The following is a 461373-nucleotide window of genomic DNA, read 5'->3' on the forward strand; positions in this document are numbered from 1 at the left end:
TGAACTAAAAGGTACTATCGCAAAATCAAAAGAGGTTAAAGTCATACCGATATATTTGAATATCCCGGGTCATGAAAGTTCACCCATGAGATCAAGCTGGCTTATAGAACAAGCCAAGAAAGATAAAAATGCCGACATAGTTGCACTTATGCATAAATTTTCAGATAAAAATGACAATACATACAAAAGTGTCGATAAAAATTTTGCAAAGAAAATGAGTACCAAAATGACAAAGCTCATCTCGACAGGCTATATAAAAGGAACACCGACGATATTTGACCAAGACGGCAATCCGACAAGGTAATGTTTACCATAATTTTATAGACAAAATGATATAATCCTCCATGTCAGAGGATTTGTATGTAAAATGAATAAGTCAGAACCCGTAAAGATAATAAGTCAAAATCAATTCGAAATCAATGTAGGATATTTGACAGACAATGACAATAAAAAAATTGATTATGCAATAGATATATATTTTTTTATTCCTAAAAATTTGGGTATCAACGAATATACATATTCGAACAGTGATTTTTACAATGATTATATAAGTTATATAAGACTTATCACCCCAAAAAAAGATATAAATAAGCTTATAGAAATTTTTGAGGATTTGATTGATTCATTTGATGAATCTATCAAATCCAAAAATAGTAAAAAAGAGTTAGACAGAGATGTCAGAATGTATGTTTGTTCATATACAACATATCTAAATGATATCTTGACCTCTTTAAAAAATGGTAAATCAAAACCCGAAGACATAAAAAACTTTTTAGAAAAAATCAAAAAATTTAGCTCCTTGAAGAAAAAGATACTTTCATACGCAAAAAAAACGGATAATGAAAAATTGATATTTTTATTTGAATCTACCGCAGAATATATCAGCCTTGTTACACAGCATTATCTTTTTGAGATAAATATTTATCTCAAATCTTTTGAAAATATGTATATAGATATTATTAACTATATCGTAATTGCCATTAACGAGGAAATTATGTTTTGTAAAGAAAATGAATTTCCTATCATATCAAGTGATGATTATGAGAATGAATCGGTTATTTACAGATATTCTGTCTTTAAAAAGTACTTTCAAAGTGTACTTTTTTTCATAGAAAAAGAAAAGAAGATGGAGCGGGGTTGAAAGAGTTGTACTATGCTGTCGCAGCAGGGATATCAATGGTGTTTACCACATTGATTGTTTTTTTTACTCAAAAAAAATATGGAAATTTAACTATGTCTTTATTTGCGGCTTTGGTGGTTAGCTATATGTTTAAAGATAGGATTAAAGAGGCATATAGACACTATTTTGATAAGAAGTTAAAATTAAAAGTGTATGATTTCAAAGAAAAGATTTATGATTCCTCAAAAAAGTTCTTATTTGGTTTTGTAAAAGAGAAGGTAAGATTCATAAAAAAAGATGCCCTGGATGATAAAGTTATAAATACAAGACTGAGAAATACAACAAGCAGACTTTCAACATGGTATCTTGGTGAAAATATAATCAAATATGAGAAAAATATCATAATTTACAATAAAAATTTAAAAAAATATTATGTTGATGATATTGAAGGGCTTAGAAATGTCATGAGATTTGATATATCTAGATTCCTAAAAAAGATGAAAGCGCAAAAAGTTCCACTTTACCGTATCGATAACAGTAATATATTTGGAGATAAAGTATATCATATAAATTTGGTAGTAAGATTAAAAACGAGATATAAAGATTCACTCTATAAGATAAGATTGGTTTTAACCAAAAAAGGTATCAAAAGGATCGAATTACCTGATTTTGATAAAATACTTATAAGAAAAAATAGTTGGAAAAAAGATAATAGTTGGTTTTCACTTAAAAAATCAGGGTTGCTGAAAAAAATATAAAGGGCATCTCTAAAATTTATCTTTCAGTATTGTTGCCTATTTCTTCAAAAAACCAACTAAATGCAAAAAGAAGTCCGGGAGTTTTTGCTTTTGACTCATCGAACATAAACTTCTTGGCATCCTTTATCGGTATAAACTCGAGCAGTATCAACTCATCATCTATGCCGCCTCCTGAGCTGACTTTCTGGCTTTCGTCTATAGTGGCATAGTAAAGATACTGCTTTGCACCGCTGACCCCGACATTTGTAAAAAATGAAGTGATTTTTTCTATATCTTTAGTATCTATATCATATCCACACTCTTCATATATCTCTTCTTTAGCTATCTCTTTTAAGGGGATATCCTTATCTATGATGCCGGCACAAAGCTCGTAAGTGAAGTTTGCATTTTTATCATTTAGATACACAGGAGCTCTAAACTGTTTGACAAGCAACAAAGCATCTTTTTCTTTATGATAAAGAAGTACGGCAACGCTGTCAAAACTTTTGACAGCTTCCCATGTTTTAAGCTTGCCGTTTACTTTGTATGTAAGTTTGAGAGGTTTTATAAAATCAAAAGTATCAAGTGGTTTTTCTTGAAAATCCGTAATAATAAAACTGCTACTCTTCACACTGTTCTTCATCTTTTTCACCTCTTTTTCTAGGAAATATCAGTATAGGTGAGCCCTCGAAGTTAAAATGTTCTCTTATGGTATTTACAAGGTATCTTTTGTAGCTAAAATGAAGTGACTTTGGTCTATTCATAACAAGTGCTATCTTAGGTGGTCTTATATCAAACTGGGTGGCAAAATATATCTTTACAACTTTTCCCATATCTGACGGTAGATGGTGTTTGGAGTTAGCGAACTTGATAAGCTCATTTAATTTTCCCGTAGGTATCCTTCTCGAGTAATTTTCATAAACTTGAAGTATCATATCGTTTATCTTGTGAACTCTCTTTTTCGAAAGAGCTGAAACGGTGATGATAGGAGAGTATCCAAGGAACTTAAATCTGTATCTTACATCTTCGACTACTTTTTTATACTCATCTCTTGCTTTATCCCATTTATTCAGTATGATGATTGAACCCAAAGAAAACTTATCAACCAAGCTTGCTATCCTCTCGTCAAGCTCTTTGAACTCTTCACTTGCATCCAAGACTATAAGGGCTATATCGGCATTTTCAAGCATTTTTTGTGTACGATTAAGTGCATATCTCTCTATACCTTCAATCTTTCCTCTTTTTCTGATACCTGCGGTATCAACAAAAGTGATAAGTTTATCTTTATAAGGTAAAACTTCATCCACAGGATCTATAGTCGTTCCGGCAATCGAACTTACAACCGCTCTATCTTCACCTATCAAAGAGTTCAAAAGTGAGCTTTTTCCCACATTGACTCTTCCGACTATGGCAACTTTTATCTCATTTGAATCATTTGAAAGTTTTTCTTCTATATTTTCTTCACTCTCTTGTAAAAAATCCTCCAATGATTCATCTTCATCTTCAACCAATTCCAACTCTTTGGCATTTGGCAATCTTTTATACAACCAGTTTAAAAGCGGAGTTATGCCTCTGTTGTGAGAAACTGAAATAGGAAATATATCTTTAGCCCCGAAACTTTGATACTCCCATACGATTTCATTCATCTTGTCATTGTCTATCTTGTTGATAACAAGTGCCGTTTCCTTGCCCAGTTTTAATATCTCATAAAATATCCTCTTATCTTCATCACTTGGCAGCATCTTTCCATCAACCATAAAAAGAACTATATCGGCCTCTTTTGCACTCTTTAGGGATTTTGCCTGAACCACTTCAAACATTTCATTACTATCATCAAGTCCACCGGTATCTACTAAGAGAGCTTTTTTATCATCTATATCAAATTCTACTTTTTTTATATCTCTTGTCGTACCGCTTATGTCTGAAGTGATAGCTATCCTTTGACCGACGAGTCTGTTGAACAGTGAACTTTTGCCGACATTTGGTTTGCCTATGAGTGCTATGGTTTTCATCAATTTTCTTCTTCTTTGTTTATTTTTTCTATATATATCGATTGGCTTGGGAAGGCGAAAGAACTTCCGTTTTCTTCAACGATTTTCATGATTTTCAAGTATATATCCTCTTTTGCTTCGAGATATTCACTCCATACGGCGCTATTTACAAATGTGTATATAAATACACCAAGTGCACTATCCCCAAACTCATCAAATTTGACAAGCAAAGTTTGATCTTTTGCGATTTTTGGATGGTTTTTTAGCATCTCTTCTATCTCTTTTGCTATATTTTGTACAACATTGCCAGGGGTATCATAAGTAAGCCCGATCCTAAGCTTGATACGCCTTTGTCCTCTTCTTGAAAAGTTTTCTATGGGGGAGTTCGCTATGGTTTGATTTGGCACTACTATAAGGCTTTTTTCAAATGTTCTTATCTTTGTAGTTCTAAGTCCTATATCTTCGACCGTGCCTTCAACTCCTCCTATTTTAACCCAATGTCCTATCTGTAGGGATTGATCGGCCAAAAGAGTCAATCCTCCAAAAAGATTGGCTGCGGTATCTTTTGCCGCCAAAGCAAAGGCCAAACCGCCGATACCAAGTGAAGCGATAAATGCACTGACATTGATCCCCCAGTCTTGCAGTATCGCCACAAGACCTACGGCGACTATGAAAATCTTTATGGTTTTTATGAAAAAGTTGCCTATCTCTTTATAAAGCTCTTTTCCAAACTTTTTGGAAAATTGATAAATATATGAGTCAAAAACGACAACAAGCTCATAAAGTATCCAAAAGATGATAAAAGTGATCATCGTCCTTATGAAATGATAAACAAGTGCATTGTCGATACCTAATATAACGGCAAAAAAGTAAAAACCCGCAACTACAAAAGAAAATCTCAAAGGTCCTTTTATGATAGAAAATACTTTGTCATCAAGTGTAGTTTTGGTTTTTTCAGTTATTTTTTTTAAAGTTTTCAAAAGAGTAAGTGTAAAAACTTTCCTCAAAAAAATAAAAAACAAAAATACAAAAATAGCCAAAGCAATCTTGTAAAGCGGTATTTCAAAAAATGTCAAATTGATAAAATCGATGATTTTTTCCAAGTCTGTTTCCTTGTAGCAAATATACCCATATTCTATCAAAAAAGTGATTAAAGTCTTATTTAAAGAATGTTATATTGTTTAGTATCTTTATAGCCCATAGTGTCATGAAGGTTCCTACGAGTATGGAGATGCTTATATGCTCGTGTAAAAATATAGCACTTAGTATGATAGCGGAAAACGGTACTAAAAATATAAAACTACTTACATTTCCGGCACCTAGTTTTGTTATGCCTATGAAGTAGATGGTATTTGAATAAACCGAGCTTATTACGGAAAGTACTAGTAAATTTATCCAAAAGTAAAAGTCAAAACTATGATAAGGTATGCTTTTAAAATCCACAAAAAAGATACCATCAAGCGTGATAGTGATGATATAAAGCCAAAAACTATATACCAAAGGAGACACTGTTTTCGCTTTTGAGCTGATGATGGTAAATATCGGCCAAAGTGCGGAAGCGAGTAAAAAGTAGAGATTTTGAACGACAAGTATCTCTTTTAAGTTAAAACTCCAGAAGTTAAGCATAGTCAAAACCCCAAAAGCCCCCAGAGCAAGAGCTGTATAATCTTTCTTTTTTAGCTTTTTTTCTTTTAAAAGAGCTAAAAAAAGATATGTCAGTATAGGGACCAAAGTCGTTACAAATGCCCCACCAAGCGAAGCCGTACCGTATTTTGTACCCATAAAGTAGTACTTCATGTAAGCTATGAAAACAAGCGATGCCGCAAGTGCTACTAAAAAGCTTTTTATATCTATCTTGAAAGATTCTTTGAAGTATATGATAATAGGCACCATGCCGACTGCCGTGATGAAAAATCTAAAAAATATCATATCGTATGCATTGATATAATGGCTTAAAACCTTAGCATTTACCCATGAAGCTCCCCAGCCAATCATAGCAAAAAAGAGTAGTATGTGCAGTATATTTTTGTCTTTTTCTTCCATTTGGATCATCCGATTTTTTATGGAAGTTTATCACTATTTTAACTACTTGTATAGTATAAAATTGCCTTTTTTTATAGTTTGACCGTATTGTTTTTTGAAGTTTCTTGTAAAATGCGACTGATCGGCAAAACCTGCCGTCAAGCTTGCCTCACTGATAGGTACTCCTTCTTGGATGAGGTTGTTTACAAAATTTATCTTTTCATTGAGTATAAAATGATGAGGGGTTAAGCCTATCTCTTTTTTAAATATCCTCAAAAAGTGATATTTGCTTATCTTTGAAACACTTGATAGCATATCAAGAGTGATATTTTTATCAATATTTGACTTTATGAACTCTATACTCTTTTTTACCACTTTTTTATCATCGGCTATATCAAGATGAAGTTTTGTGTGGGAAGTATAGTTGATGATGAGGTATGACAGAGCATCTATAAGAGCAGTTTGCACCTCTATATCGCTTTTATTGGAATATACCATGCAAAAAAAGCTGTGCAACTTTTTAAAAAGTCTCATATCCTCTATAATGTGCTTAGAAAAGAGAGGGATTTTTTTCTCTAAAAATATCTGCTCATAGATACTACTTAAAAGCTCGACTCTTGGATAAAAGTTCGTATGTGACCACTTAAAAGAGTCTCCATGGTGTATTTCATGTGGATTGTTCACCCTGCAAGAGTATTTGAGATAGTTTGTGCTGTTGTTGTGCTTTTTTAGTTTTAGCATTCCCTCATAAGTGATGCCTATGGTGTAAGTATCATGATAATGTTTATCAAAAGCGGCATTTAACTCTTTTGCATTTTCAAACAGAGTATTTTTTAAAAGTTTTTGCATGATTTATTATAGCGAAATTGTGATAAATGGATATAGTATAAAATTGCTACGCTATACCCAAGATACCGCCTGCTATGACTAAAACCAAACCAACTATGTAAACAGGCAGAAAAATCTCTCCAAAAAATACAACAAGATATATACTTGAGATGACAGGGGTCAAAAATATAAAAGGTGCTAAAAAAGAGGCTTTTGCATTTTTTAACGCTTTTATCCAAAAGAGGTATGATATGCCGTTTACCAAAAGTCCGTTGATGATGATAGGGTATATATCACTTTGAGTCGGCAGTTTGAAGTTTGAAAATATCATCATTGAAAAAAATGAAAAAATTGTAGCTATTAAAAAGTATATGGTGTTTAGACTCAAAGCATCTAAAGTTATCTTTTTACTTAAAACGGAAAAAAGAGCAAAAACCAGTCCGGCAAACAGTACTATCATATCTACCTTGATATTTGCAAGGTGAATATGGGTAAAATTTCCTTTTGAAAGTATGACAAAAACTCCTAAAAACCCTAAAGTTACGGCGATAGTTTTTCTTTTTGTTATCTTTTCTTTTAATATGATAGAAGATAATAATACTATAAAAACAGGCCAACTGTACTGAAGCACCAAAACTTCTAACCCTTTAGCGTTTTTATATCCAAAATACAAGAGGATATAGTATAGATAAGTTCCCAAAAAGCCTAAAAAAACAACCTTGAGAAATTCATATATTCTTAACCTGGAAAAAACTTTATACTCTTTTGTAAAAAATGAGAGAGTTAAAAAAAGCAAGAAAGATACAAAACTTGAGTAAAATAAAAACTGATGATTGTCAAGGTTAGTTTGACCCACTTTTGAGACAACCGGTATGAGTGCCCACAGCATAACACAGAGTAAAACATACACTATGGCTTTGACTTTTGGTTTTAGTAACAATTTTATCCTCTTTTTTTGATACAATTACACACAAATTTTCTATGAGAGTATATTCATGAAAAAATTTATATTTATTATACTAACTTTTATGACCTTTTTAAATGCTAAAACCATTATCGCTACCTATAAAGTGGATTTTGGAATATTTGGTAAAATTGGAACGGCAAAAGCGGTTTTGCATATAGGTAAAAAAGGAGACTATAAAGTTTCTATAGAAGCAAAAGCTACGGGATTTGCTAAAGTTTTAAGCGGCGGAAGGATTGAAAAGTACAAAAGTGAGGGTAGGGTAGTAAGCGGAATGCTAGTACCCCATGAATATCTTGGCATAACTAAGACTTCATCTAAAACAAGAGAAAAGCTCTATATATTTGAGCATCAAAACAAAAAGATAAAAATGCTCAAATTTACCATAAAAAACGGTAAAGTTGCAAAGTCACAGGAGTATTTGAAGTATTATGCGGACAATGACATACTATCACTTTTTTTCAATATAAGAAAATATCTAGATAATTTTAAATTTAAGGGTAAAAAAGTTTTGTATGCAGTAGGTGCGAACAAAAAGAACGGAAGAGTGGATTTGATAGCTCCGGTTGGAAAAGAGCTTGAGAGATTAAAGAGTGATTTAGGTAGAAAAAAAGGTCATTTTTTAAAGGTTTTTATCAACCAAAAGATCTTTGCAAGCAAAAGGGGAGAGCTTTTTTTGGATATAAATGATGACGGGATTTGCACCAAGGCAGTTTTAAAAGATGTGATACTTTTTGGAGACATTAGAGGAGAACTTGTAAAATTGAAAGTTGAGAATGATTGATGAGTGAAAGTGTAAAACAAGGAGCTATCTATATGCTCTTTGCCTCTTTTTGTTTTGCGGTGATGGGTGGATTTGCAAAAGAGTTAGCTCATGGTATGAGTGCAGTTGAGGTCGTGTTTTTTAGAAATGTATTTGGCGTGGTGTTTTTGCTTGGTACATTTTGGAAGTATCCCTTGTCTCAAAAAGGAGGAAAGTTTTGGCTTCTGTTTTTTAGAGGTTTTATGGGATTTTTGGCGCTTCTTGCCTTTTTTTACAATATCGCCCATATCTCACTTGCCGAAGCCATGACTTACTCGAGACTATCACCGGTATTTACAGCTTTGTTTGCTTTTATATTTTTAAAAGAGAAGTTGTATAAACTTGGCTGGATAGGTATAGCTGTAGGTTTTATAGGCATAGTATTTATAACAAGACCTGAAGGCATTTATGACTTTGACAAGTATGATTTGCTTGGAATTTTTAGTGGAGTGGGGGCAGCCTTGGCTTATACGGCTGTCAGAGAGCTTAGAGAGTATTATGATACAAGAAGTATAGTTTTATCATTTATGATTATAGGAACAGTAGGTCCTGTTGTGCTGATGATGATAGGTTCATTTTTTTCGCCAAAAGATTTGGACTATCTTTTTGCAAAGTTTATAGCACCAAAACAGAGTGATTGGATATGGATAGTTTTGCTTGGTTTTAGTGCTACTTTAGCTCAAGTTTACATGACAAAAGCTTACGCTTCCACAAAAGCAGGGATCGTCGGAGCTATAAGTTACTCCAATATTATATTTTCCATCATAATCGGTATGATTATAGGAGATCATTTTCCAGATTTTTATACATTGATAGGTATATTTTTAATCATTTGTGCCGGTGTTATGGTGACAATTACTCCAAAAAGTATCAAAACTCCCCGATAAGCGGGCATCTTGCAAAATGTCCCTTGCTTATCTCAAGAAGACTAGGATGAGCATCTTCACATATCTCTTTTTTATATGGACATCTTTTTGCAAAAAAGCAACCTCTTGGCAGGTCTATGGGGCTTTGTATCTCCCCAGTTTTTAAGACACTGTCCGTTGCCAAAGGAGTATAGATATCCGGAACGGTTGAAAAGAGCATTTTGGTATATGGGTGGGAAGGATTTTTAAAAAGCTCTTTTTTTGACGCATACTCCACTATCTCACCGAGATACATCACAGCTACATAGTCACTTATATGTTTTACAACACTTATATCATGAGTTATAAAAAGAGTAGTCAAGTTGTACTTATCTTTTAAATCCATCATTAGATTTAGGATTTGAGCTTGTATGGATACATCAAGAGCAGATATGGGCTCATCGGCTAAAACAAGTTCAGGATTTAGTATGATAGCTCTAGCTATGGCGATACGTTGTCTTTGTCCGCCTGAGAATTGGTGAGGGTATCTTGAGAGATAACTTCTATCAAGCCCTACATCATCGCAGATTTGTAAAATTTTTTCTTCTCTTTCTTGTTTGTTCAGACTTGTATGTATCTTTAAAGGCTGCTCTAGTATGGTTTTTATCTTTTTTCTTGGATTTAGTGAAGAGTATGGGTCTTGAAATATCATTTGGATATCTTTTTGGATATCTTTTCTTTTGTGTGGAGGAAGTTTGGCTATATCTTTATCTCTGAAGATTATCTCGCCTTTCGTTGCCTGATAAAGCCCAAGTATCACTTTACCGATAGTTGTTTTCCCACATCCGCTTTCTCCGACAAGTGAGAGGGTTTTGCCTTTGTATATGTCAAAATTGATCTTGTTTAAAGCGTGCAAATCTTTTTTTTCAAAAGTCCCTACTTTGACGGAAAATACCTTTTCTACATCTTTTACCTGAAGTAAAGTTTTTAAACCTTGTGACAAAATACTATCCTTTTTCCAAACTGTTTCTTATCCGGGTAAGTATCACACTCGCTATCAGCCAATTCACATCTGTTTTTAAAGTAACATCCCTTAGGAAGATTTAGTAGTGAGGGCATAACTCCCGGGATTTGATAAAGTCTCTCTTTTTCATCATTTAGTTTTGGAAGGCATGCTATCAATCCTTTGGTATAAGGGTGCTTGGGATCAAAAATGATCTCTTCTTTGCTTCCGTACTCTACGATCCTGCCTGCGTACATAACCGCTATATCGTCACAAAGTTGTGATACGACCGCTATATCATGGGTTATGAGTATCAGCGACGAGCCGAAATCTGTACTTAGCTTTTTCATAAGATAAAGTATCTGAGCCTGTATGGTTACGTCAAGTGCGGTTGTAGGCTCATCAGCTATGAGAAGTTTTGGATTGTTAAGCAGTGCCATGGCTATGACTACCCTTTGTTTCATACCGCCAGAGAGTTGATGGGGGTAACTTTTCATTCTTTTTTCAGCTGCGGGAAGTCCTACTCTTTTTAGTATATTCACACACTCTTCATATGCCTCTTTTTTGGAAACATTTTTTCTATGATAAAGTATGGCTTCCATCAGCTGTTCACCTATGCTTATGACGGGATTGAGTGAAGTTTGAGGGTCTTGAAATATCATGGCTATTTCATTGCCTCGTATCTTTTGAAGTTCACTCTCGGGTAGATTTACCAAATCTTTTCCTTCAAAGAGTATCTCACCCTCTACGATTTTACCGGGCTTGTCTATAAGGTTTATGATGGAAAATCCTGTGATCGATTTACCTGCACCAGACTCCCCTACGATACCCAAAATCCTCCCCTTTTCTATAGAGAAACTTATGCCGTCAACTGATTTGACAATCCCGCTTCTAGTAAAGAAATGTGTTTTTAAATTTTTAACTTCAAGTAGTGCCATTATCTTTTTAACCTCGGATTCATGATATCTCTCATCCTGTCACCGATGAGATTTATGGATATGATAAGTACCATTAAAAGGATACCGGGATATACTGAAGTCCACCAGTACCCGCTAAAAAGTACTTGATATCCGTTTGATATAAGTGAACCAAGAGATGGCTGCGTTATAGGCACTCCAAGTCCCAAAAAGCTTAAAGTCGCTTCCAGTATAATTGCATTGGCGATTCTTACTGTAGCTATGACTATGATGGGTGCTGTGGTGTTTGGCATAATTTCTCCGAAAATTATACCCATATTTCCCATGCCAAGAGCTTTGGCAGACTGGGCATAATCTTTCTCTTTTTCCGAAAGCACCACTCCTCTTGCCGTCCTTGCATAATATACCCAGTTTACTATAGTGATGGCTATGATGATCTTTCCTACACCTTCACCCCATAAAGCCATGATGATAAGTGCTATGAGAATAGCTGGAAATGATAACTGTATATCAGCTATCCTCATGATCAAAGTATCTATCCATCCACCGTAATATCCTGATATAAGCCCCAAAGAAAAACCTATGATGACTGAGAGTACCGTGCTTGCAACTCCTACATACAAAGATATTCTAAGACCGTATAACATAGCTGAATATATATCTCGTCCTTGTTCGTCAGTCCCCAGCCAAAACTGATGACCCGGTGCTTGAAAGCTGTTTTCTAAAAAAAGCTGTGAAAGATCATAAGGGTTTTGGTATGAAAAAAGCGAAGGAAATAGTGCCAGTATAACCAGCACAACAAGTATGATAAGTCCTATGGTAGCCAGCTTATCTTCAAAAAATTCTTGAACCAATTCATTTTTAAACAGACTCATTGCACCCTCACTCTTGGATCAACAAATGTATATAAAACATCAACTATGAAATTTATTGCAACGAATATAAATGAAATGACAAGCAGATAAGCTACGACTATGGGTCTATCAAGGTTTTGTATAGAGTCGATGATAAGTTTTCCCGTACCCGGCCACGCAAAAATGGTCTCAGTTACTATGGTAAAGGCTACGAGTTGACCAAATTGGATACCTATGACCGTTATCAAAGGAATAAGACTGTTTTTAAGAGCATGATAGTAAACCACGACTTTTTTTGGAACGCCTTTGGCAATAGCTAGCTTTATATAATCTTGCATCAAAACTTCCATCATTCCCGTTCTTGTTAGTCTAAGTATCAATGCAAGTTGAAAAAAGGCAAGAGTAAGTACCGGCATGATAAGATGCTTTATGCCATCCCATGTAAAAACACTCGAAAACCATACAACTTCACCTCTTCCTGAAGAAGGAAGAACTCCCATGATGACAGAGAAAACAAGGACAAGTACCATACCCGTCCAAAAAACAGGTACAGATATACCCGTCAGAGATAAAAACATGATAAGTTTACTATACCAAGACTCCGGTTTTATGGAGGCTATGACTCCAAGCGGGATGCCAAGCAATATGGAAACTATCATGGCGATGATAGATAGTTCCAAAGTTGCCGGCAATCTTTCAAAAACTACTTTAAGTGCCGGCTGACCGTAAACGAAAGAGTTTCCAAGATTGCCATGGGCTACATTTTTTAAAAAAGCTTCATACTGTTTTATGAAAGATTGATCAAGCCCCAAAGCGTGCTGCATGGCTATGACATCCTGTTGCGTTGCATCAGGAGGCAAAAGAAGCTGAACAGGGTCTCCTGCTTTGAACATGATAAAAAACACTATGAAACTTATCACCAACATAACTATTGCCGAATGAAAAAGTCTGTTTAGTATGTATTTGAACATTGCTTTCCTCTTGAAAGAGCTGCAAAAAAGCAGCTCTTTTATAAATTATTTGATATCGAATGCCCAGATCTTACTGTCTGTTCTTGGAGTAAACTTAACCTTTTTGCTACTGGCATAGATATCTACTTGAAAATGCAAAGGTATAAAACCCTGATCTTCTATAAGTGCTATTCTTTGAGCTTCTCTCATCTGTTTTACTCTATCTTTCGGGTTCATATTTGCATCGCTCTCTTCAATGAGTTTGTCAACTCTAGGATCGGAAAATTTACCATTGTTGTATCTTCCATAACCCTTTTTGTCATCTTTTGAGTGAACAACACCGTCAAGCATGGAGCTTCCGTCACCGTCACTGCTAGCCCAACCTATAAGGAAAAAGCTGGTATCTTGCTTTGCGGTTCTTGGGAAGAAAGATGACTTAGGAGTCGCGTTTACTTTGACTTTTATACCTATCTTTGCCAAAGAAGAAGCAACTGCCTGAGCGATTTGAGCATCATTTATATATCTGTTGTTAGGGGCGTCGAGTCTAACTTCAAATCCATTTGGATATCCTGCTTTTGCCAACAACTCTTTTGCTTTTTTTGGATCGTATTTTACCCTTTTTATTGTCGGGTCATAACCTACGACAACACTTGGGTGAAATTGACCGGCAGGTTTTGCAAATCCTTTCATGATATATTTGACGATAGCATCTTCGTTTATACCGTAATAAAGAGCTCTTCTGACGTTGGCATCCAAGAATGGGTTCTTGCCGGTAGGACTTTTTACATAAGGTGATTTTTCTCTGAACTGATCCATTTGAAGATAGATGAGTCTAAGACCGGGCTTGATAAAAAAGTTAAGTTTTGAATTGTTTTTTATCCTGTTTACATCGACAACGGGAACTCTGTTGATGATATCAACTTCTCCGCTGAGTATAGCGGCTGTTCTTGTTGCATTGTTTGATAAAACTCTAAAGATAACATCATCGAATTTGGGTTTTCCCATCCAGTAGTCTTTGTTGGCTTTGAGTTTGATCTGATCACCCTTTCTCCAAAATACGAACTTATATGGACCGGTACCTATAGGATGAAGTCCTATCCATTCGTCACTCTTGCCCTGCAATGTCTCTTTGTCAAGTATGTTGACATAAGTAAGTTTTCTTAGAAAAACAGGGAAAGCTTTTTTTGTTATGAATTTAACCGTGTAGTCATCAATCTTTTCAACTTTCTCAAGCATTGAGACTTTACCTTTGAAGCCTGATTTGTTCCAGTTTTTGATCCTGTCAAATGAAAAGATGACATCATCTGCGTTAAATGTACTTCCATTGTGAAACTTGACGCCTTTTCTAAGTTTCAGTATCCAAACTGTCGGTTCCGGATTACTCCAGGATACCGCAAGATCAGGATGAACTTTGATGTTCGCATCAAATCTTACCAACGGGTCAAAGATATTTGACAATATAGAGTTCGTTGCTGTTTCATTGAAAGCCTGAGGATCCATGGTGTATGCACCTGATGCTATACCAACCTTTAGTGTTTTGGCCATTCCAAGTGAGCCGATAAGTGCCAGTGAGGCAAGTGCGATAGAAATTTTTTTCATATTTTCTCCTTTTGCGCGTAAAATACATATACCCTTATTAAATATAAGAGAACCTTGAACTATCCATGTAAACTATCACTATATAGCTTACATGGATAGTCGTTAGAGTAGTTTTTCCATAAATTTTACAGTATGTTCTATCTTTTTTGGTATCGTCTCTTTTATGGTAAACTCCTTTTTTGTGTGAGAAAAGTTGCCTATGGCTCCCAGCCCGTCAAGACAGGGTACACCACAACTTGAGAGTATATTGGCATCGCTTCCTCCTCCCGTTGCAACTTCATTGCACTCCATGCCTATCTCATCAGCAACTTCTTTGTAAAGTTGATATAGTTTTTGAGATACTTCTGTTTTTTCAAGAGGAGGTCTTTGATGCTCTATGAGATATGATACCTTTGCACCTTCACTGTTTGGCTTAAAAAGAATCTTTTCTATATCTTTCATGATTTGTTGATACTGCTCTTTTTTGACATATCTTACATCAACCCCTATTTTACAAAAAGGAGCTACGGTATTTTTTACAATTCCTCCATTTATGACATTGCATCCGACTGTTATGCCATTTTCAAAATCGTTTAGTTTGTTCAGTTTTAGTATGATTTGTGCAGCTGCCGTAATGGCATTGATACCGTTTTGTGGCTCTACTCCCGCATGAGCTGCTTTGCCTTTTATATCTATATCTATGGATATGCCGCCTTTTCTAGCAGTTACTATGCTGTATCCATCTATCATCCTACCAGGTTCAAAAACAAATCCAGCCTTTGCTTTGCAAAATTCGTTTGTTATGATATCCCACGAATCATATGAGCCTATTTCTTCATCGGAGTTGAAAAGTATCTTTATAGGCAATTTTTTATCCGGATGGATTTTTTGTAAGATTATCAAAGAGTAAAGAGCTACCATAAGACCGCTTTTCATGTCATTTGTGCCGGGTCCGTAGTAGCGCCCATCTTTTTCACTAATGGTTAAAAATCCGCTCTTTGGTGAATGAACCGTATCGAAGTGACCTATAAAAGCGTAAAAATCCTCTTTTAGTTCCCTGTTGTATATTAAATGGGGTCTCTCTTTTTTTAGGCTATATACTTTTTCAAAAGCGATATCGTGCCTTGAAGCTATGTCTTGAAGTTTTGAAGCAACTTTTTCCAAACCTTCTATATTTTGTGAAAAACTATTGATATTTACAATATCTTCAAAATTTTTATAAATTTCTTCTTCTATATCTTTGATACTTTTTTTTATTTTGTCATTCACTTTATTCTCCATATTAGTGCAGTAGTATGACATATTTTTTGTTAATCGTTACTTAAAAAAGAACAATTTTAGAACGATATCAAGTCTATGTTTTTTATATTGTAAATTTAGCTGTTTTTGGATATAATCGCGAACTTTTTAAAAATTTAAACAAGGATTGAAAAATGCCAAAAGGTATATTTGTATTTAGTGTAGCACTGTTTGTTGTTTTAATAGTCTCTTCAAACTATCTAGTGCAGTTTCCTATCAACAAATGGCTTACTTATGGAGCCATAACTTATCCTATAACATTTTTGATGACCGATATACTTGGCGAAAGATATGAGAAAAAAGAGGTTATCAAGGTAGTTAAGTACGGTATACTGTTTGCTATATTGCCGACACTTATGATGGCAAACTGGAGGATAGCCCTTGCTTCCATAGCGACATTTAGCATAGTGCAACTTATGGATGTTCATATATTTCACACTCTTAAAGAAAAACTTGAAAAGTTATGGTGGCTTAGAAACAATGCCAGCACAATGACAAGTCAATTTTTCGATACAGTTTTGTTTTTTACTTTAGCTTTTAGTTTTGTGATGCCGTTTGACAAGATAGCCCATCTCATAGTGGGTGATTATAGTGTAAAACTTATCATAGCACTTCTTGATACACCTATATTTTATCTATTGGCGATTAAACTGTTTAGGAAAAAACCTGCAAGCGAAATCGTATGAATGTTTTAAAACTCGGTATCCCAAAAGGTAGTCTTCAAGATGCTACCATAAGTATCTTCAAACAAGCCGGATATGACATAACCGTGAGATCAAGAAATTACTATCCAAGTATAGATGATGATGAGATAGAATGTATGCTCATACGAGCTCAGGAGATGGCACGGTATGTTGAGGGCGGTCAGCTTGACTGCGGACTTACCGGGCTTGATTGGATAAAAGAAAACAGAGCCGATGTTATTGATGTAACGGAACTTGTATATGCCAAGACAAGTTTTAGACCTATAAAGTGGGTTTTGGCGGTAAAAGAGGGCTCAGATATAAAAAGCGTAAAAGATCTCGAGGGAAAAACCATAGCTACAGAAGTAGTGAACTTGACTAAAGATTATCTTGCATCCCATGGGGTAAATGCCAAGGTGGAGTTTAGCTGGGGAACGACTGAAGTAAAAGTTCCAGACCTTGCCGATGCCATAGTGGAGATAACTGAAACAGGATCAAGTATAAAAGCAAACAACCTTAAGATCATAGATACCGTACTTGAAACAACTACAAGATTTATAGCAAATAAAGATGCTTATAAAGATCCATTTAAACGAAAAAAGATGGAAAATATCATCCTTATGTTAAAATCAGTCATAGATGCCATACCAAAAACCTGTGTGATGATGAATGCTCCAAAAGATAAGCTTGATGAGATTTTGCAAGTTTTACCTTCATTCAATCCTACAGTTTCTCATCTTGCAAAAGGTGATTGGGTGGATGTGGTTGCCATAATGGATAAAAAAGTCTTAAGAGATGTCGTACCAAAACTAAAAGCTTTGGGAGCAAAAGCCATAGCCGAGCTTCCTATAAGTAAAATCATAGAGTGATGCACTTTTTTCAAGAGATTATAACTATAAAAGCACCAAAAAGAGGATTTTATCTTATAACTGATAAAATCCTATCCTCTATCGATATATCCGATATAAAAATCGGAATGTTAAATCTTTTTTTAAAACATACTTCCGCTTCACTTACTATCAATGAAAATGTATCTTATGATGTTAGGCTTGACTTGGAGGAGATAAGTTCTTCTTTGGCGCCTGATGGATATGACTACCGTCACTCACTTGAGGGCAGAGATGATATGCCCGCACACTTCAAATCCTCTATGTTTGGAGTAAGCTTGAATATTCCCATAAAAGAAGGCTCTTTGGAACTTGGAACATGGCAGGGCATATATCTAAATGAACACAGAGACCATCCAACTTCAAGAGAGATAGTTTTAACTCTTCTTGGAACACTTCACAAAAACTAAATAAACTTTTTGATATAATTTTTCAAAATATTAGCATGATAAGGATAATTTATGATACTTATAGCCGGACCTTGTGTCATAGAGAGCAGGGAAAATCTTTTTAAGATCGCTGAAGGGTTGAAAGAGTTTTATGAAGATGAGAGGATAGATTTTTACTTTAAAGCCTCTTTTGATAAGGCGAACAGGACGAGTTTGGATAGTTTTAGAGGGCCCGGGCTTCAGGATGGTTTGCAAATGTTAAAAGAGGTGCAAGATGAGTTTGGGTATAAACTTTTGACTGATGTTCATGAGAGTTGGCAGGTTGAAGAGGTGGCAAAGGTAGTGGATGTACTTCAGATACCTGCATTTTTATGTCGCCAGACTGATCTTTTGGTGAGTGCAGCTAAAACCGACAAGACTGTAAACATAAAAAAGGGTCAATTTATGAATCCTGAAGATATGGAGTATTCGGTAGGAAAAGTTTTAAAGACTAGAGGGGTTGAGAAAGTAAACTACGATACTTCAAAAAAGGCAAATGTATGGTTGACTGAAAGAGGAAGCAGTTTTGGATACGGTAACTTGGTGGTTGATATGAGAAGTTTGCAAATAATGAGAAAATTCGCTCCTGTTATCTTTGATGCCACTCATTCAGTTCAAATGCCTGGAGGTGCCGGAGGAAAAAGTAGTGGCAAAAGAGAGTTCGTGGCACCTTTAAGTAGAGCAGCAGCCGCAGTTGGAGTGGATGGATTTTTCTTTGAGACGCATTTTGATCCCTCTATCGCACTTAGTGACGGAGCAAATATGTTAAAACTCGAAGAGCTTAAAAAGTGCATCAAAGATATATTTGCCATCAAAGAAGCACTGAACAATTAAGGCAAAATTATGAAGATAAGAAATGTTTCACTAAGCGGAGAGAGTGTTGAAAACAAAAGAGAAGAGATTAAGAGATATTTTTTGCAGGTTTATGAAACTTATGAGAGACTTTTTGAGATACTTAAAAGTGATGAAGTTTTTTATAAAAAGGCAAATCCTCTAAGACACCCTTTGATATTTTATTTTGGTCATACCGCTACTTTTTTTATCAATAAACTAATACTTGCAAAAATCATAAAAAAAAGGATCAACCCGACTTTCGAGTCCATATTTGCCATAGGCGTGGATGAGATGAGTTGGGATGATTTGGATGATAAAAACTATGAGTGGCCTAAAGTAGATGAGGTAAGAGCATATCGTGATGAGGTCAAAAAAATCATTTTGCATCTTATAGATACTTTGCCTTTAAAGTTACCCATAGACTGGGGGTCTCCTTTTTGGGTGATTTTGATGGGGATTGAGCATGAAAATATACATATAGAAACTTCTTCGGTTTTGATGAGAGAACTTCCCATAGAGGATGTAAAACCTCATGGTGATTTTCCAATCTGTAAAGAGAGTGGTAAATCTCATAAAAATGAACTTCTTGAAGTGCCTGGTGCAAAAGTAGTAATGGGTAAAAGTTTTGATAGTGATGATTTTTACGGTTGGGATAACGAGTATGGTTTTAAGGAGGAGTTCGTAGAGGATTTTAAAGCTTCAAAGTATCTTGTAAGCAATGAAGAGTTTTTAGAATTTGTTGAAAACGGAGGATATGAGAAAGGGGAGTATTGGAGTGAAGAGGGTAAAAGATGGCTCTCTTTTAAAAAGGCTAAACATCCGACTTTTTGGGTAAAAGATGGAGAAATTTACAAGTATAGAGCGATAGCAAATATCATAGATATGCCTTGGAATTGGCCTGTGGATGTGAACTATCTTGAGGCTGAAGCGTTTTGTAGCTATCTAAGTAAAAAGTTAAATAAACCTATAAGACTGCCAAGTGAAGCTGAATACTACAGGCTTTATGAGTTTGCAAAAGTTCCGGGTATCTTAAAATGGGGTGAAAAAGCACCGGCAAATATAAACTTGGAGTATTTTACTTCTTCCATGCCTGTGGATAAGTTCAAATTTGGTGAATTTTATGATGTGATAGGCAATGTTTGGCAGTGGAGTTGCACCCCGATAGATGGATATGAGGGATTTAAAGTCCATCCTTTGTATGATGATTTTTCAACCCCGACATTTGACGGAAAGCACAATCTCATAAAAGGAGGTTCTTTTATAAGTTGTGGAAATGAAACACTAAAAAGTGCAAGATATGCTTTTAGAAGACACTTTTTTCAACATGCAGGATTTAGATATATAGAATCTGATAGAGTCGTAAAAACTGATGTTGAAAAGTATGAAGATGATATGGAGTTAACCAAATATATAGAACAGTGTTATGGCAAAGAGTATCTTGGGATAAAAAATTATCACAAAGAGCTTAGTGATTATATACTTGGATTTGTAAAAGATAGAAAAAAAGAGAGAGCTTTGGAGTTTGGCACCTTGGCAGGCAGAGTCGGGTTTGAGCTTGCAAAAGAGTATGAAATGGTTCATGCACTTGACTTTACGGCAAGACTCATACAGTTTGCGGTCAATCTCAAAAAAAGCGGTAAACTAAAGTATATGCTAAAAGATGAGGGTGATATAGTACTTTTTAAAGAGATATATTTAAGCGATTTTGACTTTGCGGGAGTTAAAGATAGAGTTGAGTTTTGGCAGGGTGACATGGCAAATCTAAAGCCAAACTTCAAGGGGTATGATTTGGTTGTGGTAAATGATGCTTTGACGAGAAGTTACAATCCTAAAAAGTTCCTACTGGAGATAGATAAAAGGATGAATGAAAAAGCTTTGCTTGTTATATCTTCAAGCTATGAGTGGGATGAGAAAATTACCCCAAAAGAGATGTGGATAGGCGGTATCAAAAAAAACGGTGAAAATCTTTACACCAAAGAGGCTTTAAAAGAGTTGCTTGATAGTAAGTTTGAGCTAATCGATGAAGGCAAAACGATACCTTGTGTAACAAGAGAAGATGGTAAAAACTTCAAATACAAAGATATAGAGGTAGTTATATGGCAAAAAAGGTAAATTTTGATAAAAAAGTAGATAGATACGGTAGCGATAGCATGAAGTTTGCCAATCTTGATAAGAGATATGGAAGCAGTGATGTGATACCTATGTGGGTGGCAGATATGGACTTCAAATCAGCCAAAGAGATAAGAAATGCTCTTGTAGATAGAGCAAAAGAGGGAGTTTTTGGATACCCATATAATGATAAAAGTATATATGATGCCATATGCTCTTGGCAAGAAAAAAGATATGGATGGAAGATAAAAAAAGGCTCAATCTCTCTATCAAGCGGGGTTGTAAGCTCCATATCTTTTATAGTTCAAGCTTTTACAAAACCAGGAGATAGTATCATCATCCAAACTCCGGTTTATCAACCTTTTGCAAGACTTATCAAGGAAAACGGCAGGAAAGTCAGCAGAAACTCTCTTGTTTTAAAGAAAGGAAAGTATGAGATAGATTTTAAAGATTTTGAAAAAAGAGCAAAAGAAGCCAAAGCTTTCATACTTTGCAACCCTCACAACCCGACCGGTAAAGTTTTTTCAAAAAAAGAGCTTTTGAAATTGGCTGAAATTTGCCTTGAAAATGACTTGCTTATCATCAGTGATGAGATACATAGCGATTTTTTGTATGAAGGTAAAAAACATATCCCCATAGCTTCACTCTCAAAACATATCTCAAGAAAAACCATCACTTTGAATGCTCCAAGCAAATCATTCAATATAGCAGGACTAATGACATCATATGTGATATGTGAGGATAAAAAACTTGAAGCCATATATAAAAATTATCTCAAAAAGTTTGAGCTTATGGATAACAATATATTCGGTACTTTAGCACTAAAAACCGCATATGAGAGTTGTGCATACTGGATGGATGAAATGGTGGAGTATCTTCAAAAAAACAGGGACTATGCGGTAAATTTCATAAAAGACGAGATGCCATTAGTGGATATCATAGTGCCGGAAGCCACATATCTTTTGTGGATAGATTTTAGAAAATTGGGTCTCAAGCCAAGTGAATTAGAGAAATTTTTAATCACAAAAGCAAAAATAGGTCTAAATAACGGAGTGATATACGGTAAAGAGGGATCAGGTTTTGCAAGACTCAATTTTGGAACACAAAGAAACACGCTAAAAAGAGCTTTAAAAAACTTAAAGCAAGCTATAAATGATTTTTAGTAGAATTATTGAATATGTATAATCTAAATGTCTCTTGACAATAAGTATCAAATTAAGTACAATATTTGATACTTATTGAAGAAAGATAAAGGATAAAATATGCAACCTGTTTTGGCAAGATATACCGCAAGTATAACCGAGCTTAAAAAATCACCTACAAAGATAATCGAACAAGCGGGAAATGAAGCTGTAGCTATACTAAATCACAATGTTACAAGCGCCTATCTCGTGCCAAATGATTTATATGAAAAATTGATAGATATCATTGATGAGTATCATTTGAGCAAAGAAGTTGATAAAAGATTGAATGATAACGACAAATCTATCAAAGTTGATATAGATGACTTACTCTCTTGAGTTCAAATCAAAAGCATTAAAAGAGTGGGAAAAGCTTGATTTTGCTATCAAAAAACAGTTTCATAAAAAATTAAAAGAGAGACTTAAAAATCCAAAAGTCCCCAAAGATTTGCTAAGTGGTTATAAAAGTGTATACAAAATCAAATTAAAAAGTTTCGGATATCGCTTGGCTTATGAGGTAAAAGATAAAGAGATAACTGTCTTGGTTTTGATTGTAGGAAAAAGAGAAAACAATGATATATATGACTTGCTAAAAGGCAGATACAACGAAATAAAATGATCTATTTTTTATCTTTTTTATCTCAAAGCAAGCTATAAATGATTTTATAGTATAATATTTCCCAAAAAATTAAGGATAATTGATGAACATTATAGAAGGAAAGTTAAAATTAGATAAAAGCAGTCATGTTGCTATCATAAACAGTAGGTTCAACCACATCATAACCGATAGACTCACAGAAGGCGCAAAAGATGCTTTTTTAAGACACGGAGGAGATGAGAAAAATTTGGATCTTATCTTGGTGCCCGGTGCTTTTGAGATACCTTTTGCACTCGATAAACTTCTATCTTCCGGAAAATATGACGGAATTTGTTGTCTTGGAGCTGTTATAAGAGGAAGTACTCCGCATTTTGATTATGTGGCGGCTGAAGCTACAAAAGGTGTGGCAAATACTACTTTAAAGTATAAATACCCTGTAACTTTCGGCATACTTACAACCGATACCATCGAACAGGCGATTGAGCGAGCCGGCAGTAAGTCAGGCAACAAAGGCTTTGAAGCCATGACAGGGCTCATAGAGCTTATAGATCTTTACAAAAACATATAAGGTAAACAATGGCAACAAGACATCAAGTCAGAGAAGCTGTAGTATCTATCCTTTATGCATATGACATAGGAAACAGTGAAGTTGAAAAATTTGAAGATGAGATACTCGAAGATAAAAAGATAAGAAACAAGCAAAAAGAGTTTGCTCTTTCTTTGTTAAACGGTGTTCTGGAAAACTTGGAAATTTTGGATAAAGAGATAGATAAACATTTAAAAGAGTGGAACATAAAAGAGATAGGACATATAGAAAGAGCAATACTCAGACTTTCAGCTTATGAGCTTTTAAAAAGCGATATAGACGAGGCGGTTGCCATCAATGAAGCGATAGAATTATCTAAAACACTTTGCAACGATAATGTCCCAAAATTTATCAACGGAGTTTTGGGTTCAATTCAAAAAGATAAAAGGAAGAGTTGACATGAAGTTGTGTGTAGCACTGGATATGCCTACAAATGAGGAAAACCTGGAATTGGTAAAAAAGCTGAAGGATTTTGATATATGGCTCAAGGTCGGCTTGAGATCATACATAAGAGACGGTAAAAATCTTATAAAAGAGTTAAAACAGATCAATCCAAACTATAAACTTTTTTTAGATCTTAAGCTATATGATATCCCAAACACCATGGCTGATGCCGCCAGTGAGATATCACTGCTTGGCATTGATATGTTCAATATCCATATATCAAGCGGTGAGATAGCCATGAAAGCTGTCATGCAAAGGATAGCAAATGTCAAAGACAGACCACTTGTCCTTGGAGTTTCAGTGCTTACAAGCTTTAACAACAAAGATTTTAAGACCATATATGGAGCTTCCATAGAAAAAAGAAGTCTCGAATTTGCAAAAGTAGCACACAAATGTAAGATAGATGGGGTTGTATGTTCAGCCTATGAGAGCAAAGATATAAAAAATGTAACAGATGAAAAGTTTATCACTCTGACTCCAGGTATAAGACCATTTGGAGAAGATAGCAATGATCAAAAAAGAGTGGCGAATTTGGAGATAGCAAAAGAACAGTCGGTGGATTTCATAGTAGTAGGAAGACCTATATATCTCGCACAAGATCCACGAGGTGTGGTTGAAGAGATACTAAAAAGAATATAAAAGGACAAAACATGGGAAAAAAGATACTTATCACTTTACTTATAGTGATGACTACCATCATAGTGGTTTTGGGCGTGTTAATTGCAACATTTGATTTGAACAAATACAAACCTCAGATAGAAAAAAAGGTATATGAAGCAACCGGTAAAGAGTTGAAGATAAACGGTGATATCGGACTTTCCCTTTCGCCTTTAGGTTTAAGCGTAAAAGATATAATCATTAAAAATCCAAAGGGTTTCAGTAAAGATGATATGCTTAAACTTAAAAGAGTAGCGGTATCTTTACAGGTAATGCCGCTTTTGAGTAAACAGGTAAAAGTAAACTATGTAAAACTTGAGGACATGAACGTACTTGTAGAGAAGTCAAAAAAAGGCTTGATGAATTTGGCTTCAGGAAAGAAAGAAGGCAAAAAAACAAAACCAAAAAGCAGTGCCAAAGAAGAGCAAGGCAAACTTCCCATGGTAAATGTCAATAAAATCATTCTCTCAAACATCAATATCATATATGATGACAAGCAGACTAAAACCAAAGCGAAGGTAACAGGCTTGAATATAACGGTAAATGATATAGCATTAAACGGAGATAAAGATATACTTAAAGCACTCTCCTTGAAAGGTTTGATGACTATCGCAAATATACATTATGACAAATATGATATAGATAATATTTCAGCAAATTTTAGTTTTAAAGATAAAATTGCTACTATATCCCCAATGAAACTTACCATGTTTAATTCCCAAGTAAATGGTAAACTTGTTTATAATATGAATGGCAAAAAACCAAAAATCTATCTTGAAGATCATATAGCGAAGCTTGATTTGAAAAATGTATCCAAAGTCTTTATAAAAAACAAAAAGATTTCACTTGACGGCTATGTTAAAACTGATGTAAAACTCTCGATGGCAGGACAAACTCCAAAAGATATAAAAAGATCACTTACCGGTACGATATATGTAGTCGGTGACAACTTTGGTATAAATGGTGTGGATCTTAATAAAGTGTTCAAAAGTCTTGACGATGCAAAAAGTATCAACAAGAAAGATATAGCTGGATTTTTGGTCGCCGGACCGCTTGGATTGGCTCTTAGCAAAGGTGTGAGCGGTGGCAATATGATGGCAGGTTTGGAAGGTGGAACTACAGCGGTTAAAAAACTTGTTGTAAATGCACCTGTAAAAAACGGCATAATAACCTTGAAAGATGTAGCTATGAAAGTCGGACAGACAAGAGTAGCTCTTAAAGGCAGAGTGGATATCGCAAGAGAAAGATTTATCAAAGTGCAAGCGGGTGTTGTAGGCTCAAATGGATGTGCCAAAATAGCAGAAGATATAAGCGGAACTTTCAGCAAGCCAAAATATAGCACAAAAGCTTTAACCTCAGGCGTTGTTGCCAATACGGTAACTTCACTGTTGGGCCAATTTACAAAAAGTGCCCCGGCTCCTAAAAAAAGCAGTTGCAAAGTTTTTTATAACGGGTCAGTTAAATAATCAAACAAGCCCTTTTGGGGCTTGTTTAAGTAAAATATTATATATATTTTAATATAATCACATCTCCAATTTGGTTTGGAACTTATTTTGGACAGGTGGGTGAGCTGGCTGAAACCACATCCCTGCTAAGGATGCGTACTGGTAACGGTACCGAGGGTTCGAATCCCTCCCTGTCCGCCATTACTTCCCCTATCGATACACTCTTTTGATATATCCCAATAGAATAAATAATCTTTTTATTAATTTTTATGTATAATAAGTAGATTTATACTTTTATATAACAAAATTCAATAATTAGAGAACGACAATGAAAAATATCATCCTGTGTGGCGGCAACGGAACGAGACTGTGGCCTATAAGCAAAGAGAATATGCCCAAACAGTTTTTGAAAATGTTTGACGGCAAATCACTTTTTCAAATGACATTGCTGAGAAATGATACATTTGTAGAAAAATTCGTGATAGTGGTAAATGAAAAACAGTTTTTTACGGCTCAACAACAAGCCGATGAGACAGAATTACTTGCTAAATGCAGCTTTGTCATAGAAAGTGAATCCAAAAATACAGCCTCAGCCATATGTCTTGCGACTTTAGGTTTGAAAAAAGATGATATTGTTTTCGTTACTCCAAGTGACCATTTGATAGAAAAAGATGATGAGTATGATAACATTATAAAATCGGCTTATGATGAAGCAACCAAAGGATATCATATAACATTTGGCATCACACCAAGCAGAGCTGAAACAGGATATGGCTATATAAAATGTAATTTTACAGATAAGAAAAAGGTTGTTGATGTAGATGGATTTTATGAAAAACCAGATAGTAAAACAGCGCAAAGGTATCTCAAAACAAACAAATCCGAAAACTCTTCTGAAAAGTATCTATGGAACAGCGGAATGTTCATGTTTAAGATATCCTCATTGCAGGAAGATTTCAAAATGTATGCATCTGATATATTCGATTCTTGCAGTAAGGTATATGAAGATGCGATAAGAACGGACAATATACTGAAACTGAAAGATATGCATATGCTCCCTTCCATAAGTATCGACTATGCGATAATGGAAAAGAGCAGCAGGATAAAAGTGATAAAGAGTGATATCAAATGGAATGATATAGGAAGTTTCGATGCACTTGATGAAGTATTCGAAAAAGATGAAAACAATAACACAAAATCAGACAATTTAACGGCATACAATGCAAAGGACAATTTTGTTTTTGGAAGATATAAACAAATAGCACTTTTTGATGTTAAGGATTTGATAGTTGTTGACACCCCAAGTGCTCTGCTTGTCGGAAAAAAAGAAAATTCTCAGGATGTCAAGAAAATCGTTGAGATTTTAAAAGACAGAGATCCCAAGATCATAAAATACGGAAGAACGGTCTATAAACCGTGGGGAAAATATATAGATCTGCTTGATGGTAAACATTTTAAAGTAAAATCCATAATAGTAAACCCGGGCAAAAGATTATCTTTGCAAAAACATTTCCATAGAAGTGAGCATTGGGTGGTAGTTAGAGGCTCTGCGCTGGTCAATATCGGGAAAAATGAGTTCTTGCTCGGATCAAATCAGTCGACATTCGTGCCCATCGGGGAAAAACACAGACTTAGCAATCCCGGAAAAATTCCGCTGGAGATAATCGAAATCCAGGTAGGTGAGTATCTTAAGGAGGATGATATAAAAAGATATGATGATGATTTTGGAAGGGCGTTATGAGATACTTGATCTTGTTTTTGAGTGTCATTCTTTTTGGATATGACTCTCCTTATTCATTGAAAAAATTTAGAAATACGCTTGATATATCAAAACTACAAGCTCCTTCAAGCTCATACAATCCGCTTTATAGTGTAAAATACGGTAATTTTGCATATTATTCAAACAAGTATTTTTATCTTCAAGACAGGCGATATATGACCTTTTTTATGTGTGGTAAAAAAAACAGAAGTGAGCTTAGATTTAAGCAAGATTGGAAAGTAGATACTAAAAATGCCATAACGTTGAAAACAAGTGTAAAACTGTTTCCTCTTAACGAAAAAAGAGAATTTACATTTTTGCAGATTCATGCAGACTCTACACTTAAAAACTCCATAAACAAGCCTTTGCTGAGAATCGTTTGGAAAAAAGAACTTCATGGTAAAAAGAACCATCTGTGGGCAGTTGTAAGAATGGATAATACAATCAAAGGCAAATACGCAAAGTTCGATCTAGGGGTGATGCCTCAGGATTTTTTTATGATAAAGATACGCATTTTGCACTCAAAGATATCTTTGTGGATTGATGAAAAAGAAGTTTTAAACGGTTTGGACGTAAGTTATTGGGATAGATATTATAACTACTTCAAAGCGGGTGTATATCTTCAGGATGAAGGTTGTGCAAAAGCACTCTTTGATGAGATAAAAATAGACTACAAAGGTGAAAAATGAATATAAGCGTAGTTGGTTTGGGATATGTAGGTACCGTATGCTCCGCATGTTTTGCAAAAGAGGGACATAACGTTACCGGTATCGATACAGACAAGGTAAAAGTTGATTTGATAAATGATAAAAAAGCCCCGATTGTTGAAAAAGATTTGGAAAGTTATATAAAAGAAGGAGTTGAGTCGGGAAAATTAAAAGCGACTACTGATATAAAAAAGGCTGTCTTAAGCAGTGATATAACTATTGTCGCGGTAGGGACACCTAGCAAGGATAACGGTGATATAGATCTAAGTTATATAAAAAATGTGGCACAAAGTATAGGAGAAATCTTAAAAGATAAAGAGGATTTTCATATCATATCCATGAGAAGCACGGTTTTGCCGGGAACTGCTAAAAATATCGTTATACCATTGATAGAAAAATATTCCAAAAAAAAGATAGGAGTGGACTTTGGATATGTTTCAAACCCGGAATTTTTGAGAGAAAGTACGGCTATATATGATTTTTACAATCCGCCAAAAACAGTCGTAGGCACAAGTGATGAAAAAAGTGCGAAAAAATTTAAGGAGCTATACTCATTCCTGGAGGCTCCATATTTTGAAACGGATATAGAAGTTGCCGAAATGATAAAATACGCAGACAATTCATGGCATGCCGTAAAGGTGACATTTGCAAATGAGATAGGAATGATATGTAAAAAAATCGGCATAGATTCGCATAAGGTGATGGATATATTCTGTGAAGATAGAAAACTTAACATATCATCGTATTATTTAAAACCCGGATTTGCATTCGGGGGTTCATGTCTTCCCAAAGATATCAAAGCTATAACATATAAAGCCAAATCACTGGATGAAAATATCCCTATGCTTGATTCTGTTATGAGAAGTAATGATTATCAGATCGGAAGAATTTATGATTTTTTTATAAAGCCCTTGAAAAAAAGAAAAGTTGCGATTTTGGGCATAAGTTTCAAAGCCGGTACGGATGATTTGAGAGAGTCTCCTGTGCTGGAGTTGGTTGAAAAGCTCATAGGAAAAGGATACGATGTTAGGATATATGATGAAAATATATTAAAATCATACAAAAACGGATCCAATAAATTCCTTCTTGACGGAGAGTTGTCACACATAAAAAAGAGATTGTTTAAGGATTGGCATGAAATTTTGAAGCACTCAGATATAGTTGTCATCGGTAATGCTTCCAAAGAGTTTAAAGATATAGATTTTGAAAAATACCCTGATAAGAGTTTTATCGATCTAGTCCGGATAAGGAGTGGATTAACCGGCAGTAAAAATTATATGGGGGTAGGATGGTGATAAACTTCTGGTATTTTGTCATTTACTCTTTATTTTTGCTTGTCGGAGTATTTGCATTGCCGGATATTTATTTTGATCCGTATCAGAAAAGTCTGATCTTTTTAGTCGGTGCAGTCGGTACATGGAGGTACGGATGGTTCGCTATAAATATTTTTAGAGCCTATTTGTATAAAAACTACAAGTTTAAAAAGATCAGAGAATTGGAAAGAAAAAATGCAGATTCTTTAGATCCTGAACATGTCTTTTTGCTTTTGACAACATTTAGAATAGGAACAGAAGTAACTATCAAAGTATATAAAGCGGCTATAAAAGAGGCTGTTTTTTCAGGCTATGATGTAACCATCATAGCTTCTATCGTAGAAAGATCAGAAGAGCATCTCATAAGAAAGATCTTTTTATCTTACAATCCTCCCCAAAACGTCAAACTGGTTATCTCCAGGATAAAAGGAACCGGAAAAAGAGATGGCTTGTCGGTCGGTTTTAGGGTAGTAGCAAACAGTATGGGGATAGATTTGTCAAAAAGTGTAGTCGCAGTCATAGATGGTGATTCAATCTTGCAGGAGGGATTGATAAAAAAATGCTCAAGACTTTTTGCGCTGGATGATATGCTTGGGGCCTTGACAACAGATGAAGATGCCATACTTGCCGGTGATGACTGTGCTCACAATATATACAGGCAATGGTATAAGCTTAGGTTTGCACAAAGAAATATAGCCATGATGTCCATGTCTTTATCAGACAGAGTACTGACTCTGACAGGAAGAATGTCTATGGTCAGAGCCAGTATAGTAGCTACCGAAGCTTTCATACAAACCGTGCAAAACGATCATATAGATCACCCAAGACTGGGGGTTTTTAGATTTTTAACGGGTGATGATAAGTCAAGTTGGTTCGATGTGGTAAAAGAGGGCTGGAAGATGCTTTATGTGCCTGATGTTACCGTTTACACCGTAGAGGAGATACCGGATAAAAATTTTTTGAAAGGCTCGATTGTATTGATGCAAAGATGGTTTGGCAATCAGTACCGAACAAATTTAAGAGCGCTGTCTTTGACTCCCGCAAGACTGAACTGGTATCCATGGTATGGGCTTATCGATCAGAGGGTTACCATGTGGGCGACTCCGTATGGTTTTTTTATAGCATTTTTCAGCGCCATGCACTGGGGTATAGCCATATGGTGGGCATATGTATGGTGGATCTTTTTCAGCAGGCTATTGATGACCTATGCATACAGGGTATCGAGAAAAGAGATACTGCCCTCATGGCCGTTTTTTCTATACTTCAATCAACTGATAGGATCGTTTGTAAAGATATATATCTGGGATCATTTGTATAAACAGTCATGGACAAGGCAAAAAACAAAATTGAAAACAGATGATATGTTTTTACAAAAATATAGAAAGATAAGTTCGGATTTGATGACCGGCTTAAAGATAGTCTTTTTTGTGATAATAGTAAATTTTTTGGTTCAAAATATAACTTTTGATGACTTGTGGGAATTTATATTTTAGAAATGTATGAAGGGATATCAAATGAGTAAAAAAGAGGAAGAGATAAAAAACGAGAAAGAGGATTTATCCCCGCAAATTGTTCATGAAGCCGAGATCACAAGACAGCAGGCAAGATATCACATTCCTGCCAAAATGGAAATAGACGGTAAAATTTATACTCTTCATGACTGGTCGCTGACCGGTTGTTCCGTCAAAGACCTTCCTGATGAGTATATGGGAAAATTCATAAAAGTAAAAATGATTTTTAAATTTGATCAGTTTGAAACTATAGTCGATGACTTGATGATAGAGTGTTTGCATAAAAACAAAAGCTCCATAGGGTGTAGATTTACAAGCTTGACTCCTCAGCAATTCGCAATCCTAAATCAGATAATAAATGCCTATATAAGTGGTGATATAGTAACACAAGATGATATCATAACAGCTGTTACAAAAGTACAAATGTATCCCAAGAAGCCAAAAATAGATAAAATTGAAGTAAAAAAAGCAAAAAGAATACTGTCTTTGATATTTATCACTATCCTGATTTTACTTTCATTTTTATTTTTTGTTATTTATAAAAAATTATTTGTAGTTGACAGTGTGAATGGGTATGTGGATTCGAATATTACGGTTGTTAGATCGCCGTATCCTTCTTATATTAAGTTTGAGGACAATATAACCGAAGGTGCGAGGATGAAAAAAGATAAACTCATAGCGGTAGCCCATCTTGTGAACGGTGGCATCAGTACTGTGTTGTCACCCTCTAACGGCACAGTGATAAAAGTAAATGCCAGAGATAATGATTTTAGAAATGTAGCTGAACCTATAGTTACGATTCTTGATGACAACTCGTCACTGTTTGTAAAAAGTACGTTTTTCTCAAAAGATTTGATAAAAATACAACCCGGTTATATAGTAAAGATCATTTTAAACGGTAAAGTATATCACGGAAAGATATACAAGATAATATATCCTCAAAAGATCGATACGATTAAAAGCAGACCATTGGAAAATACTTATACAACCCCCTACAATTACATCATAGTTTACATAAAACCGTTTGGATTGAGAGATAAAAATATGATAGGTGATAGTGTTTTTGTCAAGATAGATACTCTTGCTAACAGGCTTGGAGTGGTCAATGAAAAAAATTGCGATAGTTTTATTTTCAATATTTTTTAGCACCCTGTTTGCAAAAAACGAATGTTTTTTGATAAAAACACAAATAGGAGCATATACTCCCGTTTATGAGCCAAACACTTTTGTGCAAAACAAAAGATGTGCAATAGACGGTGAAAACTTGTATTTCAATCATAAAACCGCATATATAGGATGTTATAAAACAAAAAAAGAAGCTCTTAAAATATATGAATCTTTGAAAAAAAGCCATTTTAATTTTAAAAATGAAAAGATCATCAAAAAGAAACCTGATGCGAAGATGACTTATATAGTTTTTCCCTATTTTTCATCTACTCTGAAATCAAATCTAAGAAAGAAAGAAAAAGAGTATTTGAAAATCATCAAAAATGTCGATGTAAAAAGGATAACATACCAAATACCGGATAAATTCTATGGCAATGGCATAGAAATCGTTAAGTTTGATAAATTACCGTTTTTGCCTGTCTCTAGCATATATTCCTTTTACAGATATTATAGCAAACATAATTTCAAAAAATCCATACTTGTTTTGTATAACGGAGTTTACAGTATCGAATATCTCTATAAATTCCTGCATAACAAAAAAATAATAGATAAAATCGCTCCAAATAAATATATCATAAAGATACCCATATATATCTCTCCAAGCGCCAGTTTGGTCATCGATAAAAAAACCATACTTTTGGAGACAAAACCAAAACCGATATTTGTCATGTATCATGGAAAATTATATGTAAATCATTCCGGGATATTTGCATGGGATATAGATAAAAACAAAATCGCATCAAGAAAGAATTTTTTTCACGAAGAAGTCTTGATGATAGGAAAACAAAATCCAAGACCTTACATTTTGGCTATGGCCAATTCAGAAACAGTTTTTTTAAATTCGGAATTTGCGGGACTTGGTTTTCATGATAGTGTAGCGACTTTTGGGATATCGCTGGCAAGATTGCCTACTCAATACTTTAAAAGAAACAGTCTTGTTTACTGGCTTAGGAAGTATGAGCCAAAAGGTGTGTTCATAGGCAATACGATCCATGACAATATGATGGGATTTTATACGAACAATGCCCGCAACGTTCTGATTTTGGGAAACTATTTTTATGATAATATCATATATGACATAGACCCTCATGATTACTCTTCCGATTTGATAATTGCAAGGAATGTAGTAAAAAATGCGAAATTCGCTCATGGTATCGTCATGTCAAGGGGCGTAAAAAGCAGTTTTGTTTTTCAAAATATAGCATATAAAAACAAGGGTAACGGCATCATGCTTGACAGGTCCTCCGATAAAAATATCATAAGTGATAATTTGATAGTAAAAAATGACCTTTCAGGGATCTCTCTTCAAGAAAGTGATGACAATCTAGTCCATTCCAACAAAATACACTATAACAAACTTGATGGTATGATAATCAGAAACAGTGTAAGAACAGGTGTGTATAAAAACTTTATATCAGATAACGGCCGCAACGGAATAGAGCTTTTAACAAAAAATATCGACAGTGTATTTTATAGGGATTTTCATAGAGACCCTTATCATAAAGGCACTTCAGCAGTAATTTCCAAAAATAGAATCGTACATAACTTGAATTTTCAAATCAGTGTCAAAAACAATGCGGCAATATATTTTTATAAAAATTTCCTTTACAATACTGATATGCTCTTTGGTAACGATCTCTCCTTGTTCACTCCCAAGATATATGACAATCGTTTATCCTTTAAGCTTTATGGATTAGGTAGCAGTTATCACAGAAAAAGTACTGACTCGTACAGAGTTGATTATAGATATACCGATATCATGAAAGATTTGTTTAGCTACAATATACAAAGCGGAATCGCTTTAGCAAATATATATCAACTTTTAAATTTAAAAAAACTTTCAAATCTTGAATTACAAAGAGAGTCTTCCATATTTGTCGCAAAAGGTTTGAGTGTTTATGCATTTTACAACATAAATGTATTTGAACGAAACAGAGCAAAGATAGACAAATTTCTCTTTTATCTCATTGAAGCTGCTGTATTTGGTGATAAGGATGCGATTTTGTCGTTGAATTACATAAAGTATATCCTGCCTGTTAACAAAAAAGATATCAATCTTATATATAAAAAAGTACAAAAGTATATGCAAGAGGGAATGATTTTTCTAAAAAATGATACAAGCAAAGCCATATGCAAATTTCCAAAGATCAAAAAAAAATATATGCAATACATGCTCAATCTATTTAGATATAAGATGAAAAGTGTGAAGATAGATGATTTTTACGAATATATCAAATTTTTAAATCGAAATTATTCGACTATGTATATAAATTTGGATTTTTTTATGAAAAAATTTTATGAAGATACAAATTTGCCGAAAATCAAATATTTTAATTATATAAAATATAAAAACCAAAAAATGATGACCTCCAAACTATGCAAGAAATCCGTAGATAAAAAAATATATACCTCAGACCAGGTAAGAAAGATTTTGAAAGAGAGATTCGATAAAGATGACAAGATAAAGTTACAAATGAAAAAATATTTAAAACTGATCAACAGGTACAGGGAAAAACAAATAACGATGAAAGAGTTGCTCAAATGAAAACCTTACTACTGTTTTTTATCATGATACTCTATGCTTATCCGAACAGTTGTATCATAGCCTATAGTGCAAAAAATATACCCTCTTATCAGGAAAAAAAGTTTTATACAATATTTAAAGGCCTTGCTATAAAAGAGAAACAAAAAAAATATGAGGTTTTAAAGATAGGAGCCTTTGGATATTATAAAGAAGCCTTGAAAATGCTTGTTAAAGTCAAAAAAGAGTATAAAGATGCTTTTATAGTTAATTGCAAAAACCCTTTGCCAAGAGATAGAAAAGTATTGAAAAAGCAAAATAGTTTTGACACCGGAAAAAACAGTGAAGGATATGAAAAGTATTTGACGCCGTGTAAGAATTGTATAGGAAATTGTAAAAAATGTATTAAGAAGAAAAACAGATGGGAGATTGATCAGGCGAAACTATATAAGGAGATACATGTAAATATAAACAAGTTTAAAATCCTATCTCCGAAACAAAAAACCGAAACTATTGACAATAACAATACCAAAACTTGCTATAACTCACTATACAGGTTTTACTATAGTGGAGGAGTAAATCTATACAGCGGCCAAAAAGATACGAACGATCATAGACTAAGAGGTGAATATGCCGATTTTAGAGTCGGCGTGCAGTATGGATGCTATTTTGATAATTGGAAATTTTATACAGACAGTAGAGTTGTACTCTCTCAAGTTGACAGTGACAGTAAAAACAACACTTCTTTGGATTTCGATGTCAAAGAGTTGTATCTAAGAAGTTATAATATCCTCGATAACAGGGCAAATATACTTGTAGGCCGTAAAAAGATAAAAGATAACAGAAGCTGGTGGTATAACAATAATCTCGATGTTATAAAAATTTTCAACGAGCATGATCTTGTAACTTACAATATGTACTTAGGAACAAGAATAGATTCCATCATCGACAACGGCGATTTTTACAAGGATATAAACAATGATAAATTTTTTGTAGCTAATATAAACGATCAGATTTATATAGATAATTTTATAAGAGGATATTATGTATGGGAAAACAAAGCACAAAGAAATCTGCATTGGTTTGGAATGAGAGCAAACGGCGATAAAACCATAAAAGGTGACACATTTAGATACTGGATGGATCTTGGTAAAGTATCGGGTAAAAATGAGAAAGATATAAATGATTATGCATATGATACCGGAGTACTTTATATCCCCAAAGATAGCAAAAATTCTTATGGTATCGGATATGCAGTCGGCGGAAAAGATTATACTCAGCCACTTATCGCAAATAACAAATCAAAATATTTAAATGGTAAGATAGATATAAAGTATTATGGTTTTTATCTAGATCCGGTTTTGCACAATATAAAAGTCCTATCACTTTACTGGTTCAGGGATTTGAGCGAAAAAGAGGTATTGGGAGCATCTTTTCATGATTACTCCAAATATAGTGAGTCTTCCGATATAGATATGACAAGATATGTTTATCAGCCTTTAGGAAATGGTAAGGATATAGGCAGAGAAATCGATCTGTTTTATAAGTTTACAGAAGCATTGAGATATAACTATCGTATAGTTTTTTCATATTTTAAAGGTGGGGATGCTTATAGCGTAGTTACAAACAACAGGAACGGAATAAATGCGAAATTTGATTTTATCTATTATTGGTAGTTTGATTTTTTTTGGATGCTCAAGTCTTGATGTAGCCAAAAAGGCTTTGCAAAGTGGTGATATAAATACAAGCAAAAAGATATATAAAGAGTGGGCAAAGAGAGGTTTTGGCTTTGCGGATTTAAAACTGTCAAAACTATCAGATGACAAGAATGAAGTGATAAAAAATGCTTTATTGGCTTATAAAAAGGGCTACATTGAAGCTGCGAACATCATATTTTACAACTATTACAAAGCAGGAAAGATCGATAAGGCAAAGTTCTGGTTTAAAAAAGTATTGCTTGATAAAATGAACTCTTCAGAGTATAGAGCTTATCTGGCGTATTTGTACTATCATGCAAACAAGAAAGAAAAATTTTTAAACCCCTTCATAAAATATGCTGAAAATTCCGGCAATGTATATGCTCTTTATCGACTTGGGGATTACTTTAACATTTATTTGAAAAATTATAAAAAGAGTATTGGGTATTATAAAGAGTCTTATAAAAAAGACTACATTCCAGCCGGAATAAAACTGGCGGTTTTGTATATATACAATTTGAACAAACCTTTGCAAGGTATAGAACTCTTAAGGAGTATTGCTTCAAGAGACAATGGAGCGGCAGCTTATGAGATAGCTGCTTTTCTGGAAAAAGACATCGGAAACCAAATCAAAAAGATAAATGCCCAATGTACGACTTTTCAATTTTCAAAGCCTGTGGAGTTTTTTAGAAAAAAGATAAAAGCTTTGAAATTCAGGGATTTGTATATAAAAGAAAATATACTGCCCTGGCTTAGATATGCTTACTCTAGAGGATATGTAAAAGCAAAATTCAAAATGATAGAGCTAGATGTGAAGTACGGCAATTTTACTACCGGTAAAACATTTTGCAAAATGAATTTGAAACAGGCTATAAAATTTTTAGAGACATCCGAGTACATGCAGGCCAAACTGACGCTGGCAAAAATATTTGAACAATTTCCCTCTTTGCATCAAATCAATAGAGCAGAGATGATTTACAATCAATTTGCCTTGACAAACAAACCCCAAGCTTATTGGCATTTGTATCAATTGTACAAGAGATTTTATCCCAAAGCTAAAAGGAGATTTCGATATCTTGATTATCTGGTTAAAGCGGGGTTTGAACCTGCTATCATAGAAAATGCTTATATCAATTCTGACTTGCATACTTTGAAATTTTTTGCCTCTCAAAACAATATTTTGGCTCTAACTTATATTGCATCCATATATACCAAAGAACAAAAAGAGCTCTCTTGTAAAATTCTAAAGAAAATATGCAGTTTTAAATCCCCTGCCGATGCAAAACTTGATATCAAGATAGCAAATAATTGTATAAACGATACAAATAAAAAAGGTGCCGTATATTATTTTTACGCAAACAAAGGAGATAGTGTTGCCGAGTACCTTTTGGCAAAACTATATGATTCGCAAAGAGAGTGTGGAAAATTTAACTATTGGCTTGAAAAAGCCAAAAAAGACGGAAATCTTGAAGCTGATATTTTGTATTCAAAACTCATTCTGGAAGAAAAAGCCAAAGGTGATAAAAAAGAAGCTTTAAAGAAAATGGTATCGTATGCAAAACAAAACCCCAAAGCATATGTATATCTTGGAGATCTTTTTTTTCAAAACATACACGGCATTTTTGATCCTAAAAAGGCTGAGAAATTTTATAATTTGGCTATAAAGAACGGTATAGATGAGGGATACTTAAAACTGATATCGCTATATAAAAATATTGACGACGGAAAGATGTTATTTAAAAAGATAGATAAATTGTATAAAAAATATATGAAAAACAATAAAGATATCAATATAAAATTATCATATATGAATTTTTTATTTTCTTATGAAAAATATAAAATGGTAAGAAAGTATATCCTTGAAAATAATCTTCAAAGATTTTCTTCGGCAAAGTATATATTGTTTAAGATAGACCCCAAATCATACTTGAAGCTTAGTAGTGATGACATAGATATTAAAGATGACGGAAGACTTCTTTTGCTGTATGCAAAAAAACTTTTTGATAAAAATAAAAAAGAAGCATTGTACTATACCTTCATAGCTTCTATGAAACAAACCCCCGGAAGTATGGGTGAAATTGTGAAATTGTTAAGATATTTTACTAAAGAAAAAGCTGAAAAAATATACTATAAAGCAAAAAAAGATTATGAAGAAACAACAAAAGACAAATAACTCCGATACACCTTTAAACTTTTATGAAATATTGCAAAAAGTATTGTTTTGTGAAAATAAAGCAGAAAAGATTAATGATTTTAAAAAGTTTTATATCCTTTATAAAGATGGTCGAATTTCTTTTGAAAATGTAACCGAACCGATGAAGTTGGTATATCCGTCATATAAAGATATCTGCCATATCGTTCCTCCTCAAAAGGTTCCTAAAAGAGGAGCATATGATACCAAAGAAGGTTTGGCAAAGCTTATACATGCGGTTTGTCATATAGAGTACAGTGCCATAGACCTGGCGCTTGATGCGGCATACAGGTTTAGAGGAATGCCGGATAAGTTTTATGATGACTGGGTAGCAGTCGCAAATGATGAGATAAGGCACTTTTTAATGCTGGAATTGATACTTAATGAATTGGGATATGAGTATGGGGATTTTGATGTACACAATGCACTTTTTGAAGCTATGCAAAGAACGAACACACTGCTTGAAAGGATGGCTATAGTGCCTAGATACCTTGAAGCAAACGGTCTTGATGCAACCCCTGCGATATTGAAGAAATTGAAAAATTATCAAAACAATGAAATGGTGCAAAAAAGCATAAAAGCACTCGATATTATCCTGTCCGAAGAGATTGACCATGTCAAAAAAGGAGACTATTGGTTTGAATGGGCATGCAAAAAAGAGGAAGTAAGCAAAGATGTATATTTTAAAATAGTATCCAAATACTATCCCAACGCACTTGCAAAAGAGAGATATATAAATGTAAAAGCAAGACTTAAGGCTGGATTTTGCTGCAAAGAGCTTGAGACTATTTCGAAAAAGAAAATTTGCTAATCAAAAAAAATTTGATATAATGTTTTATAATGCTTTACAGGTAGAAAAATGAAGATCGCGATAGTGTTTTTGTTGATATTGTTAAACAGTATGGTTGCAAGTACAGATCATATTGTCCTTAAACTCAGATGGAAACACTCTTTTCAATTTGCCGGATATTACATGGCAAAAGAGAAAGGTTTTTACAAAAAAGCCGGACTTGATGTGGATATTCAAGAGCTAAATAGCAATGAAAATGTTGTAAATGAGGTTTTATATAAAAATGCAGATTTTGGAATAGGAGGTAGCTCGCTTATATATTCAAGACTTCTAGACAATCCCGTGAAACTCCTTATGCCTGTTTTTAAGAAATCCCCATTGGTTCTTCTTACAACAAATAAAGATATTTTATCTATAGAAGATATCAAAGATAAATCGATCATGGCAAGCCCAACTAGCCTGCAAAATATTTCACTGCTTTCTATGTTGCAAATTTCAGATATAAAACCTGATGATATAAATATAAAAGAAAATGTTTTTAATGTTGATGATATTTTAAAAAACAAGGCTGATCTTTATACTGTTTTTTTATCCAATCAACCTTATTATTTAAAAGAAAAAAATATCTCATATAATGTATTTGATCCCAGTAAGTACGGGTTGGATTTTTATGGGGATATACTGTTCACTTCAAAAAACAAGACAGTAAAATCACCAAACACGGTTCAAGCTTTTATCAATGCTACAAAAGATGGATGGAATTATGCATTTGCTCATATTCCTGAAACCATTCAAGTCATAAAAGATAAATACAATTCACAAAATTTCTCAACAAAGGCTCTGGGTTATCAAGCTACTGTTTTCAAAAATATCATAAGTGAAGATTTTACATTTGATGAGTCAAAGATCATGGAAGCGGCAAGATTGTATAAAGTAATATTTAAAAACAATAACAATATTGATTATGCAAATTTTGTATTTAATCCTTTCCTTGCAGATGAGAAAGAGAAAAACTTTATAAAAACCCATAATATCATATGTATAAGCACCGGTAACTGGGCTCCATTCAACCTAATAAAAAATGGTAAACTAGCAGGTATCGCCTTAGATTATTGGAATATCGTCAAACAAAGACTGGATATAAAAGGCGAATGCAAGTTAGCAAAAAACTTTACGCAAGTTTTGAATGCTATAAGAGATAAAAAAGCTGATATAACCGCTTCTACGGCAAAAACAAAAGAACGCGAAAAATATGCCGTATTTTCAAAACCATATGCAAAATTTCCAGTCGTTATAGTAACACGCAACAATGAAGGTTTTATACCTGATATAAAGTCAATTAGTGATAAGATGTTGTTTGCTCTGCCAAAAAATTATACTTTCAGTGAAGTTTTGCTTCGAGATTATCCAAACATAAAGTATGTGGAAGTTAAAAATATAGATCAGGCTCTTGATTATGTTTCTAGCGGGAAAGCAGACATAGCTATCGGTATACTTCCCGTTATCGCTTATAAGATAAATGATTTAAGGTTTACCAATTTGAAAATATCCGGTACATCCAAGTATATATTTCCTGTTAGTTTTATGATAAGAAAAGATTATAAGATACTTGTGCCCATGATAAACAGAGTAATAGACTCTATAAAAGATAGTGACAAAGAGAAGATTTATCAAAAGTGGGTAACAGTTCATATGCAAGAAGGCTACTCCAGGGAAAAAGTTTTAAAATACAGTATAGTGGCTATTATCGTTTTCATACTTTTGCTATTTTGGATGATAACATTGTTCGTACAAATTCAAAAAAGAAAAAAGGCTGAAAAGGCACTTGAAAAGTTGGCAACCATAGATAAGCTTACATGTATCTACAACAGATATATGATAGATAACAGCTTGACTGAACAAATCGAAATAGCAAAAAGATATGACAAACATTTGTCCGTTATATTTTTCGATATAGACCATTTCAAAGAAGTCAATGACATATACGGTCACAAAGCAGGTGACATGGTACTTAAAAAGTTATCAGATCTTGTAAAGAATAAAAAAAGAAAAAGTGATATATTTGGCAGATGGGGTGGAGAGGAGTTCATACTGGTTTTGCCTGAAACCGATATAAAACAAGCCGAGCTAATAGCCCAAACACTAAGAGAAGAGATAGAGAAATGTCATTTTGAAAAGGTTGGTCATATAACCTGTAGTTTCGGTGTAACGCAAATCAAAAAAGAAGACACTTTGGACACTCTTATGAAAAGAGTGGATGAAGCCCTCTACAAGGCTAAAAAAGAAGGAAGAAACCGGGTTATTGTAAAGAGTTGAACAATTTTATTTTTTGATTTATCTTCTTTATCTGCGAGGGTGTACTTTTACTTTTTAAAAAACCATACCATCCAAGAGCGGCTTTTTTATAGCCCAACGATGCTGACTCATTGATGACATAGATGATCTCTTTGCGCGAGAGATGATTTTTTATCAAAGAGGCCGCTACAAGCTTTGAGTCGATGCTATCTATGCCACGGATGGACTTTACGGCTTTTTCATAATTTTTTATTTTCACATATTTTGCAAAATCTTTATATGATAAAGGAATTTTATCGATTTTTATCTTATCAAAATGACCGGTTATCAGATAGTAATAATTTTGTAGAGTCTTATCATCCACGATATCTTGTATATCTTTGTATTCTTGACATTGATCTTTGATGAGCATGGCATTGTGCAGGGCACATTCTCCAAGATATATCTTGGCTATGGCATTCGTGTCAGCTCCGCTTTTGGCACTTTGCAAAGCTCTTTTGAGTGCTATGGAAGCAAGTCTTGTTTTTCCTTGCAGATAGTATGTTTTAAAACTGTCAAACGAATTTGAGGCATTCACTCTGTATTTGTACCTACTGTCCGTTTTAAATGAACAGCCGGTAAGCAATATAAAGGATATAAGAGTTAAAGTGTATCTGATTTTCATGGCAGTTTCACCTTTTTGTCATTGTTTTCGATGAGAGAATTGACTTTGTTTAAAAGATTGTTAGCTTTGTCAACACCTAAAAGTATCTGTTCTTTTAACAACACTATATCTTTGTCACTTTTTCCAATGGTTTTAACAAGGGAGTTCAAGTCTTTAAGTTTGGTTTTTATATCTATGAGTATGTCATTGATATGATTTGGTATATCTTCGCTCGGTTTTATGATATTTTGTTGTACCTCATTTAGTATGGAATTTATCTGTATAGTCATCTTTTTGATTTGAGATAAACTATCTTTTAAATGAGCTATGCTTTTTGTGATATTTTTTGAACTGTTCGTTTCGCCCATTACGGTATCTATGACAGATCTATCATTGGCAAATTTTGCTGAGAGTTTTTGAAAATTTTGCATGGTTTGAAAAAGAGGTCCATTGTTTGAAGCCAGTTTCGCTACGATGATATCTGTATTTTTTATAATATTCTCTACTTTTAACATGATGGGTTTAAGCCTTGCCACTAAAGAGTTTATGTCATCTTGTACTTCAAAATCAAGTATGGCGTTAGGTGTGATAACAGGATGGTTCGGATCTGAAACAACTGATATGACTGCCCCGCCAAGCAACGGTTTTTTGAGCTCAAGATACGCTCTTTTATTTATCCATTTGGCATTTTTTTCATCAACTCTGAAGTGAACGAATACTTTTCCATCATAAGTGAAGTCTATCTTGTCAATGTAACCTATCTTAAATCCTGAGTATTTTATGGGGGTACCTATGTCGAAACTATCCGCGCTGTTGGCGTAAAAAGCGTATTCATAATGCTTGTCAAACAATCCCTTGCTTTTCAATATAAAAAATATAGCTGTAAAAAGAGTGACAAGAGTTAAAAAAGTAAAAATTCCTACACCTATTCTCATTTTATTGTAAGACATTTGTTTTCCTTGTAATAGTTCTGCAACATAGTATCAAGTATATATGTTTCTTTTTCATCAAGTATATCGACCAATTCTTCGAGATATGATAAATCCTCCACTCTGTTTAACATGGAAAAAGGCTTTACGACGGCTATCTTCTCTTTTGGGCTAACATATGCTCTTATATACTGAATGATAAATTTGTCTTTTTTGCTTAGTTCAAATGGTCTTTTTTGCGCCAAATCTATACAGCCGCATTTTTCTAAAAGTTCATTCGTATATTCATATGCTTTGTTTACACTGTACCTATAGTGATACTTTAGGATCAAAGAGATATTTTCATTTATATTCAGATCGACAAATAAGGGAGTATCCTCACTGACCATAGCAAAATCATTTTCTACAATGTATGACTGAAGAGTACCAAAATCTTCAAAAATTTTTACAGGAATTCGACGATTAATGATAAAACCTCCACACTTAGGATAAGTACAAAAAGTGATGTGATAGTTTTTGACAAGCTGATCGGGATCTCAAAATATCTTTTTTTCATGACTATGCCGTCATAACTTGGAATCGTTACTATGATAAACCCGTAAATCATGCTTTTAATGACAAACAAAAATATATCTTTTAGTGTGATGGCACTTATGATCGTGGATGAAAAGATTTTGACATCCATTCCAATATCTAAAAATAAAAAAAGATATCCGCTGATGATCATTATAACAGAAGATAAAAAAATGAGAGACAAGAAACCCAAAAGATTTCCGATCGCTCTTGGCATAACAAGATAAGTAACTATATCTATATCAAACATTTTTAGAGTATTGAGTTCATTGTTGACTTTCATGATAGCGGTCTTTGCACCTATGCGAAGACCCGTTCTAAACGAAATGATCAAAGCCAATGTAAAAGGCAGCATTTCAACCAGTATGAATTTCACGATAAGCTCTCCTATGAACTCTTTCAAGTTGTACTGTAAGGCGATTGATACGACAAACCCCATGACAATCGCTCCAAAAATGATAGAAAGCAAGATAAAAAGTGGCAGGATTTCCAAAGCTACATAATACACCTGTTGTACTAAAATCTGCCTGCTAGCAGGGTTGTAGTTTTTAGGATTTAGCGCATACAAAAAACATATCACACTAAAATTATAGTATTGAAAAAAGTGGGATATGTATCTGAAAAAATTCACTTTTTTACCTTTGATTTATTATCTTGTAACACTATGATAACATATATGAGGTTAAAACATGGTTGTAATTTATAAATTAATCTAATGTTTACCTTATTTGGGTAGAATTTCGTAATTTTGCTATCAAAGGATTTTTATGGTCAAGTTTATCAAAAAGTTTTTTTTATCGATGGAGAGTGCCTTCGTACTCTTTTTGATATTTGCGGCAAGCAGCGGTATCGCTACATTTATAGAAAATGACTATGGCACTGAAACTGCATGGGGAGTCGTTTACGGTACTTTGTGGTTCGGGGCGATTCAATTACTGCTTGGTATAAATTTGGCTTACAATATAGTAAGATACAAACTGTACAGAAAGGACAAATGGCCGGTATTTACCTTTCATGTGGGATTTTTATTTATCCTTCTCGGATCGATCGTTACAAGATATATCGGATATGAAGGTATCATCCACATAAGAGAGGGGCAGACTGAGAACAGGATGATTTCAAGTGAACCATATATCCAGATAGATGCACAAAAAGGCAACAAAATATACCATCTCGAAAAGAAAAAATATCTTTCGAAGATAGGGGATAACAACTTCGATCTCAAGATGAACATCGATGGAAAGACCGCAGAGATCAAATATGTAGATTTTGTGCCAAATGCTACAACATCCATAGTCGATGATCCAAACGGAAAACCTATGATATCCTTTATGAGCACGGATCCGGACAATAGCAACTTTGTTTTAAAAGACGGGATGAGTGAAACCATAGGCGGAGTGAAGTTTTCACTCGATAAACCGCAAAAAAGTGCAAATTCTTTATGGGGGTCGCCCTCGGTCAGTATTTATACCAAAAACGGGAAATTCTATATAAAATCCAACAAAGCCATAACCGCAATGGATATGGCGACTCAGAGTAAAAAAACTTTAGAGCCTTCAAAAGAGTATGAGTTTTTGGGAAAAAGACTATATAGTGTGGGTGATTTGAACTTTGCTCCAAAGTCTATGAAACTAAAAGGAAAAGAGAAGTTGGTCTCGGGTGCAAAAACAAGAGCCGGAATGAAGTTCAATGCTTTAAATGCTTTGGTCGTCAAAGTAAACTATAACGGTGATACTAAAAAAGTCACATTTTTTGGACAGGGAAAAGGTGCCAAAGGATTTACAAAAACTGCTATGATAGGCGGTATTCCTTTTAGTTTTGAGTGGGGTTCAAAAGTGATGACTCTACCTTTTTCTTTGAAACTCAGGGATTTTCAACTTGATAGGTATCCGGGTTCTATGTCACCATCGTCTTATGCAAGTGAAGTTACTTTGATAGATAAAAAAAATGGAGTCAACATGCCTTTTAGGATATATATGAATCATGTACTTGATTATAAAAATTACAGATTTTTCCAATCCTCTTATGATAAAGATGAACTTGGAACCATACTTTCAGTCAACCATGACCCTGGAAAATATCCTACATATTTTGGTTACTTGCTTTTGGCTATAGGCTTTATATGGACTATACTCTCTCCAAAGAGCAGATTTAGAACACTTGGCAGAAAAATACAGCAAGATATTCAAAAAAACAAAAGTGCTATGGCTCTTTCTGCTTTGATGATATTTTTCGCATTGGCATTTGGTACCTCTTCATTAAAAGCGGCAGAGCCGACTCTCTCTCTTCAAGATAGTATAAAAAAAGCTAAAAAATATGAAAAAAAACATGCGGATAAATTCGGACTGCTACTTTTGCAGGATAGAGAAGGCAGGATAAAACCCATAGACTCCTTTGCTAATGATGTTTTAAATAAAGTATCAAGAAAAAGAAGTTTTTTCGGACTCGATGCGGATCAAATCGTACTAGGTATGCTTTCAGCTCCTGGAGTTTGGCAAAATATACCTATGGTAAAAGTAAGTCACGATAAACTCAAAAAGATACTTGGTATTCCAAAATCTGCCAAATATGCTTCTTTTAAACAGTTTTTTGACTATAAAGATAAAAATCCATATAAATTAGCCCAGTATGCCGAAGTTGCAAACAGAAAGCCTCCGATAGATAGAAACAAGTTCGATAAAGATGTTTTAAAAGTGGATGAGAGGCTAAATGTGCTTTACTATGTTTATACAGGCTCACTCTTTAAAATCTTTCCAAAAGCGGGCGATCCGAACAACAAATGGTATGACCCCAAAACCGCTATAACGACTTTCCCAAAAGAGCAGTCAAAAAAGATAAGATCCATGCTTGCAGATTATTTCACCGCTATACATAAAGGTAGAAAAACCGGAGATTGGCAAGATGCCGACAAAGCTCTCGACAAGATAGCGGCTTTTCAGGAAAAATACGGTGCAAAAGTTATACAGGACAACTCTCATATAAAAGCTGAGATTCTTTACAATCATTTAAATATATTCCCAAAATTGATATCTGTTTATCTACTTAGTGGATTTTTACTTCTTCTAGTTATAATGTATAAAATGTTAAGACCGAAAAGTTCTATAAAGTTAATCGTTAGATTTTTCTTTGTAGTCATACTTTTGGCATTTTTAGCCCAAACATTCAATATGGGGCTTAGATGGTATGTAAGTGGTCATGCTCCTTGGAGTAACGGATATGAGTCTATGATATATATCTCATGGGCATTGATGCTTGCCGGTCTTATCTTCTCGAGACAGTCTGTCATGTCACTTTCACTTACGGCTATACTTGCCGGTGTATTTCTGTTTGTAGCGCATTTAAGCTGGATGGATCCTGAGATAACCAACCTGGTTCCAGTTTTAAAATCATACTGGCTTATGGTGCATGTTTCAATCATTACGGCTAGTTACGGATTTTTAGGGCTAAATGCACTTTTGGGATTTTTTACCCTTATCATGTTCATCATGTTAAGTAGTGATCCCAAAAATCCAAGAAATGCACATATACAAAGAAGCATAACAGAAGCCACAAGAGTAAATGAAATGTCCATGATACTAGGACTTATGCTTTTAACCATGGGTAACTTTTTAGGTGGAGTTTGGGCAAACGAATCATGGGGAAAATACTGGAGCTGGGATCCAAAAGAGACATGGGCTCTTGTTAGTATACTTGTATATGCCGCGGTAGTTCATATGAGACTCATACCAAAATTAAACGGACAGTTTGCCTTTGCGGTTGCTTCAACTATAGCTTACGCCTCGGTTATCATGACATATCTTGGTGTAAATTACTACCTTTCAGGGATGCACTCATACGCTGCGGGCGAGCCTGTACCGATACCTCAGTGGATATATTGGGTCGTTGCGATAGTTATTTTGACTATAGCTATAGCATTTCCAAAAAGGAAATACTCCAAGAGATTATAAATTTCGGCGCCATATCTTCATGGCGCCATATCCTTAAATCCCAATTTTATATAGAATATAGTAAAATATCGATATTACTGACTATAAAGGTATCTTATGAAAAAATTTTTTATCACTGCTTTTGTTTCAAGTTTGGCTTTGTACGCTTGCAATTGCAAATTTGACAAAGAGAAGATAAGGTGCGACTACTATGTGTATAAACAACATGATATAACCTATCAGAAAAGTTGTTTGGCTTATGCAAAAAACAGTGCTGAAGCTAAAGTTTATGATAAAGCAGCAGAATACTTTTTGCTGGGAGGAGATATAAAGAATACAAAAATCAATGCAAAAAAAGCTATTGATTTGCACCAATATTATGCAGCAGAGTACTTGGGTTTGGCAAATTTACTTGAAAACAAACCAAAAGAGGCTCAAAAAGCATTTGCTCTCTTAAAACAAAAAGTTAAAAACAGAAACTATATCATAAAAGATATACAAAACATTGCTAAGATATATAAAAATTTTGATGAAATGGAAGCTTTAAAACTATTGAAGTAGAATTGCAGTGTTACATATTGATGATGTCACTGATTATCGTCATGATCGTTGACATCTTCTTTGTCCATTACGAAGCCTACAGCAAGTAAGGCGATGACAAAGAGGATAATTATACCTATATAGATATATGACATACTATTTCCAAAAATTTTGATTGAAAGTGGCGCGGCGGACGAGACTCGAACTCGCGACCCCCGGCGTGACAGGCCGGTATTCTAACCAGCTGAACTACCGCCGCTACCTTGTGGATATGGTGGTCGCTAGAAGACTCGAACTTCTGACATCCACCTTGTAAGGGTGGCGCTCTACCAACTGAGCTAAGCGACCAAAGAATTGTCCAGGACTTTTGACCATCAAAAGATGGCGACCCCAAGGGGATTTGAACCCCTGTTACCGCCGTGAAAGGGCGGGGTCCTGGGCCACTAGACGATGGGGTCTATTTAAATCAATTTCAAAAAAAATGGTGACCCCTGTTGGATTCGAACCAACGGCCACCTCCTTAAAAGGGAGATGCTCTACCAGCTGAGCTAAGGAGTCACCCGTACCATTTGAAATGGAGTTGAAATTATAGAGAAAAAAATATCATTTGTCAAGGGTTTTTTATCTGTTTACGAAAAAAATATTTTTTTCTAACTCGAGTAACAATTTTGCGGCATATAAAACCGCTTGTTTTTGTATATATATCCTATCTCCTTTTAAATGAACTTTTTTTATGATTTGACCGTTTTGTTTACTTTTTACACCGATGTAAACAGTGCCGACCGGTTTTTCCTTTGCTCCTCCGGTTGGTCCTGCTATCCCGCTTATGGCTATGGATATGTCAGAGTTACTGACATTTAATGCGCCCTCAAGCATTTCATCCACACACTCTTCGCTGACCGCTCCAAAGGTTTCAAGAGTTTGGCTACTTACTCCAAGCCATGCTTCTTTGATATCGTTCGCATAAGTTACAAGATTGCCGTTTATGATGTTGGATACCCCACTATATCTTATGAGTGTACTTGAAAGCAATCCTCCCGTACAACTCTCGGCAGTGGATATCTTGATATCGTTTTCAATCAATTTGTAAGTTATATGAGAAAAGACATCCTGCTTGGGGATTACTTTATCCGGGAGTAGTTGAATGGCGGAATCTATGAAATTGTTTATCTGTCCATATTTCAAACTCTCTAGTTTTACAAGATTCCAACCTTCTATGATCTTGATGATTTTTACTTTGATTTCAAAATTTTCAGCAATCGGCATGAGAAGTATTTCGCAGGATTCTTTATCCATATCAAAAATATTGATAAATTTTATATCTTTTCTCTCTTTTAAAAGAATTTTTGGAAGCTTTTCATCTTCTTTTATTCTAAGTACATTTATCCTGTTGTTTTCATCTTCCATCAAGTAACTCCCCTCGTCATAAACTACACTTTTAGATGGTAGAAGCATATCATTTTTAAGAACCAAAGAGTCACTGTGCAAAGTTGAAAGTATTTTACCGGTTATATTAAAGTTTTTTTCATCAGTGGCTATCACGACATCACTGCATTTTTGCAGGATATCTTCAATGAGTAAAAAAAGATCTTTGTCGCTTCCTTCTAGTCTGTAGACTATGTCAAGTTTTTTTAGACGATCTGTTATCTCTCTGTGTATATAGTCATTTAATGCGTCATTGTATTTTATCTCTTCCCCTATGGTGACTAAAGCTGTTTTCATACTTTTTCCTTTGAATAAAAGTACTTAATTATATCACACCATTTATGAGGTTTAACATATTTTAATACCTTTTTGGATAAAATAAGCTCCATTATTTTACAGGAGTTAAGTTTATGGATTACAAAGATAGTTTGCTTTTGCCAAAGACCACTTTTTCTATGAGGGGAAACCTGCCTCAAAACGAACCAAAAAGATACAAATCCTGGTTTGAAGAGAAAAATGTTTATGAAAAGATGAAAAGAAACAGAAAAGATGCAAAAAAGAGTTTTACTCTTCATGACGGTCCTCCTTATGCAAACGGCCATATCCATATAGGTCATGCCCTAAATAAAATCCTAAAAGATATCATTGTAAAAAAACACTACTTCTTCGGTGAAAATGTTAGATATGTCCCGGGATGGGATTGTCACGGGCTTCCTATAGAGCAGCAAGTTGAAAAAAAGATAGGAAAGGCAAAAAAAGATACTCTTCCAAAAAGTAAGATAAGAGAGTTGTGCCGTGAGCATGCTACTAAATTTTATAAAATCCAAAAAGAGGAGTTTAAAGCTCTTGGGGTTGTAGGTGATTGGGACAATCCATACTTAACTATGAAGTTTCATTTCGAAGCGGATATCTACAGAGCATTGTGCGATATAGCAAAAAAAGGGTTATTGGTTGAAAGAAGCAAGCCGATATTTTGGTCATGGGCTGCAAAGACGGCTCTGGCTGAAGCTGAAGTGGAGTATCAGGATAAAGAGGATTACTCTATATTTGTTGCTTTCAAACTCAGTGATAAGTCAAAAAAAGAGCTTGGCATAGAGGGTGATGCAAGTATCATAATATGGACGACTACTCCTTGGACACTTCCTGCAAATCAAGCTATAGCTTTAAATCCTGAAGAAGAGTACGCATTAACAAGTGACGGTTTTATAGTCGCAAAGAAACTTTTTGACTCACTTATAGAGCAAGAAGTTGTAAAAGGTAGTATTGTCAAAACTTTTACTTCAAAAGAGCTTGAAGGTAAAGTCGCTATCAATCCGCTAAACGGTAGAGACTCAAAAGTGATACTAGGTGAGCATGTCGAGATGAGTGGCGGTAGCGGATGCGTTCACACGGCTCCCGGTCATGGAGAAGATGACTACAGAGTTTCTTTAAGATATGGCATAGATGTTATCATGCCGGTTGATGAAGACGGGCTTTATGATGAAACGGTTGTAAGGAAAAAGTTACTTCCAAATCCTAAGGAGTTTGTCGGAATGCATGTTTTTAGCGCAAATGATAAGATCTTAGAACTTCTTGGAGATGCGCTTTTAAAATCCTCAAGATTTACCCACTCTTATCCATACTGTTGGAGAACCCATAAGCCTGTTATCTATAGAGCTACAAAGCAGTGGTTTATAGCGATGGACAAAGAGGGCGATTCTTTAAGAGAGCAAGCATCAAGTGAGATAAAAAAAGTGAAGTTTTATCCTCCGGCCGGAGAAAAAAGACTCTCTTCAATGATAGAAAACAGACCTGATTGGTGTATAAGCAGACAAAGAGACTGGGGTGTGCCGATAGCATTTTTTAGAGATAAAAGTACGGGTGAGCCGATATTTGATAGTGAGATTTTAGACCATGTTGCAGATATCTTTGAAACAAAAGGTGCTGATGCCTGGTGGGATATGAGCATAGAAGAGTTGCTACCCAAAAACAGCAAATATGATCCAAAAAATTTGACAAAAGTTCTTGATATACTTGATGTTTGGTTTGATAGCGGATCGACTTGGAAAGCCGTTCTTCTAAGCGATGAGTATGACGCGGGAGATTATCCGGCTGATATGTATCTTGAAGGAAGTGATCAGCACAGAGGTTGGTTTCAAAGCTCACTTCTTGTAAGTACAGCTATAAATGCACATGCTCCTTATAAAACTATCTTAACTCATGGATTTACCGTCGATGAGAAGGGCGAAAAGATGAGTAAATCCAAAGGAAATGTCGTAGCTCCAAGTGATGTAGCTAAAAAGTATGGAGTTGAAATCCTTAGACTTTGGGTTGGTATGAGTGATTATAGTGGAGACCTTAAGATAAGCGAAACGATACTAAAACAAGTTTCAGAGCAGTATAGAAAGATAAGAAATACCTTTAGATTTTTACTTGCCAATGTCGATGACTTGGAAGAGATCATAAGTACAGATAAATTCTCCCCTATAGACAGTTGGATAGTCAATAAAGCAAGTAGAGTTTTTGGCGAAGTTAAAGAGGCATTTGATGAGTATGATTTTTCAAAAGGTCTTTCACTTTTAAGCCACTTTATAACAAATCACTTAAGCGGTGTTTATCTTGATATTTCAAAAGACAGACTCTACTGTGATCCAAAAGATAGTGATACAAGAAGGGCCAGTCAAAGTGCTATGGCTTTGATAGCCAAAAGTATGCTTGGACTGATAGCTCCTGTTCTAACTTATAGCGCAGATGAGATACTTGAACACTCTCCAAAAGTCATCAAAGGAGATATGGAAGATGTTTTTGATCTTGTTTATGAAGAGTTGCCTGAAGTTGAACCAGTGTTTGATGAGGATTATATGCTTGAAGCAAGAGAGAAATTTTTCGAGATAGTTGATGAGCTTAAAAAAGATAAGAAGATAAAATCAACTCTTGAATTGGTACTCTATAGCGACTCAAAAGAGCTTGCAAAACTAAGCGGAGCTGACGGGGAAGATTGGTTTACGGTAAGCAATATAATTTGCAAGATAGATGATGAGCCTATAAAAAGTTTTAGTGTAGGCGAAGATGAATTTAAAATCTACTATGCAAAAAGATACAAATGTCCAAGATGTTGGAAACAAAGAGCCAAGGTTGAAGGCGAACTTTGTGCAAGATGCAGCGGAAAAAAAGAGCAAAGAAGTTGTGAGGCATGATGCTTTCAAAACCTGTTGAATTTAGCTTTATCATTGGAACTATAGTTGTTATATTCATATTTATAGGCATTGGTATTTACCTCGTAAAAAAAGGAGAAAATAAGTGATAACATTGAAAGAAGCACTCTCTTTGGATAAGGAAGAGTTAAAAGAGGTTAGAAAAGATTTAGCACAAAAAATAAAAGAGAAAAAAGAGCTTGGTGCCTATGTAGAGCAGTTGATAAATGAAGAGATTTCTACAAGTGGTGAAGGTGTGCCTATAGCTATAAAAGATAATATCCAAGTAAAAAACTGGAGTGTAACTTGCGCATCCAATATACTTCAAGGCTACATAGCTCCTTATGATGCGGGAGTCATAGAAAACTTAAAAAAAGCGGGACTTTCCCCATTTGGTAGATGCAACATGGATGAATTTGCCATGGGAAGCTCAACTGAGACTTCATTTTATGGAAAAACAAGAAATCCATATGATCCAAATCGGGTACCGGGAGGCAGTAGCGGCGGAAGTGCAGCGGCAGTAGGAGCCGGTATAGCCATAGCGGCTCTTGGTAGTGATACCGGTGGAAGTATAAGACAGCCTGCGGCATTTTGTGGATGTGTGGGAATGAAGCCGACTTATGGAAGAGTAAGCAGATATGGACTTAGTGCATTTTCAAGTTCGCTTGATCAGATAGGTCCTTTTACTCAAAATGTTGAAGATAGTGCAATTCTTTATGACATCATAAGTGGACATGACAGAAGAGACTCCACTAGTGCAAATGTAGAGTATAAACCTGTCGCATCAAATCTAAACAGTGATAGAAAATTTACCATAGCCGTTATAGAAAATTATCTTGAGGGTGCAATTGAAGATGTAAGAAAAAAGCTTGAAGAGGCTATAGAAGCACTAAAAAATGCCGGACACAAGATAGTATATAAAAACAGACTAAATACCAAGTATGATGTGGCGACTTACTATATCATAGCAACCGCGGAAGCCAGTGCAAACTTAAGTAGATATGATGGTGTAAGATACGGAAACAGAGCCGAAGCTCAAAGCTTAAAAGAGATGTATGCAAAAACAAGAGGCGAAGGGTTTGGCGATGAGGTAAAAAGAAGGATACTTCTTGGAACTTTCGTGCTTAGCAGCGGATACTATGATGCTTACTATATAAAGGCTCAAAAAGCAAGACATCTTATAAAAGAGGAGTTTGAAGAGATTTTTAAAGAGGCGGATTTAATCTTTGCCCCCGTAACTCCAACTACTGCTTTTGAGTTTGGAAGCATAAAAGATCCACTTGAAATGTATCTTGAAGATATATATACCATAGCGGTAAATCTTGCCGGACTTCCCGGGATTTCGATGCCGGTGGGATTTGATAGTAAAGGTTTGCCTGTTGGAGGGCAGTTTATAGCAAAAGCGTTTGATGAGCAGACTCTATTTGATGGAGCCTATGCTTTAGAGAGATTACTAAAATAAGGAAAATTGCATGAGGATAAGAAAAAAAGCTCTAACTTTTGAAGATATTTTGTTGGTACCCAAGTACTCTGAAATTTTACCCAAAGAGGTCGATGTAAAAACAATGCTAACAAAAAATATACCTCTAAATATCCCTCTTGTATCTGCGGCCATGGATACGGTTACCGAACATAGAGCGGCTATCGCTATGGCAAGATTAGGGGGTATCGGTATAATCCATAAAAATATGGATATAGCTTCTCAGGTTCACGAAGTAAAAAAAGTAAAGAAAAATGAAAGCGGAGTTATATCCGATCCCATAAAGATAGGACCTGATGCTAAGATAAAAGAAGCACTTGCCATCATGGCGGAGTATAAGATATCAGGAGTTCCGGTAGTAGATAAAGATGACAGGCTTTTAGGGATTTTAACTAATAGGGATTTGAGATTTGAGAAGGATTTTGACAAAAAAGTAAAAGAGGATATGACAAAAGCCCCTCTTATAACTGCCATGAAAGGAACTACGATAGATGAGGCTGAAGAGCTTTTTCATAAAAATAAAGTCGAAAAGATCCCTTTGGTGGATGAAGATGGAAGACTTGCTGGGCTTATAACCATAAAAGACATCAAAAAAAGAAAAGAGTACCCAAATGCAAACAAAGATGAAGACGGAAGACTAAGAGTCGGAGCTGCCATAGGGGTTGGACAGCTTGACAGGGCTAAGGCGCTTGTTGAAGCCGGAGTTGATGTACTTGTGCTTGACTCAGCTCATGGTCACTCAAAAGGTATCATAGATACCGTTAAAATGATAAAAAAAGAGCTTAGTATAGACATCATAGCCGGAAATGTAGCAACAAAAGAGGCAGTTGAAGCTTTGGTAGACGCTGGAGCGGATGCGGTAAAAGTGGGAATCGGACCAGGAAGTATATGTACTACAAGGATAGTCGCCGGAGTCGGAGTACCTCAGATAAGTGCGATAGATGAGTGCAGTGAAGCAGGAAGAAAGCTCGGGGTTCCTATCATAGCTGACGGTGGTATAAGATACTCCGGAGATATATCAAAAGCTTTGGCAGTCGGTGCAAGCTCGGTGATGATAGGAAGCTTGTTAGCCGGAACCGATGAGAGTCCGGGAGATCTTATCATGTACCAGGGAAGGCAGTATAAAAATTATCGTGGTATGGGCAGTATCGGTGCTATGCAAAAAGGAAGCAGTGATAGATACTTTCAAGAAGGCACCGCTCAGGAAAAACTTGTACCTGAAGGTATAGAGGGAAGAGTGCCATATCGAGGAAAAGTGGGTGATGTCATTCATCAACTTATAGGAGGCTTGAGATCTTCTATGGGATATGTCGGTGCAAAAGATATCATAGATTATCAGGAAAAAGCAGAGTTTGTAGAGATTACTTCAGCCGGACTAAAAGAGAGCCATGTGCACGATGTAATGGTGACAAGAGAAGCACCGAATTATCATATCAATTGAAAACCGGATAAATAAAAAGTGAAGATAACTACCGCTACAAAACATTTTACCAGTCCTTTATATCTTGAAAGCGGTAGGATTCTTGAACCATACGATATATCGTATGAAACATACGGAGAATTGAACGAAGATAAGAGTAATGTCATCGTTGTATGCCATGCCTTAACCGGCTCTCATCATGCTGCCGGGCTTTACGAGGGAGATAGAAAACCAGGTTGGTGGGATGATATGATAGGTGATGGCAAATGTATCGATACTACGAAATACTTTGTGATATGTACAAATGTCATAGGGAGTTGCTTTGGATCTACCGGTCCTATGTCTCCAAAATATCCTTCAAGTGAGCCATACAGACTGAGATTTCCTGTTATCACTATAAGCGATATGGTAAAAGCTCAGATAAGTCTTTTAAATTCGCTTGGCATTTATGAAGCCCATGCTGTCATAGGCGGCTCTATGGGAGGTATGCAAGCACTTTGTTACGCAGTCGAGTATCCTCACTTTACAAAAAGAAATATCATCATAGCATCCACTTATGCAACGCAACCTTGGGCTATAGCATTTAATAAAGTTGCTAGAGAAGCCATCATCAAAGATCCGAGATTTAACGGCGGTATGTATGATGTGGATGAGATAAGAGAAAACGGACTTGACGGTTTGGCGATAGGTAGGATGAGCGGGCATATCAGCTACTTAAGCGAAAACTCTATGCAAAAGAAGTTTGGAAGAAATTATGTAGAAACAGAGGGCTTGTATGAGCTTTTTGGAAGATTTCAAGTAGAGAGATATCTGGATTATAACGGATATAATTTTTCCAAATGGTTTGATCCTCTAAGTTACCTTTATATAACAAAAGCTATCAATATCTTTGATGCAAGCAGAAACTATGACTCTTTGGAAGACTCACTTTCGCACATAAAAAGTAAGATAACTCTACTATCCATAAAAAGTGATCAGCTCTTTTTTAAAGAAGAGATGGAACAAATCTTAAAAAGTATGAAAAATATAGGAAAAGAGGAGTTGGTAGAGTACCACTGCATAGATAGTGACTACGGGCATGATGCCTTTTTGGTTGAAGTAGATAAGTTTACACCATATATATCAGCATCACTAGAAAGCTAATGTATATTTTACAAAATAGTTTTACAAATATTTCATATAAAAAACATTTTCATGATACATACTCCATATCAGCCGTTTTAAGCGGTGAGTGTAATGTAGATATAGAAGGAATAAATTATAATTTTAAAAAGGGCGATATAAGGATAGTCAATCCATATGAATATCATCAAATATACAAGAGCAGTTGGGAACATATCAATATAGTTTTAAGCAAATTTGAAATGAAACATATACTGCGATATATAGTTGATTTTGAAAACTATGTAAAAGATGAAGAGCTTTTTTCAGATATCAGATTTGTTTACGAAACAAAAAAAGGTATGGAAAAAATCATAGAGTATATATCTAAAAATTATATAAAAATGAGCTACAAGGATAAAATAACATATGCAAAAAAATTTAAAAAAGCTTTGATGTATATTTATCAAAATGCCAATCATCAAGATATAAACTTAGATAATATAGTAGCTTTTACGGGATTGAGCAAGTATCATTTTCTAAGAGAATTTAAAAAAGAGTTCAATCTTACACCATATCAATATATACTAAATATAAAGATAAACAATGCAAGAAAATTGATAAGATCAAATCTTCCTCTTTCTCAAGTTGCTTTAAAGTGTGGTTTTACTGATCAAGCCCATTTTATCAATACTTATAAAAAATTTTTCGGTCATACGCCTTCAAAATTGATATAGCAATTTTTTACAATCTTTTTTTATAATAATATTCTATACTTACGATTATGGAATTAAACGACTATATCAATTATGTGATTATATCTTTTTTTACGATTACAAGTCCGGGAGCTGCCATACTTCTTGCAATAAATACGGCTATGCAAATGGATATAAAAGCACTATTTTTTCAGACTTTGGGAAATATCTTGGGGCTTTTTGTGCTATCAAGTGTAGCAATGTTTGGAGTAGGAATACTGATAAAAAGTTCACCTATCTTTTATATGATTTTAAAAATTATAGGAGCGATTTATCTGATATATTTAGGCATAAAGCAGATAAGAAACCGACATACTCATTTACATTTAAAAAAAATAACAAAACATACTAAAAGAACACTTTTTGAAGTTTTTAAAAAAGGATTTTTGGTTGCTGTAACAAACCCCAAGCCCATACTATTTTTCACTGCCGTTTTTCCTCTTTTTATAAATCAAAAAGCCAATATGCTCTTACAATTTTTTATCATGACTGGAACTTTCATGTCTATATCATTTTTATCATTAATGGGTTACGGATATATATCAAAAACCGCTAAAGCTTGGTTTTTTGAAGAAGAAAAACTTAAGATTTTTTATAAAATTTCAGGTATATTGTTTATAATCATGGGTATAGGTATGATATTTTTATAAAAGTACAATAATAATTATATTCGTATGTTTTAAGAGTATTAATTTAAGCGCATATTTGATAAAATAAAAAAACAGCTGATATTACACAAAATATATTTATAGCGACAATGTAGTATATATGCTAACTATCATGTAAATTAATAATATCAACAAAGTCTGGTTCAATATTAAAAGATAATTTTAGGAGATGTGATCCTGTGAAAAAAAGTGTGAATGATTTCTCTTTGTTCGAAGAGATTTGGCATGCTGTATCTCATGGATTTGGGCTGCTATTGAGTACTTTTGGATTTGGTGTGCTTGAATACCATCCCCGACTAAGGAGTATATATTTTAAATAAAAGAGAAGCTGTCATATGCAAGGCAAAAGTTTGCAGTACTACCTGTAGGTAATTCAAAAACTTTTAACGCAGTCAGATGATAGCTTATCTTTTACCAAAGGCAAACATATTGTATCATATTGCTTCGTTACATTTTCTCGAATTAGCTATGGCTAGTACTTCGAAAACGTGCCTCGCACTATAACACAATATGTTTGTTTAAAATATATACTCCTTAGTTGGGGATGGTATAACTATGGCTGCATACAGCGGTGATAGTTCAAAAGTCCTTACAAGCATAGTATTTGGAATTGGGCTTTTGGTAATGTATGGATTTTCTACTCTTTATCATGCTATTCCCCAACAAAAACCAAAGTCCATATTACAGATACTAGATCATGTTTCCATATATATTTTGATAGCTTCGACATATACTCCTGTAGTTATACTGGGAGTTAGAGGTGTTTTTGGGTGGATACTTTTCGGGGTTATCTGGTTTATGGCATTTTTGGGAATATTTTTAAAAGTTGTATATCCTCGTAGATTTGAACTGTTTTCTTTAGTTTTGTATGGTGTCATGGGGTGGCTTATAGTGGTTGCGATAAAACCGTTTGTTGAGCATGTGGGGTGGCTTCCTATGATATTTTTGTTTGTAGGCGGCGTCATTTATACAGCGGGTATATACTTTTATGCCAAGCAATCCATAAAATTAAATCATGCATTATGGCATCTGTTTGTGTTGGGAGGAACTATTTTTCATTATTTTACGATATTTTTATTGGTCAAAAACTAAAAAATTATGCGTATATATCTAACTTGTTCGTTCCTTTAGTCGTTTTGATATCGTTTGTTGTAGCTTTTACTTCAGCATTTTTTATATCGGTTTGAACTTTTTTATTTTGTGCTTCTATGCCTCCTTTTGCGGATGTATCACTTTTTTGTGTAGTGTTTTCGGGAGTTCCTACTTGGATCCTGTTTGGATAAGGCGATCTAAACAGATACTCATGTACTTGCATATAAACCTCCTTTTTGAATATTCTAAATTATTATATCATATTTTTGAATGGAATTTAAGTCCTTTTTCGATAAAATCTAGAGTATAAATTATAGAGCGTCCCCGTGAGTTCTAAAGGTATGATATGAAGATAAATGATTTTGAAAAAAAGATAGAAAAATCCAAAGAGATACTTGATAAGTTAATGGATCCGGAAATTACTCTTGAAGAGAGCATGAGACTATACAAAGAAGGCATAAAAGAGTTAAAAGAGGCTTCAAAAATGCTTCAAAATGCAAAACTGGAGTTTGAAGAATTGTCACAAAATGGTGAGGATATATCTTGAATATAGCCGCTCTTCAACTCTCTACTCTTCCTATGAGCAAAGCGAAGCTTGATTATTATCTGATGATTTGCAAAAAACGAGATATATCGCTTGTGCTTTTGGGAGAATACAATCTCAACAGTTTTTTCAAAGAACTTGAAAAGATGCCAAAAAGTATGATAAAAGAGCAGTCAAAGCACAAGATAAGGATACTAAAAGAGTTATCGAGTGAGTATGGTATCACCATAGTAGCCCCGATAGTCCAGTTCAAAAAAGATAAGATATACAAAACCGTTGCAAGATTTACTCCAAGGGCTACATACTTTAAAAAACAGCAGTATCTTATCAACTATAAGCATTGGAATGAAGAGAAATTTTTTGACAATGAGATGGAGTGTGACTATATGCCTATGGTATTTCATCATAACGGTTTGAAGGTTGCCGCGTTAAATGGTTTTGAGCTTCATTTCGATGAGATTTGGTTAAAAATTTTGAAAAAAAGAGTTGACTTGGTACTGCTTTCTACAGTCAGTACCTTCGGCTCAAAAAAACGATGGGCGGAGCTTGTGAAGATAAGAGCATTTTTAAATAGTGCTTATATCCTAAGAGCAAATCGCATAGGTGAATTTACAGATAGAGAAATATCCTGGAAATTTTACGGTGAAAGTTTTTTGGCGACGCCTAGCGGAGAGCTACAGTATATGTTAGGTCAAAAAGAGGAGATGCTTATAGCTAGTATCGATAAAAATATCCCAAGAATTGCGAAAAGAGACTGGGGATTTGTGCAACAAATGCAAAAAAGAGAAGAATTTTGTGGAGAGTATTATGATAAAATTCAATGAATATCCGTTTGAAAAACTAAATAAACTGTTACAAGACATAAAGCCAAATGATAATTTAACTCCACTTAGCCTGACTATAGGAGAGCCACAGTTTCAAACTCCAAAGTTTATACAAGATACCTTGAGTGATAATTCAAAATATCTCAACAAATATGCAAAAACTTCAGGGGAAGATTTTTTGAAAGAGAGCATGAGGGAATTTGTAAAACAAAGATTTGATATAGAGTTAAAAGATGATGAGTTGATACCTACTTTTGGTACAAGAGAAGTGTTGTTCAATTTTCCTCAATTTTTTTTATATGACAAACTCTCACCCGTTATGGCATATACCAATCCTTTCTACCAGATATATGAAGGTGCCGCAATCGCATCCAGGGCGAAAAGCCTTTATATAAACTTGACAAAAGAGAATGATTACAAGCCTCAAATAGATAGGAAAATGTTAAAAGAAGCTGATTTGGTGATACTAAACTTTCCCAACAATCCGACCTCGTCAACTATGAGTATAGATGAGTATAAGCCTTGGATTGAGCTTGCTTTGGAAGAGGATTTTGTTTTATTGAATGATGAGTGTTATAGTGAGATATACTTTGACAAGCCCCAGCCCTCACTTCTTGAAGCTTCAAAAAAGTTTGGAAATGATAGCTTTAAAAATATACTCGTAGTAAACTCCGTATCAAAAAGAAGTTCAGCACCGGGGCTTAGAAGCGGATTTATCGCTGGTGATGGAAAAATACTCAAAGATTATCTAAAATATAGAACATATACAGGTTGTGCTGTGCCTATCCCTTTGCAGTATGCTGCAGCGAGTGCTTGGAGTGATGAAGAGCACGTGAAAGTATTTAGAGAAAAATATAAGAAAAACTTTGACATTGCACAAGAGATACTTGGGACCAAAATCCCCGAAGCTACATTTTATATCTGGCTTGAAGTGGAAAATGACATAGTATTTACCAAAAACCTTTACAAAGAGAAAAACTTGAAAGTAATACCAGGAAGTTTTCTTTCAAGAGACGATCAAGGCAGAGAAAATGTAAGGATAGCACTGGTTGAAGATGAAGAGAAAACAAGAGAAGCTCTTGTGAGATTAAAGGAATATCTCGGATGATATCTGTTGTTATATCAAAAAGCGGTATAGATGAATAAAATAAATATAAAAGAATTTTTATGTGGAATATCTTAAGTTTTAACACTTTCATAACACAAAATATTTTGATTTTCATCTATTATATCGGAGCAGTCATATTTCCTGTGATGATATATCTTTTTAGAAATTATCTAATCACCAATATATCCTGGTTTAAAACATTGTATAAAAAAATAGAAAAATTTTATATATCGTTTCCAACGTCTAAAAAGAGAGTTTTCTGGATTGTTTTCTGGATTATATTTGTATGTGCAGAGTTATTTTGGAGAATGATGTTCGAGACAATGATAGGCTACTTTGATATGCATGATTATCTTCATATGATATCACAGCATATACAAAATTTTAATTTTTCAGGAGGAGCACTTGGAAGATAAAAATGCATTGAAATCACAAGTCTCTCCATCTTTTTTAGAACTGATTTGGTCTTTTTTCATCATCGGACTGACTGCCTATAGTATGGCTATGCTACAACAGTTAAAAATACTTATCATCGGTCGTAAATGGCTTTCTCAAAAAGAGATGGATGATGGTTTGGCTATGGTGCAGTTGTATCCCGGACCCATTATGTTCAACCTCGCAACTTATGCAGCTTATAAAATCAAGGGATTTTGGGGTGCTTTGATAGCAACATTTTTATTTGTATTGCCATCATATGTTTTGATGCTGTTGCTTTCATGGCTCTATTTCACTTATGGTGATATTGCATGGGTACACCCGATGTTTATCGTACTTGAAGCGATGGTTGTGGGTATTGTCATCAATGTTTCACTTGATTTTTCAAAACGCTATATAAGTGACGGTAAAACCGCATTTATTGCCGGTGTGGCATTTGTTTTAATGCTTTTTAAAGTCAATGCATTTTGGCTTATCCTTCTTGCTGTTTTTTTGGGAAGCATTCTTTTTTGGAAAGATAAGGCAGATGCAAATACAAAAAATGATATGCAAGCGCAAGATACGAACATACCTGGTTTATGGCAGTGGCGTTTGGCATATATAGTGCTTATAGGTTTGATTTTTATTGGATTCATTGCATTAGGTTTATTGTATAAAAGTGAACTTAGCACTTTATTTTTATCAATGTTCAAAGTAGGTGCGGTAGCGTTTGGCAACGGTATGACAATCATGCCGTTACTTCAACAAGAGGCTGTTTTGTCACATCACTGGTTAAATCTCAAACAGTTTGCGGACGGTATAGCTTTTGGGCAGATTACACCAGGCCCATTTTTAATCACAGCAACTTTCATAGGATACAAAGTAGGCGGGTTGATTGGAAGCTTATTGGCTACTGTGGGTATGTTTTTTCCTTCATTCTTTTATACATTGGTGATATCGGAAATTTATGCAAAGATTAAGAGTTATATGTTTATCCGTAAAGCACTTAAAGCCATATTGTCCGCTTTTACCGGTATGCTTTTCTTTGTTGTTTTAAGCATGGGGAAAATCAGTCTCGTGTCACCTGTGGCATATATTTGGGCGATAGGGGCACTCATAGCTGTCAAATATTATAAGATAAATATTCTGTGGGTATTTTTGTTTGGCATTACTGCTGAAGTTTTATTATATTTTTTTGGTTTAAGCTAATCGATCAAAGGGAGATATTAAGTGAAAGATATAGATAAAAAAAGTTTACAAAATGCTTATAGACTCTTTGAGAGTGGTGGTATAGAAAAGATTGAGGTAGGTACTCTAAAAGGGTTATGTGATATACACCGCTATCTTTTTGAAGGATTGTATGAATTTGCCGGAAAAATTAGAGAAGTAAATATATCAAAAGGTAACTTCAGATTTGCAAATAGCTTGTATCTAAAAGATATACTACCAAAGATCGAACAAATGCCTCAAAATAGTTTTGAAAAAATAGTAGAAAAATATGTCGAGATGAATGTTGCCCATCCTTTTTTAGAGGGAAATGGAAGAGCTATGAGGATTTGGCTTGATGTGATTTTGAAAAAAGAGTTACATAAAGTTGTTGACTGGAGAAAAGTTGATAAAAAGTTATATCTTCAAGCTATGGAGAGAAGCCCTGTCAATGATCTTGAGCTTAGATATTTATTGCAAGATAACTTAACAGATAAAATTAATGATAGAGATATAATTTTTAAAGGTATAGAACAATCATACCTATATGAGACATAAGGGAGTAGATTGAAAAGGATTCATTTTATAGGCATAGGAGGTATAGGGCTTTCGGCACTTGCCAAATTTTTGGTGGGTCAAGGGGTGAAGATAAGCGGTAGCGATATATCAAAAAGTGAGATAACGGATGATCTTGCTATCAACTATAATGCTCATATAACCATACCTCATCACCAAGATGCCGTTGAGGGAGCGGATATGGTGATACACTCAGCTATCATACGCCCGAACAATATAGAGTATAAAAGAGCAAAAGAGCTTGGCATCAAACTTCTTTCAAGAAAAGAGGCTTTGAAATTTATATTAAAAGAGAAAAAAGTTTATGCGGTTGCAGGAGCTCATGGAAAAAGTACCACTTCGGCGATACTATCCTCGATACTTCAAGATACGAATGCCCTCATAGGAGCTATCTCCAAAGAGTTCGGCTCGAATGTCAGAACAAAACCAAACAACCAAGTGGTTTTTGAGGCGGACGAGAGTGATGCAAGTTTTTTAAATTCTAACCCTTACCTGGCTATTGTGACAAATGTAGAGCCCGAGCATATGGAGTATTATGAGTATGATGAGAAAAGATTTTATCAAGCTTATCGAGACTTTTTGGAATTGGCTAAAGTTAGGGTTTTAAACGGTGAAGATGAATTTTTAAAAAGACAGGATGATTTAAAAAGCATCTATCTTTATCCAAGTAAGGATATAAGTGGTGTTGAGTATCTTTTGATAAATGGTGAACCTCATACCAGGTTTAAACTAAAAAAATATGGTATTTTTGATGTTTTCGGTATAGGTTACCATATAGCTATAGATGCATCCTTGGCTGTTATGGCGGCACTTGAGGCCGGGCTGGATATAAAAACCATAAAAGAAAATCTGCTCAAATACAAAGGTATTAAAAAGCGTTTTGACATTATACAAAAAAACGGTATGATAGTGATAGATGATTATGGGCATCATCCTACCGAGATAAGGGCGACATTAAACTCTATAAAAGAGTATGTAAAACTTCTTGGTTTAGAAAAAATATATGCCATATGGCAGCCTCACAAGTACAGTAGAACTATGGACAATCTACATGGTTTTGTAGAGTGTTTTGAAGGAGTGAATGAGCTTACTATCCTTCCTATCTGGGCTGCGGGTGAAGTTAAGGTTGATATTGATCTAAAAGGTGCTTTTAGCAGATATTCTCCGATTATGGCAAGCAGGGTAACGAAAAAAGATGGTGAAGTTCTTGTGATGAATGATAAAAATGAAGTTATGAGAAAGTATAAAAACGGTTTGGTGGTCGCTTTTGGAGCGGGCAATATAACTTATCAGATAAGGGGAGTTTTATGAGAATAGTTCTTTTTTTAGTTATCATTCTTCTTTTTTTGATAATATTTTCAAACAAATCAATCTCAAAAGCCAATAAAGTCATATTTAGTTTACTGATCGTTTTTGTATTTGCAGCCGGTTATCTTTATGAAAGTTACATAGAATCCGCCCAAAATGATACTACCTTGAAAGTAGAAGCTTTTAAGCAGGGTAAAACCCTAAAATGCAAAGACGGCATCACGGTCGATGATAAGCACTTCTCCTACTTCAGCGGCACCCAAACATTTGCCGCAAAACCAAACAGCAAGTATGTAGATGTCATAATCAGTATCGATGAATGCGATAAAGTGGAGAAATAGTGCAAAAGATAATTTCCAAGCTTGATCTAAGCGAATTTATAGATAGATTTCAGGGTTATCTCTCAAGAAAAAAGCCACTTTTCATAGAAGGTGATACAAAGATACACTACTCCTTTATCAAGGAGCTTTCACAATATGAATTGAAATCTCCCCCGACAGTCCCACCGTTTGACAAATACCTCATACATTTAAAAAAGATGGGAATATTGAAACTTTATGAAATATATGATTTTATAAAGGTACTTGATTATTTTGCATATCTTAAAAGAGTTAAATTTGAAGGGATATTGGCAGAGTGGATAAGCAAGATCACTATACCTGATGAGATAAATGAGATAAGAAGTTACTTTAATGAAGAAGGAGAGTTGAAAAGTGATATTGATGATGAGCTTTTATCTGTTGATAACTCTTTAAAAAGAGTGAAGGATGAGTTGAAAAACACTCTTAAGAGAGTATCTAACAGTAACAAAATCGCTCCATATCTTGCCGATACACAGATACATTATCTAAACGGGGAAGAGTGTCTGCTTGTTCGAGGCGGTTTCAATCATGTGTTAAAAGGCTCGGTCATAGGTAGAAGTTCGGGGGGATTTTTTTATGTCGTACCCGAATCGGTAAAAAAGATAAAAGATAAAGAGAGGGAACTGCTTGGTAGAAAAGAGCAGATAAAGTACAGATACGAGAAGAAGATATCTGCAGCTTTCAGTAAATTTTTAAAATTTTTAAAATATATCGACAAAGAGTTTGACAGATTTGATCATTATCAAGCAAGGGCGGCTTTTGCAAAAGAGAAAGAGCTTTATTTTATACTTCCAAACAGTAAGAAAGATATCATTATAAAAGATTTCAAGCACCCGGCACTTAAAGAGCCAAGAGCTATCTCGGTGGAGTTTACCAAAAAGATTCTTTTTATCACGGGAGTCAATGCCGGCGGTAAAACGATGCTTCTAAAGTCGATACTCAGTGCAGTTTTTCTTGCTAAATATTTGATACCGATGAAGATAGATGCTAAAAGTTCTAAAATCGGAAACTTCAAACACATCGTAGCCATACTTGATGATCCTCAAAATGTAAAAAATGATATATCCACATTTGCCGGAAGAATGGTGGAATTTAAAAAGCTTTTTACTACGCGTGACACCCTTGTAGGAGTTGATGAGATAGAACTTGGTACCGATAGCGATGAAGCAGCGGTGCTTTTTAAAGCCATACTCGATGAGCTTGTTAAAAAAGATATAAAGATGGTGATAACAACCCACCATAAAAGACTCTCATCCATGCTTGCCACTTACGATGAGGTTGAACTTTATGCCGCACTTTATGATGAAAAAAACAGAGTCCCTACTTACAGATTTTTAAAAGGCACGATCGGGAAAAGTTATGCTTTTGAGACGGCTTTAAGATATGGGATACCGGTCGGTATAGTACAAAGTGCAAAAAAGTTTTACGGCGAAGAGAAAGAGAGTCTGGATGATTTGATCCAAAAAAATATAGAGCTTGAGCTTGAAATGAAAAGAAAAATTGAGGAGTTAGATAAAAAACTTCTTGAAGCGAAAGAGGAAAAAGATAAAATCAAAAATATAAAAGAGAGATCCCAACAAGAGATAGATATTATCATAAACTCTTATGAGAGAAAATACAGAGATTTGATGAGTGAAGTAAAGAAAGCCGCAAAAGAGAAAGATAGTAAAGTTTTACACCGCTCACTAAACAAAATCCATAAAATAAAAAAAGAGATAAAACCAAAAGAGATAAAAGAGAAAGAAGATATACAAGCAGGTGACAGTGTAAAGTACGGTTCACAAAAAGGAGTGGTAAAATCCATCAAAAAGGATGAAGCATTTGTGGAGTGTGACGGTATGACTCTAAGGGTACCGTTGTCAAAACTAAAAAAAACCACCATAGTTAAAAATAAAAAAAAGATACAAACAAAAGTACAAGTTCAAAAACCTGCAACTTCATCCATAAAGATAGACTTACACGGCTTAAGAGCTGAAGAAGCTTTGGAAAAACTTGATAAATTTCTTTCAGATGCACTTATAACGGGATATGATGAAGTGCTTATAAGTCACGGCATAGGAAGCGGAAAGTTAGCCTATGCGGTAAAAGAGTTTTTAAAAATTCACCCAAAGATCAAAAGCTTTGATGATGCGCCAATCAGCTTAGGAGGATATGGGGCAACTGTGGTGAAATTATGATAAGGAAGGATATGGATATAAAAGAGTTATTTTTTAAGTTGCTTAGTTTCAAGTCCATCACTCCGGATGATGGTGGGGCTTTGGACTTTATAAGAGAGTATATGGAAGGCTTTGAAGCTGTAAGAATCGATGAAAACGGAGTTAAAAATCTTTTTTTATATAAAAAGTTTGGAGATGGGGAACATCTTTGTTTTGCGGGACATATTGATGTAGTGCCTCCGGGGGACGGATGGAGCAGTGATCCATTTGTACCGACTGAAAAAAACGGTTATATCTATGCAAGAGGCGCGCAGGATATGAAAAGCGGGGTTTGTGCATTTTTACAGGCTTGTAAAAATACCAAAGAGTTTAATGGAACTTTATCTATACTTTTAACCAGTGATGAAGAGGGTGATGCAAAGTATGGAACAGTCGAAGTTTTAAAAGAGTTGAACAAGAGGGAATTTTTACCTGATTTTGCCGTAGTGGCTGAACCTACATGTGAGAGAATCTTTGGAGATACCATAAAGATAGGAAGAAGAGGCTCTATAAACGGGAAGCTTGAACTTTACGGCAAACAAGGTCATGCGGCATATCCAAAAAAAGCAACTAACCCCATCAATCTCATAGCACCCATACTTCCAAAAATCGCAGGAGTAAACTTGGATGAGGGAGATGAAGACTTTGAACCGAGCCAATTTGTCATAACCGATATAAGATCAGGTATGCAAGTGACAAATGTGACTCCAAATGATTTGAAAATGATGTTCAACGTTAGAAATTCAACCATGACTTCAGCAAATTTGGTAGAACATTTTGTAAGAGAAAAATTCAAAGGACTTCCTTATGATCTTGAGATAAACCAAAGCTCAAAACCTTTTGTAACCGACAGAAACTCAAAAATCGTAAAAGCCATATCTAAATCCATCCGACAGATCCTTGGTATGACCCCATCTTTAAGTACGGCTGGAGGTACAAGCGATGCGAGATTTTTTGGTGAATTTGGGGTAGATACAGTGGAATTTGGTGTAAAAAATGATACAATTCACTCTGTAAATGAAAGAACGACTTTGGGTGAAGTTGAAAGGTTATATGAAGTATTTAAAAATTTGATAAAAAATTTAAACAAGGAGATATGATGGAGTATATTCACACAGATAAGGCACCGGCAGCGATAGGGCCGTATTCTCAGGCTATCAAAGTAGGAGATATGGTATTTACTTCAGGTCAGATAGCTTTGACGCCTAAAGGTGAATTTTTAGACGGCGATGTTGAAGTTCAGGCAAGACAAGTGCTTGAAAACCTTTCGGAAGTTTTAAAAGAAGCCGGCAGTTCCATGCAAAAAGTTATAAAAACTACCATATTTTTGGCAGACATGGATGATTTTTTAAAGGTAAATGAGATATATGCCAAGGCATTTGGTGGTCACAAGCCTGCACGAAGTACCGTTGCGGTTAAAACGCTCCCGAAAAATGCTCTTATAGAGATAGAGGCAGTTGCTTCGGTATGAAAAAGATAACTCTTCTTTTACTCTTTTTTACTCTTTTTTTGTATGCAAATGTAAAGGAGACTATAACATTCCCTTCGCTTGACGGTGTAAAGATAACGGCAAATCTGTACATGCAAAATCAGGACAAGAAGACTCCGTTTATCGTGCTTTTTCATCAAGCCGGATGGAGCAGGGGTGAGTATGATGAGATAGCATTGAAACTGAATGATCTTGGTTTTAACTGTATGGCAGTTGACCTAAGAAGTGGTGGCAGAGTAAACGGTGTGCAAAATTTGACAAGATTGGATGCTCTTAAAAACGGCAAATCAACAACATATGTAGATGCTATGAAAGATATAGAAGCATCTTTGAAGTTTGCAAGAAAACATTTTGCAAAAGGCAAGCTTATAGCGTGGGGAAGTTCATACTCTGCCGCGCTTGTTATCAAAATGGTTGCTGATGATAAGAAGCTCGCTGATGAAGTTATCTCTTTTTCCCCGGGTGAGTACTTCACTAAGTATAACAAAGCACCTGATTGGATCAAGGAATCAGCAAAAAAACTAAGAGTTCCCATATTTATAACAAGTGCAAAAAAAGAGCAGCCCTACTGGAAGCCCATATATGATGCCATACCGGCAAACAAAGAGTTTTATCTTCCTACATCCAAAGGTCATCATGGCTCTAGGTCTCTTTGGAACAGGTATCCGGACAGCGGGGGGTACTGGCAAGCTGTAAAAGGGTTCTTAAGGAGTCATCTGTGAGTTTGGATCTGTATGCTAAAATAGAGCCTTATATAGGTTTTTACGATAATTACGAGAGGCTTTACGGATACTATCTAAAGCTTTTAAGAGAGCATGATATATCAACCGTACTTGATGTGGGATGCGGTAACGGCAGGATGCTTGAAATATTGAGTGAAAACGGCTATGAAGCAAGAGGAATAGATCTAAGTTCTAAGATGATAGAGATCGCAACACAAAGAGGAGTTGATGCAAGGCATCAAAATATATCCGAAGTAAAAGAAAAGTATGATGCCGTCATAGCTGTTGCCGATGTGCTTAACTATATGGATATATCTTCACTAAAAAGGTTTCTTGGATACATAAAGAAAGTCTTGAAAAAAGGCGGGATTTTCATATGTGATATCAATACTCTGCATGGTTTTAGCGATGTGGCAGACGGAACGCTAGTAAAAGAGGACAATGAAATATTTTTGGCCATAGATGCGGTATTTGACGGAGAAATACTTGATACAAATATAACTTTTTTTGAAAAAGAGGGCGAATGGTATAAAAAATATAACGGTGCGATTTTGCAATATTTTCATAAAGAAGAGGATATTATAAATTCTACTCCTTTGCAATTTGTGGATAAGAAGGAGATAGACCTCTTTTCAGAAGATTCTGACAAAGTGATATACAAGTTTCAAAATGTCTAAATTTCTTATCAGTTGCATATTATTTTTTTCTTTTTTAAACTTATATGGTTATGATAAAGAAGATTTAATGGCTTTAAAAAACGGTGATGACTGCGTAGAGTGTGATTTGAGTAATGCGAATTTAAAGGGTATGTATCTTGAAGGTTTTGATCTAAGTGGTTCTAACTTGGAAGGAGCTAACTTAAGTGGAGCAGACTTGATGCTTAGCAACTTTTCAAATGCTGATTTGAAAGGAGCCAATTTAGCAAATGCCAATGCCAGGGGTGCAGATTTTGTCAATGCAAATTTGACAAATGTAAACGGTGAAGGTATGGTGCTAAAAAAAACTTTGCTAAGAGGCGCAAAAATCATAAATGCTGATTTCCAAAATGCAAGACTTTGGCACTTGGACTTAAGAAACACTACCATAAAAAATACAAATTTCAAAAATGCCGCCATAGGCTCGAGTGAACTTGACGGACTTGATTTGAGAAGTTCAAACTTAACTGATACCATTTTATGGAAAAGTTCTCTAAAAAAAGTTATTTTAAATAAAAAAGATTGTCAGTATGTCAAGAAACAAAAGGGAGTTGAGGTTAAAGGTATAATTTGTAAGTAAATTTTCTGTATAGTCAGTTTAATCAACTTTTAAAACTATTTACGAAATACTTTGCCCTTATAGTCTTATGGACTAAATACTTGTATAAGGAATAGCTGATATACGCTATTATAAAAAATGGTGGGAAGCAATACAAAGTTCAAGAGGGAGATTTTTTAATTCTTGACAAGCTTGACACTCAGTTAAAAACTTATTCTGAAAAATTGAGTGACAATTTGTATGTTATAGCATTTACAAAAATTGATACTTTATCCAATGAAGAAATAAATAAAAAAATTAAAATTTTTTTTAAAGAGTTTGATTTGAAGCAAAGTGATGTCAATAAATACTGCTATCGCAACTAAACTTGTATCTATAAAACCTCCTCAATATTAAATTATATTCTCTTTAAATTTATAGTTAATTTAGTCAATTTTGAAAACTGTTCAAAAGTCAAATCCTAATCTTTTAATACCTTTTGAAGTAGTCTTATAATTCTCTTTCGTCAACTATAAGTTGAATTTTTCCCGTTTTCATGTTTCTTTTTAGACTGTTTGGTTTTAAGATTTTTACTACAACTTCACTGATAAGACCCTCTTTGCTCATGATCCACAACTCTTTTGAAAGATTAAGTATAGCGTTTTTAACATCTTTGGATATATCTTTAAAATTTTCCTCTTTTGCTTCAATAAGTACACTCAATTCATCTTTATGGTCATTTAATTTGACAAGCATTTGAAAGTGTGAACTTAACTCTTCAAAGGGGTAAATAGCTGTTGATATAACTTCCGGTGTTATATTGCCACCGCCTATGATCACTATATCATCACTTCTTCCAAGTAGTTCAAAAATCCTTGTTTTTCTTCCACATTTGCACTTCATATCAACCCATCTTCCAACATCCCCAACTTCATATCTGATTGTCGGCATCAAGGTTCTTTGTAGATTTGTTACTACGATTTTTCCGATTTTTCCATCTTTTACCGGCTCATTTGTTTCCATATCCAATATTTCAACATAATGCAAATCTTCATGGACATGGTGATATACTCCACTTAAATACTCACATTGATACCCTATCGTTCCGGTATCATTTGTCGTATATCCGGTTGATGCAAACTTTTCAACACCGAGTACTTTTCTAAGATAATCTTTTGCTTCTTTAAAAAGATGTTCCCCTCCGGTTGCAACTTTATTTATCTTCAAATCAATACGGTTTTTTTCCACATATTCAGCAACAGAAAGAAGAACTGATGGAATTGTAATGATAGCATTTGCCTTAAATAGTACAAGAGTGTTGACTATCTCTTCCATAGGGTGGTTGCCTGCAATCGGGAGTATCGTACATCCTGTATGCTCAAGTGATTGGTTGAAAGAGACAAACGAAGCCCATAAATTTCCTGCAAAAAGAAGGTTTGCTACTATGTCATTTTCATCAAAAACAGATAGTGCCAAACCTTTTCCTATTCTAACTGTGTTGAAATGTTGCTCTATGGTTGTTCTATATACACTTTTTGGCTTACCTGTTGTACCACCGCTTGAAAATACATATCCACTTTCATTGATATTCCCGGTTAGCAACCCTTCTCCTGAGGGAGGAAGATATCTTTTATAATCATCTCCTGTTAAAAACGGTAATTTTCTAAAAGAGGTAAAATCTTCAAACTCTAAGCCATCATATCTTTTTGATAAAAGTGGTGATTTCTCTTTTGCGACTCTTACTATAGCTTTTAGTCTGTTTAGTGTCATATTATCTCTTGCATGATTTGGCAAATAATCAAATCCATCTGAATCTTTATCGTACTTTTGCCACAATGCACCGACTTGCCAATCAATCTCCAAATCATTTCTGCTGAGTGAAACCCATCTAACAAGTTCGCTTAAACCTCTTGTGCCGTCATGTGGAGTTCCATGTTTTCTAACAGCCATTCTACCTATCTCTACAAATCTATCTGCCCCATAAAAAGCCAGCTTATTAGCTAACTCTTTCGCCCTTTTATCATTTGCCAAAATAGCGACACTTTGTATATACTCTCCCATAGAAGAAACACTTTTAACCACATCATCCAAACTATCAACTGCTTTTAAAAAAAGAGTTCTATTATGACAAGATATTTGAAACTCAGTTGAGCTTTGATATACGATAGTGCTGAGATTTTTTTCGCTAAAATAGTAATCTCCATCACTTAAAGCTTTGTTTACTTTTGCCAATTCTCTAACTTTTGTTATCTCAACCGCCTCATCTTCGTAAACTTCTCCTTGAGGTATCTCCTTTGCCCACTCATCATAAGCTTTTCCGATTGCCACCAATAGCTCTTTCGCACTCTCTTTACCCTCTACATAAATCGTGTGCGGAGATGAACAGGCTGACTGCTCCCACATGATTGCATCTCTTGCTATAAGTTTTGCCGATTTTTCAACTCCTTTTTTATGAAGTTCGTTTTTATCTACCATGACAAAGCTATATTTTGGTCCATACTCTATAAGTTTGCAATGAATGCCAAGATTTCTTCTATATGCTCTTATGGTATCGGCTCCACCGTAAACTACGATGGCATCACACTCTCTTTTTAAGATATTTTCTATCTCTTCAGTTCCGCCTTTCCAATTTATCAATGCCATAACTTTATGTAAAACTCCGGTATAGTCAAAATCTTTTAAACTTTTTGCAAAAAGAACCGGAAAGATAGGATCAACAGTGGACATTTTCATGATATTGATGTTTTTTGTAACAATCCCCTGTATCAAACTATCAACACCGCCGACAAAAACATTTCCTGCAGATACATGAGTTACAACACCCATTGGTTCAGCTTTGATATATCCTCTAAAATGATGATTGTAAGTCCAATCGTCAAGATAATTGATTTGCTCCAAATCGCTAAGCAGTCTTGTTTGCATACCGTCTTTACTCAAAAGCGAAGACATAGTTTTTATGCCCTCTACTATCATCTCTTTGCTAAATCCTATACGAGAAGGTAAGAAATCCAATGCAATTTTTCTATACTCATAATCCTCCTCTAACCAAGCATCACTTACCTTTTGAAATATATCCAAAATCGTACTGATATCTATCTTTGCAATTTCACTTTTTAACTCTTTTGCAGTTTTAAGTATCTCTCTTGTTTCATCAACTGTCAATCTCTCTACATTTTTTAATTCACCAAAAATATAAAATTCCATAACTTCTACTCCTTAGTTTATTCTCAGGTCCAATAAATGTTTTATTTTACCTGTTATAGGGCTTCTTTGAATTGAGCCGATTTCTACAAAAATGACTTCACTTGTTTAAACTCTCTTGTGCTATAAAATCTTTAAGCATTTTTAACCCTTTATATATCTATGTTTTTTATCGATTTTGAGTTCTTTTATCGATTTTAGATCAACTTGTATCAAATCTTCCCCCGCTGCACCGGAAAGTTTTTCATATTTGGCTGTAAACTCATTTGAACTATGTTTTAAAAAGTTAATCAACTCTTTTAAGTAAATCTTTTCAAGACTTTTTTGGACATTTTGAACAAATATATCAAATTTGAAAAAAGATATATCATCCTGTTTTATTTCACTAACTTCAAAAAGACCTCCATAGCTCATATCTTTTAAAGAGGATAAAAAATCACCGATTTTACTTACATTTAGATTTGTTCCATAAAAGATGATATTGTCACTTACTCTGCCAAATACATACAAGATTTCATCAGGCAGTTTTTCATAGAGTTGTTTATCTATGATATTTTTTAGTTTCTCTTTTTTTAACATACCGCCTATATCTTTTGTGTTATATCTTATAAGCGGTATAAACTGCTCTTTTGTTACTATCATTTTACCATCTATAAACTCAAAAAGTGTTTTGCTGTTTTTTTCAAACATCATAGGAGCTTCATCTTGTAAAAATAGTTTTTTGCATAACTCTTTATCGTTATTTAAAAATTTTCTCAAAATTATAGTTTCTTTGGATTCAATCCCTAAATCTCCCGCATCAGCTGAGCCATATCCTGTCCTTAAAGCAAAAGGATAACTCTTATCATATCCAAACTTCATGGCGATTGACTCTCTAAAATTTTCACTAAAATACTCTCCGACAACAGGAAAAGCTATCTTTTTATCCAAAAGTGTTTTTTCATCTTTTAGTAGAGAGTATATTATGTTGATACTTGAGGGATTAACTACCCAAAGAATGGTGTCGTAAAAACTGCCAAACTCTTTGGCGATTTGGACTGCTTCATTCAAATCAAGTCCGGGTGTAGCGACAGTTATGCCATCCATAGATGAGGCAAGATTTCTAAGAGTAGAAGCTAACTGCATACCTCCTATCCATGTTCCAAAAGCTAATGATACAATGATAAGTGTTTTTTTCTTATCTATGGCATAATTGTCTATCAAAAGCTCTTTTACAGCCTTAAGATAAGCATCTTCATCTATAGCTTCTTTCAGCCAAAAAACAGAGCCGCTCTTTGAAAATCCGCTTGATGTGCCTATCAAAAATGCTTTGGATATATCATCTTTTGCCATATCTTTTAAGGGGTATTTTAGCAGATAATTCTGCTTGTCGCATATAGGGATATCCTGCCATCTTTTTACTTCATTGGCACCGTTATCTTGTAAAAAATCTCTATATGCTTTTACACTTGTTTTTGTTTTTTCAAAAAAATCAAACATTTTTTATCCTTCTTTGTCTTTTCTTTTGCTCTCTTTCAAAAGCTCTGTTGCGCTGATGGCACACCCTTCGTGTTTTTTAAGTCCTGCTCTTCCTTTTAACTCGATATATTGACCTCTTATACCACAAGGACAGTTTGAGCGTATGATTGCATAATCAGTAGCAAGTATGGATAAATTAGGCTGGGCATAATTGTACGGAGTGAGCAGTTGCAAAAGTCCTTTCTCTCCCTCTTTTAAAACTTCAAGAGTTCCGGGTTTTCTTGTATATGCTTTAGCATAAATAGGCACATGAAAGTGATTGTGTTCACATGTGATGTATGGAACTCCATGTTCGACAAATCCGTAAACATCTCTTATCTGAGTGCTATCAATACCTAAAAACTCTTTTGTAAGATTAGAAAATTCATCAAAAGGTATAGCTCTGTTTTGAGCACTTTTCCATCCGCCGGCTATGATAATAAGACTCTCTTTTGGAAAGTTAAATTTTATATTATTTTCTTTCATATAAAGGAGTGTGTCATATATAAAAGCGGGAAATCCTATAATTCTTAATGCAAGTTCATCTTTGCTAAATTCTTCAAACTTTTCTATACTCAATTTTTCACTAAAAAATGCTTTACCGTTTTCATCTGCGTCTATGGCAAAAAACTTTTTATTGGACGGAGCAAAAGTGGAGTACATTTGATGAGCATGTGCGGCACCTTTTCCTTCTGAGACTTTTGGAGAGTAAGCAAATATAAGATAATTTACACTTTTATCATTTATCAATCCATAACTTTTCACAATATTTTCTCTCATTTGTGCCTGTCTTGTTTTTGAAGCTTCATCCCACGATATATGGCTTTTTTGCCCGCTTGTTCCACTTGAAGTAAATGTTGCTACCACCTTTGACTTATCGATAGAAAGCAAATCATGCCACTTGAAAGCATCAACTATAATGTGTGGAATTTTATATAAATCATTATAACTTTTTATGGTTTTTATATCAAAGTTTTCATTATCACAAATATTTTTATATACTTGATTGTGTTTATAATGGTGGGAAAATGCCTCTTTCATAGCTTCAAAAAAGATATGGTTACTCTCTTTTGTATGATTTAGAGCATCTTCAATCTCAAATAATTTATCTATATATTTCACTTTTACTCCTTCGTGACATTGATGTTATGCAAAATTTGTTCACGGTGCTAATTTCCCCTGCGGGACACTCCAAATTAGCTAAAAACCACAAACGACAAGCGCCCTTCGGGTTAAGTGTGGTTTTCTTAACGCTAATTTTCCGTTTAAATTAGCAATGCTCACAAATTCTGCATAACATCAGTTATTTAATTTTTTTAATCTATAAACCCCAAAAGAGGCAAGCATGATAGTTCCTCCGCTTGCAATTAATACTACCATTACACTTGAATACTCGATTAACACACCCATTACACCATAACTTATCGGCTGCAGAGATAAAGAAATAGCAATGATAAATGCCATAATCTTACCTAAGTTTTCCTGTGGAAGTTTTATCTGATAGATGGAGGTTAATATAATGTTAAAAGCATTTAGAGTAATACCTATGATAAACATATACAAATTTTGCAAATATATATTTACCGCAAATGATAAAAGTATAAAAGAAAGTCCCATCAATACAAGACAAAAAGAGAGAAAAGTTGACGGTTTGATTGTCAATTTGCTTGAAGAGAAAAAGAGTGAACTAAAAAGCATACCGGCACCCATAGAACTCATAAGATAAGCGATATGTTGTGCGTCTCCTTTGGTAATGATAGGGGCTATGATCACAAGTGAAGAGAAAAAAAAGTTAACAACAGCCATCTTGGTTATCATTTTATAAACTATATCATACTTTTTAATCAAGCCAAAACTACCCTTTATATCCTGCCAGAGTGAAGTTTGTAAAATACTCATTTTTACACTGACATCCTGTAAGCCAAAAAGAAAAATAACCGAAATTAAAAAAAATAATCCGGCACCCAAAAAAGCATTTGTTACACCAATGGTTGCTATCAACGTTGAACCAAAAAGTGGACCGGCAATAGAGCTAATACTTGAACTTATCTGACCTATAGCATTTGCCTGCGTAACATCACTCTTATCTACAAATTGCGGTAAAATAGACATGGACGCGGGGTTAAAAAAAGCTGATGCAACGGATATGACAACGGTACCTGCTATCAAGAGGGAGATGGATAAAGCATTTGTATAAGATAAATATACAAACAGTGCCATGACGCCCATCCTTATAAAATCGGCTATATACATTATAGTAATTTTATCATGTCTATCTATCAAGCTTCCTGCAAAGGGAGAAATTAAAACCGAAGGAAGTGAAGCTGAAATCATTGTCAAGCCAACAATAAGAGCTGAATTACTCATTTTGTAAACTATCCAAATCAAAATCAGTGAATGCATTCTTGAAGCCAATTCTGATGCAACGGTAGCTATCAAAAATCTAAAAAACAGAGGATATCGCCTCAATAAACTTATCACAATAAAACTTTTTCTTTTTCTTTTAACACATACTCGAACAATTCTTTTGCCTTGTTGGAGTATATTTTTATCTTTTTATCATCAATAGTCCCGTTTAAATATTCAAATCTTATAGCATCTTTATTGTTTAAAAGAGAGGGGTGTATTCCGGCAAAGAAAAACTTTTCTTTTTCAATATTTTCAACCAAATCATTTATATATGAATCCTCAAGTGTAATATTTAAAAATATAACTTCTGCTTTTAAACTAAAAAGAAGATTGTAAAATGCTTCTTTGATGTGGGTAAAATTATCTTTTCCTATAGCTTCTACATTTATCACTCCTATCCCCCAAGTAGGAGAATAACTTGATGTAACGATACTATCATCATTGCTTTTATCAAGATTTGCTTTAGAATATTTTAAATTTATATTTTGATAAATGGTATCCAAAATATGTGAGTGTTTTTTGGGAAAGTATAAATTTCTTTCTCTTTGTCTTAATGCTTTAAAATAGAGCATACAACTCTCTCTTTGAGATAGTGTTTGATTGATTTGTTTAAAGCTCAATTTTTTAGGCACTAAACCAAATGAAAATCCACAAGGAGATGAGCCAAAACTTTCATTTACCTGTTGAGAAAAGGTATGAGAAGTAACAGGTTGAGATATAATACCTTCAAGATTTAACTCTTTTGCTATATTTTCCAAAAGATTTCTCATCTTTTTCATCAAGCCAAAACCTCTGCATTTTGGTGAAACTACTGCCTGACCACTCTCCACAACCATTCCAAGACCAGGTCTTTCAAGCGCATAATGCCCTACAACTTCATCTTGTTTTTCATCGTACGCCACGACACTTATCAATTCTCCGCTTTGGTTTAAATTGATAATCTTTTCCGGATAATACATATCTTCATTTGGATAAGTGTAACCGTAAGCTCTATAAATGATTCTTGATATTTTTATAGCATCGCTTTTTGCAAAAGCTCTGATAATAATATCTTTGGAATCAAATGCTATATCACTATTTGCTTCTTCTTTTTCATTTTTTATGATTTCAAATATATCTTGACTTTGAATTTCAAATGTAAGTCTAAACTCTTTTCCTCTGCTTCCATGGTTTATCCACTCTACATTGTCACTATATTTTTTTATCAAAAACAGTTCCAACTCTTGAACTGTATAATTTTCTATCTTATACTCTTTTGACAAAGAAGCATCAAAAGGCAATCCTTTATCAAAAAATGATAGAATAAAAAGAGAATTTGTTATCTCTACTACAACTTTTACAAAAGCTTTTTCACCCTCTTCAAAAGAATTTTTAAGGACATAAATAAAAGCTTCTTCACACACTAACTGCAACTTTGAAGATAATTTTTCATCAAGTTTTTTTAATTTGGCATTTTCTAAAATAAAAGATTGTAATATAGGAAGATAAGTAGTATCATTTGGAATGATTAGAGTAGTCATAACGACTCCTTAAATAATTATCACAATTATAGCATAATTTTTATATTTTATGTTATAATAGCTTAAAAAATATATTAATAATTAGAGATAAGCATAATTTAGAGTTGAAGGGATTAAGCATGTACAAAAATAGCAGTATTAAGATATATAATGATTTAGACTATATTGATGGTGTGGTGGAGTATCTTAAAGTCATATCAAAAAAACTCAATCTAAACAAAAAAGAGAGAAACAGGATTTGTTATGCTTTAGAAGAGAGTTTGACAAATAGTATATCATTTTGCTTTGATTCAGGCAGTGAAGAAATAATACAGATAGATATAAGTGCTATTCCTTCCGGTATAGAAGTTATCATAAAAGATCATGGAATCTCTAAAAATCCATTTGTACATGTACCCCATAATATCGATGAATTGGTAGAAAATTTGTCTTTTGATGATATTACAAGTAAAAACAGTGATGATATTACGGCAGTCAGTGATTTTGTCATACATAAGATAGTAGATAGTTATACTTATGAAAACCTTGGAAGCAAGGGGCGTATGATAAAAATGAGTATATATTCTCAAGATAGCAAAATAGATGAAGTAAAAAAGAAAAAAACAACTTCTACAGATAAAGATGAACACTTTGAGAGTATAAGATTATCCAAGCCAAATGATGCTATATCTATATCAAAACTTTTTCATGGCACTTATGGCTATACTTATCCAAATGATGTTGTATATTATCCAGATAGACTTGAGGATCTTTTAAAAAGTGTTTCCATGGTAAGTATTGTTGCGGTATCAAATAAAAATAATATTATCGGACACATATCCTTGCTAAGACCATACAAGGGTTTAAAGATTACAGAACTGGGTATGACTACAATCAACTCCTTTTTTAAAGAAGATGATATTATGCCAAAACTTATTGATACCATTATGCAAAGAGCAGAAAGTTCAATATATTACGGAGTATTTTCACACTCTCTTGCCAATTATAAAGCTACACAACAAATTTGGAAGAATCATGGCTTTTGTGATATAGCAATACTTGTAGGATATATTGATACCAATGTATCATTTAGAGATACAGATGGCAAGCCCTCCCAAAGAGAGTCCACTGTTATCAATTTTAAACTATTAAGAGAGATAAAAGAAGTAAAACTTTATCTACCTAAAAAACATAAAAAAATGATTAAAAAACTATATAAAAATTTGGGCATAAAAGTGAAACAAAACAAAGATGAAGTAAAAACTATATCTCAACAAAGTGAATTTGTTCATCATATTACACCATCTCTAAACAGTGCAGAGATAATTTTAAAAGTTGCGGGAAATGATATAATAGAGCAAATGTCTATAATAACTAAAAAACTATGTATCGCAAAAGTAGATATAATATACTTGTATATAGACTTAGAAGATAAAAATGTCATAGACAACATAGAAGAGTTTGAAAAAATGGGATACTTCTTTGTCGGTATTTTTCCATACTATCATCACAATCACACACTTGTTATGGAATATGTAAACAATATTAAATTTGATTATGATGCTATCACTGTTCTTACTCAAATGGCAGAAGAACTTAAAAGTTATATTCAAAAATCAGATCCAAATCAATCAGGAGAATAAAATGACTACAAATGAACAAGATTTTACTATTGTATCACCAAGCGGAAAACTTGACACGGTAAGTGCTCCGGAGTTTAGCAAAGAGTTGTTTGCCATACTGGATAAAAGTCCAAAAGGTTGCATCATAGATTTAAGCGCCGTATCTTTTCTTTCAAGCTCCGGTCTTCAAGCACTATTAGCCGGTGCTAAAAAAGCAAAAAATGCAGACATCAAATACGCGGTTTGCGGTATGAATGAAATGGTAAATGATGTATTTACACTATCAGGATTTGATAGATTTATCAAAACATTTGATACAAAAGATGATGCGATAAACTCTTTATGAAATGTTTGCAGATAAACCCAAATGACATAGCAAAAATATTTGACAAAATAGAGCAATATATAGCAAATTTAGATAGTACCTTAAGATACAAAATCATGTTGATCTGTGAAGAAGTTATCACAAATCAGATAAGACATACCAACTTTGAAAACAGAGATAAAGATATAGAGTTTTGCTTTGATTTAAATGATACAAATCATATCATTTTACTGTTTAAAGATAATGCAAAAAAATTTAATCCTCTTGACAAAAGTGATCCTGACTTAACAACAGATATAGAAGAAGTTCAACTTGGGGGACTTGGGATATTTATGATTAAAAAATATTCTAAAGAGTTGATTTATGATTATAAAGATGGGTACAATATATTGAGAGTTATATTGTGAAACAAAGTATTTCAACAAGGTTTGCTCTGTGGAGTGCGGCTATATCTATCTTGATATTGATCTGCATTATAGGGGTTAATTATATCTTTATAAAACACCAATTACTACTTAGTGCCAACGATAAAGCCAAGCTTGAAATCATCAAAAGCCAAAACAAAATCGATAAAATACTCTTTAGAGCCATTAAATCTTCAAGAAAAGCAAAAAATATGCTGGAAAGAGAAGGCTTAAAGCAAAGCAGTATAACTGCAATTTTAACCAAAATTTTAAAAAGCAACCCTGACTTATACGGCATGGCTTTGGCAATGGAGCCTGGAGTTGTGTATGATAGACAATTTTGCCCATATTTTTACAAAAAAGATTCCCATATCATATATACAAACTTAGCAACACAAAAATATAATTATCCTATTCAGCCATGGTATTTGAATGTAAAAAAAGATAAAATTGCCAAATGGAGTGAGCCATATTTTGATGAAGGTGGAGGAGAAACTCTGATGGCAACATACTCCAATCCTATATTTCAAGATGGAAAATTTGCGGGTGTTGTTACTATTGATTTGGCTTTGAAAAAATTAAAAGAAATCATAAATTCTATCCATATTTTACATACAGGATATGCTTTTTTGCTTTCGCAAACAAATATAATTTTGGTACATCCCGATAGTAAATTAATCATGAAAAAATATACAAATAAGATAAAATATAATCAAATCATTAAAGAAAAAAACCGCTGGACTTACTATGCAAAGATACAAAGTACAGGTTGGACACTTGGTATAGTTATACCTGCAAATGAATTATTTAACTCTTTATACAAAATTACAATGCTTTCTATATTTTTAGCTTTTTTTGGCATATTGATACTCGCTGTTGCTATATATACAGTCAGTAAAAGGATAACAAAACCATTAAAAGAGATTATAAAAATCACGGATGAAATCTCAAACGGTAATTTTGATAAACATATACAAAAACCAAAAACAAAAGATGAAGTATATCAACTCTTTGTAGCTGTAAGTAAAATGCAAGATAGAATAAAAGAGTATATATCAAACATAAAAACCGCAACCCAAAAAGAGGAAAAGATAAAAAGTGAACTCTCAATAGCCACAAAAATTCAAATGGATATGCTTCCAAAAGCACAAGAGTGCAAAGATGAGTATAGTATAGATTTGTATGCTTCTTTAAAACCCGCAAAAGCAGTCGGAGGCGATTTTTATGATTTTTTTCATTTGGGAGATAACAAGCTTTGCTTCGTTGTAGCTGATGTATCAGGCAAAGGTGTTCCTGCTGCTTTGTTTATGGCAGTTAGTATAAGCTATATAAGAGCATACAGTTCAAAAGATTTAACCCCTTCGCAAATAGTTGAAAAAGTAAACAATGCACTTTGTCTCAATAATGAAACCGGTATGTTTGTTACAATGTTTTTGGCGATCATAGACTTAAAAACTAGTGAAATCTCTTATGTCAATGCTGGACATACAAAACCCTATCTTTTTTCAAAAATAAAAAAACCTATACAAATCAAAAGCAAAAATGATCCTATAGTAGGAGCTATGGAAGATATAAAATATACAGATTTTACTTTAAAGCTACAAAAAGGAGAAAAGCTTTTCCTATATACCGATGGTGTAAATGAAGCTTTTTCTATAAATGATGAACAATTTGGAGAAAAACGCATAGAAGAAACCCTTAAGGAAGCTGCAGGGGTAGAGGCATCAACGGTACTAAAAACAGTAAGCCAAAAAATATCAAACTTTTGTCAAGGCGCCCAGCAGAGTGACGATATAACTATGTTTATGGTAGCATGTAAAAGCTAATGAGCCAAGTCAAGCTTTTTACTACCAATTTTGGATAGTTCTATCCACTTATATTATTTTAATCAACTTTTAAAACTATTTACGATATACTTCGCCCTCATAGTCTTATGGACTAAATACTTGTATAAGGAATAGCTGATGTACGCTATTATAAAAAATGGTGGGAAGCAATACAAAGTTCAAGAGGGAGATTTTTTAAATCTCGACAAGCTTGACGCTCAGCCAAAAGATACCATAGAGGTAGAAGAAGTACTTGCTGTCAATGACGGTGAGTTTAAGGTGGGTACTCCATTTGTTGATGGAGCAAAAGTAACACTCGAAGTTGTAACTAACGCAAAAGCCAAGAAAGTTGTTATCTTCAAAAAAAGAAGAAGAAAAGACAGCAAGCTAAAAAAAGGTTTTAGAAGAGAATATACTCGCGTAAAAGTTACAAAGATTTCAGCATAAGGAGAAGAAATGGCTCATAAAAAAGGTCAGGGTAGTACCCAAAATAATAGAGACAGTGCAGGAAGGCGTTTAGGTGTTAAAAAATATGGAAGTGAGTTCGTAAGAGCCGGCAATATCATCATAAGACAAAGAGGTACGGCAACTCATCCGGGTAATAATGTAGGAATGGGCAAAGATCACACTCTTTTTGCTTTGATCGACGGTTATGTGAAATTTGAAAGAAAAGACAAACACAGAAAAAAAGTTTCAGTTTACCCCGCAGCATAAATAAAACTCTTAGGAGGCTTTCAAAGTCTCCTAAACTTCTCTCGATTATGATATAATTCATAACAAAATTAGATAATCATTTAGATATCTCAAGGAAAATAAAATAATGTTTACCGATAATGTAAAGCTCATCCTCAAGTCCGGTAAAGGCGGAGCGGGAGCAGTCTCTTTTAGAAGAGAAAAATTTGTCATCAAAGGCGGACCTGACGGAGGAGACGGAGGCATGGGAGGAGATGTTATCATAAAAGTAGATAACAATACCCATACTCTTTCCCATCTTAGAGGAAAAAATGTACTAAAAGCCGAAAACGGACGACCGGGTGAGGGTAGAAAAAAATATGGCAAAAAAGGGGAATCCATTACTATAAAAGTCCCACCTGGCACCCAGATAATCGATAATGAAACAGGCGAGGTTCTGCTTGATATGGTCGAAGAAGGTAAAGAGGTCATATTTTTAAAAGGTGGCAAAGGAGGTCTTGGAAACTGGCACTTTAGAAGTTCAACCAACCAAAGACCAACTTACGCTCAACCTGGACTTCCCGGAAGCGAGAAAGATGTAAGACTTGAGCTTAAACTTATAGCTGATGTCGGACTTGTCGGATTTCCAAATGTAGGAAAATCAACTCTTATAAGCAGGCTTTCAAATGCAACTCCCGAGATTGCCAATTATGAATTTACCACACTTACTCCAAAACTCGGTGTTGTCAATGTGGATGAGTATAAATCATTCGTAATGGCTGATATTCCCGGTATCATAGAAGGGGCAAGTGACGGAAAAGGATTGGGGCTTGAATTTTTAAAACATATAGAAAGAACGAAGTTTTTGCTTTTTATGCTTGATGTTTCAAACTACAGAGAGTTGAAAGAGCAGTATGAAGCACTTAAAAATGAGCTTAAAACTTACTCCGAAAAATTGAGTGACAATTTGTATGCTATAGCATTTACAAAGATCGATACTTTATCCAATGAAGAAATAAATGAAAAAATCCAATCTTTTTTTAAAGAGTTTGATTTGGATAAAAGTAAAGTCAACAAGTACGGTTTTGATGATAATTATCTTTTTTACAATCAAAATGACTTTACTATAGATACTGCAAAGCCACTTTTTGCAATACCTATATCCTCAGTAGCCAATATCAATATAAACGCTTTGAAATTTGCCCTGTTTGATGGAGTGCATACCAAGATATCCAAGGAAGAAGATGAAAAGTCTTGAGCTGAAACGAATCGTTATCAAAGTCGGAAGCCATGTTTTGAGTGAACACAACAGAATTGCCAAAGAACGGATGATGAACCTGGTCGAGTTTATCTCTAGCTTGCATGATAGATATGAGGTGATAGTGGTAAGTTCAGGCGCGGTTGCCGCAGGATACTCCAAAATCAAGCTCGATAAGAGTATAGTTTCTAACAGGCAAGCCATAGCTGCGGTAGGGCAGCCTTTTTTGATGAGAGAGTATCAAAAGAAGTTTGAAAAATATGACAAATTGACAGCTCAGTTTTTGCTTACCGCCAGCGACTTTGACTCTAGAAAAAGAACCGAATTTGCCAAAAATGCCATAGAAGTATGCTTAAACAACAGAGTCATTCCTATCATAAACGAAAACGATACTACTGCGACTGACGAGCTTGTTTTTGGTGACAATGACAGACTCTCGGCTCATGTAGCTTACTATTTTGATGCGGATATGTTGGTAATTTTATCAGATATCGACGGATACTATGACAAGGACCCCAGAGCCAATGAAGATGCAAGACTTAAAAAAGTAGTACACTCTATAAGTAATGATGAAGCAAACATCAAAGTCAATCCAAATGATTTTTTTGCTACAGGTGGTATAGCAACCAAGCTCAAAGCTGCGGACTTTCTTTTGAAAAGAGATAAGGTAATGTTCATGGCAGGCGGCTTTGATCTAAGTGACGCAAAAAGTTTTCTGCTTGAGGGAATCCACAAAAGTGGGACACTTTTTTTGCCGGAAGACTTAAATATTTACACTCACGACTCATAAATAAAGGAGTTGATTTGGATAAAAAAAATATAATATTTATGGGTACACCCGATTATGCGGGGGTAATCCTGAAAGAACTGCTTGAAAGTGAGGATATAAACGTTTTAGCGGTTTTTACCCAGCCTGATAAACCGGTCGGCAGAAAGCAGATCCTTACTCCCCCATATGTAAAAAGATTTTTATCGGACAATGGATATGATACTCCCATATATCAGCCAAAAACGCTAAAAGATGAAAAAGTAAAAGAGCATATTGAAAAACTAAAGCCCGATTTCATCATCGTTGCAGCTTACGGACAGATACTTCCCAAAAATATACTAGATATTGCGCCATGTATCAATCTTCATGCTTCCTTACTTCCAAAATACAGAGGAGCAAGTCCTATACAATCAGCTTTGCTAAATGATGATAAACTAAGTGGAGTTACGGCAATGCTTATGGATGAAGGTCTTGATACCGGTGATATGCTTGGATTTGTATATGTTGATATAAAAAAAGATATGGTTGTCGGTGAACTTTTTGACAAATTGTCTTTAGCGGCTGCGAAATTGACTCTAAGCACCATAAGGAGCTATAAAAATATCAAGCCTGTTAAACAGTTTAAAGCTTTGGCATCATACAGTAAAAAGATAACAAGGCGTGACGGAGAAGTAGAGCTTGACAACGCTTACGATATATATCTAAAATATCGTGCTTTTACTCCATGGCCTGGGATTTATCTGAAAAATGGCTTGAAGATCAAGAAGATGAATCTGGTTGAAAGTAAAAATTCATATAATCCTGGAGAGATAATGGATATGGAAAACGATAGCTTGATCATAGGATGCAAAAAAGGAAAGATAAAACTTTTTAGAGTGCAACCTTCTTCAAAAAAAGAGATGAGTGCAAAAGAGTATATAATGGGTAAGAGATTGAAAGTCGGAGATAAATTGGTGAGTAGTGAGTAGTGAATGGAGATAGTTTATTTTGATAGGATTGAATCTACTCATAAGTATCTTTTAAATACCTTAAAAAATGGGGATATTGCTCCTCCTGTTATGGTAGTGACTGATGAGCAAAGTGGAGGAGTCGGCAGTAGAGGAAATGAGTGGATAAGCAAAAAAGGTAATCTTTTTTTATCGTTTTGTGTAGAAATGAAACACTTGCCAAAAGATTTGCCAATTCAATCAACTTCTATATATTTTGCTTATATATTAAAAGATCTTTTATCCTTAAAGGGCTCTAATATATGGCTGAAATGGCCAAATGATTTTTATCTTGACGAAAAAAAAATAGGTGGTGTCATTACTGCAAAAACCGGAGATAGTATCGTATGCTCCATTGGACTGAATTTGACATACGCACCCCGCGAATTTGGTACACTCGATATAGATGTAGATAGAAATCTGCTTATAGAGGAATTTGTAAAAAAAATTAAAAAAAATATTTCATGGAAGCAAGTTTTTAGCAAATATAAGATAGAATTTCAAAAAGCAAAAAAGTTCTGTTTTCATCTTGACGGAGATATCGTCCTTTTAAAGGATGCAACACTAAACCAAGATGGTTCAATATCGATAAATGACAAAAAAGTCTTTAGCACAAGATAAGGAGATGTAAGAGTGAAAGAGATAATTGCTATTGCCAATCAAAAAGGCGGTGTAGGCAAAACTACTACAGCAATCAACCTGGCGGCATCTTTAGCGGTTGCCGAAAAGAAAGTTTTACTCATAGATGCAGACCCTCAGTCAAATGCTACTACAGGACTAGGTTTTCACAGAAACGACTACGAATACAATATATACCATGTACTTATAGGCAGTAAAAAACTTTCACAAATCATTTTAAAAACATCGATTCCTACTCTATTCCTAGCCCCGTCCAACATAGGTTTGGTCGGAATAGAAAAGGAGTTTTATGATCAAGAGAGTGATGGTAGGGAGCTGGTGCTTAAAAATAAAATCCAAGAGATAAAAGATCAGTATGATTATATCATCATAGACTCACCTCCGGCTCTTGGAAGTATAACGATAAATGCACTCAGTGCCGCAAACTCTGTGATCATTCCCATACAATGTGAATTTTTTGCGCTTGAAGGCTTGGCACAGCTTTTAAATACTATAAAACTTATCAAAAAAACGATAAATCCCAAGCTGAAGATCAAAGGTTTTCTTCCAACGATGTACAGTACGCAAAACAATCTCTCCAAACAGGTATTTGCAGATCTTAAGCAACACTTTAAAAACAAATTGTTCAAAGATAAGAAAAATTCATCATATGTTGTGGTTCCGAGAAATATCAAACTTGCAGAGAGTCCAAGCTTTGGAAAGCCTATCATACTCTATGATATAAAATCAACAGGCTCACAAGCATATCAAAATCTGGCTACTTCCATAATGGCAGGATAAAATGGCTAAAACCAAGAAAGCATTAGGTAGAGGCATAGGAGCTATCTTAGAAGATGTCGAAGAGGCATACAGAAGCGATATAGAAGACAAATCAAATCTCATACGAGAGATAGAAGTCGATGAAATCATCCCAAATATTTATCAACCAAGAACCTATTTTAACGAAAGTGCTTTAAATGAACTTGCAGAGTCTATAAAAAAACACGGTCTCTTGCAACCTATCATCGTGGTTAAAAAAGATGATGGCTATATGCTGATCGCCGGAGAGAGAAGACTAAGAGCTTCAAAAAAAGCCAACCTGACCCACATAAAAGCCATAGTAGCCGATATAGAGTCTGAAAATCTTCGGGAATTGGCTCTTATAGAAAATATCCAAAGAGAGAATTTAAATCCGATAGAGTTAGCAAATGCCTATAAAGAACTAATAGAGCAGTATAAGATAACACATGATGAACTATCCAATATCATCCACAAAAGCAGAACCCAGATAACAAATACTCTAAGGCTCATCAATTTAAGTGAAAAAACAAAAGATTTACTTGTGCAGGGAAAGATTTCACAAGGTCACGCAAAAGTACTTGTAGGACTAGACCCTAAAACGGAAGAAAGCATAGTAAACAGTATAATCGGGCAAAAACTAAGTGTCAGAGAAACAGAAAATCTTGTAAAAAATATAAAAAACCAAGACAAAAGTTCTACAGCAGTCAAACCGTCAAAAAACAAAATCCAAAACCTTGACAAACTTGTTAAAGTATTTAAAACTATGGGCGTAAATACCAAGAAAAAAGAAAATAAAATAATCATAGAATTTAAATCGAATGATGAAGTTGAAAAATTTTTAAATAGAATCAAGAATTAATTGATGTTATACAAGATTTGTGAGCATTGCTAATTTAAACGGAAAATTAGCACCGTGAACAAATTTTGTGTAACATCAAATATTAATAATAATTTTTAGTTTATTTAATAAAAGTTTACAGAAACTTTTGGTAAAATACCTGAATTTTTTAAAAACCAAGGAGCGATCATGTTGGATTTAAATCCTAGTTTACTGCTGTTAGTTGCGGTTATATTTATCTTCTTGATCATAGTATTGAACAAGATGCTTTACAAACCGTTACTTGCATTTATGCGAGAGAGAGATGAATCCATCCAAAACGATCTTGCGCAAGCCAAGAAGAACAGTAGTAATGTTTCTCATCTTGAAGAAGAGGCTGCAAGCTTGATAAAACATGCAAAAAATGAGGCTCATAAGATAAGAGAGGAAGCTATCAATGAAGCCAGGACTGAATATAATGAAAAAGTAGAAGCTAAAAAAGCGGTTCTTGAAAAAGCTTATGAGGGATTTTTGGTAGAACTGAACCAGGAAAAAGAGGAACTAAGTTCCAAATTGAAAAATGAACTGCCGGTTTTTAAAGATAGTTTAAAAACGAAACTCAGTCAAATATAAGGAGATGAAATTGTTCTTTAGATTAGTTTTACTGCTTTCTCCATTGGCACTGTTTGCCGGTGAAGGAAGTACGGATATAATACCCAGAACTATCAACTTTTTGATTTTTGCTGCCATACTTTACAGATATGTGGCAGGACCTTTGAAGAACTTTTTCAAAGGAAGAAGAGAAGAGATAGTTGACACCCTAAAATCTATACAAGATAAAGTTGAAGAGTCAAAAAAGGCCAAAGCAGAGGCTTTGAAAAAACTTGAAGATTCCAAGCTACTTGCTAAAAGTATAGTTGAAGATGCAAAAAATGAAGCTGAGCTTATAACTCAAAAGATAAAGAACGAATTGGAAAATGAGTTGGAGCTTCTGGATAAATATCATGAAGAGAGATGTGAAATAGAAAGAAGAAAGATGGTGAAAACTGTCGTTGCCGGAACCGTAAACTCTCTTTTCGCAGAAAACTTACAAACTTTTGACAACAGTGAACTTGTCAATATCGTTATGAAAAAGGTTGCGTAAATGATACCTCCGATTGCCAAAAAATATGTAAAAGCTCTGTTCGAGTCAGCTGATGAACCAACTGTAAAAAAGTATTATGAGGATTTGCAGGTTTTAAACAGCGCGTACTCTATGGAAAAGATGAAAAACATACTTCTTTCCCCGACGATTTCAAAAAACGAAAAATTTGATTTTGTAGTATCGCTCATAGAAGAGTCCGATGAAAAATTTAAAAATTTTATCAAGATACTAGTAGTAAATGACAGGATGAATCTGATCCCTGCGATCTGCGATGAACTAAGGTATGAATTATCCATAAAAGAAAATAAATTTGTAGGACAAATCATAAGTAATTCACAGATCGATAAAAAAAGTATAAACAGCATCGAAGAAAAGTTAAGCAGCAAATTTGATTCGACTATTGTACTTGAAAGTATAAAAAGTGATTATCCCGGTATTAAGATAGAAATCGAAGATTTAGGTGTCGAAATAAGTTTTTCGATCGATAGATTAAAAGCTCAAATGACTGAGCATATACTAAAAGCAATATAAAAAACTAAAGGAGTGCTCAAGTGAGTTCAAAGATTAAAGCGGACGAAATTAGCTCTATCATAAAAGAGAGAATTGATAATTTCGAATTGAGTGTGGATATTGAAGAGACTGGAAAAGTTATCTCCGTAGCAGACGGAATTGCACAGGTTTACGGGCTCAAGAACGTAATGGCCGGTGAAATGGTCGAGTTTGAAAACGGTGAACAAGGTATCGCTCTTAACTTGGAAGAATCAAGCGTAGGTATAGTAATACTCGGTTCCGGTAAAGACATCAGAGAAGGTGTATCGGTTAAAAGAGAAGGAAGACTTTTAAAAGTTCCTGTAGGCGATGCGGTTGTCGGAAGAGTTGTAAATCCTTTGGGTGAACCGATCGATTCAAAAGGACCTATTGAAACCGAAGAGTATAGATTTGTTGAAGAAAAAGCTCCCGGCATTATGGCTAGAAAATCAGTCCACGAGCCTTTGCAAACCGGTTTGAAAGCGATAGATGCACTAGTTCCTATCGGAAGAGGTCAAAGAGAGCTTATCATCGGTGATAGACAAACAGGTAAAACGACAGTTGCCGTTGATACCATCATCAACCAAAAAGGTCAGGATGTTACTTGTATATATGTTGCTATCGGTCAAAAGCAGTCAACTGTCGCACAAGTTGTAAAAAAACTTGAAGAGTACGGGGCAATGGATTATACTATAGTTGTAAATGCAGGTGCGAGTGACTCTGCGGCACTTCAATACTTAGCTCCATATGCCGGTGTAACGATGGGTGAATATTTTAGAGACAACTCTAGACATGCTCTTATCATTTATGATGATTTGAGTAAACATGCGGTTGCTTACAGGGAAATGTCACTGATCTTAAGAAGACCTCCTGGAAGGGAAGCGTATCCGGGTGATGTGTTTTATCTTCACTCAAGACTTCTTGAAAGAGCGGCAAAATTGAGTGATGATCTAGGGGCCGGAAGTTTGACGGCTCTTCCTATCATTGAAACTCAAGCAGGTGACGTTTCAGCTTATATTCCGACAAATGTAATCTCTATAACCGACGGACAGATTTTCTTGGAAACCGATCTTTTTAACTCAGGTATAAGACCTGCTATAAATGTCGGACTTTCTGTTTCAAGAGTCGGTGGGGCTGCTCAGATAAAAGCTATCAAACAAGTTGCCGGTACATTGAGACTTGACCTTGCTCAGTATAGAGAGCTTCAAGCTTTTGCCCAGTTCGCAAGTGATTTGGATGAAACAAGCAGAAATCAACTTGAACGAGGTCAGAGGATGGTTGAAGTTCTTAAGCAGCCACCTTATTCTCCGCTTCCTGTTGAAAAACAAGTCGTTATCATATATGCCGGAGCCAACGGATATCTTGATGATATAGAAGCTGAAAATGTTACAAAGTTTGAAGCTGAATTGTATCCATTCATTGAGGCAAAATATCCTTCGATTTTTGAGGATATCAGAACAAAACAAAAAATCGATGACGAGATAAAAGCACAATTAAATAAGATACTGGATGAGTTTAAAGCAACTTTTGAAGTAAAGTAAGGTTATAAAATGGCAAATCTAAAAGATATAAAAAGAAAAATTGGTAGCGTTAAAAATACCCAAAAAACTACCAGGGCTATGAAGCTTGTTTCTACCGCAAAGTTAATGAAAGCTAAACTTGCGGCAGAACAGTCCCAAGCTTACGCTATCAAGATAAATGAAGTTTTGTCTGAAATTTCCCACAAAATCAACAAGTACCGAGTAGGTGGGATAAAGAGTAAATTTTTTGATATAAATGACAATCCGAAAGTAGTGGATATCATTTTTGTAACAGCCGACAAAGGACTTTGCGGAGGCTTTAATATCCAAACCATAAAAGCCGTCAACAAACTGCTTGAAGAGTATGGTGCAAAAAAGACAAAAGTAAGATTGAAAGCGATCGGTAAGAAAGGTATAGGATACTTTAACTTTAAAGGTGTTGAGCTATATGATCAAAAAGTCGGGGTCAGTTCCGCCCCTACACCTAAAATCGCAGCTGATATCATAAACGAGTCAATTGAAGACTTTTTGGAAAATAAAACAGACAGAGTCATAGTCATACATAACGGCTATAAAAATATGATATCTCAAGAGTTGAGGGTCAATACAATCGTACCGGTAAAGACTTTCGATCCTCCCAAGGATGTCTCGACTTCCATGATCGAGGTTGAGCCCGAAGACAACACTGAACTTTTGGAAAATTTGCTTAAAATGTACTTTGAGTACAATATGTATTATGCGCTGATTGATTCTTTGGCTGCCGAGCATAGTGCCAGGATGCAGGCTATGGATAATGCAACAAATAATGCTAACGAAAGGGTTCAGGAGTTGACTTTGGAGTACAACAAGGCAAGACAAAGTGCTATAACAACAGAGTTGATAGAGATCATTAGTGGCGTTGAAGCACAGAAATAAAAAGTTATATAAGTAATTAAGTAAGGAGATAAATTAATGGATGGAGTTATAAGCCAGATTTTGGGGCCTGTCATTGATGTTAATTTTGAAGGCAAATTGCCTGAGATCAATGACGCTCTGGAAGTGGTATATGAAGTTGAGGGAAAAACTCACAAACTTATCTTGGAAGTTGCCGCACATTTGGGTGACAACACGGTAAGAACCATTGCGATGGATATGAGTGAAGGTTTGGTAAGAGGTTTAAAAGTAAAGGCTCTTGGATCACCTATCAAAGTTCCTGTCGGAGAAGAAGTTCTAGGAAGAATTTTCAATGTTATCGGTGATGTTGTTGACAATGGTGAACCTGTAGTTGCTAAAAATCACTGGTCAATCCATAGAGATCCTCCGCCTTTTGAAGATCAAAGTACTAAAAGCGAGATTTTTGAAACAGGTATAAAAGTCGCGGATTTGCTGGCTCCTTATGCCAAAGGTGGAAAGATAGGTCTATTTGGTGGTGCCGGTGTCGGTAAAACTGTTATCATTATGGAGCTTATCCACAATGTTGCGTTCAAACATAGCGGTTACTCAGTGTTTGCCGGTGTCGGTGAAAGAACAAGAGAGGGAAATGACCTTTACAACGAGATGAAAGAATCGAACGTGCTTGACAAAGTCGCCTTGTGCTACGGTCAGATGAACGAGCCTCCGGGAGCAAGAAACAGAATCGCTTTGACAGGTCTTACAATGGCTGAATATTTCAGAGACGAAATGGGTCTTGATGTTTTGATGTTTATAGACAATATCTTTAGATTTGCTCAAAGCGGATCTGAAATGTCAGCACTTCTTGGAAGGATTCCAAGTGCGGTTGGTTATCAACCTACACTTGCGAGTGAAATGGGAAGACTTCAAGAGAGAATCACATCAACTAAAAAAGGTTCTATCACATCTGTTCAAGCTGTATATGTTCCGGCAGATGACTTGACTGACCCTGCTCCTGCAACTGTTTTTGCTCACTTGGATGCAACGACCGTTTTAAATAGAAGCATAGCTGAAAAAGGTATATATCCTGCGGTTGATCCGCTTGATAGTACTTCAAGACTTTTAGATCCCGGTATCGTAGGAGAAGAGCACTATAAAGTTGCAAGAGGGGTTCAAGCCGTTCTTCAAAAATATAAAGATCTTCAAGATATCATCGCGATACTTGGTATGGATGAACTAAGTGAAGAGGATAAACAAATCGTTGAAAGAGCAAGAAAAATTGAAAAATTCCTTTCTCAACCTTTCTTTGTTGCAGAAGTTTTCACTGGAAGTCCAGGTAAATACGTAACTCTTGAAGAAACAATTGCCGGTTTCAAAGGAATACTTGAAGGAAAATATGATCACTTGCCTGAAAATGCATTTTATATGGTTGGTAACATTGAAGAGGCTATAGAGAAAGCTGAAAAAATGAAAAACAGTTAGTCCTGGGCTAACTGTTTTTTTATAAGGAAAAGTTTATGGATACATTAAAACTTGAGATAGTTACCCCCAAAGGTCCTATATTTAAAGGAGATGTTAAAAGCATTACGCTTCCCGGCAGTGAAGGTGAATTTGGTGTATTGCCAGGCCATGCATCTGTACTTACTCTTTTAAAAACCGGTATCATTGATATAGAAAATACAGATGGAAAGCATGACCTGGTTGCGATAAACAGCGGATATGCCGAAGTTGATGAAAGCGGGGTCAACATACTAGCTGAAGGTGCGGTATATGTCGGTGGAGATGAGAGTGAGAGTGAAATAGCCGATTCTCTCAAGAAAATTGAAGATTTGCTGGAGAGCATCAAAAGTGATCCTTATGTTACAGAGAGTGTATTGTCTCGTGTCAAAAATATAAAAAAATCATAATTTATGAATTTAATAGATCTCTTTTTAAATTACTTATCAAGAAGTAGCGAGATAACCATAGCCGTTTTGCTGTGGTTATCTTTGTATTTTCTTATTACCATTTGGGTTATAATCTACAGATATCTTTATATTAACGCACTTATAAAAAAAGAAGAATCTTCTTTAGAGAGCATGCTTATGGGTGCTACTACGGTACGGGCTGATTCGATTTTGCGAAAATGCACTACCGGATACAAAGGCAATAGTAAAATCTTCGAAGTTTGTGTAAATGTTGCCCAAAAGAATTCAACAGCATATCTTTCAATACTTTCTGTGATATCTTCAACCTCACCTTTTATAGGACTTTTTGGTACTGTTGTTGGAATTCTTGAAACATTTTCAAAGCTTGGAGGTGCAACCAGTGCATCTTTGAATGTCATAGCTCCGGCGATCAGCGAAGCACTGGTTGCAACAGCAGGCGGTATTCTTGTGGCTATTCCGGCATATAGCGGTTATATTATACTGAAAAGAAAAGCATATGACTATCTAAGTGTAGTTGATAGAGAAAAGATACTGCTTATTAATAATTTAGAAAAAAACAATGCAGAGGATTGATGTATATTGATTGGGATGAAAAACCGGATTTGAATATCACCCCTTTGGTTGATATTATGCTTGTGCTTCTTGCAATTCTCATGGTAACTACTCCGGCAATTATTTATGAAGAAAACATCAAACTACCACAAGGTTCAAAAACAAAATCCCTTGGAAAGATACCAGATCTTGAAATCAGGATAACAAAAGACAAAAAAGTATATGTAGGAAAAAACCAGTACCAATACAGCGCTTTTGCGGACAGCTTCATACTTTTTTCAAAATCAATCCCCAAAAAAACGATCGTATACATAAGAGCGGATAAAGATCTGCAGTACGGCTCTATCATGTATATATTAAAAAGTGTCAAAGAGGCAGGATTTTCAAAAGTTTCCCTAGTTACCGAGGGGTAAATATGGAAAAAAATGATAGATACTTTTTTTTGGGTCTCTTTGTTTCCTTGCTTGTGTATGTGCTATTATTGTGGTTTATACTTTCATATATCGCTCAGTCTGAAATAAAATCAAAACAATATACTACTAAAAAAAACAGTTTCATTGAGATATCTATCAAAGAGAAGAAAAATATAAAAAGAAGAAGTAAAACCCCCAAAAGTAGACCTAAAAAGAAAATATCAAAGAAAAAAAAGGTTGCTAAGAAAAAGGCACCAAAAACCAAAGTAAAAAAATCTTCCAAAAAAACAGTGAAATCCAAATCGTTAAAATCTTTATTTAGCGGTATAGATACAAAAAAATATCTAAAAAAAGAGCAAAATTTAACAAAAAAAGCAAACCAAAACAGCAGAATTCCTAAATATGTAAAAAAGAGTATATCACAAGAGATACCAAATGAGCAAAAATCAGCGACAAGCATAGTAAAAAGTCTGACCCTCGAAGCTGCTTCCGAGCATAAAAGTCAAAAATCCGGTGAATACAATGAGTATATAGGAAAGATAAGCGATATGCTGGATGAGAAATGGCAAGAGACTCCGGGAACACTTCCCGGTAATGTTGCAAAGGTAACTGTGACCATAGATAAGTTTGGAAATTTCAGCTACAAAATAGATGAACTTTCATATAATAATGAGTTCAATGCCAAGTTGGAAAGTTTTCTAGAAAGCTTGAAAGATGAAAAGTTTCCACCATACAAACTTGGTGATTTTATAACTATAAAAGTAAACTTTAAAGACGAATAAGGAGAAGCGGGTGAGAAAAATATTGGTTGTTTTACTTATAAGTTGTTTAAGCTTGTTGGCATTTGATGCAACTATAGATATAGTTAAAAAAGGCAATAAACTTCCAAAGATCGTTGTTCAGGACGCTACCGGTGACTCATTTGCCGATAAATTTATAGAAAAAAAGATGCTTAAACTGTTAGTTGGGGATTTGAAAATTTCCACCAATTTCATAGTTGATGACAGATATATAAAAACTTCTTATGACGGCGACTATAAAGAGAATTTTCAAAGCAATGTAATGCCTGATCTTATCGCGCGATTCAAGTTGGAAAATCGTGACAATATGCTTATGGGTTATATGAAGCTCATAAACGCCAAAAACGGTTCGGTGATAGTACAAAATATTTATAAAATATCAAATAAAAAAAGATATCCGTTTTTAGCTCATAAAATGATCATAGATATCAATGACAAATTGGGTGCTCCCTCGATCGAATGGATGCAGAGATTTGTCGTTTTTGCCAAATATACAGGAAAGAAAAAAAGTGATATAGTAATTTCCGATTATACACTTAGTTATCAAAAGACCATAGTTACAGGTGGATTAAATATCTTTCCAAAATGGGCGAATAAAGAGCAAAATGCATTTTACTACTCTTCATACAATGGAAGAATTCCAGTTTTGTATAAAGTGGATTTGATTAAAGGAAAAAGATACAAGATAATTTCTTCCAAAGGAATGCTTGTATGTTCAGATGTGAGCAAAGACGGTGGCAAACTCATACTTACCATGGCGCCAAACGACCAGCCTGATATCTATCTGTATGATTTGAAAACCAAAAAATTAGAGAGACTTACAAAATTCAGGGGTATAGATGTAAGCGGTCATTTTATAGATAATGAAACAAGGATAGCATTTGTATCCGATAGACTTGGATATCCAAATATCTTTGCAAAAAGATTACAATTGAATGCTCCTGTTGAGCAGTTGGTTTATCAGGGCAAAAACAACAATTCATTTAGCTCGTATGAAAATTATCTCGTTTTTTCAAGGCGTGAAGGTGATAGTGAATTTGGTAAAAACAGTTTCAATCTTTATCTAATATCCACAAAAACCGAGTATATACGACAGTTGACTGCAACGGGTAAAAACTATTTTCCAAGATTTGCGAACAAAGGCGAAACCATAATGTTTATAAAAAATTACAAAAGACAATCCGCCCTTGGGATTATCAGGTTATACTCAAATAAAAGTTTTCTGTTTCCTTTAAAAGCAGGAAGAATACAATCTCTTGACTGGTAGTTGCTAATTTTAAGAAAAATATGCTAAAATAAGAGAAATTTTTTAAAAAAGGATAGAGTGTGAAAAAATTAGTTCTTATAAGTGTAGGTACTGCGTTGTTGCTTTTTACAGGTTGTAGTAAAAAAACTCCGGAAGTCGATATGACTAAAAAAAGTGAAATGAATGCAAATCAAAATGCAAAATCTGCTGATACAAAAGTTTCCAGCATGAGCAATTCAATGGATACAAGCAGTGAACAAACAGTCAATAATATGAACAATAACGGCAATGATGTCAATTATAAAATCGCTCAACTAGAGCAAAAAACAAAAATCATTCATTTTGATTTTGATAAATACAATATAAGAGAAGACCAAAAACCTTTAGTAGAGGAAGATGCAAATATAGTAAACTCAGATGATGCAAAAGATTTTTCCGTTAAACTTGAAGGAAATTGTGATGAGTGGGGAAGTGATGAGTACAACTATGCTTTGGGATTAAGAAGAGCAAAAAGCGTAAAATCTGCACTTGTAACTCTTGGAGTTGATGCAAACAGACTTATGATCATAAGTTACGGTAAGAGCAATCCAGTTTGTACTGAGCATAATAGAGCTTGCTGGGCTAAAAACAGAAGAGTAGAATTTAAATTTTTACCATAATATTTTATGTATAAATATATCATAATATTTCTACTTGGTATAGCAGTATATGCAGCTGAGCCATCGGCATTTGGTGCCGGTGACTTGGATGCACCAAATCCTTACGGTCTAACAAGTAGTGAAAAAGTAATCCTTAAAAACAAAAAAGAGGTCAAGACACTATCGACCAATGTCAGTTTTGTTAAAACGGAACTTAATGATATGCAAGAAAAGATCGATGGTATAAAAAGTGTCGTTGAGGCCCAAAATAACAGAATCTACAAAATAGAACAATCCATAAGTCAATTGAAACTGAATGACAAAAACAGCACAAAAGAACTCCAAGCGTTAAAAGATGATCTAAATGCCACCAAAGAGACACAGATAGAAAACAATAAAAAAGTGAAATTGGTGCTTTCCGAGCTGAGTTCACTGATAGACTCTATAAATTCTTCTTATGTTTCAAAAGATATACTTGATGAGAAATTAAAAAATATACAGGATAGTTTTGACACAAAGATAGCGATACTCGAAAAGAAATTAGCTACCAAAACAGTGCTTTCAAAAAAAGGAAGTGTTATATTTAAGGAAGCAAAAACAAATTTTGAGAGAAAAAATTATATCAAATCAGCGGAACTTTTCAAAGCATCCATCAAAAAAAGATATCTCCCCGCAACAAGCAATTTTTATCTTGGTGAAATCAACTATAAAACAAAACATTATGCCAAAGCCATAGAGTATTATAAAAAAAGTATATCACTTTATGATAAGGCAAGTTTTACACCGACTTTACTGTATCATACATACATTTCTTTCAAAAAATTAGGTGACAAAAGAAATGCAAAGAAATTTAAAGATATTCTTATAGCAAAATATCCAAAAAGTAAAGTAGCAAAATTAGTTAAAAGATCAAAGTAATCCTTCTCTTTTGCATTTTAAAACTTTTTTAGGTTTTTTATACTTAAAGATAGATACAAGAGTATGGATTAATCTACAATAAATCTATTTTTCGTTAAAATCGGTTTCTATATTTATATTAGGAGAAAATATGTCAACAAGTGACAATAAAGTAGTATCATTTGAGTATGAACTTAAAGATGCAAATACAGGTGAAGTCTTAGATAGCAATGTTGGAAAAGAACCTTTGGAGTTTGTTAGTGGCAAAGGACAAATCATTCCCGGTCTTGAGAAAAAATTGACCCAGATGAATGCAGGCGAAAAAGCTGAAGTTCAGGTTCCTGCAAATGAAGGATACGGTGAAGTTAACCCTGAAGCAGTTCAAACACTTCCAAAAGAACAATTTGCCGGTATCGATCTGCAAGAAGGAATGGTTCTTTACGGACAGGGAGAAAATGGAGAAACAGTCCAGGTAACTGTAAAAAGTTTTGATGACAACAATGTCGTCGTTGACTTCAATCATCCGTTAGCTGGAAAAGATTTGACTTTTAACGTTTCGGTTTTGGGCGTAAGAGACGCAACTGAGAGCGAAGCAGCAAGCGGTGTAGTAGGCGGTGGTGAAGAATCATGCGGCTGTGGAACCGGCTGTGGATGCAGTTAATTTTATAGCTAAAAACAGAGCCTCCAAGGAGGCTCTCAAATCCGCGAATCTACTAAAAAGCCTCGAGATAAATGCTCTAATAACCGGGGAAGAGGGCACCGGCAAGACCACCTTGGCTAGATATATCATAAATGCTCCCGTTGTCAGCGGTATACAAGATATAAATATCATAACAAGTCTCATATCCCAATACAAAAATGTCATAATTAAAGATTTCGATCAAATAAAACATATCGATATACTGTTGGATGCCTTGCAAAAAAATAAAACAAGGATAATTGCAACTTCACAAAAAACTGTTTTCAGTAAAATAAGTGATAAATTTTTTAGCCTGAGTATAAACCTACCGCCTTTGAGGGAAAGAAAAGAGGATATTTATCCTTTGGCTAGCAAATTTTTGAAAGACGCAAAAAAAGATTTCGGATTGAATGATATAAATGTTGATATAAAAAAAATCAAGCTTGATCTTGAAAGAAATTGTTATTCATTGAAACTCAGTATTTACAAAGCCATTATGGAAGAGTTGATGAGCGAAGAAGATATCATGCAGATTTTACAGGATCTTTTTTATAAAAGGCTTGGAAGCAAAAATGACTACAGGAACAATTTGTATATATATGAAATGCCGCTTATAATGGCAGGATTTGACAAATTCAAGTCACAATTGAAAATGTCCGATCAGTTTGGAATAAACAGAAATACACTAAGAAAAAAGATAAATGAGTACAACTTACAGGAGAAGTAATGAAAAACAGTAAAAAAACAGCTTTTATATTCCCGGGACAGGGAAGCCAGTCAGTTGGAATGGGAAAAAGCTTCTACGATGAGAGTGATGTTGCAAAAGAGATGATAGAAAATGCAAGTGAGAGGATAGGGGTTGATTTTAAAAAGCTGCTTTTTGAGGAAAATGATAAGCTTGAAAAGACTGAATTTACCCAGCCGGCGATCTTGCTTGTAAGCTCGATTGCACATAAACTTTTTGAAGATGAGATGATGATAAAGTCATCATTTGCTTTGGGCCATTCTCTAGGAGAATTTTCAGCGCTTGTAAGTGTTGGAGCGTTGGATTATCTCGATGGCGTGGAATTGGTTCATCAAAGAGGAAAGCTGATGGTTGAGAATTGTCAAAATTTTGAAGCGGGCATGATGGCTCTTATAGGATTGAGTGATGAAAAAACTGAAGAGATATGTGAAGCAGCAAGAGAAAACGGTAAACAGATATGGCCTGCAAATTACAACAGTGACGGGCAGATAGTCATAGCCGGTATAAAAAGTGACCTTGTGGATATGGAGAGTGTCTTTAAAAATGCTGGTGCAAAAAGAGCCTTGCTTTTAAATATGTCGGTAGCCAGTCACTGCCCACTCTTAAGCGAAGCTTCGGATGCACTAAAACCATATCTTGAAAAGTTTTTAAAAGATGAATTTATAACTCCGGTTGTATCAAATGTTACTTCAGAGATTTATGAGACAAAAGCCGATGCCGTATCTTTGCTTTCAAAGCAATTGGTAATGCCCGTACTTTATAAGCAGTCGATTAAAAATATAGAAAACAATGTTGATATGTTCATCGAATTTGGCGGTAGCGTACTAAAAGGTATAAATAGAAGAGTTACAAAAAAACCTACTTACAGCATAACAGATATGCAATCTCTTGCAAATATATATCAAGAGTTGTCAAATTGAGGTAGTGTCATGAAGATATCTTTAGCTCAAATCAAACCTAAACTCTCAAAAGACAATATCAAAAAACATATCTGCTATATTCAAAAAGCCATAGATGAAAACTCGGATGTGATAGTTTTCCCTGAGTTGTCACTCAACGGATACAGTATGATGGATTTGGTTTATGAGGATGCTTATGAGATAGAAGAGTTTGGTGAAATCAAAAATTTGAGCAAAGATATAGATATCATAGCAGGAGTCGCTTTAAGGCAAAAACATAAGATTTTTAATAGTGCTATATACTTCTCCCAAGGTGAAATCGTTCAAATATATCATAAAAATTCTTTACCGAATTATGGTATGTTTCAAGAGGCAAGATTTTTTTTCGCAGGTGATAGTCTCGAAGAGTTTGAAACAAGATTCGGAACTGCGGTAATGGTAATATGTGAAGATTTGTGGAATTCAAAGATCATAGATAAGATCGTATCCATAAAACCGGATCTCATATATGTCATATCCGCTTCTCCGGCAAGAGGATTTGAAGATGACGGACTTGAGATCGAACATAGATGGAGCAGCATACTTTCAACTACCGCAAGTCTAAGCGGAACTCATACGGTATTTGTCAATCGAGTAGGTTTTGAAGATGGACTTGGCTTTTGGGGAGGAAGTAGAGTTATAGATCCAAAAGGAAAAATCATAAAAAAAGCGAAACTTTTTGAAGAAGAGCAAATACATATACAAATTTCAAAGCAACTTTCTTATACTCAAAAGTATATGCTTAGGATGAATAATTAATACAACAAATATGGAGAAAATATGACTATAGGTATCATGGGTGCAATGCAAGAAGAGGTCGAACCTCTTCTTGAGTTTTTTAAAGAGTATGAAACTATCGAATATGCTGACAATAAATACTACAAAACCATATATAAAGGTAATGAAGTCATCATAGCTTATAGTAAAATAGGTAAAGTTTTTGCCGCTTTAACAGCTACAACTATGATAGAAAAGTTTGGCATAGAAAAACTTCTTTTTAGCGGGGTTGCCGGAGCTATTGATGAGGATTTGCATATAGGGGATTTGGTGATTGCTACTAAACTTTGTCAGCATGATCTTGATATCACTGCTTTTGGTCATCCTTGCGGGTATGTACCTGAAGGGTCTGTTTATGTTGAGAGTGATAAGGTACTAAATAAGATGGCAAAAGAGGTGGCACAAGAAAAAGGCATAAAGCTAAAAGAGGGTATCATAGCCACAGGAGATCAGTTCGTAGCTGATACCAAAAGAAAAGAGTGGATAAGAGAAACTTTCAAGGCAAGTGCTTTGGAGATGGAGGGAGCTAGTGTAGCGGTAGTTGCAAATGCTTTAAATATCCCTTTTTTAGTTCTTAGAGCTATAAGTGACGCGGCAGATATGGATGCCGGATTTGATTTTGATGAATTTTTAAAGAGTTCAGCCAAAAACAGTGCTGATTTTATCATTTCTATATTGGATAAAATTATTGAAAAAAGCTAATATAAGTAAAAAATTACTTAGAATTACCGGCAGAACAAATGCCAAATATGACCTTATCAAAGAAGGGGATAAAGTTCTTTTAGGGCTTAGTGGAGGAAAAGATTCTTTGACTTTGGCTCATATACTTTCTCATGTACAAAGAGTCGCTCCTTTTAAGTTTGAGTTTAAAGCTATATGTGTGACTTATGGCATGGGTGAGGATCTTTCAACTTTAGAGAGTCACTGCAAAGAGCATGGGATACCTTTTGAAGTTTATGAGACGGAAACTTTCGAACTTGCAAAAGAGAAGATAAGAAAAAATTCATCCTTTTGTAGTTTTTTCTCAAGAATGAGAAGAGGGGCGCTATATAGCGCCGCACAAAAAGGCGGATATAACAAGGTGGCTTTGGGACACCATTTTGATGATGCGGTAGAGAGTTTTTTCATGAATTTTATGTACAACGGAGCCTTAAGAAGCCTGCCTCCAAAGTATAAAGCATCAAACGGGCTTGAAGTGATAAGACCTCTCATACTCGTTAGAGAAAGACAACTCATAGATGCCGCAAAACTCAATGACTTTCCTTTGGTAGGTGATGAAGCATGCCCGGCTTTTAGATTTGATGTAAAGATGCCATATGCTAGATCCAATACAAAAAAGATGCTAAAGGAGATGGAAGAAAACAACCATGAACTTTTTATCTCTTTAAAAGCTGCATTTGAGCATATCCATAAAGACAGTTTTTTGCAGTTAGACAAATAAATTTTACAATTATTTCACAAAAATATTATAGGATTATTAAAAAATATAGGAGTTGATATGCTAAAGTACATTTTTGGTTTGTCTGTATTTGTATGGTTTATAAGCGGTTGCGCACCTCAATATACCGTAAAAAATATCTATATACCTCCTGTGGGGAATAAAGCAAAGCAGTGTTTGAACTCTTGTAGATATGAAAAAGCTGACTGTGATACAAAATGCCAAAACAATTACAACAAATGTTTAAACGAAGCTTTTTTAAGAGCCAAAGATATCAAAGCCATAGAAGACAGACAATATGCAAAAAGATATGACAGATACATTGTAAGATTGAACGATTATAACGCTAGGATGTTTGACTGGCAAAACGAATATGACCAAAACTATAAAGACTGGAGTTATTTTAGAGACAAATGCAAGGCAAATCATGACAGCTACGCATGTGACAGAGCAAACGATCTAAGATATATCATAAGAAAATCACTAAGAACAAAACCAAAAGAACCAAGAGCTCCTACAAAAAAGAGTTTTAGCCAAATTGTAAAAAATGAGCAAAAATTGTGCAAGAGTGACTGTGGGTGTCAAAAAGAGTATGATATATGCTTCTTAAACTGCGGAGGAGAGATACAGCTAAAAAAGATATGTATAGCAAATTGTAATGAGGAAGAGTCAAAAAAGTGATAAAAAATAAAAGTGACTTGTCTCTTTAGTACTTATTATACAAATAAAACTATTTCTTAAACAAAGAGATAAAGAAGAAAACAGTTGATACCAAAATAATTGTAGCAGTTGCTGAAATATCATAATAAAAGCTGATAAATATACCGCTTATCATAAAAATAGCAGATAAAACTCCGGATAGCATCATCATGCTTTTAAAATTTTTGGTAAATTTTTCAGCGATAAACGGTGGAATCGTAAACATAGCAATAATCAAAATAAGTCCTATGGCTCTAACACTCATGACAATTGTTAATGATACTAAAACCAAAAGCAAAGTATGTAACAATCCTACATTTAAACCTCTTACCTTTGCAAAATCCTTATCATAGCTTATGAGTAAAATTTGATGATACAAGATAGAGATAAAAATGATCAAAGCCACATCAACACCAATCATCATATAAATATCTTCATTAGAAATAGTCAAAATAGATCCGAACAGATAGCTTATAAGCCCTGCATTATATCCGGGAGTGAGTTCACTAAATAAGATACCTATACTCATCCCGACTGCCCATACTACTGCGATGATGATATCACTTCTATGGGGAATTTTAAGTGTTATGTATGATAAAATAAGTGCCAAAAATAGAGCAAAAAAAGATGTCATAAGTAAAATTGGCAGAGCAAAGTATAAAGCAAGCCCAATCCCCCCAAAACTTCCATGGGCTATGCTTCCTGCTATAAAACTTGATTTGTTTATTACGATTAAACTTCCTATAATGGCAACTGCAACAGAGATAAGAAAACTTGCATAAAAAGAGTTTGGTATGAGAGTTATGATATCAATCATGATTACCTCTATTACATTTATGAACTTCATTTATAAAGTCGATTTCACAAAAATGTCCATCTTTTCTATGAAAATGTAAATCCGGTGCATCATGTAAAACTAAATTTCTATTTACCCATGCTACTTTATTTACGCCTTCAAGTAAAAAGTTCAAATCGTGTGAAATCATTATCTTAGTGATATTTAGTGATTTTAAAATATCATAAATATCTCTTTGACCTTGCGCATCGATAGAACTTGTGGGCTCATCTAAAATCAAAACTTCAGGATTGCTAACCATCGCACGGGCTATTAAAACTCTTTGTCGCTGCCCTCCACTCAGTGCTGAAATTTTTTTATCTTTATATTCAAACATTTTTACAAGTTTTAATTTTTCATAAGCCTCTTTTTTATCCTCCTCATTATAAAAAAACTTGTATCTTTTAAGTCTTCCTTGAAGCACGATATCCAAAACAGTGATAGGAATATCAAGTGAAAAGTTTGTATATTGAGGAACATACCCTATCTTTTGGGTGTGTAGATTGATTTCACCTTTTGTTGGTTTTATAAAACCAAGAATCAATTTAACAAGTGTACTTTTTCCACCACCATTTGGTCCGATTATGGCTAGATAGTCATTTTTTCGAATAGTTAAATTTACATCTTTTAAAACAATTTCATCATTGTAAGCAAAACTTACATTTTTAATTTCTATTATATTCATTTAAAAGCTTAGCTACCTTTAGTATATTTTCAAATATATTGTATTCAAGCGGAGAAAAACTGACAACTTTTCCATTTATCTTTTCAGCTATAAATTTGGCTGACTTTTGAGAAAACTCAGGCGAAGTTAAAACAATTTTTATATTTTTCTTTTTTGCCGTTTTTATGAGTCTCATCATATATCTTAATCCCGGCTCTTTTCCCTCTTTTTCAAGTGCAATTTCATCTAAGTTATATCTTTTTGCAAAATAGTATAAACTTGGATGAAAGATTATAAAAGTTCTTTGCTTTATCGGCTTTAACAAACTTTTGATTTTATTATTTATTGTTTGACATTCTGATATAAATTTTTTATAATTTTTTTCATAAAAATTTTTGTTTTTGGCATCAATTTTTATCAAAGCGTCTCTCACAGTTTTAGCTTCTTGCATTAAAAAAACAGGATCAAGCCAAATATGAGGATTTTTATCTTTTTTGATACCTTTTTCAAAATCAACTATTTTAATCTTTGGATTGATTGCTATAAATTTATCTATCCATGCTTTTTCAAACGGTACACCGATTTTGAAGTACATGACTGAATGTTTTAAGCTTAAGAGTTGTTGTGGCGTAGGCGAATATGATTCGGGTTCATTTCCTGGCAATACCATCACATTTACATTAGCTTTATCTCCAGCAATTTTGTTAACCACAAATTTTTGTGGAATAATTGAAACTGTTACATCGTATGCAAATAGATGTATAGCAAATAATAGCAATATAAGTTTTTTCATCGAAAAAAGTCCTTAGCTTTGTTTTACTCAGATATTGAAATCTTTAGCGCATTTTATGATTATCACTCATTAATCGCAACTAAGTCGCATTTGATGAGCAAAATTTTTCATTGTCTAATTAGGACGATAATATCTATTTTTTCTTAAAGAAAACTTTTAAAATATGTTTTTGGTATATATCATTGTATACAACCCTCCTGCTTTTTGCAGAAGGGTTGAAAAATTATTTGACCTTTATAACTATCTCTTTGTTTTCTTCATCTACAAGTATGCTATCGCTGTCTTTTATCTTATCTTCAAGGATCATTTCAGCTATCTTGTCCTCAACAAGATCATATATAGCTCTTTTTAGAGGTCTTGCTCCATAAACCGGATCGAAACCTGCTTCGGCTATCAAAGCTTTGGCATTGTCGCTTAAAGATATCCCTATATCTCTCTCTTTTAGCCTTGCTCTTAAGTCATTTAGCATGATGTCAACTATCTCTTTTATCTGTTCAATTCCCAAAGGATTGAATATAACTATATCATCAAGCCTGTTTAAAAACTCAGGTTTAAAATGAAGTTTCAGCTCATCCATTACAGCCTTTTCTCTATCTTTTGGATCGACAAACTCCATTATCTTCGCACTTGCTATGTTTGAAGTGAGAATGATAATGGTATTTTTAAAGTCAACCGTTACACCTTTGTTGTCTGTTAGTCTTCCATCATCCAAAACTTGAAGCAAGATATTGAAAACATCAGGATGAGCTTTTTCTATCTCATCGAACAAAAGTACACTGTACGGATGTCTTCTAACCGCTTCGGTAAGCTGTCCACCCTCATCATATCCAACATATCCGGGAGGCGCACCTACTAGTCTTGATACAGCATGTTTTTCCATGTATTCACTCATATCAAATCTGATGAGTGATTTTTCACTATCAAATAAGAACTTGGCCAAAGTTTTAGCGGTTTGTGTTTTACCAACCCCGGTTGGTCCTAAAAACATGAAACTGCCTATAGGTTTATTGTCACTGCTAAGTCCGGCTTTATTTCTTTTTATAGCCCTGCTGACAGCTTTTAGGGCAGTGTCTTGTCCTTTTACCTCTTTTTTTAGCTCATCTTCTATGTGCAGAACTTTCTCTTTTTCGCTTTGTAGCATTTTAGTTACCGGGATGCCTGTCCATTTGCTAACTATCTTTGCAATCATCTCTTCATCGACACTGTTTTTCAAAAGTGTTCCGCTCTCTTGCATTTTATTCCACTGCTCGTTTAGCTCTTCCTCTTTTTTAAGGAGTTCCGGAATCTTTCCATACTCTATCTCGGCAGCTTTGTTGAAGTCACTGTTTCTTTTTGCAAGTTCGGCTTCTCTTTTTAACTCATCTATCTTTGTTTTTAGTTCAGCGATTTCATTAAAAACTTTTTTCTCATTTTCAAACTGATGCTCCAGGGCTCTTTTGTGCTCTTCTTTATCAGCCAACTCTTTTTCTATCTCTTTTAGCCTCTCATCATTTTTTTTGGACTTATCCATTTTGAGAGCCTCTTTTTCAACTAAAAGTGCATTTATCTCTCTTTTTACTTTGGATAACTCCATAGGCTCGCTCTCTATCTGCATTTTAAGTTCAGCCGCGGCTTCATCGATTAAGTCGATCGCTTTATCAGGTAAAAATCTATCTGTTATATACCTATCACTAAGTTTCGCTGCAGCTACCAAAGCACTATCAAGTATGGTGACATTGTGATGGGCTTCAAGCTTCTCTTTTATACCTCTTAGGATTTGCAAAGCTTCATTGATATTTGGCTCTTCAACTTTTACAGGTTGAAATCTTCTTTGAAGTGCCGCATCTTTTTCAAAATATTTTCTATACTCTTTTAGAGTGGTAGCACCTATAGTGTGAAGTTCACCTCTTGCAAGAGCAGGTTTTAGCATATTTGCCGCATCCATACTACCTTCACTGGCTCCTGCGCCAACGATAGTATGAATCTCATCTATGAAAAGTATGATATTGCCGTCTTGTTTTACTTCATCTATAACGGCTTTTAACCTATCTTCAAATTCGCCTCTATATTTTGCACCGGCGATCAATGCACTCATATCAAGTGCTATAACTCTTTTATTTTGCAAACTAAGAGGAACTACTTTTTCTACTATCCTTTGAGCCAATCCTTCGACTATGGCAGTTTTGCCGGTTCCAGGCTCTCCAAGAAGTATAGGATTGTTTTTGGTTTTTCTTATAAGGATTTGCATGATCCTTTGAATCTCTTCATCTCTTCCGATAACCGGATCTAGTTCATTTTCAAGTGCTTTTTTGGTTAAATCTATACCGTATTTGTCCAAGTTTTCAAGATTTTCATCAGCGCTTTGAGACTCTATCTTTTTTCCGCCTCTTATGGCTTCAAGACTTTTTTTAAGCTCCAAAAGATCAAGGAATTTTGAAAATATACTTTTAAAAGGCTCATCTTCGAGATTTGCCAATATCCAGGTATCCACTGCAAGAAAGCTATCACCTATACTGTTCATCAAGCCTTCTGCCTTTTGTAGACTCTCAGCCAAGTTTCTTGAAATTTTTATATTTTCTTTTGTAACAGTTGAAACTTTCGGGAGTCTGTCCGCTTGTGACTTGACTTCAAGCTCTATTGCGGCTTTGTCGATATTCATCTTGTTTAATGCCTGGTTTAGTATAGAGTTGCTGTTGGTTAAAAGTGCCCAAAGCACATGGATTTTCTCTACTTCACTGTTTTTATTGTGTAATGCAAGTGAAATACCGCTCTCAAGAGCTTGAGTCATTTGATGGGTTAATTTTTCAAATATCTGTTTCATTTTTTCTCCTTTTTAACCATAGTGATATGGTCATTTAAAACTTTTGATGAAATTATACAACATTTAGTCTATCTTTGTCAAGTTATATCAGTAAAATTGTTTAAATATACTAAAAAAAATTGTTTAGTTATAAAAGATTAAACTTTTTATTTTTAAGCTAATCTCATTTTTAACAATCTATTTAGAATGTTTTAAGTAAAATATCTTTTTAAAATATTTGACAAGGATTGATAAAAATAATGAAAAGAAATAGATTTGTAGCATTAGGATTTGTTAGTACTTTAGTCGGAGGGGCTTTGCTGTTTTCTTCCTCACTTTTTGCTCAGGGAAAGCATGATAATGAAACAAGGCTGAAAGCACTGTCCAAATTTACAAAAGTCCTGGGTACTGTTGAAAAGTATTATGTCGATGATTTGACAATGGATAAGATAGTCAACAAAGCTATAGCCGGACTTTTATCCAACCTGGATGCACACTCCTCATTTTTGGATAAAAAAGCTTTCAAAGAGATGCAAATCCAAACAAGTGGTGAATTTGGAGGACTTGGTATAACTGTGGGTATGAGAAACGGTGTGTTGACGGTTATTTCTCCCATAGATGATACACCTGCTTATAAAGCGGGTATAAAAGCCGGGGATATCATACTTAAGATCAATGATAAATCAACTCTCAATATGACCATAGATGATGCGGTTTCCCTCATGAGAGGCAAGCCAAAAACAAAGATAGTTTTAACGATTGTAAGAAAAGGCGAAACAAAGCCTTTAAAGATAACCATCATAAGAGATATCATAAAGATCCAGTCAGTTTATGCAAAAGAGATAGAAAACAGTGATGTGCTTTATGTAAGAGTTACAAGTTTCGATAAAAAAGTGGTAGCCGGTGTGAAAAAAGCTTTAAAAGATTATCCTCATAAAAAAGGGATAGTTTTAGATCTTAGAAACAACCCGGGAGGGCTTCTTTCTCAAGCTGTCGGTCTGGTCAATCTTTTTGTGGACAAAGGTGTGATAGTTTCACAAAAAGGAAGAGTGAAGAGTGAAAATACCGAATATAAGGCTACTGAAGAAGGAACAGTCAAAAATATACCTATAGTAGTTCTTGTAAACGGCGGAAGTGCAAGTGCAAGTGAGATCGTAAGCGGCTCTTTACAAGATCACAAAAGAGCCATAATAGTCGGCGAAAAAACTTTTGGCAAGGGAAGTGTTCAAGTAATCCTTCCTATAGATAAAACCGAAGCCATAAGGCTTACCATAGCAAGATACTATTTACCAAGCGGAAGAACCATACAATCTGTCGGTGTTTCTCCCGATGTGGTCGTATATCCCGGAAAAGTTCCTACACAACAAGATGATTTTATGCTAAAAGAGAGAGAGCTTAAAAAGCATTTAAAAAGTGAACTTGAAAAGACGGATGGAAAAAAAGTGGTAAAAAAAGAGGATAAGCTAAAAGGCAAAAAGATACTTAAAAAAGAGGATATCTTAAAGGACATTCAGCTTAAGACCGCTCTTGATATAGTAAAAGTTTTAGATATAGAAAAAAAGGCAAAATGATGGACAAATTGGATCTTTTGTATGAAGGCAAAGGAAAAAGACTGTATAAATGTGAAGATGAGGATCTTTTAATAAGTGAGTTCAAAGATGACTTGACCGCTTTCAATGCCGAGAAAAAAGGTAATGAGGCAGGTAAAGGTGCACTAAATTGCAAGATAAGTACCGAACTTTTCAGACTTTTGGAAAAAGAAGGTATCAAAACACATTTGGTAGAAACTATCAGTGACAATGAACAGCTTGTCAAAAAAGTTGAGATAATACCTCTTGAAGTCGTTGTAAGAAATATAGCGACAGGTTCTTTGACAAAAAGACTAGGTATAAAAGAGGGCACGGTGCTTCCGTTTGCTTTGGTGGAGTTTTACTACAAAGATGATGAACTTGGGGATCCGCTTTTAAATGATGAGCACTGTTTGCTTTTGGACTTGGCAAGTGAAAGTGAGCTTGAAGAGTTGAAGAGACTGGGGCGAGAGATAAATGTTATATTAAAAAGCTTCTTTTTGAAAAGGGATCTAAATCTAGTTGACTTTAAAGTGGAATTTGGAAAAGACAAAGCCGGCAATATCTTGCTTTCTGATGAGATAAGTCCTGATAGTTGCAGATTTTGGGATGTGAAAACCAATGAAAAACTTGATAAAGATGTTTTCAGACAAGATTTGGGTAATGTAAAAGTTGCCTATGAAGAAGTTTTAAATAGAATTTTGAAGGATATATGATGAAAGTTACGGTTAATGTCAAACTAAAAGAGGGAGTTTTGGATCCTCAGGGCAAGGCAGTTTTGCATGCACTTAACTCTTTGGGTTTTGACGAGGTAAAGGATGTTCGTATAGGAAAACAGATCATACTTGATGTTGATGGTGACGATGAAGAGGCTATGCGAAAAAGAGTCGAGATGATGAGTGAGGAACTACTTTCCAATACCGTTATAGAAGATTATGAAGTAAAAACCCAGGAGAAGGACTAAACATGAATGTGGCCGTTGTAGTCTTTCCCGGTACGAACTGTGAACTCGATACAAAATATGCCTATGAAAAACTTGATGCAAATGTTCATCTTGTATGGCACAAGGAAAAAGAATTACCTGAAGGTATGGATCTTGTCATTTTGCCGGGCGGTTTTAGTTATGGGGATTACTTAAGAAGCGGAGCGATTGCAAAATTTTCTCCTGTTATGAATGCAGTAATGGACTTTGCCAAAGAGGGTGGATATGTCCTTGGTATTTGCAACGGTTTTCAGATACTTTTGGAACTTGGATTGTTGTCTGGAGCAATGAAAAAAAACAGAAATGTTCATTTTATCTCAGAGTTTCATTACCTAAAAGTAGAAAACAATGACAATAAATTTTTACACAAATTAAACAAAGGTGATATACTAAATATCCCGATAGCTCATGGTGAGGGAAATTATTATATAGACGATATCGGTTTGCAAAAACTAAAGGATAATGATCAAATTCTTTTGACTTATTGCGATGAAAAAGGTACCCTTTGTAACCCTAACGGTTCGGTTGAGGGAATCGCCGGTATCTGCAATGAAAAAAAGAATGTATTTGGACTGATGCCTCATCCTGAACGTGCTATGGAAGATATTCTTGGAAGTGATGACGGGGTTAGAATGCTTGAAGGATTTATGAGTTAGGGATGAAGATACTAAGATATGCGATATTGATATGCTGTATCTTTGTCGCATCTAACTATGCAGAGGATTTAAATACAACCACACCTGCTATAAAAGAAAATATCATATTTTTATCTTATGAAAAAAAGCCACAGAGGGTCTATGTCAATCAAATCTTCAAGATAAAGATAAAAGCCGTTATCGCAACAAATGATTTTGATAACATTGTTACCTCTTTTCAAGACGGAACGTATACAAAAGTTTTAAATCCCAAAAATTCATGGAAATGGTTCAATGACAACATATACTTTATTGAGTATTATCTAAAAGTTACATCACCTACGGCAAAACTCCCCGGTATAAACATCTCTGTTTACAAAAGCAGCAAACTTTTGGTCTCAAAAACACTAAAACCTTTCACTCCTGAAGTCATAAAGCTTAAACAAAATGAAACATTTAGCGGAGTAATTGCAAAAAATCTAAGAGTGATAAAAAGTAAAACCACCAAATTTGATAAAAAAACCAACATACTGGTTATGGAGATAGAAGCTTTGCAGGGAAATCTCAGAGACTTCAATGTTCAAAGCACTATAAAAAACGGGATCGATTCTTTTAAAGAAAGTTTACCTTATTCGAAAATCTTTTATTTTGCGATATTGCCAAATACCCAAAAAGAGTTTCAATTTTCATATTTTAACACAGATAAAAACAAATTTGAGAGTTTTATCATCCCCCTTGAAGTAGTCAGCGAAGATACAAGTACGCAATTAGAGTTAAATCCCAAAGAGAGCAAAATATCGATGTACAAAAATATCATACTGACAGGTATTGCATTTTTGTCATTGATCATATTCTTTTTTAGAAGAAAAATGGTTTATATCATTATATTTTTAGGAATTGCCATCTATCTTTTTATCTTTTACAATCCTTTTGACAGTATAATTGTTCCCAAAAATACAAAGATAAGGATATTGCCTACATATAATTCAACTATATTTTACATAACCGACAGGAAAATTGTCGCTGAAAAATTGAATACTACAAAAGAGTATATAAAAATCCTACTTCCAAACGGAAAAATTGGATGGATAAAAAAAGGAGTAAACATTGAATAAACTGATACAAAGGTTGACTGCATTTTACTTTTCTGTTAATTTCTTTTTTACTATATCTTTTGTAGTGATTTTAATGTTTTTCTTTAGAAAACATCACAAAACTTTTAGACTGTATTGGGCTAAACTTCAACTTTTTATGCTAGGCATCAAAGTGCAGATCACAGGAGAGCCTGACATAGAAGCCAAAATGCTTGTTTTAAATCATCAAAGTGTCGCTGATATAGTTATAACCGAAGCTGTTTATCCGGCAGATTTATCCTGGGTAGCTAAAAAAGAGATAGGTGACATCCCTTTTTTTGGTCACATACTTGACTATCCGGAGATGATCTCCATAGAGAGGGAAAATCGAAAATCACTTGTAAAACTTTTCAAAGATGCAAAAGATAGACTTAAAAAAGGAAGAGTTATAGCGATTTTTCCTGAAGGCACAAGGGGAAAAGGAAAAAAACTTCTTCCATTTAAAGCGGGAGCAAAACTTTTGGCGGAAAAACTCGATCTTAAAGTCCAACCCGCAGTTTTGTTAAATACCATAAAAGTTTTTGATTCGAAAAATTTTCTTGCCAATTTCGGAACAAAAGTAAAACTCATATATCTTGATCCGGTTGATCCAAAAAGTGATCCCAAGTGGTTTGAAAAATTAAAAGATGATATGCAAGAAGTGTTGGATGAGAATGGGTGAATGGGTGGATGAGTAAAATATCATCTTTGATTGATTAAATGACCGAAGGGAGAATTTATGAAACGCTATCTTGGAAAAAAGAAAATTGCCAGGATTTACATAGACAATCAGGACAAATTTGAGGGTGAACCTTTGTGGGAAGTTTTGCTTAAAAAGGTTAAAGAGTATGGACTTGCCGGAGCTACGGTTTTTAAAGGAGTTGCAGGCATTGGAGCTCATAGTGAAGTTAGAAGTTTCAATGTATGGGTTTTAGCTCAAGAGTTACCTATCGTTATAGAGATCATAGATGATGAAGAGAAAATCATGGGTTTTATCGACAAGGTCGATCACATGATAGCAGAAGGATTGACAACCATAAGTGATACGGAAGTTATCAGATATAAACATAAAAAGTTTCAGTAGGGGTTGATGTGATACTCATATATATAGGTATAGGCGGGTTTTTCGGTGCAATTTCAAGATACCTTATCGCAGGTTTTATGCAAAAGTCTTTTGATACTCTTTTTCCCATAGGAACACTAAGTGTGAACGTACTTGGCAGTTTTATCATAGGTTTTATGGCTATGTACTTTTCTCAAGTGATTGCACCTGAGTATAAAGCATTGGTGATAACCGGATTTTTGGGTGCACTTACAACTTTTTCAACATTTTCGCTGGAAAATGTCAATATGCTTCAAGACGGTAACTACTTGAAAGTCAGTATAAACATAACTTTAAATGTAATACTGACTATAAGTGCTACCATATCAGCTATCGCACTGTTTAGAAAAATATATACTTGATATTGATACTATCAAGTATATTTACTAAAAATTGTTAGATATCTTTACAAAAAATAATTTTTTTGCTATAATTTCGCAAAAATTAAAACAACGAAAGGATAGCAAAATGTCAAAACATCAATTTGATACAGAGATAAACCAACTACTTGATTTGATGATACATTCTCTTTACTCCAACAAAGAGATATTTTTAAGGGAGCTCATCTCAAATGCTTCGGATGCCATTGATAAACTAAAGTTTTTAACCATAAGTGATGAAAAGTTTAAAGATCTCTCTTTAGAGCCTCGTATAGAGATAGAGGCTGACAAAGATAAGAAAAAACTTATAGTTAGAGACAACGGTATAGGCATGAATGATGAAGATATGATAGAGCATCTAGGAACTATTGCAAAAAGTGGAACAAAGTCATTTTTAGAACACCTAAGTGGTGATGCCAAGAAAGATTCATCTCTTATAGGTCAGTTCGGTGTAGGATTTTACAGTGCTTTTATGGTCGCTAAAAAGATAGAGGTCATCAGCAAAAAAGCCGGTGAAGACAAAGCTTATAAATGGATAAGTACCGGCAAAGGCGAGTATGAGATAAAAGAGGCTAAAAAAGAGAGATTTGGAACAGAGATCATACTCCATATGAAAAAAGATGACGAAGAGTATCTTGAAGATTGGACGATAGAGAGAATAGTCAAAAAATATTCCAACCATATACCGTTTCCTATCTTTCTTTTGAAAGAAGAAGAAAAAGATGGTAAAAAAGAGAAAAAGTTCGAGCAGATCAATAAAGCTTCAGCTCTTTGGAGACTTAATAAAAATGAAATAACCGATGAAGAATATATAGATTTTTATAAACAATTAACTGGTGACAGCAATGATCCACTTCATTGGGTACACACAAATGCGGAAGGAACTTTGGAATATTCAACTCTGTTTTATATCCCTTCAGTCGCACCTTTTGATCTTTTCAGAGTCGATTATCAGCCGGGAGTCAAGCTATATGTAAAAAGAGTATTTATCACTGATGATGACAAAGAGCTTATGCCTACATATTTGAGATTTGCAAGAGGTATCATAGACTCCGAGGATTTACCGTTAAATGTAAGTAGAGAGATACTACAACACAATACAATCTTAGCTAAGATCAAAAAAAGCTCTGTTAAAAAGATACTAAGTGAGCTTAAAAAGATAAAAGAGAAGGATTTTGATAAGTATTTGAAATTTTGGAAGCTGTTCGGAAAGGTTCTAAAAGAAGGGGTATATACTGACTTTGAAAATAAAGAGACAATCTTGGACCTATTGCTTTTTAAATCCACAAAAAGAGAAAATATAACTTTTAAAGATTATAAAGAAGCTATGAAAGAAGATCAAAAATCCATCTACTATATAACCGGAGAGGATGAAAAACTTCTTAAGAACTCTCCTTTGATAGAGAGTTTTAAAGATAAAGATATAGAAGTTCTCATCATGGATGACGAAGTGGATGCTCTTATAATGCCTATGGTAAACGAGTATGACAAAACACCTGTAAAGTCAGTATCGACCAGTGATATAGATGAAGAGCAAAAAGAAGAGAAAAAAGAAGAAGAGAAAAAACCAACTGAAGAAGTAGCCAAAACTTTGGCTAAAATGAAAGAAGCTTTAAAAGGTGAAGTCAAAGATGTGAAGATCAGCTCAAGGCTTAAAGAGTCTCCGGCTTGTTTGGTATTTGACAAAAACGATCCTGACTTTCAAATGCAAGAGATGTTAAAGCAAATGGGACAGGATAATCTTCCAAAAGTAAAACCTATACTTGAAATCAATCCAGAGCATGAGATAGTAAAAAAACTATCTCAAACCGACTCGCTTCCAACCATAAATGATATAGCACACATCCTTTATGATCAAGCAAGACTCATAGAGGGCATGAAGATAGAAGACAGTAGTGATTTTGTAAAAAGGATCAACAAACTTCTCGCAAAAAGCATATAACAAAATCTCCCTCTTTGACGAGGGAGATAAACTCCTTTTAAGTAAAATTTTAGTAAAATCCATTCCTTAAACTATACAAATACCAAAGGATCAAAGAGATGAAAAGAACTTTTCAACCACACAATACGCCAAGAAAAAGAACTCACGGTTTTAGAGTGAGAATGAAGACCAAAAACGGCAGAAAAGTGATAAATGCCAGAAGAGCAAAGGGCAGAAAAAGATTAAGCGTTTAGGTAGTTTCGAGGTTATCTCCGATAGTAGGAGATTTTCTTATCTTTATAAAAACTCAAAGAAGGATTTTTCTTTCGGATTTGTTCTTTTTTATAAAGATAGCATTGAGAAAGAAGTCGGCTTTACAGCTAGTAAAAAGATAGGAAACGCAGTCAAGAGAAATTTTGCCAAAAGAAGATTGAGATCTCTTTTTTTGGAAGTTTCGTCGACGATAAAGAACGGATCATATATCTTTGTAGCCAGACAAAATATCATCGATGTAAAATATAAGGACTTGAAAAAGGGGTTGTTAAAATCCCTTGGTAAAGTAGGTGCCATAAAAAAGGATGAGAGATGAAGCGTATCATGCTTTATCTACTGTCCTTTTACCAAAAATATATAAGTATCATTTTCGGATATGGAAGCTGTAGGTACTATCCTACGTGTTCAGAATATGCCAAATGGCAGATAGACAACAACAATATCTTTAAAGCGCTTTTGCTTTCAGGTTTTAGGATACTAAGATGCAATCAGCTTTTTAGAGGAGGCATAGAGTATCCTGTAGTGAAAAAAGAGTTTAAAAACTCACTGATGATGAAAAGCGACGCTAAAAAGATAAAAGTAAAGTATTGGTATGTTCGAAAAAAAAACAATATCTTTTATGTTATAAAAGAGTTCAAAGGTAACAGCAGTGTTAGATAAATTGAGTACTCAACAAAGAGTTATAATAGCCACGGTTTTAAGTTTTCTTTTTTTTGCGGGATATGATTATCTTTTTATACCTAAGCAGGTTCAAAAACCGATAGAAGCCAATGCAACAAAAAAGATAGAACAATCAAAAGTGCAAACCAAAGCACCGAGTGCCTTACAGGCTCCAAATGCTTCATCCACTCCTGCTAGTGCCCAAACAGCTCCCTCAAAATCACCCAAAAGCAGCAATGAAAAAACCATAGTTACCGTCAAAGGTAAAAGATTTGATATGAGTATAGACAGTTTTGGTAGGGTAAACAAGTTTTATCTTAACGGAAAGAGATATATACATGAAGGTAAGAGAGTACAACTCTTCAATGACAGCAAACTTCCTCTACCTCTTGAGATAAGATTTTCCAATGCCAAGCTAAACAGTGAAGCTTTTAAAGTCCCATATACTACTGATGTATCATCCTTGAAGCTTGGTGACAAACCGATAAGTTTGACTTTAACCCAAAAACTATCTTCTTTAACCGTAACTAAAAAGATAACCATATATCCTATAGGCAGATACAGTGTGTCCATATCTCTATCAAAACCGGCAGATTATTTTATAAGTCCCGGTTTCAGACCTGACGTAAAAGTTGACGGATACACCTTTCATGGGGTTTTGGTAAAAGAACTTGATGATACTTTGACTATGATAAAGGACAAAGATGCAAAAGGTGATGAACATTTTGCAAATGCTAAAATCGTAGCTGACAGTGATAGATACTATACAACTGCATTTTATAACTTAAAAGGCGGTCTTAACGTTTATATATCAAAAGACAAAGATGAAAATCCTTTGGCTTTTGTAAAAGGTAAGCAAAACTATACTGTAAACGGATATATAGGTGTAAAAGAGTTAAAGATACTAAATTCTATAGATAAAGAGTTGGGTGATATAGTAGAGTATGGTTGGTTTACTTTTATAGCCAAGCCTATATTTATACTTCTTAGCTTTTTGTATTCGCTTATAGGTAACTGGGGTTGGGCTATCGTCGCTACGACACTTATCATAAGAACCATACTTTTCCCATTGACTTACAAAGGTATGGTTTCGATGACCAAGATGAAAGAGCTCAGTCCAAAGATAAAAGAGCTTCAGAAAAAGTACAAGGGCGAACCACAAAAGCTTAATGCACACACAATGGAACTGTATAAAAAACATGGCGCCAATCCGATGGGTGGATGTTTGCCGATGATACTTCAAATCCCTATATTTTTCGCACTATACAGGGTTTTGCAAAATTCTGCAGAACTTCAAAGTGCCCCTTGGATACTGTGGATACATGACTTGTCGGTAAAAGATCCATACTTTATCCTTCCGGTACTGATGGGTATAACTATGTTCTTGCAACAGCATATCACTCCAAATACCATACAAGATCCGACTCAAGCAAAGATTATGAAGTATCTGCCTGTGATTTTTACATTTTTCTTTATGACTTTCCCGGCAGGCTTGACGCTTTACTGGTTTGTGAACAATCTCTTTTCTATAGCTCAGCAGTACTATATCAATAAAATATTTGAAAAGAAAAAAATGCAAAAACAAGAAGTTGCAAAGGTAGAAAAATGAGTACCAAAATAGAAGCAAAAACGATAGATGAGGCTTATCAAAAAGCCGTTAAGGAGTTCAACTGTTCCATAGTGGAACTTGATATAACCATATTGCAAAATCCAAGCGCCGGACTTTTGGGTCTTTTTAAAAAGAATGCCATCATTTCAGTTACCAAAAAAGGCGAAAAACCCCTTGAGGAAAAAGAAGAAACGGTAAAGACAAAAAACAGATCAAAAAAAGCCCCTGTTTGTACTGTAAATGATGAAATAATGCAAAAGATCGAAGAGGGTGTTGAAAAACTCTTAAATGCAAGCTGTTATGAAATCGAACTTAAAAAGATAGAAAAGTATAACGACAATACCGTTTGTATCTATGTTGACGGTGAGGATGCGGCACTGCTAATCGGTAAAGAGGGTTATAGATATAAAGCTTTTTCATATCTTTTGTATAATTGGGCCAATATAAAATATGATGTGAATGTAAGACTCGAAATAGCAGAATTTTTAAATAATCAAAAAGAGATGATAAAAAAATATCTTGAGCATGTCATAGAAAAGATAAAAAACAATGGAAGAGCTCAGACCAAAGTACTTGACGGAATACTTGTCAAAATAGCTTTAGAAGAGCTAAGAGAGCAATTTCCGGATAAATATGTAGGTATAAGAACCGCTAGAAACGGTGGTAAATATGTTTTGGTAAATGACTTTAACAGGGATAGAAACAAAGATTGATGGATACCATTGCGGCTATCGCAACAGCTCACGGCATAGGCTCTATCTCCATAGTAAGAGTCAGTGGAGATAAAGCTTATGATATCGCTTTGAAACTCTCAAAAAGAGATAAACTCACTCCAAGATATGCAACTCTCTCGTTTTTATACAAAAAAGACAAAACTCTTATAGATGAGGCAATCCTCATATATTTCAAAGCCCCATACAGTTTTACGGGTGAAGATATAGTGGAGTTTCAGTGCCATGGCGGTATAGTTGCGGCCAATGTCATACTAAAAGAGATCATGTCTCTTGGTGCAAGGCTTGCAAATCCGGGCGAATTTTCAAAAAGGGCTTTTTTAAACGGCAAGATCGATTTGACAAAGGCGGAAGCCATAGCAAAAATCATAGAGACAAAAAGTGAGGATGCTCTTTCCCTGCTTTCAAAGCAGTTGAAGGGGAATTTGAAAGATTATGTCGAAGAGTTAAGAGATAAACTTGTAGAGATACTTGCATTTGTTGAAGTAAATATCGACTATGCCGAAGAAGATTTGCCAAAAGATTTGGAAGAAAGTATCAAGGAGAGATTGAAATATATAGAAAAAACTATAGAAAAAACTCTTCAGGCAAGCCTTCAAAAAGAGGGACTTGTAAATGGATTTGATATAGCTATAGTCGGTAAGCCAAATGTCGGAAAAAGTTCACTTTTAAATAAACTCGTAAATCATCAAAGAGCCATCATCAGCGATATAGCAGGAACAACAAGAGATACTATAGAAGAAGAGTTAAAAATCGGAACCCATTTGGTAAAAGTTGTCGATACCGCAGGTATCAGAGACGCAAAAGACACTATAGAAAAGATAGGTGTTCAAAGAAGCCTTGATTCTATGAAAAATGCGGAGATCGTATTGGCTCTTTTTGATATATCAAAAGAGTTTGACAAAGAAGATGAAGCTGTTGCAGAGATGCTAAAAAAACAAAAAGATGATAAAAAAATATTTGTTTTTTTAAATAAATCTGACTTGAAACAAAAATTTGACATATCTAAACTACAAGAATTTTCCCCGATTAAAATAAGTGCCAAAAATGATGTGGATATAGTTGTAAACAGTTTGAAAGAGTACCTTGACAGTACCGCAAAAGATGATAGTTTACTCTTAACTTCCGCTAGACAGATCCAAGCCGGACAAAATGCTCTTGAAGCTATAAAAAGAGCGAAAGAGCCGCTTGAAAACGGTGAGCTTGAGCTGTTTGCCTACGAGATAAACGAAGCGATAGATCACATATCATCTATAACTACAAAATTTGAAAGAGATGAAATCCTCGATAAAATGTTTGGAAACTTTTGCCTTGGCAAATAATTCACTCTTTTAAGTGATGATAAGGCGGCAGGGTTTGCAATCTTGTATCGATGATAGCTTTGCCTATTGTGAAGTTATAAACGACTTGATTTTTGTTTTTATCAATTCCCAAAAGATTGTGTATGGCATCATCATAAAAGCACCCTATGCCTGTTGCACTGAAGCCTGATGCGGTTGCGTCAAGATATAACTGTTGACCTATGCGTCCGGCTTCAAAAAGCAACTCTTTGTATCTGATGTCTTTTTTTGCAACTTCGCTAAAATTTGCAAGCATAGACATGGCAAAAGCACTGTCACTAGCGATATCCTGCATACAGGAGAGGTTTTTTGCGATTACTCTGAAATCTCCTTTTTGTAAAAGATATAATTCATCTTGAATATGCTCATATAAAAAATCTACTTTAAAAGATATATTTTCACCGTTTCTTTTATAAAGATACAATCCAGCATCCAATCCTGATATATTGTGCACATAGAGTATGAAATTTATCCTGCTGTTTTGAGTTTCACACCCTTTTAAAATACGCATAAAATCATCAAGCTTCATTACGGATGCAGCCTTCTCAAACGCTTGGGCACTTCGCCTTTGCAGTATGATATCGGTTGCTTTTTTTAAGCAGTTTACTTTAGCATCATTCATGCTTGAAACGGTGATACAACTCTTTTTTGTCGCTTTATCCACCAAAGAGACTATCTCATACTCTTGATAACTATCACAAAGTCTGTTTGCTTTGTTGTCAAATGTTCGTATATCTTCATCAGACAATTTAAAAGTATCAAGTTTTGCATCTTCGAGTGTCACAAGCAGTGCTATATCGCCACTTTCAAGCTCTTTTGGTTCATGTCTGTTTTTTTGATCCAATCCGATGAGATGTTCGCATTTTTCTTCACTAAAATCAAAGGGTTTTACCTTCCAGCCGTGCAGTTTTGCGGATATCTCTATAGCCCTGTAAGCATGACCTAGATCCAAAGCGCAGTATCTGTAACATCTCTCGCCATATTTCCACATTTCTCTGTAGATGATAGAAGATATGACGATTATAAAAGAGTTCTTTGGTAATTCAAACTCGTAAGTGTAGAGATGCTCTAAGGCGTGATCATAGCTGTGATAGTGATATAAGGCTGTTTTTGTGGCAAGTTCTTTAAACTCAGGTAAGATTGCGTATGCTTCAGTGGGATGAAGGTTACCACTTGATGCATTTATGCGAAGTTCCCACTGATCGGCACCATATTTTTTAACAGCCGCAAGCCCCAAAGCATATCTGAAAAATGAGGATATATTTTTATAGGACAATGAAGATGTTTTGTTGTTTTTAAATATTTCATCATAAGTCAAATCGATGTCATCTTCGATCTTAAGTTGATATTTTTTTGCACCTACATAACTTCTGTAGGGATTTGGTTTGTGTGCCCAGTTAAGATAACCAAGCGAAACGGCATATCGGTTATAATAGTGTTTCGTTCTTTCATGATAAGTCAAAGCTATACCCATAGTAATCCCCTATATCTCTATAATGAACTGATTATAATGAAACTAGTAAAAAAAGTCAATGCGATTTTATAAACTCATTATCTCTTTTTTTGTATAATATAACCTACTATAAACTTAGGAAGTATAATGCAAAATATAGATGAAACACTTCAAAAATTAAAACTTACAAAAGATGAGTATGAAAATATACTAAATATCATGGGAAGAGAGCCAAATATACTCGAACTTCAGATATTTTCTTCCATGTGGAGTGAACACTGCTCCTATAAGTCAAGTAAAAAATATCTAAACGGTTTTCCTACTAGTGCACCTTGGGTCATACAAGGTCCCGGAGAAAATGCGGGAGTTATAGATATAGGAGACGGCATAGCGGCGGTATTTAAGATGGAAAGCCACAATCACCCTAGCTACATAGAGCCATATCAAGGAGCAGCTACCGGAGTCGGTGGGATTTTAAGAGATGTTTTTACTATGGGGGCTAGACCGGTAGCGAACTTAAACTCTTTAAGATTCGGTAGGATTAGAAATGATGATAAGATAGGAAAATATCAAAGATATCTTGTTAGAGGCGTAGTTGCAGGCATAGGAGATTATGGAAACTGCATGGGAGTTCCGACAATCGGTGGAGAGACTTTTTTTGATGATTGCTATAACGGCAATATCTTAGTCAACGCTTTTACTCTTGGCATTTGTAAAAGTGATGAGATATTTTACGGAAGAGCCGAGGGTATAGGTAATCCCGTCATATATGTAGGAAGTAAAACTGGAAGAGACGGCCTTGGCGGGGCTGTAATGGCAAGTGATAGTTTTACCGAGGAGAATAAATCACTAAGACCAACTGTACAAGTAGGAGATCCGTTTACCGAGAAACTTTTGCTTGAAGCTTGTTTGGAGTTGTTTCAACATGATTATATAGTCGGTATCCAAGATATGGGAGCGGCAGGGCTTACAAGTAGCTCTTTTGAGATGGCGGGGCGAAGTGGAAGCGGAATGGTGATGCATCTTGATCAAGTTCCAGCACGTGAAGATGGTATGGAGCCTTTTGAATTTATGCTAAGTGAATCTCAAGAGAGGATGTTGATATGCGCTAAAAAAGGGTATGAAGATAAAGTTCTTGAGATTTTTAAGAGATGGGATCTTGATGCAAAAGTGATAGGAGAAGTAACCGATACCGGCAATATGGAGCTTTTTTGGCATGGAAAAAAAGTAGCTGATATACCTATAGATCCAGTTGGCGAAAATGCTCCCATACTTGATAGGTCTACTAAAAAACCTGCTTATCTTGATGAAATCAAAGAGATAAAAGCAGATATAAATGCACTAAAAGCAAATGAAGTTTTTGATAAGCTTGTGGTATCTCCCGAAGTAGTTGATAAGTCATGGATATACAAGCAGTATGACTCAATGGTGCAAACCAACACCGTAAAAGCTCCCGGCTCACTCGATGCTTCTGTTATAAGAGTCAAAGAAAACGGTGCAGCACTTGCTATTAGTAGCGACTGCAATCCAAGATACTGCTATATCGATCCTTTTGGTGGAGCGGCTGCCGCGGTAGTTGAAAGTGGTAGAAATGTCGCTATTAGTGGAGCTACTCCAAAGGCTATAACCGACTGTCTAAACTATGGCAATCCTGAAAATCCTGAAATTATGTGGCAGTTTGCAAGAGGATGCGAGGGTATCAAAGAGGCTTGTAAAGAGTTAAATACTCCCGTAGTTAGTGGAAATGTCTCTTTGTATAACGAAACAAACGGTGAGGGGATTTTTCCGACACCTGCTATTGTAATGGTTGGAGTAAATGAAAAAGCGGAAAAAACTCTTCCAAGCTCTTTTCAAGAAGAGGGAAGTTCGATATATCTTATAGGTGAAACAAAAAGTGAATTTGGCGGAAGTTTACTTTTAAAAGAGATGTTCGGCGAAGTTAGCGGGACTTTGCCTAAGCTTGACTATCAAAAAGAGTTGAAACTTTGGGACTTGGTAAAAGAAGCAAACCAAAAAGGTGTATTAAATGCCGCAAAAGATGTAAATGTCGGCGGTATCGCTATAGCTTTATATAAAATGGCTGTAATTGGCGATAAAGGTATAGAAGTTACAACAGCTCTTGAAAATCAATTGGATATATTTAGTGAGTCATTTAGCAGGGCTATTTTGGAAGTAAATGATGAGAAAGCTTTTGAGGAGATGGCTATAAAAAGAGGCTTGGAGTATAAAAAGATAGGAGTTGTCGGCGGCGATAGATACAGAGTCGATGAGATAGATAGAGAGTTAAAGGTGCTTAAAAGTATATATTTTGACTCATTTACCGAACTTATTGAGAGTGACTTGTAGAAAATTAAAAATTAACAATTAAAAATGAAAAATTGTGTGATTAGGATTGTCTTTTTTTTATTGATAGGTATCTCTCTTTTTGCAAAGCAGTGTGCGGATCAGTATGATAGTGAAGCTTTTTTGGATGCTCCTGAGAGACTTGGTGAAATTATCGATAGCGGACTTAAAGGGTTGCCTCTTTTTGGGAAAGCTGATGCTTATAACAAGCTTGGGTTTAAAAAAATGGTGATCGATGATAGAGTATATTATATCAATCCAAAAATGATAACAAAAGAGAAAGATTATATATATCCTGTTAAGTCTGGACTTTGGAAATATCATATCGATAAAAATGGAAAAATTGATGAATTTGATATAGCAGATGCTTTTAGCTATAAAGATGGAGCCCAAAGTGTTGCCAATGAAGTAAACAGTGACTTTGAAGGGTTATGGAACAAGTGGGGAGGTGACGACTATGCTCTTTTGATGCAACCTGAAGATGCACAGCTAAGATACGGTAACTACTATCTATCTTTGAATGTCTATCTTTTTGGAGTTGAAGAAGATGCTACGAGTCTAAAAAATACAGTGGTGGATTATCACTTTTTAAATTATACAAATGAAGTAAATCAATATCTTAAATGTAAAGGAAAGCAGTGAGAGCGTTACTAAGTGTAAGTGATAAAGAGGGGATTGTAGAGTTTGCCAAATCTTTGGAAGAGTTATCATATGAAATCATTTCAACGGGCGGAACATACAGACTTTTAAAAGAAAATGGTATAAAAGTTACAGAGATAGATGAAGTTACAAAATTTCCCGAATGTTTCGAGGGCAGGGTAAAGACTCTAAACCCATATGTTCATGGTGGGATTTTATATAGACGAGATAAAGAGTCACACAAAGCTGAAGCAAAAAAACTGGGAGTGGAAGCTATCGACCTGGTTTGTGTCAATCTATACCCTTTTAAAGAGACTATAGAAAAAACGGATGATTTTGAAGAAATCATAGAAAATATAGACATAGGCGGACCTACTATGGTAAGAAGTGCCGCTAAAAACTTTAAAGATGTGCTTATAGTAACGGATAAAAATGACTATATAAAAGTTGTAGAGGCACTTAAAAACGGTAAAGATAGCGAAGAGTTTAGAAGAGATTTGATGATAAAAGCTTACTCTCATACGGCAAGTTATGATAGTATGATAGCAAACTATATGAATGATAGATTTAACGGTGGATTTGGAGAGAAACAGTTTATAGTCGGAAACAAAGTAGCAGATACAAGATATGGGGAAAATCCTCATCAAAAAGGAAGTCTTTATGAGTTTGAGGATTTTTACACTAAACATTTTAAAACCCTAAAAGGTGAAGCAAGTTTTAACAATTTAACAGACATTAACGGTGCGGTTAAAATCGCTGCTGCTTTTGGAGATGAGAATGCAGTTTGCATAGTAAAACATGGAAATCCTTGTGGATTTGCTATAAAAGACACCCTGCTTGAGAGTTATACCGAAGCACTCAAATGCGACCCAATCTCAGCTTACGGAGGAGTTGTAGCGGTAAACGGTGTAGTAGATAAAGAGTTGGCTTTGAAAATGAATGAGATATTTTTAGAAGTTATCATAGCCGGAAAGATTGAAAAAGAGGCACAAGAAGTCTTTGAAAAGAAAAAAAGGATAAAACTTTTCGAGTATGGAAATGATAGACTTTTAATTAGCCAAGATAAGCATGACTTCAAGCATATAAACGGCGGCTTTGTTTTTCAAGACAGTGATAAAGTAAAAAATGATGAGATAAAAAATGCTAAACTTGTTAGTAAAAAAGCAGCTTCCAAAGAGGAGTTAAAAGATCTTGAAATCGCTTATAAAGTAGCAGCTCTTACCAAGTCAAACTGCGTAGTATATGTAAAAAACGGAGCTATGGTTGCAGTCGGTATGGGTATGACAAGTAGAGTTGATGCCGCTCAGTGTGCTCTTAAAAAGGCTAAAGAACTCGGACTTGATGTAAAAGGAAGTGCATTAGCTAGTGAAGCGTTTTTTCCGTTTCGTGACTCCATAGATGCAGCGGCAAGTGCGGGAGTTAGTGCGGTGATAGAGCCGGGAGGCAGCATAAGAGATGATGAAGTCATCCAAGCAGCCGACGAGCATGGCATGAGTTTGTATTTTTCTCAAACAAGACACTTTTTACACTGATGCCATGGATACTGTCGGTTACCGGCAGTATCTAAATTTAAGGGCATCTCTAAAAACCCTATGCATCAATAGCATTATGAGGTTTTTCATATGCAAGGCAAACTTTTGCAGGACTATTCTAATAATCCAAGAAAGTTTAACGAAGTAGATGGGAAACCTCATAATGCCCGAAGGGAAGTCAAATAAAGGATAATCTTTCACAAGATAAATTTTCGAATTAGCTACGGCTAGTACTTCAAATTTCTCTTGCAAAATCTTATCCTTTCTTTGACTTCTATTGATGTATAGGGTTTTTAGAGATCTCCTATAGCTATATCACTGTAAAATACAAATCTGTTTTTTCCACTTTGTTTAGCTTTATACATTGCCATATCGGCATGTTTTTTCAAAAGTGTTTTTAAGTGTGCATCCTGGGGGAATGCGGCTATACCTATGCTTGCCGATAAGTGTTTTATGTCATTACTGTACGGTTTTGATAAGATCATTGTAATATTACCGGCTTTTTTTATCAATTGTTCTTTATTGTCCGTAGGAGTTATCAAGGTAAATTCGTCACCTCCAAGCCTTGCTATGATATCATTACTGTTTGCGACGATTTTAAGCCTGTTGGCAACTTCTATAAGAATTTCATCACCTATATCATGACCTAGAATGTCATTTACTTTTTTAAAGCCGTCCAGGTCGATAAACATCAATGCAAACCCTTTGTTGTTATAGATGGATTTTGATATGAAAGTATCCAACTCTTTTTCGAAATGACTTCTGTTGATAAGGTTTGTCAAAAAGTCATATTTGGCACCTTCTTGTGTTTCGTTGTAGTCTTGATAGAGTGAGTAGTACTGATTGTTTAGCTTGTCCAATACTTTCAAAAAATAAATAGGCAGGATCAAAAAAGCGAAAAACCAGCCGATAGCAATATCTAAGTGATATGCCCAAAAATCAGAAAAATAAATAACCAGTGTCCATGCAAGCAGTGTGTTGATTATGGCAAATACAGCGATTTTTTGATCGTATCTGCTACTGTAACCTACAACATACCATAAAAGAAGAGCTGGAAAATAAACTGAAAATGACCCTACACATACCAATGCTAGGGAAGTTAGAGAAACATCCATGAATAGTTCTATATATATACGACTTACTTTTAAAAAATCCGGGAAAAATTTTATGGTGATAAAATATATGGAATTTAATATAAGTGCAACTATGAAGATATCTTTCAAACTTATATATCTAAAAACAGAATTGTTAAATAAAGCAGGGGAAAGTAAAACTATACTTACTCCTGTGATCGCCATTATAAAATATCTGATATAAATCTGGGAAAGTTCTTCCTTTAGCCGATTTTCTTGTGTTGTTATCATTTCGTATTATATGATTTTTGGAATAAAATAAATATTAAGTTGTAAACCAATTATTTAAAAATTTACAGTTACGTCATAATTTTGATGGATTTCCTGAGAAAATTTCTCAAGCAAAAGCAGAGCATTCGATCCATCATCGGGATATGTTACTATGGCATCTTTTTTATCGTTTATACCGTAAAATTCTTTTATGCCCTGTGCTATATCATATGCTACATTCCAATCGGCTCCTGGAGAAAATATGACGATATTTTTTTTGCCCTTAAAAATGATATCGCTGTTTCTAAGTATCCTTGAAAGTGTTTTTACTATATCTTCAGTCAAGTTTTTATTCGATTTGATAAAAATAAGTGAAAAATCCCTGTGGTATTTGTCTTCATATCTTTCTATCAAAGCAATATGATGCTTAATGATAGGGAAAATCTCTTTAAAATCCATCTCTACACATGCCATCGCTACTTCCTATACAACAATATTTCCCAAATTCTTAAAAACAAAAGTATTCCAACCATCTTTGTAATTGTATAACAATTGTAACTTATGCGCCCTTAAAATATTATCAACTAGATAAAGTCCCAAGCCAAAACTATCTTTTTGATTGCCGTCACTTGTAAAAGGCTCCATATACTCTTTGAGATCTTTTTTCAATTTTTCACCCCGATTTCTAAAAACTATCGCTTTTTTATTTGCAATGATTTGTACTTTTTTATCGGGAGAGTATTTTATGGCATTGTCTATCATGTTTTTTATGGCGATGCTAAACAGTTTGAAATCAACCTTTACATTTATCTCATCAGGTTTTATCAGTTCGATCTTGTCCTTGTCGACCATGGCAAGATCTATAGCTTCATCTATGATGTCTATAAGCCTGAAGCTTTTTTGCTCTATGTTCATGAAGCCGCTTGAAATTTTCTCTATCGTGATAAACTCTTCTATAAGATTTTGCAACTTTTCAAAAACCGATATAAGCCTCTCTTTGTTTTTACCATCCGGCAACATTTCAGCTGTGATCCTGCCTTTTGTAATGGGTGTTTTAAGTTCATGCATTATATTTCTTAAAAAGAGTATTCTGGAACTGTTGAGTCTTTTTATCTGTTTTACCGCATTGTCAAAAGCGTTTGCGACATCAGCTATCTCATCTTCATTGTCCGATTTTACATCTATATCCAAATCACCCTTTGCAAATTTTTCGATCTCTATCTTTAGTTTTTTAAGCGGTAAAAGTTTTTTTATCGTCAGTATATAGGCTATGATGATAAGGATTAGTATGGAGATGAAAATAGAGCCAAAAATGATATTTCTGTTTGAGCCGTATTTTTTATCCCTCAGTAAAAGTGAGTATTTTTTGGTAGTTATGTACAGATATGCATTTTTTTTATCTTTTAGTATAAGAGCTGTTCCTATGGATGAAGTGTGTTGATAAACTATAGGAGTATGATTGATGATATAAAGGGCTTTTTTTATATCTTTTATAGGTTCCATATGAAATTCATCAAGCAATTTGAAAAAATCTTTCAAATCAGCCGAAAAGACCAGCTGATACTGGATGGATTTTGACATAAGAGCATATCTGTTTAAAAAGTTCTTTTTGCTTTGCTCCTTATCATATTGATAAAACAGAATGGAAGTAAAGATAACTCCTATGGAAGCCATGATGAAGATAAAGGTTATACTTGAAAAGATAGAGGATTTTTTCATGGGATGTATTTGTATCCTATGCCTCGTACCGATTTGATATGTTTGGGTTCTTTTGGCGATTCCCCAAGTTTTTGCCTGATACGTCCGACTATAACATCTATACTTTTGTTACTGCTCTCTTCACTTATAGCCTCGATATTGTATATAAGCTCTTCCCTGGAGACGACTCCTCCCTCTTTTTTCATTAGATAACTCAGTATACCATACTCGGCAGCAGTTAAATCTAGAACTTTCCCTAAGTGTTTGATTTCTTGTTTATCTTCATCTAGAACCAAATCTTTCTCTTCTTGTTCTTTTTCATCCTGTTTGAGTATGGGTTGTCTTCTAAGAATTGTTCTTATCCTTGCTTCCAATTCTCTTGGATTGTATGGTTTTGGCAGATAATCATCCGCACCGTTTTCAAGAGCGGTTACCTTGTCCATTATATCATGTCTTGCAGAAGAGATGATGATGGGAGTGGAGCTTTCTTTTCTTATCTCTTTGCATACATCAAGCCCGTCGATTCCCGGAAGTGTGAGATCAAGTATGATAAGATCGAACTTTTCATTTTCCAAAAGTGCAAGACCCATATAAGGGTCTTCCACATTTTTTATCTTTATATCAAACTGTTCAAGATACTCTGTAAGTATCTCAGCCAACTCCGCATCATCTTCTATCATTAAAACTTTTATCATTTTTAAGCCTATTTTAGTTTATAAACAAGAGGAAGTACAAAATTGCCTCTTTGAACATATATTATACCTTTTTTTGACTTATGTATAGCCTTTTCATACTCTTGTATATTTTTTATAAGAGTGCTGTTGACTTGAATGATGATATCTCCTCTTTGAAATCCCATATTATCTGCCTGAGAATTTCCCTCTACTCCTATGACGAGCACCCCTTTGATATCTTTTGGAATTTGATAAGTATATCTTATCTCTTTTGTGATATCAACAAGTTTCAACCCTTTTATAACTGCATTGTTGTTTGCGGCTACTTCGGTGGAACCCGGCATTTGAGCCAATTTGACTTTGAAAGTTTTTTCAACTCCGTTTTCTCTTTCGACTTTGACATTTGCTATCTCGTTTGGTTTCATAGAGCCGATTTTATTTTTTAAATCATTGGCATCTTTTATCGCTTGATTGTTTACTTTGATTATAAGATCGCCTCTTCTGATACCGGCTTTATATGCCGGAGCATCTTTTGAAGCAGCCAAAACAAAAGCACCTTCTTTGTGTTTGTATATGGTTTTTAATCCACTGTTTAAATCTGAGATGGATACCCCAAGATAACCCCTTATGATTTTACCGTTATTTATAAGCGCCAAAGCTATCTTTTTTACCATATTTGAAGGAATTGCAAAACCTATACCGTTGTTGCCCCCGCTTCTTGTTATAATCGCACTGTTTATACCGATGAGAACTCCTCTGCTGTCTACTAAGGCACCCCCTGAATTTCCGGGATTGATCGATGCGTCTGTTTGGATGAAGTTTTCATATTGATTTAGACCGACCTTGTCTTTGTTAAGAGCGGAAATGATACCTTGTGTTACAGATTTGCCAACTCCAAAAGGATCACCTATGGCAAAAACAATATCGCCCACTTTAAGGTTATCAGAGTTTCCAAACTTGATGGGAGTCAAACCTTTTGCATCTATTTTGATGACGGCTATGTCTGTTTTGGGATCCCTTCCTATGACTTTTGCGTCATACTCTTTCCCTTTTCCCTGGATACTTACTTTTATCTTGTCAGCATTTGCGACTACGTGATTGTTGGTAATGATATAGCCGTCACTGCTTACTATAACACCTGAACCCAATGCATAAGCTTTTCTTTCAAGTTTTTTTGGGACTCTACCGTTAAAGCCCTGACCGAAGAAATCCCTGAAAAACGGATTTCTATATAAATTGTACATTTGATTGTTTACAAACACCTTTTTTGTAGTAGATATATTTACTATACTCTTTTGTGGCTCTTTTAGCACATCATAATATGAGAGTATTTTATCTCCGTCACTGCCGGGTACTACTCTTTGCGTGATATCTTTGGCATTTTGAAATGTAACTTTTGCCGATAAGTTAAAACTAAAAACAGTCATGATCGCTATGATAGCGATAGTAATCTTTTTTTTCATGATCCTCTCCTCAAAAAAATTGTTATGAAAGTATAAAACATAAATGTAAATGAGAGGTAAATGGAAAAAAAGTATATAGTTGATTGACATAGACTAAACATTTATGATATAATTACGGTCAAAGAATATAATAAGGAGTTGAAAGTGAGCAATAGTCTATATGAAACATTAGGCGTAAGTGAGTCTGCTTCAGCAGATGAGATAAAAAAAGCCTATAGACGCCTCGCTAGAAAATATCATCCTGATATCAACAAAAGCCCGGATGCGGAAGAGAAATTTAAAGAGATAAATGCGGCATATGAGATATTGAGTGATCCGGAAAAAAGAAAACAGTATGATATGCATGGTGATAATATATTTGGTGGTCAAAATTTCCATGATTTTGCATCATCTCAAGGCAATGCGGCAGACCTCGATGAAATACTAAGGAATATATTTGGAGGCGGCGGCTTTGGAGGATTTAGCAGTGGTGGTTTTGAAAGTTTTGGCGGTGGATTTTCGCATCAAAGACAAAGAGAGCCTGACCTTGATGTAACGGCAAGGATCACTATACCTTTTGATGTAGCTGTTCTAGGCGGTACTCATGCTATAAATTACGACGGAGAGAGTCTTAGTGTGAAGATTCCCGCAGGTATAAAAAATGGAGAAAAGCTGCGTATCAAAGGCAAAGGCAAAAGCTATAACGGTAAACGGGGAAACCTCTATCTTTTAGTTGAGGTAGCCCCGAGTAATGAGTATGAAAGAAAAGGCAACGATCTTTATAAAAATTTTGATATACCGTTAAAAATCGCTATGTTTGGCGGTAAGGTAAAAGTACAATCCCACTACAAAGAGATAACGCTGAAAGTTGGCAAAAATACAAAGCAGGGACAAAAATTTAGAGTCAAAGGTTATGGTGTAATTGATAGAAAAACAAAAGTTAAAGGCGATTTGTACCTAAAAGCCAATATAATTTTACCAAAAGTTGAAGATTTGGATGAAGATTTGGTAAAATTAATGAAAGAGAAATTACCAGAGTAAGGAGCTAAGATATGCATGGATATGAAGAACCGGTTTATTTGATAAGTGTTGTTGCAAAAGTTTTATCGATACATCCCCAAACGTTAAGACAATACGAAAGAGAAGGGTTGATAGAGCCTTCAAGAACTGAAGGAAGAATGAGACTCTACTCCCAAAAGGATATAGATAAGATTAAAATGATACTGAGACTCACAAGAGACTTGGGAGTGAATTTGGCCGGAGTAGATATAGTTTTGCAATTTAAAGAACAAATTGACGAACTCGAGGAAGAGATAGACAGACTCAAACAAGAGATAGCTATTTTAAAAAAAGAAGGAACTATCGATAATGACAAAAATCTGGTTGAGAAAAAACATGTCTATGATATTATCCTGTTTGGTGAATGATAAGAAAAAGGAGTGATAAGATGAGAAAATGGAATTATGAACAAGATATAGATTATGACTCTATAGATAAGCAGAAGGTACAAGATAACGAAATGCTTTTTTATATGTTGTCTGTCGCCTCTTTTATAGAGATAACTTCAGAGACTTATGCAGACAATTTAAAAGAGTTTTATGATGACAATGGTGAGATCACAAGTTGGCTTAAAGATGACTGGGAAGAGGAAGAAATTCAACACGGAGAATCTTTAAAGCGATATGTTCTTACGGTTTGGCCTGATTTTGAGTGGGATAAAGCATACAAGAGATTTTTAGAGCTGTATCTGCCACTTTGCAATGAAGAAGCTTTGCAAAAATCAAAAGGTTTGGAGATGGTGGCAAGGATGATCATCGAAACCGGTACATCCACTTTTTACCGTGCCATTGAAAAATATGCTTCCAAACTAAACGAACCCGTTTTGCAAAAACTGGCACATTTTATCTATAAAGATGAGGTAAGTCATTACAGCTACTTTGACAAATATTACAATTTTTATAACCAAAAAGAGAAATTATCCAGAACACAGGTTCTTAAAGTTATATCCAAACGCTTAAAAGAGGTAAATTCCGAAGATGTTGAAATGGCTTTTAGAGCCGTATATGAAACTTTGAACAACGGTGAATTTAACAGTGAAGAGTATGATGAATTTCTTAAAAATATCAATAAAATGGCTTCGGAAAATTATCCGTACAATATGGCTATAAAGATGATGATACATCCTCTTAGGATAAACAAGGTACTTGAATCAACTATGGTTCCGGTCGTAAGAGGTGCTATGAAGGTTTTGGGTATCTAAACCTGTTTATTTTTCACGATTTTTAAACAATTTTTTGGTAATATATACTATATTCTTACATGGAGAGCTTGGAAATGTTAAGACTTCTTTTGACAATATTTTTTTGTTTGACCCTCTTTGCTGCCGACTTTGGAGCTATGAGTACCCAGGAACTGCTGGCTATCATGAACTACACCATAGAGAAAAAAGATCAAAACAAGATACTAAATGAGCTTAAAAGCAGGGTTTCCGAAATGTCTCCTAAAGAGAAGAGAATTTATATGAAAAATCTTGAAATATTAAAGAAGCAAAATGCCAAAAAGTAAGATCCTTCTCCTTGAAGATGATATCAATCTGAGTGAAACTATAGAGGAATTTTTAGAAGATGAAGGGTATGAGGTAGTTTGTGTTTATGACGGTGACAGTGCGGATGAGAAGATATACGAAGAAAAGTTCGATCTCTTGCTTCTAGATGTCAATGTTCCAGGACTTAACGGGTTTGAACTGCTTAAGAAGATAAGAGAAGAGGGTGATGAAACACCTGCAATTTATATAACTTCTTTAAACTCTACCGATGATCTAAGTGACGGGTATGAGAGCGGTTGTGATGATTATATAAGAAAACCTTTTGAGTTAAAAGAGTTGCTTCTTAGAGTTCAGAGCATTTTTAAAAGAAGCTTTTTTCATAAAGCTGAAAACAAGATCAGGTTAAAAGAGGATTTGTTTTATGATTTGGATAATAATGAACTTGTAAAAGAGGGCAAAAAAGTTGTTTTGAACAATAAAGAAGACAAGCTTTTAAGACTTTTTTTAAAATACCAGAACCAGATCATATCACATGAGAAAATATATGAAACTTTATGGGATTATGATGAAACCTACAGTGACAGTGCATTAAGAACATATATAAAGAATCTAAGAAAAGTTTTGGGAAAAGAGAGTATTGAGAGTATCAAAAAGCTCGGATACAAAATTGTTACAGAGTGAAAGGAAAAGTCTTTTCGCTTTTCTTTTGCTCTATGCTTTTTTTTCAGTCATTATTCTGGCATTTATCGCTTTTTTGTATTATAGTTTTCAAAAAGATTTGATGCTACAGAACAAAAGAGAATTTTTACAGAATTATTCAAAAGTTTTTATACCTAAATTAAAAAGATTGCATAGAAATTTTTCAAAAACACACATATATCCCACTGACAAAAGAGTAAGAACCGCTATATATGACAGTGACAGAGTCAAGATATTTTCTCTACTTAAAACCAAGCCTGATCTGGATAAGGTTTTATATGAAAAAAACGGTGAGATACATTTCATAAAAGAGCCTGAAGAGTACTATCTAGGAGCCAAATATATAGTTTTTGAGATAGATGATGATAAGGCATGGTTAAAAGAGTTTTATAAAAAGATAATTTTTTACGGTATCCCGTTGTTCGTACTTATCATCGTAGTGGGATACTTTTTGATGAGACTCTTTTTAAAACCTATGAGAGATTCGCTTTTGTTGCTTGACAGGTTTATAAAAGATACCACTCATGAGTTAAATACACCGGTAAGTGCGATATTGGCAAATATAGAGACAATCGATACAAAAACATGCAGTGAAAAAAATATCAAAAAAATCAACAGGATAAACATAGCGGCCAAAACCATTTCAAATATATATCAGGATTTGACTTATCTAGTGCTAAATCACAAATTACAAAAAGATGATAAAGATATAAACTTGAGTGATTTGCTAAAAGACAGATGCGAATACTTTAAAGAGATAGCAAAGTCAAAAAAGATAAATTTCATACTTGATATCAAAGATGATATAAAGCTTCATATAGATAAAAACAGAGCCATAAAACTCATAGACAACCTTATCTCAAATGCCATCAAATACAACAAAATCGGTGGAGAGATCAAAATAACACTTAGAGTTAATTATCTAAGTATAAAAGACAGCGGCATAGGTATAAAAAATGAAAAACTTGAGGAGATATTTGACAGATACAAAAGATTTAACGATGCAAGCGGCGGTTTTGGTATAGGTTTGAATATAGTCTGGATGATAGCAAAAGAGTACAACCTGGATATAAAAGTTGACTCAAAAGAGGGAGAGTATACGGAAGTTAGAGTGCAGTGGTGAATGAGTGGATGAGTTAGGAGATGTATTGATGAAAAAAGTAGTTATTTTATTATTTGGGGTTTTTCTTTTGTTTTTGGATGCAAAAGAGAATGTGTATCAAAGAAATTGTGTTAAGTGCCATAAAAACCAGGCTGTATCTTTGGATAAGCTTTTTTATAGGTATCTTTTGAAATACAGTAGTGAAAAAAGAGTCAAAGAAGCTCTTGTCGACTATCTTAAAAAACCATCATACTTTAAAACGGTAATGCCAAAAGGATATATTAACAGATACGGTATAAAACTTTCGACTAAGTTAAGCGATAAGGAGCTAAAAAAAGCTATAGATATATACTGGGATAAGTATAAGGTTTTTGGAAAATTAAGGGTGAAGTGAGTTTTTGACAATAGACTTTGTCATAATATTGACTTTTTAATATGATTGTCATATAATTTTTATTTGAATTAAAGGGGACAGGCTACTTTTGAGTAAATCATTAAAGCCAATGGTTTTAAGCAAGAATACTCTAATGCAATTTAATTAAAAAGTCAAGTATTTTTCATTGTTTAACTTCGTTAAACTAACCGAAAATCTACCTCGTTTCACTCGCCACGATTTTCTTCAAGGATACAATACTTTTTGGATTTCGTCACTAAAATCCTTGATTTTAGGACTCAAACACTAAAAAGCATAGAAAATCCTAAGAAGGCAACGCAGTTTGACTGTTTAGGATTTTCACAATAATTTCACTATTTTTGTTTATTATTTCATATCTTAATTTAAAGGAGATGAAATGAAAAAGTTAAGTTTAGTAGCTATTTTGACTGTTGGGGCTTTGTCTTTGATGGCGGCGCCGGATGGGAAGGCTTTGACTGCCAAGTGTGCGGGATGTCATGGGGCAAATTTTGAGAAAAAAGCTCTTGGTGTTTCAAAAGTTGTTAAAGGCATGAAAGCCGAAGAGATTGCAAAAGCTTTGAAGGGTTACAAAGCCGGAACTTTTGGAGGTCCTATGAAAGGTGTCATGAAAGGACAGGTTGCAAGCTATAGTGACGAGCAGATAGATACGATTGCAAAGTATGTAGCGGGATTAAAATAAATCTTAAAAAAGGTCGGATATCATCCGGCCTTATCTCTCAAAGGTAGCACTATAGTGAAAATTGCTCCCTCTTCGTCATTCTTGACATTTATATCGCCATGAAAATTATCCGCGATTATGGTTTTTGACATATACAAGCCTATGCCTGTTCCGGTACCTTTTTTAGTGGTAAAGTTTGCTTCAAAGATCCTGTCTATGATGTTTTCAGGGATTCCTCCGGCATTATCTTTTATCTCTATCTTTGCATAATTCGCACTTTTATGCAGTTTTATCTTGATGTATGGATTTTTTACTCTGTTTAGTTCAAGTGCATCTTTGGAATTGTGCAATATATTGAGTATAACCTGAGAGAGTTGGTTCGGATATCCGTCATATGTTATAGAGTCCATGATACCTACTTGCATATCTATACCGTTATGTTTAATGGAAGCTCCGATGATATTGACAGCGTTGAAGATGGAATTTTCTATATCAAAAGATACTTTTTTCTTGTCTTCTTTGTAGAAATTTCTAAAATCATCTATGGTTTGTGACATATACTCGATCTGTTCTAGTGAGTTTTGTATATATCTATCCAGTGTTTCTTTATCTAATTTCCCCTGAGAACTGTAAAGCCTTATATTTTGTAAAATGAGACTGAGTCTTGTAAGTGGATGTCTCCACTGATGGGCTATATTGGCAAGCATTTCTCCAAGTGCGGCTAGTTTTGACTGATTTTCAAGGAGTCTGTCTTTTTTGGCATTTTTCGCTATCTCTTCTTTTACTTTTGTTTCAAGATTGTTTGCCAAATCTTTAAGTTCATTTGATTTGCTTTCAAGTGATTCATACATCTTGTTTATGGGGCTTGAGAGTAAAAATGCAAAAGGTATGGCAACTATGATAGCGAGCAAAACAGTAAAAAATGTTCTTTTTGCTATATAATGCTCCGCATCTTTTATCTTCTCTATCTTTTCTTTATATATCAGTTTTAAATTCTGTGAATTTTTAAATTTCAACGGCTGTACAAAAATCTTCTCCTTTTCTAAGAAAAGCGGTTTTTTTGCACTCATAATCTTCCCGGCATTCTTTGGAAATATATCATAGATATTTTTTCCGTTTTTTATATATCTCGACCAATTGTACAATCCATTGGGAGAAATGATAAAATATCCTTTTTCATCTACCAAATACACATCGAAAGTAGGTGAAAGAGTAAGTATTTTTAAATAATCCCTCATGAAGATATTGAGTATCAAAAAGCCTTTGTACTTACCTTTTGTATAAATGGGATATGCTATACGGATTACCGGTTTAAAGGGAGTTTCGATTTTTCCGTGTTCGACATTTAAGTCTATGTTTGAAAACCATATCTTGCCTTTTGGAAGTGAAAGGCATTGTCTACAGTAATATCTTGGATATTTGTTTTGTAAAAAGTTTTTGGGAACTTCATAGGGGGTGGCACCTATCTTATCCCTGTCAAATCGCAAAATTTCATTACCATTGGTATCGATATATCTTAACTGCATATAGTATTTGTCACTATCGACTATCGTTAGAAAAAGGTTTTCTACCACTTTTTTATCTCTGTTTTTATCTACAAAATTTAAAAAGTTTCTGTTTTTTGCTATAGCTTTTAGTGTATTTGATACATTTTCATAAAAAAAGTTCAGATATTCCATCTTGTCTTTGGCATGGACTGTAGCCTGGTGTTCAAATTTTTTAATAGCAGTTAAATTGTTGAAATATATATGAAGCATAAATATAGCAGTAAGCAGCAAAGTGGCAAAAAGCAGATATGATAAAAAGAGAAATAGTTTAAATCTTTTCTTCTTTTTTTGTAAATCTTTTAATTCAACCATATCTGTTTATCTTATAGCCCAATCCTCTGATATTTTCTATGAAGTTATCTTTTAGTTTGGCCCTTAGTTTTTTTATCTGAGTTCTAAGTGTATTGCTGTTTATGGGTTTGTTTTCCCATACATAGTCTATGATGGTATCATAGTTTACGGTATGTGATATATTTTTAACCAGTAAAAATATGAGTTTCAACTCATTTTTGCTTAATTCTACAATATTGCCATCATTATCATAAAGTTCTTGCTTTTTGATATCAAACGTATATGTATCGTTTAATTTTATAAGATCGTCAACATCTTTTAAGATAAGTTTGTTGATACGAAGTTCCAATTCTTCAAAAAAGAACGGCTTTCTTATATAGTCACTGCACCCCAGAGAATAAGCCTCTTTTACATAGTCGATATCGGACATGGACGTTATAAAGATGATAGGAGTGTCTATTTTTAATTCCCTTAACTCTTTTAGAGTTTCAAATCCGTTGAGTCCGGGCATATTGATATCAAAGAGAAAGATATCATAGCTACCAAGAACACTATCTTCAAAAAGTCCCTCAGCATTTTGGTAGCCGGTTACACTATGATTTTTAGCTGTGAAATAATTTATAATCTCTTCTCTTATAAAGTCATCATCCTCAAGGATCAGTATCTTCAAGTTCCCTACCTCTTTACATCATGCCTTTTTCTTGGAGATACTCTTTAAGTCCCTTCGTTTTATATAAACCTTTGACGATATAGTTTACAAATATTACCATTTGAGAAGGATCTGCATAACCTGGAAGCTGGATGATCTTATTCCAGTTTTTATCAAACATTACTATTTGCGGAGTCGCCTTGACGGTAAAACCCATTTTTAAAGAGACGGTATTTGTTTTTTTAGGAGGCTTCGTATCCCCCATTTCATACTCGTGGTACTCATCCAGCGGAATAGAGTAAACATTGAAATTTTCTTTTAGAAGTTTGTGTAATTGTTTATTTTGTTCTATATCTTTTTTGAAAACTTTACAATACGGACAAGTTTTGGTCTCGAAAAGTAAAAGAACATTTTTTCCGTTTGCCACAAGTTTTGTCGTATGTTTAAGTATCGTATCTTTTGCATTTACATTTGCTACTAGAAATAGTATAAAAAATAGCAATTTTAAAAATTTTTTCATTTTTCCCCCATAGTTTTTGGTTATGATTTCTTATTTTTACCGACCATTATGCCATTTTTCTCATAAAACTCTTTTAAAGCTTTATAAACTTCCCCGTTTTTTCTATCTTTTCCAAGCCACAGCCCGCTTTTTATGAACTCGAGCGTAACTTCAAACTGTTTTGGAGGCATATATCCTGGAACTATAAGTATCCTTTTGCCCTGCTTGTCCATAAATATAAGTGTAGGGGTCGAATTGACACTATATATATCTATAAGTGTTTTCGTATCTACATCCATTGGTTTGCCTTCGTGTTCAATCTTGTGCATTCTGTTTTTCATGGCATCAAGAGAATAAACACTGAAGTCGTTTTTTAGTGTATCATGAAGCTTTTTATCATTATGGATATCAAGATTCATTTTAGCGCAATACGGACACTCGTCAGTTTCAAATATAACGATCATATATTTGCCGTTTGGCGTAAGTGAAAACGTATCTTTAAATATATCACTGTTATCGACTTTCGGTATATCGTTTGTTTTTGCAACTTTAACCGTATCCGTTTTGACGGTATTCGCCGCTTCGGATTTGGTAGTTGTAACTTTTGGAGTTTCTTGCTTTACTGTTTTGACGGATGTTTTCTCATCACATCCACTTAATAAAAAAAGGGCTGCAAAAAGCAGCCCCATCAAAACTTTACTCAAAGTTTTTTTCATTTTTTAAGTCCTTTTGCATATCCTTGCAAGATAGCATTGACTTTGTTGATATGGTCTTTGTCTGTCAATATACCGGGGTTGGTATTGACTTTCTTCCAAAGTTTGTCATTTGTCATATTTTGATGACATCCCATACATACGCCTGTTCTTTCCATTTTTTCTCTCATATCTTGATCAAGAGGTCTTGAAGCCGGCCAGTGTGATCCGACATTGGTAAGTTGCTTGCCGTCTCTTGTAACCACTTGAGACCATCCAAAGTTCATACCAGGTATCGCTTCCATTTGTACGGTTGTATGAGAAGAAGCAAATTTGCCTGTTGCAAGATCCTGGAGATCTATCTTGATATCTTTGTCTTGATCGGTCATAGGATCTTTTTTGCCGTATCCTAAAGCTTTTTGACTTGAGTGACAACTCTCACAAGTTCTTGCTTTGTTGTCAGTAGTGTGAGGTTGAACCGGAGACATATCTATAGCATCGACTATATGTCCGTTATCATGAACTCTTGCCTGTTTGTTAAGTATAAGAGTTTCACCTTTTGGACCTATAACGGTATATGTGACTTGACATCCAGGGATGATAGGTGTTACAAGTCCTTCTCCGTTGATTCCAAGGATCGGGTTTTCCCATTCGGTATAACTTCTGGTTTCGCTTGATTTACCCATCTGCTTCTTACCTTTGGTGCCTAGAACAGATTCGCTTGTTTCACCGTTTTTAAAGTGAGTTGAGCCACTTGCTATCCAGTCGATTTTACTCTTGCCTTTTCTATAGTCTGTTTTTACGTGGCATCCATAGCATTGTGGAGCCCAACTGGAGTGGCAAGCATAACATTCAAGTTTTTCCATGTGAGCTTTTACGCTATACATTGCAACTTCACCTGCTTTGGATAACTCTTTTTTGATTTGTTTTGTTTTAAGCTGAGGAACTATCAAATCTTTTCCGCTAGCTAAGTGAGCTATAACAGTATTTGATCCTTTTTTCTTGACAACATTGCCCAAAGGGTTTCCTCTGGTTGAAAGTAAATATCCGCCCTCAGGATCATAAACCATACCTTGTTGCATCCAAGCTGGAAGTGTTTTAGCCAAGCCTCTTGGGCCTTCAGGTGCACCGACAGCCAACTCATTTTCACCATAACCAACTTTCAATTCCCAGGGGAATTTGGTAGTGGTACCGTGACAGTCAGAACATTCGATCTCTACTTGACCCAAAGTAGTACCGGCTATATTTCCGTCACCATGCATATCTATAGATGTATGACAATCCTGGCAAGTCATACCTGCTTTAAAGTGAATGTCCGCTTTTAAGTGTAAATATCTCTTGCCGTGAGTTTTGCTTTGAGCTTTACCGCCCGGCATAAGAGGTGAGCCGTAAGGTTGTTCCATCATACCCATAAATGAAACACCTATCCTTTTACCTCTGTTGTGGCAAGAGTTACAAGTTTCAGGGTGAATACCACTGAATGTTACACCTGTTGTAGGAACATGAACTTTAGCATCTCTTGTACCTTGTATTTCATGGACAAGTAAATGACCATGCTCTTTTTTGTTTATGGTAGGATCATTTCCTTCATATATACCTTCATTACCATAAGGAACATGGCATGCACTACATCCCATACCTCTCCAGTCACCTCTTCCTTTTCTGCCTCTGACACCTATATGACATCTTTGACAGTCACTTCTTTGATAAGAGATAGAAGCATGATAACCGACTCTTTTCAAGAAGGCTTCTTTACTTTCTCCCGGTTTTTGCATCAAATCTGCTGATGATTGTGGCGGAAGTGGAAGTTGTTTTAACTCGGTAGGAAATTGGTCTTTGTATTTGTTAGCCATGGCAACCATATATTTTTTATATGTTTTTGTACCCCAAGCCGGAGTTTTGCCATCTGTATCTTTTACGTTGTAATCTCCAAATTTAACCTTTTGAGTATCCAAACTTCCCCAAGTATGAAGATTTCCTTGAATTTTACCGGCTTCTGTAGCCATTAAAGCTTTCTTCATATTGTTTACGGTATCAGAGTGACAAAGTCCGCAAGTTTTATCCATAATCCAGTAACTTCCCGGATCTCTTACAAATGCTTCCAATCCTCCCGGATGTCCAGGAGCACCTTTGTGCGCTTCAGCTTTGGTTGTGGCTTTTGGATTACCGCCGTGGCATATAATACAACCGTTTGGATCGCCCACACCCGCACCCATAGCTTTGATCTGCTGCATCATCTGCGAATCTTTGTGCCTTATATCTTCTATACCTTTATGGCACGACATACAGTCTGCAAATGCCCAGGTAGATATAAGAGCTAAGATGATCGCAACTTTGCTTAAGTTTGATCTTAGCATTTTCTCTCCTTTTTTAGGGCATCTCTAAAAACCCTATGCACCAATAGCATTATGAGGTTTTTCATATGCAAGGCAAACTTTTGCAGGACTATTCTAATAATCCAAGAAAGTTTAACGAAGTAGATGGGAAACCTCATAATGCCCGAAGGGAAGTCAAATAAAGGATAATCTTTCACAAGATAAATTTTCGAATTAGCTACGGCTAGTACTTCAAATTTCTCTTGCAAAATCTTATCCTTTCTTTGACTACTATTGGTGTATAGGGTTTTTAGAGATGCCCTTTATTTTTGCCAAAATACTTGACTATCGAAATAGTATCAAATAAAAGTGCCATAAAAGTGCCTTTTCTTATGATTTATACTATTTTTGCCAATTTATAATATTTTAAGAAAATGAAGAGTAATATTTTGCTAAATTATTAAATTTAATTATAGTAAATATTATAATAATTATAAGGAGTAATTATGAGAAAGGTTTTATTTCTTATCGTAAGTGCCGTTTTTTTATTTGGATCTGAGCTTGGAATGGATTGGAGGCACGACCTTGATGATGCAAAACAAGCGGCTCAAAAAGAGAAAAAACCGATCATACTTTTTTTACATTCTAGAAGTTGTTTTTACTGTCCAAAGGTTATAGAGCAGATTTTGCCGGATCCAAGACTGAAAAACTTTCTTGATAATAACTTTGTAAAACTTGAGCTTGATACTTCAACGGGTTCGGACTCCATTGAAGATGAAACAACCGACCAGGCACCCCCTAGATTTATAGTAAGTATAACTCCGGCATTTGTTTTTATGGGACCAAATGAGGAAAAACTAGCCAGAAACGGGAAAAAACATATGATTATATTTGGATTTTGGAATGTGGATCAAATGTTAAAATGGAGCAAGGATGCATTAGGAAGGTTTAAGAGACTATATGGTAAAAAATATGGCTTGAAGGATGCAAAATGAAAAAAATCATGATTATAATGCTTATGGTATTTGTGACTTTAGGTTTTGCGGCAAAAGAGAAAAAAGGGCAAAAGTATTATTTGAAAAGGTGTGGAACTTGCCATGGAACCGGCAGAATGTGGGGAAATATGGCAACTCAGGATGAGTGGAAGAGCTTTTTTACAACTGATATAAAAGATTTGAAAGATTTTCATAAAGATAAGCCTAATGTTTTAAAGTACATAAATTCCCAAGACTTTAAAAAGGAAAAAGGACGAATGTATCGTTTTTTACAAGAGTTTGCAAGTGATTCGGAATCCATCCCGAGTTGCAATAATTAGTGTAGTAGTAGTGTAATTAGTATTGTACTTAATGAATATTTGGAAAAATATTTTCTTTTTAAGCTTTTATTTAATGATTATAATGTTAAAATTCCAATAAGATTAACTTTTAGGATACAAAATGGATAATATAGTTCTTATAGAAGAAGGGGTCAAATTCTTAGTCCTGGGTATGACTACAGTATATGTTTTTCTTTATCTCATGGTCATAGTCCTCAAAGTAGAATCAAAAATAGTCCAAAAATATTTTCCCCCTGCCAAAAAAACACCTCCTCCAGCAAAGAAATCTTCGGTAAAAGTATCAAATGAAGATGAAGTAGTAGCGGCGATCACTGCGGCGATCACAGAGCATAGAAAAAAATAAGGAAAAAATATGGCAAAAAAACTTATAGATATAATGGATACGAGTTTTAGAGACGGATTTCAGTCCGTTTTTGGAGCCAGGGTTCTTTTAGAGGATTTCATTGATGTGGTGTCTGTTGCGAAAGAGGCAGGAATCAGCCATTTTGAATTTGGCGGGGGAGCTAGATTTCAAAGTCCGTTTTTTTACCTAAATGAAAATGCTTTTGATATGATGGACAGATTCAGAGAAGTGGTAGGGCCGGAAGCAAACCTGCAAACTTTGGCACGAGGTGTAAATACGGTCATGCTTGATACCGCAAGCAGTGAAATGATCGATCTTCATGCAAAACTTTTTAAAAAACACGGAACTACAACCATAAGAAACTTCGATGCCCTAAATGATGTTGAAAATCTTAAATACAGTGGAGAATGCATAAAAAGACATGGCTTGAAACATGAAGTTGTCGTGACTATGATGGAGTTGCCTCCGGGATGTACAGGTGCCCACGATGTGGCATTTTATGAAAAAGTTTTAAGAAATATCCTTGATAGTGGCATAGAGTATGATAGTGTATGCTTTAAAGATGCAAGCGGAACTTCCAATCCTCACAAAGTTTATGAAACTATAAAAATGGCAAAGAGACTGTTACCGGAAAATATACATGTAAGACTTCATACCCATGAAACCGCAGGAGTTAGTGTCTCATGCTATCTTGCGGCACTTGATGCCGGAGTTGACGGTATAGACCTTGCTGCTAACCCTGTAAGTGGCGGGACAAGTCAACCTGACATATTGACTTTACTTCATGCTACCAAGGGTACTGATTATGACCTTGGAGGGCTTGATAAAGAGAAGATTTTAAAATATGAGACATTTTTCAAAGAGAAGTTGAAGGATTACTTTATCCCGCCGGAAGCTACGGCCGTTTCTCCTATCATTCCGTTTTCTCCTATGCCTGGAGGCGCATTGACAGCCAATACTCAAATGATGAGAGATAACAATATACTGGATAAATTTCCAGAAGTCATAAATGCGATGAGAGAAGTTGTCGAAAAAGGCGGATACGGTACGAGCGTAACACCGGTTAGTCAATTTTATTTTCAACAGGCATTTAACAATGTAATGTTTGGTCCTTGGAAAAAGATTGCCGAAGGTTACGGCAGGATGGTTTTGGGATATTTTGGAAAAACACCGGTAGAGCCTGACGCTGAAATCATCAAGCTTGCAAGTGAGCAGCTAAAACTTGAGCCTACAACCAAAACTGCATTAGAGCTTGCCAACGAAGATCCAAACAAATCAAGAGAACATTTTGTTAAAATGCTTGAAGATGAAGGGATAAAAACAACTGAAGAAAATATCTTCATAGCCGCAGCCTGCAAGGAAAAAGGCATAGCGTTTTTAAAAGGTGAAGCAAAAGTAAACGTTAGAAAAATTTCACAAATGAAAGAAAAAGAGACAAAAAGTACAAAAAAAGGTGGAGAAGAGATGAGTGGAAGCTATACAGTCGTAGTAAATGGGAAAAAATATAATGTGGATGTAATCGAAGGCAAAGATAAAAATATCTCGGTAACTCCTGTTGAGTCAAAAAAGGAGATCAAAAAAGAGACTCCTATAGAGATAGATTCTGTCGAGGGGGATGAAGTATTTTCAACGCTTCCCGGGAGTGTATTTAAGATAATCGCAAATGTCGGCGATACGGTAAAAAAGGATGATGTTGTAATGATCTTGGAAGCTATGAAAATGGAGATTGAGGTTGTCGCACCAAAAAGCGGTACCATAAAGTCCATCAATGTAAGTCAGGGCGAAAATGTGGAAAACGGCCAATTGCTTTTTGTAATGTAAAAAGTTTTGAGGAAAAAAATAATGAAAAAAATCCTTTATATCGTCTTGATTGCAACCATGTTCCTTGGCGTGGTAAATCTATCTGCCGCTGAAAGCAGTACAAATATGCAAGAAAATGTAAAAAAAGAGCACTACTCAAAAGAGTACAAATCAGTCTCTATAGGACAGCTTTTTAAAAATTTTTATAAAACAACCGGAGTTTACGCTTTTTTAAATCCAAAAGAGGGTGCAACGAATGCGCTTGGTGAGCCTTTGAGTAAATTTGCCCAAAGTTGGGGTAGAGTCATAATGATACTCATAACATTTTTGCTTTTTTATCTGGCGATTGCCAAGGGGTTCGAGCCTCTTTTGTTGCTGCCTATAGCTTTTGGAGGATTGCTTGCCAATATACCTTTGGCAAATATCATAGGACATGAAGGTTTTATAGGTACTCTGTTTGATGCCGGTATAAAAAATGAACTTTTCCCTCTTATAATCTTTATGGGAGTGGGGGCTTTGACAGACTTTGGACCGTTGCTTGCCAATCCTAAAACTGCACTGCTTGGAGCTGCGGCACAGTTTGGTATATTTGGTTCACTTCTTGGAGCACTGCTTCTTAGTCAATATACTCCGTTTTTCGATTTTACACTAAAAGATGCTTCGGCTATATCCATCATAGGCGGGGCTGATGGTCCTACTTCGATATTTGTCGCATCCAAACTTTCTCCTGATCTGATGGGGGCAATAGCGGTTGCCGCATACTCGTATATGGCGCTTGTGCCTATAATACAACCTCCAATCATGAGGCTTTTCACAACAAAAGAAGAGAGAAAGATAAAAATGAAACAGCTAAGAGAAGTAAGCAAGCTTGAAAAGATACTATTTCCTTTGACTGTTTTGATACTCTCCATACTGATACTACCAGAATCAACGCCTCTTATAGGAGCGTTGACTTTTGGAAATTTTGCGAAAGTTTCAGGAGTGGTTGACAGACTTTCAAATACGATGCAAAACGCTTTGATAAATATAGTTACGATATTTTTAGGACTTGGAGTAGGCTCAAAACTTGCTGCGGAGAAGTTTTTGGTAGCGGATACTTTGGGAATTTTAGCTATCGGTTTGTTTGCTTTTGCCATAGGTACGATGGCCGGAGTTTTGATGGCAAAAACAATGAACAAATTTTCGAAAGATCCGATAAATCCACTTATAGGATCAGCCGGAGTCAGCGCCGTTCCTATGGCTGCAAGGGTATCAAACAAGGTGGGAATGGATGAGGACAAGACAAATATGCTTTTGATGCATGCCATGGGACCGAATGTGGCAGGTGTTATAGGCTCAGCGGTTGCAGCAGGTGTGCTGCTTTCAATATTTAAATAGGAGAGTTTTTAAATGTCAGTTATGAAAGAGTTGGAAAATACGGGTATAAAAGATATAAAAAAGGTTTATCATAATTTGGATTATGATGAGTTGTACAAACACGAGATACAAAATCATGAGGGACGCGTAACTGACAGCGGGTGTGTAAGTGTAGATACAGGTATATTTACCGGTAGAAGCCCAAAAGATAAGTATTTTGTAGATCAACCGCCTTCAAACAAATATATTGCATGGGGAGATATAAACCATCCCATATCAAAAGAGGTATTTGATAAACTGTTTGAAAAAGCGAAAGAGGAATTGAACGGGAAAGAGCTGTATGTTCAAGATGCATTTGCAGGTGCTAGTAAAAACAGTAAAAAAGCCATAAGGGTCATAGCTGAAATCGCATGGCAGGCGCACTTTGTAAAAAATATGTTCATAAGACCGAGTGATGAAGAGTTGGCAGATTTCAAGCCTGACTTTACACTTTTTGTAGCAAGTAAAGTAACAAATGACGAATGGAAAGAGCAGGGACTCAACTCCGAAGTATTTGTGGTTTTCAATGTGGAGGAAAATATAGCGGTCATCGGTGGTACCTGGTACGGTGGAGAGATCAAAAAAGGTGTATTTTCCATGATGAATTACTGGTTACCTCTTGAGGGTAAGCTTGGTATGCACTGCTCGGCAAATGTAGGCAAAGATGATGATGTGGCTTTATTTTTCGGGCTTAGCGGAACTGGTAAAACTACACTTTCAACCGATCCAAATCGAGCTTTGATAGGCGATGATGAACATGGTTGGGATGATGAGGGAGTGTTCAACTTCGAGGGAGGATGCTATGCAAAAGTTATCGACCTTGATCCTTCAAGCGAACCGGAAATCTACGCTGCCATAAAAAGAGATGCACTTTTGGAAAATGTTGTCATAAATGAAAAAGGACATGTGGATTATAAAGATAAAAGTAAAACTGAAAATACAAGAGTTTCATATCCTATTTATCATATAGAAAATCATTGCCAAACATTGCAGGCCGGTCATCCTAAAAATATCATATTTTTAACTGCGGATGCTTTTGGAGTGCTACCTCCGGTTAGTAAACTTACAAAAGAGCAGGCAATGTATTACTTTTTGAGCGGATATACCGCAAAAGTCGCAGGAACTGAAAGAGGTATAATCGAACCCGTAGCAACGTTTAGCTCTTGCTTTGGTGAGCCTTTTTTGCCTTTGCATCCTACGGTTTATGCAAAACTTCTTGGAGAAAAAATCGATCAGCACAATGTAAATGTCTATCTTGTCAATACAGGATGGAGCGGTGGAGCTTATGGAGTTGGTAAAAGAATGAGTATAAAAGCTACAAGAAGATGTATAAATGCCATACTTGACGGAAGTATCAATGATAGTGAATTTGAAACACTTCCTGTATTTAATCTCTCTATTCCAAAGACTTTAGAGGGAGTTGACAGCAATATTCTAAATCCAAGAAATACATGGATAGATAAAGAAAAGTACGATCAAACAAGAGACAAACTAGCCTCGATGTTTATAGAGAATTTTAAAAAATATATCACCGACGAGAGTGATTATTCAAAATTCGGCCCTTCACTATAATGAAAATTTGAGGAAAAGTATTGTCAAAAGTAGCTTCAGGTAAGATAAAAGAGCCTTCGTCAAAACTTTTGGATGAGTTCAATGCATCCATTTTTTTCGATAAAGAGTTGTATCAAGAAGATATAAAAGGTTCTATTGCTCATGTAAAAATGCTTGCAAAACAAGGCATCATAACCCAAAAAGGCAGGGATAAGATCATAAACGGACTTGAACAAATCCAAAAAGAGATAGAAGAGGGTGAGTACAAGTTCGATATAAAAGATGAAGATATCCATATGTCTATCGAAAACCGATTGACAAAACTCATAGGTGATGATGCAAAAAGAATGCATACAGCAAGAAGCAGAAATGATCAAGTCGCACTTGATTTTAGAATGTATGTTCTAAGAAACAATAAAGAGATCATAGAACTTTTGTTTGAACTCGAGGAAGTTTTACTTGATATCGAAGAAAAACACACCGATACTCTGCTTCCCGGTATGACACATTTGCAGCATGCTCAGCCTATTAACTTTGCATATCATCTTTTGGCATACAGTTCAATGTTTAAACGAGATATAGATAGATTTGAAAGCTCTTGCAAAAGAAATAATATTTCTCCTATAGGATGTGCCGCATTGGCAGGAACTCCATACCAGAGTGACAGAGAGTATGAAGCAGAGCTTTTGGGCTTTGATAAAGTCAGTGTAAATTGTCTCGATACGGTAAGTGATAGAGATTTTGCACTTGAAATTCTTTTTAACATATCTACTTTGATGATGCATATATCCAGACTCTCCGAAGAGATAATCCTTTGGAGTAGCAGTGAGTTTGGTTTTGTCGAGTTAAGTGATGCCTATAGCACAAGCAGTTCCATAATGCCTCAAAAGAAAAATCCTGATGTTCCGGAACTTTTAAGAGGAAAAACCGGTAGAGTATACGGCAATCTCATATCACTTTTAACTGTTATGAAAGGGTTGCCACTTGCTTATAACAAAGATATGCAAGAGGATAAAGAGGGAGTTTTCGATAGTGTAAAAACTGCTAAAATATCCATAAAAATCCTAACTGAAGCTCTAAGAACCATGAGTATAAAAAAAGATAATATGCAAAAAGCTACAAAAATAGGACACTTAAGTGCGACAGACTTGGCTGACTATCTGACCAAAAAATGCGGATATGCTTTTAGAGATGCATACAAGCTAACAGGCGAGATAGTGGGATATGCCGATGACCAAGGCAAGGATATCAGTGAATTAAGCTTAGAAGAGTTACAAAAATTCGAGCCAAGAATTGAAAATGACATTGTTGAGATATTGAAACTTGAAAACTCTATGAATGCAAGAGATTCACAAGGTGGAACTTCACAAAAGCAGACAAAAGAACAGATATCATTTTTTAAAAACTGGTTAAAAGATAAGCTACAAAGATGATGTAGGGGATAAAGACCAAAGAACTTATAAAAACCAAAGTGGTGGTCGTTTTTGGTTTGCAGTCAAATATACTGGCTAAACTGACATTTGTTATGGCAAGCGGTACTAAAAGTTCAAGTATAGTTGACTTCAGTGCGATTCCTTCTACTCTCAAAATATAAAGTACAACTATAGACAATGCCGGGATTAGGATAAATTTTATACTCATGGATATGGTAAGAAGTCTGAAATTTATCTCTTTGATTTTTGCTTTGTATAAAAACATACCAAAAATCAAAAGTTGCATTATGATGGCCGCATAAGCCCCCATCTGTAAGTTTTTAAAAAAAGTTTTATTGATACTTATGCCAAATACGTTAAATGCTATGGCTATCAAAGAAGCCCAGATGATTGGCATCTTAAATACATTTTTAAAAGATTTTAATATGCCAAAACTCCCCCTTGAGTAGATATAAGTTCCAACCGTATAAACAAAAAACATACTCATTGTGTTGATAAGTGAAGTGTATATAACAGAACCTTCTCCAAAAAGTGCTATACCCAAAGGTATGCCTATACTCCCGGTCACACCTGTAACACTTGCCATGGAAAGAATAGATCTCTCTTTTGGATCATTGAAAAACTTTTTTGCTATATATATGCTTAAAAACAGTCCCACCAAGGATATAAAAAGATAGATAAAAGGTATCTTTATGATGGAAATGTCTATCTTTTTTGTTAAAAGCCCCCAAAAAGCAAGCATTGGGAGCAAAAAATATATGTTTAATTTTACTATCGTTTTTTCATCTATCTCATCTTTGAATTTTGCCTTGGCGATATACCCAAGAGTGACAAAAAAGTATATAGATAATATAGATATAAAATTATCCAAGGTTATTTACTTGATGCTAAAGATACTTTTTGTTTTCATCAGGAGCAAGTTGTGGCCATAAAAGTTTTGTTCCTCCAAGCATATGAAAATGAAGATGCATGACTTCCTGTCCTCCGTCTTCACCGTTGTTTACTATCAGCCTGTATCCTCTTTGATCAAGCTCTAGTATCCTGGCAACTTCTTGTATAAAAGGTGTTATCTTCGCCATAAGTTCAGGGGTAGCGTTTTGGAATTTTTCTATATGGTTTTTGGGGATGACAAGTATATGGATGGGAGCTTTTGGGTTGACATCGTGAAAAGCTAAAAAATCATCATTTTCATGCACTTTGTTTGCGGGGATTTCATCTTTTACAATTTTGCAAAATATACACATAATTTCCTCCAATTTTTTGTTAGACTTATTTTTCAAGTCTGTTGATATTATATCAAAAAAAATGTATAATTTCTAAATGAATACAACTTTAATCAATTTTAAAAAACAATTTACCATAACTTTTGTACTTTTGATTTTTACCATACTTTTTTTTGAGTACACGAATGTTGATATATGGGTAGAAAATATCTTTTACAATTTTTCAACCCATACCTGGCTTATAGACAGAAACGAAAAAATACTCAAGTTCATTTTTTATGACGGTATCAAAAAACTACTCATAGCTATAGCGGTCTTTATGCTTTTTGCACTTATACTTTTTAGAAAAAGAAGAATCATCAAGGAGTATAAAAAAGGCTTGATAGTTGTTGTACTTTCGGCTATATTCGTACCTGTAGTAGCAGGCGGGCTCAAAGCTGTTACAAATACCCCTTGTCCAAAAAATACGGTGATTTACGGTGGAGTGTATCCCGAAGTAAAAGTGTTAGATAGCTATCCCAAGAATTTTCACCAAAAAGGAAAGATAAAGTGTTGGCCTGCAGGTCATGCAAGTGGAGGATTTGCGCTGTTGTCACTTTTTTTTCTGTTTAAAACTCCAAGAAATAAAAAAAGAGCGATTGCACTGGCTATGGTAGTCGGTTGGTCTATGGGACTGTATAAAATGATGATAGGAGATCACTATCTAAGCCATACCATCGTAACAATGCTTTTAGCCTGGCTTATCATACTTGTGATAGCAAGAGTGGTAAAACCTGAGGATTTTACTCAAGTTTAATATACTTTTTAGTAAAATATCCCCCTTAAATAAATACTTTAGTAAGGTAAAATATTTGAAAAACTATATTCAAAAAATAAAGTCTGCTTTGGACCTGGAAGAACTTGAAAAATTAAGAATAGAAGTTTTTGGCAAAAAAGGGGTCTTGGCTGCTTCTTTTGCAAAGCTAAAAACTTTGGCAAATGAGGAAAAAAAGGCTTATGCCAAAGAAATCAATGATTTAAAGATCGAGTTGAGTGATATATTTAGCAGTAAAAAAGAGGAGCTTGTCAAAAAACATACAGAGGCTCTCATGCAAAAGGAGGGAGTGGATGTCACTCTTTTTGATGCTGCACAGGAGAGTGGGGCTTTGCATCCTGTGCAAGCCACAATGGATAAGATTATAGACTACTTTTTAAATATGAATTACGAGATTCAAGAAGGTCCTTTGGTAGAGGATGATTTTCATAATTTTGAAGCACTGAATCTTCCTGAATTTCATCCCGCAAGAGATATGCAAGATACCTTTTTCTTTAAAGACGGCATGTTGCTTCGCACACATACTTCACCGGTTCAGATAAGAACAATGCTTTCAAAAAAGCCTCCTATAAGAATGATAAGTCCGGGAGCGGTTTTTAGAAAAGATTTGGATCTAACCCATACTCCGCAATTTCATCAAGTTGAAGGTCTAGTTGTGGAAGAGGGTGATAAAGTGTCATTTTCAAACCTTAAATTTATCCTAGAAGATTTTTTGACTTATATGTTCGGGGATGTAAAAGTAAGATTTAGACCGAGCTTCTTTCCTTTTACGGAGCCCAGTGCGGAAGTTGATATAAGTTGTATATTTTGTAAAGGTGAGGGCTGTAGAGTCTGTTCTCATACCGGATGGCTTGAAGTGCTTGGATGTGGCATGGTGGATCCAAATGTCTATAAAGCCGTAGGTTATGAAAATGTAAGCGGCTTTGCTTTTGGACTCGGAGTCGAAAGATTTGCAATGCTGCTGCATCAAATACCGGATCTTAGATCATTATACGAAGGAGACTTGAGACTTTTGGAGCAGTTTAAATGATAATTACTAAAAATTGGTTGAATGAGTGGATCGATCTATCCGATAAAACAAACGAAGAGATATGTGATACGTTAAACTCCATAGGTTTGGAGGTAGATAGTTTAAAAAAGATAGAAATTCCAAAAAAAGTTGTAGTCGGTTTTATTAAGGAGTGCAAAAAACATCCTGATGCCGATAAATTGTCCGTTTGCCAAGTAGATTTGGGTAAAGAGACAGTGCAGATAGTTTGCGGTGCCAAAAATGTAAAAGCCGGTCAATTTGTTCCGGTAGCAACTATAGGTGCAGTTTTAGGAGATGATTTCAAGATAAAAAAAGCGAAATTAAGAGGCGTAGAGTCAAACGGCATGATATGTTCTTCAACCGAGATCGGACTTCCCGAGATCAATGATGGTATCATGGAGCTTGATGATAGTATAGGTGAGTTTGAGATAGGAAAAGAGCTCTGTGAATATGAACTGTTAAATGATGATATCATAGAGATAGAGCTTACCGCAAACAGAGGTGACTGCTTGAGTGTTTTCGGTGTTGCAAGGGATCTTGGCGCAGCTTATGAAAGAGAAGTATGCTATGTAGAGGATATGGAAGATGAAGACGGCACTTTGGGGATTGGAAGAGTTCTCTCCTTAAGCTCGAAAGATGGAAACTATTCATCACTACTTTACAAAGTATTTCAAAAAGAGAGCATGAGCGAACCGCTGCTTTTGAAACTAAGAACTGCTATGGTCGATAAAAAAAGTGATAATGTATATGATCTTTATAAAAATTATATCAACCATTCAACCGGTGTTATCATAAAGCTATATTCTTTTGATTTGTGTGAAAAAGACGGCAAATGCAAACTTGAATTGAAAAAGGATAAAAACGGTATAGAGTTTATCCAAATTGGTGATAAAGTGTCATATGTCGGGTTTGATGAAAAAGCTGAGCTGAAGCCCGCTAAAGATAGTGAAATTATCATATTCGAAGCGAGCTATGCACATCCTGATACTATTTCAAAAGCCGGTAAGTATATCGATAACAAGCAAGATAAGATATACTACCAATCAAGTAGAGGCAGCGAACCGAATTTGGAATTTGGAGCCAAACTTTTCAAGATAATCTTCTCAAAGTTTTCAAAAGTCAAATGGTACAGTGGATTTGAGATCATTGACAATAGAGCTGAGCCTAAGATCATAAATATCTATATCAGCAAAATTAACGCCCTTATTGGGCAAAAAGTTGAAAAAGGAACTATAGTTTCCATACTCAAAAATCTTGGTTTCAAAGTTGAGATGAAAGATGAGTTTGATTTGATGAGCGTAGAGATACCTCTTTTTAGACATGATATATGCAATGAAGAGGATATAACCGAAGAGATAGTAAGGATTGTCGGTATCGACAATATATCTTCATCTCCACTTGAATTCATAGAAGCTAACAATCAAAACAAAGCTTTGCAAAATTATAAAAAAAGAGTTTACTTTAGACAAAAAGCATCATCTAGTGGATTTTTCGAGATAACAAACTATATATTTACTGACAGTAGTAAACTTGAAAAATTTGGTTTTGAAAAAACTACAAAACAAAAAGAACTTTTAAATCCAGTAACAAAAGAGTTAAATACCCTAAGACCTACTCTGTTCCTAGGTTTGCTTGAGAGTGTAGAAAGAAACTACAAATACGGTAAAAAAAGCATAAGACTTTTTGAAGTAGGCACTGTTTTTGATAAAGATAGAAATGAAAGCGTAAAAATATCATTTATGTTTAGTGGCGAAACCGGCAGAGCTGCCATTAGAAACAGCGGGAAACCAAATGTTATAGACTTTTTTACATTCGCTCAGAAAATTTCTTCAATCATTGGACAGTTCGATATAGAAAAGGACAGTGATATAAAAAGTTATCTCTCGCCGTTTGAATCAGGTAAAGTTGTAAAAGACGGTACGGTGATAGGATATATAGGAAGAGTTCATTTGGATATTGAAAACGAGTATGATTTGCCAAAAACATATATATGTGAGATTGATTTTGATATATTGAAGTTTGAAAAAAAGATCGTAAAACCATATTCAAAATATCCTTCCGTTGAGAGAGATTTCAGTTTTATGATACCAAAGCAAATGCCTTATATTGAGGTTAAAAAGATCATATCGTCCGATTTGCCAAAAGAAGTGATCAAGTTCTATCCTATAGACAAATACGAAAGTAGTGATTTGGGTGACAATATAAGTTTAACTATAAGGTTTATACTTCAATCGTTTGATAAAACGCTCAATGATGATGATATAAATGCCATTACAACTCCTATCTTAAATAAATTAGAAAGTAGCGGAATCAAACTTAGATGAGTTTTTTAAAGGTTAGCAAAAGCGAAGGGTTTGATCTTGAGATCGATGAAATTGCAAGTGATAAGTCAATTTCACACAGAAGTGCCATATTTTCACTTTTAAGTGATAAAGCTTCAATGATTAAAAATTATCTAAAAGCGGAAGATACACTAAACAGTTTAAAAATAGTAAAAAATCTTGGAGCAGAAGTTGAAGAAACAGATAATGTCATCACTATTGTTCCGCCCAAAAATCAAATTGAGCCGTCTGAAATACTAGATTGCGGAAATTCCGGGACCGCAATGAGACTTTTTTGTGGTTTTCTTGCGGGAAGAACCGGTTTTTATGTACTTCACGGAGATAAATATCTTGCCCAAAGACCAATGAAAAGGGTAGTGTCGCCTTTAAGGAGCATAGGAGCGCATATTGACGGTAGAGATAATGGAAACTTTTCACCTCTTTGTATAAGAGGAGTAGAAAACCTTGAAGGTTTCGAGTATGAAAGTCCTATCGCTTCAGCTCAGGTAAAAAGTGCCATGATACTGGCTGCATTGAATGCAAAAACTTCTTCAATTTACACCGAACCATATATCAGCAGAGATCATACTGAAAGAATGTTAAAAGGAATGGGAGCGGATATAAAATCACACTTGCAAAAAGATTTGAAAAATAAAATCGAGATAAAGCCTTTAAAAAAACCTCTAAATCCTATCGAGATCGAAATACCCGCAGATCCTTCAAGCGCATTTTTCTTTGCCGTGGCTGCAGCAATATCAAAAAACTCGAAGATAGTCTTGAAAAATGTACTTTTAAATCCTACTAGAATCGAAGCGTATGAAATCCTAAAAAAAATGGGTGCAGATATAAAATATATAGTAAAAGATGAAAAATATGAAAAAGTCGGAGATATGGTGGTAAAAAGCTCCTCTTTGGAAGGGGTGGAGGTAAGTGAAAACATAGCATGGCTTATAGATGAACTTCCCGCACTTTCCATAGCAATGGCAATGGCAAAAGGAAAGAGTGTCGTTAAAAACGCAAAAGAGTTAAGAGTAAAAGAGAGTGACAGGATAAAAAGCGTAGTTGAAGGATTGAGATCGTGCGGGATAGAAACAAAAGAGTTTGAAGACGGATATGAGATCATAGGCGGTGATATAAAAGATAGCACGATCGACAGCTTCGGGGATCACAGAATCGCTATGAGCTTTGCCGTAGCCGGACTTGTTAACGGTATGAAAGTTGAAGATATAGAGTGCATAAATACCTCTTTTCCGAATTTTATGCAAATTTTACAAAAAATTACAAAGGTTGAGATTGGAAATTAGACTGGCAAAAAGTTACGGATTTTGTTTTGGGGTAAAAAGAGCTATAAAGATTGCCGAAGAATCCCCTAATAGTACCACTATCGGACCGCTTATCCATAACAATGAAGAGATAAACAGACTTAAAAACAGTTTCAATGTCGATACTATAAAAGATTATACCGAAGCGAAAGATATCAAAAAAGCTATCATAAGAACTCACGGTATTACAAAAGAAGGCTTTAAAAATTTAAAAGAAAAAAATGTCAATATCGTTGATGCGACTTGTCCTTTTGTCTCAAAACCGCAAAATATCTGTGAAGAGATGAGTAAAAAAGGGTATCAAATCGTAATGTTCGGAGATATAAACCATCCTGAGGTAAAAGGGGTCATAAGCTATGCCGAAGGTGATGTCGTTGTTGTTTTAAGCGAAAATGAGCTTGAAAATATAAAGTTAAATTCCAAAGTAGCTGTCATATCTCAAACTACAAGAAAATTTGAGGATTATACAAGGATAGTAAACTATATCATACCAAGAACAAAAGAGACAAGAGTGTTCAACACCATATGCAATGCGACATTTGAAAACCAGGAAGCCGTAAGAGAGCTTTCAAGAGAGTGTGACATAGTTATCATAGTAGGAGGAAAGAATTCCTCAAATACAAAACAGCTTTACACTATCGCAAAATCGAACTGCAGTGACAGTTACCTGATAGAAAATGAAAATGAACTTGAAAATAAATGGTTCAAGGATAAAAAAATATGCGGTATCAGTGCAGGTGCTTCTACTCCTGATTGGATTATACAAAATGTGGTTGAGAAAATTAAAGAAATAAATGGTATAATGTAGAAGAGTGTATGATAAATTTTAAATTTTAAGCTGCTTGCAGCTTAAAATTTAGGGTTTTATACTCTAAAATTTTTCGAAAAATTTTACAAAGGAAGTGTGATGGCAGAGGTGAACGATAAAGTTCTATCAGACCAAGAGGTAAGTGAAAATGTAGAGCATGTAGAAGATTTTGCTACAATGCTAGAGGAGTCTTTCAAAAAAGAGACAAGCGGAGAAAATGTAGTTGACGGTGTTATTGTTGAGATAAACGACAATATAGCTCTTGTTGATGTTGGCAAAAAAAGCGAGGGTGTCTTAAATCTTATGGAGATCACCGATAGTGAAGGAAATATCAAATACAATGTCGGCGATAGCATAAAAGTTGTCATAACCGGATATAGAAATGAAAGACCAAGCGTTTCTCACAAAAAAGCTCTTAAAAAAGCAAAAGTAAAAGAATTTATAAAAAATTATTCTGAAGAGAGCGATGAGACAGTAGAAGGTAAAGTTGTCGGTAAAAACAGAGGCGGTTTTATAGTGGAAAATGAAGATGGATGTGAATTTTTCCTACCAAGATCACAGGCGGCATACAGAGATGTAAATGCTCTTGTAGGAAAAAATATAAAAGCCAAAGTTTTAAAAGTTGACAAAGATAGTGAATCGATTATAATATCCAGAAAAAAATTTCTAGATGATGACAGAAAAAAGAAAAAAGAGTTGATTGACAAGCTGCTTGAAAGCGGTGAAATCGTAGAAGGTGTCATCAAAAAAATAACAACTTATGGAATGTTCGTTGATATTGGTGGAGTTGACGGCCTTGTTCACTACAGCGAGATAAGCTATAAAGGTCCTGTAAATCCGGCAAGTTTATATAAAGAGGGCGAAAGCGTAGCGGTTAAAGCCATAAAATACGATAAGGAAAAAAGACATCTTTCACTTTCCATTAAAGCAACACAAAGTGATCCATGGGAAGGTATCAAAGATCAACTTGAAGTCGGCGATGTTATAAAAGTTACTGTAAGCAATATAGAGCCTTACGGTGTGTTTGTCGATATAGGTAACGATATAGAGGGATTTTTACATATAAGTGAAATATCATGGGATAAAAATATCAAAAATCCAAAAGAGTATGTAAGCATCGACGAAGAGCTTGATGTGGAAGTTATTGAGATAGATGCCGACAGCAGAAGACTCAGAGTCAGCCTTAAAAATTTAAAGCCAAAACCGTTTGAAGAATTTTTACAAAAATACAAAACCGGTGATGTCGTAAAAGGTGTTATAACCACATTGACAAATTTTGGTGCATTTATAAAGATTGACGGCGTTGAGGGCTTACTACACAATGAAGATACTTCTTGGAATAGAAGTGACAAATGCAAAGATCTCTATGAAGTAGGACAGGAACTTGAAGTAAAGATCACAAAAATCGACAGAGATAATGAAAAAATCTCTCTTAGCGTTAAAGAGTTGTTAGAAAATCCTGTTCAAGTTTATGCAAAAACTCATAAAGTCGGGGATATAGTTGAAGGCACCATAAGAGACATAAAAGATTTTGGTGTTTTTGTTCAATTGGATGAAAATGTAGATGCTCTTATAAGAAAAGAGGATCTTGGTGATCTTAAAATGGACGAATTGAACGTAGGTGACACGATAGAATCAGTTATTGACTATATAGACGGCTCAAGAAATAGAATAAGATTATCTGTTAGAAAACTTTCAAGAATGAAAGAAAAAGCTATGTTGAATGAAATCAACAAAGAAGATAAAATGACACTTGGTGACATCATAAAAGATCAATTACAATAAAAAATGCAAAAAAAAGTACTGTTTTTAGTCTTTGGGGTTTTGCTTGTTTTTGTACTGTTTTTACTGATATTTTTACTAAATAGTTCAAATATCAAAAATAGTGATTATGACAATTATCCAAAAAACCCCAAAGATGAAAACAGTTCTCGTTATACCGGTAAAAACAGCTGGGCAGATAAACTCTCATCATATCAAAAGAAAGATTATCTATTTCCCGTAACTGAACTGTTTTTGACTATGAAGTTTGCAAAAAAGAAAAAAGTGGTTTTGACAAAAAGAGAAAATTACTATAGTTTGGTTATTCCTGATTTGAACAACTACTCTTTGTTTTGTATATTACAGATATTGGATAGAAAAAAAGTTCCTTATATCATAGAGGACGGATATGAAAATTCAAAGATTTTTATAAAAACTGACAAGATAAACAGACTTGAAGGTATATCCAATGAACTGAAAAAATATGATATATCTTCAAAAATAAAGAAGAGATAAAATCTTAATAACACTATAGTTATAAGCGATTTACAAAATATCGCTTCATGACTCACGAATTAAAGGAGATTTGTAAATGAAAATTAAAAAAGTTTTGGTTTGTGATGCAATACACTCCAAAGGTATAGAACTGTTAAAAAATGAAGAGGATATAGAAGTATTTGACGCGGCATCTTATCCAAAAGATGAACTTTTGGAGATTTTGGGTGATTATGATATCGCGATTACTAGAAGTTCTACTCCGGTCAATCAGGCATTTTTGGATCATGCTAAAAACTTGAAAGCAATAGTTAGAGCAGGTGTCGGGGTTGACAATGTGGATATGGAAGGATGCAGTAAAAAAGGTATCATAGTTATGAATGTCCCTACCGCAAACACTATAGCTGCAGTAGAGATGACTATGGCTCATCTTTTGGCAAGTGCCAGATCTTTTCCAAATGCTAACAATGACTTAAAACTCGATAGAGTTTGGAAAAGAGAAAAATGGTATGGTGTGGAGCTGTTTGAAAAGAAACTTGGTATCATCGGATTTGGCAACATCGGAAGTAGAGTGGGAGTTAGAGCTAAGGCATTCGGTATGGATGTGATAACTTACGATCCTTATATAGATCCTAAAAAAGCCATAGATCTAGGTGTTAAATATACGGAAAATTTCGATGATATTTTATCTTGTGATTTTATAACCATCCATACACCTAAAAACAAAGAAACTATAGATATGATCTCATATGATGAGATAAAGAAGATGAAAGATGGAGTAAGACTGGTAAATTGTGCTAGAGGCGGACTTTACAATGAAGATGCGCTTTATGACAATATAAAAAGCGGCAAAATCGCATATGCGGGCATAGATGTATTTGCAAAAGAGCCTGCGATAAATAATAAACTTTTAGACCTTGATAATATCTCTGTTACTCCCCATCTGGGTGCAAACACATATGAATCCCAGGAAAAAATAGCTACTCAAGCTGCTGAACAAGCTATATGTGCAGCCAGAGGAAGTAGTTATCCAAATGCATTAAATCTTCCTATAGATGAAACCAAAATGCCTTCTTTTGTAAAACCTTACCTGGAGTTGATGCAAAAAATGGGTTCACTTGCCGCACAGGTCAATAAAGCGACCATTAGAACTATAAAAGTTGTAGCTGAAGGAGAAATATCTGAATATCTTGATTCTTTGCTTACATTTGCGCTAGTAGGTAGTCTTAGAGAATCAATGGGTGAACAGGTAAACTATGTAAATGCCAAATTTCTTGCCGAAGAGAAAGATATAAAAACTTTAACCGAAGTTTCCAACGGTAACAGTGCATTTAAAAATAGAATCGATATCTATCTTAGCACAAACAAAGGTACGATCGAGATAAGCGGTACGGCTTTTGGTGATGATATACAAAGAATCGTCAAGTTCGACGGATTTGCATTGGATGTTGAACCTAAAGGAAAAATGATCATATTTAAAAATACCGATGTTCCGGGTGTTATCGGAGAAGTAGGTACGATTTTGGCACAAAACGGTATCAATATCGCTGATTTTAGACTCGGCAGAAACAACAAATCTCAAGCACTGGCTGTAATTCTTGTTGATAACAGTGTTAACAAAGATATACTAAATCAACTATCAAAGCTTGAAGCTTGCATTAGTGTTTCTTATGTTATTCTATAATTATAAATTTATGTTATAAAACTATTTATCTGATATTAAGTACCAACTTAATATAATTCATATTTTTATGATAATGATAAGGAGGACTAATGAAAATCATTTTTAGTTTGCTTTTATTGGTTTCATCTATTTTTGCAATGCAAAGAGAGTTGACTTTAAATGAAGCGATCAACTTGTTGAAAAAAAACAGCTCAAATATAAAAATTGCAAAATTCAATGAAAAGATAGCAAATTTTAAAACCCAAATCGCAAAAAGTTACAACTATGGAAATCTTGATTATACTTTAAATGCCCTAAGAAGCAATGATGCCGGAAATGTTTTTGGTTTCAAGTTGCAAAGCAGAGAAGCTACATTTGGGGATTTTGGTTTTAAGGATTTTCTAACTCCTTTAGGAGGAGCTATATATGGAGCATCACAAGGTAATCCGCCTTCTGATATGAGTAGTTTACTACAAGTTCAGCCAAATGACTTAAACTACCCCGGATACAGGAGCCATTTTCAAAATAAATTAACTTACAAAGTTCCTCTTTTTACCGGATACAAACTTACGCAGTACAAAGTCATTATGCAAGATATGGAAAAACTCTCCAAACTTGATACGAAAAAAATCATAAATGAAGAGATATATCAAACAAAAAAAACTTTTTACAATATCTCTTTGGTAGAAAACTACATAAAACATTTAAAGCAGTTAAAAAGCAATATCGACAAGCTTGAAGATATCATAAGAGCTTTTAAAAGTGAAGGTTATGCAAAAGATACGGATATACTCGAAGTTGAAGCAAAAAAAGCAAGTGTGCTTAGCTACTTGAACCAGGCAAGATTGAATAGAGACTTAGCTTATCAGTATCTTGAATTTTTAATAGGAGAAAAAGTCGAGTCTATCTCTCATGTTAGTGATCTCGCTCCTTTGCCAAAAGAGAGTATAGATCAAATGGTAGAAAAAACCATAGATCTTAAAATGGCAAGGTTGGGTCTAAAGATAACAAAAGAAAATATAAAACTGAAAAAGAGTGCATACTACCCGGTGATAGGTGCATTTGGAGAGTACTCCACGGCTGATGACAAGCCTTTCAATGATTTTTTCAAACATGACAGTGTTACGTTTGGTGCACAGTTGAAATGGAATCTTTTTGACGGAGGTAAAAAATCGGCTGAATTTCAAGAAGCACAAGTAAAACATATGCAAATGGCCGAAAAACTTTCCCTTGCAAAAAGAGGCCTAGCTCTTAAAATAAGACAAATCATAACAGAAGTCAAAAGTAAAGATTATGATGTCAAAGCAAAAGAAAAAGAGTTTGAATTTACAAAAAAGGTTTTTGAACAATACGAAGGCAAATACAAAGAAGGCTTGGAGAAGATAAGCGATGTTCTCATAAAGCACTCCCAGGAGATAAAAGCGCTTCTTGAACTTTTAAAAGTTAAAACCGATAGAAATCAAAAAGTTTTCGAATTAGAAAGTTTACTGGAGGAGAGATAGTATGAAAAAGATATTAATAGCACTTTTAATGACAGTTACGTTTGTAAACGCAACCGATATAAAGCTTTCAGGTACGGTCGTAAGTGATGATACAAAGATGATAGCAAGCAGATTTATGGGGTTTGTAAAAAACGTATATGTCGATGAGGGTGATTATGTAAAAAAAGGAAAACTTCTTTATGAGATAGATTCAAAAGAGATAGATTTGGCAAAATCTCAAGTTGAACTTGCCATATCTCAGGCACAACTTGCGGTACAAATGAATCAAAACATGCACAATAATGCGCATCTAAATTATGAAAGATATAAAAGACTTTACAAAAAAGGTTTTGTTTCCAAGTACGATATGGAAAATATGCAACTTATGGAAAAAAATACAAAAGATATGGTCGCAATCTCCAAAAAACAGTTAGCTCAGGCAAAAGCCAAATTAAAAGAGGTTTTGCATCAGTATGACTATCTAAAGCTAAAAGCTCCAAATGATGGAGTGATCATACAAAAAAATATAAAAGTCGGTCAGATAGCAATCCCTGGTATGCCGGCACTTATACTTACTTCACTAAATGATTTGAAGATCATGGTACAAATCGGTGAGAGTAATTTAAAAAGTATAAAGCTTGGAGAAAAAGTAAAAGTGCAAATCCCATCCATTGGATATAAAACTGTTGGAACCATAGCTTCAATCATTCCTGCGGCAAATCCGATGACACATAAATTTAAAGTTAAAATTGCATTCAAAAAAGATAAATCAAGTGAAATTATTCCGGGAATGTATGCAGAAGTCAATATACAATAGGGGGATATATGGAAAATAAAAATGATATAAATTATAAACCCAAAGATTATGCAGGTAAACTTGCGCTATCTTTTTTGCATAATCCGCTAACTGCGATGTTGGCGGTCTTTATCTTGGCAATTGGTTATCTTTCACTTGAAATTATGCCAAGAGAGGAGGATCCTCAGATAGCCATAAGCGGAGGAGCCATTATAGTGCCGATGCCGGGAGCTACTCCAAAAGAGATAGAAAATGTTATTATCAAGCCGCTTGAAGAGAGGATAAGAGAAATTTCAGGGGTTGAGCATATTTATGGTATGGCTATGCATAATGTAGGAATCGTAAATGTACAGTACTATATAGGTCAAAACAGACAAATTTCAAATCTGAAACTTTATGATAAAGTTATGCAGCACATGGATGAGCTTCCTAAAAATGCAATGAATCCGATAGTTAAACCTTTTGATATAGATATAGATATACCTATACTATCTTATGCGTTTTATAAGAAAAATAAAAATCTAAGCGATGCCAAGCTTTTTAAAATAGTAAAAGATATACAGTATCAAATAAACGGCATAAAAAATGTCTCAAAAACAGAAGTTAAAGGCGCACACAAAAGACAATTTAATATCTTAGTCGATTTGAACAAACTAAAAGGTTATCATCTCTCTTTGGGGCAGATCATGAAAGCAGTCAGCTCCATCGCCAAAGAGGTACCGGAAGTAAAAAATAGAACAAAAGATAAAAAGATAGTCATCTTTGGTGTCCCAAATAGCATCGAAAGTATAGAAGATGTAAAAAATATAATGGTTGCAAACTATATGAACTCTCCTATCTATGTCAAAGATATAGCAAGGGTAAAAGATGGTATAGATATACAAAATTTCAAACAAGCAGATATATGGACAAAAGATCTTAAAAATGATACTCCGCAATATACTTTGACTATAGCAAAACTAAAAAGTACAAATGCGGTTTTTGTAGCCAACGATGTCATAGCGAAAATCAATGAGTTAAAACCGATGCTTCAAAAAGAAGGCATTGGTTATGTACTTACAAGAAACTATGGTAAAAGAGCGAATGATGCGGTAAATGAACTAGTAGATCATCTTTTGATAACTATCGGTATCATTGCCGTTATGCTTGTATTCTTCCTTGGTTGGAGAGAGTCCATCATCGTTACTTTTACAGTTCCGGCCATTTTAGCTATAACTTTATTTGTTGCTTATATAACAGGTCAAACTATAAACAGAATCACGCTTTTTGCATTTTTACTCTCTTTGGGACTTTTGGTAGATGCCGCTATCATAGTTATAGAAAATATACACAGGCATTTGCATGATCACTCTTCGGTGGATAAAAGTATGGATGAAATCGTTGTAGAAGCAACAGATGAGATAGGCTCTCCTACAAATATAGCAACACTTGCAATTATACTTACAATGGTGCCTATGGCATTTGTAGGGGGAATGATGGGAGAGTTTATGAAACCGATACCTCAAAATGTTCCGGTTGCTTTGATAGCATCTTTGGTTATAGCATATATATTTACACCATATTTATCTAAAAAATTACTAAAAAAACCAAAACTTCATCACCATCATCACCATTTTCAAAAAGAGGATGAAAATGATGCAAATGGAGGTGAGAAATGAAATTTTATGAAAAATTCGTATATACTATCATAAATAGTACATTTTTAAAATCACTTGTTATCATCATCACACTTCTTGCACTTGTAGGTTCAGTTATGATGCTACCGACCAAAGTGGTCTTAGCAAAGATGCTTCCTGGTAAAAGCGCAAATACATACAGTGTTTATATTGATTTGCCTACCGGTAGTTCCATAGAAGAGACTAGGAGAGTAGGAGAGTGCGTCTTAAATACCTTAAAAAAAGAGAAAGAGGTAACAGATATAGAGAGTTATTACGGCGAAGGAGCCCCGCTTGATTACGCAGGACTTGTAAAAGGAAGCGGGTTTAAAAACAGTGAAAATGTTGCCGAATTCGTTATAAATCTAACTGATAAACATGAAAGAGAAGAGACAAGTTATGAGATGGTTCATAGACTTAGACCTGTGATAAAAAATAGTTGCGAAAAGTTAAAAAAAGGGACTGTTATAAAGATGATAGAGCAACCCGCAGGTCCTCCTACGCTTGCTTCAATAGTCACTGAAATTTACGGCCAAAATCTAAACTCAGTCAGAAAGCTTGCAAAAAGAGTTGAAGGCATACTTAAAAAAACTGATGGTCTAGTTGATGTGGATATCATGGATGATGACATATACCCAAAATACAATGTAAAACCAAATGTTGACAAGATTCAAAAAAGTGGACTTTCAGTAGAGCAAGTCCAAAAGATACTCTATCTTGCTTTTGAGGGTATGGCAGTTGGAGTTAAAAACTCTGAAGATTATCCTTCTCAGATAAGTATATTTTTAAGACTTAGCGACAAAACCAGAAGATTTGATGCGGCAAATCTACATGATGTAAAAGCGAAACTATCATCTTTTGAGCTTATGAATCAAAAAGGGATGATGGTACCGCTTGGAGAAGTGGTTGATATAACAAAAACCACTAATGAACCTATGATAACGCATAAGGATTTGAAAAGATACATCAATGTTACCGCTGAAACAGATGAAGTATCCCAGGTATATCCGCTTTTGGATGCAAGAGATAAAATGATAAAAGAGTTATCGAAGTACTACACTATCAAAAAAGATAGTGTAAAAAACTTTACACATATGTTCGACCTTCATTTAACAGATAAAAAAACAGGTGAAAAACTTGATATAGTATGGGATGGAGAGATGAAAGTAACTCTTGATACTTTTAGAGACTTGGGTCTTGCATTTATAGCTGCACTTGTGCTAATATATGTTTTAATGGTCATATACTATAAGAGTTACTCTATAAGCTCCATCATAATGGCTGGCAGTTTTTTGTCTATCATAGGCGTTATAGTGGGTCATTGGGTAGCTGATCTGGTTACAAAAGATACTTTCTTTTTAACGGCGACCAGTCTTATAGGATTTATAGCACTTATGGGTATAAGTTCAAGAAACTCACTTTTGCTTGTAGATTTTGCAAAAGCACTCATAAGTGAAAAAGGGATGGAGAAAAAAAGAGCCATAGCAGTTGCAACGGCAACAAGAGCAAAGCCTATCATGCTAACTGCGATCGCTATCATACTCGGCTCTGCACTTCTTGCAAGTGATCCGATTTTCGGTGGTTTAGGAGTGGCTCTTATAGGCGGTACAGTTGCGGCAGTTGCAGTATCACTAATATTTATCCCGGTTTTAATGGATAATACAAAAGCAATATAAAGGAAAAAAAATGGCAACATATTCAATGGGAGATTTGAAAAAAGGTTTAAAGATAGAGTTAAACGGCATACCTTATAAAATAGTCGAGTATCAACATGTAAAACCCGGCAAAGGTGCCGCGTTTGTTAGAGTAAAGATAAAATCATATTTAAACGGTAAAGTCATAGATAAAACTTTTCATGCGGGAGATAAGTGCCAGTCACCTGATTTGGAAGATAAAGTTATGCAGTATCTTTATAATGACGGCAAAATGCTACACTTTATGGATACGACAACTTATGAGCAAATAGCTCTTAGTGAAGATCAAGTAGGAGATGCCGCTCAGTGGCTCATTGACGGTATGAATGCGGATATACTTTTTCACAACGGAGAGGCTATAGGTGTGGAAGCTCCAAGTGTAGTAGAGCTTAAAATCGTAGAAACCCCACCAAACTTCAAAGGTGACTCGCAAGGCGGTAAAAAACCGGCAACTTTAGAGAGTGGGGCGGTTGTACAGGTACCTTTTCATGTGCTTGAAGGTGATACCATAAGAGTCGATACTGCAAAAGGCGAGTATTTGGAGAAAGTTAAATAACTTTTTAAGGAGGCAGAAATGGCAAAAGTTTTAGTTCCATTGGCAAACGGTTTTGAGGAGATAGAGGCTATGAGTATCATAGATGTTTTAAGTAGAGCCGGCATCGAAGTTGTAGTTGCAGGGCTTGAAAAAAGAGAAGTCGAGGGCTCAAATACCGGACTTAAAGTGATAGCTCATACCGTTTTGGATGAAGTCGATGTCGACTCGCTAGATATGATCGTGCTTCCCGGTGGACTTCCTGGAGCTGAATATCTGGCAAAAAGTGAAAAAGTTAAATCCATCATAAAAGAGTTGAACCAAAAAGATAAACCGGTTGGTGCTATTTGTGCAGCTCCTTGGGCACTAAAAGAAGCCGGGGTACTTGACGGGAAAAAACATACTAACTATCCCGGTTTTGAAAGCCATACCGGCAAAGAGGGGTATATTGCAGATCAAAAAGTAGTTATCGATGGGAATGTCATAACTTCAAGAGGTCCCGGCACTGCTATATGTTTCGGACTTGAAATTGTAAAAATGCTTGTCGGAGATGAAAAATACAGTGAATTAAAAGCCGGACTTTTAGCTGATTTTTGTTAAATTTACCTCAAAATTATATAATTTTCCCTATAATTATAAAGTTATAATTATAGGGAGGCTTCCGTGAGTAATATAAAATTTACCCATTTACATCTACATACCGAATATTCGCTTCTTGATGGGGCAAATAAGATAAAACTACTTGCAAAAACCTTGAAAGATCAGGGTGTACAAAGTGTTGCAATCACCGATCACGGCAATATGTTCGGTGCGATTGATTTTTATAAAACCATGAAAAGTGAGGGGATAAAGCCGATAATCGGTATGGAGGCTTATATCCATAATCAAGATGACATTTCAGACAAAACCACCAGACAGCGATTTCACCTGTGCTTGTATGCAAAAAACATGACAGGTTATAAAAATCTTATGTATCTTAGTTCTCAAAGTTATATACATGGATTTTACTATTATCCAAGGATAAACAAAAAGCTTTTAAAAGAGCATAGCGAGGGAATCATATGTTCATCCGCCTGCCTCCAGGGGGAAGTTAACTGGCACTTAAATACAAACAGTGAAAGAAACAGGAAATTTGGAGCCAAAGGGTATGAAAGAGCAAAAGAGATAGCACTTGAATACAAAGATATATTTGGGGATGATTTTTATCTTGAACTTATGAGACACGGTATAAATGATCAACTTTTTATAGATGAACAGGCTATAAAATTGTCACTTGAAACAGGTATAAAGATCATAGCTACAAACGATACCCACTATTTAAAACAAGAAGAAGCCGACGCACATGAAGCATTTATGTGTATTGCAATGAACAAGGAGTTTGATGATCCAAACAGGCTTAGGCACTCTGTACACGAATTTTATCTAAAAACGCCTCAGGAGATGGCAAAGTTATATGTCGATATCCCCGAGGCTATCGAAAATACTCAAGAAATAGTTGAAAAATGTAATCTTGAACTCGATCTTGGTCACCCTACACCTCCAAAATTCAAATTTACCAAAGAGTATGCAAAAAAAGAGGGACTTGATTATGAAAGTGATGATGAATATTTTGAGCATAAGTGCAAAGAAGGTTTGAAAGAGAGGCTTAAAATCGTTCCTGAAGATGAGCATCAGAGATACCGGGATAGGTTGCAAAGAGAGATAGATATCATCAACAAGATGAAATTTCCGGGGTATATGCTTATCGTTTGGGATTTTACAAGAGAGGCTAAAAAAAGAGGTATTCCCGTGGGTCCAGGTCGTGGATCGGCTGCCGGAAGTCTGGTGGCATATGCGTTGAAGATAACAGATATCGATCCTATGAAATATGACCTTCTTTTTGAGAGATTTTTAAATCCCGAAAGAGTCAGTATGCCTGATATCGATATGGATTTTTGTCAGGCAAGAAGAGGCGAAATTATAAATTATGTCGTTGAAAAATACGGAAGATACAATGTAGCTCAAGTTATAACTTTCGGTAAACTTTTGGCAAAAGGAGTCATAAGAGATACGGCAAGGGTTCTTGGTATGCCATACAGTGAAGCGGACAGGATGGCGAAACTGATACCTGATGAACTTGGCATCACTCTTGAAAAAGCTTACGAAAAAGAGCCAAAACTTAGAGAACTTATAAAAAATGACTCATCGGCAGCTAGGGTTTGGAAATTTGCACTCTCTTTGGAGGGCCTAAATAGAAATGCAGGAATGCACGCGGCAGGAGTAGTGCTAAGTAACGAAGAGTTATGGCACAAAACCCCATTATACAAGCCTTCAGGAGAAGAACATCTCGTAACCCAGTACTCTTTGAAGTATCTTGAGGATGTTGATCTTATCAAGTTTGACTTTTTGGGACTTAAAACATTGACCGTTATAGACAATGCTCTAAAACTTATAAAAAAAAGATATGACAAAGAGATAGATTTTACAACCATTGATGTAAATGATCCTAAGATTTATGAACTCATTCAAAGTGGAAATACTTTGGGGCTCTTTCAGATAGAATCAAGCGGTATGCAGCAGCTTAATGAAAGACTAAAACCTACTACTTTTGAAGATATTATAGCGGTTTTGGCTCTATACAGGCCCGGTCCTATGGAAAGTGGTATGTTGGATGATTTTATCGAAAGAAAGCATGGAAGAGCACCTATAACATATATGTTTCCTGAGCTTGAGCCGATACTAAAGCCGACTTACGGGGTTATTGTATATCAAGAACAGGTTATGCAGATAGTTCAAACCATAGGTGGCTTTACTCTAGGCGGTGCTGATGTGGTAAGACGGGCTATGGGTAAAAAAATCAAATCTGAAATGGACAGACTAAAAGGTGAGTTTGCCGAAGGTGCTGCAAAGAAAGGGTTCGACAGGAAAAAAGCCGAAGAATTATTTGATTTGATAGTCAAATTTGCAGGGTATGGTTTTAACAAGTCTCACTCTGCGGCATATGCCATGATAACTTTTCAAACAAGCTTCTTAAAAGCTTACTATCCACAAGAGTTCATGGCAGCACTTTTGACAAGTGAGCAGGACAATACCGATAAAATAGTCAAATATATCGATGAAGTGAAAAGGCTGGGTATCGAGCTTTTGCCACCGGATATAAAAAGAAGTTATATAGAATTTTCCGCCATAGAAAATGACGGGAAAAAAGCTATACTTTTTGGTTTGGGTGCCATAAAAGGGGTAGGTGAGAAAGCTATAGAGAGCATTATAGAAGCCAGAAACGAAAAGCAGTTTGAAGATTTGAACGATTTTATCTCAAGGATTGATACATCCAAAGTGAACAAAAGAGTTTTGGAGTCTTTGATTAAGTCCGGCAGTTTTGACGGATTTAAGTATTCAAGACGAGCACTTTTGGATCATATAGAGCATATCGTAAATGCCGGAGCAGAGTGCAACAGAGCAAAAAAGATGGCTGAAAACTCACTCTTTGGAGATAGTGCGGAGATGGTGGAAGCCAGGGTTGAGATAGTCGATATGCCAGAGTTCGAGTTAAAAGATATCCTTGACCTTGAAAAAGAGACCATGGGGTTTTACGTCTCAGGCCATCCGCTTGATAGCTACAGGGAAGAGATAGAAAAAATTCCTCATACCCTCTCAAGTGAAGTAGACTCCATAGCTGACGGCAGTAAAGCTCTTTTTATAGGCAAGGTAGAGGATATAACAACCAAGATAAGTAAAAAAGGTAATAAATTCGGCATCATAAATATCATGGATTTTCACGGCAACATAGAGCTTACCGTATTTGAAAAGATGCTTTATCAACTTGAAAAGATGGATTTGGAAAAACCGTTGGCATTTAAAGTACAGGTAAACAGAGATGATCAATTTACAAGGATAAAAACACTCAAGATCATGGGGATCGACGAATCAAAAAAAGAAAAGATAGATACCAAGATAGTAGAAGCCCCAAAAGAGCCTATCTTCATTAAGATCAAACTTTCACACGAACTTGACATTCTTGAAAAACTGTACTCGCTGGTAAGAAGATACCAAGGCGGCAGGGAGTTGAAGTTGGTCATAAGTTCCAAAAGAGAAGATGTGGTAATAGATGTAAGCGAAAGAGTCAATGAAGATATCATAGATGAGCTTTCAAAATTAGAATCATTTGAAGCGGTTGCTTAAAGATATATCTTAAACCCTTTATCCTCTTTAAGTAGCTCTATAGTTGCATTGTGGGCGTTTAGTATCTCCAATGATAGTGCAAGTCCTAGTCCGTGACCTTTGGTTTTTGTTGTTTTAAAAGGCTCATACAATATGCTTGTATCTTCTATCTTGGGTGCTGAGTCAAGGATAGAAAATGAACCTTTTTCAAAAATTATCTTTATCCAGCCGTTTTCACTCTCATCCTCTTCTATGGCATCTATGGCGTTAAATATAAAGTTTTGAAGCACTATACTGAAAAGATCGAAATCAACTTCTATGACAGACTCATCCATATCGAATTTTATATCTATATCTTTACTGTATGCATAGTACTCAAGGGCGGTTTTTATCTCTTCTTCAAACTCTTTGATTTTGACGCAGCTTTTATGTATGGATACACCTTTTGTAAAAAGAAGTGTGGCTTTTATGATCCTTTCAACCCTCCATATGGCTTTTTTTATCTCCTCTACCAAAGGTCTGTTTTTGGGTGCTACTCTTTTTAAAAGAGTTGAAGCCGTTAAGGAGACCGATCCTATGGGGTTTCTTATCTCATGGGAGAGGTGAGCTGCTATCTGCCCCATGGATGCCAGTCTTTCACTTCTTTTTTCCTGTGTTATATCCGTAGCACTTACTATCTTCTTGCCAAAAGCGTGACTCGTTTTTACAAGGTAGTAATTGCTGTCATGCTCTATTTCGTCACTCTCTTGGTTTTTGTCTATCTTTTTTATCAAGTTCGAAATCTTTTTTGCCTCGGAGTTTTCTAAAAAAATCTCTTCATTTTCATCTATAACCCATATGGCATTTGGTAAAACTTCCACGACCTGCTTGATGAAATTCTGCAAATTGTCATAAGACTTTTTTAATTCTTTATACTCGTTTTCGACCGCATATGTCTGCTCAATGAGTCCTTTTAGAGTATCTTTTAGTATATCTTTTTCTTTTGAATCCAGTTTTTCCAACATCTCTTTATCTATCATATCATTTTCCTAAAATCCTCTATATTAAAAAGTAGTATATCTTTCTCTTTTTTCAAAGATTCGCTAAAACCGTTTTTTGAAAAAAGAGCGAAATTGATGATATCAAAATCAAGATTTTTTGCTTTGTTTTGCAATTTTCTTAAAGTGTTTTTACAAATCTTTTGATTGGTCCATTTGCATTCGCCTATGATATAGCGATTATTTTTGTTTTTTGCCAGCATATCATATTCTGTATTTATATCCCAATATCCCCCGCTTTCAACTATATCCAGATCCCAACAAGGCTCTTGTATAAGCTCGTTTGACAACTCTTCAAAAGTCAAGCTTACATATTTTTCAAAACCGTTTTTGATAGCATTTATACAATTTTGTTGTACGCCTTCGTCCAAATCATCGCTAAATGGTGATATGAATGTATACCAGAATCTATCAAAATTTTTTACAAATCTCAGCTTATCTTCCGGAGAGTAACCTCTGTATTCTTTTTTTATATATCTGTTTTTCCCTCTTTGGGGTATTTGTTCTCTTGTCAACTCTTTTTCAATGATTTTTTCACTGTAAAGTTCTTTGTGAAGGATTCTTCCTTTGATTTGTGATATTTCTTTTGAATTTCTATAGAGCGCATACTGTTTTCTATCTCCCCAAGCCAATTTTTTTAATATCAACTCCTTATCTTTATCCAAAGAGAATCTTTTTTTCAATTCTTTATAGTTTTGCAATACAAATACTTGAATATTTTTAAATATGTCATTGTCCAAAACGGTATCGTTAAGTCCAAGTCCGTCAAAAACAGCAAAATTTTCTATAAGCTCTCTTGTGTCAAGATAAGTAAAATTACTACAAAACTCTTTAAAGTCATTTTTTATATTACCCATGGATATATTTTACTAAAGTTTTGATAAAATATGTATTTATGGATAAGTCCAAAGGATACATATGCAACATTTACCACAAAAGTACATCGAATTTTATGAAGTGATTTCAAAAATCATACCAAAAAAGAGGATTTATACCGACCCTTTAAATACCATATGCTACGGTCATGACGCTTCTTTTTACAAACTTATACCAAAAATCGTTATCATTTGTAACAGTGGTGATGAGATAAGAGAGATACTTTTTTTATCTGACAAGCTTTCCCTGCCCGTAGTTTTTAGAGCGGCAGGCACTTCACTTTCGGGACAGGCTATAACCGATAGCATCCTGGTTGTCACTTCAAGAGATAAAAGGGGAGTAAAAGTTTCACAAAATGGTGATACCATAACCCTTGAGCCTTCCGTGATAGGCTCATACGCAAATCTTCATCTTAAAAAATTTCATAAAAAAATTGGACCTGATCCAGCCTCCATAGATGCATGTATGATAGGTGGAATCGCTGCAAACAATGCCAGTGGGATGTGCTGCGGGATAGATCAAAACAGTTACAAAACGGTAAAAAGTATGAAAATCATCCTGCAAGACGGTTTTATGCTCGATACCGCTTTGGAAAAATCAAGAGATGAATTTAAAAAAACCCATAAAGATATCTGCAAAAAACTTTTGTCCTTAAGAGAAAAAATCATCAAAGACGAAGAGTTGAAAAACCTCATTATAAAAAAATACAGTATTAAAAATACCTGCGGTTACTCCATAAACTCTTTGGTTGATTATGAAGATCCGGTTGATATACTTTTGCATTTGATGATTGGAAGTGAAGGAACTTTGGGGTATATAGACGAGATCACATATCATACTGTTGATGACCCTCCCATAAAGGCCAGCGCTTTGATGCTTTTTTGTGATATAAAAAGTGCCGCTTGGGCAGTCCAAAGGCTTAAAACTTTGCCAAGGAGTATGGTGCCGGCAGCTGAACTTATGGACAGAGCGGCTTTAAAAAGTGTCGAAGATAAAAAAGGGATGGATTTTTTAAAAGGACTTGATGAAAATGTGGCAGCATTGCTTGTAGATAGCGTGGCATCTTCAAAAGAAAAACTCCAAATACAAATCAAAGAGATAACCAAACTTCTTGATGACTTGAAAACAGTAACTCCTATAGAGTTCAGCGATGATGAAAAAGTTTACAAAAGATACTGGGCTGTAAGAAAGGGACTTTTTCCGGCAGTTGGTTCCATGAGAAAAACAGGGACTACCTGTATCATAGAGGATATCGCATTTCCTATGGATAAACTTGACAGTGCCGTTTTGAAACTCCAGGAACTTTTTAAAAAGTACGGATATGATGAAGCTATCATATTCGGTCATTCACTTGACAGTAATCTTCATTTTGTCTTCAATCAGGATTTCTCAAAACGCAAAGAGGTTGAAAGATACAGGGATTTTATGAAAGATGTCACCGATATGGTGGCGATTGACTATAAAGGAAGTTTGAAAGCCGAACATGGAACAGGCAGAAACATGGCTCCTTTTGTAGAGATGGAGTGGGGTAAAAAAGCTTATGAAATCATGAAGGATATAAAAGCCATATTCGATCCAAAAAATCTCTTAAATCCCGGTGTTCTTATCAATGACGACAGTGAGGTATGTATAAAAAATTTAAAACCGTTATATCCAAGTGACGAGCTTATAGATAAATGTATAGAGTGCGGTTTTTGTGAGCCAAATTGTCCCTCAAATGTTTTAACTCTTACTCCAAGACAAAGAATCGTTGCAAACAGAGAGATAAGTAGACTTTTAACGGAAGAAAAAGATGAAAAAGCTGCAAAATTGTTGAAAGATTTGTACAAGTATGAAGGGGTAGATACATGTGCAGCCTGTTCTCTTTGTTCTTTGTCTTGTCCAGTCGGCATAGATACGGCACTTTTGACAAAAAAATTAAGAGCCAAAGAGATTGGTCAAACCAGTAAAAAAATAGCTAAAAAAATTGCAGAGCATTATGATAAAACCTTGAGTGCCGTAAGATTTGCACTTGCCGCAAATTCTCTTGCCAAAAGTATTTTTGGCGAAAAATTCATGCAAAAGAGTATGGATTTTATAAGAGAGATCACAAACGGTAAAACTCCAAAATGGACACCATATCTTCCTATAAAGTCCAACTTTGAAAAAGAGAGGATTTTGATAAAAAAATCCGTTCAAAAAGTTGTTTATTTTCCCTCATGTTTGTGCAGGACTTTCGGTAAAAAAAGTGATCAACAACTTGAACTCTATGAAGTGATCAATAATCTCATAAACAGAGCCGGATATGAGATAGTAATACCAAAACAAGTAGAAAAACTGTGTTGTGGAACACCTATGAGTTCAAAAGGGTACAAAGATGAAGCAAATAAACAGTTAAGAGAACTTGAAGATGCCCTTTTTGAAGCAAGTAACTTTGGAGAGCATCCTGTACTTTGCGAAACTTCCCCTTGTGTAAAAGCGATGGTTTTAGGATTTGAAAAAGATATAAAAGTATATGAGCCTATAGAATTCACTTTGAAATTTTTAGCAGATAAGTTGAAATTTAAAAAAGTGAACAGACCTATAGCTATCCATTCCACCTGCTCAACAACAAAAATGGGATTAAAAGATGAGTTTGTAAAACTTGCAAAGATGTGTAGTGATGAAGTCATAGTACCGCCAAATGTTACATGCTGTGGTTTTGCCGGAGACAGGGGATTTACTTTTCCCGAACTCAATGCGTCTGCTCTAAGATGGCTTAAAAGTGATCTTGATGATAGAGCTGACAAAGGATACTCCACAAGTATAACTTGCGAGATGGGACTTAGCAAACATGGAGGAATCGATTATGAATCGATATTTTATCTCATAGATGAATGTACAAGATGAAGGATGAGAAAAATATGATGATAGAAGAAATGATAAAAAATTTTGAAAAAAATTCAATGGAGCTTATATTTGTGAAAAACAGAACTGAAGCTTTTGAATTGGCTAAGAAATATATCAAACCCGATATAACCATAGGGCTAGGCGGTTCAACGACTGTAAAAGATATAGGTCTGCTGGATTTTGTACTAAAAAGAGATGATGTGAGGGTCTATAATCAATATGAATCCGGTATCACTATGGAAGAAAATGAAAAAAGAAGACGAGAGGGGCTTTTGTCGGATTTGTATATCACCGGAACGAATGCTTTGAGTATAAACGGAGAATTGATAAATGCCGACGGCAGTGGCAATAGAGTTGCTGCCCAGATATTTGGACCCAAAAAAGTACTTATATTTGCCGGAAAAAACAAGATAGTGAAAAATGTAGAAGAAGGTTTTAAACGCATCAAAGAAGTCGCTATTCCAAAAAATATAGAAAGGATAAACGCAATGGCTATAGCAAACGGCAAAGAGCCGAGTTACAATGAGAACAATATAGCCAATAAGTTTTCATATATAAATGGTGACAAAAAAGGAAGAACGACTATCATACTCATAGATGAAACACTCGGGTTTTAATATAAAATGATATAATACAAAAATATAAAGCTACAAAGGTTATAATCGATGATAAAAGATATGAGCGAGAAAAAAAGAGTTATATTGTATATAGTTTTGGCATTTGTTTTTTCATTTGCCATGAGGCTCATATGGGTGTATCAATTTGCCGATATGTCAACGTTTAAATTTAACGGTCAATTCATGATCAATACGAATGACGGGTATTTTTGGGCAGAGGGTGCAAGAGACATACTAGCAGGATTTCATCAGTCTCACGATTATTCGCCGGTTCACAGTGCAGCTTCATTGCTGAGCGCAATTTTTGTAAAGATACTTCCATTTTCTTTCGAGAGTGTTATATTTTATATGAGTGCAGTTTTAGGTTCATTGGTTGTCATACCTATCATATTGATAGCAAACAGTATAAAAAAAGATGAAATGGGACTTATCGCGGCACTTCTTGCAAGTATTGCATGGAGTTATTATAACAGGACTATGATAGGATACTATGATACTGATATGCTAAATATCGTATTGCCAACTTTTTTGCTTTGGAGTATCATACTTGCTTTTAAAACAGGAAAAGAGAGATATCTTCTTTTTGCGGCACTGGATATATTGGTTTATAGATGGTGGTATCCGCAGAGCTATGCACTCGATTTTTCGTTTTTTGGGTTAATTTTATTTTACATACTGATATTTGACAGGAAAAACATATACCTTTACAAACTTTTAACTATAATGCTTTTTGCCATGATGATGACAAGCATTTATATAAGATTGCCCCTTGTTGTCATTTTATACCTTTTGTTTAAGGATAAAAAGTATGATAAGTATATATATTATATCTTTTTTGCCGGTATATTGGGAGTTTTTGCCAGCGGAGGTTTTTCTCCTATTTGGAGTCAGTTGAAGGGTTATGTCTTTAAAACAAGCATAAGTCAGGAAAATAAAGGTTTGGGACTTCATTTTTTTACGGTAATGCAAACCATAAGAGAAGCCGGACATATACCCTTTGAACTTTTTGCAAAAAGGATCAGCGGAAGTATCGTAGTGTTTTTTATATCACTTTTTGGGTACTTGTGGCTCTCTTACAGGCATAGGGTTTTTCTTTTCGCTCTTCCTATGCTCGGTCTAGGGTTTATGGCATATGTCGGTGGGCTTAGATTTACCATATATGCAGTTCCCGTTATGGCGCTAGGAGCCGCATATGTTATAGTCAAATTAAGTGATTTTATAAAAGACAAAAGACTAAAGCATACATTTTTGCTTCTTTCTACGATTGCCGTTTTGTATCCAAATGTCAGACATATTATCAACTATAAAGTACCGACTGTTTTTAACTCATCTGAAGTTGCCGTACTGGAAAAACTTCATAAAATTGCAAAAAGAGAGGATTATGTCATATCCTGGTGGGATTACGGTTATCCTATAAGATACTATGCCGATGTAAAGACTTTGGCTGACGGTGGAAAACATAGTGGAGACGTAAACTTTCCTCTTAGTTTCATACTCACTCATCCTCAAGACGTTGCGGCAAAAATGGCGAGATTGGATGTGGAGTATGTAGAAAAAAGATTTAAGATAGAAGACGAAGATAAAAACAAAACAAAAGAAGAGAAGAGAAAACTCTTTTCAAATATAGAAATGATGACAAAAGATTATGGTTTCAAAGATACGAATGATTTTTTAGAATCTTTGAAAACCGATATCAAACTGCCTAAAAAAACAAGAGATATCTACATATATCTTCCTTTTAGAATGTTAAGCATATATCCGACTATTGAGCTTTTTTCCAATCTTGACTTAATGAGTGGAAAGAAAAAAAGAGGACACTTTTTGTTCCAAAGTTCAAGATATTATAGAAATAAGGATTTGATCGATTTGGGTTCTGGAGTAAAGCTTTTGACAAAAGAAGGAAAGATTATCATTGGAGACAAGATAGTAAAATTGCATAGATTTGTTCAGACGATATATAATAAAAACGGCATCTTAAATGTAAAAGTAGACAAAATAGATCCAAATTCAAATATCAATGTGATTTATATGACAAACTATAGAAGGTTTCTTGTTTTGGATGATACGGTTTACAACTCTCTTTATGTGCAACTTTTCATACTTCAAAATTATGACAAAAAATATTTTAAACCGGTTATAATGTCGCCACTGGTGAAGGTGTATAAGCTAAAGATATGAAAGTATGGTATAAAAAAGAGGAAGCGTAACAAATGAAAAAAGTATGCCATATCCTACAATGGCACTTGTAAGAGAGGGTTTCAAGCCGGCAAGAGTGGCCATGATACCGGCTGTTATCATAGGTCCCATACCGGCTTCGAGTATGCTTGTCTTTGCTATCATATTCATATCCGTAAATATCAGACATATAAAAAGTGCCATCAACGGTGAAATGATATTTTTTATGAAAATTGCCAAAAACAGAGCTTTTCTTTCATCATTTGGTACCCTAAATCGAAGTTGATAACCGACACTCATCAAAGCAAAAGGAACAAGTGTGAGGCTTAGGGGTGAAAATATACTCTCAAACAGTTCGTTTGTCCAAAAATCTTTTAGCAAAAAAGCCAATACAAGAGATAAAAACGGAGGAAACAATACAATCTTTTTTATAATTTCCTTGATATTTATATTTTTACTTGATCCATATATGCTAACAACTATAGAGCCATAGGTAGAGAGGATGAGAAATGATCCGAGTTGATCATACAAAAGTGCATAAGGTACATAATCACTTCCATAAAAAAGATCTATCATGGGTACACCCAAAAAAGATGTATTGCCAAGTACTGAAACCAAAAGCAGGCTTCCTGTCTCTTTCTTTGAAAGATTGTATTTTTTGGAAAAAAACAGAACGATAAAAGGAAGTATGAAAGCCAAAATCCAGGGTAGGGCTATCGGGGTAAGAGTATTGCTTGATATATGAAGAGTCGGTATCTTGTAAAGTATAAGAGAGGGAAGAGAGATATAAATGATAGCGAGATTTAAAAATTTTGCTATATTTATATCTCTAAAAACCCTTAACGCTATCCCTAGTAAAAAGAAAAGGGCGATTATAACGATATTTTGCATTAATCAAATATCTAAGAACTCTTCACTTATACTCTCATCTTTTCTAGGCTGAGGCAGTATGAGATTTAGTATGATACCGATGATCGCACCTAGCCCAATGCCGCTAAACCCGACTCCGCCGAAGTTGAAACTCATACCTCCTATCGCAAAAACAAGGATAAGAGAGAGTATGATCATATTTCTTGGACAACTAAGGTCCGTTTTGGCATTTGCCAAGGTTGCCATTCCAACTGATGCAATGATGCCAAAAAGAAGTAGAAGTATACCGCCCATCACGGGTACCGGAATAGTTTGTAAAAATCCTCCAAGTTTTCCGAAAAATGCTAAAATGATAGCAAATATAGCCGCCCAAGTCATGATGGCTGGATTGTAAGCTTTTGTTACGGTTACGGCTCCTGTTACTTCAGAGTAAGTCGTATTTGGCGGACCTCCAAGAAGTGAAGCGGCACTTGTGGCAAGTCCGTCTCCAAGAAGTGTATTTTCAAGTCCGGGATTTTTAAGATAGTCCTCTTTGGTGACATTTGAAATGGCGAGTATATCACCAACATGTTCAACTGCCGGAGCGATGGCAATAGGAAGGATATATAGTACTGCCTCCCAGTTGAGTTCAGGAAAAACGAAATTTGGCACAGCAAACAAAGGTGCTTTTGCAAAAGGAGCAAAGTCAACTATACCAAAAAGCAAAGCAGTAATATATCCAACTATAACGCCTATAAGTATGGGCAACAGTCTTATCATACCTTTTCCAAGAAGTGTGGCAAGTATCGTAGCTATAAGTGAGACCATAGAGATGATGATAGCCGTATCGAAAGGAACAAGTTGTATTTTGCCGTCTCCTGTCTGTCCGCTTGCCATATGAACCGCAACCGGGGCCAAGATAAGACCTATGGTTATGATAACGGGACCTACTACAATAGGAGGCAAAAGCTTATGTAAAAAACCGCTTCCTTTTATCCTTATAGCAAAACTAAGAGCCACATATACTAAACCGGCAGCAGCTAAACCACTTAGAGTTCCCGGTATGCCCCACTTTTGAACCCCGTAAATAATGGGAGCTATAAAAGCAAAAGAGGAGGCTAGAAAAATAGGAGGAACATTTTTTCTATTTACTATCTGGAAGATAAGTGTTCCAAGACCAGCAGTAAAAAGTGCAACATTGCTATCAAGTCCTGTTAAGATAGGAACAAGTACCAATGCGCCAAATGCAACAAATAAAAATTGCAAACCTACAACGGAATCCTTAAGTCTAAAGTTGTAATCAGTCGGCTTCAAAGAAACTCCTTTTAAAAAAATTATATTATTGTACAATACCATTTATTAGATTTTTATCAATATGTAATAGAATTTTAGGAATAATATAAAAAAAATTTTGGAGAGTTAAGATATGAAAGCCGTTATATTGAACCACCCTTTGATCGAACATAAAATGTCACTTTTAAGAGACGAAAAGAGAAGTATGCCGGAATTTAAAATGCTTCTTGATGAGATAGGATTTTTGATGGTTTATGAAGTAACAAAAGAGTTGAAGCTTAAAGATGTTGAGATAACGACACCGGTAGCCAAAACAAAAGCAAAAAAACTAGAGGAACATCCTATACTCGTTACGATACTAAGAGCCGGTTTAGGGCTTTTGGATCCGTTTATGAAACTTATGCCAAACTCCAAAGTGGGATTTTTAGGCATGGACAGAGATGAAGTTACATTAAAACCTAGAAGTTACTATGACAAGATACCAAAGATGGCTCTTAAAAGTGGAGTTTTGCTCATAGATCCAATGCTTGCAACAGGAGGTTCCGCACTAAATGCCATAGACTTTTTAATTAGCAAGGGAGTGACCAAGATAACTTTCATATGTCTTGTAGCGGCACCTGAGGGTATAAAAGCGATCAATGACAAATACCCGGATATTAAGATCATAGCGGCGGCACTCGATGAAAAACTAAACGACAAAGGTTATATCGTCCCGGGACTCGGAGATGCTGGTGACAGGATATTTGGTACAGAGGACAATGAAAATCTTTAGGAGATAAGATGACATTTGAAGGAGTAGACAAAGAATATGTACTGCATACCTACGGAAGAAATTATATCAATTTCAAATCAGGAAAAAATGCTACATTATTTGATAAAAGCGGAGAAGAGTATATAGACTTTACCAGCGGTATAGGAGTAGTGAGTGCGGGACACGGCAATGAGATACTTGCAAATGCTTTGTGTGAACAGATCAAAAATATCATTCATATATCAAACCTTTATCTTATAGAACCTCAGGCTGAACTTGCCAAGAGACTTGTAAAGCTAAGCGGATATGATATGAGAGTTTTCTTTGCAAACAGTGGAGCGGAGGCGAACGAAGGTGCCATAAAAATCGCACGAAAATACGGTGAAGTCGACGGAGAGCCAAAAAGATACAAGATCATAACTTTAAAGAACTCTTTTCACGGAAGAACCATAACTTCTCTTAAAGCAACTGGTCAGGAAAAGATGCACAACTTTTTTGGTCCGTTTCCTGACGGTTTTGTGTATGCAAACGATATGGATGAAGTTATATCTCTTTGTGATGATAAGACCATAGGTGTAATGATAGAACTTATCCAGGGAGAAGGTGGGGTTGAGCCTCAAGATAAGGAAAAAGTTAAAAGATTGGAGAGTGAACTGAAAAAAAGAGACATCCTTTTTATAGTTGATGAGGTTCAAACAGGAATTTATAGAACGGGTGAACTATTTGCCTCAAATCTTTATGAAATAAGCCCAGATATCATCACAGTAGCTAAAGGTCTTGGTGGAGGTGTACCCATAGGGGCGGTCATGACCAAACTCAAAGATATATTTTCCCCAGGAGATCACGGAAGTACATTTGGTGGTAATTATCTCTCAAGTAGAGCAGGGCTTAAAGTGCTTGAAATACTTGAAAATGAAAAAGTAAGCGGCAGACTTGATGAAACCATGATATATTTTAGTGAAAAACTGGAAAGTTTCGCTTCAAAGTATAAAGAATTGGTTGACAAATCCGTGGGACTTGGTCTTATGAGAGGGCTTAGGATAAAAAGCAGTGACAAGTTAAACGAGATAGTCAAATCTGCCGCAGAGCAGAAGGTATTGGTTTTAAAAGCGGGAAGAAACACTTTGAGGTTTTTACCGCCGCTTACTATCACAAAAGCTGAGATCGATACCGGTTTTGAAAGGTTGGACAGTGCTTTTAAGAGTATTGTTTAGTATAGTTATAATTTTTGTAACTTTTGCCAACTCTGAAGACATTCTTTCACCCGTACAAAAAAAGATGCTAAAAAATGAAAAACAACAAAATAAAAAAAGCAGTGATATTTTGGAGTTTGATTGGATAAATCCTGTAAATCTCTCTTATACTCATACAAAAACTGATCAAACTTCACCATCTCAAACAAGTGATATTTGGAGCATATCTTTAAATCAGCCTATATTTAGAAGTGGAGGTATATATTATGCCATAGAGTATGCGAAGGCAAATAGGGAGTTTTTAAGGCTGTCTACTTCTTTGAAAGAAAAAGCACTTATAAAATCCGCCTTTGTTACACTGTTGAACCTTAAAAATATCGATCTGAATATTCAAAAACAAAATCTTTTGATAAAAAATGCAAAGATAGACATACTGAGAAAAAAAGAGCAGTATTTAAACGGCGTGCTTGACAGCAGCTTTTTGGACAATGCGATTTTAAGTAAAAACAGGCTCGAGATAGGACTTTTGGATATGAAAAGTACCAAAGCCGATCTTTTGAAAACTTTCCATACTTTAAGCTCGCTTGATTATAAAAGTGTACATCTTCCTCATTTGAAACTTGTAAATCTGGATGAATATATAAAAAACAATCTTTTTCTAAAAAATTCAAAAGCAAATATAAAACAGCTTGATTACTTGAAGAAAATGACTGTTTCAAACTATTTTCCAACCATATCACTCTTTGCAAATTATAACAAGAGCAGAGTGAATTATATGAGAGTTCAAAATGACAGTTACAAATCTTACGGTTTGTCAGTCTCGATGCCACTGTTTGATATAAACAGAGGAAAAAATATAGAGCTTCAAAAATTGAAGGTTTTAAAGTCGAAACTTGAACTGATCGATAAAAAAAACAGTGAAAAAGAACTCTATAGAGCCATAGTCAAGAAGATATCGTTTTATAAAAAAAAGATAGAGTTGGCAAAAGAGGAAGAGAAACTCTATGCTTCACTTCTTAAAACCACAAAAGATTTGTATAGCGGCGGAGAAAAAACCATATATGATGTAAAGACTATGCAAAATTCACTTCAAAGTACTAAGCTTGATAAAAAGATATATCAAAATGACTTGGATATAGAACTTTTCAAACTATACGAACATGAAGGAAATATGTGAAGTTTTCCTCTTTTATGCAAGAGTGGCTTTATGGTGATGATGGATATTACTCAAATTTTAAATCTATAGGAAAAGAGGGGGATTTTTATACTGCCGTAAGCGCTTCATCCTTTTTTGGTGGAAGCATAGCGAGCAGAATCGTAAAAATCATAGAGGAGGGTTTTCTACCTAAAGACTCTACCGTACTTGAGATAGGAGCCCACCAGGGATACCTTTTGGCTGATATAGTGCAGTTTATCTATACTTTAAAACCGGAATTTCTTGGAACTTTAAAGTTCGCTATCCTTGAAAAGCAGGAAAATATACTGAAAATCCAAAAAGAGTATATGAAGAACTCTTTTGGAGATGCTGTTACATTCGAATATTTTAAAAGTTTTGATGATATTGATGAAAAAAATGCTTTTATTATTTCAAACGAAATCTTCGATGCATTTCCCTGCGAAGTAGTAAAAGATGACAAAATGCTTTATATCGAGAATTTTGAAGCCAAATTTTCCGATATATCTTCATATGCAAAAAAAACGGCAAAAAGATATGATATCCAAAAAGGTGAGATTGCGGTAGGCTATGAAGAGTTTGCGTCAAAATTGGCTAAAAGTATCAAAAGATTTGAATTTGTAACATTTGATTATGGTGAAAAAGACATAAGAAATGATTTTTCTATCAGGATTTATGACAAACACAAAGTATATCCATTTTTTTCTCTTACAAAATTTGCTAAAGATGAAAAACTTGAAAATGAGGACATTACTTTAAAATCTCTCTTTAAAAAGAGCGACATAACATATGATGTTAATTTTACTCACTTGATAGATACTTTTAGTGAAAATGGTATAGAAAATATCTCCTATAAAACTCAAAATAGAACTTTGGTAAATTTTGGTCTTATAGAACTTTTGGAAATTTTGAAACAAAACAGTGATGAAAAAACATATCTAAATGAGCTCAATAAAGCAAAAGTGCTGATAGACCCTGCTTTCATGGGTGAGAGATTCAAGTGTTTGATATTTAGAAAGTTTTAGAGGTTGTTCTAATGCCAAAGTTGATTTGTGTTATTTGACTTTATATAGGCTACTGCTACGGCATACTCTTTTTCATGAGTAATTGAGAGTGACGATTCTGTGATACTATACTTCTTTACGATATCTTTTGGAAGAGTGAAATAGGGTGCATTTTTTGAAGTTTTACGGATACGAATATCATGGAAAGAGAGTTCGCTTCCTATGCCACATCCCAAAGCTTTGGATATAGCCTCTTTTGCAGCATAAAAACCAGATAGAGTTTCAATTTTTCCTTTTGATAACTCTATCTCATCTTCATTTAGGTATCTAAGAAGTGCTTTTTTACCGAATTTTTTATAAAAATTTTCAAATCTCTCTATCTTGACTAAGTCAATCCCCAACATTTACTGTACGACAAACTCTGTAAAAAAGATATTTTTAACTTGTCCGTCAGCTAGCACAGCATTGATCCTATCAACCAATTCATCTTTTAATTTTTCTTTTCCTCTGTTGGTGCTGACTTCCTGAAAAGTTTTGGATGAGAGTGTTCTTATGACTATATCTCTAATAAGAGGCTTTTTTTTGTCAAGTTCAGCAGTAAGTTCAGGGCCGCTTAGTTCAAGATCCATCTTTACCTTTAAAAATTTCGTACCGCCTTCACTAAGAAGGTTAACTATAAATTGATCCAACGGATATATAGGTCCAATCTCAATAAGATCAGAATTTCTTGATACTTTAGCTCTTTTCATTTGTTTTGATTGGGGTTGTTGTTGAGTTTGTTGCATATTCGGCTGGTTTGCCGAATTGTCACTCAGTAAAAAATACGCAGCCAATCCTCCACCCACTAAGATGAGAACTAAAAGCACTATTATGATGATAAGTACAAGACTTGATCCAGATTTCTTCTCTTTTTTTTCTTCGTTTTTTTCTTCATCAGCCATTATCATTCCTTTTGGTTTGGTTCATTTTATACTATATCGTATATTTTGGAAATTATTTAAGGATCAATCCATAGAACAACGGCCAATACCTAGATCTTGTATGATTTTTTCAAAAAAGTCACCTGATTCTCTGTCATAATCATCATGAAACTCTACGATATAGATACCTTCATTTTCATTTTCATTGCTATGTTCTATGACAATATCCGGAGAAACTTCAAACTCTTTTATGGCTTTTATAACAGCTTCATTTATTTGTGAACTTTGGTCTTTATCGAAAAATTTGATTTCGAGCATTGCATATCTCTCTTCCATTTCATGATAAGCTTCTATGCATGGTTTGGTCTTGCTCATTTTAGGCCTTTTTGTGTTTGTTTTGATACAAAAAATTATATCTAATTAAAATAAATTAATCATAAAACATAAGAGTATTTTACATCCAATCTATGAGTTTTGAAACTTCTTTTACTTCATAGCATTTTAAACCCTTGATATCTTGAAGAGGTTTTGAAGGAACTATCGCTTTTGTAAATTTTTGCATCTGAGCTTCTTTGAGCCTCAAATCCAGGTTAAATATATCCCTAACATTACCTATAAGTGTGATCTCCCCTAAAAAAATGGTATCTTTACTAAGAGGTCTATTTCTAAAACTACTTATGATAGCGGCTATGACAGCTATATCACATGCTGTTTCATTTATCTTTATACCACCTGCGATATTGATAAATACATCATAATTGTTTAAAGGTAGTTCCAGTTTTTTTTCAAGCAGGGCCAAAAGCATATTGAGTCTATTTAGTTCAAACCCTGTTGCACTTCTTTTTGGATTTGGAAAATTGCTTTCGCTGACAAGAGCTTGAACTTCAAGGATGATAGCTCTGGTGCCTTCCATGGCTACCGTGATAGCAGATCCCGGTTGAGATGAAGCTCGATCGAAAAATTTTTTTGATATATTGTCTGCACTTGTCAGCCCTTTTTGACTCATCTCAAATATGCCCACTTCGCTGGTCGAGCCAAATCTGTTTTTGATACTTCTTAAAACTCTAAGCTCCTTTGAGGTATCTCCTTCAAAGTATAAAACGGTATCTACCATGTGTTCTAGTATACGAGGACCCGCGATAGAGCCTTCTTTAGTGATATGACCTATGATAAAAACGGCAGTGGAATTTTCCTTTCCCCATCTCATCAAATCAAAAGTTATCTCTCTAACTTGTGAAACACTTCCGGGGGCTGCGGTTAGTTTGTTGGAGTATAGTGTCTGGATGGAGTCTATGATAAGTATATCATAACTGTTTTTTTCTAGTTCTACAAATACATTTTCAAGCTCAATTTCAGTTAAAAGGTAGATATTGTCATGATTTACTTCAAGTCTGTTCGCTCTTAGTTTTATCTGTGACTTTGACTCTTCACCGCTTACATATAAAACCTTTTGTCCACTTTTTGCCAAATTTCCGGCAATCTTTAAAAGAAGTGTCGATTTACCAACCCCAGGACTTCCACCGATAAGAACCAAACTTCCAGGAACTATTCCTCCACCAAGTACAAGGTCTAGTTCTTTTGAATTTGATGAGTATCTTTGGATATTTTCCTCTTTTATCTGTGTTATAGGCTGTGCTGAAAGTATATCTCTTGGGTGGCCTGAAGTTTGTTTTAGAACCTCAACTTGTGTTTTGCTTAGCTCTATGATTTGCTCCCAAGCTCCGCAGTTCGGGCATTTTCCCATCCATTTGGATGTTTGGTAGCCACATGCTTGACATTCATATAGTCGTTTTGATTTAGCCATTTTGCTCTTTTATAAAAAATGAGTCTAAAAGTCCGTCAACAAACTCTTCAGGTTCAAACTCTACCAAGTCATCCTCTTTTTCTCCGACTCCGATATAAAGTATGGGAAGCTTGAGTTCGCTTGCTATACTGAAAAGCGCTCCACCTTTTGCTGTACCGTCGAGTTTTGTTATGATGATGGCATCTATGCCTACGATTTCTTTGAAAGCTTTTGCCTGGTTGATTGCCGAGTTGCCTTGAGTCCCGTCAAGTATGAGTATCTTCCTGTGAGGTGCTCCCTCTTTTGCCTTGTTGCAAATCCTTACTATCTTTTTTATCTCATTCGATAGATTGGTTTGGTTATGAAGTCTGCCTGCAGTATCTATAAGAACGTTGTCATAACCTTTGGCGACAGCAGACTTGATGGTATCATAAGCTACTGCTGAAGGGTCATGCCCCTGTTTTGTGGCAACTATGGGGATATCAAGTTTGTCTGCCCATCTTTTTAACTGCTCGACTGCAGCTGCTCTAAAAGTATCGGCAGCTCCAAGTATCACTTTTTTACCGGATTTTTTATATAAATTGGCAAGTTTGGCTATAGTTGTTGTTTTTCCTGCACCGTTTACTCCAAGTATAAGTTCTACAAAAGGTTTTTCATTTTGCATATCTTTTGGTTTTGATTCCAAAAAATATGACAAAAGAACTCTTTTGAGATCATCTCTTCTTACCCAATCCCCGGCAGGTAGATAGAGTATAATTTCTTCTACAGTTTCATAGGTTACATCTGCTTCAAGCAGTATGTCTTCTATCTCATCTTTGGAGAGTTTTTCTTTTTTTTGAGGTGCTATATGCTTTATGGCGTCAGTTGTTTTTTTAAGGGATTTTTTTATAAATCCTATCATTTGGCGATCGCTTTTTTTATATCTGAGTCTATCATCTCTTCAGGGATGATGCCTATATAGTGTGTTATGACATGTCCATTTTTATCATAAAGTATCATAAAAGGTATGCTTTGTATGCCGCCAAGCAGATTTGAGAGTTTAAAATTGTTTGCACCGTTTGTGACTATATAGTTGATATGGTTATAATCGATGAAACTTTGTATCTCGCTGTCTGGTTTGTCATCTTCCAAAAGAACGGAGATGATTTGCAATTTGTCATGATATTTTTTTTGAAGATTTACCAAATGTGGTATCTCGGCTTTGCAGGGAGGACACCATGTAGCAAAAAAGTTTAACAGGATGATCTTGTCATCGTTTTCTTTGAGTTTTAAAGCTTTATCACTTTTTATGAAAGTGATATCTTTTGCATTGACGCCATGAAGCTTTACTTCGGTTTTTACAGGTTTCTTTTGGATGGGTTTAACGGTTTGTGTACTGTTCTTTTCATTTTTTTGGCTCTCTTTTTTTGTGTTTGAACATCCGGTTATACCGATCATAAGCAAAACCGGCAATATCATATATAACAATTTCATATACACTAACGCCTTTTTGTAAAATAATTTTTGGTATTATATCAAGTTATTATAAAATTATCCCAAAGGTCTGAAATTATGTCAGTTAGTAAAGCGGTATTTAGACAAGAGTGCAAAGAGAAGCTTTTAAAAAGTTCAAAAATTTCAAAATATTATAAAGATAAAATGGTTGAAAAACATTTGGAAAAGATCATCGATGCTTGTAAACCAAAAAATATCTTGACGTATATACCTTTTGGATTTGAGCCGGATATAGTAACTTTTATAAACAAACAAAGAAAAAAATGTAACATATTTGTTCCATTTATGGAAGGTGTCAGTTTTAAAATTGTAAAATATAGATTGCCATTATGTGAAAAAAGATTTTCTATAAAAGAACCGGGCAACTCTTTTTTTAAGTTCGTAAGAGTTGATATAGCTATAGTCCCTGTCTTAGGAGTTGGCAAGGATTATAAAAGAGTAGGTTTTGGCAAAGGTATGTATGACAGGTATTTTGCAAGTCTTGATTACAAACCGATAATTATATTTGTGCAGATTGAAAAATGTTTTAATAAAAATGCTACTACTGATAAATATGACATACAATCTGATTATTATATAACTCCTAAAAAAATTTATATAACAAGGGGAAAGAGATATGATAGTAGAGATATCATTAGCTGCGGCAAGTCTCATCGTAGGAGGAGTTTTAGGAGCATTAGTCCAAAAAAAGTTAGAGTCTTCAAAATTTGAAGTTTATGAAGCAGGAGCAAGAGCGAAAGCAAAAGCGATAGAACATGAAGCTGAACTGGTTTTAAGAAATGCAAACCTTAAAGCAAAAGACCTTGAACTTGAAGCAAAAAACAAGTTTGAAGAGGAAGCCAGAGAGTTAAGAAAAGAGTATGAGCAAAAACTAGCTCAGCTTGAAAAGAAAGATAACGCTTTAAACGATCTTTTCAAAGATGAGCTTAAAAATATAACAAAAGAAAAAGATGAGATAAAAGCTATAAAAAAAGATGTGGAAGAAAAATCCAAAGAAGTTGAAGAGCTTAAAAACGAGTACAGACAAAAACTAAACGAAGCACTGAAAGTACTTGAAAGATCAGCCGGGCTTACCGAAAGCGAAGCGAAAGAGATAGTTCTAAAAAAAGTTGAAGAAAACTCCAGAGCCGATATAGCCCACATAGTTAGAAAATATGAAGAAAAAGCGAAACAGGAAGCCAAGAAAAAAGCCAATTTCATTATAGCTCAGGCTACTACAAGATATGCAGGAGATTATGCCGCCGAGAGACTTATAAATGTCGTCAGCCTTCCAAATGATGATCTAAAGGGAAGGATCATAGGAAAAGAGGGAAGAAACATAAAAACCCTTGAAATGCTTTTAGGAGTTGATGTTATCATAGACGATACCCCGGGTGCTATTATACTTAGCAGTTTTAACCTCTATAGAAGAGCGATAGCAACGAAAGTGATAGAGCTATTGGTTGAAGACGGCAGGATCCAACCGGCTAGGATAGAAGATATATATGAGAAAGTAAAAGCCGAATTCGATCAAAGTCTCATGGATGAAGGACAAGAGATAGTAGTGGATATGGGGCTAACTAAAATACATCCAGAAATCGTAAAACTCATAGGAAGACTCAAATTTCGTGCAAGTTACGGTCAAAATGCACTTGGACACTCTTTGGAAGTTGCCCATCTTGCCGGTATCATTGCGGCTGAACTTGGAGGGGATGAGCAACTTGCCAAAAGAGCGGGACTTTTGCATGATATAGGAAAAGCGTTGACTCATGATTTTGCCGGAAGTCATGTGGATCTTGGTGCTGATCTTTGTAAAAGATACAAAGAACATCCTGTAGTCATAAATGCTATCTATGCACACCACGGACACGAAGAGCCAACAAGTATAGAATCAGCCGCAGTTTGTGCTGCCGATACTCTAAGTGCCGCAAGACCTGGTGCTAGAAGAGAAGTACTTGAAGCATTCTTAAAAAGAGTCCAGGAGATCGAAGAGATAGCAACTTCAAAAGAGGGTATAAAACAAGCTTATGCCATAAACGCAGGAAGAGAAGTAAGAGTCATAGCAAATGCTAAACTTGTTAACGATGATGAAGCTGTGCTTATATCTAAAGAGATAGCCAAGGAGATAGAAGAAAAAGTCCAATATCCCGGCGAAATCAAAGTAAATGTCATAAGAGAGTTAAGAGCCGTGGGATATGCAAGATAATATAACATGGAGGGGCTTTCACTAGATATTTTTCAAAATTTGGCAAAAAGAGCATGGAAAATTTCATGGGTTTTTGTTTTATATTCAGTAGTATCATTTTTGATACTACTGAATATAATAATAGTCAAAAAACTTTATATTTTAGATAATATTGATAAGCTTTCACAAAATTACACAAATTTTATTACCGCATTATTTGATTCTTCATTTTTATCATTTATCTTTTTTGTTGTTATGTATGTACTTCGAGGTGATTCGGATTTGACTATAAAAAAATTACGAGAAAATTTTTACAAAAGTGCCTTTAAGAGAGTAAAAGAGGTATTTGCCTTCAGGTTCGATACACAAAACCTGAATTTTGAAAATGATATAAAAAAGCTTATACAGTACAATGGAAAGTTTAAAAAAAATGATGTCATACATACGGTAAGCTTGGACAATTTAAAGTCTGTTTATGTGGATGGGATAGATTCTTTGTATGTGTATTATCAGATAAATAAAACGCAATACATACTATACAGCATATGGCATTCTGGGGATTTCATAGCGATAGCAGTCGCACTTAAAAAAGAGTTCGGCGTTTCCAAAGACGAGTTTGATAAAACCTTGGAAGAAGCACTCAATCTTGAAGGTGCGAAATACACTAAAAATACAAGAGATGATTTTCTTTGGTTCGATGTAAAGTATGACATCAGTGAAGATTTTTTATTTAACAATATAGAAAAAGAGAGAATTTCAAGAAAAGTCGCCCATATAGTTACCATAAGCATACCTCACTTGATGGAGAAAATGGGATGGATGAAGTTCTAATCCTTTTTAGCGGAGGTCTTGAGAGTACTTCGTTGATAGAGTACTTCAAAATGTCAAAATATGACATAGAGCTTCTTTATATACAAAGCGGATATACATGGGAAAATACCGAGCTTTCATATGCAAAAAAAATCGCAAACTTTTATGACTTGCCATTGAATGTCATAAAGTGTACATTTGGTGTAAAGCAGCTTGGTTTTGTCGAATGCAAAGAAGACAATATCATCCCTACAAGAAACCTGACCCTAACAACTATGGCTGCAAATCATGCACTTTCAAAGGATATCTTCAACATAGCTATGGGGCTTTTTGGTGACAAAGATTATCCTGATACTTCAAGAGAGTACCTGGATAAGATAGAGCATCTCATATCTATCAGTTCATCCAAAAGTTTTAAGATACTCACCCCTTTTTATGAAAAAACTAAAGGTGTGATCTATGACACATATAAAGATAAAATCCCCATAAACTTTGTCTTTTCCTGTGCAAATCCTGTAAATGGCAAAAGATGCGGTAAGTGCTATAAGTGTAAATCTTTCAATGAGGCAATACAAAACCATGACAAAGTACTGACCGAATAAAGCTTTCTAACGGTTCTAAAATTTAAAAGGATTTGCAAGGATGCAAATCCAAATTTTAGCCCGGGAGTTATTGCAGGATGCAATTTTGAGAATGAGTGTAAAAGTTTTATTTGGTCAGTGCCTATAACAAATAAAATCTACATAAAAATAATATTATGATATAATAGCGTCCTTATTAGGAGTAATTTTGTTGAAAAATATTTTTATATACATATTTATAGCTTTTGTTTTTTTCGGATGTGGCGATGAAAATACTAAAAAACCGTTACGTATAGTTTCAAATGCATGGATAGGATATGCCCCTTTGTTTTATGCACAAGAGAAGGGATATCTAAAAAAATTAAACATAAAAGTCATACCGGTTGTATCTCTTGCGGAAGCCATGGATACATTTATGGTCGGAAAAGCCGATATGCTAACTTCCACTCAGCATGAGTACCGTAAGATAAAAAAACAGTTTAAAACGCTTGAGCCGGTCATCTTGCTAGATAGATCATACGGTGGGGATATGATACTTTCCAATAAAACCACGAAAGAGTTAAAACAAAGTAGTACGATAGATGCATATCTGGAAGTTGACAGTATCAATATGGATATATTGGACGATTTTTTAAAAAAGACAGGCATATCCAAAAAAAATATCATTTTCCACAACAATGACCAGTCATCTTTGCAATCTTTAGGTTGCAGATCAAAACCAACCATTATAGTTACTTATGTGCCTTATGACATGACATTTAAAAAAGAGGGGTATTTTGAAGTTGCATCGACAAGAAATCTTGACACCATAGTCGTTATAGATGCACTGTGTGCCACAAAAGATATAGTTCAAAGATATAAAAGTAGACTTTATGAGCTAAAAAAAGTCATAGACAGATCCATTGTAGAATTGACAAATGATAAAAAAAATTCATACAAGATTGTATCACCCTATCTTGACAATATATCCTACAAGGATTATGTAAATTCGTTTAAAACTATAAAGTGGATAAACAATCCTGATAAAAATATCATGAATGTCATAAAACAGCTTGGATACGAAGAGGATGGTTTGATTAAGGGCGCCTCTAAAACCCCTATGCACCAATAGAAGTCAAAGAAAGGATAAGATTTTGCAAGAGAAATTTGAAGTACTAGCCATAGCTAATTCGAAAATTTATCTTGTGAAAGATTGTCCTTTATTTGACTTCCCTTCGGGCATTATGAGGTTTCCCATCTACTTCGTTAAACTTTTTTGGATTATTAGAATAGTCCTGCAAAAGTTTGCCTTGTATATGAAAAACCTCATAATGCTATTGGTGCATAGGGGTTTTAGAGGAGCCCTTAAGTGAAGCGCAAGATATCCATAAGATTTTTTATCTTTCTTTTTTTATTGGTGATGGGGTTGGCGGAGATAGTTTCTCTTTATAAATTTTATCAGAAAGAGAAAAGTGTCATTGGTCATTTGGCATCTTTATCAGTAAAAGACAGCATTTTGAACATATATCATATCACTAAAAAAACTTTAGAGAGTGATAACGATATAAATGCCGCAAAAGTAAAGCTTGACAATATAAAGATAAGCAATGATTTTATAAAAAATATCATCATAACGGATGAAAACGGTAAAGTATTGTATTCATCTCTTAGATCAAATATAACCATACCAAAAAATATATGTAACAATATAAGAAAATACAACAAAAGCAATATTTTTTCATTTGATGCCTGCAAAAAAGATATGGAGTTGTATAGAGGCATAAAAAAGTATCTGTATCATCTTTATATCATAACGGACAATAAATATATCAGCAAACTTGTAGCAGATGCCCTGCAAGAGTCATTGGAGTATTTTTTAGTTGTAGGCATCGTCATGCTTGGACTGCTTTGGATATTTTTTGAGAGAGATATCATAACTCCTTTGGAAAAACTAAGGCAGTTTGCATACTATCATGCACAAAAGCCAAAAGAGTTTTTTATAAAAGAGCTTGAAAGCATCAGGTATTCTTTAGGTTTGACTTTCAACAGACTTGAAAAAGAGCAGCAGGAGCTATATAATCTCTCCACAAAAGATTCATTAAGCGGTTTATATAACAGACTGAGCCTTTTTGAGAAAATAGATTGGCTCATTTCCAAATCAAAAAGAGATGGAGACAGGTTTGCGATATTGTTTATAGATTTGGATGATTTTAAAAATATCAACGACTTTTTGGGACATGATGTAGGAGACGAAGTTTTAAAGATAGTTGCAAACTCCATTCAAAATTCTGTTAGAGATATAGATTTTGTCGCAAGGATCGGTGGAGACGAATTTGTTGTTGTTTTGCCAAAATATGAAAACAATATGCAAATCGTAGAAGTTGCAGATAGGATTATCAAAAATGTATCAAGCCCTATAAGTATAAATGATAAGAGTTTCAGTGTCGGTGCCAGTATAGGTATAGTCACCTATCCAAAAGACGGGGAAGATAAAACCGAGCTTATAAAACATGCGGATATAGCCATGTACAAGGCAAAAGAGTCCGGGAAAAATCAATTTTATTTTTTCACAAGAAAATTAAATGAAACTCTACATGAAAAGATAAATATCCAGCAAAAGATAAAAAAAGCTTTAAAGAAAGATTATTTTGAACTTTATTATCAGCCAAAAATCGACATACAAAGCCAAAAAGTCATAGGTTGTGAAGCACTTATAAGATGGAACGATCCTCTGCTTGGTTTTGTAACACCTGATAAATTCATCCCGATTGCCGAAGAAAACGGATATATAGTCGAAATAGGCGAATGGGTTTTAAGAGAATCTGCAAAACAGGTTAAAAAGTGGGAAAATTCTCCTTTAAGGGATATTAAGCTCTCTTTTAATGTATCCGCAAAACAGTTTCAAGATATACATTTTTATGAAAAGGTTTATAAATACACAAAAGATATGTGTACTAAAAAACTAGATATCGAGATAACGGAGTCTGCATTTTTGGATAATACGCAAAAAAATATAGAAATCATAGAAAAGATCAAAGACCTTGGTATTACTTTTTCACTCGATGACTTTGGAACCGGGTATTCGTCACTCTCTTATCTAAGAGATATACCTATAGACACCATAAAGATAGATAAAAGTTTTTTGGATATTTTCGATAGTGAAAGCGGTAAATCATTTATAAAGATGATCATAAATATAGGTAAAATACTCTCTATGAAAGTTGTTGCAGAGGGTGTCGAGAAAAAAGAACAGGTTGATTTTTTAAAGGCAAACAAGTGTGATATATATCAGGGGTATTACTTTTCAAAACCTCTCAAGCTAAAAGAGTTCGAAGAGCTTGCTATGAAACATTTATGATGCGTTTTTAAAAACCGTTATCAAAGAAGCTTTATCTTGCCTGCTGATTTTACCGCCTTTTAAAATTTTGCAGTACAAACCTCTGTGATTTTTTATGATTTTAGGTAAGTGTTTGTGAAATATACCAAGATGCGAACAAAGAGTACATTTTTCAGTGATTTGAAGTTGGGTTTGACCTACTTGGAGGATATCTCCTATATTAAAAAGATGTGGATCGAAGTCGAAAAGTATATTTTCCCCGTAACTTCCATAGACGAGTTCTATGCCGTTTTCTTTAGCTATATCGTAGGATTTAAGACCGATGATCATAACACTTTTATCTATATCATCTCCGGCAAATTTATCATTTAAAATGCCATGATCTTTTATGAGTTGCAACTCTTTCACTTTTGGTCTTGGAAGTCCGCTAACTCCCTTTGGAGCACTGAAAATATCTATAACTTTTCCTAAACTGTCCATATATCCCCATTTGATTTTTTAAGACATTATACTGATTTATTATAATAAAATCAAATATTTTATATAGTTTATATATAATTTTTTCTAATATATTACTTTTTTACACATTTTGATTTACGGATGGGGGATTTTTATCTTGGAGTTTAAAAGAAAACCTGTCACAATGATAAGTAACAGTATGATAAAACTGTTTTGTATAATCAAAAAGTACCACAAAAGATAATATATCCACAAAAGTATGGCACCAAGCGGGGTGGGGACTCCTGTAAAAAATTTGCTTACCTCTCCCGCATCGTTGTGCAGATTAAATACTATAAGCCTTCTTATGCCGCTTATAAAGTAGTATATCAGGACGATTCCAGCAATTATCTCATAAAAAAATCCACTTTTATCAAATATAGCAAAAAAGATGAACATAACGGGTACCAAAACAAAACTGAGTGAATCGGCAAAAGAGTCAAGTTGCACTCCAAATTCTGTTGAAAGGTTATATTTTCTAGCGATTTTGCCGTCAAATATATCAAAAGCACCACCGAACCATGCAAAAAGTGCTGCCCAAAAAAAGTATCCGTGAGTGATAAAGTATATGGCTATAAGACCAAAAGATATATTGGCAAATGTAAAAAGATTTGCCAAGTTGAAGTGGGAGTGTTTATCATATAAAAAATTCATCTGTTTACCTTTTTTAAGTAATTTTCTAACATATCTTGTTCAAATTCGTCATTATTTTTGTATTCGTATCCAAAGCACTCTTTCCACAAAGAGTGAGGTTCCATGCATAGATAAAAAAAGACTTTGCCATGCCAGCTTTTAAATGCCTCGTAAGAGGTTTTAAACATTTCTATCTTCGTTTCAAACGGATAAGAGAGTTTACCCTCCGCATCGGTAAGCGGTATTTGGTGGATTTTGGTTTTAAACTCTCTTGAACGTATCTGTTTTAACACCGGTTTTATAAAAGTTAGAGTTCCAAAAGAGACTAGAGTAACCTCGTCGCTTGAAAAATCATTTTGCAATCTTTTATAAATTTTTGTGTAATCTTCAAGATAATTTTCATACTCTACTATCGGATGAAAATGAAAACCGACCTTTATGCCCTTGTCGGCTACTTTTCTGGCTGATTCTATCCTCTTATCAAGCTTTGCCGTTAAATGCTCTTCGTTTTCTATGATAACAGGAGTATTCAGTGACCAAGTAACTATGACGTTTTTAGGGATATCGTTTTCCAGGAGGTATTTGATATTGTCCGATTTGGTTTTAAGTTCTAGTATGACATTTGGATGTTTTGCGGTAAAATCAAAAATAGCATCAAGCACTCCCTCTTTGTTTCCCCACATCAAAGAGTCCGAGCTTTGGCCGGTGCCTATATGGTATCTTTTGTTTGGGTCTAGTTTGATATCTTTTAATTTTTCTGCAAAATTTTTATCGAAAATGACTTGGTTTTGGTTGTAAAATGATTGGATAGAGCAATACGAACAGTCAAATCCGCAACTCTCTACCGCATCAAGAGTGAAAAGATTGCAACATCTTGTTTTTTCACTTGCAACCGGGCACTGCCCCAAACCCAAAGACTCTTTTTCAAGAGTTTTTGTTTTAACTCCTTTTGGATGATACTCTTTTTTTGTGGAAAAGCTTGAGTAATTGTTTGGTTTGGTTTTTAAATCGTTGTAATTTTTATATAGAGTGTTCAATAGTTTTTTCTTGGTTTGTTTTACATCTTTTATTTCGCCCGTAGGTAAGTTTGTAAACCTAACAATGCTTCCCTCATCCCAAATCTTTATGTCATTTGCTATAAGTATGAGGTTTTTTATCTCGGAAACCGTTAAAAAGAAATCTATGCTGAATTTCGTTATAAAATTCTGCTCTTTTTGAGATAATTTGTAAAAATTGGTATGTTTGATGGCATCGTTGAATTTGTTCAATATATCTGTCTTGTTTTGCATAGGCGTATTGTACTTAAACCCTCTTTTTATCTATCTTAAACAGTTGGGGCTCAATGGTGATATCTGTGGGTATGAAACTATGTTTGTTTTGTACTATATCTTGAATTAAGTTTGCTATATCTTTGGGGTCTATGTAGCTTTGTTCATCTTTACTGGGGCAAAAGTCAAGTTCATCGAAAAAAGGGGTATTTGTTATATCGGGATTTATATTGACAACTTTTATACCGCTCTTTCTTGCTTCGTTAAACAGTGACAAGCCAAAATGTCTAAGTCCTGCTTTTGTTGCACCGTAAACTGCACCTCTGGGAGCCGGCTTGATACCTGAGATGGAGTTGATATTGAAAATAAACCCGTTGTTTTTCTTGATGCTTCTTAAAAATGTTTTGCATAAAAGTAAAGGAGCACTCAAGTTTACCTCTATCATCTTTTCTATATCTTTTATACTTAACTCTTCATGAGGAGCAAACTTCCCGAAGCCGGCACAGTTGATAAGTGTATCTATATCTTTTTTTTTATAACTCTCTAAAAATCTATGCAATTCCTTTTTATTGGAGAGATCACAAACAACAGGTATGAAGTTTTCATCTTCTATATCACATTTTTCAAAGTCTCTGGCGATTCCTGTGACTTGATAACCGATAGAGAGCATAGAACTTGCTATCTCTTTTCCTATGCCGCTGCTTGCACCGCTTATGAGAGCACTTTTCATATATCCTCCATTTTTACAGATATCTTTTAGTTGTTAAAATACAATTATACTATAGCTTAAACAAAAAGTACACATTATACCAATACAATTCTACAAATATATTTGGAGGAAAATCATGAATATCATAAAAAAACCCGACTGGCATATCAGTGAAAACGAAGTAACGGATGAAACACTTTTTGAAAGAAGAAGGGATTTTTTGAAGCTTGGTGTTGCGACTATGGTTTCTGCGTCAGCTGTGATGGAAAAACTCTCAGCCGTGCAAATGACAGATAAAACTCCTCTTCGTTTCAAAAAAACTTCTTTTGGTAAAAACTTAAAGCAAAATACTCTTTATCAAGCAAGCCACTATAACAATTTTTACGAATTTTCTTTAAACAAAAAGGACCCGGTAAGGATGGCTCATACCCTAAAACCAAGTCCATGGGAGATAGAGATAAAAGGTGAAGTTGATAACCCGTTCAAGATAAGTATGGATGAGATACTAAACTCATATCCGCTTGAAGAGAGGATATACAGGTTTAGATGTGTGGAAGCATGGGCTATGGTAGTTCCCTGGATAGGTTTTCCTCTTTCATATATCATAAAAAAGGCAAATCCAAATTCCAAGGCAAAATATGTAAAGTTCACCACATTGTTAGATCCCAAGCAGTTTCCAGATCAATCAAAAAAAGGCAGGTTTGCCAATATACCCTATCCTTATGTCGAAGGGCTTAGGATGGATGAAGCGATGAATGATTTAAGCATACTTGCTGTTGGAATGTATGGAAAAACACTTCCAAATCAAAACGGTGCGCCTTTGAGGCTTATAGTTCCATGGAAGTATGGATTTAAAAGCATAAAATCCATAGTAAGCATAGAGTTTGTACAAAAACAACCTATCAACACATGGAATGCCATCAGCCCCAAAGAGTACGGTTTTTATGCAAATGTCAACCCGAAAGTGGATCATCCAAGATGGTCTCAAGCCAGAGAGAGAAAATTGGGCAGCTTTTTCAAACAAGATACCCTGATGTTCAACGGTTATGAAAAAGAGGTGGCTGATATGTATAAGGATATGGATCTGAGGGTGTTCATATGATAAGAAAAATATCATTGTTTTTACTTTTTTTATCCCCTTTTTTCTATATGGTTTACGGTTTGCAAAGTGCTATAGATCCTATAAAATACATATATACTTGTACAGGCATAACCGCTATAGTACTTTTGATACTGACTTTGTGTATAACTCCACTGAGAAAGATAAAAAATTTTATGAGATATAGACGTTTTACGGGACTTTTTGCACTTTTTTACGCATTTTTACATTTTTTAAACTTTTTCATACTCGATGCCCAGTTCGATATAGGTTTTGTATTAAAAGAGATAATGGATAAGCCTTTTGTGTATCTTGGAATGATATCTCTTGTTGTGCTTCTTTTTATGGGTATCACTTCAACGAAGAGACTTTTTAGGAAGTTCAACAAATGGCACAAAGCGGTGTATATAGTTTTGATACTTGTAACCATTCATGCGTCAATGGCTCAAAAAGTTTTAAGCAGATTCGAATATACCTATATCTTGATGGCTGTTATATTGCTTGGGTACAGGTTGGTTATGACTATAAAAAAGAGAAAGTCGGTTTTTGGCAGGAAAGTATGGTTTAAAAGATTAAATTTGACTCATTGATACACTTTTTTACTAATTCATATATGAAATCATTTGTTATGTAAAAAGTGTCAAGATGGTCCGATATGATCTTGTATATCTTTATATTTTCTTTTTTCGTCAAATTTTTAGAAGCTTTGTAAAAACCGTAGCCCTCCATATCGATAAGTATATCTCTTTTCAAATCTTTTTTGTTTTGTACTACATCATCAAAGGTATATAAAACTTCTCCCTCTGTGTTAAGAACCGTTTTTTTACCGGTTGCCGCTTCGACTATGGATCTTATGTGGCAAAGTGATCCTATCTTTTTAGTGATATCGTTTGAGGCGCAGATACCTATGTTGGTGATGCTTTCTATCTTTTTATCTTTTGCGATATAGGTTGTTGCTATGGCGGAGTTTATCTTCCCCATACCGCTTATGATAAGTGATATGGTATCGTTTTCGTATATCAAAAAAGGTTTCTTTTCTGTTTGTTTGAGATCAAATTTTTCTATCAAAGCTTTAGCTTCGCTAAAAATCGCACATACTATTATTTTCATAGTGTTATCTTATCTTGTTTTTGATAAAATTGTACAAAAGTTGGGATTATTATATGAGTAAATTTCAAAAGATGTATATAGTTCTTGCTCTTAGTTTTTTTATCATTTTTCTTTTTCTTCAGTATCAACCCCCTCAAAAAAGACCAAAACCTGTAAAAGAGACTATAAAAAAAGAGATAGAGCAAAATATAGAAAAATTTAAAACAAAAAACAGTATCTACAGATATAGAAAATACACACATGTAAAAAACTTCTATAAAAATATAGCAAAAATCGCCATAGACGTAGGACTGAGATATGATGTGCCTCCTCCCGCACTTTTAGCAATTGCCGGAGTAGAATCCGGTTATGCAAGAGGATATGTCTCTAAAATCACAGGCAACATTCTAAGCCTGGGTGCTAGCAAAAACGAGCCGGAACTTCCTTCTTTGTATCTTCCTCATTTGAAAAAAAAGCCTTATAAAGTCATATATGGAAGCAGTATAAAAAAGTATAAAAAAAGTGATCTTATCTGGAAACGAAGAGAAAAGAGTTTGAAAAAAGATTACAGACCCAAAAGTATTGCCGGAAGAGATGTGAAGCTGGACTATTTTGATAATCACCCTAAAGAAAAAATAAAAGCTTACAAAAAATGCCTGAGTGATTTTGCTAAAAACTGGATAAGCAGACAAAAAAAATTCAAACCTTTTAAGGATGCTAGAGCACTGCTTGACAACGCCGTTAAAACTTCATCAAAAGATATACTTTTTGATAAAGAGTTAAATATCAAATTCATAAAAACTATAAGCGGCAAGAAAAACTCTTTCAATACCAGAAAAAGCTGGGCACCAAAAGTGATAAAGGTACTAAATAGAGTGGGGCTTGTAGAGTTATGCTATGATATGTATAAAAAACATAAAACTTTTAAAGAAGCTTGGAGAGTTCATTGATATATAGTTTTACAAAGATTTTTAATGAATTGTTAAAATACAAAAAAGAGTTTGTCATAGCAAATATCATAGCCGTTATAGCTGTTTTAGTTAGTACTCCCGCACCTCTTTTGATGCCTTTACTGGTTGATGAAGTTCTTTTGAAAAAGCCCGGATTTTTAACAGAACATATAGATAAACTTTTTGGACATCAGCAGGCTTATGTTTATATCATCATCGTTTTAATGATGACTATATCTTTAAGGGCGATGTTTTTTGGTCTAACTGTTTGGCATGATTATATATTTTCCAAAATTTCAAAAAATATAACATACAAGATAAGACGCGATATGCTCTCTCATCTCTCAAAGCTCTCATTGAACGAGTATGAAAGTTTTGGAAGCGGTAAAATATCATCTTTGTTTTTAGTTGATGTTGCAACTGTTGAAACCTTTTTGGGGATGAGTATAAGTAAGCTTATAGTTTCCGTGCTTACTGTTTTGGGTGTAGCAGTAGTGCTTTTGCTGATCAATTGGAAGTTGGCACTTTTCATACTGCTTGTCAATCCTTTCGTAGTCGTACTTAGTAAAAAATTTGCAAGAAAAGTAAGTATCTATAAAAAAGAGGAAAATAGGACTTTTGAAGCTTTTAGTGAAGCTTTGAGCGAAACACTTGATCTTTTTTGGCAGATAAGAGCTTCAAATCAAGAGAAAAACTTTATAAAAAAACTTTTTTTAAAAAGTGAAGATATTAAAAAAGCAGGTATAAACTTTGCATACAAAAGTGATGCAGCTATAAGGTTTTCATTTTTACTTTTTTTGGGTGGATTTGAAGTGTTTAGGGCTGCTTCGATATTTACCGTAGCTTATGGAAGTTTAAGTATAGGCTTGATGCTTGCGATATTCGGTTATCTTTGGGTGATGATGGGTCCCATCCAAGAGATACTGAACATCCAGTACTCTTATCACAATGCAAAAAGAGCACTTAACAGGATCAATAAAATATTTGAAATGGAAAAAGAGCCTGCATACCCACATCTTAAAAATCCGTTCAAAGAGCATAAAACAAACTCCATAACTTTAAAAGATGTATATTTTTCTTATGATCAAACCAATATGATACTAAAAGATATAAATATGCATATCAAAAAATGCACTCATGTCGCCATAGTCGGAGCAAGCGGTAGCGGAAAAACAACACTGGCTCAAATCATGGTGGGGTTTTATCCGCTTCATAAAGGTGAGCTTTTTTATGATGAGACTAATATAAAAGAGATAGGCTTGGATGTTGTAAGAGAAAATGTCTTTTTGGTTTTACAAAATCCCATGCTTTTTAATGATACAGTTAGGTTCAACCTGACTCTTGGCAAAGAGATAAATGATGAAAAAATATGGCAAGCTCTAAAAATAGCTCAATTAAAAGATATAGTGGAAAATTTTGATAAAAAATTGGACACTTATGTGGGTAAAAACGGTGTAAAACTCTCCGGCGGGCAAAGACAAAGGATAAGTATAGCAAGGATGATCATACAAGATCCAAATGTCGTAATCCTCGATGAGTCCACAAGTGCTTTGGATATCCATACCGAAGAGTCTCTTTTTGAAGCTTTGCAAGATATATTAAAAGAAAAAACGGTTATAATAATAGCTCACAGACTAAGCACTATAAAACAGGCGGATTATATATATATGCTTGAAGACGGTAAAGTGATAGAAGAGGGAACTAAAGAAGAACTCATAGAAAAAGAGGGGAAGTTCGCTAAACATATAGGAGGATAAAGATGAAAAAAATTATATATGTGTTGCTATTGATGATCGCGGTAGGTTTGTATGCCGGGCAAAAGCAAGAGAGTATAGTGGTAGCTGCTGCAGATGTCATGAATGATATCATGAGCATACCTGAAAAATCCATACCACCAAAGCTACTTGAGAGTGCAAAAGCCATAGCTATCATACCTCATGTCATAAAAGCGGGCTTGGTTGTAGGCGGAAGATTTGGCAGAGGAGTACTTCTTGTAAAAAGAAACGGAAGATGGAGTGCACCATGTTTTATAAATCTTGCAGGAGGAAGTCTCGGATGGCAGATAGGAGTCCAATCAAGTGATATAATACTTGTCTTTAAAAATGCAGGTGCTGTTGACGGTATAGTAAGTGGAAAATTCACTCTTGGGGCTGATGCGGCAGTTGCGGCAGGACCTGTGGGTAGAAATGCTTTGGCTGCGACCGATGCCTCGCTAAATGCCGAGATATACTCCTACTCAAGATCCAAAGGACTTTTTGCCGGCGTTGCACTCGATGGAACAGCCTTGAGTGTAAATGATGACTATAATGAGATATATTATAAAAAAGAGGTATATCCTACGGACATATTTAAAGGCTATCATATAAGAGTACCAAAAAGCGGACAAGTTTTGATCGATACAGTATCAAGATATACAAGATAAAAGAGAAGCTTTGAACGATCTTTTCAATTCACTCTCTACCTATGGCTATGTCATACTTTTTTTGTACTCTTTTGGAGGAGGTTTTTTTGCTCTTGTGGCTGCGGGGATACTCTCATATGCCGGTAAAATGGATATAACGGTTTCCATAACGGTAGCTTTCATAGCAAATTTCATAGGTGATACGGTACTGTTTTACATAGCAAGATACAATAAATCCATCATCATGCCCTACATTAAAAAACATAGAAGAAAATTAGCACTTAGCTCAGTGATGATGAAAAAGTACGGTGATAAGATCATATTTTTTCAAAAGTTCATATATGGAGTAAAAACACTTGTACCTATAGCCATAGGATTTACAAGGTATGATTTTAAAAAATTTACCATTTACAATCTCATATCAGCTCTCGTATGGGCTTTGGTTTTTGGACTTGGCAGTTTTTATGCCGGAAAATACCTCATGAAAATTGTACTCTATTTGAAAAACCATATATGGATAACACCTGTCATACTTGTAGTATTGTTTTATTTAATGTGGGTATATATGGAAAAAGCAACTAAAAAATCCTAACTCAATACCTCTACACCATTTTTTACTATATCTATACCATATTTTTCTCTTAGCTTTCCTATGTTTTTGTAAAGTTTCTCCTCTTTTTTATCTTTTTGAAAATGAAGTAAGCAAAATATATGGTTTTTATGACTGTAAAAATGAGAAAGAGATAGTGAGAGCCTTATAATACTACTGTTTTTATATATATCTATCTCATTAAAAAGTTTTATAAACTCCTCTTTTAAGAATGATTCGGTAAAGATTCTATTGAATGTTTTGTGTTTTTTTGATTTTTCACCAAATTCATACTTGATGCTTATATATATGGTAGATGGTCTTTTACCGGTTTTTTGAAGTATGAAACTAAGATGCCTTACAAGGATATATATCCTTCTTTTTATCTCATTTCTATCAAGTATAGGATCAAAAGTCCTTGAAATACCTATGGTTTTTCTCTCTCTTTGTCTGTTTACATCTTCAAAAAAAGTTCCACTTACTTTATCATACAACTCTTTTCCGGCTCTGCCCCATGAGTAAAGAAGGGTTTTTGAATTGTAAATATCAAAAAGAGTCTGTTTTTTATAACTGTATAGTTTTTTTCTCCATGCTCTTCCGATTCCTGGAAACTCTTCTATCGGAATGTCTTTTATAAACTCTTCTATTTCTTCTTTTTTGACAAGTTTTACTCCGTTTGGTTTAGCTTTTGAAGTGGCAAGTTTTGCTATCCATTTGGTGTCTGCTATGCCTATGGATATGGGAAGTGAAAATTTATCTTTTATATTTTTCTGTAAAGTTTTAGCAAAATCAAAAATCTCATCTTTTTCAATCCATCCAAAGCTATCCGCAAAAAATTCATCTATGCTGTACTGTTCAACAAGTGGAAGCTCTTTTTGTAAAAAATTCCTAAGCTTGAAAGAGAGTGTGTGATATAGTATCATATCAGGCGGCAGTACTATGAGGTTAGGACAAAGCAAAAGTGCTTCTTTGATACTCATACCGGTTTTGATGCCATGCTTTCTCGCTTCGTAGCTTGCTGTGGTGATGATGCCTCTTATCCTCTCACCATCTTTGAAAAACTCTTTTGAGTAGCCTCTTTTTTTTGAAAAAAACAAAGATGGCACAAAAGCTCCGCTATTGGCGATCATAGCTTTTTTATTTTGTAAGTTTTTACCAAATATAAACTGATCGCTTCTGCCGCCGACGGCAACTTCTCTACCTATCAATGAACTATCTTTTATCCTCTCAGCAGATACAAAAAAACAATCAAGATCAAGGTGAAGTATCATATTTTTTAAAAAGCTATCTCCCCGATTTTTGCAAATCTATCTACAATGCCATCTATAAAATTATCCAGTATTTCAAATATCCACATAGAAACTCCTTGTATTAAATTTTTATAAAAACAGTAAAATTATACATTTTTTGAAAAATATGATATAATAATATTTCAATATGAAATATATAGGATGCAGTATGAAAAATATCAATGAAATATTTGAAACTATGAAAGATATACTCTCTTCTGAAATGGGTGAAAAAAAGGTGTATGACAAAGATTTGGCAAAAGCTTTGGACTTGCATCAGATGACACTTGCTACCATGAAAAAAAGAGGTAAACTGCCTTATGACAGAGTACTTGATTTTTGTGCGAAAAGAAAGATATCGATAAATTGGCTTTTATACGATCAAGTGGTTGAGAGTATCAGAGATGAAACCGAAAAGTTCGCACGTATCAGATATTTTAACGATATCTATGCAAGTGCGGGAGGAGGGGCTTTAAACTATGACGAGGATAGCGAATATATAAATGTGGATAAAAAGATACTTGAACATCTTGGCAGAGTGGATACAAAAGAGATAGATGCCATAAATGTCATAGGTGAGTCGATGGAGCCGACTTTGAAAGAGGGGAGTGTGGTTTTTGTCGATAAAAGCGACACAAATATAAAAAAAGGAGGCATTTTTATACTCTCTACCGATGACGGTCTTTTTATCAAAAGAGTTTTATATAGAGTTGACGGAAGTTGTGATATCATTTCCGACAATCCCGTATATCCCCCTCAGAGGATGCCTGCAGGAAGCTTTGAGATTATCGGAAAAGTAATAGGAACGGTTAGTAAATTAAGCGGCTGAACTATCTGTCGGTAATTTCTATAGACTTTATCTTGTCACCCTGCTTTAGAGAGTTCAAAACTTCAAAGCTCTCTTTATCATCTTTTTCTATACCGCCAAAAACAGTATGCATTCCGTCTAAGTGAGGCTGAGGCTCAAAGCATATAAAAAACTGACTTCCGCCTGTGTCTCTTCCGGCGTGTGCCATAGATAGTGTACCTTTTTCGTGTTTGTGGACATTGTTATCGCATTCACACGCTATACTCCAGCCGGGACCTCCCGTACCGGTGCCGTGAGGGCATCCTCCTTGGGCAACAAAACCGGGAATGACTCTGTGAAAATTTAAATCATCGTAAAATCCATCGTTTGCCAAAGTGGCAAAATTTGCTACTGTATTTGGAGCTTCTTCCGGGTAGAGTCTTAGTTTTATATCGCCTTTGTCTGTGTGTATGATAGCATATTTGAATTTTTCCAACTCTTCTTTTGAGTAATCATAAGTTTTTAAAGACACAATCATCCTTTGTTTTGATTTTTAAAAAATGGTCGGAACGACTGGACTTGAACCAGCGACCTCACCCACCCCAAGGGTGCGCGCTACCAGGCTGCGCTACGCTCCGACATTAAATGTAGTTAATACTTGATCTTTGCAAGGTATAGGCCGTTTGGCGGTGCCAAAGAGGTTGAAAATATACCTTTTTTTTCAAGTTGTAATTTTAACTCATTTTTACTTAATTTTCCATCAGATATCTGAAGTAAAAAGCTTACCATCATTCTTATCTGTGATCTTAAAAAACCGTTTCCTTCAAAATAAAATATATAAAAATCCTTATATCTGTAAAAATCCGTTTTATATATCTCTCTTGTGTAATTTTTTGTATCACTTCCCGTTTTTTTAAAATATTCAAAATCATGCTCACCCTCAAACAGCTTGATGGCATCTTCGATGCTTTTATATTCTATACTTTTAACAAAAGTTATATGTGGGTTCAAAAAAACATTTGGCTCTTTGGTTGAGACGATATATCTGTAAACTCTTTTTTTAGCATCGAATCTTGCATGAAAATCCTTATCTGTAAATTCAGCCTTTTTTATGCGGATAGAAGGATAAAGTATCTTATTTAACGAGTATGCAAGCTTGTTTAAATCCTTCCAAAATCCAGGTAAGTCTATGTGTATAACTTGTCCCGTGGCGTGTACTCCTGCGTCCGTTCTTCCACTTGCAGTGGCTTTGGAAGTGATATTTAGCATATAAAAAGCATCTTGAAGTTTTTGTGAAATCGTATTTTTAGTCTCTTTTTGTATCTGATACCCTTGAAATTTGCTTCCGTCATACTCAAGAGTTATCTTGGCTCGCAATCTCTGAAGTGTGTGCGCTGAAGAGTGGGTGGTATTCATCAGTACCTTTTTAAGACTTTTCTTTTAAAAAGCAGTATCGAACAAAGTAGTGTTATGAATGGAACGAGCATAAGGCTTAAAAGTGGGTTTATGGATATAAGATAGTACATCATGACATAATAGCTAAAGATAGCTGTAAAGATGTAAATGTAAGCATTGCTTCTTTCATATCTTGGGTTGAATATACCTATGCTAACAGAAAGTAAAAAAGCAAACAGAGGAAATACCGAAATTAGTATAAAAGTTGCAAAATCTTTAGCTCTGCCTTTATCTTCAAGTCCTTTTAGCCAGTATGACAAAACCCCTTTGCTTCCGGAAATTTCCAGGTTTTTACTATTGTATATATTCATGGTTTTATAATCTGTTTGTTTGATATCGTCTTTTTCTATGACAAAAGCTTTTCCGTTTTGCAAGTGTAGGTTCAAAACACCTTTTGAGTTTTTTATGGAAGCATCTTTTGCTATGATAAAATCCTCTTTGTTTTTCTCTTTTGAGTACATTATGATATCTTGAAAACTGTTTTGTTTTTTGGATTTGTTGATAAAAACAAGCCAATTGGAAAATTTCTGTCCAAACTCCATAGCGGTTATATTGAGTTTCGCTTCAGCTTTTTTGACATCTACGAAATTTTTATAAAGCTGTTTTGATATAGGTACTAAAAACAAAGCATTCACCAGTAAAAAAAGTGATACCACAAAAGAGAGTATGAAAAAAAGCCTGACTATCTTTTTGGGTGATACGCCAAAAGAGAATATCACACTTATCTCATTGTCTTTTGACATTTTAGCAAGAGTCAAGGCAATAGCTATAAAAAATACCAAAGGAAACGTATATATGATGATTCTTGGCAGTATAAAAAGATAAAGCTCACTCAATTCCAAAAATGTTACTTTTATGATAGCTGTTATCTGAGCAATTTTTATAAAATATATGATAGATACCATAAAAAAAAGTGTAAAAAATATAGGATTGAATGATTCAGCAAAATTTTTAAGGATATATCTGTTTATCTTGTTCATTTATAAAGCCAATCCAAAAGTTTCATAAAGTATCCGTCAAAGAGATAAGTGATGAAAAGAGCAAGTGCCAAAAACGGTATAAAAGGAAGCTGAATATCTTTTTTGCCTACTATCACAAAAACAGGTAACGCTATAACGGCGGAGAAAAATATGGCAAAAAGTCCAAGTTTTACACCAAGTATCGCTCCTATGGTAGCAGCTATCATGATATCCGCTTCACCAAGAGCCTCTTTTTTTATGACATATGATACATAAAATCTCAAAAGTGTAAAGCCTCCGGCAAACAAAAGAGCGTTGGTAAAAGAGGCAAGAATATCTCCGTTAAAAATGGCCAAACTTAGTGCTAAAAGGTTTAAGCTATCAGGAACAGCTTTATATCTGAAGTCTATCATGGATAGTGCTAAAAGAAGATCAAACACACTTGCTATTATCAAGCCCTCTGTCAAATCAGCGGTTTTTAGATATGAAAGAGCAAATATAGCGGCACTTGAAAGTTCTATCAAGGGATACTGTAGAGAAATCTTCTCTTTGCAGTAGTAACACTTTCCACCTAAGAATATATATGAAAGCAGAGGTACATTGTGCCACCATTTAAGAGGCTTGTTGCAACTTGTGCAGTGAGAAGCGGGATATGCTATATTTTCATCTCTAGGCAGTCTAAATATCACTACATTCAAAAATGACCCTATAGCAAGTCCCAGCACACCAAACAGTATAAGATACAATTCATTCACTTAAACAATCTCCCTATTTATTTGTGAGCCGATTTTTTGAAATCCTGATTTATTTACCATGTTTAGATTCCACCAAAGTTTCTTTTTATTGTCTTAAACCTACTCATTATATCATCGAATTCATCTGCTCCAAAATCAGGCCACAAAGTATCGCTGAAGAAAAATTCACTATAGGCATTTTGCCACAAAAGAAAGTTTGAGAGTCTTTTTTGACCGCCGGTTCGTATGAGTATGTCAACTTCGGGTATATCTTTGGTATCAAGATGATTTTGTATATCTTCTACGGTTATATCGTTTTTTTTATATTTACACACCTTGTTGACCGCTCTTGCTATTTCATCTTTTGAGCCATAATTTATAGCCAGAGTCTGAGTCATACCGCTACACTCTTTTGTAGCATCTTTTGTTTTTTCTATACGCTCTTGCAGTTTTGGTGAAAATTTGCTTATATCCCCGATGATATTGAATCTCACATTATGTTTTATATAGGTGTCAAGCTCTTTTTTTAGATAATCATCCAACAGTTTCATAAGGAAGTCAACCTCAATCTTAGGTCTTTTCCAGTTCTCGGTACTAAAAGCATACAAAGTCAGATAGGGAAGATTTTTATTTGCTGCATGTATAGTGATATTTCTAACGGTATCGGCACCTTTTTCATGGCCAAAAATTCTTTTTTTATCTTTCAAATTCGCCCATCTGCCATTACCATCCATAATGATAGCGACATGTTTTATATCGTTCAATTCTAACCTTTTATATCAAGTATGCTCTTGGAGATTTCACACAAGGGTTCCGCTTTTTTACCTTTTTCAAAAATAATTCCCCCATGATTATCTGTATCAATGATATGATACTTTGATACTATCGAAACCGGAGAGTTCTTTTTTATCTCTCCGAAAAAACTACCATAATTTTTAAATGCAAAATAATATTGTACAATTTTTTCATTTAAATTCTTATTTATGATTTTAAACTGCAACAGCATTTTTTCATTATTTAAAAAAAGAGGGTAGGAGAGTATATCATTTTCAAGGCAAAATAGAAATTTGTTCAGTATATTTTTATCTGTGATTTTTTGTGATTTTAAAGTATGTATGTAGCTTGATTTAAACTCATGAGAATTTAAATCATCAATAATTTTTTTAAACGGTATCTCAAAAGAAAAGAAACTGTTTTGTTGGAAAAATTTGGGCTGTTTTTGCAGGTTTGAAAGCGTGATGATGCCGTCGTTGTCCATAGATATGATACACCAGTAGTTTTTTGATACTTCAAGGTCTTTGTGTGAGATACAAATGATCTTTTTTGAGTTTACAAAAAGCTCATATCTTTTATAGTCGATTTTTTTATGGACTTTCATGGAGACCAAGGGTGAATTTTTAAGCGTCAACTCTTTATCTCTTTTTACTTGAAAAAGCAAATTGAAAAAAACTTTTAAAAACTCTTCAACACTCAAGCTATTTGCCTTATAATTTTTTGGCTAATTCAAGTATTTTAAACGATACGGCAAGTTTTGTATCTTTATCGATTTTACTTTCAACTCCTGCTTTATCCATAAATTCTATCTCATTCGTTTCGGAGCCAAAACTGTTTTCTTTTGAGATGATATTTAGGCATACTGCATCTATATCTTTTTCTTCTATCATTCTTTTTGCATTTTGTTTGGCAGTTTTCAGATCAGTTTCCACTTTAAAACCTACGCTTTTTATACCGCTTTTATCCAAAGATTTTAAGATATCTATATTTTTTTTGAGTTTCAATTCAAAACCATCTTGCATCTGCTCTTTTTTTATCTTTCCGTTTTGTTGTGAAGCTGGGACAAAATCACTCACGGCTGCTGCCATAAAGAGATAGGGGGTTTTTTTTATGAGCTTCGGAGCTTCTTTTTCGTTGATATTGGGTTTGCTCATCATACCTTTCTTGGCGACCTCTAGAGTTTTTTGAGTCATGTTTAACATCTCTTGAGAACTTTCAACATCAAGTGTATAAATTTCTTGTGGCAAATTTTCGTTTTTGCGTGTAGATACGAGGCATACATCACTTCCTTTTAGATATAGCGCCGTTGCAAGGGACGAAGCCATTTTACCGCTGGAAAAATTTGATATATATCTTACATCATCGATTTTTTCTATCGTTCCCCCTCCTGTTATCACAACTCTTCTATCACACCAAAAGTCATCTTTTATGAGTTCTTTTGCGCACTTGTAAAATATCTCCATAGGCTCAGCCATCGCTCCTATGCCTTCATCATTGCAGGCAAGAAGTTTGTTTTGAGGCTCTATGATGATATGACCGAAAACTTTCAATTTTTTAAGATTGCCCTGGGTATTGGGATTTAGGTACATATTTGTATTGGCTGCAGGTGCTATGAGTAGGGGTTTGTTAAAAGCCAGTATTGATTCAAGCAGAAGATTGTCTGCGATACCTGCTCCTATTTTATTGATAGTGTTTGCGCTTGCGGGAGCAATGACAAATATATCTGCCCATTTTGATATGCCTATATGATTATCATCGTTTGCCCAGCTTTCACTCTCTTTAGTCAGCACTCTGTTTTGGCTGATAGCTTCAAATGTCAAAGGAGTGATGAACCCTTTTGCGCTCTCACTCATAACTACTCTTACTTTTGCCCCGCTTTTTATAAAAAGCCTTATAAGCTCAAGTGATTTGTATATGGCTATGGAGCCTGTTACACCGACTACAATTTTTTTATCTTTTAGTAAATTTTTATACATGTCTATTTCCCGAAAAATTTGTAAAAAAAGTTTTCTATGGTTTTAAGCGCTGTTCTGCTTATAGCCAAAGAGCCTTTTTTGATATCTTTTGTTACCGTAGTGCCTGCGGCAACCATAACATCATCTTCTATGGTTACGGGTGCTACTATCTGTGTATCGCTTCCTATAAAGACATTTTTTCCTATTTTTGTTTTGTACTTGGCTTTACCGTCATAGTTACATGTGATGGTACCTGCACCTATGTTTGTGCCTTCGTCTATATCGCTGTCTCCAAGATAACTTAAATGCCCTGCCTTGACACCTTTTAGGGTCGATTTTTTAACTTCGGTGAAATTTCCTATATGAGAATCCTCTATGTGTGACTTGGGTCTTATGTGAGCTAATGGTCCTATAGAAGAGTTTATGATAGTACTTTCTTCTATGATGGAATTTGACTTGATATGTGAATTTGTTATCTTGCTTCCTTTTAGTATGGATACTCCGTTTTCGACTGTACATTCTCCATCAAACTCAACTCCCTCTTCGATGTATATAGTATCAGGTAGTCTAAGTGTTATCCCGTTTGTCATAAGGTTATCTTTTATCCTTTTTTGCATAATTTCTTCAGCATGAGATAAGTCTTTTTTTGAGTTTACACCTTTGAAATTCTCTTCTTCAACATAGATGGGTTTTACAACTTTCTTATCTTTTTTTGCCAACTCTATGATATCGGTTAGATAGTACTCTTTTGATCTATTTTCATTTTTTAGCAATGGAATATAACTTTCAAGTACATCTTTTTTCACAAGATATACTCCTGCATTTACCGTTTTGATAGCCAATTCCTCCTGTGAAGCATCTTTTTGTTCTATGATTTTTTTAACTTCACTGTTTTTTATATCTACTCTTCCATATCCGCTTGGATCTTCGAGTCTTATAACGCTCATAACTATATCTGCTTCTATCTTTCCAAATTTTTCAAGTTCATTGCTGCTGATAAGAGGCATATCGCCGTTTAGTATCAAAACTTTATCGTATTTGAAGTCAATATTTCTCAAAGCTCCACCGGTTCCCGGGTAATTTTCGACATCTTGGATGATAAACTCTATATCATCAAAATATTTTCTTATCTCTTCTTTGACCAAATCCGAGCGATTGTAAAGTACTACTTTTATATCATCGCTTAATTTCTTAGCTTCTTTTATAGAGTAGTAAATCATCGGATAGCCGCTTATAGTATGTAGAACTTTAGGCAGGGCTGATTTCATCCTCGTGCCAAATCCTGCCGCTAAAATAACAATCGATATTTTTTGCATATATTTTATCCTTGCCCAAATATTAAAATGAATTTTATCGAAAAAATGATTAAACTCTCATCTAATTGGATAAATTGACGATATTATAAAAGATTTAATCAACTTTTAACGCAAAAGTCATTAAAATAAATATCAAATACTCTCATGTAAGGTGTAGATATATGGATTTGGGAACCGTTATAGGTTTAGTGTTAACTTTAGCACTGCTATTTGGTGCGATGGCGATGGGTGTCGGGTTAGGGCCATATATTGATATCCCTTCCATACTTATAGTTTTCGGTGGAACTACAGGTGTTTTGATGGTCGGCTTCAAAATGGAGCAGATCAAAGCTGCCGCAAAAGTCTTCAAAATAGCTATAAAACCTCCACAGATTGATTTGCAAGCAACTATCTCTAAAATGGTCGAATACTCCACAAAGGCAAGAAAAGACGGTATTTTGGCGCTTGAAGCAGATGCAAACAACGAAGAGAATGAATTTTTGAAAAAAGGTCTTTCTATGGCGGTTGACGGGAGTGAACCAGATACCATAAGAGAACTTTTGGAGATCGATATGGACCAGGCCAGTAACAGACACAAGTCAAATGCCTCACTTTTTGATCAGATTGCCGGTTTTGCCGGTGCTATGGGTATGATAGGAACTCTTATAGGCCTTGTTGCGATGCTCTTAAACATGAGTGACCCCTCAGCTATCGGTCCGGCTATGGCTGTTGCTTTGCTTACGACGATGTATGGAGCGATGCTTGGTAACATTGTAGGTGCTCCTATAGCGAACATACTTCTTATAAGAGACAATGATGAGATACTGCTTAAAACTCTTATCATCGAGGGAATCATGTCTATACAAGCAGGTGACAATCCAAGAAACCTTGAAGCAAAACTTTTGGCTTTTCTACCTCCAAAAGAGAGAGTCAGTCAGTTTGACAAATGATAAGGTAAATTAAATGGCAAAAAAGTGTCCTGAACCTGATTGTCCGAAATGTCTGCCGGGATGGCTGGCGGCATTTGGTGACTTGATGTCACTGCTTTTGACTTTCTTCGTTCTACTCCTTTCGATGTCGAGCATGGATGCCAAAAAGATTCAAGAAGCCATAGGATCGTTAGCGGGCGCACTTAGTGTGCTTGAAGGCGGAACGAAGATGGAGATAAGCAGAGAAAAAGTGGAGCTTCCTTCGGTACAGCAGATAAAAATCAGTAAAGAAAAAATGCAACAGAAAAATGTAGTCGAACAGTTTCAAAAAACACTTACTGAAGTAAATGAGATGTTAAAAACCACAGGAAGTCCGGATATAGTCCTGGAAGAAGCTGAAAAAGGTTTTCTTTTGAGACTACCTGCGACCTTGTTGTTCGCACCGGGAGATGCCAGGATCATCAATGATGACGCCGTCTTGTTTTTAAAACGAATATCTCTCATAGTTCAAAAATTACCAAAAAATATAACAGTAGATGCCATCGGATATACCGATACCACTCCACCGCCGGTCAACAGTCCGTATAAAGACAACTGGGAACTTTCAGCCGCAAGAGGAGTTTCGGTGGTAAAAGAGCTTATCAAAGACGGAGTCGATCCAAAAAGATTGAAAGCTTCCGGAAGAGCTTCGAACAACCCCGTTGCATCAAATGCCACACCAGAAGGAAGAGCAAAAAACAGAAGAGTTGAACTCTACTTTTTCTCAGCCGGCACAAATGGTGAAAACAAAGCTCAAAAAAGTATACTTGATATGAGCAAAAGCAGCAAATGAGATATATAATAGCGTTATTTTTTTCCATTACTCTTTTTGGTGCGGACAAAGTTACCATTCCAACGGTAAACCTCTCGCTTTCTGCACCAAACACCCCTGAACAACTTGTTACGAGCCTTAATGTTTTGGTTGTTCTTACCATATTGGTTTTGGCTCCTAGTATCGTGATGGTCATGACAAGTTTCATAAGGCTTGTAGTGGTATTTTCTTTTTTAAGACAAGCTTTGGGAACGCAGCAAATGCCTCCTTCACAATTGATGGTCGCACTTGCAATGATACTTACTTTTTTTATTATGCAGCCAGTCGGTGAAAAAGCTTATGACAATGCCGTAAAACCCTATATTCAAAAAAAGATAGGGTATCAAGAAGCTTTTACTAAAGCCGTCAAACCTTTTAAATCATTTATGATACGAAATACAAGAGAGAAGGATTTGGCGCTATTTTTTAGGATAAGACATTTGAAAAATCCAAAAAATATAGATGATGTTCCCTTGATGGTCGCTATTCCCGCTTTTATGATAAGTGAGCTTAAAACCGCTTTTGAGATAGGATTTCTTATCTATATGCCGTTTTTGGTTATAGATATGGTCGTAAGTTCAGTTTTAATGAGTATGGGTATGATGATGCTGCCCCCTGTTATGATATCCCTGCCTTTTAAATTGCTTATTTTTGTTTTGGTCGACGGCTGGAATCTTCTAGTAGGAAATCTTGTAGAAAGTTTTAAGTGAATGGCTGGATAAGTAAAGTGTTAAGGGTTGTGAGTGAATTGTGAGTATTTTGGTAGATGTGGCAGTTGTACTCTTTGGGAGTATAGCTATAAAGAGCAGTTGGATATAAAAACAAAAAAGATAAAAGATGAGTTTAGTGAGTTTTATGATAAAGATATAGAAATTTTCAGCTCAAGTGAAGAAAGCTTTAGAAATAGGGCAGAGTTTCGTATATGGCATAAGGGTGATGAGATAAGTTATGCTATGAACGGATTTGACAAAAAAGATATAGTGCTTATAGACAAGTGTCAAATCGTTCAAAAAGAGATAGCAAGCCTGATGCCAAATATCATATCATATATCCAAAATAATTCTATTTTAAGAGAAAAGCTATTTGGCATAGAATTCATAAACGGCGATAGCATGGCAGTGACTCTTATTTATCATAAAAAGATAGATAAGACATGGCTAAATGAAGCCAAAGAATTGGAAAAAACTTTGGATATCCATATCATAGGCAGAAGCCGTGGTACAAAGTTAATCGCAAGTCAGGATTTTATATATCAAAGATTGAATATTTCCGGTAGAGAGTATATATATAAAATTCAAGAAAACTCCTTTTTACAGCCAAATACAAGAGTGAATGAAAAAATGATATCGTGGGCCAAAAAAAATTCTTCCGATTTTACAGGGGATTTTTTAGAGCTTTACTGCGGACATGGAAACTTCACCTTGCCTTTGAGTGAAAATTTTAACAAAGTCCTTGCAACGGAGGTATCTAAAAATTCCATAAGAGCTGCCCTTGAAAATGTCAAGCTAAATGATATAAATAATATAACCTTCGTAAGGCTGTCTAGTGAAGAGTTGAGTAAAGCTTTGAAGAAAGAGAGAGAATTTAGAAGATTAAAAGAGGTAGATCTTGATATGTATGACTTTAAAACGGTTTTTGTGGATCCCCCAAGAGCCGGAGTTGATGGAAAAACTTTGGATATACTGCAAGGGTTTGATCATATCATTTATATCTCCTGTAACCCTCTTACTTTAAAAAGGGATCTTGGTATTTTAAGTGAAACCCATAAAGTTGAAAAATTTGCCATATTTGATCAATTTGCATATACAAACCACTTGGAGTGTGGCATAATACTTTCAAAAATGGTATAATTATACTAAAGGAGCGGTTGTGGATCGTGAATATGTTTTGAAATTGCTATCACAATACAAACAAAAAAATCTTAATAAATATAGGATAGAAAATATTGGCATATTTGGATCGGTAGCTCGTGGAGAAGCAACAGAGTCGAGCGATCTTGATATTTTTATAAAAACTAATACCCCTGATATGTTCATGTTGGTACATTTAAAAGAAGATCTTCAAAATCTCTTTCATAAAAATGTAGATATAGTTAGACTTAGAGAAAGAATGAACCCTTATTTGAAAAAACGCATAGAAAAAGAAGCAATTTATGTATGATAAGTCACTTATTGGTGAACTGCTTGAACAGATTTTAAATGCCATAAATATTGTTTTAATAAAGATTTGAAGTAGTGGACAGTAGTGATTTTTTTCTCGATTCTCCTATGGGAATGGAAAATAGATTCTATTTGCAAAATTTAATGGTGATGCATATGAGCAACAAGAAATGCGCATTTTAAACGATGTAAAAAATTTGCCTTTGATATGGCAATAGAACAATTCAACGTCCTTGATGCCAAGGATATGTGCGTGGAGTATATTTCTAAAAAACTGCCTGAACAGGCTTGTGTGAATAAATACACCATTAAAGATGTAGAACAATTTTTAGGCGCAGATCATGCCGAAAATGTTATGCAGCTTTTATAGAGTACAGATCGAAGATTTGCTGAAGGTTGTCAATACAAAATATTATCCAGATGTTGTAAAAATTATGAAAAAGATCGATAAGTTAGAAAAATTTTCTAATGATAAAACATTACAAACCTAATCCAATCAGCAATATATAGAAAAACTGATTGAAAAACATGATAAAAAGAAAATATTAATGAAACTTATATATAATGAATTAATGTAAAAACATATAATATAAGGAGAGAGCTTGAACAAAACACAAAGCAGTGTCATACTTCTCATAATTTGGGTAGCAACATGGTTTTTAGGTCGGAACAGTACACTAACGGGTGTACACGGTTTTTATGTATATTTTGCACTTGTTATAGTTGTATCTGTATTACTTATAGTTCTTAGAAATAAATTACATAACAACTTCTCTCTTGTGGGTATCTTTGGTTTGGGTGTGGTCGTTATGCTTAACATTCTAGCATCTCCACATAGACTCGAGAGAGTGAAAGCCTGGATAGATGCAGTGCTATGAGTCAAAAGAAAAAAATCTATGTCATCGGCGATGTTCACGGTGAATTTGACACTCTTGTCAAACTTACTCAAAAACTCCCAAAAGATGCAGAACTCATTTTTGTAGGCGATTTGATAGACCGTGGAGCTAAATCAAAAGAAGTGATAGAGTTTGTACGCAAAAACAATCATCGGTGTGTTCTTGGTAATCATGAAGATCTGATGATCAACTATGGAACAAGTTTTACAAAAACATATCCACACTCTACAAATGCCAGCTTTATGCACTCTTGGTATAACAATGGCGGTGATGCTACGCTATTTTCATATGGACTTTTGCGTTATGATAAAACAGAGGGGATGCAGTGTGTTGAAAACTCTGAAGGGATGACCCAATTTCAATCCGATATTGAGTGGCTAAAAACTTTACCTCTATACATAGAAATTGATGAAAAGATAAATGGCAAGCCCGTAGTCATAACCCATGCAAGTTGTGGGGATGTCTGGCACCATCATAACAATCCAAACGCAGTAGAGACCTTTAGAGATCATGCCCTATGGCATCGCCAGCCACCCAAAAAAGAGACACCCATTTACAACATTCACGGTCACACCCCGGTAGAGTTTGGAGTAGAGATAGAAGATAACTACACCAATGTTGATACAGGATGCTATATCAAAAAACACGGCTATAATGAACTGAGTGCTTTTTGCGTTGAAAGTGGTGAAGTTGTTTCTGTTAGCAGGGTAGTGAATTGAAAAAATATATATTTTACTTTTTCTTTTTCCTTTTTACCGGATTAGCTATTTATACTTTTTACACATATAAAAATGAAGAGTCATCTGCAGTTGAGTTACCTTTATATCCTATTTTCCCAGAGGATAACGATACCATAGAGAGTAATGAATCAGACAGTAATAAGTTAGCAATGTTAGCAGAAGAAGATTCATATGACAAAAATATCATTCTGCAGACAAATTACAGTATAGATGAATACTATGATCCTGAGTGTCCCTACCATGCGGCAGCCTCTTATATCAGTGTAGATATCAGTTACCCTCAAGTTCAATTGCTTAGCAGTGAAAAAATTGCCAAAAAGATAAACAGCAAACTCAAAGAGATGAGTCAACAAGAGAAGATACAAAGTTCAACAACCTATAAAATAACATCAAAAGTCATATATTTTCAAAACAATCTCTTAAGTGTAGTATATAAAGGCAGTGCAATGCACTGTGAAGACAGGCATCCTTACACATGGTACTCTACAGCCAACTTCAATTTAAAAAATGGGCATCAATACACAATCAATGATATCCTCAACACGACTGCAATCTCTATGCTGCGTTTAAAGATCCAGGAACATTTTCTCAAACGCTATCCTCATAAATTTAAAGATATGGACTTCAACGAAACAGACCTGTTGGATAATTTCACACTCAATGATAAAAATATTACAGTTTACTTTGATATGGATCAGATAGGGGCAGCGTATCTAGATAGTATGTCAGCAACTATTCCTTATTCACAATTGTATGACAATGGATCTGAGAATAAGAATATATTTACCTCACAGTTTTGAAAGTAACAAATTTGTTAAATTAAGTTTGTTTTTAACTGGGGGGGGTAAAATGTGAGAATATTTTATAAGCCGTTTTATAAGAAATAACTTAAACGGCATAAAAAAATAAAGAAAAAACACGAGAGGTGTGTTTGATCTTTGAAGCACTTCAATTTTGAAGTGTTTTGAAGATGAAACCATATGGTTCCATCAATCGACATTACAAAGGTATCGGCATGTGTTAGAGCCGATATTGGATGGATGTTGTGCTCTTTAACAATTCATTGTCAATGGCATTAGAAACAATCAAGATATGTTTTATCGATTTGGTTGTGCTACAAATACCCTATTTGGATTGTAAGGTGTATTGTGTGTATAGATGGCATAGATTATAGCAAGCAGTTTTCTTGCTGTAATGATAATGCACTCTTTTTTAGCTCGACCCTTGCTTCGATAGTTCATATAAACCTGCCTGAGCTCTTTATTGTGTCTCACAGCAGCAATGGCTGCCAGATAGATAGCCTTTTTAGCAAGTCTGGCACCCCGCTTTGCAAGGCGACCGTTTTTTTGACTGTCACCTGACTGCTCAAGTGTCGGATAGAGTCCAAGATAGCCCGTAAGTGCTTTGGCATTATGAAAGCGGTCAAGATTTCCGCACTCCGCCAGCAGTGCAAGAATGGTTTTATCAGAAACCCCTGGAATAGTGCGCAAATTATCAATAAGATCTGACATCTCCTGTTGCTCTTCTTGTGTTGCTTCTTTGGCTTCAAAGAGAGTAAGCATTGCTTCTTCAACGGAGTGCATCTGCTCTTTGAGCAGGCGCATAAGAGAGATGTTTGAACGAATAGTCGCTTCATATCCTTCTTTGCCTGCGCCAGAGTAGATGCTCTCTTTTGCAAGTGCTAAGAGTTTTTTGGCTTTTGCTTCATTGAAGTTGTTCCCTTTGATACCTCGAAAGGTTTTTAGGATTCTCTCTACACTGGCATATTCATAATGCTTTGCAGTCGGATACTTCTCAAGCAGTGCTAAACCTGTGATGTTAAAAGGATCAGAGATCACTTGTTCAAGCTCTGGAAAAACAACAGTCAGTACCGTTTGCGTCTGTCTCTTGATTGCTTTGAGCTGATCATCAAGAGTTGCTCTGTGTCTATAGAGTGTTCGCAGAGATTGTAATTGATCATCATTTACATACCCTTCACTAAAGCGTCCGCTCTTTATAAGCGCTGCTATCATCTGTGCATCGATATTGTCGTTTTTTACTCGCTTCATGGTATCCATCTCTCTAAACTTCGCTGTTTGGTATGGATTTAATAATACCACACGATAGTGTAAAGATTGCAAAAAGCGGTAGAGATTGTCAAACAGAAGCCCTATTGCCTCCATACCGATAAGCACTTCACTCACATCACAAGCAAGTGAAGAGAGCTGTGCTCTTAGTTTTTCAAATCCACCTTTTGTGGATGGAAACTCAAAAGGTCTGATCTCCAATGAGTTGTCATCACGCATAACACATGCAACATGACTTCTTTTCGCTATATCGATACCAACATAAAACATACTAAAAACTCCTTGATTGTGTTTAGTTGTGTCTCACAGCCTCCTAACTCTATGGATTGGTAAACCTCAAACAAGGAGGTTCCCAAATAGCGTTTCATAGGTGAGTTTGTTGTAGCACTAAACGCAATAGGCTTTCTTGGGTCATCTTCTGACAAGGAGGAAGCGATCGTCTTATCCAGTGCCATTGACTGTGAATTACATAAAGCAGTTACATCAACCGTCTTTATACTAACACAACTTTTTTACATTTCCTATCCTTCATGGGTGATAAGAAGTGTAAATGTATTATAGGAGTAGATATGAGTACAACAATTTTTCCAAAAATAACTTGGATAGATGACGATGATATAATTGAAATTCTTACGGATATGGAAGAACTTCGCTTACAATGTGAATCTGAAAATCAAAAAGCTGTTGCAAAAAGAAATGAAGAAAAGGGTTCTTGCTCAGCATATGATCTAAAAGATTTAATGCAAGAAGAAGAAAATATTATTATAGAACAAATAAATAACTTTGCTAAACAAAACTCTAGATATATGGCAAATGGAAATCAACTAGATTCTGAAATACTTAATAAATATGGAAAAAGAAAAATTACTATAGAAATTAAGGGAGGTATAGATTGTGCAATTAAGGCTAAAATTATTTATGATTTAAATAAACTTGATTCTGAACCAGCCATTTTGAATATTATGTCACATCGAGAAAATATCATAAGAGAAAACAAAATATTATTTACTCTTTCAGGAATGTACATAGAGGATAAAGATCCTATTTCATTAGGATGTTTTATAACTTCTAGGGGTGAAAAAATTAAAGTTTCTTTTTTACAAACATTAAAAATGGTAATTAGAGGCGGATTCGAATAATAAGTGCAATCTAGAAAAGAAAAGCCAGTTGAGCTAAACTTAACGGCTTTTCACAAGAAGCCATAGCACAAAACCTAGGACGCAGTCCCTCAACAATCAGCCGAGAATTAAAACGAAACAAAGGCAAAAAAGGCTACCGCCATCAACAAGCCAATCGTTTTGCAGTAGAACGACGATGTACAGCAAAAAAGCACATAAAACTCACCCCTGAAGTACAAGGCTGGATACGAACCTTAATAGAGCAAGACTTAAGCCCCGAGCAAATCGTCAACTACCTCGAACAAGAACGCGGAACAAAGCTTCATCATGAGACGATTTACCAATTCATCTATCGTGATAAAGCTAACGGAGGCCGGCGATTATTTGTAATAACTTAGGTGTATTAATTATATGATAGTAGGAATGGCGTTATCAAACGCAGTGCTAAAATGTACCACAAACGTGAAGTAAAAATGTAACAATTTAAAAAAAGAGATTGTTAATGCAAGCAAGTAAGGAAAGTAATACAACGATAGGAAGACAGTGACCCAGTTCTTTTTGAATATGATTGATATATCTGGCTCTTTCTTTTTTAGCTTCTTTAGTTGTGTACTCTTTGTCTGTAAAATATTTTTGGGCTAAATCATCAAAGGTAAGTTTAGATTTTCTTTTAGCAATATGAGGTAGTTCTTCTCCAAGTTTAATACGGGTAGTGATTTCACTTAATTTGGCTTTACAGTATGCTTCTGTAATGCCATCAGATTTTTTTCCAATAGTTTTTAACCTTTGCTTGTTGTTTGCATCTGTATATCTGATTAAAAAGACTTTATCTATAACTTTATTGTTTTTCGATATAATCTCTTTATAAAAAACTCCTGCTGTGTTGGTGGGTATGCGTTTAAGTAGTGTTTTCATGGCTGGCTCCTTGATCGATTTGAGTCCCAAAAAAGTCCAAATGAAATGAGTAAATTGGACTTTTTCTGATAAGGTATGATAACATAGAAAAGCCTTGAAACTCCCTTGTATTGGGAAATTTGTGAGGTTTGATGAGAAATGATAAATTATGAAAAGGTGAGAATATGGAGTGTGAATTTCCTACAGTCAATGAGAAAAATGACGAGATAAGAAAGATATTTGAAGAGGTTGAAACCATAGCTGTTATAGGGTTATCGCCTAAACCTGAAAAAGATAGTCACAAGGTTGCAAAGTATCTACAATCTGTCGGTTATAAAATCATACCTGTTTACCCCAAAGAGGATGAGATACTCGGAGAAAAGGTTTATAGGTCTTTAAGTGAGATACCGCAAAGAGTAGATATGGTTGACATGTTTAGAAAGCCGGCTATCGCAGATAGTATCGTAGATGAAATTGCAAAAAGAGGTGATGTAAAAGTGCTTTGGCTTCAAAAAGGTATAGTAAACAATAATGCTGCCAAAAGAGCTAAAGATATGGGTTTAAAGGTCGTACAAAACAAATGCTCCATGGTTGAACATAGAGTAAATTTAAACAATCAATAAGGTAAGATAAGTGATACCGTTAAGTGAAATCATAGAAGCAAAAAAGAAGATAAACGGAGTTGTTAACAAAACACCATTTGCCAATGCACCACTGCTTAGTCAAAGGGTCGGATGTGATGTTTTTTTAAAAAAGGAGAATCTTCAGATAACCGGAGCATACAAGATAAGAGGTGCTTACAATAAAATATCATCTTTAAGTGATGAAGAGAAAAAAAGAGGTGTTATAGCTGCAAGTGCGGGAAACCATGCTCAAGGAGTCGCATACAGTGCAAAGGCTTTTGGAGTACCGGCTATCATCATCATGCCTGAAGCAACACCGCTGTTGAAAGTCGTAGGAACAAAAGCTCTGGGTGCGGAAGTTATATTGAAGGGTGAAAACTACGATGAAGCGTATGAGTATGCGTTAAATTATGCAAAAGAGAACAATCTTACTTTCATACACCCATTTAAAGATGATAAGATCATAGCAGGGCAGGGTACAATTGCTCTTGAGATGCATGATGAGATTGATGATTTGGATATGATACTTGTTCCTATAGGAGGCGGTGGGCTTATAAGCGGTATAGGATCAGCCATAAAACAGCTTGATCCTCATATAGAAGTGATAGGAGTAACCGCAAAAGGAGCTCCTGCTATGTATGAATCTTTTAGAGAAAAAAAGGCTCTTAGTACCAAAGATGTAAGAACCATAGCCGATGGGATTGCAGTAAGAGATGCAAGTGAGAAAAATTTGGGTATCATACTTGAGTGTGTTGATGATATAGTGCAAGTCAGTGATGATGAGATAGCAAATGCGGTTTTATTTTTGCTTGAAAAACAAAAGATAGTGGTTGAAGGTGCTGGAGCAGTCGGAGTGGCAGCTTTGATACATAAAAAGGTAGAAGCCAAAGATAAAAAAGTAGGTGTAGTCATCAGCGGCGGTAACATAGATGTCGGAATGCTCTCAGTCATTATAGAAAAAGGTCAGATAAAAGCTCACAGAAAGATGAAGTTACTTATCACACTTATAGATAAGCCGGGATCTTTGAGAAAATTAACCGATATATTTGAAGAACTTAGTGCCAATATCATACAGATCGATTATGATAGAACATCCACTACACTTTCTTACGGGGATGCAAATGTCACTATAGCTTTGGAGACTAAAGGTGAAGAGCATCAAAACAGTATAAGAGAAGCTTTAAAAGAGCACGGCTATAGATTTCATGAAGAGTTTTAGGGTAAAGTCATTACCCTAAAAACTTCATAATTTCATCTTTTAATTTATCTTTTTCTATAACGGTATTGTGAAGTATCGGAGCTTTGAAAAGTTCCGATATGCATTTTGGGATATCGGTGTGCATGATTTTTGAAACTCCCTCAAGCGCTTCAAGATCTGAAAACTTGGTTTTAAAATCACAGCTTATGGCATTTAGTACCGCCGGAGCGAACTTGGTCCACTCTGCAGTTGAGCAGATAACGGTTTTTCTTCTTGAGCACTTTATATCATCATAAGCTTTTATACATGTCGCAGTATGTGGATCCATGAGATAATTTTTTACAGAATATTCAGATATATAGTGTTTGGTTTCATCATCATTGCAGTAATATCCTCTAAAATCTTTCTTGATACTCTCATGCTCTTCTTTTGTAAGTTCGTAAAATCCTTTTTGCTTTAATGAATCCATCAACTCTTTACATCTAACAGCTCCGAACTTGTCATAAAGAAGTCTTTCCACATTGGATGAAATGAGTATATCCATAGCAGGAGAAATGGTTTTTTTAAGCTCCCTTCCTCTTATATCATAAACTCCCTTATTTATGAGGTCGCTTAGTATATTGTTTATATTGGCTGATATGAGTATCTTTCTTATGTTTACGCCCATTTTTTTTGCATAGTAAGCCCCCAAAGCATCGCCGAAGTTACCGCTTGGAACTGCTATATATATCTCTCCTCCAAGAGGTATCTCATCTTTTTCAACGAGTTTGACATAAGAGTAGATATGGTAAATGATTTGAAATATTATCCTTCCAAAATTTACAGAGTTTGCCGCACTTAGTTTGATATCTTTTTTTTGCAATTCCTCTTTAAAGTCATCTGAAGACAATAGTGATTTTAGAGCACTTTGAGCATCATCGAAGTTGCCGTTTATGCCTATGACTTTTAGATTATCACCTTTTTGTGTGACCATTTGCAGTTTTTGCACATCACTTGTGCCACCTTCGGGATAGATGCAGACTACTTTTATATTTTCTTTGTCGGCAAAACTGTTTAGTGTGGCAGGTCCGGTATCACCACTGGTAGCGGCAAGTATGAGATACTCTTCATTTTCCTCTTTTGCAAGATGAGAAAGTATATATCCAAAAGGTTGAAGTGCCATATCTTTAAAAGCTCTTGTCGGACCATGATATAGTTCGCTTACAAAGAGTATATCTTCTACTTTTTCAACGGGAACTACATTATCCTTATCATCCCACTTGTCATACAAATTCAAGGCACTATCTAAAACTTTTTCATCTATATCGACTTGAAAAAGATTTATAATCTTTTTACTGAACTCTTTATATGACAATCCTATGCAACTTTTTAGAAAGTCATTGTCGATATGTGGAAGAGTTTCAGGCACATAAAGCCCTCCAAAACTCGCACCGGGATTTTGTATGGCTTGCGAGAAAGTAACGCTATTTGGTTTTTTGCCGTCATTTCCTCTTGTTTCTATAAAATTCATCTTACTCCTTTATAACTGTTCCTATGCCTTCGCTTGTAAATACTTCAAGTAAAATGGAATGCTCGATGCGACCATCTATGATGTGAGCTTTTTTGCAGCCGGCTTCAACCGCCTCAAGAGAAGCATTTACTTTTGGAAGCATTCCTCCGCTTATCGTACCTTTTTCTATAAGTGTAGTTATCTCATCTTTGTTCAGGGTCGATAAGAGGTTTCTATCTTTATCGAGCACTCCAAGAGTATCTGTTAAAAATATAATTTTTTCAGCTTTTAAGCTAGCAGCCAACTTGCTTGCAACCAAGTCGGCATTGACATTTAATCCTACACCGTCATAGCTTGCCGCTATCGGAGCTACAACCGGAACAAAACCGTCATCCATGAGTTTTTGTGTTACGGTAGTATCAACTTTTGTTATGTCTCCAACGAGACCGTATTTGCCGTTTTCCAAAGGTTTCGCATGGAAAAAATCGGCATCTTTTCCTGTAATTCCTATAGCTTTTGCTCCATGGTGGTTGAGCATGGTTGTTATCTCTTTGTTGATATTGCCGCTAAGTACCATCTCAACTACTTCCATGCTCTCTTTATCCGTTACTCTAAGACCGTCTACAAATTCACTATCTATTTTTAGCTTGTCAAGCAAGGATGTTATCTTTTTGCCGCCACCGTGAACTATGATGACCTTGATACCTACTAAATGTAATAGAGTAATATCTTGAGCGAATTTATCTTTTAAGATTTCATTTACCTGTGCAGAGCCTCCATACTTTATGACAAAGGTTTTACCTGCATGCTCTCTTATATAAGGAAGAGCATCTAAGAGTATCTGAGCCTTTTCTATCTTGGTTTTCAATGTATCACCTTTTTAAAAAGTTGCTTATTTTATCAAATATTGCCATAATTATCTATAAAATCATTTACCTTGTCGATTATCTTTTGATCGATCTTTACTTCAAGCTCCATGATCGAAAGCGGTATGTCGAAGCTTTTTGTCTTTACCTCATCCTTTGTGGTTACAAGTAAAGATGTAGCTTTGTATTTTAAAAGGATCTTTTCAAGTTCTTTTTTTGTATAGAAGTGATGATCCTCAAAATACTCTTTTGCTATCAAAGTTCCGTCTTTTGGGAGATATTTATCTAATCTTTCAGGCTTTGCAATGGCAGTGACCAGTACCATTTTATCCGTAGGATTTTTGATGATGACTTCTCTTTTAAAATCTTTTTCTTCAATTGCGACTATATCGGCTTTTTTGTATAAACTTTTTGGTTCTCTGTATCCTCCGCTTGGGATGCAAAAGTCATTGAAAGGCTCATATGAGGGTTTTAAAAGTATATCAAGCTTTTTTATATCATGTCTATGAAATGCATCATCGAGAAATATGCTTTCAACCCCCTTTTTTTTAGCATACTTAATGGCTTCTGCTCTATCTTTTGAAACCAATACCAAAATACCTTGGAGATTGCTAGCATAAAGCAAAGCCTCATCGCCACATTCACTGACCGGCGTATCTGATGTGACTTCGAGTAAATTTTTGCTTTTTCTTTTGTATCCTCTTAAAACTACTGCACTGTTTTTTCTGTTTTTTAAAAGTGAAAGAGTGAAAGGGGTTTTTCCATTCCCTCCTATAGTCAAGTTTCCTATGCTTACAACCGGCAAGCCGAAATCTTTTGGTTTTGAAAAAGCTCTTTTTGATAAAACAATGATGCAGTATATGCCACTGATTGGTAAAAGCAAATAAGAGAGAATTTTTTGGGAAGTTTTTTTTGGGTAGAAAAGATACTCTTCTACCCAAAAAAAAAGCTTTCGCATACGCTTTTAAACTCTTGTTTTAGCTATGTTTTTAACCGATTCGCAGATGTACATTACTTCATCATTGCTTAATCCCGGATATATTGGAAGTGAGAGTATCTGCTGATAATTTGTAAGAGCGGTCGGAAAATCATTTACTCTTAAGCTGTATTTGCTTTTGTAGTAACTCAAAAGATGGATAGGTATATAATTCAGACCTGTTCTTATACCTTTGAGTGCCAACTCTCTTGCAAACGAATCTCTGTTTTTATCGACTTTTATGATATATCTTGTATATATGTGATCCCTTTTTTTTACAGGTAGTGAAATGTGAGGAGTATCACTTAGTTCTTTGTCATAGATGGCAGCTATCTCTTTTCTTCTTTTGATAAAAGAGCCATTCTTTTTTAGTTGAGCTACACAAAAAGCCGCATCAAGCTGAGACAAGTCATACTTGACGCCGATATCCACAACATCGTATACATAGTCAAGGTCTCCGTATTTTTCCCATCCTTCACTGACTATCGCATGATTTCTCAAAAGTCTTGCTCTCTTATCGAGTTCTTCATCATTTGTTGTTATCAATCCTGCATTTATGACATTGTTGACACTGTGTGGACTGAAGCTAAAAGTCGTAAGAGTTGTTTTAGGCAGTGATCCTATCATTTGACCGTTGTAAGTAGCCCCCATTGCATTGGAAGCATCTTCTATAACCATAACTCCGTGCTTTAAAGCAACTTCATATATCTCATCCATAGGTGCCGGTTGACCTGCGATATGTGTAACGAAAACAGCTTTTAGTTTTTTATGTTTTGATTTGGTTAAAACCGCATCAAGCTTTATAGGGTCTATATTGAAGTCATCTTTATCTATATCGACAAATATAGGCTCTGCGTCAAAATGTCTGATAACTTCCGCAACCGCCGGAAAAGCATTGACAGAGCATACTATCTTGTCTCCTCTTTTAAGCTCTATACTCATCATCGAAAGATGCATGGCAGCGGTTCCACTTGAAGTGGATACGGTAAACGAACTATCTACATAATTGGTAAAATCATCTTCTAACGTTTTTGTTTTATTGATTTCAACCTGATTTAGTACATCTTTTATCTGTTTTAACTCACTATCGTCGATAGAGGGTTTAAAAAATGGAATATTTTGCATATTTAATCCTTTATTTTATTTACTGATGTTATGCAATATTTGTGAGCATTGCTAATTTAAACGGAAAATTAGCGTTAAAAAAATCACACTCAACCCTGAAAGGGCGCTTGCGTTTGTGATTTTTAGCTAATTTGTAGTGCCCTGAAAGGGAAATTAGCACCGTGAACAAATTTTGCGTAACATCAGATTATAGTTTTACATCTCTTGGATATAAAAAGTCATGCCCTATACTTCTTGCACTGACTTTCGCTATCACAGGAGGTTTTCTCTTAAATTGATTTTGATAAATCTTCTTTATCACCAAATCACATAAATCTTCATCAAATCCAAGCTCAAGTAGTTCGTTTTTGCTAAGCCTTTCATCTACATACTTTCTTAAAACTTTGTCTATCTGAGCATAACTGTAGCCCAAATCATCCTCATCTTTTTGATTTGCCCACAGATCAGCTGAGGGCGGCTTTTTGATGATACTGTTTGGCACACCAAGATACCTTGCAAATTCAAATATATCACTTTTGTAAATATCACCTATAGGATTGATGGCACTTGCCAAATCCCCAAAGAGTGTACCGTATCCAAGCAAAAGTTCACTTTTGTTACTTGTTCCGATAACAAGAGCATTTTCTCTGGCACTTATATCATAAAGTATGCACATTCTAAGTCTTGCACTTAGGTTGCCGACTCTTAGGTTGCTCATATCCTTATCTATATAAGCTTTAAGCATAGGTTCTATGGATTTGATCTCATATCTTATATCAAACTTTTCACAAAGCTCTTTGGCATCATCGATGCTCTCTTTGGAAGAAAACTGTGAGGGCATCATCACGCAAAGAAGATTTTTGTCAAAAGCTTTTTTTGCCAAAACCGCTACTACCGCCGAGTCGATTCCTCCGCTTAAGCCCACAACGGCATTTTTTAAAGAAGTTTTTAAAACTTCATCTTTTAAAAAATTTATCAAAAAACTTTCCAACAACTCAAATCTTTTTTGCATCCGTAGCCTTGTTTTGATATCATCTCATTTTACTAAAATTTTACTTAATGAGAACTTTTAGATATAATACTTCTTCTTAAGAATTATATATGTTAAAAGTAAATGGAGTTTAAACATGAGAGTTTTATCGAAAGCTTTTGGAGTATATCAAACCAACTGTTACATTGTAAAGGATAAAGAGAAGGATATCATCATAGACCCTGGCATGGGAGCGACAAAATGGGTTAAGGAAAATGTAACCAATCCGGTAGCCATACTTAACACTCATGGTCATTTCGATCATATATGGAGTGATTGTGAACTTAAAAATGAACTAGACATCCCTGTATATATACCAAAAAATGATGCTTTCATGCTTGAAAAAGATATTTTTAATCAGTCTCAGCCTGTTTGTATGCCTAATATTTTGGTAGATGGTGATGAGGATTTGGATATAGGGGGGATAAAAGTAAAGTATATATTTTTTCCCGGGCATACTCCCGGATGCTCGGTTATAGAGATAGGAGAGTATTGGTTTAGCGGAGATTTTATATTTGAAGGCTCTATCGGTAGAGTGGATTTCCCATACTCAAGCCCGGAGCAGATGAAAAAAAGTCTTGAAAAATTTTTACAGATAAGTTATGATAAAAAAGTATACACGGGGCATGGAAATCCTACAACTATAAAAAGTGAACAAAAAAATGTACCATATTGGCTCAACTATCTTTAGAGATACTCTTTAGCCGTTTTTATTTTTCCTGTTTTTATTTTTCCTTACTTTCTTGAGCTTTAATTTTAATACATGTTCAGGAAGGATGACAGCATCGAATTTTCCTTCAAAAACTTTTATGTCGTTGATGCTTCCGAAAACATCTACTTCTCTTTTTCTGGCATCTTCAAATTTTGCATGTGCTTCAAAAGTGACTACATCCCCAACTTTTACCGGTGCCAAAAACTTACTTACCGCACCTATGAGTACAACATAAGGATCGTTCACTGCCGCCATCGCGGCAAAATCAGCCGCACTGAAAGTAAATCCTCCGTGTACTAGACCCATCTCATCTACTGCCATTTCTTTTGTACATCTTAGTTTGACTTCAGCATAATTCTCTTTTAGTTTAACAATGTCTCCGCTTAAATACTTTTTGATCTTTGTATGTGTTTTTAAGTTTATGGCTTCATCATCGTCATCTGATATGTAATCTTCTAATTGATTGGATTCTTCATTTTTATCCACTTTTATCTCCTATACTATATGTAGATGCATATCTCTACATCGGACAAGATGACAATATTTTTATAGATCGATTTTATAGATACCCTTTTATATAAGGTAAATAATTGTTATTTAAGAATTATTTTTGTAAAATTATCAAAAGAGATATTTTTTCTTTTAATAATAAAAGGAGTTTAAGATGGCAAGAGTTGGAAATTCTATCATCAAGGGTATAGAAGTAAAGGAGATCATTGATTTGTTAAATAAAGCTTATGCAGATGAGTGGCTGGCGTATTATCAGTATTTTATAGAGGCAAAAGTTATAAAAGGTATCATGAAAGATGCCGCTATAGCAGAACTTGATCAGCATGCAACAGATGAGTTAAGACATGCCAATATGGTAGCGGACAGGATAGCTCAACTTGGCGGTACTCCACTTTTAAATCCAAAAGAGTGGTTTATACATACAAATTGTGGTTATGAAGAGCCAAGCAGCTTCGATGTGGTAGCTATACTAAAAGATTCCATCAAAGGAGAGCAGTGCGCTATAAAAACTTACTCAAAACTTGCTGAAACCGTAAAAGGAAAAGATATAGTGACTTATGATATGGTCAGCGAGATACTTGCAGATGAAGTTGAGCATGAAGAAGATCTTCAAGCACTTCATGATGATATTTTTGAATTTATCGACGAGATAAAGGCATCTATAAGATAGCTTTTACATAAACTCTTTTTGGAGCGGGATAGCCTTCGATTGTTAAGTCGGAATCTTTTTCATCAAGAAAATTCTCCAAACTTTGAGAGTCTATCCAGTCGGTTTTTCTCTGTTCCAGGGTATCGGTTTTTTTGATATGTAAGATTTGTATATCACTAAATCCTGCTCTAAAGAGCCAGTTTTTAAGTGCAGGTATGGTTGGTATGAAGTAGATATTTGGGATTTTGGAGTATCTATCTTTTGGAGTGAGTGCGATTTCGCTCTCTCCGTCTATCATGAATGTATCGAGTATCAATTCACCGTTTTTGTTTAAGCCTTTTTTTAACGACTTCAATGTCGATACAGGGTCACTTCTGTGATAAAGCACTCCAAGACAAAAGATAACATCAAACTTCATATCGTAGATGCCCAAATGTTCAACACCAAGAAGTTCGTAAATTATGTCACTTTTTACATATCTGTTTATAAAGTCAAACTGTGTTTTAAAAAGAGCAGATGGATCAAATCCTACAATCTTTTTTGGATGGTGTTTTAACATCCTAAACATATAGTAACCATTGTTACAGCCGATATCTGCAACTGTTTTGTCCTTCAGGTTGAAATGAGGCTCTAAAAGATTGTATTTGATCTGGCTTTGCCATTCGGAGTCTATAAAAGTATCAAATACCTTGAAAGGTCCTTTTCTCCAAGGTTTTAATTTTTTGGCATATCTGTCTATCTTCTCTTTTTGATCTTGTGTTACAAAGTTTGAATCGATACTTACTATATCATTAAGTATAACTTTACATTGATCGATATCTGGTAAGGTTGAAAGTTCTTCTCTTAAAGGGGCTATATTTTTAAACTTAAGAGATTTTTTTCTCTCTTGCCTTATTATTTGTAGTGGCGTCATTTTTTATTGTCAAACTCTATCAAGTTTTTATCGCATTTTTTATGATATATTCCCATGGCATCATAATATTCATGGCAATCGTTATAGTATCTGTTGGATATCCCTCTGTCATTGACATACAGACACCCGCTTAGTAAAAAAAGTATGGCAACCATTAACAAATATTTCATAAAAATAATGATAACATATCAAAAATTAAAATTAGGTTGCTTTCATGGATGTTTTAGATATTTTTAAAAAGATTTGTACTATACCGCACTGTTCACATAGAAGTGAAAAATTAAGAGACTATATAGAAGAGTTTTGTCTTAAAGAAGGCTGTTTTGTGGAGATCGATACCGCAGGTAACATACTTGCAAGAAAAGGATATCCAAGTATCTGCCTGCAAGCACATTATGATATGGTATGTGTCGGAAAAGCTCCAGATATTGATATCTACGAAGAAGACGGGTTTTTAAAAGCCAAAGACTCTTCGCTTGGTGCGGACAATGGTGTGGGAGTAGCTTTGATGCTGCAAGCCGCTCAAAAATTTGACGATATCGAACTTTTGTTTACAAGTGACGAAGAAGTGGGCATGGTGGGAGCTAGAAACTTGCAGCTTAATGTAAAAGCCATGAAGATATTGAACCTTGATACCGAAGAAGCGGGAAAAGTTTTTATAGGTTGTGCCGGCGGAGTGGATGTGGATGCGAAAAAAATATATGTAAAAGAACCATTTGAGCATCACGGTATCTACAAGATATCTGTTGCCGGTTTGCCGGGAGGTCACTCAGGAGTTGACATAGATAAACATATACCAAATGCCATAAAGGAGTTGGGTTTTTATCTTAAAAAGTTTTATCCCAAGATTATAGCTATAAATGGTGGGGAAGCAAGAAATTCCATACCAAAAAGTGCTGAAGTTTTTATAGCACTTCAAAAAGGGAGCATACCTCCGGATGAAAACAATATAATCATTGAAAAAACTGATCTTGAATGTGAGGGATGTTTTAGCGATTCAAAAGAGATCATAGACATGATATGTGGTTTTGCAAACGGTGTAAGAGGGTATGACAAAGAGTTGCAAATACCTACTAAAAGTATCAATTTATCAAAAATTCAAACTATAAATGATACTATTGTTTTAAATATATTTCCAAGAGCGAATGACAATGTTTTGCTTGAAAGATTAAAAAGTGAAATATCATCATATTTTGCCAACTTAGGTTATGAAACAAAATTTTCAAACCAATACGGCGGCTGGAAACCGCAAATCAATGATTTTAGCAAAGATGTTTATGAGGCATGCAAAGAAGAGTTTGAAAATGTTTCATATGCCGCTATACACGCGGGTCTTGAATGCGGAGTTTTGTTGGAAAAATTTACCGATGATAAAATGATAGCCTCGATAGGACCCACCATATACAATCCACACTCGATTTACGAAAAGTGTGAAATTGACTCGGTTTTTAAAATTGAAAAGATAGTAGAAAAACTAATAGAAAGAAAAGAAGGATAGGATATGTCACTACTGGAGTCAAACAATATACCATTAGGAAGCGAACTTCCTGATTTTGCTTTGAAAGATCCTTACGGCAAAGAGTATAGTATAAGAAAGCAGACCGGTAAAAACGGTTTGTTGGTATTTATCACCTGCAATCACTGTCCCTATGCCCAAGCTGTATGGGAAAGAGTCAAAGAGATCATTCATTTTGCCAAAAAACTTGAAGTAAACGCCATAGCGGTAAATCCAAACATACATCCTAATTATCCTGAAGATTCACCTTCAAAGATGAAAGAGAAGATCGAGGATGAGGGGTTGGATTTTCCTTATCTTGTGGATGAGACGCAGGAATTTTCAAAACTTCTTGATGCTGCCTGTACTCCTGATATCTATCTTTTTGACAAAGACGGCAAGCTTTATTATCACGGGCGTATCGATGATAGTTGGCAAGATGAGGAGAAAGTGGAAAAAGAGGATTTGAAAGATGCACTCATGTCACTTTTTACAGGCAAAGAACCTCCCTCACCTCAGTATCCTTCGATGGGATGCTCGATAAAATGGCTTGATACTGTAGTAGGGTAAATTATACTCTCCTACTGTGAGAGCCGTCGCAAAAAGGTGATTCTGAGCTTTTTTTACATGAACAAAGATGGAAAGTGCCGTCTTTGTGTACTTTGAATTTTTCCGGTTTAAAACCGCTTCCCTTGTGTGTGCCGTCACACAAAACTTTATCGGCGCTCTTGCCGCAAGTGCAAAAGTAGTACTCCTCATCTGCTCTTAGATCCATTTTTACCGGTCCATTCATATCATATCCTTTTTATAGATTTAAATGATTGTATCATAGAGCAATATTGTATGTTGTTAAAAAAATAATATAATTTTTAAAAACAAACTTTTATGTTTTGGATTTTACCTTGGCTTGAAACTTTTTTTACTTTTGCATACTTGAGTTAAAAAACATTCGGTATCACATTTTGGATTTTTAGCGGTGCAGATATATCTGCCGAACAAAACCATCGCCTGGTGAAATATGTGCAAGTCATCTTTTAGTACCCTTACTAAGTCTTCCTCGGTTTTTTTGACGGTTTTTGCATAACTAAGGCCAAGTCTGTGAGAAACTCTAAATACATGCGTATCAACTGCCATCAAATTTGCATTGGTAAATTCTATCAGCACGACATGAGCAGTCTTTTGACCGACTCCGGCAAGTTTGACAAGCTCTTTTTCATCTAGAGGGATTTCGCCTTCAAATTCATCTTCGACCTGTTTAGCCATTTTTATAAGATTTTTGGCTTTATTGTTAAAAAATGAGCAACTTTTTATCAACTCTTTTACATCATCCAGATCCGCTTTTGAGAGCTCTTTTGTGGAAGGATATTTTTTAAAAAGTTCAGGGGTTATGATGTTGACTCTTTTATCCGTACATTGGGCCGAAAGCATAACAGATACTAGCAACTCATAAAGAGAAGTGTACTTAAGCTCGGTCTTTGCATCTTTATAGTGCTTGATAAATTGTTCTTTTATAAATACGATTTCTTCTTTTGTGGCTTTTTTCAAAAATACTCCTTAAACATTTAAACCGATATATAATTATACTCAAAAAAATATAAAAAATGCGATAAATAACATTCAGGTAAAATCCGCTTGACAATTAAGGAAAATCTGACTATAATTTCACCTCAATTACATTGATGGGGTATCGCCAAGCGGTAAGGCAACTGGTTTTGGTCCAGTCACTCGGGGGTTCGAATCCCTCTACCCCATCCATGTTGCTACACATATCGCGGGATAGAGCAGTTTGGTAGCTCGTCGGGCTCATAACCCGAAGGTCGGAGGTTCAAATCCTCCTCCCGCAACCAAATATCATCCCATATACTTGATACACAAACACTAAACATTCAAAATATATAATTTTATTATAAATATAATTTTTGGATTATAAGGTTTTGTGATGAAATTATTATTAATCTTCTGTATATTTTTTATTGTTTATTTCTTTGTGATAAATTTAGCAAAATATATACCTATGGCACGTCATCTCTTTTTTGAAGAGTATCAATATCCCCAAAATGTAAAGAGTAGCGATTGAATAGTACTGTAGCGTTTACGACAGGTATTTTTTTAGGCTTGGCGGAGTGGACGGCAACTAAGATATTTACTGACTTTACAGAGCCTTGGGATGCTCCAATAGGCACGTTTGTAATGATATTTTTCCTTCCCATGATATCTTTCATCATAGCATATAGATATGGTTTTGTAAAAATGTTGCTGCTGCTTGTGGGCATGCTTGTAGGAGATACTATATATATGTATATCATACATGATATGAGATATATAACTATCGGGATTATTATCTCTGCATCTTTTATGTTTTATTCTCTTTTGAGTGGGGTAGCAGGATGGCTTTTCGGCATGTTTTGGAAAAAATATTCTTATAAAATACTCAATGACAAGCCCAATAAACCCTTACATGACAAGGGTAGTAAAGTAAAACCGTTTTATTATAAGGCTACTGCCAAGTGGTTTGGTTATTATAGTTTGATCGGTGCATCTGTTTTTGGAGTGATAGGGCTGCTTCTTGTATTATACCCTTCTCCTCCCCTTAGTCCCATAAAAGGAGATATCATGTATTTTACCGTGAAAACAATTGCGGTTTTATTTTTAGTCGGTTTTATATGGGAAGGCTACAGAGGAGTTCAAATGATAAAAGATGATGAAAACTGGAATATATTAGTAGATGATAAATACATATACTATAAAACACCACAAAGTTCAAGAGAAACAAGCTTTGAATGCTCCTTGGAAAATGTTCGACAAATACAAATCATATATCCTAAAGATTTAAACTCTGAAAAAGAAGTGCATTACACTATAATAACCAAAGATGAAAAAACATACGCTTTTGGATACGGCGAAAACTTTTTTCCGCCAGATAAGTTTGTCAATGCGTTAAGGAAAAGAGATGTGAAAGTAGACATAATATACATATGAGGTATTCTTAATATCTCATGTTTTTATTCAATGGTTGAGCTTGATATTAACGATAGAATATGGAATAATTTCAATACATCTCATGTTTTGGTTCAAGATTAACTTTGTAAATGCTTTCATTTGCTAATACTATTTCAATACATCTCATGTTTTGGTTCAAGACTAGCTATTATAACAATGTCTATAGATCATTATAAATTTCAATACATCTCATGTTTTGGTTCAAGACAAATATGCAATTATGCGAATTGTCCGGGAAATCCTTATTTCAATACATCTCATGTTTTGGTTCAAGTCTTTTTGGTGCTTTAAGTCTTACTCGGAATTGAATTTCAATACATCTCATGTTTTGGTTCAAGTTTTTTGCTCCTTTCCACCTCTATTATTCCTATCTCTTATTTCAATACATCTCATGTTTTGGTTCAAGTTACAACAGGCTTATTCTTTACTTGCTACAAAGTTTATTTCAATACATCTCATGTTTTGGTTCAAGAAGAAAAGTTAAAAATAAAAATATTACTTTTACATAAATTTCAATACATCTCATGTTTTGGTTCAAGTTTGTAGATTTTTTCTTTTTTACTAAACCAATACATTAATATTTCAATACATCTCATGTTTTGGTTCAAGATAAGAATAGTCTTGTTTTAGATACTTTTAAAACTATATTTCAATACATCTCATGTTTTGGTTCAAGAAACGGTAGGATTTTATTTAACCCCTCTTTAACAAGATTTCAATACATCTCATGTTTTGGTTCAAGATTGTTTAAAGCCTACAGCAGATACAACAATCGAAAATTTCAATACATCTCATGTTTTGGTTCAAGACTTTTGCAGGACTGTTTACCGGCTTGATTTTCTTATTTCAATACATCTCATGTTTTGGTTCAAGTGATACTTTTACTTACAACGGACATACATATACCTAATTTCAATACATCTCATGTTTTGGTTCAAGTCAACTTTGGAGCTTGATTAACAGCATACAACTTGTATTTCAATACATCTCATGTTTTGGTTCAAGCATACGAGGTTTCATCCAGTGCAGCAAATAGTGGATAATTTCAATACATCTCATGTTTTGGTTCAAGAACACACCCCCCCTACAAACTCTTCTTCAGGAAATAAATTTCAATACATCTCATGTTTTGGTTCAAGCACACGAACAGAGCTTAAAAAAGAGTTCACAACTCTATTTCAATACATCTCATGTTTTGGTTCAAGAATATCACAAGTGATGAGGATGTAGATGCAGAACTATTTCAATACATCTCATGTTTTGGTTCAAGTTATTTGTTATTATTGTGAACAATGGCGAGATGGCTATTTCAATACATCTCATGTTTTGGTTCAAGTTGACCCCTCTGCTTATGCCCTCATCTCTACAAAACTTATTTCAATACATCTCATGTTTTGGTTCAAGAATTTTAACAGAATGTACCATGCTCTTTTGAAAGAGGCTATTTCAATACATCTCATGTTTTGGTTCAAGAAATCTTATCAATCTCAAATGGGATAGTATAGACTTATTTCAATACATCTCATGTTTTGGTTCAAGCCTATTCACTTGCGGGGCAAAGAGGCGGGTTGTCAGAATTTCAATACATCTCATGTTTTGGTTCAAGCGAATACCGAGATGGAGTGTCTCACTCGAGACGCATTTCAATACATCTCATGTTTTGGTTCAAGTGTCTGTAAAGTTTTACATCTTCTTCATAAAAGTCTATTTCAATACATCTCATGTTTTGGTTCAAGCCTATCAGACCTGCGTATATGGCTATAACACACACATTTCAATACATCTCATGTTTTGGTTCAAGCCGACGACTATCGTTGCAGGTAAATTGCCATATTTGAATTTCAATACATCTCATGTTTTGGTTCAAGTTGCTTGCACTCTCTCTTGTTGTATTGACTTTTTTCAAATTTCAATACATCTCATGTTTTGGTTCAAGATAGGAGTGCTAATGTTAAACCTAATCAATATTATGGATTTCAATACATCTCATGTTTTGGTTCAAGAGACATAGACAAGTATCTAAAGAAGTAGATAGCAATATTTCAATACATCTCATGTTTTGGTTCAAGGAATTAACGGGGATAAACATTTAGCCTCTGTGACCCATATTTCAATACATCTCATGTTTTGGTTCAAGAGTTCTTCCTGTAAGACACTCCAAAGACGAAGATTTATTTCAATACATCTCATGTTTTGGTTCAAGTTTATTTCTTTTTCCATAATTTTTACCTTTTTTACTATTTCAATACATCTCATGTTTTGGTTCAAGTCAGTTGACTCGTCTGTTTGGAAGCTGCCAAGGTTTATTTCAATACATCTCATGTTTTGGTTCAAGCCTCTCTTTTTGCTTTTTTCGTTACAATCTGTTGAATTTCAATACATCTCATGTTTTGGTTCAAGAGAGCAGACAACGGAAGCTACAAACCTTTACAGAGATTTCAATACATCTCATGTTTTGGTTCAAGCTGCCCTACAACTACTAACCCATATACCCCACCGGATTTCAATACATCTCATGTTTTGGTTCAAGTTAGACATCTTATAGGTACTTATTCAATAAATGTTCTATTTCAATACATCTCATGTTTTGGTTCAAGTCAATTTTAGATTGTGGAAATGGAAACTTCCTTTATTTCAATACATCTCATGTTTTGGTTCAAGACCAGGAACGATCTTAACTATCTCTCTATCGACCATTTCAATACATCTCATGTTTTGGTTCAAGCGCCTGGAAGTGGGAAAACGAACAGTACAAAGCTTTATTTCAATACATCTCATGTTTTGGTTCAAGTTATCAGTTTTTTCAAAAGGATCTTTGTCTAAAACTATTTCAATACATCTCATGTTTTGGTTCAAGAGTCCCCGCAAAGTTTGATGTATTTGCCTTTGGAGAGCAGAATTTCAATACATCTCATGTTTTGGTTCAAGTTTTATGATGAATAATAAAGAATTAGCAAAATTTCTATTTCAATACATCTCATGTTTTGGTTCAAGGGTTCTACTTATTATCAAGTTGGTTCTAAATTTTAATTTCAATACATCTCATGTTTTGGTTCAAGGTCATCGAGCATGTTCAAGACAAAGAGATAACCTTTATTTCAATACATCTCATGTTTTGGTTCAAGTGTCTTACATACTGCCCTATAAGATTGTTTACATTATTTCAATACATCTCATGTTTTGGTTCAAGAAACAACTCTAATAGGACGAGATGCTAATGATGCTGGATTTCAATACATCTCATGTTTTGGTTCAAGGTTTAGGGGTAAAAGCCCAACCATCACCCATAACGCATTTCAATACATCTCATGTTTTGGTTCAAGTACTTATCTTTTTCTATTCCCATGTAGATATTTTGCATTTCAATACATCTCATGTTTTGGTTCAAGATCTTTAAACTACAGCTTAACTCCCGCAACGATAGATTTCAATACATCTCATGTTTTGGTTCAAGGCATAAGTTTTTTGTGCTTTTATCTGACACTTTAAAATTTCAATACATCTCATGTTTTGGTTCAAGGTAAATTGATATTTTCAATATCATTTTCAATTTCATATTTCAATACATCTCATGTTTTGGTTCAAGATAAACTCAAAGATTTTAAAGGTGTTGATACTTTATTTCAATACATCTCATGTTTTGGTTCAAGACTTATGCACCATTAATCTTTGTTTTCTATCTCATATTTCAATACATCTCATGTTTTGGTTCAAGTAAGTTTTCATATAAACAACTCTTTCACCATATTTATTTCAATACATCTCATGTTTTGGTTCAAGTTATTTGGTGCTTTAAGTCTTACTCGGAATTGATTAATTTCAATACATCTCATGTTTTGGTTCAAGAAAAACCAACTAATGAAATCCTACTATGCTGATTTATTTCAATACATCTCATGTTTTGGTTCAAGAGGATCAAGACCCAATTTTTTTATAATTGGTTTTAATATTTCAATACATCTCATGTTTTGGTTCAAGTGTTACTGAAGAGAAACAAAGCTTTCAATTTGTAAAATTTCAATACATCTCATGTTTTGGTTCAAGAAAACAGTAGCAGACCATTCAGGAGTAACACCACATTTCAATACATCTCATGTTTTGGTTCAAGTTGCATTTCATTATTACTGGGGTTGTTTTTCAGGACTATTTCAATACATCTCATGTTTTGGTTCAAGAAAGCTAAACGACCAATAAAAGATAATAAAAAATAAATTTCAATACATCTCATGTTTTGGTTCAAGTAAAAAACATATTTTTATATTAGGTGGTTTAAATTCATTTCAATACATCTCATGTTTTGGTTCAAGTATATTATGACAACTTTTTTCATAGGTAAAGTCGAATTTCAATACATCTCATGTTTTGGTTCAAGAACATTATTATCTGATTGATAATAACCAAAAGCTTTATTTCAATACATCTCATGTTTTGGTTCAAGAAAAAAAAGACAAATAAATTTAAAGGGGGTTTATAAATTTCAATACATCTCATGTTTTGGTTCAAGAGGATAAAAATTTGCCTAAATTTATAGAGGCTTGTATATTTCAATACATCTCATGTTTTGGTTCAAGCTGACCTCCTAAACTTTTGTTTTACTTTGCCCCAATTTCAATACATCTCATGTTTTGGTTCAAGAAAAAAGAGTTTAGAGCTAACGATAAAAGCCTTTTGAATTTCAATACATCTCATGTTTTGGTTCAAGGTTGAAGTGAGGGAAATAGGTGTTAAATATCTTTTGAATTTCAATACATCTCATGTTTTGGTTCAAGCAAGCAACAGCATTTCCAAGCTCTGCCAAAGTAGGATTTCAATACATCTCATGTTTTGGTTCAAGGTACAAGTGCATCATCGAGCTTTACTTTTTATTCGCTATTTCAATACATCTCATGTTTTGGTTCAAGTTAAATCTCTATAAATAGGGTAATATGCTATCGGTTTTATTTCAATACATCTCATGTTTTGGTTCAAGAGATACTTTTTCGATAGGTAATTCAAGAACATTTATATTTCAATACATCTCATGTTTTGGTTCAAGTTTGAATTTGAACAAATTACCAATCAAAAATATATTTATTTCAATACATCTCATGTTTTGGTTCAAGAATGAACTTATTACAACAGATGAGGATAGATTTTTTGTATTTCAATACATCTCATGTTTTGGTTCAAGACAGATGAAAAGGGTTATCCTTTACAAGCTTCATTATTTCAATACATCTCATGTTTTGGTTCAAGGTAATGGCGAGGGTGTTATAGATATGGATTATAAGCCATTTCAATACATCTCATGTTTTGGTTCAAGGTGAATGAAGCATTAAGGGCTAAAATAGCAAGCATCAGATTTCAATACATCTCATGTTTTGGTTCAAGGGGGGATTTCCCCCTTTATTTACAAAGGGTTAATTAATTTCAATACATCTCATGTTTTGGTTCAAGTACCAAATCGCCCTTGAGCTTATCAATCCCGTTATTATTTCAATACATCTCATGTTTTGGTTCAAGAAATTTAGTTGAGGGGGACAAGCCTGATACTTATGTATTTCAATACATCTCATGTTTTGGTTCAAGTTGCCCTTCTGGTCAGCATTTAGACCCTTCAACTAAATTTCAATACATCTCATGTTTTGGTTCAAGTAAGATACAAAATTCAGATATAATCGACGGATATTAATTTCAATACATCTCATGTTTTGGTTCAAGTTTTGTATTTATACCCTTTTGCCAATAAGCTATCAAATTTCAATACATCTCATGTTTTGGTTCAAGTATCGTGTGAAGGCATACTATATTCTTGTGAAGTATATTTCAATACATCTCATGTTTTGGTTCAAGAAACAAGTTTGCAGAGGAAGCAACTACAAGAGAGGTATTTCAATACATCTCATGTTTTGGTTCAAGCCATAATCATTTGAAGCACAAGCAGCAATATAGTCAATTTCAATACATCTCATGTTTTGGTTCAAGTAAGTCCTAAAATACCTGATGCAGTTAATGTAGAATTTCAATACATCTCATGTTTTGGTTCAAGTTCTCTGTTTATCTTTTTGTGGAGGTTGCTAAAAAAATTTCAATACATCTCATGTTTTGGTTCAAGTTGCCTGAAATGAAAGTCATATGGCACGAAATTCCATTTCAATACATCTCATGTTTTGGTTCAAGTTAAAGGAGCTACAAGTGAAAAAGGTTTTAATGAATTTCAATACATCTCATGTTTTGGTTCAAGAAAGGTCACTTGGACCTTTGTGTGATTATAGCATAAACATTTAGGGAATTTGTTTGTTTTTTCCATTCTTTTCTTTGATTTTGACAATAAATTGTTAAATAACTTTGTAGTGCTGTTATTATAGCGTTTTTACAACTATTTTTTACGTTTTAGATTGGAAAAATTATAAAAATATTGATTCTTTATTGTCGCTGTTTCCTATGGTATCTTCCTCGAAAACTGCTTGACTTTGTAACTTTATGATGGTGACAAAGTCCAATTTCTTATCTATAATTTTTTGGATTTCATTTTTAAATTTTATTAGTTTAGCCGGAGTGGTTTCGCCTTTGAAAACTGATTTTTGATGGTGTGAAAAGTATTTTTTACAGATTTTAAAAACTTTTGAAACTCTATTTTTTCCAGCATCGCTTTCTTTGTCAGCTATATCATACATCACGATAGCATAGTTGTAGTTAAAGTTTCTTTTCAATGCTTATCCTTTAGAGAAAACGGTTTAAACTCTTTATCTTCCAAGATAAATTTTATAAGTTTGTAGCCGTCATATTTTATAGCACTTCTATAAGTTGTTTTTCTCTTTAGTTTTGGATGATAAAACTTTTCGTTTATCCTGCTTTCAAAGGCTTCTATGAAAATTTTCTTACCTTCTTCGTTTAAAAGAGCATAGTTTAGTTTTTTATCAAAATGTTTTGTAACTTGCAGTTTTCTTCTGCCAACTAGTTCAAATATACTTTTATAAACAATTATCGGTTTAAAAGTTTCACTTATATCAAGGCTCAAGCTAAATCTTCCTTCTCTTGGAGAGTGTAAAAAACTTATGCTTTGATTTAGGTGAGTATAGTAGATAGCAGATATGGTTTTTGTATAAAGAAGTGTATTACCAAAAGAGATAAGTGCATTCATAGGGTTATCCGGCGGTCTTTTTACTCTTTTATTTATCAAAAAATCTTCCGGTAAAAAATACTTGAAACTATCATAAAATCTACTCCAAATTTGTCCTTCTATAAAGAGAACTTGATGTATATTGTCTGCGATATTTAGTAAGTTTGCCACATCTTTTTTTAGCCAGTCGAGCAATGGCTTCAGTTCCTTTTTATCATGGCGATAGTAATGATATAGAGTTTCGTGGGTATTGTCCGCTATGCCCTGGACTATCGCTTTAGCTATGATAAGTCTTTTTTCTATATAAACCAAGCTTTGCTTAACTGTTAAATCTCCACTTATGTACTTCCCTTTTGGATAAAAACTGCCACTATAGTTGCCGTGATAGTTAAATATATGTAACACAATGCCAGCTTTTGATATAAAATCAAGAAATTTTGTATTAAAACTTACTTCATTTAGACAGTAAAGCTCTCGAACTTCTTCAATAGGCAGATAAAAGTTACCTTTTTCATTTTTAAAAGCGATGGAGTTATCTTTTCTTTTTAATTCACCCATTGAGAAGATATATCTTGTTTTCATATCTACTCACTTATGAGATTTGTTACTAATTTTATAATCAAATCTTTCTCTTTAGGATTTGAGTGGGCGATAAGCAGTGCCAAAGAGATCAAGGCATTAGGGTTGATTTTGAGCTCACCATTTGAATCATATAAATAGTTATTTTTAGATAAAAATAATACAAATAAAAATGCACCTATTCTTTTGTTGCCATCTACAAATGGATGGTCTTTTACAATGTAGTAAAACAAATTTGCAGCTTTTTCTTCAACAGTAGGCAACAGATCCGCCTTGCTAAATGTTTGGTAGATATTTCCTATAATTCCTTCAAATGAGTTTTCCCGCTCAATTCCAAAAAGATTGGTTGCTTCTTTTTTAGCTATCAAATTTTGTTTTAATCTTTCAATCTCTTCTTTTGCTTCATCATAATCTAGTATAAATTTTGCCTCTTTACCTTTTGGAATTTCAATCCTACTTTCATCGAATTGATTGAGCAAAATCCAACTCTTAGCATATTTTGTAATGATATCTAAAAAACCTTTTGCTTCAATCTCTTTTAAATTGCTTGATTTTATAACTTTATTTAGTAGCTCTATCTCTTGCTTAAACTCATCAAAATTTTCTTGCAATTTTTTTTGATTGAGTGTGTAGCCTTTTAAAATATAATCTTTTAAAATTTTTGTAGCCCATTGTCTAAAATTTGTGGCTCTTTTGCTATTTACCCTATATCCAACTGATATTATTGCATCTAAATTGTAATATTCTATATTTCTTGTTACTTTTCTATTGCCTTCAATGCGAACTGTTCGGAAACTCCGAACAGTTGATTCTTTATTAAGCTCTCCACCTTGAAAAATATTTTTTAAATGCTCACTTATTGTAGATTTTACAGTTCCAAACAGCTCGCACATCTGCTTTTGGGTAATCCAAATAGTTTCATCTTCTAACTTTGTAGCAACCTCAATCTCACCATCTATAAATTTAATAACTTCATTCATTTTTACACCTCAAATAAAACAATACTCATAATAAGCACACTTTTTACATTTAGCTTTAAAAATTGGCTTTGGCGGCTTTTCTTGCAAAATAATTTTTTCAATCTCATCTATAATCTTTTTTATTTTTATCTCATTTTTTTCATCTAAAACCACTTCAAATCTCTTTTTGCCCTGCCTGTTTTTTTCAAAAATCTCAAGCCTTCCTTTTTTGATAATCCCTTTTGGTTTTAGAGTGTAGAGATAAAAAAGCAGTTGAGCTTTACTTGCTTCTATATCACTATCACTCTTTTTAACCTCTATCACATAATCTTTTGTAATCTTATCTACTTTAATACTCTCAAAACTAACCTCATCAATTCTATCTCCATTAATTTCATGCAAAACTTTTCCTATTCTCACGTCCTCGCTGTTATCTTCGAGGTTTATGCGGTTAGCATGTAGCCACATTTGAGTCTTGCAGTGAAAATAGTAGTTTATAATGGTGCCGGTTAGTTTCATAGTTATATAAACATTCCTACATTTTTACCTTTTAAAACTCTTGTATCTAAACCATTATTATATGTGTATATATGCGACTCATCAAACTTGTCATCTTTTGCAATATGTTCCTCTTTTAAATACCAATATCCATATTTTTCTTCACAATAGTTTTTAAGATATTCAATTCCACTACCATTATATTTTGCTAAAGAGAATGTGTAATTAGACATCTTTGAAGATAATTTTTTAATTTTAATTTTCTTATTTGTAAAATCCATTTCATTATTTTTTATAACACTTTCATAAGCATCCCAATAGAGTTTAGCCATTTGATTTATAGGAACAAAAACAGAAATAGACTCTATATCTATTATTTTTATATGTGCTTCTGAAAATCTAAGATTTTTAATATTATCTATATAGCTATTTAAATTTTCTATAAAGTTTAAACTATTGCTTTTTTTGAGTTTTTCTATTACTTGATTATAATATTTATCAAAATCCTTTGTAGTAAACACATTCTCATAATCAACTCCAAGTCTTTTATCACCTTTATAAACATATTGTGCTTTTGGATTATCCATCTCAAACAAAAATAGTTTATTGTTATTTTTAGAAGAGTTACGATTAATCCTTCCTGCAAGTTGTTCATCGCTATCTGCTAAAGATTTTTCTTTAAGTCCTATATCCATATCAATATCAACACCAGCCTCAACCACTTGAGTTGTTACAAGCAAAATATTTTTGTCATTATTATTTTTTATAAAATTAATTATCTCTTTTCTTCTTGGCTCTAATATTGTTCCACTTAAAATAAATATTGCATCAAAAATATCTTTTTTGCTAATTGCTTCTTGATAAAACTCATCAGCTCCTTTTTTAGTAATAAATTCAATAATTGTTTTAACTTTATTACTATTGGATACTTTTTGATATTCTTTACTCTCTTTTAAAACTTTTTTATAAATATCTTTTGGTTCTTTTATTTTTACAGTTTTAGTATCTATTTCAACTCTATCTTTAAAGTTTGGATTTTGAAAATACTCTAGTTTATTTGATACTAAAAAAGTGAAATTGCTATCAATAATAGCTCCAATTTTTGGTAAAGTCGCACTCATAACAATAAACTTAATATTAAACTTTTTTGCAAATGTATCTAAAAGATAAACCATTTGAGACCATAAATCAGGATTATATGTTTGTATCTCATCTATAATAACAATAGAGTTGGCTAAACGATGAAAAATATAGTTATCATCTTTGCTAACCCCTGTTAAAATATCAAAAAACTTTACATGACTAAGCAAAGTAATAGGATAGTTCATAAATTGGTTATCTAAAAAATTTGTTTTTTCATCTCCATAAACTCCATCTTTTTCACTTTCACTTTTGCTATTGTATTTTGCTTTTGAGTGAAGTTGCACTATTTGGCTATTGTTTAGATTTAAAACTGTTTTGATAGCCCCATAAGTTTGAGTAATTAGTGTTGTAAAGGGAAAAACATAAAATATTTTATTAATCGTTTTATCTTTTTGTAAAATTTCAATAGCACTCATAATTGATAAGTTTGTTTTACCTGCACCTGTAGGTGCTTCTATATAAAAGAGGTTTTTATCGATATTTTTTCTTAAATTATTTCTTACTTCTACAAAGAGTTTGCCCCGTAAAAGATTTAAATTATCATTAGATTTTTTTTGAAGTTGGTTAAATTCTTTAAAGTCTTCAACCGTTTTATTTTTTAAAGATTGATTAAATATTTTTTGTTTGCCATTTTTATCAAATTTATCTATATAAAATTCATCATAAATCTTTTTTCTAAATTTATCATCTATTAAACCTAAATCATTATAAACTAATTCTTCTTGATTTCCATAATTCATAAATTGAGCAGTGGCATAATAGTCTGAAAGAATTAATAAAGAAAATAGAGATTTTGAAATTAAAAATAAAGTATCTTTATTTTTATCAATATAATCCCAAATAGATAAAAAAGATCTATTTTCATTTTTATGAATTTTTGTAAAACATTTTTCAATATTAAATAACTTTAAAAATTGTTCTAAATCATCTTTAAAATCAATATCGTCATATGCATAAATAATTCCATGATGTTTTGATATTAAATATCCAAAAATATAAACAACAGTTTCTAGAATTTCTATTTCATCTTCATCCCAATTTTTACCATATAACTCTTGTAGCGAGTGATTGATAAATAAATATGCACCTAATGGAGAGTGATTATTTCCTTCTGAAAGTTCTATCTTTTCAAACTCACTATTATCCATTTTCTCTTTATCTGCTTGAAAGTTAGGATTCATTTTTCCCATATCATGCCAATAAATAGCTTTTATAAAAAGTTTTTTAACAAAATTTGCAAATTCTGTTTCTTTTGATACATCATCAAGTAATGTTACACTTTCATCAAAAAATTTATCCAAATGATCTTCTAATCTATTTTTTTCAACTAAATGTAAAAAATATTTATAAACTAAATCTATATGTTCTTTTAAGCTTTCATATTTATGTTCTATACATTCTTTTTTACTATCAACTTTTTTATACCTAATGCACCTTTTATGAGCTCTATATTCTTTATGTGAATCTAATTCAATTTTTATATCCAGTTTATTAAATTTTAAAAGAGACATATCACACCTTCATCACATTCATAAAGATTTTCTAAATTTGTATTATTTTTAAATATATGATTTGTATATAAAAAATCATGATAAATATACTGTTTCAAATTTTCATCAAACTCTATAGGTAATCTTTCGAATAGATAGAAATAGTTTGTAGTTCTTTCTTTATAACCTGTTCCTTTAATAATAAAATTTTCATCTTTTTTTATAATACTTACTACTTGAAATTTTTCTTTTTCTTTTATCTCTTCAAATTTTTCATGAATATGAAAATCATCCCACCATAAAGAGAACTCATTTTTCCCCATATAAGGTGGATATATAGCCTTATTATTTTGTAAATTTTTTATTAATTGTACATGAGTAATATCATCAAGTTCAAGATAAATCCTATAAGCAGGATTTATTAGAGTTTGTTCTGTTATATTTGATATAGATCCATTTGTAGTGTTGTTAAATATAATAAATTTTTTTTTAAATATTCCACTATTACTATCACTTGGTGATATTGCAATTTTTATGTCCTTTAATTTATTGTAAAATTCAGGCATATTAGAGTTATCTTCCATTTGAGCATAACCATCATAACCCAAAATAGCACCCAAAATTCCAAATATATAAGGTTTATGTATCATATTATATGAAACAAAAATCTTATCGTTTATATCAGGTTTTTTAAACATTCCAAATTCTGATTTTATAGTAAAACTAATTAGTTTCTTCATCTTTTTTCACTTCTAAAAGGTCAAGCATTTTTATTTTATTAGATAATTTACTACTTTCATTTTTTATATTTAAAAGGCCATCTATATAATATATTTCAATATTTTCTATTTCATTTTCATATTTAGCTAAATAATCTATAAATTTAGTGATATCAAATGATATATTTCCATCATTATTTTTCTCAAATTTTATAAATTGTGCAAAACTTGGAAGTGTAAGAATTGAATATTCTTTTAAAGTTATATAAATAGATAACTCATTTTCAATTCCAGATTTGGCATGAGAATCATAATAAGTTGCACAATTATTAAAAGCATTTTTTAAGATATTTATATCACTATTAGATAACACTTTTATATCTTTTACTATTTTTCTCCAACTTGATAAATTTTTAGGATTTATTGAAAAATTATGAATATAGTGAGCTTCTGTTGCTTTACTAACACTGCCAATTGCTGTAAATGGTGCTAAAATTTCATCCGTATAAACTCTGCCCTTTTTGTAAAGATCTGTTGCATGATTTATTTGAACTGGACCATGAATAGAAATATTATTATCTTTTTTACCCTCTGGCGAAAATACTGCACCAAATAATCTTACATCTATAAAATCTAAAAGTTTTGGAAAAATAGTGTCTTTCATATTATCTTTAGAAATTTTCTCATCACTTAATGTTTCAAATGCTTCTTTAAGTTTCAAAGTATTTAACTTATCATCTAAAACTTTAGTAAAAAGTATTTTTTCATTTTCATAGTTCTTATTTACATAGTTTCGAACTAACCATTTAAAAGATTTATCCGTAGCATAAAAACTACCATCACTTTTTAATCTCCTTGGTAATCCATTAAAATCTGCATTATAATTTGCATTAATCGCCTTTACTACAACACATCCATATACTCTATTTTTAAATTCATTATTTCTCATTTTAATTCTCCTAATTTAATTTATCTTTGTTTTCATAAAAGTAATTATTTACAAAATAACCTGCAATTAAATACTCTTTGACACTATCCATATTTAAATCCTCTTTATAAGTTTGTATTATGCTTATTGCATTTTCAACTTTACCATTATATTTATTATATTGGAGTTCATGAGCATATTTATTAAATATCTCTGAAACATACTCTTTTAGTAATTTACTATCTTGCCAATCTAAAAACCCCGCAAAATCAGCATGAGTTAAATTTTCTTTTTTTGCTTTACTTAAAGATAATAAATACCTTGCAAACTGTCCTATTAAAAAAGCAAATAGCTTGTCATTTTCTTCATTTAACTCTATATGATCCACCCCATTAACAAATCTTGTTTTTGTCTCATTTCTATCTTTATACTCTTCAAAATATCCAAGAGTATTTTTAAGTTTTTCTTTTAGTTTTATTAATTCATCACTTTGCACATTTTTCTCCTTTATTTTATAATTTTCAATACTAAAAAGAAAATTTAATTTTTCCTTTATTTCATTTTCATAAATTGAGTATCCATCCTTATTTTTTTCATCGTGTTTAATGTTATCGATTATTATATCAATTAACATTTCTCTAAAATCTATTAAATCTAATGCACTTTTATGAGATTTATATATAAAGTCATAAAAGTTTTGCCTATATTTAATAAGATAATTTTTAAGTAAATTGTTTGAGTTTGTAGAGTTGATTTTCCAATAAGTTATTTTAAAGTCTTTGTGGTTTGAAAAATAATTATTTTGCAATTTTCCTTCAAAAAATAACCCATTTACAATTTTCTCAAATTGAAATACACTTAAATTTTCATTATAAAAATTATCTAATATAAAACTATTAGATATTTGAATAAAATTATATATTTTTAAATTTGTCATATATTGAAAATTTTCTACATAATCTAAATCTCTAATTTGCAATTTCCAACCATTATCATTTTTAGAATAATAATTTAAAAGATAGAAATTTTTCAAATCTTTTGGATTAGTATAATAAATAGATTTAATAATTTCTCGATAACTTTTCTTTTTTTCATTATCTTTTAAAATCTCTTTTTGTTGCCCAAAAAGATTTTTTTTATCAATAAAAAGAGGAAACGGTTTTGTGAGTTGATTATCATCTGTCATAACTTTAAATTTATGAAGTTTTAAAGTACAAGTTTTGCATATAGCATTTGTAATCTTCAAAGGCATTGTTAGTTTCATTCCAAATTCATCACCTAAAGTAGATAATATATATGGAAGCGATAATTGATTTGATTTTTTATTGCAAATATGGCATTTACCATCATGTAAACCTGCCTTTTTTGTATCTAAAAAAGCTCTTTCCTCTACAAACTTCTCATAAAATGATTTTACTTTTTCTAAACCGACATCTATATATATTCTTACTTCAATAGAAACTTCTTTTTTGTCTTTTTTTTGATTATTATATTTATTTTTTAATGTTTGAATTATTATTCTATTTTCAAGTAATTTTTCTTCAAGATTTTCTTCAAGATATTTTTGAATACTGGATAATTCATTCTTCTCGTTATCATCTCTCAAATATTTAATAGCACTTTCAAATTGTACTTTTATTCTATTTGCATTATTAGGTTTTATGTTATATAAATTTGTTTTTATAATTTCTTTGTTGTTATCAATGTTATAAAAAACTTTAACAGTTAATATATATGGGGAACTTCCACCTAAACCTTTATTTTTATCAAGATATTTATTATGCATCCCTTTTTGATAATATGTCATATATTTTAAAATATTTTTGAATTCATCATCTAAGTTTTCAATATCTAACAAACTATTACAAATCATATTGTTTTTGATTTTGATATAATAATGAAGATAAGAATTACTTAATTCATCTTTAATAAAATAATCTTCAATATTTGGATTTGCATCCATAAACTCAACTATCTCTTTTATCATATCTCAATTCCTTTAGCAATCATAAACCCGCCACCAAAGCTATTTTTCTCTCCAAGTCCGCTTCCAAGTGCCATAAAAGCTAACTTTTGGCTGATTTTATCTTCATTGGGGATGATTTTGAACTTGTTTCCAAAGAGGGGTATCGGTTTATTGTTTTTATGAAATGTGATAGTTTGGGGTTTTTTATTTTTAAGTTCGAGGAGTTGGATGAAGTTTTGAGTCGGTTTTATCTCCTTTTGATAAAAATCTTTATACTTTTTTTCAAGATTTTCATGCAAAAGTCTTTGGAGTTTTAGTATATCGCCGTCTTTGTCTATACTCCAGTACAGTTTGGCATTTTCTACTGAAACTATGGTTGGAGTGAGGGTATATAGTTCGGTGATAAAAAACTGCTTTACATTTTTTTGTGTTATTTGTAGTATCTGAAAGTAGGGGTTGTTGATATTTTCTCTTAGAGTTTTTTGGAGGATTTGAGCCATTTTTTCATCGGGTGTTCGTAGAGTAAAATCGTATGTTTTATCTTTTTTATAAACTTTATCTTCTTCTACTTCAAAGAAACTACCAAATGTATAGTGTTTAAAACCTCTTTTTTGATGTATCTGCTTTGTGTAGGCATCTTGCATCAAACAAAAGCTTATAAACCTGCCTATCTTTTCAAAGCTCATCTTAAACTCTATATCTTTTTTCAAATATGCCTTGCATTTTAGTTCAAAATATTTCAAATCTTTTCTCCTGTTTTAAAGATTATATCATTTTTATGTTAAAATTATACCGGAACAAATGGAAGACTTAACTTCCAGTTAAAAATTTTTTAGGATTTTTTATGAGAAAAAAGCATGATTATGACAAGATACTTTTTAGACTACTTGGTATAATTAAAAAATTAAATAGCGGTGAAGAAGTAACAAAAAAAGAGTTAAGTATAGAGTATAATGTAAGTGAAAAAACGATACAAAAAGACTTAAACCAAAGACTTGGTAAGATTTTTCCGATAGTTAGAAGAAGGGGAAGATACAGTTTTGAAGTTGGTTATAGGCTTGATAAGCAAATGGATACTGAAGGCATTTTGGTAATTGAAATCTTAAAAGGTATCTCAAAATCATTCGGTACTATTTTTGAAGAAAAAAGCAAAAAAATATTTAACAAGATTGTAAATGTAGATGAAAATTTTATACTTTCTAAAATGGTTGTGGAAGATTTAAGCTTATATGCAAATCACTTAAAAATTCTCCAAAATGCTATAGAAAATAGTGTGGAGATCGAGCTGTACTATAAAGAAAAAAGAGTTTTGCAACCGTATAGAATCACAGTATTTGAAGGTTTTTGGTATCTTTATGCCAAAGATTTAAAAGATGGTAGATTTAAAACTTTTTATATAAAAGATATAAAAAATTTAGTATTGAGCGATAGAGTATATGAAGTAGATGAAGAAAAAATGTCTAAACTTGAAAATGCTATCAACATATGGTTCGAACCTGACAATGATCTATTTGAAGTTATTTTGCATGCAAATGCCAATATAGCCAAATACTTTATGAGAAAAAGTTTTTTTAAAACTCAAAAAATTTTAGAAAAAAGAGATGATGGAAGTTTGGTTTTTAGTATTCAAACAACTTCAAAAACCGCAATACTTTTTGAAGTTAAAAAGTGGATTCCTGATCTTATTATCATTTCCCCGAATTATTTAGTTAAAGATTTTATTTTACTTTTAAATGAATCTATCAAAGTTTACGACAAAAATCTATAGTTAAGTAAAAATTATAAAATATTCTCACGATTTCTGTCATAATGTATTTTAGAAATGTTTAAAAAAACTTTCGGTAGTATTTATGGTTAGCAATATGTTGGTTTTAAAACTTTTAACGCTATGCAAGCTAGTTTGTATATCTTTTGCCGGAAGGGTGGAATGGAGATCGATATAAAAGATTTTATAAAACAAGAGATGAAAAAAGAGTATTTTCAATTTTGGATTGTTAAGAAAAATTGGAAATTTATGTATGAAGGACTGAGCTCGCTTTTGAAAAAGAAAGCAAACACTAAAAAATTGAAAAATTTTGGAAAAAAGTGCTATGAGCTCTCCATACCGTTTGGTGAGATATCCATCTTTTTGGATATTTTCTCACAAAAGTTAAGCGGTGAGAGAAAAAAGATATTAGATACCAATAAAAACATTTTTGCAAAAGGGTATATAGAAGCAAGACTTCCTGTCGAGATAGTAAGTTTTACCAATCAGGTCCACAACAATGGCATATTTGTATCAAAAGACAAGATAGTCGTTTCAAAGTATCTTACTTTTTGGCTTATAGAATTTATCGAGCATATATTGTATGATGCACCCGCTCCTGAAACCATAGAAGCAAAAAGTGATTTTGGAAAATGGTTAAAAGAGTACAAGGGGGTATACTTTAGTGACCAAAAGATAAAAAAACATTTTGAGACTTTAAGCAGTTCTTTTCATTATGTTGCGGCTGATGCCTTGTACTTTTACAGGCATAATGAGTACTTTTATTTTGTATCGCTTTATCTTGATATGCTTTCGTTTGTTTTACAGCTTCAAGGACTTCTTAGCTCACTCTTTTTGGAAGAGAAACTGCTATCTTTGTATATCGATCCGATTACTGAAATACCCAACAGATTCCAACTTCAAAAAGATTTTAAGATATTCAAAAATCCAACCATTTTACTCGTAAATATAAGAAATTTTTCAAAAATCAATACAATATACAGTAATAAATTCGGTGATAGTGTATTGAAAATAGTTGCAAAATTTATCGAAACACTCGATATTATAAAAGTTTATAGGATTTTTGCCGACGAGTTTGCGATATTGGTTGAAAATGAAGAGTTGGCGAAGAGCACCTTTGAGAATTTAAACGGGAAGATCGAGTTAAAAGAGATAGGCTATACCATACAATTCTATGGAGCATACAGGGAGCTTTCTGAAAATGCGCTTGAAGAGTGTGAGTATGCACTCGTAAAAGCAAAAGAGAAAAAACTCATAAATGCCGCCGAAGCAAAAGAGTTGTTGGAGAATTATAAAAAAGAGATGTCTTTGACAAACAGGCTTAAAGCTGCCTTGGCGATGGATGACGTGATAGTGTATTTTCAGCCGATTTATAATTTTAATGACGATAAAATTACAAAATACGAGTGCCTTATGAGAGTGAGGGAAAACGGAAAGATACTAAATCCAGGAGAATTTTTGGATACCCTTAAGAAAATTCCGGTATACGAAGAGTTTACAAAAACCATCCTTTCAAAAAGCTTTCAATTTTTCAAAGATTATGATTATGAATTTTCTGTGAATTTCTCAGTTTTGGATATAGAAAACAGGTATACTGTGGCATATCTTAAAGCACTGATAAACAGATACCCACAGACCGCAAAAAGACTCGTTATAGAAATTACCGAAGAAGAGGCTATAAAAGATTATGAAAAAATAAATGAATTTATAAAAGATGTAAAATACTTTGGAGTCAAGATATCCCTGGATGATTTTGGTACCGGTTTCTCAAATCTTGCACAGATATCAAAACTGGACTTTGATTATCTAAAGCTTGACGGCTCTTTGGTTTCAAAGGTTTTAAAAGATGAGAAAATAAAGGATATATTTAAAACGATACAAAACCTTGCAAAAAATATCAATGTAAAGACTATCGCAGAGTTTGTTTCCGATAAAGATATATTTGATTATTTAAAAGATAATGAAGTGGATTTTGCACAGGGATATTTTATAGGAAAGCCTGAGGGAAGATTGCTAAAAGAGGACTTTAAAGAGCCTGAGCCCTTGCAAGTCCTGTAGTTAAAAAACTATTTTTTAGGTCTAAAAGGTTTTATTACCTCTTCATTGCACTCTATGTATGGTCCTTCAAGTAGGTCTATGCAGTATGGGATAGCCGGAAATACCGCATCGAGACACTCTCTTATGGATTTTGGTTTGCCGGGGAGATTTACTATGAGAGTTTTACCTCTTATGCCGGCTGTTTGTCTTGATAGTATGGCTGTGGGGACATACTTTAGACTTACCTGCCTCATAAGCTCTCCAAATCCGGGCATCATTTTATCGCATACCGACTCAGTTGCCTCCGGAGTTACATCTCTTTTTGCCGGTCCCGTTCCTCCGGTTGTTACTATAAGACAACATCCTTCATTGTCCGCCATATCTATAAGGGCGTTTTCTATGCTTTCCTGGTCATCAGGAATCACTTCATATATCTCTCTCCAAGAGCTTTTAAGGTAATCATTTAGCGTATCTATGATAGCTTGACCTGATAAATCCTCATAAACTCCGGCACTTGCTCTGTCTGACGCTGTAAGTATGCCTATCTTTATATCCATATTCATATCAAACTCCTTTTAGTATATGTCCACAGTTGTTTAGCCAGTAAACCGTGGCATAAGGGATAAAGAACTCCTTTGCCTGCTTTGTATCTATGATCCTATCCTGTTCACCAAGATAGACTTCCATCTTTATCCCTCTTTGTACAATTATATCCAATTTTTCTTTACTCCACTCATAGCGAAGAAGTTTATCTAAATCTTCCAAACCATCTCTTTTTTTATATCTCGATATATCAAAATCATATGGGTATAAAACATTTTTGTAAAAAGTATCCAGATACCTATCTTTATCTTTTTTGAAGGCTCTTAGTTGAAGTTTTTTAAAACTTTCACTTTTATCTTGAAAAAAAGCAGGTGAAAAAAGTTGAAGAGTATCTATCCTTGTTTGGGTTTTTAGTGCATATTCAAATGCTTTGATAGCCCCGTAGCTAAAACCGGCTACCGTAAAATCACTCTTTAAAAGGAAGTTATCAAATATTTTTTGCTCGTTTTGAAAACAAAATCCGCTAAAATATACCATTGACTATCTCTTTTAACTCCTCTTTTGTAACAAGTTCATTTTGTAGCATTCTCTCTTTAACCTTTGTCAGAGCATTTTCATATCTTTCAAGGAATTTTTTGACTTCCTCTTTTGCTTCTTCTAGTATGTTTGCACTGTCAAGCTTGTTTGGATATATACTCTCACCCATACCGTACTTTTCTACCATCAAATTTGCCAAATCTTTTGCTTTTTGCAAGTCGTTGACACTGTTTGAAAATTTATCCTGATAAAAAAGCTCGGTTGCGACCATACCGGAGAGATAAACTTTTATCTTCGAAAGCATTGCGCTTTTTGACTCTATCTCTTTATCTATATCCTTTGTACCGTCACTTATGATGGAAACCTTGTCAAAACTTACATCAAACCAGTATGCGCTAAGAGCTTTGGCTGATTGGTAAAGTGCTTGTATATCTTTTTCTTCGTTGGAAAAAGATAGTATCTTCTTTTTACCAAGTAAAACTTTGTCCCTAACCGCATAAAAATCACTCTCTTCTATAACTCTTGAGCCTCTTTTTAGTGCATTTATGGCTGCTTCATTTACCAAAGTTGAGAGTGCCGCACCGCTGAACCCGACTGTTATATCAGCTATATTTTTTGCATCGACTTTATGTTTTTTATCTTTTAGATATATCTTTATGATGGCTTCTCTTTCACTTTTATCCGGAAGTGAAACAAAAACTCTTCTATCAAATCTGCCTGATCTTAAAAGTGCTTCATCCAAAACTTCTATCTTGTTCGTTGCGGCTATGACTATGACTCCCGAACTCTCTTCAAACCCGTCCATTTCCGATAACAGTTGATTTAGAGTCGATTCTCTTTCGTCGTTTCTTAGTCCTCCTCTTGCCTTTCCTACGGCATCTATCTCATCTATAAAGATGATAGAGGGTGCATACTTTTTTGCATAGGCAAAAAGCTCTCTTACTCTTTTGGCTCCGATTCCTACATAAATCTGCACAAAAGATGATCCGCTTTGATAAAAAAACGGTACATTGGCTTCGCCCGCAACTGCCTTTGCTATCATGGTTTTTCCGACACCCGGAGGTCCGACCAAAAGTACACCTTTGGGAAGTTTTATGCCGAAGTTTTTGTATTTTGAGGGATTTCTTAAAAAATCAACTATCTCGGCCAACTCCTCTTTTACCTCTTTTATGCCTGCGACATCTTTAAATGTTATATTTGAAACTACAGGTTTTACAGGTGTACTCATGAAACTTTCTATATCGAAAGCTTGCTGTTTGTTTCTTTTTTCTTCCATTTTACTTCTTGCTTGCATATCTTTTTTACGCAAATAGAGTATAAAAGCGAATATCATCAAGAAAAGTATGATGCCGCTAGTTAAATCACTTAAAAAAGTACTGTTTTGAGCTATATCTACAGGAGCTGATTTAAGTAACTCTTTTATATCTATACCGTCTTTGACTATTTTGTATTTTTGGCCGTTATATGTTTTTATGATGATTTGATCACCATCTATGGTGGCATTTTTTATATCGTTTGCATCTAGAAGAGTTTTGTAAGTTTCATAGTTTATCGAGTCGGCACTGTTTTTTATATAGGCAAATGTAAAAAGTGCCAACAGTATCACAAGTGCCGTGAGGGTATAGATAAATTTTTTATTTTTAAAACTCGGCATAATTCATATCCTTTTTAACTTTATAATTGTTTAGTTTTATCCATTCGTTGTTGAGCTCTTTTTTGGAATTTATCAAGACCCTGTTGTAGTATTGATCAAGTCCTTTAAAATATCCGTCTTTGAACTCTTCAACAAGTACCAAAAGGGGCTCTTTTACATTTTTTCTAAATTCATAATTTTTTCTTTCTATCAACTCTTCGACTTTTTTATGTCGTTTTTTTGCAATATCTCCGCCAATAGTATTTTCCATTTTAGCTGAAGGTGTATCTTCTCTCTTGCTGTATGTAAAACAGTGTATATGAGTAAGCGGTAGTTTTTCAAGCTTTTCATATCCGTCTTCAAATCTCTCTTCGCTTTCACCAGGATGTCCCACTATAAAATCAGTCCCAAGAGCGAAACCTTTGAGTGATAGTTCTTCGAAGAGCTTTATATCGTTTTTGAAACTGTTTCTTCTGTGCATTATCTTCAACATTTCTTCATTTGTATGCTGAAGAGCTATATGAAGATGCCTCTCAAGCCAACTCTCATCAAGTATCTCTTTAAAATCATCATCTATCTGTACAGGCTCGATACTCCCAAGCCTTATCCTTTTTACCCCTCTTATGAGAGAGATTTTTTTAAGAAGTTTACCAAGGGATGTGCCTTTGTCTTTTCCGTAGCTTCCTATATTTGTTCCTGTAAGGATAAATTCATTGTAGTCATTTTGAGTAAGTATTTTTATCTGCTCTAAAATTTTTTCTTCATCCTGGCTTCTTGCATCTCCTCTTACATAGGGAATGATGCAGTAACTACACCTAAAGTTGCAACCCTCCTGGATTTTTATAAAAGCTCTGTTTTTCCCTTCAAAATTATAAACTATACTCTTTTCAACTGAGCTCAAATCCCCGATTTTTATAAATCTTTCACTTTTTTTTAGGATTTGGTTGATATTTTCTTTTTCAGAGTGGCCAAAAACCCCAAAAACTTTATCTTCCTTGAAAAGCTTCTCCCCTTTGCTTATGGCGCCACATCCTGCATATATCACTCTTTTGCCAAGTTTTGATACTTTGGATATATAGCCTCTTGCTCTACTGTCAGCCGAATTTGTAACGGTACAGGAGTTTATGATGATGATATCTGCTTCATTTTCATCTTTGGCTATATCGAAGTCTTTTAGATTTTCTATCATGACTTGGGTATCGTATATATTTGTCCTGCACCCAAAAGTTTTAAAATAAACCTTTTTCACTTCACCCTTCACCCTTTCACCCCTCACTCATAAGCGATGATATAACTATATTTTTATCCACATCATCGATCATTTTATATGAACCTATATGATTTGGTAAGATAAATTTTATCTTGTGGTCGGCACTTTTTTTATCATGAAAAAAACTCTCGTAAAAACTTTCATAGTTTTTTATCTCATAATTTACAGGAAGTGAGTAACTTTGCAGAAGACTTTTTATCCTGTTAGCTTCATCTTTGTCAATCAGCCCCAGCTTTAAAGCCAGTTTATTGGCTAAAACCATACCTATACTTACGGCTTCTCCGTGAAGATATTTTTTGTAGTTTGTCTCATTTTCTATAACATGACCGAAAGTGTGGCCATAGTTCAAAACCGCTCTTATGCCTGCTTCTTTTTCATCTTTACTGACAACATCGGCTTTTATCCTTATACATTTTTCTATGGCAATTTCAAGATTTTCTTCTTCAAAAAGAGAGTATTTTTCAAGCCAGTTAAAAAAATCTTTATCAAAAGTAACAGCCATTTTGACTATCTCAGCTACTCCTGCACCAAACTCTCTTTTTGGTAAAGTTTTTAAAAAAGCCGTTTCGCAGTAAACGGCTTTTGGCTGATAAAAAGCCCCGGTTAAATTTTTGCCAAATCTGTTATTGACTCCGGTTTTGCCACCTACACTTGCATCAACTTGAGAGAGTAGGGTAGTCGGTATCTGAATAAAGTCAATGCCTCTTAAAAAGATGGCTGCACTAAATCCTGTCATATCTCCTATGACTCCTCCGCCAAAAGCTATAAGTAGAGATTTTCTATCTAGCCGATGCTCGTTTAGTCTGTCAAGTATATATGATACCGTATCTAAGTTTTTATACTCTTCTCCGTCAGGTACCGTAATGATATATAACTCTTTGGCTTCAAGATGCTCTAAAAGTTTTTTTAAATGTAAACCTGAAACTCTCGGGTTGGTTATAACGGCAACTTTTTTTTCATATATAAGTTTGTCAAGCTCGTTTATGAAAATACTATAACTCTTTTTTTGTTCATTTATATCGATATTTATATGCATGTCTTTCCTCTTTATTCTGGTACGGGGATAAAAACTTGATACACCCCGTTTAACTTGTAGTATAATTTTTGAAAACTTTTGGAAAACCATGAGAAAATACCTGCATTTTTAACGTTCTCGTCAAAGGGCAAAAACTGCACGATATCATCTTTGGTTTCCAATTCCATGATAGGATTGTGTTTTGGTTTTACAACTTTTATCTTCCTTTTGAACATGCTACCCAAATTTTTAAAGTGATCTATCAACTCATCATTTATACCCATCTCTTCAGGATCGTAATCGTACAACTCTATATCGAGATCGAGTTGAGCCGATATATCAAAGATAGGAGCGGTTAATTTTTCTATTTTTGTACTGTCTTCAGGGATGATTACACTCTGTTTTATTTTGCTAAAGTCATACGTACCTGTTTTAAAGACAGGTATTTTGGCATCATATAGTATCTGTTTGTATTTGCCAAATATATCGTTATCAACGATGATAAGTCCTATATTGGCAATCTCGAGATCTTGAAAAAGTGCATTTTTGAAATTATCCGTCTCATAATCTATAAAGACTCTAGTAGAACCTTTATCGTAACTTTTTATTTTATCAAAGCATTTTGAATAAGTCGGGTTTATTATCTTGATGATCAGTTTATTGTTGTTTAGCATGGAGTGGAGCAAAAAAGCGTTGTTGATCATTTTTTCTATATCATCAGGGTCGTTTCTTTGCATATCAATAAGAACATATATATTTTTACCATATGGTGAGGGAAAAGAGCCAAACTCCTGTTTGATACTTATGCTTACGCTTCTTAGGATATTTGGATCTCCTATAACAAGAAGTATATCGTTTGGATATATCATGGTCGAATGTTTTGGCAGTATCAGATCATTGGCTCTGTAGATAGCGGAAATCTGCCAGTTTTTTTGTCTTATGCTTGAAATATGTCTGTACACATAAGGACTTCCAAAAGGTACGTCTATCTCCATTATTTCGCCTATGCCAAGACCTACATTTTGTGCTATTACAGAAACATTCGGCAAAAAGTCAAAAAGCCTTGATGAAAGTACTTCGTTTGCATTTAGCAAAGAGAGGTTTGTATCTTCAAAGCTCAGATGCCACACATCTAGCAAAACTATATGTATCTCTTTACTTAATGCCCTTATGTTTTTGTATGTCTCCAATGCGTCAAATCTCTTTTTTACGACTATGAATACTTCGACGATACTATCTTTGAAAACTGATCTAAGCTTTGAGAAACTTGTCGGATCAAACTTGAAATACTTTACATGTTCGGCTTTTTTATCGGTAATCGTTTTATCATTGTAGTAAACTACACTGTAATTGTTATCGGATGTAGTATCGCTGCAAACTCTTTCTAAAAAATGTTTTGCTACAATACCGTCTGCGATTATTAATATATCTTTCATAATTATATTATATCAAATTTAAATTGCAAGGAAGATTAATGAAGTTCAATATAGACGCCATAGACGGCGATGCAAGGGCATGTACCATACAAACATCCCACAGCATTATACAAACTCCGGTTTTTATGCCTGTTGGTACGGTAGGCAGTGTAAAAGCCCTCGACGCATACGATATGACAACTCTTCTTGATAGCAAGATCATACTTGCAAACACATACCATATGTATCTAAGACCGGGCGATGAGGTTGTAAACTCTTTTGGAGGATTACATGGGTTTACTACGTATGACAGAAGTTTTTTAACAGATAGCGGCGGTTTTCAAGCATTTTCACTAAGCTCCATCTCAAAAGCAGATCCAAACGGTATAAAGTTTAAAAGTCATATAGATGGCTCTATGCACTACTTTACGCCTGAAAAAGTTTTGGATATTGAGTATAACTTAAACTCAGATATCATGATGATACTTGATGATCTTGTAGCACTTCCCGCAACCAAAGAGAGAGTTAAGCTTTCGATTGAGAGAACTTATGAATGGGCAAAAAGATCTATAGAGTATCATAATAAAATGAAACAACTTGAAAGAAACTCCCAACAAAATATCTTTGCTATCATACAAGGCGGAACAGACAAAGAGTTTAGAAAGATTTCCGCTGAAGGGTTGGTAGGGTTGGAGGATTTTGACGGATATGCCATAGGGGGCTTGAGTGTCGGAGAAAGCAATGAAGAGATGTATGATATAGTTTCATACACCACTCCTTTTATGCCAAAAGATAAACCAAGATACTTGATGGGCGTGGGAACTCCTGAGGATTTGGTAGAAAATATCGAAAGAGGGGTCGATATGTTCGATTGTGTCATGCCTACAAGAAATGCACGAAACGGAACGCTTTTTACAAGTTACGGCAAGATCAATATAAAATCTTCAAGATACAAGCTACTTGATGAACCCATAGACAAAGAGTGTGATTGCTATACCTGTAAAAGGTACTCTCTAGGCTATATACATCATCTTTTCAAAGCAAAGGAGATCACATACTACAGACTTGCATCTTTACATAATCTGCACTACTATCTTCATTTGGTAAAAGAGGCAAGAAATGCTATAATGGAAAATAAATTTTTAAAATTTAAGAAAAATTTTTACGATAAAAGAGTAAAATAATTTCCCGATTTTTTATTAAATACAAAGGATATAAAATGTTAAAAACCATAAAATCAAAACTCATAGCGACCACTTTGTCGTTTTTTATCATCGGTTCTATTATATTGCTTCTTTTTATATCATATAATTCGAATAAAATCATAAAAAGCGCCACAACTGACAATATAGAAACTTTAAGCAGTACTATATTTGTAGCTATCAGAACAGCTATGAATCTTGGAGATCCAAAAATCGTTGAAGATACCCTAAAAACCGTTAAAAAGATAAAGGGTATAGAAGATATCCAGATAGACAAGTCACAAGAGGTTATTAAAGCATTTGGACTTAAAGATCATTTTACTACAAATGAAATGGTCAGAAAAGTTTTTCAAACCAAAAAACAAGTTATCATGGAGCAAAATGAAAATGGAAAACATATACTAGAACTTCACAAGCCACTGATAGCTACAACAGAGTGTCTTGGCTGTCATGCCACATCAAGCAGGGGAGATGTTTTGGGGGTCATGAATCTTCAACTCTCTTTGGAAAAAGCCGACAAGGAGATAAGTGACTTTAACTACCTTATCGTGGCAAGTTTGATTATCGCTTCTATCATAGCTACTATAGGGTTTTTGCTGTTTTTTGGCAAAGAGATACTAAAACCTCTTCATTTTTTAACTATAAGAGTAAAAGATATAGCAACCGGGGACGGCGATTTGACAAAAAGACTCAACTTTGTAAAAGAGGATGAATTGGCAGCTGCAGGCAAATGGGTCGATACTTTCATAGAAAAGGTTCAGCATTCTGTTATCGAAGCCAAAAATGCTAGCACCCAAAATCTTCATCTTTCAAATGAGCTTGAAAAAAGTTCAAACTATTTAAGCAAAGAGATACTTGAAAACATTAAAGAGATAGAAAGCGTCAACGACATGGGTAGCAATATGAAATCTATCCTGGCAGATACGGTGGAAAGCGCCAAAAAGAGTAAAGAAGACATAGAAGAGGCTGATAGAAAGCTTCAAACCGTGAAAGAAAGCATAAATCAGATGAGCCAAAAGATGCAAGAAGAGTCTCATGCGGGGATCGAGTTAGCCAACAGGATAAATGACTTGAACAAGACTGCCGAGGATACGAAGCTGGTTTTGACGAAGATTTCCGATATATCAGACCAGACAAATCTTCTAGCTTTAAATGCCGCCATAGAGGCTGCCAGAGCAGGGGAACACGGTAGGGGTTTTGCGGTAGTTGCGGATGAAGTTAGAAAACTTGCCGAACAAACCCAAAAATCACTTCTTGAGATAGATGCGACAACAAACCTCATGGTCCAGGAAATTGCAAATGCAAGCGATGCCATTAGTAAAAATGCCCAAAGCATCGAACAATTATCAAATGACGCACTTGATATTAACAAAGATATAGATGAAACATCTTCCACAGTGAGAGTTGCGCAAAAAGTATCCGATGACTCACTAAGAGAATCTATAGAGCTTGCAAATGACGTGGAAGAGATACTAACAAAGATAGAAGAAGTTTACGGCTCTTCAAAAGAAAATATAAAAGTCATCAATGAAATGAAGAGCATATCCAAAAAGATAAAAGAGAGCGCAAAAGAGTTAAATGCAAAGCTAAACAGCTTTAGAACTTAAAAAGTTTCAACCCCGAAAAGTATTTTGCTTTTTGGGGCTACTTTTGCAGTCTTATCTCGACTGATTTTTGATGTGCAGTAAGACCTTCTGTTTTAGCTAAAAGTGCACATGCCTCACCTATCTCCTTTATACCCCTGTCGGATATACTTATAATGGAAGACTTTTTTATAAAATTATCTACACTAAGAGGTGAATAAAACCTGGCAGTTCCTCCTGTTGGAAGAGTATGATTTGGACCTGCTATATAATCACCTATAGGCTCAGGTGTATTTTTTCCTAAAAATATGGCTCCTGCATGTTTTATAAAAGGCAAAATTTCAAAAGGCTTTTCTGTCAATATCTCCAAATGCTCAGGCGCTATTTGGTTCATCAAATCGACTGCATCATCCATGGTATCGACTATTATGATAGCACCTCTTGTTTCTATGGATTTTTGTGCTATTTTAACTCTGCTTAATGTTTTTAAATCTTTGTAAATCTGCTCTTTTGTCTTAAAAGCTATCTCTTTATCCGTTGTTATCATGATCGAACTTGCCATCTCATCATGCTCCGCCTGAGATAAAAGATCCATCGAAAGATATCTTGTATCAGCACTGCTGTCAGCTATAACGCCTATTTCACTAGGCCCTGCTATCATATCTATGTTTACCTCTCCAAAGACCATCTTTTTTGCAGTTGCAACAAATATATTGCCTGGACCCGTTATGACATCGACCTTCGGTATGGTTTTCGTTCCGTATGCCAAAGCTGCGATCGCACCGGCACCTCCGACTTTGAAAGCTTTTTTTATACCACATATATGCATAGCAGCCAAAAGTAATTCATTTATCTCATTGTTTGGAGTAGGCGTACAAACCACTATCTCTTTTACTCCTGCAACAATGGCCGGGATCGCATTCATAAGAAGAGAACTCGGATATGCCGCTTTTCCACCCGGGATATAAAGACCGGCTTTATCTACACTGGTTACTTTTTGCCCCAAAATATCACCATTTTCATCATAATCGAACCAGGAGCGCGGCATCTGTTTTTCATGGAAGCTTTTTATCCTGTCATATGCTAAGTGCAAGGCAATTTTAAGGTCATTATCTATATTGTCATAAGCGTTTTGCATATCTTTGGTGTTTATAGATAAATCATCATCACTTTTTGGCTTCCATTTGTCAAACTTTTCTATATCCTGCATGATTGCAGTGTTGCCCTTTTCTTTGATATTGTTTATGATATCACCGACAATGTTGGATACGCTTTGTATATCCATTTTTCCGCGATTTAACAATTCATTAAAATTCTTTTCAAAATCATTGTCATTTATACTGAAAATTTTCACCACATTTCCTTTTATATCTTTGTATCATTGAAATATTGCCTTTTGTACCACCTTGGTGTATATACATAACTTCACTCGAAATATCATTTTTTTGTAAAAATTCCATCATACACCAAAAACCCAAAGGATCATACAAAAGGTCAAATTCAATTTTCAATTTTTTTTGTAATTCTATCCAAAATCCATACATTTTACAATCAAGTTTTCCAAAACGGTGTTTTTTCGTATCTAAAATTACCGGATGGTCTGCCTCGTTATCGTTAAGCTTAAAAAATTGTTTTTTCAGATACTCTTTTCCGCCTACGCATGCGTTTGTATAAACTTTTGAATTATCGCTTAACTCTTTTATACACTGCTGCAAAAAAAGTGCAGTTGTTCCGGTACCTGAGGGTAAAAAGATAGTTAAATCGGTCAAGTTTTTATCATTTTTAAATTCAATTATCTCTTTTGCAAGATGAGCGATGCCGTATTTTGATGTTTCACATCTTCCGCCCTCTGGTATAAAAAGAGTGTCACCTTTTATGATAGTTTTGGATAGAGTATTTTTCCCGATCAATTCTTCATACGGACAATCTTTGAAAAGTTTTAGTTTCATACCGTTTTGCAGCGCATATTTTAGGTTTCCGACTGGGTCTTTAAACAAAAAATCGGGTAAATGATCGGTATAGTACTCAAAGTCCCAGTTTTTTAACTTACAAAGTACCGAAAGTGAGTACATGGCATTTGACTGGTTTGAGCCGTAAGAGATTATTTTTTTTATATGAGGAAAGTCATTTACTAAAAAATAGTGAAATTTTCTGGCTTTGTTGCCGGAAAATTCACTATCTAAAAGATCATCCCTTTTGATAAAAATCTTTTTATCATTTACAAAAACTTCCTCAACAGGAGAATTTTCAATATCTATCAATACAGTTTAAATCTCCAAAAGCGATTTTTAGTCTGTCTCTCATGGATTCTTCGCCTGCTCTTAGCCATTTTCTAGGATCATAATATTTTTTATTTGGCTTATCATCCCCTTCCGGGTTACCTATCTGGGCTTGCAGATAGTCATGATATTTTTCTATGTATCCTTTAGTCCCGCTCCAAAAAGCCCATTGGGTATCGGTGTCTATATTCATCTTTACCACACCATAACTTACCGCTTCTTCTATCTCTTGATGGGTTGAGCCGCTACCGCCGTGAAAAACGAAACTTACCGGTTTTTCGGATGTGGAGAATTTATTTTCTATATATTTTTGGGAATTATCGAGTATCTTTGGAGTAAGTACGACATTACCCGGTTTGTAAACTCCGTGAACATTACCGAAAGATGCGGCTATAGTGAATTTATCGCTTATCTTGCTAAGTCTTTCATAGGCAAGCGCCACATCTTCGGGTTGAGTGTAAAGTCTTGAATTGTCTATATCGCTATGATCTATGCCATCCTCTTCACCGCCTGTAACTCCAAGTTCAATTTCTAAAGTCATATCTATCTTACTCATTCTCTTTAGATATTCTTCACAGGTTGATATGTTATCTTCGAGTGATTCAATTGACAAATCAATCATATGGGAGCTAAAAAGAGGTTTTCCGAGTCTTTTAAAGTGCTGTTCTCCCGCATCCAAAAGTGCATCGATCCAAGGCAGGAGCTTTCTGTTTGCATGGTCAGTGTGCAAGATAACAGGTATCCCGTAAGCTTCTGCCATCGTGTGAACATGCATAGCTCCGCTTATAGCGCCCAAAACTGCTCCTTTTGTGCTGTCGATCCCTTTTCCGGCAAAAAATGCCGCCCCGCCATTCGAGAATTGTATGATTATAGGCGAGTTTACGTCTTTTGCCGATTCAAGAGCTGCATTTATGGAGTCTGTTCCTACGACATTCACTGCGGGCAAGGCAAATTTTTGTTCCTTGGCAATGGAAAAAAGTTTTTGCATATCACTTCCGGCTATCACTCCCGGTTTTAAAAAATCAGAAACCTTTTTTGTACTCATTTTAGCTTCCTTGTATTGTTATAATTTTTCTATCTTTGCACTTTTTCTAAGTTTTTTTGCAATTGTTTGGACATTTTTTTGGAATTTTTGGATTTTGAGTTGTGCTTTTATCCTGTCTTTTACATTTGCAAAGGCTACATTTCCGCCATCTTTTTTATCTTCTACATATATAACATGATAACCAAACTGTGTTTTAACGGGAGTTTTTGTGATTTGACCTTTTTTAAGAGCAAATGCAGCTTTTGAAAACTCAGGAACCATTCTTTTTGCACTGAACCATCCAAGTTCGCCACCGTTTACTTTGCTCGGACCGGTTGATTTGGTTTTGGCAAGTTCTATAAATTTGTTTTCAAGCTTTTTACCGCTTAAACCTTTTAATTGGTTTATGATATCTTGTGCTTCTTTTTCTGTTTTTACAAGTATGTGTCTTGCTTTAACTTGAGCCGGTTGTTTGAATTTGTCTTTGTTTTGATCATAAAAAGCTTTTGCCTGGGCATCTGTTACTTTAGCTTTTTTATACTGCTCTTTCATCCATACTTCAAGAGCTAAATCTCTTTTTACTTTTTCAAGGGCTTTTTTGAAAGCTTCAGTTTTCTCCACGCCTTCTTTTATCGCCTTTGATGTCAAAAGCTTGCCGTCTATCGCCTGGTCAAGTATCTTTTGCTGAGTTTGTGGGGGAAGCTGATCGAAATTGATACGAGGATTTCTTATAACCATCGCTATATCACCGGCAGTTACATCCATACCGTTTACTTTCGCATACACTTTTTGTGCCGCAAAACTTGAAGTTGTCATCATAACTGATGCCGCTACTACGCTTAAAATAATCTTTTTCATCTATATCCTTTTTAAAAATTTTGTAATATTATACTACTTAAAAGTAACTGTAAAGTAAATCAACTCATATTGTGATATACATTTTGTATGTCATCGTCTTCTTCCAAAACATCTATGAGTTTTTCAACTTTTGCCGCTGTTTCGTCATCTACATCCACTTCATTGTTGGCTACAAGCTCTATGGAACTTTCCTGTATATCAGCTCCGGTTTCTTCTATAGCCTTTAAAAGCTCGTTAAAATCCCCCGGTTCACACTCAAAAAGCAAAAAGTCATCGAACTCTTTTATATCACTTGCGCCGTTATCCATGGCTACTTCCATGATTTCATCATCTTTATCACTTTTTGTAACCGTTATGATACCTTTTTTGTCAAACATCCATGCAACACACCCGCTCTCACCCATGCTTCCGCCATTTTTTGAAAAAGCATGTCTTACCGTTGCTACAGTTCTGTTTTTGTTATCCGTCATACACTCCACCATGATGGCAACTCCTCCCGGGCCGTAACCTTCGTAAGTTATCTCATCATAGTGAACTCCCTGCAGATTGCCCGTAGCTTTGTCTATGGCTCTTTGGATATTGCTTTGTGGCATAGAAACCGCTTTTGCTCTTTCAACCGCAAGTCTTAGTGCAGCGTTACTGTCAAGGTCGCCTCCGCCTGCTCTTGCCGCGGTCGTTATATCTTTGATGGCTTTTGTGAAAGCTTTTCCTTTTATGGCATCTTGTTTTGCTTTTATATGTTTTACTTTAGACCATTTATTGTGTCCAGCCATTATCATCCTTATTTGCAAAATTTGGATAATTATAGTTAAATATCCTTTAAAATATGATATAATCATAGATAAAACTGAAAATATTAAGAGGATAAAATGCAATTAAAAAGGGTTAAACAGGCTATAGAAGATATAAAATCAGGGAAAATGGTCATCATGATAGATGATGAGGATAGGGAAAATGAAGGTGATTTGGTGTATGCAGCTACATTTTCTACGCCACAAAAAGTTAATTTTATGGCAAGTCATGCAAAGGGTCTTATCTGTGTTTCGGTAACTGATGATATATCAAGAAGACTACATCTTTCACCTATGGTTACCAACAACGACTCACAACATGAAACAGCTTTTACCGTTACGGTTGACGCAAAAGAGTGTACCACCGGCATCTCGGCATACGAGAGAGATATGACTATAAAAGTATTGGCTGATTATAAGTCTCAGCCAAGTGATCTTGTAAGACCGGGCCATATATTTCCACTAATCGCCAAAAAAGGAGGCGTGCTTGTAAGAACCGGACACACCGAAGGATCGGTTGATATTTGTAAAATGGCCGGCGTTGCCCCGGTGGCGGTAATATGCGAAATCATGAAAGATGACGGAACAATGGCAAGAAGAGATGATCTTGAAAAATTCGCTAAAAAACATAAGTTAAATATAGTCTATATCTCCGATTTGGTTGAGTACAGACTTCAAAACGAATCACTTGTAAGAGAAGTGGCACAAGCTAGAGTAAAGTTCATGGATAGCGAAGCAAAACGTATAGACTATGTTGATCATAAAAGCTCTCACCATGTGGTATATCAATTTGGTATACTCAGTGAAAATACAAATGTAAGATTTCATAATGTAGGGCTGGATATAGATCTTTTATCAAATACCCACAAATACAACAATCTCATAAAATCCATAAAATATCTGCAAAAAAACGGCGGACTTTTGATATTTTTAGAAAAAGAGGAGCAAAGAAATCCTTATATGAAAGAGTATGGTATAGGAGCGGGTATCTTAAAAGACATGGGAGTTAAAAATATCAATCTACTTGTCGGCAAAAAAGGTGTGGAGTTTGTAGGTCTTAGCGGTTTTGGTTTGAATATAGAAAAAGAGATAGAGATAAGTTAAGGGCTCTTTGGAAATGTAAGAAAAAAAGTTGTGCCTTTTGAAACTTTCGAATCTACCTTGATATCGATGTTATACTGCTTGCATACTGATCTTACTATGTCCAAACCTATGCCAAATCCTCCATTGTCATCACTTTTTCTTTCATAGCGGTTGAAGATGATATCTTTATCTTCATCGGCTATGCCTATGCCCTGGTCAGTTATACTAAAAACCCTGTTTTGAAGCTTTATTTTTATCTTTGTATTTGGATATGAGTATTTTATGGCATTGGATATAAGATTGTTTATAGCTTTTTGGATACGAGACCTATCCATATAAACCATAGTGGATTCGAGGCTGAACTCTATGTTGTTTCCTTTGCTAGCGGCAATCTCATCAAAAAACTTGATACACTCTTTTGTCAAAACCGCCAAATCGAAATTTTCATTGAAAATTTTATCTTCATTGTTGAACGCTATGAAAGAGAGTGAATTATATATCTGGGATATGAGTTTTGCACTGATGGATATATGATGGAGTGCTTTTGGGTTTAGGTGGTTTTTGCCTCTAAGAGATGATACACTCATCATCAAAGCTGAAACCGGTGTATTTATATCGTGAGCACTGTCTTTTATGAAGCAATTCAGCCTTTCCACTCTTTTTTTTACAGGAGCTATGAGCAGTTTACTTAAAAAATATCCGACTATACCGATAAAAAGAAGTGACACCAAAACTACACTTCCTATAAGAAGTAAAAGCTTAGTTTTTTGTTTTGCTATTTGACTTCCTTCTATAACTATGTAAGATACATCAAACAACGGCTCGTTTAGTCTTGCTATGTGGTATTCATGTTCATAATTTTTGTATGCTTTTTTCGAAAGTAGAACTTTTTTAGACTCGAGGTTTGAATATATAGGCTTTCCACTACTGTCAAAAAGTCCAACGTTCATTTTGTAAGAAGAGGGATTGAATTTGAACTTTTTATGCTCCATGGATGCTTTCATAAGTTCTTTTTCTATCTGCATGGCTTGGTTTCTCATTTCAATGGAGCAAACATCGGTGATGATCACAGCCTCTTTCTTGTAATACAAAAATGCGATGATGGATATCAGCGCCAAGGCGGAAGATATGTAAATAGCCAAAAAACTTACAAGAGCTCTTTTTTCGTCTTTATTCAAAGTAGTACCCGCTTCCTCTTATAGTTTGTATCCTTTTTTTACCTATGATGTTTCTTAAATTCTTTATGTAAACACGTATGGTAGCATCTGTAGGCATAGACTCATACTCCCACAGGTTTTGCATCAACTCTTCAGATGAGATGACCCTTCCTTTGTGGGAACTTAGATACAAAAGTATTTCACACTCTTTGTTTGCTATTTGATGAGTTTTATCTTTTACTCTTATACGGTTTTTGTTCGGTATAAGTGTAGTATCGTTATCTAGATTTACTTTCTTTTCACTCTCTATGGAAAATCTTTTTTGGATATTTTCTATCCTCAAGTCCAGCTCCTCCAAATCGAACGGCTTTTTTATATAATCGTCACATCCGCTTTTAAACCCGTCTATCATGTGAGAAGTATCCTGATAAGCGGTTATCATGATAACAGGGGTAGTATTTTGAAATTCTCTTATCTCTTTTAGAACCGATACCCCGCTTCTTTTGGGTACATTTATGTCAAATATCATAAGGTCGAACTTGTTTTCACTGGCAGCATCTAAAGCTTCTTCTCCATTGTCTACACATACAACGTCGTATCCGCATTCATCTTTTAAATGACAAGTCAAAATATCCGAAAGTATCGTATCATCTTCCAAAAGTAAAATTTTCATCCTAATATCTCCATAACCAAAATTATACTATAATTTTTGTTTAAGATATGTTTAGTGTATATTTAGTAACAAAAAAGGGGTAAGATGAAGATACGTGTATATTTTGAAGATACCGATGCAGGCGGCATAGTTTATCACAGCAAATATATAAACTTTTGTGAAAGGGCAAGAAGTGAGATACTTTTTGAAAAAGGATTATCGCCTAAAACAGAAGATGCGGTTTTTATCGTAAGGGAGTTGAAAGCTTCTTATCTAAAAAGTGCGACACTTGGTGAAATTTTGGAAGTAAAGACAAAGATAAATTCCATAAGCAGAGTCAGCATGATGCTAACTCAGGATATCTTCAATGAAAAAAATGAAAAGATATTTACAATGGATATAAAACTGGTATATTTGAAAGATTCAAAACCATCTAAGATAGATGAAAAGTTTTTAAATCTGTTTAAAGCCTCATTTTAGAATAAAACTACGATCGTTTGATCCACTCTGTACCAATAAAAAATACAAATAAAGCTTGACTAGTATATTAGAATATGCTAATATACTAATAATACTTTAAAATCTATTGAGGAAAAATATGACTTACTGCAACAGAATAACCGTAGATAAAGATTTGATCGAAAATGCAAAAACACTTTTAAATACAAACGAGGAATCGATCATCAAAAAAGCGGAGCTTTTTGCTCTTTTGGGAAATGAAGTTCGTTTAAAAATAGTGAAACTGTTTTTGACATATGAGAGAATGTGTGTATGTGATCTCGTTGATGTTTTAAATATGAAACAATCACCGATTTCCCAGCACCTTCGAAAACTAAAAGATGGAAAAGTTCTTATAAATAAAAGAGAGGGCATGACTGTATTTTACTCGATATCACCGGATATGAAAGAACAACTTGAAAACATTATACAGTAACCATATTGCGAGCCACATACAGTTTTAAATATTTTTACAAAAAAGGATATATCATGAAGACATATGAATTTGAAATAAAAGGTATGACTTGCGAGCATTGTGCTCTTAGCATAAAAAAAGGACTTGAGCTAAGCGGTGTTGTTGATAAGTCTGTAAGCTACCCCAAAGGAAAAGCGAGTGTGACCTTTGATGAAAGGTTGGTGCAGGTAAACGACATAGAAGATGCTATAAACAGTATCGGGCATTATAAAGTGACGGCATACAGTGAGATAAAAGAGAAAAATCATCCTGAACATCTTATCATAGTCGGTGGCGGCTCCGCAGCATTTTCAGCGACTATCGAAGCGCATAGCAGGGGTATAAAAGTCACCATGATCAATGACGGGCTTCCTATAGGGGGAACTTGTGTCAATGTGGGGTGTGTACCTTCAAAAAACCTTATAAGAGCAGCTGAAACTCTCTATAAAGCAAACAACAATCCGTTTCACGGCATCAAAAGTGAAGCAAAAGTGGAAGATTTTAAAAGTCTCATAGATGCCAAACGTGAACTTGTGCTTGATCTTCGCAATCAAAAATATATCAGTATCATAAAAGATATGGATAATTTTGAACTTATCGAGGGAAGAGCAAGTTTGCTTTCAGAAACATCAGTAAAGGTAAATGACAGGATTATAGAGGGTTCACATATTTTGATCTGTACCGGCGCATCTGCTTTGATCCCTGATATAAAAGGCTTGTGCGAAGTTGATTATTTGACAAATGAGGAAGCTTTTGAACTTGATACGCTTCCAAAGTCCATCATTGTGTTGGGCGGAGGCTACATAGCGTTGGAGATCGCACAAATGTTTTCCAGAATGGGATCGAAAGTGACGATATTGCAACGATCCAAACAAGTTTTATCAACCCAGGAATCAGATGTGGCGAATGAAATCACCAAATATCTCAAAGATGAGGGGATTGAAATCATTCTCAGCTGTCAAATTCAAGAAATCAGTGAAAAAAACGGTATCGTGAACGTTAATGCTTTGATAGATGGAAAGAAAAAATCCATAACTTCGGAAAAACTCATAGTTGCAACCGGCAGAAAACCAAATACATATGGTATGAACCTTGAAAAATCAGGGGTAAAACTAACTTCCAAAGGTGCGATTATAACAAATGATTATCTGCAAACTTCACTTCCTACAGTCTATGCCGCAGGTGATGTTCTTGGGAAAAATATGTTTGTTTACACTGCTGCATACGAAGGAAAACTAGCAGTTAGCAATATGTTTGCTTCGATAAAAAAAGAGGCTGATTTTTCAGTGTTGCCATGGGTGATTTTTACAGATCCTCAAGTAGCCGGCGTAGGACTGGATAAAAAACAGGCAAAAGATAAGGGGCTAGATGTAGATACAGCGGTATTACCGCTAAGTTATGTCCCTAGATCCATAGCGGCCAATGATACACGTGGTTTTATAAAACTTATAAGAGACAAAGATACCGATACATTGGTGGGAGCCAGGATAGTAGCACCTGAAGGGTCGGAACTTCTTATGGAAGTATCCCTTGCTGTTAAGTTTGGTATAAAAGTCAGAGATATAAAAGAGATGTTACATCCTTATTTGACACTTTCTGAAGGTATCAAATTGGCAGCTATCACATTCAGTAAAGATGTCAAGGAGTTGAGTTGCTGTGCCACATAATTAGAATGTGGTAACCTCTTTGAAGGCGGATTTGGTTGGTTTTAGGACCTTTATGTCGTAATTTACCTGGTTACTTAGGATATTTTCGTTAAAAGTCCTTGTTGCATCACTGTCAAAATAGAGAGTATATATATAGTCAATTCCTATGGAAGTCGAGTAATTTATCCAATCATAGAGTATATTGTTATCAAGTATTTTATTGGTTGCAACAAGCTTGTCGTCGCTTTCACCTATGGAATTGGCGATATACATATTTTTTCGATCTTCATACTGGGTTAGGTCAAGAAGAAGAGGGTTGTAGTTTATTTGCGTGGAAAATAGTGCATAAGGTATTATTTTATAAAATCTGAATTGTGAAGCCAAAAGAGAAGTTTTAACTAAAGGGGTATTTAAAAATATCGAACTGTTTTGCAGTTTTTTGTTGTATTTTAAAAAAGATTTGAATTTACTCAGTTTTTGCGGGATAATCTTTTTGTAAATGACTCTTCTGTCACCGTCACTTTGTATGTAGCTGCTCAACTTAAAACCCATATTGCTTTCATCGGCAAATATAGCTATCTTGTCATTGGTAAAAACCAAAAGTTTCTCTATCTGTTTTTTATAGTTGATCCCACCAAAGATAAAATTGGTTTTTTGGGTCGGTATCTCATTTTTGTTAATAGTGGGTACATAGTATATAAGATTCGTGTCTATACTAAGTAGCCTTTTTACACCCGTATCCGTATAAGGTGCTATAACGAAGTCAAACCCTTCATCTTCAATCTTTTTGACCGTATCTTGTATATTTTGGAGTGTTTCATCTTTTGAATCAAACAATTCAAAATCAAAATCAACCCCTTTTTGCAAGAGATAAGCCAAAACGGTATTTGTAGTGCTTATGCTGTATCTTCCTATGATGTTTTTGGGTACCATTAAAGCGATTTTTACGATATTTGTTTTTTTTGTATTGAAAATATTGAGCTTTATTTTTAGAGTTTCATACTCTTTTGACAAGTTTGCATCATTGACACTCTTTTTGTAGTTTGATAAAAATGAAAAAACTTCTCCATTTTGCAGATAGTCATTCAAACAACCACTATCACACTCTTTAATACTTAAGTCTATAATGTTTGAAGCAGGAAGAGGAAGCCCTGAGAGATACAGACTTTTTGCCATGGAAAACAGAGTGATAAATACAAGTATTAAAAATATCCTCAAAAAAAACTCCAGTTAATTAGACTTGTTGATATAATAAAGGCGTATTATATCATTTAAAAACTTAGTTTTTTAAAAGAGCTTTGACTTTTTTCATATCCAAATATACAAACTTCTTTGCACTTGGGTTTCTAAGCAGAAAACTTGGATGAAATGTAGGTATGAGTTTGGCATTTGCAAAAGTTAAAATTTCTCCCCTTATCTTGGAAATCGGTGTCGTATCATTTGTAAGGTTGTTATAAGCGGTCGCTCCAAGAGTGATGATGATCTTTGGATTTATGATACTTATCTGTTTTATAAGATAAGGCATGCACGATTCGACTTCCTCTGGAGTAGGGACCCTGTTGCCCGGGGGTCTGCATTTTACTATATTTGCTATATATACATCTTCTCTTTTTAGCTCAAGAACATTTTCTATGATCTTCGTCAAGAGCTCCCCGGCTCTTCCTACAAAAGGTTTGCCTGTCTCATCCTCATTTGCACCCGGTCCTTCACCTATAAACATTATATCGGCATTTGGATCCCCTTCACCGAAAACAACATTTTTTCTTGTTTTTGAAAGTTGGCACAAATGGCAGTTTTGGACAATGTTTTTGAGTTGCTTTAAATCATTCGGTAAGTTTTTGGCTGTAAGATTATCTTGGTTTATATTTTGTATGTCATTTGTATATTTTAGACCAAGTGACTTGTAAGTATATAAAGATTTAAGGATTTTTAGTTTTTTTACTCTGTGCATGATGTGTGATCCCCCGATTGGACGGGGGAAGGGGTGTTACTCTGTAACTTCTACTGTTTTTGGATCACTTTCCCAAATACCGTGTTTTGTACAGTAGCTTTGTGCTACAAGAGTCATTTTTTTACCTTGAGGCTTTATTCTAAAAGTTACTTCTGCATGACCTTTTTCGCCTTGACCGCCTAGCATACCGGCTATAAAGTCAGCTCTTGCAAGAAGTGTCTCTTTGTTGTAAAGTGCAAGATTGGCTATGTAGTGATCATAATCATCCGGATGAGTATATTCGTTTCCTACTTTAACTGTCACTTCAAACACTTCATCCGCTTTTGCGGTATCCGCGCAGTGGATAAACGGAGAGTGTCTGTCTATATAATCTTTCTTGGCTTCTCTCTCTACTGTATCTATGTCAACATATCTGTTTATTTTTGGCATATCAAACTCCTTTTTTAAAATGTATTATTATTATATCTCAGTTTGCCTAAGACAAAAGATATAAATAGGATATAAATTATCCTATTTATATTGGTTTAAACAAAAGTCACTTCACTTACGTTGTGTTCAAGACCGAGCTCTTTTGGAGAGAGTCCAAGAGCAAGACCTATCATTTGAGGAAGATGAAGTACAGGCATATCTATATCTCTTCCTATCTCTTTGGAAATATTGTGCTGCTGAACGTCAAGTCTTAGGTGGCAAAGAGGGCAGGGTGTTACAACGACATCGGCGTTATTGTCCATCGCATCGGTCATAGCGTCACCAGAGAGCCTGTTTGCTGTTTTTGGCGCTTGAAGTTCTACATGAAAGCCGCAGCATTTGTTTTTATGCTCATAGTCTATGGCGTTACCGCCAAGCGCATCTATAAGTCTTTCTAGGGAGTCAGGCACATAAGGGTTTTCATTACCGTTGTTTTTACTTTGAAGCTCAGACGGTCTTATATTGTGACATCCGTAAAAAGGAGCGATGTTTAAATTTTTCAAAGGTTTTTTTACTCTTTTTGCTATTTCTTCAACGCCTATATCGTCTATAATGGCATATAAAAAGTGCTTGACCTCGACATTTCCTTTGTATTCAAGTCCTACTTCTTTCAATTTTGAGTTTACTTTATCTTTCAATTCGCTGTTTTCATCAAGCCTCTGCTTTGTTAGAGAAGTATTTAGTTGACAAGTGTTGCAGATAGTCACAAAAGTAAGTCCAAGTTTTTCTGCATAACAGATATTTCTTGCATTTAAAGTCAAAGACAAAAAGTCATCAAAATCCTGCAGGTGACTAGCTCCGCAACAACTTGCTTCTTCTAAAACAACCAACTCTATATCCAAAGCTTTGGCTACTGCCATAGTTGATTTCATAAGTTCCGGAGTACTCTCTTTTGCCGTACATCCTGTGTATAGTGCATATCTTAATTTACTCATTTTGTACTCCTTAAAAATCTACTGTGGATGCGATATCAACGAGTTTTTTGATTTCATCCATATTTTTTGATTTTGGCATATTCCAAGGCATTACTATCTTACCCTTTTTCCACATTTCAAAAGCTTCGGGTAAATGTTTCAGAACTCCTATGTTGCCTTCAGAGTATCTTACAAGCTCACCTTCATCGAGTATACCATGCTTTCTAATGGATGATTTAAATCCGACTGCATGTCTTGTAGCAACATTGCTGATAGCCTTACCGTCTTCAAAGATTTGCAGGTGAAGTTTGGTTATCTTGCTTATTGGTGATAAATCTTTTGGACAAGCTTCCGCACACTCAAAACACTTCACACAGTCCCAAACTCCAGCGCCCTCTTCATTGACTATATCAAGTCTTTCGCCTCTTGCATTATCCCTTACATCAGCATTGAACCTGTAAGCTTTCAAAAGTGCGGCAGGTCCAAGATAGTCATCATTGGCTTCGACTGAAGGACAGGCATAAAAACAGTTACCGCACTGTATGCAGTAGTCAGCTTCGTCTAACTCTTCAGCTTGCTCTGGACTTACCAAATCTTCTTTTTGAGGATGATCGACTATATCGGCAATCAAATATGGTTTAACGGCGCTATATTTTTGCCAAAAGTTTTTCTTATCTATAACCATATCTTTTATAGCTCTTTTTTCATCTTGAGGATCGAAAGTAAGTTCATCACCAAACATTTCTACCAAATGAAAAACGTTTTCTTTACAGGAAAGCACCGGTTTACCGTTCACTTTTATAGCACAACTTCCGCAAATTCCATGCCTACAACTTCTTCTGTAGCTGAAACTTCCATCAAATTCCCATTTGATTCGGTTTAAAATATCAAGGACAACTTCATCCTGTGATACTTCCATTTCATATTTGATGTAGTAGGGTAGATGATCTTTTTCACTGTTGAACCTGAAGACATTAAATGTTATTTTTTTTGTTTCATATTTTTTCATCGTACTTCTCCTTCCCTACTTAGTAAGTTCGTTCTTGAGGTTCAAAAATACCAAGATTGACATCTTTGTATTCCATGTGTATCTCACCGTTTTCATCCATATGCGCATAAGTGTGTTTCAAAAAGTTTTCATCATCTCTTTTTGGATAATCATCCCTAAAATGAGCACCACGACTCTCTTTTCTAGCGATCGCACCTTCTACTATAAACATAGAGTAGTCTAACATGTGACCAAGCTCTATGGCTTCTTGTAAGTCGGTATTGTAAACTTTGGATTTATCCTCTATACGTATATGTTTGAATCTTTCTCTTAACTCTTTTAGTTTTTTCTTTTGCTTTTGCAAAGACTCTTCAGTTCTAAAAACACCTGCGTTTTCAGTCATACTCTCTTGAAGTTCGGCTCTTAAAAGTGGAACTTTTTCATCACCGCTTGATGTCATTATCCTGTTTATCTCTTCAAGCATTCTATCGGCATCTTTTTGGTCAGGCTCTTTATGAATAAGAAAATCTTTTTTTCTCAGGTCGGCTATGATGGTTTGTCCTACATGTCTTCCAAAGAACATAGCCTCAAGCAAAGAGTTTGCTCCAAGTCTGTTAGCTCCATGAACACTGACACAAGCACATTCGCCTGCCGCATAAAGTCCGTGTATTCTATGATCTTGATTTAGCTTGGCTCTTCCGTCGTTATCGACTGGAATACCACCCATGGAGTAGTGAGCGGTTGCGGCTATCATGATAGGTTCATGTATCATATCAAGTCCTAAAAATGTGATAGCCAAATCTCTAAGCTCAGGAAGTCTTGACATGATCTTCTCTTTTCCAAGATGGGTAAGATCAAGATAAACGGCATCTTTGTTCGGTCCTACTCCTCTTCCTTCAAGTATCTCTTTTGTGATGGATCTGCTTACCAAATCTCTTGGAGCCAACTCCATCTTTTCAGGAGCATATTTTTCCATAAACCTTTCACCTTCACTGTTGAAAAGTCTCCCGCCTTCTCCTCTGGCGGCTTCACTGATAAGTATACCTGTTCCTGCAAGTCCTGTCGGATGAAACTGTACAAATTCCATATCTTTTAGCGGAAGTCCGTGTCTTGCATATATGGAAAGTCCGTCACCTGTGTTGGCATGAGCATTCGAGTTTATCTTGTAAGCTCTTGCGTATCCTCCGGTTGCAAGCATTACCGCTCTTGCATTGAAAATAGCAGGTTCTAGTGTTCTTATATTGTATGCTACTACTCCGTAGACATTTTTATCTTCCTGGATGATATCAGCTACATACCACTCATCCCAGTACTCTACACCATCTCTGTCTGCTTGTTCAAACATGGTTTGTAAAAGTGTCAGTCCGGTTCTGTCTTTTGCGAAACATGCTCTTGGAAACGACTGTCCCCCAAAAGGTCTTTGTGCGATAGTACCGTCTTCGTTTCTGCTAAAAGCTGCCCCCATACTCTCAGCCCACCTTACGGTTTCAGGCGCACCTTCGCACATAAGCTTAACTGCATCTTGATCAGCAAGATAGTCGCTTCCTTTGATAGTATCGAACATGTGTGATTCTATGCTGTCCTCAGGTTTGAGTGCGGCATTGATACCGCCCTGTGCGGCACCTGAATGGCTTCTTAAAGGATGAAGTTTACTTATAACCGCAACATGTTTTCCATGCCCCTCAAGCTCTCTCGCTGCAGCAAGACCGGCCAGCCCAGCTCCAACGATTATCGCATCATAATGATATATTGGTATGCTCATATAGCGATCCCTTATTTTAAAATTTTGAATACATTATACACATACAAAGTTTAAAGTATACAAAAAGTAACATTTTTTTTATAATAAAAAGTTATAATGTTACAATTTTTCACTTTTTGGATAAACTTTATATATATTTTTTAGTATAATATCAAAATATCTATAATATGAAGGTAAAAATTGAGTAAAGAGGATTATTTTATATCTTTGTTTGAGAGCAAATATATAGGAGATGACGGAGCTGTTATAAAAGATATGGTATTTTCAAAAGATCTTTTTTGTGAAGATATACATTTTAAACGCGAATGGATGAGCTTAAAAGAGATTGCTGCCAAAAGTGTGCTCGTAAATATATCTGATGCGATAGTCATGAATGCAATACCAAAGCAGTTGCTTTTGGGTATCAAGATCCCAAAAGAGTTCAATTATAAAGACATAAAAGAGCTTCAAAGCGGTTTTAGTGAGGTTTGCAAAGAGTATGATATAGATATCATAGGCGGGGACACGGTCGCCGGGGATAAACTTGATATATCAGTAACGCTTATAAGCAAATGCAAAGTTCCGGTACATAGAAAAGGTATCAAAAAAGGCTTTTTGTTTGCATATACGGGAACTCTTGGAAGCTCTAAAAAAGATCTTAAAAAATTACAAAGAAAACAAAAAAATCATAAAAATTCAAAATTCATAAAACCACAACTAAAAGCTAAGTTTTTTTATGAGGCAAGCAGGTATATAAGCAGTGCACTTGATATATCGGACGGATTGTACAAAGATCTTTCAAGGCTGGCAAAGATAAATAAAACAGGAGTTGAATTTTTTAAAAAGTTACCAAAATGTGTAGCTTGTAGCGGGGAGGAGTATGAGATACTTTTTGCTTTTGATAAAAGGTATAAAAAAAGGATACTATCACTCGCAAAAAAGTATAGAGTGCCTTTGAACATATTTGCAAAAGCAAAAAGAGGGAAATTTAAAAACAGTTGCAAGGAAAATCACTTTTAGACGGAGGATTAACCTCCGCCTACTTTTGGAAAGATTGAAAAGATACTTCCGTCTTGGAGTATATGATCTTTTTCGACATGTCTTCCATTTATCATCAAAACCCCGATAGGAAGATCTTCTTCGTTGATACCTATATCCTTGACGACTTCTCCTGCACTTATGCCTTGAGGGTAGATTTTTTTCTCCACTTTAAATCTACCCTCTCTATATTGCGCAAAGAGTTTTACCGTAATCTCTATGCTATTTTTCATCCAGATATGACCAAACGCTATCAAGCTCTTCGCCTGTAAAATCCCATACGACATTGTGAGGCGGAAGAGGCTCGTACTTCATAAACTCCGGAAGTCTGTCATCGCTGTTATCGAGTCCGGCTCTTTTGTTAAAATCTCTCTCTTTTTTGATGATGTTTTCTCCTAGATTCGTTACGTCATCAGCTGTTAAATTGATACCGAATCTTGCATTTATCATATCGATAAGCGCAGGAAGACATTTCGGATCATCAAGGGCTGGAAATGCGACAAATATACACATACCGGTACTGTCAACCGCCGCTGAAGCGATTTGTAGGTTTCTTGCAAGTTCAAGCTGACCATCTTTTTTGAGAGGATCTATATATCCTCCACTGTTTAGTATGTTTGTTGCAACCGCATATCCTGCAGTATGATCCGCTCCCATAGGAGTAGTAGCATAAGTAACACCCTGACCTTTGACAGCTCTAGGCTCATAAGCTGGGATTGCCTGATTTTTGACAACCGGAACTCTAACAAGTCCATACAGTCTTCCAAGATTTCCTGTTCCGCCTCCTATGATCCTTCCTAGAGGTGTTCCTTTGGCAACTTCATATTTTAACAATTCATAAGCTCTTTCACCATCGCCAAACTCTATGATGTCTGTATCTGCCGCAAGTCCCAAGGTTACGCCTGTTTCTATGGCATCTACTCCAAGGTCATCCATAAGAGCATCTATCTTTGCAATCATATCCAAGTCTTTTATGCCTAGATTTGCACCAAATGCCCATATCATTTCATACTCGAAACCGCTTGTAAGGTAGTTTCCGTCTTTATCATTGTATGTTTGAGAACACTGTATGACGCATCCCGCGTGACATCCGTGAGTAGTGCTACCGCCTCTTTCTTTGATATTTTCAGCCATTGTTTCACCGCAAATATCTTCCGCATTTTCAGAGTTACCGCTTCTAAAATTGTGACTTGGAAGTCCGCCGGCTTCATTGATGATGTTTACAAGTACATTTGTTCCAAATGCAGGAAGTCCCTCACCGCTTATAGGGTTTTCCTGTAAAGATTTGGTAAACACTTTGCTTGCCTCTTTGAATTTTTCCGGCTCGGCGTACTCTACTTCTTTATAATTTTCGGCATCTATGGTTATACATTTTATCTTTTTTGAACCCATGACGGCACCAAGTCCGCCTCTTCCAAGACTTCTTAGTTTTCCTTTTGGATCTTTTACAGATATATTCGATATAAGCATTCTCATTTCACCGGGAGTTCCTATGGTAAGAACAGCTACTTTTTTATTGTATCTCTCCAGCATTTCATCCAAAACTTCATAATTTTGCTTTCCTACAAGTTCCGGAACAGGCTCTATGGTAACTTTGTCCTTTGTAACATGTATGTGATAAAAAGTACTGTCATCTTCAGGTAATCCCTCTATGATAAGAGCTTTTACTCCAAGCTTTGCCATGATACCGGCACTAGTACCTCCAACATTACTCTCTTTGATGCCACCGGTTAGTGGACTTTTTGCACCCAAAGATGTTCTTCCGCTGTTTGCCGCAGTGGTTCCGGAAAGCAATCCTGGAGCAAATACAAGTTTATTGTTCGGTCCCAATGGATGACACTCAGGATCGACTTCTTCTGCTACTATGGTGGAAGTCAATCCTCTTCCTCCAAGACCCATCCATTCAGCCGGTACATCTTCTATCTTAAAGCTAAGATCATTCATGTTGACACGATAAATTTTGTCTGCCATAACTACTCCTTATAATAATTTGGACTATTTTAGCACTTTTTTATATCAAAAAGCAAGCAAAACTACAAATAAAGAATTATGTTTTTTTAGCATATTTCTTTTTTACAATTTTGTAACAAAAATGGAATTTATACTTATAGATAAATAACAATTTAATAACTATTAAGTTAAAACAAGATAATATAAGTAATATGTCTAATATCGTATCTAAGATAAAGTTTTAAGAAAGGTTATAAATACATTGGTGTCGTTTAAGCGAATTTTCTTTTTTTATATCTTTTTTATATCTCTAAGTTCGCCCCTGTTGGCTATCAATGAGATAGACAATCTACTTGCAAGTATAGAAGAAAAAAGTGATCTCTCTTTGAAAACCAGGCAGGAAAATGCCGGAGTTTCTTATATATATACCAGACATGACCTCGATATCATGCAAGCCAAATACCTAAGCGATGTACTAAAATCAACCGAAATAGGATATGAAGAGAGCAGATACGGCATCATAGATCCGTTCAAGTTTTTCAACTCCACTCCTTTTAGCAGCAGTATGATAAAAGTATTTATAGACAATCAGGAGATAAGTACAGCATTGTACGGCAGTGGTTTTCCTATCATCGGAGATATGGAGCTTGGGTTTGTGGATCATATAGAGATATATGCACAAAACCCTACATTCGCATACAGTACCGAACCTGCTATGGTAACTATAAGGATATACTCCAAAAAGGCTGAAAGAGATACGGGTGGAAAAGTTGCTGCCAGTTTTGGAAGCTACGGCTCAAATCTTCAAAGCTATCAATATGCCGATACGCTTGATAATTTCTCATATCTGTTTTATATATCAAGAGATGAAAATAGAAAAAAAATATATACGATAGAAAATGTAGATACAAAAAGAGATATAAAAAATTATAACATTTTTACTTCCGTCTACAACGATAAAAACAGATTTATGCTGAAAGCGGCACACTCTGACAAAGGCGGTCTTTTTGGGATAAGCCTGGATGCAAAACCAAATGATTCAGATATAAAAACAGATAATATCCACTTAGGATATGAAAAAGATATCGATAAATTCAACCTTTCATTTATGTTCGATAAGATAAAAAATGAAACAACCTACAGAGAAAATATACTAAACTATTATCATTCCATACCTATAAACTCATTTTATGTCAAATCAACCAGTGAAGTATATACTGCAAAAGTAAACTATACTTACGATTTTAAAAACAATAAAACCATATTGGGTGACAAGTTCAGATATAAGCATTTTATTTATAACAATATCAAGATGAATGGAGCTGAACTTCCAAGATTTGGACATACAAAACAGCTTGTCAATACCGTATTTGCCGAAAATAATTATAACTATGCCGATAATGCGGTATTAACTGCGGGAGTATCATACAGCAATATAAACAACAATGGAAACGTATCCTCCGAGCACACTCTTTTGTATAGACTGGGGCATACATATCTTAAAGACAATTGGGTAATAAAAACATACCTTTCTCATATAGAGATACCGGTTGACCCATATCTTATCAATTCCATATATACTGTTCCAAACAAAATGCTAAAGACACAAAAATTAAATACTTATATCCTGGATCTTAAATATACCAAAAACCTCCACTCTTTTGAGAGTATACTTGAATATTTGAGAGCAAATGACTTTGTCATAGCAAACAGTAGCGGTCTTTTGGACAATGCCGACCATAAAGTGAGTGCAAGTTATGCGCATTTTAGATGGATATATAAATACGCACCACTAAACAAGCTTACTACATCGTTTATATATAAACATATTTATGATCTGCCCAATGTAAATGATATGAAAACATACAATGTGACCATAAGAAATATACAACAGCTTGATAAATTCGATACATTTGAAGAGTTGGTTTTTAACAGGGACAATATAAGAAAAAAGAGTTATTATGATCTTAGTTTAGGTATAAAATATCATATAAATCGTAACTTTTCAATCGCACTAAAAGGTGTAAATCTACTGGACAAAGCCCATGAGACTTCTTATGGCAGGTTAAATACGACAACATTGACTCCATTGGAGCCTGTTTTTATCTCTCCTGTTGACAGAAAAGTCACGCTTACTCTGGAGTGGTATTTTTGATAAAATATTTTTTTCTTGCAATGGCTTTAGCGAGTCTGATTTTTGCCGACAATACATACGAAACGACTCTTTATGAAAAAATATTCCCTTTGATGATCCAAAAAAAAAGCATCAAAGTCTATACTGCAGATAAAAACAAACATATATTTGTAAACAGTAAGAGTATAGTCTTGACAAACGATTGTGATAGCGCCGATATTGTATATGGCAAGATAAACGGTGGCAAATGTTTAAGAAAACCGCATTTTGCCATAACTTACAAGGATTTTGTCAAAGATAAAAACGCCATAGGGGCTTTTTACTGGAGAAAAGGTCGTCCACAGCTTAGGTTTAGCATAAAAGCTTTCAAAAGATTTCATTTGGTTTTACCGAAGATTTTAGAAAAGTATGCACAATGAAATCGCCTCATATCAGATTTTCATATATTTTTATCATTTTGGCTTTTGTCATCATATCTTTTACGGCCACTGTTTACCTGAAATACAATTATGTGGAAAACAAAGTTATCCAGGCAAATCTGCAGTCCAATATCGAGTATGTGGATGATATAACAGACAACATAAGTAGACTTTTAACTACCAGCATAAAAACCGACTTTTACGAATACTTTAAAATGTATCCCGATAAGATAAAACAGTATGAAACATATCTACAGCTTTTTATAACCAAGAGATACAAATATGTATATCTACTTGAAAAAAACCCGAAAAAACTAGGCAATTACAGATTTATACTTGACGGAACTTTGGACAAAAAAGAAAAAAGTGAATTTTCAGAGCCATACGAACCTCTTGAGATAAAACAGTGGCAAGAAGTATATAAGACCAAAAAGCCTGTATATTTTACACACAAAAAACTGAAAAATTTATGGATGACATATCTAAAGCCTATAGTAAGAGATGGAAAGATAGATGCCATACTTGTAGTTGACTTTTCTATGAAATACCACAATATAATTGTCTCTGTCATGAAAGAACTTGATGGTACCTATGAAATGAGTATAACTGTTTTTGTAGTTATATTTTTTATAATTTTACTCTTTTCTGTCCTTGATTTAAAACGGGAGAAACAAAAAGATGAGGCATTGAAAAAAGTTGAAAAGATAAATGAAGAACTCGAAGAAAAGATAGCAAAAGCTGTTGAAGAAAACAGAAAACTAGATCAAGCCATGTTTCAACAATCCAGACTTGCACAAATGGGAGAAATGCTCAGCATGATAGCCCATCAGTGGAGACAACCTTTATCTGCTATCAGCTCTACCGCGACGGCTTTAAAATTGAAAGCGACACTTAATAAAGCAGACAAACAAATCATCATGGAAAAAGCGGATGATATAGTTAAATATTCCAAACATTTAAGTTTGACCATAGATGACTTTAGGAATTTTTTCAAATCCAACAAAGATAAAAAAGAGACGGATTTAAACGATATTGTATCTTCGGTGCTGAGTATAACAAAACACTCTTTTGAAAATAAAAATATAGAATTAGATGCAGAGCTTGAATGTAAAAAAATATTTTATTCGTATCCAAATGAGCTTAAGCAAGTGCTTTTAAATCTTGTCAAAAATGCTGAAGATGCTCTTTTGGAAAAAAAGATAAAAAAACCAAAAATTTATATAAAAACTTATGAAACTGGCGGCAAACCGGTGCTGGAAGTATCGGATAACGGTGGGGGTATCGAAAAGAAGATAATGGATAGGATATTTGATCCATATTTTTCGACCAAAACCAAAAAAGACGGAACAGGTCTTGGTCTTTATATGAGTAAAATCATAGTCGAAGAACACTGCGGCGGTAAGATAGAAGTTAAAAATATACAAAACGGTGCTCTTTTTAGAGTAATATTGGAGGATGATGATGCAAAAATGTGACTTGGAGTATGTGGTTCAGTTTTTTTCTAAAACAAAAATTTTATATATAGAGGACAATCCTGAAGCCAGAATCGCAACTCTTGGAATACTCGAAGAGTTTTTTGGTGAAATTTATACGGCAGTTGACGGCAAAGACGGATTTGAGAAGTTCAAAGAAAATTATGAGAAAATCGATCTTGTCATTACGGATATAAATATGCCTGTAATGAACGGTATAGAAATGATAGAAAAGATAAAGGCAAGCGGTTTGAAAGATATACCCATACTTGTTCTTTCGGCTCACAACGAAACAGAGTATTTTATGGACAGTATAAAAGTCGGTATAAACGGATATCTTTTAAAACCCATAGATATAGAGCAGTTCGTGGTATCTTTGTGTCAAATTGCAAAAGCGATAAAATTAAAACAGGAGCTTGAAAAACAGAGTTCTCTTTTAAAGCAGTATCAGCACATAGTCGATCAATCCTCTATCATTTCAAAAACGGATAAAAGAGGCATCATTACATATGCAAACGAAAAGTTTTGTAAAATTTCAAAATACACCCAAGAGGAACTCATCGGCAAAAATCATAATATCGTCAGACACCCCGATGTCCCAAAAGAGGTATTTAGAGAGTTTTGGCATACGATAAAAGATGAGAAAAAGATATGGCAGGGAGTCATCAAAAACAGAGCAAAAGACGGAAGTGCATACTATGTAAGTTCAACAGTGGGTCCTATTTTGGACAAAGACGGAAATATCCAGGAGTATATAGCTTTAAGAAATGTTATAACAGACATAATGGATCCAAAAAGAAGACTTCAGGATTTTATAGAACATACTGAAGAAGCAGTCGTGTCGTATATAAAGATAGATGATTTTGAAGATCTGCAGTTTTTTTACGGTGTAAAGTTATCCATGCGTATAGAAGATACACTTAGATACTTGATCATTTCAAACATGCCAAAAGAGGCTGATTTGAATGTTTTTGCATTGGGTAGTGGTGAATTTGTTATCGTTAAGGATTTGGATAGTTGTGGAAAAAGTGTAAACGATATAAGGGATTTTTTTGCAAATCTACATAAAAAACTAAACTCTCAAAAAGTCTTTGTCGATGATATAGGGTATGATATCTCATTGCTTATGAGTCTTGCATATGGAAAAAATGCCATGGATGATGCAAAGTACGGTATATATGAATGTATAAAAAACAATAAACTCTTTATAACGGCAAATGGATTTTCTCAGATCGCACATAAGAAAGCCGAGCAAAATATAAAAATCATAAAGATCATCAAAAGTGCGCTTGTCGAAGGGAGAGTTATGTCATTTTTCCAACCAATCGTCAACAATAAAACCGGTGAAATTGAAAAGTATGAATCACTTGTAAGGATACTAGATGAAAACGATCAATTCGTTTCACCCGAATATTTTTTGGATATCGCCAAAAAAGGTATGTTCTACAGCAGTTTGACAAGCAAGATACTAGCTAACTCTTTTGCTGCTTTGGATATGACGGACAAAGACATAACCATCAATATATCTGCTTACGATATAGAGAAGGAAAAAACCAAGAAAGAGATATATGATTATCTTGAGAAATACAACAAAGACGGTCATAGACTTGTTTTTGAACTTCTTGAAAGCGAAGAAGTGGTCAATTTTGGAGTCATCAAGGATTTTATAAAACATGTCAAATCTTACGGGGTGAAGATAGCCATAGATGATTTTGGAAGCGGATACTCAAATCTAAAAAGATTGATGAAGTATGATGCGGACATCATAAAAATCGACGGTAGCTTGATAAAAAATATCGAATTTGACAAAAAGTCACTTTCCATTATCAAAAGTTTCCTCTCTTTTGCAAAAGAGCAAGGTATCCAAACCGTCGGTGAATTTGTAGAGAATGAAAATATATACCTTATCTTAAAAGAGTTGGGAGTGGATTACTCTCAAGGGTATTACTTCGGAAAACCTCAAAGACTGATATGAAAATGTTCATACAAGCAAAAAGAAAAAATTTATATACTATTTTACCGGTATTGATTTTGATCATTTTGTTTGTAATATCCAGTTTTATCATCATAGATGCAAAATATAATTCACAAAATGAGTTGTCAAGTTTAAAAACAGACATACTGCTTATAGATAAAATTTCCCGCTTTATTCATGATGTACAGATAGAAAGAGGATTATCCATCGGATATATAGGGACTTTCGGCAAAAAATTTTCTAAAGATTTGAAAGTAAAAAGAAAAGAAACAGATAAAAAACTTTATGAATTAAAAATTTTTGCACAATCTCACAATATAAATCCACATGTAAAAGCTGCCTTGGATAAAGCCCTGAAGTATTTTGATTATATTGTGGCTCTAAGAGACGGGGTAGACAAGATGGTTGCAGGTATAGATAATATACTAAAAGTATACTCTACAAATAATGAATATTTTTTAAATGTAATGATCAAAGTATCTGAGATATCCAATGAACCAAAAATCACTCAAAATATCATCGCATACAGCAATTATCTCTTTTATATAGAAAATACAGGCATGGAAAGAGCATTGGGAGTGGGCATCATATCTTTAAAAGATTTCACCCAAGAGAAGATAAACGGTTTCAATACCGTTATAGTAAAGGAAAAGGTTTTTAGAGATCTTTTTTTGAAATATGCAAATAAGGATATAAAAAATAAATACAAAACTATCATAGAAAAACAAAATTTCAATGATATAGTTCACTACAGATATGTCATCCTCTCTGCACAAAAAGTAAAAATAAAAGAGTTGGACATAAAGTATTGGTTTGAGATAATTTCTCATAAAATAAACGTTTTAAATAAATTGAGCAGTTTTATTTCAAACTATATACTGCAGCAGATAGATACTATCTATCGAAACAACAAAACCGGTTTACTTTGGGCTGTAATTTTTAATTTTATGGCTTTGATGGTCTTTATATTTGCTATATATGTTATATACAGTTTGATAAAAACAGAAGATGAGCTAAAAAAACTCATTGACGAGTATGTAATCACTTCTGTCGGTGATTTAAACGGTAGGATTTTGGATGTAAGTAAAGCCTTTTGCACCGTAAGCGGATATGAAAAAGAGGAGCTTATAGGAAAACCTCATAACATAACAAGACATCCTGATATGCCGAAAGAATTTTTCAAAGATTTGTGGGAAACTATAAAGAGTGATAAAACTTGGCATGGAGAGATAAAAAACAGAAAGAAAAATGGGGATTATTATTGGGTTGATGTTGTCATCTCTCCTGTATTTGACAAAAGAGGTAAAAAGGTAGGCTATTCGTCAGTAAGAATGGATATAACTGATACAAAAAAGCTTGAAGAATTAAACAAGACTCTTGAAAACAGAATCAAAAAAGAAGTGGAAAAAAACAGAAAAAAAGATCATCAACTCTTACAACAATCAAGACTGGCTCAAATGGGAGAAATGATAAATATGATAGCTCACCAGTGGAGACAGCCGCTTGCCGCTATAAGTTCAGCCAGTTCATCGTTGCTTGTAAAAGCCAAATTAAACAAACTGGATAATGAAACAGTTGAAGAGGTTTCAAAAAACATCAATGAGTATTCAAAACATTTAAGTCAAACCATAGATGATTTTAGAACGTTTTTTAAAACTGACAAGAAGAGAGATTTTACCCAGTATGATAAATTGATAGAAAATGTTTTGAGTATCGTAAAATCATCCCTGGATGATAAAAAGATAGAGGCCATCGTACAACTGGAGTATACCAAGCCATTTAAAACTTATGCAAATGAATTGAAGCAGGTCATACTCAATCTTATCAAAAATGCCGAGGATGCCTTGATAGGTAAAAAAATAGCCAAAGCATATATAAAGATAAGAAGTTACGAAAAAGATAATGAAATATTTCTAGAGATCAGTGATAACGCAGGTGGTATCCCGAGTAATATCATAGATAAGATCTTCGATCCGTATTTTTCAACAAAAACCAAAAAAGACGGAACGGGTTTGGGATTATATATGAGTAAAACGATCATAGAAAAGCATTGTGGAGGTATATTGGAAGTGGAAAATGATATAAATGGAGCTGTTTTTAGGATAGTTCTTAAAAAGGATGTCAATGCAAAGCAATAGAATACTGGTAGTCGAAGACTCGAAAATGATAAACAATGTCTTGAAAAACAAACTTGAAGAGTTTGGCTATATGGTGGATCAAAGCTTCAGTATATCAAAAGCAAAAGATCTTATAGAAAAAAACGAGTATATGCTTATCGTTCTTGACTTGCATTTGCCTGACGGTGAAGGGTATGAACTCATTGATGATATACATGATATAACAAACACAAAAGTAATCGTCCTGACTTCTTTAAATGAAGAGCAGCTAAGAGAAGAGCTTTTTAGGTATGGAATACTTGACTATATCATAAAAGATAAAAATTTTATATACTCTATCTATGAAATCCACAAAACCCTGCAAAGAATGCAAATGCTCTCAAACAGAAAGATTTTGGTTATTGATGACTCATCTTTTATCATCAAGCAGGTAAAAACCGTACTTTTGCCAAGAAATTATATCGTATATGCCGCCAAGTCAGGAAAAGAAGGGTTAAAGCTTCTTGAAAAAGAAGAGATAGACTTGGTGGTACTGGATATGGAGCTGCCTGATATGAACGGTATGGATATGCTTGAGAAAATCAGAAAAGATATGGCATATGTCAATGTACCCGTTATCGTACTATCCGGGGCATTGACCCATGATAGCATAAGAAAGATTCTGAAAGGCGGGGGAAATGATTTTGTTAAAAAGCCTTTTGTGGTAGAAGAATTTATCTTAAAAATCGACCTTCTGATAGAAAATGCCCAAAAAGAAAAGAGTATACAGGAAAAAGCAAAAATGCTAAATCAGGCAAACACTATCCTGGAAGAAAAAGTGGAAAAAACCGTTGAAGAGTTAAGAGAAAAAGATATCATCATGTTTCAACAATCAAGACTTGCACAAATGGGTGAAATGCTAAGCATGATAGCGCACCAGTGGAGACAACCACTAAACGCTATCTCTTCAACGGCAACTACATTGAAGTTAAAAGCTCTTATGGGAAAAGCAAATGAAGAGATGATCATAGATAATGTCGACAAGATATCCTTTTATATAAAACATTTAAGCAGCACGATCGATGACTTTAGGGATTTTTTCAAACCGAAAAAAGATAAACAGGAAACAAATCTTGACATACTGGTTGAAAGTGCTCTTTTGATAGTAAAACCTTCACTTGATGATAAAAGGATAAAAGTTATCAAAGAACTAAACTCACACTCTACATTTATCTCCTATGCCAATGAGCTAAAGCAAGTTATACTAAATCTTATCAAAAATGCCGAAGATGCACTTGTGGAAAAGAAGGTACAAGATCCTTATATCAAGATAGAAACTCTTGAAAAGGATAATGAGTTGATGCTGTATATCAGTGACAATGCCAAAGGAATCCCAAGTGATATCATAGACAGGATATTTGATCCATATTTTTCAACAAAAACCAAAAAAGACGGAACCGGACTCGGTCTTTATATGAGCAAGATCATAGTTGATGATCATTGTGAAGGTAAACTTGAAGCTAAAAATAGTGACAGCGGAGCGGTTTTCAGTATAAAGCTAAGGAAGGACAGTGAATAGACTCTACTACACAAACCACTCTGCCATAAACGTCCACTTTAGCAAAACAAGCAGGGATTTTGTCGTTGAGGAAGTTCCTTTGTATGAGTTTAGCGGTAGTGGAGAGCATCTGGTACTTAAAATCAGAAAAAAAGATATGACTACTTGGCAACTTGTACAAAAGATAAGTGAAGCAACAGGCTCTAAAACGAGAGATATTGGTTATGCGGGACTGAAAGACAAAGACGGTGTCACGACTCAATATATAAGCATATATAAAAAGTATGAAGATAGGATAAATTTCATAGAAGATAAACAGGTGAAAATACTTCAAACATTTTATCATAACAATAAGATACGAATAGGTCATCTAAAAGGCAATAACTTTTATATAAGATTTAAAAAAGTATCCAAAGTAGATGCTATAAAGATTGAAAATGTTATAAAAATTATCCAAGATGAGGGTATGCCAAACTATTTTGGCTATCAAAGATTTGGTTTAGAGGGTGATAACTACCTAATAGGCAAAGATATACTTTTTGGTAAAAAGCAACTTAAGAACAGAAAAAAAAGAGACTTTTTCATAAGTGCATACCAAAGCCATATATTTAACCTTTGGCTTAGCAAAAGAGTAGAGCTCAGCAAAATGTTTGAGAGTTTTAATTTAAAGGAGTTGAAAAATCTCTTTATCTATAATGAAACATTGCTTAAAGATATAAAAAACCAGCCAACTTTTTTTAAAATACTGCCAGGAGACATACTTCATCACTATCCATACGGTAAAGCTTTCGAATGCTTGGATACAAAAGAAGAATCAAAAAGATTTGAACAAAAGGATATAACGGTTACCGGTATACTACCCGGTAAAAAAACAAAACTTGCAAGTGAAGAAGCCGGTATCATTGAAAAAGATTTTACAGGTGAATGTGAAGAAGTCATACATAAAATGCAGGGTTCAAGAAGATTTGCCTGGATATTTCCTGAAATTTTTGAGCAAAGATATAAAAAAGAGGAAGCATGGTTTGAACTTGGCTTTTTTTTACCAAAAGGCTCGTATGCCACGGTCTTGGTTGAAGAGATTTTGCATAAAAGATAAATTACGATATAATAACCGGTTAAATTATATTTTGAGGTTTTTATGATAAGAACATTGGTATGTGCTGTTTTTTCATTGTTAAATGTTAAAAACCCGGTGCATTGTAACTGCATATTCAAAAGAAAATGCTCACTTATCTTAAGACTTACAAAAAATCTTGGAAAACCTCACTGCAACTGTGCAAACTACAGCTACAGACTTACCGGCATCGCTCCTCCAGTTTTTTAATACATTCAAACAATCGATAAATTTTTACCTAACATTACAAATATAAATATAAATATAAAAGGATAAAGCTATGCCAAAAAACTGGGTAGTCGGCTTTCCAAGAATCGGAGAGCAAAGAGAGCTTAAAAAAGCTTTGGAAAATTACTGGGCAGGAAAAATAGAGGCGTCTGAACTTTTAAAAGTTGCGGATGAATTAAAACTAAGACATTGGAATTATCAAAATACTGCAGCCATATCACATATAAGTTGCAATGACTTTTCACTATATGACAATATGCTTGATATGAGTATAACTCTTGGTGCGATTCCAAAAAGATTTAGAGATATACAAAAGCCACTTGAAAGATACTTTTCTATGGCAAGAGGTGATGAAAAAAGAGTGGCAATGAGCATGACAAAGTGGCTCAATACCAACTATCACTATATAGTTCCTGAGCTATCAAAAGATGATGAGTATAAGCTTGATATAACAAAGATAAAAGAGGAGTATCTTCAAGCTAAAAAAGCAGATATCAAACCAAAGATAAATCTCATAGGTATAGTTACCTTTATAGCTTTTTCCAAGGCTGTGGATTTTGAAGATAAGTTTGAAGCTTTTGATAAATTGCTTGTAGTTTATGAAGAGTTGGTCAAAGAGATAGCAACTTTTGATGATGAAGTTATCGTGCAGTTTGATGAGCCTCTTTTTTCTAAAGATATAACTTCAAAAGAGTTATCGCTTTTAAAAATCGCTTATGAAAAGTTATCCAACATAAGTGATAAGGTTAAAATCGCCGTTACTACATATTTCGAGCACTCAATCGAAGCTACAAAAGTGCTTTGCCATACAGATGTATGGGCTTTGGGACTTGACTTTGTTTATGGAGAGAAAAACTTTGAAGTACTAGAAGATATAAAAAACAGTGGCAAAGTTTTAATCGCAGGTGTGATAGATGGTAGAAATGTATGGGTTAGCGATGTAGATAAAAAGCTTGATTTGCTAAAAAGTATAGCAAATGTTATCCCAAAAGATAAACTCATAGTCTCTACAAGTTGTTCACTTTTACATGTTCCTTTTACGCTAAAATATGAAGTAAAACTAAGTAAAGAGATAAAAGAGTGGCTTAGTTTCGCTTTGGAAAAACTTGATGAATTGAAAGTGGTTACAAAACTCTTTTTTGACGGTGAAAAATCACTTGGCAGTAGCGATGAAGAGTTACTCGCTAAAAATAGACGGGCGGTTCACTTCAGAGCTACTTCGAACAAGATCCACAATGACAAAGTTAAAAAAAGGGTTGAAAATATCACATCATTCAAGAGAGAATTACCTTTTAAATATAGGATAAAACTGCAAAAGGAAGCGTTGAATCTACCTGTGCTACCGACAACCACTATAGGCTCATTTCCTCAAACTCCTGAACTTAGAAAAGTAAGAAGAGATTACAAAAAAGGCAGTATCGATAAGAAAGAGTATGAAAAGTTCATCAAAAATTACATAGATGAATGTGTCGCTTTTCAAGAGAGTATCGATCTTGATGTTTTGGTTCATGGGGAGCCGGAGAGAAACGATATGGTCGAATACTTTGGTGAGTTGCTTGAAGGGTTTGCATTTTCTCAAAACGGCTGGGTACAAAGCTATGGTAGCAGATGCGTCAAGCCACCTTTACTTTATGGAAATGTCTTAAGAGAAAAACCTATGACAGTAGAATGGATAACATATGCTCAAGGTAAAACCAAAAAAGTCATGAAAGGTATGCTAACAGGACCTGTTACCATACTAAACTGGTCTTTTGTTAGAGATGATCAGCCAAGAAGTCAAACAGCCAAAGAGATAGCTCTATCCATAGCTGATGAGATAGATGATCTTCAAAATGCAGGTATCAAAATCATTCAGGTTGATGAGGCAGCTTTTAAAGAGGGGTATCCTCTAAGAAAGGAGGATATCAAAGAGTATGAAAAATGGGCGGTTGAGAGCTTTAAGATAGCTACTTCGGTTGCAAAGCCAAAAACTCAGATACATACTCATATGTGCTACAGTGACTTTAACGACATCATCCAAACCATAGAGGATATGGATGCAGATGTGATAACTATAGAAACTTCAAGAAGCGGCAACAGGCTTTTGAAAGTCTTTAAAAGGGTAGGGTATCAAAAAGAGATAGGTCCCGGAGTTTATGATATTCATTCACCAAGAATTCCCTCAGTTGATGAGATAAAGAAACAAATTTCAAAACTTTTGGAAGTTTTACCAAAAGAGCAGTTGTGGATAAATCCTGATTGTGGACTCAAAACAAGAAAATGGGACGAAGTTAAACCAAGTCTAAAACATATGGTCGAAGCCGTTAAAAGCTTTAGGTAAATACAAAAGGAGGAAAAATCCTCCTTTTTGTATTATTTGTAATTTTTTATCGCTTTGTTCAGTAAAGCCTCTGCTTCACTTGCATCTTGAAAATCTTTGAGTTTTACCCATTTGTTTGGTTCAAGCATCTTGTATGTTTCAAAGAAGTTTTTGATCTTATTTAGAGTTGCCTGTGGTAAATCTTTCCAACTTTTTATATCATCATATCTTGGATCGATTTTGGAAGTAGGGACTGCCAAAAGTTTTTCATCCATTCCCGCTTCATCCTCCATGATCAAAACTCCGATGAGTCTGCACTTTATAACAGAACCCGCTTGAACTGGGTATTCATTTAAAACAAGTATATCTATAGGATCTCCGTCATCAGCCAAAGTATTTGGCACAAAACCGTAATTTGCCGGATAGAACATAGCGGAGTATAAAACTCTATCGACCAAAATAGCGCCACTGTCCTTGTCGAGTTCATACTTTATATTCGAGCCGTATGGTATCTCTATAAGGGCATTTACTTTTTGTGGGTTTTCTCCCGAACCTATCTTTGATATATCCATGGTTATTCCTTTATCTTTAATTTTTTATTTTTAACTTCATTTTTGAAAAACGTACACCATTTCTCAACTTTTTCCTTGTCATAATCAGCTATATAAATCTCAACATATCTTTTATCTCCGTCAAATTTCGGAAGTGATGAAAATTCCAAATCTTTTGGTAAAGAATGCATAGTATCTATAAGTTCGTTTTCACTTGATATAACCGTAAAATTACAAGAGTATTTCTTTGTGTTTTTTGGATAAAACTTATCGAGTGCTTCTATAACCATATGTCTAGCCATCTCAGGAAACCCGGGAACGAAGAAAAATCTCTCATCTACCCCAAAGCCTGGTACTTGATTGACTACATTTTTTAAAAGGATTGCGTTTTTTGGCAAATTTGCCATATTGATTCTGTGTGGATATGCATCTTTGCCAAACTGATTTTCTATGAGTTTAAGTGCATCTTTGTTCTGTTCTATGATACCTGCTGTAAAAACCCTTGCCGCCACTTCTCTTGTATAATCATCTGGAGTGGCACCGATACCTCCGAAACTGAACATTACCGAGTTTTTATCTTTTTTTACGAGATTAAAGACATCTTCCATGAAAGAAGGGTCATCTTTTATGACAAAATTTGCCTTTTGTTCCCATCCTCTTTTTAAAAGTTCATTGTTTATAAACTCAAAATGCTTATCTTTTCTTCTGCCGTTAAAAAGTTCTGTACCTATGATAACAGAGTAAAAAGAGGGGTTTTTAACTGCCATTAAATCTTACTTTTTATAAAGTTTTCCATATCGCTTACTATCTCTTCGATAGTTCGTTCACCGTTTATCTTTTTGAGCAAGCCTTTTTTTGTATAGAACTCCTGTATATCTTTCAAAGGCTCAGTGTAAACTTTCATCCTGTTATAAAAAACCTCTTCATTATCGTCTGCGCCTCTGGCTCTTCCTAAAACTCTATCTTTTGCCACTTCTTCGCTGACTTCAACTTCTATAACCGATACAAGTTCTATGTCTTTTTGTTCACATAAAATTTTATCGAGTGCTTCCATCTGTTCTATGCTTCTTGGAAAACCGTCTATCAAAATGATATCTTTGGGTGAATTTTTTATAGCGTTTACGATAGTGTTGATAACTATATCAAGTGGTACAAGATTGCCTTTTGAAGTATAACTCTCTATAGTTTTTCCAAGCTCGCTCCCACTGGCTATCTCTGCTCTTAAAAGATCCCCGGTAGAGTAGTGGGCTATTGTGTCGCTGTTGTTTTTCGCTATGATTTCAGCATCAGTGGTCTTCCCGCTTCCGGGAGCTCCTATTATTAAAAAAAGTTTTTTCATTTTATATCCTTTGTGATGTTTCTTATCCTAAGTCCTAACTCTTTTAACTGTTCACTATCAACTTCACTTGGAGCGGAAGTTAAAAGACATTGGGCTTTTTGAGTTTTAGGGAAAGCTATAACATCTCTTATACTTTCAGCCCCACTTAAAAGCATGATAAGTCTGTCAAATCCTATGGCAAAACCACCATGAGGAGGTGCACCGAACTTCAATGCTTCAAGTAAAAATCCAAACTTTTCATTTGCTTCTTCATCGCTTATGCCAAGAAGTTTGAATATCTCATTTTGGATATCCTCTTTATGTATCCTGATGCTTCCGCCACCAAGTTCAACTCCGTTTAAAACAATATCATAAGCGATAGAGCTTATATCTTCAATATTTTCTTTGTTCAAATCTTTTGGCATAGTAAAAGGATGATGAAGAGCTTTTACTTTTCCGTCTTCTATCTCAAACATAGGAAAATCAACAACCCATACGAAGTTGAACTCATCTTGCGGGATGATGCCCATAAGTTCAGCCAAATATATCCTAAACCTTCCCATGTAATCAAGAACGACTTTTTTATCACCCGCTCCAAAAAATACAACATCCCCGACTTTTATATCGCAAACTTTTATGATCTCATTCAAGTCTTCTTCGCTAAAAAATTTGGTCAAAGGACCTTTTAATCCCTCTTCTTTCATTTGAAAGTAACCAAGACCTTTAGCACCGAATTTTCTTACATAATCTTCAAAACCTTTCATCTGTCTTTTTGAAAAGATATTGTCACCGTTTGGAACTTTGAGAGCTTTTATGCGGTTATGGGCTTTATCTTTTGCAATGGAAGCAAATATCTCATTTGTGCTTCTTGCAAATATATCTATAACATCTACCATGGATAAGTCATACCTAAGATCTGGTTTATCGCTACCGTACTTTTCCATAGCTTCGTTGTAAGTGATCCTTTTAAAGCTTTTTTCTATCTCATTACCACAAGCTTTAAATATGTTATATAGTAAATGCTCAGCTACTTTTATAACATCTTCCTGGTCGCAAAAGCTCATCTCAACATCTATCTGGGTAAATTCAGGTTGTCTATCCGCTCTTAAATCTTCGTCTCTAAAACATTTGGCAATTTGAAAATATCTGTCAAATCCACCAACCATCAAAAGCTGTTTAAAAAGTTGAGGAGATTGGGGAAGTGCATAAAATTCACCATTATGAACACGACTAGGAACTAGATAATCTCTTGCACCTTCAGGAGTTGACTTGGTAAGAACCGGAGTTTCAACTTCTAAAAATCCAAGTTCATCCAAAGCATTTCTTGCCGCAATGGAAGCTTTGCTTCTTAGTTTGAAGATATCAAGTGCTTTTTTGGTTCTTAGTTCAAGATATCTATACTTTAGTTTTATCTCTTCGTTTACTCTCTCATCACCCAAATCAAACGGCATAGGCAAGGCTCTGTTTTCTATAGTTAATTTATCTACTACAACTTCTATGGTTCCTGTTTTTAGATTTGGATTTTCAAGTCCTTCACCTCTTGGTCTTACTTTTCCGCTCGCAACCAAAACAAACTCATCTCTTACACTATCTGCCAATTTCCAGGCTTCTTCGTTGTCATTTGGGTCACAAACTAGCTGGATTAGTCCTGTTTTATCTCTCAAATCGATAAAAACAACTCCTCCGTGGTCTCTTCTGGAGTTTACCCATCCGCAAAGTTTTACCTCTTTGCCTATATCATTTTCACTGACTTCCGTATTGTAATGTGTTCTCAAACTTGTTTCCTTGATGTTTTTTAAAGAGGTGATTATATCTAAAATAAGTTAAATATTTTATTACATTGCCTGAAGCGATGTAACAAGTTCTTCATATGTTGTGTTGTTTTGTTTTAAAAAGTCATTTAAGATTTTCTCTGAAGCTTTCATGCCTCCAGATTTTTCCGCATCGACTAATTGTCTGTATACCGGTATGATGGCTTCAAGCCCTTTTTTTGAGGGTTTTCTTCTAACAGAAAAGTATCCTACTATATTATCATGTTCATCAACTGAAGCGGTAATGTTCGCAAAAACCCAGTAATAACCACCGTCTTTTCTAAGGTTTTTAACAAAGCCGAAAAATTCCTGCCTATTTTGTATAAGATCCCAGCAAAGTTTGAATGCGATACGTGGCATATCAGGGTGCCTTATGAGGTTGTGGTTCGCACCTATGAGTTCATCTTGAGTGTATCCGCACATATCTATAAAGATTTGGTTACAGTAAGTTATAAAGCCTTTTGTGTCAGTTTTTGATACTATAAAGTCATTGTCATCCATGACTTTTTCATCATTTTTCAAAACTTTCGGTGCGTCAAGTTTGCTAAGTCTTTTAACACTCATAAACACTCCTTTAAAAAAGTTTTGGTATTATACAATTAACTTTTTTAAAAGGAAATCAAACGGTGCAGATCATAAACATAGATGAAAAGATCGAAAAGATAGAAAAGATAGGGCTTGTTGTAAGACCTGATACCCATAATTTGCACCGATACTATGATCAAATCCAAAAAAAACTTGATCAACATAATGTAGAGTTGATACTTGACGAGGAGAGTGCAGCACTGCTTGGCAAGAACGGAGAAAATTTTGATAAAATGTGCCAAAAGAGCGATATCATCATATCCCTTGGAGGAGACGGTACGCTTATATCGCTTTGTAGAAGAAGTTTCAAATACAATAAGCCAATCCTTGGTATCAACATAGGAAAACTCGGTTTTTTGGTTGATATAGATGTAAAAGAGTTGGAGAGTTTTTTAGACAAACTTTTTGAAAACGAATATAGAATAGACAGAAGAATGGTACTTGAGGTAGTTTTCAACAAACAAGATGAACAAAAAAGTGCTTTCGCTTTCAATGATGTGGTTTTTTCAAGACCAATGGTCGCAGGCATGGTCGATCTTCAAGCTTATGTGGATGATGTACACTTCAACAATTATTATGGTGACGGACTTATAGTCTCAACTCCAACCGGTTCGACCGCTTACAATCTCTCAAGTGGTGGACCGGTAGTGTTTCCTCTTACTGAGGCACTTATACTGACACCGCTTTGTTCTCACTCTCTAACACAAAGACCGCTTATACTGCCTGCAAATTTTAAAGTGATGATAAAAAGTAGCGACAATGTACTCATAGCTATTGATGGACAGGATATTTATCATTTGAAAGACTATGAAAGCGTTGAATTTAAAATGGCAAAGAAAAGAGTAAGACTCATACATAGAGTCGAGAGAAATTACTTTAAGGTTTTAAGAGAAAAACTTAAATGGGGTGATGCTTGATAGAGAGGTTTTATTTAAAAGAGTGTCTTGTTTTCAAAGAGGTCGAACTGGAGCTTAAGAAGGGGCTTATACTCTTTAGTGGAGCAAGCGGGGTAGGCAAATCGATACTTTTAAACGCACTTCTTGGAGTTTTCGGATATAAGGATTTGCAAGCAAAATTAGCGGAAGTATCGCTTGATAATGAGCTGGATATGGAAGATATTGGCATAGAAAATGAAGAGATAAATGTCTTTAAATTTGCTAAAACAAAAAGTGCAAGATACTTCATAAACGGTTCACAAGTACCTAAGAAAACTCTTAACAAAATATCTAAAAATATCATAGACTATCTTTCGCCGAAGGAGTACAAAGAGTTTGAAAACCATAGACTCTTAAGTGTACTCGATGCCATCATTTCGCAAGATGATAAAAAGTATGAAGAGTTTTTAAAAAACTACAAAAGAGTTTATAATGATTACAAAAAAGTTGCCAATGATCTCCAGGAGATAGTTGAAAAAGAGAAAAAGATAGAAGAATTAAAAGAGTTTGCCGCTTATGAGATAGCAAAGATAGAGGAGATTTCGCCAAAGATAGGCGAATATGAAGAGTTGATGGATATAAAAAAATCACTCTCAAAAAAAGAGAAGATATCCGAAGCAGTCCAAAATGCTAAAGCAATATTCGATTATGAGCATTTTGTAAATGAAGCACTTGAATTGCTTGAAGTAGAGAGTGCATTTTTTGATGAGAGTTTAAATGAACTTAGAGCCCACCTTGAAAATGCAGAAGATAAGATAAGCGAGCTTGAAGATATAGATATAGAAGAAGTACTTGACAGGATAGAGAAACTCTCACACTTAAAACAAAGATACGGCTCGGTTGAAGAATCTTTGGAATATCTTGAAAAAAAGAGAGAAGAGTTAGAGTACTACAACAACATCTCTTATGAAAAAAGCGAACTTCAAAAAGAAGAGAAAACTCTTCTAAGAAAATGCGATGAAATGTGTGAAACAATCACCAAAAAAAGAGAGTCGGCGCTAAAAGAGTTAAATACTCTTATAAACGAATACCTTCAAATGCTTTATCTGCCCGCTATAAAACTGTCCTTAAAGCAAACCGACATGAGTGAGTATGCAAAAGATGAAGTGGATATAAATCTATGGGGTATAGGGTTGGATAAGATAAGTTCAGGTGAGTTTAATCGTGTCAGGCTGGCTTTTTTAAGCGCTTTTAACGATATAAAAAACAGCCGACAAAACGGTATCTTGATACTCGATGAAGTGGATGCGAACTTAAGCGGAAAAGAGTCCATGAGTATAGCTACCGTACTTAAAAAGTTATCAAACAATTACCAAATCTTTGCCATATCCCACCAGCCTCAACTCACATCAAATGCCGATATGCACTTTTTGGTTTACAAAGAAAACGGTCAATCAAAAGTGAAAGAATTAAAAGACAAAAACAGCAAAATCGATGAATTGGCAAGAATGATAAGCGGAGAAAAGATACACCAAAAAGCTTTTGATTTTGCAAAAAGTTTATATGAGGAGAAAAAGAAGTGATCATAGATACTCACTGTCACCTTGATGATAAAAGATATGATGATGACTTGGATGAAGTTATCAAAAGAGCAAGAGCTCATGAAGTCAAAGGTTTTGTTATACCGGGAGCCGATATAAAAGATTTGCCAAAAGCCAAAGAGATATCTTACAGATATGACGATGTTTACTACGCGGCAGGAGTGCATCCTTACAACCTTGAAGGGTTTGATGAAGAGATACTAAGAGATTATCTCAAGGACGAAAGATGCGTTGCGGTTGGAGAGTGCGGACTTGATTATTATCGCTTGGAAAAAGAGGATAAAGAGAGTATCAAAAACAGACAAAAAGAGATATTTAAAAAGCAGATAGAATTATCGTTCGAGTTCGATAAACCTTTGATAGTGCATATCAGAGAAGCCAGCAAAGACAGTCTTGATATCTTAAAAAGTTACGGTGAGTTCAAACAGCTTGGAGTACTTCACTGTTTCAATGCAAGTGAAATACTTTTAGAGTTGAGCAACAGTGGATTTTATTTTGGTATCGGAGGGGTCTTGACTTTTAAAAATGCCAAAAAGCTGGTAGAAATATTACCTAAAATCCCACTTGACAGGATAGTTTTGGAAACAGATGCCCCTTATCTTACCCCTCATCCTCACAGAGGAGAGAGAAATGAGCCATACTATACTACATTTGTAGCAAAAAAAATGGCAGAACTTTTGAGATTAAGCTATGAAGAGGTGTGTGATATCACAACCGCTAACGCAAAAAGAGTTTTTAAAGAGTTTTTATAGTAGAATAAGAGATTGAAATTTGAGGATTTTAGTAAATGATTAGAGTTTTTTTGGGTTTGATACTTATTTGGCAGTTTTCATGGGGACTTTTAACGATTGAAGATGACTATACAAAAGAGATACGTGTACTTAAAAGTCTGGATATCGATGTAACTTTTTTGAAAGATCCTGTATTTGTATCTATGAAAAACAACCTGGGAATATATAAAACAAAACACTTTTTAAGAGTACTTGAAGACGGCAGAACTTTCATACCTGTAATACGACAAATGATAACCAAATCAGGAATACCAAAAGCATTTTTGTATCTTGCCATGGCAGAGTCGAACTTTTCAGCTAAAGCAAGATCTAGATCCCGAGCAGTGGGGCTTTGGCAATTTATGCCAAGAACCGCAAAGCTGCTTGGCTTGAAAGTGGACAGGTATGTCGATGAGAGAAGAGATCCTATAAAATCCACAAAAGTCGCTATAAAATATTTGAAATTCCTTCACAAAAGGTTTGGGAAATGGTATCTTGCCGCTATAGCATACAATTGCGGAGAGGGAAAACTAAGCAGGGTTATAAAAAAACTAGGAAGCGATAAATTGAGTCTTCTTTTGGATGGCAGGAAAAAATATCTTCCAAAAGAGAGCAGAATGTATATAAGAAAGATTGTGATGATGGCAAATCTTTCAAACGATGAAGACTTTATAGCTGAAAACAAAGCAGATCATTTGATGAACAGAGGCAGTACTTTTACTTTGGCTACCGTTGAAGTAAAAGGCGGGGTTTCTCTAAGAAGTATCGGTGAAAGTATACATCTCTCGGCAAAAACGATCAAAGAATTCAATCCACAGTTAAGATATTATTTCACTCCACCATACAACAAAAAATACACCATATATATCCCATACAACAAATATTCTCTTTTTCAAAAAAATTACAAACCTTCAAAAAGCAATAGAAAATTTTATGTATATATCATAAAAAAAGGAGATTCTCTATACAAGATAGGCAAAAGGTTCGGTATATCATATAAGATCATAAAAGATTTCAACCATTTAAAGAGTAATTTTCTAAGGCTTGGAAAAAAACTCATTATACCTTCGACCGGTCCGAGATTTGTAAAATACACCATCAAAAGAGGTGATACACTTTCTCTTATATCAAAAAGATTTAAAGTGAAAATCAAAAAGATAATGCAGGCAAACAATATGAAAAATTCTTTATTGAAGCCCGGAGTAAAAATTGTTATCCCAAATTAGAAATATCTTTTCAGTGTCATTGGCTTTGATTTTTCTTGCCGGATGCTCGTCAAGAAGTTACTATGGAGGTTACTATCCGCCTGTAAGAAGTCACAAGATAAACAATTCTCCAAGTATTCAAAAAGCTACAATGAGACCGTATATGGTAAACGGTAGAACGTATTATCCGACAGTTGTCCGCACCGGCAATATATACAGAGGAATTGCTAGTTGGTATGGACCAAATTTCCACGGCAAAAAAACTTCAAACGGAGAGTGGTATGATATGTATGCCATGACGGCTGCTCATAAAACACTCCCTATGAATACCATAGTAAAGGTAACAAATCTTTTGAATGGAAAAAGTGCGATAGTAAGGATCAATGACAGAGGACCGTTTGTAAAAAACAGGATCATCGATCTTTCGTACGCTGCAGCCAAAAAATTAGGCGTAGTCGCAAGCGGTACGGCTCCGGTCAGACTTGAGGTTTTAGGCTTTAACGGAAAGATCACCACCGCATCCAACAAAACCAAATCATCTGTTACGCTAAGTAATTTTTCAGTACAGATAGGCTCTTTTAGAAGATATGAGGGGGCTAAGATATATAAAAACAGATATAACAATTATCAAAACAGATACAAAACTTCCATTGTCAAAGGGTATTATAAAGGAAATCCTATATACAGGGTTTGGCTAAGCGGTTTTAAAAGTGAGAATGAAGCAAGAGACTTTATAGGACAGGGAGAATTCCCGGGTGCTTTCATAGTGAGAAAATAAGAGGGATAAAAGATGACCACCATCGATAGAAAAACAAACGAAACAGATATAAAAGTAACTTTGGATATAAGAGGTTCCGGTAAAAGTGATATTAATACCGGTATAGGATTTTTCGATCATATGCTCGAATCTTTTTCAAAACACTCTCTTGTCGATTTGAGTGTAGTATGTAAGGGTGATTTGGAAGTTGACTTTCATCATAGCGTGGAAGATGTAGGCATTGTTATAGGCAAAGCTTTAAAAGATGAAATATACCCTTTAAAAAATATGGAAAGATTTGCAGATGCGACTATAGTGATGGATGAAGCGAGTATCAAATGTGCAATCGATCTTTCAAACAGACCTTATCTTGTATACGAAGTACCTGTTTTTGGTAAAATCGGGGAGTTCGATGCGGAACTTGCCGAAGAATTTTTTAGAGCCCTCGTTTTCAATGCATCTATCAATGCACATATCATAAAAGAAAGAGGTGTCAACAAACATCATATGGTAGAAGCTGCTTTCAAATCTTTTGCTATAGCCCTAAGAAGAGCTTTGGCATATAACGACAGGATATCAACTCCTAGTACGAAAGGAGTTTTATGAGTCTTAAACTTGTCGTTTTTGATGTTGACGGTTGTATGACAAACGGCGCAATCAGTTATGACAGTAACGGTAATGAGATAAAGACTTTCAATGTCAAAGATGGTCTTGGTATCGTAACTTTACATAAAATGGGTATAAAAACCGCTATCATAACAGGTAGAGATTCGACCATCGTAACAAACAGGGTCAAAGAACTTGGTATTACATATTTGTATCAGGGAGTGAAAAAGAAGATAGAAAAATTAGATGAAATTCTTGAAAAAGAGGGTCTAAAATACAGCGAGACAGCCTACATAGGAGATGATATAAACGATGTCCCCATTTTGAGAGTTGCAGGGTACTCTTTCGCTCCCAAAGATGCTTTACCTTATGCCAAAGATGCCGCAAAGATAGTTTTAAGCAAATGCGGCGGTGACGGTGCGGTAAGGGAAATGATAGAGATACTTTTAAAAGAGTGTGACTTACAAGAGAGGTTTAAAGAACATTGGGTGTAAGATTTTTTTTAATTTTTATTATATTTTTTTTATCGGCATCGATCTTTTTGTTTTACCAAAAGTCCAAGACATTGAGCATATATGCAAATATGACCGACACTCCCATGATGGAGCTTGAAGATAGTAAAATGTACGATATAACTTATCAAGGTATAAGCGCATATCTTCAATCAAAAATCGCAAAAAGATATAAAGACAGATATGAACTATATAAGATATACTCGAACAAAAAAGATAACAAAACCGATGAGAAGCTGTGGGCAGATAGAGGAGTATTAAAAGATGATATCTTGTCGCTTTTTGGAAATGTTCTATATAAAGACAGTGAGGATCAAACCCTTTCAGCAAATAGAGTCATTTACAATATAAAAAAAGATATACTCTCATCAAATACGCTTTTTAAAGCGACATATAAAAAAAGTGAGGTTGTCGGTAGCTCATTTGTTTATTTTAAAAGAGAAAAAAGATTGACTGCTGATAACATAAAAGCAAATATAGTAACGGAGGAATTTAAAAAATAATGAAAAAAATAATCTTGGCAAGCCTTTTGATTGGCGGTATCTTGTGGGCAAAAAGTGAAAATGTGGAAATCACGTCAAAACATTTTGAAGCGGACGAAGCAAAGCTTATATCCAAATTTACCGGTGATGTTAAAGTTGTAAAGGGGTATGATACCATCACTTCAAACACTTTGATCATAAATTTTGACAAAAACAAAAATCCTGTAAAATATACTGCAACCGGTAAAGCCAAATTTAAACTGATACTTAACAAAAAACATTATGCGGGAAAAGCGGATAAGATCATTTATAATCCTTTGAAGAAATATTATCGTTTTATAGGAAATGCCTTTTTGCAGGATATCGATACTCATAAAAAGATTTATGGTGATGATATAACTATCGACCAGCTCAACGGAAAATATGATGTAAAAAGCAGTGGAAACAAGCCTGTCAAGTTCATATTTAAAGTGGAAGATAAAAAATAGTGACCAGGATAGTAAACGCCAAATTTTTAACTTCTTCAACTTCAAGAAGTAATTTGCTTGAAGAGGGCATAAGTGAAGTTGCATTTTTAGGAAGAAGCAACGTCGGTAAAAGCTCATTTATAAACAGTCTCACCAATAAAAAAGCTTTGGCAAAAAAGTCTTCAACTCCCGGAAAAACAAGGCTTATAAACTTTTTTGAAGTTGTATACAAAAAAGACGAAGAAACATTTATGGCTAGATTTGTCGATCTTCCGGGATTTGGATATGCAAAAGTTTCAAAATCCATACAAGAAGAGTGGAGCAAGAATCTAAACGACTTCATAAAAAGTAGGCTCTCTATAAGGACTTTTGTGCATCTTCTTGATGCCAGGCATCCTACTCAAAAAATCGATGAGGGTGTAAGAGAGTATTTAAAATCCATAAAAAGGGATGATCAAAAAATCATAGAAATTTTTACAAAGGCTGATAAGCTCAACCAAAAAGAGTTGTCGAAATTAAAAAAAGATTTTCCAAATGCATTGTTGGTTTCAAATCTAAACAAAAAAGGTATAGAAAAAGCCAACGATGTTATATTTGATACACTTTTTTCATAAAGGCGGCATATGGATATAACTTATGAAAAACCGACCCTGCTTGATATAGATATGATGCAAGAGTTAGTTCATCCCGAAGTTGAAAGCGGTGTGATTTTATATAGAAGCGATGATGAAATAGCACAAAATATAAGATCATATGTTGTAGCTAGAGATAAAGACAAAATAGTCGGCTTTTGCGCACTTCATATATTCTCAAAACAATTAGCCGAAATACGAAGCATCATCATAGATAAAGAGTATCGGGGTTTTGGAATTGGTAAAAAACTGGTAAATTTTCTAATTGACGAAGGTAAAGCACTAGGTGTAAAGAGTATATTTGCGCTCACTTATGAAAGAGAGTTTTTTTCAAGGATCGGTTTTAATGAAATCGATAAAGACAAGTTGCCCGAGCAGAAAATCTGGGCTGATTGTATAAAATGTAAACACTTCCCGGTATGCAACGAAATAGCCTTTATAAAACAAATTTAAAATATCTGCTGATCTTTTTACTGCTTGTCGTATATGAATCGCTGACTTCCATATATCTATATCTATCTCCACTTTATGGGGTAGCATTTTACTATATTGTAAGATACATACATGATAAAAGTCACATATTTAGAGTGAGTCTGGCTTTTTTTTATATATTCATTTATGAGATAGATAAAGGTTTCATACCACTTTCATTTTTACTTTTTTTCGGTATATACTATCTTTTTTTTATAGACAAGATAGAAAGATTTTTCAGTAACAAAAACTATAGGATATTTTTTCATATATTAAACGCCTATATAGGATACTATTTAGTCAATTTGATACTAAGTTATCTATTCAATTATGATTTGCCCGGTATCGATTATAAATATCTGCTTTATATAGTTACTGATTTTCTAATAACGGTGGCAATCATATGACAAGGATCAAGATAGCCATAGCTGTTTTTATAACCATACTTTTCATACTTGTCGTGAAGATATACTATATATCGGTAAAATCAAATGCTCTGTATTCGCAAATTGCAAAGAACAATATCATAAAAAGAGAAGACATCCCGCCGCTTAGAGGAGTCATAAGAGATAATCGTGGTATAGCATTAGCAGTGAATAAGCTCGGATTTGCCATAGAGATAAAGCCACACTTGAGCAAAAAGGCAAAGATCAAAATACTCGATAAGAAGATAAACAAACTGATAAAATTCTTTCCGGATTTGAAAGCGACAACTTTAAAAAAAGAGTACCTTAAAAAAGATTCTCCTTATGTGCACAAATATATCAAAGTCATAAGATTTTTACCTTATGATGAGATCATTCCATATTTTTCTCAGATATCACTTGATGATGATATCAAGATAGTACCCGCATCAAAAAGGTATTATCCGTATGGTGCCATACTTTCTCATGTACTCGGCTATGTCGCAAAAGCCAATATAAAAGATGTAAGAGCGGATTTTGTAGCGAATTTGACAGGTTTTACAGGTAAAAGCGGAGTGGAAAAATACTACAACAGTTATCTTGAAGGAAAAGCGGGTGTTAAAGTCAGTGAAGTATCAGCCTACAACAAGGAAGTAAAGGTACTAAAAAAAATAGATCCGAAAAAAGAGAATATCACATTAAGTGTCGATGTAAAACTTGAAGAATACATAGCAAATCTCTTTAAAGGAAAAAGCGGTGCGGTCATAGTCATGAATGTGCAAGACGGCTCTATACTATCTGCAGGTTCATATCCGGGATTTGATCCCAATAAATTTGTAAACGGCATAAGCTTTAAAGAGTGGAAACAAATCTCAACCGATTTCAATCACCCTTTTACGAACAAATTGACAAACGGACTTTATCCTCCCGGCTCTATCGTCAAACCCGGTGTCGGTCTGGCATTTTTAGATAGCAGGTACATAAATCGAAATACTATATTTTATGACCCAGGATTCATTGAACTAGGCAATAGAAAATTTAGATGTTGGAAAAAAGAGGGTCATCACAAGGTAAACATCATAAAAGCCATAAGGGAAAGTTGTGATGTATATTACTATAAAGGCAGTCTTAAAGTTGGGATCGATAACATATCAAAAGTTTTGGCAAAATTCGGCTTCGGGCAAAAAACAGAGGTTGATTTGGCAAATGAATCCAAAGGTATACTTCCTTCAAGAAAATGGAAATTAAGAAGATACGGTAAGCCTTGGTTTCAGGGGGAAACCATCATTACATCCATAGGGCAGGGTTATTTTTTGGTTACTCCAATGCAAGTTGCAAAATATACTGCCATGATAGCCACAGGACATAAAGTGACTCCGCATTTTATAAAAAATATAGGTGACAAACCCGTAACATTTAAAAACAAGCCCATATTCTCAAAAAAAGAGACTAGATACATAAAAACCATAAGAAAAGCAATGTATGAAGTTTGTAACTCACCACATGGAACGGCAACCAATTACCTGCATACCAAGATAACACTTGCAGGAAAAACTGGAACGGCTCAGGTTGTAGGAATCCCACAGGAGGAGAAAAAAAGAATGAAAGAGAATGAACTTACATACTTCAAAAGATCTCATGCGTGGCTTACCACTTACGGACCCTACAGACACCCGAAATATGCCGTAACCGTTCTTGTGGAACACGGTGGGCATGGTGGGCATGCCGCTGGAGATATAGTCTCCAAAATTTTTGACAAACTGTATGAATTGGGATATATCAAAACAAAAAATTAAAGATGCCCTTAACCTATACTGTTTTGAATGACCAGTGCCATCATAACGAGTAAAACTATGCCGGCTGATTTGGAGTACAGTCTGTTTGCGGTTATGAAAACAAGCATCACAGACACTACTAAAACCGAGATGATATCAAAAATATTTTTAGAGATATTTACACTCAATGGATTTATAAGAGCGGATGCTCCCAAAACCATACTGAAATTTGCCACATTAGAGCCTATGATATTTCCGATGGCCATATCGGCATTGCCTTTGCGTGCTGCTTTTATACTGACTACAAGTTCAGGAAGGCTTGTGCCAAATGCTATAAGAAGTAAAGATATGATCCATTCACTAACTCCTAGATTTCTTGCGATATTTGATGCACTTTCTATGGTGTAGTCAGCCCCTGCGACAACAAGTATAAAGCCGATACCAAGCAGTATGATACTCTTTATCCAGTTGAATTTCTCTTTTTTCAAACTCTCATCCACTTCACCGGATAACTCTTTTGCATCTTGCGATAAAAAGATAACATAAGCTATCATAACAAATATAAACAAAACCCCGTCGATCCTGCTTATCTTTCCGTCTATTATCATAACGATGAAGATAAGTACGGGAAAAAGTCCCCAAGCACTGTCTTTTTTAAAAAGGTCTCTTTTTGGATTGATCTTTTTTGCTATTAAAAAAACAAGTCCCAAAACCAGTGAGATATTGAAGATAACGCTTCCTATGACATTTGCGACTGCCATATCGCTTTTATGATAGTAGCTTGCGGTCATGGATGCCGCCATCTCAGGAAGACTTGTTCCTACGGCTATCAGTGAAGCTCCGATAACAAAAGATGATATACCAAAATGAAGTGCTATGCGTTCAGATTCGTTTATGATGAAGTCCGCTCCGTAGATAAGAGCTGAGAGTGAAACCATAAAGATAAGATACTCCATCATTCACTCCTTACTATCAAGCTTTTAGGCAGAGAGAATTTTTCTATGATTTCTCTCTCTTTTTTTCTCATTTCGCCATTGTCTTTTTCATGGTCATATCCAAGTACATGTAACAGCCCATGTAAAAAAAGCAAAGTAAACTCTTCATCTTTTGAATGTCCAAACTCAGCTGATTTCTCCACAACTTTGTCTGCATTGATAACGATACTGCCTATGGGAATATTTGGAATTTTTTCAAAAGGAAAGCTGATGACATCAGTTGGTTTGTCGATTCCTCTGTACTCTTTGTTTAAAGACTTTATCTCATTGGAATCAACAAGAATAAGCTCTATATCATCATTTGACACATCATTCAAAATCTCTTCGCATAAACTTATATCTATATCCAAGGTTGTTTCGTTTGTAAAATCTATCAATTTGATTCCTGGTATATTTTTTTATATTTTATCAAATTGTTGATTAAATTAGCGGTAATTCTTTATGACCGGGATGGCATTTATGAGTTTTTTGGTGTAATCATGCTCAGGATTGGTAAAAATGTCCTCGACACTTTTGGATTCGACCACTTTACCAAAATACATAACGACAACTCTATCGGATATATGCTCAACCACACTCAAATCATGCGATATAAATATATAAGTCAATTTAAATTCATCCTGAAGGTCTAGTAAAAGATTTAAAACTTGTGCCTGTATGGATACATCAAGTGCGCTTACAGGTTCGTCGCAAACTATGACTTCAGGATTTAAAGACAGTGCTCTTGCAATTCCTATCCTCTGTCTTTGTCCGCCTGAGAATTGATGGGGATATCTATCATACCACTCAGGATACATGCCGACTTTATCCATCAGATATAAAACCCTCTCTTTTATATCCTTTTTACTCATATCAGTGTTTAATTCAAGCGGTTCACCTATGATCCTACCGACTTTCCATCTCGGATTTAGTGATGAGTATGGATCTTGAAAAATAATTTGCACTTTTTTTCTATACTCATGGAGTTCTTCGTGTGAAAGTTTTGATATATCTTTGCCTTCAAACAGTATCTCTCCGCCTGTTGCCTCTTCGATTTTCAGTATCAGTTTAGCGGTAGTGGATTTACCACATCCGCTTTCTCCAACCAAGCTTAAAACTTCACCTTTTTTAACATCAAAACTTACATCATCTACGGCTTTTATGATCTTTGGCTTTTTAAATAAGCCCATATTTATCTCATAATACTTTTTTAAATTCTTTATCTCAAACACTTTTTTACTCATCTTATCTCCTTTGGAAAGGAAAGATAATCAACATTATCATCAATGGTGTCAAGCTTTTTCTTCCTCGGTGTTACACCCGGTATGGGGATAGAGTGTAAAAGTGCTTTGGTATAGGGGTGTCTAGGGTCTTTAAAAAGTTCTTTTGCGCTGGCTTTTTCCACTATATGGCCTTTATACATAACCACTACTTCATCAGCTATTTGAGATACAACACCCAAGTCATGAGTTATAAAAAGGATGGAAGTATTTTTCTCTTTTTGAAGTTTATTCATAAGGTCTAAAACCTGAGCCTGGATAGTGACATCAAGTGCGGTTGTCGGCTCATCTGCTATCAACAGTTTGGGCTCACAGGCCATCGCGATAGCTATCATAACCCGTTGTCTTTGACCGCCGCTTAGCTTGAAAGGATACTCTCTATACTTTTCTCTTGGATTTGGTATACCAACCAACTCCAAAGACTCTATGACTTTTTCATATCTTTGATGCTTGTTTAACTGTTTTTGATGCAGTTTTAAAGCTTCATCTATCTGATATCCCACTGTATATGAAGGATTGAGAGAAGTCATTGGCTCTTGAAATATCATCGATATCTCTTTGCCTCTTACTTTTCTCATTTTTTTATCGCTTAATTTTAAAAGATCTTTTCCTTCAAAAAGTATCTCACCTCCTACTATTTTTCCCGGAGCGTCTATGAGTCTCATTATAGAAAGTGAAGTTATACTTTTACCGCTACCGCTTTCACCGACTATACAAACTGTTTTTCTTTTTGGTATATCAAAGTTTATACCGTCTACGGCTTTGTTCACTCCCTCATCAGAGTAAAAGTATGTTTTTAAATTTCTTATTTTAGCCAACACTACTTATCCTTTAACTTCGGATCCAAAACATCCATCAACCCGTCACCCATAAGGTTAAATCCCAAAACGGTGAAAAATATAGCAAGGCCCGGATAAAATATCATCCATGGGGCAGTAGTTATAAATTGAAGCGAATCACTGAGCATAGCTCCCCACTCTGGAGTGGGAGGCTGAGCGCCAAGCCCCAAAAAACTAAGTCCTGCGGCTTCAAGTACAGCTGAGGCAAAACCCATAGTAGCTTGAACTATTATAGGAGATGCGCAGTTTGGAAGTATGACTTTGAACATCAGTCTCATATGAGATGAGCCGTTTACTTTACTGGCGATGACATACTCTTTGTTTTTTTCTGCCAAAACCGAAGATCTCACCACTCTGGCATATGTTGGTATGCCTACTATTCCTATGGCTATCATCGCATTAAAGAGACTAGGCCCCAGTATGGATACAATGACGATAGCCAGCAAAATTGCTGGGATCGAGAGCATGATATCAACTATCCTCATGATGAACATATCAGTTTTGCCACCAAAATATGCAGCAAAAATACCCATAAAAAGACCAAATGACAAAGAGACACCGACTGATATGGCTCCTACCATCAAAGAGATCCTTGATCCATAGATGATCCTTGAAAAAAGATCTCTTCCGAAATCATCAGTACCTAGTATATGTGAGGCAACTCCCTTCGTGTCCCACATGGGAGGTATAAGTCTGTCGGCTAGATTTTGAATGGTTGGAGGATACTGAGCGATATATGGAGCAAAAATAGCCATGCCGATCAAAACTAAAACGATAAAAAAACCTGCTACGGCTGATTTGTTTCTTTTGTATTGTTTTATAAAATCATATATTTGCACATACATTAGCTTAGCCTAATCTTGGGATTTATAAATGCATATAAAATATCCACTATAAAATTTACGATTATAAAGATGGTTGCAATGATAAGAGTAGTTGACTGGATAACAGGGAAATCTCTTTGATAAACCGCATTTACAAGCCATTTTCCGATACCCGGCCATGAAAATGTCGTTTCGGTAAGTATGGCGCCGGCAAACAAACTGCCAAGCATAAGGCCTATGATAGTTATAACCGGCATCATAGCATTTCTTAATGCATGTATGAAAATGACTTGAAATCTACTACATCCCTTGGCTCTTGCTGTTTTTATATACTCTTCTTTCATAACTTCTATCATACTACTTCTTGTCATTCTTGCGATGATGGCCATCGGTATAGTTCCAAGGGCGATAGCCGGAAGTATCAAATGTCTCAAAGCGTCCCAAAAAGCTTCATAATCTTTTAGTATAAGTGAGTCGATCAGGTAAAATCCGGTTATATGATCTATGTCATATTCGTATCCAAGCCTTCCTGAAACAGGTAGCCATCCAAGTTTGACGGAAAAAAAGTATATCATAACAAGGCCAAGCCAAAAAACAGGCATGGATACACCTGCTAAAGCACCGAACATACTTGCATAGTCAAAAACCGAGTAGCGCTTGACAGCCGATATGATGCCTGCTAACATACCAAAAAGAACCGCAAAAAACATCGCAACTACGGATAACTCTACAGTTGCCGGAAATCTATCCATAAATTCATCCATAACCGGTTCATTACTTTTTGCGGATTTTCCAAAATTACCGTGAATTACATTGTTCATATAGATAAAGTATTGCGTATAAAGTGGTTTATCAAGACCTAGTTGTGCACGCATTTGCTCTATGGCAGTCTTGTTCGCTTTGTCCCCAAGGAGTGCGACAGCAGGGTCGCCTGGTGCCAAGTGAACCATGGAAAACACAAGAAGAGTAACTCCAAAAAGCGTAGGAATCGTCCAAAAAATTCTTTTTAATGTGTAAGAAAACAAAAAAACTCCCTAAATAAAAATCGGATATAAACTTAGCATATTGTTTCTTTTGAATAGTTTATATCAAAATAAGGCACTGACCGAATAAAACTTTCTAACGGTTTTAAAATTTAAAAGGATTTGCAAGGATGCAAATCCAAATTTTAGCCTCGGAGAAATTGCAGGATGCAATTTTGAGAATGAGTGTAAAAGTTTTATTTGGTCAGTGCCCAAAATATATAAACTATTCAAAAGAATCGGAGAGATATACTCTCCGATATGTTATCATCTATTTATCCAGCCATACTTTTGTAAAAACTCTTTTCCCCATAGGGCTTAGTTTGAAATTCATAACTTTTTTTCTGACAGCTTCAACAACTATAGAATTTGCAACTGTTACCCACGGAACTTGCTCGCCAAAAATCTCCTGAGCTTTTTTATAGAGCTTTGTTCTCTCTTTTACATCTGAGATCACTTTAGCTTTTGCGACCAAATCTGAAAACTCTTTATTTTTCCATGCAGCCCTGTTGGTTGCAGGAATATTTGCGGCATGTGCGGTAAGAAGTACATCTAGGAAATTATCTGGGTCACCGTTGTCACCAGTCCATCCTAACAAACAGGCATCATCTTCAAGTTTTTTACCTTTGCTTAGATATGTTCCCCAGTCATAAGAGACAATTTTTGTTTTAACTCCTACTTTTGCAAGATCTGCCTGCATAGCTTCGGCCACTTTTCTGGCATTTGGCATATATGGTCTTGATACCGGCATCGCCCACAGGTTGAAGCTCAAATTTTCATATCCTGCTTCTTTTAAAAGTTTTTTTGCCATTTTTGGGTTGTATTTGAATTTTTTGATATTTGGATTATAACTCCACATTGTAGGAGGTATAGGAGCATAAGCCGGTCTTCCGAAGCCTGCATAAATTGCTTTTACCAATGCCTCTTTGTTGATAGCATAGTTTATCGCTCTTCTTACTCTTACATCCCTAAAAGCTTTCACCTTATACTCGTTTAAAGCCAGATATCCTACATTTAAACCCTCTTGTTTTATAAGTTTAATATTTGGATCTTTTGCAAGTTGTGGTATCTCTTCAGGATTTGGAAAATCCATAACATGAATTGAACCCACTTTCAACTCCGCAGCTCTTACTGAAGAGTTTGTGATGACTTTTAGTATAAGTTTGTTTATATAAGGTCTTCCATCCCAGTAATTTTTGTTTGCAGTAAATATCATCTTATCGTCTTTTACCCATTTTTTAAAAACGAAAGGACCTGTTCCTACCGGGTATCTTGCAAGTCTGTCAGCCTTGTTGTTTTTTAACAAATCCATAGCGTAATCTTTACAAAGTATAGAAGCAAAGTCCATTGCCATATTTGCCAAAAATGGAGCTTCTGGTCTATTGAGTGTAATTTTAACAGTATATTTGTCGATTTTTTGAATATCTTTGACGATATCACTCATGTTCATAGCCGCCCAATACTGATATGAGCCGCCTATTTTATTGTATGGATTGTTTTTGTCATATTGTCTTCCAAGTGAAAAAACTACATCATCCGCAGTGAATTCCACTCTCTTTTTGAAATATTTAGTCGGGTGAAAAAATACACCTTTTCTAAGATGAAAAACATATTCCAAACCATCTTTTGATATATCCCAAGATGTTGCCAATGCAGGTTCAATTTTGGTAGTACCTAGCTTAAATTGGACAAGCGTATCGTAAACCTGAGTAGAAGCGTAAAAACTTTCACCATCCGTTACATGAGCCGGATCTATGGAAACAGAATCCCCGCTTCTTCCAAAAACCAATGTTCCGCCATATTTTGGCGCAGCATACATGAGAGTTGTTAAAAACAACAATGATATTACAAGTAATTTTCTCATAAAGTCCTCCATAAAAATTTGTTATATCAAGTATATCCTAATAAATATTAAATACAACTTTTTTAGAACATTTTGGTATAATAAACAAAATTAATATTACGGATGGACATGATTATAAGGAAAGTTGATACAATTACTTTAAAAACTCCTCTTAACCAGCCGTTTACCACATCATTAAGAAGTGTAACTCATTTAAACTCTATCATAGTGACGATGGTTGTAAACGACAATATCATAGGTTTTGGTGAAACGGCAGCTGCTTATGAAGTAACAGGTGAAGATGAAGAATCCATTATAGAAAGTATTCACACGATATCTTCAAAAATCAAAAATGTAAACTTTGACTCCCTGGATAGTATACTAAGTGTGATTCATAACTCCACAGAAGGAAACCATAGTGCCAAAGCGGCACTGGAAATAGCTTTGTATGATATATTTTCAAAAATGAACAATCAACCTTTATATAAGTTTTTAGGAGGTACTAAAAAACATATCAAAACAGGTATGACCATCAGTTTGAGCGATATAGAGACAATGCTCTTGCAAAGCGAAGCTGCCATTTTAGATGGCTTTAAGTCACTGAAGATAAAACTTGGTAACAATGTAAAAGAAGATATAAGTAAAGTAGTTGCTATATCTAAGATGATAGATGAGAGTGTATCTTTAAAACTTGATGCCAACCAGGGATGGAGTGTGAGAGATAGTATCAAATTTTTAAAAGAGATTGAGAATCATCAGATAAATATCGACTTCATAGAACAACCTATCAAAAAAGATGATATCAGTGGACTAAAAGAGATAAAAGACAGTAGCAAGATACCGATATTGGCCGATGAAAGCGCATTTTCCATAAATGATGTAAAAAATATAATCAGTAAAAATGCAGCTGATTATATAAATATCAAACTAGATAAGTGCGGTGGTATATCAAAAGCATTACAAATCGCTGATGAATGTGGTAAAAACGGTATAAAGTGCATGATGGGATGTATGCTAGAGGGTCCCATAAGTATAGCCGCGGCAGCACATGTAGTATCTGCAAGAAATGATATCATAAAGTTTGTGGATTTGGATGGTGTAGCACTTTTGAAAGAGAATTACACAAAAGGCAAAGTGATATTTGATAAGAGTGATATAATACTTTCAAACTCTAATGGGCTGGGTGTTTCACTATGACTTGGAGTTGTTCTTTAGTTCGTTAACATAAGTGTTTTCATACATATAGTAGTGCTTATTGGCTATCAAATCGCTGTCATATTTATCATGTGTGACCATGAGAGTTATCAGCTTTTTATCAATTGTTATCTCTTTTACAAGCTTTAACATATCTGTTTTTATCTCTTTATCAAGTCCTCCAAAAGGTTCATCAAGCAATAAAACAGGACGATTCATCACTAAAACTCTAGCAAGTGCCACTCTTTGCTGCTCTCCACCTGAAAGTGAAGCTACGCTTCTTTTTTGATAATTTTCAAGTCCTATTTCTTTTAGGATTTGAGAAATTTCAGAAGATTTGTCTTTTGTGATTTTAAAGCTTTTATCTATACCGACAGCTATATTTTGCTCTACATTTAGATACTCAAAAAGATTGTAGTTTTGAAAAAGGATGGAAAGGGGTCTGTTTTGAGGCTCCAAATTTAAAAAGTTTTCTTTATTATACAAAGCTTCTCCGCCAATTGGCTCCAAAAAACCTGCAAGGATATCAAGAAGCGTTGATTTGCCGCTTCCGCTTTTGCCCATGATGGATACTACTTCACTTTTTTTTGCAGTCAAATCATAGCGGTATATCTTTTTATTTTTATCGTAATAAAATTGTAAATCATTTATCTCTAACACTGCCTGCCTTTAAAGTAGTTAAAAATATACCCAAAACCAGCACCAAAAGCAAAAGTGCGATGCCTGCTGCGTCTTCAGTCCTGTATGAGCCCATCTTTTGATAGAGATACCATGGCAAAGTCGCTATATCCTTATCTCCAAAAAGTGCAATGATGCTCAAATCTCCAAGAGAAAACGAAAAAGAGAGTGCTATGGTGTAAACGAGTTGTTTTTTTAGGTTTGGAAAATATATATAAAATAATTTTGAAAAAAAGTTTATGCCTATGGATATGATAATCTTGTCATATTTGCTTTTTATCTGATATATTTGTGGATAGAGTGTATTGAATGCAAAGGGTAGGGCAAGAAGTGTGTTTGCAAATATCAAAGATACTACAGCTGTAAAATGCAAAGGCAAAGAAAAGCTTTGTGAAATGATAAAAAACCCGACTCCAAGCACAATGGACGGGACTATAAGATAGATAGATGAAGAGAGAGTTATCATTTTTTCAAAAAAAATGTAAAGATATGATTTTTTAGTGCTATATTTCATCAAAAGGTCAGCTTTTGCAAAAGAGAGTATAAGTGAGACAAACAGTGCGAACATAGAAGAAACGGTGGCTACATATATAGAAAAACCAAAAGCCCTTATAAATTCTTTCTCTTTCAAAAGTCTGGTAAAATCCGCATGCAATCCGTCAAAAACTATGGCAAGAAGAGGCAGAGTGAAAACAATGAGAAAAGTTAAAATTACAATTTTATGATAAAGTAGCTCATTTTTTGTTTCAAGCCATTTTGTATCTTTGGTGAAAATTATCGATATATTTGAGGGTGTGTAACTTTTTGACATGAAAAAAAGAAGTATCGTCGAGATAAAGATTTGTAAAAAAGAGAGTTTTATACTCAAAGGTATATCAAAATCAAATTTCAAAGCTTCATATATGGCAACTTCCAAAGTATTGTAAGCCGGCGAGCCTCCTAAGACCAAGACTATGATAAAAGAGCTAAAACACAAAAGAAATATACTCAAAGCCAGACCTGATATGTATGGCTTTATGCTTGGTAGTTCAACATAGTAAAATCTTTGCCATATATTTAGTCCGATATTTTTGGAAAGTTTGTATCTTTGTTTGGGTATAGAGCCAAAAGCATCAAGAAAAACCCTTGAAGCAAATGATGCGTTAAAGTAAACATGGGCAAACAAAATACCTCCCAGGCCATATATATAACCACCGAAATTTTTACCAAAAAGTAATGAAGTTATCTCATTTATCCAGCCATGCTTTCCAAATACCGTTATGATACCCAGTATCACCACGATACTTGGCAAAACCAGTGCTGAAGAGAAGAGTGATATGACAGTATCCCTAAAAGGTAAATTTCTTAGATGAGTCAAGCTCCAAGAGAGCATAATGCCAAAAAGCATGGATAATATCGTAGAAAGTGTCGCTTGAAAAAATGTAAACTTCAAAAGATGTATAACATAAGGAGAGTAGTTTGTCAGTATATCTTTTGGATTTTGAAAAAAAAGAAGCTTATATAGTAAAAAAGATATAAAAAAAAGAAGTAGAAAAGATAGAACCACCCCTGGAATAAAGCTACTTTTTGATACCATCAAGCCATTCTTGAATATACTCTTTTTTGTGTTTTGTTATATCATTCGCATCAAGCAAAAGACTCTTTTTTGGTCTGTCCATAAAAGGTTTTGGCAATGGTTTTGAAGTTTTTGTTACTGGATACATCCAGTTTGTAGTAGGGATTATATCGGCAAATTTTGTGCTTATCATATACTTCATAAAATCATTTGCCAATTTTTTATGCTTTGAGCTTTTTAGGATAGCCGCAACTTCTATCTGCATATAGTGACCCTCTTTAAAATGAGCATATTTGTAGTTGTATTTTTTCTCGGCTATTATATGATAAGCCGGGGATGTAGTATAGGAAAGTACCATATCGGCTTCACCTTTTAAAAAAAGATCATATGCTTCAGACCATCCTTTTGTGATAGTAAGTATCTTTGGTGAAAGTTTGTGCCAATACTCTTTTGCTCTGTCTTTATATATACTTTTGACCCACAAAAGAAGCCCAAGTCCCGGTGTTGAAGATCTTGGATCTTCTATAACTATCTGTTTGTTGTTATCCAATTTTAACAAATCCTCAAAAGAGTGAGGAGGATTTTTCATCTTTTTGCTATCATAAACAAAGGCAAAATACCCCCAATCAAAAGGCAGAAAAATTTTATCTTTCCATTTTATGGGAAGTCGTAAGCTACTTGTGTCAACATTATAAGGCGAAAAAAGACCGGTATTTTTTGCCATTTGCATACTGCTTGTATCAAGCCCCAAAAGTATATCCGCTTTTGTGCCTTTACCCTCAAGCTGTATTTTTCTCAAAGCCCCGATGGAGCTGTCAACCGGCGTAAAAACAAGCTTGCAATCATACATCTTTTCAAAAACTTTTTTGATTTTGGGAGCCGGTCCCCAAGAAGCCGCAAAAGCATCATAAGTATAAATGTTAAGAGTAGGTTTTTGTGTTGCACATAATGTTAAAGCTAAGAATATAGCTGTTAATACTGTTTTTTTCATACCATTCTCCATTTCTCTGATTTGTTGTCTGTTAAATATATAATTTCATAATCTTATGTTTTAACTCTTCAAAATTCATTGTATAGTCAAAGTTTTGCCCTAATGCAATATTTATAATATCTATAAAATTATTTTTATTATAATATTGTGTGTTACTATAATAATCAATTTCTATACTATCTAATTTTGAAATTAAACATATTATTTGGTATGATTTATCTAATACAGATGTTTTATTATTCGGATGTGCTCTATAATAATGTTGATTGGGAGTAATTGCTATAATGTTTTCAGGCATATCTGCTAACTCTGGATAGTCTGAAGCTAAAAATATATGGTGTGCTTGAGTTGCTGGATAATTTTTAAACCTATGAATTTCACTAATATTATGAATGTTTTTGACAAATCTTTTTGCTTTTGAAATATAATATTCATAAGATTTTTGATTATCTATTCCCTGTTCAAAAAATATTTTATTAAATTCTACTCTTGTTAACGATTTATCTTTTTTAATATCTCTCCAATTAGGTCTATTATAGAGTAAATCATTATAATTAATATCTCCTATTTTACCTTTTATAGTGCCTTTCTTTTTATATTTAAAACTTAATATATTTAACATTGGATTTAATATTCTAATAGGTTCAAGCTCTTTATTGATAGGAGTATTTTTAACTATAAAATCAACATAATTTTTTCTTAAAGTTTCAAGTGAAGATTGAGTTTGAACTTTAAAAAAATCATCAAATAAATTCCAAATACCACTATCTTTTAAAACCTTTTCAAGATATATAGTTAACACGTAGTAAGCATTTCTATCTCTTAGTGAGATATATTCTATTATATTTTTCTCTACTACTAAATAGTTATTTTCCCGCCCTTTTTTATTTTCTTTTATTATCCCAACATAAGCTAACATTTTTAGTGGTTGAGAAAAAAATTTATCATATTCTTTTGAAGCTTTTTTAATTTCAGGCTTATTAAATATTTCGGTTACCAATTCATTTGAGTAATCACAATATCTTATATCATTAACTGTAAAAGTATTTGTTGTATCATCAAGGCAGTAAAGGATAGATTCGCAAACAGCACTTAAAACATCTGGCTGAACTTTTTGGTCAAAAAACCGAGCATTATGGTTTTTTCGTATATCTAAATTTTTGCTTTCAAAAAATTTATTTATTTTTTCTAACATATTTTAAACCTATAAAGTTAATCCATAATCAAAATCATTAAGATATTGAGGTGGAATAGTGTTTCTTATATTTTGAATATTTTGAGTATTTCCATATTGAAAATTATGATTTGTAACTATATGTTGAACAAATTCATTACAATTCGTTCTATGCACTATGTTTCCTGTTCCCACAGTAAAACTGAAACTTCCTGGAATCGGAGGATTTTGTACATAAAAAAGTATTCTTCCTTCGCTCCCCCACGCTCCTTGTTGCTCATTATGTTCCCAAACTATTGATGATGTTTCATCTGATTTTGCCAAATAACCTAATGCCTTATAATACTCACTTTCATTACTAAATACTACTTGATTTTTTGTTCCAAAACTACTTTTATACATTTTTTACTTCCTTTTTTATGATATATTTTTTAATAGTCCAAAAAATTTTACTGAATTATTATCTATATTTAAAGATCTTGTTCCTCTATTTCTTGCTATTTTATAATATTCAGTAAACTCTTTGCTACTAAAATATTCTAAATGCTCTTTTTTTATTTTAATATTATTTTTTGGTTTTAAAAGTGCTACAGAACCATCTGTAATACAGTGTTTTGGTAAAAATGTAGCTCTTGGGTTATATGTAAGATTTGGCACCAATATAATATTATTTTGATTTAAAAATTTTGAAACAGCAAAAGTATCAATCTCATCAATAAAGCAATCATAGTTTTCTAAATTTTTGATGCTATTATTATCTATATTTCTTGATTTTAAAACTCTATACTTTCCACTATTTTTTGTATGTTTTTTAGTAATTTGTCTATCTCTAAAAGCTTCAAATATATCTAATTCCATTTTTTCAACAACCATATCAAAAAAGCTATTTCTATAAATCAACCAATAAGGAAAACTCTTGTCAAATATATAATCTTTATTTTGATAAAAAATACTATTTGTAATATAACTTTCTATTTTAATTAATTTTGATTTTTCTTTTTTCACTGTACTAAGCATAAAGCTAATTGTTTCTATTTTAACACCTTTAAAAGCCTTTTCCCCATAATCTGTAATTGAAAGTAGATTTTGTTTTTCTAAAACATCTCTCGTATCATTAAACTCTGGAGAATTTATAAGGCTTTTAGGAACTATAAAAGAGGTATATTGCGAAATTTTTAAAGCTTTTTCTATAAAAAATGAGAATATATTGTTTGTATTTTTATTATAGATACTTTGTTTATATTTTTCTAATAACTCTTTATTTTTTGTTATTTTTCCAAAAGGAGGATTGCCTACAACTAAATCATAATTATAACTATTTTTCCAAAGCAAAAAATCTGCTTGAATAAAATTAATAGAAAAATTTGATGGCATTTTTATTTTATCTAATAAGACTTTTAATATTTGCAATGAGTTAGAGTCTATATCAATAACATCTAATATTACATTTTGGATATTTTTATATTTTTCAAATAAAAGTGGTAAGAAATTTCCAATACCTACTGATGGTTCTAAAATTTTTATAGTTTTTTTATTTTTAAATTCTGGTAGTTTATTTATTATATTAAATACTATATCTTCTCTTGTAAAATAGGCTTTATTTTCTACTCTATTTAAATTTGCGAGTTCTACAATACTATATAAATCATTTGCATTGTATTTACTTTTATTTTCTTTTATAAAATTACTTAGATTTTCAACATTTGTAAGATTATACTTAATAATAATTTTATTTATCTCATTTACTGATAATAATTTTTGAGTTAATGCTTTTTTTATATTTTTTGCAATTTTCTCAAATATCTTTGTTGGAACTGCTTCTCCAATGCAGTGTCTAATATTTAACTCTTCTTGTTTTAAAAACTTTCTTTTCTCTTCAATTGTTAAATTATTTAACTCTTCAAAACTTTTATTAGTCCATCTAAATTCATCTGGAATACTCATCATCTTCATTAGTTCTCTTATACTAAAGACTCTATTATCTGATGGATGAATAGTATTTTGTGATGCTAAAATGTCATTTCTTGTATGGATACAAGGTGCTACTTCATTCCAATACCATCTTTTATATTTATCTCCATTTTTATTTTTATTGTAAACTATTTTACCATTTTTTATTTGATGCGGTATCTTCAATGGGTCTTTATTGTCAAATGCAGATTCTCCCTCATTAATATCTTCTATCCAAGCCAACATCTTTTTGTCAAAGCTTCTATATGAATGGTATATATCATTTGGATTAATTTCCCCCATTGTTTTTAGAGATGGCAGATTCCCTATTAACTCTTTTAAAGTTTTTGCCTTTTGTTTTTTTGGAAAAAGTTTAAAAGGGCTAATTTGAACTAAATCTTTCCTAACGCCAATTACTAATGTCCTAGTTCTACTTGATTGTGAGCCATAATCTTTAAAGTTTATAACTTTTGATAAAATATTATAATTACCACCTAAATTTAATTCGATAGCTTCACTTATAGGTTTTTCAATATTGTCAATATCTGTGCAAATAGTGTTTAAAAAAGCTCTAACATTTTCAAAAATAAAAATTTTTGGTTTAATTTTATTTACTATTTTTATTGATTCTACTACTAATGAGTTTCTTTTTATCTCATCATTGGATTTTTTATGATTTGCTACACTCATACCTTGGCAAGGTGGAGTTGCTATTAAAACATCTAAATCTTGTATGTTATTATTTTCTAACTCTTGATAGATTTTATATTGTATCTCTTTTTGTGAAATATCCCCTTGAATATATCCACTTTCATATATACACTTATTGTTATATCTTTGAATGCTAAGTCTTTTTTCTAAAAACTCATTTGTAACAATGCAATTAAATCCCTGCTGTTTAAACCCATAACAACCAACCCCGGCACTGCTAAAAAGTGAAATATAAGTCAAACTTCCTTTTTTAATATCTTTTCCTTTTTCAATAAAATCAAATAAATTTAATGTTTTCATAATGCTTACCTCTTTTATAATATATATTTAATAATATATAAAAGAAGTATAACCATAAATATTAAAACATACAAAAAATATGTCAATATGAAATATTTCTTGTACAAGTATCATAATTATAACTAAAAAATAATTACAATTAATTAATTTTTTTAGATAATTATTTTATATATCAAATCATAGTAATTTTCAATATCTCTTTTTTTAAATATTTCATCCTCTGTTTCACTCCATGTTTCAAACTCTTTTTGAGTAAAATCACCTCTTTTTAAAACTCTTTGATTCCTCGTTTGTTTATCCAAGTTCAAAAATATTGTAAAATCCAAATAATCTTTGAGCAATTCATCACAACTGTTTACTCCTTCAATAATAAGAACTGCAGGAAGCTCTATGAGAGTTTTTGTTTTAAAACTGTCACTATCCCAGTCATAAAGGTAAAAAATGGCTTTATCGCCGTTTTTTAAGGGGATAAGTACTTCATTTACTACTCTATTTAAGTCATAATCTTCAGGAGTAGAGTAGAAAGTGCGATATTTCTTTGGACGGATAAAACCATCCAAAGGTAAAATATAAGTTTCAAGCTGCTTGGTATCTAGATATTCTTTTATTTTTTTTGCCAAGGTGCTTTTACCGACACCGCATTTTCCGTCTATGACAACGGTGAACACTTTACCGCCGCCAAGATATCTATGTATCTCAAGAAGCGGCAGAGTGTTTTTAAGAGTGAAATCCATAAAATCCAGGGAATATGACTACAGATACAAGAACTAGTATCTGCAAAGTGATAAAGGGTATGACACCTTGATAGATATCAGTTGTCTTGACACTTGGAGGAGCTACGCCTTTTAAGTAAAAAAGAGAAAATCCAAACGGAGGAGTTAAGAATGATGTTTGCAGGTTAAGTGCGATAAGTATGGCAAACCAAAGAGGGTCTAGTCCGATAGTGTGCGCTATAGGCAAAAGTATGGGAACAACTATATATGAAATCTCTATAAAATCTATAAAAAATCCCAAAAACATGATAGCTAGCATAGAGAGTATCAAAAATCCCCATTTAGCCCCCGGCAAATGTGTCATAAATTGAGCTGTGATGTCATCTGCCCCACTATAAACAAATACCATGGAAAAAGCCGTAGCACCTATCAAAATAGCAAAAACCATAGCAGTTATCTTTATGGTACCAAGGCTCGCTTCTTTTAGCATTTTAAGATTTAATTTTCTATAACCCGCAGCAAGTATCAACGCACCTATAGAGCCAACTGCCGCTGACTCTGTCGGAGTTGCAATGCCGGCAAAAATGGATCCTAAAACCAAAACTATAAGTACAAGAGGAGGAATGATGGATATAAGAGCTTTTTTGATATTTTGAGCTTTTGTGTAGTGATCATCCATCTCAATAGCAGGAGCAACATCTTTATCTATAAAAGATACGGCAAGTATATATATAACATAAGCAGCAACCAGCACAAGTCCCGGGAAAAAAGCGAACTTAAAGAGATCGCCTACGGGAAGTTGAAAAACATCTCCTAAAACTATGAGCACTATGGAAGGAGGTATGATCTGTCCGAGAGTTCCTGCCGCACAAATCGTACCGGTGCTTAGTCTTTTTGAGTAACCGTGTTTTAGCATTATGGGCAAGGATATAACTCCCATAGCAACGACGCTTGCACCCACAACACCGGTTGAAGCAGCCAATAACGCTCCTATGAGTACTGTACTTACGGCAAGTCCGCCTCTGACTTTTCCAAAAAGCATCCCCATAGACTCAAGCAATCTTGTAGCAAGGTCCGATTTTTGTAAAACTATGCCCATAAATATAAAAAGCGGGACAGCCATAAGGATTTTATTTGTCATAATGGAGTAAATCCTAAAAGGCATCATGGCAAACATTTGCAAAAATTCGTCAGTAAAGTCGGCAAATTCCCAGCCTGAAAAAAAATGTACAAAACTCCAATTATCGGGAACTATATTTAAAAAAGCGGCCATTGCTCCAAAAAACATTGAAACCGCGCCGAATGTAAAGGCAACAGGATATCCTACCACCAGCAGCAGCAACGCTGCTGCAAACATATAGATTCCTATCACGACAATGCTCCTTGTGGATCTTCTTTGGGGAGTTCCTCGATACCTCTATATATATTGATATTTTTTATGATATAGTGGATTGCTTCTATAAGCAGCACTATCATCGCTATGGGGATTGCCGCTTTGATCATCCAAAGATGTTTTAAACCTCCAGGGTCACTTGAAGTCTCGTTGGTTGTATAACTGTCCATAACGAATGGATACGAACCATAAATGATAAGTAAAGTAAAAGGTATCAAGAAGATAATGGTTCCGATTATATTTATCATAGCCCTTGTTTTAACACTTAGTCTATCATAAACAAAATCGACTCTTACATGTGCATCCTCTTTTAAAGAGTATGAGACCCCAAAAAGTATAACGATGGAAAAAAGATGCCACTCCATCTCCTGCATTGCTATCGAGCTGTCATGAAAAACATATCTCATGATAACATCATAAAAGACGTTGATTATCATAAACAAAAGTATGACAACAAGGATATTTCCCAACCAGTCTATAAGCTTGTTCAGTTTTTTTTCTATAGTAAGTAGTATCATGGCTGTTGGTTTTTAAGACAAAAGTGCCAAAAAAATGGCACTTTTTTAATGTCTTATTTTACTCCTTCAACTTCTTTGGAAGCTTTTAAGTAGTAGTATTCACTCATCATTGTCCAGACTCTTGCTTTTTTCTGATAAGCTTTATAATCAGTCCATATCTCTTTGAAGAGTGCATTTTTCGAAGCATATTCACTCATGATTTCATCTGTGGCTTTTTTCATGGCTTTTAAAACAGGTACAGGAAAAGTTTTAACCTTAATTCCAGGATACTCTTTTTTCATTTTTTGCCAAGCGGTTACACTATCAGCAAAGTTTTCTATATACATATCGGCTGAAACAGCTTTCATAGCAGTTACAAGCATAGTTTGGTATTTTTTAGGAAGCTTGTTAAAAGCTTTTTTATTGATCAAAAATTGCATTTCACTTGCAGGCTCGTGCCATCCGGTATAGTAGTATGGCGCAACTTTGTAAAAGCCCATTTTTATATCCATTCCCGGTCCTACCCATTCTAGCGCATCTATAGTTCCACGATCAAGCGAAGTATAAAGTTCACCGCCAGGGATATTTGTAACACTGACTCCAAGTTTTGCCATGACTTTACCGGCAAATCCCGGGATTCTCATCTTAAGACCTTTTAAGTCATTAACGCTTTTGATCTCTTTTCTAAACCATCCGCCCATTTGAACTCCGGTATTGCCTCCTGGAAAACTGTATACTCCAAATTTGTCGTAAACTTTTTTCATATATTTCATACCGTTTCCATAGTAGAACCAAGCGTATTGTTCAGCAGTGGTCATGCCCCATGGAACCGTTGTAAACCATACTGTATTTGGATCTTTGCCTATCCAGTAGTATGAACCGCTGTGACCCATTTGGTAAGAGCCGCTTTTTACCATATCAAGTACACCTAGAGCGGCTTTTGTTTTTTCTGCACCTTCGACTTTTATGATAAATTTACCGTCACTCATCTCTTTCATAAGCTTTGCAAGCTTAATAGGAGGTGAAGATAAAGGAGTAAGATTTGAAGGCCAGCTAAGTGCCATTCTCCATCTTATCTTTTTTGCCATAGCCGGCATTGTAAGAAGTGCCAATGCACCGACAAACATTAATGATTTAAAAATCTTTTTCATTGTTTTTCCTTATTATTAAAATTATTTGATATCTTCTACTTCTTCAGAGGCTTTTAGATAATAAAATTCACTCATCATTGTCCATACTCTTGCTTTTTTCTGATATGATATATAATCATTCATAATCTTTTTAAAAGTTGGATCTTTTTCAGCATACTCATTTAATATCTCATTAGTAGCTTTTTTCATAGCTCTTAGAACAGCGATAGGAAATGTTTTAACTTTGATATTTGGCATCTCTTTTATCATTTTTTGCCATGCATTTACACTGTCAGCAAAATTTTCCATAAACATATCCGCCGCAACTGCTTTCATTCCGGTTACCAGCATAACTTTATATTTCTTTGGAAGCTTTTCAAAAGCTTTTTTGTTTACATAAAACAATGCCTCAGCTCCAGGCTCGTGCCATCCGGTATAGTAGTATGGCGCAACTTTGTAAAAGCCCATTTTTATATCCATTCCCGGTCCTACCCATTCTAGCGCATCTATAGTTCCTCGATCAAGCGAAGTATAAAGTTCACCGCCAGGGATATTTACAACATTGACTCCTAATTTTGCCATAACCTTGCCGGCAAATCCAGGGATTCTCATTTTAAGACCTTTTAAGTCATTAACACTTTTGATCTCTTTTCTAAACCATCCACCCATTTGAACTCCGGTATTGCCTCCGGGGAAAGCTAGCATATTATATTTATTGTAAACTTCTTCCATATACTTCATACCGTTTCCGTAGTAGAACCAGGCATATTGTTCATCTTTTGTCATTCCCCAAGGAACAGTTGTGAACCATACTAACGAGGGATCTTTGCCAATATAGAAATATGAAGTGGTGTGACCCATCTGGTATGAGCCTCCTTTGACCATATCAAAAACACCAAGAGCTGATTTTGTTTTTTCCGCACCTTCGACTTTTATTATGAATTTTCCATCACTCATCTCTTTCATATACTTTGCAAGCTTAATTGAAGGATTGGATATGGGAGTTAGAGAAGTTGGCCAACTCATAGCTAAACGCCACCTTATTTTTTTAGCTTGTAATGTTGACGTACTAAAAAGCACAAACAATGATGCAATACCAATTATTTTCAAATATTTTTTCATATTTAAATACCTTTCATGTAAATTTAATGTAAAATTTATGGATTTTATCCAAATTAATTTTAAATCCTAATAAAAAGCCGCTATGATAGCATAGCAGATAAACAGCATCAAATGAGACAAGCCTTCAAAATAGTTCGTTTCACCATCATCAGTCGTTTTCCACGCAAGTATGATGGTAAATATCAAAGCTCCTACTTCCAAAGGATTGAAATTTAAAGTAAGATTTATATCAACCATATAGCCCAAAAACATCAGAATGGGAACAGTTAACAGTATCGATACTGTTGAAGCACCCATGGCTATGTTGATAACCCTTTGTATCTGATCATTTTTAGCGGCTTTGACAGCGGTAAATATTTCAGGTGTAACACTTATGACCGCTATAAGAAGACCGGCAATTCCGGTTGATATGCCAAATTCGTGAAAAAGAGGCAAACTTTTCTTTGCAAAAACTTCTGCCATTACCCCTATGATAAAAATAAGTACAAACATCGAGACGAAATTCCAAATAAGTGACAAATGATCAAATACATAGTAAACATGCTCTTCCTCGTCATCTTCTTCGTCATCATGTCTGTGTTCTTTTATCATTTTTTTATATCTGAAGATTCTGCTTCTTGCAGTTGATTTGAAAAAGTGTGTATGGGTTTTTGTTTGAAATATAAGTATAACTATATAAAAAAGAAAAAGCACAAGCGATATGGAAAGACTTGCATTTCTTATGACATCTTCGCCATGCTTTGTGTAGTCTAAAATACCCGGAACCAACAATGCCAAAGATGAGACATAAAGTATAGTTGTATATGAACTTGAAGTATCTTCGTTATGCTGTTGTTCCTTAAAAGCTAAACCTCCTACAAATACAGCCAATCCCAAAAGTACATTCATATCGACTAAAACAGCCGATATAATACCTCCTTTTACTGTTTCTATGGCATTTGCATTGCTTCCGCTTTGCAAAAGGATACTAAAAAGAAGTATGATTTCAACTGTAACTGCAGAGAATGTCAAAAGATAACTTCCATAAGGCTCACTGATCCTGTGCGCTAGTATCTCAGCGATTTCAGATACGGTTATGGATAACAATCCGATGGAAAGTGCGGAAAAAATTGCCGCCCATCCCGGAAAGTCCAAATGTTCAATATATAAAGCAAGCAAGGCAAACAATATGCCGCCGACCAAATCCCAATACTCTCTTATGTAGCTGTTACTACTCGAGTCGGGTTCATCACTCAAAATAGACTCCTTTCACTTTTAGTTTGTTTTATATCTTTTAAAAATGCAAATATATCTTTTTTTTCTTTATTCAAAATAAGAAAAAAATTATAATCCTGCCTGTTGGAATTTATTATATCATAAAAATCATCATATCTGCAGGTATCGGTACCATTGAAATCACCGACAAAACCCTTTGGTATAAAGAGAGATATTTTTGCATATTTCGCATATTTTTTCAAATAATCCAACTCTTTTTCTATATGAGTCTCATTTATCTCTTCGATCAAAACTCTGCTGGTTTGTCCAAAATCTTTGATATGAAAAGCATTATCAACAAAAATGGGATTGAAATGCCTATCAAGAGATAAATTTTCCAAAGAAAAATCCAAAGAGAGTTTTTCCAAGAAGGTTATAGAACTGTTGAGTTGAGGGATAAAGATGTATGGAATTTTTAAATCATGATAATATTTATCTTTATATATCAAGTCCGTTAAAAAAAGGGAGTTTTTTATGATTTTGAAAAAGTTTTTCTTTGTCTCATCGATAGACAAATAAGCAGGGTATATATCGTTTACCGTCTTTTTATCTTTACAAACAAAGATCGTATTGTCACTTGCATTGACAATGCTTGAAAAATTCTCGAACAAATCATCATTTAAAAATAGTATTTCTTTAGACATTGAGATGCTTTTTAGTATCTCATAAATTATATCATCACACAGAAAAAACCTTGATTCGAGTTGAATGGTTTTGTATCTGAGGTATCTGATAATTGCTTTTTCAATGCTATCAACAGTTATCCAGGCTATCTCCTCATCTATGATACTGAGTCTTTCTTCGCTGATGATGGCGTATGCACCGTTATCTATGGCATTTTTTACATCTTTATCATTTTTGCATATATAGGCATCTGCTCTTTTTATCTTTTTTGGATCCGTTCTTATCTGATCTATATATGTAATTGACGGGAAATTTAAAATTTCTCCGTCAATTATCCTGGCTAAACTTTCTATTCTCATCCAACCGCTGAGCCGTTGGTGACTTTACTTTGAGGTCTCATTAAAGAGAGAGTGTTTTTATCTTTTGCAGCTAAAAGCATTCCCTCACTCTTTTGACCGAATATTTTTGCAGGTTTTAAGTTTGAGACAACACAGATCTGCGTATTTACCAAGTCGTCCGGTTTATAGTAAGCTTTTATGCCGGCAACTATCTGTCTTGGCTTTTCCTCACCCAAATCCACCTGAAGTTTGAGCAATTTGTCACTTCCTTCAATTTCCTCAGCTTCCAAAATAGTTCCTATTTTGAGTTTTGTTTGAAAAAATTGATCTATGGTGATGATGCCGTCACTCACTTTTTTATCCGCTTTTTTATCTTTTTCTTCTTTTGTTTTGGAAGTTGTAGGCTCCGGTGAATCCATAAGCATTTTTTCTATCTTTGGAAACAAAGGAGGGATTTTCTCAAGAGTCGTAACTTCTAAAAGTTCACTTTTATCTATATATTTTATATAAGCTTCTTTGTCTATCGCTAAACCAAAAACTTCTCCTATCTTTAAAGTGCTCTTTGGCATAACAGGATGAAGAAGAATACTGACCTTTACCAAAAGATTGGCCACAAGTGCTACAAGAGCCATGGCTTCATCTTTTTTGCCTTCTTTCATTTTATTCCATGGTTCATATGTAGCGATTGACTGATTTGCGATAGTAAGTATCTTCCAAAGATTCTCAAGATATCTGTTCAACTGCATGTCAAATATATAACTTTGCAAATTCGCTATAATCTCATTCGCCTCGTCTAACTCTTTTTTATGAAATTTCTCGATATCTTTCGAATCGATTTTCATATCGAAGTATTTACCGCTCATTCCAAGAACTCTGTTTACAAGATTTCCAAGATCATTGCTGAGATCTGAATTTATCCTGTCCATCAAAGCTTTTTGAGAAAAGTCACCATCCTGGCCGAACGGAACTTCCCTGAGCATAAAATATCTAAAATTCTCTAACCCGTAAGCATTTGCAACATCTCTCGGGTTGACTACATTTCCTTTTGATTTACTCATCTTTTCACCGTTTCTGGTCCACCACCCGTGAGCTGCTACATGTTTTGGCAAAGGAAGATCAAGACTCATCAAAAAAGCCGGCCAGTAGATAGCGTGAAATCTTAGTATATCTTTTCCCACTACATGTACGGTTGCAGGCCAAAATTTCATCAATTTTTCATCGCTTCCGTATCCAAGGGCAGTAATATAGTTTAAAAGTGCGTCAAGCCAAACATACATCACATGTTTGGGATCATTTATACTTTTTGGTAGTTTTACACCCCAGTCAAAACTTGTCCTGGTGACCGAAAGATCTTTAAGTCCCTGTTCCACAAAACTTATAACTTCATTTTTTTTACCCTTGGGTAAAACACAGTTTTCCTTGTCATTATACCACTCGAGTAGTCTTTTTTCATACTTTGAAAGCTTGAAAAAGTAACTCTCCTCTTTTACTATATTTGTAGGTTTTCCACAATCGGGACAGTATTCATTGTCTATGAGTTGATTTTTAGTAAAAAAAGATTCGCAGCTGACACAGTAGTGACCCTCATACATATCTTTGTATATATCACCTTTTTCGTACATTACTTCAAAAGCTTTTTGAACGCCTCTCATATGCTCTTCATCGGTTGTTCTGATGAATTTATCATAACTTATATCAAACTCATCCCACAAATTCTTAAAATATCCGCTTATCTCGTCGGCATATTGCTGGGCACTTTTACCTCTTTTTTTTGCAGCTTCTTCTATCTTTTGGCCATGTTCGTCCGTTCCGGTTAAAAAGAATGTCTCAAGCCCTATAAGCCTTGAGTATCTTGCCAATGTATCACATATGATAGTTGTATAGGCATGCCCTATATGAGGTATATCGTTGACATAATATATCGGTGTAGTTATATAAGCTCTTTCGCACTTGTTATTCATTTTGTTCCTTCATTAACTGATATTACACAAAATTTATTCACGGTGCTAATTTACCCTGCGGGATACTCCAAATTGGCTAAAAACTGCAAACGCAGGAGCGCCCTTCGGGTTGAGTGCAGTTTTTTTAACGCCAATTTTCCGTTTAAATTAGCAATGCTCACAAATCTTGTGTAATATCAGCGATTAAAATTCAAATCCGCCGGTTTGACCTTTACTCATGCTGTCGTATACGGCTTTTACATATCTGTTTCTTGTATCACAACCTATGATCTTGTCACATTTCAGGCAGCTGCTTTTGTCATTTTTGGTTTGACACTCAAGCAGCTCCCGTGTCATTTTTTTAAGATTTATTTCATACTCATCCAACTCTTTTTTATCAGTACTTGACACTATGAATTAGCCTTTTTGTAAGTATCTTTTACTATCTCTATCTCTTCAATTGATCCAAAAAAACAAGGAGTTGTATCATGTATATGCTTCGGTGTTAAATCCAAGAGTCTTTTTTCTCCGTCTATCGCCTCACCACCGGCTTTTTCGTAGATGTATGCAAACGGAAAAACTTCAAAGAGCATTCTAAGTTTGCCTTTTGGTTTGTCATCAGTTCCGGGATATGAGAAAATTCCACCGCCTTTTAAAAGTATATGATGAAGATCAGGCACCATTCCTCCACTGTATCTAAGCCTGTACCCTCTTTTAAAAAAACCGTCTATCATCTCTTTGTGATAGGGCGCCCAGTACTGCTGTGTACCTCCGGGAGCATTTAGCTTACCTTTTTTATTTAAATGCAGCTCTTTTAAAAATTGGAATTTATTATTTTGCTTGAGTTTATAAATCTCTACATTTTCTCTTGCCACGACCAGCTCAACTCTTGGACCGTATATGACATATATGGCGGCTTTGAGATTTTTCCCTGTAAGTTCTCCTTCGTATATCCCGAAAATCGAGCCGACACTCAAGTTCACATCAGCCAAACTAGAGCCGTCAAGCGGGTCATAAGCTATGGTGTATCTGCCTTTTGGATTTACTGTTAGGATTTTCTCTTTCTCTTCGCTTACTATGTCTTTTAAAGTAAAAACTTTACTCAGTTCCTCTTCGACTATCAAGTCACTCTTGATATCAAGCTTAAGCTGGATATCGCCTGTGGCATTCATGCTGTTACTGTAAAGTACATCTTCGCTAATAAAAGCATCCTTAATCCTTAGTGCGATTTTTTCAACTGCTTCGATAACTTCAATCATTTTTAACTCCATTTTCAAATACCCACTCTATCAATCCGTCTATATCATTCAAATCCAGAATATCAAGATCTTTGGGTATGTCATATTTTGACAAATCCACCGATTTGTCACACGCTATCGCTTTTATGTATGGAAAGTAACTCTCATCTATCTCATTTCTAAATATACCTATACGAGGTAAGTCTAGGTATTTCAAGCCTTCAACTATCAATACATCATAATCTCCAAAAAGCTTAGCTACGTCATTTACCTCTTTTTTCTCCTGCAAGAAAAGTGTTGTTCTTGTAGGTGAAACGACTGCGACATTAGCACCTGTTTTTGAAAACTTCCAGCTGTCTTTTCCCTCGACATCCAATGACGCTTTATCACCCGGGTCGTTTTTTATGATGGCTACTTTGTATTTTTTTGTTAAATTTTGGGCTATTTTTACTATAGCGGTCGTCTTTCCACTGTTTGAAGGACCTGTGAAAGCTACGGAAATTTTTTGCACAATTTTTCCTTGATCATATATTTTCGGTTATTCTACTATAATTGTTTTTATTGTTTAATAAAATTATGATATACTTCGCAAAATAAAATAGGAAGTTGCTCCAATGAGAAAAATAGTTTCTGCGTGTTTACTCTCTTTTTTAATGATAGGTTGCTCAAAAAATATAACCATAGACAAACTCGATCCGCAAAGAGTCGGGGAATTAACTATCGTAAATACACGCAAGGGAGAGCTTGCCAATCAAAACAGCAAAATCATTATTCTAGCTACTTATCTAAATCCTATAAAAACCTCAGAGATCGATAAGTCAAAAGAAAATTTTCTTATCAGTATCTATCTCAGTAAAAAAGATGAAAACGGTAAAGGTGACAACAATCCTTTTTATCAGATACATTTAAATGGCGATATTTTAATGGATGATATAAGGGTACTTGATAAAAATGCAAAGATACTCAAGGTCATACCTACAAAAAACAGATGGAGCGAATACTATCTTGTTCAATTTCCAAAACAAAAAACCAAAACTCTAAAAATTACATTTGAAAATGCCGAACATATCAAGACTACTTTAACTTTTTCAAAAGAGTTTTAAGGGTAATTTTTTTTCCAAGAATTCCTTTGTAAATGACATAATTTGCCAATACTTTTTTTGCATATCTCCTGCTTTCATCATAAGGTACGAGTTCCATACTCATAAAAGGTTCATATTTGCCTTCTTTAAAAAAACCAGCTTTTAGCATTCTTCTTGTAAAACCGATACCGCCATTGTAGGCATAAGCGATGAAAAGGGGATGTTTTAGTTTCTTTTGCAGATAATTCAAGTGATCATAGGCGAAAGAGTAGGCTGTTTTGGGTTTGAACATATCATCAAGATCAAAATCTTTTACCTTTTTGAGCTTTGCCGTAGCTCGAGCCAAAAATGGCATAAACTGCATCATACCAAGTGCATATGAAGATGAGATGGAAGCAGGTATGAAACGGCTCTCCTGTCTGGCTATGGCAAGCATGAGAGCTTGTTTATCTTTATCGTAATATTGTATATATTTTTTATAAGGAAGTATAAAATAGTTATAACTCTTGTAATTTACTCTCTCAAGTAAAAAAGCTTTAACAGGTAAGTTTTGACAACTTTGAAAATGTTTTGAAAATTTTGTCAAGTTTGTATCTTTTCTATTTATCCTGCTCAATGTCCACAGCCATTTAAACGGTTTTGTTATGTCAATGGAAGGTTTTATATCTTTGCATTTTTTAAGAACTTTTATGTTTGAAGGTTTGGATCCTAGTATTTCATTGGCATACAAAGAGTAGATATTTGTATCAAAACTCTTTGTCAGTTTATAAAGTGCATCCAAATCTTTCCATACCAAATACCTCCAAAAAAGTGCTTTGTCTTTATCGAATCTAAAGTAAAACTTTTTTTCAGCCAGGTCAAGGTACCTTTTTGCTATCTTTTTATCACCATGTTTTACGGCGTTCAAAAAAAGAAAGAAGTTGGTTTGCGCATTCAAGTTTGAGCTGTTTATATCGAGTATGGATTTTTGCAATGTATCAAGTTTAAAGTCTGTAACTATAAGTTTTACGCTCTGATTGAATTTTTTATCTTTTATAAATTTTTTAAGATATTTTTTATCTATGGGATGGTTAAAGTTTTTCTCTCTGTAGAGGGTTCCTACTTTATTAAAGGTATCAAAAAATGTATCCTTGTTGCTTTCCAGCAGTCTTTCAAACGGTTTTTTTTTGAGTAGGATCATAAAAATCTCATGCAATTTCGGATAAGCTGAAGCAATCTTTTTATCTATGAGTCGCAAATCATTTCGAGTGAGCTTGGTAGCATCATAAGGGCTTAAGCCTATCTTTATGCAGTCCGCATCACTTTTTACAAACTCTTTTGGTTTCATTTTGTAACATTTTAAAATCTTTTTATAACTTTTGCCATTTATCTTTTTTGCAAATTTTATAAATAGTTTTTTATTGACTCTTTTTGTATCGCCTAAAAGTTTAAGTGCTGTTTTGGAAGAAACATTTTGATCGAGATAGCGCCATATATAATAATCTTTATATATGCTTCTTGGCTTTGAATCTAAAAAATCAAGCGTGATCTCTTTGGCAAAAACCACGTTTGAAAAAAACAGTAAGATAAAGAAGAAACGCATTACATGGATCTGAGCATATTTGAAAGTAGTAACTCTATAAATTGAAGTGCCAGTATCACTATAATGGGAGCAAGATCGATACCTCCTATCACAGTAGGTATGTACCTTCTTATATAGGCATATACCGGTTCTGTCAGCCTGTATAAAGTTTGAACTATAGGGTTGTAAGGATCGGGTCTGACCCAGCTTATAAGGGCAGCTATGATAACCACCCAGATGTAAAGATTTATAACCATTTGCAACATTTGAACGATAGTAACTATTAAAACCAACTTCATCTCCTAGTTTGTTAAATATTTGTAATTTTATCCAATAGTAGCTTAGAGATGCTATTAATTTTGCAACTGATTTGTAATTAAGCAAATATTTTATACAATAAGTATTAATAACTGATGTTACGCACCATATATAGTTTTAGATGTTTTTTGCAACATTTCATTACGAGGCAGAAAGTTGAAGAGCCACTTCCTGTAACTTGAAACTTTCTAACGCCGTAAGGGAGTGTTACAAAAAGCACCCAAAGGGCAAGACAATAAGGCATTATCTGCTGTGTTAGATTTTCTCACCTTAACTATGGTTAGGCTTTCAAAAATCTGCCTTGCATATAACGCCTTCTTGTCTTGTCTAAAATTATATATGGTGCGTAACATCAGTTAATAAAATATTTGTGGGAGAAGCATGATAAACTTGAAGAATATATCATTTTTTAAAAATTTTGGTGATGATGATATCCGAGTCATAGAAGATCATTCAACTCTAGTCGACTATAATACAGGTGATATTATATATTATGAGCAGGATGAGCCAAGATATCTATATCTTTTGATTGATGGGAAAGTCAATGTGTACAAAACGAATTCCAAAGGAAAACAACTTCACATCCATGCTGTAAACTCTGTTGATTTTTTGGGTGAACTTGCTGTTTTTTATGATATTCCTTATCCAATTACCGCCGAATGTGCATCAAAATGTCAAGTTTTAAAGATAGATTATCATAACTTGGATAAAAATTTTTGCAAAGATCTGTTTTTTTGCAAAGAACTGGTCAACTCTTTATATGGGAGAATTATAGCTTTGATGCAGGTTGTGGATAGCAGTTTTCTTACGACAAAAGAGAGAGTTGCCGGATTTATTCTTCACCATTTGGATGACTTTCAAGGAGCGACATATACAGACATTTCGAAAAGACTCAATATGACACCCGAAACACTATCCAGGATACTAAACGATTTTAAAAGAAAAAAGCTCATAGATATAGATGACAAGCACAATATAACCGTTATCGATAAAAGTGCACTTGTCAAGATAAGCGAATGAGAGGACAAAGATGTATCTAAAAGAAATAGCGCTCTTCAACAGCTTAAGCGAAGAAAATATAAAAAAGATAGAAAATATTTCTACTGTCATAAAACTAAATCCTGGGGATATACTTTTTTATGAAGGAGATCACCCAAAATATCTCCATATAATTTTAGACGGCATCATAAAACTATATAAAACAGATGCAAAGGGCCATCAGATATTTTTATACCAGTTCACTCCCGTATCTCTCATAGGCGAATTGGCAAATTTTGAAAGCTTCCCTTTTCCTGCAACTTCCGAAGCGGTGATAAAGTCCGAAATTTTAAAGGTTGATTATGAAAAACTGAGTGAAAACATACTAAAAGATTCGACCTTTTCGATGGAGATCATAAAGTCCATATCGAAAAAGGCTAAAATTTTACAAAATGTAATACATCAAGAGATGATTTTAACAACCGAAGCGAAGATAGCAAAACTTTTGGTTGAGCATGGTGAACTGTTTTCACAGCTTAAAAACGGTCAAATTGCTGCTCTTATAAACACAACCCCCGAGACACTCTCAAGAACCATTACAAAATTTAAAAAATCAAATTTTATATCGCTTGACAAAGAGCATCCGTTGCAAATTTTGGATATCAATGCACTAAAATCACTGTACCAATAGAGCATTGACGATATAAATCAAAACTGAATGTACCTAGAAGTATTGCAAGAACAATCCGCCTATCAAAGAGATAATGATTGTAAATATTATAGTATAGATATCATGTTCTTTTGATGTAAGTTTTTTTTTCTTTTCAATAAAATCCACTATTTTCATAGCCGGATATATAGCAAAAAAAAGCAGAACAACAGAAAAAACCAGTATAAAAACTATATCTTTCATATATCTATCCCTTTATTATTATGGCGTGATATTAATCAATATTGTTTGCAATTGTATCTGAAAAATCATGAGAACAACATCAACAATCTTAATTCATCTTAAATAATCAATTTTACTTATAATATTTATCAGTTATTATTATATTATAAGTAAAATTTATATTTTATTGATTTAAATCAATGAATATTACATCTTTTTTGATTAAAATACAATCAATAGTTACAAATATTAATTTAAAAATAAGGATCGAATATGACAGGACCAATTTACGTAAGACCTATTATAGAGGTACAGGATTTCCTGCCGGTATTTGTATCTGCTTCTTTAATATTAGTATTTGGGCTGTTTTATGCAAGTATAATAGTACTTGTCAAGATGGGGATTCTAAAAAAATGGTATAACCTGGCGGCATACTTTTTTTGGAGTTTGCAGGTATATAGTACATATTTTTTGACAGAGAAGATACATTCTCAGCCTTTTACTGTAAAGGCGATGATTGTTGCAATGGTGGCTTATCTTATAGTGCCTCATATATATTACTACTTGATAACCAAATCTGAAGAAAGATATGAAAACACATAAAAGGAGGACGAATGTCTAAGAAAGTTTCCGTTTGGACGGATAATCGTTTTTGGCAGAGATCTGCTATTTGGGTAACAGGTTTTTCAGCGGTTCTGCTTATATGGCTTACATTTGACACAATGGGGCAGATAAGCATGGGTACACAAAAAGATATAAATGCACATATCACAAAAAGGGTACCTTCATCAACTGTTATAAATTATAAGGTTGAGTACAAAATGAACCAAAGAAGAGGTCATGAGGTACCGGTTATCGGTGGAGATGATGGAAAGGGAAACTCTTTGTTTAAAGTAAAAGAGAAGTTTTTCGGTAGAGATGATTATACGCAAAAAGAAGCAGATGCGCTTTTGCACCTAGGAAAATTGACTTCTCAGGCTAAAAACTGTATGGATTGCCATACGTTGCTTGGAAACGGTGCATACTATGCTCCTGATCTTACTAAAGCCTGGTTGGATCCAATGTGGCAAAAAGACGGTCCTATGCAGGCAATGACCGGCAAAAACACTAAAGAAGAAGCTATGGCTGAATTTTTGCAAGATCCGGGTAAATATCCAACTCATGCCAGAATGATGCCAAATCTTGGTATTACACCAAAAGAAGCCAAAGGCTTGGTTGCATTTTTAAAACATATGGCAACCATAGATACAAATGGCTTCCCGAGAGGATTTGGAAAAATTAAGGAAGGAGCAGTGTATGCGAAGACAAAGTAATTTTAAATATGAAGGGCAAAAGTTAGCCAGCTGGTATTTTACAGTTGCCATGATACTCTTTGGTGCACAGTTGGTTTTGGGTTTGGTATCGGCCATTCAGTTTATATATCCTAGTTTCTTGTATGATGTATTGGATTTTTCCATCACAAGAATGATTCACATAAACGCTTTGGTTGTTTGGATGGTATATGCCATGATAGGTGCCGTTTATTATCTGTTGCCTGATGAAACAGGCATAGAGGTTGTAGGTATCGGTATAGCCAAGTTACTTTTTTGGATCTTGACTCTTGCAGTTACGGTTGTGGTACTGGTTTATATATTTATCCAGGTTGGACCTGGTAAAGAGAGTACTATATGGCTTATAACCGAAGGTAGAGAGTATATCGAAGCTCCAAGATGGGCTGATATAGGTATAGTGGTAGTGGTTCTGGGCTTCTTGGGCAATACTTTCTTAACAACAATGAAAGGTAGAAGAACAGGTATCATGACAGTTATATTATCTGACATGATAGCACTTGCCGGCTTATATTTAGCAGGTATGTTTTATACAGACAATATATCTATGGATCAATACTGGTGGTGGTGGGTTATACACCTCTGGGTTGAAGCTACGTGGGAAGTTATGGTTGGCGCTTTGGCTGCTTACGGTCTTATAAAAGTTGTAGGCGCAAACAGAAAAGTGGTCGAAATGTGGCTATGGATAGAAGTTGCCATGCTTTTTGGCTCTGGAATACTAGGTCTTGGGCACCACTACTTCTGGATAGGAACACCTGAGTACTGGTGGGAGATAGGTGCACTGTTTAGTTCACTTGAACCATTGCCTCTTGTTGGTATGTTTATCCATGTTTTATATGATTGGGGCAAGGAAAAAGGTTTAAAAGCCGGGACAGGCGAAGACACCAGCTCGAACAACACCCCTGCACTCATGTGGCTTGTATCAAATGGTTTTGGTAACTTTTTAGGTGCGGGTATCTGGGGATTTTTCCATACACTACCACAAGTCAATATCTATACTCACGGTACTCAGTTTACTGCTGCTCACGGGCACTTGGCATTTTTTGGAGCATATGCTACTATCCTTATAGCGATGTTCTATATTGCCGTACAGGGCAAATACGGCATCAAAAAACTAAGAGCTACTTTTTCTTCCAAAATGGCAATCTTCCTTATAACTTTCGGAGTTTTAGGAATGACGGTAGCACTTACTATAGCGGGTTATGAGCAAGTACTTATAGCAAGGGCACAGCTTGGCGGAACTTGGCAGGCTTATTTTGATGCACAAAACCAACTTTGGATGTCTCAGGCGATGGATTGGAGACTTATCATGGGTATAGTCACCACGGTTGGATTTTTCTACTTGGCAAAAGATTTGCTGACAATCAGTAAAAATCCTGAAAATGTTTACGAATAAAGGAGTCCGATATGTTTGAACAATTTACAGATGTAGTTCCAAGTTTCTTTGGTTTTTTAAACCAAGGTCCTTTAACTTTGACTATATTTTTACATACAGTTATAATTCTTCCAATGTTTTTTATCTATTTTCAAGAGAAAAAAAGACTTGAAAGAGAAAACAAAGATTAATTGACACAAGTCAAGGAAAAATAACTTATCATTTTGATAAGATTTAGCCATTAGTTTAAAAGCTAAGGTAAAAAGTAGGGTAGGGGTATATTTTCAAAGGAGGAAAGATGAAAATAAGTCATTTACTAGGTTTAGCTGCAAGCACTATGCTCGTAGCTACTATGGCTCAGGCAGGTACTTCAAAGATGAACTTTGCAAAAGTTTATGAAAAAGAGTGCCAAGGATGTCACGGTCCGATTCACCAAGGTGGTGTAGGATCGGATTTAAGACCAAAAGCATTGAAAAAGAAAAATGCTGACTTTTTAGCTGAAACAATTTTAAATGGTAGAGCTGGAACTGCTATGCCTTCATGGAAACATATGTTTTCAAAAGATGATGCTGCAGGTATGGTTAATTGGTTGGAAAACTGGAAAAATACGGTTACTCTGAAATTGTCTTTAAGAGATGTTAAAAAAACTTGGAAAAAATTGGCCGATAGAGTCAAGCTTTACAAAAAATATCCGACTCCGGTTGATGTAAAAAGTGTAAAAGATATCTCTTTTGCTACTGAAAGAGATGCATCTTTGGTTGACTTTATAGACAATACTACGGGAAAAGTTTTAAGCAGACATAAAGCAGGATTTGCGGTACATGTTACAGTAACAAACAAAAGAATTCCAAGATATGCTTACTCTATAAGTAGATCAGGAAGACTTACCATGTTTGATCTTAATGCTCCGGGACAACCGGCAATCGCCAGTGTTCAAGTTGGACAAGAAAGCAGAGGTCTTGCAGTAAGTCCTGACGGTAAGTATGTGATGGCGGGAGACTATAACCCAGGCGGCGCCGTACTTTGTGATGCTTTAACACTTGAGCCGTTAAAAGTATATCCTACTTCAAGCGTTATAGATACCGAAGGTAATATCGGACCAAGCAGGGTTGCTTATATAGCTGATACTCCTTATGCTCCATATTTTACATTTGCACTAAAAGATGCCGGTCATGTTTATATAGTTGACTACTCTAAGCCAAATTTCCCAATCGTCGGAGATATTCCAAATATCGGAAAAGTTTTACACGATGCTTTTGAAAATGAAGGCATTGATGAAGGTAGATTTGTTTATGTTGCTTCTCAAGGAAGTGATCTTATGGGCGTAGTTGATCTTAAAACCAAAAAACTTGCGGCAAAGGTATATACCGGTCCAGGTACAAAGCCGCATCCAGGACAAGGAAGCTCTTGGTACAATGATAAATACGGTCAACTCGAAGCTACAAATAGTATGAATGTCGGTGATGTCGTTATATGGAATAAAGATAATGAAGTTGTTGCAAATGTACTGACTGCCGGTGGCGGACTTTTTGTAGGAACAAGTAAAGATACTCCTTACATTTGGTCTGATTGTGTACTTGGCGGACCTCATAACTTCAATAAAGTTTATCTTATCAATAAGCAAACTTTAAAAGTAGATAGAATCATAGAAGTCGGCAAGAAAAAAGGTCATCTTATCGATGCTCATTCAGGTAAAGTCATCCAAACTTGGGATGCTACACAGTATCAAACAGTTAAGCATGCACAAGTTAAATCTAAAATTTCAGATGAAACATTGGTACCTTATACAGCCAAACATGGTGCTAAAGTTGCTAAACCGGTTCAACCAAGACTACTTCATGCTGAACCTGCAAATCATGGTAAATGGGTCTTTATCAGTGAGTGGACAACCGGAAGGATCGGTATCTATACAAATAAAGGAAAATTTGTAAAATATATTTACAATTTAACCACACCTACCTTTACTTACTCTGTTGAACACAGAGAAGAAATTCCGGGTGCATAATACGCTATCCGCTCTTATTTAAAGGGCGGATAATCTTCTTTTAAAGGTTTCAAATTGAGATCTATTGTGATAATTATTGTCTTATATTCTTTTTTAAATGCCGTATATCTTTCAAATAAGTCTTGCAAAGAGTGCCATAAAGATATATATAACGAGTATCAACGCTCGTATCACTCCAAGGGTTATTTTAATGATATACTACACAGAAGAATTGCCGACAAAATAAGTATAAAGAAATATGATTGTGCCACTTGTCACATGCCGGCCTCAGATAACCTCAATGCCCTCATAAAAGGTGAAACAAGACCAAATGAAAGCAATACCAGGGAAAAAGATGCAATATCGTGCTTTTACTGCCATGAAATTGCGTATGTCAAACAATCTCACAAATTCAACAAAAACATAATAACTAAACAAATCGACGGCTATAAACCAAGCCTTTACGGTTCATTGAAGAATCCTGATGAAAATGATAAACACTCATCCCTAAACAATCCACTGTATGATAAAAACGTATGTAAGGGATGTCACTCCCATAAAAGAAATAAAAATGACCTCCTAATATATAAAGCCATGAATTCAAATCAAAACTCAAAAGAGTGCATAAAATGCCATATGCCTTATGCCAGTGGCGGCAATGAAAATATGAATAAAAAAGCCAGACTAAAACACAGAAGTCACAATTTCTTTGGTGTGCACAGTGATGATATGCGTAAAAAAAGCGTAGATTTAAAACTTAACATTAAGAAAAAACATCATATAATTGTAACTTTAAAAAATAAAATGAGTCACCCCCTTATCATTCAATCCGCAAGAGAAATGTTTTTAAGGGTTTTGGTAAAGAGGAGAGGGAAAGTCATATGGAGCAACAAGTCGGATAAATACTCCTATTTTAGATATGACTATCTAAAAGGAAAAAAGAAAATCATCATACCTTATAACGCTACAGGCTATAAATGGTTCAATAACCTTGCGGCCAAAAGTAAAAAAGTGTATGACTACAAGATAAAAGATTTAAAAAAAGGTGATATAATAACAGCTTCATTTTATATAATAATTGCAAAAAAAGAGTGTATCGATCATGTAGGTTTAGCCGAAAGCTCTCTTGATAAACCGTTGCTGGCAAAAAATGTCACAAAAAGAATAAAATAGGGAGGGAAAGTGAAAATATTTGCTTTTTTGATTTTTGCAACTATGTCATTATCAGCAAACGAAAGTTTAGCCATGCAAGTTTTTCATACATACTGCTGGGGATGCCATCATCAAACAGCGGAGGCTTTTGGTCCGCCTTTTAAAGAGATAGCAAACAAAAGAACAAAAGATGAGATAATAGCTCAGATAACCACACCGAAACAAATGTATAAAAAATTGGGATACAAAAGAAACTCTATGCCCTCTTTTAGTGACTTGAATGTAAGTCAGATAAATGCAATAGTTTCATATATATTAAGTTTTAAGGATAAAAAATGAAAAAAAATCATACTGTTTACTCTGCTCATTGTCATCTCTTTGACTGCAAGAGATAAGATATTTGTTGTTGAGAGAGAAAACTCGGCTCTAGCAGTCATAGATCACAATCTGTTGACTAATGAGATAAAAAATATGCATAACTTCAATCATGCAGTTGTAAAGTTCAAGGGAAAGGACGGTTATATCATCACAAGAGACGGTTATGTTATAAAGTTTGACCCTATAAAAGAGGTAAAAGAAAAAGAGTATAAAACAAGCAAAAGTGCCATAGGGTTTATCATAGGTAAAAACTTTTTGGCAGTTGCCAACTATGACAACAAAACAGTTGAAATCCTCGATAGAGACTTAAATCCACTTCAAAGTATAAAAACAGGCAGTAGAAATGTAGGCATCAAACTCTATAAAAATTATCTTATATTTGAATGTATGGACAGTGATGAGATATGGGTCATGAAAGATACAAATCCTGAAAAACCTCATTTTAAACTATATAAAAAGTTTAAAAATGTAGGGCAAGTTCCTTTCGATGCCTTGATAGATAAAAATCTTTATGTAAGCGGTTTTTTCAACTCCCCCTTTCTTGGCGTACTAAATCTTGACAGTATGAAGTATAAAAGAGTTCCTTTAAATCTCGGTAAAAAAGATAGAGTTCTAAAAGTTCCCCATTTTGGTTTTTGGAGTGTTTCAAAAGGCTATTTTTTCATTCCCGCGGTCGGAGCTAAAAAAGTTTTTGTCTTCACGCATGATTTTAAACTTGTAAAAGCTATAAATGTCATAGGAAATCCTGTCTTTACTTCACTTAGTCCAAACAAAAAGTACCTTGCCGTGACTTTTAGCGGGAAAGATTTTCCAAGAGTCCAAATCATAGATACAAAAACACTTAAAGTTATAAAAAGTTTTAATTTTGGCGGAATGGTACTGCATGTCAGATGGGCAAGTGACGGAAGACACTTGTATATTTCCGTAAACGGTAAAAATGAAGTTCTTGCATACAATGTAGATGGTTGGTGGAAACACTTTATGTGGCCTGTTCCAAAGCCTTCAGGTATATTTATCTATAAAATGAGCAAATAATGCTTCGCATATCAAATCTTATAAGCTCGGTTTTAGATGATTGTCCTCAAAGAGAGTTAAACGGTGATATAATTATATGGAACTTTACAAACAGATGCAATCTTGCATGTAAGCACTGTTACTCTTATGCTGATCCTAACTCTACAGATGTTTTAAGTACAGAGTTTATACTAAATGCTATAAACGACTTAAAAAATGCGAATGTTAAATTTGTTATATTTAGTGGTGGTGAACCACTTATAAGAAAAGATGTATTTAAGATCGCAGACAAAATGAGAGAAGAAGGGATAGTAACATACCTCTCTACAAACGGACTTTATATCAATGAAAAAAATGTAGATAAAATCATAGAAAAATTTAACTATATCGGTATCAGTATAGATGGTATAGAAGATATCCATGATGAATTTAGAGGGCTTAAGGGAGCATTTACAAAGAGTATAGATGCTATAAAACTGATACAAAAGCATGGTGGAAATGCGGGCATTAGATTTACCATGACAAAAGAGACTGAAGATAGTTTTTATGATATATTCAAACTCGCAGAAGATATAGGGGTTGATAAGCTTTATCTTTCGCACTTGGTTTACAGCGGAAGAGGACTTGATAATCTAAAAATCGATATAACAAAAGAGAAAAGAAAAGAGTTTGTCAACTTTATCATAAACAAGGCATTTGAGTACTATAAAACCGGTAGAGATATAGATGTAGTTACAGGCAATATGGAGATGGATGCCATTATGCTGTATGAAAAATTTGCAAAGTTATATCCTCACAAAAAAGATGAGCTTTTAAAAAGACTTAAAAAATGGGGTGGGAATAGTGCCGGAGTTAGACTTGGTAACATTGACTGGGAAGGCAGAGTAAAACCCGATCCATTTTTTCCATTTTTTATAGGTGATATGAAAGAGAAAAGTTTTGATAAGATATGGCTTGATAAAGATAATGAAATTTTACAAAAATTAAGAAAAAAACCAAGAGAGATAAGTGGCGTATGCAAAGATTGTAAAGTTATAGATATTTGCAACGGTGGAAGTAGAAGTAGAGCTTATGCTATAAGTGATGGGGAACTATGGAGTGAAGATCCTTCTTGCTATCTTGATGAGAAACAAAGGGGAGTACATGGGTAAAGTTTATCTAACTGGAGCGGGTCCCGGGGATCTTGAACTTTTAACTCTTAAAGCTCTTAGAGTTGTTAAAGAAGCGGATGTTATCATATATGACAGACTTGCCAATCCTGATATACTCTCACATGCCAAAGACGGGTGTGAATTTATATATGTAGGAAAAGAGGATGGAAGACACACTCTGCCTCAAGATGAGATAAACGAAGTGATATATCAAAATGCTCTAAAGCATGATGTGGTTGTCAGGCTAAAAGGCGGAGATCCTTTTGTTTTTGGAAGAGGCGGAGAAGAGGGTAGTTATCTAAGCGAAAAAGGCATAGAGTTTGAAATAATTCCTGGAATCACATCTGCCGTTAGCGTTCCCTGCTATGCAGGTATACCGGTTACTCATAGAGGTATATCGGCTTCATTTAAGGTTGTAACAGGACATGAAGCACCAAGCAAAAAAGGCTCTCAAGTAAATTGGCAAATGCTAAAAGGTGATGAAACTATCATATTTCTTATGGGGTATCATAACCTTGCAAAAATATGTAAAAATCTTATAGAGATTGGAAAACCAAAAGATTATCCTATTGCTGTCATCAGTAAAGGTACTCTAAAAGAGCAAAAAGTAGTCATTTCAACTTTACAAAATGCTCTTAAAGATGCAAAAGGGCTTCAAACACCGGTAATGATAGTGGTGGGAAAAGTTGTAAGTTTGAGAGAAAAATTAAACTGGTTTTTATAATCCAAAAAACTTGTGAACAAAGTCGATAGCTTTTTTATCATTTAGGTATATCTTTTTTATCATTTTATTATCATCATCTAAGATGATGAGATTCGCTCCTTCGAGTTTCAAGTGAGTTTTACCCCATTTTTTCTCTATCTCATCGACTCTTTTAAAAACTACGCTGTTGCTAGGCTCCTCACTCTCACCTGTTTTGGTATTGACTATCTTAAGACCTTTTAAAGTTTTTTCAAGTTTATAGGGAAAGTATGGTTTTATAGCATTCATAACTTCTTTGTTTTTAGCTTCAGGGAGAGCATTTTTAAATGCTACAAAACTTAAAAAAGACATCACAACTACTAATGCTACAAAAATTTTTTTACTCACCTGTTTTATCCTTTTGAAAGAACTCTTTTGCCTTTTTATCTAAAAGCACCATCCTCTCTTTTCCTTTTGGTAATTTACTTCTTAACTCTTTCATCTCTTTTAAAAATTTACTTATCCCGTCAGGTAAGCAGTTTTCTAAAAATCTTCTAAGATACTTTGCTGCCGCAGGTGATGCTCCTGAAGTTGAAACAGATATAGTCAAATCACCATCTTTTATATATGATGGAAATATAAAATCGCAATACTCTATAACATCTACGGTATTGCAAAGTATCTTTTTCTCTTTTGCTTCAAGATATATCTCTTTTTGCTTTTGAATATCATCTATAGCTACTATAACTATATCAAACCTATCTATATCACCATCTTCATACTTTTTTTCTATCAATTCTAAGTCATATCTTTTTGCAAGTAAAATCATATCTTCACTTATTTTATCAGCCAATATAGTTATATCTTTGGTAAAATCAAGTAAATGCTTCAGTTTATCCTGGGCAATTTTACCTGCACCGATGATAAGGATATTTTTACTATCAAGTTTCATATATGCCGGAAAGTAACTCATTATTTATCTTTTTTTGATTTTATCAAATAATACCATAAATAAAATTTATTTTAATTGATGAATATCAATGTATAGATAATATTATTGAGATATAATAAAATATGTAAAGTATTATATAAGGAATACTTATGAAAAATATAATTTTACCAGCTATTTTGGCTCTCATGGTAATATCCATTGTATTTTCACTTCCTTTTGTATTGCCAAAAAGAGTATATAAAACATATAGTGATGAAGAGCTTAGAAATGTTGCTCTTTCAAGAAATATGCTTCCAATTCCAAAAACCTATGATAAACTTTTGAAAGTAGTTAACAATCCAAAAAACCGACTCTCAAAAGATAAAATAGTACTTGGAAAAGAGTTGTTTTTCGATCCTATTTTATCAAAAGATATGAGTATTGCTTGTGCAAGTTGCCATATACTAAGTGATGGCGGTGATGATAATAGACCGACTGCTATAGGATACAAAGGCAGAAAAAATCCTTTTCATTTAAATTCCCCAACGGTTTTAAATGCTGCTTTGGCAAAGTTTCAGTTTTGGGATGGAAGGGCAAAAAATGTTGAAGAACAAGCCGGTGGTCCCATACAGTCACATTTTGAAATGAATCTTACTCCAAAAGTAGCAGTAGATAGGATAAAGAAAAATTTACACTACAAAAAAATGTTTGTTAAAGTTTTCAATAATGGTGTAACTTTTGAAAATATCAAAAAAAGCATAGGGGCTTATGAGAGAACACTTTTAACAAGAAGCGGATATGATAGATTTTTGGAGGGTGATGATAATGCTATGAGCAAAGAGGCGAAAAAAGGTTTCGCTCTTTTTATAGACTTAGGTTGCAAAGGTTGTCATACCGGCATGAGCGTAGGAGGTCAAAGTTTGCAAAGATTTCCACTTAGAAGATGTAAAAGCATATATGATCTTAAATGTACGCTTGGTGATCAGAGATTTCCTTTTAAAAATGTAGGTGGTTTTTTAGGGAAAGACGCAGAACAGAGATTTAGAGTGCCGATTTTAAGAAATGTGGCAAAAACTTCACCATATTTTCATAATGGAAGTATAAAAAAGCTTGAAGACGCGGTTAAAATCATGGCTGAACATCAAGTGGGTGTTGAACTTGATAAAAAACAGATAAGTCAAATCGTAGCTTTTTTAAAGAGTCTAAATGGTACAATAGTAAATTATAAAACTAAAGACATCCCTAAAGGAAAACAGCATTGAAAGACAAGATACTTTATGTGATACAAAAAAACTTCCCGCTTGTTCCAAGACCTTTTAAAGAGATAGGTCAAAAACTTGGCATAAGTGAAGATGAAGTTTTACAAATTATTAAAAATGAAAAAGAAAGTGGCATCATTCGTCAAACTTCAGCCATATTTGATACTAAACAACTTGGGTATAAGTCCTCTCTTGTTGCATTTAAAATTGATGAAAAAGATATAGATACAGCAGTTGCTATATTAAATTCACATCCTGGTATCTCTCATAATTATGAAAGAAATCATGATTTTAATATCTGGTTTACTTTGGCAGTTCCACCTGATAGTATGCTTGGGCTTGAAAAAACAGTTGAAGTTTTAGCTCATATGACAAATGCAAAAGATTATATCATTTTGCCTACGCTTAAACTTTTTAAGATAGCAGTCAAACTTGACACAACAGGGAAAGAGGCAAAAAAAGAAAAAGTAGCAAAGAAAGTTTTTAAAGATATAGAACTAACTGATTTACATAAAAAAGTTATAGCTTTAACCCAGGAGGATATAGAGATAAAACCGGAGCCTTTTTTGGATATGATAGAGAAATTAAGTATAGATTATGATACTTTTTTTAATATTTTAAATGAATTAAAAGATGCAGGGTATATGAGGAGATTTGCAACCATTTTAAACCATAGAAAAGCAGGATTCAATGCAAATGCTATGGTTGTTTGGGATATAGATGAGGATATTGCAAAAGAGACGGGAGAAAAGATAGCATCTTTTAGTGCTGTTAGTCATTGCTATCTTAGACCAAAGTATCCAAACTGGCCATACAATCTTTTTTCAATGGTTCATGGGAAAACAAAAGAGGAGACTGATAGCATAGTTCAAGAGATAGAAAATGAAGTTAGTTACAATTCAAACAGATACTTATACTCTTCAAGAGAATTTAAAAAAGTCAGGGTAAAATACTTTACGAATGATATACACAAATGGGAAAAAGGAAGTGATAAATGAAACAATTTTTTGAGTTGGAAGCTGGATATCTTGTAATCGCACTGTTTTTTATAGTGGTTACTTATATAGTTACCACAAGAAGTTTTATGCCTAAAGGTGCTTTGAAAAAAGGTATGCTTATGGTATTGCCTCTTCTCATCGCTTTTATAAGTTTTCACTATTATATTACCACCAAAAGAATGGCGGAAGTTAAAAAAGCTTTTTTTGAGGGAAAGACAATACTCTGCGAAAACAGGGAAACTTTTAAAGGTCCCGGCAGTATGATTATAAAAAAACAAGCGGGATGGAGTTTGAATGACGGAGTATTTTCAAAACCGGATTATCACAAAAAATTTCACAGTGCAAGATGCGTGGTGGACTTGACTCCGGAAAAATAAAGGCAAGCAGTGGTTAATGGAACTATAATTGAAAAATTAAAACAGATTTCACTTTTTAGCTCATTGAATCACGATGAATTTGAACTATTGGCCTCCATATCAAAATATGAAATTTACCCTAAAAACAGTACTGTTTTTTATGAAAAAGAGAAATTGGACTTTATATATTTCCTTGTAAAAGGGGAAGTTAAACTCTACAAAGTTGACAGATTTGACAGTGAGATATTTTTAAACAGACTCGGAGAGAATTCTTTTATATATACCGTATCGAACCTATGCGTCGATAATGATCCTCTAGGAGTATTTTACAGTGTAGAAGCCATAGATAAATGTCAAATACTCTTGATTGACGTCAAGAAATTCAAATCTCTTTTTTTGACAAAGCCGGAGATCATGAGAGGCATACTTCAAGAATCTTACCAGTCGATACTGCAGCTACAGTATATACTCAACAGAGATATCGTATATGACGGAATGGCAAAAGTAGCATATAAAATCTGTAACGAATTGGAACTTTTTAACAATATGAAAAAACATGAAATTGCATACTGTCTTCATTTACAGCCCGAGACGCTTTCTAGAATATTGAAAAAAATGGTAAGAACCGGTCTTATAGAACTTGAAAATGGAAAAGTACATATCAAAGATATAGAAGAATTGAAAAAAATATATGAGTGAGGTAAGAAAATGTTAACCAAGATAAGTAGCAAGATACATTTTATCGGTGGTATGCTCTCTTTGATAGTCATAACAAATATCGTTTTAACCATATATTTAAATCAAAAACAAGAAGGAGATTCATATATCATCAACATTGCCGGTCGCCAGAGAATGCTTTCCCAAAAAATTACAAAAGAGATTTTCTATATAAAAAGTTCTGAAAATTTTGAATTTCAAAATTTAAATGAGGATATTGAAGCTTTCGAAAAAAATCTTTATATACTGATAAAAGGAAATAAAAAATTAGGAGTTTACAAACCACCAAATAAGGATATCAAAGACAAACTCGACATGGTTCTCTCTCTTTGGAAACCTTTTAAAGATAAGATTATCCAACTTGAATCAGACATAAAAGGAGTAAAAAAAGATAAAGAGATCATGATGAATAAATTCGACGATATCCTGAAGATTTCGGACATAGTCGTCAAAAAAATGGTAAAAGCAGGATTACCGGGCTCGTATATCGATCTCTCGGGAAGACAAAGAATGCTTTCACAAAGAATGGGACTCTATCTTGTTAGATATATCGATACTTTTTCCCAAAGTTACTATTATACTTATTATGAAGCCATGAAGATGTATGACAGAACGATACAGTCGTTTATCAAAGACAGTGTCATAAAAGAAAGAAACAGTGTATATCAAGCTGTGTCGACAAATTTTGAATATTGGAAAAAATTTAAAATATACATCAATAATCTCATCGAAAAAGAGAGCAAAATAGATAAAAATATGACCTATATCCACAATAACAATACTAAGCTTTTAAAGACTATGGATGAGGCTGTATGGCTGTATACTGACTACAGCAGAGAAAAGACGAATTTTATCAAAAATTTTCTTTATATCTCAGGCATCCTTGCTCTGTTGATTATATTCTTTACATATTTTACCGCCAGAGCACTTGAAAGACATATGGAAAACTTTGTAAAACGTGCCAAAGAGCTTTCTACAATCGACCCTGTAACACAAAATACACCTCTTATGATAGATACCTGCGGAGAAGATGAACTAAAAGAGGCATCTACTCATATCAATAAATTTGCAGACAGGGTAAAAAATGCTTTTGAGCACTCCAGTGAAGCTCTAAAGAGAGCAGAATTCGCAGCAAAAGAGTTGCAAAACATTGCCGATAACATAGAAGTTGCACTGGATGAACTTGGTGTGAAAGATAGAAAAAACATAGGCAAAAATATAGATGATACTGAAGATATAGCGATTGAATCGGCTGAAAATCTTATCCAGGTATCTAAAATGATTCAAAAACTAAAAAATAATCTTTCACAGATAATAGACTCTTACCAAGAAAAATAGACTCGTATCTTCCATTCTTGACTTAAGTCATAGAATTTATACTCCTTTAAGTGATAGAATAAGCTATTCAAATTTCAAAAAGGAGAGAATATGGCACTTTCAAGAAGAGATTTTCTTAAAAGTTCAGCCGCAGCCAGTGCTGCAGCAGCGATTGGTATGAATATACCAAGTGAAGTCAAAGCTGCCGCAAACCAAGCTGAAACCGGCTGGAGATGGGATAAGGCAGCCTGCCGTTTTTGCGGTACAGGATGCGGTATCATGCTTGCAACCAAAGGAGAAGGCCTTAACAGAAGGATCGTTGCGGTCAAAGGTGACCCGGCAGCGCCTGTCAACAGAGGTCTAAACTGTATCAAGGGTTATTTCAATGCCAAGATAATGTATGGTGCGGATAGACTGACTCAACCACTTCTTAGAGTTAACGACAAAGGCGAGTTCGACAAAAACGGTAAATTTCAACCGGTAAGCTGGAAAAGAGCCTTCGATGAAATGGAAAAACATATAAAATATGCTCTCAAAGCCAAAGGACCTGAAGGGGTAGCGGTATTTGGAAGCGGTCAATATACAATCACCGAAGGTTATGCCGCACAGAAAATGATGAAGGGCGGCTTTAGAAGTAATGCGATAGATCCAAATGCAAGACACTGTATGGCAAGTGCGGTTGTCGGTTTTTATCAAACATTCGGAATTGATGAACCAAGCGGATGTTATGATGATATAGAGTTGACCGATACTATCATCGTATGGGGTTCAAATATGGCAGAAATGCATCCGATCCTTTGGTCAAGATGTACAGACAGAAAACTAAGTGATCCAAACAGGGTAAAGGTTGTAAGTATCCAAACTTATACACATAGAACTTGTGACTTGGCTGATGATACTATCATTTTCAGACCTCAAACAGACTTACTTCTTTGGAATTATGTTGCCAGAGAAATCGTTTATAATCATCCTGAAGCTATTGATTGGGATTTTATAAAAAAACATATCGTATTTACCGCAGGCCCGGTTAACTTGGGTTATGGCATGAGAAGAAAAGGTGAAAAGTCACTAACTCCAGTAAGACCTGACGGAAGTGCCGGTAAATATAGTGCGAAAGAGATGGAGATCATCAAGAAAGAGATGGCAAAAAAAGTAAGCCCTCTTGAAGCGCCTGCACTAAAACCTTACGGTTACAGCGAAGGTGAGATTATGAAAAATAGACCTGGCACCCTAGCACACTGGATGATAAGTTTTGAAGAGTATAAAAAATCACTCGAACCTTATACTCTTGATTATGTAGCAAAAGTAGCAAAAGGTGATCCTGATGAATCACTTGATAGTTTCAAAGCCAAATTAAAAAGAATGGCAAGCTACTATATAGAAAAAGACAGAAAAGTTGTATCTTTTTGGACAATGGGTATGAATCAGCACACAAGAGGTAGTTGGGATAATACTCTAAGTTACAATGTTCACTTCTTGGTCAACAAACAGGCAAAACCCGGTAACGGAGCATACTCACTAACTGGTCAACCAAGTGCCTGCGGTACCGCAAGAGAGGTTGGAACATTTTGCCACAGACTTCCAGCCGATATGATGGTTAAAAATCCAAAACATAGAAAGATAGTTGAAAAAAGCTGGAAAGTGCCTGAAGGAACATTGAACCCTGTCGGTAATCAACACATAGTAAAAATTCATAGAGACATAGAAGATGGTGTAGTTAAATTTGCATGGGTTAATGTATGTAATGCATACCAGGATACCGCAAATGCCAGACATTGGCTTAAAGCATCAAGAGAAATGAAAGACTTTTTCTTGGTAACTAGCGACGGATATCCGGGTATTTCAGCCATGGTTTCAGACCTCGTTCTTCCAAGCGCAATGATATATGAAAAATGGGGAGCCTATGGTAATGCCGAGAGAAGAAGCCAATGGTGGAGACAGCAGGTTCTTCCTGTAGGTCATGCTATGAGTGATACTTGGCAGTGGGTTGAACTTTCAAAAAGATTTACAGTTGATGATCTTTGGGGACCATATACTCTAAGAAACGGTAAAAAACTTGCTGATGTAAGAGGTAAAGCAAGAGCGATGGGCTATAGAGGCGATACCACAATGTATGAAATCCTTTTTGCAAATGATAGAGCAAAATCCTACAAAATAGATCTTACTAAATTCCCTCAAAAAGGATATGACAACTCAGAATGTTTAGGTGATGAAAGAAATGTAGTCGGAAGTGACGGTAAAGTCTTCAAAGGTTACGGCTTTATGCTTCACCAATACCTCTGGGAAGAGTATGCAGACTTTGGAAGAGGTCACGGACATGACTTGGCTGACTTTGTAACATATCAAAGAGTTAGAGGTTTAAGATGGCCGGTTGTAAATGGGAAAGAGACACTTTGGAGGTTTAACGGTAAGTATGACCCATATGTTAAACATTTTGCAGGCGAGAATGCAGACTTTGCATTCTACGGACCGTTGGCTAAAAAACTATTTAGCGGAACACTTACTAAGCCAAATAAAGCTGCCGGCAAATCAAGCCTTAAAAATAAAGCTAAGATTTTTGCAAGACCGTACATGGATCCACCCGAGATGCCAGACAGTGAGTATAATGTATGGCTATGTACCGGTAGGGTACTTGAGCATTGGCACAGCGGTACAATGACTATGAGGGTTCCTGAACTATTTAGAGCGGTTCCTGAAGCGCTTTGCTATATGCATCCAAAAACTGCTGAAGAGAGAGGCTTAAAAAGAGGAGATCTTGCCTGGATTGAAAGCAGAAGAGGAAAAGTTAAAGCAAGAATTGAAACAAGAGGAAGAAACAGACCTCCAAGAGGACTTGTTTTTGTTCCATGGTTTGATGAGAAAATTCTTATCAACAAGGTAACTCTCGATGCAACTTGTCCTATGTCAAAACAGACAGACTATAAAAAATGTGCAGTAAAAATCTATAAGGTATAAATAAAGAAGTAAGAAATGCAACACAAACAAAAAAAGATAAACTCATACAAAAAGCCCCTCAGCGAAAGCAGAAGAGGATTTCTTGCAACCACTAGAAATCTTGGACTTGCTGTGCTTGGAGGCCTTGCTTGGAGTGCCTATGTGGATGAAGCAAAAGCCAACAAACTTTTGCTTCGACCGCCCGGAGCTCTGAAGGAGAGTGATTTTTTAAAAACATGCATCAAATGCGGACTTTGCGTAGAGGCCTGCAGGAACAGGGATGGCAACATCATATACGATGAAAAAGGTAAAAGAATCGGCACCAAAGAGCCGACTTTAAAACTTGCCAAACCAGGAGACAATAAGCCTTTAGGCACTCCATACTTTACGGCAAGGGAAGTGCCTTGTTTCATGTGTGATGATATACCTTGTGCCGCCTCTTGTCCAAGCGGTGCTCTTGATATAAAAAAATTGACAAATAAAAAGAGTAAAAAACCCGATATCACCAAAGCCAAAATGGGCTTGGCAGTTGTGCATAAAGAGAGCTGTATAGCGTATTGGGGTTTGCAATGTGACGCATGCTACAGAGCATGCCCTTTGCTTGGAAAAGCACTTACCATAGATATGCAGATGAATAAAAGAACAGGTAAGCATGCATTTTTGCTTCCGGTAGTCCATAGTGACTTTTGTACGGGATGTGGTTTATGCGAACATGCTTGCGTTGTTGAAAAAGCTGCTATATTCGTACTACCCTTAGAGTATGCAGAAGGAAAAGTAGGTACTCATTATGTAAAAGGATGGGATAGCAGTGATCAGCAAAGAGTGAAAAATGCGAAAGAGATCCATACCATAGATGAAAGAAGTAAAAGAAAAGCGATAGATAAACTAAATGACTTGGGAGGATTGTTAGAATGAGACACTATATATATCTAACAGCCAGAAGAGTTGTGCAGGTTACGATCATTTTGCTTTTTATCGCCGGAAACTACTATGGGTGGAAGGTTCTCGCCGGTAACTTGAGTACTTCTTTGTTGTTTGGAGTCATACCTTTGAGTGATCCCTATGCAGTGCTTCAAATGTTCATAGCAGGTGCCGTCATATCGACCAATCTTTTGATAGGCGCAGCAGTTATAACGCTTTTTTATGCACTTATAGGCGGAAGAGCATTTTGCTCTTGGGTATGTCCGGTTAATATAATCACTGATGCAGCAAACTGGACCAGGAGAAAATTTGGCTTCGATATGATAGCGAAGAAAACTCCCGTCAGCAGATCTGCAAGATACTGGATCATTGGGATAAGTCTTGTATTGTCATACTTTTTGGCTTTAGCGGCTTTTGAGTTCATATCGCCCATCTCTATGGTTCACAGAGGACTTGTGTTTGGCATGGGATTTGGATGGGCAACTATCGTGATCGTCTATCTTTTCGATCTGTTCGTTCTAAAAAACGGATGGTGTGGACACCTTTGTCCGCTTGGAGGATTTTATGCGATCATCGGCAAGTATAGGTTTTTCAAAGTCAAACACGATAGTGAAGCTTGTACTGCTTGCATGAAATGTAAGGTTATATGCCCTGAGAATCAGGTTTTGCATATGATTGCCAAAGAGTCTGTACCGGTTACTTCCGGTGAATGCACGAACTGTGGAAGATGCATAGATGTTTGTGATGATAATGCCCTCGGGTTTTTTTTAAAAGTAAATAATAAAAAGGAGAATGATAATGAAAAAAATGACTAAGATAGCTCTAAGTGTAGCTACTCTTTCGCTCTTTGTTGTCGGTTGTGCAACAGGTGGAGGAGACATAACAGCTGAATCATTAAGCTTGAGAAAAGCTCCGGTTCATACCGAAGCGGCTGTAACTCCGCAAAAGGTTACATATACAGCTGCACAGCCGGGTAAGGCAAAATTGTATCAGAGATCTTTTCAAGATGCTCCACCTTTGATACCGCATAGTGTAAAGGGATTTGTACCTATAACAAAAGGTAATAATGCTTGTCTTGGCTGTCATATGCCTGAAGTTGCAAAAAGTATGCATGCAACTCCTATACCACCTTCTCACTTTACAAGTTTTAGACCTGTTGAAGTGTTAGCCAAAAATGGCAAATTGATCAAGAAAGGTAAAGTTGTTGCAAAGCCAAATGGTGGTGCAAATGAAGTTTTCGAGACACCATTGCATGGAAAGTTATATGCAGGAAGATACAACTGTACTCAGTGCCATGTTCCTCAAGCCAATGTAAAACCTTTGGTTGGCAATACTTTTCAACCAGGCTATAAATCTCCTAACGGTGCAAAAAGATCAAATCTTATACATGATTTGAATGCGGGAGTAAATACAGACTGATGAATAAAAGAAGAGAGCTTTTTAGCTCTCTTGCTTTTGGCAAAAAAGGGCAGGGGAGTATTGAAGCAAGACCACCTTATTTTATAGATGAGGAAATTTTTTCGGAATGTATAAAATGTGACGGAAAATGCGAAAAAATTTGCGAAGAAAATATCATCGTTATCAAAGAGGATGGGTCACCTGTGTTGGATTTTACAAAAGGTGGATGTACATATTGTGATAAATGTGCGATAGAGTGTGAGTACGGTGTACTGAATATTGAAAATAAAAAATTGATTAATGCCAAATTTGAGATTGATATGTTAAAATGTCTGAGTTGGCAAAAAACAATGTGTTTTAGCTGTAAAGAGGTTTGCCTTGATAATTCGATAGAATTTTTGGGACTCTTTAGAGCTGAAATTGATTATGAAAAATGCACAAATTGCGGGTTTTGTGTGAAAGTTTGCCCGACAGAGGCGATAAAGGTTAAACAATGGCAGTAAAATTTACGGCTACGATAAAAGAAAACGGTCTTGGCGGATGGTATATAGAACTGCTTGATACCTTCGATGGCAGAAAAGCCACATGTAAAAATATGCAACTTTTTGAAGATGCGATTGAGCAGATGGGTGATGACTACGGCGGTGACATAGAAGTTGAATGGCTAAAAGATGACAATGTCACGCCGGAGCATTTTGAAGAGGTAAAAATGGAAATGGCAAAATATCAAAAAAAATATAATGAGGAAGCTATAAATGGGTAAAATCTTTACTCTTTTAATATTGTCCTGTATTGCTATTGCAGCGCATGATCTGTTACCGTATAGCAGTATCGATACAAACGGTGAAGTCATCGACATGTCTGTAAAAAACCAAAAGATATATGCAACAACCGATAGTGGCAAAGTTGATATATTTGATCTTGAGACAAAAAAGATGATAAAAGAGATAAAGTTCAAAAAGATAAAAGATCTATTTGGTGACTTGAACGATGTAAGGGTTTTTTCTGTTGATGTTTCTGCAGATAAGATACTTTTGGCTTCTCAAGGCGAAAAAGGGTTTAGTAGAGTTTATCTGTATTACAATGACAAACTTCATAAAATTTTTGATGAAGAAGATCAAATGGCTATAATGAAAGTAAAATATGTAACTCCAGATAAAATCCTACTGGCATTACTCAGTTCAGAACTGATACTCTACGATATTGTAAACAAAAAAGTACTGTATGACAAACAAGTATCACAATCAAAATTTTCTGATTTTAGGTTCAATGAAGACAAATCCAAAATAGCGTTTTCAGATGAAAGTGGAAGTGTTAAGATAATCGATGTAAATGATGCTAAAATACTTAAAGAATACAGTGGACAAAACCTGGATAATGTATATCAGCTTGATTACAAGAATCATATCATAGCGGTTGCAAGTAAAGATAAAAAATGCGGTATATACAAAGATGATGGCAGCATGGCATATCACAAAGAGAGCAATTTTATCGTTTATTCTACCGGTCTTAGTCCAAGCGGTAAACTTTGTGGATATGCAAGCGATGATAAAAACAATATAACTGTATTTGACGTGTATACAAAAGAAAATCTATATAAACTGAGAAAAAATGACAATCCCATTTCAAATATTATTTTTCTTGATGAAAAAAATATTATCACAAGTGATAAAAATAAAATCAAATTTTGGAGACTGAAATGAATATATCCAGTATAGTTGTACAGACCAGACCCGAATATCTTGAAAGTGTTGTTCAGGACTTAAAAAACTGCGAAGTTTGTGATTATCATTTTCACGATGAAAAAGGCAGGATCATTGTGACTATTGAGGGAGAAGATGTATCCGAAGAGCTTCAAAAGTTAAAAGTTATAGAGCAAATAAAATATGTCATAGCTGCGGATATGCAGATGAGTTATTCTGAAGATGAACTTGACAAGCATATGAAAGTTTTGGAAAATGCCGATGCCGTGCCAAAAGTTTTAGATCAGGATACAACAAAAATAGACCCGTCAACTGTAGTATATAACGGTGATTTGAAGAAAAAAGACATATATGAGTTTGCAAAAAAACAGAAGGTTTGATCAATGGGTAGAGTAAGAGATTATGACAGCAGTATGTTCTTGTTTGAAACTGAAGTTCCCGAGGGTGAGCTTATCATATCTAGAACCGATCTAAAAGGTATCATAACATATGCAAATCACATATTTTGTGCCATTAGCGGATATGATGATGATGATGAACTGATCGGCAAACCTCACAGTATAGTAAGACACCCCGATATGCCCAAAGAAATCTTCAGGCAGCTTTGGGAATCTCTTGAAAAAACAGGCAAATGGGAAGGATATGTAAAAAATCTAAGAAAAGACAATGGTTACTACTGGGTATATGCGATCATAAACGGTGTATACAAAGATGGGAAACTTGTAGAGTACAAATCTTTAAGAAAGCCTATAACTCTTGAAGAAAAGATAAAAGCCCAGATAAGATATGATAAAATGAAAGAAGAGTTTAATGAGCCAAGAAGGCATATAGAGTATAAGGTTTTTTAGAGATGCCCTATAGATAAAATCTGTAAAATATAGTATAATACGCCTTATTTTATTTTGAAGGCTATAGTTGATATTTAAACCTACCGTAACCAATGTCATTTCAAGAATTTTTGGCAAATTTGCTTCACACTGTTTTATAGCCCCTTTGCAATATATCATAAATTTTATATATGTAAAAACCATGAAGGTGGATTTGAGTGAATTCGACTCACTGGGAAGCTATAAAAGCTTAAACGAACTTTTTACAAGAAGATTGAAAAATCCAAGAGAAATATCCACAGATGAAAAGATAATCATATCTCCTTGTGACGGCCTTATAACCGAACTTGGAGATATGTTCATCAGTAGAACAATGCAGATAAAAGGCTTTTACTACAAAGCAGATGAGTTATTGAGTGTATATGCTGATGAAAATAAAATAAAAAAGATATACAATGGCGAATTTATCAATCTTTATCTATCACCAAAGGATTATCACAGATATCACGTTCCTGTTGATTTGCAAATTTTGAAAGTTATCCATGTTCCAGGGCTTTTATATCCGGTCAATTTAAAATATCTCAATAAAGTCTTTGATCTTTTTGTCAAAAATGAGAGAGTGATCTTAGAGTGCAAAACAAAAGAAGATAAGGTATTGTACATGGTTTTTGTAGGAGCACTGAATGTAGGAAAGATGAAGTTTAATTTTGATGATAGAATTCAAACAAATATACAAAAAGACAGTATAACCACTTACCAGTATGCCGATATTCACTTGAAAAAAGGTGATGAACTAGGTCGATTTGAAATGGGCTCGACTATAGTAATGTTTTTTGAAAAAGATTCCGTCAAGCTTACTTGTGAGAGAATGCAAAAGATAAGATTTGGTGAAAATATAGCAAAATTACTGTAATTTTCTTATTTCTATCTTCTTTTTGGAATACCATATGATCAAAAATGCGGAAAACCATATAGTAGCTGCCATTGATATCCAATAATACAGAATAGGCAAATTTAAATATTTTAATAAAGAAAATATCAATACAGGTATAAAAATCTGCCTTATCAACCCTAGCGTAACCAAAAAAGAGGGTTGTTTTATGCCTTGAAGCAAAGATATATGTATAAAAACAAGCATATATGCATATAAAGCTGTCGCAGTGACAAACAGATACTCTTTCCCTATCTCAATGATTTCACTGTTATTAGAAAAGAAATGTAACAACTCATTTGCAAAGAAAAATATAAACATCATGGAAAGTATCCACAAGATAAAACCTATCTTTTTTGCATACTTGACAGTATCGATGATCCTTTGGATCTTATTTGCTCCGTTATTGTGTGAAACTATGGTTAAAACTGCAACATTTATGCCTATACTTGGTAACAAAACGATTTGTTCTATTCTAACTGCCACTCCATAACCGGCAACCGCATTATCTCCAAAACCTGCTATAAAATAAGTTATGATATACATCCCAAGTGCCATCAGCATCATATTTACCGTTGGAGGAAATCCCTGTTTCAATAAAGAAAAGATCACTTTTATATCGAGTTTAAATCTTGGTAAATCTTTAAAAAGATAACTTTTTTTAAGGATCCAAAAAAGATAACAAAACCCAAAAAATTCTACTATCGTAGTAGCCAAAGCTATGCCTGCTATCCCCATTGGCTCCAAACCCAATCCCCCGCCGATAAACCAATAATCAAGAAAGATATTCATAATAAAACCGGCTGTTAAAAAATTTCTAAAAGCCTTAGTATTGCCTATGGCATTTAACGTGGCATTACAAAAGAATGCGCCCACATAAAATACAGAGGCTACGATGATAATGTCTATATAAGAAAGAGATTCTTTTAAGTATTCTCCTTTTGCTCCCAAAAGCTTCAGCAAAAAAGGAGCGATCAAAAATCCCAAAACACTAAGGATAAATGATAATACTGCAGCAAAGAAAAAACTATTAAGCATTATATGTTTGGCTTTTACTCTATCTTTTTCACCAAGAGCGTTTCCCACAAGTGCGGTTACCCCCTGACTCATTCCTCCAGCTATTGCGATAATCATAAAAAATATGGAAAAATTGAACGAAAGTGCCGCCAAAGCAACTGAAGAGATTTGTCCGGCAAAGTATGTATCGGTTACATTGAACATTGTATGGAAAAAGTAACCGATACTTGCCGGCAAAGCTATATTTTTGATATGTTTTTTTATACTGCCTCTAGAAAGATCATCTTCTTTATGCATCAATTATACATTAAATCTAAAGTGCATGACATCACCGTCTTGCACTAGATAATCTTTTCCTTCAAGCCGCATTTTACCGGCTTCTTTGGCTCCTGCTTCACCACCATAGGCTACAAAGTCTTCATAGCTGATAACTTCGGCTCTGATGAAGCCTTTTTCAAAGTCATTGTGTATGACTGAAGCTGCTTTTGGAGCTTTCCATCCCTTTTTAATTGTCCATGCTCTAACTTCCACAACTCCTGCGGTAAAATAGCTAATTAGTCCCAGTTTTTCAAAAGAGAGTCTTATGATTTTATTTAGACCTGATTCTTCAATACCTAGATCATTTAAAAATTCAGCTGCTTCATCATCTTCAAGTCCGACAAGTTCTTCTTCTATCTTTGCACATAGTTTGATGACATCTGCTCCAACTTCCCTGGCATGCACTTTGACGGCTTTTACATACTCATTATCTTCAAGCAGCGCATCTTCATCTACGTTTGCACCATAGATGATATCTTTGTTGGATAAAAATCTAAGTTCTTTGTCAAGTTCTTTAAAGTTTTCGTCATCTTTTTTTGCAAAACTACTAACCGGTTTTATCTCGTTTAAGTGATTTAAGAGCTCTTTTGCAAGTTCGAGCGGTTTAAGGGCTTTTTTATCAGCTTTTGCCGTTCTATTTAATTTTTCTATCTTTTTTTCAAGTTGCTCGATGTCCGCAAAAATAAGTTCACTCTCTATGATCTCTATATCCCTTAAAGGATTTATACTGTTTTCCACATGGGTTATATTTTCATCATCGAAACATCTAACCATATGAAGTATGACTTCCACTTCTCTAATGTTACTTAAAAATTTATTGCCAAGACCTTCACCTTTGCTAGCACCTTTTACAAGTCCCGCGATATCTACGAAGTCTATAGTAGAGTACTGTATCTTGTTTGGATTTACTATCTTTGCAAGTTCATTTAGTCTGTTATCGGGAACAGGAACTACCGCTTTATTTGGCTCGATAGTACAAAAAGGATAGTTTGCACTTTCGGCATTTTGAGCTTTGGTCAAAGCATTGAAAGTTGTTGATTTGCCGACATTTGGAAGACCTACTATACCTACACTTACGCCCATTATTTAACCTCTTTATGTACATTTTTTATCTTATAAGCAAAATCTTTAAGCCAATAAAGACACATTCTTACACCCGCGCCACTTGCTCCGGCTTGATTATATCCCCACTCTTTTTCTATAAAAGCAGGTCCGGCAATATCAAGATGAAGCCACTTATCTTTATACTCATCTTTGATAAAATTATCCAAAAATAACCCTGCTGTAATAGCTCCGCCGTATCTTGAGCTTGCTATATTTGATATATCTGCAATTGAACTTTTTAAAAGCTTTTTTAGATATCTGTTAAACGGTAACATTCCTGTTAATTCACCACTTTTTTTAGCTGAAGTGGCGATGGAGTGTTTAAGCTCACTACTGTGTCCCATGATGCCTGTTGTGTACTCTCCAAGTGCTACCACACAAGCTCCGGTTAAAGTAGCCAAATCGACCAAATAATCAGGCTTTAAATCTTGAGCATAATCAAGACAATCAGCAAGCACGAGTCTTCCCTCTGCATCTGTATTTCTAACTTCTATGGTTTTTCCGTTTCTTGATGTTAGTACATCATCAGGCTTATAGGCATTGCCACCTATCATATTTTCTGCCGCTCCTATAACAGCATGTACTTCAAACGGAAGATTTAACTCGCTTGCAGCCTTTATGATATGCAAAGCCGCACTTGCTCCACTCTTATCGGACTTCATAGTTACCATATAATCACTTGGCTTTAAACTTAATCCGCCGCTATCGTAAGTTAAACCTTTACCGACAAAAACGAACCTTTTAGTCGCATCTTTTGGCTTATAGCTTAATTTTATGAGTCTCGGCTCGTTTACACTTGCTTTTGCAACTGCTAAAAATGCGCCCATTTTCTCTTTTTTCATAAATTCCACATCGCCAATAAAACACTCTACATTTTCCAAATCCTTTGACATATCAAGAGCGTAAAGTGCCAATTTTTCCGGTGTCATATCATAAGGAGTGGTATTGACAATGTCTTTGGCTTTATTTGTCGCACTTGCTATGACAATGCCTTCGTCTACAGCTTTTTTAGTTGATTCGTAAGTGTATCTGTTTCCGTTGTAATCTTCTGTCGATATCTTTATCGATTCAAGTTTTTTTTCATCTTTTTCACTTTTATACTTATCAAAAGTGTAACTTCCAAGCATTATGCCTTCACTTAAAGCTCTTGCATTTATAGGAGGGCAGCTTTTGGTATAAAGGCCTATTTTAGCACTTTTGAAGTTTGTTTTTTTGATAGCTTTCAAGGCATTTGATACACTAAGTCTTATATCATCTGGTTCAAACGAACCGCATCCGCTGTAAACTCTTTTTTGGAATGGAAGAAGCAATGTTTCATCTTCTTTACCTTTAAAACCCAGAACTTCTAACTCATCTTTATCTTTTATCCATTTGTGATTCAACTCTTTGTTTATAACTAAAATTATCTCACAATCACTCTCTATATTTTCTATGGTTTCATCAATTACTTCGATTTTCACTGTTTCCCCTTTATCTATTTTTGTGTGGTTTTATGAAAGTAGTACCAAATACCGCCAGCAATGACTATCGCCAACGGTAAACTTACGTACCAGTAAGTTTTTGCCAAATGTAAAATCTGTATGATCTGCTCACCAAAGATGTATGCCAAACATATGGTTATGCTTGCCCATATCATAGCTGCAAAGAAGTTGATGATCGCAAACTTTTTGGCACTGTATCTTGTAGTGCCTATAAACATCGGCAGTACAGTTCTCAAGCCATAAAGATATCTTTGTATAAACACTACTATCCAACCATACCTGTTTAAAAGTATGTTTGCCAAAGCAAATTTTCTTCTTTGGGTTTTAAATAGTTTATGTATATACTTTTTGTTGTACCTTCCTATATAAAAATATATCTGATCGCCCGTAAAACCCCCGAGACCTGCAACTACTATAGAAGTTGTCAAGTCCATATCGCCTGTATGAGATAAAACTCCAGCCATAACAAGACCTGTTTCACCTTCAGCTATACTCCAGAAAAACAGTATGATATACCCATACTCTATAAGCCAATTTATAAATATTTGTTCCAAAAAAATCCTTGATTAATGTGTATTAGTTAAAATGTAATATCTCTTTAGCCTGCATCATATCTTTATCTCCTCTTCCAGAAACATTTACGATCACCAAAGAGTTTTCAAGTCTCTCTTCCGGCATTTTTTTAAGATATGCTACGGCATGAGAGCTTTCAAAGGCCGGTATGATTCCCTCTTTTTGTGACAACCATACAAAAGCATCAAGTGCTTCTTTATCCGTTATATTGTCATACTCAACTTCACCCAGTTCTTTTAAGTATGCATGTTCCGGTCCGATACCGGGATAATCAAGCCCCGCTGAAATGGAGTAAGCTTCTTCTATTTGACCGTCATCATCCTGTAAAAGATAGCTAAGTTGTCCATGCAAAACTCCTGGACTTCCTTTTTCAAGTGAGGCTCCGTGTTTGTGGGTATCTACGCCCAGTCCTCCGGCTTCTATGCCTATACATTTAACTCCGTCTTCCATAAGAAAGTGGTTAAATATCCCCATGGCATTGCTTCCACCGCCTATACAAGCTATTACAAAATCAGGTAGTTTATGCTCTATTCTTAAAATCTGTGCTTTTGCCTCATATCCGATAATGGACTGAAAATCTCTAACCATAACAGGGTAGGGGTGAGGACCTGCAACGGTTCCTATGATATAAAACGTATCTCTTGCATTTGTTACCCAGTATCTTATGGCATCATTCATAGCATCTTTCAAAGTCCTGCTTCCACTTTTTACAGAGTGCACTTTGGCTCCCAAAAGCTTCATCCTAAAGACATTCAACTCTTGTCTATGCACATCTTTTTCACCCATAAATATTTCACATTCAAGTCCCAAAAGCGCAGCTATGGTAGCGGTTGCCACACCATGTTGACCGGCACCCGTTTCAGCAATGACTCTTTTTTTACCCATCTTTTTAGCGATTAAGCCTTGGGCTATGACACTGTTTACCTTGTGAGCTCCCGTATGGTTTAAATCTTCTCTTTTTAGATATACTTTAGCTCCTATATCATTACTGATATTTTCAGCAAATGTCAAAGGAGAAGGGCGACCTACGTAATCTTTTAGATATGCATTGACTTGGCTCCAAAACTCTCTGTCAAATCTTAACTCTTTATATATGTCATCAAGTTCCAGTAAAATAGGCATCAGAGTTTCAGGGACAAATCTCCCTCCAAACTTTCCAAAATGACCATTTGCATCCGGGTCAAAATTTGACGGCTTTGGTATATACATCAGTTTACCTCCAGCACTGAGTAAACTTCACACTCTTTATCCAGGTTTTGGGTACCGTTTAAAAAAGTCAAATCTATGATAAAACAGGCATCACTGCATTTGGCACCTGCTTTGTTTATAAGATCGATTGAAGCTTTGGCTGTACCTCCGGTAGCTATCAAATCATCGATCAAAAGAACATTTGGATGAGCCTTATCTCCATCAAATGCGTCTATATGGATCTCAACTTCATCAAAGCCATACTCAAGAGCATATTTTTCAGATATAGTTGTATATGGGAGTTTCCCTTTTTTTCTTATAGGAGTAAAACTGGTTTTTAACCTGTTTGCCAAAGCCGAACCAAATATAAAACCTCTACTTTCGATACCGGCAACAAAGTCTATATCTCTATCTTTATAGTAATTATACAAATGCTCGATCAAAAAGTTAAAAGCATCCTTGTCTTTCAAAAGAGTCGTGATATCTTTAAATACAATACCCGGTTTTGGAAAATCTTTTACATCTCGTATCCTGCTTAAAAGATACTTTTTTTCCTGGTCAGTCAAAAGGCTCATTTATTATCCTTGAACATAAAAAATTTCATAGCTGCAAACAGTGCTATAACAACACCGAAAGCTACATAAGATATAGTTGCCGCATCCATTATCATCCCCTATAGTAAAGCTTCTATCTTACCTTGAAGCTCTTTTATCTTTTCTCTTAATTTATCATTTTCTATCCTGGTTTGGGCGTTTCTTTGTCTTAGTGATTTTATATCGTTTTTTACTTTTGTCAATTCGTCACTTAATATGTCTATGTTGCCCAAAGCTCTTTGAAGTTGTACTTGATACTTCCTGACTACTATCTCTGCGTCACCAAGGGTATCTTTGGTGATTTTGGTCATCTTTTGCTCTCTTTTGTAAAGTGATCTATAGTAAAACATCATCACCATAAGATACAAAGCGATACAGACAAGAACGGTATAAACAAACCAGGTAGCTATCATCAATCAAGCTCTATCTTTTTAACTCTGTTTGCATGACGGCCACCTTCAAACTCTGTTTCGCACCAAGCTTCTATGATGGATGCCGCTACTCCAAGACCTATGACTCTCTCTCCGAAACAAAGCACATTTGCATCATTGTGTGCTCTTGCCATTTTGGCGGTATAAGCATCATGACAAAGTGCCGCTCGTATGCCTTTGTGTTTATTGGCTGCCAAACTCATACCTATTCCTGTCCCACATATAAGGATGCCGTAACTTCCTTCGTCTTTTAGAACTTCGAGGCTTAATTTGTGTGCGAAATCAGGATAGTCAACTCTTTCATTTGAGTTAGTTCCCAAATCAATGATAGCATGTCCAAGATTTTCAACTATCTCTTTTACACTATCTTTTATGTTAAAACCCGCATGGTCACAAGCTATATAAAATTTCAATTTCATTCCTTTTTATTTTAGAGATGCTCTTTAATTATATCAAATTTTACTTTAACAATATATCTATGATATAAATAGCCGGATAGAAAAAATAATCCGCCATAGGAGTAGCTATCAAAATGATAAGTATGATCATTCCGTATCTCTCCATCTTGTTTAAAAAATCAGCTAAATAATCAGCCTTTATGATCCTTGAAAAATACTCCAGCGCATGGGCTCCATCAAGCGGCGGTATGGGATATAAGTTAAAAACCCCCAGTACTACATTGTAAACTACCATCATATATAAAAGATACCCGATGAACGAGCCTGCTACATTAAAATATGGAAATATAAAAGAGGCTATAACCGCAAGAAAAAAGTTATAAGTAATTCCAGCCAAGCTTACGGCAATCGCTCCGGTATATCCACCGTTTCTTAAAACCGTTCTTATGTCTATAGGTACCGGTTTTGCCCATCCGAACATGAAGGGAGCGCCACTGAAGTAAAGTATGGCAGGAAGCAGTATGGTTCCTACCGGATCTATGTGTACTATGGGATTGATACTTAGTCTTCCCGCATTTTTTGCGGTATTGTCACCATATTTGTAAGCTACCAACCCATGCATTATCTCATGCCCTATAATAGCTATCATAAGTGCCAATATGGCAGCTATGATCTCCATATAACTCATATTTGCCATTATTTTAAACTCACACTTTTATCTATATATTTTTTATTTAAAGAAAGTTCGTCGACCGTTCTTCCTATACGATTCCATCTAATCTTATAGTTTTTATCCCATGAAAAGTAAACAAACCATGGTTTACCAACGATATCCCTGTAAGGAACACTTCCCCAAAATCTACTGTCGTTACTGTGGTCTCTGTTGTCGCCCATCATGAAGTATCTACCTTTTGGAACTTTGAAGTAAAAAGCATTTATCATAAGATCTTGATATTTTGGCAATTCGTTTAGCATCATCGGCTGCATTGCAAGTTGTCCCGCACTCATATATAAAAGCATTTCTCTAAAAAGGTTGACACTTTCATCGTACTGGATACCCGGGAATTTCAGCATATATGGATTTATGACCCAGAGCTTGCCTACTATTTTATATATCCTGGTTGGCGGATAATGTTTTTTTATCCACTCGTCACCCTCTTTAAAATGGATAAAAAGTTTCTTTTCCTGAAAGATTATCTCATCACCGCCTGTAGCGACACATCTTTTTACATAATGCACCTTGATATTTTTAGGGTATCTAAAAACCACTATATCACCTCTTTTTGGTTTATCCCCTTCGATGATATGCCCGTCACCTCTAAAATCAGGCAGCACCGGCCATTCAAGCCACGGTATGTGAGGAACAGGCACCCCATAAGCGAATTTCTTTACAAAAAGGTGATCCCCTATAAGAAGAGTTCTTTTCATGGAGCCGCTTGGTATGACAAAAGCCTGGGCTATAAAAAATATAACCAAAAGTACGATGATGATCGTACCTGTCCAACTGTTTGAAAAGTCATATAATTTTTTCATTCTCTCTTTCAAATCAATCCTTAGTATAATATTATAAAAATTATTATTTTGAAGTTGTTAATTTTGTAGCTTTGATGGTATTTGACAAAAGCATAGCGATGGTCATAGGTCCTACACCACCTGGAACCGGCGTGATGTATGAGCATTTTTTTGATACTTCATCATACTTTACATCACCCACAAGTTTACCGCTTTCAAGCCTGTTTATACCGATATCTACAACTATCGCATCATCCTTGACCATATCCTCGGTTATAAGTCCTGCTTTCCCGACTGCAACTATGATAATGTCAGCTTTTTTTGTATGCTCTTTTAAATCTTTTGTATAAACATGACATATATCAACTGTCGCAAATTCATTTAGAAGCAAAGCAGCCATAGGTTTGCCGACTATATTACTAGCACCCACTATACACACATCTTTTCCTTTGACATCTATGCCGTATTCCTCAAATATTTTCATGACGCCTAAAGGTGTACAAGGCACAAATGAGTCTAGATCCAAGAAAAGTCTTCCCATGTTGTATGGATGAAACCCGTCAACATCTTTTTTGGGATCTATGGATTCAAGTATCTTTGTCTGATTTATATGTTCAGGTAACGGGAGTTGGACTAAGATACCGTTTATATTTTGGTTTTCATTCATCAGTTTTATGGTATTGATGATGGTTTCTTCTTTTATATTGTCAGGCATTTCGTGAACTACGGAGTAGATGCCTACTTCTTTGCAAGCTTCAGCCTTTTTTCTTACATAAACCTGACTCGCAGGATCATCTCCTATCATGATCACAGCCAATCCCGGAGTTATAGAAGCTTTTTTTAACAACTCCACATCCTCTTTTATTTTTGCCTGAATTTTACCGGCCAATTCTTTACCGTTTAATACGATCATATCAAACCTTAATATTTTTTTTGTATAATACCAAATATGTTATTATATAGGAATAAATTGAAACTGTATCTTCTTTGTTTTATACTATTTTTTGTTTCAAGCACTTATGGCAGTGATTCGTTCATAACCAATATGGAATATGCCAAAATGCTCTATAAAAACCCTAGAGGCATAGGGTGCAACAAGTGTCACGGTATAAACGGAGAGGGTAAAATCCTGGCAAAATACAAGGAAAAAGGCAAAACAGTATACTTGAAATCTCCAAATATAAACACTGTTTCAAAAGAGGATTTTTTCAAAAGCTTTAAGAAAAGACACAAGATAATGCCAAAATACTTTCTAACTTATCAAGAGATAAACAGTTTGTATTTTTATTTGCAAAATACCAAAAAAAAGAAAACCAAAAAAAAGAGAGGGAAAAAATGAATATAAAAAATTCTGTTGCAGCATTTGAAGAAGCCAAGAAAGTCATACCAGGAGGTGTTGATTCGCCTGTTCGTGCATTTAAAAGTGTAGGAGGCACTCCTTTGTTCATAGAAAAAGGAGAAGGCATATATCTTGAGGATATAGATGGAAACAGATATATCGACTTTGTACAAAGCTGGGGACCTCTTATCTTTGGTCATTGTGACAAAGATATACAAAAGAGTGTCATAAATGCCGCTAAAAAAGGACTTAGTTTTGGAGCTCCGACAACTATAGAGACTGAGCTTGCCGGTGAAATAGTACAAATGTTCGATACGATTGATAAGATAAGATTTGTCAGTAGCGGAACTGAAGCTGTTATGAGTGCCATCAGACTTGCAAGAGGTTATACCGGCAAAGACGATATAGTGAAGTTTGAGGGATGCTACCACGGCCACAGTGACTCTTTGCTTGTTCAAGCAGGAAGCGGAGCGGCGACATTTGGCACTCCTAGTTCTCCGGGAGTTCCGGCTGATTTTACAAAACACACTCTTTTGGCAAAATACAATGATATAAACAGTGTAAAAAAATGTTTTAGAAACTCTGATAATATCGCTTGTGTCATCATAGAGCCGATTGCCGGTAACATGGGCTTGGTACCGGCAGACGAAGAGTTTTTGCATGATTTAAGAGAATTATGTGATGAAAATGACGCTTTGCTTATATTTGATGAAGTTATGAGCGGATTTAGAGCGGATTTGAAAGGCGCTCAGGGACTGGTTGAAACAAAACCTGATATCACGACTTTCGGTAAAGTCATTGGCGGAGGAATGCCGGTGGGTGCATTTGGTGCAAGAAGTGACATAATGGACAAATTAAGTCCCGAAGGTCCTGTGTATCAAGCAGGAACTTTAAGTGGCAATCCGGTTGCCATGAGTGCAGGCTTGACATCTTTAAAAAAATTAAAAAGCAATCCTGATATTTATAAGGATATGGGCGCAAAAGCATTGAGACTTATGAATGGTTTTAAAGAATCCGCGAAACAAAACGGCATATGTTTGCAAACAAGAGTAAGAGGTAGCATGTTTGGTTTCTTTTTCAATGAAAATCCTGTTAAAGATTTTGATGACGCCCTTAAGAGTGATACGAAAATGTTTGCCGCTTTTCATTCAAAAATGCTTGAAAAAGGTGTTTATTTTGCATGCAGTCAGTTTGAGACAGGTTTCATCAGTGCCATTATGGATGAAGATATTATAGATGAAGTGATTCAAAAAGCAAAAGCGGTATTCGAAGAGCTTGGGAAAGAAACAGACAATGGATGAGAAAAAACCAAAATACGGTAAAATCATAGAGGGGGCAGAACAGCTCTCACTTGGTATATCTATGGTGGTAGCCGTTCTTATAGGAGTGGGTCTTGGGATATTTTTAAAAAATATATTTCATATATGGTGGCTTCTTTGGATAGGGGTTTTTATAGGCGTATCAGCAGCGATTTTGAATGTTTACAAAGCTTATAAAAAACAGGTAAAAGAGTATGAAGAATTTAAAGATGACACAAGGTATAAAAACTACAAATATGACGAGGATGAGGATGAAGAGTATTAGATCCGGGATTTATATCTACATCATTCTCGATATGATCGTATTTGCTATCTCTATATTTTTGGGCTGGAAGTGGGTGGTAAATTCGCAGATAGCCTTTTTCAGTGCTTTTAGTATAGTATTGCTCTCTTTTTTGTCATATCTTTCAAACATAAACAAACAGATAAAAACTCTCGGAGACATCATAGAAGAAGATAAAGATATCATCGACGAGATGGATGATCCTTATGACTTGTATGATAAACATGATAAAGAGATAAAAGATAAAAAAAGTAAAGTAAAGCTTTCGATGAAAAATTTAAGAAAAAGCAAAAGCGCCTCATTTTCCTTTTTTAGACTTCTTGGATATATTATACTCATTGCCGGTTTTTTTCTTCTTGTTAAAACAGAGAGTTTTTCTATCATCCCATATATCATCGGTATCTCGATCATCCCTTTGGGAGGGTTTTTAAATATCATCTACCAAAGGAAGTTCAACTGAGATAGATTTATCTTTTATGTTGACGGCAGCACTTGATTTTGGGGCACTTTCTCTTATAAGATAATCATCTTCTTTATCTCTTTCTTCACCTGAAACTTCCAATATAAATATAGAAAATTTTTTATTTTTGTAGTTGATATGCTCACCTGTTTTTAAATGAAGTTTTGTAGTTATGACTTTGGAATTTGAAAAAGAAGCATATATCTTTGAAAGTAACTTTAAAAAATTGTCAACTTTTACATAAATATCCGGAAAAGTAGGATCCAGTAACTTTTTGTGCATAGCTTTTGATGTAGTTGAGAGTGAACTTATGCACAAATCAATAATAGAGTATATATTGACTTTCGTATTATCCTGAGAATCAAGATCAAATGACTTATTTGGTTTTTTGTAGAGTTTTATACCTATATGATTGTCATCATTGTAACCGACGGTTATAGCAAAAAAGCTGTACTTCCCAAAATCGATATCCAAGATTGTCGTTTTAAATCCATAGTCATAACTTGCATATGCAAGTGCGAGTTCATAAATCTTTTTTGAAGAAACAAGGCCAAGCAAAAATTGAGCTTCGGCATTTACATTGATGACTTTTCCTTCCTTGTCAAAAAGTATAAAAGGGTTGTAATCATACTCTAGCCACTCTTCACAAATATCCATTTAAAACCTCCCTTTGGCAGATTAGTCGATTTTTCGTGAGTCGTGAGACGATGTTTCGACTTCCCTTCATCACTAACCATTCACTCTTCACCACTCAATTTCTTTTCTACAAGTTCATTAACTATCTTAGGATTCGCTTTGCTACCGCTCTCTTTTAACACTTGACCGACAAAAAAACCAAAAAGTTTTGTATTGCCGTTTTTGTATTTGGCGCTATTTTCCGGATTATTTGCGATCACTTTATCAACTATAGGCTCTATTACAGATATATCACTTATCTGCATTAATCCTTTTTCTTCTACTATTTTTACAGGATTCTCTCCTGTTTTTGATAAATCCTTGAAAACCTCTTTTGCAATCTTACTGGAGATCGTTTCATCATCCAACATTTTGGCCAAATCCGCTATCTCTTTCGCACTGTATTTTAGTGTATCGACCGTTTTATCTTTAAGTTCTCTTGCAACTTCGGTTGTGATTATGTTTGCGATTGTCACGGGACTGCTTAAGTAGGTTAAAGTTTGCTCGAACAAGTTTGAAAGCATTTTATCTCTTGCCAAAGTATTGGCTACTTCACTGTTTAGTCTTAGTTTATGAGTATATTTTTCATAAAGAGATTTTTGCTCATCATTCATGGGTGTGACTTGACCTTCATTTGATGACTTTTTACTTTGAACTTTTTTAGAAGGATTTGGAGTTTTTGTTTTTTTTGCCCATGAGTCTTTCAAGCTTACGATTTTATTAAATACAGGTTTTTTATCACTATAATCTACAGGCTCTTTATAAAAGTATCCCTGCCTTTCAAATTGAAATCTCTTATATCGTTTATCTTCTATTACAGCTGGTTCGACCAAAGCATTTTTGATAACCTTTAGAGAGTTAGGATTTAGATCATCTATACCTGATGGATTTTCTACTTTAAAAAGTCTATCATATAGTCTAACTTCTACCTTTTTAGCTTTAGCGGCATCTACCCACTGTATGGCACTTTTTACTTTTATGCCACTTTTATCTGCTCCACTTTTTGAATCTGGATAATATTTGACTTTTATCTCTATAATATTACCGTCTTCATCTTTTATAGCTTCCACAAAAGAGATGATGTAAGCATGTTTTAGTCTAACGGGCTGAGTCGGGGTAAGACGAAAGTAACCTTTTGGAGGATTTTCCATAAAATCTTCACGCTCTATATAAATCTCTTTTGAAAAAGGAAGTTTTCTTGTGCCCTCTTTGGGTACATCTTTGGGGTAATACGAAGCATCTATCTCTTCACTTCCATCGTAATTTACTATAGTAACTTTAAGAGGATCAAGTACGCACATAACACGAGGTACTTTTTTATTTAAATCATCTCTTATACAAAACTCTAGTTGTGCCACATCAACTACGGAGTTTGCTTTGGCAATCCCGATTTGATCACAAAAAGTAAGTATGGACTCTGGAGTATATCCTCTTCTTTTATAGCCTGCAATTGTTGGAAGTCTAGGATCATCCCAACCATTTACATAACCGCCCTCAACTAATTCCAAAAGCTTTCTTTTGCTCATAACTGTATAACTTAGATTGAGTCTAGCGAACTCGTACTGATAAGGTCTAGGTGGAGTAAGCTCTAAAGTATCAAGTATCCAGTCATAAAGTTCACGGTTGTTTTCAAACTCCAAAGTACAAAATGAGTGAGTAACTCCCTCTATATAATCACTCAAACAGTGTGCAAAGTCATACATCGGATAGATACACCATTTATCACCTGTTCTAAAGTGATGAGTGTGTCTTATGCGATACAGCAACGGATCTCTCATCTTCATATTTGCCGCACTCATATCTATCTTGGCTCTTAAGACATGCTCTCCGTCTTTAAACTCACCGTTTTTCATTCTTTCAAAAAGATCCAGGTTTTCTTCTATGGTACGATTGGCATATTTGCTTCTTTTACCGGCTTGTGTAACGGTTCCTCTAAATTCTCGCATCTCTTCTTCATTTAAACTATCAACATAAGCTTTGCCCATCTTGATAAGTTCTCTTGCGTACTCATATAGTTTTGGAAAATAATCAGAAGTATATCTAACATCACCGCTCCACTTAAAACCAAGCCAGTTAACGGCATCTTTTAAAGCTTCAACATACTTTGTATCCTCTTTGGCAGGATCGGTATCATCCATCCTTAGATTGCACTCTCCTTTAAAGTCCCTTGCAATCCCAAAGTTTATCGCTATGGACTTTGCGTGACCGATGTGAGGAAAACCGTTTGGCTCCGGGGGAAACCTGGTGATAACTTTTTTATATTTACCGGATTTCAAGTCATTTTCGACAATAGTTCGCAAAAAATCTTTACTCTTTGTCAATTTATCATACCTTTGTTTTAAATAGTTAAATAATATTATAGCAAATCTTTGATAAAATTTTGCCCATGTATATGCATCAACTAAGTATCAATGCAACCTTGGACAATTATGTTTTGGCTAAAGAGTTAATGGAACTTGCAAATCTTTCTCCAAACGCTTTTAGGTATTGGAAAGATTGCATAGCTGCCAAATACGACAAAAGCAGAATCGTATATATCCATAGAAAATATATCCATAGAAAATACAAAGATCTTGTCCAAAAATGTACAAATCTCGACGGATATATCCAATCAGCTCCATTTTGCAGGTATACAAATCTTCCATCTTCTCATTTGACCAAGAGTAACAAATCCACACTATACGAACTCCTTGGTATAAAAACCATCGAGGGTGTGAAGTTTGTCAACCTCAAATCTTTCCTTGAAAAATTCAACCTAGATAATTCATCTATCATATATATAGAAAAATGCAGATATTTTGCACCGCTTGAAAAAAAGATAAAATTGACAAAAACCTTATGCTTGGGGTATTATTGATATTAGAACAGTTTTTATATATCTATTTTGCTTGTCGTAAAATTCCACTCTAAAAACATCACTGTTTTTATAAATCGAATATCTTCTTTTTATATCTTGTAGTTTTATCCAGATATTCGCTTCGTTTTTATATCTTCTTGAAGTATAACCTATGACATTGACCCTTATATTCTTTGGGGCTATGATCTTAAAATTTTTCATGACTTTAGCCTCATATTTATCACTTACATCTATCATCTTATGATCGGTCTTTATGATAAGTTTCGGGTGCTCTTTAGATAGCTTGAAATATTCACTTTTTATTTTTGTGATTTTTTTATTGCCAATCATTACATTGTAAACATCCTTATATCGAAGCATCGCTCCCAAAGGATGAGAAAAAGTGAAATCGTTATACTTTTGCTTCAAGGGCACGTAACCGATATATCTTTTTACTCTGTTTAGGTTTAGTTTCATTCTGCCGTTTAGTGTCAAATATCCAAAATCATTAAGGATATGTCTTATGGATTTTTCATTGAGTTCAAAATCTCTCTTGTATTTTATACCCATCACCTTCATAAATTCTTCTATAGTCAAAAGCTGATAGTAAACTTTTTTTGTCAAATCAGTGATATTCTTGCTTGTTTCTATGGCAAGGGCTGGTTTGTTGTGTGTTATGGCAAAATATGTCAAAGAGAGCCTCATTTGCTCATCATGAAATTTTGTCTTGGTATTTTTCACTCCGAATATATGCTTTTTTTTGAAAATTGAATTATTTATCTTATCGGCTACAATATGACAAATCTTTCCCAGATTGTAATATTTTGGCGTTTTCAAACTCATTTGATCTATGATGAGAGCCTGTCCCCAGGCTTTTGGATTAAATATGACATTTTCCCATTTAGGCCTATAGAAACCGTGCCCGTCATGAAGATTCAAGACAAGGTCTATATTTTTGGAAAGTATGATTTTTTTTATATCTTTTACTATCTTATAATCAGGATCTTTTTTGGATATATGGGCAAATTTTCTATTCATATCTCCGTAATGACCTCTTTGATTTCTTATATCGCTGTCAAAATTGAGATTTGGCACCACTATAAGGTTACCTTTTAATATTTTGTAATGCTGAATAAGTACAGAGGGGGCAAAGTAACCTCCCGGTTCATTACCGTGAATACCGCCGATAACTAAAAGGGTATCCCCTTTTTGTCTGCCTTTTAATTCATATTTTTTAAAATGAAGTATCGAAGAATGTAGCAGTGATACCAATATAAAAAAAGAAAAAACAGCTTTTTTTGACATAAGGTTATTTCTCTATAAAGATTTTGATCTTACCGTCTTTTACGTTTATATAAAGTTCCTTATTGCCATTAAAGCTATAATTTTTTGTTTTATATATTTCATAAAAAAAGAGTTTATATATAGGTTCATTTTTTAAATTGGGATAAGGAAGAATGCTTATATATTTAAATATGATACTCTTTTTGTCACCTCTGGAAAAAATCCTTCTTTTTTCGTTTGAAAAAGCTGTTAAATTTTGCCCGTTATATCTTTTAAAATCATTTGAATAAAATGAAAGATACTTATCTATGTCATTCTTTTGCCATGCGCTTTTCCATCGGTATAAAAAAGTGAGGATTGAGCTGATGGTATCTTTTGAAACAGGTTTTAAGTTGTTTTCATGGATTATGACAAAACTGTTTTTTGGATCTATGGTACTGTTTAAATCAAGCAATTGATTGTTTTTAAGCACCATGCAGCCTTTAGTAACAGGTGGTCTTTTTTCATGATCCAAAGGATATCCGTGTATCCATATGCCATGACCGTCTCTTCCGTTTAACTCATCGAATGTATTTGGATAAGATATGGCAAAAGCTATCGGGCCGTAAAAAGTATCTTTTGGCACAAATCTCTGTACTATTTTATATGCACCAAGCGGGGTTATCAAATCTCCCTCTTTTTTCTTTTCACCGTTTTTACCCGTTATTATATCCTTATCAAACAGTTTTTGCAGGTTTCCTTTACCATTGGTATGAAAAAGGTTTAATTTTTTACTTTTTTTATCCGCTACGATGATATATTTTTCTTTTTCAAAATATCCGTATGTTGTATTGTAATCCTTAAGATAACTATCCCAGTATGATTTCGCTTGAAGCTCTTCGTCAAAAAGTTTTTTAACCTCTTCTATACCGCTATGTCTGTAGATATCAATATAATTTGTTGCATAAACTGCACTTATACAAAACAAAGTTAAAAATAAAATTTTTCTAAACATTATCATCCTTATATAAAAGTTAGAATTTTATCTAAAATTTTCTTGATAAAAAATTATCGATATATTTTAATTCTCTTTTTTTTATCTCTTTTGAAATATCAGCTCCCTCAAATCCATCCTTTACGACATCCATGGCATTTACATTTGTCTTCAATCTTTCATAGTAAATACCGAGCTTTTTCGCCCTTTTTCTAATAGATGGTATATAGTTTGCAAGATACATCTTGATGGGAATCTTAAGTGCTATTTCAAGAAGTTTTTTATCGCTTGGGTTATTACAGAGACTAGGTTGAAGTTTATAAAACTTTTCATACTCTTTTGGAGCATTGAGCTTTTCCAGTAAAACGGATATATCGATATCTAAAGTTTGGCAAATGATATACAAAAAATAGTATTTGTAAAACTCTTTTTCAAATATATTTTGATAATCGATAAATATCCTGCTTATTTTAATAAAATCATTACACTTCAATTCGATATCAAAAAGTTTTTTCATAACTCCAAGCTTTAGAAGATAATAAAATCCAAACTGAAGATAACTTCCTTTAAAAAGTTTTTCAAACTCCCAAAATATCCTCTCTTTACTCAAATCATCCAGTTCAATTTCCTGCATGACCAAGATGGATGCCTTATCACATTTAAATCCAAATCTTGCACTAAACTGTACGGCTCTTAAGACCCTTAGGCTATCCTCTTTAAAGCTTTTAGCATCTATGATTTTTATGATCTTATTTTCTATATCCTCTTTGCCGCCCCAAAAATCTAGCAATCTCTCTTCAAATATATGATACATCAAAGCATTCATAGTGAAGTCTCTTCGTTTTGAAGCCTCTTTTTCATCTTTGGTTATCTCAACTTCAAATGCATTATGCCCTATGCCTGTTTTTCTTTCGATTCTAGGAAGGGATATATCTATATCATTATATTTGTAAACAAAAAAACTTTTCCCCACTCCTTTGGCGCCAATACTGTGCATGATTTTGGAAAATTTTTTAGGAGCTATATCGTAAACTTCGATATCAAGATCATGTACTCTTTTTCCTAGAATTGTATCCCTTAGTGCACCGCCGACGATATAGGCTCTTTTTGTATGTTTTGAAAGTATCTCTTTTGTATAAATGAAGTCTTTGTATGTGGATTGGTCTATATTATTTTTTATCATTCAGTCTTTCATCGATCATTGCTAAAAGATACTCTAAAAAGTTTAGGGTCAAGTCCAGTTTTGCCTCTATATTTTGAGTATTTGGAGATTTGAAGCCTTCGAAGAGCACAAGTATCCTTTCTCTTAGATTTTTTAAAAACTGCTCCTCCTTGATGGTATCCATACTGTTTTTATCCGATATATTGGCATATTCATCTTTTTTTTCTTCAATGATGTCATCATCCTGGGACGGCAAATCTTTGTCAATTTCAGCCAGAGTCGACAAAACTATATCTTTTAATTCCATAATTTTAACATCCACCTTTCAAATTCTCTAAATTCCGGCTCACTGTCCATCTGAACAAAAAACTTTTTCATCTCTTTGTTGACTCCGTCAAAATTTTTTCTGATACCCGAGAGTCTTTTTATAGCGATCTTGGCTTCTTTGTTGTGAGGGTTCTCTTTTAAAATTTCTTTATATATATCCAAAGCCTCATCTTTAAGTCCCTGGAGTTCATATATGGAAGCCAAAGTCAATGTTTTCATCACAAAACCCTAAATATTCTCTGCTATAGCAGTTCCCATTTCATCTGTAGAGCATACCTTTTTTGCACCGTATTTTGCCATGTCAGAAGTTCTGTATCCAAGATGCAGGGTTTTTGCTATGGCGTTTACTATCATATCAGCTGCTTCTACTTCATCCAAAGAGTATCTAAGAAGCATTGCCGCACTTGCTATGGTCGCTATGGGATTTGCTATGCCTTGACCCGCGATATCTGGAGCTGATCCGTGAATAGGCTCATAAACCCCTATCTTTCCACCTATGGAAGCTGAAGGCAAAAGACCTATGGAGCCACTTATCATGCTGGCTTCATCACTTAAAATATCCCCAAAAATATTGCCTGTTAGTATGACATCGAACTGTTTTGGATCTCTTACAAGTTGCATCGAAGCATTATCGACATACATATGAGACAATTCCACTTCAGGATAATCTTTTGCAACTTCCTCAGCTGTTTCTCTCCAAAGTTGACTAACTTCAAGAACATTTGCCTTATCGACCGAACAAACTCTTTTTTTTCTCTTCATTGCTATATCAAAAGCTATCTTGGCTATCCTTTTTATCTCATCTTTTGTATAAACCATGGTATTGTAAGCTCTATCTTCAAGTTTTTCTCGTGGCTTGCCAAAATATATACCACCTGTCAACTCTCTAACCACCATCAGGTCAACGCCTTCCACAACTTCTCTTTTTAAAGTACTTGCTTCAGTCAATTCATCATATATCTTTACGGGTCTTAGATTGGCAAACACACCAAGTTCACTTCTAAATCTCAAAAGTCCGGTTTCGGGTTTTTTCTCTCTTGGCAAATCATCCCATTTGTAACCTCCGATAGAGCCGAATAAAACCGCATCACTTTTTAAAGCACCTTTAACTGTTTCTTCGGGAAGTGGATCACCGGTAGCATCATAAGCACATCCTCCCATAAGATACTCTTTGTAGTTGAATGTTATATCACATTTTGCTCCAACGGCATTTAAAACTTTTATAGCTTCATCAACTATCTCCGGACCTATACCGTCACCTTTTATAACCGCTATATCATAACTTTTCACTACTTAGCCCCTACCATTTTTTCTTTTGCATAATTCATCAAACCGCCACTTGAGAGTAACTCTTGCATAAAAGGCGGTATCGGGGTAAAGTTATATACATTTTTTTTATCTATATCTTCGATTTTTCCGTTTTGCATATCAATTTTTATAAGATCTCCCTCGCTTATCTCATCACACTCTTTAAGCTCAAATATGGGAAGCCCCATATTGAAAGCATTTCTATAGAAAATCCTTGCAAATGACTTTGCAACTACCGCTGCGACACCTGCTGCTTTTAAAGCTATAGGAGCATGCTCGCGGCTACTGCCACATCCAAAATTCTCTCCCGCTACTATGATGTCTCCGGGATTTAATTTTTTTATAAACTGGGGATCTGCATCTTCCATGACATGTTCGGCCAATTTATGAGGATCTGAAGTATTTAGATATCTTGCCGCTATAATCAAATCGGTATCTATATTGTCACCAAATTTCCAAACTTTTCCGGTTATCGTATCCATATATTATTTCCTTACTATTCAAATTAAGGAGATATTTTATCAAAATATGGGTATAATTAAGTTTAAACTGATAAGGGGCATCTCTAAAAACCTTATAATACTATTAATGTATAGGGTTTTTAAGAATACTCTAAAAACTAGAAAAGGTCATAAAATGTCAGCATATGTATTTGGGCATAAAACCCCGGATTCTGATTCGATAGTGGGAGCTATATCTTTGTCATATCTTAACAATAAGCTAGGTATAGATTCGATCCCTTCCAGGCAGGGTGAAATATCTCCCGAGACAAAGTTTATACTTGAAAAATTTGATGGACAAACTCCTGTTTTAAAAACTTCATATGCAAGTGAGGAAGTTTTTATAGTTGATACAACCGACTTGGCACTTTTGCCTGTTGATATACAAGAAGCTACCGTAAGAGGAGTGGTAGATCATCATAAACTTGGGGATTTGACTACTTCAACTCCACTTGAATGTTGGATAAGACCTGTAGGATGTTCAAATACAATTATAAAAGAGATATATGATCATCATAACGTTCAAATACCAAAAAATATAGCGGGCATGATGTTATGTGCTATCTTAAGTGATACTGTCATATTTAAGTCTCCGACTTGCACTGATATAGACAAGAAAGCAGTTAAAGAGTTAGCCAAGATAGCTGAAGTGTCAGACTATAAAAAGCTTGGCATGGAAATGTTTACAGTCAAATCGGATGTAAAAAATACAACCGCAAAAGAGCTTTTAAAAAGAGATTACAAAGAGTTTGATATGGGAGATAGCAAAGTCGGGGTAGGGCAACTTGAAGTAGTTGACTTGAGTCTTTTTGATGATAAAAAAGAGATGCTTTTTAAAGAGATGAAAAAAGAAAAAGATGAGAGTGGGCTTCATACGATTATATTGCTACTTACCGATATCATGACTGAGGGTTCGCAACTGCTTTGTGCCAGCGATGATGAAAGCATCATAGAAAAAGCTTTTGATAAACCGCTAAAAGATCATCAAGTATGGCTTGATGGAGTTTTAAGTAGAAAAAAGCAAATCATACCTTTTTTACAACCTCTTTTCCGATAGTTAACTCTTTTTATGTTATACTTTTTAACATAAAACTTAAAGGCAAAAAATGTCTGAAGAATTTGAGTCGCAATATGATCTGTTGGTCATAGGTGGCGGAGCAACAGGAGGCGGTATAGCTTTGGATGCAACTCTTAGAGGGCTCAAGACTATACTTGTAGAACAAAATGACTTTGCAGAAGGCACAAGTAGCAGAAGCACCAAACTGGTTCACGGCGGCGTAAGATATCTTGAAGATGCCGTCAAGCACCTTGATAAAGAACAGTTTAACCTTGTCAAAGAAGGGCTAAAAGAAAGATACAAACTGCTTCATAATGCTCCTCACCTTTCACATACAGTTTCACTTTTGACTCCTTTATACCATTGGTGGGAGGTTCCTTACATATACGCAGGGCTTTTTTTGTATGATATGATTTCCGGTAGATATAGAATAGGCAAAAGTACTATAGTTTGCAAAAAAGAAGTTCTAAGTTCAAACCGTTTCATAAAAAAAGAGGGGCTAAAAGCTGCGGTTAAATACTATGACGGCGCTTTTAATGATGCCAGAATGGTTATAGCACTTATTCAATCAGCTGAAGAAAAAGGTGCGATTGTAAAAAATTATATGAAAGTAGAAAGCCTTATAAAAACTGACGGTAAGGTTGTCGGTGCAACCGTATATGACAAAACCAATAACGAACACCATGATATCTATGCAAAGTATATAGTAAATGCAACAGGGCCTTTTTGCGACAATATAAGAAAAATGGCTAATGATACCATAAAAAAAATAATGAGGCCAAGCAGTGGAACGCATATAGTGCTGGACAAAAAATACCTCCCTTCAAAATCAGGCATAATGATACCTAAAACAAAAGACGGCAGAGTTCTTTTTATGCTTCCTTATCTTGGAAAATGCCTCGTAGGTACCACCGATAATGAAGCTAGAGTAGAGGAGCATCCAAAAGTACCCCAAAGTGATATAGATTATCTTCTTGAACATATCAATCATTATTTTGATGCCAGGATAACCGAAGAAGATATCATCTCTTCTTTTGTGGGCTTTAGACCTTTGGTTGACCTTAACCATGATGACAATACGGCAAGTTTGGTCAGAGAACATATCATAGAAGAGCTTCCATGCGGGCTTATAACCATAGCCGGTGGCAAATGGACCACCTATAGAAATATGGCGGAAGGCTTGGTTGACAAACTAAGCAATAATCCTTGCCTTACTCATGACTATAAGGTCATAGGTAGCAGGCATGATTTAAAAACCGTTAAGAAAGAAATTCTAGATACAACAAAAGATTCAGTCCTGACAGATAGACTTCTTTCACTTTACGGTGATAGAGCGCTCAAAGTCATCGAAATTGCAAAGGAAGAAGGTTTTTATATGATTGATGACAAGTATAAAATTTTAAAAGCTGAAATTTTATACTGCATGAGATATGAATACATAAAAAAACCGCAAGATTTTTTAACCAGAAGGATTTTGTTGGAGTATACGGACAAAAAAGAGGCTGATAGACTTTTGGATAGTGTTGCGACTGTAATAGCACAATACAATTAGATAAAGGAAAGTAGTGAAACCCATAGACTTAAACAATCTTTTCCCTAAAAGGAAAATAGATTTTGACGAAAATGAGCTTTTTGATGTGGCAGTTATAGGAGGCGGTGTTGTAGGATGTGCCGTTTTTAGAGAGTTCTGCTTAAATGGAGCAAAAACCGTACTTGTAGAAAAGGAAAATGATATCCTTGAGGGTGCGAGCAAAGGAAACAGTGCGTTACTGCACACAGGGTTTGATGCGCCTGTCGGCACACTTGAACACCAATGTGTTCAAAGAGGGTATGCAGAGTATCTAAAGATAAGAGAGAAGTTAAATCTTCCTATCTCTAAAACATCCGCACTAGTAGTCGCATGGAATGATGAACAGCTTGAAAAATTTGACGGCATATTGGAAAAAGGTTTTACCAACGGCGTAAAAGACCTTGAAATAATCGATAGAGATACACTTTTAAAAAGAGAACCTAACTTAAGCAAGGATGCAAAGGGTGCCATATGGGTAAAAGGAGAATCGGTTATAGATGCCTGGAGTGCCCCTTTGGCATATTTAAAAGAGGGAGTCGCACATGGTGGAAAACTAGCATTTTCTTGTAAAATTACCGATGGAGAGTTTGAGAGCGATCACTGGAAACTTAACACTTCAAGGATAGACATCAAAGCCAAAATCGTTATAAATGCGGCGGGATTGTATGGTGATGAAGTAGAAAACATACATAAAAAAGATAGCTTTAAAATCATACCCAGAAAAGGACAGTTTTTAGTTTATGACAAAAGTGCTTATGATCTTGTAAACGCTATCATCCTGCCTGTTCCCACAAAAAGAACAAAGGGCGTAGTCATAACAAAAACAGCCTTTGGCAATATACTTGTCGGCCCTACAGCCGAAGATCAGAAAAGCAAAACAGACTCTTCAACAGTTGAAGAGACTTTAAAAGATTTGCAAAAAAAAGCTATAAAAATGGTACCCAAACTAAAATATCATGATATAACGGCAACTTTTGCCGGTCTTAGACCGGCATCGGATGAAACATATTATCGTGTCAATATTGATAAAGAAAAAAAATGGATAACACTTGGCGGCATAAGATCAACGGGGCTGACCGCATCATTGGGTATAGCAAAATACATATTTGAAGAGCTTGGAGAAAAATATGAGAAAAAAGAGCCTGACGATATATCCATATCCGTACCCAATATATCACAATTTACCAAGAGAGACTTTGAAAAAGAGGGATATGGGAAAATTGTATGCCATTGTGAACTGGTAACTGATAGAGAGATAAAAAATGCACTAAAAGGCGAGTGTGGTGCCGGAACTCTTGGAGGCCTCAAGAGAAGAACAAGGGCAGCCATGGGAAGATGCCAGGGTTTTAATTGTCTGCCTAATATCGCAGAACTTTGCGAAAAAGAGAGTGAGATATGATAAATGAGATAGATATAGCCATCATCGGCGGAGGAACATCAGGGCTTGCTTGCGCTATAGAATTAGCAAGACTAGGTTGTAAAAATATAGTGGTTTTCGAAAGAGAGGAAGAGTGTGGAGGAGCCCCCAGACACTGTGGACATAGAGGTTTTGGCATAGCTGAGTTCAAACAGTTTTTAACAGGTGGGGAATATGCAAAAAAACTTTATGGTAAAGCATTAAACAACAATATCACTATAAAAACTTTACATAGTGCATATAAACTAGAAAAAGACAATCTGCTTTATTTCAGCACGCCATCGGGAATTGTGAAATACAAGGCTAAAAAGATAGTTTTTGCTACCGGTGTCAGAGAAACGCCAAGATCATCGAGACTAATCGGTGGCATACGAAGTCACAATATCATAACTACCGGAGCTTTGCAAAGGTTTTTGTATCTAAACAAAAGAGTACCTTTTATAAATGCAACGGTCATCGGAAGTGAAGATGTTAGTTTTTCAGCACTTTTTAGTTTAAAACGACACGATATCACTCCAAAAGGAATAATAGAGAACAAAAGTGATATTCAAACATACTCTTTACTTGCTCCTATCGGTAAATATATCTTGAAAACGGATATCTATACAAAGGCAAAAGATCTTTTTATAAACGGTAAAGATAAAAATGTGACAAATATAACTTTCAACCAAAATGAGAAAAACAAAAAGATAGAGTGTGAAGGAGTTATTTGCAGTGGCGGTTTTGTACCGGAGAGTTTTGTTCTGAGGAAATATTTTGAGAGTTTCAATTTTCATAATGACTCACCACATATTACACAAAATTTTCAAACAAAAGAAAAAGATATATTTTTAGTCGGCAATGCCATAAGAGGAGCTTTAAGTTCCTTTAGCTGCTACTATGAAGCTAAAAAGTGTGCTAATGCGGTATTTGACTCTTTAAAAAATGACAAACCCTTAGATCTGGTAAACATTGAAGTGGATGAAAATATCGATTGGTATTATCCCTCTATGATAGACATAAACACTCCATATGATGTTTTAACGAATCTGAAACTAAAAGATAGTGGAAGTTACAGGATAAAAATTTTACTAGATGGGAAAGTTATGCTTGTAAAAAACGGCAGCTTCAAAAGCCACCAAAAGATAAAAATCCCAAAATTAAACATAGATTTAAAATCCGGTAATGAGATTTATGTAATGCTGAAAAGGGTTGATGGGTGAGTATAAAATCAGAATAATTAATGAAATAACATCAAAAAATATCAAAAATAGTTGTAATATTTGAATGGAAGTTGATATTTGATATAATAATACCAAGTCCAACAGAAAGGAATTTATGTCTCATAATTCAAGGCTTAAAAATTATATCGATTATATCTGTTTGCTTAAATATCAAGAACTTGACAAAGAGAAAAATCGCCTTGATGGGATAAAGCTAAAACACTTAAAAGCGTTCCCTTTAAAACAGTTAAAAGCGTGGAGTACACTGCATTCTCCAAGCACAAACCAATCAAATTCAGCAAATATAATAAAAGGCATAAATACTGTTACTGTTATTTTGATTTTTATCATTTTTTTAGCAGGGTTATCTGTAGGATATGGACTTATAAGCTACAGCGGACAAGAACCTATCAATATTTTTCATTTTTTATTTGTCGGGGTTCTTTTTCCTTTGTTTACACTGTTTTTAAATATTATTGCTATGGTCAAAAACAAAAGTGTTCATAGTGAATTTTTATTGAAAATATCGCCGGCTTATTGGCTTGATAAACTTTTAGAGACATTTCCCTCTTTTAGGATAAACTTCATATTTGAACCATTGATTTTAAACTGGTTGATTTTAAACAGGATACAATTGCTTACAATCTCCTTTTTATCAGGTATTCTAATATCTTTGATAGCAATCGTTATCTCCAAAGATTTGGCTTTTGGATGGAGTAGCACTTTAAGTATATCTCCAAAAGAATTATATGACTTTTTTCAAATTGTCTCTTTGCCATGGGATTGGCTTTGTCACTGCGGTTCTCCATCTTTGGAGCTTATACAAAAAAGTCAATTTTTCAGATTAGGTGGCAAGCTTTCAAAAGAGTATATAAGCCATGCGCAACTTCTTGGTAACTGGTGGCAATTTTTAGCTTTTGCAATTATTTTTTGGGGAATTTTTTCAAGAGTTGTTTTACTTTTTATTACAAAATATTTCTTAAACAGAGCTATAGACAAAAGTTATTTACAAAATGAAAAAAGTAAAGCTTTATTGCACAACTTAAATACCCAGATAGTTAAAACTCAAGCAGATACAAAAGAAAATGTTTTATCAAAAAATAACAATTTCATAAATACAAAAGATATTGACAGTTCTGATATTTCTACTGTCATAGGATGGAATATAGATAAAAACAGGCTGGACATTGTTCTTGATTATCAAAATATAAAACCAAAATTCACTTTTTTAGCAGGCGGAAACAATACACTTGAAGAAGATAATAAAATTTTGCATTCTATAAAAGAGGAGCCAACGATAATCATAAAATCTTGGGAACCACCTACTGATGAATTTTTGGATTTTATAGAAGAGTTATCAAGAAAAACTAAAAAAATAGATATTTTGCCCATAGGTACTTCACATAATTCATATATTCCGGCGGAAAAAGATATCAAAATATGGCATAATAAATTAAAAAAATTTCAAAATATATGGATGCTTCCATGAAAGATATACCCAGATTTGCAGTAGTAGGTCATCCAAATAAAGGCAAAAGCTCCATAGTATCAGCTCTTGCACAAGATGACAGCGTTCAAATATCAGATATCCCAGGGACTACTAAAAAAATAAGAGTTTTTCCTTTGAAAGTTGATAACAGAGTTATTTATGAGCTTATAGATACTCCCGGATTTCAAAGAGCAAGGAGTGTTTTGTCCTATATTAACAAAGAAGGACTTAGTGCACATGAAAAATTCGAAAGAATCAATAAATTTATAAATGAAAATAGAAACAATCCAAAATTTAATGATGAGATAGAATTACTTGAGCCGATAATGCAAGGAGCAGGTATCATATATGTCGTAGATGGTTCAAAACCTTATGGATTAGAGTATGAGCCACAAATGGAAATACTCAGATATACAGGAAGAGCATCTATGGCTCTTATAAATATGATAGGAGATGAAGATTATAGTATTCTATGGAAAAATGCTTTAAACCAATACTTTAAAATAGTTAAAACATATAATCCCCTAAAAGCAAAATTTAGTGATAATATAGAACTTCTTGAAGCTGTATCTTATCTAAATGAAAAATGGACAAAAGAGGTGAAAGATTCTATCTTGATATTGAAAGCAAATCATGAAGGAAAGATAGAAACCACCGCCTTGGTGATAGCTCAAAATATAGTAAATTCTATAACTTTGACCCAAAAGATACATTTAAAAGGAAAAGAAGCAACAAAAAAAGAAAAAGAATTACTTAAGCAGCAATACAAAAACAAACTGATAAGTTTAGAGCTAAAAACTCAAAAAGATATTGAAAAACTATGGCATCATAATATACTTCAAATCGAACAAGATGAGTTAAATATCTTAGATAACAGTCTTTTCTCCAAGCAAAGCCAGTCAATATTTGGATTATCTAAAAACCTATTGTTCTTAACCGGTCTTACTTCGGGTGGACTTGCAGGAGCAGGAGTGGACATGGCAGTAGGTGGTTCGTCTTTAATGGCAGGAAGTATTATAGGTGCTGCAATAGGCGGAACAGGTGCGGTTTTTGGATATGATAAATTAGCCGATATAAAAATCCTCGGACAAAAAATAGGTAAAAAAGAGTTGAAAATAGGTCCTGTAAAAAATATAAACTTCCCTTATATATTACTGAATCGCTCCTTGCTTTATGCCAAAATCATCATAAACAGAAGCCATGCTTTAAGAGAAAAAGAATTTTTAAAATCAAATGAGAATATATCAGAACAATTCATAGACAGCAAAACAAGAAAAAAGTTGGAAAAATTACATATAAAGTTTAGAAAATCAAGCGAAGTCAAACATCAAGACATTGAAGATTACAAACTTATAATACTTGATATCTTGAAAATGATATAGGTATTAATTTTTTACCTGAAAATACAAAAAATCATTTAGGCATATTTTCAAGATAATCGGTAAAGATAGACTTGACACCTTCACTAAAAAGCCTATCTCTTATCTTTTGAGAATTTACCGTATAAACATTTACATAAAAGTTGTGTTCATTTAATTTTTTTACTATATCTTCTTGTGCTAAATTCACACAAGGATGATATGCAAAAACACCTAGTTCCTTTAAATAAGACACAAGATTTGAAGGATGTTTTTCTTCTACAAGCGCGGCTGTTAAAATAGTCGGGATATACTGTTTTATCTCTTTTATATAAGAGTGGTTAAACGATGATATAAGCAAAAATTCATCCATATGATACTCTTGGATTATATCGGCGATTTTTTTTACTGCTGTTTTATCAAAAGGGGTATCTCTCATCTCTTTTATCTCGATATTCAATGGCATATCATACTCTCTTGAAAATTCCAAAACTTCAGATAATTTGGAAATTCTCTGAGGCTTTGGATCAGTATGAATTTGAGTATTTTTCATCATTTTAAAAGGGTCCTTTTTATAAAACCAACTTGAAAAATCAAGCTTACTTATCTCATCATATGTATAATCAGCAACTTTATACGGTTTTGTAAAACCTTTATGTTTATCTACATCACTTGTTCTAAAAAGAGTATCATCATGTATGATAACAGCCTTTGCATCTTTTGTAAAACATACATCAAGTTCTATAAAATCACATTTGCCAATCGCAGACTTAAAAGCTTCCATAGTATTTTCTGCTTTTATAGATCTATCACCTCTATGAGCGGCTATGAGATGCCCTTTCTCTTTAAAAAGCTTTTCCATTCTCATCAGCAATATCCTATATAAAAACAATCTTCATTTAAAAATTCATGGTGATGGATAAGCAATACATCTTTATCGATATTTAAAACAGCATATGTCGGTTTCTCTTCATTTGTCAGATACTCTTTTTGTTCATTTGGTTTGTATGCAACTTCAAAAACTGTACTTTTGGTAGAATGTAATGAGATACCACCTTTTCTCATTTGAGTGATTCTGTGCAAATGACCAAAAGCTATATGTTTCACATTATTATATTTTTCTACTATATTCCAAAACTTCTCTTTGTCTTTCAAGTTAGCAACAGTATCCATTTCATATAAGCCTGACGGTAAAGGATGGTGGTGCATAAATATATATATATTCTTGTCAGCTACACTTTGTAAATTTTCCTGAAGCCACTCCAATCTTTTTGAACAAAATGTTCCAAAAGGCTTATCTTTTGCATTAGTATCAAGAAATAAAAAAGCAAAGTCATCATCTTCTATAGCATATTGGGCAAATCCGTCATTTTGCAAATCAGGGAAAAATTTAAAAAACAACTCTCTGTCATCGTGATTGCCAATGATAGGGTATATGGGTATTTGACACTCTTTTATGATATCAAAAAAAGTTTTATAAGCTTCATGTGATGGTGTATCAACCAAGTCTCCGCTGATGACTATCATATCAGCATCGCCATGGTTTCTTTGGATGCTTTGCAAAGCTTTAGCCAATCTCAAAGACGGGTCTATCCCATACAGGTTTTTTCTACTTTTTTGTATGATATGAGTATCACTCAAATGGATTATCTTCAATTTTTCCTGCTGATATAGAGATTGACCAATGCTACTATGGTTATGACAAGCACAATCATAAAAGATACGGCATTTAAAACAGGGGTTGAGCTATACTTGATACGACTATACAAATCAACCGGCAAAGTAGGATCCGAACCTATAAGAAATATAGTGGTATTGAAGTTTGAAAAACTTATCAAAAATGCTACAACAAACGCCCCTATGATCGCCGGTCTTAAAAACGGTATGGTAATATACCAGATGGATTGTAATCTTGTAGCTTTTAAACTTAAGGCTGCTTCTTCTAAGGATCTGTCAAATTTTTTAAGTCTGGCTCCCACTAAAAGCATTACGTAGGTGGCACAAAATGAAAACTGACCCAAAACAACAAGCCAAAAACTAGGGCTTAAAAACTCTACACTCCATCCAAACTTTTGCTCCAGATAATTTCCCAAAAGTGTTGAAGAGATGAGTATGGATATACCTAAGATTACTCCCGGAATTACAAGCGGTGATAGAGCCAAAAAGTATAAAAGCCCCTTAAATCTAAACTTTTCTTCCTCAAAAAGAAGTGCTGCAATAGTTCCGACAACAGTAGAAATGGTAGCAACATAAAATGCGGTTTTTATACTGACAACTATACTGTCAAGCAAATCTTCATCTGCAAACAATCCTGTTCTTTGGTCAGTATTTGCAAAAAACCAATCCAGAGTGAAACCTTTCCAAGGAAGTGCTATAAAATCGGAGTTGTTAAACGCCAAAACAGAAATAGTAATCAAAGGTATAACCAAAAATATAAAAAAACATGTGATATAAAATCTGTATGTGTATTTGTATAACGGTGAATTAGGTAATGAGCGAATCATGATCCAACCCTTTCAAGTTTTTGACCGGTTAGCTTTAAAGCTATCCAGATTATGAATGATGATATTATCAACAACAAAAAGCCAAATGCCGCTCCCTCACCCCAGTTAAATGTGGATAAAAATTCATTGTAAATCTGTTCGGTAAACCAAAGAGAGCTTTTTCCTCCGAGTATATCAGGCACGACAAAATCACCGATCACAAGCATAAATACTATAATTCCTCCTGAAGTAATACCCGGCATTGAGTAGGGGATAATAATCTTGGTAAAGATATCCCACTTTGACGCTCCAAGGTCGCTTGCTGCCTCTATAAGAGAGTCATCCAAACTCTCCAATGTTGACATAACGGGAACTATCATAAAAAGCATAGAAAAATAAAGCAACCCTATCGTCATACTGAAGTTTGAATATAGCATTTTGATAGGCTTATCAATCAAGCCGATATAGATAAGAAATTCATTTATAACTCCATGGTCCCCCAATATTATCATCCACCCGTAAACCGTTACCAACTCTCCTACCCAAATGGGTATAAGAAGAAGTAAAGTCAAAAAACTGGAGTATTTTTTAGATATGACTTTTGTCAGATAAAAAGCAACCGGAAAAGTTACGACAAATGATAAAATCGTAATTCCGATAGCATATGCAGCTGTATTTACAAAAGTAAGCCAATATATTTTATTTTTAAAAAATGTCGCATAATGTTCAAGAGTAAACATTTTACCACCGGCTTCACTATCACCTTGAAATGAACTTATAAAAAGATCTATGTGCGGTAGCACTATCAGCAACACCAACCACAGCAGTACAGGCACTATCAATAAATAAAATGTAAAATTAAACCCTTTTTGATTTTCCATAATTATTCCCTAATAGCATTTTAAATTATCATAATGTATCCCGACTTCTATAGTGTCACCTTCTTGTATATTTTCAAACTTGGCATTTTGCGGAAGTGATATCAGTATCTCAGCTTGGCTTGTCTGCTCAACTGCTGAAACTTTTGTATTGGAGCCGTCAAATAAAACAGTTTTGATCTTGACATTAAATCTTGTTATATCTTTAAGGTCATCTGTAGGAGCAAGTATAAAAGCTTCCGGTCTTATATATAAAACTTCGGGATTAAAATCCAAACCTTTCTTTTCAAGCTTCCATCCGGCTTTGGTTATGATGAAATCACCTTCTCTTTTTTTCAATTCAAGCCTATTGCTTTCCCCGACAAAACCGGCAACAAAAGCAGTTTTTGGATTTTTATATAAGTTTCTAGGAGTGTCTATCTGCTCAAATCTGCCTTTGTTCATAACGGCGACTTTATCGCTCATAACCAATGCTTCGGACTGATCGTGGGTAATGTATATAAAAGTAGTTCCAAGCTCTTTTTGAAGAAGTTTTAGCTCTATCTTCATATGTTCTCTAAGTTTCCTGTCAAGCGCACCAAGCGGTTCATCTAAAAGTAGTATAGAAGGTTTCATTACCAAACTTCTGGCAATCGCAACCCTTTGTCTTTGACCGCCTGAGAGTTCCGTAACCTTTTTCTTTTCAAACCCCTGAAGACTGACTCTTTCAAGCATATCTGCCACTCTACTGTCAATTTCCGATTTGTTTAATTTTTGCCTCTTAAGTCCAAAAGCGACATTTTCTTTAACATTCATCATCGGAAAAAGTGCCAAACTCTGAAAAACAATATTGACAGGTCTTTTTTCAGGAGGGATTCCCGTCATTGACTTACCTTTTATATATATCTCTCCGGATGTTTGAGGAATAAATCCGGATATCATTCTAAGAAGTGTAGTTTTACCGCATCCCGAGGGTCCTAGAATGGAAAAAAATCCTCCTTCTTCTACATCAAAACTAACATCTTTTACGGCAGTAAATTCTTTAAATTCTTTTGTAAGATTTTTTATCTCCAGTATTTTACCCATATTTGTTTCTCCTTATATAGTAAAAAATTTCATAAAATACTTTACTATATACTACACTAGAGAAAATTCTCTAGTGTAGAAATGAGAAGCAAAGGGGTTATTCTGCAGCTTTTATCTTATCAAGTGCTTTTGCTTCGATATCGGCAAATCCTTCAGGAAGAGCATCATACCATTTTATATTTTTTAAATCTTCTTGTGAATAAGATCTGTTATAGTTAGTCTTGATTTTATCATCAAGATATTTTGATGCATCTTTTGAAACAGTCATGTAACTGCTTTGATTTGTAACATATGCGGCATTTTTAGGTTGCAATATAAAATTGATCCATTTGTATGCCCCTGAGATATTTTTTGATTTTGCCGGAATTGCAAAAGTATCTATCCATCCAAGCGCTCCGCTTTTTGGGCAGACAAAATCGATATTTTTGTTTACGTCATGCACCTGCCAACCTATAGCATCCCATCCTGATTCAACCCAAACATCGCCATTCATAACAAGAGCTTTTTGAGTATCTCCGCTTGTCCAGTATGTTTTTACATATTTTTTAGCCGCAATTAATTTGGCAGTAACTTTGTCTATAAGTTTTTTATATGCTTCTTTGTCACTATATAACTTAAATGGATCATATCCCATTCCAAAAGCTGCACCTATAAGGATAGGTCTTTTTAACCTGTAAGAAATATGACCTGCATATTTTGGATTCCAAAGATCTGACCAGTCATTTGCTTCAGGAGCCATTTTCTTGTTGATGATCAATCCTGTAGTACCATATATATAAGGTACGGAGTAAACTTTACCGTCAACTTTACTGATTCTTTGAGCAGCTTTGAGCATCGGAGTTGCTATCTGATCAGTTTTTATCTTACTGTAATCAATCGGGTGATAGATATGAAATTTCTTTTGTACAAAACTGATCCTGTCCACACTAGGCTGAGCAAGGTCAAATCCACCGCCTCTTGTAGCTCTAAGTTTTGCTATCATCTCTTCATTGTTACTATATGTAACTTTAACTTTGATGCCTGTCTCTTTTTCAAACTTTTTAACAAGTGCTTTTGGGGCATACCCTTTCCAAGTTATAAGCCTAAGAGTTTCTTGAGCCATAAGCACACCTGAAGTCAACATAAGTGCCGATGCACCAAGTAGAACAACTTTTTTCATTTTAACCTCCAATAATATTTTTCTATTGTACAAATAGATTTAAAGTTGTAATTGTAACTCTTTTTGATTACAAATTAGTTACAATATTTAATCATAACACTTTTTTTCTAAATATACAATAGCCCCATCCAAAAAAAATTAAATTTTAGTACAAACCAAAAGGTATTTTTGTAATTGATTAAAATATCAACATTAAAGAGATTGCTATTTGCATAAAAAATAATATAATTACATATGTTTAAAAATTTAATTCAATCTGCTATAATATTTACCGATCTTGATGGAACACTTTTAAATCATAGTGACTATAGCTATGACTCTGCAAAATTTATACTCAATTTTATAAAAGAGAATGAAATACCGTTGATCATCGCAACTTCAAAAACAAAAAATGAAGTGATAGAGTTACAAAAATATTTAGGAATTTCAACACCTTTTATAGTGGAAAACGGTGGCGGCATTATATTTCATAAAAAAGATGGTTATGAGGATATGGAGCTTGGGTATAATTATCAATACATAAGAGACTGTTTTAAAAAATATGCTAAAAAATATAAAATTCGTGGCTTTGGGGATATGGGTATAGAAGAGATCATGACATTGACCGGCTTGCCTTTTAAACAGTCTAAAGAGGCAAAATCACGCCTTTTTAGTGAACCGTTTGTGCTTGAAAATGAAAATGATTTTACTGCACTGAAAAAGCTTGCAAACTCTGATGATTTAGATATCGTAAAAGGTGGTAGATTTTATCACTTGATTACTCTTAATCAAGATAAATCAGTCGCTGTAAAAAAGTTGATAAAACTGTATGAAACAAATAATCAAAAAAAATACCACTCCATTGCTTTGGGAGACAGTGCAAATGATCTTGGTATGTTACAAGCGGTTGATACAGCCGTATTGATTCCACAAATTGATAACAGTTATATAAAATGTGATATAAAAAACATTAAAAAAGCACCGTTTCCAGGACCAGATGGATGGAATATCGCACTTAGAGAGATTTTTAATGTCTGATAAAATGATACTAAAAGAAAGTTTTATTAAATTGTTAGATGAGATAAGACCTGAAGTTTTGATAGAAAAACAGTGTCATATTGATAAAAATATATTGTATATACAAAATACTCTATATGATTTGAGCAAATATAACAATATCTTTCTATTGGGTTCAGGTAAAGCTGTGATGCCCATGGCTAAGGCAATGCAAAATCTACTAAAAAGCTATAAGCCCGAAACACTTTTGGTAGGCGCTTACGCTCAAAAAGAAATATTGCTAAATACCACTTATATACAAAGTTCACATCCTTTGCCTTCCCAAAAAAGCATAAAGGCATCAATAAGCTTGAAAAAGTTTATGAATAAAATGAGCAAGGATGATTTATATATTTATCTGCTTTCGGGAGGAAGTTCAGCGCTTATAGAACTTTTGCCAAAAAGTATAAGTTTAAAAGCTCTTGAAGAAACAACTGAAATTATGCTTCATAGCGGAATGCCTATAAATGCTATCAATAGTGTAAGAAAATCCATCTCTTTGATAAAAGGTGGTAAATTAGCAAGAGAAAGTAAAGCAGAAGGTTGCGTACTTGTTTTATCTGATGTTCTTAAAGATGATCTTAGTGTTATAGGTTCAACACCTCTTTATAACTGTAAACAAAATGATGATCCCATAAAGATACTAAAATCATATGATGTATTTGATAGAATACCTCTACAAGTTCAACATTTTTTACTTCAAGAGGGTTTAAACAAACAAAAAACAGTAAGCTCTAAAGTTAAACATTTTATTATAGGCTCCAATCAAACAGTAATAAAAAGGGCAAAAAAGATAATACAATCACAAGATATAAAAGTTTCATCTTTGGATTTTCCCATAGAGGGTGATGTTGAATATTTGGCAAAAAAACTTTATCAAAAAATATCAAGCGAAAAGAATCCTCAAAAAATATGCTATATAGCCGGTGGCGAAGCAACTGTCAGGGTAGAAGGCAAAGGTAGAGGAGGGAGAAATCAACATCTCTCTTTGTGTTTTTTAAACTACATGAAAAACCACAAAGATATAACTTTTTTAAGTGCCGCTACCGATGGAGTTGACGGCAATTCGAATGCATCCGGTGCCATTGTGGATCACTATACGTATGATAAAGCTATGGAGTTGGGATTGAATATCGAAGAATATTTGAGAAATTTCGATTCGTATACATTTTTTTCTAAAACAAAAGATCTGATCATCAGTGGTCCCACAAACAATAATTTGTTGGATATTGTTATGATCATGGTAAATACAAAAAATATACAAGGAGCTCTTAATGGCTGATTTTTTTCAAAATGGAGTAATAACAACTCTTCAAAGATTAGGAGATAGGACACTTGATAGTCTTGAAAAAGAGCTTAATGCGTTTGCCAAAAGGCATCATATGGTGCTGTTGCTACCTGCACTTTACTCAGAGTTTCAAACACCTGCAATGCATAAAATCATCGAAGAGTTAAAGAGTGTTACTTATCTTCACAAGATTATTTTAGGATTGGATCAAGCGACAAAAGAGCAGTTTGAAGAAGTCAAGGAGTTGATGTCCGCTTTACCTTGTCAAGTAGATATATTGTGGAACGACGGACCCCGCATCAAAGAGCTTTATAATGAATTGACAAAAGAGGGATTTCCGGGGTTAAATACTCCAGGAAAAGGGCGAAATGTATGGACAATGATAGGATACGGAATGACAGAACAAGATAATTACGCTTTTGCTCTGCATGATTGCGATATAGTAAATTATTCAAGAGAGATACCTGCAAGACTTTTTTATCCTATCGTTCATCCTGCTTTGGATTTTGAATTTAATAAGGGATTTTACTCAAGAGTTACTTCAAAGCTACATGGACGAGTTACTAGATTGTTTTATTCTCCATTAATCCACTCACTAGTTAAAGTATTTGGGATAAGCCGATATCTTGAGTATATGGAAAGTTTCAGGTACTCACTTTCAGGAGAGTTTGCATTTATCCGATCTTTAGGTCGCGGTATAGCCATATCTCCAACTTGGGGACTTGAGGTATCAACACTCAGTGAAGTATATAAAAGCACATCAAACAGAAGAATATGCCAGACAGAGATACTTGAAACTTATGAGCATAAACATCAAGAACTCGGCTCACAAAGTTCAGGTGGCGGTGTTTATAAAATGGCAAATGATATAGCAAAAACGATTTTTAGAGTTATGGCTCAAGAGGGTGTTGTCTTTTCTCAGTCTGCTTTTAAAACTTTACAGGCGACATATTATCAAGAGAGTCGTTTTGAAATCTCAAAATATAATGCTCTTAGCAAATTAAACGCTCTTGAGTATATACGTGAAAATGAGATAAAAGCGGTAGAATCTTTTGAAAATGCAATCAAAGAGGCAGCTTTGGAATATTATGAGGATCCGATGGGGATACCTTCTCTTTCACCTTGGATTACCGTTCGTTCTGTATTGCCTGAATTTTCAAACAAACTTGCAGAGTATGTCAGGCTGGATAATCAATGATGGACATATCCGATCCGAAACATTCTATTAATAAACGATTACATAAACTTTACCCTCCTCTTGTAGCTAAACAGGCAACAAATGATATCATTGATCTTATATCTAAATATAAGCAACGCATAGTTTCAAAAGATTACCATTTAAGTGAAAAAGATATCATACTTATTACATACGGGGATCAAGTTAGTCGTCCACATGAGGCATCTTTATACACTTTAAAAATATTTTTGGATACTTATTTGAAGGAAGTTATAAATTCCGTTCACATACTTCCTTTTTATCCGTCATCTTCAGACAGTGGTTTTTCCGTTGTCAATTATAAAGAGGTTGATCCTTATATGGGTTCATGGAAAGAGATAGAGGATATAAGTGCAGAATATCGCTTGATGGTTGATGGTGTTATTAATCATATTTCACAATTTTCCAACTGGTTTAAAGCATATATATCAGGTGATCCATATTTTAAAAATTTTTTTATAGAAGTAGATCCTGATACTGATCTATCTGAAGTAGTACGTCCTCGCACTACACCACTTTTGAGTGAATTTATTGATAATGAGGGCAAAATTCATTATATTTGGACAACTTTTAGCAAAGACCAGGTTGACTTAAATTATAAAAACCATCGTGTTTTGTGTAGTGTGTTGGATGCACTTTTTTATTATATTGAAAAAGGAGCAACTCTTATCCGTCTAGATGCTATAGCTTTTATATGGAAAGAGATAGGCACAAAGTGTGTGCATTTACCCCAAACTCATGAATTGATACAACTTATAAGAGAAGTGTTGCATGAAGTCGCACCGGAAGTTATCATCATTACTGAAACAAATGTACCGCACAATGAAAATATCTCCTATTTTGGAAACGGCAACGATGAAGCACAAATGGTATATAACTTTGCATTACCACCTCTTCTTGTTCATTCAATTTTACATTCCAATACAAAAACACTGACATCTTGGGCAAAGACATTGACTCTGCCAAGTGAAAAAGTTTGTTTTTTTAATTTTACAGCCAGTCATGACGGTATAGGCTTGCGTCCTGTTAAGGATATATTAAGTGAAAAAGAGATACAAAATATGATTGATTTTGTAAAAGATAATGGGGGTCTTATATCTTATCGTGATGAACCTGACGGTTCTCAAAGTCCATATGAATTAAACTGTAGCTATATTGATGCTATAAGTCATATAAAAGATGATGATCATATAAGAGTAAAAAAAATGTTGCTAACTCAAGCTACGGCTTTGGTGATGCCGGGAGTTCCCGGTATTTATTTTCATTCATTGGTAGGTTCAAGAAATTATATTGACGGAGTTAAACATACAGGTATAAATCGTACAATCAATCGTGAAAAGTACAATTTGGACTGGTTGGAAAAAGAGCTTAAAAAAGAGGGCGGGTTGGCCAAAACAATGCTTGACAGTTACAAAAGGCTTATCTCTATTCGTATAAACGAAGCATCATTTAATCCTTTTGGGAAATTTGAATTTTATGATTTAGACCAAAGACTTTTTGTGATAAAAAAGTATTCTTTTGACAAAAAAGAGTATATTTTAGCTATTCATAATTTTTCCAATGAAAGGGTTGTGGTATCTTTACCTGACGATATAAACTCTCCTCTTTGCGATCTTTTGTCAACTTATAATATTAAGATAGAAAAACAAATTACACTTCAGCCATATCAAATAATTTGGCTTAAAAATTTAAAGGAGAAAAAGTGATAAAAAAATGTCTATTCCCGGCGGCAGGATATGGAACAAGGTTCTTGCCTGCTACAAAAGCAATGCCCAAAGAGATGTTACCAATCTTAACAAAACCGCTTATCCAGTATGGTGTTGAAGAAGCTATGGATGCAGGTTGTGATGTAATGGCCATTATAACCGGTCGTGGAAAAAGAGCTATAACGGATCATTTTGATATATCATATGAGTTAGAACATCAGATAAAAGGGACACCTAAAGAAAATTTACTGAATGATATTCGTAAGCTTATAGATCGATGCACTTTTACGTATACCAGGCAAAATGAAATGAGAGGATTGGGTGATGCAATATATAAGGGCAATGTCCTTGTTGGAGAAAAAAACCCTTTTGCAGTTATTTTGGCAGATGATTTGTGTATCAATCCTAAGGGTGACGGCGTTTTAAAACAGATGGTAAATCTTTATGAAAAATACAAGTGTTGCATCGTGGCAATCATGGAAGTACCAAAAGAAGAGGTACACAAGTATGGTGTAATCGAGGGAAGCCAAATAGAAGATGGAGTGTTTATGGTTTCAAATATGGTAGAAAAACCTGACAACGATAAAGCACCTTCAAACCTTGCCGTTATAGGTAGATACATCTTAACTCCGGATATATTTAATGCTATCGAACATACAAAACCTGGAAAAAATGGAGAGATACAAATCACGGATGCTTTGTGTGAGCAAGCAAAAAAAGGTATGGTTTTAGCATATAAATTTAAAGGAAAACGATTTGACTGCGGAAGTGTTGAAGGTTTTGTTGAGGCAACAAACTACTTTTATAATTTAGAAAAAAACAAATCCTAAGTATACATTCATGAAAAATTATAGATTTATCTCATGGAACGTTAACGGCATAAGGGCTATCGATAAAAAAGGTGCTTTGAAATGGGTGGATGACGAAAAGGTCGATATCCTCTCTCTGCAAGAGATAAAAGCCACAAAAGAGCAGATACCTACCACTCTTTTTAAAAAACATTTTAAGCATATATTTGTAAATTCAGGTTCTATAAAAGGAAGGCATGGAGTAGCTATGTACTGCGATATAGAGCCTTACTTTATAGATAATGCCGAACACATCGATACTCTAAAAGAGGGCAGGATAAACGAGATACATTTTAAAACGGATACTTACGATATAGCTTTTTTCAATGTTTACTTTCCAAACGGTCAAATGAGCGAAGAGAGACTTCAGTATAAACTTGATTTTTATGATAGATTTTTGGAGTATTGTCTTGATCTTAAAAAAACCGGCAAATCCATCATAGTTTGCGGGGATGTAAATACGGCTCATAAAGAGATAGACTTGAAAAGACCAAAAGCCAATGAAAAAACTTCAGGATTTTTGCCGATTGAAAGAGCTTGGATAGATAAGTTTTTAGCTTCAGGTTTTGTGGATACATTCAGATATATAAACGGTGATATAGAGCACCAATACACCTGGTGGTCATACAAATTTAACGCAAGAAAGACCAATGCTGGCTGGAGGATAGACTACTTTTTTGTAAGCGATGACTTAAAAGTTAATATAACAGATGCAAAAATACTCTCAGACATAACCGGTAGTGATCACTGCCCAATATCACTAAGCATCAAGCTTTAAAGCACTCTTTATCGCATTTATATAGCTTTTTGGTGACGGATTTTTATCTTTGTATGCTATATCAAAAGCAGTCCCGTGATCTACTGAAGTTCTGATGATAGGTAAATTTAAAGTTACATTAACGCTTTCTTCAAAGTATTTCATTTTAACGGGTATCAATCCCTGATCATGATACATAGCTATAAAGTAGTTTAAATTTTTTAAATTTTTGGGACTAAAAGCAGTATCAGGAACCAAAGGACCGTAAAAAAACTCTTTTTTTATCTTCTTGTTCGCTTTTTTTATGGCTTTTTTTATGGCTTTTTCTTCATCACCTATCACTCCGTTATCTCCGGCATGCGGGTTTAGCCCCAAAACTGCTATATTTTGGGCTTTTTTTAAAGAATTATAAGTATCCATAAAAAAGCTATACAATTTATCTTTTTTGATATTTTTTGATACATCTTTTATAGGTATATGTTGAGTGAAAAGGATGGAAAAAAGTTTTTCGCATCCTATCATCATGATAGCATCTTTTTTAAACACATCCTGCAAAACTTCGGTATGGCCTTTATATCTTATACCGGCTTTGTTCCAGGCTTCCTTGTTGATTGGAAGTGTTGTGATGGCATCCACCTCTTTCTTGATCGCCAAATCAATGGCTTTTTTAAATGACATATAAGAGTAAAAACCGCTTTTTTTACTTACGGTACCAGGTTTTATGGTAAATTTTTTATCTATGCCAATCATTTTAAAGTCATCCGGAAGTGGCTCGTCTAAAAGTTTACAAGCTTGTAAAGCCATCTCCTTATCCACTATATAGATGGGTTTACAAAGCTTTTTTATCCTCTTGTGGGTATTTAAAGCTATCTCAAATCCTATACCGTTCAAATCGCCTATACTGATGGCAATTCTTTTTCTCAACTCTTCACCCATCCTCTCATTCACCCATTCACCAACTCTATCATGTCTTCTACGGCTTTTTGAAAGCCTACAAACATACTTCTTGCTATGATTGATTGGCCTATATTTAACTCTTCTATATGTTCTATGTCGGCTACATCTTTTACATTTTGATAGTTAAGCCCGTGACCGGCGGCAACCTTTATACCAAATTCATTGGCTTCATTTGCTGCAGTTGCCAGTTTATTTAGTTCAATTCTTAGCATCTTTTCGAGTTCTCTTCTTTGTATATCAAACTCTTTTATGGAATTTTTGTTGTATCTCAAGTTACTATAAAGCATGGAATGTATATTTGCGTATCGTCCGGTATGTAGTTCTACCCAGTCAACCATAAGAACTTTAGAAGCTCTTATCATCTCGATAGTAGGGTCTATAAAAAGAGATACTTCTATATCGTTGGCTTTTAAAAAATGAACTACACTGTCAAGCCTGCTGTGATACGAGGCGATATCCAAACCTCCCTCAGTCGTTACTTCTTCTCTTTTTTCGGGAACTATAGTAGCTCTATGGGGTTTTAATTCCACTACTTTTTCTATGATATCTGGATCTATGGAGCACTCAAGATTTACAGGTAGCTGAGAGTTTTGGATGATCCTTTTTGCGTCATCATCATGGATATGCCTTCTATCTTCTCTTAAGTGGATAGTTATCTGATCGGCTCCTGCAAGCCTGCACAAAGGTACTGCATCAAGCGGATCGGGGTCATTGACTTTTCTTGCTTCTCTCAAAACTGCAATATGGTCTATATTTACACCTAATTTCATAATTTATAACCTTTTTTATAAAATTTGGGTATTATACCAAAATCTTTTATAAAGGATTTAAAAATATGGTTGCATTCGATCTTGGGTCAAACACACTAAGAGCGGTTAAATTCGACTGCGAAGCCAAAGAGAGAGTCAAAGAGTATGAAAAGATAGTACAAACTGCCGACGGACTGCAAGAAAGTGGAGAAATCAAAAAAATCACTATCGAAAAGATAGTTGAAGCCATCAAAGAAGCAAAAAAAGTAATCGATACAAAAGATGAACAAATAGCAGCGGTTGCAACCGCTGCTTTAAGGATAGCATCCAACAGTGAAAAAGTTTTAAAAATCATCAAGAAAGAGACCGGGGTTGATTTTAGAGTTATAAGCGGCACCGAAGAGGCAAACTATACAGCAGTTGCAGTTAGTGAGCGACTTAAAAAACTGGGCTTGCAAAATGAAGACTTTTTACTTCTTGACTTAGGTGGAGGTTCAAGTGAAATCTATATAAAAAAAGAGCAGAGATCTTTTATCAAAAGTTTTCCTTTGGGCATAGTAACCCTTACCCAAAAATATGACTCTATAAGCGATGTAAAAGAGAGTTTGGAAAATGAGACAAAAGAGATAAGAAAATTTATAGACGAGATTTACAAGCAATTCTCCAAACCAAAACTGTTTGTCAGTACCGCCGGCACTGCTACGACTTTAGCCTCTTTTAAACAAGGTATCGATTATGAGCATTATGATCACGCTAAAGTTACAGGGGTCATCTTGAGTATAAACGATATAGATCAGGCATTGCAGAAACTTCTATCCATGAGCGAAGAGGAGAGAAACAGATGGGTGGGAGTAGGCAGAAGTGATTTTATCATCAGTGGTATTTCGATACTTAAAAAGATACTTAAAATCACGGAGTTTGACAATATGGTTGTTATAGATGACGGTCTTAGGGAAGGTGTGGCCATAGATAAATGCAACGAGCTAAACTCCAATATTATATAATATTAATTTTGTTTTGATATAATACAGCCTTTGTGTAACATCAATAAAAATGAAATATAATAAAGGAGAGCGTATGCAACTCTCAGGATCACAAATGGTCATCGAAGCACTCAAGCGTGAAGGGGTAAAAACCGTATTTGGTTATCCCGGCGGTGCTATCATGAATGTATATGATGAAGTATACAAACAGGATTTTTTTGAACATATATTAACCAGACATGAACAAGCCGCGGTTCATGCTGCTGACGGATATGCAAGAGCCAAGGGGGACGTGGGGGTTGCATTTGTTACCAGTGGTCCCGGATTTACCAATGCGGTTACCGGGCTTGCTACGGCGTATATGGATTCTGTTCCGTTGGTTGTTATAAGTGGGCAGGTCCCTATCACCATGATAGGAACGGATGCTTTTCAAGAGATCGATGCTGTTGGTATAAGCAGACCTTGCGTAAAACATAATTATTTGGTAAAAGATGTCAGTGAACTTCCGAGAATTTTAAAAGAAGCATTCTATATAGCAAGAACAGGAAGGCCGGGTCCTGTACACATAGATATACCAAAAGATGTTACAGCTCAAATGGGTGAATTTGTCTATCCAAAATCCATAAAGCTAAAAACTTACAAACCAAACTATGTGGGAAACCCAAGACAAATCAAAAAAGCGATAGAACTTATAGCAAATGCCAAAAGACCCGTATTTTACCTTGGTGGTGGTGTCATGAGTTCAAGTGCCACAAAATCTGTAAGGGAATTTGTTGAAATCACCGGGATACCGACGGTTGAAACATTGATGGCCAGAGGCGCACTTCCTCATGATCATGAGCTTCTTTTTGGAATGCTTGGAATGCACGGAAGCTACGCAGCAAATATGGCGATGAGCGAAGCAGATCTTATGATAGCTATCGGAGCTAGATTTGATGATAGAGTTACCGGAAAACTCAGTGAATTTGCAAAACATGCCAAGATCATACATGTCGATATAGATCCAAGCAGCATAGGCAAACTTGTGGATGTGGATCTCCCTATAGTAGGTGATGTTAAAAATGTCATCAAAGAGATGATACCAAAGGCAAAAGACAAGATAGACAAAGAAAAGTATATTCCATGGGTTGAACTCTTAAAAAGATATGATGAGATACATCCTTTGAAATTTGAAGATAGCAACGAAGTCATAAAGCCACAATGGGCTATAAAAAGAGTAGGTGAACTTTTAGGAGACAAAGCTATCATCTCAACCGATGTCGGACAGCATCAAATGTGGGCTGCACAATTTTATCCGTTTACAAAACCAAGACAATTTGTAACAAGCGGCGGTTTAGGAACGATGGGATTTGGATTTCCTGCCGCTATGGGTGTAAAAAGAGCGAAAGAGGATAAGATAAGTATAAATTTTTCAGGTGACGGATCGATACTGATGAATATACAAGAACTTATGACGGCAGTCGAGAGTAAAATCCCGGTCATAAATATCATCCTGAACAACAACTACCTTGGAATGGTTAGACAATGGCAGACATTTTTTTATGACAAAAGATACTCTTCTACCGATCTTTCCATGCAACCGGATTTTGTTAAATTGGCTGAAAGTTTTGGAGGTATCGGCTTTAGAGTTGAAACGAAAGAGGAGTTTGACAAGGCATTGGATGAAGCTGTCAAATCCAACAGAGTTGCGATTATAGATGTAGTGGTTGATAGAATGGAAAATGTTTTACCAATGGTACCGGCAGGCGGAACACTGTACAATATGATGCTTGATTTTAAGGAATGATTATGAGTGAAACAACTAGAAGAGTAATTTCTGTTATAGTTTTAAATGAGCATGGTGTGCTTTCAAGAATTTCCGGTCTTTTTGCCGGAAGAGGGTACAATATAGAATCTTTAACCGTTGCTCCCATACCTGATACGGAATTTTCAAGATTTACCATAGTCACAAAAGGCAATAAAAGAGTCATAGAACAGATAGTCAAGCAACTGCATAAACTTATACCTACTTATAAAGTTATAGAAAATGTTGATTTTGTCGAAAAAGAGATGGCACTCATCAAACTTCCTCTAGATGCAGATCTTAACGGTCTTGACGCTATACTAAAAGCCTACAACGGGACTGTTGCAAACGCAGGAAAAGATTTCATCATAGTGATGGTAGCTGATGACAGTGACAGAGTAGGGCATTTTATAGAAGCTATGGGCAAATACAATCCCATAGATGTTGTAAGAAGCGGTTCAGTGGCCATGGAAAGATAAGTAGCCAAAACAAGGAAGATTCATTGAAATTAAACAATTTACTAAAAAATATCGGTTTAAACGAGGTTGATAAAGATATAGATATAGATATAACATCCATACAGGATTTGTCAAAAGCAACTAAAGATTCTCTTAGCTTTATCACTTCAAAAAAATACCTTGATGATTTAAAACACACAAAAGCCGGAGCAGTCTTGGTTGCAAATGATTACGAAAAGTATACTCCTAAAAGTTCCGTTGCCATTACTTGTGATGATCCGTATCTTTATATGGCTTATGCAAGTAAATTTTTTAAAAAAGATTTGGTCACGAAAGAGTATATCGAACCTGTTTTGGGTGAAAAAGTTGAACTATCCGATAAGGCATCAGTCGGTTCAAACGTATCCATAGGTCAAAACAGCATCATACTTGCCGGAGCAGTCATAGGAAACAATGTAAAAATCGGCAAAAACTGTGTGATATTTCCAAATGTTACCATATATAATGATACCGTTATAGGTGATGATTGCCGCATACACGCCGGGACTGTTGTGGGTAGTGACGGTTTTGGATACGCTCATACAAAAGACGGCAGACACATCAAAATATATCATAATGGAAATGTCATCATAGAAGATGATGTGGAGATAGGGGCAAACTGTACTATAGACAGGGCGGTATTTGGATCGACTCTCATAAAGAAAGGAACAAAGATAGACAACCTGGCTCAGGTAGGGCACAATTGCAATATCGGAGAAAATTCCATCCTTGTTTCACAAGTTGGACTTTCAGGCTCGACCGAGCTTGGAAGAAATGTAGTGATGGGAGGACAAAGTGCCACGGCAGGACATTTAAAAATCGGAGATTTTGCTACAATCGCCGCTAGAGGTGGTGTATCAAAAAGTATAGAGGGAGGCAGAGTGTACGGAGGTTTTCCTTTGACACTTCAAAAAGATTGGCTAAGACTTCAAGCCAAAATATCAAAACTAATTAAAAAATAGGAGAAAAAATGGGCGGAGAACACAAAATCATAAAAACATTTGCATTGGCAGGAACAAAAAAAGGTTTGATTTCAGTTGCACATATCAACGAACCATACGGCAAAGAATCAAATCCGGTAGTAAGTATAGGAATATCTTTAAAAGGCGATATAGACGAGCCTGATTGGAAAGCGCATATCCCTTATGAAAATCTTGATGAACTCATAGAAGCACTTCAAGAGGCAAGAGAAAGTCATAAATAATTTATGACTTTCTCCTATCATCCACAATATGATTTTCAATTCTTTTTTTAATGATGTTTAAAAAAATTTTCTCACTTTCTTTATTAAAAGCACTTTTTGGTATAAAAATATAATTTTCTCTATAATAAAGTAAAAAACCATTATCTTCAAGTAAAACTCTTTGTATCTCATTCCATGATATAGCGGTTTCATTTATGGTAACATTTTTACTATCAAACTCTACAGTAATAGTTTTATCTTTTAAAGGAGATTTTTGAAATGCGTTTAAAATAAAAAGTTTTCTTAACGGCCATCTTAATAGATACCAGTATATTAAAAAAACAGTAGATATAAAAAGAAGTCCAAATGCTCCCTTTTTAAAAAATGCAACCAATCCAAACTGTGAAAGAGCTATAAAAAACCATCCGGTAAATCTTTTAGGTGAGTGTCTTAGCATATCTTCATACAGGCTTTTACTGCCTTGTAGATATGTCTGTTTGTCCCATTTGTACGATAAATTAAGCTTTGACATGCTCATCTGATTCCATTATCCACAAATTATCTTTTTTTATACATCCATTCTCTTCCAAATCATCGATCATCTGAAGTGTTTGCACATATAGTTCATCATATTTTTTACTAAATTCTTTGTATTTTCTTTTTTCTTTTTTTGCATACCACCAGGCAATTACAATCGAAAGCATAAAAAATCCATATATGTACCATTGCCATGATTTAAGGCTCAATAGGACTATGAAATATTGGACTGAAAAAAGTACAAAAAATTCTATAGAAAATATAATAACCAAAACCGAACTATGCTCAAAGGCAAGTGTATATTTTTCTATTTTTCTAAGAGTATCAAGATTTGTATTGATCGTTTCTGCTTTTTGTTTACAATCTTCTTTTAAAGTCGTTATATCTATATTTTTCAAATGTATATTACTTAAATTATACTCGATATTTGTCTGCTTATATTCTTCAAATATTTCAGGATGATCTATAAGAATATGTTCGATTTCCTGAACACTCAATTTTCTTTTTCCCGCAACTTTTTGTACTTCTTGAAGTATCAAATCATACAAGCCGACATCTTTTATCTCAAGGGCTACTCTTTTTATATTTGTCAATACACACTCCCGTATTTCCGACAGTCAAAAGACTGTCGGAAATCATATAAATTATGCCGCTTCTAATTCCAAGCCATATGAAGCAGTTTTATCTTGAGCCGGCAAAAAGATACCCATAAGTCCTTTTATACCTATACTCATAACAATATTATACAAAAATATTGCCCATGCTATTAATATCATCGACCCAAAAATAGCCCCTAGCGTATAAAGAGTATGAAACTCTCCATTTACATATAGATGGCGTCTCAATGCTCCTTGAAGTCCTGCCATACCTACAAATGCGCCCATGCCTATACCACCTATGAAATATAACCAGAAGTGTGCATTGGACAATTTCAATGAGTACATTTTTGTATTATTTGTAACAAGAGGCCAAAGTACATATAAAGCACTATATAGTGTCATATATAGACCTACTATCAATGCCATATGGAAGTGGGCAAAAGATATCCAACTAGTATTGTGCAAAATTCTGTTCATACCCATATCTGCTTGAATGATTCCTGCAGGAACTGCCAATCCAAAACCTATCAAACCACCAAGAAGATACTTTAATTCCATAGTCATTTTAAGAGGCCTTGCTTTCCATAAAGTTACAAGCGTGATAAACAGTGCCAAACCTTGAGTAAGAAGCTCAAATGCAGTTACCATCTCTCCTGAGATAAGTTTCATCATTTCAGGTTGTGGTTGATCAGACAAAAGATGATGAGACCAAACCATCCAAGAAACGATAAGCTCAAGCATAAGGGCTGCTCTAGCTACATTTTCCATAAAAAGTCTTTGACCTGTTATAATCATTGCCAAAAGATACCATGCTCCTGCTACATATATAAGTACCAACCCGTCAGCAACTAGGTCAAGACCCCACCAAAAGTAATTTTTATATAGTAATGCATCTATAGTTGCAACATCCAAAGAGTGTCCGGCGACAGAAAAAACAAGATAAACCAGAACCAATACTCCGGCGCTAAGTATAACAAGTGCATCTAGAAATGTATCAACCGTACCTCTAAATATCGCAACAACCGGAAGTGATAAAGCCGGCTCTTTTGAATATGGTGGTTTTCCAGTGATCTTATGTAAAAGATTTAACATACCGTCAATACCAAAACCACTTACCAAAAGCTCCTTTGTAGTTTTGTTTTTATGTACACCTACTCTTGCAAATATAGTTGCATAGATATTGTAGATAAAGCACAGTGTTCCAACCATTATAAGTGCCGCACCTACTATAAATACTATACCGCCTATCGCTTCAAACTGCTTAAGATCAGCCGGAAGTGGCCAATAAAGTGTATATAAAGGCGCATAATGCCAAGCAAATGCAGCAAACCAAGCCAATGCAGTACCTATGGTTATAAGAAGCCATGTTGCATTTGCCAATTTTACACTATAAAGTGGTTTTTTTGCCAAAAACGGTACCAAAAATATAAAAGCAGAAAATACAAGCTGATAAGTTGAGCCAAAGATTCCTACTATCGGATGAGCTGTCATAATGGCAAAAAAGTGAGGAGCATGGGAAAACATGTCCGGCAAAGGATTGGTCGGTCCCAATTTCACCATTCTCATTATCATTCCCTCGATCGCCACAAGACCGAAAAATAGAAATGACATCACTACGCCTCTTAGGGCTACTTTTTGTAAAGCGTTAAGCTTTGTATGGTCAAAATTCGTTCCATTTATAAGATTGTTAGCAAAACTCATTAATTGCCTCCTTTATTATTGTCACAGCCTACAACTTTTACGGCATTTTTTACAAATAGTAAATCTTTTCCATCTTCGCTGTATTGAGCCGGTCCGGAATACTCTGTCGAAGTAAGGTTGAAAGTACCCGGAAAATTAAATGTCCACATTAGTTTATTTTCATGACCGGGATCAACTTGCATTTGAGTGACCATGGTTCCGTTTTGTCTGAAAAGTCCAAAACCATACATAAGATCTCCACTTGTAACATCAAAAAGTGTAGGTTTTCCGCAGTTTACCACCATTGGTGTTTTTGGAAGTACCCATTTGTGATCTTTTATCTGTATATGAAATACCTTATCCGGCTTTATTTGATCTTTCATCATATCTTCTTGCACCCAAGGGATTGTATTGTATGTAAAGATATGATGACCGACACCACCGATTACCAAAAAAGCTATATACCCATAAAAAGGTATTTTCACTATTGACTTCACTTTCTCTTTTCTTGTTAAATTATATCCGAACCACCCAACGATAGATATAATTAACAAAGCATAAATAGTGTAAGCAACATTGTGAAACTTCAATAATTCTATAGAATTTTGAAATGTCATGCTTCCTCCTTGTAAATTTTATATTTATTATAATTAATTCAAATAAAAATTGCATTGATTAAAATCAATAAAGTAATACTTTGAATTTAATTATTCATTTTAAGCTTTAAATGAGTAACAATTTTACATACCGACATCAAAGAAAAAACTTGTGAAATTAGAAACTTTTAGATATAATTCTGCTAAATTGAACTAGGAGAGCTGATAAAATCGGCTGAGAGTAGGGGTGTGTACCTCTTTATCCTAAAGTACCTAACCATAGATAAGACCAACTATGGTTTGGTACTTAAACCTGATCCGGATAATGCCGGCGGAGGGAAAGTTTGCTACTACAAAAAACATCCTTTCACTATCATTTTCCGGAACAAATCAACAAGGATTTTGATGAAAAAGAGAGTGGCTTTGAGTATCGCCGGATTTGACGGGAGTGGCGGAGCAGGAAACCTGGCTGATATGAAAACATTTTTGGCTCATGATTTGTATGCCTTAAGCGTAATCACTTCCGTCACCGCACAAAATACAACCGGTGTCAAAGATAAACTTGATATAGATAAAAAATTTCTACATAAACAATTAAAAACACTTTTTGAAGATATAAAGATCGATGCCATTAAGATAGGGATGATACCAAATAGTAAAAATATCGAAGTTATAGCAAAATTCATCAAACTATATAAAACAAAAACTGTTTTGGACCCGGTTATCATCTCGACAAGCGGATACAGACTTTTAAGTAAAAAAGGTATAAAAAGGCTAAAAAACAAACTCATCCCCCTGGCAGATATCATTACACCAAATATAAATGAGGCCCAGACCCTAACAGGTATAAAGATAAACTCTATAAAAGAGATGAAAAAAGCTATAAAAAAACTTCACAAGATGGGCGCCAAATCCATTTTAATGAAAGGCGGTCATTTATCGGGTAAATATGCGATAGATTTACTATATACTAGGGGTAAATTTTATACTTTAAAGCAAAAGAAGGTCAAAAGTAATATAGATTTTCACGGTACAGGATGTATTCTCTCTTCTGCAATTGCCGCCAACCTTGCAAATGGATACGGTATGCACAAATCGGTAAAAAGAGCAAAAAAATTCATAACCAAAAAAATTGAACACAGTTTCAAGATATCTTCAATGGGGGTAAATTACATCATATGATAAATATAACAATTAACTCAAAAGAGGAGCGACTTGAAAAAGAGATGGATGTAATGACTTTTTTATCAAAAAAAGGTATAAAAAAAGATAGCGTCGTCGTACTGATAAATGAAGATGTTATAAAAAAAGATGATTTTGAAAGGGTCATGATAAAAGATGGTAACAAGATAGAAATTCTTAGATTTGTTTCGGGAGGGTAAAATGAACGATATACTAAAGATAGGTGAAAAAGAGTTTAAAAACAGACTTTTTACGGGGACGGGAAAATTTCCCGATAAACATATGATACCAAAGATTCTAAAATCAAGCGGCTCGGAGATGATAACGGTAGCTTTAAGAAGAGTGGATTTTTCTATGCCTGAAGAGAATGTGTTGGAGTATATAGACAAGAGTGTAACACTTTTGCCCAATACTTCAGGAGCCAGAGATGCCAAAGAGGCTGTAAAGATAGCTAGGATTGCTAGAGAAGCAGGTTGTGGTGATTTCATAAAGATAGAAGTCATACATGATATGAAATACCTGCTGCCGGATAATGAAGAGACCGTAAAAGCTACTGAAATTCTATCAAAAGAGGGGTTTGTCGTTTTACCATATGTTATGCCGGATCTCATAACTGCAAAAAAACTTGAAGACACTGGAGCTGCAGCAGTGATGCCTCTTGGCTCTCCCATAGGATCAAATCAGGGATTAAAGACAAAGTCTATGATAGAGATCCTTATAGAAAATATCTCCTTACCCATCATAGTGGACGCTGGCATTGGAAGACCATCCCAAGCCGCAGAGGCTATGGAGATGGGAGCGGATGCGGTTTTGGTAAATTCTGCCATAGCAAATGCCGATGACCCCGAGAGTATGGCGGAAGCTTTTTCGCTTGCGGTAAAAGCCGGCAGAAAAGCATACCTGGCAAAAATAGCTGAAACTTCGTCTAAAGCCAAAGCGTCCTCTCCGCTTACCGGATTTTTGCATGACTGATTTTAAAAGATTTGACAGTTTCAAGGATATACTTGAAAGTTATGAAAATTTTGACTTTAAAACATATCTGCAAAATGTAACAGACAGTGACATAAAAAAGAGTTTGTCAAAAGAGAAGCTTGATGAATTTGACTTTTTAAACCTTATAAGCAACAAGGCTCAAAACTATCTTGAAGATATGGCAAGAATTTCAAGAAGAAATTATCTAAGACATTTTGGAAGAGTTATACAGCTTTATATACCTATATATGTATCAAACTACTGCTCAAGTGACTGCTCATACTGCGGCTTTAGTAAAAAAAACAAGATCAAAAGAAAACATTTAACCAAAGATGAGATAGAGGCTGAAGCTAAGGAGATAGCAAAAACCGGCATAAAGCACATCCTTCTTTTAACAGGTGAAGCGAAGAAGATCGCTGATTTGGATTATCTCAAGATGGCAATAGGGGTGCTAAAAAAATATTTCAGCTCTATCGCCATAGAGATATATCCGCTCGATATAGATGAATATATGGAGTTAAAAGATACTGGAGTTGATTCGCTGACTGTTTACCAAGAAGTTTATGATAAAGATATATACCAAGAAGTTCATACTTCTGGAGAAAAAAGAGATTATCTTTATAGGCTCGATACTCCTGAAAGAGGAGCAAAAGCAGGTTTTAGAGCTATAAATATAGGAGTTTTGTTTGGCTTGGCTGATATACAAAAAGAGGCATTTTTCAGCGCTATTCATGCAAAGCATCTTATGGACAAATACCTTGAATGTGAAATATCACTTTCGCTTCCCAGGATAAATCATGCAGAAGGCGACTATAAACCAAGATACGAGCTTGACGATAAAACTTTTTTACAAATCATGCTTGCATACAGGATTTTCATGCCGATGATCGGCATCAATGTTTCCACAAGAGAAAGAGCATCTTTTAGAGACAATTTGCTAGGGCTGGGAGTTACGAAACTATCAGCCGGTTCAAAAACCGATGTCGGAGGATATGAGGGTATAGATGCTTCCACCCCACAATTTGACATAAGTGACGAAAGAAGCGTTGAAGAGATAGTTAAAGTCATAAAACAAAAAGGTTATCAGCCTGTTTTTAAAGATTGGGAAATGATTTGTGAGTGAGTAATGAGTGAATGAGTGAATGAGTGAATGAGTAGATGAGTAGATGAGTAGATGAGGAGGAGAAGATGAAAGAGATACCTTTGGGGCTTTATGGGATTACGGCGGAAAATTTTGCCAACGGCAGAAGCAATGTAGAGTGTGTTAAAGAGATGATAAAAGGTGGCATTAAAATCATCCAGTACAGAGAAAAATATAAAAGCATAAAAGAAAAAACCAAAGAGGTAAAAGAGATAACGAAAATTTGCAAAGACAACGGTGTGCTTTTCATAGTTAATGATCATATCGATATAGCCATGTTAGTTGATGCCGACGGTGTTCATGTCGGACAAGATGATATGGATATAAGCGATGTTAGAAAGCTCATGGGAGACGATAAGATCATAGGAGTTTCTACGCATGCTCCCAAGGATGCCATAAAAGCTCAAGAAGGCGGGGCTGATTACATAGGTGTAGGACCCATCTTCCCTACAACCACTAAAGATACTAAACCGGTTGGGTTGACATATCTAAAATGGGCGGTAGAAAATGTAAAGATTCCCTTTGTTGCCATAGGTGGTATCAAACGATACAATATCGACGATATCTTAAAAACCGGAGCAAAAAGAGTATGTCTTGTCAGTGAAATCGTAGGTGCGAACGATATAACAAAAACGGTATCTTATCTTCAGACTAAATGTTTAAACGGTAGCCAAGACCATACTCCGTAGTTATGATGTCTTCATCCTCAGGGTAAATATCTTTGATCTTTTTTCTTATATTTTTTATATGACCATCAAGTGTGCGTTGATTGCTTTTTGGCGAGAGTACTTTGTATAGATCTTCTCTATATATTATCTGTTTTGGATTTTCTATGATGATCTTTAGTATTTTAAATTCCGTTCTTGTCAATTTCAACAAACTGTTTTTGTAATATATACTGTTATTGTCTACCTTAAAGACGTTTTCCGGCAAAAAATCTTTTATGCTGGTATTTTTTCCAAGATGCACCCATATCCTGGCTTCCAGCTCCATTGGATCTATAGGTTTTACAAGATAATCACTGGCACCGAATTTGAAAGCTTTGATCTTCGTTTGAGTATCCGAGTATCCGCTGATGACAATGACTGGTATATTGAAGTTTTCCGAATTTAAAAATTTTAACACTTCATACCCTTCATAATCAGGAAGATTCAAATCCAGCAAAATCAAGTTGTAGTTATTGAATTTTATCCTAAATATAGCATCCGTTATAGTGGTAAATATCTCAGCATCAAACCCCTTCTCGGTTAAAAACTCTTGCAAGGATAGTGCACTTTCCGTGTCATCTTCGATAAGTAGAATTTTATTTTTTATCAATACATATACTCCAAAAAAACAGAATCTTCATATTTTACCCACATTTTTCTTATAATAACATTGTATAATAAATTTTTAAAAATATTATCTGATATTATTTTGCGAGGAAAAATGAATTTAAGAGATGTAAGCATACTTTTTGTTGATGACAACACGGATCTAAGACAAAGTTTTGATTTTTTTATGAGAGACAACATAAAAGATCTATACCTTGCCAAAGACGGCATAGAAGGATTGGATATATTTTACGAGTGCAAACCCGATATCGTGATAGCCGATGTAAATATGCCTTCTTTAAACGGTATAGAAATGTCAAGGATTATCAAGCAGGGCAATCCCGAAACTCCTATCATGTTGATATCGGCTAAAGAAGATACAAATGTCCTAAAGGAAGCCATAGAGATAAAAATCGATACCTTCATAACAAAACCCATCGTAGATACATCATTGATATTGAGAAAACTCGAAGCTTTCGCCAAAAAGGTTAAAAACAACCAAAATATCCACAATACCAACGAAAAACTTTTAAAAATGGCTACAACAGACCAATTGACGGGTCTATGCAACAGATACAAGATAAATGAAATACTTTCAAATGAAAAAAACAGAAGCAGCAGGTTTGGTGCACATTTCTCGATCATACTTATCGACATAGATGATTTTAAAATGATAAACGATACTTACGGTCACATAGCGGGGGATCAGGTTCTTATAGAGTTTGCGGATATTATCCTGACGAGTTCAAGAGTCACTGATATCGCCGGAAGATGGGGTGGCGAAGAGTTCATAGTCATACTGCCTCAAACTGAAAAAACAGATGCCGCAATACTTGCAAAACATTTAAAAGAGAAGATAAACTCTCACAGTTTCAGTGAAGTAGGCAGACAAAGCGCAAGCTTTGGAGTTGCGGAGTGCAGATCAAGCGAAGACATAAAAGAGATCATCAAAAAAGCTGACAATGCCCTTTATAAGGCTAAAAAATTAGGAAAGAACAGAGTATGCATATCTTGAGAAAATCTTTTTTTGTATTTGCATTTTTTCTTTTTTGTTTGGCAAAAATAAATGCTACCGGCTTTAACTATGACTTTTTAAATAAAAATGAAAATGACTATCTAAAAAGTAAAAAAGAGATAAAGGTTTATCTCAAAAAAGACTGGATGCCCGAAGATGAAAATGAATTTCCCCAAATTTACAATTTTTTAAAAAATTACATGAAGCTTTATGAAAAAGTCTTAAAAAAGAAAATCGTATTTGTCAAAGATATCAAATGGAATGAAAAAAGCAATGTCTTAAAAGAAAAACATATCGATACCGTATGTGTTCTTGGAAAAAATCCCAAAAGAGAGAGATACTATATCTATAGTGATTTTAAAATATTTGATATATTTTATGCTTTTGCCGTACCTTTGCATAAAAAAAATCCCTCACTTGGGGAGTTGAACCGAAAAAAAGAGGCTCTTGCGGTAGTCCAGGGCAGTGAAAAGATAAACTATATAAGAAAAAAATATCCCGATATCAGACTCATAGAGTGTGCTACAAACTATGATGCCCTAAAATTTGTCCTACAAAAAAAAGCTTCTTATGCACTTGGCAATTTTTTCACGTTCAAATATTTGATTTACAAAAATTTTCTATCGGGTTTAAGTATAAAACTACAAAACGAAGATAAAAATATCACAGGCATACCCAAATTTTTAGCATTTAGCAAAGATAATGAAATGCTTAAAAATATATTTGACAAAGCATATCTTCAAATAGACAAAGAAGAGATATATCTGCTAAAGTCCAAATGGCTTCCTATGCCATTGACAAAGAAAATATACTTGAGTGACAAAGAGAAAAAGTTTATAAAAAGTCACATTGTCAATATAAACACCACAACAAGCTGGATACCTTTCAATTTTGAAGATAAAAAAGGCAATATCGTAGGTATAGGTGTCGACTACTGGAAACTTATAGCGAAAAAAGTTCACCTTAGGTATAGATTTTTCAAAGCAAAAAATTTTCCCGAAGTCTTAAAAAATATCAAAAATAAAAAGTATGATTTGAACATAGCTACCAGTAAAACACTTGATAAAGAGTCTTTTGCACTTTTTACCAAAACATACGAAAAATTTCCCATAGCGATAGCTACAAAAAAAATAAGCAGTTTCATAACAACCGGAGTGGACCTTGAGCATAAAAAAGTTGCTGTCGGAAAAAGCTACAGTACATATTTTTTACTAAAAAACATGTATCCCAAGATAGATTTCGTTCTAACCAAAGACACCAAAGAAGCTCTCCAGCTAGTGCAAGACGGTACTGTTTTTGCCGCAGTGGATATAGAGCCGTCATTAAGATACCAGATCATAAAAAATGACTTTAAAGATATATTTATCACCGGAATCACCGGGGTCGATTTCAACTTGCAAATCATGATAAGAAAAGATTACGGTATATTGATCTCGATACTGAACAAATCCATAAGTTCTATAAGTAACCAGGAAAGGATAAAAATATATAAAAAATGGATGGGCGTCAAAAAAGAACAGGTGGATTATATGCTCATCATAAAAATAACCCTTTTCTTTTTGGTTGTATTTGTAACTTTACTATACTCTTATCTCAGGCAAAAAAGACTCAAAAAAGAGGTTGAAAATTTAAACAAGACACTTGAAAAAAGAATTGAAACAGCTATAGAAAAAGAAAAAAAACATCAACTTATCATGCTTCAACAATCCCGCCTTGCTCAAATGGGTGAAGCTATATCCATGATAGCACATCAGTGGAAACAACCGCTAAATACTCTTATATTTTTAAACAGTACCATAATCGCCAAATATAAAAACAACTCCATAACCAAGGATATAATGGAGCAGTTTGAAAAAAGATCGGGTAAGATCATCTTCCAAATGGCAAAAACCGTTGATAACTTTAGAAATTTTTTCAAACCCGAAAAAGAAAAAAGCCTCTTTTCCCTAAACGATACCATAGTCGAGTCCGTAGAGATCCTACAACCCATCCTGGATGAAAACAAGATAAGCCTCATAACGGATCTAGGCGAAGAATCAAAAGTTCTAGGATACAAAAACGAATTTGGACAAGCCATACTAAATATCATAAACAACTCCATAGATGCCTTCATCCAAAGAGACATAGAAGAGAGAAAGATCATCATAACAAAATATCAAAAAGAGCATATGTCCGTCATAGTCATAAAAGACAATGCAGGAGGTATTGAAGAAGATATCATACCTTATGTTTTTGAGCCGTATTTTACGACCAAACAAAGAAGCGGCGGTGATGGGATAGGTCTTTATATGACCAAACTCATCATAGAAAAACATATGAATGGAAGCATAAACATAAACAATATAAAAAACGGAATCAAAATCACAATAACCTTAGGAGTAACAGAAGATGAAACCAATACCGACAAATAAAGAGATCAAACTAAATCCCAAAAAATACATACTAAGCACAACTGACCTCGATGGCAATATCACAAAAGTCAATGATTATTTTCTGGAAATTTGCAAATACTCCAAAGAAGAGCTCATAGGTGCTCCTCACAGCATAGTAAGACATCCTGATATGCCAAAAGCCATCTTTTATCTCATGTGGCAATATATACAAAAGGGACAAAATATCACTGCAGTAGTTAAAAATATGGCAAAAAACGGAGATCACTACTGGGTTATAACGGATTTTGAAATCAGAAGAGACCATGACGGCAACATCAACAGATACATGGCTTTTAGACAGGCTGCACCTAAAAAGATAGTAAGAACGATAGAGCCACTGTATAAAAAACTTATAGAGATCGAAAAAGCAGATGGCATGGAAGTATCCGTTGAGTATCTCCTGGATTTTGTAGCGGGGCAGGGTACGGACTATAACGGTTACATACAAAAACTAGAAAAAAGAAGTCCCATAACACTATACTTTTTCAACAAAGCTAAAAAGCTTTTTTCATCAGCTTAGGCACTTCATCTTCACTAAAAATATTTATACCGTTTTTACTTAGCAAAGAAGCCGTTACTCCTTCTCCTTTTTTTAATGTTTTACTAAAAGTTCCGTCATATATCTGTTTTTTGCCGCAAGAAGGTGAGTTTTCTTTCAAAAGAGCTTTTTTTATACCATATTTTTTACAAAGATTGAGGGTTTTTTGTGATCCTTCGATAAAATATGATGTTACATCTGCTCCATTTATATTTTCAAGTTTTAAAGGATTTGAGGATGTTATCTCAGAAGGAGGTCTTGGAGTTGGCAGACCTCCTTCAACTTCAGGACAAAAGGGTATAAAATCATACTTTTCACTTAATTTCTCAATATCTTCGATTTTATTGCTTTTGCCGTTATATTTTACATTTTCTCCAAGCAAACATGCACTTACAAGCAGTTTCTCCTTAGCTGACAAACTCTTTTATCCTTTTAATTCCCTCGACTATGCTTTTTTCATCTGTCGCAAAAGAAAATCTCACATATCCCTCACTTCCAAAGCCGACTCCTGGTATTACGGCTACACCTTTTTTGGCTAAAAGCTCTTTTGAAAATTTCATAGAGTCATTACTGAAGTTTTTTATGTTGATAAAGAGATAAAACGCACCGTCAGGTTTTACCACGGAAAGTCCCTCTATGTCATTTATCAATCCAACCGCCAAATCTCTTCTTTTTTGAAACTCTTTTCTCATATACTCTATATCTTTGTCCGCTCTACCGTCTAGTCCGGCGATAGCTGCGTGTTGAGTTGTAGAGTTGATGTTTGACGCACTTTGGCTTTGAAGTTTTTTCATGGCGTCTATAAGTTCGTCATTTGGCGTTGCAAGATAACCAAATCTCCATCCTGTCATAGCAACAGACTTGCTAAGACCGTTTACAGTAATAGTTCTTTGAAACATATCTTCATTTATGCTTGCAACTGAGACAAACTCCTTGTCATATATCAACTTCTCATACATTTCATCGGAGCATACAAAGATTTCACTGCCTTTTAAAACTTCAGCTATCTCTTCTAATTCTTCTTTTGAGTAAACCGAACCAGTCGGATTTGACGGAGTTGTAAGTATAAGCATTTTCGTTCGTGGCGTTATAGCCTCTTTTAACTGTTTTGCATTTATCTTAAAACCACTTTCATCATTTGTTTCTACAGTTATAGGGATACCGCCGCTATATCTTACAAGTTCGGGATATGTAACCCAGTAAGGGGCAGGGATGATGACTTCATCGCCGTGCTCTATAAGAGACTGAAAGAGGTTAAACAAAGAGTGCTTTGCACCGTTACTTGTGATGATGTTCGAAGGCTTATAAACAAGAGAGTTATCTCTTTGAAGCTTATGAGCGATCGCCTCTAAAAGCTCAGGTATACCGGCAACTGCAGTGTATTTGGTAAAACCGTTCTTTATGGCTTTTATGGCTTCTTCTTTTATAACTTCAGGCGTATCAAAGTCAGGTTCTCCCGCAGAAAAACTAAGTATATCTTTGCCTTCTGCCTTTAAATTTCTTGCCAAAGTACTTATGGCAATGGTCATGGACTCATTTAGTCTCTTTACTCTTTTAGTTAACATTTTTTATCCTTTTAAAGCTTTTATGAAAGCTTCATATATTTTTTCTAACTCTTTATCTTTTTCTATCACGATATCTTCATCATGGTTTGCTATAGCTTCTTCGATAACATTTAGTCTTTTTATGATATAGTCAAACAACTCTTTGTTGATATCAGGAAGCTTGTTGTGAGAGTACTGTGATTTGTCTCTTCCTTTTTGTATAACTTTTGCCGGTATTCCTATGGCGGTAGAATCAGGCGGGACATCGTGTATCACTACAGAATTTGCTCCGATTTTGGAATTTTTCCCGATAGTTATGTCTCCAAGTACCTTGGCTCCGCCTCCGACGACTACTCCATCTTCCAATGTAGGATGTCTTTTGATACCTCTTTGAAGACTGACCCCGCCCAAAGTCACTTGCTGATAGATAAGCACATCATTGCCTATCTTGGTAGTTTCACCTATAACTACGCCTGTTCCGTGATCTATAAAGACTCTTCTTCCTATCTCGCATCCGGGATGTATATCGATACTGGTAAATATTTGACAAATTCCCATCAACATTCTACCTAAAAGCTTCCATCCGTTTATATAAAGTATATGAGCAACTCTATAGTTGATGAGTGCCCAAACACCAGGATAATTGAAAAATATCTCAAATTTTGAATTGATCGCCGGATCGCAATGGTAGGGCATCATAAAGTCTTCTTTTATCTGCTTCCATAAAGATTGCTTAGTGTTCATCATCCTATCCTGTCTTGACTAAAAAAATCAGGCTGTATTATATCAGTTTTTAGATAACCATTGTCTTTTAAAAATACTTCTATCATATCAAAAATAGTTTCTTTCTCATTTTTTGAATTGCAAGTTAAGTTTATCTTTTTAGTTAGCATATCTTTTACTTCACTGTTGTCATATCCTATCTCATTTAGTATCTGAAGTATATCTTTTGATTCTCTTATATCTGTGATACTGTATGATGTATCGGTGATATCCACGCTAAATTCAGTAGGGTGGGCAAAAAGATTGTGCCTCATACCCATGGTTTCCTGATAAGCCCCCACTAAAAAAAATGCCAAAAAATAATCCTCCTCTTTTAGATCTACATCATGTAAGAATAGAGGGTTTTTTATATCAAAACTTATCTCTCCGTCGCTATCGCATGTTATATCCCAAAGTGACGCACTTCTTTTGTTAGATTCACCTAGTTTACTAAGAGGCATTACCGGAAAATTCTGCTTCAATCCCCAATTATCCGGCAGACTTTGAAAAAGAGAAAAATTTAAAAGATATCTTTCTTGAACCCTGTCCTGTATGGAGAGTAACTCTTTGTGGTTTTTATCTTTTAAAAGTTTTATCGCTTTTTCTATGATCAAGTTTACGAGTATCTCAGTATTGGATCTATCTTCAAGATCTATATATCCAAGATCAAAAAGAGTCAAAAGCGACTCCATATGATCCAAGCTGTCATGCAAAAATTCCAAAGCGTTTTTTTTATTCATATCTTTGTAAAGTTCATAAAGTTCACTGATAAGAGGCGGATTTTTTTCTTTTAGTCTTAAAAGTTTTTGGCTGTACTCTTTTGAAAAAAGCTCCAAAACGGGTGCTACCAAAACAGCATGATAAGCCGCTATAAATCTGCCTGATTCTATAAATATATCAGGCTCTTCAACATTTTTTCTTTTTGCGATATCCTGCAAGAGATAGACCACGTCATTTGCATACTCTTCCAAAGAGTAATTTTTGTGGTAAGACTCTTCATTTTGGGAGTACTCCACCGCAAGTCCTCCGCCAAGGTTTATAGAAGTTAGATTGTCCGCCCCCATCTTTTTAAGTTCTGCAAAGATATTGCCGGCTTCCCTGAGAGCCTTTTTCAGTGGCGCAATATCTTCTATCTGTGAACCTATATGGAAATGTATCATTTTAAAATATTTCAAAAGACCTTTTTCTTTTAACATTTCCACAGCTATTATAAGTTCGGATGAAGTAAGACCGAACTTTGAGTTTATCCCTCCGCTTTTAGCCCATATGCCGATACCTGAACTGTGAAGTCTTATCCTAAGTCCGATATTTGGCATAATGCCGTCAAAATTTTTAGCATTTTCCACTATACTTTCAAGCTCGTTTATGCCCTCTATGGTTAAAGTGATATTATGTCCCATTTTAGCAGCCAGAAAGCCTAACACTATCATTTCGTTGTCTTTAAAGCCATTGACCGTTATGGGTGAGCCTAAATGGTTATAGCTCATAGCGAGTATAAGTTCAGGCTTACTTCCCGCTTCAAGTCCATAATTGTATTTTTGACCCAAATGTACCAAATTTTTCACAAATCCTGGGTATTGATTGACCTTTAGGGGAAAAACGGCATTGAAACTGCCTTTGTAATCAAACTCTTTTTGTACTTTTGAAAATGTATTGTAAAGCAAAGATATCTGTTTTTGTATGAGATGGGGAAACCTTACGAGCAACGGACCGCTCAAGCCTTTTTCTCTGATACTGTTTACTATATCAACTAGAAAAGGTTTTGATTTGTGATTTATGATGACTTTATCATCTTTTATCTCAAAATATTTTTTTCCCCATATGTCTATTCCGTATCTGTTCATGGATCATTCTCTCCAGCCGGTTTCAAACTTATTTAGCTCTACCAAATATTCTTCTTTTTTTACCAAGTCCTTAACCCATACTTTGTTATCTTTCAACTCATTTTCACCCACAACCACGCAGTATCTGGCATCTTTTTTATCTGCGGCTTTCAGGTGGGCTTTCAAACTCTTTTTTTGATAGGAAACTTCCGTTTCATATCTTTTTCTATATTTATGGGCCAACTTATATACCAAAGATAGCGCATTCTCATCCATCGCCCCAAAGTAAAAACCTCTCTTTTGTTTTTCAGGCATTTTTACAAGTTCGAGCACTCTTTCTATCCCGATAGCAAAACCGATGCCGGGAGTTGGTTTACCGTCTAAAAACTCTACAAGCCTGTCATATCTTCCGCCACCTGCGACCGCATTTTGCGCTCCAAGAGCGGTTGAGACAAACTCAAAAGCAGTCTTTGTATAGTAGTCAAGTCCTCTTACCAAGTTACTGTCCACTTCATGCTCTACACCAAGCTCATCAAGTTTTTTCTTTACAAATTCAAAACTCGCTTCACACTCCTTGCAAAGTGCGCCGTTAAGCCTGGGAGCAACTTTAAGAAGCATTTGACAATGCTCGTTTTTACAGTCAAATACCCTGATAGGGTTTGTCTTTATCCTTCTTTTGCAATCATCGCACAAATCATCCTCGATATCAGTTAAGAATTTGACTAGATTATCTCTAAAAGGAGGGAGGCACTTTTGACATCCAAGAGTATTGATCTTTAGAGTGTATTTTATACCGAAAAAGTCCAGTATGTCTTTTAAAAGCAAAATGATATTGACATCTTCGTACGGACTGCTCTCCCCAAAACACTCCACTCCAAACTGATGAAACTCTCTAAGTCTTCCTTTTTGGGGTCTTTCATATCTAAACATAGGCCCATAGTAATAATATCTTTTTACATTCAAGATCCTGTCAAATTTATGCTGTACGAAGCATCTAACAACACCGGCGGTTCCTTCCGGTCTTAGGCATACACTGTTTCCGCCTTTGTCAGTAAATTCATACATCTCTTTTCCGACTATATCGCTACTCTCTCCGACACTTCTTTTAAAAAGAGCCGTTTCTTCCAAGATAGGGGTTTCTATGTATTCAAAACCATAGTTTTTGGCAATTCTGGCTGCATTTTCTATAAAATATATAAATTTTTCATTTTCCGGATTTAGTATGTCCTTCATACCTCTTAAAGCGTTTATCAAAACTTTTCTCCTATATTTTTAACTATCTCTTCATGAATTTCATCGATACTCTTCGATGCGTCTATCTCTATGTATTTGGTATCTATTTTTTTTATGATATTTTGCATATTTTTTTGAACATCCATAAGGTACTCGATGCCTCTTTTTTCGATATTGTCCTTCTCTTTTTTTCCAAGTCTTTGAAGTATGGTCTTTTTATCGACTTTAAGTAAAAAGACAATATCTGGGAAATTGCCTTCAAGTGCCATAGTATTTAACCTTAAAAACTCGTCAAAACCTACTTCGACATGATTGCTCATGGCATATGCGATACCTGATACAAAGCCTCTGTCACTTATGATAAGACGGTTTAGGTTGGGTTTTATAACTTCTTCAAAAAGTTCCGCACGATCAGCTAAAAAGAGAAAAAGCTCTGCTTTTGTACTTTGCACATGACCTTCAAGCAACATTTGTCTTATCTTTACTCCCAGACTTGTACCACCCGGTTCTTTGGTAAAGACAGCATTTTTAAACTTTTTTTTCAACAATTCAATCTGTGTTGACTTTCCGCTTGTATCTATCCCTTCTATGATTACATACATTCTATCTTCTTTCTTACAACTTCAGGAAGCAAACTGGAAGGATCACCGCCATGCCTTAGGATAGCTCTTACCACCGAAGAGCTTATAAAAGCATACTTTAGCGACGGCATAAGATATATGGTATCGATTTCACGATCCAAAAAGTTATTGGCATATCCCATCTGAAGTTCATACTCAAAATCACTCACAGCCCTCAACCCTCTTATGATGGTCTTTACACCTTTCTCATGAGCAAAATCGACCAGCAAGGAGTTAAAGGGCTCTACTTCAATCCCGCAAATATCGCTTATGCTATCTTTTATAAACCCAACTCTTTGATCGATGGAAAACATAGGGTTTTTATCTTTTGAGACGGCAACGGCTACGATGACTTTGTCAAAAACTTTTTTCGCTCTTTTTATGATGTCAAGATGTCCATTTGTCACCGGATCAAAAGTTCCGGGATATATAGCTATATTTTTAGTCATTTATCTTCCATTTTTTATATAAATTGTGTTCGATATTTAAAAGATCAAACCATTTGCCTATCATGAAATCCTCCATATCCTCCAAAGTTTTAGGATCAGCATAGTATCCTAAGACCGGAGGAGCTATGATGACACCCAAGTTTGATAATTTTAGCATATTTTCCAATGCTATAGAAGAGTAGGGCATCTCTCTTGGTGCTAAAAGAAGATTTTTTTTCTCTTTTATCATTACACTTGCGGCTCTTGTGGTTAGATTGTCTGCTATACCACAGCTTATCTTTGCGAGTGTATTCATGCTTGTTGGGATTACAGCCATAGCATCGCAGCCAAATGAACCAGAAGCCACTGCAGCCCCTATATCTTCGTCATCATATATAGTTGTATTTTCTTCTTCCTCAAATACCACTTTTGCATTTTTTGATATAACAAGATAACTTTTTATATCTTCAGGCAGGTTTTTTACAAACTTTCTCCCGAGATTTACTCCGCTGCTGCCGCTGATGGCAACTATTATCTTTCTCATTGAATTTCCACCAATCCTCTATCTATGATCTTTGCTTTATAAATTTTACCACTGTTTCCGATGGTTTTTATGATATCGCCTCTGTCTCCGCCCTGCAATGCTCTTGTAAAAAATTCCAGCTCAAGGTTGCCGTCTTTTATGACAGATCTTAAAAGATCCTTTTTTCTTACCAAAGTGACTCTTTTTATCATATATCCGGTTATAACAGAGCCTTTTCTTATATAATTTCTCGATATAAAAGCTCCGCTTTTTAAATCACTTACGAAATTTGACGGAATCCTGTCAAAATCGGTTATGACTTTCTCGTAGTCATTTTGAGATAGGATTTTACCGTTAGGGATATTATGTTTTGCTTTAAAAAGAGAAATTTTTGCATCAATTTTATATTTAAAAAAAATTCTTATATTTTTTTTATCATTATTTTTATATATAACTGTAAAATTTCCACTTTTTTTTCTTATATTGTTATGTTTGGCTATGATTTTTTCAAAAGAAAAGTCTGAAAAATTTTGAGGAAAGGGATTGATGGGTTTTATATCCAGTTTTATGATCTTGATATTTTTATATGTCAACTTAAAAGCTTTATTCAATTCTTGCAATATTTTGTTTCTTTGATACTTGATATCACACTGCTTGTCAAGTGTAACTATACCGCCACTTTTATCCATAACAGGCAGGGCTACATAACGTTTGACTTTTGACAGGACTTCAAGTGACGGAACTCTGTATGAAGATAGAGCATTGTTCACTTTTATAAGGGTAATATCTTTTTTATATGAAGGATAGATATCTTTTAGAGTCAGGACACTTTTTTTTACACAGTAATGCTCTTTGATTATGATATTTGTCTTTGCGTATAATGGAAGCAGAGATATAAAAAACAGAAGTATTGTAGTGGAGCGGGAAACGAGGTTCGAACTCGCGACCCCAACCTTGGCAAGGTTGTGCTCTACCACTGAGCTATTCCCGCAAAAATTTGATGGAATTTTATCTCATTTTTTTTCATTTGTCAACTCTTTTTTTGAGTTTATTATAGCATATTTAGGAAAATTTGAGAGAATAGAAAGGAGGAGGAACTATTCTCTCTGATAATGTATGGGTAAATTTAGGTTATGTTTGTTAATATACTTGCTGGGTTAGGGCATTTGCTTATCAACAATGAAATATTACATAAAAAGGACTTAAAAAGTCTCATTTATATATTTTTAAGTTTAAATATTTATAAGGATTTAAGCTTTTTTTAAAAAATATAATGTTGGATACAGTGCCTTTTTTAGGTATAATGCTCAAAAAATATACACAGGGTATCTCTAAAAAACCCTGTACACAAGGTTGGTTTATGAAAAATATAATTTTTTCTATATTTTTTGCATTTTTTATATTGGGGTGTTCAAAAAGCGGACAGGAAAATGTATCTGTTGTAAAAGTCGGCAATGTATTGAAGCCTTTTACTTTTGATGACCAGTTTGAAAAACCTCATACTCTTACAAAAGATACTAAAAAGATTATCTTTGTATTTGCTAAAAAATCAGGTCATGCGGTAAGAAAATACTTTAACACTAAACCGGTTGATTACCTCAAAAAACATCACTATGTATTTATAGCTGATGTATCAGGAATGCCGTCAATCATATATAAAATGTTTGCAAAAAGCGATCTTCAAGAGCATAAGTATCCTATATGGCTTATATTTGATGGCAAAAAATCAACTAAGTTTATCTATCCTGACAAAAGTGATAAAATTATGGTAGCAGACCTCAAAGAGTTTAAAATCATAAAAGTAAATTTTGCAGAAGATGTAAAACAGTTAAAAAAGATATTAAATGCACAATAAGCTCATCATCTTCGATATGGACGGTACGCTTCTTGACAGCAGCAGATCCATGACAGGCAGTATAAATCATGTAAGAAAAGAGCTTGGGTTGCCTCCTTTTAGCGTTGAAGAGGTTGTCAAAATCATAAACGAACCGGATAATGATTTGCCAAAGCTTTTTTATGAAGACATAAAACCTTACAGTGAGTGCAGAGCGATATTTGAAGAGCATTATATGAAAAACTGCATCATAGATATGGATCTTTTTGAAGGAATTGAAGATATACTTTTAAGTTTGAAAGATGATTATATACTGACTGTTTTGACAAACGCTTATGGCGAATTTGCGAGAAAGATGCTAGAACATTTAAAAGTAGACAGATACTTTGCAGAGATTATCGGCTCGGATGATATAAACGCAAGAAAACCAGACCCCAAAGGAGTTTATCATCTTTTAAGCAGGCATAACGCAGACAAAAACGGTACTATTTTCATAGGTGACAGTTTAAAAGATGAAGAGTGTGCAAAAAATGCGGGTATCAAGTATATCTTCACTGACTGGGGATTTGGAGAGTGTAAAAATCCAGACCTTATACTTTCAAGAAATAATACACAGAATATCAAAAGCATATTAGAAACAATGATTTGATGGAATATCTACTATATTTTTTTATCACAGTAATATTGTCCACTCTGTTTTCTATGGGTGGAGCAGGGGCGGGTATAGCCATGATACCTATACTAAACTTTTTTGGCATAGATTTGAACCTAGCAAAAATGACAGGCTTGTTTATAGGCTTTACAACAACATTCACCTCTACCGTTATGAACTTAAAAAGAAAAGTTTTGGATATAAAATTTGCATTTCCTCTGGCAATTACTCTACTTATTTGCGCACCTATAGGTGCGCAACTCTCAAGATTTGTCGACAAAGGTGTAGTTAAGATACTCTTTGCCATATTTCTTATCGCCAGTGCGACAATGATGATATTTTTCAAAAAAAGAGCTAAAGCACATCTTCAGACTCCGATAATACTTGCCGCATTAGGAGTTATCATTGGTCTATTATCCGGTCTTTTGGGAGTAGGAGGGGGCAATATGCTTTTGCCCATATTGGTACTTTTAGGGTATGAACCTAAAAAGGTAGCCGTAACTGTTAGTTTTGTAGTTCCATTTTCAGCTTTTACATCATTTCTAAGCTATGCAAGCTTTGTCCAAATAAATTGGATATTGCTCATCAGTGTAACCACAGGAGCTATTATAGGAGGCTATATCGGAAATTATTTAATGCACTTTAAACTCACACAAGCACAAATCAGAAAGATTATTGCCATCATACTTTACATATTAGCGATAAAAATGATATATTAGGCTACATTTCCTATGTATCTGTGATACTCTTTTATAGTTTTGTATGCTTCCTGGATTCTTTGGAATTTTTTACTGTAAACCTTCAGTATCAAAGTATTGTCACTTATGATATTGTCCGGATGATACTTTTTTACAAGCGATAAGTAGTTTGCTCTTACTTTCTCATATGAGTCATCTTGCGAACAGTGTAAAAGTTTGTAAAAATCTTTCAGCAGCAGATTGACCGATTTTCTTACCTTTTTTGGACTATAGCACTTTAAAAACCGGGTTAAATCTTCAAAAAAATCATCTTCAAAAGTAAAATTTATAAAATTTCCCAATATCTCTTTTGTATGGATAAATTCTTGTAAAACTTTTTTGATATCTTTATCAAAATTATATATCAGAACTTTATTGGCTGATGGTTGATATCTAAGTCTGTAACTGCTGAAGATATTTTGCAATCCTCTTAAAATCAGCCTGTTTTTCACATCCATTTTTATCTCTATGGCTTCTTTTTTTCTGCAAAGATTTAGGTTCAAGTTGATGATATTTTGCAACTGATTTTTTCGTACAAGGGTTATCTTGATGGTTTTATGTACCGCTTTTTCTATCTGCCATATTTTTTTTAGTTTTTTACCTGTTTTTCTGGCATATATCCTTGAAAGCAGTTTTAAAAAATACTTTCTTGCAACCTCCTCGGAAGAGTCATTGAAAATGATGATTTTATTTTTATTGCCTATTTTATTGGAAAAATTTTTATCTATAAGACTTTTTAGGAAGTAGAATGTCTGAGTATCTTCTTTTATGACGACATTCAGTGTTTTATCGTTTTGCTTTATTTTCATGATCTTTACGACTCCTTGTGCAGAATTGTATAACTACACTTTCAAAAAGCAATTTTTATGCCATAAGTTTCAACTTTCATACATTTTTTTCAATTTTACATACTCCTCATGTAATTTTTCTCTCATATCGTCTGCAAGCGTGTCACCATGTTCAAAACTTCTTTGAATGGTCTCATCCAAAGAGGATAAAACTTCAAAAAAATCACCCTCCAACTCTTTTCTTTTCTTTTGTTTGGCTTGTAAAGTTTCAAAAAATGCCAATTTTCTTATCAGTGAGGAAAGTTCATCCTCTACTTCGCTTGCGTCGATATCTTTGGCCAATTTGTACTTTTCATCTTTTAAAACACTATTTTTTTCTATCACTTCTTGTAACTCTTTTATATAGCCCTCGACTATCCTGGCATATTTTGCGTATAATTCATAGGATTTATCTTCCAAAGTATCTATATTTGAAGTTATTTTGTTGATATTTTTATACATAAAAAACGCAACTATCGCCGATACTACCAAAACAGGTACCAAGTGCTCCATATATTCCTCCATTACAGTTTTCTTTATGCAACAATGATAACAAATTGTTACTTAAAGTAAAAAATATAACCATTTTCATCTGTTTTAACTTATCTTAAAGTAAAAAAAGAGTATTTTATAGCTTAAGGGCATCTCTAAAAACCCTATGCACCAATAGCATTATGAGGTTTTTCATATACAAGGCAAACTTTTGCAGGACTAACTAGTTAATTCAAGAAAGTTTAACGAAGTAGATGAGAAACCTCATAATGCCCGAAGGGAAGTCAAATAAAGGACAATCTTTCACAAGATAAATTTTCGAATTAGCTACGGCTAGTACTTCAAATTTCTCTTGCATAATCTTATCCTTTCTTTGATTTCTATTGGTGTATAGGGTTTTTAGAGATGCCCTATAATTTTATATATGGAGATTTGATAAATGACTGAATGGAATCCTTCAACATGGATGAATAAAGAGATAAAACAGCAACCCAAATATCCCGATAAGGAAAAACTGCTCGAAGTAGAAGATACACTGGGAAAATTTCCTCCTTTGGTTTTTGCGGGAGAAGTAAGAAATTTAAAAAGGGACTTGGCAAAAGCAACCGAAGGAGAAGCCTTTTTGTTGCAAGGCGGAGACTGTGCCGAGAGTTTTGCGGAGTTCAATGCAGATAACATAAGAGATACTTTTAAGGTACTACTTCAAATGGCGGTAGTTTTGACTTTTTCTGGAGGTTGCCCGGTTGTAAAAGTTGGCAGGATGGCCGGACAGTTTGCAAAACCAAGAAGCAGCGATACCGAAACGGTTGACGGTGTAACACTTCCAAGCTACAGAGGTGATATCATCAACGATATAGCTTTTACAAAAGAGGGTAGAACCCCCGATCCTGATAGAATGATAAGAGCATACAACCAGTCAGCTGCCACACACAATCTTTTAAGGGCATTTGCAAGAGGCGGTTTGGCCGATCTTCATCAGATAAACAAATGGAATCTTGGATTTTTAAAAGACAATCAACTAGACAGCAGATACAATATGCTTACAGACAAGATAACCGAAGCTTTGACTTTTATGGATGCCTGTGGCATAAACTCAAAAAATACACCAAATATAAACCAAACCACTCTTTATACTTCGCATGAAGCGTTACTTTTGAATTATGAAAAAGCATTGACAAGAAAAGACAGTACCAGTGGTGACTGGTATGACTGCTCGGCTCATATGCTTTGGATAGGGGATAGAACAAGAGATGTTGATGGAGCACATGTGGAGTTTTTAAGAGGAGTCAAAAATCCCATAGGTGTAAAAGCGGGTCCCACTATGAGCACAACTGACCTTGTAAAACTGACCGATATACTAAATCCCCAAAACGAAGCCGGAAGATTAAATGTGATAGTAAGAATGGGTGCCGAAGAGATAGGCAAATATCTGCCTGAACTCATCAAAGCAGTTGAGAGGGAAGGTAAAAAAGTGCTTTGGAGTATAGATCCGATGCATGGCAACACCATAAAAACATCTAACAATTACAAAACTAGAGTATTTGACAATGTACTAAAAGAGGTTGAGAGATTTTTTGAGATACATAAAGCCGAAGGTACTTACGCAGGTGGTGTACATCTTGAGATGACCGGACAAAATGTAACGGAATGCATAGGTGGAGCAGGGGATATAACCGAAGAGAAACTATCTAGCAGATACCATACCCACTGTGATCCAAGGCTAAATGCAGACCAAGCCCTTGAAATGGCTTTTTTGATAGCTGATATGCTTAAACAACACAAGAGCTAAAAGTTTAACACTTTTAGCTCTTAGAAAACTTTACTCATTTAATCTTTTTACATCAGCCCCTAATTTTCTTAACTTTTCTTCCAGTTTTTCATAACCTCTGTCAAGATGATAAATCCTGTGAACCTTTGTAGTTCCTTCAGCAACCAGACCGGCTAAAACAAGAGCTGAACTGGCTCGTAGATCCGTCGCCATCACATCAGCTCCATAGAGCCTTATCTTCCCCTGTATGGTAGCACTGTTTCCTCTTAGCATTATACTTGCACCCATCCTTTGAAGTTCACTAACATGCATAAAGCGGTTTTCAAAGAGTCTCTCTTCAACTATGCTGACACCTTGTGCTTGGGTCATGAGAGCCATGAACTGTGCTTGCATATCTGTTGGAAAACCCGGATACTCCGTAGTGATGATTTCACTTGGTTTTATGGATTTTGCCGGAAGCAAGGTTGTGGAGTTATCTTCAGTCTCAAAAGAAAATCCCATCTCTTCAAGCTTTGTCATAACCGCTTCTAAATGTTCAGGGATGATATGCTTCAGTGTTATATTAGAGTTCGTGATAGCTCCCGCGCAAAGATAAGTACCGGCTTCGATCCTATCGGGAATAACACTGAAGTTTTTCATATCCAATTTTTGCCTATCTGTGCCCTCTATGACTATCTCATCACTTCCGATACCTTCTATATCAACTCCCGCCTCACTTAAAACTTCGCAAAGCTGAATGACTTCAGGCTCTTTTGCAACATTTACTATGCGGGTTTTACCTTTTGCAAGAGCTGCCGCCATGATGATATTTTCACTGCCCGTAACTGTTATCTTATCAAAAACTATAGTTGTGCCTTTAAGTCCTTTTGGAGCTTTCGCTATGACATAGCCCTGCTTTATCTCTATATCCGCTCCCATTAGCTCTAACGCTTTTAAATGCAAATCTATAGGTCTTTGTCCTATGGCACAACCTCCTGGAAGTGATACTTCACAATGCCCAAAAGCTGCCAAAAGAGGCCCCAAAGTAAGTATGGAAGCTCTCATCGTTTTTACTATATCATAGTTTGCCATGGTACTCGATATGCAAGATGAGTCTATGATGACTTCACCGTCTTCAAAAGTGAAGTTCGAGCCAAGATTTGAAAGTAGTTTTAAAAGAGTGTTTATATCTTTTACATTTGGAACATTTTTTATGCAAAGAGGATTTTTTGAAAGAATAGTAGAAGCCAAAAGTGGCAAAGCCGCATTTTTAGCCCCTGAGATTTTAACTTTTCCATTTAGTTTATTACCACCGGTTATCTGTAGATAGTCCAAAATATATCCTTAAAAATTACATTGTATATTTTGATATAGTACTATAAAATAGTTTAATATTGTATATATTTTACTGTTAAAATGTTACAAAAAGTTATATATAGATTCTATAATAGAGTATAAAAAAATAATTTTATTGTTACAATAAGGCATTATTTAGTATAATGTAAAATACTAAATAATTTTAACGGGACAATATAATTGAATACAAATTTAGAATATATCACATCTGTAGGAAAAAAATTTAAAGTCTTATATATTGAAGACCAGGAGGACGTACGGCAGCAAACCAAAAAGATACTTGAAAATTTTTTTGGTCATATTCATTTGGCAAAAAACGGTGAAGAGGGGTTGGATAAATTTAAGAAAAATTCATTTGATATCATTTTTACAGACTTGGAAATGCCGATAATGAACGGTATAGATATGATAAAAAATATCCGGTCTATAGATAAAAATATCCCTATAGTTATCTTTTCGGCATATTCAGATACTGAGTATTTTATTCAAACCATAAATCTAGATATAAACGGATACATCCTGAAACCTTATGATTTCGACAAAATCGCAAAAGTCATAGAAAATATCATCTCAAAGATTGAAAAAAATATAAAAACAACTGATGAGATATACCTTGTAAATGATTTTATTTGGAATAAAAAAAATAAAACACTGGAAAAAAACGGTCAGATTATAAAGCTGACAAAAAATGAGATAAAATTATTTGAAATACTTGCCTGCTTCATAAACGGCTTTACGAGTAATTCAAATATTAACTTTTATGTATTTGGAGATTATACGGATGATACAAAAAAAATCAGAAATCTCATTTCAAGGCTTAGAAAAAAACTAGATAAGGATATAATAGAGTCAAGCTATTCAAACGGATACAGACTGAAGGTAAAATGAGACTTTTCTGAGACATAGTTTTGATAAAATACTTCAAATATTTTTTTGGGGTATAAATGAAGAGTATATTAATTTATCTGTTGGCAGTTTTTAGCCTCCTGGCAGGACAGAAACCGGAAAAAGTTTCACTTCAACTTGACTGGTATGACCAATTTCAATTTGCCGGTTGTTATATAGCAAAAGAGAAAGGCTTCTATAAAGATGTAGGGCTTGATGTAAACATCATAAGCTACAAAAAAAGAGATAACGTTTTAAAAAAAGTTTTATCCAACCAAGTCCAATACGCAATAGGCAGAAGTTCTCTGCTCATAGATGCCGCAAACGATAGAAACATCACTCTTTTAGCAGCGATATTTCAGTCTTCTCCTTTTGTTTTGATTGCCAGAAAATCATCCGGCATCAAAGATATAAAAGATTTAAAAAATAAAAGATTTATCCTGGGTGCGGCTGAAAAATCCGCTCCTATCCTTGCCATGCTTCATGCCAATCACATTTTTCCAAAAAACATAATGCTGTTGAAAAATCCAAAGGTTGATAAAATTAAAAATTTTATATCCGGAAAAGTTGATGTGATTTCCGTATATAAATCCAACCAGCTATATATACTGAAAAAAAAGTTCAATGATATTATAGTATTTGACCCGGCAACATATGGATTTGATTTTTACTCCGATATTCTCTATACAAGCGGTATGGAAGTAGCCAAACACAGACAAAGAGTGAAAAAATTCAAAGATGCATCCCTAAGAGGTTGGAGATATGCCTTCAGCCATATAAAAGAGAGTGTTGATTTGATATATAAAAAATATAACACTCAACACAAAACAAAAGATGCCTTGCTTTATGAAGCCAAAGTTTTAAAAAAGCTTGCGTACTACAAAACAGAATACATAGGATATATAAACAAGAATAAAATAGAAAAAATTTATGATATATACAATGTTATGGGGTATACCAAAAAAAGAGCCGACTATGATAAATTGATTTTCTCCGAATATGATTCAAGTATAAAGTTGACCGACCGGGAAAAAAAATACTTGAAGAAACATCCTGTACTGTTTGTTGCCAATACTGAAAATTTTCCTCCTTTTAACTACAATGTCGACGGCAAGGCCAAAGGTTTTTCTATCGACTATATAAACCTTTTGGCGAGAAAACTTCATGTAAGGATCAAATATATAAGCAACTACAGTCGGTATCAGTATTTGAAATTATTGCGAGCCGGAAAAATCGATATCATACCAAATATAATAAAAAGCAAAGAAAGAGAAAAATATATAGGTTTCACCGATGGTTACTATACAACCCAGACAGTGATATATACAAATGTCCATAGTGACAACATAGATGATATCGGTGATCTAAAATTTAAAAAAGTGGCTGTCGTCAAAGGCTCCTTGATAGAATATAACTTGAAAAAATACTTTCCAAGCATAAAACGCATATCGGTTCATGATCAATTGGAAGCTTTAAACTTTTTATCCAAAGGCAAAGTCGATGCGGTTATCGGTTCAAAAGAAGTTTTAAGTTTTTTGATCAGGCAAAAAAACATTCCAAACATAAAAATATCAAGCTATATAAAAAGCGAGGGAACATTTAAAAAGTTAAGGCTAGGAGTGTCAAAAAGCAATAAAGAGTTAAAAGATATCTTATCAAAAGCCGAGAAATCTATCGATAAAAATAAATTGATAAAATTGGAACAAAAATGGTTTGGTTATTACAATTTTATAAATACTCAAGCGGAATGGTATTTTACAAAAACAGAAAAAGAATACCTTAAAAAAAGAAGCTCTATAAGAGTTTGCATCAATCCCAATGTAGCACCCATAGAGTTTTGGCAAAATGATACCCCAAACGGCATATCCATAGACACGGTAAAGATAGTTGCGAGCAGATTAAATTTAAAATTGGATTTTATCAAAACAAAGACATGGAGCCAATCGCAAAAGTTCCTTAAAGAAAAGAAATGTGATATCTTACCTGCAACTGCAAAAACAGAAGAAAGGCTCAAATATGCCAACTTCACAAAGCCATACCTTATATACAAATTGGCGATAATCACAAAAAAAGATAAGCCGATTGTTACCGATCTAAAATCAATCACAAATAATACTATGTCCAGAAATAAAGGCAGCGGACTTATCTCCTTGCTTAAAAAAAGATATCCCAAACTAAAGATCATAGAGACAACAGGGTATAAACAATCATTTGAATATGTTTTAAACGATAAAGTATATTTTACTATTGCAACACTGCCTGTACTCTCATACTATAAAGCGAAGTATGATTTTTCGGATCTACAGATTGCAGGATACACCAACATGGTATACAACCTCTCTATCGCTGTTAGAAAAGATGATAGGATTTTACTGAACACCATAAACAAAGCACTATCAAGCATATCTCCTGACACACAGAATATCATATACCAAAAATGGACAACTGTCAAATATGTCGACCGCTATCATAGCAAGGCTATCATCATAACCGTGATGCTTTCTATGTTTGTTTTATTCATCATTCTATATCTATATATGAGACAGAAAAAATTTAAGGATAAATTAGAGAATTTGAATCTATCACTAAAAAATAAAATCGAACAAGAGGTAGAAAAGAACAGACTAAAAGACCAAAAACTTTTTGAACAATCCAGGCTGGCTCAAATGGGAGAGATGCTCTCCATGATAGCACATCAATGGAGACAACCACTTTGCAGCTATAAGTGCAACCACGGGTAACCTAAAAATGAAAATAATGCTTGACAAGATAGACAAAAAAGTTTTTGAAGAGGAAATCACACTCATAGACAGATACTCTCAATATCTGAGCAAAACTATAGATGACTTTAGAAATTTCTTCAAGAAAAACAAGACAAAAACTAACGTTACTCCCAAAGAAATATTTGAAGATACGCTTAAGATCATAGGTAAATCTTTGGAAAATAAAAACATAAAAATCATTAAAAAATATAATTCCGATAAAAAATTTTGGACATATAAAAACGAACTTATACAGGTAATACTGAATATCATAAAAAATGCCGAGGATGCCATACTTGAAAAAGATATTAAAAATCCATATATTATCCTTGGTGCAGAAAATACTAAAGATAGCATTATAATGACTGTCGAAGATAACGCAGGGGGGATTCCTTCGGAAGTTGCAGATAAGATATTTGATCCGTATTTTTCTACAAAATTCCAGAAGGATGGAACCGGACTTGGACTGTATATGTCTAAAATCATTATAGAAAATCACTGCGGAGGAAGCTTAAAAGTGCAAAATGGTAAAGATGGTGCAATATTTTTCATAGAATTGATACTGGATAAAAAATGAAAAAACATATGAAAGAAATTTTAAATTTCAGCAAGACATTAAAAGTTCTATACGTCGAAGACAATTTTGAAGTAAGAGAGCAAACGCTAAAACTTTTTAAAAATTTTTTTAACGATATAGTTATAGCAACCAATGGACAAGAGGGTCTTGAAGAGTTTAAAAAAGAGAGAGTAGATATCGTCTTTGCAGATATAAGTATGCCTTTTATGAATGGCATAGAGATGCTAAATCATATAAGGAAACTTGATGAGAACTTACCTTGTGTTTTGATATCGGCACACAATGAAATAGGGTATTTTACTGAGGCGATTAAGTTAGGAGTAGATGGTTTTGTCATAAAACCCATAGATATAAAGCAGTTTTCTATGCTTCTTTATAAGATTTTAGAAAAGTTAAAACTAAAAAGAGAAAACATTAATTATACCGACAAATTAGAAAAAGAGGTTGAGAAAAAAACAAAAGAGTTATCCAAAAGATTATATACCGATGAGTTGACTTTACTACCAAATAGAGCTGCTATCATAGAGGAGTTTAGCAAATATGACAAAAACTATATACCTATCATTTTTATGATAGATATAGATTCTTTTAGAACTTACAATGAATTGTACGGTATAGATATAGCAAATGAGATACTTGTACAATTTTCAAAACTTCTTAGTCAATTTGCTAAAGATAAAGGTTATAAAGTTTTTAGAATTTTTGGAGATGAGTTTGTACTTTTTGATATGGTAGAGTATATCGATATGCAAAGATATGAAGAGACTACATATGAGTTGCTTGAGTATTTTGCAAAAAATCGACTTCATATCAAATCTCTCAATGAAGATATAGAACTTGATATAGCCATAGGGATGTCTTTTGGCAATAGTAACTCTTTGGCAAAAGCAAGTATCGCACTTTACAATGCCAAATCAAACGGGAAAAAATATAGTGCATATAGTTCTCAGATAGATAGAACTAAGCAGTTGCAAAACAATTTATACTGGAGAAAAGAGATAAAAAAATCTATAGAAGAAGATAGAGTAACTCCATACTTTCAACCTATCGTAAATCGCAAACAACAAATCATTAAGTATGAATCACTCATACGAATCTTACAAAAGAATAAAGATAACAATACCATAGCCGTAACTCCAAATAACTTTTTAGATATATCAAGACAGACTAAAAAATATGAAATATTATCATACAAAATGATAGAAAAAACTTTTAAGTTGACCAGAAATAAGCCTATATCATTTTCAATCAATTTGGATTATCAAGATTTGTATGATAGAAAACTTATAAGCCTGATAAAAAATGAGTTGCAAGAAAGGGATGATAAACAACATAAAATCATACTTGAGATACTTGAAGATCAGCAGATAAAAGATTATCACTCATTTGCAAGTAAGTTACAAGAGTTAAAAAAACTTGGTGCATTGGTAGCTATAGATGACTTTGGCAGCGGATACTCAAATCTTTCACATGTTATAGGTTTATCACCTGATTATCTAAAGATAGACTCAACTCTTGTAAAAAATGTAGTAAAAGATCTTAGATCAAGAAGAGTGATAAAAGCGGTTGTAAATCTTTCAAAATCCTTGGGGATGAAAACAATAGCAGAGTTTGTAAGTGATAAAGAGGTCTTCGATATAGTTTATGAATTGGGTGTAGATGAGTTTCAAGGGTATTACTTTGGAAAACCGATGAGTATAGATGACATAAAGGATGAAACATTATGATAAAACTTATCTCAATGAGTAAAAAGTTAAAAGTGTTATATGTAGAAGATAACAAAGAAGCAAGAGAACAGACACTAAAACTTTTGTACAATTTTTTTGATAAAATCGACATAGCACAAAATGGTCAAGAGGGATTGTCAAAATATATAGAACAATATGATAAATATCAACATCACTACGACTTGGTTATAAGTGATATAGCTATGCCGGTTATGGATGGTATAGAGATGTGTCGGCAGATGAAGCAGTTGAACCATATACAACCTGTACTTATCGTATCCGCATATAATGAATCAGAAAAATTACAACAGCTTATCGATATAGGTATTGATGATTTTGTAAACAAACCTATCGATACAAAAGTATTTTTTGAAAAAATTTCAAAGATTACAAATCAGATAGAAGAGAGAAAGAAAGAGAAAGAAAAACTTAATGAGATAGAAAAACTAAATCAAGAATTGGATGCTATGATAGATAGTTTTGATACTTATGTTATAGCTTCAAGAACAGATTTAAAAGGTATCATCACTTATGCAAGCAAAGCTTATGAAGATATCTCAGGATATACAAAAGAGGAGTTGATAGGAAAACCGCACAACATAGTAAGACACCCCGATATGCCAAAGTCGGCCTTTAGAGATATGTGGCATACGATAAAACAGGAAAAACTATGGGTCGGTGAAGTAAAAAATCTAAAAAAAGACGGTAGTTTTTACTGGGTAAAAGCCTACATAGCACCCTACTACGATAAAGATAAAAAACATGTCGGATATAGTGCTATAAGACTGGATATAACTGCTCAAAAAAGAGTTGAAGAGCTTCATAAAAAAGTCAATCTTCTTTTAGATAATGCAGGAGAGGGCTTTTTATCTTTTGATAAAAATTTTAAGTGTGAAGATAGCTACTCAAAAGAGTGTTTGAAAATCTTTAAAAAAGATGATATAGCAGGGTTAGATATAAGTGAACTTTTATTTGAAAATAACAATACAAGTAAAAACTTATTTAGAAACGGTATAAAAAATATCATAGATATAGAAGATGATTTAAGTAAGGATTTGATACTCTCTCTTTTTCCAAAAGAGTTGAAATTACACGGTAAAAACATACGGATAGATTATAAGATATTGGACGGATATAGGTTTATGCTGGTTATACAGGATATAACTGAAACTAAACAACTTAAAAAAAAGATAGACAGACAAAACATGATACAAAAGATGATAGTTTCCGTTGTTAGCAATCAGGAAGAGTTTGTAGAGTTAAAATCTGACTTTGAAAAGTTTATAACAAATCCACCAAAAGATAAAGATATACTACTTAGAAAACTTCACACTTTTAAAGGGATTTTTGCACAAAAAGATATGCTTTATATCAGCAATGCTATACATGATCTTGAATCAAAGATAAAGGATACTGCTTTGCAAGATATATCAAAAGTATTTGATGATTTTAACTTAAAAGCGATTTTTGAAAAAGATATAAAAATCATAGATGAAACATTGGGAGAAAATTTTCTAAAAAAATCCTCTTTGAAAGTTGATGTTAAAGAGTTAGATAATATCATTGAAGAACTTGAACAGATAAAAGTTGATAAAAATTATAAAGATAGTTTTGATAAAGTTATACATAGGTTAAAAGGGATGAGATATACTCCTTTATATCATATCTTAAAGCAATACTCTATACAAGTTGAAAAAGTTGCCAAAAAGTTAGATAAACTCATCTATCCACTTCAGATAGAGGGTGATAAAGAGTGGGTATTGCCAAAGAGATTAAAACCGTTTGTTGACTCACTAGTGCATCTTTTTAACAATTGTGTTGATCATGGAGTAAAAGAGGGTAGTACAAGAGAAAAAATGGGAAAAGATATATATGCCACGATAAAATGTGCCTATAAAATAGAACAAGATAAGCTATATATAGATATAAGTGATGACGGCTCGGGTATAGATATAGATAAAGTTGTATCCAATGCCATAGATAAAAATATCATAAACTCATCCCAATCTAAAGATATGAGTGAAGATGAAAAATTGAGCTTGATATTTGCTGATAATTTATCTACCAAAGATAGTGCAGATATGCTTTCTGGAAGAGGGGTAGGGATGAGTGCAATCAAAAATGAAATAGAAAAAATAGACGGAAATATAAAAATACAAAACAAAATCAACAAAGGCGTAAGTTTTGCCTTTGTTATACCATTACTAAAGGAGGAATTATGTTAAATATCATGATAGTTGATGATTCGACAATCATCAGAAAAACTTTACAAATGAAGCTTGAAAGCATAGGGTTCAATGTCGTAGCACAGGCAAAATCCGGTAAAGAAGCTATAGAGCTTTACAGGGAAACACTACCGGATTTGGTCACGATGGATATAACAATGCCCGTTATGAACGGAATAGAAGCACTAAAGCAGATAAAAAAAAGCTATAAAGATGCAAAAATCATCATGATAACATCCCATGGTGAAGAAAATATGGTGATGGAAGCTATCATGAATGGAGCAAAAGGTTATGTGCTAAAACCTATAACTGAAGAAAAGCTTACAAAAGCCATAACAAAAGTATATCCAGAATGTCAAAATATGTAAAAGCTATATTTGATAGCATAAGTAACACAACTATAGCTTTTTTAAAACATGATATATCTCTTGATATTGAGGATATCGCAACAGGTGTAACTTTTGACTATACTGACAAAGAGTATATAAGTGCCGTAAGCTTTAGTGCAGATATAAAGATATATTTTGTTATTTATATGGATAGAGAGTTGTCAAATCACATATATAAGATTTTTTTTCCGATGGAGTTAGAAGCCTCTGAAAAGTTAGAATTGTTAAAAGAGTTACCAAAAGAGATAGCCAACACTATAGCAGGTTTATCTATATCATCTTTTCCTGTCTCTTATCAAAAAGCTATACTAAGTCCACCTATAGACATAGATAAAAATTTATCAAAAAAGTTTTCGTCTTCTAAGCAGATAAGAACAAACAGAGGGATTTTTACATATGAGATTTTTGTAGTTGATTAGAAATAGTCCTACAAATCTTTAAAAATTACGTCTATCGCCAATAGCAAGAATCGAGATATATTTATTTATATGTTACATATTATTTTATCCAATTTCATATTGGTTAACATAATATATATTCTCTTGAAAATACTAAATATTCCTTAATACTATTTTGTGCAATATTATATGACAGCATGCATTATACTAAATAAAACCATTTGGTGAACGTATGTAAAATTTTACATAAAATTTTACATACAATATTCTATGGAAAAATTAACAGATGATATAACAAATAAAGTTGCATATCCATATACTTGAAGATTTAGATTATGATGTGCAGAATATATCGAATGAGTATGTAAGGCATATTGATTTACTTGGGCAAATAAGCCCAATACAAGCACAACTTCAACCACTCACCCAACCATAAGTATCAGAGACATCAGAGTAAACAACTTTATTTTACTCTATAGTGCACATAACCGTAAAGTATATCATATGAACACTTGTTCTTGCTAATTTAGAGTAAATATAACAGTTGTTCATATAAATATACTTGACAAATGAACAGTTGTTAAGTATAATTACAAAGACCATTATAAAGGGATTTGAATGAGTAAAACAACTAAAGAAAAGATTCTTGATGCTGCATTGGAGCTTTTTTCTCAAAAAGGATATAAAGGAGCTTCGGTTAGAATGATTTCATCAAAAGTGGGTATAAGAGAGAGTGCTTTGTACAATCATTTTAAAAACAAGGAGGATATACTTAACACTATAGTATCCACCCTATCCTCTTCCTCTCTTTCACTGGTTCAAGGTGATAGGCCTCTGGAAGTTTCCGCAAAAAAAGGAAAAAGTTTTTTAAGAGAATTTGCCACTTCATTCAAGCTTTTATCCTATGATGACAGATCTGAAAAATTCTTTAGATTTATGATGATTGAGCTGATGCAAAATAAAAATATAAGAGATATATTTTTAAATGATTTTCACCAGGCACATCTTAAGATCCTCTCTCAAGCATTTTTCATAATGATGCAAGAAGGCATGATCCGCTCAAGCGATCCTATGCTAATGGCAAGAGAATTTTTAGCTCCTCTTTTCTTTTACAGGATGCAAACTACACTTCTCAGGCTTGACGGTGTATCGACTACAACTGAAGCAACACTCTTTGAAAAACATATAGATTTCTTTTGGGAAATGATAAGCGCATGAGCTAAACTACTCTACGGTTGATGCATCGACCAATTCTTGGGGTATTTCATTTTTGGGGGATATGTTGGCACTCTCTTTAAAAAGAGTGATTTGTCTTATGATATTGCCTCTTCCGGTTGAGAGTTTTTTGAGAGCTTCTTTGTAACTCTCTTCACTCTTCTTGATGCTTTTTCCGATATTTTCAAAATCTTTCAAAAAGCCCACGAATTTACTATAGAGCTTCTCAGCCTTTATAGTCACCTCTTTTATATTTCTTGCCTGTTTTTCATATCTCCAACTATTTTCTACTGCTCTTAGAGCGACTAGGAGAGTTGTCGGACTGACTAAAACTATATGCTCTTTAAAAGCTTTGTCATAAAGAAGTGGATCACTTTTTAAAGCCAAAAGCAAAGCTCCCTCGATAGGAATGAACATAAATATAAAATCCAAAGAGTTCACCCCTTGCAGTTTTTCGTAATCTTTCTTAGAAAGTTCTTTTATATGCTCTTTTATGGAGTTAAGATGCAAGGATAGATATCTCTTTTTAGACTCCTCATCTTCACTTGATACATACTGTTCATAATGAGTCAATGAAGTTTTAGCATCTATGATGATCTGCCTGTCACCGGGAAGTTTGACTATCACATCTGGACGAAATTTCTCACCGTTACCGCTTTTTAGCACCACTTCTCGTTCATACTCTTCGCCTTCTCTAAGCCCGGAGCTTTCCAAAACTCTCTCAAGTATCATTTCACCCCATGTGCCTTGCTGTTTTGACTCTCCTTTTAGAGCATTTGTAAGATTGAGAGCATCCTGGCTCATCTTTTCATTTAACTCTTTAAGGGTTTTTATCTCATTTAAAAGAGTGTTTCTCTCTTTTGATTCTTTATCATATATATCATTCACTCTTTTTTTGAACTCTTCAAGTTGCAGTTTTACCGGGGTTATCAACTCTTTTACCCCCTGAGAGCTTTGCTCGGTAAACTTTTTACTGTTGTTTTCCAGCACTTTGTTTGCGATATAGTGAAATTCCTTGGTAAGTTTATCTCTGTTTTCCTCGAGAAGTTTCAATTTTTCTTCTATGCTTTTTTTCTGCTCTTTTATGGTTGTATTAAGTGTTGCTATAACAGTTTCGTTGTGACTGTTTTTTTCTTGCAAATCTTTGATAATAAGTGTTTTTTCATCACATATTTTCTTTAAATTTTCTATATTGTGCTCTTTTTCTTCAAGATGAGCTTTGAGTTTTGATATATCTTCTTTTAAATGCCCGATATCCGATATCTTCTGCTCTATAGCATGATATGCCTCTTTTAACTGTTTATTCTTTTCCTTGATGGTAAAAGAGAAAAAAACTATCATCAAGATAATTATACCAACAAGAGCATAAACCAAGTAAATAGTATCTATAGTCATAAAAACTTCTTTCTTATTAAGATTGTGATATCTCTAAAAAGGCCAAATGCTCTCAACAAGCTTCGTGCCCCACCCTTTGTGAGAATTTATATCCATCGAGCCTTCTGTTTTATAAAGTATCTTTGCATCGGCAACATATTTTGAACTTATGGTATTGGTCTGGTCTATATCGTAAGGTCTTATAACACCGCTTATCTGTATGATCTGTTTTTCGCCGTTTATGAGCATTTCTCTGCTTCCTACTATAAAGTAGTTGCCGTTATTCAGTATCTTAACAACTCTGGCTGAAATGGTTGTGGTAAACTGCTCACTTCTGGTGTTGTCTCCTTTGCTTGAAAAACTGTTTTGCGAATTTGTTCCAAATCCTATATTTGTAAGTCCGTTTACTTTATTGACTGCTCCGTTTACCGCCGCATTATTGCCGGTACTAGTGAAGATTCCACCTCCCAACTGATCATTGGTATTTTTTGACAAACTCTTTTTTGCGCTTGAACTTTGAAGAATGTTTTCATCTATGACAACTGTAACCAGGTCATTCACATTCATCGCTTTTCTATCTGAAAACAAGGGGTTGTCCCCTTTTCCAAAAAGACTTCCTTCGTTTTGGATCTGCCCCTCTTTTTCTTGAGAAGGCAACTGCTCCACATAAGCCGGCGGTTTCATGGCTATCTTTGGATCCACGCTTTTTGTAGCACATCCTGAAAACAGCACTATACTCAGACTAGAGAAAAATATCATAAGTTTTTTCTTCATGGGTTCTCCATCATATTTATATGGTATAATTACAAGTTATTAAGCAAAAACAGTTCCAAATAAATTTAGAGATACCCTCAAGGAGTGAAAGAGCATGAGCAAATTAAAAGAAAAACTACAGCTTGATATGAAAAATGCCATGAAAAACAAGGACAATATTACAAGAGATACCATAAGATTTCTCATGAGTTCTTTAAAGCAAGTTGAAGTTGATGAAAGAAAAGAGTTGAGTGATGAAGATATCATAAAAATCATCCAAAGATCCATCAAGCAAAGAGAAGATTCCATGACGCAGTACAAAGATGCCGGAAGAGACGACTTGTATGAACAGGAAAAAGCCGGAGTGGAGATACTAAAAAAATATCTTCCAAAACAGTTGAGCGACGATGAATTAAAAGAGGTAATATCTCAAATCATCTCCAAAACCGGTGCCGCTTCCATGAAAGATATGGGTAAAGTCATGGGTTTGGCCATAAAAGAAACAGCCGGAAAAGCCGACGGTAAAAGGATCAATGTGATAGTAAAAGAGTTATTGGGATAACTCTTTTACTTTAGATGCCCTTTAGTAGCTCATATGTCTGCTTTGCTATCTCAAGTTCCTCGTTAGTTGCGACTACAAAGAGTTTTATCTTTGATTTATCATCACTTATGAGAGTTTTGTGAGTATCATTGGCTTCATCATCAAGTCTGATGCCAAGACTCTCATCAAGTCCTTCACATACTTTTTGCCTTACTTTTGACGAGTGCTCCCCGATACCTCCTGTAAAAACCAAAGCATCCACTTTTCCTATGGCTACACAGTAAGCACCTATATATTTTTTTATACGATAACAAAATATCTCGAAAGCAAGTTTTGCTTTATCATCGCCATTTTTGGCTTTTTCTTCAACTTCTCTCATATCATTTGTCCCGCACAACCCTTTTAAACCACTTTTTTTGTTCAAGATATTATCGAGTTCTTCTATGCCAAGATTTAAATTTTTCGCAAGATAAAATATGATGGCAGGATCGATATCACCACATCTTGTACCCATAACCAAACCCTCAAGTGGAGTCAGTCCCATGGATGTATCTATACTTTTTCCATTTTTTATAGCTGCCATACTTGCACCGTTTCCAAGATGCAAAGTTATGAGGTTGCATTCATCCATGTCTTTGTTCAAGAGTTTTGCAGCCTCTTTTGCGACATAGTGGTGAGAAGTACCGTGAAAACCGTATCTTCTTACTTGATTGTCCGTATAGTACTTGTAAGGCAAAGCATAATGGTATGCAAAGTCCGGAATACTTTGATGAAAGGCGGTATCGAAAACGGCTACTTGTTTCAGAGTCGGGTTTACTTTTATGATTGCCTTTATACCTATGAGGTTTACAGGGTTATGAAGCGGTGCCAGGGGAGATACTTTTTCTATTTTCTCTATCACATCCTCGTTTATAACGGTAGGTTGGCTAAAATACTCTCCTCCATGCACCACTCTATGACCGACCGCTCCAAGTTCGTCGAAACTATTTAGTACTTTGTTTTTTATCAAGAGTTCTTCTAAAAGTTTGATGCCCTTAGAATGATTTTCTATCTTTGTATTTTTAGAAATCACCCCGTCATCTGAATAAGCGAATTTTATATGACCGGATTCTTCACCGATTTGTTCTATGATACCCTGGCAAACAGATATGCTCTTGCCCATATCAAATATCTGGAATTTTATGGAAGAACTGCCGCTGTTAAGTACTAAAATCTTCATACTACATACTCCTTAATTACAAAAAAGATAACTATAATCAAATAAACTTTAAAAGTCAAGCCAATTGAATAATCTTTAGGGTTTAAATTTTCTTATCATTTTTTTAAAGATCCTATACTCCTCTTGGGAAAATTTTTCTTGATATC

The 461373-nt window shown here is 34.6% G+C and carries 460 protein-coding genes, 9 tRNA genes and 1 CRISPR repeat array (2 of these 470 running past the window's edge); of the genes, 274 read left to right on the forward strand and 195 right to left on the reverse strand.

The genetic code is table 11. From position 1 onward, the window contains the following. The 3 genes from ACZ47B_RS01150 to ACZ47B_RS01160 all read left to right on the forward strand — a co-directional run. Nucleotides 1-304 carry the end of a thioredoxin domain-containing protein gene (locus ACZ47B_RS01150; RefSeq protein ID WP_464894849.1) on the forward strand. 515 nt of this gene lie to the left of the window's left edge, so 304 of the gene's 819 nt are visible here — the last part of the coding sequence; its start codon lies off the left edge, out of view; the stop codon is at nt 302-304. A gap of 63 nt (nt 305-367) precedes the next feature. Continuing rightward, nucleotides 368-1141, forward strand: coding sequence for a hypothetical protein (locus tag ACZ47B_RS01155; RefSeq protein WP_464894850.1), 774 nt, complete (start codon nt 368-370; stop codon nt 1139-1141). Beyond that, the gene (locus tag ACZ47B_RS01160) at nt 1138-1878 is read left to right on the forward strand and encodes a hypothetical protein (RefSeq protein WP_464894851.1); all 741 of its coding nucleotides are present in this window, start codon (nt 1138-1140) and stop codon (nt 1876-1878) included. Before ACZ47B_RS01155 ends, ACZ47B_RS01160 begins: the two co-directional genes overlap by 4 nt. Before the next feature lie 16 nt (nt 1879-1894). Here the strand turns inward: ACZ47B_RS01160 and ACZ47B_RS01165 are convergent, their stop codons facing one another. The 6 genes from ACZ47B_RS01165 to ACZ47B_RS01190 are packed head-to-tail and all read right to left on the reverse strand — an operon-like array spanning nt 1895 to nt 7638. Beyond that, nucleotides 1895-2500 carry an NUDIX hydrolase gene (locus tag ACZ47B_RS01165; protein WP_464894852.1) on the reverse strand — a complete coding sequence of 202 codons (606 nt, stop codon included), beginning with the start codon at nt 2498-2500 and terminating at the stop codon, nt 1895-1897. Continuing rightward, nucleotides 2478-3869 carry a ribosome biogenesis GTPase Der gene (der, locus tag ACZ47B_RS01170; protein WP_464894853.1) on the reverse strand — a complete coding sequence of 464 codons (1392 nt, stop codon included), beginning with the start codon at nt 3867-3869 and terminating at the stop codon, nt 2478-2480. The genes ACZ47B_RS01165 and der overlap by 23 nt, the downstream gene beginning before the upstream one ends. After that, complete coding sequence (locus ACZ47B_RS01175) at nt 3869-4951, reverse strand: mechanosensitive ion channel family protein (protein ID WP_464894854.1); 1083 nt, start codon at nt 4949-4951, stop codon at nt 3869-3871. Before ACZ47B_RS01175 ends, der begins: the two co-directional genes overlap by 1 nt. Nucleotides 4952-5006: 55 nt before the next feature. Further along, nucleotides 5007-5891, reverse strand: a complete 885-nt coding sequence (locus tag ACZ47B_RS01180) for a DMT family transporter (protein ID WP_464894855.1) — start codon at nt 5889-5891, stop codon at nt 5007-5009. A gap of 42 nt (nt 5892-5933) precedes the next feature. After that, nucleotides 5934-6719 (reverse strand): AraC family transcriptional regulator, encoded by a 786-nt coding sequence (locus tag ACZ47B_RS01185; protein WP_464894856.1) that lies wholly within the window; start codon nt 6717-6719, stop codon nt 5934-5936. A 46-nt stretch (nt 6720-6765) separates the two neighbouring features. Continuing rightward, nucleotides 6766-7638 (reverse strand): DMT family transporter, encoded by an 873-nt coding sequence (locus ACZ47B_RS01190; RefSeq protein WP_464894857.1) that lies wholly within the window; start codon nt 7636-7638, stop codon nt 6766-6768. Nucleotides 7639-7693: 55 nt separating this feature from the next. On the opposite strand from ACZ47B_RS01190, the gene ACZ47B_RS01195 reads away from it, so the two are divergent. Both ACZ47B_RS01195 and ACZ47B_RS01200 read left to right on the forward strand, forming a co-directional pair. After that, on the forward strand, nt 7694-8446 hold the full coding sequence (locus ACZ47B_RS01195; protein WP_464894858.1) for a DUF3108 domain-containing protein: 753 nt from the start codon (nt 7694-7696) through the stop codon (nt 8444-8446). Beyond that, on the forward strand, nt 8446-9351 hold the full coding sequence (locus tag ACZ47B_RS01200) for a DMT family transporter (RefSeq protein ID WP_464894859.1): 906 nt from the start codon (nt 8446-8448) through the stop codon (nt 9349-9351). Before ACZ47B_RS01195 ends, ACZ47B_RS01200 begins: the two co-directional genes overlap by 1 nt. On the opposite strand, the gene ACZ47B_RS01205 is transcribed toward ACZ47B_RS01200, so the two are convergent. The 6 genes from ACZ47B_RS01205 to ACZ47B_RS01230 all read right to left on the reverse strand — a co-directional run bounded on the left by ACZ47B_RS01205 (nt 9335) and on the right by ACZ47B_RS01230 (nt 15880). After that, nucleotides 9335-10312, reverse strand: a complete 978-nt coding sequence (locus tag ACZ47B_RS01205) for an ABC transporter ATP-binding protein (RefSeq protein ID WP_464894860.1) — start codon at nt 10310-10312, stop codon at nt 9335-9337. The genes ACZ47B_RS01200 and ACZ47B_RS01205 overlap by 17 nt on opposite strands. Beyond that, nucleotides 10297-11250 (reverse strand): ABC transporter ATP-binding protein, encoded by a 954-nt coding sequence (locus ACZ47B_RS01210; protein WP_464894861.1) that lies wholly within the window; start codon nt 11248-11250, stop codon nt 10297-10299. The genes ACZ47B_RS01205 and ACZ47B_RS01210 overlap by 16 nt, the downstream gene beginning before the upstream one ends. Next, nucleotides 11250-12104 carry an ABC transporter permease gene (locus ACZ47B_RS01215; protein WP_464894862.1) on the reverse strand — a complete coding sequence of 285 codons (855 nt, stop codon included), beginning with the start codon at nt 12102-12104 and terminating at the stop codon, nt 11250-11252. The genes ACZ47B_RS01210 and ACZ47B_RS01215 overlap by 1 nt, the downstream gene beginning before the upstream one ends. Beyond that, on the reverse strand, nt 12101-13054 hold the full coding sequence (locus ACZ47B_RS01220; RefSeq protein ID WP_464894863.1) for an ABC transporter permease: 954 nt from the start codon (nt 13052-13054) through the stop codon (nt 12101-12103). Before ACZ47B_RS01220 ends, ACZ47B_RS01215 begins: the two co-directional genes overlap by 4 nt. A gap of 45 nt (nt 13055-13099) precedes the next feature. Continuing rightward, entirely contained in the window at nt 13100-14632 is a 1533-nt protein-coding gene (locus tag ACZ47B_RS01225) for an ABC transporter substrate-binding protein (RefSeq protein WP_464894864.1), read from the reverse strand. 102 nt (nt 14633-14734) lie between these two features. Further along, on the reverse strand, nt 14735-15880 hold the full coding sequence (locus ACZ47B_RS01230) for a M20/M25/M40 family metallo-hydrolase (RefSeq protein WP_464894865.1): 1146 nt from the start codon (nt 15878-15880) through the stop codon (nt 14735-14737). Between the two features lie 164 nt (nt 15881-16044). Between ACZ47B_RS01230 and ACZ47B_RS01235 the strand changes: the two genes are divergently transcribed. From ACZ47B_RS01235 to ACZ47B_RS01345, 23 genes are all read left to right on the forward strand, one after another. Further along, nucleotides 16045-16596 carry a queuosine precursor transporter gene (locus tag ACZ47B_RS01235; protein ID WP_464894866.1) on the forward strand — a complete coding sequence of 184 codons (552 nt, stop codon included), beginning with the start codon at nt 16045-16047 and terminating at the stop codon, nt 16594-16596. Further along, nucleotides 16593-17462, forward strand: coding sequence for an ATP phosphoribosyltransferase (hisG, locus tag ACZ47B_RS01240; protein WP_464894867.1), 870 nt, complete (start codon nt 16593-16595; stop codon nt 17460-17462). The genes ACZ47B_RS01235 and hisG overlap by 4 nt, the downstream gene beginning before the upstream one ends. Continuing rightward, the gene (locus ACZ47B_RS01245; protein WP_464895738.1) at nt 17462-17890 is read left to right on the forward strand and encodes a secondary thiamine-phosphate synthase enzyme YjbQ; all 429 of its coding nucleotides are present in this window, start codon (nt 17462-17464) and stop codon (nt 17888-17890) included. The genes hisG and ACZ47B_RS01245 overlap by 1 nt, the downstream gene beginning before the upstream one ends. 51 nt (nt 17891-17941) lie before the next feature. After that, the gene (kdsA, locus tag ACZ47B_RS01250) at nt 17942-18742 is read left to right on the forward strand and encodes a 3-deoxy-8-phosphooctulonate synthase (RefSeq protein WP_464894868.1); all 801 of its coding nucleotides are present in this window, start codon (nt 17942-17944) and stop codon (nt 18740-18742) included. 9 nt (nt 18743-18751) lie between these two features. After that, on the forward strand, nt 18752-20854 hold the full coding sequence (gene ovoA, locus ACZ47B_RS01255; protein WP_464894869.1) for a 5-histidylcysteine sulfoxide synthase: 2103 nt from the start codon (nt 18752-18754) through the stop codon (nt 20852-20854). Beyond that, the gene (locus ACZ47B_RS01260; protein ID WP_464894870.1) at nt 20839-22014 is read left to right on the forward strand and encodes a MalY/PatB family protein; all 1176 of its coding nucleotides are present in this window, start codon (nt 20839-20841) and stop codon (nt 22012-22014) included. Before ovoA ends, ACZ47B_RS01260 begins: the two co-directional genes overlap by 16 nt. A gap of 99 nt (nt 22015-22113) precedes the next feature. After that, nucleotides 22114-22371: a type II toxin-antitoxin system Phd/YefM family antitoxin gene (locus tag ACZ47B_RS01265; protein WP_464894871.1), complete on the forward strand. Its 258-nt coding sequence runs from the start codon at nt 22114-22116 to the stop codon at nt 22369-22371. Next, entirely contained in the window at nt 22355-22651 is a 297-nt protein-coding gene (locus tag ACZ47B_RS01270; RefSeq protein ID WP_464894872.1) for a type II toxin-antitoxin system RelE family toxin, read from the forward strand. Before ACZ47B_RS01265 ends, ACZ47B_RS01270 begins: the two co-directional genes overlap by 17 nt. 82 nt (nt 22652-22733) lie before the next feature. Beyond that, complete coding sequence (ribH, locus tag ACZ47B_RS01275) at nt 22734-23198, forward strand: 6,7-dimethyl-8-ribityllumazine synthase (RefSeq protein ID WP_464894873.1); 465 nt, start codon at nt 22734-22736, stop codon at nt 23196-23198. 8 nt (nt 23199-23206) lie between these two features. Beyond that, complete coding sequence (gene nusB, locus ACZ47B_RS01280) at nt 23207-23614, forward strand: transcription antitermination factor NusB (protein ID WP_464894874.1); 408 nt, start codon at nt 23207-23209, stop codon at nt 23612-23614. A 1-nt stretch (nt 23615) separates the two neighbouring features. Continuing rightward, nucleotides 23616-24299, forward strand: a complete 684-nt coding sequence (pyrF, locus tag ACZ47B_RS01285; RefSeq protein WP_464894875.1) for an orotidine-5'-phosphate decarboxylase — start codon at nt 23616-23618, stop codon at nt 24297-24299. Between the two features lie 11 nt (nt 24300-24310). Further along, the gene (locus ACZ47B_RS01290) at nt 24311-25783 is read left to right on the forward strand and encodes an AsmA family protein (protein WP_464894876.1); all 1473 of its coding nucleotides are present in this window, start codon (nt 24311-24313) and stop codon (nt 25781-25783) included. An 89-nt stretch (nt 25784-25872) separates the two neighbouring features. Continuing rightward, nucleotides 25873-25963 (forward strand) — tRNA-Ser (locus ACZ47B_RS01295). Between the two features lie 127 nt (nt 25964-26090). Beyond that, the gene (locus ACZ47B_RS01300; protein WP_464894877.1) at nt 26091-27503 is read left to right on the forward strand and encodes a mannose-1-phosphate guanylyltransferase/mannose-6-phosphate isomerase; all 1413 of its coding nucleotides are present in this window, start codon (nt 26091-26093) and stop codon (nt 27501-27503) included. Continuing rightward, entirely contained in the window at nt 27500-28210 is a 711-nt protein-coding gene (locus tag ACZ47B_RS01305) for a polysaccharide lyase family 7 protein (protein ID WP_464894878.1), read from the forward strand. Before ACZ47B_RS01300 ends, ACZ47B_RS01305 begins: the two co-directional genes overlap by 4 nt. Then, the gene (locus tag ACZ47B_RS01310) at nt 28207-29523 is read left to right on the forward strand and encodes a nucleotide sugar dehydrogenase (RefSeq protein ID WP_464894879.1); all 1317 of its coding nucleotides are present in this window, start codon (nt 28207-28209) and stop codon (nt 29521-29523) included. The genes ACZ47B_RS01305 and ACZ47B_RS01310 overlap by 4 nt, the downstream gene beginning before the upstream one ends. Continuing rightward, nucleotides 29520-31034 carry a glycosyltransferase gene (locus tag ACZ47B_RS01315; protein WP_464894880.1) on the forward strand — a complete coding sequence of 505 codons (1515 nt, stop codon included), beginning with the start codon at nt 29520-29522 and terminating at the stop codon, nt 31032-31034. The genes ACZ47B_RS01310 and ACZ47B_RS01315 overlap by 4 nt, the downstream gene beginning before the upstream one ends. Nucleotides 31035-31055: 21 nt before the next feature. Then, nucleotides 31056-32198: a PilZ domain-containing protein gene (locus ACZ47B_RS01320; protein WP_464894881.1), complete on the forward strand. Its 1143-nt coding sequence runs from the start codon at nt 31056-31058 to the stop codon at nt 32196-32198. Continuing rightward, nucleotides 32158-34764, forward strand: a complete 2607-nt coding sequence (locus ACZ47B_RS01325) for a right-handed parallel beta-helix repeat-containing protein (protein ID WP_464894882.1) — start codon at nt 32158-32160, stop codon at nt 34762-34764. Before ACZ47B_RS01320 ends, ACZ47B_RS01325 begins: the two co-directional genes overlap by 41 nt. Then, nucleotides 34761-36416 carry an alginate export family protein gene (locus tag ACZ47B_RS01330; RefSeq protein WP_464894883.1) on the forward strand — a complete coding sequence of 552 codons (1656 nt, stop codon included), beginning with the start codon at nt 34761-34763 and terminating at the stop codon, nt 36414-36416. Before ACZ47B_RS01325 ends, ACZ47B_RS01330 begins: the two co-directional genes overlap by 4 nt. Beyond that, the gene (locus ACZ47B_RS01335; RefSeq protein WP_464894884.1) at nt 36385-38610 is read left to right on the forward strand and encodes an SEL1-like repeat protein; all 2226 of its coding nucleotides are present in this window, start codon (nt 36385-36387) and stop codon (nt 38608-38610) included. The genes ACZ47B_RS01330 and ACZ47B_RS01335 overlap by 32 nt, the downstream gene beginning before the upstream one ends. Continuing rightward, nucleotides 38585-39439, forward strand: a complete 855-nt coding sequence (locus ACZ47B_RS01340; protein ID WP_464894885.1) for a ferritin-like domain-containing protein — start codon at nt 38585-38587, stop codon at nt 39437-39439. Before ACZ47B_RS01335 ends, ACZ47B_RS01340 begins: the two co-directional genes overlap by 26 nt. A gap of 48 nt (nt 39440-39487) precedes the next feature. Next, nucleotides 39488-41734: a transporter substrate-binding domain-containing diguanylate cyclase gene (locus tag ACZ47B_RS01345; RefSeq protein ID WP_464894886.1), complete on the forward strand. Its 2247-nt coding sequence runs from the start codon at nt 39488-39490 to the stop codon at nt 41732-41734. On the opposite strand, the gene ACZ47B_RS01350 is transcribed toward ACZ47B_RS01345, so the two are convergent. The 4 genes from ACZ47B_RS01350 to ACZ47B_RS01365 are packed head-to-tail and all read right to left on the reverse strand — an operon-like array spanning nt 41718 to nt 44489. Further along, nucleotides 41718-42377 carry a hypothetical protein gene (locus ACZ47B_RS01350; RefSeq protein ID WP_464894887.1) on the reverse strand — a complete coding sequence of 220 codons (660 nt, stop codon included), beginning with the start codon at nt 42375-42377 and terminating at the stop codon, nt 41718-41720. The two genes, ACZ47B_RS01345 and ACZ47B_RS01350, sit on opposite strands and share 17 nt — an antisense overlap. Beyond that, the gene (locus ACZ47B_RS01355; protein ID WP_464894888.1) at nt 42374-43306 is read right to left on the reverse strand and encodes an MlaD family protein; all 933 of its coding nucleotides are present in this window, start codon (nt 43304-43306) and stop codon (nt 42374-42376) included. Before ACZ47B_RS01355 ends, ACZ47B_RS01350 begins: the two co-directional genes overlap by 4 nt. Next, complete coding sequence (locus tag ACZ47B_RS01360) at nt 43288-43674, reverse strand: hypothetical protein (protein ID WP_464894889.1); 387 nt, start codon at nt 43672-43674, stop codon at nt 43288-43290. The genes ACZ47B_RS01355 and ACZ47B_RS01360 overlap by 19 nt, the downstream gene beginning before the upstream one ends. A 56-nt stretch (nt 43675-43730) precedes the next feature. Beyond that, complete coding sequence (locus tag ACZ47B_RS01365; protein WP_464894890.1) at nt 43731-44489, reverse strand: ABC transporter permease; 759 nt, start codon at nt 44487-44489, stop codon at nt 43731-43733. Nucleotides 44490-44625: 136 nt separating this feature from the next. Here ACZ47B_RS01365 and ACZ47B_RS01370 point away from each other — a divergent pair, with 136 nt between their 5' ends. Both ACZ47B_RS01370 and ACZ47B_RS01375 read left to right on the forward strand, forming a co-directional pair. Then, nucleotides 44626-47805, forward strand: a complete 3180-nt coding sequence (locus tag ACZ47B_RS01370; protein WP_464894891.1) for a cytochrome c biogenesis protein — start codon at nt 44626-44628, stop codon at nt 47803-47805. A gap of 96 nt (nt 47806-47901) precedes the next feature. Continuing rightward, nucleotides 47902-48345, forward strand: a complete 444-nt coding sequence (locus ACZ47B_RS01375; protein WP_464894892.1) for a hypothetical protein — start codon at nt 47902-47904, stop codon at nt 48343-48345. A 161-nt stretch (nt 48346-48506) separates the two neighbouring features. Here ACZ47B_RS01375 and ACZ47B_RS01380 read toward each other — a convergent pair. The 5 genes from ACZ47B_RS01380 to ACZ47B_RS01400 form a co-directional block, all read right to left on the reverse strand. Then, nucleotides 48507-48583 (reverse strand) — tRNA-Asp (locus ACZ47B_RS01380). Between the two features lie 13 nt (nt 48584-48596). Further along, nucleotides 48597-48672, reverse strand: a tRNA-Val gene (locus ACZ47B_RS01385). A gap of 34 nt (nt 48673-48706) precedes the next feature. Next, a tRNA-Glu gene (locus ACZ47B_RS01390) sits at nt 48707-48782 on the reverse strand. Between the two features lie 24 nt (nt 48783-48806). Beyond that, nucleotides 48807-48882, reverse strand: a tRNA-Lys gene (locus ACZ47B_RS01395). A gap of 63 nt (nt 48883-48945) precedes the next feature. Next, entirely contained in the window at nt 48946-50046 is a 1101-nt protein-coding gene (locus ACZ47B_RS01400) for a CinA family protein (RefSeq protein ID WP_464894893.1), read from the reverse strand. A gap of 113 nt (nt 50047-50159) precedes the next feature. Here ACZ47B_RS01400 and ileS point away from each other — a divergent pair, with 113 nt between their 5' ends. The 7 genes from ileS (at nt 50160) to trhA (ending at nt 59438) form a co-directional block, all read left to right on the forward strand. Beyond that, nucleotides 50160-52925 (forward strand): isoleucine--tRNA ligase, encoded by a 2766-nt coding sequence (ileS, locus tag ACZ47B_RS01405; protein WP_464894894.1) that lies wholly within the window; start codon nt 50160-50162, stop codon nt 52923-52925. A 103-nt stretch (nt 52926-53028) separates the two neighbouring features. Then, nucleotides 53029-54384, forward strand: a complete 1356-nt coding sequence (gene gatA, locus ACZ47B_RS01410; protein ID WP_464894895.1) for an Asp-tRNA(Asn)/Glu-tRNA(Gln) amidotransferase subunit GatA — start codon at nt 53029-53031, stop codon at nt 54382-54384. 10 nt (nt 54385-54394) lie between these two features. After that, nucleotides 54395-55843, forward strand: coding sequence for an IMP dehydrogenase (gene guaB / locus ACZ47B_RS01415; protein WP_464894896.1), 1449 nt, complete (start codon nt 54395-54397; stop codon nt 55841-55843). 18 nt (nt 55844-55861) lie between these two features. Next, nucleotides 55862-56965: a homoserine O-acetyltransferase MetX gene (metX, locus tag ACZ47B_RS01420; RefSeq protein WP_464894897.1), complete on the forward strand. Its 1104-nt coding sequence runs from the start codon at nt 55862-55864 to the stop codon at nt 56963-56965. Continuing rightward, entirely contained in the window at nt 56965-57660 is a 696-nt protein-coding gene (locus ACZ47B_RS01425; protein WP_464894898.1) for a helix-turn-helix domain-containing protein, read from the forward strand. The genes metX and ACZ47B_RS01425 overlap by 1 nt, the downstream gene beginning before the upstream one ends. 47 nt (nt 57661-57707) lie before the next feature. After that, complete coding sequence (locus ACZ47B_RS01430; RefSeq protein ID WP_464894899.1) at nt 57708-58328, forward strand: LysE family translocator; 621 nt, start codon at nt 57708-57710, stop codon at nt 58326-58328. Nucleotides 58329-58901: 573 nt separating this feature from the next. Further along, complete coding sequence (trhA, locus tag ACZ47B_RS01435) at nt 58902-59438, forward strand: PAQR family membrane homeostasis protein TrhA (RefSeq protein ID WP_464894900.1); 537 nt, start codon at nt 58902-58904, stop codon at nt 59436-59438. Between the two features lie 4 nt (nt 59439-59442). Here the strand turns inward: trhA and ACZ47B_RS01440 are convergent, their stop codons facing one another. Further along, a complete protein-coding gene (locus ACZ47B_RS01440) occupies nt 59443-59661 on the reverse strand; it encodes a hypothetical protein (protein WP_464894901.1) in 219 nt (72 codons plus the stop codon). Nucleotides 59662-59784: 123 nt separating this feature from the next. Here ACZ47B_RS01440 and xseB point away from each other — a divergent pair, with 123 nt between their 5' ends. The 15 genes from xseB to ACZ47B_RS01515 all read left to right on the forward strand — a co-directional run bounded on the left by xseB (nt 59785) and on the right by ACZ47B_RS01515 (nt 71805). Then, complete coding sequence (xseB, locus tag ACZ47B_RS01445; RefSeq protein WP_464894902.1) at nt 59785-59985, forward strand: exodeoxyribonuclease VII small subunit; 201 nt, start codon at nt 59785-59787, stop codon at nt 59983-59985. Further along, nucleotides 59982-60806 carry a carbon-nitrogen hydrolase family protein gene (locus ACZ47B_RS01450; RefSeq protein WP_464894903.1) on the forward strand — a complete coding sequence of 275 codons (825 nt, stop codon included), beginning with the start codon at nt 59982-59984 and terminating at the stop codon, nt 60804-60806. Before xseB ends, ACZ47B_RS01450 begins: the two co-directional genes overlap by 4 nt. Then, the gene (locus ACZ47B_RS01455) at nt 60793-61914 is read left to right on the forward strand and encodes a succinyldiaminopimelate transaminase (protein WP_464895739.1); all 1122 of its coding nucleotides are present in this window, start codon (nt 60793-60795) and stop codon (nt 61912-61914) included. The genes ACZ47B_RS01450 and ACZ47B_RS01455 overlap by 14 nt, the downstream gene beginning before the upstream one ends. A 59-nt stretch (nt 61915-61973) precedes the next feature. Then, a complete protein-coding gene (locus ACZ47B_RS01460; protein ID WP_464894904.1) occupies nt 61974-62330 on the forward strand; it encodes a DUF4282 domain-containing protein in 357 nt (118 codons plus the stop codon). Beyond that, nucleotides 62320-63537 (forward strand): chromate efflux transporter, encoded by a 1218-nt coding sequence (chrA, locus tag ACZ47B_RS01465; protein ID WP_464894905.1) that lies wholly within the window; start codon nt 62320-62322, stop codon nt 63535-63537. The genes ACZ47B_RS01460 and chrA overlap by 11 nt, the downstream gene beginning before the upstream one ends. Nucleotides 63538-63558: 21 nt before the next feature. Beyond that, nucleotides 63559-64092 carry a protein adenylyltransferase Fic gene (gene fic / locus ACZ47B_RS01470; RefSeq protein ID WP_464894906.1) on the forward strand — a complete coding sequence of 178 codons (534 nt, stop codon included), beginning with the start codon at nt 63559-63561 and terminating at the stop codon, nt 64090-64092. Nucleotides 64093-64101: 9 nt separating this feature from the next. Continuing rightward, the gene (gene murC, locus ACZ47B_RS01475) at nt 64102-65421 is read left to right on the forward strand and encodes a UDP-N-acetylmuramate--L-alanine ligase (RefSeq protein WP_464894907.1); all 1320 of its coding nucleotides are present in this window, start codon (nt 64102-64104) and stop codon (nt 65419-65421) included. Beyond that, on the forward strand, nt 65418-65759 hold the full coding sequence (locus tag ACZ47B_RS01480) for a hypothetical protein (protein ID WP_464894908.1): 342 nt from the start codon (nt 65418-65420) through the stop codon (nt 65757-65759). Before murC ends, ACZ47B_RS01480 begins: the two co-directional genes overlap by 4 nt. Further along, on the forward strand, nt 65759-67957 hold the full coding sequence (locus ACZ47B_RS01485) for an endonuclease MutS2 (RefSeq protein ID WP_464894909.1): 2199 nt from the start codon (nt 65759-65761) through the stop codon (nt 67955-67957). Before ACZ47B_RS01480 ends, ACZ47B_RS01485 begins: the two co-directional genes overlap by 1 nt. An 11-nt stretch (nt 67958-67968) precedes the next feature. After that, nucleotides 67969-69075, forward strand: coding sequence for a succinyl-diaminopimelate desuccinylase (dapE, locus tag ACZ47B_RS01490; protein WP_464894910.1), 1107 nt, complete (start codon nt 67969-67971; stop codon nt 69073-69075). After that, nucleotides 69075-69446, forward strand: a complete 372-nt coding sequence (locus ACZ47B_RS01495; RefSeq protein WP_464894911.1) for a RidA family protein — start codon at nt 69075-69077, stop codon at nt 69444-69446. The genes dapE and ACZ47B_RS01495 overlap by 1 nt, the downstream gene beginning before the upstream one ends. After that, the gene (locus ACZ47B_RS01500) at nt 69443-70186 is read left to right on the forward strand and encodes an alpha/beta hydrolase (protein WP_464894912.1); all 744 of its coding nucleotides are present in this window, start codon (nt 69443-69445) and stop codon (nt 70184-70186) included. The genes ACZ47B_RS01495 and ACZ47B_RS01500 overlap by 4 nt, the downstream gene beginning before the upstream one ends. Further along, the gene (locus ACZ47B_RS01505; protein WP_464894913.1) at nt 70183-70863 is read left to right on the forward strand and encodes a class I SAM-dependent DNA methyltransferase; all 681 of its coding nucleotides are present in this window, start codon (nt 70183-70185) and stop codon (nt 70861-70863) included. The genes ACZ47B_RS01500 and ACZ47B_RS01505 overlap by 4 nt, the downstream gene beginning before the upstream one ends. A 67-nt stretch (nt 70864-70930) precedes the next feature. Beyond that, nucleotides 70931-71461 (forward strand): pentapeptide repeat-containing protein, encoded by a 531-nt coding sequence (locus ACZ47B_RS01510; RefSeq protein ID WP_464894914.1) that lies wholly within the window; start codon nt 70931-70933, stop codon nt 71459-71461. 110 nt (nt 71462-71571) lie between these two features. Then, nucleotides 71572-71805 carry a hypothetical protein gene (locus tag ACZ47B_RS01515; RefSeq protein ID WP_464895740.1) on the forward strand — a complete coding sequence of 78 codons (234 nt, stop codon included), beginning with the start codon at nt 71572-71574 and terminating at the stop codon, nt 71803-71805. 124 nt (nt 71806-71929) lie between these two features. Here the strand turns inward: ACZ47B_RS01515 and ACZ47B_RS01520 are convergent, their stop codons facing one another. The 5 genes from ACZ47B_RS01520 to ACZ47B_RS01540 all read right to left on the reverse strand — a co-directional run bounded on the left by ACZ47B_RS01520 (nt 71930) and on the right by ACZ47B_RS01540 (nt 80046). Further along, nucleotides 71930-74623, reverse strand: coding sequence for an aldehyde dehydrogenase family protein (locus tag ACZ47B_RS01520; protein ID WP_464894915.1), 2694 nt, complete (start codon nt 74621-74623; stop codon nt 71930-71932). A 141-nt stretch (nt 74624-74764) separates the two neighbouring features. Beyond that, nucleotides 74765-76099 (reverse strand): phenylacetate--CoA ligase family protein, encoded by a 1335-nt coding sequence (locus tag ACZ47B_RS01525; RefSeq protein WP_464894916.1) that lies wholly within the window; start codon nt 76097-76099, stop codon nt 74765-74767. Nucleotides 76100-76102: 3 nt separating this feature from the next. Then, nucleotides 76103-77239, reverse strand: a complete 1137-nt coding sequence (locus ACZ47B_RS01530) for a LuxE/PaaK family acyltransferase (protein WP_464894917.1) — start codon at nt 77237-77239, stop codon at nt 76103-76105. Nucleotides 77240-77416: 177 nt separating this feature from the next. Continuing rightward, nucleotides 77417-78598, reverse strand: a complete 1182-nt coding sequence (locus tag ACZ47B_RS01535) for an MFS transporter (RefSeq protein ID WP_464894918.1) — start codon at nt 78596-78598, stop codon at nt 77417-77419. Next, on the reverse strand, nt 78595-80046 hold the full coding sequence (locus tag ACZ47B_RS01540) for a GNAT family N-acetyltransferase (protein WP_464894919.1): 1452 nt from the start codon (nt 80044-80046) through the stop codon (nt 78595-78597). Before ACZ47B_RS01540 ends, ACZ47B_RS01535 begins: the two co-directional genes overlap by 4 nt. A gap of 119 nt (nt 80047-80165) precedes the next feature. Here ACZ47B_RS01540 and ACZ47B_RS01545 point away from each other — a divergent pair, with 119 nt between their 5' ends. The 32 genes from ACZ47B_RS01545 (at nt 80166) to ACZ47B_RS01700 (ending at nt 105917) form a co-directional block, all read left to right on the forward strand. Next, nucleotides 80166-81668 carry an ATP-binding protein gene (locus ACZ47B_RS01545; RefSeq protein ID WP_464894920.1) on the forward strand — a complete coding sequence of 501 codons (1503 nt, stop codon included), beginning with the start codon at nt 80166-80168 and terminating at the stop codon, nt 81666-81668. A 1-nt stretch (nt 81669) separates the two neighbouring features. Continuing rightward, entirely contained in the window at nt 81670-81993 is a 324-nt protein-coding gene (locus ACZ47B_RS01550) for an STAS domain-containing protein (protein ID WP_464894921.1), read from the forward strand. Beyond that, entirely contained in the window at nt 81990-82379 is a 390-nt protein-coding gene (locus ACZ47B_RS01555) for an ATP-binding protein (protein WP_464894922.1), read from the forward strand. The genes ACZ47B_RS01550 and ACZ47B_RS01555 overlap by 4 nt, the downstream gene beginning before the upstream one ends. Continuing rightward, a complete protein-coding gene (locus ACZ47B_RS01560; RefSeq protein WP_464894923.1) occupies nt 82376-84202 on the forward strand; it encodes a SpoIIE family protein phosphatase in 1827 nt (608 codons plus the stop codon). Before ACZ47B_RS01555 ends, ACZ47B_RS01560 begins: the two co-directional genes overlap by 4 nt. Before the next feature lie 138 nt (nt 84203-84340). Then, the gene (rplU, locus tag ACZ47B_RS01565) at nt 84341-84649 is read left to right on the forward strand and encodes a 50S ribosomal protein L21 (protein WP_464894924.1); all 309 of its coding nucleotides are present in this window, start codon (nt 84341-84343) and stop codon (nt 84647-84649) included. Between the two features lie 9 nt (nt 84650-84658). After that, entirely contained in the window at nt 84659-84916 is a 258-nt protein-coding gene (rpmA, locus tag ACZ47B_RS01570) for a 50S ribosomal protein L27 (RefSeq protein WP_464894925.1), read from the forward strand. A 106-nt stretch (nt 84917-85022) separates the two neighbouring features. After that, complete coding sequence (obgE, locus tag ACZ47B_RS01575) at nt 85023-86132, forward strand: GTPase ObgE (protein WP_464894926.1); 1110 nt, start codon at nt 85023-85025, stop codon at nt 86130-86132. Between the two features lies 1 nt (nt 86133). Continuing rightward, entirely contained in the window at nt 86134-86922 is a 789-nt protein-coding gene (proB, locus tag ACZ47B_RS01580; protein ID WP_464895741.1) for a glutamate 5-kinase, read from the forward strand. Between the two features lie 38 nt (nt 86923-86960). Then, entirely contained in the window at nt 86961-87869 is a 909-nt protein-coding gene (gene fmt, locus ACZ47B_RS01585) for a methionyl-tRNA formyltransferase (protein WP_464895742.1), read from the forward strand. Nucleotides 87870-87872: 3 nt separating this feature from the next. Next, entirely contained in the window at nt 87873-88508 is a 636-nt protein-coding gene (locus ACZ47B_RS01590) for a biotin--[acetyl-CoA-carboxylase] ligase (RefSeq protein ID WP_464894927.1), read from the forward strand. A 12-nt stretch (nt 88509-88520) separates the two neighbouring features. Continuing rightward, nucleotides 88521-89306, forward strand: a complete 786-nt coding sequence (locus tag ACZ47B_RS01595) for a ParA family protein (protein ID WP_464894928.1) — start codon at nt 88521-88523, stop codon at nt 89304-89306. 1 nt (nt 89307) lies between these two features. Then, entirely contained in the window at nt 89308-90165 is an 858-nt protein-coding gene (locus ACZ47B_RS01600; RefSeq protein ID WP_464894929.1) for a ParB/RepB/Spo0J family partition protein, read from the forward strand. A gap of 168 nt (nt 90166-90333) precedes the next feature. Next, entirely contained in the window at nt 90334-90756 is a 423-nt protein-coding gene (locus ACZ47B_RS01605; RefSeq protein ID WP_464894930.1) for a F0F1 ATP synthase subunit B family protein, read from the forward strand. A gap of 10 nt (nt 90757-90766) precedes the next feature. Beyond that, nucleotides 90767-91267, forward strand: coding sequence for a F0F1 ATP synthase subunit B (locus ACZ47B_RS01610; RefSeq protein ID WP_464894931.1), 501 nt, complete (start codon nt 90767-90769; stop codon nt 91265-91267). Beyond that, nucleotides 91268-91798, forward strand: a complete 531-nt coding sequence (locus ACZ47B_RS01615; protein ID WP_464894932.1) for a F0F1 ATP synthase subunit delta — start codon at nt 91268-91270, stop codon at nt 91796-91798. 20 nt (nt 91799-91818) lie between these two features. Continuing rightward, the gene (gene atpA / locus ACZ47B_RS01620) at nt 91819-93336 is read left to right on the forward strand and encodes a F0F1 ATP synthase subunit alpha (protein WP_464894933.1); all 1518 of its coding nucleotides are present in this window, start codon (nt 91819-91821) and stop codon (nt 93334-93336) included. A gap of 9 nt (nt 93337-93345) precedes the next feature. Then, the gene (gene atpG / locus ACZ47B_RS01625; protein ID WP_464894934.1) at nt 93346-94230 is read left to right on the forward strand and encodes an ATP synthase F1 subunit gamma; all 885 of its coding nucleotides are present in this window, start codon (nt 93346-93348) and stop codon (nt 94228-94230) included. Nucleotides 94231-94266: 36 nt separating this feature from the next. Further along, entirely contained in the window at nt 94267-95667 is a 1401-nt protein-coding gene (atpD, locus tag ACZ47B_RS01630) for a F0F1 ATP synthase subunit beta (protein ID WP_464894935.1), read from the forward strand. Nucleotides 95668-95702: 35 nt separating this feature from the next. Beyond that, the gene (gene atpC, locus ACZ47B_RS01635; protein WP_464894936.1) at nt 95703-96092 is read left to right on the forward strand and encodes an ATP synthase F1 subunit epsilon; all 390 of its coding nucleotides are present in this window, start codon (nt 95703-95705) and stop codon (nt 96090-96092) included. Nucleotides 96093-96095: 3 nt separating this feature from the next. After that, nucleotides 96096-96686 carry a MotA/TolQ/ExbB proton channel family protein gene (locus tag ACZ47B_RS01640; protein ID WP_464894937.1) on the forward strand — a complete coding sequence of 197 codons (591 nt, stop codon included), beginning with the start codon at nt 96096-96098 and terminating at the stop codon, nt 96684-96686. After that, entirely contained in the window at nt 96686-97078 is a 393-nt protein-coding gene (locus ACZ47B_RS01645; protein WP_464894938.1) for a biopolymer transporter ExbD, read from the forward strand. The genes ACZ47B_RS01640 and ACZ47B_RS01645 overlap by 1 nt, the downstream gene beginning before the upstream one ends. Before the next feature lie 2 nt (nt 97079-97080). Next, nucleotides 97081-97860 (forward strand): TonB C-terminal domain-containing protein, encoded by a 780-nt coding sequence (locus ACZ47B_RS01650; RefSeq protein WP_464894939.1) that lies wholly within the window; start codon nt 97081-97083, stop codon nt 97858-97860. Nucleotides 97861-97870: 10 nt separating this feature from the next. Then, nucleotides 97871-99145: a Tol-Pal system protein TolB gene (gene tolB / locus ACZ47B_RS01655; RefSeq protein WP_464894940.1), complete on the forward strand. Its 1275-nt coding sequence runs from the start codon at nt 97871-97873 to the stop codon at nt 99143-99145. Nucleotides 99146-99204: 59 nt separating this feature from the next. Continuing rightward, nucleotides 99205-99783, forward strand: a complete 579-nt coding sequence (locus ACZ47B_RS01660; protein ID WP_464894941.1) for an OmpA family protein — start codon at nt 99205-99207, stop codon at nt 99781-99783. 6 nt (nt 99784-99789) lie between these two features. Further along, nucleotides 99790-100680: a tetratricopeptide repeat protein gene (locus ACZ47B_RS01665; protein WP_464894942.1), complete on the forward strand. Its 891-nt coding sequence runs from the start codon at nt 99790-99792 to the stop codon at nt 100678-100680. A 130-nt stretch (nt 100681-100810) separates the two neighbouring features. After that, the gene (locus tag ACZ47B_RS01670; protein ID WP_464894943.1) at nt 100811-101320 is read left to right on the forward strand and encodes an FKBP-type peptidyl-prolyl cis-trans isomerase; all 510 of its coding nucleotides are present in this window, start codon (nt 100811-100813) and stop codon (nt 101318-101320) included. Then, on the forward strand, nt 101277-102065 hold the full coding sequence (locus ACZ47B_RS01675) for a sigma 54-interacting transcriptional regulator (protein WP_464894944.1): 789 nt from the start codon (nt 101277-101279) through the stop codon (nt 102063-102065). Before ACZ47B_RS01670 ends, ACZ47B_RS01675 begins: the two co-directional genes overlap by 44 nt. Beyond that, nucleotides 102065-103003 (forward strand): ACP S-malonyltransferase, encoded by a 939-nt coding sequence (gene fabD / locus ACZ47B_RS01680; protein WP_464894945.1) that lies wholly within the window; start codon nt 102065-102067, stop codon nt 103001-103003. The genes ACZ47B_RS01675 and fabD overlap by 1 nt, the downstream gene beginning before the upstream one ends. A gap of 9 nt (nt 103004-103012) precedes the next feature. Then, nucleotides 103013-103780: a nitrilase-related carbon-nitrogen hydrolase gene (locus ACZ47B_RS01685; RefSeq protein WP_464894946.1), complete on the forward strand. Its 768-nt coding sequence runs from the start codon at nt 103013-103015 to the stop codon at nt 103778-103780. Between the two features lie 21 nt (nt 103781-103801). Then, nucleotides 103802-104500 carry a 5'-methylthioadenosine/adenosylhomocysteine nucleosidase gene (locus ACZ47B_RS01690; protein WP_464894947.1) on the forward strand — a complete coding sequence of 233 codons (699 nt, stop codon included), beginning with the start codon at nt 103802-103804 and terminating at the stop codon, nt 104498-104500. After that, nucleotides 104487-105239 carry a tRNA 2-thiocytidine biosynthesis TtcA family protein gene (locus ACZ47B_RS01695; RefSeq protein WP_464894948.1) on the forward strand — a complete coding sequence of 251 codons (753 nt, stop codon included), beginning with the start codon at nt 104487-104489 and terminating at the stop codon, nt 105237-105239. The genes ACZ47B_RS01690 and ACZ47B_RS01695 overlap by 14 nt, the downstream gene beginning before the upstream one ends. A gap of 57 nt (nt 105240-105296) precedes the next feature. Then, a complete protein-coding gene (locus ACZ47B_RS01700; RefSeq protein ID WP_464894949.1) occupies nt 105297-105917 on the forward strand; it encodes a hypothetical protein in 621 nt (206 codons plus the stop codon). A 49-nt stretch (nt 105918-105966) separates the two neighbouring features. Here the strand turns inward: ACZ47B_RS01700 and ACZ47B_RS01705 are convergent, their stop codons facing one another. The 4 genes from ACZ47B_RS01705 to ACZ47B_RS01720 all read right to left on the reverse strand — a co-directional run bounded on the left by ACZ47B_RS01705 (nt 105967) and on the right by ACZ47B_RS01720 (nt 111027). Further along, nucleotides 105967-106752 carry a metal ABC transporter permease gene (locus ACZ47B_RS01705; protein ID WP_464894950.1) on the reverse strand — a complete coding sequence of 262 codons (786 nt, stop codon included), beginning with the start codon at nt 106750-106752 and terminating at the stop codon, nt 105967-105969. Continuing rightward, nucleotides 106745-107455, reverse strand: coding sequence for a metal ABC transporter ATP-binding protein (locus ACZ47B_RS01710; RefSeq protein WP_464894951.1), 711 nt, complete (start codon nt 107453-107455; stop codon nt 106745-106747). The genes ACZ47B_RS01705 and ACZ47B_RS01710 overlap by 8 nt, the downstream gene beginning before the upstream one ends. Next, the gene (locus ACZ47B_RS01715) at nt 107436-108227 is read right to left on the reverse strand and encodes a metal ABC transporter solute-binding protein, Zn/Mn family (protein WP_464894952.1); all 792 of its coding nucleotides are present in this window, start codon (nt 108225-108227) and stop codon (nt 107436-107438) included. Before ACZ47B_RS01715 ends, ACZ47B_RS01710 begins: the two co-directional genes overlap by 20 nt. 223 nt (nt 108228-108450) lie before the next feature. Next, nucleotides 108451-111027 (reverse strand): ATP-dependent Clp protease ATP-binding subunit, encoded by a 2577-nt coding sequence (locus ACZ47B_RS01720; protein WP_464894953.1) that lies wholly within the window; start codon nt 111025-111027, stop codon nt 108451-108453. A gap of 239 nt (nt 111028-111266) precedes the next feature. Here ACZ47B_RS01720 and ACZ47B_RS01725 point away from each other — a divergent pair, with 239 nt between their 5' ends. The 15 genes from ACZ47B_RS01725 to mnmE all read left to right on the forward strand — a co-directional run bounded on the left by ACZ47B_RS01725 (nt 111267) and on the right by mnmE (nt 123301). Continuing rightward, the gene (locus ACZ47B_RS01725) at nt 111267-112577 is read left to right on the forward strand and encodes a S41 family peptidase (protein ID WP_464894954.1); all 1311 of its coding nucleotides are present in this window, start codon (nt 111267-111269) and stop codon (nt 112575-112577) included. Then, on the forward strand, nt 112577-113290 hold the full coding sequence (purC, locus tag ACZ47B_RS01730; RefSeq protein WP_464894955.1) for a phosphoribosylaminoimidazolesuccinocarboxamide synthase: 714 nt from the start codon (nt 112577-112579) through the stop codon (nt 113288-113290). Before ACZ47B_RS01725 ends, purC begins: the two co-directional genes overlap by 1 nt. Next, entirely contained in the window at nt 113290-113538 is a 249-nt protein-coding gene (purS, locus tag ACZ47B_RS01735) for a phosphoribosylformylglycinamidine synthase subunit PurS (protein ID WP_464894956.1), read from the forward strand. Before purC ends, purS begins: the two co-directional genes overlap by 1 nt. A gap of 2 nt (nt 113539-113540) precedes the next feature. Further along, the gene (gene purQ / locus ACZ47B_RS01740) at nt 113541-114212 is read left to right on the forward strand and encodes a phosphoribosylformylglycinamidine synthase subunit PurQ (protein WP_464894957.1); all 672 of its coding nucleotides are present in this window, start codon (nt 113541-113543) and stop codon (nt 114210-114212) included. Between the two features lie 2 nt (nt 114213-114214). Continuing rightward, a complete protein-coding gene (locus tag ACZ47B_RS01745; protein WP_464894958.1) occupies nt 114215-115306 on the forward strand; it encodes a hypothetical protein in 1092 nt (363 codons plus the stop codon). Next, a complete protein-coding gene (locus ACZ47B_RS01750) occupies nt 115299-115985 on the forward strand; it encodes a lysophospholipid acyltransferase family protein (protein ID WP_464894959.1) in 687 nt (228 codons plus the stop codon). Before ACZ47B_RS01745 ends, ACZ47B_RS01750 begins: the two co-directional genes overlap by 8 nt. 57 nt (nt 115986-116042) lie before the next feature. Then, complete coding sequence (locus ACZ47B_RS01755; protein ID WP_464894960.1) at nt 116043-116387, forward strand: DUF190 domain-containing protein; 345 nt, start codon at nt 116043-116045, stop codon at nt 116385-116387. Between the two features lie 8 nt (nt 116388-116395). Further along, complete coding sequence (gene crcB / locus ACZ47B_RS01760; protein WP_464894961.1) at nt 116396-116767, forward strand: fluoride efflux transporter CrcB; 372 nt, start codon at nt 116396-116398, stop codon at nt 116765-116767. 106 nt (nt 116768-116873) lie between these two features. After that, the gene (htpG, locus tag ACZ47B_RS01765) at nt 116874-118727 is read left to right on the forward strand and encodes a molecular chaperone HtpG (RefSeq protein WP_464894962.1); all 1854 of its coding nucleotides are present in this window, start codon (nt 116874-116876) and stop codon (nt 118725-118727) included. Between the two features lie 98 nt (nt 118728-118825). After that, the gene (gene rpmH, locus ACZ47B_RS01770; protein WP_464894963.1) at nt 118826-118960 is read left to right on the forward strand and encodes a 50S ribosomal protein L34; all 135 of its coding nucleotides are present in this window, start codon (nt 118826-118828) and stop codon (nt 118958-118960) included. Between the two features lie 14 nt (nt 118961-118974). Further along, the gene (gene rnpA / locus ACZ47B_RS01775; RefSeq protein WP_464895743.1) at nt 118975-119295 is read left to right on the forward strand and encodes a ribonuclease P protein component; all 321 of its coding nucleotides are present in this window, start codon (nt 118975-118977) and stop codon (nt 119293-119295) included. Then, nucleotides 119292-119639, forward strand: coding sequence for a membrane protein insertion efficiency factor YidD (gene yidD / locus ACZ47B_RS01780; RefSeq protein WP_464894964.1), 348 nt, complete (start codon nt 119292-119294; stop codon nt 119637-119639). Before rnpA ends, yidD begins: the two co-directional genes overlap by 4 nt. Next, nucleotides 119629-121248: a membrane protein insertase YidC gene (yidC, locus tag ACZ47B_RS01785; RefSeq protein WP_464894965.1), complete on the forward strand. Its 1620-nt coding sequence runs from the start codon at nt 119629-119631 to the stop codon at nt 121246-121248. Before yidD ends, yidC begins: the two co-directional genes overlap by 11 nt. After that, entirely contained in the window at nt 121245-121961 is a 717-nt protein-coding gene (locus ACZ47B_RS01790; protein ID WP_464894966.1) for a Jag N-terminal domain-containing protein, read from the forward strand. Before yidC ends, ACZ47B_RS01790 begins: the two co-directional genes overlap by 4 nt. Beyond that, complete coding sequence (mnmE, locus tag ACZ47B_RS01795; protein WP_464894967.1) at nt 121961-123301, forward strand: tRNA uridine-5-carboxymethylaminomethyl(34) synthesis GTPase MnmE; 1341 nt, start codon at nt 121961-121963, stop codon at nt 123299-123301. Before ACZ47B_RS01790 ends, mnmE begins: the two co-directional genes overlap by 1 nt. 1 nt (nt 123302) lies before the next feature. Here mnmE and ACZ47B_RS01800 read toward each other — a convergent pair whose 3' ends face one another. Continuing rightward, nucleotides 123303-124793: a SagB/ThcOx family dehydrogenase gene (locus ACZ47B_RS01800; RefSeq protein WP_464894968.1), complete on the reverse strand. Its 1491-nt coding sequence runs from the start codon at nt 124791-124793 to the stop codon at nt 123303-123305. A gap of 126 nt (nt 124794-124919) precedes the next feature. On the opposite strand from ACZ47B_RS01800, the gene purL reads away from it, so the two are divergent. The 3 genes from purL to purH are packed head-to-tail and all read left to right on the forward strand — an operon-like array spanning nt 124920 to nt 129286. Further along, entirely contained in the window at nt 124920-127118 is a 2199-nt protein-coding gene (gene purL, locus ACZ47B_RS01805; protein WP_464894969.1) for a phosphoribosylformylglycinamidine synthase subunit PurL, read from the forward strand. Nucleotides 127119-127154: 36 nt separating this feature from the next. Then, nucleotides 127155-127757, forward strand: a complete 603-nt coding sequence (locus tag ACZ47B_RS01810) for a hypothetical protein (RefSeq protein WP_464894970.1) — start codon at nt 127155-127157, stop codon at nt 127755-127757. Next, on the forward strand, nt 127754-129286 hold the full coding sequence (purH, locus tag ACZ47B_RS01815; RefSeq protein ID WP_464894971.1) for a bifunctional phosphoribosylaminoimidazolecarboxamide formyltransferase/IMP cyclohydrolase: 1533 nt from the start codon (nt 127754-127756) through the stop codon (nt 129284-129286). Before ACZ47B_RS01810 ends, purH begins: the two co-directional genes overlap by 4 nt. A gap of 293 nt (nt 129287-129579) precedes the next feature. Here purH and ACZ47B_RS01820 read toward each other — a convergent pair whose 3' ends face one another. Genes ACZ47B_RS01820 through ACZ47B_RS01840 form a run of 5 tightly spaced genes read right to left on the reverse strand, consistent with a single transcriptional unit; the run spans nt 129580 to nt 134464 of the window. Then, the gene (locus tag ACZ47B_RS01820) at nt 129580-130650 is read right to left on the reverse strand and encodes a diguanylate cyclase domain-containing protein (RefSeq protein WP_464894972.1); all 1071 of its coding nucleotides are present in this window, start codon (nt 130648-130650) and stop codon (nt 129580-129582) included. A gap of 54 nt (nt 130651-130704) precedes the next feature. Next, a complete protein-coding gene (locus tag ACZ47B_RS01825) occupies nt 130705-131103 on the reverse strand; it encodes a hypothetical protein (RefSeq protein WP_464894973.1) in 399 nt (132 codons plus the stop codon). A 9-nt stretch (nt 131104-131112) separates the two neighbouring features. Continuing rightward, nucleotides 131113-132348 (reverse strand): ArsS family sensor histidine kinase, encoded by a 1236-nt coding sequence (locus ACZ47B_RS01830; RefSeq protein WP_464894974.1) that lies wholly within the window; start codon nt 132346-132348, stop codon nt 131113-131115. Then, nucleotides 132345-133022 (reverse strand): response regulator transcription factor, encoded by a 678-nt coding sequence (locus ACZ47B_RS01835; protein ID WP_464894975.1) that lies wholly within the window; start codon nt 133020-133022, stop codon nt 132345-132347. The genes ACZ47B_RS01830 and ACZ47B_RS01835 overlap by 4 nt, the downstream gene beginning before the upstream one ends. Before the next feature lie 8 nt (nt 133023-133030). After that, nucleotides 133031-134464, reverse strand: coding sequence for a Do family serine endopeptidase (locus tag ACZ47B_RS01840; RefSeq protein ID WP_464894976.1), 1434 nt, complete (start codon nt 134462-134464; stop codon nt 133031-133033). A gap of 144 nt (nt 134465-134608) precedes the next feature. On the opposite strand from ACZ47B_RS01840, the gene ACZ47B_RS01845 reads away from it, so the two are divergent. The 8 genes from ACZ47B_RS01845 to ACZ47B_RS01880 all read left to right on the forward strand — a co-directional run bounded on the left by ACZ47B_RS01845 (nt 134609) and on the right by ACZ47B_RS01880 (nt 139883). Then, complete coding sequence (locus tag ACZ47B_RS01845) at nt 134609-135484, forward strand: DnaJ C-terminal domain-containing protein (RefSeq protein ID WP_464894977.1); 876 nt, start codon at nt 134609-134611, stop codon at nt 135482-135484. 11 nt (nt 135485-135495) lie between these two features. Next, nucleotides 135496-135870 carry a heat shock protein transcriptional repressor HspR gene (locus ACZ47B_RS01850; RefSeq protein ID WP_464894978.1) on the forward strand — a complete coding sequence of 125 codons (375 nt, stop codon included), beginning with the start codon at nt 135496-135498 and terminating at the stop codon, nt 135868-135870. Nucleotides 135871-135890: 20 nt separating this feature from the next. Next, nucleotides 135891-136703 carry a ferritin-like domain-containing protein gene (locus tag ACZ47B_RS01855; protein ID WP_464894979.1) on the forward strand — a complete coding sequence of 271 codons (813 nt, stop codon included), beginning with the start codon at nt 135891-135893 and terminating at the stop codon, nt 136701-136703. Nucleotides 136704-136777: 74 nt separating this feature from the next. After that, nucleotides 136778-137008 (forward strand): hypothetical protein, encoded by a 231-nt coding sequence (locus ACZ47B_RS01860; RefSeq protein WP_464894980.1) that lies wholly within the window; start codon nt 136778-136780, stop codon nt 137006-137008. Next, a complete protein-coding gene (locus tag ACZ47B_RS01865; RefSeq protein ID WP_464894981.1) occupies nt 136995-137669 on the forward strand; it encodes a response regulator transcription factor in 675 nt (224 codons plus the stop codon). The genes ACZ47B_RS01860 and ACZ47B_RS01865 overlap by 14 nt, the downstream gene beginning before the upstream one ends. Nucleotides 137670-137769: 100 nt before the next feature. Beyond that, the gene (locus ACZ47B_RS01870) at nt 137770-138810 is read left to right on the forward strand and encodes a sensor histidine kinase (protein ID WP_464894982.1); all 1041 of its coding nucleotides are present in this window, start codon (nt 137770-137772) and stop codon (nt 138808-138810) included. A gap of 28 nt (nt 138811-138838) precedes the next feature. Continuing rightward, entirely contained in the window at nt 138839-139183 is a 345-nt protein-coding gene (locus ACZ47B_RS01875) for a hypothetical protein (RefSeq protein WP_464894983.1), read from the forward strand. A 397-nt stretch (nt 139184-139580) separates the two neighbouring features. Then, on the forward strand, nt 139581-139883 hold the full coding sequence (locus ACZ47B_RS01880) for a c-type cytochrome (RefSeq protein WP_464894984.1): 303 nt from the start codon (nt 139581-139583) through the stop codon (nt 139881-139883). 20 nt (nt 139884-139903) lie between these two features. On the opposite strand, the gene ACZ47B_RS01885 is transcribed toward ACZ47B_RS01880, so the two are convergent. Genes ACZ47B_RS01885 through ACZ47B_RS01905 form a run of 5 tightly spaced genes read right to left on the reverse strand, consistent with a single transcriptional unit; the run spans nt 139904 to nt 145897 of the window. Further along, the gene (locus ACZ47B_RS01885) at nt 139904-141721 is read right to left on the reverse strand and encodes a sensor histidine kinase (protein ID WP_464894985.1); all 1818 of its coding nucleotides are present in this window, start codon (nt 141719-141721) and stop codon (nt 139904-139906) included. Next, on the reverse strand, nt 141714-142370 hold the full coding sequence (locus ACZ47B_RS01890; protein ID WP_464894986.1) for a response regulator transcription factor: 657 nt from the start codon (nt 142368-142370) through the stop codon (nt 141714-141716). Before ACZ47B_RS01890 ends, ACZ47B_RS01885 begins: the two co-directional genes overlap by 8 nt. A 13-nt stretch (nt 142371-142383) precedes the next feature. Further along, on the reverse strand, nt 142384-142869 hold the full coding sequence (locus ACZ47B_RS01895) for a thioredoxin family protein (protein ID WP_464894987.1): 486 nt from the start codon (nt 142867-142869) through the stop codon (nt 142384-142386). 20 nt (nt 142870-142889) lie between these two features. Further along, nucleotides 142890-143564 carry a thioredoxin family protein gene (locus ACZ47B_RS01900; protein WP_464894988.1) on the reverse strand — a complete coding sequence of 225 codons (675 nt, stop codon included), beginning with the start codon at nt 143562-143564 and terminating at the stop codon, nt 142890-142892. Continuing rightward, complete coding sequence (locus ACZ47B_RS01905) at nt 143561-145897, reverse strand: cytochrome C (RefSeq protein ID WP_464894989.1); 2337 nt, start codon at nt 145895-145897, stop codon at nt 143561-143563. The genes ACZ47B_RS01900 and ACZ47B_RS01905 overlap by 4 nt, the downstream gene beginning before the upstream one ends. Nucleotides 145898-146361: 464 nt before the next feature. Between ACZ47B_RS01905 and ACZ47B_RS01910 the strand changes: the two genes are divergently transcribed. The 7 genes from ACZ47B_RS01910 (at nt 146362) to argH (ending at nt 153713) form a co-directional block, all read left to right on the forward strand. Then, entirely contained in the window at nt 146362-146850 is a 489-nt protein-coding gene (locus tag ACZ47B_RS01910) for a thioredoxin family protein (RefSeq protein ID WP_464894990.1), read from the forward strand. Continuing rightward, on the forward strand, nt 146847-147170 hold the full coding sequence (locus ACZ47B_RS01915; protein ID WP_464894991.1) for a c-type cytochrome: 324 nt from the start codon (nt 146847-146849) through the stop codon (nt 147168-147170). Before ACZ47B_RS01910 ends, ACZ47B_RS01915 begins: the two co-directional genes overlap by 4 nt. A 121-nt stretch (nt 147171-147291) precedes the next feature. Next, entirely contained in the window at nt 147292-147534 is a 243-nt protein-coding gene (locus ACZ47B_RS01920) for an OadG family protein (RefSeq protein ID WP_464894992.1), read from the forward strand. A 9-nt stretch (nt 147535-147543) separates the two neighbouring features. Continuing rightward, a complete protein-coding gene (locus ACZ47B_RS01925; RefSeq protein ID WP_464894993.1) occupies nt 147544-149355 on the forward strand; it encodes a biotin/lipoyl-containing protein in 1812 nt (603 codons plus the stop codon). A 21-nt stretch (nt 149356-149376) separates the two neighbouring features. After that, complete coding sequence (locus tag ACZ47B_RS01930; RefSeq protein ID WP_464894994.1) at nt 149377-150711, forward strand: sodium ion-translocating decarboxylase subunit beta; 1335 nt, start codon at nt 149377-149379, stop codon at nt 150709-150711. 21 nt (nt 150712-150732) lie between these two features. Continuing rightward, nucleotides 150733-152301, forward strand: coding sequence for a phosphoenolpyruvate carboxykinase (ATP) (gene pckA, locus ACZ47B_RS01935; protein WP_464895744.1), 1569 nt, complete (start codon nt 150733-150735; stop codon nt 152299-152301). A 20-nt stretch (nt 152302-152321) separates the two neighbouring features. Beyond that, nucleotides 152322-153713 carry an argininosuccinate lyase gene (gene argH, locus ACZ47B_RS01940; protein ID WP_464894995.1) on the forward strand — a complete coding sequence of 464 codons (1392 nt, stop codon included), beginning with the start codon at nt 152322-152324 and terminating at the stop codon, nt 153711-153713. On the opposite strand, the gene ACZ47B_RS01945 is transcribed toward argH, so the two are convergent. Both ACZ47B_RS01945 and ACZ47B_RS01950 read right to left on the reverse strand, forming a co-directional pair. After that, nucleotides 153679-154584, reverse strand: a complete 906-nt coding sequence (locus ACZ47B_RS01945) for an AEC family transporter (protein WP_464894996.1) — start codon at nt 154582-154584, stop codon at nt 153679-153681. The genes argH and ACZ47B_RS01945 overlap by 35 nt on opposite strands. 16 nt (nt 154585-154600) lie before the next feature. Next, complete coding sequence (locus tag ACZ47B_RS01950) at nt 154601-154957, reverse strand: histidine triad nucleotide-binding protein (protein WP_464894997.1); 357 nt, start codon at nt 154955-154957, stop codon at nt 154601-154603. Nucleotides 154958-155033: 76 nt separating this feature from the next. On the opposite strand from ACZ47B_RS01950, the gene ACZ47B_RS01955 reads away from it, so the two are divergent. From ACZ47B_RS01955 to dnaE, 15 genes are all read left to right on the forward strand, one after another. Beyond that, nucleotides 155034-155732 (forward strand): phosphatase PAP2 family protein, encoded by a 699-nt coding sequence (locus ACZ47B_RS01955; RefSeq protein WP_464894998.1) that lies wholly within the window; start codon nt 155034-155036, stop codon nt 155730-155732. 55 nt (nt 155733-155787) lie between these two features. Next, entirely contained in the window at nt 155788-156780 is a 993-nt protein-coding gene (gene pheS, locus ACZ47B_RS01960) for a phenylalanine--tRNA ligase subunit alpha (RefSeq protein ID WP_464894999.1), read from the forward strand. Continuing rightward, nucleotides 156777-159104 (forward strand): phenylalanine--tRNA ligase subunit beta, encoded by a 2328-nt coding sequence (pheT, locus tag ACZ47B_RS01965; RefSeq protein ID WP_464895000.1) that lies wholly within the window; start codon nt 156777-156779, stop codon nt 159102-159104. The genes pheS and pheT overlap by 4 nt, the downstream gene beginning before the upstream one ends. Continuing rightward, the gene (gene aroA / locus ACZ47B_RS01970) at nt 159101-160405 is read left to right on the forward strand and encodes a 3-phosphoshikimate 1-carboxyvinyltransferase (protein WP_464895001.1); all 1305 of its coding nucleotides are present in this window, start codon (nt 159101-159103) and stop codon (nt 160403-160405) included. The genes pheT and aroA overlap by 4 nt, the downstream gene beginning before the upstream one ends. Then, nucleotides 160395-161231: a 4-hydroxy-3-methylbut-2-enyl diphosphate reductase gene (locus ACZ47B_RS01975; RefSeq protein ID WP_464895002.1), complete on the forward strand. Its 837-nt coding sequence runs from the start codon at nt 160395-160397 to the stop codon at nt 161229-161231. Before aroA ends, ACZ47B_RS01975 begins: the two co-directional genes overlap by 11 nt. 99 nt (nt 161232-161330) lie before the next feature. Further along, complete coding sequence (locus ACZ47B_RS01980) at nt 161331-163016, forward strand: 30S ribosomal protein S1 (protein WP_464895003.1); 1686 nt, start codon at nt 161331-161333, stop codon at nt 163014-163016. Nucleotides 163017-163019: 3 nt separating this feature from the next. Next, on the forward strand, nt 163020-163508 hold the full coding sequence (locus ACZ47B_RS01985) for a hypothetical protein (RefSeq protein ID WP_464895004.1): 489 nt from the start codon (nt 163020-163022) through the stop codon (nt 163506-163508). A gap of 76 nt (nt 163509-163584) precedes the next feature. Further along, nucleotides 163585-165171, forward strand: a complete 1587-nt coding sequence (serA, locus tag ACZ47B_RS01990; RefSeq protein WP_464895005.1) for a phosphoglycerate dehydrogenase — start codon at nt 163585-163587, stop codon at nt 165169-165171. An 89-nt stretch (nt 165172-165260) separates the two neighbouring features. Beyond that, the gene (locus ACZ47B_RS01995) at nt 165261-166652 is read left to right on the forward strand and encodes a TolC family protein (RefSeq protein ID WP_464895006.1); all 1392 of its coding nucleotides are present in this window, start codon (nt 165261-165263) and stop codon (nt 166650-166652) included. 1 nt (nt 166653) lies between these two features. Then, nucleotides 166654-167448 (forward strand): efflux RND transporter periplasmic adaptor subunit, encoded by a 795-nt coding sequence (locus tag ACZ47B_RS02000; protein ID WP_464895007.1) that lies wholly within the window; start codon nt 166654-166656, stop codon nt 167446-167448. 8 nt (nt 167449-167456) lie between these two features. Continuing rightward, nucleotides 167457-169085 carry an efflux RND transporter permease subunit gene (locus ACZ47B_RS02005; protein WP_464895008.1) on the forward strand — a complete coding sequence of 543 codons (1629 nt, stop codon included), beginning with the start codon at nt 167457-167459 and terminating at the stop codon, nt 169083-169085. Beyond that, complete coding sequence (locus ACZ47B_RS02010) at nt 169082-170758, forward strand: efflux RND transporter permease subunit (protein ID WP_464895009.1); 1677 nt, start codon at nt 169082-169084, stop codon at nt 170756-170758. Before ACZ47B_RS02005 ends, ACZ47B_RS02010 begins: the two co-directional genes overlap by 4 nt. Before the next feature lie 10 nt (nt 170759-170768). After that, nucleotides 170769-171332 (forward strand): elongation factor P, encoded by a 564-nt coding sequence (efp, locus tag ACZ47B_RS02015; protein WP_464895010.1) that lies wholly within the window; start codon nt 170769-170771, stop codon nt 171330-171332. 18 nt (nt 171333-171350) lie between these two features. Further along, complete coding sequence (locus ACZ47B_RS02020) at nt 171351-171908, forward strand: DJ-1 family glyoxalase III (RefSeq protein ID WP_464895011.1); 558 nt, start codon at nt 171351-171353, stop codon at nt 171906-171908. Nucleotides 171909-171971: 63 nt separating this feature from the next. Then, nucleotides 171972-175469 (forward strand): DNA polymerase III subunit alpha, encoded by a 3498-nt coding sequence (dnaE, locus tag ACZ47B_RS02025; protein ID WP_464895012.1) that lies wholly within the window; start codon nt 171972-171974, stop codon nt 175467-175469. On the opposite strand, the gene ACZ47B_RS02030 is transcribed toward dnaE, so the two are convergent. Together ACZ47B_RS02030 and ACZ47B_RS02035 are read right to left on the reverse strand one after the other, a co-directional pair. After that, complete coding sequence (locus ACZ47B_RS02030; RefSeq protein ID WP_464895013.1) at nt 175466-176467, reverse strand: sensor histidine kinase; 1002 nt, start codon at nt 176465-176467, stop codon at nt 175466-175468. The two genes, dnaE and ACZ47B_RS02030, sit on opposite strands and share 4 nt — an antisense overlap. After that, the gene (locus ACZ47B_RS02035; RefSeq protein WP_464895014.1) at nt 176464-177342 is read right to left on the reverse strand and encodes a DUF234 domain-containing protein; all 879 of its coding nucleotides are present in this window, start codon (nt 177340-177342) and stop codon (nt 176464-176466) included. Before ACZ47B_RS02035 ends, ACZ47B_RS02030 begins: the two co-directional genes overlap by 4 nt. A gap of 61 nt (nt 177343-177403) precedes the next feature. On the opposite strand from ACZ47B_RS02035, the gene ACZ47B_RS02040 reads away from it, so the two are divergent. The 3 genes from ACZ47B_RS02040 to ACZ47B_RS02050 are packed head-to-tail and all read left to right on the forward strand — an operon-like array spanning nt 177404 to nt 183024. Beyond that, on the forward strand, nt 177404-180229 hold the full coding sequence (locus ACZ47B_RS02040; protein WP_464895015.1) for an FAD-binding and (Fe-S)-binding domain-containing protein: 2826 nt from the start codon (nt 177404-177406) through the stop codon (nt 180227-180229). Nucleotides 180230-180243: 14 nt separating this feature from the next. Further along, entirely contained in the window at nt 180244-180846 is a 603-nt protein-coding gene (locus ACZ47B_RS02045) for a lactate utilization protein (RefSeq protein WP_464895016.1), read from the forward strand. A 48-nt stretch (nt 180847-180894) separates the two neighbouring features. Next, on the forward strand, nt 180895-183024 hold the full coding sequence (locus ACZ47B_RS02050; protein WP_464895017.1) for an STT3 domain-containing protein: 2130 nt from the start codon (nt 180895-180897) through the stop codon (nt 183022-183024). Here the strand turns inward: ACZ47B_RS02050 and ACZ47B_RS02055 are convergent. Together ACZ47B_RS02055 and ACZ47B_RS02060 are read right to left on the reverse strand one after the other, a co-directional pair. Beyond that, on the reverse strand, nt 183013-183912 hold the full coding sequence (locus ACZ47B_RS02055) for an AEC family transporter (RefSeq protein ID WP_464895018.1): 900 nt from the start codon (nt 183910-183912) through the stop codon (nt 183013-183015). The two genes, ACZ47B_RS02050 and ACZ47B_RS02055, sit on opposite strands and share 12 nt — an antisense overlap. Nucleotides 183913-183915: 3 nt before the next feature. Next, entirely contained in the window at nt 183916-185184 is a 1269-nt protein-coding gene (locus ACZ47B_RS02060) for a uracil-xanthine permease family protein (RefSeq protein ID WP_464895019.1), read from the reverse strand. 112 nt (nt 185185-185296) lie between these two features. Between ACZ47B_RS02060 and upp the strand changes: the two genes are divergently transcribed. From upp to ACZ47B_RS02080, 4 genes are read left to right on the forward strand one after another with little or no spacing between them, the layout of a single operon-like run. Then, nucleotides 185297-185935 (forward strand): uracil phosphoribosyltransferase, encoded by a 639-nt coding sequence (upp, locus tag ACZ47B_RS02065; RefSeq protein ID WP_464895020.1) that lies wholly within the window; start codon nt 185297-185299, stop codon nt 185933-185935. Nucleotides 185936-185943: 8 nt separating this feature from the next. Then, the gene (locus ACZ47B_RS02070; RefSeq protein ID WP_464895021.1) at nt 185944-187128 is read left to right on the forward strand and encodes an acetylornithine/succinylornithine family transaminase; all 1185 of its coding nucleotides are present in this window, start codon (nt 185944-185946) and stop codon (nt 187126-187128) included. Continuing rightward, on the forward strand, nt 187106-188284 hold the full coding sequence (locus tag ACZ47B_RS02075; RefSeq protein ID WP_464895022.1) for a TolC family protein: 1179 nt from the start codon (nt 187106-187108) through the stop codon (nt 188282-188284). The genes ACZ47B_RS02070 and ACZ47B_RS02075 overlap by 23 nt, the downstream gene beginning before the upstream one ends. Next, a complete protein-coding gene (locus ACZ47B_RS02080) occupies nt 188281-189306 on the forward strand; it encodes an SAM-dependent methyltransferase (protein ID WP_464895023.1) in 1026 nt (341 codons plus the stop codon). Before ACZ47B_RS02075 ends, ACZ47B_RS02080 begins: the two co-directional genes overlap by 4 nt. Before the next feature lie 8 nt (nt 189307-189314). Here ACZ47B_RS02080 and acpS read toward each other — a convergent pair whose 3' ends face one another. The 6 genes from acpS to ACZ47B_RS02110 form a co-directional block, all read right to left on the reverse strand. After that, nucleotides 189315-189689 (reverse strand): holo-ACP synthase, encoded by a 375-nt coding sequence (gene acpS / locus ACZ47B_RS02085; RefSeq protein ID WP_464895024.1) that lies wholly within the window; start codon nt 189687-189689, stop codon nt 189315-189317. Continuing rightward, a complete protein-coding gene (gene fliL / locus ACZ47B_RS02090; protein WP_464895025.1) occupies nt 189690-190226 on the reverse strand; it encodes a flagellar basal body-associated protein FliL in 537 nt (178 codons plus the stop codon). A gap of 63 nt (nt 190227-190289) precedes the next feature. Beyond that, nucleotides 190290-190580, reverse strand: coding sequence for a hypothetical protein (locus tag ACZ47B_RS02095; RefSeq protein WP_464895026.1), 291 nt, complete (start codon nt 190578-190580; stop codon nt 190290-190292). 79 nt (nt 190581-190659) lie between these two features. Beyond that, nucleotides 190660-192009: a DNA repair protein RadA gene (gene radA / locus ACZ47B_RS02100; protein ID WP_464895027.1), complete on the reverse strand. Its 1350-nt coding sequence runs from the start codon at nt 192007-192009 to the stop codon at nt 190660-190662. Further along, nucleotides 192002-192889, reverse strand: coding sequence for a signal recognition particle-docking protein FtsY (gene ftsY, locus ACZ47B_RS02105; RefSeq protein ID WP_464895028.1), 888 nt, complete (start codon nt 192887-192889; stop codon nt 192002-192004). The genes radA and ftsY overlap by 8 nt, the downstream gene beginning before the upstream one ends. Beyond that, nucleotides 192886-193461, reverse strand: coding sequence for a TlpA family protein disulfide reductase (locus ACZ47B_RS02110; RefSeq protein ID WP_464895029.1), 576 nt, complete (start codon nt 193459-193461; stop codon nt 192886-192888). Before ACZ47B_RS02110 ends, ftsY begins: the two co-directional genes overlap by 4 nt. Before the next feature lie 78 nt (nt 193462-193539). Here ACZ47B_RS02110 and ACZ47B_RS02115 point away from each other — a divergent pair, with 78 nt between their 5' ends. From ACZ47B_RS02115 to ACZ47B_RS02140, 6 genes are all read left to right on the forward strand, one after another. Next, the gene (locus tag ACZ47B_RS02115) at nt 193540-194193 is read left to right on the forward strand and encodes a 5-formyltetrahydrofolate cyclo-ligase (protein ID WP_464895030.1); all 654 of its coding nucleotides are present in this window, start codon (nt 193540-193542) and stop codon (nt 194191-194193) included. Next, complete coding sequence (gene rny / locus ACZ47B_RS02120) at nt 194099-195667, forward strand: ribonuclease Y (protein WP_464895031.1); 1569 nt, start codon at nt 194099-194101, stop codon at nt 195665-195667. The genes ACZ47B_RS02115 and rny overlap by 95 nt, the downstream gene beginning before the upstream one ends. 261 nt (nt 195668-195928) lie before the next feature. After that, complete coding sequence (locus ACZ47B_RS02125; protein ID WP_464895032.1) at nt 195929-196477, forward strand: hypothetical protein; 549 nt, start codon at nt 195929-195931, stop codon at nt 196475-196477. Continuing rightward, complete coding sequence (locus ACZ47B_RS02130; protein ID WP_464895033.1) at nt 196462-197058, forward strand: 7-cyano-7-deazaguanine synthase; 597 nt, start codon at nt 196462-196464, stop codon at nt 197056-197058. Before ACZ47B_RS02125 ends, ACZ47B_RS02130 begins: the two co-directional genes overlap by 16 nt. A 190-nt stretch (nt 197059-197248) precedes the next feature. After that, nucleotides 197249-198148: a hypothetical protein gene (locus ACZ47B_RS02135; protein WP_464895034.1), complete on the forward strand. Its 900-nt coding sequence runs from the start codon at nt 197249-197251 to the stop codon at nt 198146-198148. Between the two features lie 237 nt (nt 198149-198385). Beyond that, on the forward strand, nt 198386-200374 hold the full coding sequence (locus ACZ47B_RS02140; protein ID WP_464895035.1) for a putative bifunctional diguanylate cyclase/phosphodiesterase: 1989 nt from the start codon (nt 198386-198388) through the stop codon (nt 200372-200374). On the opposite strand, the gene ACZ47B_RS02145 is transcribed toward ACZ47B_RS02140, so the two are convergent. From ACZ47B_RS02145 to ACZ47B_RS02160, 4 genes are all read right to left on the reverse strand, one after another. Continuing rightward, on the reverse strand, nt 200369-200833 hold the full coding sequence (locus ACZ47B_RS02145; protein WP_464895036.1) for an MOSC domain-containing protein: 465 nt from the start codon (nt 200831-200833) through the stop codon (nt 200369-200371). The genes ACZ47B_RS02140 and ACZ47B_RS02145 overlap by 6 nt on opposite strands. A gap of 114 nt (nt 200834-200947) precedes the next feature. Next, the gene (locus ACZ47B_RS02150; protein ID WP_464895037.1) at nt 200948-201505 is read right to left on the reverse strand and encodes a CDP-alcohol phosphatidyltransferase family protein; all 558 of its coding nucleotides are present in this window, start codon (nt 201503-201505) and stop codon (nt 200948-200950) included. Continuing rightward, the gene (locus tag ACZ47B_RS02155; protein ID WP_464895038.1) at nt 201502-202773 is read right to left on the reverse strand and encodes an SPL family radical SAM protein; all 1272 of its coding nucleotides are present in this window, start codon (nt 202771-202773) and stop codon (nt 201502-201504) included. The genes ACZ47B_RS02150 and ACZ47B_RS02155 overlap by 4 nt, the downstream gene beginning before the upstream one ends. A gap of 13 nt (nt 202774-202786) precedes the next feature. Then, nucleotides 202787-203482 carry an SDR family NAD(P)-dependent oxidoreductase gene (locus ACZ47B_RS02160; protein ID WP_464895039.1) on the reverse strand — a complete coding sequence of 232 codons (696 nt, stop codon included), beginning with the start codon at nt 203480-203482 and terminating at the stop codon, nt 202787-202789. A gap of 115 nt (nt 203483-203597) precedes the next feature. Here ACZ47B_RS02160 and msrP point away from each other — a divergent pair, with 115 nt between their 5' ends. Both msrP and ACZ47B_RS02170 read left to right on the forward strand, forming a co-directional pair. Beyond that, nucleotides 203598-204563: a protein-methionine-sulfoxide reductase catalytic subunit MsrP gene (gene msrP, locus ACZ47B_RS02165; RefSeq protein WP_464895040.1), complete on the forward strand. Its 966-nt coding sequence runs from the start codon at nt 203598-203600 to the stop codon at nt 204561-204563. Continuing rightward, entirely contained in the window at nt 204560-205150 is a 591-nt protein-coding gene (locus tag ACZ47B_RS02170; RefSeq protein WP_464895041.1) for a protein-methionine-sulfoxide reductase heme-binding subunit MsrQ, read from the forward strand. Before msrP ends, ACZ47B_RS02170 begins: the two co-directional genes overlap by 4 nt. Here the strand turns inward: ACZ47B_RS02170 and ACZ47B_RS02175 are convergent. Next, the gene (locus ACZ47B_RS02175; protein ID WP_464895042.1) at nt 205125-205670 is read right to left on the reverse strand and encodes a hypothetical protein; all 546 of its coding nucleotides are present in this window, start codon (nt 205668-205670) and stop codon (nt 205125-205127) included. The two genes, ACZ47B_RS02170 and ACZ47B_RS02175, sit on opposite strands and share 26 nt — an antisense overlap. A gap of 53 nt (nt 205671-205723) precedes the next feature. Between ACZ47B_RS02175 and ACZ47B_RS02180 the strand changes: the two genes are divergently transcribed. The 4 genes from ACZ47B_RS02180 to ACZ47B_RS02195 are packed head-to-tail and all read left to right on the forward strand — an operon-like array spanning nt 205724 to nt 209592. Continuing rightward, the gene (locus tag ACZ47B_RS02180) at nt 205724-206599 is read left to right on the forward strand and encodes a glucosaminidase domain-containing protein (protein WP_464895043.1); all 876 of its coding nucleotides are present in this window, start codon (nt 205724-205726) and stop codon (nt 206597-206599) included. Next, nucleotides 206596-208356, forward strand: a complete 1761-nt coding sequence (locus tag ACZ47B_RS02185) for an ABC transporter ATP-binding protein (protein ID WP_464895044.1) — start codon at nt 206596-206598, stop codon at nt 208354-208356. The genes ACZ47B_RS02180 and ACZ47B_RS02185 overlap by 4 nt, the downstream gene beginning before the upstream one ends. Nucleotides 208357-208358: 2 nt before the next feature. Beyond that, nucleotides 208359-209021 (forward strand): lipid-binding SYLF domain-containing protein, encoded by a 663-nt coding sequence (locus ACZ47B_RS02190; protein ID WP_464895045.1) that lies wholly within the window; start codon nt 208359-208361, stop codon nt 209019-209021. A gap of 10 nt (nt 209022-209031) precedes the next feature. Further along, complete coding sequence (locus ACZ47B_RS02195; RefSeq protein WP_464895046.1) at nt 209032-209592, forward strand: DedA family protein; 561 nt, start codon at nt 209032-209034, stop codon at nt 209590-209592. On the opposite strand, the gene ACZ47B_RS02200 is transcribed toward ACZ47B_RS02195, so the two are convergent. Beyond that, nucleotides 209589-210860: a Y-family DNA polymerase gene (locus ACZ47B_RS02200; protein ID WP_464895047.1), complete on the reverse strand. Its 1272-nt coding sequence runs from the start codon at nt 210858-210860 to the stop codon at nt 209589-209591. The two genes, ACZ47B_RS02195 and ACZ47B_RS02200, sit on opposite strands and share 4 nt — an antisense overlap. Nucleotides 210861-211047: 187 nt before the next feature. Here ACZ47B_RS02200 and ACZ47B_RS02205 point away from each other — a divergent pair, with 187 nt between their 5' ends. Next, a complete protein-coding gene (locus ACZ47B_RS02205) occupies nt 211048-211707 on the forward strand; it encodes a LexA family transcriptional regulator (RefSeq protein WP_464895048.1) in 660 nt (219 codons plus the stop codon). 1 nt (nt 211708) lies between these two features. Here the strand turns inward: ACZ47B_RS02205 and ACZ47B_RS02210 are convergent, their stop codons facing one another. From ACZ47B_RS02210 to glmU, 9 genes are all read right to left on the reverse strand, one after another. Then, the gene (locus ACZ47B_RS02210) at nt 211709-212203 is read right to left on the reverse strand and encodes a peptidylprolyl isomerase (RefSeq protein ID WP_464895049.1); all 495 of its coding nucleotides are present in this window, start codon (nt 212201-212203) and stop codon (nt 211709-211711) included. Nucleotides 212204-212226: 23 nt separating this feature from the next. Next, nucleotides 212227-212303 (reverse strand) — tRNA-Pro (locus ACZ47B_RS02215). Between the two features lie 13 nt (nt 212304-212316). Continuing rightward, complete coding sequence (gene truA, locus ACZ47B_RS02220) at nt 212317-213081, reverse strand: tRNA pseudouridine(38-40) synthase TruA (protein ID WP_464895050.1); 765 nt, start codon at nt 213079-213081, stop codon at nt 212317-212319. Continuing rightward, nucleotides 213081-214100 (reverse strand): LptF/LptG family permease, encoded by a 1020-nt coding sequence (locus ACZ47B_RS02225; protein ID WP_464895051.1) that lies wholly within the window; start codon nt 214098-214100, stop codon nt 213081-213083. The genes truA and ACZ47B_RS02225 overlap by 1 nt, the downstream gene beginning before the upstream one ends. Further along, complete coding sequence (locus tag ACZ47B_RS02230) at nt 214097-214834, reverse strand: prepilin peptidase (RefSeq protein ID WP_464895052.1); 738 nt, start codon at nt 214832-214834, stop codon at nt 214097-214099. The genes ACZ47B_RS02225 and ACZ47B_RS02230 overlap by 4 nt, the downstream gene beginning before the upstream one ends. Nucleotides 214835-214896: 62 nt before the next feature. Further along, nucleotides 214897-215577, reverse strand: coding sequence for a di-trans,poly-cis-decaprenylcistransferase (locus ACZ47B_RS02235; protein WP_464895053.1), 681 nt, complete (start codon nt 215575-215577; stop codon nt 214897-214899). A gap of 2 nt (nt 215578-215579) precedes the next feature. Continuing rightward, the gene (locus ACZ47B_RS02240; protein ID WP_464895054.1) at nt 215580-216287 is read right to left on the reverse strand and encodes a hypothetical protein; all 708 of its coding nucleotides are present in this window, start codon (nt 216285-216287) and stop codon (nt 215580-215582) included. 10 nt (nt 216288-216297) lie between these two features. Continuing rightward, entirely contained in the window at nt 216298-217563 is a 1266-nt protein-coding gene (gene coaBC, locus ACZ47B_RS02245) for a bifunctional phosphopantothenoylcysteine decarboxylase/phosphopantothenate--cysteine ligase CoaBC (RefSeq protein ID WP_464895055.1), read from the reverse strand. A gap of 2 nt (nt 217564-217565) precedes the next feature. Then, nucleotides 217566-218858, reverse strand: a complete 1293-nt coding sequence (gene glmU / locus ACZ47B_RS02250) for a bifunctional UDP-N-acetylglucosamine diphosphorylase/glucosamine-1-phosphate N-acetyltransferase GlmU (protein WP_464895056.1) — start codon at nt 218856-218858, stop codon at nt 217566-217568. 161 nt (nt 218859-219019) lie between these two features. Here glmU and ACZ47B_RS02255 point away from each other — a divergent pair, with 161 nt between their 5' ends. The 8 genes from ACZ47B_RS02255 (at nt 219020) to ACZ47B_RS02290 (ending at nt 225211) form a co-directional block, all read left to right on the forward strand. After that, nucleotides 219020-219787, forward strand: coding sequence for a motility protein A (locus ACZ47B_RS02255; protein WP_464895057.1), 768 nt, complete (start codon nt 219020-219022; stop codon nt 219785-219787). A gap of 13 nt (nt 219788-219800) precedes the next feature. Further along, nucleotides 219801-220598 (forward strand): flagellar motor protein MotB, encoded by a 798-nt coding sequence (locus ACZ47B_RS02260; protein ID WP_464895058.1) that lies wholly within the window; start codon nt 219801-219803, stop codon nt 220596-220598. Then, a complete protein-coding gene (gene fliP, locus ACZ47B_RS02265) occupies nt 220595-221326 on the forward strand; it encodes a flagellar type III secretion system pore protein FliP (RefSeq protein ID WP_464895059.1) in 732 nt (243 codons plus the stop codon). Before ACZ47B_RS02260 ends, fliP begins: the two co-directional genes overlap by 4 nt. Nucleotides 221327-221359: 33 nt before the next feature. Beyond that, a complete protein-coding gene (gene trmA, locus ACZ47B_RS02270) occupies nt 221360-222466 on the forward strand; it encodes a tRNA (uridine(54)-C5)-methyltransferase TrmA (RefSeq protein ID WP_464895060.1) in 1107 nt (368 codons plus the stop codon). Nucleotides 222467-222485: 19 nt separating this feature from the next. Continuing rightward, nucleotides 222486-222776 carry a nucleotidyltransferase family protein gene (locus tag ACZ47B_RS02275; protein WP_464895061.1) on the forward strand — a complete coding sequence of 97 codons (291 nt, stop codon included), beginning with the start codon at nt 222486-222488 and terminating at the stop codon, nt 222774-222776. A gap of 601 nt (nt 222777-223377) precedes the next feature. Beyond that, a complete protein-coding gene (locus tag ACZ47B_RS02280) occupies nt 223378-223653 on the forward strand; it encodes a hypothetical protein (protein WP_464895062.1) in 276 nt (91 codons plus the stop codon). Beyond that, nucleotides 223650-224390: a metallophosphoesterase gene (locus ACZ47B_RS02285; protein WP_464895063.1), complete on the forward strand. Its 741-nt coding sequence runs from the start codon at nt 223650-223652 to the stop codon at nt 224388-224390. Before ACZ47B_RS02280 ends, ACZ47B_RS02285 begins: the two co-directional genes overlap by 4 nt. Further along, a complete protein-coding gene (locus ACZ47B_RS02290; RefSeq protein WP_464895064.1) occupies nt 224387-225211 on the forward strand; it encodes a hypothetical protein in 825 nt (274 codons plus the stop codon). Before ACZ47B_RS02285 ends, ACZ47B_RS02290 begins: the two co-directional genes overlap by 4 nt. Nucleotides 225212-225508: 297 nt before the next feature. Here the strand turns inward: ACZ47B_RS02290 and ACZ47B_RS02295 are convergent, their stop codons facing one another. Then, complete coding sequence (locus ACZ47B_RS02295) at nt 225509-226747, reverse strand: IS110 family RNA-guided transposase (protein ID WP_464895065.1); 1239 nt, start codon at nt 226745-226747, stop codon at nt 225509-225511. Nucleotides 226748-227046: 299 nt separating this feature from the next. On the opposite strand from ACZ47B_RS02295, the gene ACZ47B_RS02300 reads away from it, so the two are divergent. Both ACZ47B_RS02300 and ACZ47B_RS02305 read left to right on the forward strand, forming a co-directional pair. Then, nucleotides 227047-227616 (forward strand): hypothetical protein, encoded by a 570-nt coding sequence (locus ACZ47B_RS02300; RefSeq protein ID WP_464895066.1) that lies wholly within the window; start codon nt 227047-227049, stop codon nt 227614-227616. A 62-nt stretch (nt 227617-227678) separates the two neighbouring features. Then, complete coding sequence (locus tag ACZ47B_RS02305) at nt 227679-227993, forward strand: transposase (RefSeq protein WP_464895745.1); 315 nt, start codon at nt 227679-227681, stop codon at nt 227991-227993. Between the two features lie 85 nt (nt 227994-228078). Here ACZ47B_RS02305 and ACZ47B_RS02310 read toward each other — a convergent pair whose 3' ends face one another. After that, entirely contained in the window at nt 228079-228510 is a 432-nt protein-coding gene (locus ACZ47B_RS02310; protein WP_464895067.1) for a hypothetical protein, read from the reverse strand. A 164-nt stretch (nt 228511-228674) separates the two neighbouring features. Here ACZ47B_RS02310 and ACZ47B_RS02315 point away from each other — a divergent pair, with 164 nt between their 5' ends. Both ACZ47B_RS02315 and ilvA read left to right on the forward strand, forming a co-directional pair. Next, nucleotides 228675-229112 (forward strand): CoA-binding protein, encoded by a 438-nt coding sequence (locus tag ACZ47B_RS02315; RefSeq protein WP_464895068.1) that lies wholly within the window; start codon nt 228675-228677, stop codon nt 229110-229112. A 10-nt stretch (nt 229113-229122) separates the two neighbouring features. Next, nucleotides 229123-230331, forward strand: coding sequence for a threonine ammonia-lyase (gene ilvA / locus ACZ47B_RS02320; RefSeq protein WP_464895069.1), 1209 nt, complete (start codon nt 229123-229125; stop codon nt 230329-230331). A gap of 10 nt (nt 230332-230341) precedes the next feature. Here the strand turns inward: ilvA and thrC are convergent, their stop codons facing one another. The 5 genes from thrC to ACZ47B_RS02345 all read right to left on the reverse strand — a co-directional run bounded on the left by thrC (nt 230342) and on the right by ACZ47B_RS02345 (nt 235757). Continuing rightward, nucleotides 230342-231820 carry a threonine synthase gene (gene thrC / locus ACZ47B_RS02325; protein WP_464895070.1) on the reverse strand — a complete coding sequence of 493 codons (1479 nt, stop codon included), beginning with the start codon at nt 231818-231820 and terminating at the stop codon, nt 230342-230344. Nucleotide 231821: 1 nt separating this feature from the next. After that, complete coding sequence (argB, locus tag ACZ47B_RS02330) at nt 231822-232667, reverse strand: acetylglutamate kinase (RefSeq protein ID WP_464895071.1); 846 nt, start codon at nt 232665-232667, stop codon at nt 231822-231824. Between the two features lie 32 nt (nt 232668-232699). Next, nucleotides 232700-233623, reverse strand: coding sequence for a tetraacyldisaccharide 4'-kinase (locus ACZ47B_RS02335; RefSeq protein WP_464895072.1), 924 nt, complete (start codon nt 233621-233623; stop codon nt 232700-232702). Nucleotides 233624-233629: 6 nt separating this feature from the next. Then, entirely contained in the window at nt 233630-234766 is a 1137-nt protein-coding gene (locus ACZ47B_RS02340) for a DegT/DnrJ/EryC1/StrS family aminotransferase (RefSeq protein ID WP_464895073.1), read from the reverse strand. Nucleotides 234767-234953: 187 nt separating this feature from the next. After that, nucleotides 234954-235757: an NAD+ synthase gene (locus ACZ47B_RS02345; RefSeq protein WP_464895074.1), complete on the reverse strand. Its 804-nt coding sequence runs from the start codon at nt 235755-235757 to the stop codon at nt 234954-234956. Nucleotides 235758-235872: 115 nt separating this feature from the next. Between ACZ47B_RS02345 and ACZ47B_RS02350 the strand changes: the two genes are divergently transcribed. Then, nucleotides 235873-236466 carry an MBL fold metallo-hydrolase gene (locus ACZ47B_RS02350; RefSeq protein ID WP_464895075.1) on the forward strand — a complete coding sequence of 198 codons (594 nt, stop codon included), beginning with the start codon at nt 235873-235875 and terminating at the stop codon, nt 236464-236466. A 9-nt stretch (nt 236467-236475) separates the two neighbouring features. Here ACZ47B_RS02350 and ACZ47B_RS02355 read toward each other — a convergent pair whose 3' ends face one another. Further along, complete coding sequence (locus tag ACZ47B_RS02355; protein WP_464895076.1) at nt 236476-236973, reverse strand: hotdog domain-containing protein; 498 nt, start codon at nt 236971-236973, stop codon at nt 236476-236478. Between the two features lie 178 nt (nt 236974-237151). Between ACZ47B_RS02355 and ACZ47B_RS02360 the strand changes: the two genes are divergently transcribed. After that, nucleotides 237152-237667 (forward strand): ferritin-like domain-containing protein, encoded by a 516-nt coding sequence (locus ACZ47B_RS02360; RefSeq protein ID WP_464895077.1) that lies wholly within the window; start codon nt 237152-237154, stop codon nt 237665-237667. On the opposite strand, the gene cmoB is transcribed toward ACZ47B_RS02360, so the two are convergent. Further along, on the reverse strand, nt 237657-238559 hold the full coding sequence (cmoB, locus tag ACZ47B_RS02365) for a tRNA 5-methoxyuridine(34)/uridine 5-oxyacetic acid(34) synthase CmoB (RefSeq protein ID WP_464895078.1): 903 nt from the start codon (nt 238557-238559) through the stop codon (nt 237657-237659). The genes ACZ47B_RS02360 and cmoB overlap by 11 nt on opposite strands. Next, nucleotides 238556-238729 (reverse strand): hypothetical protein, encoded by a 174-nt coding sequence (locus ACZ47B_RS02370; protein WP_464895079.1) that lies wholly within the window; start codon nt 238727-238729, stop codon nt 238556-238558. The genes cmoB and ACZ47B_RS02370 overlap by 4 nt, the downstream gene beginning before the upstream one ends. Nucleotides 238730-238773: 44 nt before the next feature. Between ACZ47B_RS02370 and ACZ47B_RS02375 the strand changes: the two genes are divergently transcribed. Both ACZ47B_RS02375 and ACZ47B_RS02380 read left to right on the forward strand, forming a co-directional pair. Then, on the forward strand, nt 238774-240057 hold the full coding sequence (locus ACZ47B_RS02375; RefSeq protein WP_464895080.1) for a M20/M25/M40 family metallo-hydrolase: 1284 nt from the start codon (nt 238774-238776) through the stop codon (nt 240055-240057). 3 nt (nt 240058-240060) lie between these two features. After that, nucleotides 240061-240624, forward strand: coding sequence for a thioredoxin family protein (locus ACZ47B_RS02380; protein WP_464895081.1), 564 nt, complete (start codon nt 240061-240063; stop codon nt 240622-240624). A gap of 1 nt (nt 240625) precedes the next feature. Here ACZ47B_RS02380 and ACZ47B_RS02385 read toward each other — a convergent pair whose 3' ends face one another. Both ACZ47B_RS02385 and nth read right to left on the reverse strand, forming a co-directional pair. Then, nucleotides 240626-240847 (reverse strand): CDGSH iron-sulfur domain-containing protein, encoded by a 222-nt coding sequence (locus tag ACZ47B_RS02385; RefSeq protein WP_464895082.1) that lies wholly within the window; start codon nt 240845-240847, stop codon nt 240626-240628. 104 nt (nt 240848-240951) lie between these two features. Then, on the reverse strand, nt 240952-241599 hold the full coding sequence (gene nth / locus ACZ47B_RS02390; RefSeq protein WP_464895083.1) for an endonuclease III: 648 nt from the start codon (nt 241597-241599) through the stop codon (nt 240952-240954). Between the two features lie 135 nt (nt 241600-241734). Between nth and ACZ47B_RS02395 the strand changes: the two genes are divergently transcribed. The 3 genes from ACZ47B_RS02395 to ACZ47B_RS02405 all read left to right on the forward strand — a co-directional run bounded on the left by ACZ47B_RS02395 (nt 241735) and on the right by ACZ47B_RS02405 (nt 243033). Next, nucleotides 241735-241809 (forward strand) — tRNA-Gln (locus tag ACZ47B_RS02395). A gap of 15 nt (nt 241810-241824) precedes the next feature. Then, nucleotides 241825-241901, forward strand: a tRNA-Met gene (locus ACZ47B_RS02400). 226 nt (nt 241902-242127) lie between these two features. Next, nucleotides 242128-243033: a hypothetical protein gene (locus ACZ47B_RS02405; RefSeq protein ID WP_464895084.1), complete on the forward strand. Its 906-nt coding sequence runs from the start codon at nt 242128-242130 to the stop codon at nt 243031-243033. Between the two features lie 67 nt (nt 243034-243100). Then, a CRISPR array of direct repeats spans nt 243101-249277; the repeat unit is 30 nt; unit sequence ATTTCAATACATCTCATGTTTTGGTTCAAG. A 163-nt stretch (nt 249278-249440) separates the two neighbouring features. Here ACZ47B_RS02405 and cas2 read toward each other — a convergent pair. From cas2 to cas6, 9 genes are read right to left on the reverse strand one after another with little or no spacing between them, the layout of a single operon-like run. After that, complete coding sequence (gene cas2, locus ACZ47B_RS02410; RefSeq protein WP_464895085.1) at nt 249441-249746, reverse strand: CRISPR-associated endonuclease Cas2; 306 nt, start codon at nt 249744-249746, stop codon at nt 249441-249443. Next, on the reverse strand, nt 249743-250738 hold the full coding sequence (gene cas1b, locus ACZ47B_RS02415) for a type I-B CRISPR-associated endonuclease Cas1b (RefSeq protein ID WP_464895086.1): 996 nt from the start codon (nt 250736-250738) through the stop codon (nt 249743-249745). The genes cas2 and cas1b overlap by 4 nt, the downstream gene beginning before the upstream one ends. Nucleotides 250739-250740: 2 nt before the next feature. Beyond that, nucleotides 250741-251715, reverse strand: a complete 975-nt coding sequence (gene rhuM, locus ACZ47B_RS02420) for a RhuM family protein (protein ID WP_464895087.1) — start codon at nt 251713-251715, stop codon at nt 250741-250743. A 9-nt stretch (nt 251716-251724) separates the two neighbouring features. Next, entirely contained in the window at nt 251725-252213 is a 489-nt protein-coding gene (locus ACZ47B_RS02425) for a CRISPR-associated protein Cas4 (RefSeq protein WP_464895088.1), read from the reverse strand. Nucleotides 252214-252215: 2 nt separating this feature from the next. Continuing rightward, entirely contained in the window at nt 252216-254846 is a 2631-nt protein-coding gene (cas3, locus tag ACZ47B_RS02430; RefSeq protein ID WP_464895089.1) for a CRISPR-associated helicase Cas3', read from the reverse strand. Next, nucleotides 254834-255565, reverse strand: a complete 732-nt coding sequence (locus ACZ47B_RS02435; RefSeq protein WP_464895090.1) for a hypothetical protein — start codon at nt 255563-255565, stop codon at nt 254834-254836. The genes cas3 and ACZ47B_RS02435 overlap by 13 nt, the downstream gene beginning before the upstream one ends. Beyond that, nucleotides 255549-256493, reverse strand: coding sequence for a type I CRISPR-associated protein Cas7 (locus ACZ47B_RS02440; protein WP_464895091.1), 945 nt, complete (start codon nt 256491-256493; stop codon nt 255549-255551). The genes ACZ47B_RS02435 and ACZ47B_RS02440 overlap by 17 nt, the downstream gene beginning before the upstream one ends. Before the next feature lie 10 nt (nt 256494-256503). Further along, a complete protein-coding gene (locus tag ACZ47B_RS02445) occupies nt 256504-258459 on the reverse strand; it encodes a hypothetical protein (protein WP_464895092.1) in 1956 nt (651 codons plus the stop codon). Then, entirely contained in the window at nt 258456-259181 is a 726-nt protein-coding gene (gene cas6 / locus ACZ47B_RS02450; RefSeq protein ID WP_464895093.1) for a CRISPR-associated endoribonuclease Cas6, read from the reverse strand. The genes ACZ47B_RS02445 and cas6 overlap by 4 nt, the downstream gene beginning before the upstream one ends. A 101-nt stretch (nt 259182-259282) precedes the next feature. On the opposite strand from cas6, the gene ACZ47B_RS02455 reads away from it, so the two are divergent. Both ACZ47B_RS02455 and ACZ47B_RS02460 read left to right on the forward strand, forming a co-directional pair. After that, nucleotides 259283-260206 carry a helix-turn-helix transcriptional regulator gene (locus ACZ47B_RS02455; protein WP_464895094.1) on the forward strand — a complete coding sequence of 308 codons (924 nt, stop codon included), beginning with the start codon at nt 259283-259285 and terminating at the stop codon, nt 260204-260206. Nucleotides 260207-260365: 159 nt separating this feature from the next. Further along, nucleotides 260366-262261 (forward strand): bifunctional diguanylate cyclase/phosphodiesterase, encoded by a 1896-nt coding sequence (locus tag ACZ47B_RS02460; RefSeq protein WP_464895095.1) that lies wholly within the window; start codon nt 260366-260368, stop codon nt 262259-262261. Nucleotides 262262-262269: 8 nt separating this feature from the next. On the opposite strand, the gene mog is transcribed toward ACZ47B_RS02460, so the two are convergent. The 6 genes from mog to ACZ47B_RS02490 are packed head-to-tail and all read right to left on the reverse strand — an operon-like array spanning nt 262270 to nt 268674. After that, nucleotides 262270-262797, reverse strand: a complete 528-nt coding sequence (gene mog / locus ACZ47B_RS02465; RefSeq protein WP_464895691.1) for a molybdopterin adenylyltransferase — start codon at nt 262795-262797, stop codon at nt 262270-262272. 7 nt (nt 262798-262804) lie between these two features. Next, nucleotides 262805-263320 (reverse strand): pimelyl-ACP methyl ester esterase BioV, encoded by a 516-nt coding sequence (gene bioV, locus ACZ47B_RS02470; RefSeq protein ID WP_464895096.1) that lies wholly within the window; start codon nt 263318-263320, stop codon nt 262805-262807. Beyond that, a complete protein-coding gene (locus tag ACZ47B_RS02475) occupies nt 263307-264974 on the reverse strand; it encodes an ATP-dependent metallopeptidase FtsH/Yme1/Tma family protein (RefSeq protein ID WP_464895097.1) in 1668 nt (555 codons plus the stop codon). The genes bioV and ACZ47B_RS02475 overlap by 14 nt, the downstream gene beginning before the upstream one ends. Further along, nucleotides 264961-266202 (reverse strand): tRNA (N(6)-L-threonylcarbamoyladenosine(37)-C(2))-methylthiotransferase MtaB, encoded by a 1242-nt coding sequence (gene mtaB, locus ACZ47B_RS02480; protein ID WP_464895098.1) that lies wholly within the window; start codon nt 266200-266202, stop codon nt 264961-264963. The genes ACZ47B_RS02475 and mtaB overlap by 14 nt, the downstream gene beginning before the upstream one ends. 16 nt (nt 266203-266218) lie before the next feature. Further along, nucleotides 266219-267259: a 3-dehydroquinate synthase gene (aroB, locus tag ACZ47B_RS02485; protein WP_464895099.1), complete on the reverse strand. Its 1041-nt coding sequence runs from the start codon at nt 267257-267259 to the stop codon at nt 266219-266221. An 11-nt stretch (nt 267260-267270) separates the two neighbouring features. Then, entirely contained in the window at nt 267271-268674 is a 1404-nt protein-coding gene (locus ACZ47B_RS02490; protein WP_464895100.1) for a COG3400 family protein, read from the reverse strand. 38 nt (nt 268675-268712) lie between these two features. Between ACZ47B_RS02490 and tgt the strand changes: the two genes are divergently transcribed. Continuing rightward, on the forward strand, nt 268713-269837 hold the full coding sequence (gene tgt, locus ACZ47B_RS02495) for a tRNA guanosine(34) transglycosylase Tgt (RefSeq protein ID WP_464895101.1): 1125 nt from the start codon (nt 268713-268715) through the stop codon (nt 269835-269837). 35 nt (nt 269838-269872) lie between these two features. Continuing rightward, nucleotides 269873-271462 (forward strand): methyl-accepting chemotaxis protein, encoded by a 1590-nt coding sequence (locus ACZ47B_RS02500; protein ID WP_464895102.1) that lies wholly within the window; start codon nt 269873-269875, stop codon nt 271460-271462. A gap of 37 nt (nt 271463-271499) precedes the next feature. Here ACZ47B_RS02500 and hisD read toward each other — a convergent pair whose 3' ends face one another. Genes hisD through ACZ47B_RS02525 form a run of 5 tightly spaced genes read right to left on the reverse strand, consistent with a single transcriptional unit; the run spans nt 271500 to nt 276372 of the window. Beyond that, nucleotides 271500-272792, reverse strand: coding sequence for a histidinol dehydrogenase (hisD, locus tag ACZ47B_RS02505; RefSeq protein WP_464895103.1), 1293 nt, complete (start codon nt 272790-272792; stop codon nt 271500-271502). Further along, nucleotides 272770-273699 (reverse strand): 1-aminocyclopropane-1-carboxylate deaminase/D-cysteine desulfhydrase, encoded by a 930-nt coding sequence (locus ACZ47B_RS02510; RefSeq protein WP_464895104.1) that lies wholly within the window; start codon nt 273697-273699, stop codon nt 272770-272772. Before ACZ47B_RS02510 ends, hisD begins: the two co-directional genes overlap by 23 nt. Then, the gene (fbaA, locus tag ACZ47B_RS02515) at nt 273686-274762 is read right to left on the reverse strand and encodes a class II fructose-bisphosphate aldolase (protein ID WP_464895105.1); all 1077 of its coding nucleotides are present in this window, start codon (nt 274760-274762) and stop codon (nt 273686-273688) included. The genes ACZ47B_RS02510 and fbaA overlap by 14 nt, the downstream gene beginning before the upstream one ends. 18 nt (nt 274763-274780) lie before the next feature. Continuing rightward, the gene (locus ACZ47B_RS02520; RefSeq protein ID WP_464895106.1) at nt 274781-275599 is read right to left on the reverse strand and encodes a peptidylprolyl isomerase; all 819 of its coding nucleotides are present in this window, start codon (nt 275597-275599) and stop codon (nt 274781-274783) included. A gap of 59 nt (nt 275600-275658) precedes the next feature. After that, entirely contained in the window at nt 275659-276372 is a 714-nt protein-coding gene (locus tag ACZ47B_RS02525; RefSeq protein WP_464895107.1) for a YebC/PmpR family DNA-binding transcriptional regulator, read from the reverse strand. Between the two features lie 96 nt (nt 276373-276468). On the opposite strand from ACZ47B_RS02525, the gene ACZ47B_RS02530 reads away from it, so the two are divergent. After that, nucleotides 276469-277494, forward strand: a complete 1026-nt coding sequence (locus ACZ47B_RS02530; RefSeq protein WP_464895108.1) for a bifunctional 3,4-dihydroxy-2-butanone 4-phosphate synthase/GTP cyclohydrolase II — start codon at nt 276469-276471, stop codon at nt 277492-277494. Here ACZ47B_RS02530 and ACZ47B_RS02535 read toward each other — a convergent pair. Beyond that, the gene (locus ACZ47B_RS02535) at nt 277491-278651 is read right to left on the reverse strand and encodes a sensor histidine kinase (RefSeq protein WP_464895109.1); all 1161 of its coding nucleotides are present in this window, start codon (nt 278649-278651) and stop codon (nt 277491-277493) included. The genes ACZ47B_RS02530 and ACZ47B_RS02535 overlap by 4 nt on opposite strands. After that, a complete protein-coding gene (locus tag ACZ47B_RS02540) occupies nt 278644-279303 on the reverse strand; it encodes a response regulator transcription factor (RefSeq protein WP_464895110.1) in 660 nt (219 codons plus the stop codon). Before ACZ47B_RS02540 ends, ACZ47B_RS02535 begins: the two co-directional genes overlap by 8 nt. 84 nt (nt 279304-279387) lie before the next feature. Between ACZ47B_RS02540 and ACZ47B_RS02545 the strand changes: the two genes are divergently transcribed. The 3 genes from ACZ47B_RS02545 to merA all read left to right on the forward strand — a co-directional run bounded on the left by ACZ47B_RS02545 (nt 279388) and on the right by merA (nt 281901). Next, a complete protein-coding gene (locus ACZ47B_RS02545; protein ID WP_464895111.1) occupies nt 279388-279762 on the forward strand; it encodes a YbgC/FadM family acyl-CoA thioesterase in 375 nt (124 codons plus the stop codon). A 118-nt stretch (nt 279763-279880) separates the two neighbouring features. Next, nucleotides 279881-280216 (forward strand): ArsR/SmtB family transcription factor, encoded by a 336-nt coding sequence (locus ACZ47B_RS02550; protein ID WP_464895112.1) that lies wholly within the window; start codon nt 279881-279883, stop codon nt 280214-280216. A gap of 53 nt (nt 280217-280269) precedes the next feature. Continuing rightward, nucleotides 280270-281901, forward strand: coding sequence for a mercury(II) reductase (gene merA / locus ACZ47B_RS02555; RefSeq protein ID WP_464895113.1), 1632 nt, complete (start codon nt 280270-280272; stop codon nt 281899-281901). Here the strand turns inward: merA and ACZ47B_RS02560 are convergent, their stop codons facing one another. The 6 genes from ACZ47B_RS02560 to sdhA all read right to left on the reverse strand — a co-directional run bounded on the left by ACZ47B_RS02560 (nt 281902) and on the right by sdhA (nt 287963). Then, nucleotides 281902-283098, reverse strand: coding sequence for a hypothetical protein (locus ACZ47B_RS02560; protein WP_464895114.1), 1197 nt, complete (start codon nt 283096-283098; stop codon nt 281902-281904). A 61-nt stretch (nt 283099-283159) separates the two neighbouring features. Then, nucleotides 283160-283831: a uracil-DNA glycosylase gene (locus ACZ47B_RS02565; protein WP_464895115.1), complete on the reverse strand. Its 672-nt coding sequence runs from the start codon at nt 283829-283831 to the stop codon at nt 283160-283162. Nucleotides 283832-283867: 36 nt separating this feature from the next. After that, a complete protein-coding gene (locus ACZ47B_RS02570; protein ID WP_464895116.1) occupies nt 283868-284260 on the reverse strand; it encodes a class II SORL domain-containing protein in 393 nt (130 codons plus the stop codon). A 95-nt stretch (nt 284261-284355) separates the two neighbouring features. Then, nucleotides 284356-285234: a CoB--CoM heterodisulfide reductase iron-sulfur subunit B family protein gene (locus ACZ47B_RS02575; RefSeq protein WP_464895117.1), complete on the reverse strand. Its 879-nt coding sequence runs from the start codon at nt 285232-285234 to the stop codon at nt 284356-284358. 10 nt (nt 285235-285244) lie between these two features. Then, a complete protein-coding gene (locus tag ACZ47B_RS02580) occupies nt 285245-286222 on the reverse strand; it encodes a succinate dehydrogenase/fumarate reductase iron-sulfur subunit (RefSeq protein WP_464895118.1) in 978 nt (325 codons plus the stop codon). 19 nt (nt 286223-286241) lie between these two features. After that, nucleotides 286242-287963, reverse strand: coding sequence for a succinate dehydrogenase flavoprotein subunit (gene sdhA, locus ACZ47B_RS02585; protein ID WP_464895119.1), 1722 nt, complete (start codon nt 287961-287963; stop codon nt 286242-286244). A gap of 180 nt (nt 287964-288143) precedes the next feature. Between sdhA and ACZ47B_RS02590 the strand changes: the two genes are divergently transcribed. Next, nucleotides 288144-288962, forward strand: a complete 819-nt coding sequence (locus tag ACZ47B_RS02590; protein WP_464895120.1) for a thiamine-phosphate kinase — start codon at nt 288144-288146, stop codon at nt 288960-288962. An 8-nt stretch (nt 288963-288970) separates the two neighbouring features. Here ACZ47B_RS02590 and ACZ47B_RS02595 read toward each other — a convergent pair whose 3' ends face one another. Both ACZ47B_RS02595 and ACZ47B_RS02600 read right to left on the reverse strand, forming a co-directional pair. After that, nucleotides 288971-289237 carry a MoaD/ThiS family protein gene (locus ACZ47B_RS02595; RefSeq protein ID WP_464895121.1) on the reverse strand — a complete coding sequence of 89 codons (267 nt, stop codon included), beginning with the start codon at nt 289235-289237 and terminating at the stop codon, nt 288971-288973. Next, a complete protein-coding gene (locus tag ACZ47B_RS02600) occupies nt 289203-290951 on the reverse strand; it encodes an aldehyde ferredoxin oxidoreductase C-terminal domain-containing protein (protein WP_464895122.1) in 1749 nt (582 codons plus the stop codon). The genes ACZ47B_RS02595 and ACZ47B_RS02600 overlap by 35 nt, the downstream gene beginning before the upstream one ends. A 304-nt stretch (nt 290952-291255) precedes the next feature. Here ACZ47B_RS02600 and ACZ47B_RS02605 point away from each other — a divergent pair, with 304 nt between their 5' ends. From ACZ47B_RS02605 to metE, 9 genes are all read left to right on the forward strand, one after another. Beyond that, a complete protein-coding gene (locus ACZ47B_RS02605) occupies nt 291256-293085 on the forward strand; it encodes a TonB-dependent receptor plug domain-containing protein (RefSeq protein WP_464895123.1) in 1830 nt (609 codons plus the stop codon). Further along, nucleotides 293082-293483, forward strand: coding sequence for a hypothetical protein (locus tag ACZ47B_RS02610; protein WP_464895124.1), 402 nt, complete (start codon nt 293082-293084; stop codon nt 293481-293483). Before ACZ47B_RS02605 ends, ACZ47B_RS02610 begins: the two co-directional genes overlap by 4 nt. Beyond that, nucleotides 293480-294958 carry a sensor histidine kinase gene (locus ACZ47B_RS02615; protein ID WP_464895125.1) on the forward strand — a complete coding sequence of 493 codons (1479 nt, stop codon included), beginning with the start codon at nt 293480-293482 and terminating at the stop codon, nt 294956-294958. The genes ACZ47B_RS02610 and ACZ47B_RS02615 overlap by 4 nt, the downstream gene beginning before the upstream one ends. Then, nucleotides 294945-296930, forward strand: a complete 1986-nt coding sequence (locus ACZ47B_RS02620; protein WP_464895126.1) for an EAL domain-containing response regulator — start codon at nt 294945-294947, stop codon at nt 296928-296930. Before ACZ47B_RS02615 ends, ACZ47B_RS02620 begins: the two co-directional genes overlap by 14 nt. Then, nucleotides 296927-299068, forward strand: coding sequence for a nitrate- and nitrite sensing domain-containing protein (locus tag ACZ47B_RS02625; protein WP_464895127.1), 2142 nt, complete (start codon nt 296927-296929; stop codon nt 299066-299068). The genes ACZ47B_RS02620 and ACZ47B_RS02625 overlap by 4 nt, the downstream gene beginning before the upstream one ends. Beyond that, nucleotides 299055-300605 (forward strand): response regulator, encoded by a 1551-nt coding sequence (locus ACZ47B_RS02630; protein WP_464895128.1) that lies wholly within the window; start codon nt 299055-299057, stop codon nt 300603-300605. Before ACZ47B_RS02625 ends, ACZ47B_RS02630 begins: the two co-directional genes overlap by 14 nt. Beyond that, nucleotides 300598-301680: a tRNA pseudouridine(13) synthase TruD gene (gene truD, locus ACZ47B_RS02635; RefSeq protein ID WP_464895129.1), complete on the forward strand. Its 1083-nt coding sequence runs from the start codon at nt 300598-300600 to the stop codon at nt 301678-301680. The genes ACZ47B_RS02630 and truD overlap by 8 nt, the downstream gene beginning before the upstream one ends. A 42-nt stretch (nt 301681-301722) precedes the next feature. Then, nucleotides 301723-301908, forward strand: coding sequence for a hypothetical protein (locus ACZ47B_RS02640; RefSeq protein ID WP_464895130.1), 186 nt, complete (start codon nt 301723-301725; stop codon nt 301906-301908). A 70-nt stretch (nt 301909-301978) separates the two neighbouring features. Continuing rightward, nucleotides 301979-304246: a 5-methyltetrahydropteroyltriglutamate--homocysteine S-methyltransferase gene (gene metE, locus ACZ47B_RS02645; protein WP_464895131.1), complete on the forward strand. Its 2268-nt coding sequence runs from the start codon at nt 301979-301981 to the stop codon at nt 304244-304246. A gap of 32 nt (nt 304247-304278) precedes the next feature. Here the strand turns inward: metE and ppa are convergent, their stop codons facing one another. The 5 genes from ppa to ACZ47B_RS02670 are packed head-to-tail and all read right to left on the reverse strand — an operon-like array spanning nt 304279 to nt 308469. Next, a complete protein-coding gene (gene ppa, locus ACZ47B_RS02650; protein ID WP_464895132.1) occupies nt 304279-304797 on the reverse strand; it encodes an inorganic diphosphatase in 519 nt (172 codons plus the stop codon). A gap of 2 nt (nt 304798-304799) precedes the next feature. Continuing rightward, entirely contained in the window at nt 304800-305543 is a 744-nt protein-coding gene (locus ACZ47B_RS02655; RefSeq protein ID WP_464895133.1) for a competence/damage-inducible protein A, read from the reverse strand. After that, a complete protein-coding gene (locus ACZ47B_RS02660; RefSeq protein ID WP_464895134.1) occupies nt 305543-306115 on the reverse strand; it encodes an adenylate kinase in 573 nt (190 codons plus the stop codon). Before ACZ47B_RS02660 ends, ACZ47B_RS02655 begins: the two co-directional genes overlap by 1 nt. Further along, nucleotides 306112-307869, reverse strand: a complete 1758-nt coding sequence (gene aspS / locus ACZ47B_RS02665; RefSeq protein WP_464895135.1) for an aspartate--tRNA ligase — start codon at nt 307867-307869, stop codon at nt 306112-306114. The genes ACZ47B_RS02660 and aspS overlap by 4 nt, the downstream gene beginning before the upstream one ends. Before the next feature lie 60 nt (nt 307870-307929). Further along, nucleotides 307930-308469: a PAS domain-containing protein gene (locus tag ACZ47B_RS02670; RefSeq protein ID WP_464895136.1), complete on the reverse strand. Its 540-nt coding sequence runs from the start codon at nt 308467-308469 to the stop codon at nt 307930-307932. Nucleotides 308470-308531: 62 nt separating this feature from the next. Between ACZ47B_RS02670 and ACZ47B_RS02675 the strand changes: the two genes are divergently transcribed. From ACZ47B_RS02675 to mrdA, 13 genes are all read left to right on the forward strand, one after another. Then, entirely contained in the window at nt 308532-309407 is an 876-nt protein-coding gene (locus ACZ47B_RS02675) for an NAD(+) kinase (RefSeq protein ID WP_464895137.1), read from the forward strand. Continuing rightward, complete coding sequence (locus ACZ47B_RS02680) at nt 309404-310948, forward strand: AAA family ATPase (RefSeq protein WP_464895138.1); 1545 nt, start codon at nt 309404-309406, stop codon at nt 310946-310948. The genes ACZ47B_RS02675 and ACZ47B_RS02680 overlap by 4 nt, the downstream gene beginning before the upstream one ends. Next, the gene (locus tag ACZ47B_RS02685) at nt 310945-311718 is read left to right on the forward strand and encodes a TatD family hydrolase (RefSeq protein WP_464895139.1); all 774 of its coding nucleotides are present in this window, start codon (nt 310945-310947) and stop codon (nt 311716-311718) included. Before ACZ47B_RS02680 ends, ACZ47B_RS02685 begins: the two co-directional genes overlap by 4 nt. A 35-nt stretch (nt 311719-311753) precedes the next feature. After that, nucleotides 311754-312962: a lytic transglycosylase domain-containing protein gene (locus ACZ47B_RS02690; RefSeq protein ID WP_464895140.1), complete on the forward strand. Its 1209-nt coding sequence runs from the start codon at nt 311754-311756 to the stop codon at nt 312960-312962. After that, complete coding sequence (locus tag ACZ47B_RS02695) at nt 312946-313719, forward strand: septal ring lytic transglycosylase RlpA family protein (protein ID WP_464895141.1); 774 nt, start codon at nt 312946-312948, stop codon at nt 313717-313719. The genes ACZ47B_RS02690 and ACZ47B_RS02695 overlap by 17 nt, the downstream gene beginning before the upstream one ends. Before the next feature lie 12 nt (nt 313720-313731). Further along, nucleotides 313732-314304 (forward strand): imidazoleglycerol-phosphate dehydratase HisB, encoded by a 573-nt coding sequence (gene hisB / locus ACZ47B_RS02700; protein WP_464895142.1) that lies wholly within the window; start codon nt 313732-313734, stop codon nt 314302-314304. Beyond that, on the forward strand, nt 314301-314798 hold the full coding sequence (locus ACZ47B_RS02705) for a KdsC family phosphatase (protein WP_464895143.1): 498 nt from the start codon (nt 314301-314303) through the stop codon (nt 314796-314798). The genes hisB and ACZ47B_RS02705 overlap by 4 nt, the downstream gene beginning before the upstream one ends. A 71-nt stretch (nt 314799-314869) precedes the next feature. Continuing rightward, a complete protein-coding gene (locus ACZ47B_RS02710; protein WP_464895144.1) occupies nt 314870-315319 on the forward strand; it encodes an LptA/OstA family protein in 450 nt (149 codons plus the stop codon). After that, nucleotides 315319-315786 (forward strand): lipopolysaccharide transport periplasmic protein LptA, encoded by a 468-nt coding sequence (gene lptA, locus ACZ47B_RS02715; protein ID WP_464895145.1) that lies wholly within the window; start codon nt 315319-315321, stop codon nt 315784-315786. The genes ACZ47B_RS02710 and lptA overlap by 1 nt, the downstream gene beginning before the upstream one ends. After that, nucleotides 315786-316379: a ribosome biogenesis GTP-binding protein YihA/YsxC gene (gene yihA / locus ACZ47B_RS02720; RefSeq protein WP_464895146.1), complete on the forward strand. Its 594-nt coding sequence runs from the start codon at nt 315786-315788 to the stop codon at nt 316377-316379. Before lptA ends, yihA begins: the two co-directional genes overlap by 1 nt. 9 nt (nt 316380-316388) lie before the next feature. After that, nucleotides 316389-316850, forward strand: a complete 462-nt coding sequence (locus ACZ47B_RS02725) for an N-acetyltransferase (protein ID WP_464895147.1) — start codon at nt 316389-316391, stop codon at nt 316848-316850. Further along, nucleotides 316817-317275, forward strand: a complete 459-nt coding sequence (locus tag ACZ47B_RS02730) for a hypothetical protein (protein WP_464895148.1) — start codon at nt 316817-316819, stop codon at nt 317273-317275. The genes ACZ47B_RS02725 and ACZ47B_RS02730 overlap by 34 nt, the downstream gene beginning before the upstream one ends. Then, nucleotides 317272-319068 (forward strand): penicillin-binding protein 2, encoded by a 1797-nt coding sequence (gene mrdA / locus ACZ47B_RS02735; RefSeq protein ID WP_464895149.1) that lies wholly within the window; start codon nt 317272-317274, stop codon nt 319066-319068. Before ACZ47B_RS02730 ends, mrdA begins: the two co-directional genes overlap by 4 nt. An 8-nt stretch (nt 319069-319076) precedes the next feature. Here the strand turns inward: mrdA and ACZ47B_RS02740 are convergent, their stop codons facing one another. The 7 genes from ACZ47B_RS02740 to ACZ47B_RS02770 all read right to left on the reverse strand — a co-directional run bounded on the left by ACZ47B_RS02740 (nt 319077) and on the right by ACZ47B_RS02770 (nt 325850). Further along, complete coding sequence (locus ACZ47B_RS02740) at nt 319077-320003, reverse strand: calcium/sodium antiporter (RefSeq protein ID WP_464895150.1); 927 nt, start codon at nt 320001-320003, stop codon at nt 319077-319079. Further along, nucleotides 320003-320350 carry an rRNA maturation RNase YbeY gene (ybeY, locus tag ACZ47B_RS02745; RefSeq protein WP_464895692.1) on the reverse strand — a complete coding sequence of 116 codons (348 nt, stop codon included), beginning with the start codon at nt 320348-320350 and terminating at the stop codon, nt 320003-320005. Before ybeY ends, ACZ47B_RS02740 begins: the two co-directional genes overlap by 1 nt. A gap of 117 nt (nt 320351-320467) precedes the next feature. Further along, nucleotides 320468-321265, reverse strand: a complete 798-nt coding sequence (locus ACZ47B_RS02750) for an ABC transporter ATP-binding protein (protein ID WP_464895151.1) — start codon at nt 321263-321265, stop codon at nt 320468-320470. Then, nucleotides 321262-322122, reverse strand: a complete 861-nt coding sequence (locus ACZ47B_RS02755; protein ID WP_464895152.1) for an ABC transporter ATP-binding protein — start codon at nt 322120-322122, stop codon at nt 321262-321264. The genes ACZ47B_RS02750 and ACZ47B_RS02755 overlap by 4 nt, the downstream gene beginning before the upstream one ends. Beyond that, nucleotides 322122-322985, reverse strand: coding sequence for an ABC transporter permease (locus ACZ47B_RS02760; RefSeq protein ID WP_464895153.1), 864 nt, complete (start codon nt 322983-322985; stop codon nt 322122-322124). The genes ACZ47B_RS02755 and ACZ47B_RS02760 overlap by 1 nt, the downstream gene beginning before the upstream one ends. Beyond that, on the reverse strand, nt 322985-323989 hold the full coding sequence (locus ACZ47B_RS02765; RefSeq protein ID WP_464895154.1) for an ABC transporter permease: 1005 nt from the start codon (nt 323987-323989) through the stop codon (nt 322985-322987). Before ACZ47B_RS02765 ends, ACZ47B_RS02760 begins: the two co-directional genes overlap by 1 nt. A gap of 268 nt (nt 323990-324257) precedes the next feature. After that, nucleotides 324258-325850, reverse strand: a complete 1593-nt coding sequence (locus ACZ47B_RS02770) for an ABC transporter substrate-binding protein (RefSeq protein ID WP_464895155.1) — start codon at nt 325848-325850, stop codon at nt 324258-324260. A 108-nt stretch (nt 325851-325958) separates the two neighbouring features. On the opposite strand from ACZ47B_RS02770, the gene ACZ47B_RS02775 reads away from it, so the two are divergent. After that, nucleotides 325959-327026 carry a dipeptide epimerase gene (locus ACZ47B_RS02775; RefSeq protein WP_464895156.1) on the forward strand — a complete coding sequence of 356 codons (1068 nt, stop codon included), beginning with the start codon at nt 325959-325961 and terminating at the stop codon, nt 327024-327026. On the opposite strand, the gene ACZ47B_RS02780 is transcribed toward ACZ47B_RS02775, so the two are convergent. The 17 genes from ACZ47B_RS02780 to mobB form a co-directional block, all read right to left on the reverse strand. Beyond that, nucleotides 327021-327683 (reverse strand): ATP-binding cassette domain-containing protein, encoded by a 663-nt coding sequence (locus tag ACZ47B_RS02780; RefSeq protein ID WP_464895157.1) that lies wholly within the window; start codon nt 327681-327683, stop codon nt 327021-327023. The genes ACZ47B_RS02775 and ACZ47B_RS02780 overlap by 6 nt on opposite strands. Beyond that, complete coding sequence (locus tag ACZ47B_RS02785) at nt 327667-329277, reverse strand: ABC transporter permease subunit (protein WP_464895158.1); 1611 nt, start codon at nt 329275-329277, stop codon at nt 327667-327669. Before ACZ47B_RS02785 ends, ACZ47B_RS02780 begins: the two co-directional genes overlap by 17 nt. Further along, entirely contained in the window at nt 329261-330247 is a 987-nt protein-coding gene (gene thiB, locus ACZ47B_RS02790) for a thiamine ABC transporter substrate binding subunit (RefSeq protein ID WP_464895159.1), read from the reverse strand. The genes ACZ47B_RS02785 and thiB overlap by 17 nt, the downstream gene beginning before the upstream one ends. Nucleotides 330248-330278: 31 nt before the next feature. Next, nucleotides 330279-331442, reverse strand: coding sequence for a restriction endonuclease (locus ACZ47B_RS02795; protein WP_464895160.1), 1164 nt, complete (start codon nt 331440-331442; stop codon nt 330279-330281). 9 nt (nt 331443-331451) lie between these two features. After that, the gene (locus ACZ47B_RS02800) at nt 331452-331823 is read right to left on the reverse strand and encodes a hypothetical protein (protein ID WP_464895161.1); all 372 of its coding nucleotides are present in this window, start codon (nt 331821-331823) and stop codon (nt 331452-331454) included. A gap of 15 nt (nt 331824-331838) precedes the next feature. Further along, nucleotides 331839-334382 carry a DNA (cytosine-5-)-methyltransferase gene (gene dcm, locus ACZ47B_RS02805; protein ID WP_464895162.1) on the reverse strand — a complete coding sequence of 848 codons (2544 nt, stop codon included), beginning with the start codon at nt 334380-334382 and terminating at the stop codon, nt 331839-331841. Between the two features lie 152 nt (nt 334383-334534). Beyond that, complete coding sequence (locus ACZ47B_RS02810; protein WP_464895163.1) at nt 334535-335116, reverse strand: uridine kinase family protein; 582 nt, start codon at nt 335114-335116, stop codon at nt 334535-334537. Beyond that, entirely contained in the window at nt 335100-336467 is a 1368-nt protein-coding gene (locus tag ACZ47B_RS02815) for a TRAP transporter large permease (protein ID WP_464895164.1), read from the reverse strand. The genes ACZ47B_RS02810 and ACZ47B_RS02815 overlap by 17 nt, the downstream gene beginning before the upstream one ends. Next, complete coding sequence (locus ACZ47B_RS02820; protein ID WP_464895165.1) at nt 336464-337006, reverse strand: TRAP transporter small permease subunit; 543 nt, start codon at nt 337004-337006, stop codon at nt 336464-336466. Before ACZ47B_RS02820 ends, ACZ47B_RS02815 begins: the two co-directional genes overlap by 4 nt. A 53-nt stretch (nt 337007-337059) precedes the next feature. Further along, a complete protein-coding gene (locus ACZ47B_RS02825) occupies nt 337060-338136 on the reverse strand; it encodes a TRAP transporter substrate-binding protein (RefSeq protein ID WP_464895166.1) in 1077 nt (358 codons plus the stop codon). Nucleotides 338137-338157: 21 nt separating this feature from the next. Then, on the reverse strand, nt 338158-339141 hold the full coding sequence (locus ACZ47B_RS02830) for a TRAP transporter substrate-binding protein (protein WP_464895167.1): 984 nt from the start codon (nt 339139-339141) through the stop codon (nt 338158-338160). 162 nt (nt 339142-339303) lie between these two features. Next, the gene (locus ACZ47B_RS02835; RefSeq protein WP_464895168.1) at nt 339304-340473 is read right to left on the reverse strand and encodes a calcium:cation antiporter; all 1170 of its coding nucleotides are present in this window, start codon (nt 340471-340473) and stop codon (nt 339304-339306) included. After that, nucleotides 340470-341474 carry a hypothetical protein gene (locus ACZ47B_RS02840; protein ID WP_464895169.1) on the reverse strand — a complete coding sequence of 335 codons (1005 nt, stop codon included), beginning with the start codon at nt 341472-341474 and terminating at the stop codon, nt 340470-340472. Before ACZ47B_RS02840 ends, ACZ47B_RS02835 begins: the two co-directional genes overlap by 4 nt. Further along, entirely contained in the window at nt 341471-343414 is a 1944-nt protein-coding gene (gene metG, locus ACZ47B_RS02845) for a methionine--tRNA ligase (protein ID WP_464895170.1), read from the reverse strand. The genes ACZ47B_RS02840 and metG overlap by 4 nt, the downstream gene beginning before the upstream one ends. A gap of 183 nt (nt 343415-343597) precedes the next feature. Next, entirely contained in the window at nt 343598-343804 is a 207-nt protein-coding gene (locus ACZ47B_RS02850) for a hypothetical protein (RefSeq protein ID WP_464895171.1), read from the reverse strand. Beyond that, nucleotides 343804-344652, reverse strand: a complete 849-nt coding sequence (locus ACZ47B_RS02855; protein ID WP_464895172.1) for a class 1 fructose-bisphosphatase — start codon at nt 344650-344652, stop codon at nt 343804-343806. Before ACZ47B_RS02855 ends, ACZ47B_RS02850 begins: the two co-directional genes overlap by 1 nt. After that, complete coding sequence (gene mobB, locus ACZ47B_RS02860; RefSeq protein ID WP_464895173.1) at nt 344645-345142, reverse strand: molybdopterin-guanine dinucleotide biosynthesis protein B; 498 nt, start codon at nt 345140-345142, stop codon at nt 344645-344647. Before mobB ends, ACZ47B_RS02855 begins: the two co-directional genes overlap by 8 nt. Before the next feature lie 103 nt (nt 345143-345245). On the opposite strand from mobB, the gene ACZ47B_RS02865 reads away from it, so the two are divergent. Next, nucleotides 345246-345734, forward strand: a complete 489-nt coding sequence (locus tag ACZ47B_RS02865) for a hypothetical protein (protein ID WP_464895174.1) — start codon at nt 345246-345248, stop codon at nt 345732-345734. On the opposite strand, the gene ACZ47B_RS02870 is transcribed toward ACZ47B_RS02865, so the two are convergent. Then, on the reverse strand, nt 345706-347295 hold the full coding sequence (locus tag ACZ47B_RS02870) for a lytic transglycosylase domain-containing protein (RefSeq protein ID WP_464895175.1): 1590 nt from the start codon (nt 347293-347295) through the stop codon (nt 345706-345708). The two genes, ACZ47B_RS02865 and ACZ47B_RS02870, sit on opposite strands and share 29 nt — an antisense overlap. Beyond that, on the reverse strand, nt 347295-347540 hold the full coding sequence (locus ACZ47B_RS02875) for a YggT family protein (RefSeq protein WP_464895693.1): 246 nt from the start codon (nt 347538-347540) through the stop codon (nt 347295-347297). Before ACZ47B_RS02875 ends, ACZ47B_RS02870 begins: the two co-directional genes overlap by 1 nt. Before the next feature lie 433 nt (nt 347541-347973). Between ACZ47B_RS02875 and ACZ47B_RS02880 the strand changes: the two genes are divergently transcribed. After that, a complete protein-coding gene (locus ACZ47B_RS02880) occupies nt 347974-348612 on the forward strand; it encodes a Crp/Fnr family transcriptional regulator (protein WP_464895176.1) in 639 nt (212 codons plus the stop codon). Nucleotides 348613-348622: 10 nt separating this feature from the next. Then, on the forward strand, nt 348623-349261 hold the full coding sequence (locus ACZ47B_RS02885; protein ID WP_464895177.1) for a Crp/Fnr family transcriptional regulator: 639 nt from the start codon (nt 348623-348625) through the stop codon (nt 349259-349261). Between the two features lie 33 nt (nt 349262-349294). Here ACZ47B_RS02885 and ACZ47B_RS02890 read toward each other — a convergent pair whose 3' ends face one another. Beyond that, complete coding sequence (locus ACZ47B_RS02890; RefSeq protein WP_464895178.1) at nt 349295-349483, reverse strand: hypothetical protein; 189 nt, start codon at nt 349481-349483, stop codon at nt 349295-349297. A 252-nt stretch (nt 349484-349735) separates the two neighbouring features. Here ACZ47B_RS02890 and ACZ47B_RS02895 point away from each other — a divergent pair, with 252 nt between their 5' ends. The 10 genes from ACZ47B_RS02895 to cobA all read left to right on the forward strand — a co-directional run bounded on the left by ACZ47B_RS02895 (nt 349736) and on the right by cobA (nt 358568). After that, on the forward strand, nt 349736-350065 hold the full coding sequence (locus ACZ47B_RS02895) for a hypothetical protein (protein WP_464895179.1): 330 nt from the start codon (nt 349736-349738) through the stop codon (nt 350063-350065). An 11-nt stretch (nt 350066-350076) separates the two neighbouring features. Next, on the forward strand, nt 350077-350775 hold the full coding sequence (locus ACZ47B_RS02900; protein ID WP_464895180.1) for a c-type cytochrome: 699 nt from the start codon (nt 350077-350079) through the stop codon (nt 350773-350775). After that, nucleotides 350759-352186: a cbb3-type cytochrome c oxidase subunit I gene (locus ACZ47B_RS02905; RefSeq protein WP_464895181.1), complete on the forward strand. Its 1428-nt coding sequence runs from the start codon at nt 350759-350761 to the stop codon at nt 352184-352186. Before ACZ47B_RS02900 ends, ACZ47B_RS02905 begins: the two co-directional genes overlap by 17 nt. A gap of 11 nt (nt 352187-352197) precedes the next feature. Beyond that, the gene (locus tag ACZ47B_RS02910) at nt 352198-352356 is read left to right on the forward strand and encodes a hypothetical protein (protein ID WP_464895182.1); all 159 of its coding nucleotides are present in this window, start codon (nt 352198-352200) and stop codon (nt 352354-352356) included. 107 nt (nt 352357-352463) lie between these two features. Then, nucleotides 352464-354170: a cytochrome D1 domain-containing protein gene (locus ACZ47B_RS02915; RefSeq protein ID WP_464895183.1), complete on the forward strand. Its 1707-nt coding sequence runs from the start codon at nt 352464-352466 to the stop codon at nt 354168-354170. Between the two features lie 54 nt (nt 354171-354224). Next, the gene (locus tag ACZ47B_RS02920) at nt 354225-355322 is read left to right on the forward strand and encodes a multiheme c-type cytochrome (RefSeq protein ID WP_464895184.1); all 1098 of its coding nucleotides are present in this window, start codon (nt 354225-354227) and stop codon (nt 355320-355322) included. Between the two features lie 9 nt (nt 355323-355331). Beyond that, entirely contained in the window at nt 355332-355640 is a 309-nt protein-coding gene (locus ACZ47B_RS02925) for a c-type cytochrome (protein WP_464895185.1), read from the forward strand. Between the two features lie 39 nt (nt 355641-355679). Continuing rightward, nucleotides 355680-356714, forward strand: coding sequence for a cytochrome D1 domain-containing protein (locus tag ACZ47B_RS02930; RefSeq protein ID WP_464895186.1), 1035 nt, complete (start codon nt 355680-355682; stop codon nt 356712-356714). Next, nucleotides 356714-357844, forward strand: a complete 1131-nt coding sequence (locus ACZ47B_RS02935; protein WP_464895187.1) for a radical SAM protein — start codon at nt 356714-356716, stop codon at nt 357842-357844. Before ACZ47B_RS02930 ends, ACZ47B_RS02935 begins: the two co-directional genes overlap by 1 nt. Beyond that, nucleotides 357837-358568 (forward strand): uroporphyrinogen-III C-methyltransferase, encoded by a 732-nt coding sequence (gene cobA, locus ACZ47B_RS02940; protein ID WP_464895188.1) that lies wholly within the window; start codon nt 357837-357839, stop codon nt 358566-358568. The genes ACZ47B_RS02935 and cobA overlap by 8 nt, the downstream gene beginning before the upstream one ends. On the opposite strand, the gene ACZ47B_RS02945 is transcribed toward cobA, so the two are convergent. Then, on the reverse strand, nt 358563-358934 hold the full coding sequence (locus tag ACZ47B_RS02945; RefSeq protein ID WP_464895189.1) for a hypothetical protein: 372 nt from the start codon (nt 358932-358934) through the stop codon (nt 358563-358565). The genes cobA and ACZ47B_RS02945 overlap by 6 nt on opposite strands. Next, the gene (locus ACZ47B_RS02950; protein ID WP_464895190.1) at nt 358927-359499 is read right to left on the reverse strand and encodes a precorrin-2 dehydrogenase/sirohydrochlorin ferrochelatase family protein; all 573 of its coding nucleotides are present in this window, start codon (nt 359497-359499) and stop codon (nt 358927-358929) included. The genes ACZ47B_RS02945 and ACZ47B_RS02950 overlap by 8 nt, the downstream gene beginning before the upstream one ends. Nucleotides 359500-359627: 128 nt before the next feature. Here ACZ47B_RS02950 and ACZ47B_RS02955 point away from each other — a divergent pair, with 128 nt between their 5' ends. The 15 genes from ACZ47B_RS02955 to ACZ47B_RS03025 all read left to right on the forward strand — a co-directional run bounded on the left by ACZ47B_RS02955 (nt 359628) and on the right by ACZ47B_RS03025 (nt 372800). After that, on the forward strand, nt 359628-360719 hold the full coding sequence (locus ACZ47B_RS02955; RefSeq protein WP_464895191.1) for a cytochrome-c peroxidase: 1092 nt from the start codon (nt 359628-359630) through the stop codon (nt 360717-360719). After that, nucleotides 360716-361714, forward strand: coding sequence for a siroheme decarboxylase subunit alpha (gene ahbA / locus ACZ47B_RS02960; RefSeq protein ID WP_464895192.1), 999 nt, complete (start codon nt 360716-360718; stop codon nt 361712-361714). Before ACZ47B_RS02955 ends, ahbA begins: the two co-directional genes overlap by 4 nt. Then, the gene (locus tag ACZ47B_RS02965) at nt 361711-362091 is read left to right on the forward strand and encodes a hypothetical protein (RefSeq protein WP_464895193.1); all 381 of its coding nucleotides are present in this window, start codon (nt 361711-361713) and stop codon (nt 362089-362091) included. The genes ahbA and ACZ47B_RS02965 overlap by 4 nt, the downstream gene beginning before the upstream one ends. 9 nt (nt 362092-362100) lie before the next feature. Continuing rightward, a complete protein-coding gene (locus ACZ47B_RS02970; RefSeq protein ID WP_464895194.1) occupies nt 362101-362769 on the forward strand; it encodes a Crp/Fnr family transcriptional regulator in 669 nt (222 codons plus the stop codon). A 9-nt stretch (nt 362770-362778) separates the two neighbouring features. Beyond that, a complete protein-coding gene (locus ACZ47B_RS02975) occupies nt 362779-364125 on the forward strand; it encodes a type IV pili methyl-accepting chemotaxis transducer N-terminal domain-containing protein (RefSeq protein WP_464895195.1) in 1347 nt (448 codons plus the stop codon). 90 nt (nt 364126-364215) lie between these two features. Next, complete coding sequence (napA, locus tag ACZ47B_RS02980; protein ID WP_464895196.1) at nt 364216-367059, forward strand: nitrate reductase catalytic subunit NapA; 2844 nt, start codon at nt 364216-364218, stop codon at nt 367057-367059. Nucleotides 367060-367074: 15 nt separating this feature from the next. Further along, a complete protein-coding gene (gene napG, locus ACZ47B_RS02985) occupies nt 367075-367953 on the forward strand; it encodes a ferredoxin-type protein NapG (RefSeq protein ID WP_464895197.1) in 879 nt (292 codons plus the stop codon). Beyond that, on the forward strand, nt 367950-368774 hold the full coding sequence (gene napH, locus ACZ47B_RS02990; protein WP_464895198.1) for a quinol dehydrogenase ferredoxin subunit NapH: 825 nt from the start codon (nt 367950-367952) through the stop codon (nt 368772-368774). The genes napG and napH overlap by 4 nt, the downstream gene beginning before the upstream one ends. After that, nucleotides 368758-369378 (forward strand): nitrate reductase cytochrome c-type subunit, encoded by a 621-nt coding sequence (locus tag ACZ47B_RS02995; protein ID WP_464895199.1) that lies wholly within the window; start codon nt 368758-368760, stop codon nt 369376-369378. The genes napH and ACZ47B_RS02995 overlap by 17 nt, the downstream gene beginning before the upstream one ends. Then, on the forward strand, nt 369378-369860 hold the full coding sequence (locus ACZ47B_RS03000) for a 4Fe-4S dicluster domain-containing protein (RefSeq protein WP_464895200.1): 483 nt from the start codon (nt 369378-369380) through the stop codon (nt 369858-369860). Before ACZ47B_RS02995 ends, ACZ47B_RS03000 begins: the two co-directional genes overlap by 1 nt. After that, on the forward strand, nt 369851-370120 hold the full coding sequence (locus tag ACZ47B_RS03005; RefSeq protein ID WP_464895201.1) for a hypothetical protein: 270 nt from the start codon (nt 369851-369853) through the stop codon (nt 370118-370120). The genes ACZ47B_RS03000 and ACZ47B_RS03005 overlap by 10 nt, the downstream gene beginning before the upstream one ends. After that, the gene (locus ACZ47B_RS03010) at nt 370113-371060 is read left to right on the forward strand and encodes a WD40 repeat domain-containing protein (RefSeq protein ID WP_464895202.1); all 948 of its coding nucleotides are present in this window, start codon (nt 370113-370115) and stop codon (nt 371058-371060) included. Before ACZ47B_RS03005 ends, ACZ47B_RS03010 begins: the two co-directional genes overlap by 8 nt. Beyond that, nucleotides 371057-371440: a chaperone NapD gene (locus tag ACZ47B_RS03015; protein ID WP_464895203.1), complete on the forward strand. Its 384-nt coding sequence runs from the start codon at nt 371057-371059 to the stop codon at nt 371438-371440. Before ACZ47B_RS03010 ends, ACZ47B_RS03015 begins: the two co-directional genes overlap by 4 nt. A gap of 3 nt (nt 371441-371443) precedes the next feature. After that, a complete protein-coding gene (locus ACZ47B_RS03020; protein WP_464895204.1) occupies nt 371444-371908 on the forward strand; it encodes a PAS domain-containing protein in 465 nt (154 codons plus the stop codon). A 67-nt stretch (nt 371909-371975) separates the two neighbouring features. Beyond that, nucleotides 371976-372800: a phosphatidylserine decarboxylase gene (locus ACZ47B_RS03025; protein ID WP_464895205.1), complete on the forward strand. Its 825-nt coding sequence runs from the start codon at nt 371976-371978 to the stop codon at nt 372798-372800. On the opposite strand, the gene ACZ47B_RS03030 is transcribed toward ACZ47B_RS03025, so the two are convergent. From ACZ47B_RS03030 to folD, 11 genes are all read right to left on the reverse strand, one after another. Next, nucleotides 372792-374132, reverse strand: a complete 1341-nt coding sequence (locus ACZ47B_RS03030) for an MATE family efflux transporter (protein WP_464895206.1) — start codon at nt 374130-374132, stop codon at nt 372792-372794. The genes ACZ47B_RS03025 and ACZ47B_RS03030 overlap by 9 nt on opposite strands. A 3-nt stretch (nt 374133-374135) precedes the next feature. Then, nucleotides 374136-375236, reverse strand: coding sequence for a redox-regulated ATPase YchF (gene ychF / locus ACZ47B_RS03035; RefSeq protein ID WP_464895207.1), 1101 nt, complete (start codon nt 375234-375236; stop codon nt 374136-374138). After that, nucleotides 375236-376717 carry a leucyl aminopeptidase gene (locus ACZ47B_RS03040; protein WP_464895208.1) on the reverse strand — a complete coding sequence of 494 codons (1482 nt, stop codon included), beginning with the start codon at nt 376715-376717 and terminating at the stop codon, nt 375236-375238. Before ACZ47B_RS03040 ends, ychF begins: the two co-directional genes overlap by 1 nt. Before the next feature lie 14 nt (nt 376718-376731). Beyond that, nucleotides 376732-377292: a DedA family protein gene (locus tag ACZ47B_RS03045; protein WP_464895209.1), complete on the reverse strand. Its 561-nt coding sequence runs from the start codon at nt 377290-377292 to the stop codon at nt 376732-376734. A gap of 22 nt (nt 377293-377314) precedes the next feature. Further along, on the reverse strand, nt 377315-378520 hold the full coding sequence (trpB, locus tag ACZ47B_RS03050) for a tryptophan synthase subunit beta (RefSeq protein ID WP_464895210.1): 1206 nt from the start codon (nt 378518-378520) through the stop codon (nt 377315-377317). Continuing rightward, complete coding sequence (locus ACZ47B_RS03055; protein ID WP_464895211.1) at nt 378520-379074, reverse strand: adenine phosphoribosyltransferase; 555 nt, start codon at nt 379072-379074, stop codon at nt 378520-378522. The genes trpB and ACZ47B_RS03055 overlap by 1 nt, the downstream gene beginning before the upstream one ends. Before the next feature lie 98 nt (nt 379075-379172). Next, nucleotides 379173-379505 carry a hypothetical protein gene (locus ACZ47B_RS03060; RefSeq protein WP_464895212.1) on the reverse strand — a complete coding sequence of 111 codons (333 nt, stop codon included), beginning with the start codon at nt 379503-379505 and terminating at the stop codon, nt 379173-379175. Next, nucleotides 379505-379936: a ribose 5-phosphate isomerase B gene (rpiB, locus tag ACZ47B_RS03065; protein ID WP_464895213.1), complete on the reverse strand. Its 432-nt coding sequence runs from the start codon at nt 379934-379936 to the stop codon at nt 379505-379507. The genes ACZ47B_RS03060 and rpiB overlap by 1 nt, the downstream gene beginning before the upstream one ends. Before the next feature lie 46 nt (nt 379937-379982). After that, on the reverse strand, nt 379983-380618 hold the full coding sequence (locus ACZ47B_RS03070) for a site-2 protease family protein (protein ID WP_464895214.1): 636 nt from the start codon (nt 380616-380618) through the stop codon (nt 379983-379985). Next, nucleotides 380618-381466, reverse strand: coding sequence for a signal peptidase I (gene lepB, locus ACZ47B_RS03075; RefSeq protein WP_464895215.1), 849 nt, complete (start codon nt 381464-381466; stop codon nt 380618-380620). The genes ACZ47B_RS03070 and lepB overlap by 1 nt, the downstream gene beginning before the upstream one ends. A gap of 31 nt (nt 381467-381497) precedes the next feature. Continuing rightward, the gene (gene folD / locus ACZ47B_RS03080; RefSeq protein WP_464895216.1) at nt 381498-382346 is read right to left on the reverse strand and encodes a bifunctional methylenetetrahydrofolate dehydrogenase/methenyltetrahydrofolate cyclohydrolase FolD; all 849 of its coding nucleotides are present in this window, start codon (nt 382344-382346) and stop codon (nt 381498-381500) included. Nucleotides 382347-382403: 57 nt separating this feature from the next. Between folD and ACZ47B_RS03085 the strand changes: the two genes are divergently transcribed. The 4 genes from ACZ47B_RS03085 to ACZ47B_RS03100 are packed head-to-tail and all read left to right on the forward strand — an operon-like array spanning nt 382404 to nt 384834. Then, nucleotides 382404-382772, forward strand: a complete 369-nt coding sequence (locus ACZ47B_RS03085) for a c-type cytochrome (protein ID WP_464895217.1) — start codon at nt 382404-382406, stop codon at nt 382770-382772. Continuing rightward, nucleotides 382769-384073, forward strand: coding sequence for a glutamate-1-semialdehyde 2,1-aminomutase (gene hemL, locus ACZ47B_RS03090; protein ID WP_464895218.1), 1305 nt, complete (start codon nt 382769-382771; stop codon nt 384071-384073). The genes ACZ47B_RS03085 and hemL overlap by 4 nt, the downstream gene beginning before the upstream one ends. Beyond that, nucleotides 384066-384356, forward strand: coding sequence for an AtpZ/AtpI family protein (locus ACZ47B_RS03095; protein ID WP_464895219.1), 291 nt, complete (start codon nt 384066-384068; stop codon nt 384354-384356). Before hemL ends, ACZ47B_RS03095 begins: the two co-directional genes overlap by 8 nt. Then, nucleotides 384343-384834 (forward strand): hypothetical protein, encoded by a 492-nt coding sequence (locus tag ACZ47B_RS03100; RefSeq protein WP_464895220.1) that lies wholly within the window; start codon nt 384343-384345, stop codon nt 384832-384834. The genes ACZ47B_RS03095 and ACZ47B_RS03100 overlap by 14 nt, the downstream gene beginning before the upstream one ends. Here ACZ47B_RS03100 and ACZ47B_RS03105 read toward each other — a convergent pair. Then, nucleotides 384802-385491: a hypothetical protein gene (locus ACZ47B_RS03105; protein ID WP_464895221.1), complete on the reverse strand. Its 690-nt coding sequence runs from the start codon at nt 385489-385491 to the stop codon at nt 384802-384804. The genes ACZ47B_RS03100 and ACZ47B_RS03105 overlap by 33 nt on opposite strands. Nucleotides 385492-385571: 80 nt before the next feature. Then, on the reverse strand, nt 385572-387830 hold the full coding sequence (locus ACZ47B_RS03110) for a glutamine--tRNA ligase/YqeY domain fusion protein (RefSeq protein ID WP_464895222.1): 2259 nt from the start codon (nt 387828-387830) through the stop codon (nt 385572-385574). Between the two features lie 65 nt (nt 387831-387895). Here ACZ47B_RS03110 and ACZ47B_RS03115 point away from each other — a divergent pair, with 65 nt between their 5' ends. Continuing rightward, nucleotides 387896-388366 carry a cheVAW transcriptional regulator CheQ gene (locus ACZ47B_RS03115; RefSeq protein WP_464895223.1) on the forward strand — a complete coding sequence of 157 codons (471 nt, stop codon included), beginning with the start codon at nt 387896-387898 and terminating at the stop codon, nt 388364-388366. Here the strand turns inward: ACZ47B_RS03115 and ACZ47B_RS03120 are convergent. From ACZ47B_RS03120 to ACZ47B_RS03150, 7 genes are read right to left on the reverse strand one after another with little or no spacing between them, the layout of a single operon-like run. After that, nucleotides 388346-389650 carry a M99 family carboxypeptidase catalytic domain-containing protein gene (locus tag ACZ47B_RS03120; RefSeq protein WP_464895224.1) on the reverse strand — a complete coding sequence of 435 codons (1305 nt, stop codon included), beginning with the start codon at nt 389648-389650 and terminating at the stop codon, nt 388346-388348. The two genes, ACZ47B_RS03115 and ACZ47B_RS03120, sit on opposite strands and share 21 nt — an antisense overlap. Nucleotides 389651-389654: 4 nt before the next feature. After that, on the reverse strand, nt 389655-390623 hold the full coding sequence (locus ACZ47B_RS03125; protein ID WP_464895225.1) for a L,D-transpeptidase family protein: 969 nt from the start codon (nt 390621-390623) through the stop codon (nt 389655-389657). 31 nt (nt 390624-390654) lie between these two features. After that, on the reverse strand, nt 390655-391785 hold the full coding sequence (locus ACZ47B_RS03130; protein ID WP_464895226.1) for a tRNA nucleotidyltransferase/poly(A) polymerase family protein: 1131 nt from the start codon (nt 391783-391785) through the stop codon (nt 390655-390657). Beyond that, nucleotides 391772-392071, reverse strand: a complete 300-nt coding sequence (locus tag ACZ47B_RS03135) for a CiaD-like domain-containing protein (protein WP_464895227.1) — start codon at nt 392069-392071, stop codon at nt 391772-391774. The genes ACZ47B_RS03130 and ACZ47B_RS03135 overlap by 14 nt, the downstream gene beginning before the upstream one ends. Further along, on the reverse strand, nt 392062-392310 hold the full coding sequence (locus tag ACZ47B_RS03140; protein WP_464895228.1) for a hypothetical protein: 249 nt from the start codon (nt 392308-392310) through the stop codon (nt 392062-392064). The genes ACZ47B_RS03135 and ACZ47B_RS03140 overlap by 10 nt, the downstream gene beginning before the upstream one ends. 9 nt (nt 392311-392319) lie before the next feature. Next, nucleotides 392320-393381, reverse strand: a complete 1062-nt coding sequence (leuB, locus tag ACZ47B_RS03145; RefSeq protein ID WP_464895229.1) for a 3-isopropylmalate dehydrogenase — start codon at nt 393379-393381, stop codon at nt 392320-392322. Continuing rightward, the gene (locus ACZ47B_RS03150; RefSeq protein WP_464895230.1) at nt 393381-393881 is read right to left on the reverse strand and encodes a 3-isopropylmalate dehydratase small subunit; all 501 of its coding nucleotides are present in this window, start codon (nt 393879-393881) and stop codon (nt 393381-393383) included. Before ACZ47B_RS03150 ends, leuB begins: the two co-directional genes overlap by 1 nt. Nucleotides 393882-394035: 154 nt before the next feature. Here ACZ47B_RS03150 and ACZ47B_RS03155 point away from each other — a divergent pair, with 154 nt between their 5' ends. The 6 genes from ACZ47B_RS03155 (at nt 394036) to ACZ47B_RS03180 (ending at nt 402016) form a co-directional block, all read left to right on the forward strand. Further along, on the forward strand, nt 394036-394956 hold the full coding sequence (locus ACZ47B_RS03155; protein ID WP_464895231.1) for a manganese-dependent inorganic pyrophosphatase: 921 nt from the start codon (nt 394036-394038) through the stop codon (nt 394954-394956). 49 nt (nt 394957-395005) lie between these two features. Further along, nucleotides 395006-396508 carry a glycerol-3-phosphate dehydrogenase/oxidase gene (locus ACZ47B_RS03160; RefSeq protein ID WP_464895232.1) on the forward strand — a complete coding sequence of 501 codons (1503 nt, stop codon included), beginning with the start codon at nt 395006-395008 and terminating at the stop codon, nt 396506-396508. 13 nt (nt 396509-396521) lie between these two features. Beyond that, entirely contained in the window at nt 396522-397925 is a 1404-nt protein-coding gene (locus ACZ47B_RS03165) for an FAD-dependent oxidoreductase (protein WP_464895233.1), read from the forward strand. Beyond that, nucleotides 397922-399145, forward strand: coding sequence for an NAD(P)/FAD-dependent oxidoreductase (locus tag ACZ47B_RS03170; protein ID WP_464895234.1), 1224 nt, complete (start codon nt 397922-397924; stop codon nt 399143-399145). Before ACZ47B_RS03165 ends, ACZ47B_RS03170 begins: the two co-directional genes overlap by 4 nt. A 115-nt stretch (nt 399146-399260) precedes the next feature. Beyond that, the gene (locus ACZ47B_RS03175; RefSeq protein WP_464895235.1) at nt 399261-400634 is read left to right on the forward strand and encodes a DUF2868 domain-containing protein; all 1374 of its coding nucleotides are present in this window, start codon (nt 399261-399263) and stop codon (nt 400632-400634) included. Further along, nucleotides 400631-402016, forward strand: a complete 1386-nt coding sequence (locus ACZ47B_RS03180) for a DUF3482 domain-containing protein (RefSeq protein ID WP_464895236.1) — start codon at nt 400631-400633, stop codon at nt 402014-402016. The genes ACZ47B_RS03175 and ACZ47B_RS03180 overlap by 4 nt, the downstream gene beginning before the upstream one ends. Before the next feature lie 31 nt (nt 402017-402047). On the opposite strand, the gene ACZ47B_RS03185 is transcribed toward ACZ47B_RS03180, so the two are convergent. The 6 genes from ACZ47B_RS03185 to ACZ47B_RS03210 form a co-directional block, all read right to left on the reverse strand. Continuing rightward, the gene (locus ACZ47B_RS03185; protein WP_464895237.1) at nt 402048-402860 is read right to left on the reverse strand and encodes a glycerophosphodiester phosphodiesterase; all 813 of its coding nucleotides are present in this window, start codon (nt 402858-402860) and stop codon (nt 402048-402050) included. Further along, nucleotides 402860-403648, reverse strand: a complete 789-nt coding sequence (locus ACZ47B_RS03190) for a phosphodiesterase (RefSeq protein WP_464895238.1) — start codon at nt 403646-403648, stop codon at nt 402860-402862. Before ACZ47B_RS03190 ends, ACZ47B_RS03185 begins: the two co-directional genes overlap by 1 nt. Beyond that, complete coding sequence (locus tag ACZ47B_RS03195; RefSeq protein ID WP_464895239.1) at nt 403645-404496, reverse strand: ABC transporter permease; 852 nt, start codon at nt 404494-404496, stop codon at nt 403645-403647. Before ACZ47B_RS03195 ends, ACZ47B_RS03190 begins: the two co-directional genes overlap by 4 nt. Further along, a complete protein-coding gene (locus ACZ47B_RS03200) occupies nt 404493-405356 on the reverse strand; it encodes an ABC transporter permease (protein ID WP_464895240.1) in 864 nt (287 codons plus the stop codon). The genes ACZ47B_RS03195 and ACZ47B_RS03200 overlap by 4 nt, the downstream gene beginning before the upstream one ends. A gap of 9 nt (nt 405357-405365) precedes the next feature. Continuing rightward, nucleotides 405366-406418 (reverse strand): ABC transporter ATP-binding protein, encoded by a 1053-nt coding sequence (locus ACZ47B_RS03205; RefSeq protein ID WP_464895241.1) that lies wholly within the window; start codon nt 406416-406418, stop codon nt 405366-405368. A 97-nt stretch (nt 406419-406515) separates the two neighbouring features. Next, nucleotides 406516-407577, reverse strand: a complete 1062-nt coding sequence (locus tag ACZ47B_RS03210; protein ID WP_464895242.1) for an extracellular solute-binding protein — start codon at nt 407575-407577, stop codon at nt 406516-406518. Nucleotides 407578-407811: 234 nt separating this feature from the next. On the opposite strand from ACZ47B_RS03210, the gene ACZ47B_RS03215 reads away from it, so the two are divergent. The 6 genes from ACZ47B_RS03215 to ACZ47B_RS03240 are packed head-to-tail and all read left to right on the forward strand — an operon-like array spanning nt 407812 to nt 414448. Continuing rightward, the gene (locus tag ACZ47B_RS03215) at nt 407812-408594 is read left to right on the forward strand and encodes an HAD-IIB family hydrolase (RefSeq protein WP_464895243.1); all 783 of its coding nucleotides are present in this window, start codon (nt 407812-407814) and stop codon (nt 408592-408594) included. Then, nucleotides 408587-409894, forward strand: coding sequence for a glycerate kinase type-2 family protein (locus ACZ47B_RS03220; protein WP_464895244.1), 1308 nt, complete (start codon nt 408587-408589; stop codon nt 409892-409894). Before ACZ47B_RS03215 ends, ACZ47B_RS03220 begins: the two co-directional genes overlap by 8 nt. Further along, entirely contained in the window at nt 409887-411098 is a 1212-nt protein-coding gene (locus ACZ47B_RS03225; protein ID WP_464895245.1) for a glycosyltransferase family protein, read from the forward strand. The genes ACZ47B_RS03220 and ACZ47B_RS03225 overlap by 8 nt, the downstream gene beginning before the upstream one ends. Continuing rightward, nucleotides 411095-412822: a sugar phosphorylase gene (locus tag ACZ47B_RS03230; protein ID WP_464895246.1), complete on the forward strand. Its 1728-nt coding sequence runs from the start codon at nt 411095-411097 to the stop codon at nt 412820-412822. The genes ACZ47B_RS03225 and ACZ47B_RS03230 overlap by 4 nt, the downstream gene beginning before the upstream one ends. Beyond that, a complete protein-coding gene (galU, locus tag ACZ47B_RS03235; RefSeq protein WP_464895247.1) occupies nt 412819-413652 on the forward strand; it encodes a UTP--glucose-1-phosphate uridylyltransferase GalU in 834 nt (277 codons plus the stop codon). Before ACZ47B_RS03230 ends, galU begins: the two co-directional genes overlap by 4 nt. 10 nt (nt 413653-413662) lie before the next feature. Beyond that, entirely contained in the window at nt 413663-414448 is a 786-nt protein-coding gene (locus tag ACZ47B_RS03240; RefSeq protein WP_464895248.1) for an exodeoxyribonuclease III, read from the forward strand. Here the strand turns inward: ACZ47B_RS03240 and pdxA are convergent. Both pdxA and ACZ47B_RS03250 read right to left on the reverse strand, forming a co-directional pair. Next, on the reverse strand, nt 414431-415363 hold the full coding sequence (gene pdxA / locus ACZ47B_RS03245; protein WP_464895694.1) for a 4-hydroxythreonine-4-phosphate dehydrogenase: 933 nt from the start codon (nt 415361-415363) through the stop codon (nt 414431-414433). The genes ACZ47B_RS03240 and pdxA overlap by 18 nt on opposite strands. A gap of 8 nt (nt 415364-415371) precedes the next feature. Then, nucleotides 415372-416154, reverse strand: a complete 783-nt coding sequence (locus tag ACZ47B_RS03250; protein ID WP_464895249.1) for a pyridoxine 5'-phosphate synthase — start codon at nt 416152-416154, stop codon at nt 415372-415374. Nucleotides 416155-416219: 65 nt separating this feature from the next. Between ACZ47B_RS03250 and ACZ47B_RS03255 the strand changes: the two genes are divergently transcribed. From ACZ47B_RS03255 to ACZ47B_RS03275, 5 genes are all read left to right on the forward strand, one after another. Next, on the forward strand, nt 416220-417137 hold the full coding sequence (locus tag ACZ47B_RS03255; RefSeq protein WP_464895250.1) for a Ppx/GppA phosphatase family protein: 918 nt from the start codon (nt 416220-416222) through the stop codon (nt 417135-417137). A gap of 73 nt (nt 417138-417210) precedes the next feature. Then, nucleotides 417211-418902 carry an acetolactate synthase large subunit gene (locus ACZ47B_RS03260; RefSeq protein WP_464895251.1) on the forward strand — a complete coding sequence of 564 codons (1692 nt, stop codon included), beginning with the start codon at nt 417211-417213 and terminating at the stop codon, nt 418900-418902. 2 nt (nt 418903-418904) lie between these two features. Then, on the forward strand, nt 418905-419378 hold the full coding sequence (ilvN, locus tag ACZ47B_RS03265; protein WP_464895252.1) for an acetolactate synthase small subunit: 474 nt from the start codon (nt 418905-418907) through the stop codon (nt 419376-419378). 23 nt (nt 419379-419401) lie between these two features. Next, entirely contained in the window at nt 419402-420358 is a 957-nt protein-coding gene (lpxD, locus tag ACZ47B_RS03270) for a UDP-3-O-(3-hydroxymyristoyl)glucosamine N-acyltransferase (protein WP_464895253.1), read from the forward strand. A gap of 8 nt (nt 420359-420366) precedes the next feature. After that, nucleotides 420367-420600 carry a hypothetical protein gene (locus ACZ47B_RS03275; protein ID WP_464895254.1) on the forward strand — a complete coding sequence of 78 codons (234 nt, stop codon included), beginning with the start codon at nt 420367-420369 and terminating at the stop codon, nt 420598-420600. A gap of 1 nt (nt 420601) precedes the next feature. Here the strand turns inward: ACZ47B_RS03275 and ACZ47B_RS03280 are convergent, their stop codons facing one another. Genes ACZ47B_RS03280 through ACZ47B_RS03295 form a run of 4 tightly spaced genes read right to left on the reverse strand, consistent with a single transcriptional unit; the run spans nt 420602 to nt 424012 of the window. Next, nucleotides 420602-421117: a YcxB family protein gene (locus tag ACZ47B_RS03280; RefSeq protein ID WP_464895255.1), complete on the reverse strand. Its 516-nt coding sequence runs from the start codon at nt 421115-421117 to the stop codon at nt 420602-420604. Beyond that, nucleotides 421098-421709 (reverse strand): hypothetical protein, encoded by a 612-nt coding sequence (locus ACZ47B_RS03285; protein WP_464895256.1) that lies wholly within the window; start codon nt 421707-421709, stop codon nt 421098-421100. The genes ACZ47B_RS03280 and ACZ47B_RS03285 overlap by 20 nt, the downstream gene beginning before the upstream one ends. 51 nt (nt 421710-421760) lie before the next feature. Then, nucleotides 421761-423416, reverse strand: a complete 1656-nt coding sequence (locus ACZ47B_RS03290; RefSeq protein ID WP_464895257.1) for a cbb3-type cytochrome c oxidase subunit I — start codon at nt 423414-423416, stop codon at nt 421761-421763. Continuing rightward, nucleotides 423416-424012: a cupredoxin domain-containing protein gene (locus ACZ47B_RS03295; protein WP_464895258.1), complete on the reverse strand. Its 597-nt coding sequence runs from the start codon at nt 424010-424012 to the stop codon at nt 423416-423418. Before ACZ47B_RS03295 ends, ACZ47B_RS03290 begins: the two co-directional genes overlap by 1 nt. Before the next feature lie 228 nt (nt 424013-424240). On the opposite strand from ACZ47B_RS03295, the gene thiD reads away from it, so the two are divergent. The 5 genes from thiD (at nt 424241) to thiE (ending at nt 427975) form a co-directional block, all read left to right on the forward strand. Further along, complete coding sequence (gene thiD / locus ACZ47B_RS03300; RefSeq protein ID WP_464895259.1) at nt 424241-425173, forward strand: bifunctional hydroxymethylpyrimidine kinase/phosphomethylpyrimidine kinase; 933 nt, start codon at nt 424241-424243, stop codon at nt 425171-425173. After that, complete coding sequence (thiS, locus tag ACZ47B_RS03305) at nt 425170-425373, forward strand: sulfur carrier protein ThiS (RefSeq protein ID WP_464895260.1); 204 nt, start codon at nt 425170-425172, stop codon at nt 425371-425373. The genes thiD and thiS overlap by 4 nt, the downstream gene beginning before the upstream one ends. A 1-nt stretch (nt 425374) precedes the next feature. Beyond that, a complete protein-coding gene (locus tag ACZ47B_RS03310; RefSeq protein WP_464895261.1) occupies nt 425375-426145 on the forward strand; it encodes a HisA/HisF-related TIM barrel protein in 771 nt (256 codons plus the stop codon). Beyond that, nucleotides 426138-427268: a 2-iminoacetate synthase ThiH gene (gene thiH, locus ACZ47B_RS03315; RefSeq protein ID WP_464895262.1), complete on the forward strand. Its 1131-nt coding sequence runs from the start codon at nt 426138-426140 to the stop codon at nt 427266-427268. The genes ACZ47B_RS03310 and thiH overlap by 8 nt, the downstream gene beginning before the upstream one ends. 65 nt (nt 427269-427333) lie before the next feature. After that, entirely contained in the window at nt 427334-427975 is a 642-nt protein-coding gene (gene thiE, locus ACZ47B_RS03320; protein ID WP_464895263.1) for a thiamine phosphate synthase, read from the forward strand. Here thiE and ACZ47B_RS03325 read toward each other — a convergent pair. Next, on the reverse strand, nt 427938-428603 hold the full coding sequence (locus ACZ47B_RS03325; RefSeq protein WP_464895264.1) for a response regulator transcription factor: 666 nt from the start codon (nt 428601-428603) through the stop codon (nt 427938-427940). The genes thiE and ACZ47B_RS03325 overlap by 38 nt on opposite strands. 111 nt (nt 428604-428714) lie before the next feature. Here ACZ47B_RS03325 and ACZ47B_RS03330 point away from each other — a divergent pair, with 111 nt between their 5' ends. The 3 genes from ACZ47B_RS03330 to ACZ47B_RS03340 are packed head-to-tail and all read left to right on the forward strand — an operon-like array spanning nt 428715 to nt 432566. Then, nucleotides 428715-429614 carry a diguanylate cyclase gene (locus ACZ47B_RS03330; protein WP_464895265.1) on the forward strand — a complete coding sequence of 300 codons (900 nt, stop codon included), beginning with the start codon at nt 428715-428717 and terminating at the stop codon, nt 429612-429614. Next, nucleotides 429602-432025 (forward strand): transporter substrate-binding domain-containing protein, encoded by a 2424-nt coding sequence (locus ACZ47B_RS03335; protein ID WP_464895266.1) that lies wholly within the window; start codon nt 429602-429604, stop codon nt 432023-432025. Before ACZ47B_RS03330 ends, ACZ47B_RS03335 begins: the two co-directional genes overlap by 13 nt. Beyond that, complete coding sequence (locus ACZ47B_RS03340) at nt 432003-432566, forward strand: PAS domain-containing protein (RefSeq protein ID WP_464895267.1); 564 nt, start codon at nt 432003-432005, stop codon at nt 432564-432566. The genes ACZ47B_RS03335 and ACZ47B_RS03340 overlap by 23 nt, the downstream gene beginning before the upstream one ends. On the opposite strand, the gene ACZ47B_RS03345 is transcribed toward ACZ47B_RS03340, so the two are convergent. From ACZ47B_RS03345 to ACZ47B_RS03390, 10 genes are all read right to left on the reverse strand, one after another. After that, nucleotides 432541-433002 (reverse strand): 2-thiouracil desulfurase family protein, encoded by a 462-nt coding sequence (locus ACZ47B_RS03345; protein ID WP_464895268.1) that lies wholly within the window; start codon nt 433000-433002, stop codon nt 432541-432543. The genes ACZ47B_RS03340 and ACZ47B_RS03345 overlap by 26 nt on opposite strands. Continuing rightward, entirely contained in the window at nt 432992-434149 is a 1158-nt protein-coding gene (locus ACZ47B_RS03350) for a pyridoxal phosphate-dependent aminotransferase (RefSeq protein ID WP_464895269.1), read from the reverse strand. The genes ACZ47B_RS03345 and ACZ47B_RS03350 overlap by 11 nt, the downstream gene beginning before the upstream one ends. Nucleotides 434150-434152: 3 nt before the next feature. Continuing rightward, a complete protein-coding gene (gene cysE, locus ACZ47B_RS03355; protein WP_464895270.1) occupies nt 434153-434875 on the reverse strand; it encodes a serine O-acetyltransferase in 723 nt (240 codons plus the stop codon). Beyond that, complete coding sequence (gene speA, locus ACZ47B_RS03360) at nt 434872-436734, reverse strand: biosynthetic arginine decarboxylase (RefSeq protein ID WP_464895271.1); 1863 nt, start codon at nt 436732-436734, stop codon at nt 434872-434874. The genes cysE and speA overlap by 4 nt, the downstream gene beginning before the upstream one ends. 3 nt (nt 436735-436737) lie before the next feature. Next, nucleotides 436738-437967 carry a histidine--tRNA ligase gene (gene hisS / locus ACZ47B_RS03365; protein ID WP_464895272.1) on the reverse strand — a complete coding sequence of 410 codons (1230 nt, stop codon included), beginning with the start codon at nt 437965-437967 and terminating at the stop codon, nt 436738-436740. Then, the gene (tmk, locus tag ACZ47B_RS03370) at nt 437964-438548 is read right to left on the reverse strand and encodes a dTMP kinase (RefSeq protein WP_464895273.1); all 585 of its coding nucleotides are present in this window, start codon (nt 438546-438548) and stop codon (nt 437964-437966) included. The genes hisS and tmk overlap by 4 nt, the downstream gene beginning before the upstream one ends. Beyond that, a complete protein-coding gene (gene coaD, locus ACZ47B_RS03375) occupies nt 438539-439015 on the reverse strand; it encodes a pantetheine-phosphate adenylyltransferase (RefSeq protein WP_464895274.1) in 477 nt (158 codons plus the stop codon). Before coaD ends, tmk begins: the two co-directional genes overlap by 10 nt. After that, a complete protein-coding gene (locus ACZ47B_RS03380) occupies nt 439008-439538 on the reverse strand; it encodes a UbiX family flavin prenyltransferase (RefSeq protein WP_464895275.1) in 531 nt (176 codons plus the stop codon). The genes coaD and ACZ47B_RS03380 overlap by 8 nt, the downstream gene beginning before the upstream one ends. Further along, on the reverse strand, nt 439535-440287 hold the full coding sequence (gene flgA, locus ACZ47B_RS03385; protein ID WP_464895276.1) for a flagellar basal body P-ring formation chaperone FlgA: 753 nt from the start codon (nt 440285-440287) through the stop codon (nt 439535-439537). The genes ACZ47B_RS03380 and flgA overlap by 4 nt, the downstream gene beginning before the upstream one ends. 146 nt (nt 440288-440433) lie before the next feature. Further along, nucleotides 440434-440508, reverse strand: a tRNA-Gly gene (locus ACZ47B_RS03390). 369 nt (nt 440509-440877) lie between these two features. On the opposite strand from ACZ47B_RS03390, the gene ACZ47B_RS03395 reads away from it, so the two are divergent. From ACZ47B_RS03395 to ACZ47B_RS03405, 3 genes are read left to right on the forward strand one after another with little or no spacing between them, the layout of a single operon-like run. Then, nucleotides 440878-441372, forward strand: a complete 495-nt coding sequence (locus ACZ47B_RS03395; protein ID WP_464895277.1) for a hypothetical protein — start codon at nt 440878-440880, stop codon at nt 441370-441372. Beyond that, nucleotides 441362-442000 (forward strand): HAD family hydrolase, encoded by a 639-nt coding sequence (locus tag ACZ47B_RS03400; RefSeq protein ID WP_464895278.1) that lies wholly within the window; start codon nt 441362-441364, stop codon nt 441998-442000. Before ACZ47B_RS03395 ends, ACZ47B_RS03400 begins: the two co-directional genes overlap by 11 nt. Further along, entirely contained in the window at nt 442000-442722 is a 723-nt protein-coding gene (locus ACZ47B_RS03405; protein WP_464895279.1) for a sulfite exporter TauE/SafE family protein, read from the forward strand. Before ACZ47B_RS03400 ends, ACZ47B_RS03405 begins: the two co-directional genes overlap by 1 nt. Here ACZ47B_RS03405 and ACZ47B_RS03410 read toward each other — a convergent pair. Together ACZ47B_RS03410 and ACZ47B_RS03415 are read right to left on the reverse strand one after the other, a co-directional pair. Then, nucleotides 442719-443549, reverse strand: coding sequence for a J domain-containing protein (locus ACZ47B_RS03410; protein WP_464895280.1), 831 nt, complete (start codon nt 443547-443549; stop codon nt 442719-442721). The two genes, ACZ47B_RS03405 and ACZ47B_RS03410, sit on opposite strands and share 4 nt — an antisense overlap. 69 nt (nt 443550-443618) lie before the next feature. Next, nucleotides 443619-444080 (reverse strand): hypothetical protein, encoded by a 462-nt coding sequence (locus ACZ47B_RS03415; protein WP_464895281.1) that lies wholly within the window; start codon nt 444078-444080, stop codon nt 443619-443621. 418 nt (nt 444081-444498) lie between these two features. On the opposite strand from ACZ47B_RS03415, the gene ACZ47B_RS03420 reads away from it, so the two are divergent. Then, complete coding sequence (locus tag ACZ47B_RS03420; RefSeq protein WP_464895282.1) at nt 444499-445848, forward strand: class II 3-deoxy-7-phosphoheptulonate synthase; 1350 nt, start codon at nt 444499-444501, stop codon at nt 445846-445848. A gap of 30 nt (nt 445849-445878) precedes the next feature. Here ACZ47B_RS03420 and murA read toward each other — a convergent pair whose 3' ends face one another. Then, nucleotides 445879-447141: a UDP-N-acetylglucosamine 1-carboxyvinyltransferase gene (gene murA, locus ACZ47B_RS03425; protein ID WP_464895283.1), complete on the reverse strand. Its 1263-nt coding sequence runs from the start codon at nt 447139-447141 to the stop codon at nt 445879-445881. Nucleotides 447142-447342: 201 nt separating this feature from the next. Here murA and ACZ47B_RS03430 point away from each other — a divergent pair, with 201 nt between their 5' ends. The 8 genes from ACZ47B_RS03430 (at nt 447343) to ACZ47B_RS03465 (ending at nt 457343) form a co-directional block, all read left to right on the forward strand. Then, nucleotides 447343-448050 carry a response regulator transcription factor gene (locus tag ACZ47B_RS03430; RefSeq protein WP_464895284.1) on the forward strand — a complete coding sequence of 236 codons (708 nt, stop codon included), beginning with the start codon at nt 447343-447345 and terminating at the stop codon, nt 448048-448050. Nucleotides 448051-448106: 56 nt separating this feature from the next. Continuing rightward, complete coding sequence (locus ACZ47B_RS03435) at nt 448107-450788, forward strand: ABC transporter substrate-binding protein (protein WP_464895285.1); 2682 nt, start codon at nt 448107-448109, stop codon at nt 450786-450788. 7 nt (nt 450789-450795) lie between these two features. Continuing rightward, entirely contained in the window at nt 450796-451386 is a 591-nt protein-coding gene (locus ACZ47B_RS03440; RefSeq protein WP_464895286.1) for a sensor histidine kinase, read from the forward strand. Then, the gene (locus ACZ47B_RS03445) at nt 451383-453113 is read left to right on the forward strand and encodes an EAL domain-containing response regulator (RefSeq protein ID WP_464895287.1); all 1731 of its coding nucleotides are present in this window, start codon (nt 451383-451385) and stop codon (nt 453111-453113) included. The genes ACZ47B_RS03440 and ACZ47B_RS03445 overlap by 4 nt, the downstream gene beginning before the upstream one ends. Beyond that, a complete protein-coding gene (locus ACZ47B_RS03450) occupies nt 453110-455338 on the forward strand; it encodes a PAS domain S-box protein (RefSeq protein ID WP_464895288.1) in 2229 nt (742 codons plus the stop codon). The genes ACZ47B_RS03445 and ACZ47B_RS03450 overlap by 4 nt, the downstream gene beginning before the upstream one ends. Continuing rightward, on the forward strand, nt 455332-455706 hold the full coding sequence (locus tag ACZ47B_RS03455) for a response regulator (protein WP_464895289.1): 375 nt from the start codon (nt 455332-455334) through the stop codon (nt 455704-455706). The genes ACZ47B_RS03450 and ACZ47B_RS03455 overlap by 7 nt, the downstream gene beginning before the upstream one ends. After that, a complete protein-coding gene (locus tag ACZ47B_RS03460; protein ID WP_464895290.1) occupies nt 455691-456146 on the forward strand; it encodes a chemotaxis protein CheX in 456 nt (151 codons plus the stop codon). The genes ACZ47B_RS03455 and ACZ47B_RS03460 overlap by 16 nt, the downstream gene beginning before the upstream one ends. A 597-nt stretch (nt 456147-456743) precedes the next feature. Then, entirely contained in the window at nt 456744-457343 is a 600-nt protein-coding gene (locus tag ACZ47B_RS03465; RefSeq protein ID WP_464895291.1) for a TetR/AcrR family transcriptional regulator, read from the forward strand. A gap of 6 nt (nt 457344-457349) precedes the next feature. Here the strand turns inward: ACZ47B_RS03465 and ACZ47B_RS03470 are convergent, their stop codons facing one another. Together ACZ47B_RS03470 and flgH are read right to left on the reverse strand one after the other, a co-directional pair. After that, on the reverse strand, nt 457350-458735 hold the full coding sequence (locus tag ACZ47B_RS03470) for a DNA recombination protein RmuC (RefSeq protein WP_464895292.1): 1386 nt from the start codon (nt 458733-458735) through the stop codon (nt 457350-457352). Between the two features lie 33 nt (nt 458736-458768). Continuing rightward, nucleotides 458769-459488 carry a flagellar basal body L-ring protein FlgH gene (flgH, locus tag ACZ47B_RS03475; protein WP_464895293.1) on the reverse strand — a complete coding sequence of 240 codons (720 nt, stop codon included), beginning with the start codon at nt 459486-459488 and terminating at the stop codon, nt 458769-458771. A 94-nt stretch (nt 459489-459582) separates the two neighbouring features. On the opposite strand from flgH, the gene ACZ47B_RS03480 reads away from it, so the two are divergent. Beyond that, nucleotides 459583-460029: a GatB/YqeY domain-containing protein gene (locus tag ACZ47B_RS03480; RefSeq protein WP_464895294.1), complete on the forward strand. Its 447-nt coding sequence runs from the start codon at nt 459583-459585 to the stop codon at nt 460027-460029. A 10-nt stretch (nt 460030-460039) separates the two neighbouring features. Here ACZ47B_RS03480 and ACZ47B_RS03485 read toward each other — a convergent pair whose 3' ends face one another. After that, on the reverse strand, nt 460040-461227 hold the full coding sequence (locus tag ACZ47B_RS03485; protein WP_464895295.1) for an acetate/propionate family kinase: 1188 nt from the start codon (nt 461225-461227) through the stop codon (nt 460040-460042). Between the two features lie 75 nt (nt 461228-461302). After that, on the reverse strand, nt 461303-461373 hold the end of the coding sequence (locus ACZ47B_RS03490; RefSeq protein ID WP_464895296.1) for a transglutaminase TgpA family protein. Its footprint extends 1870 nt past the window's final position; the window shows 71 of its 1941 coding nt (coding positions 1871-1941); the start codon falls outside the window, past its right edge; it ends in the stop codon at nt 461303-461305.

It is taken from the genome of Thiofractor thiocamini, from assembly GCF_055384375.1.

What these genes read in the sequence shown, in the direction of transcription:
- ACZ47B_RS02010 (WP_464895009.1), top strand. Translation starts at nt 169,082, where the DNA reads ATGAAATTTTATGAAAAATTCGTATATACTATCATAAATAGTACATTT.
- ACZ47B_RS02170 (WP_464895041.1), top strand. Translation starts at nt 204,560, where the DNA reads ATGATAAGAAAAATATCATTGTTTTTACTTTTTTTATCCCCTTTTTTC.
- hemL (WP_464895218.1), top strand. Translation starts at nt 382,769, where the DNA reads ATGAATATAAAAAATTCTGTTGCAGCATTTGAAGAAGCCAAGAAAGTC.
- ACZ47B_RS02300 (WP_464895066.1), top strand. Translation starts at nt 227,047, where the DNA reads ATGAGTACAACAATTTTTCCAAAAATAACTTGGATAGATGACGATGAT.
- ACZ47B_RS01920 (WP_464894992.1), top strand. Translation starts at nt 147,292, where the DNA reads ATGGATAATATAGTTCTTATAGAAGAAGGGGTCAAATTCTTAGTCCTG.
- ACZ47B_RS02760 (WP_464895153.1), bottom strand. Translation starts at nt 322,985, where the DNA reads ATGTATGTGCAAATATATGATTTTATAAAACAATACAAAAGAAACAAA.
- ACZ47B_RS03400 (WP_464895278.1), top strand. Translation starts at nt 441,362, where the DNA reads ATGCACAATAAGCTCATCATCTTCGATATGGACGGTACGCTTCTTGAC.
- ACZ47B_RS02040 (WP_464895015.1), top strand. Translation starts at nt 177,404, where the DNA reads ATGCAACATTTACCACAAAAGTACATCGAATTTTATGAAGTGATTTCA.
- ACZ47B_RS02810 (WP_464895163.1), bottom strand. Translation starts at nt 335,116, where the DNA reads ATGGATTTCACTCTTAAAAACACTCTGCCGCTTCTTGAGATACATAGA.
- mnmE (WP_464894967.1), top strand. Translation starts at nt 121,961, where the DNA reads ATGGATACCATTGCGGCTATCGCAACAGCTCACGGCATAGGCTCTATC.
- yidD (WP_464894964.1), top strand. Translation starts at nt 119,292, where the DNA reads ATGAAGCGTATCATGCTTTATCTACTGTCCTTTTACCAAAAATATATA.
- ACZ47B_RS02855 (WP_464895172.1), bottom strand. Translation starts at nt 344,652, where the DNA reads ATGATTGAAGTTATCGAAGCAGTTGAAAAAATCGCACTAAGGATTAAG.
- fbaA (WP_464895105.1), bottom strand. Translation starts at nt 274,762, where the DNA reads ATGAGTACAAAAAAGGTTTCTGATTTTTTAAAACCGGGAGTGATAGCC.
- dapE (WP_464894910.1), top strand. Translation starts at nt 67,969, where the DNA reads ATGGATATAAAAGAGTTATTTTTTAAGTTGCTTAGTTTCAAGTCCATC.
- ACZ47B_RS01930 (WP_464894994.1), top strand. Translation starts at nt 149,377, where the DNA reads ATGAAAAAAATCCTTTATATCGTCTTGATTGCAACCATGTTCCTTGGC.
- ACZ47B_RS02020 (WP_464895011.1), top strand. Translation starts at nt 171,351, where the DNA reads ATGGCAAAAGTTTTAGTTCCATTGGCAAACGGTTTTGAGGAGATAGAG.
- ACZ47B_RS03410 (WP_464895280.1), bottom strand. Translation starts at nt 443,549, where the DNA reads ATGAAAATAAAGCAAAACGATAAAACACTGAATGTCGTCATAAAAGAA.
- ACZ47B_RS01700 (WP_464894949.1), top strand. Translation starts at nt 105,297, where the DNA reads ATGCTAAAGTACATTTTTGGTTTGTCTGTATTTGTATGGTTTATAAGC.
- ACZ47B_RS01260 (WP_464894870.1), top strand. Translation starts at nt 20,839, where the DNA reads ATGGCAAAAAAGGTAAATTTTGATAAAAAAGTAGATAGATACGGTAGC.
- thiE (WP_464895263.1), top strand. Translation starts at nt 427,334, where the DNA reads ATGAAAGAGATACCTTTGGGGCTTTATGGGATTACGGCGGAAAATTTT.
- ACZ47B_RS01350 (WP_464894887.1), bottom strand. Translation starts at nt 42,377, where the DNA reads ATGAAAATCAGATACACTTTAACTCTTATATCCTTTATATTGCTTACC.
- hisG (WP_464894867.1), top strand. Translation starts at nt 16,593, where the DNA reads ATGAATGTTTTAAAACTCGGTATCCCAAAAGGTAGTCTTCAAGATGCT.
- ACZ47B_RS02255 (WP_464895057.1), top strand. Translation starts at nt 219,020, where the DNA reads ATGGATTTGGGAACCGTTATAGGTTTAGTGTTAACTTTAGCACTGCTA.
- ACZ47B_RS01220 (WP_464894863.1), bottom strand. Translation starts at nt 13,054, where the DNA reads ATGTTCAAATACATACTAAACAGACTTTTTCATTCGGCAATAGTTATG.
- rny (WP_464895031.1), top strand. Translation starts at nt 194,099, where the DNA reads ATGATAGTAGAGATATCATTAGCTGCGGCAAGTCTCATCGTAGGAGGA.
- ACZ47B_RS03020 (WP_464895204.1), top strand. Translation starts at nt 371,444, where the DNA reads ATGGGTAGAGTAAGAGATTATGACAGCAGTATGTTCTTGTTTGAAACT.
- ACZ47B_RS02460 (WP_464895095.1), top strand. Translation starts at nt 260,366, where the DNA reads ATGGAGATCGATATAAAAGATTTTATAAAACAAGAGATGAAAAAAGAG.
- ACZ47B_RS03195 (WP_464895239.1), bottom strand. Translation starts at nt 404,496, where the DNA reads ATGATTCGCTCATTACCTAATTCACCGTTATACAAATACACATACAGA.
- ACZ47B_RS01875 (WP_464894983.1), top strand. Translation starts at nt 138,839, where the DNA reads ATGAAAAAAGTAGTTATTTTATTATTTGGGGTTTTTCTTTTGTTTTTG.
- ACZ47B_RS03205 (WP_464895241.1), bottom strand. Translation starts at nt 406,418, where the DNA reads ATGGGTAAAATACTGGAGATAAAAAATCTTACAAAAGAATTTAAAGAA.
- ACZ47B_RS03485 (WP_464895295.1), bottom strand. Translation starts at nt 461,227, where the DNA reads ATGAAGATTTTAGTACTTAACAGCGGCAGTTCTTCCATAAAATTCCAG.
- ACZ47B_RS02150 (WP_464895037.1), bottom strand. Translation starts at nt 201,505, where the DNA reads ATGAATTTTTTATATGATAAACACTCCCACTTCAACTTGGCAAATCTT.
- fabD (WP_464894945.1), top strand. Translation starts at nt 102,065, where the DNA reads ATGAAAAACAGTAAAAAAACAGCTTTTATATTCCCGGGACAGGGAAGC.
- ACZ47B_RS02880 (WP_464895176.1), top strand. Translation starts at nt 347,974, where the DNA reads ATGATAAACTTGAAGAATATATCATTTTTTAAAAATTTTGGTGATGAT.
- sdhA (WP_464895119.1), bottom strand. Translation starts at nt 287,963, where the DNA reads ATGAGCATACCAATATATCATTATGATGCGATAATCGTTGGAGCTGGG.
- ACZ47B_RS02440 (WP_464895091.1), bottom strand. Translation starts at nt 256,493, where the DNA reads ATGAGAAATAATGAATTTAAAAATAGAGTATATGGATGTGTTGTAGTA.
- ACZ47B_RS03095 (WP_464895219.1), top strand. Translation starts at nt 384,066, where the DNA reads ATGGATGAGAAAAAACCAAAATACGGTAAAATCATAGAGGGGGCAGAA.
- ACZ47B_RS01880 (WP_464894984.1), top strand. Translation starts at nt 139,581, where the DNA reads ATGAAAAAGTTAAGTTTAGTAGCTATTTTGACTGTTGGGGCTTTGTCT.
- ACZ47B_RS02870 (WP_464895175.1), bottom strand. Translation starts at nt 347,295, where the DNA reads ATGCGTTTCTTCTTTATCTTACTGTTTTTTTCAAACGTGGTTTTTGCC.
- ACZ47B_RS02110 (WP_464895029.1), bottom strand. Translation starts at nt 193,461, where the DNA reads ATGAAATTGTTATATATGATATTGCCGGTTTTGCTTATGATCGGTATA.
- ACZ47B_RS02865 (WP_464895174.1), top strand. Translation starts at nt 345,246, where the DNA reads ATGAGAAAAATAGTTTCTGCGTGTTTACTCTCTTTTTTAATGATAGGT.
- ACZ47B_RS01705 (WP_464894950.1), bottom strand. Translation starts at nt 106,752, where the DNA reads ATGATTGATATCATAACTCTCATACCAAACTCTTTTTATGCAAGTTTT.
- ACZ47B_RS03120 (WP_464895224.1), bottom strand. Translation starts at nt 389,650, where the DNA reads ATGTCAAAAAAAGCTGTTTTTTCTTTTTTTATATTGGTATCACTGCTA.
- ACZ47B_RS02145 (WP_464895036.1), bottom strand. Translation starts at nt 200,833, where the DNA reads ATGGACAGTTTAGGAAAAGTTATAGATATTTTCAGTGCTCCAAAGGGA.
- ACZ47B_RS02975 (WP_464895195.1), top strand. Translation starts at nt 362,779, where the DNA reads ATGTTAACCAAGATAAGTAGCAAGATACATTTTATCGGTGGTATGCTC.
- ACZ47B_RS02935 (WP_464895187.1), top strand. Translation starts at nt 356,714, where the DNA reads ATGCTTCGCATATCAAATCTTATAAGCTCGGTTTTAGATGATTGTCCT.
- ACZ47B_RS02550 (WP_464895112.1), top strand. Translation starts at nt 279,881, where the DNA reads ATGACTTACTGCAACAGAATAACCGTAGATAAAGATTTGATCGAAAAT.
- speA (WP_464895271.1), bottom strand. Translation starts at nt 436,734, where the DNA reads ATGAACAGATACGGAATAGACATATGGGGAAAAAAATATTTTGAGATA.
- bioV (WP_464895096.1), bottom strand. Translation starts at nt 263,320, where the DNA reads ATGGTATATTTTAGCGGATTTTGTTTTCAAAACGAGCAAAAAATATTT.
- ACZ47B_RS01340 (WP_464894885.1), top strand. Translation starts at nt 38,585, where the DNA reads ATGAAGAAACAACAAAAGACAAATAACTCCGATACACCTTTAAACTTT.
- ACZ47B_RS03160 (WP_464895232.1), top strand. Translation starts at nt 395,006, where the DNA reads ATGTCTGAAGAATTTGAGTCGCAATATGATCTGTTGGTCATAGGTGGC.
- ACZ47B_RS02445 (WP_464895092.1), bottom strand. Translation starts at nt 258,459, where the DNA reads ATGATAAAAGAGATAGTTGAGTTTATGGATGCAAATCCAAATATTGAA.
- ACZ47B_RS01600 (WP_464894929.1), top strand. Translation starts at nt 89,308, where the DNA reads ATGGCTAAAACCAAGAAAGCATTAGGTAGAGGCATAGGAGCTATCTTA.
- ACZ47B_RS01375 (WP_464894892.1), top strand. Translation starts at nt 47,902, where the DNA reads ATGAAAAAATTTTTTATCACTGCTTTTGTTTCAAGTTTGGCTTTGTAC.
- ACZ47B_RS03010 (WP_464895202.1), top strand. Translation starts at nt 370,113, where the DNA reads ATGGGTAAAATCTTTACTCTTTTAATATTGTCCTGTATTGCTATTGCA.
- ACZ47B_RS01670 (WP_464894943.1), top strand. Translation starts at nt 100,811, where the DNA reads ATGTCAACAAGTGACAATAAAGTAGTATCATTTGAGTATGAACTTAAA.
- ACZ47B_RS01185 (WP_464894856.1), bottom strand. Translation starts at nt 6,719, where the DNA reads ATGCAAAAACTTTTAAAAAATACTCTGTTTGAAAATGCAAAAGAGTTA.
- ACZ47B_RS01950 (WP_464894997.1), bottom strand. Translation starts at nt 154,957, where the DNA reads ATGTGTATATTTTGCAAAATTGTAAAAGATGAAATCCCCGCAAACAAA.
- ACZ47B_RS01235 (WP_464894866.1), top strand. Translation starts at nt 16,045, where the DNA reads ATGCCAAAAGGTATATTTGTATTTAGTGTAGCACTGTTTGTTGTTTTA.
- ACZ47B_RS03180 (WP_464895236.1), top strand. Translation starts at nt 400,631, where the DNA reads ATGAAAGATATACCCAGATTTGCAGTAGTAGGTCATCCAAATAAAGGC.
- truA (WP_464895050.1), bottom strand. Translation starts at nt 213,081, where the DNA reads ATGAATACCACCCACTCTTCAGCGCACACACTTCAGAGATTGCGAGCC.
- ACZ47B_RS02425 (WP_464895088.1), bottom strand. Translation starts at nt 252,213, where the DNA reads ATGAAACTAACCGGCACCATTATAAACTACTATTTTCACTGCAAGACT.
- ACZ47B_RS01820 (WP_464894972.1), bottom strand. Translation starts at nt 130,650, where the DNA reads ATGATAACAACACAAGAAAATCGGCTAAAGGAAGAACTTTCCCAGATT.
- ACZ47B_RS03455 (WP_464895289.1), top strand. Translation starts at nt 455,332, where the DNA reads ATGTTAAATATCATGATAGTTGATGATTCGACAATCATCAGAAAAACT.
- merA (WP_464895113.1), top strand. Translation starts at nt 280,270, where the DNA reads ATGAAGACATATGAATTTGAAATAAAAGGTATGACTTGCGAGCATTGT.
- ACZ47B_RS02545 (WP_464895111.1), top strand. Translation starts at nt 279,388, where the DNA reads ATGAAGATACGTGTATATTTTGAAGATACCGATGCAGGCGGCATAGTT.
- ACZ47B_RS01985 (WP_464895004.1), top strand. Translation starts at nt 163,020, where the DNA reads ATGCAAAAAAAAGTACTGTTTTTAGTCTTTGGGGTTTTGCTTGTTTTT.
- ACZ47B_RS03225 (WP_464895245.1), top strand. Translation starts at nt 409,887, where the DNA reads ATGGCTGATTTTTTTCAAAATGGAGTAATAACAACTCTTCAAAGATTA.
- ileS (WP_464894894.1), top strand. Translation starts at nt 50,160, where the DNA reads ATGGATTACAAAGATAGTTTGCTTTTGCCAAAGACCACTTTTTCTATG.
- purL (WP_464894969.1), top strand. Translation starts at nt 124,920, where the DNA reads ATGCAAAATATAGATGAAACACTTCAAAAATTAAAACTTACAAAAGAT.
- ACZ47B_RS03200 (WP_464895240.1), bottom strand. Translation starts at nt 405,356, where the DNA reads ATGGAAAATCAAAAAGGGTTTAATTTTACATTTTATTTATTGATAGTG.
- hisB (WP_464895142.1), top strand. Translation starts at nt 313,732, where the DNA reads ATGACCACCATCGATAGAAAAACAAACGAAACAGATATAAAAGTAACT.
- ACZ47B_RS03380 (WP_464895275.1), bottom strand. Translation starts at nt 439,538, where the DNA reads ATGAGAAAGATAATAGTTGCCATCAGCGGCAGCAGCGGAGTAAATCTC.
- ACZ47B_RS01330 (WP_464894883.1), top strand. Translation starts at nt 34,761, where the DNA reads ATGAAAACCTTACTACTGTTTTTTATCATGATACTCTATGCTTATCCG.
- ACZ47B_RS01225 (WP_464894864.1), bottom strand. Translation starts at nt 14,632, where the DNA reads ATGAAAAAAATTTCTATCGCACTTGCCTCACTGGCACTTATCGGCTCA.
- ACZ47B_RS03465 (WP_464895291.1), top strand. Translation starts at nt 456,744, where the DNA reads ATGAGTAAAACAACTAAAGAAAAGATTCTTGATGCTGCATTGGAGCTT.
- ACZ47B_RS01165 (WP_464894852.1), bottom strand. Translation starts at nt 2,500, where the DNA reads ATGAAGAACAGTGTGAAGAGTAGCAGTTTTATTATTACGGATTTTCAA.
- trhA (WP_464894900.1), top strand. Translation starts at nt 58,902, where the DNA reads ATGGCTGCATACAGCGGTGATAGTTCAAAAGTCCTTACAAGCATAGTA.
- ACZ47B_RS03275 (WP_464895254.1), top strand. Translation starts at nt 420,367, where the DNA reads ATGGGCGGAGAACACAAAATCATAAAAACATTTGCATTGGCAGGAACA.
- ACZ47B_RS02640 (WP_464895130.1), top strand. Translation starts at nt 301,723, where the DNA reads ATGATAAGAACATTGGTATGTGCTGTTTTTTCATTGTTAAATGTTAAA.
- ACZ47B_RS02520 (WP_464895106.1), bottom strand. Translation starts at nt 275,599, where the DNA reads ATGAAAAAGATTATTTTAAGCGTAGTAGCGGCATCAGTTATGATGACA.
- ACZ47B_RS01155 (WP_464894850.1), top strand. Translation starts at nt 368, where the DNA reads ATGAATAAGTCAGAACCCGTAAAGATAATAAGTCAAAATCAATTCGAA.
- metE (WP_464895131.1), top strand. Translation starts at nt 301,979, where the DNA reads ATGCCAAAAAACTGGGTAGTCGGCTTTCCAAGAATCGGAGAGCAAAGA.
- ACZ47B_RS02740 (WP_464895150.1), bottom strand. Translation starts at nt 320,003, where the DNA reads ATGGAGTATCTTATCTTTATGGTTTCACTCTCAGCTCTTATCTACGGA.
- ACZ47B_RS03250 (WP_464895249.1), bottom strand. Translation starts at nt 416,154, where the DNA reads ATGAAATTAGGTGTAAATATAGACCATATTGCAGTTTTGAGAGAAGCA.
- ACZ47B_RS01755 (WP_464894960.1), top strand. Translation starts at nt 116,043, where the DNA reads ATGAAACGCTATCTTGGAAAAAAGAAAATTGCCAGGATTTACATAGAC.
- ACZ47B_RS02875 (WP_464895693.1), bottom strand. Translation starts at nt 347,540, where the DNA reads ATGTTGCAAATGGTTATAAATCTTTACATCTGGGTGGTTATCATAGCT.
- ACZ47B_RS02995 (WP_464895199.1), top strand. Translation starts at nt 368,758, where the DNA reads ATGAAAAAAATGACTAAGATAGCTCTAAGTGTAGCTACTCTTTCGCTC.
- purS (WP_464894956.1), top strand. Translation starts at nt 113,290, where the DNA reads ATGAAAGTTACGGTTAATGTCAAACTAAAAGAGGGAGTTTTGGATCCT.
- ACZ47B_RS03015 (WP_464895203.1), top strand. Translation starts at nt 371,057, where the DNA reads ATGAATATATCCAGTATAGTTGTACAGACCAGACCCGAATATCTTGAA.
- ACZ47B_RS02905 (WP_464895181.1), top strand. Translation starts at nt 350,759, where the DNA reads ATGCGAAGACAAAGTAATTTTAAATATGAAGGGCAAAAGTTAGCCAGC.
- ACZ47B_RS02630 (WP_464895128.1), top strand. Translation starts at nt 299,055, where the DNA reads ATGCAAAGCAATAGAATACTGGTAGTCGAAGACTCGAAAATGATAAAC.
- ACZ47B_RS02915 (WP_464895183.1), top strand. Translation starts at nt 352,464, where the DNA reads ATGAAAATAAGTCATTTACTAGGTTTAGCTGCAAGCACTATGCTCGTA.
- ACZ47B_RS03295 (WP_464895258.1), bottom strand. Translation starts at nt 424,012, where the DNA reads ATGACATTTCAAAATTCTATAGAATTATTGAAGTTTCACAATGTTGCT.
- ACZ47B_RS02070 (WP_464895021.1), top strand. Translation starts at nt 185,944, where the DNA reads ATGACATTTGAAGGAGTAGACAAAGAATATGTACTGCATACCTACGGA.
- ACZ47B_RS03415 (WP_464895281.1), bottom strand. Translation starts at nt 444,080, where the DNA reads ATGGAGCACTTGGTACCTGTTTTGGTAGTATCGGCGATAGTTGCGTTT.
- ACZ47B_RS02620 (WP_464895126.1), top strand. Translation starts at nt 294,945, where the DNA reads ATGCAAAAATGTGACTTGGAGTATGTGGTTCAGTTTTTTTCTAAAACA.
- ACZ47B_RS02030 (WP_464895013.1), bottom strand. Translation starts at nt 176,467, where the DNA reads ATGATAGATAAAGAGATGTTGGAAAAACTGGATTCAAAAGAAAAAGAT.
- purQ (WP_464894957.1), top strand. Translation starts at nt 113,541, where the DNA reads ATGAATGTGGCCGTTGTAGTCTTTCCCGGTACGAACTGTGAACTCGAT.
- ACZ47B_RS01855 (WP_464894979.1), top strand. Translation starts at nt 135,891, where the DNA reads ATGAGAAAATGGAATTATGAACAAGATATAGATTATGACTCTATAGAT.
- ACZ47B_RS01290 (WP_464894876.1), top strand. Translation starts at nt 24,311, where the DNA reads ATGGGAAAAAAGATACTTATCACTTTACTTATAGTGATGACTACCATC.
- ACZ47B_RS02285 (WP_464895063.1), top strand. Translation starts at nt 223,650, where the DNA reads ATGAGTCAAAAGAAAAAAATCTATGTCATCGGCGATGTTCACGGTGAA.
- ACZ47B_RS01790 (WP_464894966.1), top strand. Translation starts at nt 121,245, where the DNA reads ATGAGTACCAAAATAGAAGCAAAAACGATAGATGAGGCTTATCAAAAA.
- ACZ47B_RS02180 (WP_464895043.1), top strand. Translation starts at nt 205,724, where the DNA reads ATGAGTAAATTTCAAAAGATGTATATAGTTCTTGCTCTTAGTTTTTTT.
- ACZ47B_RS02160 (WP_464895039.1), bottom strand. Translation starts at nt 203,482, where the DNA reads ATGAAAAGTGCTCTCATAAGCGGTGCAAGCAGCGGCATAGGAAAAGAG.
- ACZ47B_RS01305 (WP_464894878.1), top strand. Translation starts at nt 27,500, where the DNA reads ATGAGATACTTGATCTTGTTTTTGAGTGTCATTCTTTTTGGATATGAC.
- ACZ47B_RS02895 (WP_464895179.1), top strand. Translation starts at nt 349,736, where the DNA reads ATGACAGGACCAATTTACGTAAGACCTATTATAGAGGTACAGGATTTC.
- ACZ47B_RS02820 (WP_464895165.1), bottom strand. Translation starts at nt 337,006, where the DNA reads ATGATACTACTTACTATAGAAAAAAAACTGAACAAGCTTATAGACTGG.
- ACZ47B_RS02130 (WP_464895033.1), top strand. Translation starts at nt 196,462, where the DNA reads ATGGATGAAGTTCTAATCCTTTTTAGCGGAGGTCTTGAGAGTACTTCG.
- ACZ47B_RS02455 (WP_464895094.1), top strand. Translation starts at nt 259,283, where the DNA reads ATGAGAAAAAAGCATGATTATGACAAGATACTTTTTAGACTACTTGGT.
- ACZ47B_RS01685 (WP_464894946.1), top strand. Translation starts at nt 103,013, where the DNA reads ATGAAGATATCTTTAGCTCAAATCAAACCTAAACTCTCAAAAGACAAT.
- ACZ47B_RS03470 (WP_464895292.1), bottom strand. Translation starts at nt 458,735, where the DNA reads ATGACTATAGATACTATTTACTTGGTTTATGCTCTTGTTGGTATAATT.
- ACZ47B_RS02775 (WP_464895156.1), top strand. Translation starts at nt 325,959, where the DNA reads ATGATTATAAGGAAAGTTGATACAATTACTTTAAAAACTCCTCTTAAC.
- metG (WP_464895170.1), bottom strand. Translation starts at nt 343,414, where the DNA reads ATGAATAACAAGTGCGAAAGAGCTTATATAACTACACCGATATATTAT.
- ACZ47B_RS02900 (WP_464895180.1), top strand. Translation starts at nt 350,077, where the DNA reads ATGTCTAAGAAAGTTTCCGTTTGGACGGATAATCGTTTTTGGCAGAGA.
- ACZ47B_RS02380 (WP_464895081.1), top strand. Translation starts at nt 240,061, where the DNA reads ATGTCACTACTGGAGTCAAACAATATACCATTAGGAAGCGAACTTCCT.
- rpmH (WP_464894963.1), top strand. Translation starts at nt 118,826, where the DNA reads ATGAAAAGAACTTTTCAACCACACAATACGCCAAGAAAAAGAACTCAC.
- ACZ47B_RS01520 (WP_464894915.1), bottom strand. Translation starts at nt 74,623, where the DNA reads ATGGAATTTTATATTTTTGGTGAATTAAAAAATGTAGAGAGATTGACA.
- fliL (WP_464895025.1), bottom strand. Translation starts at nt 190,226, where the DNA reads ATGGCTGATGAAGAAAAAAACGAAGAAAAAAAAGAGAAGAAATCTGGA.
- ACZ47B_RS03440 (WP_464895286.1), top strand. Translation starts at nt 450,796, where the DNA reads ATGAAAATAATGCTTGACAAGATAGACAAAAAAGTTTTTGAAGAGGAA.
- cas3 (WP_464895089.1), bottom strand. Translation starts at nt 254,846, where the DNA reads ATGTCTCTTTTAAAATTTAATAAACTGGATATAAAAATTGAATTAGAT.
- ACZ47B_RS02965 (WP_464895193.1), top strand. Translation starts at nt 361,711, where the DNA reads ATGAAACAATTTTTTGAGTTGGAAGCTGGATATCTTGTAATCGCACTG.
- ACZ47B_RS01345 (WP_464894886.1), top strand. Translation starts at nt 39,488, where the DNA reads ATGAAGATCGCGATAGTGTTTTTGTTGATATTGTTAAACAGTATGGTT.
- ACZ47B_RS02840 (WP_464895169.1), bottom strand. Translation starts at nt 341,474, where the DNA reads ATGAGAATAGAAAGTTTAGCCAGGATAATTGACGGAGAAATTTTAAAT.
- cmoB (WP_464895078.1), bottom strand. Translation starts at nt 238,559, where the DNA reads ATGACGCCACTACAAATAATAAGGCAAGAGAGAAAAAAATCTCTTAAG.
- htpG (WP_464894962.1), top strand. Translation starts at nt 116,874, where the DNA reads ATGTCAAAACATCAATTTGATACAGAGATAAACCAACTACTTGATTTG.
- ACZ47B_RS02175 (WP_464895042.1), bottom strand. Translation starts at nt 205,670, where the DNA reads ATGAAAATAATAGTATGTGCGATTTTTAGCGAAGCTAAAGCTTTGATA.
- ACZ47B_RS03185 (WP_464895237.1), bottom strand. Translation starts at nt 402,860, where the DNA reads ATGAGAATGGAAAAGCTTTTTAAAGAGAAAGGGCATCTCATAGCCGCT.
- ovoA (WP_464894869.1), top strand. Translation starts at nt 18,752, where the DNA reads ATGAAGATAAGAAATGTTTCACTAAGCGGAGAGAGTGTTGAAAACAAA.
- ACZ47B_RS01590 (WP_464894927.1), top strand. Translation starts at nt 87,873, where the DNA reads ATGGAGATAGTTTATTTTGATAGGATTGAATCTACTCATAAGTATCTT.
- ACZ47B_RS01540 (WP_464894919.1), bottom strand. Translation starts at nt 80,046, where the DNA reads ATGACTACTCTAATCATTCCAAATGATACTACTTATCTTCCTATATTA.
- ACZ47B_RS02530 (WP_464895108.1), top strand. Translation starts at nt 276,469, where the DNA reads ATGCAATTAAAAAGGGTTAAACAGGCTATAGAAGATATAAAATCAGGG.
- ACZ47B_RS01715 (WP_464894952.1), bottom strand. Translation starts at nt 108,227, where the DNA reads ATGAAAAAACTTATATTGCTATTATTTGCTATACATCTATTTGCATAC.
- ACZ47B_RS03445 (WP_464895287.1), top strand. Translation starts at nt 451,383, where the DNA reads ATGAAAAAACATATGAAAGAAATTTTAAATTTCAGCAAGACATTAAAA.
- ACZ47B_RS02540 (WP_464895110.1), bottom strand. Translation starts at nt 279,303, where the DNA reads ATGAAAATTTTACTTTTGGAAGATGATACGATACTTTCGGATATTTTG.
- ACZ47B_RS03135 (WP_464895227.1), bottom strand. Translation starts at nt 392,071, where the DNA reads ATGGAATTAAAAGATATAGTTTTGTCGACTCTGGCTGAAATTGACAAA.
- ACZ47B_RS01210 (WP_464894861.1), bottom strand. Translation starts at nt 11,250, where the DNA reads ATGGCACTACTTGAAGTTAAAAATTTAAAAACACATTTCTTTACTAGA.
- ilvN (WP_464895252.1), top strand. Translation starts at nt 418,905, where the DNA reads ATGAGTGAAACAACTAGAAGAGTAATTTCTGTTATAGTTTTAAATGAG.
- ACZ47B_RS02225 (WP_464895051.1), bottom strand. Translation starts at nt 214,100, where the DNA reads ATGAACAAGATAAACAGATATATCCTTAAAAATTTTGCTGAATCATTC.
- ACZ47B_RS02095 (WP_464895026.1), bottom strand. Translation starts at nt 190,580, where the DNA reads ATGAGCAAGACCAAACCATGCATAGAAGCTTATCATGAAATGGAAGAG.
- ACZ47B_RS02660 (WP_464895134.1), bottom strand. Translation starts at nt 306,115, where the DNA reads ATGAAAAAACTTTTTTTAATAATAGGAGCTCCCGGAAGCGGGAAGACC.
- ppa (WP_464895132.1), bottom strand. Translation starts at nt 304,797, where the DNA reads ATGGATATATCAAAGATAGGTTCGGGAGAAAACCCACAAAAAGTAAAT.
- ACZ47B_RS01980 (WP_464895003.1), top strand. Translation starts at nt 161,331, where the DNA reads ATGGCAGAGGTGAACGATAAAGTTCTATCAGACCAAGAGGTAAGTGAA.
- fmt (WP_464895742.1), top strand. Translation starts at nt 86,961, where the DNA reads ATGGGTACACCCGATTATGCGGGGGTAATCCTGAAAGAACTGCTTGAA.
- ACZ47B_RS02785 (WP_464895158.1), bottom strand. Translation starts at nt 329,277, where the DNA reads ATGGTATCAAAAAGTAGCTTTATTCCAGGGGTGGTTCTATCTTTTCTA.
- ACZ47B_RS02260 (WP_464895058.1), top strand. Translation starts at nt 219,801, where the DNA reads ATGGCAAAAAAGTGTCCTGAACCTGATTGTCCGAAATGTCTGCCGGGA.
- ACZ47B_RS01870 (WP_464894982.1), top strand. Translation starts at nt 137,770, where the DNA reads ATGCTACAGAACAAAAGAGAATTTTTACAGAATTATTCAAAAGTTTTT.
- ACZ47B_RS01690 (WP_464894947.1), top strand. Translation starts at nt 103,802, where the DNA reads ATGACTATAGGTATCATGGGTGCAATGCAAGAAGAGGTCGAACCTCTT.
- ACZ47B_RS01430 (WP_464894899.1), top strand. Translation starts at nt 57,708, where the DNA reads ATGGAATTAAACGACTATATCAATTATGTGATTATATCTTTTTTTACG.
- ACZ47B_RS02345 (WP_464895074.1), bottom strand. Translation starts at nt 235,757, where the DNA reads ATGCAAAAAAGATTTGAGTTGTTGGAAAGTTTTTTGATAAATTTTTTA.
- ACZ47B_RS02885 (WP_464895177.1), top strand. Translation starts at nt 348,623, where the DNA reads ATGTATCTAAAAGAAATAGCGCTCTTCAACAGCTTAAGCGAAGAAAAT.
- ACZ47B_RS02295 (WP_464895065.1), bottom strand. Translation starts at nt 226,747, where the DNA reads ATGTTTTATGTTGGTATCGATATAGCGAAAAGAAGTCATGTTGCATGT.
- ACZ47B_RS02000 (WP_464895007.1), top strand. Translation starts at nt 166,654, where the DNA reads ATGAAAAAGATATTAATAGCACTTTTAATGACAGTTACGTTTGTAAAC.
- mog (WP_464895691.1), bottom strand. Translation starts at nt 262,797, where the DNA reads ATGGATATAAAGATAGGCATACTTACAGCGTCAGACAGAGCAAGTGCC.
- ACZ47B_RS01265 (WP_464894871.1), top strand. Translation starts at nt 22,114, where the DNA reads ATGCAACCTGTTTTGGCAAGATATACCGCAAGTATAACCGAGCTTAAA.
- ACZ47B_RS01840 (WP_464894976.1), bottom strand. Translation starts at nt 134,464, where the DNA reads ATGAAAAAAAAGATTACTATCGCTATCATAGCGATCATGACTGTTTTT.
- ACZ47B_RS01245 (WP_464895738.1), top strand. Translation starts at nt 17,462, where the DNA reads ATGCACTTTTTTCAAGAGATTATAACTATAAAAGCACCAAAAAGAGGA.
- ACZ47B_RS01440 (WP_464894901.1), bottom strand. Translation starts at nt 59,661, where the DNA reads ATGCAAGTACATGAGTATCTGTTTAGATCGCCTTATCCAAACAGGATC.
- ACZ47B_RS02005 (WP_464895008.1), top strand. Translation starts at nt 167,457, where the DNA reads ATGGAAAATAAAAATGATATAAATTATAAACCCAAAGATTATGCAGGT.
- ACZ47B_RS03030 (WP_464895206.1), bottom strand. Translation starts at nt 374,132, where the DNA reads ATGCATAAAGAAGATGATCTTTCTAGAGGCAGTATAAAAAAACATATC.
- tmk (WP_464895273.1), bottom strand. Translation starts at nt 438,548, where the DNA reads ATGTATGTAATCATAGAAGGGATAGATACAAGCGGAAAGTCAACACAG.
- ACZ47B_RS03350 (WP_464895269.1), bottom strand. Translation starts at nt 434,149, where the DNA reads ATGTTAACTAAAAGAGTAAAGAGACTAAATGAGTCCATGACCATTGCC.
- ACZ47B_RS01830 (WP_464894974.1), bottom strand. Translation starts at nt 132,348, where the DNA reads ATGAAAAAATCCTCTATCTTTTCAAGTATAACCTTTATCTTCATCATG.
- ftsY (WP_464895028.1), bottom strand. Translation starts at nt 192,889, where the DNA reads ATGATAGGATTTATAAAAAAATCCCTTAAAAAAACAACTGACGCCATA.
- ACZ47B_RS01615 (WP_464894932.1), top strand. Translation starts at nt 91,268, where the DNA reads ATGATACCTCCGATTGCCAAAAAATATGTAAAAGCTCTGTTCGAGTCA.
- ACZ47B_RS03210 (WP_464895242.1), bottom strand. Translation starts at nt 407,577, where the DNA reads ATGAAAAAAGTTGTTCTACTTGGTGCATCGGCACTTATGTTGACTTCA.
- ACZ47B_RS03130 (WP_464895226.1), bottom strand. Translation starts at nt 391,785, where the DNA reads ATGATAAAAAATAATATAGACCAATCCACATACAAAGACTTCATTTAT.
- ACZ47B_RS03255 (WP_464895250.1), top strand. Translation starts at nt 416,220, where the DNA reads ATGGTTGCATTCGATCTTGGGTCAAACACACTAAGAGCGGTTAAATTC.
- ACZ47B_RS02580 (WP_464895118.1), bottom strand. Translation starts at nt 286,222, where the DNA reads ATGAAAAAATATGAAACAAAAAAAATAACATTTAATGTCTTCAGGTTC.
- thiS (WP_464895260.1), top strand. Translation starts at nt 425,170, where the DNA reads ATGATAAATATAACAATTAACTCAAAAGAGGAGCGACTTGAAAAAGAG.
- fliP (WP_464895059.1), top strand. Translation starts at nt 220,595, where the DNA reads ATGAGATATATAATAGCGTTATTTTTTTCCATTACTCTTTTTGGTGCG.
- nusB (WP_464894874.1), top strand. Translation starts at nt 23,207, where the DNA reads ATGGCAACAAGACATCAAGTCAGAGAAGCTGTAGTATCTATCCTTTAT.
- ACZ47B_RS03395 (WP_464895277.1), top strand. Translation starts at nt 440,878, where the DNA reads ATGAAAAATATAATTTTTTCTATATTTTTTGCATTTTTTATATTGGGG.
- ACZ47B_RS02890 (WP_464895178.1), bottom strand. Translation starts at nt 349,483, where the DNA reads ATGAAAGATATAGTTTTTATACTGGTTTTTTCTGTTGTTCTGCTTTTT.
- ACZ47B_RS02910 (WP_464895182.1), top strand. Translation starts at nt 352,198, where the DNA reads ATGTTTGAACAATTTACAGATGTAGTTCCAAGTTTCTTTGGTTTTTTA.
- pckA (WP_464895744.1), top strand. Translation starts at nt 150,733, where the DNA reads ATGAAAGAGTTGGAAAATACGGGTATAAAAGATATAAAAAAGGTTTAT.
- rhuM (WP_464895087.1), bottom strand. Translation starts at nt 251,715, where the DNA reads ATGAATGAAGTTATTAAATTTATAGATGGTGAGATTGAGGTTGCTACA.
- ACZ47B_RS03290 (WP_464895257.1), bottom strand. Translation starts at nt 423,416, where the DNA reads ATGAGTTTTGCTAACAATCTTATAAATGGAACGAATTTTGACCATACA.
- ACZ47B_RS01725 (WP_464894954.1), top strand. Translation starts at nt 111,267, where the DNA reads ATGAAAAGAAATAGATTTGTAGCATTAGGATTTGTTAGTACTTTAGTC.
- ACZ47B_RS02950 (WP_464895190.1), bottom strand. Translation starts at nt 359,499, where the DNA reads ATGAGTTACTTTCCGGCATATATGAAACTTGATAGTAAAAATATCCTT.
- ACZ47B_RS01425 (WP_464894898.1), top strand. Translation starts at nt 56,965, where the DNA reads ATGTATATTTTACAAAATAGTTTTACAAATATTTCATATAAAAAACAT.
- ACZ47B_RS01710 (WP_464894951.1), bottom strand. Translation starts at nt 107,455, where the DNA reads ATGAATATAATAGAAATTAAAAATGTAAGTTTTGCTTACAATGATGAA.
- ribH (WP_464894873.1), top strand. Translation starts at nt 22,734, where the DNA reads ATGAACATTATAGAAGGAAAGTTAAAATTAGATAAAAGCAGTCATGTT.
- ACZ47B_RS02570 (WP_464895116.1), bottom strand. Translation starts at nt 284,260, where the DNA reads ATGCCAAAAATAAACAGATATGTTGACATAGATACAGTAGAGAGAGAA.
- ACZ47B_RS02490 (WP_464895100.1), bottom strand. Translation starts at nt 268,674, where the DNA reads ATGAAAGATATATTAATAATCGCAGACGGTATTGTAGCAAAACATTTT.
- ACZ47B_RS03340 (WP_464895267.1), top strand. Translation starts at nt 432,003, where the DNA reads ATGAAACCAATACCGACAAATAAAGAGATCAAACTAAATCCCAAAAAA.
- lptA (WP_464895145.1), top strand. Translation starts at nt 315,319, where the DNA reads ATGAAAAAAATAATCTTGGCAAGCCTTTTGATTGGCGGTATCTTGTGG.
- upp (WP_464895020.1), top strand. Translation starts at nt 185,297, where the DNA reads ATGAAAGCCGTTATATTGAACCACCCTTTGATCGAACATAAAATGTCA.
- ACZ47B_RS01460 (WP_464894904.1), top strand. Translation starts at nt 61,974, where the DNA reads ATGTGGAATATCTTAAGTTTTAACACTTTCATAACACAAAATATTTTG.
- ACZ47B_RS01180 (WP_464894855.1), bottom strand. Translation starts at nt 5,891, where the DNA reads ATGGAAGAAAAAGACAAAAATATACTGCACATACTACTCTTTTTTGCT.
- ACZ47B_RS03230 (WP_464895246.1), top strand. Translation starts at nt 411,095, where the DNA reads ATGATGGACATATCCGATCCGAAACATTCTATTAATAAACGATTACAT.
- ACZ47B_RS02370 (WP_464895079.1), bottom strand. Translation starts at nt 238,729, where the DNA reads ATGAAATATTTGTTAATGGTTGCCATACTTTTTTTACTAAGCGGGTGT.
- msrP (WP_464895040.1), top strand. Translation starts at nt 203,598, where the DNA reads ATGAATATCATAAAAAAACCCGACTGGCATATCAGTGAAAACGAAGTA.
- ACZ47B_RS02690 (WP_464895140.1), top strand. Translation starts at nt 311,754, where the DNA reads ATGATTAGAGTTTTTTTGGGTTTGATACTTATTTGGCAGTTTTCATGG.
- ACZ47B_RS01555 (WP_464894922.1), top strand. Translation starts at nt 81,990, where the DNA reads ATGAAATGTTTGCAGATAAACCCAAATGACATAGCAAAAATATTTGAC.
- ACZ47B_RS03215 (WP_464895243.1), top strand. Translation starts at nt 407,812, where the DNA reads ATGTTTAAAAATTTAATTCAATCTGCTATAATATTTACCGATCTTGAT.
- thiH (WP_464895262.1), top strand. Translation starts at nt 426,138, where the DNA reads ATGACTGATTTTAAAAGATTTGACAGTTTCAAGGATATACTTGAAAGT.
- guaB (WP_464894896.1), top strand. Translation starts at nt 54,395, where the DNA reads ATGAGGATAAGAAAAAAAGCTCTAACTTTTGAAGATATTTTGTTGGTA.
- ACZ47B_RS02045 (WP_464895016.1), top strand. Translation starts at nt 180,244, where the DNA reads ATGATGATAGAAGAAATGATAAAAAATTTTGAAAAAAATTCAATGGAG.
- flgH (WP_464895293.1), bottom strand. Translation starts at nt 459,488, where the DNA reads ATGAAGAAAAAACTTATGATATTTTTCTCTAGTCTGAGTATAGTGCTG.
- ACZ47B_RS02205 (WP_464895048.1), top strand. Translation starts at nt 211,048, where the DNA reads ATGAAAAATATCAATGAAATATTTGAAACTATGAAAGATATACTCTCT.
- ACZ47B_RS02625 (WP_464895127.1), top strand. Translation starts at nt 296,927, where the DNA reads ATGAAAATGTTCATACAAGCAAAAAGAAAAAATTTATATACTATTTTA.
- ACZ47B_RS03140 (WP_464895228.1), bottom strand. Translation starts at nt 392,310, where the DNA reads ATGAAAACATTGACTTTGGCTTCCATATATGAACTCCAGGGACTTAAA.
- ACZ47B_RS02210 (WP_464895049.1), bottom strand. Translation starts at nt 212,203, where the DNA reads ATGATTGTGTCTTTAAAAACTTATGATTACTCAAAAGAAGAGTTGGAA.
- trpB (WP_464895210.1), bottom strand. Translation starts at nt 378,520, where the DNA reads ATGTATATACCAAAGCCGTCAAATTTTGACCCGGATGCAAATGGTCAT.
- thrC (WP_464895070.1), bottom strand. Translation starts at nt 231,820, where the DNA reads ATGAATTTTATAGAAACAAGAGGAAATGACGGCAAAAAACCAAATAGC.
- ACZ47B_RS02435 (WP_464895090.1), bottom strand. Translation starts at nt 255,565, where the DNA reads ATGAAGAAACTAATTAGTTTTACTATAAAATCAGAATTTGGAATGTTT.
- ACZ47B_RS02725 (WP_464895147.1), top strand. Translation starts at nt 316,389, where the DNA reads ATGGATATAACTTATGAAAAACCGACCCTGCTTGATATAGATATGATG.
- ACZ47B_RS01995 (WP_464895006.1), top strand. Translation starts at nt 165,261, where the DNA reads ATGAAAATCATTTTTAGTTTGCTTTTATTGGTTTCATCTATTTTTGCA.
- ACZ47B_RS03460 (WP_464895290.1), top strand. Translation starts at nt 455,691, where the DNA reads ATGTCAAAATATGTAAAAGCTATATTTGATAGCATAAGTAACACAACT.
- ACZ47B_RS03060 (WP_464895212.1), bottom strand. Translation starts at nt 379,505, where the DNA reads ATGATAGCTACCTGGTTTGTTTATACCGTTCTTGTCTGTATCGCTTTG.
- ACZ47B_RS02955 (WP_464895191.1), top strand. Translation starts at nt 359,628, where the DNA reads ATGAAAAATATAATTTTACCAGCTATTTTGGCTCTCATGGTAATATCC.
- coaD (WP_464895274.1), bottom strand. Translation starts at nt 439,015, where the DNA reads ATGACTAAAAATATAGCTATATATCCCGGAACTTTTGATCCGGTGACA.
- ACZ47B_RS01310 (WP_464894879.1), top strand. Translation starts at nt 28,207, where the DNA reads ATGAATATAAGCGTAGTTGGTTTGGGATATGTAGGTACCGTATGCTCC.
- ACZ47B_RS02705 (WP_464895143.1), top strand. Translation starts at nt 314,301, where the DNA reads ATGAGTCTTAAACTTGTCGTTTTTGATGTTGACGGTTGTATGACAAAC.
- ACZ47B_RS01955 (WP_464894998.1), top strand. Translation starts at nt 155,034, where the DNA reads ATGAATACAACTTTAATCAATTTTAAAAAACAATTTACCATAACTTTT.
- thiB (WP_464895159.1), bottom strand. Translation starts at nt 330,247, where the DNA reads ATGAAAAAAACAGTATTAACAGCTATATTCTTAGCTTTAACATTATGT.
- obgE (WP_464894926.1), top strand. Translation starts at nt 85,023, where the DNA reads ATGTTTACCGATAATGTAAAGCTCATCCTCAAGTCCGGTAAAGGCGGA.
- ACZ47B_RS03220 (WP_464895244.1), top strand. Translation starts at nt 408,587, where the DNA reads ATGTCTGATAAAATGATACTAAAAGAAAGTTTTATTAAATTGTTAGAT.
- ACZ47B_RS02385 (WP_464895082.1), bottom strand. Translation starts at nt 240,847, where the DNA reads ATGAATGGACCGGTAAAAATGGATCTAAGAGCAGATGAGGAGTACTAC.
- ACZ47B_RS01400 (WP_464894893.1), bottom strand. Translation starts at nt 50,046, where the DNA reads ATGAAAACAGCTTTAGTCACCATAGGGGAAGAGATAAAATACAATGAC.
- ACZ47B_RS01370 (WP_464894891.1), top strand. Translation starts at nt 44,626, where the DNA reads ATGGTCAAGTTTATCAAAAAGTTTTTTTTATCGATGGAGAGTGCCTTC.
- ACZ47B_RS01545 (WP_464894920.1), top strand. Translation starts at nt 80,166, where the DNA reads ATGTACAAAAATAGCAGTATTAAGATATATAATGATTTAGACTATATT.
- ACZ47B_RS01355 (WP_464894888.1), bottom strand. Translation starts at nt 43,306, where the DNA reads ATGTCTTACAATAAAATGAGAATAGGTGTAGGAATTTTTACTTTTTTA.
- ACZ47B_RS02035 (WP_464895014.1), bottom strand. Translation starts at nt 177,342, where the DNA reads ATGGGTAATATAAAAAATGACTTTAAAGAGTTTTGTAGTAATTTTACT.
- ACZ47B_RS01910 (WP_464894990.1), top strand. Translation starts at nt 146,362, where the DNA reads ATGAGAAAGGTTTTATTTCTTATCGTAAGTGCCGTTTTTTTATTTGGA.
- atpD (WP_464894935.1), top strand. Translation starts at nt 94,267, where the DNA reads ATGGATGGAGTTATAAGCCAGATTTTGGGGCCTGTCATTGATGTTAAT.
- ACZ47B_RS01510 (WP_464894914.1), top strand. Translation starts at nt 70,931, where the DNA reads ATGGCTTTAAAAAACGGTGATGACTGCGTAGAGTGTGATTTGAGTAAT.
- ACZ47B_RS03405 (WP_464895279.1), top strand. Translation starts at nt 442,000, where the DNA reads ATGGAATATCTACTATATTTTTTTATCACAGTAATATTGTCCACTCTG.
- aroB (WP_464895099.1), bottom strand. Translation starts at nt 267,259, where the DNA reads ATGCATATAAATATCGATATAAATGAACAAAAAAAGAGTTATAGTATT.
- ACZ47B_RS02600 (WP_464895122.1), bottom strand. Translation starts at nt 290,951, where the DNA reads ATGGCAGACAAAATTTATCGTGTCAACATGAATGATCTTAGCTTTAAG.
- ACZ47B_RS01860 (WP_464894980.1), top strand. Translation starts at nt 136,778, where the DNA reads ATGTTAAGACTTCTTTTGACAATATTTTTTTGTTTGACCCTCTTTGCT.
- ACZ47B_RS01195 (WP_464894858.1), top strand. Translation starts at nt 7,694, where the DNA reads ATGAAAAAATTTATATTTATTATACTAACTTTTATGACCTTTTTAAAT.
- ACZ47B_RS01525 (WP_464894916.1), bottom strand. Translation starts at nt 76,099, where the DNA reads ATGTTTGATTTTTTTGAAAAAACAAAAACAAGTGTAAAAGCATATAGA.
- ACZ47B_RS01835 (WP_464894975.1), bottom strand. Translation starts at nt 133,022, where the DNA reads ATGATAAAAGTTTTAATGATAGAAGATGATGCGGAGTTGGCTGAGATA.
- rplU (WP_464894924.1), top strand. Translation starts at nt 84,341, where the DNA reads ATGTACGCTATTATAAAAAATGGTGGGAAGCAATACAAAGTTCAAGAG.
- ACZ47B_RS02115 (WP_464895030.1), top strand. Translation starts at nt 193,540, where the DNA reads ATGTCAGTTAGTAAAGCGGTATTTAGACAAGAGTGCAAAGAGAAGCTT.
- ACZ47B_RS02350 (WP_464895075.1), top strand. Translation starts at nt 235,873, where the DNA reads ATGAGAGTTTTATCGAAAGCTTTTGGAGTATATCAAACCAACTGTTAC.
- ACZ47B_RS02730 (WP_464895148.1), top strand. Translation starts at nt 316,817, where the DNA reads ATGCAACGAAATAGCCTTTATAAAACAAATTTAAAATATCTGCTGATC.
- ACZ47B_RS02310 (WP_464895067.1), bottom strand. Translation starts at nt 228,510, where the DNA reads ATGAAAACACTACTTAAACGCATACCCACCAACACAGCAGGAGTTTTT.
- ACZ47B_RS03450 (WP_464895288.1), top strand. Translation starts at nt 453,110, where the DNA reads ATGATAAAACTTATCTCAATGAGTAAAAAGTTAAAAGTGTTATATGTA.
- ACZ47B_RS02830 (WP_464895167.1), bottom strand. Translation starts at nt 339,141, where the DNA reads ATGAGTTGGCCAACTTCTCTAACTCCCATATCCAATCCTTCAATTAAG.
- ACZ47B_RS02375 (WP_464895080.1), top strand. Translation starts at nt 238,774, where the DNA reads ATGGATGTTTTAGATATTTTTAAAAAGATTTGTACTATACCGCACTGT.
- ACZ47B_RS03170 (WP_464895234.1), top strand. Translation starts at nt 397,922, where the DNA reads ATGATAAATGAGATAGATATAGCCATCATCGGCGGAGGAACATCAGGG.
- ACZ47B_RS01905 (WP_464894989.1), bottom strand. Translation starts at nt 145,897, where the DNA reads ATGCTAAGATCAAACTTAAGCAAAGTTGCGATCATCTTAGCTCTTATA.
- ACZ47B_RS01895 (WP_464894987.1), bottom strand. Translation starts at nt 142,869, where the DNA reads ATGAAAAAATTTTTAAAATTGCTATTTTTTATACTATTTCTAGTAGCA.
- ACZ47B_RS02750 (WP_464895151.1), bottom strand. Translation starts at nt 321,265, where the DNA reads ATGAGTAAAAAAGTGTTTGAGATAAAGAATTTAAAAAAGTATTATGAG.
- ACZ47B_RS01645 (WP_464894938.1), top strand. Translation starts at nt 96,686, where the DNA reads ATGTATATTGATTGGGATGAAAAACCGGATTTGAATATCACCCCTTTG.
- ACZ47B_RS02655 (WP_464895133.1), bottom strand. Translation starts at nt 305,543, where the DNA reads ATGGCAGTTAAAAACCCCTCTTTTTACTCTGTTATCATAGGTACAGAA.
- tgt (WP_464895101.1), top strand. Translation starts at nt 268,713, where the DNA reads ATGAAGTTCAATATAGACGCCATAGACGGCGATGCAAGGGCATGTACC.
- ACZ47B_RS01335 (WP_464894884.1), top strand. Translation starts at nt 36,385, where the DNA reads ATGCGAAATTTGATTTTATCTATTATTGGTAGTTTGATTTTTTTTGGA.
- ACZ47B_RS02315 (WP_464895068.1), top strand. Translation starts at nt 228,675, where the DNA reads ATGGAGTGTGAATTTCCTACAGTCAATGAGAAAAATGACGAGATAAGA.
- ACZ47B_RS03480 (WP_464895294.1), top strand. Translation starts at nt 459,583, where the DNA reads ATGAGCAAATTAAAAGAAAAACTACAGCTTGATATGAAAAATGCCATG.
- aroA (WP_464895001.1), top strand. Translation starts at nt 159,101, where the DNA reads ATGAGTTTTTTAAAGGTTAGCAAAAGCGAAGGGTTTGATCTTGAGATC.
- ACZ47B_RS02055 (WP_464895018.1), bottom strand. Translation starts at nt 183,912, where the DNA reads ATGCAAAATATCGTTATAATCGCCCTTTTCTTTTTACTAGGGATAGCG.
- ACZ47B_RS02200 (WP_464895047.1), bottom strand. Translation starts at nt 210,860, where the DNA reads ATGATACTTCACCTTGATCTTGATTGTTTTTTTGTATCTGCTGAGAGG.
- ACZ47B_RS01495 (WP_464894911.1), top strand. Translation starts at nt 69,075, where the DNA reads ATGGAGTATATTCACACAGATAAGGCACCGGCAGCGATAGGGCCGTAT.
- cysE (WP_464895270.1), bottom strand. Translation starts at nt 434,875, where the DNA reads ATGATGAACACTAAGCAATCTTTATGGAAGCAGATAAAAGAAGACTTT.
- ACZ47B_RS02670 (WP_464895136.1), bottom strand. Translation starts at nt 308,469, where the DNA reads ATGAGTGTTAAAAGACTTAGCAAACTTGACGCACCGAAAGTTTTGAAA.
- ACZ47B_RS01270 (WP_464894872.1), top strand. Translation starts at nt 22,355, where the DNA reads ATGACTTACTCTCTTGAGTTCAAATCAAAAGCATTAAAAGAGTGGGAA.
- ACZ47B_RS01925 (WP_464894993.1), top strand. Translation starts at nt 147,544, where the DNA reads ATGGCAAAAAAACTTATAGATATAATGGATACGAGTTTTAGAGACGGA.
- ACZ47B_RS01885 (WP_464894985.1), bottom strand. Translation starts at nt 141,721, where the DNA reads ATGGTTGAATTAAAAGATTTACAAAAAAAGAAGAAAAGATTTAAACTA.
- ACZ47B_RS01480 (WP_464894908.1), top strand. Translation starts at nt 65,418, where the DNA reads ATGAGAATAGTTCTTTTTTTAGTTATCATTCTTCTTTTTTTGATAATA.
- ACZ47B_RS03240 (WP_464895248.1), top strand. Translation starts at nt 413,663, where the DNA reads ATGAAAAATTATAGATTTATCTCATGGAACGTTAACGGCATAAGGGCT.
- pheT (WP_464895000.1), top strand. Translation starts at nt 156,777, where the DNA reads ATGATAATTACTAAAAATTGGTTGAATGAGTGGATCGATCTATCCGAT.
- der (WP_464894853.1), bottom strand. Translation starts at nt 3,869, where the DNA reads ATGAAAACCATAGCACTCATAGGCAAACCAAATGTCGGCAAAAGTTCA.
- pdxA (WP_464895694.1), bottom strand. Translation starts at nt 415,363, where the DNA reads ATGGGTGAAGAGTTGAGAAAAAGAATTGCCATCAGTATAGGCGATTTG.
- ACZ47B_RS01200 (WP_464894859.1), top strand. Translation starts at nt 8,446, where the DNA reads ATGAGTGAAAGTGTAAAACAAGGAGCTATCTATATGCTCTTTGCCTCT.
- ACZ47B_RS01320 (WP_464894881.1), top strand. Translation starts at nt 31,056, where the DNA reads ATGAGTAAAAAAGAGGAAGAGATAAAAAACGAGAAAGAGGATTTATCC.
- cobA (WP_464895188.1), top strand. Translation starts at nt 357,837, where the DNA reads ATGGGTAAAGTTTATCTAACTGGAGCGGGTCCCGGGGATCTTGAACTT.
- ACZ47B_RS02335 (WP_464895072.1), bottom strand. Translation starts at nt 233,623, where the DNA reads ATGCGAAAGCTTTTTTTTTGGGTAGAAGAGTATCTTTTCTACCCAAAA.
- ACZ47B_RS02340 (WP_464895073.1), bottom strand. Translation starts at nt 234,766, where the DNA reads ATGCAAAATATTCCATTTTTTAAACCCTCTATCGACGATAGTGAGTTA.
- ACZ47B_RS01300 (WP_464894877.1), top strand. Translation starts at nt 26,091, where the DNA reads ATGAAAAATATCATCCTGTGTGGCGGCAACGGAACGAGACTGTGGCCT.
- ACZ47B_RS01500 (WP_464894912.1), top strand. Translation starts at nt 69,443, where the DNA reads ATGAAAAAGATAACTCTTCTTTTACTCTTTTTTACTCTTTTTTTGTAT.
- ACZ47B_RS01215 (WP_464894862.1), bottom strand. Translation starts at nt 12,104, where the DNA reads ATGAGTCTGTTTAAAAATGAATTGGTTCAAGAATTTTTTGAAGATAAG.
- ACZ47B_RS03105 (WP_464895221.1), bottom strand. Translation starts at nt 385,491, where the DNA reads ATGGATATTTGTGAAGAGTGGCTAGAGTATGATTACAACCCTTTTATA.
- ACZ47B_RS03150 (WP_464895230.1), bottom strand. Translation starts at nt 393,881, where the DNA reads ATGGATACGATAACCGGAAAAGTTTGGAAATTTGGTGACAATATAGAT.
- ACZ47B_RS02615 (WP_464895125.1), top strand. Translation starts at nt 293,480, where the DNA reads ATGAAATCGCCTCATATCAGATTTTCATATATTTTTATCATTTTGGCT.
- cas1b (WP_464895086.1), bottom strand. Translation starts at nt 250,738, where the DNA reads ATGAAAACAAGATATATCTTCTCAATGGGTGAATTAAAAAGAAAAGAT.
- ACZ47B_RS03000 (WP_464895200.1), top strand. Translation starts at nt 369,378, where the DNA reads ATGAATAAAAGAAGAGAGCTTTTTAGCTCTCTTGCTTTTGGCAAAAAA.
- ACZ47B_RS02770 (WP_464895155.1), bottom strand. Translation starts at nt 325,850, where the DNA reads ATGAGAAAATTACTTGTAATATCATTGTTGTTTTTAACAACTCTCATG.
- ACZ47B_RS02190 (WP_464895045.1), top strand. Translation starts at nt 208,359, where the DNA reads ATGAAAAAAATTATATATGTGTTGCTATTGATGATCGCGGTAGGTTTG.
- ACZ47B_RS03420 (WP_464895282.1), top strand. Translation starts at nt 444,499, where the DNA reads ATGACTGAATGGAATCCTTCAACATGGATGAATAAAGAGATAAAACAG.
- ACZ47B_RS03055 (WP_464895211.1), bottom strand. Translation starts at nt 379,074, where the DNA reads ATGAGCCTTTTGACTGACCAGGAAAAAAAGTATCTTTTAAGCAGGATA.
- ACZ47B_RS02475 (WP_464895097.1), bottom strand. Translation starts at nt 264,974, where the DNA reads ATGCCGAGTTTTAAAAATAAAAAATTTATCTATACCCTCACGGCACTT.
- ACZ47B_RS02525 (WP_464895107.1), bottom strand. Translation starts at nt 276,372, where the DNA reads ATGGCTGGACACAATAAATGGTCTAAAGTAAAACATATAAAAGCAAAA.
- coaBC (WP_464895055.1), bottom strand. Translation starts at nt 217,563, where the DNA reads ATGTATAAAAATTTACTAAAAGATAAAAAAATTGTAGTCGGTGTAACA.
- ACZ47B_RS01550 (WP_464894921.1), top strand. Translation starts at nt 81,670, where the DNA reads ATGACTACAAATGAACAAGATTTTACTATTGTATCACCAAGCGGAAAA.
- ACZ47B_RS02155 (WP_464895038.1), bottom strand. Translation starts at nt 202,773, where the DNA reads ATGCAAAACAAGACAGATATATTGAACAAATTCAACGATGCCATCAAA.
- ACZ47B_RS02575 (WP_464895117.1), bottom strand. Translation starts at nt 285,234, where the DNA reads ATGAGTAAATTAAGATATGCACTATACACAGGATGTACGGCAAAAGAG.
- ACZ47B_RS02500 (WP_464895102.1), top strand. Translation starts at nt 269,873, where the DNA reads ATGTTAAAAACCATAAAATCAAAACTCATAGCGACCACTTTGTCGTTT.
- ACZ47B_RS01360 (WP_464894889.1), bottom strand. Translation starts at nt 43,674, where the DNA reads ATGGTCAGTGAGGATACTCCCTTATTTGTCGATCTGAATATAAATGAA.
- glmU (WP_464895056.1), bottom strand. Translation starts at nt 218,858, where the DNA reads ATGCAAAAAATATCGATTGTTATTTTAGCGGCAGGATTTGGCACGAGG.
- ACZ47B_RS01915 (WP_464894991.1), top strand. Translation starts at nt 146,847, where the DNA reads ATGAAAAAAATCATGATTATAATGCTTATGGTATTTGTGACTTTAGGT.
- radA (WP_464895027.1), bottom strand. Translation starts at nt 192,009, where the DNA reads ATGGCTAAATCAAAACGACTATATGAATGTCAAGCATGTGGCTACCAA.
- ACZ47B_RS01825 (WP_464894973.1), bottom strand. Translation starts at nt 131,103, where the DNA reads ATGGCATGTGTAGAGATGGATTTTAAAGAGATTTTCCCTATCATTAAG.
- ACZ47B_RS03335 (WP_464895266.1), top strand. Translation starts at nt 429,602, where the DNA reads ATGCATATCTTGAGAAAATCTTTTTTTGTATTTGCATTTTTTCTTTTT.
- ACZ47B_RS03330 (WP_464895265.1), top strand. Translation starts at nt 428,715, where the DNA reads ATGAATTTAAGAGATGTAAGCATACTTTTTGTTGATGACAACACGGAT.
- ACZ47B_RS03310 (WP_464895261.1), top strand. Translation starts at nt 425,375, where the DNA reads ATGAACGATATACTAAAGATAGGTGAAAAAGAGTTTAAAAACAGACTT.
- ACZ47B_RS01650 (WP_464894939.1), top strand. Translation starts at nt 97,081, where the DNA reads ATGGAAAAAAATGATAGATACTTTTTTTTGGGTCTCTTTGTTTCCTTG.
- atpG (WP_464894934.1), top strand. Translation starts at nt 93,346, where the DNA reads ATGGCAAATCTAAAAGATATAAAAAGAAAAATTGGTAGCGTTAAAAAT.
- pyrF (WP_464894875.1), top strand. Translation starts at nt 23,616, where the DNA reads ATGAAGTTGTGTGTAGCACTGGATATGCCTACAAATGAGGAAAACCTG.
- ACZ47B_RS01850 (WP_464894978.1), top strand. Translation starts at nt 135,496, where the DNA reads ATGCATGGATATGAAGAACCGGTTTATTTGATAAGTGTTGTTGCAAAA.
- kdsA (WP_464894868.1), top strand. Translation starts at nt 17,942, where the DNA reads ATGATACTTATAGCCGGACCTTGTGTCATAGAGAGCAGGGAAAATCTT.
- ACZ47B_RS03435 (WP_464895285.1), top strand. Translation starts at nt 448,107, where the DNA reads ATGAAGAGTATATTAATTTATCTGTTGGCAGTTTTTAGCCTCCTGGCA.
- napH (WP_464895198.1), top strand. Translation starts at nt 367,950, where the DNA reads ATGAGACACTATATATATCTAACAGCCAGAAGAGTTGTGCAGGTTACG.
- ACZ47B_RS01900 (WP_464894988.1), bottom strand. Translation starts at nt 143,564, where the DNA reads ATGAAAAAAACTTTGAGTAAAGTTTTGATGGGGCTGCTTTTTGCAGCC.
- ACZ47B_RS01325 (WP_464894882.1), top strand. Translation starts at nt 32,158, where the DNA reads ATGAAAAAAATTGCGATAGTTTTATTTTCAATATTTTTTAGCACCCTG.
- ACZ47B_RS03155 (WP_464895231.1), top strand. Translation starts at nt 394,036, where the DNA reads ATGTCAGCATATGTATTTGGGCATAAAACCCCGGATTCTGATTCGATA.
- rpmA (WP_464894925.1), top strand. Translation starts at nt 84,659, where the DNA reads ATGGCTCATAAAAAAGGTCAGGGTAGTACCCAAAATAATAGAGACAGT.
- ACZ47B_RS01640 (WP_464894937.1), top strand. Translation starts at nt 96,096, where the DNA reads ATGAATTTAATAGATCTCTTTTTAAATTACTTATCAAGAAGTAGCGAG.
- mrdA (WP_464895149.1), top strand. Translation starts at nt 317,272, where the DNA reads ATGACAAGGATCAAGATAGCCATAGCTGTTTTTATAACCATACTTTTC.
- folD (WP_464895216.1), bottom strand. Translation starts at nt 382,346, where the DNA reads ATGATCGTATTAAACGGTAAAGAATTGGCCGGTAAAATTCAGGCAAAA.
- ACZ47B_RS01745 (WP_464894958.1), top strand. Translation starts at nt 114,215, where the DNA reads ATGAAGATACTAAGATATGCGATATTGATATGCTGTATCTTTGTCGCA.
- ACZ47B_RS03175 (WP_464895235.1), top strand. Translation starts at nt 399,261, where the DNA reads ATGTCTCATAATTCAAGGCTTAAAAATTATATCGATTATATCTGTTTG.
- ACZ47B_RS02800 (WP_464895161.1), bottom strand. Translation starts at nt 331,823, where the DNA reads ATGTATAAAAGTAGTTTTGGAACAAAAAATCAAGTAGTATTTAGTAAT.
- ACZ47B_RS01800 (WP_464894968.1), bottom strand. Translation starts at nt 124,793, where the DNA reads ATGGGTATAGCTTTGACTTATCATGAAAGAACGAAACACTATTATAAC.
- ychF (WP_464895207.1), bottom strand. Translation starts at nt 375,236, where the DNA reads ATGGGCGTAAGTGTAGGTATAGTAGGTCTTCCAAATGTCGGCAAATCA.
- ACZ47B_RS03125 (WP_464895225.1), bottom strand. Translation starts at nt 390,623, where the DNA reads ATGTTTAGAAAAATTTTATTTTTAACTTTGTTTTGTATAAGTGCAGTT.
- ACZ47B_RS02050 (WP_464895017.1), top strand. Translation starts at nt 180,895, where the DNA reads ATGATAAAAGATATGAGCGAGAAAAAAAGAGTTATATTGTATATAGTT.
- ACZ47B_RS01865 (WP_464894981.1), top strand. Translation starts at nt 136,995, where the DNA reads ATGCCAAAAAGTAAGATCCTTCTCCTTGAAGATGATATCAATCTGAGT.
- ACZ47B_RS03070 (WP_464895214.1), bottom strand. Translation starts at nt 380,618, where the DNA reads ATGGCAAATATGAGTTATATGGAGATCATAGCTGCCATATTGGCACTT.
- ACZ47B_RS03005 (WP_464895201.1), top strand. Translation starts at nt 369,851, where the DNA reads ATGGCAGTAAAATTTACGGCTACGATAAAAGAAAACGGTCTTGGCGGA.
- acpS (WP_464895024.1), bottom strand. Translation starts at nt 189,689, where the DNA reads ATGTTGGGGATTGACTTAGTCAAGATAGAGAGATTTGAAAATTTTTAT.
- purC (WP_464894955.1), top strand. Translation starts at nt 112,577, where the DNA reads ATGGACAAATTGGATCTTTTGTATGAAGGCAAAGGAAAAAGACTGTAT.
- napA (WP_464895196.1), top strand. Translation starts at nt 364,216, where the DNA reads ATGGCACTTTCAAGAAGAGATTTTCTTAAAAGTTCAGCCGCAGCCAGT.
- ACZ47B_RS02565 (WP_464895115.1), bottom strand. Translation starts at nt 283,831, where the DNA reads ATGCACAGAGTAAAAAAACTAAAAATCCTTAAATCTTTATATACTTAC.
- ACZ47B_RS02360 (WP_464895077.1), top strand. Translation starts at nt 237,152, where the DNA reads ATGGCAAGAGTTGGAAATTCTATCATCAAGGGTATAGAAGTAAAGGAG.
- atpC (WP_464894936.1), top strand. Translation starts at nt 95,703, where the DNA reads ATGGATACATTAAAACTTGAGATAGTTACCCCCAAAGGTCCTATATTT.
- ACZ47B_RS03280 (WP_464895255.1), bottom strand. Translation starts at nt 421,117, where the DNA reads ATGAGCATGTCAAAGCTTAATTTATCGTACAAATGGGACAAACAGACA.
- ACZ47B_RS03100 (WP_464895220.1), top strand. Translation starts at nt 384,343, where the DNA reads ATGAAGAGTATTAGATCCGGGATTTATATCTACATCATTCTCGATATG.
- ACZ47B_RS03260 (WP_464895251.1), top strand. Translation starts at nt 417,211, where the DNA reads ATGCAACTCTCAGGATCACAAATGGTCATCGAAGCACTCAAGCGTGAA.
- dcm (WP_464895162.1), bottom strand. Translation starts at nt 334,382, where the DNA reads ATGAAAACATTAAATTTATTTGATTTTATTGAAAAAGGAAAAGATATT.
- ACZ47B_RS01605 (WP_464894930.1), top strand. Translation starts at nt 90,334, where the DNA reads ATGTTGGATTTAAATCCTAGTTTACTGCTGTTAGTTGCGGTTATATTT.
- ACZ47B_RS01720 (WP_464894953.1), bottom strand. Translation starts at nt 111,027, where the DNA reads ATGAAACAGATATTTGAAAAATTAACCCATCAAATGACTCAAGCTCTT.
- ACZ47B_RS02825 (WP_464895166.1), bottom strand. Translation starts at nt 338,136, where the DNA reads ATGAAAAAGATTTTTAAATCATTAATGTTTGTCGGTGCATTGGCACTT.
- xseB (WP_464894902.1), top strand. Translation starts at nt 59,785, where the DNA reads ATGAAGATAAATGATTTTGAAAAAAAGATAGAAAAATCCAAAGAGATA.
- ACZ47B_RS02795 (WP_464895160.1), bottom strand. Translation starts at nt 331,442, where the DNA reads ATGTTAGAAAAAATAAATAAATTTTTTGAAAGCAAAAATTTAGATATA.
- serA (WP_464895005.1), top strand. Translation starts at nt 163,585, where the DNA reads ATGAAAATTAAAAAAGTTTTGGTTTGTGATGCAATACACTCCAAAGGT.
- ACZ47B_RS03115 (WP_464895223.1), top strand. Translation starts at nt 387,896, where the DNA reads ATGTATATGCATCAACTAAGTATCAATGCAACCTTGGACAATTATGTT.
- efp (WP_464895010.1), top strand. Translation starts at nt 170,769, where the DNA reads ATGGCAACATATTCAATGGGAGATTTGAAAAAAGGTTTAAAGATAGAG.
- ACZ47B_RS01665 (WP_464894942.1), top strand. Translation starts at nt 99,790, where the DNA reads ATGTATAAATATATCATAATATTTCTACTTGGTATAGCAGTATATGCA.
- napG (WP_464895197.1), top strand. Translation starts at nt 367,075, where the DNA reads ATGCAACACAAACAAAAAAAGATAAACTCATACAAAAAGCCCCTCAGC.